This window comes from Enterocloster sp. OA13 (genome assembly GCF_022440595.1).
GTDB lineage: Bacteria > Bacillota > Clostridia > Lachnospirales > Lachnospiraceae > Enterocloster > Enterocloster hominis.
On sequence record NZ_JAKNTF010000001.1, the window covers coordinates 461,372 to 922,744 of the forward strand.

The window sequence follows — 461,373 nt, forward strand, 5'->3', positions numbered from 1 at the left end:
CCAAGTTTTCCTTGATTTTAAATGTGTTTGCACCTATACTGATATGAGATGTGATTTATAATATCCCGGTGGACCGGGAAATGAGATGGAGGGAGAAGATATGGGCTATACGGGTATTAACCTTGAAAATGTAAAAGTGAGTAACCGCAGCGCCATATTGAAACTTCTCAATGACCATGGCGCCATGTCCAGAAAGGACATAGCCCTGGAACTGGGCCTGACCCCGGCCACGGTTACCCTGATCTGCACCCAGCTGCTCTCTGCCGGAATCCTTGTGGAAAAAGGGGAGATGGAAGAGGAGAAGCGGGCAGGCAGGAAAAAGGTATCCATTGATATTAATTATCAGTATAAATACGTGCTTTCCGTGAGCATAGAAGCCCCTGAAACCTGTATATCCATCAGCGACCTGAAGGGCAGGCTGATTGCAGGCAGGAAGCTGAAGACAGACGGCGCCCTTAAGCCGCAGGTATTCTTAAAGCAGGTGGCGGATGAGGGCAAGTCCCTTATGTGGGAACAGGGAATATCAAAGGAATCGGTTCTCGGCGCGGGCATATCCCTTCCCGGCCCCGTGAAGCGGGATACAGGAGTCAGCCTTCATGCTTACCGCATATGGAATGAGGCGGTGCCGGTTGGGGAGTATATGAAGATGTATCTGGACCTTCCCGTGGTGGTGGAAAATAACGTAAAGGCATTTGCCGAGGGGGAACTGATATACGGCACAGGCAAAAATCAGGAAAACCTTCTGTTCATCAAATGGGGGCCGGGTGTCGGTTCTGCCATCATCATACAGAATAAGATATATGACAGCCAGAATTCCAAGACCGCGGAAATCGGCCACTATATCGTGGAGCCGGGAGGGCTTCCCTGCCGCTGCGGCAGACGGGGCTGCCTGGAGACCCATGTGGCCACCCATGCCATGGCCGAGCGTGTGAGGCGGGCCTGCACAAAGGAGTCCATGCCCGGACTCTATGCATTCGTGGACGGGGATGTGGAAAAGATTGAAGTCAGGAACATGGAACAGTGGATAGAGATAGAAGACCCGGGACTTCAGAAAATCATTGATGATATTGTGGAGCGGCTGGCCAGGACCGTGGTGAACACCATCACCCTGCTGGCCCCGGATAAGGTCATCATCTATGGGTTCATGTTTGAAATGGACCATATCCAGAAACGGTTCCTGGACTTCTGTACGTATTATGATTCCCTGTATGACGGGGATTATATCCTGAAATCCGGCCTCAGTGACCGCATTGGATACATCGGGCCTCTGGCAATTGTTGTGAATGAAATGTTCCTGGGGATGTAAGACCCATTGGATTAAGAGGAACAAGGGAGTCCGGATCAAGTGATGATTCATCACATGATCCAGGCTCCCTTATATGTTTTCTTAATCCAGGTTATCTGCAATCTCATACAGCAGCCGCTCTGAATCTTCCCATCCCAGACATGGGTCCGTGATGGACTGGCCGTAGCAGTGCTGGCCGATCTTCTGGCTGCCGGGTTCGATGTAGCTCTCAATCATAAGGCCCTTTACCAGCTGTTTGATATCGCCGGAATGACGGCGGCTGTGAAGGACTTCCTTTGCAATCCTTATCTGCTCCTTATACTGCTTGTTGGAGTTGGCGTGGTTGGTATCCACGATGCAGGCCGGGTTCTTCAAATCACGCTTGGCGTACAGGTCAAAGAGCAGTTTTAAATCCTCATAGTGATAGTTGGGGATGCATTGTCCCCTTTTGTTCACCGCTCCCCTGAGGATGGTGTGGGTGAGGGGGTTGCCGGGGCACTGTACCTCGCTGGCCCGGAAGATGAAGTCATGGGGGAGCTGGGCAGCCACAACGGAGTTCAGCATGACGGTCAGGTCGCCGCTGGTGGGGTTCTTCATGCCTACGGGCACATCGCAGCCGCTGGCCACCAGGCGGTGGAACTGGTTCTCCACGGAACGTGCGCCCACGGCAACATAGGACATCATGTCGGAGAGATAGTTCAGGTTCTCAGGATAAAGCATCTCATCCGCAGTGGGGAAGCCTGTTTCGCGCAGGACCCTCATGTGCATGTGGCGGATGGCCAGTATGCCCTCGAACATATCCGGTTTTTTCTCCGGGTCAGGCTGGTGTACCATTCCCATATAGCCTTCGCCCGTGGTCCTGGGCTTGTTGGTGTACACCCTGGGTATGATGATGAGCTTGTCCTTTGTCTGTTCCTGGACCTTTACAAGACGGCTGGTGTAATCACATACAGCCTCTTCGTTATCAGCAGAACAGGGGCCGATGATCACAACAAACTTATGGCTTTCCCCGGTAAATACTTCCCTGATTTCCTCGTCCCGCCTGCGTTTGATTTCTGCCAGTTCAGGAGCCAGCGGAAACTGTTCCCGTATCTCTGCCGGTGAAGGCAGCTTGTTGATAAATGTGAATCCCATATCTTATGTCCTCCCATGTATAAATACCGCGCCCGGTAAAGGGCGGCCTTTGGTGTCCGCCTGTTCCGGGTGCACGGATGTATTTCAATGCTTCATTATAGTATAGAAACCGGGATTCGTAAAGGGTTAATACCACGAAAATGTTGACAATCCGGGCATTTATAAGTATAAATAGAGCATGACAGGATAGGAGTACGGGGAATATGAAGACACAGGACAGACAGACATTGGGTACCATGATGGCATTGGTGGGAGGCACCTGCTGGGGCTTTTCCGGGTGCTGCGGCCAGTTTTTATTTGAACAGAAGGAAGTGCAGGCGCCGTGGCTGGTCACGGTGCGCCTCTTCTTTGCGGGAATGATCCTCATCATGATTGGGTTCAGATTGAATGGAAGACGGAACCTGGACATATTTAAGCGCAGACGGGATGCAGTCCACCTGCTGCTGTTTGCTGTTTTCGGTATCACATTTTGCCAGTTTACATATTTCATGGCTATCCAGGCATCCAATGCAGGCACTGCAACCGTGCTTCAGTACCTGTCGCCTGTGCTGATCCTGATGGTGGTGTGCATCAGGGGAAAAAGGCTTCCCAGGGGCCTGGAGCTTGGGGCAATCGGACTTTCCCTGTTGGGGACATTTGTCATTGGCACCCATGGGGACATCCATTCCTTCCACATTACGGGGGAAGCCCTGTTCTGGGGGCTTCTGGCAGCTGTCAGCGCCATGATTTATACCATGATACCGGGCGGGCTGATCCTCAGGTATGACATCTACCAGGTGCTGGGCTTTGGGATGTTTATCGGCGGCATTGTGATGGGGATATCCGTGCGTCCGTGGACCTATCAGCCTGTCTGGGACGCGGGCACGGCAGGCGCCCTTGGCGGGGTTATCGTGGTGGGGACCGCGCTGGCCTTTGGCCTGTATCTTCAGGGTGTGAGTATGATCGGGCCTTTGAAGGGAAGCGTCATGGGCAGCGTGGAGCCTATATCGGCAGTCATTATTTCCGTGTTCTGGCTTAAGACATCCTTTACCCCGGCTGATTTTGCCGGGTTTGCCCTGATCCTGGGCGCTGTGTTTGTCCTGACATTTGCCCAGAGACCGGGGCCGGACGGCGTGAGGATGGATGAAACGCAGGATAGCGGTGGATAATGGCGGATGATCCGCAGGATAGCGGTGGATAATGCTGGATGATTTGCAGGATAACGAAGGATAAACCCCGGATAAAAGCAGACAGGGGGTTGACAAAACAGCCGGACCTGTCTATAATGGGGATAATTTCATGAATTGGCTATGACGGGAACAAGTAATGATCTGCAAAAGCATACAGAAAGCAGCCGGGTGATGAGAGGCGCATGGAAAGCAGGTCACGAATACATCTTAGAGCTTCACACCCAACGGCGGATGCCCAGTAGGCTGTGACGGGTCCTGCACACGTTATCGTGCTAGGGTATTCAGGAGAGGCATGCGCTCCAGTACCCGAAGAGGCGGGCAGCGCGAGCTGTCTGTGAACATCAGGTGGTAACACGGAGTCCAGGCTTCGTCCTTTTGAATGGGACGGGCCTTTTTTTGTTATCCGGGCCGTGGACACCGGCTGATAGAAAAACGTAAGAATCAAGCCCTTGCATGAAACAGGAAATATGATAAAATATTTAGAGTAGGAAGAGGAGAGAACAACCATGCAGATTTACGAAGAATTAGTTGCCAGGGGATTAATTGCCCAGGTGACGAATGAAGAAGAGATTAAGAAGATGGTCAATGAAGGAAAAGCTGTTTTCTATATTGGCTTCGATCCTACGGCTGACAGTCTTCATGTAGGGCATTTCATGGCGCTGTGCCTGATGAAGCGCCTTCAGATGGCAGGCAATAAGCCCATTGCCCTCATTGGCGGAGGCACAGGTATGGTAGGTGACCCTTCAGGCCGTTCCGACATGCGTACCATGATGACACCGGAGATCATCCAGCATAACTGTGACTGCTTCAAGAAACAGATGAGCCGCTTCATTGATTTTTCCGAAGGCAAGGCCATGATGGTCAACAACGCCGAGTGGCTGATGGGATTAAATTATATTGATTTCCTCAGGGAAGTAGGACCTCACTTCTCTGTGAATAACATGCTGAGGGCAGAGTGCTATAAGCAGAGGATGGAGAAGGGCTTAAGCTTTTTGGAGTTCAACTACATGATCATGCAGAGCTACGATTTCTATGAGCTGTTTTTGCGCTACGGCTGCAACATGCAGTTCGGCGGGGATGACCAGTGGAGCAACATGCTGGGCGGCACAGAGTTAATCCGCCGTAAGCTGGGCAAGGACGCCCATGCCATGACCATTACCCTGTTACTGAATTCCGAGGGCAAGAAGATGGGCAAGACACAGTCCGGCGCAGTGTGGCTGGATCCCAACAAGACCACTCCCTTTGAGTTCTACCAGTACTGGAGGAACGTGGCGGACGCGGATGTGCTTAAGTGCCTGCGCATGCTGACATTCCTTCCGATTGAACAGATTGACGAGATGGATCAGTGGGAAGGCAGCCAGCTTAACCAGGCCAAGGAGATCCTTGCATTTGAACTGACCAAGCTGGTCCATGGCGAGGAAGAGGCAGCGAAGGCACAGGAAGGCGCCAGGGCGCTGTTTGCCGCTGGAGGCAGCACTGCCAATATGCCTACATTTGAGCTTTCAGAGGAAGATTTTGTGGATGGTTCCATTGATATCCTGGGCGTGCTTCAGAAGTCCGGACTCTGCGCTTCCCGTTCCGAGGCAAGAAGGAATGTGGAACAGGGCGGCGTATCCGTGGATGGCAGCCAGGTAAAGGATATCAAGGTAGCGTTTGCAAAAGACCAGTTTGCAGGAGATGGCATGGTATTTAAGCGGGGCAAGAAGAATTTCATGAAGGTTGTTGTCAGATAACAGCCCTGCGGAGTCAGAAGATTGAGAGGAGGGTACCGGATGAGGATGATCAGACCGGTCCGGCAGCTGGGAGCCATTGTATTTGCAGCTGTCCTGAGTATAGGTTCTGTGTTTGTATCAGAAGCCGCCGCCATAACACCTGATGTACCTGTGACCATGCATATGGATCTTAACAGCAGGAAGACTTCCATATATGATGGTTACTCGTCCTATGTGCTCGGCTACAGGGCTTCGGAAGAGGATACATTTACGGTAACAAAAGACAAGAACGACATCAATCTGGATGACGTGACAATGAATTATTATCTAATCACCTATGACGGTGAGACCCAGAAGTATCTGGAATGCACGGTTACAGGCCTTAAGGAAGGGACACATTATCCCATTGTGCGTCCTGAGACAGTGGAGCGGGAGAAGAATGCAGGCAATCTCTATGATACGCTGGACCGCTGCTACGTGGTGGAGTTCCGTTATGGGGATGCCAGGACAAACCTGTATTTTTCCGTATTGCCGGAGAGCAGCATGAATGAATACCGCAATATCCTCCTGGGCAAATGGATAAAAGAAAGCAAGGGCTGGAAGTACGAATACCAGGGAGAGGATCTTACATCCTGGGCATTGGTTAATGACAACTGGTACTATTTCGGCACGGATGGCTATATGAAGACGGGATGGCAGGAATACAAGGACGACTGGTATTACCTGAACCCGGATAACGGTGTGATGCGCGTGGATTGTACCATTGACGGATACCAGCTGGACAGGAGCGGGAAGCGGGTTTAAGGCCCGGCCGGATGCCTGCCGGCTGTGTGGATGGAGCGCCTGGGGCGTGTTTCTGAGGCGCGGGCCATGATGAAGTAAAAGACAGGGACGGATGTCCTGCTTGGATGCAGGAATCCGCCCCTGTCTTTGTTTGGTGGATGTAACGTTGTTTGCTGGATGCACCTATGCTTCTGCTTCCCTTAACTCCAGTATTCCTTCATCCACCACCCGGTCAAAGCGGTAGGCCGAATAAATCATTCCCAATAGCAGCATGTTGGCCATGATGCTCATCCGTCCCTCTGAAATCAGGGGCAGGTTGGAGAACGAGGCATACTGGTATCCAAGATTCCCAAGGAGGTACAGGACTCCCTGCCACAGCAGGCACTGACCGCAGCAGAATGCAAGGGAGGAAGCCAGTTTCCCGCGGATCCTGGTGATGCAGGTAAAAAGGAGAAGATAGAAAAGGGCCACGGCCCCAATCAGCGCCAGTCCGGGCAGCCAGCCGTATAAAAGGATACATACGGCGATGATATAGTTGTTGTAATAGTGCTGTGGGAGGATATCCCGAAGGGTTACATTTTCCGCGCTGTAGTGGATGTACCGGGGCGCGCTTCCCGGTTCCCACTCCCCATAGGATTCGAATAACTGCCGGTTGGAGGTATGTCCGGCAGCGTCAATCCCAATCTGGCGCGGATTGCGGGAGGCAAAGTACCATGCGCCGGTTCCATAGTCCATCATCTCCTCCGGGGATAGGCTGATTCCATGGGTAAGCGGGGTCCTGGCAATCAGGCTGCGTATAAGGATCCCGTTGTATGTATCATCCCAGGTGCTGCTGATTGCAGACTGCGGCGAAAGGAATGCCTGCAGATTGCTGCGGCCCTGGGCGGTCAGGAAAAGGGGGCCTGAGAGCAGGGCCAGCGCTGCCAGGACTCCGGTATATGGTTTTCTTTTGCTGCCTTTCATGATCCCCCGGTGAATCATGAAACAGGCGGTGCAGACCATGGTTAGGATGGAAATAAGCGCCGCAGTCCCACCTTCATATGACAGGGAAAAATACATCAGCATTGCCCACAGGCCGGTACACGTAAATGAAGCGGCCAGGAAATGTTTCCTGTCCTGCCGGCAGCCATATAACAGCGCGACAGCCACAGGGGCAAACAACAGGGCGGCAAAATAAGTGATGTTGGCGATATTGAAATAACGGCCGTTTATCCGTGTGAAAATGATTTCATGGACCTGGACCGCCAGATACAGGAGGGGGATGGCAAAAGCCAGGACCTTGCGGAAGCGGATGAGCAGGGGATATCCTTTTAATGCCGTCATGACAAGAAGGATCCCTCCCGGGATATAACATATGGCCCCATTGACCGTCTGCTGCGGCGACCACCGCAGGAACCTGAAACAGGCAGCTGCAAAACCTGTCAGGAAGAGCAGGGCGGTGATGATGGAAAGCAGCGGGGCCTTCTGGATTTTGTGGACTTCGTTCAGTCCGGTGCCAATGGACACCGCATCCCCCATGCAGGCCAGCGCTTGCTCAGTTGCATCGGAGGTGGAAAATCCAAGGGATTCATATTCCTCAATCCTGTCCTCTATATGGGACTCAAGCTCCTGGCGGATGGAGGGGCGCAGGGGCCGGTAGGAAATCTGGTCGGTTATCTCGTCCAGGAATCGTTCCTTATCCAAAAAGAACACCTCCCATCACCTGGTTGACGGCGGATTCATAGACCCGCCATTCCTTTTCTTTTTCATCCAACAGCTTCTGTCCGTGGGATGTGATGGCATAGTATTTGCGGATCCTGCCGTTGTCCGCCAGCTGCTGGGATGTGGATACCGCGCCCTGCTGCTCCAGCGCATGAAGGACCGGATAGAGGGTGCCCTCCTGCAGCCTGAATACGTTCTGGCTCTGCTGTTCCAGTTCCCGGATGATCTGGTACCCGTACATGCTCTGGCGGTCCAGCAGTTTAAGGACCAGCATGGAAGTGGCAAGGGCCATGTAGCGTTTGTCCATGGGATGACCTCCTTTGATAATGGTAAATGGTTCATGTCACATAGATAATCTAGGTATATTTGATATTATACATAGATTACATAGGTATGTCAAGAAAAGAATGATGTTGTAATTATGCACAAATCATCTGTGGCCTATATAAGACATAATCCACGAAAATAAAGGCTTTCACAAAAAACGCCTGACATCGACAAAATTTTAATGATAGAATAGTATTATAAAATTAGGGAAGCAGGCGGTAAAATATGTTTGAGAAAGGCCAATATATCATTTATGGAATCAGGGGGGTCTGTGAAATCATGGACATTAAGACGATAGACAGGCCTGGCGGGCCTAAGGGCAAGCTTTATTATGAGCTGAGACCCTATTATCATCAGGACTGTAAAATCGTGACACCTGTGGATTCGGACAAGACTGTCATACGGCCGCTCCTTACCAGGGATGAGGCCCTATGTCTGATTGACAGGATCCAGGATGTGAAAGAGATGGAAGTGACCGAAGACAAGCAGAGGGAAGAGCGGTACAAGGAAGCGCTGAAAACCTGCGACTGCCATGTGTGGGTCAGCATGATTAAGGCGCTGTACCTGCGGCGGCAGGACAGGACCAGGCAGGGCAAGAAGATGACGGACCTGGACGAGCGGTATTTTAAGACGGCTGAGGAAAACCTGTATTCAGAGCTGGCATTATCCCTGGAAATGCCCAGGGAAAAAGTGGTGGATTATATTAAGTCCCGGGTGGTGGATGAGGAACAGATGGATTAAAAGAGGGATTGCAGGCAATGCAATCCCTCTTGAAATTTTTATGGACAGACAAGGTTCCTGCTGATTGCCCTGCCTGATGATATATGTGATACTGAGTGCCTGGATATATGCACTATTCGATGACCGTCCCACCGTTCCCCTTAAGGCTTTCCTTGGCCTTGTCCAGGGTGGTGATGATGGCCTTGCGGCCCTTGCCGCTTTCCAGGAAATCAATGGATGCGGATATCTTCGGCAGCATGGATGCAAATTCAAACTGGCCCTGGTTGATATAATCCTTTGCCTGTTCAATGCTCATATGCCCGATGGGCTGTTCATCCTTGGTGCCGTAGTTAAGGGTCACATTCTCAACGCTGGTGAGTATCATCATCACATCCGCGTCAATCTCCTTGGCCAGAAGCCCGGTTGCCAGATCCTTCTCGATGATGGCGCTGGCGCCCCTTAAGTTGTAGCCCTGCTCCATGACAGGGATTCCGCCGCCTCCGCAGGCAATGACAATCTGGTCGGCGTCCATCAGCGCCTTGATGGCGTCAATCTCCACAATGGCAACCGGGTGCGGGGAAGCCACAATCCTGCGGTATCCATTCCCCACTTCCTTTACATGGTTGCCTTTTGCTTCTTCTTCCTCCGCTTCTTCCTTTGTCATGACGCGTCCCACCACCTTCACGGGTGTATAGAAGGCCTCGTCGTAAGGATCCACGGTAACCTGGGTCAGGACCGTGCTGACCGGTTTATAGATGCCGCGCTTAATCAGTTCGGCGCGGATGCCGTTCTGAAGGTCGTATCCCACATAGCCCTGGCTCATGGCTGAACATACGGACATGGGGGCCTTGCTGTATCCATCATGCTGTTTGCCGAATTCATTCATGGCAGTGTGGATCATGCCTACCTGGGGAGCGTTGCTGTGTACGATAGCTACCTGCCAGCCTTCCTGGATAAAGTCAGCAATGACCTTTGCAGTCCTGGCCACAGCAGCCTTCTGCTCCGGAAGATTGGTTCCCAAATCTTTGTGGCCAATGGCCAATACAATGCGTTTTTTTGCCATAATCCATACCTCGCTTGTCTCTGAATTGTCATATAAATTAAGTTAATTATAGGTGAAATTGGGAAAAAATGCAATGAAAAGAGAGTAAAATATGGTGGCAAAAACAATGCAGTCATGCTATACTGTCAGCAGAATGGGAACAGGAAGATAAGAGGCATATGAAGGATGGAAGAAAGCTGCTGCCGGACGGATGGTGGCTGCGGATGGAAGTGTCGGCGGCGGCAGCCCTTGCCGGCAATCTGCTGATAAGGGCTGTTCCATGGTCCGTGGGCAGTCTGGCTGCCTTTGAGGCTGCCATGAAACCGGCCACAGCCCAGCCGGCCGCATTTATGGTGGTCACGCTGTTTACCGCGCCGCTGGCAGAGGAACTGCTGTTCCGGGCGTTCCTGTACGGCTGGCTCAGACAGTGCACGGGATTCTGGTTATCCGCTGCCCTGTCATCCCTGGCATTTGGATTATATCACGGAAACTGGGTACAGGGAACGTATGCATTTATTTTAGGCATGATACTGGCATGGGGATATGAGACCAGCGCGTACCGGAAGTACCCCATGGCCGTGCTGATGCACTGGGCCGCCAACCTGACAGCCCTGGCGGTATTTGGACTGTGATGGCAGGCGTCTTGAGGAAAGGCGCTGACTGCTTGTGACGAGGAGGAGAAAAAGTGAAGTTATTATCCGTAGCAATACCCTGCTATAACTCGGAAAGTTATATGGAACATTGTATCAGTACCCTGCTTACGGGCGGGGAGGAAGTGGAGATCATCATTGTGGATGATGGCTCCGTAAAGGACAGGACAGCAGAGATTGCGGATGAATATGCGAGGAGATACCCGACCATATGCCGGGCAATCCATCAGGAGAACGGAGGACACGGAGAGGCTGTGAATACCGGCCTTAAAAATGCCACCGGAATCTTCTTTAAGGTGGTGGATAGCGATGACTGGGTGAATGAAGAGGCATTCCAGAGCGTGCTTGAAACCCTGCGCCGTTTTGTGTACGGGGAAGAGACCCTGGACATGCTGGTCACCAACTTTGTATATGAGAAGCAGGGGGCAAAGCGCAAGAAGGTCATGAAGTACCATACCGCATTCCCGAAGGAGAAGGTGTTTGGGTGGAATGACGTCAAATTCTTCATGACAGGCCAGTACATACTGATGCACTCCGTCATATACAGGACAGGGCTTTTAAGGCAGTGCGGATTGGAACTGCCAAAGCATACCTTCTATGTGGACAACATTTTCGTGTACCAGCCCCTGCCTCATGTGAAACATATCTATTATCTGGATGTGAACTTCTACCGGTATTTTATCGGCAGGCAGGACCAGTCCGTGAATGAGTCGGTGATGATTGGGCGGATTGACCAGCAGCTTCTTGTCACCAAGCTGATGCTTGGATACTATGATGTGATGAAGATAAGCAGCAGGAAGCTGCGCCACTATATGATCCAGTATCTGGAAATCATGATGACCGTGTCCTCGGTACTGGCCATCAAGTCAGGGACAGAGGAGAATCTGGAGAAGAAAAAGGAACTTTGGCAGTACCTGAAGAAAATGAACCTGCCCCTGTATCTGCGCCTGCGCCTTGGATTCCTGGGCCAGGGCTGCAACCTTCCGGGTAAAGGGGGACGGGAGCTTCTGATCCTGGGGTATAAGATTACACAGAAGTTTTATGGGTTTAACTAGGGTGTGTTTGAAAATTCATTCCCGCCATCTGCACGCCCCACTTCGCGGCATATTTGGTCCCAATTCGGTCAACGTAGCCCGCTACGCCTCCCTCATCGGGACCAAATCTCCCACGAAGTGGGACGCACAGCTGACGGAAAGCAATTTTCAAACACACCCTAGTTTTACAGGCTCCCGGCCTTAATTGGGGCCGGTTGCCTGAATAAAAAGGGGATGTTGGAAGACTAACGTGGGTTAGTTTTCCAACATCCCTTTGTATTGATGGAATGTCTTTTGTATGCCTTTCGTGTGATGCCTCAATCAGATGCCTCAACCAGGCTGTCAGCTAAGAGCCTTCTCCCTGACCTTCTTCTCCTCTGTGGACCAGTTGTATCCATATACAATCCCGTAAATCACATAAGCCATGATGGCTGCCCCTATCATATCAATGACGGAGTGCTGCTTCAGGAACACGGTAGACAGACAGATGGAGACCATCAGTATGCCGGAACCGGCCCGTACCAGCCGGTGCTTCCTCAGGGCCTCGCTCTTCATGATGGCGATGTGGGTGCCGATGGAGTTGTACACGTGGATGCTTGGGAACACGTTGGTAGGTGTGTCAGTCCTGTAAAGGGCGGCGACCATACTGGTAAATATATTCTTCCCTGAATCCAGCGCCGGTCTGAAGTCCGTGCCATTGCGGAAAAAGGTACAGATAATCAGGCTGATGGTCATGCCTGAGAACAGGAAGGTGCAGATTCTGTAAAAATCATCCTTGCTGGTCAGCAGGAAATAAAGGATGGTGCCTGCCACGTATAAAAACCACATCATATAGGGAATAATAAAATATTCGTTAAATGGAATGAAGTCGTCCAGTGCCACGTGCATGACATGGTAGTTGCGGGTGACCGTCTTTTCCAGGTAACAGAACCAGGGGATATAGATGAATGCATAGGACAATATCCACGCGTGCCTGTACTTGTAAAGAAATGCTTTTATACTGTTCATAGTATCAGCCTCTTTCTCTGTTTGAAAAAATAAATATCACAAAAATGTAAAGAAAGTGTTAAAAATATCTCAACGTTCTGAGATTATAGCACACTGAAATTAGAAATACAAGGGGCTTCCAAAAAAGTTAATAAACCTTTAGAAAGCTTTATAATATATGCCCATAAACAGCTTTTAATTTTAATTTTTATGTGCTATATTTAACCTATGAAATAAATTTACACAGAATGGACGGAATGTGATATGGGAGAGACACGAAGCGCACTGGGAGTCATCTGCTCCTCCTATGACGGGTTTTTTGAAGCAGAAAAAAAGATAGCGGATTATATGATGGAGCATAAGGCGGATGTGGTGGATATGACGGTAGGGGAACTGGCCAAGGCCAGCGGCACCAGTGACGCCACAGTATCGCGTTTTTGCAGGAGATGCGGGTTTAAGGGATTCCACAGCCTGAAGCTGGCACTGGCCAGGGAGGTGCTGGAGGAAGAACGGGGGGACGTGAACATTTCCAATGACATTGACAGGCATGACCTGTCCCAGTCCCTGCAGAACATCCTTGCCAATAAGGTGGCGGAACTGACCGAGACCGTGAACATGATGAAGCCGGAGAACCTGGAGCAGATCCTAGACAAGCTGGAGCACGCGCGTATGGTACAGCTTGCGGCGGTGGGCAACACCATTCCCGTTGCCCTGGACGGCGCATTTAAGTTTAACCAGCTGGGGATTGCGGCAGTGGCCGGGGATATATGGGAGAGCCAGACCGCCTATACCTTTAATCTGGGACCTGAGGATGTAATCCTCATCATATCCAATTCCGGCTCGTCCAAGCGCCTTATGACCCTGGCACAGGGGGCGAAGGAGAATGGGTGCACGCTCATACTGATTACCAATAACAGCAATTCTCCCCTGGCAGCCATATCGGATTACAGGATTGTCACTGCCACCAGGGAAAAGCTTCTGACAGAGGAATTCTGGTTCTCAAGGGTAACGGCCACGGCGGTCATGGAGATACTCTACCTGCTTTTGATGGCGGGGAAGAAGGATGCGGTGGACCATATCCGCCGTCATGAAAATGCCATATCGCCAGATAAAAAGTGATTTGGAAATAATCGTAAAATTACAGAAGAGAAAATAGAAAAAATGCACAAAAAACAGGCGGCTTTTTACATATACAGGCTGCCTGTTTGTATATTGTGATGAAATGTGATAAGAAATATATTTTCTTATAAATAACTATTGACGAAAAAACAATATCGTATTATGATTAAGACAGCAAAGAAATGAATTTTCATGAAAAGAGAGGTAAGTGATATATGATTTACACAGTAACGTTCAACCCGGCGCTGGACTATGTGGTAACCGTAAATCATTTCACACTGGGAAGGGTCAACCGGACGGTCAGGGAGAACATCTTTTATGGAGGCAAGGGCATCAACGTATCGGCGCTGCTGGCAAACCTGGGGTATAAAAGCACGGCACTGGGGTTTGTGGCAGGATTCACAGGGGATGAGATTGAGCGGGGAGTTAAGGAACTTGGCTTTCAGTCAGACTTCATTAAGGTGGGGAAAGGGATGTCCCGGATAAACCTGAAACTGAAATCAGATGAGGAAAGCGAAATCAACGGCATGGGCCCTGAGATAACGGCCGGGGATGTGAAGGTGCTTTTTGATAAGCTGTCCGGTCTGGAACAGGGGGATGTGCTGGTGCTTTCCGGAAGCATTCCGGCCTGCATTGATGCGGATATCTATGAGCGTATCATGGAGATGCTTGACGGCAGGGGAATCCGGATTGTCGTGGATGCGGAAAAGGACCTGCTGCTGAATGTCCTGAAGTACCATCCTTTCCTCATCAAGCCCAACAACCATGAACTGGGGCAGATGTTCGGTGTCACGGTGACCACGGATGAGGACATTGCGGCCTACGCAGGAAAGCTTCAGGAAATGGGCGCGGTCAACGTGCTGGTATCCATGGCAAAGGACGGGGCAATCCTTGTGGCGGAGGACGGCAGTATTTACAGGCAGGGCGTTGCACGGGGGACGGTTAAGAATTCGGTCGGGGCCGGGGATTCCATGGTGGCCGGGTTCATCGCCGGGTACCTGGAAACAGGCGATTACAGGTATGCACTGAAGCTGGGCACTGCATGCGGCGGAGCGACGGCATTTTCAGATGGAATCGGAACAAGGCAGGATATCATGAAACTTATGGAAACACTTTAATGAACCAGGAGGGCGAGTTGTATGCGCATAACGGAATTATTAAAAAGAGAAAGTATTGGACTGGATGTTGCGGCTGATTCCAAGGAAGAAGCCATTGATAAGCTGGTATCACTCATGGATGCAGGCGGACGCCTGAATGACAAGGCTGGATATAAAGAAGGGATCCTTGCCAGGGAAGCCCTTGGCAGTACGGCAATCGGCGAAGGGATTGCCATCCCCCATGCGAAGGTGGAAGCGGTAAAGGAACCCGGGCTGGCGGCCATGGTGGTGAGGGACGGAGTGGACTATGAGGCATTTGACGGTTCCCTGGCCCATCTGCTGTTCATGATTGCTGCCCCGGCAGGCGGAGCGGACGTACACCTGGAAGCATTGTCTCGTCTGTCCACCCTTTTAATGAATCCGGGGTTTAAGGAGAACCTGATTGCTGCAAAGGATAAGGACGAATTCCTGAAGATCATTGACGAGGCAGAGGTTGCCCGCTTTGGCGCTCCGGAGGGAGCGGACGCCGGGAAGGATGGGCAGGCTTCGGATGAATTGGATGGGAATGGCCAGACGGATGGGGAATCAGCTGGAAAAGGCAAGGCGTCAGGCGGTATGGGCGGAGATGCCAAGGCGTCCGGCGGTCTGGGTGGAAATGCCAATGCGTCCGGCGGCTATCGCGTGCTTGCGGTCACTGCCTGCCCCACCGGAATCGCCCACACCTACATGGCTGCCGAGAACCTGGAGAACACGGGTAAGAAGCTGGGAATTCCATTAAAAGCTGAAACCGATGGATCCGGCGGCGCCCAGAATGTACTCACAAGGGAGGAGATAGCTGCGGCTGACGCCATTATCATTGCTGCTGACAAGAACGTGGAGATGGCCCGGTTTGACGGGAAGCCGGTTATCATGGTACCGGTTGCTGACGGTATCCACAAGGCGGAGGAACTGGTTAACAGGGCTGTGAGCGGAACGGTTCCGGTTTATCATCATACCGGTTCAGAAGGTGTATCATCAGACAGCGGCAATGACAGTGTGGGACGGACCATTTACAAGCACCTGATGAACGGTGTTTCCCATATGCTTCCATTTGTAATCGGAGGCGGCATCCTTATCGCACTGGCATTCCTCTTTGATGACTACTCCATTGACCCGTCCAATTTTGGTAAGAACACTCCTTTGGCAGCATATCTTAAGACCATCGGGGAGCAGGCATTCGGTATGATGCTTCCCATCCTGGCAGGATTTATCGCCATGAGTATTGCCGACCGTCCGGGACTGGCAGTCGGCCTTGTGGCTGGTATGATTGCAAAGATGGGCGCCACTTTTGCAAATCCGGCGGGCGGGGACGTGAATGCTGGATTTCTGGGAGCATTGTTTGCAGGCTTTGTAGGCGGATATATCGTGGTTGGCCTGAGAAAGCTGTTCTCAAAGCTTCCAAAGTCCCTGGAAGGAATCAAACCAGTGCTTCTGTATCCGGTTATCGGGATTTTCCTGGCAGCCGTTGTCACCACCTTCATCAATCCTTACATGGGAATGATTAATGACGGACTGACCCATTTCCTGAACGGCATGGGCGGCGCCAGCAGGATTGTGCTGGGCATGGTGCTGGGCGGCATGATGTCCATCGACATGGGCGGACCATTCAACAAGGCAGCCTATGTGTTCGGAACAGCCCAGCTGGCCGAGGGCAACTTCGAAGTCATGGCGGCTGTGATGGCAGGAGGAATGGTCCCGCCCATTGCCATTGCGCTGTGCACCACCTTCTTTAAAAAGAAATTCACGGCAAAGGACCGCCAGTCCGGCATTGTAAACTATGTCATGGGACTGTCCTTCATCACGGAGGGAGCCATTCCCTTTGCCGCACAGGATCCGCTGCGCGTCATTCCGTCCTGTATCATCGGTTCCGCGCTGGCAGGCGGGCTTTCCATGGCATTTGGCTGTACATTGCGCGCACCCCATGGAGGCATCTTTGTACTGCCTACCATCGGCAATCCGTTCATGTATCTGGCTGCGGTTGTGGCAGGAGCGGCAGTGGGCTGCATCATCCTTGGGTTCCTTAAAAAGAATGTGAATGAATAAAGGGAGTATTTGTATTGGCAGGCAGTTCCGGCGTTTCAGGCGGGGCTGCCTGCTTTGCAGCCGGGAACAGCAGATAGGAACATTGGACTGGGACAGAAGGCGGGAGAGGCGGCCGGGAGCAGCAGATAGGAACAGCGTCCTGGGACAGCAGACCGGAGAGGCGGCCGGGAGCAGCAGATAGGAACAGCGGCCTGGGACGGCAGACGGGAGCAGTATCCAGGAACATATTCTGCCTTGACAACTTGCAGATGAGGGAATAATATGGATTCAGATGTGTATCACATAGGATACACGTATGAAACATATAAGAAACACAAAGTGCAGTAGGAGGAAAGAACATGCTGGAAGTTGGAGTAAAGGCGCCGGATTTTACACTTAGGGATAAGGAGGGGAAGGAAGTTACCCTGTCTTCTTTTAATGGTAAGAAGGTGGTGCTGTATTTTTATCCGAAGGATAATACGCCGGGGTGCACCAGGCAGGCCTGTGCGTTTGCGGGGGCTTATAGTGGTTTTAAGGAGAGGAATGTGGAGGTTATCGGGGTGAGCAAGGACAGTGAGAAATCACATGCAGGCTTTGCAGCCAAGCATGACCTGCCCTTCATCCTCCTGTCGGATCCGGAACTGACAGCCATCCAGGCATATGATGTGTGGAAGGAAAAGAAACTTTATGGAAAGGTATCCATGGGTGTGGTAAGAAGCACATATGTGATTGATGAAGACGGCGTGATTGAAAAAGTGTTTGAAAAGGCAAAGCCAGATACCAATGCCCAGGAGATACTGGATTATCTGGACAGGACGGACAGGGAAGATTAGGTAGTATTAGGGGGTGTTTGAACATTCATTCCAGCCATCTGTCTTAAGCAGCCTTTCGGGAACATTTCCCGCAGGGGCTGCTGTTTTTATACCCTGAAAATCCATACTATGTGCCTATGTGCACAAATATCCGGTTGATTTCCAATGATTAGGAATTTAGAATGGTATAGCAATGCACGGCAAGTGTATAAATAATTTATATGGGGATAGTAAGATGTGGGAATCATATGTCATATATCAGTCAATAAAGGCAGCTGAGGATATGTTTGCAGCCATGAAGCTGTTTCCGGACAGCGCTGATGAAAATTGGGAGAAATTTATTAGTAATGAGAAGGCAAAGGTTAACCTGGATGTGGCCTTGATCATGATGGCAATAGAAAAGGGGCCGTATCAGTAAAGGAATGGCCATGAAGGGACGCTTTGGACGGTCCGTACTATCATTGGTGACGTTTTCCTGCCTGCCCATATAAGTATTCAATAAAAGCTGTAAATGAATGTGACTATGAAACTGCATTCCCCAACAGTTTAAGGAAGGATTTCAAGGATTGCTACAGGCGCACCTATCCACAAATAATTCACAAATCATCCACAGACTTATCCACAATATCCACCGGGAATACAAGATATTTTGGCTGGAAATTGTGTTTATCTATATCTAGTGGTATCATGATTGTGGATAAATGGAAGTGGGAGGCGGCCTTTTTTCTTTTGCCATAGGGGATCATGAAGGCTTTCAGCAGGCAGGAGAGCCATATGAACGGTCCCCGCTTTTAAAAGGAAGATACGGGGGCTGGAATCCAGTGGCCGGTATGGATGGGGCTGATTGCGATTGCTGTATGTCCGGCTGATTCATAAAACCATGAACAGGGTACCTGCCGTAATCAATATCATGCCGATGACCGATTTGACGGTGATGCTTTCGTGTAAGAAAACAAAAGCCAATATGATTGTCACGACAACGCTTAATTTGTCAACCGGGACTACTTTTGATGCCTCCCCGATCTGTAATGCCCTGTAATAACAGAGCCAGGATATGCCGGTGGCCATCCCTGACAGGATAAGGAAAAGCCAGCTTTTTTTCGTTATGCTGACAATCCCGCCCTGGGAGTTTGTAAGGAATACCATTCCCCAGGCCATGATTACCACGACCATGGTCCTCAGGGCGGTTGCAAGATTGGAATTCACTCCCTCGATTCCTATCTTTGCCAGAATCGAAGTCAATGCTGCGAACAGGGATGAAGCTAATGCAAAAAGAAGCCACATGTTTGATTCCTCCGTGGGTGGTATAAGGGTGGTTTGTTGGTTTGCTTTAATAATAGCACCATTTATGGGAGATAATCCATCACGATTTTATTTTTTTCTGGTTTTTATGTGCTATGAAGGAAACTTATATAATGGCGTTACAGCTATAATGGCATTACAACAAAAAGGGGACATCCTGTTGCAGGTGTCCCCTTAAAATAAACATTAATGGAGGTATCCCCTCTATTATTATCATGGAAGTAAATCAGGATATTTTTCTAAGTCTTCAGATGTCGGAATCCCATCAAGCAAATAAGAATAGGATACACCAAAAAAGTTAGACAATGTTTTTAATTCAAAGTCATTCACAAAACGGCTGCTGGTTTCAATCCGGGTAATTATGTTCTTATCAAAGTTTAAGTCGGCTAATTGGAGTTTATCAGCTAAATCACGCTGTGAAAGGCCACAATGGTTCCGTGTGGAAGATGAATTCGAGGAAGGTAAGGTATGTGAACAGGCATATGCAGAGATAATGAATGCCTATCAACGCCTATGCCAAAGATTGGGCGTGAAGGGGGAAGAGGATGAGGATATAGAAAGGTTATTGGTGCAATAATACTTTGGATTAATGCAGACACCAAGCAAAACTTTCTTGGCAATGTGTTTATTGACCCGGTAGCAGAGAACAAAGGTATTGGAAAATTAGTATGGGATTTTGTTGAACATGAGTTTTCGGATACGGAGGTATGGAAAACAGAAACCCCTATTTTTTCTCGTAGAAATCATAATTTTTACATCAATAAATGCGGATTCTATGTTGTAAGAATTGAAAACCCCAAAGACATTGAAGAAGGAAGTTTTATTCTTGAAAAAAAGATGCAATAACACAAGCGAATGAACAGTTTGTTCTATAATGAGAGCCATTGCGAACTGTGTACGAATTATTCTTGCTTCGCCTTTGGCGGATAAAGCGTAGGCCATTGGCATAACATTCCTAAGTTTACCCTAAGACAGAGTAAGCTCATTTTTTGATACTATTCAATAGAAGATCCTTGAATAATTATTGTTTTGACCAAAAGACGTATCTGAGAGGGAACGGGAATTAGAAAAAGCTGCAAACAAAAGAATGGCAATATAAAAGTGTTATCAAAGATTTTCCAAAGCAAAAACCCTGAAACACTTGATTCCTCAAGCTTTCAGGGATGTTAAGAAGTAGCGGAAGGGAGATTCGAACTCTCGACACCACGGGTATGAACCGTGTGCTCTAGCCATCTGAGCTATTCCGCCATATTAAATTTTGGTAGGTAGTGGGGCCTACAGGGCTCGAACCTGTGACCCTCTGCTTGTAAGGCAGATGCTCTCCCAGCTGAGCTAAGACCCCACATTCCAGGCTTCGCAGCAGCTCAATCGCGACTGCCTGTACAGTATATGATAAATTGTGGTAATTGTCAAGACTTTTTTAACTATTTTTTTTATAGAAATTTTCTTAGTGTTTTATATGGGATTATGGTATAATAATCGACAGATATTAGAAATTAATCAATGCACTGGAAAGGACTTTGCATACCCCTCATGTATAACTTTATCGTAAACCCCAACGCGGGAAGCGGCAGAGGCATGAAGCTTTGGAAGGCCATGGCCCGCTATATGGACAATCATAATATAGAATATGAAGCTTTCCTGACAGAGGGGATTGGCGATGCCAGGCTCATTGCCAGGAAGCTGACCGATGGTGTCCGCGAGCCGCGCTACATCATCACGGTCGGCGGCGATGGGACCATGAATGAGGTCCTGGACGGCGTTTCTTTCCATGCGCCTTTAAGCCTTGGATATATACCCGCCGGCACGGGTAATGACCTGGCCCGGAGTCTCCGCATGCCGAGAAGTGTGCTTAAGTGCCTGAAAAAGCAGCTGACACCCAGGCATTTTACCATGATAGATTATGGCGTGCTTTCTTACGGGGAGCATGAATTGTCACACCGGCGTTTCCTTGTAAGCGCGGGAATTGGCTATGATGCATCTGTGTGCCAGGATGTACTGTCATGCGGGTGCAGCAGGCGTTTAAGCCGTATGGGATTGGGAAGACTTTCTTATATCATCTTTGGGATACGCCAGTTTTTCCGATGTAAGTCCTCCAAGGGCTATATCGTATTGGACGGGGTGAAGAAAGTAGAATTTAATAATATCCTTTTCATCTCATGCCACATACAGCCTTCAGAAGGCGGCGGCTTCCTGTTTGCACCGGGAGCGGATGGAAGTGATGGGAAGATGAATATATGCGTGGTCAGCCATGCCGCCAAGGCAAGGCTGATTCCGGTCCTGCTTTCAGCCCTCACAAGGCGTAAGGGAAAGCAGAAGGGAGTGCGCAGCTTTGAGTGCAGGGAGATTGCCATCCATACGGAGGCGGCCCTTCCGGTCCATGCGGATGGTGAGAACTGCGGCCTCCAGACGGATATCCAGGCGGGATGTATTGCCAGGAAGGTAAGGATGATGGTATAGTACGTCATGGAAAGATGCCCATGGTAAAGAAACCCATGGAAAGAAAACCAAGGTAAGAAGCATATGGAAGCATATGATTTAAGAAGATAAGAAAGTATATGGTAAAGCATATAGTAAGGAGAATCTATGAGAATCGGACAAGGATACGATGTTCATAAGCTGGCAGAGGACCGCAGCCTGATTCTGGGAGGAGTGGCCATTCCCTATGAAAAGGGGCTTCTTGGCCATTCGGATGCAGATGTGCTGGTCCACGCAGTGATGGATGCCCTTTTAGGGGCAGCCGCGCTGGGGGACATCGGACAGCATTTCCCGGATACGGACCCTGCATATAAAGGGATTTCCAGCATAGAACTGTTAAGAAGGGTAGGGGAACTTCTGGATGAGAAGGGGTATGTGATTGAGAATATCGATGCAACCATCATTGCCCAGAAACCTAAGCTTGCACCGTACAGGCCGCAGATGGCGGCCAATATAGCGGAGGCCCTCCACCTGGATGCAGGAAGGGTCAGTGTCAAGGCCACTACAGAGGAGGGGCTTGGCTTTACAGGAACAGGGGAAGGGATTTCTTCTCAGGCAATTACCTTATTGACGGAACCGGCAGACTACTGCTATGATAATAAAATGATGTCTGAGGGCTGTAAAAGCTGTCCTGGCTGTGGCCGGGGATGAGATAAAAGACATATAAAGGTTAAGGAAAATCAGGTAGATAAGAGAGAATTTATCCACGAGGAGAATAAGAGTATGAAGATATTTAACACACTGAGCAGAAGAAAAGAGGAATTTGTGCCATTGACACCGGGCGAGGTCAAGATGTATGTATGCGGCCCCACGGTGTATAACCTGATCCACATCGGCAACGCAAGGCCCATGATTGTATTTGACACAGTGCGCAGGTATTTTGAGTATAAGGGCTATGATGTGAAGTATGTATCCAATTTTACGGATGTGGATGACAAGATCATAAAGAAGGCCATTGAAGAGGGCGTGGACGCGGACACTGTCTCACAGCGCTATATTGAGGAGTGCAAAAAGGATATGGCGGCCATGAATGTCAAGCCGGCCACGGTACATCCCCAGGCAACCCAGGAAATCTGTGGTATGCTGGAGATGATCCAGACCCTGATTGACAAGGGCCATGCGTATGTGGCAAAGGACGGTACGGTTTATTTCAGGACTGGTTCCTTCAAGGAGTACGGCAAGCTGTCCCATAAGAATCTGGATGAGCTGCAGTCCGGTTTCCGCGAGATTAAGGTGACCGGCGAGGAGGGGAAGGAAGACCCAAGTGATTTCGTGCTGTGGAAGCCGAAAAAGGAAGGGGAGCCTTTCTGGGAGTCACCCTGGTGCAACGGACGTCCGGGCTGGCATATTGAGTGTTCCGTCATGTCCAAACGCTATCTGGGCGAGCAGATTGACATCCATGCGGGCGGCGAGGATTTGATTTTCCCACACCATGAGAATGAAATTGCACAGAGCGAGTGCGCCAATGACAAACCGTTTGCAACCTACTGGATGCACAACGCATTCCTTAACATTGATAATAAGAAAATGTCCAAATCCCTGGGCAACTTCTTTACGGTCCGTGAAATCAGCGAAAAGTACGATTTACAGGTGCTGCGTTTCTTCATGCTCAGCGCCCATTACCGCAGTCCCCTTAACTTCAGCGCCGACCTGATGGAGGCATCTAAGAACGGCCTGGAGCGTATCCTGACCTGTGTGGATAAGTTACGGGACCTGGAGGCAAAGGCAGAGGGCGCGGCACAAACCTGTGCGGAGCAGGGCAGCATGGAAGAGGCAGGGAAGCTGCTGGGCAGGTTCGAGGAAGCCATGGACGATGATTTCAATACAGCGGATGCCATCTCGGTTGTCTTCGAGCTGGTGAAGCTGGCCAATACAACGGCTGATTCCGGCAGCACCAAGGCGTATGTGTCCTTCCTTAAGAAGAACATTGAGCAGCTGTGCGATGTATTGGGCATCATAACTGAGAAGAAGGAAGAAGTGCTGGACAGCGACATTGAGGAAATGATTGCGGCCAGACAGCAGGCCAGAAAAGATAAGGATTTTGCACTGGCAGATGAAATCCGCGGAAAGCTTCTTGATATGGGCATTGTACTGGAAGATACCAGAGAGGGCGTAAAGTGGAAGAGAGTGTAACTTCAGTTGATTTTCTGACATATTATAAACAGTGTATGAATCTTGAACCAGTGGACGCGAATATGTACTCGCCACTGGTTCTGGCCTATATTGGGGATGCGGTGTATGAACTCATGATCCGTTCCAGGGTCGTCAACTATGGCAGCATGCAGGTGAATAAGATGCACAAGCGCAGCGCCGGACTGGTTAAGGCAGGAACCCAGGCAGCCCTTATAAGGGCCATTGAAGACCTGCTGACAGAGGAAGAACACGCCGTGTACAAACGGGGGCGCAACGCCAAATCCGTGACAACGGCCAAGAACGCATCGGTGATTGATTACCGGACGGCCACGGGACTGGAAGCCCTGGCGGGCTGGCTGTTCCTTAAGGAACGGTATGACAGGCTGGTATATCTGGTAAGCCAGGGCCTCATAAGGCTTGGGGAACTGCCGGGCAGGGAAGATGAAACGGCTGCCATGGATGGGCAGGCAGCGCAGGATAGGACAGCCGCAGATACCGGGGCTGTGGAAGAGACAGGAGACATGACATGAGATATGAAGAACTGACCATAGAGGGGCGTAATGCGGTTCTGGAAGCATTCCGTTCCGGCAAGACCATTGATAAGCTGTTCGTGCTGGACGGCTGTCAGGACGGACCCGTGCGCACCATTGTGAGGGAAGCCAAGAAACATGATACCATTGTGAATTACGTTGCCAGGGAACGTCTGGACCAGATATCGGAGACAGGGAAGCATCAGGGCGTGATTGCCTATGCGGCGGCCTATGAGTACGCAGAGGTGGAGGACATGCTGAAGGCTGCAGAGGAGAAAGGGGAACCGCCGTTCCTCATCCTGTTAGACGGCATAGAGGATCCCCATAACCTGGGGGCCATCATAAGGACAGCCAACCTGGCAGGCGCACACGGTGTCATCATCCCCAAGCGGAGGGCGGCAGGGCTTACAGCCACGGTTGCCAAGACATCCGCAGGCGCCCTTAACTATACCCCGGTTGCAAAGGTCACCAACCTGACGGCTGCCATGGAAGACCTGAAGAAAAAGGGGATGTGGTTCGTCTGCGCGGACATGGGCGGCGACATCATGTATAAGGTGAACCTGAAAGGCCCCATTGGGCTTGTGGTTGGTAATGAAGGGGAAGGCGTTGGCAAGCTGGTCAGGGAACACTGTGATATGACGGCCTCCATTCCCATGAAGGGCGATATTGATTCCCTGAATGCATCCGTGGCAGCCGGGGTCCTGGCATATGAAATCGTGAGACAGCGCATGATGCCATAATATTCCCCATAGGCAGGCAGGAGGTGAATTTATGATGAGAATAATACGTAAACCAGTTATAAAGTTAACAGCTGCCGTCGCGGCCGCGGCCATTGTATCGGGAAGTCTCCCGGCTGCTGCGGCATGGGCCGGGTCCGGCCGGGATGCGGTGGTGATAGAAGATACCCAGGTGCCTTTATATAATAAGCCTGCCGGCAGTTATGTGCGGACCCCCATTGCTTCCGGCGTGACCACCTATAAGAATGAGAAGGCTACCCTGGATGCTTCCAATGTATCAGAGGGCTATATCATGGTCAAGTACACAGGAAGCGTGGGAAAGATTAAGATACAGATTACAAAAAGCGGCTCTGAGACCTATACATATGATCTGAATAACAGCGGGGTGTACGAAGTATTCCCGCTGTCAGAGGGCAGCGGCTCCTATCAGGTGAAGGTATTTGAGAATATCCAGGGCAACCAGTATTCCCAGGCTTTCAGCCAGTCCATTGACGCCGGTATCACCAACCAGTTCGGGCCATTTTTATATCCGAACCAGTATGTGAATTTTAACTCTGCCAGCGCTGCCGTGCAGACGGGCGCTGCCGTGGCAGCAGGCGCAGCGGACCAGATTGGCGTGGTGACTGATATTTACAATTATGTCATCAGCAATGTTACCTATGACACGGCCAAGGCCACATCCGTGCAGTCAGGCTACCTTCCCAATGTGGACGTGGTGCTGGCGCAGAAAAAGGGTATCTGTTTTGATTATGCGGCCCTGATGACAGCCATGCTGCGTTCCCAGGACATACCCACCAAGCTGGTGGTTGGTTATACAGGCAACCTGTATCATGCCTGGATCAATGTTTATCTGGAAGGTCAGGGCTGGGTGGACAATGTGATTTATTTTGACGGCAACAGCTGGAAACTGATGGATCCCACATTTGCGTCCTCCAGCGGCCAGAGCCAGGAAATCATGCAGTATATCGGCAACGGCGCTAACTATAAGGCCAAATACAGCTATTAATTGGGAGGCAATGACATGGAAAAGCAAGGTGAGGCATATTACCGCTATTCCTACCGGGAACTGGCAGCTTTCTGCCTGCAGGTATCCCTGCTTCTGGAGTCAGCGGTACCCCTGGATGAGGGGCTTGCCATCATGGCAGAGGATGCGGCTGACAAAAAGGAAAAGGACATGCTGCTCTACATGGCGGAGGGCGTGGAACTGGGGGACCCGTTTTTTAAGGTCCTGGAAGATACCAAGGTATTCCCGGACTATGTGGTTAAGATGGCAAAGCTGGGCCAGAGCACGGGAACCATGGACCAGATGATGAAATCCCTGTCCGTATATTATGAAAAGGAATACCGGCTGATACAGGCCATTAAGAATGCAGTGACCTACCCTGTCATGATGGTAATCATGCTTCTGGTGGTGCTGTTTGTCCTGTTTACACGGGTCATGCCTGTGTTCAACAAGGTATATGAACAGCTGGGGGCGCAGATGTCGCCGGTGGCGCTGTCCGCCATCCGTCTGGGCGGCCTGTTCAGCGGCGCGGCCCTGGTTGTGGCTGCCCTCCTGGGACTGCTGGCAGGCGGTATCTGGGTGGCGTCCAGGTTTGGCAGGAAGTTCGGTTTGGTGGAGCGGTTCATCAATTATGTCAAATGCCGCAGCAAGATTGCCCTGGCAGTGGCCAACCGCCGCTTTACTGCAGTCCTTTCCCTGACCCTTAAATGCGGGATGGAACTGGAAAAGGGCATGGAGCTGGCAAAGGAACTTGTGGACAATGAAAAGGTGGCTGAGCGTATCAGCAGATGCTCGGAGCAGCTGCAGGTGGGGGAAAGTTATTACCAGTCCATGAAGGATACCGGGCTGTTCTCCGGTTTTTACATACAGATGATTAAGGTGGGAAGCAGAAGCGGCCATCTGGACAGTGTCATGGAGGAGATATCGGGGGACTACGAGGAAGCCGCCGATGCCTCCATTGATAATATGATAGCCAGGTTCGAACCCACCATTGTGGCGGTGCTGGCAGTATCCGTGGGCCTGGTGCTTCTGTCTGTCATGCTTCCTCTGGTGGGAGTGTTATCCGCAATCGGATAAGGAGGACGGATTATGAAGGTTCAAAACAGGAAAAAGGAAAAGAGCAGCATCTATGGCTACCTGCTGTCAGCGGCGGCCATGGCTGCTGCTGTTGCAATATTTGCGGGAGCCGTGATAAGCTTTGCAGGCAGGACCGGAAGCAGGGAAGAGGAAACCCTGAAGAAAGCGGTTACCCGGGCTTCGGTCCAGTGCTACGCCATTGAAGGGCGCTATCCGCCCAGCGTGGAGTATCTGGAAGAAAATTACGGTGTACAGATTAACCGCAAAAAATATAATGTGTTCTATGACGGCTTTGCATCCAATGTAATGCCGGAGATCAACATCATACCCATAGAAGAGCAGGGGGCATCAGAATGATTCAGAAGACAGAGAAAAAAGGCCATATGATGAGTGTGCTTTTTACCATGCTGCTGTTTCTGGTATTTGTTCTGAGTGCCCTCTTTACCGTGCTGATCGGAAGCCGGGTATATGAGAACATTACGGTGCGCAGCGATGCAAGCTACACGGGCAATACGGCCCTCAGCTATATTGCCAACAAGGTGCGCCAGGGAGACCGGGCAGGCCTTGTGGATGTGGTGGACGTGGACGGGATTCCTGTCCTTGAGATGAAGCAGGAAATCGGGGATTCTGAATATGTTACTTGGATTTACTGGAAGGATGGGACCATCCGGGAGTTATTTACAGATACATCCAGCGGACTGGGACTGGAGGACGGCCTGACCATACTGGAGTGCGGAGGGCTTGACCTGTCAAAGGATGGGAAGCTGCTTCGCATTGAGACACTTGGGGAAGGCGGAGGCGCTGTGAGCCTATCCTTAAGAAGCGGAGGACTTGAGGCGGATGAATAGGAAAAGCGGGTCCGGTTCAGGGCCATTTTTAATGGAAATGCTGGTAGTGGTAGGTTTTTTCATTATCTGTGCCAGCATCTGCGTCATGGTTTTTGCAAAGTCGGACAATATCAGCCGGGAAGCCAGGGACATCAACCAGGCAGTGCTTATGGCAGAGAGCCTGACCGAGGAGCTGAAGGCCGGCGCAGAACCGCGCTGGAGCCAGCAGCAGCCGGACCGGAATATCTGGCAGCATCTGGCGGAAGCAGATGATGAAAATGAAGATTATGCTGAATGGAACAGGGAACTGGTGGAAAGTGACGGCTATGAGGGAATGCATGCCATTTACTGGGACAGCAGCTGGAGGGTAACGGAACCAGACTTCAACACGCCGTACCTGGGGATTATATACCAGGGCACGGTGGACGGCATGAGAAGGACCGATGTACTGGTCCTGCGTTACGGCAAAGGGGATGACAGGGGGGAACTTCTCTACCGCCTGCAGACAGAAAGCTATGAGGCGCAGTAAGGTATGATTCATCATGTACAGGAGAGAGATGGCAGATGGCAGAAAAAAGTTCCAGGAATAAAGTGAGTATAGGAGCCTCGTCACTGATACTGATATTCATTGTGTTGTGCATGGCCACCTTTGGCCTGCTTTCCTTAAGCAGCGCCCAGGGGGATTTAAAGCTTGCAAGGCGCAATGCGGATGCGGTAAAGGGGTATTATGAGGCTGACAATGAAGGACAGCAGTGGCTGAAGGATGTGGATGGGGTCCTTATGGAAGAAATGGGGAAAGGCCAGGATTCCGCCCAGTGCAGCCTGGAGATAAAAGACAGGCTGGGAGACCTCTATGACAGGGAAACCGGGCTTATATCCACGGACATACCAATGGACAGGGGCCGGTCCCTTCGCATCGAACTGGTGCTGATGTGCGGGGAAAAGAGGTACGAGGTAAAATCCTGGTATGTGTATAACAGTGAGGAGTATGAGATTGATACATCGATGCCGGTCTGGGGCGGGGAGGCTCCCACAGAAGGGTAAGCCGATGGCCTTAAAGGGACGGCTGGGACTCCATGAGGGTATCTGGTTTTTCGGAGAACGCGTATACAGAATGGTATAAAGGAGCATAGATATATGAATGTTATGGAATTACTTACATCGGCAGTGGAAAAGGATGCGGCGGACATTTTCCTGATTCCCGGCATGCCCTTTTCCTATAAGATAGGGGGCCGGATCATCTATCAGGGAGATGACAGGATCATGCCTGACGAGATGAATGGTATGATTAAACAGATTTATGAACTGGCCAAGAACCGGAGTATGGAAAAGGTACAGAGCCATGGGGATGATGACTTCTCCTTTGCCATTCCAGGTGTGTCCAGGTTCCGTGCCAGTGTATTCCGGCAGAGGGGTTCCCTGGCAGGCATCATCCGGGTGGTCCGGTTTGAACTGCCGGATGCGGGGCAGCTGCATCTGCCAAAGAGCATTATCGATGTGTCCAGGCTGACCAAGGGAATGGTGCTTGTGACAGGCCCGGCCGGCAGCGGGAAAAGCACCACCCTGGCATGTATCATAGATGAAATCAACCGCACCAGGAATGCCCATGTCATTACCTTGGAGGACCCCATTGAGTATCTCCACAGGCATAAGATGAGCGTTGTGACCCAGAGGGAGATCGTGACGGATACGGACAGCTATGTAAGCGGTCTCAGGGCGTCCTTAAGGCAGGCGCCGGATGTCATCCTTTTAGGCGAGATGAGGGATTATGAGACCATCAGCATTGCCATGACAGCGGCTGAGACAGGTCATCTGATCCTGTCCACCCTGCACACGGTTGGCGCGGCCAATACCATTGACCGTGTCATTGACGCATTCCCTCCAAACCAGCAGCAGCAGATTCGGACCCAGCTGGCCATGGTGCTGGACGCAGTCATATCGCAGCAGCTGATACCGACATTGGACGGTGGCGTACAGCCTGCATTTGAAATCATGTTCCTGAATAACGCAATCCGCAATATGATACGGGAATCTAAAATCCATCAGATTGACGGAGTCATTGCCACGTCCCAGGAGGAGGGCATGATATCCATGGACAACAGCCTGATCAAGCTTTACCGGGACGGCGCCATATCACGTGAAAATGCAGTGGCTTACAGCAGTAACAGTGAGCTGATGGAAAAGAAGCTGTCCAGGTAACAGGAGTGATTCAGGAGCAGGCGTCCGGCTATATATCGAAGTTACATACCGGGCTGCTGATCCGTGGAATAAGGATAAGCCTTTCCAGATATACTATATCCAGAGCGTGTCTGGAAATACATCCTGTCATGTTTATGGCAGGGGAAGCAGATATCCGGGGAAAGGAGTCTTTTATGAAAGTTGATAAACGGAAAGTAGTAATTGTGGGTACAGGAATGGTAGGCATGAGCTATGCATACAGCCTGCTCAACCAGTCAGTGTGTGATGAACTGGTGTTAATAGATGTGAATAAGAAACGGGCGGAGGGGGAGGCGATGGATCTGAACCATGGCCTTGCATTCGCCAATTCCAGCATGACCATATATGCAGGCGGGTACGGGGACTGTTCGGATGCGGATATCGTGGTGATCTGTGCAGGGGTTGCCCAGAAGCCAGGGGAGAGCAGGCTGGATCTGCTCAAACGCAATGCGGAGGTGTTCCGCTCCATCATAGACCCTGTGACATCATCTGGTTTTAATGGTATTTTCCTGGTTGCGACCAATCCGGTGGATATCATGACAAGGATAACATGCACCCTTTCCGGCTTTAATCCAAGACGTGTGCTGGGCAGCGGAACCGCCCTGGACACGGCCAGGCTGCGTTACCTTCTGGGGGATTATCTGAAAGCGGATCCAAGGAATGTCCACGCCTATGTCATGGGCGAGCACGGGGACAGTGAGTTTGTGCCGTGGAGCCAGGCCCTTCTGGCCACCAAGCCCATCCTGGAACTCTGCAATGAATCCGGGGATGAGGGATGCAGGGGAAGGTTTGACGAGATAGAAGAAGAGGTGCGCACTGCTGCCTATAAGATAATTGAAGCCAAGAACGCCACCTACTACGGAATCGGAATGGCCCTGACCAGGATTACCAAAGCCATCCTTGGGGATGAACACAGTGTGCTTACCGTGTCAGCCATGCTCAGGGGGGAATATGGACAGCGGGATGTATATGTGGGCGTGCCCTGTATTATCAACCAGAATGGGATCCAGCGCGTGCTTCCTCTGTCGCTGACAGAGGATGAACTGGATAAGCTGGGCAGATCATGCGATACGCTGCGGGAGAGTTTCGACGGGATTTTTTAAGATAAGAGGAGCCGGCACTGAGGATAAGAGGAGCCTGGCACTAAGAATGAGAGGAGCCGGTACGATGGGGGACAACGTACCGGCTTTGTATGGAAAATCTATATCAAAAGGATTGGTTCCTTGTTTATGACTACAGTATACAGGACTTTTGTGACCAAAGTTTGAGCAGTCTATAAATTAAATGTGAAAAACTTTACGATTTTATTGTTTTTATGCGCTTAAAATCTGTCCACACCCAATTAACAGGATATCCACATATTTATCCCCATTATCCACCGGAAGTACAAGATATTTGGTGTAGGTATTGTGCTTATCTATATCTGGTAGTATCATAATTGTGGATAAGTGTAAAGAAAGACTGAGGAAGTGGAAGGAATAGGGATTATAAGGATAGCTGGGGCTGTGTATGATATTCCTGATTCTGGGGCATACTATCCCATATATCACGCAGATAAGAGGTAGCATACTATGAATGACAACAGGGATAGGGTACTTTTTTATATAAAAGAATTTACAAAGAGGCATGGGTACACACCCACGGCCTATCAGGTATCAAATGAATTATATATGCCCCAGGATAAGGTTTCCTCCATTGTGGAAGCCCTGAAAGCCGAAGGGACAATACAGATCCATCGGCCGCTGATATGATCCTTCCTGGGATTTTGAGTCAAATGAAAACTTTTTCAAATTTATTGTTGACAAATTTCTCCCCTCATGATAATATATACAAGGTTCGCGTGAGCGGAACAAAATAAAAGCTGCTGTGGCTCAGTCGGTAGAGCGTCGCATTGGTAGTGCGGAGGTCACGGGTCCGATTCCCGTCAGCAGCTCGGTGAAACCCTTGAATTTTCAAGGGTTTTTTTGTGCACTTGTGCAGATGCATCTGCTTTTGCGTGGAAGCTTGACAAAAAGCTGCAATATGTTTGCAAAAATAAAAATGAACTTGTTTTGATTCCTCACCGTTTTTGCCGGAACCTGTCCAATGGATATCATGCCTGTATCTATCCAGGCAGAAATACCAGGGAGGGGCATTTAAATTGTCCGTAATTACTAGAATATTCCCCATAATTACAAAATAAGTCAAAAATAATTGGAAATAGAAAAATAATATCCGGGGTAATCCCTTCCGTTTTTGGCCTATTTGTGATAAGATGGATATTGTCCGTAAAATACAATCTTTTTGTGGGGCGTTTCACAGGAGACAATGCCGGTTACACGGGCTGCATCATATATGGAGGGGATTATGGGAAAACAGGTGGAAGATAACGTTGGGAAGTCAGATATTTTAGATAATACTGGCTTCCGTTTTTTGTTTGGGCAGGGGGAGTAATGATGCTGGACTGGATGCTTGGCCTGGGAGCCTTTGCAATGTTTTTTATATATGACTGGAACCGTGTGTTTGTAAAAAAAAGCTGGATGAATCCATTATTTGCAGCCGGGAATATGTGCCTGGCCGTGGTGGCGGTCCGGTTGGTCCTTGAGGCATTTTCACTCAGCTTAGGGAAACCGGGGGCAGGCCTGTCCCTGGCATTCTGGCTGTGCCTGTCCGCAGTATGCCTGGCAGGCCTTATCTACACCCTGTATTTTGCCCTTCCCTTTGACAGTACCTATTGCAGGGAGGCTGACCAGCATAAGGCGTGCAGGTCGGGCATATACGGCTGGTGCCGCCATCCGGGTATCTGGTGGTTTTTCGGCTGCTTTTCCTGTCTTGGGATGTCTACAGGAACAGGGGAGCGTGTTGTGTTCTGCCTTGTTTTGTCACTTCTTAATCTGTTGTATGCCTGGTATCAGGACCGGTATATTTTTGTAAGGGAATTTTCTGATTATGAGGATTACCGGAGGTCTGTGCCATTTTTGTTACCGAAAATGAAAAAGGGGCGGTGAGTTTATGACATTTGAGGAAAAGCTTGTGAACCAGGAGTATGACAGGATATGGCAGGAATACTGCGGGTTCCTGGACCTGGATATGGATTCCTATATGAAGATACAGAAAAGGCTGCTGGCGGAGCAGATGCGGCTCTGGTGCAGCAGCCCCATCGGAAAAAAGATACTGAAGGGCAGGAATCCGGCAACGGTTGAGGAGTTCCGGTCCATGGTGCCCCTTACCACCTATGACGATTATGCGGATGTGCTTCTCCTGAAAAAGGAGGATATGCTGCCGGACAAGCCCATCATATGGATCCAGACTACATGGGAAGGCGGGAAACATCCTATTAAAGTGGCGCCCTATACCAGCGGTATGCTTGAGACATTTAAGAATAATATCATAACCTGTCTTATGATGGCCACAAGCAAGGGAAGGGGAAGCTTTGATATTGATATCGGGGACACGTTCCTCTATGGCCTGGCGCCATTGCCTTATATCACGGGCCTGATCCCGCTGGGGCTGTCCGACCAGTTCCATATGGAATTCCTTCCGCCTGTAAAAGAGGCTGTGGATATGACCTTTTCCGAGCGCAACAAACGGGGCTTTAAGATGGGGTTAAGTAAAGGCATTGATTTCTTCTTCGGGATGGGAAGCGTTGCCTACTATGTGAGCATGAGTGTCGCAAGTCTTTCCGAGAGCGGCAGGAAGGGCGGATCCAGCCTTAAGAAGCTGTTCACCATGCCTCCGTCCATGACCCTTAAGTATCTCAGGGCTAAAAAACAGTGCAGGAAAGAGGAACGGCCGCTGATGCCAAAGGACCTTTTTAAACTCAAGGGCTTTTTGTGCGCGGGCACGGATAACCGGTGCTACAAGGATGATCTGGAGGAACTGTGGGGCGTAAGGCCGGTGGAGGTGTTTGCAGGCACGGAGCCAAGCTTTGTGGGCACGGAGACATGGAACCGCAACGGTCTGTACTTTTTCCCGGACGCATGTTTTTATGAGTTCATTCCGGAGGAGGAGATGTACCGCAATATGGATGACCCGTCCTATGTGCCAAGGACCGTCTGCATGGATGAGGTGGTTCCGGGAGAAGTCTATGAACTTGTGCCCACCGTGCTGAGGGGCGGCGCCTTTGCCAGATACCGGGTGGGGGATATGTACCGGTGCCTGGGGCTTACCAGCAAGGATGATGAGACAAGGATTCCCCGGTTTGAGTACATGGACCGGGTGCCGGATATCATTGATATTGCCGGATTTACCAGGATATCAGAAAATTCCATCCAGAATGTCATCGGCCTTTCAGGGCTGGAGGTGGAGGACTGGGTGGCGCTTAAGGAGTTCACTGTTGATAAGGGACGTCCTTATCTGCATATGTACGTGGAAATGTCCCCTGGTTCAGTGGTGAACCGGGCGGTCAGCAGGGAACTTCTGAAGGAGCATCTTACCATTTACTTTAAGTATGTGGACCAGGATTACCATGATCTAAAACGTATCCTAGGCATGGATCCCCTGGAGGTTACCATATTAAGGTGCGGTACGTTTAAGGAATATAAGAACAAGACAGGAAAAAAGCTGCGGCATATTAACCCATCCATACACGATGTGCAGGATCTGGTGAAGATGCAGGAGCTGTTTGACAGGCAGAGGAGATACTGATTGTATGAGAAGCTATGTTTTTATTTCCATTACAGCATTATATTTCTACATGTTCCTCATGCTGGCCTTCATGTCGGCTAAGAAGTCGAGGCTGGTCAGGGATTTTATTGCTGTATTGGGTGCTATGATTTTATGGACGGGCGGCTCGCTTCTCATGAGGCTTATGGCGTGGCCTTCCTATCACATGTGGTTCCATGTTTCACTGGCAGGAATCTGCCTGGTACCGTATGCGTTTTTCTGCTTTATCAGGGATTTCTGCGGGCATTCGGCCAAACCCTCCCACCGGATATGGCTGATACTGATCGTGCTGGTCAACTTATATAACATGACCACCGGCAACCTGCTGGAAGCCCCGGCCATTACGGGAATCGGCGACAAGGCTTTCTTCGTCTACCATATGACCTGGCGGGTCACTGCCATGTATGGACTGTGTTTTCTTGTGATCATCCATTCCGCGGTAATCATCTTTGGCTCCAGGAAGAACCGGGCAGTCTGTTCCAAAGTGGTTCCCCTTCTGTCAGGAATCCTGCTTCTGTTTGCAGGCAACATGGCGGTGCCGGTCTTTAACGGGTTCCCCATCGATATCCTGGCAGGCGCGGTCAATGCAGGGGTCATGTTCTATACGCTGTATTCCAAACATGTGTTTAAGATGACCCTTCTGGTTTCACGGGGAAACTGCTACATCATTGCCATGGGCATCAGCGCGCTGGCATTTTATAATATAGCCCAGACACTGGAGTACCTGATACGGACCGGCGTTCCCATGCTGTCATCCTTCAGCGTGATGATCGTGGCCACCCTGACCATGATCGTGACCCTGATCATCTATCAGCTGGCAAAATGCTTTTTTGACAAGCTGTTCATACGGGAGGAAGTCAGCCAGACCGAGCGGCTGAGCGAATATACGCTGCTGGTGTCCCAGTCCCTGCGTCTGAATGAGATACTTCAGGGCCTGGTAAGCGTCATTACCGATACGGTGCATACCAAAAAGATCTATATCTGCATCAAGGACGACCAGGGTAATTATCCGGCTGTTTTCAGCAGCAGCCCCCTGGATGACAAGAATTTCATGATGGATGGGGATGCGCCCTTGATCCACTGGCTTAAGAACCATGATTCCTGCCTGCTCCTCCGTGACTTCAGGCGGACCGTGGATTACAAATCCATGTGGGAAGAGGAGAAAAGGCAGCTGGAAATACTCAAAATAGAGTGCCTCCTTCCATTAAAGGACGGGGATGACCTGGCCGGGCTTGTGATGCTGGGCGGCAAGGAACACAAAGGAAAGCTGCGTTCGGGATATTCGGAGGAAGATATCATTTTCCTCAATTCCATAGAGTCGGTAAGCTCCATTGCTGTGAAGAATTCCAGGCTTTATGAAAAGGCCTATGAGGAGGCAAGGACAGATGAACTGACCGGACTGCTGAACCGGAAGTATTTCTACGGAATGCTGGAGGATGCATATGAAAAATGCAGCCGCACCTCCCTTGCCCTGGCCATTTTCAATGTGGATGATTTTAAGCTGTATAACCAGCTTTACGGCAACCAGGAAGGGGACCAGGCCCTGATACATATTGCGCGTATCATACAGGGGACGGTGGGGGACAACGGATACTGCGCACGGTACAGCGGCAAGGAGTTTGCCGTCATCCTGCCCGAGTACGATATCTACTCAGCCCAGAACCTGGCAGAGAATATCTCACGGCAGATACAGAACATGAACCGTGACAGTTCTGAGACCTATCTGAAGCCCCTGACCGTCAGCTGCGGCATCTGCGCCATTCCTTATGCGGCAGCGTCCATACAGGAACTGGTATCCAATGCGGACTGTGCCGTGTACCATGTAAAACGTTCCGGCAAGAACGGTATCCGGGTATATTCAGACGGCATCATAGGAATACGGGAGACAAATGAGGGATTGGCCAAAAAGCATAAGAGTATGTATTCGGAATATGCGCCGACCATCTATGCCCTGACAGCTGCCATTGACGCCAAGGACCATTATACATTCCAGCATTCCAAGAACGTGTCATATTATGCGGAGGCTATCGGGATGGCCCTGCACACCAGCGGGGAATACAGGGAAATACTCAAGGAGTCGGCGCTTCTCCATGACATCGGTAAAATCGGTATTCCCGAGAACATACTGAACAAGACAGGAAAGCTTACGGCCGAGGAATACGAAGTCATGAAGCGGCATGTGGAGGCATCCGTGGAAATCATCCGCCACCTTCCGTCCATGGATTATGTCATCCCGGCTGTCATCGGCCATCATGAGCGTTACGACGGCAAAGGCTATCCCCGCCGGATTGCGGGAAAGGACATTCCCCTGGCAGCCAGGATACTCTGCATTGCTGATTCCTTTGACGCCATGGTTTCAAAGCGCAGCTATAAATCCAGCATGTCGGTGGAGTTTGCCATCAATGAACTGGAAAAAGGCGCCGGAACCCAGTTTGACCCGGAGCTTGTACCCCTGTTTGTGGAACTGATTGCATCCGGGACCGTAAAGCCGGTGCTGAGTGAAGGGGATGTGGTGGAAGACGGCAGGAATGCCGGGTCATGACAGAGGGGAAAATCATAATGCCATCGAGGCCGGACACGGAGTGACCTTGGAATGGAATGCATATGCAAGAAAGTGCCGCCCAATCACCTGCTTTGATTGGGCGGCATTTCTGCTCCATGAGGTATGATTCCTGCAATACCTTTATAAAGGTTTCAGGAAGGTTCTTTGCTAAAGTCCTTGTTTGATGCATGTTCCATGCTGTCCACACGGCCAACGGACAAGCCCGGGTTTGAGCCGGCGTGCAGGAAGTGACATGAAATCCGCCCTTAGAATACCATCTGCACCAGTATCATATAGCACACCGTGCCAAGGGCAATGCTTGCCAGCGTATTCCCCTTCCAGAGGTGGAGTGCTACCACTGCTGCCACGGAGATAAGTTCGGGCAGGCCGTATGGATATGCCAGGGGAGTGATTCCCTTCAGGCAGTAAACGACCAGCACGGCCATGATGGCAGCCGGAAGTATGGCGCCCAGATAGCGGACCAGGCGGGGGACTTCTTTTTTCCCTCCGAACAAAAGGAAGGGGAGCCAGCGGGTAACCTGGGTGCACAGGGCGCAGACCAGGATGGTAATCAGCACATAGGCTGGATCTGTCAATGTATGGGTCAGTGTATTGATCATGGGTTATGTTCCTCCATCTTCTGTTCCACGGTCCTGCGAAGGAACAGCAGGATGGCCACGGTGGCTGCCAGGGCAGGCAGGATGAAATTGGATGTGCGGATAAGTATCAGGAACAGGGCGCCGCAGATGAATCCGGCCACGGCCGGGATGTGGGTCCTTGCCGCCTTCCACTGGTCCACGCAGATGACCACGAACAGGGCGGTCATGGCAAAATCAATGCCAGTGGTGTCAAACTTAATCAGTTCCCCCATGAGCGCGCCAAGCACCGAGCCAAGGACCCAGTAGCACTGGTCAAACAGGGAGACAAAGAAGGTGGCCTGCTTCCATTCCCTGTCCGTAAAATCCGCCGGGCGGGCCATGGAGCAGAGCAGGGAGTATGTCTCGTCCGTCAGGGAGAAGACCATGTACGGATAAGCCTTTTTCATTTCCTTAAAACGTTCAATGAAGGTCAGGCCGTAAAATGCATGGCGGCTGTTGATGAACAGGGTCATGACGGCCGTGGTGATGAAGCTCAGGCCCCCGGTGAGGATGCCTACCAGGGCAAACTGCATGGAGCCTGCGTAGACAAGGGCGCTGATGAGGAAGGCCCACAGGACGCCAAGGCCGGATTTCTGAAGCAGGAGCCCGAATGCAATCCCCAAAAAAATATATCCCAGGAAGATAGGGATAGTCTTGATTAAGGCAAACTTTGCTGTTTTTTTCATGATATGTAAAATCTCCTTATAAATGTACACATTTTAGCACATTAATATAGTATAGCAGACACAAGGGAAGATTTCCACTATAAAATGTATTTTCCCCTTTCATAGACCAGATAAATATGTTATTATTTATTATACTTGATTATAAAAGTAACAATAACGGAGGAACAATCATGGCAGAGAAAGACACCGTAATGGAAACAGAGGAAAAGGAGGTAATCTCCAAGAATTTCATTGAGCAGGAGATTGACAAGGACCTGGCAGAGGGCGTGTACAGCCATGTCCAGACCCGTTTCCCGCCGGAACCCAACGGTTATTTACACATCGGACACGCCAAGTCCATATTACTCAATTACGGTCTGGCACAGAAGTACGGTGGCAAGTTCAACCTGCGTTTTGACGATACAAACCCCACAAAGGAGAAGACGGAATTCGTGGAATCCATCATGGCGGATGTGAAGTGGCTGGGCGCTGATTTTGAGGACAGGCTGTTTTTTGCGTCCAATTATTTCGAACAGATGTATGAGTGCGCGGTATTCCTGATTAAGAAGGGGAAGGCATTTGTCTGTGACCTGACCGCGGAACAGATCCGGGAATACAGAGGCGACTTTACCACCCCCGGCAAGGAAAGCCCGTACAGGGACAGGAGCATTGAAGAGAACCTGAAGCTGTTTGAAGAGATGAAGGAGGGCAGGTACCAGGATGGGGAAAAAGTCCTGCGTGCCAAGATTGACATGGCTTCCCCCAACATCAACATGAGGGATCCAGTCATCTACCGTGTGGCCCATATGTCCCATCACAACACCGGGGACAAGTGGTGCATCTATCCCATGTATGATTTCGCCCATCCGATTGAGGATGCCATTGAGCATATCACCCATTCCATCTGCACCCTGGAGTTTGAGGACCACAGGCCCCTTTATGACTGGGTGGTCAGGGAGTGTGAATTTGAGGATCCGCCCCGTCAGATTGAGTTTGCCAAGCTTTACCTGACCAATGTGGTTACGGGCAAGCGCTACATCAAGAAACTGGTTGAGGACAAGATTGTGGATGGCTGGGAGGACCCGCGCCTTGTGTCCATCGCTGCCCTGCGCAGAAGGGGATATACGCCCGAGGCCATCAAGATGTTCGTGGAGCTGGTGGGTGTTTCCAAGGCCAACAGTTCTGTGGATTACGCCATGTTAGAGTACTGCATCCGTGAGGATTTAAAGCTTAAGAAGCCGCGTATGATGGCTGTGCTCAACCCGGTCAAGCTGGTGATTGACAATTATCCGGAGGGGCAGACAGAGATGCTTGACGTGCCCAACAATCTGGAGAACCCGGAACTGGGCGACAGGAAGGTGCCCTTTAGCCGTGAACTCTATATTGAGAGGGATGACTTCATGGAGGAGCCTCCTAAGAAGTATTTCCGCATGTTCCCCGGCAATGAAGTGCGTCTCATGGGCGCTTACTTTGTTAAGTGTACCGGATGTGAGAAGGATGCAGACGGCAATGTAACCGTTGTCCACGGGACCTATGACCCGGAGACAAAGAGCGGTTCCGGTTTTGAAGGCCGTAAGGTAAAGGGAACCATCCACTGGGTCAGCATACCAACGGCAAGGAAGGTGGAATGCCGCCTTTATGAGAATATCGTGGATGAGGAAAAGGGCAAGCTGAACGAGGACGGAAGCCTGAACCTGAATCCCAATTCCCTGACTGTCTTAAATGAATGCTATGTGGAACCGGCCCTGGCAGAGGGCAAGGCCTATGACAGCTACCAGTTCGTGCGCAACGGTTTCTTCTGTGTGGACTGTAAGGACAGCACGCCGGAGCACCCTGTGTTCAACCGGATCGTGTCCCTTAAAAGTTCCTTTAAGCTGCCAAAGTAAGGTCAGGACATGCCAATCCAATCCATATATTCCTGGGGTGGCTGTTGGCTGGACCGTGACAGGGATATCGTGGCTGCTGTGCCTTATATTGGGTATGGCAGCCATTTTGCATTGGGAATCCGGGATCCGGTCTTGGGAGGCTCAGGGAGGGCAGGTGATATGGGGCAAGCATCCTGCGGCATGGGGCAAGCATCCTGCGGTATGGGGCAAGCATCCTGCGGCACAGGGCATGCCTCCCACATTGACAGCATGGTCTGATTCTGGTATGATGGACCGGATTGAATTATTGCAATATAACAATGCCAGTTTGCGGCAGAAAGGCGGTATCATGGAGCTGATCGTACCATTTGACAGCCAGTCCGACAGCCCGCTTTACGAGCAGATTTATCAGTATATCAAGGACGAGATACGGGGCAAAAGGCTGGGGGCGGGAAGCAGGCTGCCATCCACCAGGATCCTGGCGCAGAATCTGAAGGTGAGCCGGAGCACCACACAGATGGCCTATGACCAGCTGGTATCGGAAGGCTATATAGAGGCCCAGCCCTACAGGGGATACTATGTCTCAAAGATAGAGGAGCTGGTGGAGGTCCGGCAGAAGTCCGCCGGTTCTTTTGTGCTGGAAAAGGATTGGGAAGAACATAGGTTTGAGGTGGATTTCTCACCAAGGGGCATTGATTTGGACAGCTTCCCCTTCAATACCTGGCGGAAGCTGAGCCGTAACACCCTGGTGGATGACAATAAGGAAATGTTCTCAGCCGGAAATCCCCAGGGAGAGCTGTCCCTGAGGATTGCGGTGGGGGAATATCTCCATTCAGCCAGAGGCGTGGACTGCAGCCCGGACCAGATCCTGATTGGCGCCGGAAGCGAATATCTTCTGATGCTGCTGGCCCAGATACTGGGAACCGATATGGGGATTGCCATGGAGAACCCTACCTACAAACAGGCTTACCGTGTGCTGAAGGGAGAGGGGTATCATGTGGTTCCGGTGGGCATGGACCGGTATGGGATGAATGTGGAGCGCCTCCAGGCCAGCGGGGCAAAGATTGCCTATGTGATGCCGTCCCACCAATATCCAACAGGAATCGTCATGCCGGTGAAACGGCGCCAGGAGCTGCTGGCCTGGGCCTACAGCGGCCAGGACAGGTACCTGATTGAGGACGATTATGACAGTGAGTTCCGCTACAAGGGTAAGCCCATCCCGGCCCTGCAGGGCATGGACAGGGGCGGGCGGGTGATTTATATGGGGACATTTTCAAAGTCCATCGCGCCTGCCATCCGTGTGGGATTCATGGTGCTGCCGGAACATCTCATGAAGGTGTACAGGGAAAAGGCTGGCTTTTATGCGTCCACGGTGTCCAGGATTGACCAGAATATCCTCTATCAGTTTATCACCCAGGGCCATTATGAGCGCCATTTAAACCGTATGAGGGCCGTGTACAAGGCAAAGCATGATGTGTTGCTAAACGGGCTAAGGGAATTGGAGGACCGGTTTGTCATACGCGGGGAATACGCGGGGCTTCATGTGCTTTTGACCTATCGCTGGGGCGGCAGTGAGAAGCAGCTGACAGAACAGGCCGCGGCAGCCGGCGTAAAGGTCTATGGCATGTCGGACTGCTTCATCCACCCCGAGCAGAATATTTACCCGTCCACGGTCATGCTGGGATATGCGAAACTGAGCGAAGCTGAGATTGAAAAGGGTACCGGGCTGTTAAAGAAGGCCTGGTCCTGAACCCGTGATGAAAGGAATGGATATAGAGTGAAGGACAGAAAGTACAGTGTCATAGATATAACGGCGGCAGCGGCCTTTGCCATGGTGCTGGGAATCAGCAGCATATGGGGGCTTAAGGAACAGGGAAATGTCCCAGGGAGAAACGGTGCTGCCCTACTTCGGGAAGCAGCAGATTCAGCGGACATGGGCATGGACAGTGCAGATGGGGCCTCTGGAGGCATGGATGGAGGAAATGCCGGTGCAGGCCGTATGGCCGGAAGGAGCGGATCTGGCGTGGACGGCAACGGTGCAGGCGGGGATGGAAGCGGAGCAGCGGGAAAGGCAGCAGGCGCGGATGGAAACGGCATGGCGGGGATGACAGCAGGCGCAGATGGCGGGGCAGCGGGAGAGGCCGCCCCCGTGGTCCTGGATGAAAGGCAGCTGATAACCGTGTCAGACATCATGAAAGCGCTTGAAAAGGGAAACCTTAAGGAGGCGGCTGCCGTGATGGTACGTGAGGAGGATATGCTGGCAGATATGTTCTACACTGTCATGGACGGTGGACGATATCTTTATGACGGCAGTTCCTTCCGGTCTGACATAGATGGCCGGGGAATGGTATTTACCAAGGCGGGTACCGTGTATTACGGTACGTTTAAAGCCGGGAAGCCGGAAGGACAGTGCACGGCCCTGCAGGTGGTGGATCTGGACGCGCCCAGATATGATTATTCCCAGGGAATCTGGAAAGACGGCAGGATGGAGGGCAAAGGCCATACAGGATACTGCTATTTTGAGGGAAGCCCGGAAGGGGAGGCAAGGGATATCTGCAAGACAGGAACATTTTCCCAGGACCTTATGGAGGGCGACGTGGTCTATACCAGCATGAATGAGGAGGACCAGGTTTCAACCTGGAAACTGAAGGTGGGACACGGAATCGCAATCCTGGACAACAGATGGAATCATGTGGAATCCACAGGGGAATACCAGCTGCTGTCTGAGGACAATGACAACCACGCATATGTGCTGGAAGAAGACCAGGCCGCCATGCCCATGTGGGTGAACCTGCTGGTATGGGATGAATAGGGAACGGCAGAAAAGAACCTCCGGGCAGATGCTTATGCATCCCCGGAGGTTTATTTATCCTAAAAGTATGGTCATCAATTGAATCCTGAGTATTTTCCTAAAACCAAATCATCTTCCTAATCCAGGGTATCTTCCTCGATGGTGGCAGTAGGTTCCTGCGGTTTACGCACGGTACTGTCTTCCTGTCCGGAAACCTCCTCCTCATCCATCAGGTCATCACTGTAATCTGCCTGATAATCGTGGGAGACATAGGAGGTACCGAGGTCCCCGTCCATGCGGCCATAGTCATACAGATCGTCCTCATCCACATAATCATCATCCAGGAATCCCTCGTCCTCAAACAGGTCGGAATCATCTTCCTTTTTCTGGGCACGCTCATCCATGAAATCATCCTTCTTGGTCTTCATGGTGTTGAGGGCGATGTGGGCGGTATCCACGGCAGCGGAGGCAACCTCATGGGCCGTGTCTGAAAGCAGGCTTCCTGCATCCTTCAGCACATTCTTAGTGGCATGGGCCATATCCTTGGCAGCCACCTTCAGCTCATCCTTACTTGACGTAAGGGAAATATAATTGCGGTCCAGCTTGCGGGAATCAATGGTGCGGTCTTCCGCTCCCTCCGGTCTGTCCTCGTCACCGCTGTCCTCAAATTCGCGGAAATCCTTTTCCAGTTCCTTGTGGTATGTCTTATACTGGAGTACATAAGAAACGCCGGCAGCCACAGCGCCTGTGACAGCCGCAAATGCTACGAACTTACCCCAACCTTTCTTAGCCATGCAAAAACCCCCTTCTTACCTTTTAATAGTGATTACGCATAAAACGCATAAAAGTACGATACAATTCATAGTATTCCTTATTGCTACTATTGTAATACGAATGGAAAAAAAAAGAAACAGCAATTTGTAAAAAAATAATAAAATTAAAAGAAATTAGCACTCAAGTCTTGACAGTGCTAACAACTGGTGATATAACTTATCATGTGAGCAAAATAAAGATGCTTAGAAAGATAACACAAGAAAGAAAAAGCAGAACAGTTTGTAAGGAGGAATTCAATTATGAAGTTGGTACCATTGTTTGACAAGGTAGTATTAAAGCAGTTAGTAGCAGAAGAGACCACAAAGTCCGGTATTGTCCTTCCGGGTGCGGCAAAGGAAAAGCCACAGCAGGCAGAGGTTATTGCAGTTGGTCCTGGCGGCGTTGTGGACGGCAAGGAGATTACCATGCAGGTTAAGGCCGGCGACAAGGTCATCTACTCCAAGTACTCAGGCACTGAGGTGGAAGTAGAAGATGAGAAGTATGTAATTGTTAAGCAGAGCGATATCCTGGCAGTAGTTGAATAATTGAAACCATTTTACAAAATAATGAATAGAACATAATTTGGAGGTTGATCATCATGGCAAAGCAGATTAAGTATGGCGTAGAAGCCCGCAAGGCTCTGGAAGCAGGCGTGAATCAGTTAGCAGATACAGTACGTGTGACATTAGGACCCAAGGGACGCAACGTTGTCCTGGATAAGTCCTTCGGCGCTCCGTTAATCACCAACGACGGCGTTACCATTGCAAAAGAGATTGAACTGCAGGATCCATACGAGAATATGGGCGCACAGTTAATCAAGGAAGTTGCTTCCAAGACCAACGATGTGGCTGGTGACGGCACCACGACCGCAACCGTCCTGGCGCAGGCAATGGTGAATGAAGGTATGAAGAACCTGGCAGCAGGCGCTAACCCAATCGTTTTGAGAAAGGGTATGAAGAAGGCAACAGACGCAGCTGTTGACGCCATCAAGGCTATGAGCAAACCAATCAATGGCAAGGCTCAGATTGCAAGGGTTGCAGCTATCTCCGCATCTGACGATGAGGTTGGCACAATGGTAGCAGACGCTATGGAGAAGGTTTCCAAGGACGGCGTCATCACCATTGAGGAATCCAAGACAATGATGACAGAGCTTGACCTGGTTGAAGGCATGCAGTTCGACAGAGGTTACCTGTCCGCATATATGTGCACTGATATGGATAAGATGGAAGCGAATCTGGATGATCCATATGTGCTGATTACCGACAAGAAGATTTCCAACATCCAGGAGTTACTGCCTCTGTTAGAGCAGGTTGTCAAGATGGGCGCAAGACTGCTGATCATCGCTGAGGATGTGGAAGGTGAAGCACTGACCACCCTGATTGTCAACAAGTTAAGAGGTACCTTCAACGTAGTTGCTGTCAAGGCTCCCGGCTATGGCGACAGAAGGAAGGAGATGCTGCAGGATATCGCTATCCTTACAGGCGGCACCGTTATCTCTGAGGAAGTTGGTCTGGACTTAAAGGATGCAACCATGGATCAGTTAGGCCGTGCAAAATCCGTTAAGGTTCAGAAGGAGAATACAATCATCGTTGACGGTATGGGCGATAAGGACACCATTGCTGCAAGGGTTGCCCAGATCCGCAAGCAGATTGAGGAAACCACCTCTGATTTTGACAGGGAGAAATTACAGGAGCGTCTGGCTAAGCTGGCTGGCGGCGTAGCTGTCATCCGTGTAGGCGCTGCTACCGAGACAGAGATGAAGGAAGCCAAGCTTCGTATGGAAGATGCCCTGAACGCTACAAGGGCAGCTGTTGAGGAAGGTATCATCGCAGGCGGCGGTTCCGCATATGTACACGCTGCAGCTGATGTGCAGAAGATTGTTGACAGCCTGGAAGGTGATGAGAAGACCGGTGCCAAGATCATCTTAAAGGCCCTGGAGTCCCCGCTGTTCCACATCGTTGCAAACGCAGGCCTGGAAGGTTCCGTAATCGTGAACAAGGTTAAGGAATCCAAGGTTGGATGCGGATTTGACGCATACAAGGAAGAGTTTGTCGACATGATTGAAGCAGGTATCCTGGATCCTGTTAAGGTTACAAGAAGCGCACTGCAGAATGCAACCAGCGTTGCTTCCACCCTGCTGACAACCGAATCCGTTGTTGCCAATATCAAGGAACCGGCTCCGGCAATGCCTCCAGCACCTGATATGGGCGGAATGTACTAATCCATGACATGATATGACCATGCACAGCCTGGACGGTTGGGATGAACCCAACTGTTCCAGGCTGTTTTCATGTCCGGCGGCTTGAATCGTCCGGAGTCCCGTGATGGATGGGAGACTGCTACACAAACATCCTTGCGGCGCAGGTGAATGCAAAACAGATGACGATGCCGCACACGGTAGGCACCAGGAAGGACACAAGGGTCCACTTGAAACTGCCGGATTCCTTCCTGATGGTGAGAAGGGTGGTGGTGCAGGGCCAGTGCATAAGGGAAAACAGCATGGTGCTGACAGCGGTAATCCAGGTCCACCCATTATTCACAAGAAGTTCCTTTAACTGTGCCAGGCTGTCAAACTCCAGGATACTGCCCTGGGCCATGTAAGCCATGATGATGATGGGGATGACGATTTCATTGGCAGGAAGCCCCAGTATGAAGGCCATGAGGATGACCCCGTCCATGCCCAGCAGCCTTGCAAAGGGGTCCAGGAAGCCGGAACAGTGGGCCAGCAGGGTAAGGCCGCCCACCTGTACATTTGCCATGATCCAGATAAGAAGTCCGGCCGGGGCAGCCACCACAATGGCCCTTCCCAGCACGAACAGGGTCCGGTCAAAGATGGAGCGGACAATGACCTTGCCAATCTGGGGGCGGCGGTAGGGCGGCAGTTCCAGGGTAAAGGAAGAGGGGATTCCCTTTAATACGGTCATGGACAGGAACTTGGACGCCGCGAAGGTCATGAACACGCCCAGCACAATGAATGCCGTTAAAAGCAGCGCGGATAACAGGGAATCAAAAGCTCCCCCGGATACACCCACGAAAAACATGGTGATGATGGCAATCAGGGTGGGGAATCTTCCGTTGCAGGGCACGAAGTTATTGGTGATCATGGCAATGAGCCGTTCCCTTGGGGAGTCAATGATGCGGCAGCCCACGATACCGGCCGCATTGCACCCAAAGCCCATGCACATGGTAAGGGCCTGTTTGCCGCAGGCATGGCAGCTCTTAAATGGTTTATCCAGGTTGTAGGCAATCCTGGGAAGGTATCCGGAATCCTCCAACAAGGTAAACAGGGGGAAGAAGATGGCCATGGGCGGCAGCATGACGGATACAACCCAAGCCAGCACGCGGTAGACGCCCAGGACAAGGATGCCATGGAGCCATTCCGGCGCGCCCATGGCCATGAATGCCCGGGTCAGCTGGTCCTGGAGCTTGAAGAAGGCGTCAGCCAGCATCTGGGAAGGATAGTTGGCCCCGGTGATGGTCAGCCAGAACACCACGGCCAGCATTCCAACCATGACCGGATAACCTGTGAAACGGCTGGTCAGCACCTTATCCAGGCGGCGGTCCCCTTCATTGTACTCAACCTGATTAAAATGCACGGTATCCCGGCATATTTTTTCCGCGGAGGCTACCAGGGCAGCCACCACCCGGTCACCCATGATTTCCCTGGTGACACCGTACTTGGACAGGTGTTCCCTGGCCTCGTCCAGGGCCTCCGCCAGTTCCGGTATGTCAAGTATGTCTTCGCCTAGATATTCCTTCAGTTCCTTCATAAGGGAAGGGTCACAGTCAAGAAGCTTCAGTGTGAGCCACCTGGAATTGATTTTTCCGTCCACCCTGGCTTTTACCAACGGTTCTGCCATGGCAATGGCCTGCTCAATGATGGGGGAATACTGGACCTGGTAGGGATGGAGGTCCTTCTTTCTGTCCACCAGTGCGTCCAGCTGTTCAAGGAAATGCTCCAGGCTTTTCTTTTTCCTGGCAATGGTGCCCACAACCGGTACCCCCAGCTTTTCAGAAAGCATTTCCAAGTCAATGGAAATGTTCTTGCGCGCGGCTTCATCCAGAAGGTTGACGCATACCAGCACATGGTCTGATATCTCCATGGTCTGCAGCACCAGGTTCATATTGCGTTCCAGGCAGGTGGCGTCGCAGACCACCACCACGCTGTCACTGCCCCCGAAACAGATGAAGTTGCGGGCAACCTCCTCCTCGGCAGAGTGGGCCATGAGGGAATAAGTGCCAGGTATATCCACCAGCACGTATCCATGATTCCTGGTTTTACAAAATCCCTGGGCATTGGTCACGGTTTTGCCGGGCCAGTTGCCGGTGTGCTGGTTCATGCCGGTCAGGTTATTAAAGAGGGTGCTCTTACCTACATTGGGATTACCTGCTATGGCAATGACCTTATCTTCGGGTGTCTGTTTTTTTATCTCCAATCCGGAATCGACAGCGCCCATTCCTACTGATTGTTTTGTCAGCCCCATTTTAATACTCCTTTTATATATTTTTAGATTTATATATTTTAATCATCATTCATGAATCAGGATGCCCCGGCAGTCCTCGGAACGTATGGCGATGACAGCGCCGCGTATCAGGTAGGCGCATGGGTCCCCAAGGGGGCTTTGACCCAGACATTCCACTTCCGTGTCCTCTACCAGGCCGATATCCAGAAGGCGTCTGCGGATGCTGCCGCAGGCAGTCAGTTCTTTAATGTGTGCCCGCTGGCCGGGCTTTATATCACTCAGACAATGAATTTCTTTCATATTTACAATACCTCGCAATAGATTTAGGATAGGGAAACATTTTCTTACTCTTATAATATTGCAGGAGGGACACTTTGGTTACTGGTATGGATGGAAAACATGAAAAAAACGGACCGGGCATGGATAAGGAAGGTTTCTATACCATGAAAGGATATGAACGGGTAAACGGTGAGGAGCTTACGTCTTCCATGGAAGATTACCTGGAAATGGTCTGCCGCATGGAAGCGGAAGGATATCCGGTGCGGGTAAGCCTTCTGGCCGCCAACCTGCATGTGCGTCCTTCCTCCGCATCCAAGATGTTGGATAACCTGAAGGCAGCCGGATATATTGACTTCAGGAAATACGGCACCATCATGGTCACGGATAAGGGGCATATGGAGGGACGGTATCTGCTGCACCGGCACCAGGTGCTGCATGAATTTTTCTGCGCCCTGAACCATACGGACAGTGAGCTGGAGCAGGTGGAGAAGATTGAGCACTATATCAACCGGAGGACCGTGGGGAATATGGAGCGGATGCTGCCTTTCCTTAAAAGCCTGTAAGGTATCACTGGAAATATGGGGCAAACTATTGTATAATGGGAAATATGCGAAACAGGACCTGATAAGTGCATGAAACATTTACAACATGATAAAAGGAGAGAACAGAATGAACGATGATAATTACGTAGAGTGGCTTGTGAAGAGGAAAGACCCGGCCTATGCCATTCCCCTTAAGATATTGATGATTGTCCTGTGTGTTATTTCTGCCTTCCTGGCCATGCAGACCATATTTGGGATTGTCTTTCTCCTGGCAGCGGCGGCAGGGACTTATTTTGTTTTCCTGAATATGAGCGTGGAATATGAATACCTGTTTGCGGAAGGCGGACTCACCGTGGACCGTATCCTGGGCAAGGCCAGAAGGAAGAGGGTATTTGACTGTGATAAAGAGGATGTGCAGGTGGTGGCTCCGGCTGATTCCTTTGTGTTAAAGGATTATGAGCGCCAGGGCGCCAAGGTAAAGGATTTTTCGTCCGGCAGGAAGGAAGCCAAGGTATATGCACTTATGTACCAGAAGGGGGCAGATAACTTCAAGGTCCTGATTGAACCGAATGAGAAGATGATTGGCGCCATGAGAAGGACATTCCCAAGAAAGCTTGTGATGTAGCCGGACAGGGAGCGGACGGCGCTTGGTGGATGGGGACGGACGCGCTTGGTAGATAAGGACGGATGGCATTCTGTGTATAGGGAACGGTGGCATTCCGTGAATAGGGAATGGCAGCATGTGGATAAGAAGAAAGGGACAGCTGGCCTGAGGGGATATGGGGATTCCCGTCAGGAGCAGCTGTCCCTTTTGGTCCGGTACCAGGCACCTGTTTATCGCGTCCTCCTGCCTGGAAGGATTAAAATTCCTTCTTCTTATAGATGGAAATGCTGATAAAATAGGATGCTGCAAACATCAGCAGTGACAGAACCAGCAGCAGGATACAGAAATTGGACAGGATGGCCGGACTTATATTCTTAAGCCTGCCGCCCCGCGCTATGATGACACCTGTAAAGAAGATGGCTGCAAACAGCACACTGGGGATGTAGCGGCCCTTTTCAGCGCCAAGCCACAGGGAGCAGGGAAGGGCCAGGGCCGTGTAAATGAGCGATATGGCAGTCCCTGTCAAAAGGGTAGTGCACATTGCATACAGAAACTCAGTATCAATCCCTCCTGTGCGGATGACCCAGGCAATCCCTGTCATGGGAAAGGATACGGCGGCCGCGGCCATAAGCATCAGTATGGAAATGATGTATTTTTCCTGAACCATGACGGTCCTGGAAAGGGGCATGCTCAGCGCATAGGTATCCCACTTCACCTGTCTGTCATAGGAAGAGAGGGTGAAGGTAAACATGGCGCTTACCATCATGCACAGGGATATGAACAGCAGCCCGCCGTCCTTCTGGGGAAGGAATACAAGACCCCATACGACAACGATGAACAGCAGGCTCTTAATGTTCTGTCCTAAACAATAAAAATCTTTTAACAGTAATCCTTTCATCGCATCTGCCCCCTTACATGAAACAGCATGATTTCCTCAATGTTGGTGCGGTCCATGACCAGGTTGGGATAACGCTCCATCACTTCCCGGCGGTTGCGCACCAGGCACTCTGACTGGTATGCGCTTTGGCGGATCCCCACCATGATAATCCCACCGCGGCCTGCCATGTCCTTAAGGTGTTCCAGTTCCTCCTGGCTGCACTTAATGATTCCCATGTCCTCGATAAGGGAATCCTTTTCTTCTGAAAACAGGATTGAGCCGTTGTGGATCATGGTGATATAGTCAGCCACCTTATCCAGGTCACTGGTAATGTGGGAGGAAATCAGGACGGAATTCCCGCCGTCCTCAATGAACCCAAACAATATATCCAGGATCTCATCCCGGACAACCGGGTCCAGGCCGCTGGTTGCCTCATCCAGGACCAGCAGTCTGGGATGGTGGCTCAAAGCAGCCGCAATGGACAGCTTCATCTGCATTCCTTTGGAATATTCCTTTATTTTCTTCTTCCCAGGCAGGGCAAAACGGTGCAGGTAATCCAGGAACAGTTCCTGGTCCCAGTTCCTGTAAATCCTGCCCAGCATATGGGATACCTGTATCCCGTTCAGGAATTCATGAAAATGGCTTTCGCCCCACACAACCCCAATCTGTTCCTTGATACGCGGCTGGTCAGTGTCCAGGTCCAGGCCCAGGATCTCGACGGTGCCGCTGTCCCGACGGACAACATCCAGTATGGCCTTGAGGGTGGTGGACTTGCCGGCCCCATTTTCGCCTATCAGTCCCATGATGGCTCCCTTTGGAAGTAAAAGGTCAACATCCTTCAGGGAAAAATCCTTGTAGGCCTTTGAAAGCCCTCTTATGTTCACTGCGTACTCCATGGACATCTCCTCACTCTCCGTTATATATAAGTTCCAGCACCTCCACCAGCTCCTTCAGGGGAATGCCGCTTTTTTTAGCCAGGTCAGCTGCTTTTGTCAGGTATTCCTCCGCAATCCTCAGGTTTCCCTCGCGGATGACCTCGGTATCCTTTGCAGCCACAAAACTTCCCTTTCCTGTTATGGTTTCAATGAAGCCTTCCTGTTCCAGGTCATGGTAGGCGCGCTTGGTGGTGATGACGCTGATCCTCAGTTCCTTTGCAAGTGTCCTCATGCTTGGCAGGGCATCGCCGGAATCCAGCTGCCCGGTCATGATCATGTTCTTTATCTGGGATGTTATCTGTTCATAGATTGGTTTGCCGCTGGAATTGCTGATAATGATATTCACTGCGCTGCCTCCGTGGTATGGGTAGTGGTTGGGATTGTGGCGGTGATGATTGCCTGGGTGGTTATAATGTACATATCGTATATATACAATATAACATGGGATGTGGGGGATGTCAAGGGTGGGATTTAGGATGGATTACTAATTGTGCGGGGGCTGGGGAAAGATAAATTTAAATTAATGTATAAAATGCACAAAAAAATTTTTTCAATTTGGATATTATAGGCATTGTGTTGGCTGTTTCCATATGCTATTATTTAACCATAAACACTGTATACAAAATTTTTAATTTTTAATTCTGGAAAGAAGGACAATGTAACAGGAGGAAGGAATGGAGATTCTGGTATGCATAAAGCAGGTGCCGGGAACCACCAGTGTGGAGGTGGATCCGGTTACAGGCGTACTGAAGCGGGATGGTATTGAAGCTAAGATGAATCCATATGATCTATATGCGCTGGAATTCGGGCTGGAGCTTGCGGCAAGGACAGAGGGACATGTTTTTGTTATTACCATGGGGCCGGACCAGGCCGGGGAAGTGCTTTTGGAAGCTGTATGTATGGGGGCGGAGAGGGGATATCTTATCTCGGACCGCCGTTTTGCAGGCGCGGACGTGTGCGCTACAAGCCATACCTTATCCCAGGGCATCCGGCAATCAGGAACCTATGACCTGATCCTGTGCGGGAAGCAGACCACGGACGGGGACACGGCGCAGGTAGGGGCGGAAACAGCGGAGTTCCTGGGAATTGCCCATGGCACCAATATACTGGAGGTCCTGGAAACAGGGGATACCTTCATCACGGTGAGGATGAACCTGGAGAATAAGATACAGACACAGAAGATGGAACTGCCATGTCTGTTGACCGTGGATAAGGATGTGAACACGCCCAGGCTTCCTTCTTATAAAAGAAGGATTGGGATGGACCCGAACTGTATCAAGGTCATGAGCCTGGATGATTTGGATGACAGGAATCCCAGCCACTATGGACTTAAGGGATCACCTACCCAGGTGGAACGCATTTTCCCGCCTGACAAGAAAACGGATAAGGAAATGATTGAAGGAACCAGCCGGGAACTGGCCACGGCGATGGCTGCAATCCTTAGAAAGCATAAGTTCATATAAGCTGTTTGAAGTGAGGTATACCATGGCATATTTAGAGATAAACCAGGATAGGGTGACGGAGGAATCCGCAAAGCAGCTCCAGTCGCTGTGTCCCTTTGGGGCAATTACACAGGAGGGGGGATGCCTGTCCGTTACGGCGGCATGCAGGATGTGCCGGCTGTGTGTAAAGAAAGGGCCGGAAGGCGTTGTACGATGGGTGGAGGAAGAGGCGCCTGCATCCGTGGATAAAAAGGAATGGAGGGGGATTGCTGTTTATGCGGAGCATGACGGGGAGTCCATCCATCCTGTCACATTGGAGCTTCTGGGAAAGGCAAGGGAGCTGGCGGAAGGGATTGGCCATCCAGTTTATGTCCTTGTAATGGGAAGCGGGATGGAAAAGCAGGCTGAAGCGCTTCTGGAATACGGGGCTGACAAGGTATTTCTTTATGACCATCCGGGACTGGCTGAATTTAATGTCCTCTCTTATACCAATGTGTTTGAGGATTTTATACGGAAGATAAAACCATCCTCGGTCCTGGTAGGGGCTACCAATACCGGGCGTTCCCTGGCACCGCGGACAGCGGCCAGGTTCAGGACCGGTCTTACGGCTGACTGTACCGTTCTGCAGATGAAGGAGGACACGGACCTGGTTCAGATCCGCCCGGCATTTGGAGGCAACATCATGGCGCAGATCGTGACACCCAGGCACAGGCCCCAGTTCTGTACGGTCAGGTATAAGATATGTTCCATGGCAGGACGCAGGGAACACCCCAAAGGAACCCTGGTACATATGGAGGTGGAGGAAGGGTTCCTGGATGACAGGATACAGGTTCTGGGATGTACGCCAAAGGAAAAGCAGGTGGACATATCTGAGGCGGATATGATTGTCGCGGTGGGCAGAGGAGTCAAATCACAGGCAGACCTGGAGCTTCTGCGGCAATTGGCAGACCAATTGGGAGCACAGATGGCCTGTACCAGGCCATTGGTTGAAAATGGATGGTTTGACCCCAGGCAGCAGATCGGTTTAAGCGGAAGGACGGTAAAACCAAAGCTGATCATAGCAGCCGGAATATCAGGTTCTGTCCAGTTTGCTGCGGGTATGAAGGGAGCGGACTGTATCATAGCGGTCAACAGGGATAAGAAGGCGTCTATTTTTGATGTTGCCCACTATGGGATTGTGGGGGACTTATACGAAATCATTCCGGAATTGATTAGGCAATTGAAGGGGGGACTGGAATGAATTATAAAAAGATGGATTCACAGGATATTTCTTATATAAAATCAGTTGTTTCCCCGGAACGTGTGCTTACAGGGGAAGGAATCAGCGAGGATTACGGACACGATGAACTGGGGGGAGTTTTCTCCATGCCGGAAGTCCTTGTAAAGATCATGAACACAGAAGAAGCGGCGGGAATCATGTCCTATGCATCGGAAAAAAAGATACCGGTGGTTGTGCGTGGAGCCGGCACCGGTCTGGTGGGAGGCGCTGTGGCCGTACACGGGGGAATCATGCTGGATACAACGGCCATGAACCGCATTCTGGAGCTGGACAGGGAGAACCTGACCGTGACCGTGGAGCCGGGGGTGCTTCTTATGGACCTGGCGGCCTATGTGGAGGAAAACAATCTGTTCTATCCACCGGACCCAGGGGAAAAGTCAGCCACCATTGGCGGGAATATCAGTACCAATGCCGGAGGGATGCGGGCGGTCAAGTATGGGGTCACCAGGGATTATGTCAGGGGGCTTACGGTGGTGGTTCCCTCCGGCGATGTGGTGAAGCTGGGGGGGAAGGTGGTAAAAAACAGTTCAGGCTACAGCCTTTTGAACCTTATGATTGGTTCTGAGGGCACGCTGGGAATTATCACGGAGGCGGTCCTGAAACTCCTGCCACTTCCTTCCAGGACACTGAGCCTTCTGGTGCCATTTGAAACCATGGAAGCCGCCATTGAATCCGTTCCGCGGATCATAGAAGCCCAGGTCCAGGCCACGGCCATTGAATTCATGGAGCGGAATACAATCATGTTTGCAGAGGACTATCTTGGGAAACGGTTCCCGGATACGGGAAGTAATGCATATATACTGATGACATTTGACGGGAACAGCAGGGAAGAGGTGGACCGGAATTATGGGCGGGCAGCGGATTTATGCCTGGAACTGGGAGCAAAGGATGTGTTCCTGGTGGATACCGAGGAGCGCAGACAGAGCGTGTGGAACGCCAGGGGCGCCTTTTTAGAGGCAATCAAGGCATCCACCACGGAGATGGATGAGTGCGACGTGGTGGTTCCCAGAAGCCACGTGGCGGAATTCATCAAATATACCCATGAGCTGGCAGGGGCATCCGGGATGCGTATCCCCAGCTTTGGTCATGCAGGTGACGGAAACCTCCACATTTATCTGTGCAGGGATGATATGGATCAAGGGACCTGGGAATATAAAAAGCAGGATGTATTTGAAAAAATGTACGAAAAGGCCAGGGACTTCGGCGGTCTTGTGTCCGGCGAGCATGGGATTGGATATGCTAAGCGCATGTATCTGGATGAACAGTGCGGTCCATGCCAGATGAGGCTGATGGAAGGAATCAAGAAAGCATTCGACCCTCATTGTATTTTAAATCCGGGTAAAGTTGTGGCGCTGTACGGTAGATAGGGGAAATTATATACTTTACCGATTGCATATGCCAGTTTAAAATGATACCATTAAAAAAAACAGAGGGGATGTACCAGTAGCATATGTCACTTAAAAAGAACTTAGATGATATTGTATATGAAACAATCTGTATGGGATTTGTCAGCGGGGATTACGTAGCCGGGACAAGGCTGGACCCGACCGAGCTGGCAGAGCGTTACCAGATTAGCAAGACACCGATTATCCAGGCGCTGAAGCGGATGGCCCATGAGCATATTGTAGAATTGATGCCGGGTGGAAAATATGAGATACCGGTTGCTACCAGGGAGGACATTGCGGATGTCTGTGAGGCCAGGCTGCTGTTTGAGGAGCAGGCCCTTGTGAAGCTTGGCAGTGATATAACAACCATGCAGCTTAAGGAATTGGAATTCATGGTGGAGAAGAGCCGGGTGTACTTTGAAGAGGGGAAATTTGATGATTATTTTCTGGCGGATATGGCGTTCCACAAAAAGCTGGTGGAGATGGCTGGAAACCAATGCCTGATGGATCTGTATATGGTGCTCAGCAACCGGTATATGGTCATCCGGACCACCACGGGCACATCCCTGTTCCATGAGAGGGTGGCGTGCAATGAACATCTGCAGATGGTGGAGGCGCTTAAGAAAAAGGATGTCCAGGAAGTACGCGGCCTGATCCAGACCCACATCATGAATATGGAGGAGCGGATTAAAAGTAAGGTTGAATAGTACGGCAGTGCCAGACATGTTCTGGGGGACGGGAAGGAGGGATGCATAAGGAATCTTTATTTAACATCATATAGGGGTTCTTATGCCTTTTTTTAAAAAATTTTTAATTTTTAATTTTATATTTCAACTCAGATAATAGCACACAGGTGTTTATTATAAGAAACTTTTATTTTATCAATTAAGGAGGAAGAAACTTATGGGAACAGTGGGAAAGGGCGTTATGCCGGCAGTAATGACAATGTGGAATGCAGATGAATCTTACAATGAGAAGGAGACATTAAGGTATGTCCAGTGGGTGCTGGATAAGGGTGCACACAGTATATCCTGCGTGGGAAGTACCGGCGACAATATTTCCATGTCCACTAAGGAGCAGAAGTATATCATGGAAAGCATCATCAAATCCGTGGACCACAAGGTACCGGTATACCCAGGCACGGGCAGATACTCCACGGCACAGACCATAGAACTGAGCCAGTATGCACAGAAGTGCGGGGCAGAAGGGGTGCTGGTCATCATGCCTTATTACCTGCAGCCGCATAAGAGGGCGGTGGTGAACCACTTCAGGAAACTGAGGGAGGCCATTGACATTGATATCATCCTCTATAACAATCCCAGGTTCTGCGGATATGAGATGACCCCGGTTGAGATTAAGGCCATGGTGGATGAAGGCTTAATCAATGGCATCAAGGCGGCACATGGGGATGCAAACAGGATCCATGAGTTAAAATACCACTGCGGCGATAAGCTGACCGTGATGTACGGCCATGATTACGCCCCCATGGAAGGTTTCTTTGCAAAGGCAGACGGATGGCTCAGCGGAATGCCGGCCATTTTCCCCAAATTTGCACGCACCCTGTTTGATATCTGTACCATTGAGAAGGATATTGACAAGGCCAATGCATACTGGACCAGGATCCAGCCGTTCGTGGATTACTTCATTACATATAATACCAATGACCCGCACTGGCATGAGGTGTTTAAATATGTGCTCAAGTGCCAGGGATTTGATGCAGGCCTTCCAAGGATGCCTTTAGGCGACCTGCTTCCTGAGGAGAAGAAGAAAGTGGATGCGTTGCTGGCAGATATGGGGGATATCCTGTAGGGTGTGAGGCATTGTATTGATTAAATTGGATAAAGGGAGGTTACATAATGGAGAAGAAACGGTATCTGAGTATAACCCTGGCAATGTGTCTGGCACTCTCCGCCCTGGCAGGATGCGGCGGCGGTCAGACACCACAGCCATCACAGACACAGGCTGCCGGTAATACAAAGGAGGAAAGCCAGCAGGCAGGGACCGCGGGGGAATCCTCAAATGATACGGCAGAAGGCGCTTCCAGGGAGACAATCCTGATTGGGGTATCGGGATCCATCACCGGAGCAGCTCCCATCAATGGCCTGAGGACAAAACAGGGGGCACAGATGGCGGCGGATGAAATCAATGAGGCCGGCGGTGTGCTGGGCCGGCAGATTGAACTGTTTGTCGCAGATGACGGCGGCGCCCAGGATACGGCCATCAATGCGGCCAATCTTATCATCAGCCAGGATGTGGTGGCGCAGGTGGGGCCAAACCTGTCCGGCATGGCCCTCGCAGTGGAAGGCCTGTTGTCACAGGCCAAGGTTCCCATGCTCACAGGCGCTACCAGTCCCAAGCTGGTTACCACCATTGATAATCCATATCTGTTCCGGATCCGTGCAGCAGATACGGTACAGGCAAAGCTGGCGGCAACCTATGCCACCCAGAACCTGGGCTGCAGGAAACTGGGCCTGTTTACCAACAGCAACGATTACGGCTCCGGCGCCCTGAATGTCATACAGGAATACCTGGATGGCATCGGAACCGCATATGTAGCTGAAGCCCATAATACGGGCGACACGGATATGACCAGCCAGATCCTTAAGTTAAAGGACGCCGGCGTGGACGGGGTCATCATATGGACGGATGATGCTGAGACAGCCCTGGCTGCAAGACAGTTCCATGACCTGGGATTAGATGTGCCGATTATCGGTTCACCATCCATCTCCACTCCGCAGGTATCCGGACTCTGCCAGCCCCAGTGGCTGGATAACTGGTACTGCGTGACGGACTTTACCGCTTCCAATACCAGTGACCATGTGACGAAGTTTGTCAAAGATTTTGAGGCAAAATATAATGAAACGCCGGAGCTTTATGCGGCCACCTACTATGGCTCCATCTATATTCTCAAGGATGCCATTGAGCGTGCCGGGACCACGGAAAGCGATGCGCTGTTAAAAGCACTGAATGAGACAGATAACCTTCAGGGCGTGGTAGGAAAATACAAACCTAACACCATGCGGGAAATGGTCCATGAAGGAATCATCTGCAAGCTGGAGGACGGCACCGCGGTTTACCTGGATTCCATTACAGTAGAGGATTAATCAGTTGTACGGTTCAGGGATGCAAAAGCAGGTTCTTGCATCCCTGTAGAAAAATGCGGAGGTATGCCTATGTTTGGGATTTTGATACAGCTGATTGTAAGCGGGATTGCTATGGGGTTTATCTATGCGCTGGTGGGGATTGAGTACACGTTGATATGGAATGCGTCCGGCGTCCTTAATTTCAGCCATGATAAGATGATTACAACAGGCGCTTATATTTTCGGCGGAACCTATATTCTGGGCCTGGGGATGGATTTCATACCAGGCATCCTGCTCAGCCTTATAACAGTGGCCCTTCTCGGTATTGTGGTGGCAAGGGTCATCTTCATTCCGCTGAGGAACATGACCATGATATATACGATTATGGCCACTGTCATGCTGGGGAAGATTATCGTGGAAGCCATCCGCCTGCTTTGGGGACCGGTGCCGTTTTCCGTGCCTGGTTTCCTGATCGGCACCGTGAAGGTGGGGAATGTGGTCATTTCCATTGCCAACATTGCAATTATCGCAGCAGCAGCCTTCTGTGTGCTGGCGCTGCAGCTTTTCCTGTATAAGACAAAACCGGGAAAGGCCATGCGGTGTGTGGCGCAGAACCGGAAAGCGGCCCAGCTCATGGGGATTGATGTGAGGACGGTCATGACCGTGACGGTTATGATCAGTATGATGATATGCTGCCTGATTGGGCTTTTAGTATCCCCGCTGCTTAATATCACCACCACCATGTCCAACATGATCGGGCTTAAAGGGTTTGCAGCCGGAGTCATCGGAGGGTTCGGGTACCTGCCCGGGGCCATTCTTGGAGGACTGTGTATTGGGATTGTGGAGAATATTGCTTCCATGGTACTGCCATCCGTTTATAAGGATATTGTAGCCTTTGTCCTGCTTGTGGGCTTTCTGTTAATCAGGCCCGCAGGAATTACCGGAAAGACGCGATAAGACGCACAGGCGGCAGGAACGAATTGTCAAATATGCCAGCCCAGTGGAAAACGGATGGAAGGAACAGAGGTGGAAAACGTGAATAAGAAAATAAACTGGCAGTATGCAATGATGGCATCAGCCTTTCTCATATTAGCACTGGTTCCGTTATTTATGTCCAATAATTACTACATAACGATTCTGAACCAGATGGTTATCAACATGATTGTTGTATTCGGGCTTAATTTCATCACGGGTCTTGCCGGACAGATGAACCTTGGGACAGCGGGAATCTATGCCCTGGGCGCCTATACGTCGGCCCTGCTTTCCAGGAACTTCGGGCTGTCGCCCTGGCTCACCATGGTAGCCGCCCTGGTTGTGGGGTTCCTGATCGGCAGGGGACTGGGATATCCCAGCCTCAAGATGAAAGGGGTTTATCTCTCCCTGACGACCCTTGCATTTTCTGAGATTATCAGGATCCTGGCAACCAACTTGATGGATATTACAGGAGGAACCCAGGGAATCAAGAATATACCCCGGTTCCGCGTCCTGTTCTGGAACCTGGATACCAATGTGAAATACTTTTACTTTGTATGGACCGTGGCCGTGCTGCTGTGCCTTCTGTCCATGCGGATTGCCCATTCCAAATGGGGCAGGGAATTCAAGGCGGTAAAGGATAATGTGGAGGCAATCGAATCCCTTGGACTGGATATTAAAAAGATTAAAATCCGTGCATTTACCCTGGCCGCGGTATATGGCGCGCTGGGCGGGGCGCTGTACGCCCATTTTAACCAGTTCGTCACATCCCTTTCATTTACGACCGACCTGTCCATCTCCTATGTCATCATGCTGATGATAGGGGGAATCGGTAATATCCTGGGCAATATAATCGGCGCCATTGTCATCACGATCCTTCCGGAAATGCTCCGCTTCCTGGGGGACTACTATCAGATTACTTTTTGTACCATGGTACTGCTCTGTGCGGTGTTCCTGCCCAACGGGCTGGTCTCACTGCCAGGGAGATTCAGGCACCTGGTGAAAAAAACAGGAAAGGGCGGTGAGCGGTTTGGGCAGTGAGGCAGAGACTGTTCTGGAGGTAAGGAATCTGGTGAAACGGTTTTCAGGACTGGTGGCTGTTAGCGATTTAAGCTTTCAGGTAAAGAAGCGCAGGATCCACGCCTTGATTGGACCCAACGGGGCCGGCAAGACCACTACGGTCAATATGATTACAGGCGACGGTCCGCAGACAGAAGGGGACGTGCTGCTGTTTGGGGAATCCATATCCAGGCTGCCTGTTTATATGCGGGCGCAGAGGGGGATTGGACGCACCTTCCAGAACATCAAGCTGTTCTCCACCATGACGGTCCTGGAGAACCTGATGATAGGCCAACAGTACAACACCAACCAGAACCTGTTAAGCTACCTGGTAAATGTGGTAAGGTCCAGACGGGAGGAGCGGGAACTCAGGGAAAAGGCGGAGTCCATACTTGCGTTTATCGGTATGGGACGTTACCGGGATGAGGTGGTAAGCAATCTGGCATATGGGCGGCAGAAGATGACGGAGCTGGGGCGGACCCTGATGATGGATCCCAGGCTGATCCTGTTGGATGAACCGGCAGCCGGGCTGAACCCATCGGAGCGCAGGGAATTCATCGATATCATAAGAAAGGTTTATGAAAGCGGCGTGGACATTTTCATGATTGAGCACAACATGGATGTTGTCATGAACCTGAGCCACGACATCACGGTGCTGAACTTCGGGTGCAAGATTGCGGAAGGCGGCCCAAAGGAAATACAGAACAACGAGGAGGTTATCCGGGCTTATCTGGGCGAAGGGTACAGGAAAAAAATGGCGCAGGCAGAAAGGGGACGATCCGATGCTGGAGATTAAACATATTGACGCATTTTATGGGAAAGTCCAGGCGCTGTATGACGTCAGCCTGGAGGTGGGGGATAACGAAATCATTTCCCTGATAGGAGCCAACGGGGCGGGTAAAAGCACCCTGATGAAGACCGTCATGGGACTGTTGAAACCGGCCAGGGGAGAAGTCCTGTTTGATGGGGAGGATTTGACTAAAATCAGGAATACCAGGATTGTGTCCAGGGGGATTGTCTATGTGCCTGAAGGCCGGGAGGTATTTCCGGAAATGACGGTGCGGGATAATCTGGAGATGGGGGCTTACTGCAGGAAATATTCCCAAAAGGAGATGAACGGGAAGATAGAGGAGATGTATGATATTTTTCCGCGTCTGAAGGAGCGGCAGAAACAGTTAGCAGGCTCCCTGAGCGGGGGGGAGCAGCAGATGTTAGCCATCTCCAGGGGACTTATGAGCGACCCCAGGCTTATCATGTTTGATGAGCCATCCCTGGGCCTGGCCCCGGTGATTGTGGAGGATATGTTCCGGGTCATCACAAGAATCAATAAGGAAAAAAAGATACCGGTGCTTTTGGTAGAGCAGAACGCATATATGGCGCTGAGTATTTCTGACCGGTGTTATATCATGCAGAACGGTACCATCAAGCTCAGCGGGGACAGCACGGAGCTTATGGGCAATGAAGAGGTGAACAAATCATACCTGGGCGGGTAAAAGGAGGTTTCTATGGGAAAATTCAGTCTTGAGGAGACAGTTAAATATAATAAATCAGGTCCGGCAAGATACTGCTGCAGGACGGATGTGTGGAAGGAAGCGGCCATGATCCTGCCTTCCTTTGGAAAACGGGCAGTGGTCAGCGGCGGGACCAGGTCCAGGGCTTCCATCAGGGAAAAGCTGTTTCCAGCCTTGGATACAGCGGGAATCCAGTATGTGGTGAATGGATTCTCCGGCGAAAGCAGCATGAATAACGTAAAGAAGATATTAGACCTGTGTGAGGAATTTAAACCGGAGTTCATCATTGGCACAGGCGGGGGAAAATCCATTGATACGGCTAAATATGCAGCTGAACTGTATAATATCCCCATTGTCACCGTGCCCACCATAGCAGCCACCTGTGCGGCGTCCAGCAACCAGATAATCGTGTATTCCGATGAAGGGGAATATCTGGAGAATATCTATCCTAAAACAAACCCCCCGCTTGTCCTGGTGGACCCGGAAGTGATTGTGGATTCCCCGCAGGGGTATTTTATTTCAGGCATCTATGATTCGCTGGCAAAGTGGTATGAGGGGAGCGCTTCCCTGCCCGGCTCGGACAACAGCGATATATTTGACCATATGGCGCTGGCCGTGGCAGGGATGTTAAAGGCACAGATGTATGAAAAGGCCGTATCCGCTGTCAGGTCCATGAAGGAAAAGACAGTGACGCAGGATTTTATTGATGTTGTGAATCTGAATATTTATACAGCATCCACGGTGCAGGCCCTGGGAATCAAGGCGGTAAGGAACGGCATTGCCCATTCGGTACAGAACGGCCTCACCCTTTTGGAGGGGAGCCATGACGTTACCCACGGGGAAAAGGTGGCCTATGGAATCGGGGTACAGCTGATGGTGCTTGAGAGTCCAAGGGAAGAACTGGAGGAGTTATTTGGATTTTACCGCAGTCTGGAGCTTACGCCTACCTTTAAGGGACTGAACCTGGAATTTACCGATGACAATATAAAAAAGGTGGCCCACAAAGCAGTGAATGACGTGCTGATGCGCGCCAAACCATTTGATGTCATTTCAGAAGAAATGATGTGCAGTGCCATCCATAAACTGGAAAATTATTGCTGAAATCTATTAGATGGGCTGATTGATACCTATAAGTAAAATGAATGAATTTTTCCTTTCAATTTGATTTGACAAGCCACATAAAATTTGCTAGTATTAGATACTAATAAGAAGCAGACAGGCAGTTCAAACAATATCTATTGGATACGTTCCAGGGCAGGAGTCCTGTTCCAGACAGGCCCCGCGTCCTTGCAAAACAAATGTCAAAGCAAACACGCAGAAAGAGAGGAAATTCAAAATGGGTACAATTATCGGCGAAGGCATAACCTTTGATGATGTACTTCTGGTACCATCCTATTCAGAAGTGATTCCCAACCAGGTGGACCTGACTACCAATCTGACCAAGAAGATCAAACTGAACATCCCAATGATGAGCGCCGGCATGGATACGGTCACAGAGCACCGCATGGCAATTGCCATGGCCAGACAGGGCGGTATCGGCGTGATACACAAGAACATGTCAATCGCAGAGCAGGCAGAGGAAGTGGACCGGGTAAAGCGTTCTGAGAACGGAGTCATCACAGACCCATTTTTCCTTTCAGCAGACCATACACTGAGGGATGCCAATGATCTGATGGCCAAGTTCCGCATTTCCGGCGTGCCCATTACCGAAGGCAGGAAACTGGTCGGCATCATCACCAACCGCGACCTGAAGTTCGAAGAGGATTTTGACCGCCCAATCAGGGAGTGCATGACATCCAAGAACCTGGTTACGGCCAGGGAGGGCGTTACCATGAAGGAAGCCAAGGCCATCCTGGCCAAGGCAAAGGTGGAGAAGCTGCCAATCGTGGATGGCGATTTTAACCTGAAAGGACTTATCACCATCAAGGATATTGAGAAGCAGATTAAGTACCCGCTGTCCGCAAAGGACGAACAGGGACGTCTTCTGTGCGGCGCTGCCGTAGGCATTACGGCCAATGTGCTGGAGCGTGTGGAAGCACTGGTTAAGTCAAAGGTGGATGTGGTTGTACTGGATTCCGCCCATGGCCATTCCGCCAATGTGGTACGCTGCGTCAAGATGATTAAGGAAGCATTTCCTGAGCTTCAGATCGTGGCTGGCAATGTGGCCACGGCAGAGGCAACCAGGGATTTGATTGAAGCAGGCGCTGACTGTGTCAAGGTCGGTATCGGACCCGGATCCATCTGCACCACCCGTGTGGTCGCAGGTATCGGTGTGCCTCAGGTTACCGCTGTCATGGACTGCTACCGCGTTGCCAAGGAGTACGGCGTGCCGATTATTGCCGACGGCGGGATCAAGTACTCAGGCGATGTGACCAAGGCCATCGCGGCAGGCGGCAGCGTTTGTATGATGGGCAGCATCTTCGCTGGGTGTGATGAAAGCCCGGGAACATTTGAACTGTATCAGGGACGTAAGTATAAGGTATACCGCGGCATGGGCTCCATATCAGCCATGGAGAACGGCAGTAAGGACCGTTACTTCCAGACCGACGCCAAGAAGCTGGTGCCGGAAGGCGTGGAAGGCCGTGTGGCATACAAGGGCATGGTGGAGGACACCGTATTCCAGCTGCTGGGCGGGCTGCGTTCCGGCATGGGATATTGCGGTGCAAAGGATATACCGACCCTTCAGGAGACAGCAAGGTTCATCAAGATTTCCGCTGCATCCTTAAAAGAGAGCCATCCCCATGATATCCATATCACAAAAGAGGCTCCCAACTATTCGATTGAGGAATAACGGGTGCCGGACGGCATTCGTACTGTCTTGGGTGGTATTTGCGCAGGACGGTATTAAGTATGGTTAATAATGGTACCCGTCAGGATTATCCGGCGGGTACCCTTTTGTTTTGGAAAATGGAGGCGCAGGATGGGTATAGAAGCAAAAATGACAACGCTGTGTTATATAGAAAAGGACGGGGCATATCTGATGCTCCACCGGATCAGCAAGAAACATGATGTATGCAAGGATAAGTGGATTGGGGTTGGCGGGCATTTTGAGTTAAGTGAAAGCCCGGAGGAATGCCTTTTGCGTGAGGTGAAGGAGGAAACAGGCCTGACCCTTACTTCCTGGCGGTTCAGAGGGCTTGTGACCTTTGTGGCGGAGGGCTGGGATACGGAGTACATGTGTCTGTATACCGCGGACAGTTATGAAGGAGAGCTCCTTCCCTGCAATGAAGGCGTGCTGGAATGGGTGAAGAAGGAGGATGTGCTGAAATTAAATATCTGGGAAGGGGATAAGATATTCCACCGCCTGATTCATGAGGATGCGCCCTTCTTCTCCCTGAAGCTGTCCTACCAAGGGGACCGGCTGGTGGAGGCGGCGCTGGAAGGGAAGCCGCTGGAACTTTTTGATATAAGGGACGGGGAAGGGAAAAGGACCGGGATGGTGCGGGAGCGCACCATGGTCCACATGGACGGGGACATCCATGGCACGGCCCATACCTGGATTGTCAGGGGGCGCCGGGATGGGGGATTTGACATCCTCCTTCAGAAGAGAAGCCAGGGAAAGGATTCCTATCCCGGGTGTTTCGATATCTCTTCGGCAGGGCATGTGCAGGCCGGGGACGACTTCCTGCCCACGGCGCTGCGGGAACTGGAGGAAGAGCTGGGGATTCAGGCAGATGCGGGGCAGCTGGAATTCGCAGGAGTCCACAAAGGTTACATGGAAGAAGAATTTTATGGGAAAATGTTCAGGGACAGTGAGTACAGCCATGTTTATGTGTACCGGGAACCAGTTGACATACAGGGGCTGAAGCTTCAAAAAGAGGAAGTGGAAAGCGTGATGTGGATGGAACTTGACGCATGTATGGAAGCAGTGGGGCAGGAGACCCTTCCTAACTGTCTGTACATGGATGAACTGGAACTTTTAAAGCAGTATCTGAGCGCCGGGCAGGGGGACTAACTTATAAAAATTGTAAGTTTATCGTCAGAAATAGATGTTTTTTGTAACCGTGAAATATGGTATACTGATGCTGGACTGTTTTTATAAGACATGCAGGAGAGGTATCAGGATGAGATTAAAAAAATGGAAATCATTTTTAAGCATATTCATGGCCAGTGCCCTTATGATGAGCACGGCCGTATACGGTAACCCGGTTGTTATTACACCGTTGGAAGAGAGCCAGGTAGCGTCCTTCCAGTCCGGCAGTCCTGCACAGGGACAGGGGCCGGACGGCAGCAGCGGGACAGGCAGTGTCAATGGAAGCGTGGATGGCAGCGCCGCCGGGGTGGTATCCTCCAGCGGGCCTTCCGCTGACAATACTGACAACCCCTCAGGGCCATCCCAGACAGTGGATGGAGCGGTTACCGGACCGGAGGGGACGGGAGGCAATACTGGTATCAGCCCAGGTACTGATACAGGCGTCAGTGCGGGAGCTAATGCGGGAAGCAATACAGGAACTAATACAGGAACCAATCAGGGTACTGTGGATACATCTTCCATTCAGCAGCCGGCCATTGAGGCGGAGGGCGCGGCCCTCTTGGATGCGGCCACAGGTAATGTGCTGTTTTCCAAGAATGGGGATACAAAGTTTTATCCGGCCAGCATCACCAAGCTGATGACAGCCCTGCTGGTGGCGGAAAACTGTAATCTGGATGATAAGGTTACATTTTCATCCACAGCCACCACCAATCTGGAATCCGGCGCTGTCTCCATCAACATGACTGCGGGGGATGTGATGACCGTTCGGCAGTGTCTGTATGCCCTGCTTTTAAAGTCCGCCAATGAGGTAGGCAACGCCCTGGCGGAGCATGTGGCCGGCAGCAATGCCAAGTTTGCGGAGATGATGAATGCCAAGGCAGCGGCCCTTGGATGCACCAATACCCATTTTACCAACCCACATGGGCTGAATGACACCAATCATTACACAACACCCCGTGATATGGCGCTGATTGCCAGGGCGGCGTTCCAGAATGATACTGTTAAGACCGTGGCTTCCACAAGGACGTATACATTGCCCCCGACAATCAAGAACCCTTCAGGTCTCACAGTGACCATGGGACATAAGATGCTCAATCCCAGTGATTCGAGATATTATCCGGGCGTCATAGGCGGCAAGACAGGCTATACCTCCAAAGCTGGAAATACGCTGGTGACCGCTGTGGAGAAGGATGGCGTAAGGCTCATCGCAGTGGTGATGAAGAGCAAATCCACCCATTATACAGATACAAAGGCAATGTTTGATTATGGGTTTGAGCTTGCTAAGGCCGGCGCATTGGGAGGCAATGGGACCGGCAGCAATGCGGCTCCTTCCGGTTCGGGTAATGCAGGTCCTGGGACCACGGCCGGGAAGGGCTGGATTCAGGACAGCAACGGCTGGTATTATGTAAAAGATAACGGCGCCAAAGCATCCAATGAATGGATTACCGTGGATGGGGCAGCCTACTGGATTGATTCCAATACATATATGGCAAAGGGATGGCGTCAGATAGACGGGAAATGGTATTTCCTGCGTTCCAACGGCGCTATGGCCAGGAATCAGTGGGAAAAGGTTGAGGAGAATGGCCTGTGGTTCTACCTGGGGGCAGATGGAGCCATGCTCACAAATACTACTACGCCGGATGGGTTCAGGGTGGATGAGAGCGGGGCCTGTGTGCAGTAAATGGACTGGATTTTATTGAATATGAAAAGGCGTAGGAAAAATTTCTTTACGCCTTTTTTTGATATTTTTCTTGTATAATGTAAGGTATCCTCTTGGTTATCACTTGCGGAAGTGATATGGATTGAAATGTGGTCCCATATGGCGTATGACACATATGGCATATATGTCACCACCTACAAAGGTGGTGTGGATGGAAATGCTGGAAGAGTCAATAGCTATGACTTTCAGCATCACCTCCGTTTTTAGAGGAAAAGGAGGAGAAATATTTTATGTCAAAGGCGGAAGCAGCAAGGAAATTGTATGAAGAATGCAAGGACATGGATATAGAAGAAACTATGGATTTAGTATTAAGTGCAGAAACAGAAGAAGAACAGGACTTTTTTTCTATGCTGAGTGATTTTATATTGCAAAGAAAGCAAAAGCATGTAATTGCCCAAAAGAGGTTTTAAAAGAGGAAATATATTTTATATGCTGGAGTAAATGACGCAGGAAAGTCAACATTATACATGACTACACATTATCAGGATATGATGCCGCGCATTAATACAGATGAAATATTGAGGGAATTCGGAGATTGGAAAAATACCTCAGATTTAATGAAAGCAGGCAGAATCGCTGTTGAACGGTTAAACTCTTACCTATCGGCGGGAATTACTTTTAATTAGGAAACAACCCTATGCGGACATTCGATATTACAGACAATATATAGGGCAAAGCAATTGGGTTATGTAATTGAATTGCATTATGTCTGTGTTGATTCGCCGGCGATAGCGAAAAAGAGAATTGCAGAAAGAGTGAAAATGGGAGGCCACGGAATACCGGACAAAGATGTTGAGAAAAGATTTGGGGAGAGTTTGAGGAATCTTCATAAAATTATCGATTTGTGTGATTTGGTCGCATTATATGATAACACAGATGAGTTTCGTAGGTTTGCTATTTATAAAAATGGTCAACTTATCAGAGTATCAAAGATTATTCCAAAGTGGTATAAAAAGTGGCAGGAAGAGTGTCATTAACTTGACACAAGCCTGTGTGCAGTAAACATTTTAGACTTTTTATCTGGTGTTCGATATTAGAACCCTGAAAGGCATGGCGTATGATTCGTCATGCCTTTTCTTTTAATGGGTTTTCATGTATAATGATATGAAAGAAAGTATATATATGAATAAATATAGAATGATGGTATATAAAAACGGTATTATCGTAATTGAGAATAGAAAAATGGTGGGTGATAGAAGAGGGGAGAGTATATATTACTGTGAAATATAAAATCTCGGTGCGGATCATAAGTGCACATTAAAATACTGGGAGATTCGCACTGAAAAAGATACTGGGAAAGGCAGAGATGTTGGTTTGGTTGTGGAGTTGATAAGTAATTACTGTATATTATGTACAAATTAGTTTTGTTTATATGTAGGTGATTTTGGGTATGATTGCTGTCACAGCCTGCGAGGGCTGTGTGGATTGAAATAATGAAATAGCTTGATACAGTATCCCATACACCGTCACAGCCTGCGAGGGCTGTGTGGATTGAAATTCTTTGGATATAGGAGGTTATAGCTTTGGTGATTGTCACAGCCTGCGAGGGCTGTGTGGATTGAAATTATGATGTGGTGGATAACGTTCTGGGAAAGGATTGTCACAGCCTGCGAGGGCTGTGTGGATTGAAATCTCGCAAAGAATCCTTTTGCACGGCCATATACCACGTCACAGCCTGCGAGGGCTGTGTGGATTGAAATTGTCAATTGTCTAGGCCTAGAATATATAGTATACGTCACAGCCTGCGAGGGCTGTGTGGATTGAAATCTTTACCTCTATTTCCTGGTATGTGATAGCCTTAGTCACAGCCTGCGAGGACTGTGTGGGCTTAAATTACAAAGTCTCCATAACAATTCTTAGTACAAAAACTCACATTCCACAAAGGCCATACGCATTGAAACATTCACTTGTTATTCAAGCAATTAATATACATTGACAATTACATATTGATAGTCAATCGATTTTGAGGTATTCTGATATACAGGAATGCAGGAAATTGAAACAATGTATTGTAGTAGAAAGGAGCATATATGGTAAAACTGGACGGATTCATGGCACTACTGACTGGGAGTTTCAATAATAGGGAACAGTATGATACATTGCGGAAAGAGGAAAATGGTTTTCCCTATGCGGAGCACATCAATACGGTCTGCAATGATAAAATCAGCAATATACCACCAGAATTTCAGGGGAAATTCATGGTGGAGGAGAGCATTTACGAGGTAAACGGAAAACGGCATTCGTCTTCCCATCTGTTCCTGTTTACTGAGCAACCGGAAGGAATTTTGCTGACTTCTTATGAAATCCCGGAGGGGAATGACAAAATGGTGTTTTCCTATAACAATATGAACATGGTGGATTTCCAATGCTTAAAGACTTCGGAGAAGTTTACGCCAGCGCTGTTTCAGGAGAAGGATGGTGTCTGGGAAGGGGGCAGTACCAGTATGTTTACGCCTGTGATGAAATTTCAGTTACTTGAACGTTTTTCAAAGGAGTGTCTGGAAGTATCCGAGACAATGGAAGTAAATGGAAAGAGGACGTTTGGCTATGATGAGCCAATCTGTTATAAGCGGGTATCGGAATAAATTCCACTTCAATGTGAATAAAAAGAACTACTAACTGTCAAATATGGGATTAGTAGCTCTTTTTTATTTCAATAGTTTAACATTTGTGGCAGAGCCTGAAAATGGACATACGGAGGATGTATCGCTATTCTTGTAATAGGTATCCATATGGCAGGAGGATGTGTATGTTTGTTTAAGAGAGATGGGGAATGAGGGCGTACCATTAAAATAAATATCAGTAATTCGGCCGCTGTATCGAAGTGTCATGAGTACAGTAAGTGCCATAATGCAGGCGCATGCCCAGGAGACCTAACAGCTCATAATATGTCTTTAGGTCTGTAACGGCTAGGGAAACAGTATCTATATATTCAGCTTTGTGACCGGAAAGGAATTAATGTTTACGTCTGGAAGATTTAAGGAATAAGAAAAGAACAAAAGAAACAGCCCTGTTATGATAAATGTAGGTAAGTGTATATGAATTCTGTTGGAAAGAGGAGGGCTCGCCATGAAAAGAAATTCAGTATCTGTTTTTATGATAGCAGGTCTGCTGTCTGTCCTGCTGTCCGGCTGCCAGGCAAAGGGAGAATCTGGAGGAGGAACTTCAGAGGTTGCATCGGAGCCGGTTATCAGCATGGAAGAGGGACATACCGAAGAGGGAAATGATGACAAGGGAGGAGAAAACACCGGAACGGAGCAAACTGGAAGGGAGAACCCAAAAGCAGGGCAGAAGGTGGAAACAGAGACAGACAAGCGGATTTCCGCTCTTCCATATCAATTTGTCAGGACGTATGGAATCTTCCAATCAGAATATCCGGTCTATGAACTGGAATCGGTTATTGAAACTAAGATACCCCAGAAAGAAAAATCACTGGTTTTGTCATCAGCTATCTGTCAAAATCAGGAATTGATAGTAAGTATTGTCATGGATGATTATTCGGAAGTCCGGGAAACCGCGGCTGGCGGGGATACATTGGAGGACAGCGGATATGAACTGCCGGGAGATGAGGGAATGGCTGCTTCAGGACGGTATCAGAATCAGCTTTGGGTGTCTGGGGAAGGCTTGTTTTTAACAGGACCTGGTATCCAGGAAGCCGGAATTAAACCTCAGGAGTCAGTATATGCTTCTTATCCCGATTATTTAGAGGCATATGGACATATGCGTTATTTTATTGAAGCAAGGTTTGAAATCCCATCCATATCTGAACATGAAAATGCTTTGACCGGATATGCGCTCCGGGTTCTCGATTTTGAAGAACCGCTGGAATTTGTCATGAAGCGCGCGTCTGAGTATGGGACGCTGGAAGAATTAGCGGCAGGGGAGCATGGAGGTATGGATACCCATGATGGCATCTCTATTATAAGTATGGGGGAAAAGGTAAAAGAGGGGATTTTAATATCCTGGTATGTGTACAGTGAAAGAGAAGGCAGGCAGATAAGTATTATTTACAAACCGCCATATCAGGAAATAGATTTACCAATCCTATCCGGCAAAGAGGAACAATATCCAATGAAGGAATTACCTGCCAATCCATATTGGATTAATTTAGGACAGTACAGGCTGTCAGATGTGGAAGGATATGGACGGCGTTACTCATGTCTGTTTGATGTCCCCCAGGATAATCAGAGCGGGTCTTACCGTATGGATATTCCTGGGATTACGTTCCTGAATCATGAAGAATCCCCTCACATTACGTTGGATATCCCGGATGATTATGAAGCATTAAACGAGGAAATCCCGTGGAAGGAAGGTTCCGTACGTATTTTAGGAATTACCAGGATGGAGCCGCAGTCTGTAGCGGTAACAGATGTGAAAGGGAAAGAAAAAGTAAGCGAGCGGCCTGCTGTATATATCGACGTGCAGGCAGCGCATGAAGATAAGGATCTTGCATTAAAGGGGCTGATCTGCCAGAGGAAGTTAAGGTGGACTGGGTGGGAACACGAACGATATGACTTCGACAAGGATGGCAATCTGAGCGGTTTCCGGGTCTTTTATGATGAAGGGGACAGTTCGGTAACACTCAAATTCAATGGGGCGGCATTTTACTGGAATCAGCCCTTTGTGATGGAAGTTCCATTGGGAAAATAGGAGACAGGGCTATGTCTGATGAGGATAAAAAAGATTTTAATGCCATGCTTCATGATGGCAGGGATATGCCAAAACTTCAGATAATTACAGACCAGAAAACCATTGACAGGTATGGCGGGGACAGAATGTATTTTGCCCCGCCAATGGAATATGATAGGATCATGAGACAGGTTCCTTATGGAAATGTAATTACAGTGGGAAAAATCCGTGAATACCTTGCTGAATTAAACGGGGCAGATTTTACTGAACCTATTACAGCCGGAATTTTTGTTTCAATTGCAGCCTGGGCCAGTTATCAGCGCTTGGATGATATAACGCCTTATTGGAGGACACTGAAAGCCAATGGGGAGTTAAATTCAAAATTTCCCGGTGGTATGGAAGCGCAAAAAGTAAAACTGGAAGCAGAAGGCCATACCATCATCCAAAAAGGAAGAACGAATATAAAATATTTTGTAAAAGATTATGAAAAGTCCCTGTTTGAAATAAGGTAATATGGGAAAGGTACCTAATTGCAGGAGTCAGGATACGGATGTTAATTGAGGCTTACTTGAACGCCTATATGAAATGAAGGGAATTTGCAGGACTGTAATCGATGCTGTCCATCAGAGCAAATATGATGACATGGAGGTAAGGGATAATATGCGGATTGTGGCAGTGGTTTTCATGCTGATCATTCTGTTGGGATTGTTTATCAATGCGGGAAGGCAGATTTATCTATGGCTTATGTTGCTATTTAAAGGTATGAACCAGCCCATATTCAGTGTGTTTTTTGGTTTACTGGTGCTGGCGGTCCTGGTGGTGTTTGTTGTCAGCCGTATACCTGGATTGGGTGCTTATCGGACCCTGTTCCTCATAGACCACTATGCGCTGGGGGCCTTGGCTTATGTGGTAATTGTCACCAATACGGTAAGCCTCCTTCTATTTGCCGCAAGGCTTGTCCATCTGATTCAAGCCCCAACGCCCCGCAGTGTGCAGATGATATCAGCCGCATTATCCCTGTTTCTGGTGACCGGGCTTACGGTCTATGGGACGGTTCACGCCGCAAATATTCAGACACGCCGGTACAATGTACGTATTGGACCGGAACAGGAGAAAATGGATACACTGCGCCTTGTTTTACTCAGTGATATACATCTGGGCTATGTAATTGAGGAAAAGCATCTTGCCAAGGTAGTTACGGCTGTCAATGCGCTTAAACCAGATATTATATGCATTGCCGGCGATATTTTTGATGGCGATATCACCTCGTTATCAAATCCTGAAAAACTGCAGGCATTGTTTAGGAAAATGGAATCAGGATATGGCGTATTTGCATGTCTTGGCAATCATGATGCGGGGGACGGTTACCGGCAGATGCTTGATTTTCTGGACGGGGCAGGCATCCGTGTGCTGATGGATGAAGCGGTGGTGATTGACCAACGGTTTGTGCTGGCTGGGCGGAGGGATTCATTTCCCATTGGCGCTCATGGTGATTCCCGCAAGAACCTGGAGGGACTGCCTGATGATAAATCCCTTCCTGTAATCGTACTGGACCATCAACCGGGAAATATTGATGAATATGGAAATGAAGCTGACTTAATCCTATGCGGCCATACCCACCAGGGCCAGATGTTCCCGTTCAATCTTATTACCAACGCAGTCTTTGATGTGGACTATGGGTATTACAGGGCTGGGGAGACAACGCCCCAGGTAATTGTCACTTCTGGCGCAGGAACATGGGGGCCGCCCCTGCGCGTGGCAACGGATAATGAAGTAGTAGAAATAAACTTGTTGATTCCTCACCTGGAATTGGAGCAGGAATAGAGGGCTGGATGAATCATTCCATCTGTTTATACTAACAACAGGAAAGGGGCGTTGCATATGGCTGTCTGCAATGCCCCTTTCTTATCCGCTGCCTCACATTTTCCTGCTACATCCTCACTGCTGGTATGGCCCTGGCTGCATATCAAACTCCGGATTAAATGCATAGAAGTTCCGGCTGTCCAGTTTCTCCTGGGTAATTCTCAGACATTCGCCGAAACGCTGGTAATGGACCACTTCGCGTTCCCTTAGGAACTTAATCGGTTCACATACGTCATAATCCTTCACGACCCTCAGGATGTTGTCGTAGGTGCTCCTGGCCTTCTGTTCCGCAGCCAGATCTTCGTGAAGATCTGTAATCACATCTCCCTTGGACTGGAATTCACAGGCATTGAAGGGGATGCCTGCCGCTGCCTGAGGCCAGATACCTGTGCCGTGGTCAATATAGTAAGGTCCGAAGCCCTGTTCTACCAGCTGGTCGGCGGTCAGGTTCTTGGTTAGCTGATGGACAATGGCGGCAATGATTTCCATGTGTGCCAATTCTTCAGTACCGATATCCGTTAAGGCGGCTTTACATTCATTATATGGCATGGAATAGCGCTGTGAGAGATAACGCATGGATGCGCTTATTTCACCGTCAGGGCCTCCATACTGGCTCATGATGAACTTTGCCAGTCTTGCATTTGGTTCCTTGATATTAACCGGGAACTCCAGTCTTTTTTCATATATCCACATATATCAGCACCCTCCTTCCCATGGCCATGGACCGTTGACCCAGCACCAGTATTGTGCATCCCTGCTGTCAGAGGCCCTCAAAGGACCGAATTGTGCTTCATATTCAGCTAATGAACAGCGGTATGCTTCAGCCATCTGATTTTGGTAGTTAATTGCCATTGCATCACAGGGATGGGTATCCAGATAAAGATTGGAATCAACAACGGCAAATCCTGTTTCATTTACCTGTTTCAACATCATTTCCCGTGGACTGTTAAAATCATAATTCATCATATGCCACACCTCCCGCAATGAAATGGAAGATTCAGGTCAGGGAAAATGGTTCCCTGTTCCAGCCCCTGTTCCGGGACGTAAGTGGGCTGCCACTGCTGCCAGGGCACGAATGCCATTGCAACCGGATATTGAATCATATCCGGATAATAGGATTGGCAGCTGGAGGGACAGCCGGATTGGCCATGGGGACAGGCAGAAACCTGTTCCTGGTCATAATTGCAGCATTCTCTGCTTATATCAGTGCATATATCCATAGATGGACGCTCCTTTCGATATTTATTCTCAATACCAGTTTATGTGACATGCTGATTTTTGTGACAACCCTGGTCAGGTCCTATGTTTTAGGTAGGGGTATATTTTGTTTCTGTATACAATGGTGTGGTTTGGATTGTAATCCATGGAAAGTATACAGAATTTCGGAAACATTTTGGATGGGATTATTTTATATGGGACGGGGCATAGCTGGTATGCAGCGCATGTGAGAGAAGAGGATGAACTGGCGGTGTATCTTGGAGGATGTAACGGTTTCATAAAGATATATGGTTCCGGGAAATCTGTGAAGATGGAGCTGATTAGGATTATAGGTCCGGTATGCCTGGTTAGGCGGCGGGGAGGGATTGATGCGGAAGGCGTTACATTTTCTTTAGGATGAAAGAGCATACCATATCTTAGGAGAAGCTGTATATAACAGATATGAGAAATGTTGGATGCATTTAAGATGGGGACAATGAAAATGATATCCTTTTCATATAATGCTGTACTGAGGGAATGGAAGAAGATGGTTATGATGGGTTTAGAAGGTAATGTGGAAAATGCAGGATAAGGGAATTTGATTGCAGCAGGAGTGGGGGATTGTTGACTACATCAGTTTTTGGAGTGAATTAAGATGGTGAGTTGTGAGAATCGTAGGAATCTACTTATTTTTTAAAGCTGGCTTGGTTTTCTTTGAAATCAGATTGGCTTTTCTTTTGTGGAAAAATTTTGTATAATGTTATACAAAAAGGAGTGTGTGCAGGAGTGGATGCAGAGGGTATGAATGTCAGGAAGCAGGTGATGGTGCGAATTATGAGTGCACATAAAATTCCTGGGGGATTCGCACCAATAAGGCAGGGCGGAAATTGAGGTTTTCTTAAAAAAAGAGAAGTTGTAAGAGGAATGTTATGCATTGTATATAATAATGTTTGTTGGAATTTTGTTTATGTTGGGTATTATTGCGGTCACAGCCTGCGAGGGCTGTGTGGATTGAAATCCTGAGTCCCATCAATCACGACATTATCCATCTGAAGTCACAGCCTGCGAGGGCTGTGTGGATTGAAATTACCAATGTACAGGGCAGCCAGCGCAGCCTTTTAGTCACAGCCTGCGAGGGCTGTGTGGATTGAAATAGGCAAGGTTTTGGATAAATGTAGCGATTGCTCCAGTCACAGCCTGCGAGGGCTGTGTGGATTGAAATCTTTTGGCAACTATACCCTCAAGTTTTTGATGCTGTCACAGTCTGCGAGGGCTGTGTGGATTGAAATAAAACTTGTATTGATATTTGCCTGGTCAAGAATTGTCACAGCCTGCAATGGCTATATAAATTAAAATCCATCCCAAGCTGTAAAGACCAAGAAAAAGCCAGAATCATCCCAATTAAGACAAATTAAAAAAACACCTCCATTCCCCACAGCATATGAAACAGGCTTGTGGAGGATGGAGGCATTTTCATCCTATAAAGGTATCTCCCGCTGGGATTTTAATGGTGACCAGGGTGCCGTCGTCAATGTTATAGTGAATGGAAGCGGCGCCCTTATAATATAATTGCAGTCTTTGGTAAACGTTCCTGATGCCGAAACCGAAGGATTCACTGTCATGTGCAAAACCGGAGTTTACCGCTTCCGCCAGGCTGGGTTTGAGAGGAAAACCGTTATTAAAAATCTGGAATATCAAAAATCCGTTTACCAAGGTGCAGGTGATATGGATGTATCCTTGCTTGGGGTAGCCGCGGATGCCATGCAGGACCGCATTTTCAACAATGGGCTGGAGGATGATTTTTATGATGGAATATGTAAGGCATTCCGGCTGGCATTTGATTGTATAGAGGAAGGAATGGTTACACCGGACTTCTTCAATTTTCAGGTAACTTTCCACGTGTTGGATTTCAGACGCCACATCGGTATATATCTTTCCTTTCTTTAAACTCAATTTGTAAAAATTACCCAGATTTTTTGCCATGGAATAGATTTCGTCATAAGACTTAATACAAGCCAGCCCGCATATGGAATCAATGGAATTATAGAGGAAATGCGGGTTGATCTGGGATTGCAGCAGGCGCAGCTCCAATTCCTGTTTCTGCAGATAGGTAGACTCCAACTGACAGATGTTTTCATTGATTTTCCGTGTCATCTCATGGAAACTGTGGCTGAGACGGCTGACTTCATCGCTGGTGGGAAGCGTTGACACAAAGGCTTCCAGCTGTGGAGCCGCAAAATCGTTGTCCGCCCCGGCAGAGGAGACAATCTGCGTCAGCTTCTGTACTGGTTCCAGGATATGCTTCAGGGACCGGTTGAACAGGATAAAGAGGGCAGCCAGGAAGAAAATGACAACGGCCATGATTTGGATATAGATGCCCAACATCTTATTTTCAACACCATTAAAGGGGGATGCGATGATTAAAAGCTGGTCAGGCATGGCGCAGGGGTAACTGGATACGCGGTACCGGCCCGATTCCAGCTGGGAATTGAAACGCAGACTGCTGCTGCCTGTCTGATCGTATAATGTGCCGAAGCTGCCGATGTAAGCTTGCGCACCCGGATGATAGATGAAATCCCCGCTGCTGTCCGCCAGAAAGGACAGGATTGGGCTGTCATCTTTTTCGCTGTAATTATTAAAGATAGCGGATGGGTCATACATAAGGCGCAGGTATCCAATGGGTGACAGGGTGTTTAAATCAAATAGGGGTGTATAAACCTCCAGTACTGGCTGTGAGGGGATGCCTTCAATACCGGTATACATGCGGATGAGCGGGGATGTCTGGGCTTGGGACAGCATATGGCTTGTATAGTCCCTGTATTCCTTTGTGTAATGGACATTGGTGTCATAGCTTCCGATGGTTGCAATCTCCTGGTAACGTCTGTCATACAGGGTGATGCCCTGCACATGGTTTTTGGTGAGGCGTTCGCTCTCCGCATAGGAGACAGCATCGGCGATGTCATGAATATCCACTGAGTCTATTAGAGGTGAATAGGGATGGCTGTTGGATGCAGTCAGCAGGATGCGGACAGGGGAATTGAGGGAGAAACGGACCGCTATCCCGTTAATCTCCTTATTCAGGGTGTCGATGTTATTGTTGATGGTACCCGCTACCGCATCCATTCCATCATCCATCTGCTGCTCAAAGATACGGAGGGACACTACAAACAGTATGATTGCAGTCAGGATGGAGATGGATACAATGGTGCCTAAAAACAGAAGTATGATTTTTGTTTTCAGTGATTTAATCTGCATGATCAGGGCACCTCGTTTCCGGTTCGGTAAGGCAGGAATCCCGCAGCTGTGAAAAGGAGAGGCCAAAGTAATTCTTGACACATTTCCCAAAGTAAACAGGATCCTTATAACCGCACATGGAGGCAATCTCTGACATTTTCAGATGACTGCTGTTAATCAGGGTCAGGGCAAAGGCCATGCGTTCCTTTTGGATATAACTGTTCAGACCGATGTTCTGGCTTTTTTTGAAAATGTGGCTCAGATAGGATGCATTGACATGCAGTTCATTTGCCATCCGTTCCAGGGTCAGGTCGCTGTCATACATATGCTGCTGCAGATAGTGGAGTGAGGCGTTTATGATGGGCCCATTGGCGTTCTGGCTGTCCGGCATCTGGCTTATCAGGCCGGATAGGGAGGAGCACATCCATTTTTCCAGTTCCATGACCGTTTCCAGGTGGGAAAATGAAGATGTGGCATCCTGCAGGAACTGCTGCTCTAACAGAATGCCGCGGCTCTGCAGATAATAGGAAGCCTGGATAAATACATCATAGGACTGTGCTTTGAGAAATTGGAAATTGGTGGATGGCTGTATGGAACAATAGTATCCCTTCAGTGCCTCGGACAGGATACCGGATTGCCCTGTCCTGAACGCGTTAAGGATTTCCTGTTTGGGAAAGTAAAATGGGGTCTCGGACAGGCGTCTCATAAGCTGGGAATCGTAAGGGATGAAAGACCTGCTTCCCAGGATGAATTTGAGCTGGATGGCGTCCTCTGCCTCCCGGAGCAGCTGTTTGACCTGATAAATGCTTCCCATGGAACTCAAACCGATGGATATGCTTAAATCCAGCAATGAGCCGTCACATAGCGGACGGAACACATGGGAAGGATGTGGTTCCCCCAGCAGGATCACGGTCAGACGGTTCCAGTCATTATAGAATACGGCAGGCTTTGTGGAAGTCTGTTTTAGCAGGGCGGACTGAATCTGGGATTTCATAAAGTCGATATGATTATGGTTTTTCAACACTTCATAGAAGTTGTCAATCTCTATGACAGCACAGCAGCTGGCGTGATTCCCCAGGATATAGGATTCATCCCAGAAGTCGGGGACGGACTCCGGCCTGTCCAAAAGATCAGCCAGTTCGGACGACGAGTGGTGGGGAAGGATTTTTAAGCGGGTTGTTTCCTGGTTTTCCAGAATCTGACGGTGCGCTTTGGACAGACATTCGGTCAGTTCCTTTGAATCAATAGGTTTAAGCAGGTAGTCAAACGCGCCGTGCCGGATGCCGCGTTTGGCATATTCAAATTCACTGTAACCGGAGATGATGATGACATGGACTGACAGGTTATGGGCGCGCAGCTGTTCCAGGGCGTCCAATCCGCTGACAATAGGCATATTGATATCTAAGAGCAGCAGGTCGGGCAGCATTGTCTGACATGCTGGCAGTATCTGGTCACCTGTATCCACCTCACCTATAATCTCAAAGCCTAATCCGTTCTAGTCCACACAGTTTTTCAACATGATACGTACCAGGTATTCGTCATCGGCTAACAGTACTTTCAGCATATATCAATCCTCCTGCAATGTATTTTAACAATGTCATTATAGGATTTTAGTGAAAATGTGTCAATATACAGCTATAGGTGAGGGGGTTTTATGTGCGAAATGCCAATAAAATGACCTGTGTTTCCAAAAAAATTCCATTGTCCCAATGCCGGAAAAAAAGTATTCTTTTAGCATAGAGAAAACAATGAAGGGGGAAGGATCAATGAAAGGAAAACAAATCATCAGCTTACTGGCAGCCGCTTCCATGACCATGGGATGCCTTACCGGGTGTGGCGCCGGACAGGAGACAGTGACAGGGGGAAGTACGGAACAGGGGAGTACGGCCCAGGGCAGCCAGGGGGCCGGTTCATCTACTGAAAAGGTGGTGCTGCGGCTGAGCATGAACATGACATTAGGGTCTAAAGGGATTGTGGAAGAGGTCATGAATGACGTCCTGAAAGATTATCCCAATGTGGAGCTGCAGGTAGAGGAGACGGCCCAGGACAGTTACGTGTCCAAGATGGCCATGGATGTATCCACGGATAATGTGGCGGACCTGGTGCAGTACTGGCGGCCTGATTCCACTACCCACGGCTGTCCGAAATATATTGAAAAGGGAGCCTTTGCAGATCTGTCGGAGCTTTTGGGGATGGAAGCATTTAGGGACCGGTTTGCGGACCATGCAATGAAAACATGCACCGTTGATGGCAAGTTCTATGCGGTGCCTATGGAATACTCATTTATCATGTTCCTGGCCAATAAGGAGATTCTGGATGACTGTGGCCTGCCGGTACCGGAAACGTGGGACGAACTATTGAATTCCATGGATGTCCTGAAAGAAAACGGCTATATTCCATGGGGCGTGTCCACCAAGGCATATGCCAGCGCCTGGGAGCGTCCGCTGGGATATATCTTATCAAGGTACACAACCATGTACGGCGAAAACGGAACACTGAACCTGTTTGGCGGAAAGGCGCATTTTACATCAGAGGAGGCTGTAAAGGCATCTGAGAGCCTGGCACAGCTTGTAAGCGGAAACTGCGCGGTGGACAGCATGACACTGGATGATTCCCAGGCCACCTCCAAATACATCAACTCCGGGCAGGCCTGCTATTTTATCAACGGTTCCTATTCCATGCCTCAACTGTCGGATGAGATTAAGGAGAAAATGGTAGCCCTGCGGTTTCCTGAGATACCGGGGGCGGAAGGGGACACGGGACATATACAGGATAAGAGCCTTACCAGTGTATTCTATGTCAGCACGAAAGCATGGGATGACCCGCTTAAAAAAGAAATACTCACAAAGTTTTTTGAAAGATATACAAGTCCTGAGGTTGCGGGAAAACTGTTCGCGCAGACCGGTTCCTTAGAGCCGATTAACAATCTGGAAATAGGGGATACGGAGGCTGACCGGGTATTTCTGGAAGCAAAGGAACTGGCCGATGATGCAGAACAGATTCTCTGGTTCTTGAGCTACGGTGATGCCAACAAGCGTGATTCGTTCTACAGCTTTTATACGGAACTGTGGCTGGGAGATATCACCGGAGAGGAATTTGCACAGAAATGTGAAGAACTGTTCTATGAGGAATAGGCTGTTGGCCGGTGCTGTGTTCCCTGCAGGAATCCTGCAGGGAACACGCTTTAGAAAGGGGGATTCCGGATGGGGATATTAAAATTCAAGAAGGGGCTGTCATTGTATCTTCTGCCTGCGATGCTGATTTACTCTGTATTTTTTATCTATCCGTTTGTACAGACGCTGTACTATAGTTTTTTTGAATGGGACGGCATTTTTGAACCTGTTTTTAACGGCATTAGGAATTTTAAAATACTGTTGAATGAACGTGTATTTCAGGAAAGTGTCCTGAGGGTCATTAAGTGGGCCGTCCTGGCGGGCATACTGCAGTCCGGTATCGGTCTGGGCCTGGCATTCTTACTGAGAGGAAAGGCAAAGTGCAATTCCTTTTTCCGCTCAGCCTATTTCATTCCGGTGGTCATAAGCTCTGCGGCGGTCTGCGTCATGTTTACGGTTATGTATGATAAGGATATAGGACTGATAAACGCATTTCTGGGTGCAGTGGGGCTGGACGGTTTAAAGCATGTATGGCTGGGGGACCGGTCGGTAGCATTTTATGCCACGATTGCGGTGCCTATATGGCAGGCCATGGGTCTTTTCATAATGATTATGTTTTCCGGGCTGCAGTCCATCCCGGAGGAGCTGTATGAGGCAGCGCAGATTGACGGCGCAGGCCCATGGAACCTGTTCTGGAGGATTACCGTTCCATTGATGCTTCCTATTATCCAGATCTGTGTGGTACTTAGCGTATCCAACTCATTCAAGAACTTCGATTATATTTATATGCTCACAGGGGGCGGACCGGTGAATTCCACCCAGGTTCCGGCTACCATGATGTATAGCAAGGCTTTTGCGGGCATGCAGTATGGTATGGGGACGGCCGTTGCGGTGGTTATCTGTGTGCTCAGCGGTATCTTTGTTACGGCAGTCAGGGCGGGCTTTGCCCGTCTGAATGATTAGATGGGGGAGAAAATATGAAGAGAAAAAAGGTGAAGATATCCGCGGCTGTGAAATATGTACTCCTGTCCGCCTATGCCCTGGTGACGGTTTTTCCGCTTTTCTGGACATTTACCAATTCATTCAGGACGAATGACCAGATTTTTTCCGCAACCGTCCTGTTGCCGGAAAGTTTTACCTATCTTGTCAATTATGTGAACATACTGAAGGAAAATATACTGGGAGCTTACTGGAATTCCTTTTCCCTGACCGTGGCAACACTGCTCATCATGCTGATTTGTGTCATCCCGGCTGCGTTCCTGCTGTCCCAGTACCGGTTCAGGATGTCCAGGTGGCTTCAGAACCTGTTTGTCATCGGAATCATCATTCCCAGGCTGGCCATTCTCATTACCACGTTCCAGAATTTCAACACCTTTGGATTCTTAAACCACAAGTATCCCATCACCCTGTGTTACGCTGCGTTTGAGATTCCCATGGCGGTTTTTCTCATGGTGGGATTCATGCAGTCGCTCCCCGGGGAGATTGCCGAGTCAGCCATTATCGACGGGTGTAATTCCTTCCAGGTACTCACCAAAATCATTATGCCCATGAGCCAGAATGGTATTGTGACGGTCATTATCCTGTCATTTGTCAGCATATGGAATGAATACGCATATGCAATGGTGCTGCTGTCCAACAACAAATTCCATACCCTTCCCATGCTCTTAGCTTCCGCAAAGGGGGAATTCTTTGTGGATTACGGCCTGCAGTGCGCCGCGGTCATGGTGGCGGTGGTACCCATCATCGTGGTGTATATCTTCTTACAGAGAAAAATTGTGGACGGAATGGTGGCAGGGGCCGTGAAAGGGTGAAGGAACAGCAGCCTGGAAGTGGAAACATGGCATAGCGGGGATATTGCAGATGGCGAAAGGAAGGGGATTATATGAAATGGTGGATGGAACACAGGTTCCGTATGATTCAAAATAATCTAAGGGATATTGATGCGGACCTGGACATTGACATGGAGATAAAAAAATTGAAGGAATTCGGCGCGGATGTGGTACAGATCGGATGCGGGGGAATCAGTGCATTTTCACCATCCGGGCTGGACTGCCAGGTCCCAAGTCCGTATCTTAAAAATGATATGTTCGGGACACTGGTAGAACGGTGCCACGATAACGGCATAAAGGTGATTGCCAGGTTCGATGTGAGCAAGGTCCATGAAAGCCTTGGAGACATCCATCCGGAATGGCTGTCCAGGCGGGCGGATGGTTCTGCCATCTGTTTTAACGATACGGTGGCTGCCTGCATAAACGGTGGATACCAGCAGGTCGAGGCCCTGGAAATCATAAAAGAAATATTGGGGAAATATCCGGTGGACGGTATTTTCTTTAACATGTTCGGCTATCAGACGAGGGATTATGACAACCGGTATGTGGGCATCTGCCAGTGTGAAAACTGCAAAAGACGGTTTTTAGGGATGTACGGGGAAATGCTTCCAACAGAAGAAAACGAGGATGACCCCATATACCGCAGATATAGGGAATTCAAAGAGTATACGGTCAGGGATATCCTGGAGAAAATCCGCAGGACCATTGATTCGGTCAATCCGGAGATTGCGCTGAGTACGTACAGCGGGCATTGTGTGGATATCGTAAGAACGGAGTCCAACTCGGCGCTGGACCGTCCATACCCTTTCTGGATTTATTCCGCTTCTGACAATACGGCGTCGGTGGAGGGGACATTTCCTGGAAAGGTATCCAGCAACTGTGCCATCAACGCAGTGGATATACCGTACCGTTTCATGGGGGTATCACCGTTCCTGAACCAGATAAGGCTGTATCAGAATATGGCAAATGGTTCCAATCTGGACTGGTGTATCATCGGGGCATTTGAGGATTATCCTGACAGGAAGAATTATGACGGTGTGAAGGAGGTATTCCGGTTCCAGAAGCGGTATCAGGCTTATTTTGATAATCTGCGTTCTGATGCAGGGGTACTGCTGGTACAGCCCAATCCGCCGTATGAAACGCAGTTTTCTTCGGAGTACCGGGGCGTGTTCCGGATGCTGAAGGAGGCCCATATCCAGTTTGATGTAATCATGCAGGATGGCCTGGACATGGCGGCTGAACACCTGGAACAATATAAACTCATCATTCTCCCGGGAATTGAGGATGTGGACAGCCGGAATTTTGCCCAGGCCCTGAAATCGTCAGACGCAGTGATTCTGGCCACAGGATGCAGTTTCAGACACAATGGGACGCTTCTTAAGGAACTGTTTGGGCAGGCGCTGGCGGAAAAGGTGGAACCAGTGAGAGGAAGTTATATCCTGACCCAGCCCAAAGACATGTTCCAATCATTTCAGGAACAGGACTGGATTTATATGGACAGGGAATTTTACCGGATGCAGGGAGAGGGAAATGCCATACTCCCCTACGTGTCCGCTGCCATGTACGGCCCTCCGGAACGGTGTTTTGGACATGAGGTCACGGAGATTCCGGGTGGTACCATCTATAAAGAAAAGAATATTTATCTTCCATGGCAGCCAGGAACCCTTTACTATCAGCATGGATATGAAGCATTTAAGGATATCATACTGGACATAATCCGCAATATGGGGTGCCTGGAGGATGATTTCATTGTCACCGCGCATAAAAGCCTGGAGGTATTTTATGGTCCGTGCGGAAAGGGACAGTATCTCCTGCAGATGATTAACCTGAGTGGATTTAATGGTACCACGGTTTGGGAACCCATTAGCCAGCAGGCTGGGTTTGGGTGGACGGGTAGGATTCCGGACCGCATATGGGAACTGGGTCAGGAAGGAGCTGTTCTCCAGGAGGGTACGGATAAGCTGGTTATTTCATCTATTGGTACATATCGGGCGTATCTGATAGAATTTGGACAGGAGGGCAAGGACAGATGAGTGGAATAGAGTGGAAACAACTGACAATCGGGCATTTGTCAAGGAATAAGTACTGGGGTGAAAGTGACAGCCAGGCTTACCATCCTGTCCTGGCCACTACAACCGTTATCCGGGATGGGGATACCGTAATCCTCGCAGACCCCTCACAGCCCTTTGAGGAAATGAAGGCAAAGCTGAAACAATACTGCGGGCTGGAACCCGGGGATGTGGATATTGTGTTTGCAACCCATTACCATGGGGATCACAGGGTGGATATGGGGATGTATGAAAATGCGGTGTGCTACATGTCACAGGCCAGTATCCGGGACATGGAGTCAGCCAGGGAAAAAGCGGCGGGGGATGACAGCCTGGCATCGTTAGTGGAAGGGGAGATTGACAGGTTCCGTCCGGCTCCCGGCCAGCTGACAGAGGGTGTCCGGCTTTACCCTCTTCCGGGACATACTCCTGGTTTGACTGGCTTGATATTCAAAAGCCGTGGCAGATCCGTCCTTGTGGCGGGTGATACTATCATGGGGCCGGAATATTTTGAGAATCTGGATGGATACTGGTTCAATGAAGACCTGGATGAGACGCGCAGAAGCATCAGGAAGGCGGCCAGGGATGCTGATATCATAATACCGGGACATGGGGATGCATTTGTGGTTTCGGAACACCGGCCCGGGATGAAGGAAATGCATTTGTCATGGAGAAGACTGAACCTGCCGGGCAGTCAGGGCTGCACCTGCCTGATTCAGGATGGGGGAAAGAATATGGTTATCAATCCCTTAGGGGATGCGGAGGGGCTGGAGGAACTGCTTTACAACCGAAGCGGCCTGAAGGGCAAGGATGTGGGGGCTGTCATATTTACGGATGGGACAAAGTATGATTCCGGGATAGGCAGAATATTCCCACGGGCTGAGCTTCTTCTCCCGGAACAGCTGGATGAAAGACTGTTAATGGGGCTAAAAGAAGCGTTTCATCGGTTAGATCCGGATGGGACTTTGTTTATATAAAGCATATGACAGGCATATGTAGACTGGATTATGCATATGTCGTGTATGAGTCAGTGTTGGACTTTTCTTTTGTGGAAAAACCTTGTATAATATTGTATGGAAATAGATTTATTCTCAGGGGAAATGGGAAATTTTGGTATTTTGGAGTCAATGAAGAAGATATATAAATGTTAGAAAGCAAATGATGGTGCGAATCCTAAGTGAACATAAAATTACTGGGGGATTCGCACCCGGCATAGTAGGGTGGAAATTGAGGCGTTCTTTATTTTCATGAGAATTTGGAAATGGACTTTATGAATTATATGTAATAATGTTTGTTGGTATGAGGTTTTTGTTGAGCATAATTGCTGTCACAGCCTGCGAGGGCTGTGTGGATTGAAATCCCCATCAAATTTGAACAATACACAATACAAAAGTCACAGCCTGCGAGGGCTGTGTGGATTGAAATATTACTTGGCTGGATTCTGAACCAGCCCATCCTGGTCACAGCCTGCGAGGGCTGTGTGGATTGAAATTTTGCCAAATATCATAATGAGTTTATACGGATTCCGTCACAGCCTGCGAGGGCTGTGTGGATTGAAATATATCCCTTCTTTCTATCATCATCCCTGGCTGCAGTCACAGCCTGCGAGGGCTGTGTGGATTGAAATTGTGTGTTCATGTTCCTTGCTGTCTATGCGTACCGGTCACAGCCTGCGAGGGCTGTGTGGATTGAAATTGTATGGGCTGATTTTATGGACGGTATATCGTCGTCACAGCCTGCGAGGGCTGTGTGGATTGAAATATCGATGGGGAATCACAAGAGGAGGTTGGCAAAAGTCACAGCCTGCGAGGGCTGTGTGGATTGAAATCATCACCTGAAGGCCATGAGGTCGGCAGGACTGGTTGTCACAGCCTGCGAGGGCTGTGTGGATTGAAATACTGGAAGAAATACAAAATGAATATGATGATTAGTCACAGCCTGCGAGGGCTGTGTGGATTGAAATCAGATTGGCTTGAACAAGAGGTACATAGTGTAGGTCACAGCCTGCGAGGGCTGTGTGGATTGAAATTCCAGTAGGGCAATCCTGGCCTCTATCTCTTTGGTCACAGCCTGCGAGGGCTGTGTGGATTGAAATCCCTGTCTTTGTCGCATAGTACCATTTCCCGGCAAGTCACAGCCTGCGAGGGCTGTGTGGATTGAAATATCCTAACCACTTCACTGACTCGGCAGCCTGTAGCGTCACAGCCTGCGAGGGCTGTGTGGATTGAAATACGAAGGAAAAGACGGAGGATTACAGGAAGAACCGTCACAGCCTGCGAGGGCTGTGTGGATTGAAATGCTCCACAGAATGCGGACCAGGCACTTGCTGTCATAGTCACAGCCTGCGAGGGCTGTGTGGATTGAAATACTGCAACACCTTCGAAATGCTGCGCTCCAAGCGTCACAGCCTGCGAGGGCTGTGTGGATTGAAATGTGCACTCGGCAAGTGCCGGTGTGGCCTGCACCGCAGTCACAGCCTGCGAGGGTTGTGTGGATTGAAATACACAATACCAGAGGCATAGTTCCGTACCATACTGTCACAGTCTGTGAGGGTTGTGTGGATTGAAATGTGACACCTGTCATGATGGCATGTGGAGCAAGTGAGTCACAGCCTGTGAGGGCTGTGTGGATTGAAATCATCTACCTTTTTAATGCGTTTATTTGGTTCAGATTGTCACAGCCTGCGAAGGCTGGATGATTTTATCTTGCAAAGGCCGCAAAATCACGTATTTGTTCGAAAGATGTTTTAAATGAAAAATTTTTTATATTCAGGAGTGAACGGTGTAGAAAAATCAGTATTATACAGAACTCCACATAATCATGATATCGGCAATAAAAAGATGGTATATGCATTGTATCACAAAGCAAATCCCTTAAGGGCTGTAGCTCTTAAGGGATTCTTTTCCGCAGGAAAACAGTTAGGACTAACACTTGTTAATTCCTTTCTGCACCTACACCTGCCAATATAAAACAATAACCAAAAACAAATCCTACCCTTCTAAGAAAAACAATTTTAAAAAATCTCTTCCTCCCAGATACAATATCCTATTCCGGTTCCTGCATCAAAACCACCCGTGAAGCATACTCCCCACCCCTATGGATGCAGTTGTGTGCAACCCGCATTTCCACGCTGTTGAACCCATCTTTGGTATTTCTGTTAGGAAAGATGAAATTGCTGGCGCTGGAGGTTATGGTGACCCGCAGCCGGTGCCCTTTTAAAAATGTATGTGACAGTTTGGTGGTCCGTATACGGACCGGATAAATGGTTCCAGGTTCCATGAACTCAGGAAAATGAAACTGGTTGCGGTATCGTACACTGATGACGCCATCGGCCAGCTTCATGGAACGGCCGTCCTCATCCACGTCCGTGATGCGTACCACAAGGTCCGTATCCACACAATCGGATGAAAGGTAAAGCTCAGCGCAGGCATCTCCCGTGATGGTAAGGTCCTGGGATAATATGTCGGTGGAATAGCACAGTATATCAGGCCGCTGTTCTTCCGCAGCGTAATCGCCGGGCACCTCCAGTTCGTTTTCGGACATGTCAACCAGGTGGACTGTCGGATTTTTCGGGTCATAGATATAGGAATCCAGGGAAGGAGTAAGGGGGGCATTCGGGGACAGGCAGCCTTTGTTTCCTGTCCCGGCATTCTCATGACTGCCGTCCAGATACAGGCTCAGTTCTTTTGTCCCGGGTACAGGCCAGTTTTTTGCGGTTTTCCACTGGTTGGTGCCCATTGTGTAATACTCCACGGCTGGTGTGCGGTCAATTCCATTTTCCACACCCTTCAGGTAATGCTCCAGCCAGGCCAGGCATATCAGGTCCATATCGTAGCGCAGTGCGTTGTTTCCAAGGGCGAAGCCGTGGATATCGTAGTTGGCATTGCCTGAGTGCATCCAGGGTCCAAGGATTACCTTTTTCTCCTGGTAATCATGGTATAAATCCAGGGCTTCAGTTGTTCCCATCCCATTGTCATCAAACCATCCCGACATAATCAGCGCCGGTACACGGAGGGATTTGGTGCGCTCCTTCCAGTTCCCCCGCTGCCACAGCTCATCATAGTCCATGTGTTCAAACCATTTTTTCAGGAACGGGATATCGTATCCCAGGGCTTTTGGCGCCAGTTCTTCCAGGGGTCGGATATCCAGGACCTCATCCCAGTCATCACGGGCCATCAGCAATGGATTGGCGCGCTGGCCGGAAACCATGAAGGCCCAGGCCAGCATGCCTGAGTTAAAGCAGCCTCCCCTTCTTGGAACATCGATGAACGGGCTTCCGGCACAGACACTGCTGAGCATGGCCTTTAAATGTGGGTTACCGCTGGCGGCAGCGGCCCACTGGACATATCCAAGATAAGAGCCTCCGGTCATTCCCACATTTCCATCACTCCAGGTCTGGGCGCTGATCCAAGTCAGGGTATCATCGCCGTCCTCCACTTCGTAGTACATGGGAAGCCATTCGCCTTCACTGTCCTCCCTCCCCCTTACATCCTGAATCACCACGGCATAGCCGCGCTGTACGAAACGGAAATAGGAGGATGCCCCGGCACCTTTTCCGTACGGGGTGCGGATTAATACTGCCGGGATTCTTTCCGGCACCTTTCCTGGTGTCTGATTCCCATTGTTTTCTTCGGTTACAGTGACCGCAGGAAGATAGATGTCTGCTGCCAGGCGGACTTGGTCCCGCATGGGAATCGTGACCGTTACAGGCGGTTTTACCGCATAAAGGGGAGAACGGTTTATATCTGTCCATTGCTTAAGGATTGTCCTGTCCTCAAGCCCGTCCCTTACCAGGACTGCGCATTGGTCACGGTAGGGGGTGACGAATGCTGCGATAGTCCCGGATTCAAGTATCAGGTCCTTGGGGAATTTTATATTACGTTGTACATATGCATCTTTATCTTTTTTTTCAAATATTTCACCCCGGGGGGTTATGAACCGTTTATAGGAAGATGGCCCGGCCGTACAGGAAGCCGCCCTGGCCGTACAGGAAGCTGTCCCATCCATGCAGTCGTCCGCCCCATCTGCGCACCCCCGCACCCCGGCCTCATAGTCCTTCAGCCCAAGAAGCGCTTCCCGCACATCCATCTTCCCCAGTTCCCTGTACCAGTTGTTCCCGCTTTCAAGCTCCTGCCAGTCATCCAGCCGGCCTGTATATACATCCAGCGGCCTGTGATAGACGCGGCCGTTTCTATTTTCCAATACTCCGTATAGTATTCCGGACAGATAAAAATTCCATTGCTCCATATGCACACTCCTTACGCGCCGATGATGAACCGGATCAGATAAGCAACCATGATACCTACATAGTTTCCGCAGACGCCGCCGAGAACCCCCATGAGCAGCCCCACGCTGACCAGACGGTTCCATCTGGCGCTGGATGCCACCAGGGATGCGGTGGTACCGTCTGCAATGGCTCCGGTAATGCCAAGGATGACATACTCATATGGGACCTTGAACATCCTGGAAAGGAACAGGTGAAGCCCGATGCTTCCCACAATGACGCAGAAGCAGAAGAGGGTAATGGTTATGGTGGAACCGAAGAAGGAGGCCAGGTCCACGCTGAAACCGATGATGGACAGATACATAAGGCCAAAGAACAGGCCAAGGTTCAGGTTCCCTCTCAGCCTCCCCACAGCCGGAATCTGTGCGGCTGCAATGGAGAGGGTGGATATCAGGAGAATCCTGCCCGCGCTGGCAAAGTCAGACGGCAGGAAGGATGCCAGCCTGGTGGAAATGGTGACAACGGTAACCGAGACAGCCAGAAGACACGCAATATCCTGGATGCTCCATTTCTGCTCGGCCATCAGTATAGGTTCTTCATTGTCGCCAATGCGCTCCTCGTCCGTCAGGTGGTAGGGCCAGAATTTTTTCAGGAATTTTATGTTCTGGAACAGGGCTGGGGCCGCGAACATCAGGAACAGGGTGGGCATGCCGATGACATAATCCGCTGCGTTGGCGGCGGCAATGGTTTCATTGGCAGCATTAAGGCCCACTGCGATGGCGGTGAGATTGGCACTGCCGCCTGTATAGGTTCCCACGAACATGCCGGCGATTTTCCAGCCCTCAAACATCTTGCTGCCAAATACAGCGCCAAAGGCCGTGGCTACCAGGCAGACGCTGAAGACGGCGCATACCAGGGCCACCAGGGCCTTGCCTGAAAGCTTTGCCAGTTCCTTGAGGTTGATATTCAGAAGATAGATGGAAATGGACATGGGGACACAGTATGTAATCACCACACCGTACACGTCCTGATAGCCAGGCACAATGCGGAGGTTGACCAGCGTCAGGCCAATGAGGATGACCGTTAAAGCCGGACCCACATATTTGAATACCCTGAACCGCTGTACCCACAGGGAAAATGCCACCATTACTAAGATTACTGTTAATAATTCATCGGTTGTCTGGAACATGGGGAATTGCATAATCGTACCTCTTTCGTTATTTGTTATACCGGCATTTCATTTCCCGGATCCTACAGGTTAAGGGTTACGCCAAATCCAGGCTTGTCAAACAGTGTGAAGGTATCCTTATCCCGGACAAAGCCGCCTTCCACCGGGTTTGCGCTGTAGTACAGGAAACTGTCACAGTCCGCTTCGGTCACGTTCTTCTTGGCGGCCACCAGGCTCAGCCCGGCGGTGATTGCCAGTTTTGTCTCAAGCATGCAGCCCACCATGCAGGTGACCCCGTTTGCCTCGGCAATGGCATTAATCTTGGCAGCCGGATACAGGCCTCCGCATTTCATCAGCTTGATGTTGAGTATGTCGGCGGCCTGAAGGCGGCAGGCCCTGGCAGCGTCCACAGGCTCATGGATGGATTCATCCAGCATGATTTGGATCCCATTGACCTTCCTGCGGATGAATGCCGAACCTTCCATATCCCAGTGGGGCAGGCACTGTTCCACTGCCTCTATCCCGTATTCCTTAAATCCTTCAAGGGCGCAGACCGCATCGGATACGCTGTAGCCCTGATTGGCATCCACCCGCAGGCGGACATCCATGCCAACTGCCTTCCGGATCAGCTTCATGGTGCGGATATCCTCTTTATAGTCAATGCCGGCCTTTATTTTAAGTATATGCCAGCCATCCTCCGTTACCAGCCTGCGGGCCTCGGCCGCCATGGATTCCGGCGTGCTGATGCCGATGGTGATGTCGTTCTGTATTACATTGCTGTAACCGCCCAGGAGTTTGTATACCGGCTGTCCCAGGGCTTTTCCCATCAAATCGTACATGGCCAGGTCCACGGCGCATTTTGCAGCGCCATTTCCAACAATCAGGCCATCCATCATTGCGTGTACGGCCTCGATATCCATGGGGTTCATTCCCATCAGTCCTTGCCTGAACAGTTCCAGCACGGCAATGACGCCGTCCACGGTCTCACCGGTGACCGGGGCAAACGGGGAGGCCTCGCCGTATCCCACCAGTCCCTGGTCCACGGTTACCTGGACCAGCACGCTTTCCAAATAGCTGACCGTTGCAAATGCTACCTTCACAGGTTCTTTTAACGGAATCTGTACTTTTTCGATTTTCATATCTGTAATCTTCATCTTTATCCTCCTGAATTATGGTTATATCATAAAAAACTGAAATATTTTCCTATAATTTTACTATAGGTTGAAATATGGGTCAACTGTTTCCGGTTGAAATACGCCAAATCATACATAAAATATCAAAAACTGCCATGAATATTCTTGCACAAGTGCGGGGAAACCGTTAAAATAGGGGGTAATGAGAAAAAAGGAGCCGGATATGCTGGGTACGAATATCAGAGAATACCGTAAAAATAAGAAACTTACCATTAAGGAGCTGTCAGAACGCACAGGACTGTCCATCGGATACATTTCCCAGGTGGAACGGGAGGAGGCGGAGCCGTCCCTGTCATCCCTGCGTAAAATCGCCAGGGAGTTTGATGTCCCTGTCTATGTACTGATGGATGACCATAAGAATGCACATAACCTGACCATACGCAGGGAGGAAAGGCTGTCTGCGCGCATAAAAAAAAGCAGCGTGGAATATGAATTCCTGACGCCGCTTCCTTCACCGAATTTTTCGCCTAAAACGCTGATGATAAGGGCCATCCTTGAGCCATGTTCCAGGGACACGGAAATCCCCATTGTCCATCACAGCGAGGAAACCCTCCTTGTGCTGAAAGGAACCCTGACCGTTGTGGCAGGGGATGTGACCATTGTGCTCAATGAAGGCGATACAACCATCATTGAGGAAGATTTACCCCATACGTGCATCAATGACACCGCGGATTATGTGGAGGTGCTTTCCACCATCACGCCTCCTGTGTGGGGAACCCTGCATTTTCCAGGATAGGGGAAATCCATAATCCGTAGAACAAAAATTGTTAGTATTGTACAAAAAAATTGCATCAATATGTGATAATATTAACATTGATTTTCAGGCCAATCGTTGTTATATTGTTAAAGTATCTATTGTTCTTTGAAAAATCATATCTATATAGCTGTTTAAAACATAGCTGGGACCACGCGGCATACGAGTACTACGTTGTTTGACATAGTACGGTGCCTGCCAGGCGTATGAACGCCGGGCTGCGCCGGCGGTATCATATATACCGTCATGAGTATGAGGGTGCATCGTGGACACCCGTGCCGCCGGCAGTATACCAGTCATATAGTCTATGAAGCAAAGATTGTTTAGGAATTTACATCAGGAGGTAAGTATGAGAGGAACCCTGTTAGTAAAAAACGTTAAGCATCTTGTGACATGTGACGCAAATGACAGACTGCTTGACGGAGTGGATGTGTTCATCCGGGACGGAGTGATTGAGGCAATCGGCCCGGTGGAAGAAACAGCAGAGGATGTGATTGACGCATCTAATATGGTGATGTATCCAGGTCTTATCAATACACACCATCATTTATATCAGACCTTCAGCCGCAATTTACCGCAGGTACAGAACATGGAATTATTTCCATGGCTGAAAACTTTATATGAGATTTGGAAACACGTGGATGAGGACGTGGTTTATTACAGTTCGCTTACAGGAATGGGTGAACTGTTAAAGACCGGGTGCACTACCTGTCTGGACCATCACTATGTGTTCCCGAAGGACACGGGAATGTCTCTTCTGGACGCCCAGTTTGGGGCGGCTGACGCCCTTGGCATGCGTTTTCACGCCACCAGGGGAAGCATGGACCTGAGCGTGAAGGACGGCGGGCTGCCTCCGGACACCGTGGTCCAGACCGTGGATGAGATATTAAAGGATTCGGAAGAAGCAGTGAAAAAGTACCATGACAGCAGCCGGTATTCCATGCACCAGGTGGCCCTTGCCCCCTGTTCACCCTTCAGTGTGACTGGCGAACTTCTTAGGGAGTCCGCTGTACTGGCAAGGAAGCTTAAGGTACGGCTCCACACCCATCTGGCGGAGACAAAGGATGAAGAGCAGTTTACACTGTCCCATTTCGGGATGCGGCCATTGGCTTATATGGAGAGCCTTGGCTGGATTGGGCCGGATGTATGGTATGCCCATGGAATCCATTTTAATGACGAGGAGTTAAAGCTCCTTGCCGGCACGGGAACCGGGGTTGCCCATTGCCCGGTTTCTAACATGAAGCTGTCATCCGGCGTTGCATCCATTCCAAGGATGCTGGAACTGGGGGTTCCCACGGGACTGGCCGTGGACGGTTCCGCCAGCAATGACGGTTCCAACCTGCTGGAAGAGATGCGTGTGGCTTATCTGCTGCACCGCTTAACCTGGAGCCAGAAGGCGCCTTCTGGCTATGAGATCCTTAAGATGGCAACCAGGGGGAGCGCCAGGATTCTTGGACGGGATGAACTGGGACAGATTGCAGTGGGAATGGCCGCTGACTTTTTCCTGGTGGATATGGAGCGCATCGAGATGGTGGGCGCCCAGTTTGACCCGGCGTCCGTGCTTTCAACCGTTGGCCTTAAGGGCAGCGTGGATTACACGGTGGTGGACGGCCAGATCGTGGTCAGGGATGGACGGCTGGCCTGTGTGGATGAGGACAGGATTGTGGAGAAAGCCAATGCAGTTGTAAGGGAATATATCAATCGGTAAGGATTTCCCAACCGCCAGAACAGAGCGGCCGGGAATGCAGCCGCTCTGTCATCATATGAGAATAGAGAGGTATGACGATAGATATGGATAAGACGATTAAAACGAAATCATTTGCAAAGGTAACTGAATTAAATGGAATGCCCCGTTTCCTGGAGGCGCTTCCCCTGGCAGTCCAGCATGTGGTTGCCATGATTGTGGGATGTGTGACCCCGGCCATCATCCTTGCCGGTGTGACCGGCCTGGGGGCATCTGAACAGATCATACTGATTCAGTCAGCACTTCTGATTTCAGGCATAGCCACACTTTTACAGCTGTTCCCGCTGGGCCGGTTCTGCGGTTCCGGGCTGCCTGTGATCATGGGCGCCAGCTTTGCCTACATACCGCTGTTAATCTCCCTTGGAAGCCGGTTTGACCTGCCCACCATATTCGGCGCGCAGCTGGCAGGGGGCCTGGGGGCCGTGGCTGTCGGACTGTTTTATAAAAAGCTTACAAAGCTGTTCCCGCCCTTGGTGACAGGCACGGTGGTATTTACCATTGGATTATCCCTGTATCCAACCGCTGTCAGCTACATGGCAGGCGGCACGGGCGCTGAGGATTTCGGAAGTCCCAGAAACTGGATGGTGGCCATTGTCACCCTGGCCATTGTATTGTTCTTTAATTATTTTACCAAAGGGATTTGTAAACTGGCTTCCATCCTTATGGGAATGATATTCGGATATATTGCAGCCCTGGCCATGGGAATGGTATCCTTTGAAAATGTGGGCGCAGCAGGCTGGTTCCAGTTTACCATGCCCATGCACTTTGGCATGAAGTTTGAACTAACTTCCATCATTTCCATGTTAATCATGTATGTGGTCAGTTCGGTGGAGGCAATCGGAGACTTTACTTCCACGGCAGGAGGCGGCCTTGACAGGGAGCCTACCAGGCGTGAGATGTGCGGCGGTATCATCGGCAATGGGATTGCCAGCATCATAGGCGCCTTCATGGGAGGCCTGCCAACAGCAACCTTCAGCCAGAACGTGGGAATCGTAATCATGACCAGGGTGGTGAACCGGTGCGTCCTGGGACTGGCCGCCGTCATTATCCTGGCAGCGGGCTTCATACCCAAGTTTGCGTCCCTTCTCACCACCATTCCGTCCTGCGTGCTGGGAGGCGCCACGGTGTCCGTGTTTGCCATGATAACCATGACAGGAATCAAGCTGATCACAAAGGAAAAGCTGACAGCCAGGAATACATCCGTGGTCGGCATTGCAGTAGCGCTGGGAATCGGCGTAATCCAGGCCAACGGCTGTCTGGCCCTGTTCCCTGACTGGGCAAAGACCATATTCGGGGAATCAGCGGTTGTGATAGCTACCATCACTGCCGTGACGCTGAACCTGATTCTTCCTGAGGAGGAAACACAGGAGGAAGAGGTACAGGAGAATGCGGTGCAGATGAATGTGTCATAGTGATGGGGCATGGATGTGTTAGCATAATACAGGATGGATGTACTATGATAATGCGGTAAGGATATGTCATCATAATGCGGTAGGGATCAATGTATTAAAATAATACTGAAAATGCAGGAAGAGGTGTCGTTTCTTCCTGCATTTTTGTTAACTGTTCTGACAGAAGTACCTATATACGATATCAGGAATCATGTTAAGCAGCTTTTGGGGATTATCTGCCATCCGCTTTCGCACCGTCCCCTCCAATCACACCTCTGCAAACTGCGCATGATAAAGCTGCTCATAATACCCCTTTTTCCCAAGCAGTTCCTCATGGTTTCCCTGTTCCACGATATTGCCGTCCCGCATCACAAGGATTAAATCCGCATTGCGGATGGTGGACAGGCGGTGGGCAATCACAAAGGAAGTGCGTCCTTTCATGATGTTCTGCATGGCGTCCTGAAGCATGTGCTCCAAACGGGTGTCAACCGAGCTGGTTGCCTCGTCCAGGATAAGGATGGGCGGGTCGCACAGCACGGCCCGTGCAATGGTTAAAAGCTGTTTCTCGCCCTGGGAAATGTTGCTGGACTCTTCATTCAATATCATGTCATAGCCTTCCGGCAGTGTCTTGATGAAGTGATGGACATTGGCGATTTTTGCGGCCCGGATCACATCGGCGTCCGTGGCATCATCCTTGCCGTAGGCAATATTGTCCCGGATGGTTCCCTTGAACAGCCAGGTATCCTGAAGCACCATGCCGAATTTGGAGCGGAGGTCCTTGCGTTTCATGTGGCGGATGTCAATGCCGTCTATGAGGATGGCGCCCCCGGTTACATCATAGAACCGCATCAGCAGGTTAATCAGGGTGGTTTTCCCCACTCCGGTAGGTCCTACGATGGCAACCATCTGCCCGCTTTTTACCTGGGCATTCAGCCCCTGAAGCAGCGGCTTCTCCGGTGTGTAGGAGAAGTGTACATTTTCAAATGTCACGTTTCCTTCCACATGCTCCGGCGCTGCCTGACAGTGTTCGTCCTCCGGTTCTTCCTCCTCGTTTAAGAATTCAAATACCCTGTGCACGGCGGCAGCAGAGGACTGGAGGGCGGATGACAGCTGTGTCATCTGGGACAATGGCTGGTTGACCTGCCAGATATAACGGATGAAAGCCTGCAGCTGTCCAACGGCAATGACCCCGGACAAGGCGTACAGCGCGCCCATGATGGCGATGCAGCCAATGCCCACATAGGTGATGAAGGATACCAGGGGAGACATAAGGCCGCTGATGAACTGGGCCTTGAATCCGTTCTGGCAGAGTTCGCTGTTGGCAGCCATGAAGTCAGCCAGGGCATCCTCCTGTTTGCCGAAGAGCTTGATTTCATTAAATCCGGTAAAGCTTTCCTGAACCACGCCGCTCAGGCTGCCCAGGGAGTTCTGCTGTTTTTCGAACAGGGGCTGGGATTTTTTTACAATCATCTTGGAAATGACCATGGAGCCAACGATGATCAGCATGGAGGCTAGGGCCATCTTCCACTGGATGGAGAACATCATGGCAACAGCCAGGGTCAGCCCTAAGATGGCGTTCAGTATCTGGGCAAAGCTTTGCTGCAGGGCATTGGATATGGTTTCCATGTCGTTGCTGACCCGGCTCATGGTATCCCCCAGGGGATGCTGGTCAAAGTAGGCGATGGGCAGCCGCCTGATCTTGCTCTCCACATCGTTCCTCAAATCCACCATGGCGCTCTGGATGGCATCGGTTAAAAGGAACTGATAGGAGCAGTTGCAGATGGCTCCCGTGACATAGACAAGCAGCAAAACTGCCACAATCCTGTATATGACCGTGAAATTCACCCCGTGTCCGGCTGTCACATCCTGAAACAGCTGGGTGGTTATCATGCCTTCCAAAGTAGGGCTTAAGGCTATGAGACATGAGGCAGCTATTATCAACAGGATGGCCCCGGTAATCTTAAAGCGGTATTTTTTCAGGTATGGGATCAGGCGTCTCATTCCTGTGGTGTTCATTTTCATGCTAATTCCTCCTCTGACAGCTGGCTTAAGGCGATTTCATGGTAAATACTGCAGGTTTTAAGCAGCTCCCTGTGGGTGCCCATCCCAACCACCGCGCCCTCGTTCAGCACGATGATTCTGGTTGCATCCATGATGGATGTGACCCTTTGGGCCACAATCAGGGTAATGGCGTCTTTTGTTTCATACTTCAGCTGTTTTCTCAGGTTGGCGTCTGTTTTAAAGTCCAGGGCGGAAAATGAATCGTCAAATATATAGATGTCAGGCTTGCGCACGACGGCCCTGGCAATACTGAGCCTCTGGCGCTGGCCGCCGGATACGTTGCCCCCGCCTTCTTCAATCATTTCCTCAAACTGTTTTGGCTTTTCCGTGATGAAATCATAAGCCTGGGCCACCTTGGCAGAGTGCTCCACCTCGGACTTTCCTGCATCGTGTTTCCCGTAGCGGATATTTTCATTGATACTGCCTGTGAACAGCAGCGCCTTCTGGGGAATGAAGCCGATTTTTTCCCGCAGCGCCTTCAGGTCGTATCTGCGCACATCCACATTGTCGATGCGGATGCTGCCGGAGCTGATGTCGTAAAACCTGGGAATCAGGTTGATCAGGGTGCTTTTTCCGCTTCCCGTGCTGCCGATGAAGGCAATGGTATCCCCACGTCCGGCCTCAAAGGTAATGTCCCGGAGGACCGGCGCCTCACCGTCCGGATACTGGAAGGACACGTGGTCAAATACCAGGGTGCCGCTGCCATCTCCATCGGTTACCGGATTCCTGGGATTTTGGATAAGGGGTTCCTCATCTAACAGTTCCTTGATTCTCCTGGCGCTTATTTCAGCCCTGGGATACATGACGAATACCAGGGAAAACATCATCATGGAGAACATGGCGTGGAACATGTATTCCTGGAAAGCCACCAGGTTGCCCACCTGAAGGCTTCCCATGTCAATCAGCCTGCTGGACAGGACAAAGACAATGGAAACAGCCAGGTTTAAGAGCAGGAAAAAGGATGGCTGGGTCACGGACATGAGTTTGAACAGCTTTTTTGCATTGGCGGCGTAGTCCTCATTGGCCTGGTCAAACCGTCCTGTCTCGTATTCGTCCTTACAGAATGCGCGGATGACCCTGACCCCGGTCAGGTTCTCCCTGGTAATCCTGTTTAACTTATCCAGTCCCTTCTGCTGCCTGGTGCTGATTGGGTTGCTGGTCCTGGCAATCAGATATACACCAAGGCAGATGATGGGCACACAGCCGCCGATGACCATGGAAAGGGTCATACTGGTGCGGATGACCATGAACATGCTGATGATGATCATGACAGGGGTCAGCAGGGCCGTGCGCAGGATGATGTTGATGAACTGCATCAGGATGAATGCGTCATTTGTGGTCCTTGTTATCATGCTGGATATGCCGAACTTGTTGTACTCGGTGTGGGAAAACTCCTGGGCCTTGCTAAAGATATCATTGCGGATATCCCTGGTTACCCGGGAGCTGACCAGGGAACTGCAATAGGCCAGCAGCACGTTTCCAATGCCCCCTGCAACGGCCACGGCCAGGATGGCGGCGCCCATTTTGTAGATGTAAGCGCGGTCATTTAATATGATGCCGTTGTCTATCATACGGGATACGATGGTGGGGATGCCAAGCTCGGCCGTGGCAAATCCCAGGATGGCCAGGAGGTTGAAGAATACGTAAATTTTATAGCGTTTTAAATAATGTAGAATCAGATGCATCTGAACACTCTCCTTTGGATTTGGGTGGTATGAAGGTATCATTACCCTGGATAACCGTATTATTGTATCCTATAGGGTAACCCGATAGTCAAGAGGTATTCTTTAAGGTATTGTTTATGGTATTCCTTCTTTTTTAAGAGAGAATTTCTAAGAATTACTTGAAATCATGATGACGATTGATTATGATAGAAGTGTAAAAGAAAGCACCCACTCCAATAGTGGATGCTCCCAAAGTTAAGGTTTAGATGTCCTTACGGACACCGCCCATCCTGTGGTCGAGACAGGGTGGGCATTTTATTTTTGCTTGTAATTGTATATAATTGATAAAAAAATTAACCACAAGTTCAGAAATCACGACAAAATTACTTAAATCACGGTTTTCCCCCACCCTGTTTTCTGCTATGATGGAAACACCAGAAAAGATAGGAGGGGTTTTATTATGAAGAAAAAACTGGCACTATTGTTAGCATGTACCATGGCGCTGAGCCTTACCGCATGCGGCGGAGGAAAGGCGGCAGATCCCACCACGGCGGCTCCGGCCACCACGGCTGCAACTGAGGCAGCGGGGGAGGAGAGCAAGGAGGCGGCAGCGGATACCACGGCGGCAGAGGCAGCCGGAGGCGGCATGGACGCCCTGATTGAAGCGGCCAAGGCCGAGGGCGAACTGACTGTATATGGTTCCTGTGAGGAGGAATACCTGTCGGCTGCATGCCAGAACTTTGAGAAGCTGTACGGAATCAAGACAAAGTATCAGAGACTTTCCACTTCAGAAGTTTATACCAAGATTTCTGAGGAGGCGGGTAAACCTTCTGCCGATGTTTGGTTTGGCGGAACCACGGATCCTTATAATGAGGCGGTTGCAGACGGACTGCTGATGCAGTATGACGCAATCAACGCCAAGAACCTGATTAATGACAATTACAAAGATCCTACCGACTGCTGGTATGGAATCTACAAAGGCATCCTGGGCTTCATGGTGAACACGGAGGAGCTGGACCGTTTAGGACTGGAAGCCCCCAAGACATGGGATGACCTTACAAAGGAAGAGTACAAGGGCTTAATCATGCTGTCCAACCCCAATACGGCAGGAACAGCTAAGCTGCTCATCAACACCATGGTTCAGATGAAGGGCCATGACGAGGCAATGGAATATTTCAAGAAGCTGGACAAGAACATTTCCCAGTACACCAAGTCCGGTTCCGGCCCATCCAAGATGGTAGGCCCAGGCGAGTGTGTCATCGGTATCGGCTTCCTTCATGACGGCATTTACCAGATCCTTCAGGGATATGACAATATCCAGTTAATTGTACCGGAAGACGGAACCTCCTTCGAGGTTGGCGCTACCGCGATCTTCAATGGCTGCACCCATCCAAACGCTGCCAAGCTGTGGATTGAGTACGCACTGTCTCCTGACTGTGTGGACCATGCAAAAGAGAACGGCTCCTACCAGTTCCTGGTGCTGAGCAACGCAACCCAGCCTGAAGAAGCAACCAAGTTCGGCCTGGATATGAATAATACCATTGATTATGATTTTGAGGATGCAAAGGAAAACAGCTCCAAGTACGTGGAAGATTTCTTTGAGGCCCTGGGAAGCTCTGCAGACAGTGCGGACAGCAGCCGTTTCCTGACAGAATAAGGTAAGGATTTCAGAAAAATGATAGAATAGGTTGACAGGATAGTGCTGCGTAATGCGCCAGAACGTACATTACGCAGCATTTTCTCCTTTGATGCCTGTGCAGATGGGGGCGCCCGGGCGTTCCCGGATAGAAATGGGGGCGCCCGGGCGTTCCCGGATAGAAATGGGGCGCCTTAAGGTGGCCCGGATAGAAAGGGGGGCCTTTACGTGGCCAGAAAACAAAGCGCGCAGCTAGAGCGCAAGAAATTTTTCTCAGACCCCATCCTGGTGGGCATGATCGTGGTGCTGCTCATCTTCCTGGCGCTGTTCATCCTGTATCCTCTTCTGATGCTTCTGGTGGACAGCTTCCGTACCGAGGAGGGCGGTGTCACACTGGATGTGTTTAAGCGGGTCCTGAGTCTGGAACGGTTCCAGAAGGCATTTAAAAATACGGTGGTGCTGGGGCTGATTACCGGGTTTACCTCCACGGCCATCGGTCTTTTGTTTGCTTATGTGGAGGTGTATGTAAAGCTTAAGACAAAAATCCTGGAAAAGCTGTTTTCGCTGGTGTCCATGCTTCCGGTGGTGTCCCCGCCTTTCGTGCTATCCCTTTCCATGATCATGCTGTTCGGGCGCAGCGGAATCATTACCAGGTCACTTTTGGGCATCTATGATTCCAATGTATATGGGCTAAAGGGAATCGCCATTGTACAGACACTGACCTTTTTCCCGGTGTGCTATCTGATGCTAAAGGGGCTTTTAAAGAACATAGACCCATCCCTTGAGGAGGCCACCAGGGATATGGGGGCCAGCAGATGGAAGGTATTTACCAGTGTGACCTTCCCGCTTCTCCTTCCCGGCCTGGGCAATGCGTTCCTGGTTACCTTCATCGAGTCCGTGGCGGACTTTGCAAACCCCATGCTGATTGGCGGTTCCTATGATACCCTGGCAACCACCATCTATCTGCAGGTCACGGGCGCCTATGACTCCACGGGAGCAGCTGCCATGGCCGTGGTGCTTCTGTCACTGACCGTTGTGCTGTTCCTGATACAGAAGTATTACCTGGAGAAAAAGACAGCCGCCACCCTTACGGGCAAGGCTTCCCGCATGAGGATGCTGATTGAGGACAGGAGCGTGACCGTGCCCCTTACCATATTCTGCGGGCTGGTGGCCGCCTTCGTGCTGTTAATGTATATCATGGTCCCCTTCGGCGCAATGTTCACCCTCTGGGGCAGGGATTACAGCCTGAGCCTTAAGTGGTTCCAGTACATGTTCAAGACCAGCGGCCTGAAGGCATTTAAGGATTCCTTTGTGCTGTCGGCCATTGCAGCGCCCCTGACCGCGTTTTTATCCATGGTGATTTCCTACCTTGTGGTGAAGAAGAAGTTCAAGGCCAAGGGATTCATTGAGTTTGTTTCCATGCTGGCCATGGCGGTGCCGGGTACTGTTTTAGGTATCGGATACATCCGCGGCTATGCAAGGGGACTGTTCGGCACCGGGGTCATGAGCAGTCTTTATGGAAGCGGGCTTATCCTGATCATCGTGTTCATTGTGCGAAGCCTTCCCACCGGTACCAGGAGCGGTATCTCCGCCCTGCGCCAGATTGACAAGTCCATTGAGGAATCCGCATATGACATGGGGGCCAACTCGGCCAAGGTATTCATGACAGTGACCCTTCCGCTGATAAAGGATTCTTTCTTCAGCGGCCTTGTAACGGCATTCGTGCGGAGCATCACGGCTATTTCCGCCATCATCCTGCTGGTGACGCCGGACTTCCTGCTGATTACCTGCCAGATTAACGAGCAGGCGGAAAAAGGGAATTACGGCGTGGCCTGTGCATATGCAACCGTACTGATTATCATTACATACGGCGCTGTGCTGCTTATGGATACGATGATGAAGTTCTTTGGTGTCAGCAGGAAGATTAAGGCTGAGGAATAGGAGGATAATAACATGGAAAAACAGAAAAAGGGCGTCCGTCTGGACCACATTTCCAAGATATATACAGACCCCAAGACGGGGAAGGAGTTTTACGCGGTACAGGATACCACGCTGGATATTGAGCCGGGTTCCTTCGTGACCCTGCTGGGACCGTCCGGCTGCGGCAAGACCACTACGCTGCGCATGATCGCGGGGTTTGAAAGCCCGGATGAGGGGGATATCTATCTGGGGGATGAGAATATCAATGCGCTGACACCGAACAAAAGGGATACGGCCATGGTATTCCAGAGCTACGCCCTCCTGCCGCATATCAATGTATTTGACAACGTGGCCTATGGCCTTAAGATACGCAAGCTTCCCAAGGAAGAAATCCATGAGAGGGTCATGAACATACTTAAGCTGGTGGAGATGGATGGCATGGAGTCACGTATGACCAACCAGCTGTCCGGCGGACAGCAGCAGCGTGTGGCGCTGGCAAGGGCTTTGGTGATTGAACCCAGCGTGCTGCTGTTTGATGAACCTTTGAGCAACCTGGACGCCAAGCTGCGGGTGACCATGCGGACGGAAATCCGCAAGATCCAGCAGAAGGTGGGCATCACGGCCATCTACGTGACCCACGACCAGTCCGAGGCCATGAGCATTTCCGATAAGATCATCATCATGAGCCAGGGCAGGGTGGAGCAGATCGGTACGCCCAGGGAGATTTATTACCACCCATCCTCCCGGTTCGTGGCTGACTTTATCGGCGAGGCCAACTTCCTGGATGCAAAGGTGAAGTCCGTAAACGGGGAAAAGGCTGTGATTGATGTGGTGGGACAGGAGCTGGAGGTCAATAATTTTGCCCATGCGGCTCCCGGCGAGGACGCCACCCTGGTCATCCGGCCGGAGGGGGCCACCCTGGCGGAACAGGGGCTTTTGGAGGCAACGGTAAGCCTTTCCACCTTCATGGGCTCCTACCAGTACTATGAGGTCATGGTGGGGAACATGATGATCCAGATAACGGATTATAATCCGGTGAACCGGAGGATTTACGAGGTGGGCGAGAAGGCGTATCTGGATTTCGACCCCAAGGGGGTTTACATTCTTTCGGCTGGTTGATACAATTAAGTGTATGGACATTCATCCGCTTATGAAGGCCGGGAGGCACTGGAAACTAATGAAAAAGAATTGGAACCTATATGTGGCAGCCATCGGTATTGCCCTTTGTCTCGCAGGATGCGCGGGCGGGGGGACCGGGGCTGCCGGTGAGACGGATGAGGCGCTGGTTATCTACTGCCCTCATCCGTTGGAGTTTATAAACCCCATCGTGTCTGAGTTTGAGGGCAGGACAGGGGTGAAGACCTTTGTGCAGACCGGGGGGACCGGGGAACTGCTTTCCATGGTGGAGGAGCACAGGGAACCGGCCTGCGACATATTCTGGGGCGGCTCCCTTTCCACCACCATGCCCAGGCAGGAGCTGTTTGAGCCTTATGTGAATGGGAATGAGGATATGGTCAGGGATGAGTTTAAGAACCGGGAGGGCAATTTAAGCCGGTTCACGGACGTGCCCAGCGTCCTTATGGTGAATACCAACCTGATTGGGGACACGGTGGTGGAGGGGTATGAGGACCTGTTAAAGCCGGAGCTGAAAGGGAAGATTGCCATGTGCAACCCGTCCACCTCATCCTCTGCCTATGAGCATCTGATTAATATGCTTTACGCCATGGGAAAGGGGAATCCCGAGGATGGATGGGATTACGTGGAGCAGTTTGTAAGGAACCTGGACGGCTGCCTTCTTGGCGGCTCCGCGGATGTGTACCAGGGAGTGGCTGAAGGACGGTTCGTGGTGGGGCTTACCTTTGAGGAAGGGGCAGCCCATTATGTGGCGGACGGGGAGCCGGTCCGGCTGGTGTACATGAAGGAGGGCGTCATCTCCACACCGGATGTGGTCTGTATCGTGAAGGGAAGCAGGCGCCTGGCGGAAGCGGAGGAATTTGTGGATTTTGTCACTGGAAAGGACGCCCAGACAATGATTGCGGACCGTCTGGACCGACGTTCGGTGCGAAAGGATGTGGACGAGCCGGAGTATCTGCCGGATAAGGACGGGCTGCACATTATCTATGATGACCTGGATGTGGTGAACCGTAACAAACAGCAGTGGCTGGAGCGGTTTGCCGGAATCTACCGGTCCGTGGCAGGCGGAGGGGAGACCGGATGAAAAAAGAGAAGTATTTCAGGGACGAACTTCAGCACATGTTCATCTCCTATGCCATTGTCCCGGCCGTGATATTCACATTGCTCTGCGGGATGGTGTTCATGGTAGCCCTTATCCATGGGAGAAGGAGCATTACCGTGTCCGACAACAGCTATGTGGCAGGGGAACTGGAACGGGTCCTGGGACGGTACGAGGAGGGCCTGGTCCGCCTGGCCGGGCAGCCGGATCTGTTTACAGGCACCCTGGATACACGGGGGAAGGCCAGGATATTTGAAGGGTTTTACGGGATGACCAACGGCCTGGAGATAAAAGGAAACCTTTATATGCTGGACAGGGACAGGAACATCCTGCTGTCCAGCCAGCCGGGACGGCCTGAATATCTGGATGTGAAGGAGGGGACCTCCTGGGGCATATTCTGGCACATGGACAACCGGCCCGGTCAGACAGCCGTGAAGCTGGCAGATGGGTGGAAGGGACAGCAGGGCGCGGTTGTCCTTGGACGCAGCGTGGAGCGGGAGGGACAGACCGTGGGGTATGTGGTGTGTTCCATTCCCAGCAGCCAGATGCAGCAGGTGCTGGACCGTCTGGAGACACAGACCATCATCACGGATTCCTATGGCTGGGTATACGCGGGCAGCAACTATAATTTCATTAACAAAAGCAACCAGGTCCTGGGCGTCCTCACACGGGCGGGGCGGTTTCTGTCCCATGACAGGCAGATGTACCTGGTGTCAAGGCAGCAGGCCTACCGGCGTCTGTTCCAGGTCTATTCCATCTCAGACATCCAGAACATTGTCATTTCCCTGTCCTTAAGCAGCATGCTGGTGATTACGGCGCTGATCCTCATGACCCTGTGGATGCTGCTGCGGTCCAGGAAGGTGACGGAGAAAAAGACAGAGGACTTTTACCGGATACTGGATGTGATGGAGAACGCCAGGACAGGCAACCTGGAAACCTCCATCCAGATTGACAGCGATAATGAGTTCCGTATTATCGCGGATGCGTATAATGAGACAATTGCCAGCCTGAAGACCCAGATGGAGAATAACCGGAAGATGACCGAACTGGTTGCCATGTCCCAGAACAAACAGCTGGAATCCCAGTTCAACCCCCATTTTCTTTATAATACACTGGAAAACATTCGGTACATGTGCAAGCTGGAGCCGGCCACGGCAGAGCGTATGGTATTCTCCCTGTCCAACCTCCTGCGTTACAGCCTGGACGGGAGCAAGGACCAGGTGACGCTGAAGGAGGATCTGGAACACCTGGAGAATTACCTGACCATCCTAAAGCGCAGGTTCGGTTCCAGGCTGGAATACCAGATAGAGGTGGAACCCGAAGCCATGGACTGCAGGATACCAAAGCTGGTCCTCCAGCCCATGATTGAGAACGCGGTTAAATACGGGTTCGGCAACCAGTTAAACCTGAGGGTGGAGCTGAAGGCATATATCCACCAGGGAAACCTGATGATGATATGCCGTGACGACGGGGTGGGGATTCCCCAGGAGAATTTAAGCGAGCTGAACGCCATGCTGGAGCAGAAGGAGAATACCAGCAGGCATTCAGGGCTTTACAACATACACCGGAGGATTGCAATCCTGTATGGACGGCCCTACGGGGTGGAAATCAGAAGTACGGAGGGGCATGGGACCACCCTGGTGGTGACCCTGCCTGCTGACCGGGAACCGTTATGAATAAACCGGGCCGGGCGCCTGAAAAGGGAGGAAAATGGATGCTGCGCGTCTTGATTGCAGAAGATGAGGATATGATACGCAAGGGCCTTGTGTATACCACAGACTGGCTTTCCATGGGCTGCGTGGTGGTGGCGGAGGCCTCTGACGGTAAGGATGGATATGAGAAGATACTGGAATGCCGCCCGGATGTGGTGATCACGGATATCTGCATGCCGTTTATGGACGGGATTGAAATGGTTAAGAAGGCGTCGGAACAGGTGAAATTCAAAAGCATCCTCCTGACCAGCTATGCGGACTTTGAATATGCCAGGAGGGCCATTGAGGCCAGGGTATGTGAATATATCCTGAAGCCTGTGGACGAGGAGGCCCTGGCAGGCATCATGAAAAGGCTGGAGGAGGAGATTGCCAGCACCAGGCAGGTGGAATACGCCCTGGAGCAGGCGGAGCTGGAGGGCGGGAGCATGAACCTGGAGTATTACATGCAGCTGGACCTTTCGGAAAACCAGTATGTGTCCAGGGCCATTGGGAAGATTAAGGAGCATTTTGCCGAGAAAATCAGCATCGAGGGAATCTCGGAGGAACTGGGTGTCAGCGCCAGCTATCTCAGCAGGAAGTTCAAGGAGGTGACGGAGCAGACATTCCTGGATTTCCTGAATAAATACAGGGTTCAGCAGGCAGTTGCCATGCTGAACACAAGACAGTACCGAATCAGCGAGATATCCGAGGCCACCGGGTTCACGGATTATAAGCATTTCTGTTCCGTGTTTAAGAAATACACGCTTAAGTCGCCCACCAAGTTCATAAAGGGGATGTAGTCCTGGGGTGTGTTTGAAAATTCATTCCCGCCATCTGCACGTCCCACTTCGCGGCATATTTGGTCCCAATTCGGTCAACGTAGCCCGCTACGCCTCCCTCATCGGGACCAAATCTCCCACAAAGTGGGACGCACAGCTGACGGAAAGCAATTTTCAAACACACCCTAAGCATAGTGATAGGTGCCGCGGTATTTCTTCATGTAATGAATACTTAACAGCAGGCCGCCCAGTTCTGCAATCGGAATCGCCAGCCACACGCCGTCCACCCCGATAAGGAAGGGCAGGACCATAAGGCTTGTGATGATAAGGCCGAAGGTGCGCACAAAGGAGATGACGGCGGATATCCGTCCGTCTGAAAGCGCGGTAAACAGGGCGGATGCAAATATGGTAAAGCCTGAGAACAGGAAGCTGAAGGCAAATATGGTAAAGCCATGGCGGGCCAGGCCGTAGACCGGGCTTCCTGGTTCGGCGAATATGCCCACCACGATGCTTCCGCCGAACTGGGCCAGCAGGAAGGTGGCCGCCGAGGTCACGAGGGTAAAGATGAGGGAGGTCTTAAATACCTGCCCAAGCTGTTGCTGGTTCCCGCTTCCGTAGTTAAAGCTGATGACCGGCGAGACACCCTGGGAAAAGCCCATGAACAGTGCGTTCAGCAGGAACTGGGAGTACTGTATGATGGTGATGGCCGCAACCCCGTCCTCCCCTGCAAAGTGCATCATGGCCAGGTTGAACAGGAAGGTGATGATGCCGGAGGAAAGGTTGGTCACCATTTCTGAGGAACCGTTGATGCAGGTGTCCTTAAGCTCCCCCTTTTCCATGCCGGGCCGTACCAGCCACAGGGAGCTCCTTGCATATGAAAAATAAACCAGGCCGATTACAGCCGGAATCATGTACCCGGTCACCGTTGCAATGGCGGCGCCTGCAATCCCAAGCCCCATGGGCACGATAAGCACATAGTCAAGCACGGCGTTGGTGACCCCGGCCAGCAGGGTCAGGAACAGGCCGATGCCCGGCCGTCCCTCGGTGACAAAATACATCTGGAACTGGATCTGGAGCATCAGGGCCGGGGCAAATGCCAGCTGCCAGCGCAGATAGGTGACGCAGTCCTTTAAGAGGACTTCGCTGGAGCCTAAAAGCAGGGACAGGGGCGTGGCAAACAGGTTGCCCAGGATGGCTATGACCAGCCCGGCCCCGATATTTAACAGAATGATCATGGTGAATGTCCCCCTGGCGCTGTCAGGACGGCCTTCACCCATTTTTTTGGCGACAATGGCGCTGCTTCCCGTGGAGAGCATGACGCTTAAACCCAGCACGATATTGATGATGGGATATACGATATTGATGGAGGACAGGGCATTGGTGCTTACAAACCTGGAAACAAAGACTCCGTCCACAATGGTGTACAGGGACATGACAACCATCATGATGGTGGTTGGCATGGCAAACATCAGTAAAGACCCGAAGGTAAATTTTTTTGATAATGAATGACTCATAAAAATACTCCTGCTTCTATTGTAAATTTCAGCCGCAGGTATTATCATATAGTATAGGGTTACCCGATAGTCAAGAGGAGATTGAAAAAATGGAAAACCGCACGGAACTGTATTTTACAACCGGAGAATTTGCACGGATACTGGGAGTTAAGAAACATACCCTGTTCCACTATGACCAGATAGGGCTTTTTTCGCCTGCGCTGAAGGAGGAGAACGGATACAGGTATTATTTTGTCTGGCAGATGGATGTGTTCGAGGTCATCAAGGCGCTGCAGAAGCTGGGCATGCCCCTGGAGGAAATCAAGGAATACATTGAGAACCGTTCGCCGGAACGGTTCATGGAAATGATGGATGAAAAGGAGAAGCAGATAGACAGGGAGATTGAACACCTGAAACAGATGAAGCGGTTCATACGCAATGAAAAGGACAACATAACCGCGGTCAGGAAGGCTCCCCTCAATGTCCCCATGCTGGTGGAGCGCAGGGAAGAGTTCCTCCTGGTATCCGACATCACGGCAACGGACGAGCGCAGGACGGCCGTGGAGATTGCAAAGCATGTAAGGGAACAGGAAAAGTACCACGGCGCCATGGGGGCGGTTGGCTCCATCTGCCTTAAGGAAGACCTGGAAAAGGGAATATTTGACAAGTATGTAAAGGTCTATACAAAGCTTGAGAAAAAGGCCGCGTCCCCCAAGGTCATGAAACGCCCTGCCGGTGAATATGTGGAGATGTATTACCGGGGGTATGCCTGGGATATGGAGGTTCCATATAAACGGATTACGCGGTTTGCCGAAGAAAACGGGTGGGTTACAGGGGAAATGTGGTATGAGGACCTGCTGTTGGATGAACTGACGGTTAAGGGATATGAGGACTATGTGGTCCGGGTGATGGTGCCCGTATGCGGGGGGAGGTAAGGAGAAGGGAGGAAAAGAGGAAGGAAAAGATGCGGGCCATCATAGACAAACAGGGGTACAGCGGTTATAATGGCAGTATGAATACTGGAAAAAGAAGGGGATTTGTGTAAATCCTTGGGGAAGGGTATTCCAAAGGAGAATGGTTTTATTATGAAGTCAGAGCTGTGGCGGAGAGTGGATGTTCAGGTATCGTTATTTACAGCGGTCATTGTGGCCATTCTTTCCTATTCTATTTTTATGGTTCAGTACAGGATTACATATAGCGATATGCTCCGCAGCCTGAACGACCAGGTGGAACACATCTATTCCTATATCGGAGAGAGGATGGACACGGATACATTTAAGCACGTGTCCGTTCCGGGGGATGTGCAGAAGGAGAGTTACCAGAGGATGCATGACTGTTTCCGGCGGGTAAAGGAGATTACAGGCGTCATGTACCTGTACACGGCCAAGATGAACGGCAATGGGGAATTCGTCTATGTGGTGGACTGCCTGGAGCCAACGGATGCGGATTTCAGGTATCCGGGCGATCTGATTGAGCGGGAAATCTATCCGGACATGCAGCGGGCCTTGAATGGCGAACGCGTACTGCCGGATAAGATAAAGAAGACGGACTGGGGGAAAATCTTCATCACATACCTTCCGATTTATGAGGGGAAGGAGATAATCGGCGTGGTCGGGATTGAATTCCGGGCAGACCACCAGTACCAGGTATACCAGAACCTGCGGAGGGTGCTGCCTGTATTCATCCTGTTGTTCAGCCTGATGGCCAGCCTGGTGTCCAGGTACCTGTTCCGGCGCATATCCAATCCTTTTTATAAGGATATGTCCAACATGGACTACCTGACCCGGCTCAAGAACCGGAATGCCTACCAGCTGGATGTGAAGAACCGGATTGCGGCTAAGAAGGAAAAGGACACGGGTTTCATCCTCATTGACCTGAACAGCCTGAAGCATATTAATGATACCATGGGGCATGAGACAGGGGACAGATACATCACCTGCATATCCCAGGCATATCTGAACATGGGGCCGGAAGATGGAATCATGTACCGCATTGGCGGGGATGAATTCGTGGTGGTGATGCCGGGAGCCAGTGAGGAGAAGATAGGGAGCTTTGTCAGCAGACTGGAGTCGGAGTTTGAAAAAATGGTTTTCATGCCGGGACTTACATTTGCCTGGGGAGCAGCCATTTATGACGCGGAAACGGATGACGACCTGTTCAGCACCTGCCGCAGGGCGGATAAGAACATGTACATGAAGAAGCAGAAGTTTTATGAAGATAGGAAGAAGCGGGAGGACGGGAATGGGACTGTTTGACAGGCACATGGTGGTGCCTGCGTACAGGGAAGAAATTGAGTATAAGCTGGAATACGGCATGGAAACCCTGGATAAACGGTTCTGTGACAGCGGCCTGCCCATGATACTGGATATCCAAAGGCCCAATTACCGTAAGGATTTCAGGGCAGAATAAAGAGTATCCGCCTATTCGGGGGGCCCGCCCTCCACGAACCTTACGGGGGAGCAGCCCACGTATTTCTTAAATACCTTGATAAAATACTTATAATCGGAAAATCCCACAAGGTCTGCGATTTCGTAGACCTTGTATTTATTTTCCTTCAAAAGCTCCACGGCCTTCTGCATCCGGTAGCGGTTAAGGAAATCATTGAAGGTATAGCCGGTATCGCTTTTAAACTTGGAGTTGAGATAGGTGCAGGACATGCCGCACTGTTCGCTGACATCGGTGAGGGAAACCCGGGAGGAGTAGTGTTGTCTTATGTAATCCATCATGAATTCCACGTACCGGTTCCCTTCCTTTATTTCATCCAAGGAGATTCCGTCCAGTATGCCCAGCTTTTTCTTTTCCATATCAATCTGTTTCATATCGTCCCGCAGCCTGGCCGCGGCCTTCTGCTTCCTGGTAATCTTATCCAGGGCATCGTACAGTTCGTTAAAATTAACCGGCTTCAGCAGGTATTCCGTTACCCCAAGCCCAATGGCCTTCCTGGCATATTCGAACTCGCTGTAACCGGAAACAATGATGGCGTCATATCCGTATTCCGATATGCTTTCCTCCAGCATGGCAAGGCCGTCCTTAACCGGCATGTTGATATCCACAATCACGATGTCCGGCCGGTGTTCCCTGATTTTCTCAAGTCCGTCCTGGCCGTCCACTGCCTCGCCCGCTACCACGCAATCCGCCTCCTGCCAGTCCACCATGAACATCAGGCCTTTGCGTATGATATCTTCGTCTTCCACAATCAGGACTTTATACATCATGTTTCCTCCATATCTGCCGGAAGGGTAACAATTACCCTGGTCCCATTGCCCGGGCTGCTCTCGATGGTCATGCCGGACTCAGGTCCGTAGAGAAGCCTGACCACCCGGTGGGAATTATAAAGGCCAATGTGTTCCCTGTACACGTCCTCCTGTTCCAGCCCTTTCCTCAGTTCCTTTAGTTTGTCTTCGCTGATTCCGCTGCCGTTGTCCTCCACGCACAGGTTCAGCTGGCCGTTTTCCTTCCATGCGCTGATGTTGATTGTAATGGAATGTATGTTCTTCATGCCATGGACCAGGGAATTTTCCACCACTGGCTGCAGCAGGAGCTTTGGGATCTTACAGCCCATCAGCTCTTCCGGGATGTCTATATGATAGTTCAGCCTCCGGTTATAACGCATTTTCTGAAGCAGCAGATAATCGTTGATATATTCAATATCTGTCTGTAACGGTACAATGGTGCTTCCGTAATAAATGCTGTAGCGCATCAGGTTAGCGAAGGCCATCACCATATCTGACGCCTTGGCGGTATCAATGGCTATCTCATAGCGGAGGGTTTCCAGCACATTGAAAATGAAATGCGGGTTAAACTGTTCCTCCAGCTGCTTAATCTCCATGATCCGCTTGCGCTCCGTCAGTTCGCTGTTATGCAGCATCAGTTCCTCCCGCTGGGTCACCATGTTGCAGAAGGCGTCCCCCAGCACCTTGAATTCATCAAACACCTGCCCCTGAAGCTTATAGTCCATGTTCCCACGGCCCATCTCCGCCACGGCGTGCTGCAGTTCGTCAATGGCTTCCAGGTTCTTTCCTGCAATCCGCAGCGAGAGTGGCGTGATCATGATCAGCATCAGAACGCCCACGATGAGGAGGAAAATCATGCCGTAAGAGACAAGGGTGCGCTGGAACTCCATGGACACCAGGGTATAGAGGACCAGGGTGCTCTCGGGCAGCAGTTCCTTCTGTACGTGGTAATGCTTTCCGTTCACCTTGACCACGTTCCCCTTCTGCCACTCCATCCTGTACTTTCCCGCAGGATACTTCTCCATGGGGTCGGCGCTCTGTCTTCCGATGGAAAATATAAGGTTATCGTACCGGTCCGTGAGGATGACGTCATCCAGCGGATAATCCCGGACAGCCGCGTAAATCTGCTCATCCGACAGGTCAAAGAAAAGATATCCATACACCCGGTCCGGCCCGGACACTGCCCGTGCCAGCGCCAGGTCGCCAGCCTGTCCGTGGGCATAATTGAGCCTGCTGGGCATTGTGAAGATCTTATCCGGCTCCGCGGCCATTTTCTCAAACATGCTATGGAACACGGCGCTGTTAAGGAAAATTTCCCGGTTCCCCTCAAACAGGTTGGAGCTGACAATCTCCCCGCCGCTGTCCGTCAGAACGAAGCTGCACCGTATGGACTGTGCGTTGGAAAAGTCATACAGCAGACGGTTTACCTCGGTAACCCGCCCGCTGTCCCTGCCTTTTAAAGCCTCTAAAATCCTGTCATCCGACCCGAACCGCAAAAGACCGTCCTCATAAGCCCTGACCTGCTTATCAAGGACCGCCCCCAGCCGGGCATTGTTCTTCCTGTTCCCGCCTGCGCTGATCAACTGCACATTGATGAACAGGAACAGTCCCACCAGCACAAAGAGCAGGGCAATGATGGAAAATGCAAACCTGAGGAAAGACCTCTTGATATAATCCCTGTATTGGTTGCTTCCTGCCATGAGGCCCCTCCCCATAATGAATGATTGTTTTCAATGTGGACCCATATCTGTCCACATTCAGATTATATCATACTTCCGGCGGTCCTTCAGCCATAATAAGCCATATGATGGTTTAAATGCTGATATCGTTGCTTCCCGTCACCTTAAAGAACACCAACAGGGAAACAATGCTGGTCAGGGTCAGTATGGTGGAATAAGCTGCCGCGTTGCCGAAGTTACTGCGGATGACCTCTGCGTAGATGGCCACGGTCAGTGTCTGGGTCTTGCTGGTATAAAGGATGATGGAGGAACTAAGTTCGCTGATTAGGGTAATCCAGCTCATGATGGCCCCTGAGAGCACGCCTGACATCATCATGGGTACCGTCACCTTGACAAAGGATTTAGTCTCCGTACATCCAAGGCTTATGGCGGCTTCCTCCACACTGGGGCTGATCTGTCCGATGATGGCCGTGCTGGAACGGATGGTGTAGGGCATCCTGCGTATGGACAGGGAAATGATGATGATGACTGCGGTACCGCTGAGCAGCATGGGCTTGTTGTTAAATGCATACAGGAAGGAGATACCGAGCACGGAACCGGGGATGATGTATGGGAACATGGTAACCGTATCCAGTATGCCTGTGAGGAAGGATTTCTTCCTGACCGTAAGATAGGAAATCAGGATCCCAAGGACCACCACAATGGCAATGGCGCACAGACCGAACAGGTAGGTGTTGAAAATCGCGCTGTTGTTATTCTTGGAAAACAGCGTGTTCCTGTAATTCTCCAGTGAAAAGCCCCCTGTGTACACCGTACCGCCGCCCGTTGCCAGGAAGGAGGTGATGATGACCGTTATCTGCGGCAGGATTGCAATCAGCACCACTGCATAGACAAACAGGTGGGACAGGATGTTCCTGGCGCCGGTGCATTTCTCTGCTTCCATGGGTTTCAGGGCTGTCATGGAATAGGTGAAACGGTTGCCAAGATAGCGCTGGAGGAAAAAGAGCACCAGGGTGATGGCGATGACAATGACGCAGAGCGCTGCTGCAAAATGGTCGTCCGTGCTGACCTCGCCCATGAACTGGCTGTATATCAGTACCGGGAATGTCTTGTAGCCCTCGCCGATGAGCATGGGGGTGCCGAAGTCGGAGAACACCCTCATGAATACCAGCAGGGAGCTGGCAAGCATGGTGGGCATTACCAGGGGGACGATAATCTGCATCACCCGCTGGAATGCGGTGCAGCCCAGGCTTTCCGCCGCCTCGTTCAGGGAATTGTCCAGGTTCTTAAGCGCGCCAGAGATATACATGTAAACCAGCGGGAAGGACTGGAGGGAGAATACAAGCACAATGCCTGCAAACCCGTAGATGCCTCCCAGCTTCACATGGAACAGCCCGTTGAGGATCTTGGTGAAGAAGCCGTTCCTGCCCAGCAGCTGGATCCATGCGTAGGCGCCGATGAAGGGCGGTGAGAGATAGGAAATGACAATCAGTATGTTTAAGTACTTGCTGCCCTTAATCTGTACGCTGCGCAGCACATAAGCCATTACCAGGCCCAGGAAGGCAGCCACCACAGTGGACACGATGGTCACCTTAAAGCTGTTGACCAGGGTGCTCCAGTAATATTTCCTTGCAAAGAATTTGGTGAAATAAGCAAAGCTCAGCTGCCCGTCCTCGGACAGTACGCTTTTATAAAGCACCAGGACCAGGGGATAGACCACGAAGAGAATGAATAAGGCCAGGATTCCCAGTGCCATGACAATCCATATATTGAGTTTTTTCTCTCCTGCATATCTCATGCGTGCTCCCTCCTGACAATAAGGCTCTCAGTGCCTTCCTGGTTAAATACATTGATTTTGGCCGGCTGTACGCCCAGGCGCACCGGGGTGTGGTCCGGGATGATATCCCAGATATCGGAATTCTGTATGACCTCCATCTCCCTGCCGTCCTCTGCCTCCACAAAATAATGGGTGGTGACTCCAAGGAATACGCTGCTGCGCACAATGGCCGGTATGCCCTCCTGGCTGTCACGGCTGATGATGAACTCCTCAGGCCGTACCGATACCTTTACGGGCTGGCCCTGGAAAACCGTGTCATTCAGGTTATCCATGGCAACCGTGTAGTCACCGATCCTGACCCGTGTGCAGCCATCCGACAGGTCGATGGTTCCGTCCATGATGTTGGAAAGCCCGATGAAGGTGGATACGAAAAGGTTGGACGGGCGCTGGTAGATGTTCTTGGGGGTGTCAATCTGCTGGATGACGCCTCCGTTCATTACCGCAATCCGGTCAGACACAGCCAGCGCCTCCTCCTGGTCATGGGTTACATAGAGGGTGGTGATACCCACCTGCTGCTGGATCCGTTTGATGGCATTGCGCATTTCCACACGCAGCTTGGCGTCCAGGTTGGAGAGGGGTTCATCCATGAGAAGCACTTCCGGGTGGATGACAATGGCCCTTGCCAGGGCAACCCGCTGCTGCTGGCCGCCGGAAAGCTTGGTGGGCATCCTCTTCTTTAAATGGTCTATCTTCACCACCTTCAGGATATCATCCACCTGGGATTCAATCTGGGCCTGGGGTATTTTCCTGTTCTTAAGGCCAAAGGCCACGTTGTCACGGACCGACATGTGGGGGAATATGGCGTAATTCTGGAATACCATGCCCATGTTCCTCTTGTTGGTGGGAATGTCGTTGATTACCTTGCCGTCTATCTTAATCTCGCCGCCCTCAATGGTGTTAAAGCCGATGATCATGCGCAGCAGCGTGGTCTTGCCGCAGCCGGAGGGGCCTAAAAGGGTGAAAAACTCGCCGGGCCTTACATCTAAGGACAGGCCGTTTATGATGGTATCCTTTCCAAAACGTTTGATTACATTATCAATGCTGATTGCTACACTCATACCTGTAAAACCTCCTTCAATATCCTGTTTTTGGGGACAGAAAAGGACTGCCGTATCTGACGGGTACTGCCCGCCGGGGGAGGCGGCTGGAGCTGTGCGGTCAATCACACGGTTCCAATGCAGGATGATGGTCAGGTGCAGGGCAGTCCTTATTCTGTTTGGCTGTGCCGGAGCCTTCAGCATAGAGGTGACAGGCAGGTCCGGCACATGATGATCTGATTAATCCATGGAAGTCTCCATGTGTTCGCTGAACAGGTTGGTGATTTCGACCTTGTGCTCTGCAACCCATCCCTCGTCGTAATTGTCAAACAGTTTAATCTCAGACTGTGGAGTCATATAGTCAGCCAGTGTGGCATCTTTCCTGAGCGGCCGTACGGTCAGGTTGGAACCCACCGCGTTCTGGATTTTCTCAGAGAGCATGTAATCCACGAACTTCTTGGCGTTCTCAGGATGCTTGCAGCCCTTTAGGATTTGTACGGATTCCCCGGGGAATATGGCGCCTTCCTTTGGGAACACCACTTCAACAGCAGCGCCTTCCTTTACATAGTTGGCAGCCGGGTCTTCCCAGGTCAGTCCCACCACGTACTCGCCTTCGGCAACGCCTTTATATACCTGGCTGGAGCTGTTGCACATCTTGCCGTCCAGGTTGGCAATGAACTGGTCCACATAATCCCATGCCTGGTCTGACAGCGGGTCGCCGTCCTTGCCCATGCCGTAGAGCATGGCCAGCAGTGACTGGAATGCGGAGCTGGAGTTAACCGGGTCGCCGAATGCAATCTTGCCTTTTAATTCAGGGTTCAGAAGGTCCTCAAAACCGTCAATCTTCATGTCTCCCTTCAAGTCCTTGTTGACAATCATGACAGTGGGGTCGGCAAATGCCGGTGTGAAATATCCTGTGTTGTTGCGGAATGCCTCCAGCATGTTGCTGTCTTCCGGGGAGACATATTCCATGAACAGGTCCTTGGAAGAGGAAAGCATGGTCTGGTCGGCAACCCAGAAAATATCGCCCAGTGGATTATCCTTTTCTGACTGTGCCCTCTTTAACAGTTCTCCGGTTCCGGCAACCACGACCTCCACCTTGATGCCGGTATCCTTCTCAAACTCAGGAATCACCGCATTGTTTAAGGCCTCGCTTCTGGCTGTGTAGACCACAAGTACCGGTTCCTCCCCGCCGGAATCGGATGCCTGGGTACCGGAATCCGCCTGTGTGCCGGAACCGGCCTGGGTAGCGGCTGCTTCTGTCTTGGCAGGTTCTTCCGGTGCCTTTGTCCCGCCTGCGCCGGAACATCCGGTAGCTGCCAGTGCTGCTGCCATGATACATGCGGTTACTTTCTGGAATTTTCTCATTCTGAATCGCTCCTCCCTTATGTGTTGATTTACATTTGTTCCTATAAGTCAATTCTATCATCCGGCCATGGAAAGTAAATCCGACAATCCTACAAAAAGGTGGAAAATAAACAACAGACAGCCAGAAATGATAGATAATTTCCAGACTGTCTGTGGATATGGCTGAATGCTTATTGATTTTTATCTGCCGGATGCACTTGTCTACTTGTTTTTCTTGCTGTCCTTGCTTTTCTTGCCTTCCTTGCCCTCTTTGGCGGATTTTTTATCGCCTTTTTTGGATTTCCCGGCTTTCTTGGACTTTTCGCCCTTGGCGGATTCGGACTTTTTCGCCTTGGCTGGGGATTCACCGGTCCTGGCCTGGCTGGCTGCTGGGATGGAGGCATCTGTTGGGATAGAGGCGTCTGTTGGGATAGGGCCGTCTATTGGGATGGAGCCGTCCGTTAAAATGGAGCCATCCGTTAAAATGGAGCCATCCGTTAAAATGGGGCCGTCTGTTGGGATGGGGCCGTCTGTTGGGATGGAGCCGTCCGTAAAGATGGAGCCGTCCGTAAAGATGGAGCCGTCCGGTGAAGGTGCGCCGGATGAAGCAGGGGCCATGCTGTCAGAGGCATCCCCGGGGCCTCCCTCCGGAATGTACTCTATGATGTCGCAGATGTCGCAGCCCAGGATGGTGCACAGGGTATCAAGAGTGTGGGTGGATACGTGCATGTTCTTCTTCAGGCGGCCAATCTGTCCGGCACTGAAATTGTGCCGTTTAATCAGCCTGTACTGGGTCATGCCGCGGGCTTCCATGGTGACCCATAAGCGGTCATAGCGGATCATAGGGTTTCCTCCTCTTTATGTGGTTATTATCAATAACTGGATTATAACATGGAGGCCATGCAAATACAAGGATGATTGGTAAAAATGGGAATAAAAGAGAGGTTTTTGGGCATAGTTAGGAGTGAACAAAGAGTTATAGCTGAAGGAGGATTTTATATGACGGATTTTAAGTCAAGCGAGACAGCAAAAAACCTGATGCGGGCATTTGCAGGGGAGAGCCAGGCAAGGAACCGCTACACCTTTGCGGCAGGACTGGCCAAGGAGCAGAAGATGCCCATGGTTGAGATGGTATTCCGCTACACGGCTGACCAGGAAAAGGAACACGCGGAGATTTTCTATGATTATCTGAAACCGCTGGATAAGGAAACCATATTCATTGACGGAGGTTATCCGGTGGACCTGGAGAAGAATACCCTGGCCCAGTTAAATGCGGCTGCCCACAATGAATATGAGGAACATGACGTGGTATACAAATCCTTTGCGGAGGTGGCTGAAAAGGAAGGATTTACCCAGATTGCAGCCACCTTCCGAATGATAGCAGGAATTGAGAAGACACACGGGGAGCGCTTCCGCTACCTGGCAGACCTTCTGGGAGAGGGAAGGCTTTATGCGCGCCAGGAAAAGAACAGCTGGGTATGCACCAACTGCGGATACATTTATGAGGGGGAAGAGCCGCCCCAGTACTGTCCGGTCTGCCGCCACGACCAGGGATATTTTGCAGGCCAGGAGCTTTCACCGTGGTACCTCAAGGCATGACCCTGGCTTCTTAAACCGCTTTGTCACGGGCCTGACCGGGAATTTTGGTTTTACAAAGCATGGGACAGATGGTATAATGTCCGCAGACATGGCGGACATTATATCATGCTGTGCATACGGCAGGATGCGCCACGGCGCGTATGCAGGGATATGCCACGGCGCATAGGTCCGGTGGAATCGATGATGATGATGAAGGAGAAAATCAGATGGCGGTTAAAATCAATGCAGTCATATTTGACCAGGACGGCCTTATGTTTGACACGGAGCGTCTGGCGCTTGAAGGCTGGGAAAAGGCGGCCCACAGATATGGCATCTGCCTGGATAAGGAATTTTTGAGGGACCTGCGGGGCTGCAAGCCGGATAAGGTAAAGGAAGCCTTTTTGAAAAAGTTTGGCGGTGGGTTGGATTATGACGCCATATTTGAGGAAAAGCGCCAATATTCCTACCAGTGGATCCGGGAAAACGGGGTTCCGGTAAAGCCGGGACTGAAGGAACTGCTTATCTATCTGAAGGAGCGCGGCGTGAAGACTGCCGTTGCCACGGCCAGCAGCGAAGGCTGGACCCAGGGCAATGTGAAAAGCACGGGGCTGGACGGATATTTTGACGAATACATATATGGGGATATGGTGAAGGAGGCAAAGCCGAATCCTGCCATTTTCCTTATGGCGGCAAAGGTGCTGGGGGAGGAGCCGGGAAGATGCATCATCCTGGAGGACAGCTTTAACGGTATCAAGGCAGCCCACGCAGGGGGATTCCTTCCCATAATGGTGCCGGACCAGGACGAGCCGGATGAGGGACTGTCAAAACTTCTGACAGCCAGGTGCAGCAGCCTGGCAGATGTAATCGGCCTGTTTGAGGACGGGACATTTGAACCTGCCGGAACAGGAACGGTACGGACAATTTAACGGTACGTACAATTTAAAGGATGGAAGAGGAAGAAGCATTCTATGTGGAGAGAAGCAGCTGGCTTAATCGGCGCGGCAGGCTGTGCCTGCCTGGCCCGGTCTGAATATGAAAAAAGGCATTTTTCCGTGGAGGCTGCGACCATTGTCTCGGATAAGATTGCCCGGGACAGGACATTCGTCTTTTTGTCAGATTTACATAACAATGAATTTGGCAGCGGCAACCAGAAGCTGGTGGAGGCCATCCACGGGCTGAAGCCGGATGCCGTGCTGTGCGGCGGCGACATGATGGTGAGCAAAAAAGGAAGCAGGGACATCCAGGTCCCGCTCCGGCTGTTTGGGCAGCTGGCTGCCAGGTATCCTGTTTTTTACGGAAATGGAAACCATGAAAACCGTATGACCTGGCGGCGGGATATCTATGGAAACCTGTATGAGGAATATAGGGATGCGCTCAGGAAGATGGGGGTGTCCTACCTGGAGGACAGCACCGTGCCGCTGGGGGAGGATATACTTATAACAGGGGTGGACCTGGACGGGGATTTTTACCGCAAGGCCCTGTACCAGAAGCTGCCGGACATGGAACGGGGGTATCTGGAGAAAAAGCTTGGGGCAGCCGGGGAATCGGGGGACGGCTTCAGAATCCTGCTGGCCCATTCGCCGCTGTATTTTGATGCCTATGCTGACTGGGGGGCGGATTTGACCCTGTCCGGGCATTTTCATGGCGGGACCATACGGATTCCCGGTCTTGGAGGGGTCATGACCCCCCAATACCAGTTTTTCCTGCCGTGGTGCGCAGGGGATTTTGAGCGGAACGGGAAGCGGATGATTGTCAGCCGCGGGCTTGGAACCCACTCCATCAATATCAGGCTGAACAACCGGCCCCAGCTGGCGGTGATATACCTGAAAAAGAAGCAGAGAGTGTTTGAAAAGGCGGGTAATCTGTGATAATATAAAGTGGCTGAAATGTAATAAGAATCAGGACAGGTGGGCACATGGAGACAATATCATACAAACTGGAGAATTTTGAAGGGCCTCTCGACCTTTTACTCCATCTGATTGAGAAGAATAAAGTTAATATATATGATATCCCCATTGTGGAAATCACGGCACAGTATCTGGATTATGTGCGCCACATGGAACGGGAGGACCTGAATGTGGTCAGCGAGTTCCTGGTGATGGCGGCCACCCTGCTTGATATCAAGGCGAAAATGCTTCTTCCCAAGGAAGTGGACGAGGAAGGGGAGGAAATCGACCCAAGGGCCGAATTGGTACAGAGGCTGCTGGAATATAAACGGTATAAGCTGATGGCCGATGAACTGGCTGACAGGGAAGACGGCGCCCTGAAGCATTTATATAAAAGCTCCACCCTGCCGCCGGAGGTTGCCAGATACGAGCCGCCGGTGGATCTTGACAAGCTGCTGGATGGACTGACCCTTGCAAAGCTTCAGCGGATTTTTGAACAGGTAATGAAGCGCAAGGAGGACAAGATAGACCCTATCAGGAGTAACTTCGGTACCATTAAAAGGGAACCCATCAGCCTGGAACAGAAGATTGGGCAGCTTCTGACCTTTGCCAGAAGCAGGAGGCATTTCAGCTTCAGACAGCTTCTGGAGGGACAGGCCGACAAGCTGGAGGTGGTGGTTACCTTCCTGGCCGTACTGGAACTGATGAAGATAGGTAAAATCCAGCTGAAGCAGGAAGAAACCTTTGGCGACATGGAAATCGAGGCCCTGGAACAGGAGGGCGGCGAGATGGACCTGGATCTGGAGGGGCTGGATGATTTTGAAGGATAAACGGATGGTTAAGCGATGAGCAAGAAGGATAAAGTTGAAGCAATGGAGGCAGCGGCGGGTACCGTGGAGACCCGTACCGGCAAGACCGTGGGTGCGGTGAAGCAGCCCGGGGAAAATGCCGTAAGCGCGGCAGGCCATCCCGCGGGAAGCGCTGCGGGTACGGCGGATGGTCAGGGACAGGCGGTGCCGGGACAGCTGGAGCTGTCCTTCCCGCCCACGGAGAATGAGAAGGAGCAGGAAGCCATCATCGAGGCGGTCCTCTTTACCATGGGCAATTCCGTGGAACTGCGTCAGCTGGCAGTGGCCATCGGCCAGGACCAGGACGTGGCAAGGAGGGCGGTGGAGCGGCTGATAAAGCGCTACCGTTCGTCCAAAAGCGGTATGGAGATAACACAGCTGGAGGACAGCTATCAGATGTGTACAAAGGCAGCGTACTATGAGAACCTGATCCGGGTGGCGGCTACCCCAAAAAAGCAGGTGCTCACCGAGGTGGTGCTGGAAACCCTTTCCATCATTGCCTACAAACAGCCTGTCACAAAGATGGAGATAGAAAAAATCAGGGGCGTCAAGTCGGACCATGCCGTAAACCGCCTGGTGGAGTACAACCTGGTCTATGAGGTGGGACGCCTGGACGCACCCGGACGTCCGGCCCTGTTTGCCACCACCGAGGAATTCCTGCGCAGGTTCGGCGTGGGTTCCGTACAGGACCTGCCGGATGTGGGGCCGGAGCAGGAGGCTGAGATTAAGGCCCAGGTGGAGGAGGAGCTTCAGATGAAGCTGGAAGCAGCCGCCACAAGTGAAGAGTGAACAGGGAGTGATTCCCAAAGCCGGATAAGCGGAATATACTAAAATAAAAAGAAACCGGAAAGTCCACGATAAAAAGAATCGTGGAAAGGTAAAGATGAGATTATGCTTCAAAGTCTGATTTTAGTATTCGCTCTCTGTACAGATACTTTTGTAGCCAGCCTTGCTTACGGTGCAAACCAGGTTCATGTGGCCTGGGGGAAGGTGGCGCTGCTCAATGGGATATGCAGCGGCTGTCTGGGCGCTGCCCTTGGGATGGGGAGTCTTATAGATGCCTTTATACCTGAAAACCTGACAAAGGTCATTTGTTTTGTATGTCTGTTTACCCTGGGGCTTGTAAAGCTTCTGGATTACAGCATCAAGTCGTTTATTAACCGTAACAGCTGTGCCCGCAGGGATTTAAGCTTTTCGCTGTCAGGACTTAAGGTGATTGTAAGTATCTACGGCAATCCCATGGCGGCGGATGCGGACGGGTCCCTTTCCCTTGGATGGAAGGAGACCGTGTTCCTGGCCTTTGCAATGTCCATTGACAGCCTGGTGGCCGGAACCATGGCCGCATTTCTGGATATCCCGGCAGGATTGACACTGCTTCTGTCTTTCCTGGTGGGTATGTGCATGATGTATGCCGGATTATGGCTGGGCGCCAAGGTTGCCTCCAGGTGGAAATGCGACCTGTCCTGGATCAGCGGGGTCCTTCTCATGATACTGGCTTTGACAAAGGTATTGGCATAGGCGCAAGCCTGGGTCTGCGTGCAGGCGGAAGCGGACAGCGCCTGTGCGGATGCCTGGGGACAGGATGTGTTCCTACCTTATAATAATACCCCCCTGGCAGAGCGCCCTGCCGGGGGGAATCATAAAGGCGCCCTCTGGCAGGCAGCGGAATAATCCGTCTGTCCCAAAGAGCGCCTTTTGTTCATGCAGTGAAAGGATACTGCATGCTGTCTTCTGTATGGCATATCCGGTGTTAACGGTCCTGGTCCCTGGCCGACAGACCTTCCATGTAAGACTCGGCCCTCGCCTTGTCTGTCTGGTCCAGTTTGTCATAGAGGTCCAGTATCCGGGCCTGCTGTCCGTTCAGTGTCACCTGTACGCCGTCCGTGCTGTAGAACTGGGCAATGGTAATGCCCATGACCTCGCAGATGCGGCGGATAGTCGGTATACTGGGAACGGTTGTACGCCGGAACAGGTTTCCTATATTATTGGGGGAGGTATCCATCTCTATGGCCAGCCGGTAATGGCTCCATCCCCGTTCCTGGCATAGTTCTTCGATGCGTTCCAGCTCAAAACTCATTTTTTCACCACCATTGTCTGATTTCTTCCAAAGCTTTTGTACTATTGTATCCCAGCAACGAAGAAAACATTAGGCTGAAAAATAATGTATAGATATACACTATATAGTGAATATACAGGAATACAAAATAAGAAAGCAGCATTTTGCCAATGAATTCCATGACGGCATGCACAGGAGAGGACATCAGTTCCTTTTATCCTCCTGTTCCTTTGTACTGCCCGTATAACCGAACATGGTGTTTGGGTCTACCTCAAAGAACCTGCACAGTATCATTACCTCAATATCAGTGGCAAGGCGCTGGCCCTTTTCGATTCTGAGGATGGTAAGTTCCGTGAAGCTGTAACCCTGCTGTTGGAGTTTTATGGCTAATTTCCTCTGTGACAGCTTCCTGTCCTTGCGAAGCTGGCAGAGACGTTCACCAATCAGGTTTTTCCTGGGTTCGAGATTGTAAGAAATTTTCATGAAGTTCCCTCTGTAAGCTCTGTATATTTCTAATGATGAAGCAGTGTTTTTCATTGTAATGTGATTTAATCCAACTTTGGTATCTAATAATGAAGTATAAAAAATAAAGTAGAAAAATCCATAGGTTTATGATAGACTGATAAAGACATTTTAAACTGCCGGGCAGGAAGAAAGGAAGCGGCATTTTTCCGGGCCGCGGCAGAGGTTTCAGACAGGAGGACACATGCAGAGAATCGCAAAATTTGAAAAAGTAAGTTTTGAACAGTTTAAAACTGACTGGATTGATACATTTCCCGGGACAGGCCAGGAGACGGTGACAGGAATATATGAGGGAATCCAACTGCCAAGGCGGGCCACCTCAGGTTCGGCCGGCTATGACTTTTTTACCCCGGTGGAGATAACCTTAAAGCCGGGGGAGACAGTGAAGGTCCCCACGGGAATCCGCGCCAATATGGAGGAAGGCTGGGTACTGCAGATATTTCCGCGCAGCAGCCTGGGATTCAAGTTCCGCCTCCAGCTGAATAACACGGTGGGAATCATTGACAGCGATTATTATTACTCGGATAATGAGGGACATATGTTCATCAAGGTGACCAATGACACCAATGAGGGAAGGACCGTTGAACTGAAGGCGGGAACCGGATTCGCCCAGGGGATCTTCCTTCCGTTCGGAATCACGGTGGATGATGCATGTACCGGTTCCCGCAACGGCGGATTCGGAAGCACGGATGTGAGGTAGGGAACATATGGCGAATCGGGGAACACGCAAAGGGTACAGCGGACAAAGGCCCCAGGGGAATGGTTATTACCGCGGGGCAGGGGGACGGCCTGCTGATAATGAAAAGAGAAGGAAACGCAGAAGAAAGCGTATCATAAAGGCATTGGCTGCCTGGGCGGTGTGTATCCTCTTGATTGGGCTGGTTGCAGTGGGGACGGTCAGGGTGGTTTCATCCGTGGCTTCCTCCAAGAAAAGGCAGTTCCGCCAGGACGGGATTGAGAAGCTGGTTTCCGGGGATTATGCGGGGGCCATTGAAGCCTTTGACGCGGCGCTGGAAAAGTCAGGTAAAAAGTCCGAAGGATTTAATTCGGACGTGCTGGGCTACCGGGCCGAGGCCGAGTATAAGCTGAGGGACTATGAGGCGGCTGTCCATACCTATGGCCTGCTTCTGGAGATGAAACCGGATACGGCTGTCTATCTGTATGCCCAGAGCATGTGCTATGCCCATCTGGGGGACACGGATGATGCCATTGACCGTTATAAGGCGGGGAATGCTGCCCTTAAGGATGACAAGGCAGAGGCAGGCAAGCTGGAGGCCCTGTTTGCGGCAGGAGGCGCCTGTGTGGATGCGGGAGAGTATGAAAAGGCCATGAGCCTTTACCAGGACGCGTTGAAGGAAGGGATAAAGCATGGACAGGTTTATAACCAGATGGGCCTTTGCCAGATGGCTGAAAAGGATTACCGGGGTGCTCTTGATTCGTTTGACCAGGGGTATGAGACATTCGTGACAGGACACAGCCTGGGTTCCGGCGCTGAACCGGCCCAGGCCTGGGCGGCCCTGGCCGGGGATGCCCAGGCAGACCGCACCCTTTTAAAAGAACTGGTGTATAACCGGGCCGTGGCTTACGAATACTTATCAGAGTATAAGAAAGCCCTGGAGCTGTTTGAGGACTATGTCAGTGTCTTTGGCTCCAATGAAGATGCGGAACATGAAATTGCGTTTTTGAAAACAAGATAGGATGGCAGATTTGATTGATTTAGAAGAATTACAGGAAAAGGTTATATTGATTGCAGTAAGTACGGGAGAGGAAGATGGAAGCGATGCTTCCCTGGACGAACTGGAGGAACTGGCGGTCACGGCTGGCGCTGTGACGGTGGGACGGGTCATACAGAACCGTGAAAGGATCCATCCGGGTACTTATCTTGGGAAGGGAAAGATTGACGAGGTGAGGGACCTTGTGTGGGAGCTTCACGCAACCGGGGTCATCTGCGACGATGAACTGTCGCCGGCCCAGCTGCGCAATCTGGAGGATTCCCTGGACACCAAGGTCATGGACCGGACCATGGTCATCCTGGATATCTTTGCATCCAGGGCCAGTACCCGCGAAGGAAAGATACAGGTGGAGCTGGCCCAGTTAAAATACAGGGCCGTGCGCCTGGTAGGCATGCGCAACTCCCTGTCCCGTCTGGGCGGCGGCATCGGCACCAGGGGACCGGGTGAGAAAAAGCTGGAGACGGACCGCCGTCTGATCCATCAGCGGATTTCACAGCTGAAGGAGGAACTGGAGGCCGTGAAGCGCCACAGGGAGGTGACCAGGCAGCAGAGGGAGAAGGATTTTGCCCTTACAGCGGCCATTGTGGGCTATACCAATGCCGGCAAGTCAACCCTTCTGAACCGTCTCACCGGAGCTGGGATCCTGGCTGAGGATAAGCTGTTCGCAACCCTGGACCCTACCACACGCAGCTTTGTCATGGAGGACGGGCAGCAGATCCTCCTGACGGACACGGTAGGGTTCATACGCAAGCTTCCTCATCACCTGATTGAGGCTTTTAAGAGTACCCTTGAGGAGGCGCGTTACAGCGATATCATCCTTCATGTGGTGGACTGTTCCAACCCCCAGATGGACATGCAGATGCATGTGGTGAAGGAAACCCTCCGTGAGCTGGAAATCGTTGACAAGACCACGGTGACCGTGTTCAATAAGACGGACCGCCTGAATGAGGAGGGGACAGAAGATGGGATGCATCCCATTCCCAGGGATTTTTCCTCTGACTACCAGGTGCGGATTTCGGCCAGGACAGGGGAGGGGATTGATGAGCTGGAACAGATCCTCCGGACCATCATACGGAGCAGGCGCATTTTCCTGGAAAAGGTCTTTCCTTATTCCCAGACAGGGCGGATCCAGACCATCCGCAGGTATGGCCAGCTCCTGGAAGAGGAGTACAGGGACGACGGTGTGGCTGTGAAGGCATATGTGCCCGCGGAACTTTTTGCGGGTCTTTATTCGGACGGTAAAGGGTGAGGCGGCAGGGGCATTTTTCAAAACCCTGATAGAATAAGGCTTTGCGGGCATTTATCAAAAGTGTTATAAGTACAGGTAATAAGACACAATATCTAGTTTAACACAAAATGTTATACATAGATATTGTGTTTTTGACTGCTGTCTGCTATAATGGGTTCGTGGCTCGCTCCTGTATGGGAGCGGGCTGCGCAGTGCAAGTGAGTGAAGGTTTGAAAGGAGCAAGTGGTATGATTCAGGTGGTAAAAAGGGATGGTGAGAATGCTGAGTTCAGTCTGAACAAGATTACGGAAGCAATCAAAAAGGCATTCAAGGCAACGAAGAAAGATTACAATAACGAGATTCTGGAGCTGCTGTCTTTAAGGGTAACTGCAGATTTTCAGGATAAGATGAAGGAAGGCATGATTTCCGTTGAGGAGATACAGGACAGCGTGGAGCACGTCCTGGAGCAGACCGGATATACGGATGTGGCAAAGGCTTACATTTTATATAGAAAACAGAGGGAAAAGATACGGAACATGAACAGCACCATCCTGGATTACAAGGACGTGGTCAACAGCTACGTCAAGGTGGAGGACTGGCGTGTAAAGGAGAATTCCACGGTTACATATTCCGTAGGGGGACTGATCTTAAGCAATTCAGGAGCGGTCACTGCCAATTACTGGCTCAGCGAGATTTATGACCATGAGATTGCAGAAGCCCACCGCAATGCGGACATCCATCTTCACGACCTGTCCATGCTGACCGGATATTGTGCCGGATGGTCCTTAAAGCAGCTTCTGCTGGAAGGCCTTGGGGGCATCACCGGTAAGATTACCTCATCCCCTGCAAAGCATTTATCCGTGCTGTGCAACCAGATGGTCAACTTCCTTGGAATCATGCAGAATGAGTGGGCCGGAGCCCAGGCATTTTCATCCTTTGACACATACCTTGCTCCTTTTGTTAAAGCAGATAATTTAAGCTATCCCGAGGTAAAGAAGTGCATCGAGTCCTTTATCTACGGCGTGAACACCCCAAGCCGCTGGGGAACCCAGGCTCCATTTTCCAATATCACCCTGGACTGGACGGTGCCGGATGACATGGCTGAGATGAATGCCATTGTGGGCGGCAGGGAGACGGATTTCAAGTACAAGGACTGTAAGATGGAAATGGATATGATCAACAAGGCATTCATCGAGACCATGGTCGAGGGCGATGCCAACGGACGCGGGTTCCAGTATCCCATTCCCACCTACTCCATTACCAATGATTTTGACTGGTCCGACACGGAGAACAACAGGCTGCTCTTCGAGATGACCTCCAAATACGGTACACCGTACTTCTCCAACTACATCAACAGCGACATGCAGCCAAGCGATGTGCGCAGCATGTGCTGCCGTCTCCGTCTGGACCTGAGGGAGCTGCGCAAGAAGACGGGCGGTTTCTTTGGCGCCGGTGAGAGCACCGGATCAGTGGGTGTTGTTACCATTAACATGCCAAGGATTGCGTATCTGGCCAAGGACGAAGCTGATTTCTATGAGAAACTGGACCACATGATGGATATCTGCGCCCGCTCCTTAAAGACCAAGAGGGAAGTCATCACCAAGCTTCTGAACCAGGGCCTGTACCCATACACCAAGCGTTATCTGGGAACATTTGAGAACCACTTTTCCACCATCGGCCTTCTGGGCATGAACGAGGCCGGACTGAACGCAAAGTGGGTTGGGAAGGACATGACCCACAGGGAGTGCCAGGAATTCACACGGGATGTGCTGAACCACATGAGGGAGCGCCTGTCTGATTACCAGGAGATGTACGGCGACCTGTACAACCTGGAGGCAACCCCGGCTGAGTCCACCTCCTACCGTCTGGCCAAGCATGACAAGGCGCGCTATCCGGAAATCATCACGGCCGGCGTAGAGGGCGAGACACCTTACTATACCAACAGTTCCCATCTGCCGGTGAACTACACGGCCGATGTGTTTGATGCCCTGGATATCCAGGATGAACTGCAGACACTTTATACGTCCGGCACCGTGTTCCACGCGTTCCTGGGAGAGAAGCTGCCTGACTGGAAGGCGGCTGCCAACCTGGTCCGTACCATTGCTGAGAATTATAAGCTGCCTTACTATACCATGTCGCCTACCTACTCCATCTGCAAGAGCCATGGGTACCTGATCGGGGAGCATTTCACCTGTCCGATCTGCGGGGAGAAGGCAGAGGTATACAGCAGGATTACGGGCTACTACCGTCCGGTCCAGAACTGGAATGAAGGAAAGTCCCAGGAGTACAAGGACCGTACCAATTATGATATCAGCCATTCCAGGTTAAAGCACGGCGTGTCCAGGATTGCGGCTGCCGGCCAGCCAAAGCAGGCTGCTGCGGGAAGCCAGGCAGGCAGTGGGCAGAAGGCAGTGCCACCGGCCCAGCTTTACCTGTTCACCACCAAGACCTGCCCCAACTGCAGGTCCGCCAAGGAGTTCTTAAAGGGATGGGATTACCAGATCATAGATGCGGAGGAACACCCTGAGCTGGCTGAGAAGTTCAGCATCATGCAGGCGCCCACCCTGGTGATTGTAAGGGATGGAATCGTGCAGAAGTTTGCCAATGCGTCCAACATCAGGAAGTTTGTGGAGCAGGAACCGGCAGAAGCCGCAAAAGCATAAGGAAAAAGTATGGATTTATTGTTTATGTTCATGGGGGGCCTGTGCCTGGCAGAGGGAATCGGTTTATTCACAGGGAAAGATTTCCTTATGTTTGTGGGATCCACAAAAAAGGAAGATTACGATCTGGATAAGGTGTTCGGGGTTGAAAAGTGGATATTCATGGCCGATGCTGCGTGCAGCTTCGGCATGGGTTCCGGCCGCTTTTCAGGCACGGTGGAGGCAATACTTATGGCTGTGTTTGGCGCCACCCTGTTCATCCATGTGTATGTGTTTAAGAGCAGGAAGTTCCGCAGTCATGATTGACAGCAAAAGAGGGCTGCTGCCCCACAAGTTGGGGCAGCGGCTTTTTTGGTTGTCGGGGTGTATTTGGCTGGAGCGCATTTGACACCGCTAATCAATCTTCGCTTTGTCTAGCGCCGTGTTGATGGCATTTAAAAGCGCGGTTGAGGTATAACGCGAAGCGCTTTGATATGTAAGGTTCTCCGTGGACTGGGTGCTTACAATCTGGCTGGCCAGATCGTCCAGCGTGGGCTGCATCAGGGGATACATGGTGGTGACAGCTTCACTTAAGGGAACCAGGTCAATGGAATTGATTCGGTCTTTATCCACGGTTACCTCCACGTTCACATTCTCGCTGCCAAGGGTTAGGGCTGCGCTGTATACGCCTGGGACATAGGCGGCTGCCTGTGCGGAGACGGCGGCGGTGTCCTTCTTTGGCCGGAACATGATGAAGCAGAGAGTAACTAAAAGGATAGCAAGGCCTACGAAGATTGCGGTGTAGATGATTTCCTTCATCCGCAGCACCACAATTTTGGTTTTAGAGCTCATAGTCAGGACCTCTAAGATAGTTTGTTAAAGCTTATGATGGCAACTAGGGAAATATGAGAGATTTTCATTGTCCCATGAGAATGAAGGAGAGAGAGAAAGTGGCATTACAGTTCATATTGGGAGGAGCCGGTTCAGGAAAGACAAGATACCTGTACGAAACGGCAATCAGGGAGTCCATGGAACATCCGGACACACAGTATCTGGTGGTGGTGCCGGAGCAGTTCACCATGCAGACCCAAAAGGAAATCATACGCCTTCACCCGCGGCACGGTGTGATGAATATTGACATCCTGAGCTTTAAGCGTCTGGCTTACCGGGTGTTTGAGGATCTGGGGGTCAGCCTTCCCGTGGTGCTGGACGACATGGGCAAGTCCATGGTCATCCGCAAGGTAGCCGGCATGAAGCGGTCGAAGCTGGGCCTGTACGGCCATCATCTGGAGCAGTCCGGGTTTATCAATCAGCTGAAATCCCAGATATCGGAATTGTACCAGTACGGCATCACGCCGGATATGCTCAGAGATGTGATGAGGGAGGCCGGAAGCCCCCTTTTAAAGCAGAAGCTGGAGGACCTGGAGCTGATTTACAGCGGGTTCAGGCAGTATATAGAGGAGCATTACATCACGGCTGAGGAGATACTGGATATCCTGTGCAGGGAACTGCCGAAATGGGAAGTCCTCAAGGACAGCGTCATCCTTCTGGACGGTTTTACGGGATTCACCCCGGTGCAGTACAGGCTGGTGGAACTGTTCCTGCTCCATGCCAGGAAGGTGCTGTGTTCCGTGACCATTGACCCAAGGGCCAATGCCTATCAGGAGGGCAGCATCCAGCACCTGTTCTACATGGGGAAGCACACGGTGTGCAGGCTGGATTACATGGCAAGGCACCATGGGATTGCCAAGGAACCGGATGTTATCTGCAGCCGCAGGCCTGCATGGCGGTTCTTGGAAAGCCCGGACCTGGATTTCATGGAGCAGAACCTGTACCGTTATTATGGAAATGTCTGGGACAGGCCCGCGGACCATGTGGTGATATATAAGAGCCGTGGTCCGGCCGGGGAGGCTGCTTATGTGTGCAGCCGGATTGAGCAGATGGTTCAGGAGGAAGGGCTGCGCTACCGGGACGCTGCTGTGATTACAGGCGACCTGGCTTCCTATGGAAGGGAGCTGGCCCATCAGTTTGATGAGGCGGGAATCCCGTATTTCCTGGATGATAAGAAGAGTATCATGGAGAATCCGCTGGTGGAGCTGATACGGGCGGCTTTGGAGACCATCCGGGATTTTTCTTATGAGAGCGTGTTCCGGTATCTGAAGACCGGGCTGGTGTATGACCGGGCGGAGGATGGGGATGTGCCGGGAGCCGGGGATGTATCAGAAGCCGGGGACGTGCTGGATTTTGGGAACCTGAGATCTCTTGAAAACGCCGGACAGCCGGAGGACGCTGCGGAATTTGACGGCTCCAGGGAACATGCCGGGCTGATGACGGACCGGCTGGAGAATTATGTAAGGGCCTTGGGAATCCGGGGCTGGAAGCGCTGGGAATCCCAGTGGGAAAAACCCTGCCGGGGAGGCGAGAAGCTGAACCTTAAGGAGCTGAACGCGTACCGCCAGTGGATTCTTAAACCCCTGCGCCCCCTCAGGGAAGCGTTTAAGGAGGAGGGGGCCACCATCGGGTCCGTGACCGCGGCGCTCAGGGAATATCTGGAGCGCATGGGACTGCGGGGTAAGCTGGAGGATTACAGTGAATTTTTCCGCGGGAGGGGCAATCCGGGAGATGAGAACCTGGCCAGGGAGTATTCCCAGGTATATGACAGGGTACTGGAGCTTTTTGAGCGGCTGGAGGGCCTTTTGGGCGCTGAAAAGACGGATATGAAGAATTATCCCCAGATATTGGATGCCGGATTCGGTGAAATCAAGGTGGGCGTCATACCGGCCACCATTGACCAGGTCATGGTGGGGGATATCACAAGAAGCCGTCTGGAGGATGTGAAGGTGCTTTTCTTTGTGGGTGTCAATGAAGGTACGGTTCCCCAGAGAAAGAGCGGCGCCAGCCTTCTTACGGACAGGGACAGGGCGGTGTTTAAGGAGTTCAACATGGAACTGGCGCCCACGGCCAGGGAGGATGGATGCATCCAGAAGTTCTACCTGTACCTGATGATGGCAAAACCTTCCCGCCGTCTGGTGCTGACCTATGCGGGCATGTCATCGGAGGGGAAGAGCCAGAGGCCTTCCAGCCTGATTGGCGAGGTGGAGAAGCTGTTCCCGGGAATTGCCGTGCAGGATGAAGAATCCGTGGACTGGCCTGTGCGCACGGTAAGGGACGGAAGGGAAATGCTCATAGACGGATTAAGGAAGCTCCGGGAAGAGAAGGAAGGCGAACATGCCAAGGCACCGGAAGGCCGGGATGCAGAGGAAAATGCATTCATGGAACTGTACCGTTACTTTTATTGTTCCGATGAACACAGGGAAAAGGTAAGACAGCTGGTGGATGCGGCCTTTTATTCCTATGAGGAGAGAGGGATAGGGCGGGCGGCGGCCAGGGCGCTTTACGGGCAGTCCCTTCAGGGGAGCGTCACACGGCTGGAGCAGTTTGCATCCTGCGCCTATGCCCATTTCCTCAAATACGGCCTGGAACTGATGGAACGCCAGGAATATGAGCTGGAGGCAGTGGATATGGGCAACCTGTTCCACCAGTCCATTGACAGGTGCTTTGCAGTGATGAAGGAGAGGGGACAGGACTGGCGCGGCCTCACGGAGGAAGGCCGGAAACAGCTGGTAAAGGAATGCGTTGCCCGGGTCACGGAAGAATACGGCAACACCATCATGGCCAGTTCAGCGCGCAATGCCTATCTGGCAGGCAGGGTGGAGCGGATTACGGACAGGACCATATGGGCATTGGCCGAGCAGGTGAAGAAGGGGGATTTTGAACCCACGGGATTTGAGGTCTCCTTCTCAGCCATTGATAACCTGAAGGCCATGCGCATCAGCCTTTCCGAGGATGAGGAACTGCAGCTTCGGGGGCGGATTGACCGGCTGGACCTGTGTGAGGATGAGCAGCACGTATATGTGAAAATCATTGATTACAAATCAGGCACCACCTCCTTTGACCTGGCTGCCCTGTACTATGGACTGCAGTTACAGCTGGTGGTCTATATGGATGCTGCCGTGGAGATGGAGGAGAGGAACCACCCGGATAAGGAAGTGGTTCCGGCCGGCATTTTCTATTATCATATCAATGACCCTCTGGCTGATAAGCAGGAGGGGATGACCGTGGAGGAGATTGAGAAGCAGATCCTGCGCCAGCTGAGGATGAACGGGCTGGTGAACAGCGAACTGGATATTATCAACCATCTGGACAGGGATATCCAGAAAGAGTCAGATGTGATACCCGTGGCCATCAAGGACGGATATGTCCAGGAGAGCCGCTCCAGTGTTGCCAGTACCAGGCGGTTTGAGGACCTGCGCAGGTTTGTGAATCATAAGCTTCAGGAAGCGGGAAAGGATATACTGAAGGGAAATATCGGCCTGAAGCCTTATAAGCAGGCGTCCAGGACAGCCTGTGACTACTGTCCGTACCACGCTGTATGCGGTTTTGACACCAAGACGGCGGGCTATGGCTACCGCAGGCTGGCCGGGCTTAAGCCTGAGGATATCTGGGCGCAAATATCGCCGGTGGAGGAAGAGGAGAACGATGGCAGTAAAATGGACTGAAAAACAACAGCAGGTAATTGACAGCAGGAACCGCAACCTTCTGGTGTCCGCGGCAGCCGGCAGCGGCAAGACAGCGGTCCTGGTGGAGCGTATCATCCAGATGATAAGCGGGGGTGACCATCCTTTGGATATTGACCAGCTGCTGGTAATGACATTTACCAATGCGGCTGCGGCTGAGATGCGGGAGAGGATTGGGGCCGCGGTGGAGAAGAAGCTTAAGGAGCATCCTGAGGATGAGCATCTGTGGCTTCAGGCAGCCCTCATACCCCAGGCCATGATTACCACCATTGACAGCTTCTGCCTGAATATCATCCGGAATCATTTTAACAGCCTGGACATAGATCCTTCCTTCCGTATCGGGGATGAAGGGGAGTTGTCCCTCCTAAGGGGGGATGTGATGGGGGAAATGCTGGAAGCCTGTTATGAGGAGGGCGATGAGGCATTTGCCGGTTTCGTGGAGCATTTTGGCCGCGGGAAGTCCGACAAGGGGATTGAGGATGTAATCCTCCAGGCATGGCAGTTCTCCCAGAGCCATCCATGGCCCTCCCTTTGGCTTAAGGCGTGCAGGCGGGAACTGGATGAGGAGAATCTTAAGGAGATGGAGAAAAGTCCCTGGATGAGGTTCCTGTTTAAGGATACGGCCCGTCAGATGGAGGAACTTGGAGGACAGCTGGATACTGCCCTTGAGGTGTGCAGGGAGGAAAACGGTCCCCTGGCCTACGAGCCCATGCTTATGAGTGACAGGGCAAAAATCCAGGCCATCGGGACAGCTGCCTGTGAAGGGCGGTATGAACAGCTCTACCAGCGCCTTTTAAATATGAGCTTTGACCGCCTGGCCTCCATCCGCAGCAAGGAGATTGACGGGGATAAGAAATCCTTTGTCACGGCCTGCCGCGACCGGGTCAAGAAGGCCGTGGGCAAATGCAGGGAGCTTTACGGTTCCCAGAGTCCTGATGAGGTGGTGGAAAGCATCCGGGGGACAAGGGTAGTGATACAGAAGCTGCTGGAGCTGACAGAACGGTTTGACAATGAATACCGGGCAGCCAAAAAGGAACGGAACGTGCTGGATTTCAATGATCTGGAGCACCTGGCACTGGAAGTGCTTTTGGAGAAGGATCCGGATTGGGAGGAAGGGGAGGACGAAGGGGCTGCCCGCCGCCCGTCCCCTGTGGCGGATGAGCTGAGCCGACAGTATGAAGAAATCCTGGTGGACGAGTACCAGGACAGCAACTATGTCCAGGAAGCCCTGATTACCAGCATTTCCAGGGAACGGTACGGACATCCCAATGTGTTCATGGTAGGCGATGTGAAGCAGAGTATCTACCGGTTCCGTCTGGCCCGTCCTGAATTATTTATGGAAAAATATGAATCCTATGCATCCGCGGGCGGTCAGTACCAGATGATTGAGCTGCAGCAGAATTTCCGCAGCAGGGAGTCGGTGCTTACCAGTGTCAATGGTGTATTTTACCAGATAATGACAAAGAATCTGGGCGGAATCACGTACACCAGGGATACGGCCCTGTATCCGGGGGCCGTATTCAAGGACGTCGGGCCGGATACAGTTACCGGAATGGACTGGGAAAAGGAAGGCGGTGCCCTGTCCGCAGGTACGCCCACGGAGCTGCTGTTAGTGGATACCGGGTCTGAGTCATTAAAGCAGCTGGATGAGGATGCCCTGGATTACACGGCAAGGGAACTGGAAGCCCGGATGGCGGCCAGGCGCATCCGGGAGCTGGTCAGCGGTGATGAGGGCCTTATGGTCTGGGATAAGGAAAAGGAGGCTTACCGCAGGGCCAGGCTGGGGGATATCGTAATCCTCCTGCGCAGCATGACCGGATGGTCGGAGGTCTTTGTCAATGTGCTTATGAATGAAGGGATTCCTGCCAGCGCCCAGACCAGGACCGGGTATTTTAACACCGTGGAGGTGGAGACCATATTGAGCCTGCTGTCAGTGATTGACAACCCCATGCAGGACATTCCGCTGGCAGCCGTGATGCGCTCGCCTATTGTGGGCATGAGCGATGAGGAAATGGCCTGGATGGTGGCTGCCTTTAAGAAAAACAGTAAAAAAGGACAGGACAGGGGTGTGTACGGGGCCTGGTCCATGTGGATGGAGGCTGAAGCTGGAACATTCCATAAGGTGCCGGGGGAAGCGGCGGCGTCCATCTGGAAAAAGCTTTCCCATCTGTCCGGCCTTTTAAATGGGCTGCGCCGGGAAGCAAGGTATCTGCCGATTCACGAGCTGCTGTACCGTGTATACAGGGACAGCGGGTATTATGATTATGTATCTGCCATGCCTGCCGGGGAGACCAGAAGGGGCAACCTTGATATGCTGGTGGAAAAGGCGGCTGCCTATGAGGCCACCAGCTATAAGGGGCTGTTTCATTTTGTGCGTTATATTGAAAGGCTGAAGAAGTTTGATACGGATTTCGGGGAGGCGGCTACGGCAGGGGAGCAGGATAACACGGTCCGTATCATGAGCATCCATAAGAGCAAGGGCCTGGAGTTCCCAGTGGTATTCCTGTCCGGAATGGGGAAACGCTTTAATAAGCAGGACGCCTATGGCCGGATACTGCTGGATGCGGACCTGGGGGTGGCGGCTGATTACCTGGACCTGGACCTGAGGGTAAAGGCGCCCACGCTTAAGAAGCAGGCACTGAAGCGGCGTATGGAGCTGGAGACCATGGGTGAGGAACTGCGGGTGCTGTATGTTGCCATGACACGGGCCAAGGAGAAGCTTATCATGACTGCCACGGACCGCTCCCTGGAGGCCAAGCTGGCCAAATGGCAGGACAGCCTGGCAATGGACGGCCAGATTCCTTATACAATCCTGTCATCGGCAGGCTCCTGCCTGGACTGGCTTCTGATGGCTAAACCAGCTATCCCGGATGACCACATGCAGCTGCAATGTATCCAGGTCAGGGAGCTGGTGGGCGAGGAAGTGGGCCGTCAGATTGTGAGGCAGATGACCAGGGAGGATTTACTGGCAGTGGACAGGAATCAGGTCTATGACAGGGAATTTGGGGAGCGGCTGGAAGCGGCAGTGAATTATAGGTATCCCCATATGGATGATACAGGGCTGTATGCCATGGTATCCGTATCCGAACTTAAGAAACAGAGCCAGATCGGGCGGTCTGAGGACACGATTGGAACTGGAAATGTGGAGACGGAGGGTGTGGGGCTGGAGTACCTGGGGAAGTTGGCTGGAGGTGCCGGGCAGGAGTATCCGGGGCAGCCAGCCGGAGGGACTGGACAGGAGCATCTGGAGCAGCCAGCCGGAGGGACTGGACAGGAGCATCTAAAGCAGCCAGCCGGAGACGCTTGGTCGGAGCAATTAAAGCAGCCGGACGCGCCCACACAGCCGCAAAAAAGGCCCGGACCGGAAGTCCCGGCAGTCCCGGATTCCGGCCGGATCCAGCCTGGAACACCCAGCCGCGGCGCATTAAGGGGAACCGCCTATCATGCTGCGCTGGAGCACATATCCTTCCATGATATAAAAAGCCTGGAGGAAACAGAAGCGGCACTTGAGACGCTGGTGGAACAGGGCTATCTGAACCAGGAGACAAGAGGATTCATCCGCGCCGGGGATATATGGGCGTTTCTTGAAAGCCCTCTTGGCAGACGCATGGCCCAGGCCCAGGCAGAGGGACGCATCCACAAAGAACAGCAGTTTATCATCGGCATACCGGCCAGGGATATGGGGCGCGGGGATTCCGATGAGCTGGTGCTGATCCAGGGAATCATTGACGCCTATCTGGAAGAGCCGGACGGGCTGGTATTGATTGACTATAAGACGGACCATGTGCCAAAGGAAAACAGGGAGCAGGGCGCGGCCATGCTGGCCGCGCGTTACCGGGTCCAGCTGGATTATTATGAGCGGGCCCTGACCCAGCTTACAGGAAAGAAGGTGAAGGAGCGGGTGATTTATTCATTGGCCCTTCAGCAGGGCATTGAAGTGTAATAGAAAGGGGTTGCGGTTATGACTGATCATAAACCAATTAAAACAGTTTCCATCATAGGGCTGGGGGCAATCGGAAGTTTTTTTGCCTTCCAGCTGCAGAAGGTTCTGGGGGACAGGCTGCGCATCATTGCAGGAGGGGAAAGAAAGGAGAGGCTTAAAAGGGACGGGGTCACGGTCAATGGGGTGAATTATCATTTCCATATCGTTTCCCCGGACCAGGACTGTGGTGGGGATTATCCGGATCTGGCCATTATCATTACAAAATTCCCGGTCCTTTCCCAGGCAATACAGGATATTAAGAACCAGATTGGCCCGGACACCCTCATCATGGCTCCCCTGAACGGGGTGGAGGCAGAGGATATGGTGGCGTCCCATTATGGCTGGGATAACATCCTGTATTCCCTGGCCAAGGTCAGCGTGGTCATGAAGGACGGACAGGCTTCCTTTAAACCGGACGCTGCCAGGATTGAATTTGGGGAAAAGAGGAATACGGTCATCACGCCCCGGGTACGGGCTGTCAGGGAACTGTTTGAATCAGCAGGCATCCGCTGCGTCATCCCGGAGGATATGGAGCGCGCCATCTGGTTCAAATATATGTGCAATGTCAGTGAAAACCAGAGCGCGGCCGTGCTGGGTATTTCCTATGGGGCATGGTGCGTCAGCGAGCATGCCAACTTCATCCGGGAAGCCCTGATGCGTGAGGTGATTGCCGTTGCAGGGAAAAAGGGTATCAGCCTGACCGAGGAGGACATGGCAAAACAGGTCAGGGTCCTTGAGGCGGTGCCGCCGGGGAATAAACCATCCACCCTTCAGGATATCGAGGCCGGACGCAGGACGGAAGTGGAGATGTTTGGGGGGACAATGGTCCGTATGGGCCGGGAGCTGGGAGTGGCTACCCCGTATAATGAGATGTTCTATCATGCAATCAAGGTGCTGGAACAGAAGAATGAAGGGCTTTTCTGAGAAAAGACGGGATGGGGAGTTCGGCAAATATGTGCGGTGCCCCCTCCTTTGGCGGGGGAAGGGATATGCTGTCAGCACAGAGGTGGTTATATAATAAAAAGGCGCTGTGCCCTTCGGTGGGATTTCCACCTTTGCCGGCCGCACAGCGCCCTTACTATCTTAAAAATCAGATTGCAACAGGAATCTTATGTTCAAATGCATGATACTGGTAATTCTCCAGGCGGAAGCTGGATGTGGTAAACTGGTAGAAGTCCGTTATTGAGGTGTCCATGGCCAGGGTGGGGCCTGGATAAGGTTCCTTTTTCAGCAACTCCTCCACCATCGGGATATGCCGGTCATAGATATGGGCATCTGCAATCACATGGACCAGTTCCCCTGCCACCAGGCCGCTGACCTGGGCAAACATGTGGAGGAGTATGGCATACTGGCATACATTCCAGCTGTTGGCGGTGAGCATGTCCTGGGAGCGCTGGTTCAGGATGCCGTTCAGGGTGTTGCCGGAAACATTGAAGGTCATGCTGTAGGCGCATGGGTACAGGTTCATCTCATGAAGGTCGTGGTGGTTATAGATATTGGACATGATGCGCCTGCTTAAGGGGTTGTGTTTCAGGTCATGGAGGATCCGGTCCACCTGGTCAAAATCACCCTCCTTATAATGGTGCTTCACGCCCAGCTGATAGCCGTAAGCCTTGCCGATGGAGCCGTCCTCATCTGCCCAGGAATCCCAGATGCGGCTGTTCAGGTCATGGATGTTGTTGGACTTTTTCTGCCATATCCACAGCAGCTCGTCCACGGCTGACTTAAAGGCGGTCCGTCTAAGGGTAATGACCGGGAATTCCTTTGATAAGTCATAGCGGTTCACAATGCCGAAGCGTTTGATGGTATGGGCGGGCGTGCCGTCTTCCCAGACCGGGCGTACATCGTAATCCGTATCCCACACACCGTTATCTAAAATATCCCTGCAATTCTGTATAAATATCTGATCTGAATAACTCATGCACATCTCTCCTTAAGTCAAATAATGAGCCTATTATAGCAGAGGTTGCCCCTGATATACAATGATTAAAAGTAGAAAATCTTTCTTTCCATTGCATTTCGTGCTATAATCTTTTTGTTTGAATCTGGAACATGCCGGACATTTAAGGGACGGACTGAGGCGTGTTTCAAACCTAACCGAGGACAGGAGGCTATAGATGAATCTGATTGTAGCAGTGGATGAGAAATGGGGAATCGGCAAGAACGGCGGTCTTCTGACCCATCTTCCGGGGGATATGAAGTATTTCCGGGAGACAACCAGAGGAAAAGTGGTTGTCATGGGAAGAAAGACATTGGAAAGCTTTCCGGATGGGAAACCTTTAAAGAACCGGGTCAATATTGTCCTGACAAAGAACCGGGAGTACAGCCCTGAAGGCGTGACGGTCTGCCATGATGCGGACCAGGTGCTTGAGACCCTGAAACAGTATCCCGGGGAGGATATATTCATTATAGGGGGAGGGATGATTTACAGGGAATTCCTTCCATACTGCAGTAAGGCATATGTCACCTGCATTCACCACGTGTTTGAGGCAGATACGGACTTTGTGGACCTGGACAGGACCGGGGAATGGGAAGTCACAAGCTGCAGCCAGATGCAGGAATACAATGGACTTACCTATGAATTTAAAGTCTATTCAAGGAGGCAGGCCCTATGAACATCATTGTAGCAGCCGACAGGCATTGGGCCATTGGGAAAGACGGACGGGGCCTGGTGACCATCCCTGCTGACCAGCAGATGCTGATGCGGGAAACAGCGGGCAAGGTGGTGGTCATGGGCAGGAAGACACTGGAAGGCCTGCCGGGGGGCCAGCCTCTGGGCAGCCGTGTGAACGTGGTGCTGTCCAGGAATGAGGATTATAAGGTGAAAGGGGCACAGGTATGCGGCAGCATGGCTAAGGCATTAGAAACGCTCTCTGCATATGACACGGATGATATCTATATCATCGGCGGGCTGAGCATATATGAGCAGTTCCTGCCCCATGCGGACACGGTCCATGTGACCCGCATCGACTATACCTATGACGCAGATACATTTTTCAATAATCTGGAAAAAGATGAGGCGTGGGAGATGGTCCAGGAGAGCGATGAGCAGACGTATTTTGATCTGTGCTACACGTTCCAGAAGTTTCAAAGGAAGAAATAACCAAAAAAATTGTATATAACGACGAAAATCTAAAAAATTTTTAGAAATATTTGAAAAACCAGTTGTAACATGAATCGGAAAATGATAATATAAAGCTTATGCAGGAGTAAATTCTCACAAGCAGAATGGGGGAATCCATATGAAACAGGACGGAACATTATTTACATTGGAAAATGATGACCTTTTAGTTACAGTGGCAAGGCACGGGGCGGAACTGACCAGGATTTACGATAAGAAGGCCGGCAGGGAAATCCTCTGGGGCGCGGACCCGGCTGTCTGGGACCGTCATGCACCTGTCCTCTTTCCCTTTGTGGGGAAATGCTACGAGGGCAGCTACATCCATGAAGAAAAAGAATACGCCATGCCCACCCAGCATGGATTTGCCAGGGACATGGAGTTTGAACCGATGCTGTGCGACATGGATGAGTGCTGGTTTAGGTTAAAGGATACGCCTGAGACATTTGCCAAATATCCATTCCACTTCGAGCTGGAGATTGGACACCGGCTGGAAGGCCGCACCATTACAGTGATGTGGAAGGTGACCAACCAGGATTCCGGGGAAATGCTGTTCATGATGGGAGGACATCCCGCGTTCCAGGTACCGGAGGGACGGAGCATTTACGATTACACCTTTGAATTTAACCGCCAGGGATGCAGGAAAGGGCAGTATCAGGACAGCCTTCATTATCTTGCGCCCACGCCGGAAGGCTATGAGTCAGGGGAGCTGCAGGGCACGCTTGGGCTTCAGGAAGGAAGGGTGCCGCTGACAAAGGGGTTCTTTGACACAGCCCTTACCTATATATTTGACGATGCCCAGGTCAGCAGCGTAAGCCTGCTTCTGGACGGTAGACCATATGTAACCATGGAATGCAGTGATTTCCCATATCTGGGTGTGTGGACCATGGAGAAGACCCACCCGTTCGTCTGCCTGGAGCCGTGGTACGGACTCTGTGCGTCAGAAGGTTATAAGGGTGAATTAAAGGACAGGAAAGGTATCATTTCCCTGCCTGGATGGGATAGCTGGAGTAGGAGCTATACCATTGAGGTGGGTTAAGGAATATAACATTTTAACAAATCAGGAGGAGAACCATGTACAAGATTGTTAAGGCAGAATGCCTGGCAGACAAGATTTATCTGATGGACGTGGAAGCACCGCGTGTAGCCAGAGCCTGCCAGCCAGGTGAATTTGTAATCGTTAAGATGGATGAAGCAGGAGAGAGGATTCCGCTGACCATCTGTGATTTCGACAGGGAGAAAGGGCTTGTTACCATTGTATTCCAGACAGTGGGCGCTTCCACCGAGCGTATGGCAGGCTTTAAGGCCGGGGATTATTTCCAGGATTTCGTGGGACCTCTGGGCCAGCCTTCCGAATTCGTCAAGGAAGACCTGGAAGAAGTAAAGAAGAGACGCTACCTTTTTGTGGCTGGCGGCGTTGGTTCTGCTCCTGTATACCCACAGGTTAAATGGATGAAGGAACATGGCATTGATGTGGATGTCATCGAGGGTTCCAAGACCAAGGACCTGTTAATCCTGGAAGATGAGCTGAAGGCAGTTGCAGGCAATCTTTACATAACAACAGATGATGGTTCTTATGAGCGCAAGGGCATGGTTACCGAGGTCATCAAGGACCTGGTTGAAAATGAAGGCAAGAAGTATGATGTCTGTGTTGCCATCGGACCCATGATCATGATGAAATTCGTGTGCAGGCTCACCAAGGAACTGGGCATCCCTACCATTGTCAGCCTTAACCCAATCATGGTGGACGGAACCGGCATGTGCGGCGCCTGCCGTGTGAGCGTTGGCGGGGAAGTGAAGTTCGCATGTGTGGACGGACCTGAGTTTGACGGACACCTGGTGGATTTCGACCAGGCCATGAAGCGCCAGCTGATGTATAAGACAGAAGAAGGCAGGGCTATTCTCAGGCAGCGCGAGGGCGCAACACACCACGGCGGATGCGGAAATTGCGGAGGTGAGGAATAATGGACGTATTAAAGAAGATACCGGTAAGGGAACAGGACCCGAAGGTAAGGGCAACTAATTTTGAGGAAGTATGTCTTGGATACAACCAGGAGGAAGCCCAGGAAGAGGCACAGCGCTGTATCAATTGTAAGAATGCAAAGTGCATCCAGGGATGTCCGGTTTCCATCAATATACCAAAGTTCATTGCAGAAGTAAAGGACGGTAAGTTTGAGGACGCCGCCAACACCATCGCAGAGTCCAGTGCCCTGCCTGCTGTCTGCGGCCGCGTATGCCCTCAGGAGAGCCAGTGTGAAGGAAAATGTATCCGCGGCATCAAGGGCGAGCCGATCTCCATCGGAAAGCTGGAGCGTTTTGTGGCGGACTGGTCCAGGGAAAATGGATTCGTGCCTGCAAAACCTGAGAAGACCAACGGCTTAAAGGTAGCTGTCATCGGTTCCGGCCCGGCAGGACTTACCTGCGCAGGCGACCTTGCCAAGATGGGCTATGAAGTAACCATATTTGAGGCGCTCCATGAGCCGGGCGGCGTCCTTACATACGGTATCCCGGAATTCCGTCTTCCAAAGTCAGGGGTCGTGCGTCCTGAGATTGAGAACGTGAAGAAGCTGGGCGTTGAGATTGAGACGAATGTCATCATCGGAAAGTCAGTGACCATTGACGAGCTTATGGATGAAGAGGGCTTTAAGGCCGTGTTCATCGGCTCCGGCGCAGGACTTCCCAAGTTCATGGGAATCCCGGGCGAGAATGCCAGCGGCGTATTCTCAGCCAATGAGTACCTGACCAGAAGCAACCTGATGAAGGCCTTCAGGGATGACTACGATACCCCCATTTACCTGGGTAAGAAGGTAGCGGTCGTGGGCGGCGGAAACGTGGCCATGGATGCTGCCAGGACAGCCCTCCGTCTTGGCGCGGAAGTGCATGTTGTATACAGAAGAAGTGAGGCAGAGCTTCCTGCCCGTGTGGAGGAAGTGCACCATGCGAAGGAAGAGGGAATCATTTTCAACCTTCTGACCAACCCCGTGGAAATCCTCACCGATGATAATGGATGGGTAAAGGGCATGGTTGTAAGGAAAATGGAACTGGGTGAGCCGGACGCATCCGGGCGCCGCAGGCCAGTGGAGATACCAGGCTCTGACTACACCATTGACGTGGATGCAGTCATCATGTCCCTGGGAACATCCCCCAACCCGCTTATAAGCTCCACCACGGAAGGTCTTGAGACTAACCGCTGGAAATGCATCATTGCAGACGAAGCCAACGGAAAGACCACCAAGGAAGGCGTGTATGCAGGCGGTGACGCCGTTACAGGCGCCGCAACCGTAATCCTTGCCATGGAGGCAGGACGCGCAGGAGCGAGGGGTATTGATGAGTTCCTTCAGGGAAATAGATAGGAAATATACCATGGGATAATCATGGTTTTAAACCGGTATCCGGGTGTTGTGAAGGCATCTGGGTGCCGGTTTTTTTGTGGTGGGGAGTATGAGGTGGGATATGAATAGTGAAAATTAAGACAGAGAATGGGAGGTGAATTAGAGCGGGAGAAAAATTAAAGTCGGTCTTGACTTGGGGATTGCAGATGTGCTATTCTATATTCATTCACACAGAGTTCTCTGTGGAAGTTTCTTTGGAACAAGGGATTGTTTCATTTGGCTGGCCGGTTCGGCTGTTATTCGCATTGTTATGATAAAAGAATAGGGGGATGAAGGGAGGAGAAGGTCTGTGAATTGGCAGGTCTGTGCGGTGACAGATTTGTGTAATGGTATGTATGGCGGCAGGCTTGTACAGCGGTAGGTTTATGATGTGGCAGGTTTATGCAGCGTCAGGTTTATGCAGTGTCAGGTTTATGCAGCGCCAGGTTTATGCAGCGTCAGGTTTATGTAGTGGCAGGTTTATGCAGTGGCAGGTTTTTGTAGTGGCAACCTATGTAGTGACAATTTGAGGCTATGGCAATTTGCGTTATGGTATTATGTGTTGCTTGGCTTATATTCGATGAATCTAATCTATCTTTCGATGTCGTATTAAAATCTATAGATTTCATATTTTTTCTGAATAGTATTTCCATGTATGTAAATGAACAGGGCAGGTATATAGGGAATTGCAAAGAGAACAGAACCTTGACAATAGATGTTTTCAATCGTGTGTATGGAATGGCGGCTGTGGCTGTTTACTTTTTTCTTTATTAGGCGCATTCCGTTTTATTGGATTGAAAATGAATAAGAGATGCCATAGATGCGCAGTTGGTTAGTTTATTCATAAAACGATATATAAGGGTATTTATTGTGAGATGATAATGTGCGGTATGAAGTTGATTCATCTTTTGAAAATGAAGGGAGGATAGGATTATGGTAAAACGTCTGGCGGTATTAACCGTGATGGCAGCAATGATAATGGCAGCGCCGGTCTATGCGGGGCAGTGGATGAAGGACGGCAATGGCTGCTGGTGGCAGAATGATGATGGGGGTTATCCATTTTTGACATGGGCCTGGGTTGATGGGAACCACGATGGGTTTGCGGAGAATTATTGTTTTGATGAAAACGGTTATCTGTCATTAAACCCGGTTGACCAGGGGATAACGGTTAATGGGGATGGAGCAGCGCTGTATGATGGCGAGATATGCATAACCGTATTACCTGACGGCAAAGATTATTATCCGGGCATGGCAATCAATGGGGAGCGGGCTGATTGGGCATCTGATTCGGTTCCAATCAATGATTTAGAAAGCCAAATAGCGGAAACCAGGACGGCCCTATCCAGCCAAGCCAATCCTTTGGAAGCCATAGACCCTTATGAACTGGCATATGGGATTGTGGAATTAGTAAATGAAGAAAGGGAGTCCAGGGGCAGGAATGCATTGGACATGAATGATGAATTGATGGAAAATGCAAGGATGAGGGCTGAGGAGGTAAACGGGACCTTCTCCCATACCAGGCCCGATGGAAGATATTATGATACAGCGATAACGGTAACACATTCCTCGTCAGGGGAAAACTTAGCCGGACGCGGTTATTTGAATGCACATACGGTCTATGATTTTGCAAAGAAAGTAGTGGATGGCTGGTTGAATTCTCCTAAGCATAAGAAGAACATGCTGAATCCCAAATGGAAGGAGACAGGAGCAGGCGTATATATAACGGAGTATGGATATGATGTGTCCCAGTTATATATAAAATAATATTTACTAGATGATAAATGATGATTGAAAGAACTATGGCGCTGTTTTTAATGGACAGTCCATGGTTCTTTTATTTAGGAGGAAGAGTATAAAATGAAATGGATTAAGAGTTTAAAGCGTCCCTTATCCTTATGGCTGACAGTGGTATTCCTGCTGTCATCCATCATGGTTTCATTATCAGTCAAAGCTGCTGATATGGATGTAGCCAATATCATTCCCAGATATTATGTTTTTCAGGGAAAACCACTGAATGTATTTGGAAAAACGCATAATTCCATGAGTTTTTATCAGGTCGGTTCGGCATACGGCGGCGCCACATTCTGCCTGGAACCAGGAAAAAAGTTGTGGGATGGAACCGCTTGCGCATATACGCGGTATGAGGTCCAGCCAGGCCAGACGGTTCCGTATATCGGCTCATTTGAACGGTATTTATCCATGGTGCTGGCATATGAATGGCTGTTGTGGGAAGGGCCTTTCCCGGATGCATCCCGTTATGGTGTGGTGCAGGTATATTATTGGGGGTGTCTTGCTGGATACGAGGATGACTGGGATGCTCAGGAACAGGCCATGGAAAAGTTTGCCGCTGTCATGGGCAATCCTGGGGTCATGACATATTACCAGAGTATGAAGGATTCCATTATTCAGGGTATGGATGATTATGATGCAGGCAATGGGACCCTTCCGTCATGGAATGGTTCCAGGCAGGGAATGTCCCTGAAAGAAGGACATTATGAACTGACCTTGGATATAAGTACATGCCGTCAGCTGGGAAATACCACCTGGACATTTCCTGATACCTATTGGACTTACCGATTGTCAGAAGACGGAAACAGCATCACGTTCCAGTATGGAGGTTCACAGGAACCGAAAGGAACCATAACCTCAGCTGATGTACCAGGTATAGATAACAAATATTTCGCCTATATTTTTAACCCGCCGTCAGGACTGCAGGTACAGATGGGTAGATTGGATTTAGGCCATAGCCCATCCAGTGCATCCTTTGAGGTGGAACCGGATGCACCGGGTAGCGCTAATGGTGGACTGCAACTTGAATTATACCGCCATTCTGAAACATTTGAGAGCAACTATAACATAGACCTTGAAAAGTATTGTGCTGAGACCAACCAACCATTGGAAGGAACGGCTTTCTATATCTGGGAAGATATTGATTTTTCTCAGATAAATACAGACGGATATACGGAGGGAGAGCCTGATGGTTCCACAGGAGAAGTATATATAAACCGTATGTCGCCGGAGCCGGAAAGCAGCTATATCTGTGACACCATCAACACGGATACCAATGGTCAGGCCAGCCATAGTGACGTCAGGCAATACAATTACAGTAAGACTTATTGTATGGGCCATCCTGCGCCGGAGTGGATTGAGTGTGACCATGAGGGCGGGGATGGAGAAGATGAAGGCGATGGGGAAGACTGCAGCTGCGATGAAGAAAATGAACGCCTGCGTCAGCAGTGGATGGCAGAGCAGGAGTTGTGTGCAGCCACTTGTGATTTCCATGTGCAGAATGAAAATGAGGATGACCATGGCCAGAATCCGGAAGCCATGCAGGCCATGCTGGCAGACCGGGACCAGACCTATGAGAATTATATCAATCTGGAATACAGTTATCATCTGCAGGAAAAAACTGCCAGGACTGGCTATATATTACATGGATTACATAATGATGACAAAGAGATAGAAACCGTGATTCTTACCTCAGCCCAGGCTGGCGGGAATGTGGTAACCGGATATTATAAAGCTGGCATGGTTAACCGTATGCTGAATCCTGTATATCATGCAGTGGATAGGATGAACAGCTTACGGTTTTATACGTATCCGGCGCCGGAAGCGCAGGAGCAGGATGTGGATGAACTGAGAAGCATTGTGAATGTAATGGAAGAAAAAGATGAGAAAAAAGCTGTTGGAACTGAAATGACCGGAGAGGATGTCACCAAAGAGAGCGGCATTGCTGGGAGTGAAGGCCAGGCTGGCGGGGAAAATGGCAACGGAAATCAGGGAACTGGTGAAGATGGAAGCGGAGGCCAGGGAAGCGGCGAAACTGGAAGCCAGGGAGGCGAAGAAAGCGGAAGTGGGAATCAGGGAACTGGATTAAATGGAAACGGAAGCCCGGGAAGCGGAGAAAGCGGAAGTCCAGGAATCGGAGAAAGCGGAAGCCCAGGAATCGGAGGAAGTGGAAGTCTGGGAACAGGAGGAAGCGGAAGCCCGGGAACGGAAGGAAGTGGAAGCCCAGGAACTGGAGAAAGCGGAAGCCCAGGAACGGAAGGAAGCGGAAGCCCAGGAACCGGAGAAAGCGGAAGCCCAGGAACGGAAGGAAGTGGAAGCCCAGGAACCGGAGAAAGCGGAAGCCAGGAAAACGGAGAGGGCGGAAGTGGAGGCCAGAGAACTGGAGAAAGCGGAAGCCAGGGAGCCGAAGAAAGTGGAAATCAAGGAACCGGAGGAAGCGGAAGTCAGGGAACCGAAGAAAATGGAAGTAGAAATCAGGGAACCGGGGAAAATGAAAACGGAAGCCAAGGAACCAGATCTAGCGGAAGCGGAGGCCAGGGAGCCGAAGCAAACGGAAATGGAATCCTGGAAACAAAAGAAAATAGAAGTGGAAACAGATATCAGGCAACCGAAGAAAATGGAAGCAGAAGCTTGAGAACCGGAGAAATGGAAAGTAGCAGATATGGTACCGAAGAAAGCCGAACCCCTGCAATTGAGGTAATCGGAACCTCAAAAATGAATAAAACCAACAGTGATATGCAAAGCGCTGTCCAAGAATCAGGAGGTTTCAACAATGAAAATCAGGATGTCCAGGATTCCGGAATTAAAGGTCACAATACCCAGAATCATCAAAATAAAAGTGAGGATACCGGAGTTCCCAAGAGTGAAAATCATAACAACACGCATTCCAAAGATAAAAATTATTTTGCCGGAACTGCCGTGAGTAAAAGTCATGACACAATGAATCTCAGGGATAACACACAGAATCCCATCAGACTTACATACAAAAGTCAGGAAATACCTGCGGTTTCAAAAACAGCCCGAGCCAAGACCATCCTGTCATCCTCCATTGCAACGGATAACAACGCATCATCAGAATCAAGGGATGATATGATGATGGATGAAGATGAGGAATCGGATGAAGATGAGGAAGACCAGAGAGACCAGGGAGAATCCTATGAAGCGTATGAATATATAAGAAATCCCATCCAGACATCAATTGAAACAGACATAAGCATTGCGGGACAAAACCCGGAACCACAGGATAAAGAGAATGCTCTGACACGTTTTCTGACGTCGCTATTCGCCCATGAGGACGATGACACCATATCAGGCTCCCTTCCCGGCTTCATGGAAGACAGTCTGGATTCCATGGATGTTTCAGCCTATGGGAACCCAGGACACATCCTCTACACCTTCAAGGTGTGGAATCACCGTACGGAAGGACGCATTCATATTAATAAACGTGACCTGGAACTGTATAAGGCGGATATTGACAGCAGCTTTGGGCAGACCCAGGGCGATGCAACCCTGGAGGGCGCCGTATATGGTCTGTTTGCGGCCCAGGACATCATCCATCCGGATGGAAAGTCAGGTGTCATATACAATCAAAACGATATAGTGTCAATTGCCACAACGGATAAGAACGGGGATGCCTCGTTCCTGACCTGTACGGAGAAACCTGCAACCCGCCAGGACGGGCACGGCAACATAAAGCCGCCGGAAGGAAACACCGGGTCAGGGAACCTGTATAACGGCTCAACCATCACCTCATCCAGTGAAGGATTTGGGACCTTCACATATCCGGATAATGCAGAGGTCAATGGCAATCAATGGATAGGACGGCCACTGCTCCTGGGAAATTATTATATAAAAGAACTGAGCCGTTCCGAGGGATACGAATTGTCTGTTAACGGCATTTCCCTTGCAGAAAGTAACCGCACGCAGACCGGAATGACCACGGTAAGGGAAGCAGGGAAGGCCTGGATAGCAGGCGGACTTTCTGATTATAACAACATGAATGCAGACGGTTCCTGGAATGAGTTCATAGTGGAAAACTATAAGACAGAAAACGGTTATGACATCATTATCAGCGGCTATCCTGCAGGCACTGATTTTTACCGTGTGGATACAGAGCGCAGGAATGAAAGGGAACAGATTATTACAGGAAGTTCCCTTCAGCCCAAATTGGATGAACATGGAAATCCGGTCTATCAGACCGCCAAGGGAGGGGAATACAAAATAGGCCCGGATGGAAATCCGCTCCTTAAGCCGGATACATCCACGGACAGCAGTCCGGATAAACAGCTTCCCTATGGGGAAATCCTTTACTACCGCTTCCGGACGGCCCCTTATCCAAGTGGTACGGCGGCGCCGGATGACATGAGCCAATGGGGGCAGCCCATTGATGCGGATTACCTGGCCGGACAGGTAAATGAAATGTTATCCCAGCTAAAGTACAAGCCTGTCATGGATGAATCCCCCTGGATTAACCTGAACCTGTCCGGGAATACCAATGCCCTGGCAGCTGCGGAAATCCTTGATTGGTTTACCGCCCACAACTTTTATGACTGCGGGGCCGTGGATTCCATTTATCATAAAGATGGGGCATATTATGCCCGCCTGCGGTATGACTATTCAGCATCCGGTGAGGATTACCCGGCCATATACGATTTTGCGAACCAGCGTCTGTATGTCCAGAAAAAAGCTGCCGTGGATGGAGGCCCGGCTGACCAGGTAAGGTACTGGATTGAATATCAGAAAGGCGGATTCAATTTATCGGGCAAAACCGTATCCATCAAAGAAAAAATGGCAATTACCCATAAAATCACATATGGAGAGGATATAGAAAAACAGATTGAAACCATATATCAGCCCATCTATGAGACATATGGAAAGGGGGAAATCCTGAAAGACAGTTCAGGGAACCCCATCCCTGTCATGGAGCGGATATTTAACTATGCAGAGGAGGTAGTAACACATGACTATGAGCAACTGGTGCCATTGGAAGCAATCTATGACGCAGGCACAGGCAGATACTCAATCCATGTGGAAAATACAACAGATTGGGATAGGATTACACGGTCTGTGAGGACTGTATACCGGGCAGTTACGCCCAGGAAAACCATTGACCATAATGGAATGGAAATGCCCTATAACCAGTATCTCACCGATATAGCAGGAGCGGGTGTCAGTACATATGCAACCCTTCCGGTCATGGAGCCGGGCAGCTATATGGTGGCCAAGGCACTGTTTTACCCTGGCCAGACCCAGCCTGTACAGGATGGGGATACCGGAACCAGACCAATCCAGGTCCTGCAGCGGGTCATCAAGCAGTCCGTCAAAGTCACGAAAGATATTTCACAGACATCGTATGATGGGGTGAACACATATGGTTCCCTGCATAATGACCCTCTGACCGTATTTCTGGGCCTGTTTAATGGCGGTAACAGTTCCCAACAGGGCGCGAAGATATTGAACCAGTTTAAATTCAAGGCATATTTAAAAAGCAACCTGGAACATATTTATGTGGATGAGTCAGGAACCATTATTTCCCAATACATAGGAAGGGATGACTTCAGGGGTGACGTACAGAAAATCTATCTGCCGCCCATGGATGGCAGCGGACGCCGTCTGCTGGAACCAATGGACGGAGCCACGGATGGAACATATAACTATACAAAATTCTTTGATGCCATGTATGCAGCAGACAAAAAGACCCGGGAAGGTTATCCGGCCGCAGTGCTCAGGCAGTTTGCGATTGATTACTACGACATAGATGGATATAAGAAGGAAATACTTGCCGCAGAACCTGGGTTAAACAGTGATACGGCCTATGAAAAAGCGCTTCTGAGGGCAGAGGGAGAGGCTGCCGCTTATCTGGATATCTTTACAGGTCTGGACAGCTGCCTGGCAATTGCCTGGGATAAGGATCCGGGCGGAGGTGCGGACGGTGACAGGACCACGCTGCAGTGCAATACAAAGAATGGAAAGGATGATTACTACAACCATTCCATCATGCTCCCCTATGGCACCTATGTCATAGCGGAACAGACACCGGAGGATGTGGATAAAGAGCTGGCAAACCGGCATTTTAATAAGGATTATCCCAAGGAAATCATCCTTCCCTTTGTCCCGGATATAAGCCAGGACGCCAATACCGGTGAAACAGATGTCAACGACCAGACAGGAAGCCCTTATTACAGGTATGACAGCGCGGATACCCCGGAGGAATTGATAAGAAAGTACAAAATACGCTTTAATGAGGAAAACCATATCATCCAAGCACATGGACAGGACGGTGATTTTGAAGTATATAAATATGGTCTGGACCGGGATAGCAGACCCGGACACAGCCTTACATCCACAAAGCCCTGCCATCCGGAATATATGGATGGGAAGAATGACACTGTAAAAGCCTATTATCATGGATACACATCCCAAAGTGAGGATGCTGGGATGATGGACAACGTGGTCTATGACGGATATGAGACGGACAGCGGCCAGATGGAGGTAAGGGACAATGTGCCTACAATGTCCGGAATGCAGACAGCCATTGACGGAAAGTTTGCGTCCATGCTGGTGCCCTGGACCGTGCTGGCCCCGGCAACGGACCGGGTGAACCCGGATAATGGGAATGTGGAGACACTTGTCCCGTCAGGAAGCGGGGAAGATTTTAATTTTGTTGCATTTGCCCAGGAGGATTTTGAAGATGCATATTACCGTTCCAGGCTTCGGATTGAAAAGCTGGATGCGGAGACCGGGGACAACATTATCCATGACGGCGCTTTGTTCCGGATTTACGCTGCCAAACGTGATGTGGCTAAAAGCGGCATGAATACGGTTGCCGGGACAGGTGATGTGCTGTTTGGGGAGGCGGTGGACTGGGAAGGAAACACCGTGGTGGATGCGGACGGTAATAAAATCATGTATCCAAGGGTCGGACAGGACAATGGGGCAGAGGATGACCTGCCCATCCGGTTGGATAAGGAGGGAATCCCCCAATATGATGAGAGCCAGTTAATCAGGCAGGAAGATAAGGATGGAAATGAGACCGGCATTTTCAGGGCATATTCCACCATCCGGGAGATAATCAAGGACGGACAGGTGCAGAAAGTCCCGGTTGGATATATTGAATTGTATCAGCCTCTGGGTGCGGGCGCTTATGTACTGGTAGAGGTCCAGGCCCCGAAGGGTTACACCCGGAGCCGTCCGGCAGCCTTTGAGATATACTCGGATGATGTGACTTATTACAGGGAACGGAGGAATGCAGACGGTACAACCAGTGGCTGGGAACCGCGGACAGCGGAGAAATACCAGTATGCAGTCCCGGTATCCGGTGAGACAGACAAATTCCATACAGAGACAGTAAGCCAAGTAAAGGTGGAGGATTATCCGTCCAGGCTGGAACTATATAAAGTGGAAGACGGGGACTCTTTGGTTGGGAACCGGAACATCCTCCAAAAGACAGACGCCCAGGGACGGACGGAGCTTAGCGGTGGTTTTGACCGTGATATCACGGTCAATGATGAAGGCGACCTGCTGGTCTACCAGGTTCGCGGGCGTAAGGAGAAGCTGGAGGCAAGGGGTGATGTGAGGGACATTTCCTTTGATGCTGAAAGCGGGGATTGGTATGGATATGTGACAAAGGAATTGGATAAATTTTCAGAACATATTATAGAGGGCAGTGAGAAGCTGTTAAAGTCCATGGCAGGCGTAAAGCCGCTCTATCAGATGGATGGAACCTTTACCGGAAAAGGCATCCGGTTTGACATACCCGTGTCAGGCGCCAGGCTCTCACTTTACAGGGCCGTGGAGGTAGAGAAGCTTGCTGAACATACGTATAAAGGGATAACGGTTTCAATGGAAAATGGTAAGGTATCAGGTATAGAGGATACAAATACAGGCACCCACAGGGAAATCCGCATAACCGGGCAGGACAGCGGACCAGCCGGGGCGGATGTATGGGACACGGTCATTGTGCCGAATGAACCGGTCAGCCTGTATTACTATGACCTTGACCAGACCGCCACAAGGCCAGGCACGGCTGCAGACCAGCTGTCCGTGTTGGACGGGCAGGGCAACCATCTGTGCTATGCGGATTCCAGGTCCGGCATGGCCTATGTCTATGACGATTATGGCCGCATGCTGGCCTACACCGCGGATGAGGAGGGGAACAAAGAACTGGTAAAGTCCATCCAGGTGGTGGATGACGGAACCGGAACCGGACAGACCATTTATGAGGACAAGACCACAAAAGATGATGAAAATGGCCTGCCGGTTTACTATACGGGCGGAAATGTGGTCACAAAGGAAGAATCCTGGATAACAGATAGCAGCACGGATTCCCATGGAAATGACGAGACCGCCGGGGCTGTCCACTCCATTGCTCGCCTTCCTTTTGGGGCGTACATCCTTCAGGAGGAACGGGTTCCGTATGACCAGGGATATATCCAGTCAAAGCATATGGGACTGGTGCTTCATGACACGGATGAGGTACAGAAATATTTTATGCAGAATGAATATACCAAGACAGCATTTGCAAAAATAGACGTGCGCACCCAGAAGGAAATCCAGGGCGCTGTCATGACACTATACCGTGCCCGGCTCAATGGGGACGGAAGCCCGGTTCAGGGAGAAAACGGACGCTATGAAAAGGGCGGTGTGTACGCCAGCTGGATAAGCGGATGCAGGTATGGATGCGATAAAATAGGACTTAATCAGAAAACCTTGATTTGAGGGTTTTACCGATTAAGTCCTATTTTTTACCCTATTTACCCAATACCCAAAATACTTTACCCAAGAAAGGAGAACGCCGATGGCGAAAGTTATCGCAGTCATGAACGAAAAAGGAGGTGTAGGAAAGTCAGCCACGGCGACCACTCTTGCCTACCTTTTAGCAAAACGAGGTCACAAGACCGCCCTGATTGATTTTGACGGTCAGGGACACGCCAGTATAATCTATGGCGTAAAGAACACAAACAAACTGGAAGTCACAATCAACACCCTGATCCGCAGAGTAATTGAGGACGAGCCACTGCCGGAGCCGGACAGCTACATACTGAAAACCGAGTGCGGTGTGGATGTCATCCCGTCCAACAGCCAGCTTTTCACGCTGGAACGAAATCTCTGCAACGTGGATTTCCGGGAGCGTATGCTTTCCCGGTACGTTGATACCATCAAGGACAGCTACCAGTATATCATTATCGACTGTATGCCGCAGATGGGAACGCCTATGATTAACGTGATGATGTGTGCAGACAGTATTATTGTGCCTACACAGGCAGAACTTCTCTCCACACAGGGGCTGACCGAACTGCTGAAACATTATCAGACCATCCGAAGCAACAGCAATCATCGCCTACGGATTGACGGTATTCTGATTACCATGGACTCCCCTAACACCATTTTGTCCGCGCAGGTTCATAAATTGTTGGAAAATGGGTTTGCAGGGAAAGTGCCGATTTTCAAGACACATATTCCCCGTTCCATAAAAGTGGCGGAAGCCGTACTGTATCACAAGACAATCTGTGAGTTTCTGCCGGACAATCCTGCGGCGGTCGCTTATGAGCGATTTGCGGATGAGTTTTTAGAAATCGAAGTGACAGAAGAAACGGAGGTGTGTACGGTTGGGTAAACCGAAAATCAATTTATCGGATTTCGATGATATGCTGAATTTTGAGCAGGAACAGCGGACGGAGGAAGCCGCCCCTGCTCCGGTTCCTGCTCCACGGGACAGTGGTATTCAGGAAATGAACTTTGACCAGATGGAGTCCTTTCCCAACCACAAATTTAAACTTTATGTCGGTAAACAATTCGACGATATGGCTGACAGTATCCGTCAGTATGGTATTTTGCAGCCGCTTCTTCTGTGGCATACCGAGGACAATCACAACTATATTTTGAGTGGACACAATCGAAAAGAATGTGGAAAGGCGGCTGGTCTTAAAGAGGCTCCTGTCATCGTCAAAGAAAATCTGACCCATGATGACGCTGTATTAATCGTAATTGAAACCAATTTGCGTCAGCGTTCCTTTACCGATATGAGTCCATCCGAAAGGGCTTACTGCCTGTTTGAGCATTACAAGGCAATGAAGTCTCAGGGCAAACGAAGCGACCTGATTTTAGAGATTGAAAGGCTCATGAACCCGCATGAAACCGACGTTTCTGCCACTTCTGCTGAAATCAGCAGAAGTTCAGGAAGCCGTGCGGAATTAGCAGAAAAATACAGTCTTACAGAGGACAGCGTAGCAAAATACATCCGCGTTGGTGAGCATTTGGAAACGCCGTTGATGAATTTCTTTGATATGAGTCAATTTCCACTTTCTGTTGCATATACCCTATCGTTTGTAGTAGATAATGCCAAGCAACAGCAGATTGCCGACCTGATGGAGTCCGACAGCTACAAGGTGGATATGAAAAAGGCGGAACTGCTCCGCAGCTATTACGAAACCGGCAAATTGACCGACACGGCTATCGTGCAAATACTCTCTGGTGAGAAAACGAGAAAGCCCAAGAGCGACAAACCCCAGCCGGTCAAAGTCAAGCCTGCGGTGATTACCAAGTATTTTACACCACAGCAGACTGCCAAAGAAATAGAGGAAACCATAGACAAGGCGCTTGCCTTTTACTTTGAAAATCAAGAATCGGAAATGGAGGTGACAGCTTGAGCAAAGCGACCATTCTTGCCGACCTTTACAAAAAGGCGGTACAGGAGTACACGAAATCTCCGGCTGAATGGAAAGGCTTGCTGTCCTGTGTGGCACGGTTTTATAAAAGGTCGTTTGATAATGCGGTGCTGATTTACGCACAGAAACCGGACGCCACGCAGCTCGGCACATGGGATGACTGGCACGATGACCGAATCGGGCGCAGGCTCAATAAGGGAGCTAAGAGCATTGCCGTCATTGATATGCGTAATCCATCGGCCAGCCTGAAATATCTGTATGACTTCATGGACACCAATGGCACAGAGCAGAGTTTTCGGAACTTCATGCGCTATCATTGGGAGCTGGAGGAACAGTACCGTCCCAGCCTGATGCTGCGGTTCCATGAAAAATATGCTGTGCCGACCTCCGGTATTGAAGCCTGCCTGTATAAGCTGGTAAGCAAGCGTGTGGCACAAATCCTGCCGCAGTACATGGAAAATTTCAAGGTACGGGAGGAAAGCAGCCCCCTTTACGGTATGCCGGAAGAAGCGGTCAAAGCAGAATTTCAGGAACTTGTCATTAACAGTGTGGCATACACAGTCTTTTCCAAATGTGGTGTGTCCACGGAATTATTTGCGGAAAGCAGCTTTGAGAATATCAGCCGGTACAATACGCTGGGAATGTTCATGGCGCTGGGAAGCTGTACCGTGTCGCTTTCCAGACCAATCCTAAAAGAAATCCAGCAGGAAATTGAAGCGATTAAAATCGAAAGGAGCCAAATTTATGAGAACCGAACCGTTAATGAACTTCAGTTACAAACAGGGCGAGGACGGGATGATGTATCCCGAACTGCAAATCTCGGAGAACCCGGAAACGGACAAAATGCCGGTGGGCAGATACGGGAAACTCTGGAAAGCGTACATGATGGAGAACCACCCACACCGCCTGTCGGAACTGGTGGCACAGGGCAGGATCAACGAAGTGATCCTGAAAATGGACGAGGAAGCGGAACGCCGCAAGGAGGAACTGATTCAGCAGCTTCTCAGCACCCAGCCGATGCCGGACACCGAGGACACGATGGAGAGAGCCGGACACATGAACAGCCTGACGAAGCAGGCGGAGGAAATCGTCCTGAACGAACTGGTGATGAAAGTCAGGTAGCAAAACAGAATAACGAGCGCAGAGAGCCGCCCACAGATGGTAAAAAGCCGTCTGTGGACGGCTTTTTCTCTGTCCCGCCAAAGGCACCGCCTGCGCCAGAGCCAGCGGTTACGGATGTTGCTGCTGATAAAACACAGGATGATAGTTCTGCCGTACCACCTGCGGAAGAAAAAGGCGGTGCAGTTTCCTCTGTGACAGCAGAGCAGACCGCATCGGTAATAGAACAGGATTTTTCCACGCAGTACCGGCTGTTAGGCCGCCTGCAATCTGACTGTGAATATTTTTTAGGCGCAGGGCAAAGAAGCGGAAAAAATTTGTGGGCAGGAAATGTAAAAGCACAGATTTCCAAAATGCGGGAGTTATACGATGCCGTGCCTGAAAAACCGGAATGGCTGACGGAGCAGGACATTGACCGTTATGAAAGGCAAATGGCTTCTCTTTCCATACCGGTGCTTGACGAGGAAGAAATCTCTGACCTTGTGGATGTGGTGCTGTGCGCCGATGATGTGACGCCGGATACACGGGAATGGATGAAAGAACTATGCGACTTCTTTGAGGGCGGACACAAGCAGACAACCAAGGCAAATGCCCTGAAAGCCTTTTACCGCAGTGTGGATACGGATTATACCACTAAGACCGGCGATTATCTGCACATTGCCGGAACGGATACTGGACTTGATTTTGAAACGGAGGGGCAGAAATTCTCCTTTGAATATTGGGAGCTGGCAGACCGGATCGACCGCCTGATCCTGCAAGGTATCTACCCGTTCAGCGCCGAGGACAGTATGCTGGACGATTATACCATCCCTGACGAAGCCGGTGAGATGAACGGTGTCAGGGGCGAACCGGAGGATATGGGCGGCCAGTCAGAACCGTTGGATGGAGAGAAAATCATAGGGGATTTTCTGCGGCAAGGCTCCGGCGTACAAAGCGGCAAGCAGAAAATTTACCGTGCCGTCCTGTCCATGCAGTCGAAGAAAGAACGGCAGAATTTTATTAAGCACGAGTATGGCTGGTATAGTATATCAGGCCAGGGACAGCGCTTAAATGCCATTCCCGGAAAGGGAATTGTGATTGAATATCACGCAGGGGAACAGCATTTTCGCCAGCAGCTTTCATGGGCAGAGGTTGAGCATCGCATTACGGAGTTGGTGCGGCAGGATGCCTATCTCACCAAAGAAGAAAAAAAGCTATGGGATACATTGGAAAAACTACATTTCGCGGAAGATGAAGTATCGGAGGCCAGCCAGCCGCCTGTTCAGGCAGAACCGGAAAACCGTCAAATTACCCTGTTTGATTTTGTACCACCGTCAGATACCTATGAGGACACAGAGGTTGGCGACAATGACAATCTGCTTGATGAGAACAGCAGAGAGCCGGAGCAGCTTCCGTTCCAAGAGGGCGACCGCATCTATTACCATGACAGGGTGTATGAGATTCTGAAATTCCTGCATGACGGCCGCACCGTGGAAATAGGGGATGTTTCTCAACTTCAAAATCTTGTCGGATTCAAAATCAGAGAGCGTGTGCCACTGTCGGAAATTTTAGACTGCAAGCTGCTGAAAGACAGTTACAGCGAGGGCGAAATTGCAGAAATGGTAGTTAAAGCCGTTCAGAACGGCGACACTTCCGAAGAAACCAAAGATAACCTGAAAGCCGCCCTGCAAGTCAATCAGGCAAATGATGACTACGTTGATACCATGCAGGATTTTGAAAACCGCACCCATGGGCATGGGCTAAACTACCGCTATTCCGAAGAACACCACCTCTACGACGGCGGTGCAAAGACTAAGTGTAAAAACAATATCGCCGCCATTCGGCTGCTAAAAGAATTGCAGGCACAGGGACGCATGGCAACCGCAGAGGAACAGATTATCCTTGCCCGGTTCGTGGGCTGGGGCGGCCTTGCCAATGCCCTGACAGCGGGGAAATCCGGCTGGGAGAGCGAATATGAGGAAATCAAAAGCCTGCTGACAGCGGAAGAATTACAGTCGGCACAGGAAAGCACCCTTACCGCCTATTATACCGAGCAGAGCGTTATCAGCCACGTCTATCATGCTCTGGAACAGTTTGGTTTCCGGGGCGGCAATATCTTAGACCCCGCCATGGGAACGGGCAACTTTTATTCTGTACTGCCGGAGAACATGGAAAAATCCAAGCTGTACGGCGTGGAGTTGGATACCATCTCCGGGGCAATCGCAAAGCAGCTCTACCCGGAAGCGGAAATTCAGGTCAGGGGTTTTGAACAGACAAGCTATCCAGACCACTTTTTCGATGTGGTCATCGGCAATATCCCATTTAACTCAATCCGTGTGGACGATCCCCGATATAATCGCCATAACTTCCGCATCCATGATTATTTTCTGGCAAAGTCGCTGGATCAGGTGCGGCCGGGGGGAATTGTGGCGGTCATCACTTCCAAGTACACCATGGATAAGGCAAATTCCAAGGTGCGCCGGTATCTGGCGCAGCGGGCGGAGCTTTTAGGGGCAATCCGGCTCCCAAACAATGCGTTCAAACAGGTGGCGGGAACGGAAGCCACCACAGACATTCTGTTCCTGCAAAAGCGGGAACGGGAAATCGTACCGGACGAGGACAACAGCCCATGGATTTCCATTGAGGAAAACGAGGCCGGTATCCCTCTGAACGACTATTTTATCAACCACCCGGAAATGGTTCTGGGCGAGATGGTGTTTGACGAGAGTATGTTTGGCAACGAGAAAACCACCGCCTGCCATCCAGTCGAGGGTGACGATTTGAATGAGCGGCTGGAACAGGCTGTTTCCTATCTGGAGGGCGAGTATCACGAAGCCACATCGGAGTACGCCGGGGAAAAGGGCGTATTAAAGGATTCCCTCCCCGCTGACCCTGCGGTGCGCAATTTCAGCTATGCCATACGGGATGACGCCATTTATTTTCAGGAAAACTCCCGTATGTATTTGCAGGATATTACAGGCAGAAAGGCAGAACGAATCCGTGGCATGGTGGAGATTACCGCCGCTGTCCGCACACTCATTGACTTCCAGAACCAGCAGACCGGGGATTTGCCGACAGCGGAATATGAAAATCAGTTGCAGGAGCATATCAGGCGCCTGAACATGGTTTATGACCGTTTTGTAAAAGAATATGGCTATCTTAATTCCTACGGCAACGTGATTGCCTTTTCACGGGACGCCAACGCCCCGCTCCTGCGTTCCATTGAACGGGAGAGCAAAACAGAAAAAGGCGTGTTTGAGAAGTCCGCCATGTTCTACAAGGCAACCATCAATCCCAAGACCATGCCGGGGGCGGTGTTTTCGGCAGAAGAAGCCTTAAAGGTTTCACTCAACGTAAAAGGCAGGGTTGACCTTGCCTATATGTCGTGGCTGTACCAGATGCCTGACGGCAGAAAGGCAGAGCCGGAGGAAATCATAGCGGAGCTGGGGGACGCCATTTACCAAGACCCTGACGAATACAGCGGGAACCCGCTCTCCGGCTGGCAGACCGCAGGAGAATATTTAAGCGGCTATGTCAAGGATAAGCTGACGACGGCAATCCTCCGGGCGGAGGAAGAACCGGAACGGTTTACCCGCAATGTGGAAGCCCTGCGTACCGTGCAGCCGGAGCCGCTGACCCCGCAGGACATCAGTTTTTCGCTGGGAACGCCGTGGATACCGCTGGATGTCTATCAGGATTTCATGTATGAAACCTTTAAGACGGCTGATTACAACCAGAGTGGGCGTTTTGCGGTTGCGCTGGAGTTTTCCAAATTCAGCAGTGCGTACTTTATTTCAAGCAAAAGCGCGGAAAAAGCCTCCGTGACAGTCAACCAGACCTACGGCACCGGGCGGATGAACGCCTACGAGATACTGGAAGCGTCCTTAAACCTCCGGTTTGTGGAGGTAAAAGACCGGGTGGACTATGTGGACGAGAATGGCGAGGATAAGGTTAAATACGTCCTGAATAAAAAGGAAACCATCCTTGCCCGTGAAAAGCAGGCGCAGCTCAAGGGGGAGTTTGAACGCTGGCTGTTTGCTGACCCGGAACGTGGGGCGCGGCTGACGAAACTCTATAATGACAAATTCAATAACCTCCGTCCCCGTGTGTATGACGGTTCTGACCTTGTTTTCCCGGATATGTCGGAGGATGTCCATCTGCGAACCCACCAGCGGGATGTAGTCGCCCACGGCCTTTATGGGGACGGCAATCTGCTGATGGCCCATGAAGTAGGGGCTGGCAAGACCTACGCCGCCATCGCCCTCGCCTATGAACTGAAGCGGCTGGGCAAGGTACATAAGCCCCTGTTCGCCGTTCCCAACCATCTGGTAGGACAATGGGCGGACGCCTATATGGAGCTGTACCCCAATGCCAATATCTTAGTGGCGGAAAAACGGGATTTTGAGCGGAAGAACCGCCGCCGCTTTGCAGGACGGATTGCCGCCGGGGACTATGACGCCATCATCATGGCACATTCCAGCTTTGAACTGATTGGGCTGTCCAGAGAACGGCAGCTTGCGGCGATGCAGGCGGAGCTTGACGCTGTGACTGACGCAATCAGCGAGCAGAAAGCGAAAAATGACAAGGACTGGTCCATGAAACAGATGCAGATATTCCGAAAGAACCTCCAATTCCGCTATGACCGCCTGTTTAACGCAGACAAGAAAGATGACATGATCAACTTTGAGGAACTCGGCGTAGATGCTTTAATCGTGGACGAGGCCCATGCCTATAAAAACAATTTCTCCTATACGAAAATGCGGAACGTGGCCGGCGTCAGCGGGGCAAGCAGCCAGCGGGCGATGGATATGCACCAGAAATGCCAGTACATCAATGAAATCAGCGGCGGCAAGGGTGTGGTCTATCTGACCGGCACGCCGGTGAGCAATTCGATGGCGGAGCTGTATGTCCTGCAAAAGACCTTGCAGCCGCAGGAACTGGAACGCCGCGACCTGCTGATGTTTGATGAATGGGCGGGAACTTATGGAAAGGTGGTGTCCTCCCTTGAAATCAAACCGGAGGGCAACGGCTACCAGATGAAAAACCGCTTTTCTCAATTTCACAATCTGCCGGAACTGATGAATATGTTTGCCATGATTGCAGACATCAAAACGGCGGATATGCTGGACTTGCCCACACCAAAGCTGAAAACAGGCGGCGTTCAGGTCATAAAGACCGCCTGCACCCCGGAACAGAAACGGATTGTCATGGAGCTGGCGGAACGGGCGGAAAATATCCGTGCCGGTGCAGTGGACAGCAGCGTGGACAATTTCCTAAAGCTGACCCATGAAGCCCGCCTGCTTTCCACCGACCCAAGGGCGTTAGACCCCACCCTGCCGGATGACCCTGATACCAAGTTAAATGTGTGCGCCCGAAACGTGGCACAGATTTACCATGATACGGCGGAACAAAAATTGACGCAGCTTATCTTCTGCGATCAGGGAACGCCTAAATATGACGGCAGCTTTAACTTCTATGAAGCGACCAAGGCGGCGCTGCTTGCACAGGGCGTAAAGCCGGAGGAGATTGCGTTCATCCATGACGCCAAGACGGATGTCCAGCGGGAACAGCTATTTGAAAAGGTGAAAACCGGGGAAATCCGTATCCTGATGGGCAGCACCGAGAAGATGGGAACCGGCATGAACGTGCAAAACAAGCTGATTGCCCTCCACCATCTTGACGTACCGTGGCGGCCCTCCGACTTAACCCAGCGCAACGGGCGCATTCTCCGGCAGGGCAACGACAATGAGGAAATCTCTATCTTCAACTATATTACGGAAAACACCTTTGACGCCTATTTGTGGCAGATTTTAGAGCAGAAACAGCGGTATATCAGCCAGATCATGACCGGCCGCTCCGCCCTTAGAACCTGTGAGGATTTAGACGAAACCGTTTTGCAGTATGCTGAATTTAAGGCGCTTGCAACTTCTGACCCAAGGGTGAAAGAAAAAATGGAGGTGGATAACGAAATCAACCGTCTGACCGTGCTGAAATCAGCGTGGCAGACACAGCAGAACGACTTGCGGTTCAATATTACCAAGCATTACCCGGATGAAATAGCGAAAACAGCCCGGAAAATAGAGGGCATGGCCGCAGACATCGGCACTTATGAAGAAAAGCGGCCGGAAGAATTTCAGATGGTCATTGACGGAAAAACCCATGAGGAACGTACCAAGGCGGCGGAGCATTTCATGGTGCGTTCCCGTAAGCTGGGACGGCAAACCGGCGATACCCTTGATATTGGCGTTTATGCCGGGTTTAAGGTCCGGCTGCTCCGTAACTGGGGCGGCGGTGTAAATATCCAGCTTTGCGGGAAATGCACCTACCAGACAGATATGGGGGATTCGGAGCTGGGGAACATCACCCGTATCGAAAATCTGGCACAGCGTATTGCCGAGCATAAAAAGGACGAGGAGATCAATCTGGAAAACTTAAACCAACAGCTTGCGGCATCAAAAGCGGAAAGCGAGAAGCCTTTTACGGATGAGGAACGGCTGGCGGAACTGCAGCAGAGAAAGGTGTCGCTTGACCTTGCGCTGGAATTTAAGGAAGATGGCGATGATGTGATGGCGGAGGACGGCGGTGAGGAAGAACCAACGGACAGTACAAATACGCCCGTGGCGCCGAGACGCCCGCTTACGCTGGAACAACGGCTCTATCAGAAGCTGGCGGAGTTCGCCGCTCCCGTTTTGGAGGGCAGCGCCTACTGCATGAAGCTGAAAGCGGACGGCTTTGAAGATTTGAAAATCGAGGCCATTGGCGCCGGGTACAGTATTGCCCACTACTATGACCGAAACGGTGACGCCATGCGCGACCCTGAAATCACCTTTACCATTGATAAGGAAAACCGTTCCATCCGCCCCACCTCGTTCCTTCAGGACGATAAGGGGATTTTTTATGAAACGGAAACCGTTTCGCCCGCAAAAATAAAAGATTTGGAGCTGTTCATGAGCGAGTGGTTTACCAACATCAAAAATCAGGGCTTTGAGCCGGAGACGGTTAAGACCTACGGACAGGAGGAAGAACAGGATTATGAAAGATAGGAGGGATTTCCATGAACCATGATATATCCCCGGAGCTGACCGCCGCCTTTACAAAAAGGGCGGCGGCTCTCGGCTTTGAGATAAGAACCGCCTTTGCAAACAGTGATAAAGAACTGTGTCTGATTGCCTATCAGGGACAGGCGGAGGTGTGCCAATTTGTGTTGTCTGGGGGTATGCGTTACTTCCCGGACAATCCGCTGATTGTGGAGCGGAAGCAGCTCCACGCACTTCTGCTGGATATGAAGCAGACCCATGACCTCTATGCCGATGCAAGGCCGTTGGAGATTGGGGGGATTGACAAGGAGGACGGCTTCCGGCTGATCTCCGAATTTGGCGATACCCTGCTTGCCGCCAAGCTGGGCAGGGATAACGAGGTCCGGTTTACGACATGGCAGTACGATTACGACCGTGAGGGCGTCCATTGGGGGCATTACTATGAAACCAACTACAAGGGCGCCAAGCGTGATTTTGCCGTCCGCGCAGGGCTGGTGGATGAGAAGCAGCTCTTTACCAAGGACGAACTGGTGGCGCTCCATGACGCCTGCGTGTTCCGTGGGCGGAATGATGATGAAATCAGCTATGAGGATGATAAAAAATTACAGGCTGTCATGGAAAAGGTGGAGGACAATATCCCCAACCTGATATTTGACAAAGAACAGCCGGAACAGGAGGACAGCCATGGAATACAACCAGATTAACGCCCTGTCCAAGCTGGGGGCAAATGATTACGAGTTATGGGAACTCACTATGCCCCGTGAGAAAATCCATGAAATCAGGCAGACACCGGAAGCGGTGTCCGGCGATTTACGGCAGATTTTCGAGGGGGTTTCCCTTACGGATGAGCAGCCGGAGGGAACCTTCCAGTTTGTCCTTCCCCATGAGGACGGCCTGCGGCTTATCCCGGTGGACATGGGGACAGAGTTTGTGGACAGGAACCGCTATAACGGAACCTCTGTCCGTGGCTCACGAGAGGAAATCATAGCGGAGCTGCGGGAGAACCTGAAAACACAGGGTTACAGCCTGCGGCCCAGCGCCGCTTTTGTAGATGTGGATGTGATTGCCACCATGCAAAAAATAATGGAGCATAACACAGACTTCTATCAGACGGATTTTAAGTACGATATGGAAACGCTGCGGGAGGCTGCCGAGGATCGCGGCGGCTACCGCAATTTTTTCTGGCTCACCCGGAAAAACGGCACATGGTGTTTCCCGGAACGGGATGTTTATATCCGCAACACCTATGCCGCCAACACATGGACTTACTATGGAGGAAGCAGGGACGAGAACGTAAAAGCCTTTTGGATTGATATAAAGCGTGTGGAGGGTGATGATAAGAAACTCATAGGCGATATTGTGGAGATGGACTATCAGAAGCATCTTGACTATCTCTGCACCCATTCCTTTGACCCTGCGTATGCGGAGGTGGTGTTCAAAAGTCCCAATGATGTCCGTACCTTTCCTTATCAGGAATATAATGAAAACTGGCAGTCCATCGGCCAGCGGTACGGGACAGTGGAGCGCGTGAAATATTGGGTAGAGAACCAACAGGAATTTGCCTATGCTGTTATCTCCGCCCATGGACTTGTTTGGGACGCCGCAAAACCCATGGAGGTGGATGAATATATCAAGCGGCTGGAGCATGACCGGCTTCATGATTACGGTTATACCGCCGATGATGTGCAGCGCATTGGTCCAATGGACGCTCAAAAGGCGGTACAGAAAGGACTTTGCTGTTATGCCCTGCATAGGGACGGCACACGGGAGTCTGTGGCAGACAGGGAAATGTTTCAAAAGCACCTGTCCAGTTACGGATTATTTGGTATGGAAGCACAGGAAACCAAGCTGTTGCAGTATTTTAAGCAGGACTGTTCCCCGCTTTTTACGCCGGAGGAAACGAGACTGATCTGCGCCCTTGCCATTCAGACTGGGAAAGAGGTCGGACGGGACAGCGCCGGTCTGCTGGACAGCATTATCCATAAAGCGGAGCTGACCATGGGACAGCCGGAAAGCGCAGCTTTGGAGCAGGGCATGGGACGTGACCATACAGAGCAGGAGGAACTATGCAGGGATTCTTAAAGCCTTATCAGGTGGAGCAGATTAAGAAGAAATATCCCGTGGGAACCCGGATTGAACTTGACCACATGGAGGGCGAGCGCAATATGCCGGACGGTCTTTGTGGAACGGTAGAATTTGTTGATGACCAGGGGCAGCTACATATGCACTGGGATAATGGGCGTTCCCTTGCCCTTGTCACAAACGTGGATGACTTTCATATCCTGCCGCCGCAGGAACAGAGCAGCGGCAGTCAGGAACCAGAAACTCCGGCCGCTGAAGAACCGGCCGCCGATTATGAACCCATGAATCTTTATGTGGATTACATCAACGCCAATGTAATGACGAAAATCAACTATGAGCGGCTTCAGGCAGACTATGGCACGGAGGAAAAAGCCTATGCCAAGTCCGTGCTGAACGCCCTGCACCAAGGGCTTTTAGCGGTGTATGGAACGGAAACCTTTGACCGTGACACCGCAGGCGGCTATGTGCTGCTCCCCGGCGTGGTGCAGTCCAAGGATACCGGAGAATTATGCATTGCCCTGCTGGAACTGGATTTGCAGTCCTCCGGCGAGCATTGCGCCACGGATTTCCTGATCCGCTATGGCTGTATCAGCCAGTTTGAGCAGGAAATGCCGGATAAGGTGTGTAAGTTCCTCCGGGAAACCTACGGAGCTTATGACTATGGCTATACCGCCACGCTGACAGATGACATCCATGTGGATAAGAGCAGACTCCCGCAGGCTATGCGGGAGGTGCTGGAGCATTTCAGGGAGCATGAATTCATCCCCTGTGGCCTCAAAAACAAGGAAGCAGCAGAGGAAGCGGACGGGGAACTGGAACGCTGATGAAAAGCAGCGCAAAACCGCTTGTTTAAGTTCCTGCAATTTGGTAGAATAATAACAATAGATTGGAGTTGAGAAAATGGTGGAAACAATTCAAACATATATTTTAATGCACAGGGAAATCCCCGTGGCGGGAATCCGTCTGGACAGTGAAACTGCCTCTGTTTCCGCTGTTGGGGAAATATTTAACCCTGCCCATGTTCCGGTGGGCATCCCTGTGAAAAAGGGGAAGATTGACCGCGCCGCGCTCAATGAATGGTGGCGGGGGCGGGCAATCCCCGCAAGCCGCGCCGGTCTGCGCCATGCGTTGGAGGAACTGCACATCAGTTCCCCGCAGGCGTTATTGGAGAAGTGTCTGGGGCTGTCCCTGTCGGATCAGTATTGGCTCTGCCCCGCCGACAGGCAGGTCTCATGGCATGAAGTCAACTTTTTTGAAAATCCGTTTTCCGAGGATGTGGGCAATATTCTGTTCGGACACCCGTCCAGCGCAGGGGCAGTCAGCCTGATGTCGCCGGACAACACCTCGGATGGATGGCTGAAGAAGAAATGGGCAATAATTGACGGGAAACGCTGCCTGCTCAAAGGTGGAAGCGGCGCGACCCAGCAGGAGCCGTACAACGAGGTACTGGCAGGCAGGATTATGGAGCGGCTGCATATCCCCTATGTCCCCTACACGCTGACCGTGCAGGAGGATTATCCGTACAGCGTGTGTGAGGATTTTATTACGCCGGATACGGAACTGGTAACGGCGTGGTACATTATGCAGACACAGCCAAAGCCCAACCACGTTTCCGTGTACCAGCATTACTTAAACTGCTGTGAAACGCTGGGTATCCCCGGTGTAAAGGACAGCATTGACCGTATGCTGGTGTTGGATTACCTGATTGCCAACGAGGACAGACATCAGAACAATTTTGGGGCTGTCCGAAACGCCAACACATTAGAATGGGCAGGCTGCGCGCCGGTTTATGACAGCGGCACATCCCTCTGGTTTGATAAGCCGTGGACAATGATCAGCGCTCATGCAAAGGCGCCCAGCAAGCCGTTCAAGGCCACCCATGACGAGCAGATTAAACTGGTGTCCTCCTTTGACTGGCTTGACCTTACTGCACTGGCGGGGATTGACGAGGAACTGCGGGAACTGGTAAAAGGCTCCCTCTTTATCGACACGGCCCGCACGGACGCCCTCTGCGCCGCCCTGCGGGGGCGCGTGGAACGGCTGGCGCAGATAATGGATGAACACAGGAGTTTTTACCCGGTGGATGACCACACGGCTGATGTAGAGGAGGATGTGGCATACAGCGGAGAGAAATTGGAACGCTAAATGATAAGGAGGATTGCAGATATGGCAGATGAAAAGCGGAAAGAAACGGATGAGGAACTGATGGAACAGTTTGACGCCTTTGTACGTTCCACATTGCTGGAGGAAGGAAACAAGCTGCGTGAGGAAAAGGGTTATCCCCCTCTTTCAGAGGCAGACTTGGAGGATGTGGATACACTGTCCGCCCTGAAAGAAACATTCGGAAAAAAAGACTGACAATCAATCAAATACAGCGCCGCCCGGAAGTGATGAAAACCACTTCCGGGCGGCGTTTTTGTGTTTGACAGGAGGTGAGAAAAATGCGGATGCAATCACGGCCCATGCCCTTTACCGAGGAACAGATGCAGCAGATTTACAACACGAACCTCATTGATTTTGCCGTTCAGCACGGCTTTGAAATCGAAAAAGGCGACAGGAATACCGTTCATGTAAAGCACAGCGGCGGCCTGTATCTGTTCAAGCATGGACGGGGCTATGTATGCTTTTCAAAAGAGGGTTCCAAAGGCAATATCGTGAACTTTGTGCAGGAATATATGGGCGCCAGCGATTTTAAGAGCGCTGCGGAAATGATTCTGAACTGCCGCGCCTATGAACAGACGGAACATTACATCCCGCCTGTGGAGAAAAAGCCACGCGGTGATCTGGTACTGCCGCCGAAGGACAGGAACTTTGACCGTACCATCGCCTACCTGACCCGTACCCGTGGCATTGATAAGGAAATCGTGTATGCCATGATAGAACAGGGCAAGGTGTATGGGGCAAGAACAGAAAAAAGCGGGTACAGCTTTCATAACTGTGCATTTGTGGGTTATGACGAGGGCGGAAAACCCCGGTACTGTGCCTTACGCGCCCCCAGCGCGGACAGCCATTTCCGGCAGGACGTGGAGAACTCCGACAAGACTTATGGCTTTACCATGGAGGGGCATTCCAACCGTGTGTATGAGTTTGAGGCTCCTATCGACGCCATGAGCCACGCCACACTCTGCAAGCTGAACGGCATTGATTGGCGGGAGGATCACAGGGTGTCGGAGGGATGCCTGTCAGATAAAGCTCTTTACCGCTATTTGCAGCTCCACCCTGAAATCACAGAGATTGTATTCTGTTATGACAACGATGTGGATGGCAAACTGGCGGACGGCACACCCCATAACCACGGTCAGGTGCAGGCGGAGGTTTCCGCAGGCACATTCACGGATTTAGGCTACAAATGTTATATCCAGACTCCGCAGACCAAGGACTTCAATCAGGACTTGCTTACGTTCCGAACAATGCTGCAGGCCGGTCAGGGCGAACCGGAGAAAGCGGTGGAACGATGAGGCCGGTATATGTCTGCCAGCTTTCAGAGGAAAAGCAGGCGGAAATCAGAAAAATGCTGGAGGGGCTGATCCTGCACGGCTGCGGCGGAGACATAACCGAAGTGGAACGTTACTATGGCATGAGCTTTGAAGAAGCGGTACAGAACGGCATGGATTCTAAAATCGTGGATTTAGATTATATCATGGTGTTTTATGCCGAGGAGTTCCAGTCAGGAAAAGAGGATGAACGGTTTCGCCTTGCGGACGCCGCCGTTATCTCCTGCATTTTAAGAGAAGCGAGAAAACATGACAGGGTTCCCGACTTTGTTTATCCGAATGGGCGCTGTGACCAGCAGCCTGCGCAGGATAACGAATGGGAACGATGAAAGGAGAGCTTATGAAAGCAGTTTTGATTTGCGGCGGAGTTATCGCCGGGCTTGTTGTGGCGGTTCTGGTAATCGCCCACGGGAAGCGTGTGTGCCGGTATGCCACCATTTTCATGGATCACTATTGATGTGGCGCGGGCAGACTTTTGTTTTCGCCCTTTTGGGGAGCGGAGCGACCAACAGCCCTCACCGCCTGCGGTGGGGGCTACTTAGTGCCAAAATCTCAGATTTTGGAGTTAAGGCAGGAATAGGGTTGTTAAACAACCCACAGAAACACCGTACAGGCAAAGCCTGTACCCTTGTTAAACAGAAGCTATCGTTGTTAATTTTCGACTAACGCCGAAAGGAGGGCGCCAATGCCAACAAAGACCGACCGGATTATTACATCGGTCTACCTGACAAAAGAAATGTGCGGCCAGATTGACAAGCTGGCTGACCGGGAGCATATCTCCCGCAATGAGCAGATACGGCGGTTCATTGAAAAGGGGCTGACTGTGGACGGCTATACTAAGGATATTGATTTTATCGCCGGGATTATCCGGCAGGAGTTTACTTCTGTTTATCACATCGAGGATATTAAGGCGGTCATGGAACAGCAGACCAGCCGCCTTGCCAAAATGCTGATGAAGTCCGGTAAGCTGGACGGCGCGGCATTTTTTCTGCTTATCAAGGTGCTGATGAACATGGCCCATGACGGAACGGAGGACGAGTTTGACCAGATGTTAAACGAGGCCGTCACGCTGGGCGTGGACTATATGCAGAAAAAGGATTTTCAAATCAACAGCTTTTTGCAGGATACCGATAACCTCCGCAGGCTTGCGGACAAATTGTAGGAGGTGCTTATGGAAAATCGTATCTATATTTTATCCGCCTGCGACGCATGGGCGGGGCATGACAGTATGCGGATTCAGGGCGTAACCACAGATGAAACCATGCTCCATGCTATGCTGGCAGCAAAAATTGTAGCAGGGGAAATGGAGTATGGCGGTTTCTCAGGAGGCGATGCGTATCAGCTTTTCATTCAGGACTTCGTAAATAAGAAAGTCGATTACAATAAACTTCAATATGGATTTGTGCAGACTTGTGAAAACGCACAGATGGACAATCCTCAATCCTATGACGCTTCACTTGGAATTGGGGATGCCTATGAGGAACTTGCCCATGAGAAAGCCATCCATGCGGTTATGTCGTTGGAACTTGATACCCATTCATTTCTTTATTCCACCGTGGAAATCCGCAGCGACAACGATTATCTCTGCTTTCATATTCCGGGTTTCTGTGACCGTGACAGACTGGAAACAACGGACGAGTACCGGGAATTTGTAGAGGGTTTGGACGAGTCGGAAATCAACGTGAACGTCAGCACTTATTGTGTCGGTGAAGGGGAAAGCGAGGATGCCACGGATCAAGAACTGGCGGCAGTTTTAGAATACCCGGAAGAAATTGACGATGAATACGGCATTGATAAAATTCTGGATGATTTTTTCAGCTTTTATTATGAGGCCGAGCAGGAATATTAAGAAGGGAGAAGTATGGATTATAACCATTTTATCGAGCAGATACAAAAACTGATTTTGAAGTATCTGCCGGAACAATATCAGGATGTCGAAATGTCTGTCCACAATGTCACTAAAAATAACAATACGGAGCTAACGGCGCTTTTAATACACCGGCAAGGGGAAACCGTATCGCCGCAGGTTTATTTGGAACCTTTTTTCAGCCAGTATCAGCAAGGAAAAGAAATTGAGAAAATTGCAAAAGAACTGGCGGCCAGTTATTTGCAAAATCAGGATTTTGAGATACCAAATGTAATAGAGCTGGTTTCTGATTTTGAAAAGGTGCAGGCGCTTTTGCGCTTGCAGATTGTCAACAAAGAATATAATAATGATAAAATGTCTGATACACCACACAGAGACGTGGAGAATACGGATTTAACTGCGGTTCTAAGAATCCATCTGCCAACGCAGGAAAACGGAGAGACTACTATCCTGATATCGGATGAGATGCTTTCCGGCTGGGGAAAATCCATGGACGCCGTATATCCGCTGGCATTACAGAATACCATGAAAACAAATCCGGCAAGGATTGACAGTATGCTCCATATCGCGATGACATCGTTGAATCGTTCAATGGGCTATGAAGTGAAGAATTATCATATGGAGCCATATGATCAATATGTACTTTGTAACGCTTCAGGCATGAATGGGGCAACGGTGCTCTTATATCCCAATGTGCTGGATCAGCTGGCACAGGAAGCCAATGCAAATTTGTTTATTCTGCCCAGCAGTATCCATGAGTGCATTTTAATGCAGGATACGGGTGAATTAGATGCCAAGGAACTTCAGGCGATGGTTATGTCAGTCAATCAGTCGGAGGTACCTCCAGAGGAACGGCTTTCTGATGCAGTATATTATTACGATAAGGACGAACACAGTTTAAGTATGGCTACAAACAGGGAAGAAACAAAGGAATTAAAAGAGAAACTGTCACAGGCAGGCGATATAAATATGGAGTGTGATATGGACTTGGAAAGAGAGGAATGACATTGAAGCAGGCAGAACGTTATACAAAGCTGGCCGCATTGGCAGGAAACAGACCGTTAGACTGTTCCTATCATGCGGCCTTTTATCTGCTCTCCTACGAGCCGGAAATTTATGAGGCTGCCCGGAAATGTGTCACGGTAGACGGTATTGAGTTTGCAAAAGTCAAACGCCTGACCAAAGGCTTTGACGAGACTTCCCGGCAGCTCATTGACATTGCCCATAATCTGTTCTCGTGGACGAGTAAATGCAAGGTGACACCCTTTGATATTTCCCGATTGGGCTACCCTTACATGGAACTTGCCTGCACCGCCTGTTATATTGCCGCAGGACAGATGGAGATTGTGATTGAACCGGAAACAGACAGCTTAAAGCTGGATGACAAGCAGTACCAAAAGACACAGAGGCTCCACGAGAGAATGGAACGCCTTTACGCCAATATGGAAATAGCCGGAGCGGAAGAAAACGCTCTGGAACGCTGAAAGGAGGAACTTGTGATAACAGGAGTGATTAAAAATCAGGTCAGAGGAGGAACGCTGGTTGTGACACTGCCATGCAGCCTTTACGATTTGCGGGATCACCTGGCAAGCATTGGCATCACAACAGAAGCTAAGAATCTGACCGTAACCGGCACGGAAAATATTGAAATCCAGCTTGCGGCAAACGAACCCATGGGCGGCGTGGTGCTGTCCAAGCTGGCGCAGGACGATACGCTGACAGGATTGAATGTGGCGTGTCAGGAAATCCGTAAGAACTGCCCCTATGGGTATGAGGAATTTATGGATATGCTATCCCCCAAAAAAGATGTGCTAAGAGACAGATTCCATTTTTATCAGCAGTATTGCACCACACCGTCCAGCACTGCCACCGGCGTGAAGTATCTGATAGAAGAAGCCGACCGCTACCGTATCACCATGGAGAATTACACCCGCGCGTGTAAGGCGGCCGAGGACGAGGAATACGAACTGCCAGAGGACAACGGCTGGGAACGCTGATAGGAGGTGACGGCCTATCTCTATCCTAATCTACAAGCAGCGTTTCAAAAACCCGAATTACAAAAGCACGGTCAGCAAGAACTATGCCCATATCCGTTATATTGCCACCCGTCCACGGGTAGCGAAAAACGAGGGCATGAACCACGGTCTGTTTGGAAAGCTGGCACCCGGAGCTGTCACCTCGTTTGAGGACTGGCGGGACATCGCACGTCTGGTCTACCAAAATTCCAAGAAGCACATTACCATGTACCGCAGTGTGATTTCTTTTGATGAGTCCACCGCCGAAGAACTGCTGCTGACCAATCAGGCAGCGTGGCGGCGTTACATTGACAACCATATCCTGACGATTGCGAAAAAGAACGGCATACGGGTGGAACATCTGCAATGGGCGTGTGCGCTCCATAAGGAGAAGAACCACCCCCATATCCATGTGGTGTTCTGGGATAATTCCCCGGAGGCTACAAAAATCAAAAACCCCTTTACCCCGCCTGCCGTTCCAAACGCTATCCGCAGGCAGATGATAAAGGATACGTTCCCGGACAAAATCCGGGCATTTGGCGAGGAAAAGAACTTCGCCGCCGCTGAACTGCGGCGGCTGGGTGACGGGCTGGTGGACGAGTTTGAGCGCCATATCCGGCAGCTTGAAAGCAAAAAGTATAAACGGCTCCGAGAGGAATATGATTCCGAGGACGAGATTTCCGACACCTTTGATTTTGGGGATAAGGTATTGAATGAAACGGCTGACCGGGTGTTCAAAATCAAGGCGGCTCTCCCGGAGCATGGCCGGATTGCTTATCAGCTTTTAACGCCTGCGGTGAAAAAACAGGTAGATGCCCTGATCCAATATCTGTTGAAAAATGCCCCTCCTTTACAGGAGCAGAAGGAGGCTTATGTCCAAAGTAAAATGAAAATGACTCTGCTCTACGGTGGGAACGAGGACTATCTTGCATCCATGAAAGACAAATTCAGCACGGAAGCTGACAAAATCATTGCGAACCGTATTTTAGGTATGGTCAAGACCCTGAACCGGCTGGACGGGGAAATGAGGTCGGCCGAGTACCGCCATGACCGGCGACAGTTTTACATGGAAAATATGCTGATGGAGGCTCTTTCCATGCTGTCCGGGCTGACGGACACAAACAATCAGCAGTTTGAGGACGAGTTGAAAACGGGCGGCGGGCTGTCCAAGGAGGCAAAAAAAGAGTTATATTTGAAGTATCAGGACAAAGGCTACGAGCATTGACCCCGCCGCTTTCCGGCCGGGACGTTCAGAGCCGGAAAGGAGAACCATGTATCCCAAGCAAAAACAATATTACAATGGGTGCGGCGTTGCCGGTCATGGCAGCGCCGCATTTTACGAATATCCCCAAGACCACCCATGCCGGGGCTGTCCCTATCAGTTCCCCGTGAACGCCCCAAGCTGTACCATGGGGAGCAGGCCGCCCGACTGTGCGTGGCACTTTTATAAAAAGCTGATGAAACGGAGGAATGAGATTGAAAACAAGAGTTGAATTTCTGGAGGATTTCTTTGACCGGCTCCGTAAGGCAGGGTTCCGGGTAGAACCACTGCCGGACGGCGATCTTGCCGCCGAGGTCTACATGGGAAATCCCCTGCTGTGTGTCATCACACGGGACGGCGAGATTATCTATGAGACATATAACGCCGATAACGCACGGACGCTGGAACAGGCCGGTGAGGAAACCCGCAGGGCGCTTGACTGCCATGTGCAGCCGCCCTTTGCGGATATGGAACGCATGGAACCAATCAATTTGACGAGCGGTTCCTACTATAAAGTGTTTGAGAGCGCCGCCGTGGTGCTGCTCTGCCGCAGGACAACGTTGTTCGGCTATGAGTTTGTGACCTGTCAAAAGGCCGCACCCAAGCACAACAGCCGCCGATTTTACCGGGAACAGTATTTCTATGACCCTGCGGCGGCACAGGGCAGCTTTATGGAGCGCAGCGGTCTATGCCTGCAAAGTCCCCTGCAATTTTCCACCGGGGAACTTCGGCTGCTGGTTTCCTGCTGTGCCAGATGCGTGATGCTGGATAATGAACTGGACGCCACCGTGGAGAACCGGATCAACACGCTCATGGCAAAGATAGAAAGCTATCTGCCCACAGAGCAGGAACTATCGCCCCGGCACTGTTTCCAGCGCGAGATTGAATAAGGAGTGTGACCTATGAAAAGTAAGACGGAATTTTATAAAGCATTTTTTGAAGCAGTTGAGAAAAAGGGGTTTTCCATCCGCCCGCCGTCCTCCCCTGATTATGTGGCGGACATCTACCACCGGGAAAAGCCGGTTGCCTTTTATTCCAAGCAGGACGCCATCATCAAAAACCCCTTTGTGGAGGTGGATGAAAAACAGATTGCCAAACTCCAGAGCCTTGCCAAGACCACCGCCATTGCCTGCGGTATCTGTTCCGACAAGCCCTATGACGATGCACTGACCGGAAAGGAACAGGGCGGCGCGGTCAGGATTAACGAGCATAACGGGGTGGTACTGGCCTGTAAGCAGCATCCGATTTTTGATTATGTGCTGTCCACCTACCGTAAGGACGCCGAGCATGGAAACGCCGCCATACAGCGCCGGTATTTCTATAACAAAGAGGCCGCCTTTGAGGACTTTGCCCTTAGAAGCGGTCTTGTGGATGAAAAGAAGCTGTTTTCCGAGACAGAACTGAAAATCCTCCACGCCGGTCTTATCAAAATGCGCACCGTGGACAACGACTTAAATCAAGATGATATGGACTCGGTGGCGGCGCTGATTGACCGAATTGAGGACATTGTACCGGAGCTTTCCAAAAAGGAACGGGCATTTGACTTTACCAAGCTGTTCAGCCAGATTGAAAACGCGCTGGAACGATAAAAGACCCCGCCGTCTATGGCGAAGCCTTTAGGATTTCATCAATTTTGCTATATTCAAAATGGCGGCAGCTTTTTCTTCAGGCAAGAGCCGGACAGTTTCCAAAAGATCACGCTCAAATTCAGTAGGGTACATAACTTCCCTATTCTTATTGAGAAATTCCGCTAAGGTAACGCCCATGCTGGAAAGCAGCTTTTCAAGCACCATTACAGACGGCTGGCTCTTGCCCTTTTCAATACTGCGGATATAGTTTTCCGATACATCAGATTCCTTTGAGAGCTTATAGACACTGTATCCCTTTGTGGTGCGCAGCTCCTTAAAACGTGTTGCCAAGTCCATATTATCACCCCTTTGCATATTTACTATTATGGGTGATAAGGAAACAAATTATAATCCAATAATACTTGTTGAAAATACAGATATATTGTTGTAGTATGGTAAGTGCTGAAAAGAAAAAGGCTCCGCCCTATGCGGCGAAGTCTTTACTCTCGGAACTCAAGGAGTTTGCATGGTGCAATGTTCAAAGCCCTTGCAATATTAAACAGTATCTCCATGGAAAATGGCCTGATAATATTGGGGGCTTCAATCGCACTTAAATGAGAACGGCTGACACCTGACTTTTCAGCAAGCATTTCCTGCGTCATCCCTTCCCGTTTCCGGTAAAATGCAATGTTTAACCCTAACTCGATATAATAGTCTTTGTTTTCAAATGCAATATGATTATTCGGCATCTTAAACCTCCTAACCATATTATTTTACCCGTTGCAATGAAAAGCATAAATTATTTGAGGTAAAGCGATTGCACTACCACATAAAGCAATATATAATATAACAGAAGATTGGGAAAAGAAAACGGCCCCGCATCCTGTCTGCGGAGCCGTCAGTCATTATCCTTTTCAAAATCGGGCTTGATGACGCCCTGCTCCTGTTCCACCTCGTTGATATGCTTTAACAGCACATATTCGATGTAGTTTGTCAGGGAACGGTGTTCCGCAGTTGCCAAGGCTCCTATTTTGTCAAAGACTTCATCTTCCAGACGCAGGGTAAATACTTTTTTGTTCGTAGCCATAGATATATCCTCCACTTGATTGGTTAGATATATTGTATGGTAGTTTTTATACTTAATATACTGTCACTTGACAGGTAAGTGATATCATTTTATTTAAAAAGAAAAGGAGAGTGAAATTATGCACCAACAGCCACAAGGCGAATCCATATGGGGAACTATCAATACCTGTGTGGAAATTGCCCTCAACATTTATGAAATCACCGCCAAAGATAAAAACGGCGTAGAGCGCACCGGCGTGATGGCCCGGAGGGATACGGCGAATCTTTCTCCCAAGGCGGCCAGTATGGGAACACAGGACGGCGACTGGCTCTGCTATGACGAGAACACAAAGGACATTCCTATCTATGAGACACTTCAGCGCAGAATCGAGCAGTGCAAAAAGGTGGAATCCGCCGCCTTGAAGCAGATGGAGGAAATCAAGCGGAACGGCAAGGTATCCCTGACGGATTATTTCGGAAAGTGTGCTCCGCCCACAGAGTCTCCGCAGAGCGAGGTGTCGGACGCGCTCCCCATCTGCAACGGCATTTATTTTACGCAGGATCATGAAAACATGAAATTTGCCGTCCATGAGGTCGTGGCCGATAACTTTATGACGCCTATCGCTGCTTCTTTCGGACAGAAAAAGGGCGAGTATCTGTTTTACGAGCTGACCAGCAGTGCCATTGCCTTGAATGAACTGAAAGACGTGTTTAACGAGACAGAGGCCCTGATTGTGTCGGAGGACAGCCTGTACGCCACTCTGAACCGCCGTTTTCCGATATATGTCTCCGCCTATAACGAGCTTGTGCAGCAGGAAAGCCGGATACCGAAGGTGGACGCCCCTGACAGCCTGTTCCTTGCCGTGCAGTTGGAGACGACCAAGAATATGACAGAGGAAACGGCGCAGGACGGTATTTATGAGCCGGACTTCAACGAAGAAACCGGCTATGAGATTGAACCTTGAAGCGGTGTTGTGCGCTGACAGCCTTGATGTTCCTGCTGTGTCTTTCCGGCTGTACCCGGCAGAATATCTCTCCGGTGGCCGGAGAAAGCATGACGGCGGAGAAAACAGCAATAACAGAGGAAAGTCAGACGGTGTATCTACCGGTCGGAACAGCAGAAAAAGAGGATTGCGCCCTTTGTGGTGAGCATAGCATATGGGGATATTACAGCAGGCTGGACTCCATCGGGGTTCTGAACCTTGCAAATGGGACAATCAGTGACTTGCGGATTTTTGAATACGAGGATGACGGCACACTCAAAGATAATTCCGGGCATTCCAGTATGCTGATGGCTGGTGACGGGGATGGACGCTTTGGGCATATGATGGTTATGGGCGGCCGTGGCATCTGCGATTTAAATCTGTCATGGGACGAGGGAAAAGAAATCACGCTGAAGGAAATCGCCCCGCTCTACTGCCGGGACTGTATGGCTAAGATTGCAGAACTGGACAAGAGCTGGGCGGACGAATTTCCGGATGGGAAACGCTGTCCCTTTGCCATGATTGATTTTGTCACAGGGGAGATTTATTCCCTGAACGGGAAATGCACGGCTTGTTTTATTCGGGATTACTACATGAATTTTGAGTTTGGGGACAGGGAGATTGACGGTATTGTTGTCTATACCCCGGAACGGTTCCCAAAATAATAAGAAAATGAGAGGATAGATTTGCAGGATAAAGAAACAGAAAAGTATATGCGGAGGCTAAAAATCTATGGAGTGCGGGATGGGCAAGGGACTCTGGCGCCGCAGCTCCGCTTGCAGGGAAAATGGCTGGAGGATTGCGGTTTCCTGCCGGGGAGCTATATTGAAGTGAGCTGTTCGGAGGAAACGCTTGTCATCCGCAAGGCAAAGACCGTCCGTGTGCTGGTCGCCGGTTCCCGCTCCATTACCGCCTTTGACCTCTCCCCTTACATTCCATCGGACTGCGGCCTGATTATTAGCGGCGGCGCAAAAGGAGTGGACGCGCTGGCCGAGCAATATGCGCTTGCCCATGGCATAGAAACGATGATTTTGAAGCCGGATTATGAGCGGTTCGGCAGGGGTGCTCCACTCAAACGCAATGAAATTATGGTACAGCAGGCGGACAGCGTGCTTGCCATATGGGACGGCAAAAGCCGGGGAACCAAGTATACAATCGAATATGCAAAAAAGCAGGGAAAGCCGGTTCAGGTAATAACCCTGACTGATGAAAAGCAGCCATAAAGTTTAATGGGGCATATCTTCCGCAGTGGAGGATATGCCCTGTTTTTTGTTTGTTGGAGGTGATTTTTTGAAACAAGTCTATATCGCAAGCCCCCTGCGTGGGGATTACGATACCAATATCCGAAACGCCGTAGAGTATTGCCATCTGGCAACGGAAAATGGTGTGCTTGCACTGGCTCCCCACATTATTTTCAGCCAGTGGTGCAATGATACTGTACCCGAACAGCGGGAACAGGGGTTGAAGCTGGGGCTGGAACTGTTGGCCCACTCCGAGGAATTGTGGGTGATGGGAAAGCAGATCAGCGAGGGTATGCGCGGCGAAATAGAATTTGCCGCAGCGCATGGCATCCCAACATTCTATATGCGGAACCCGACCGCTCCGCAGTATTACCCAATCAGCCCGGACGGAAACTGCCTGCTATCGGAAAGCGACTGTATTCCGAACAGCCGCAAAGAGAATTATGAGGGACAATGGATCATCCTTCGCCATGAGAATCTGGCAGAGGAACACCGAATCCCGTTAAACCAGCTATGGCTCTGCACCCATGGCCCCGGCTGCCCGGCCATCCACAAATTCAGCGATACCATTCATCTGCTCCACCCAGTTGACCGGGATCATTTTGCAATCGCAAGGGGCGAAGTGTATGGCGTTGCAAAGCCGGAAACGCTGGAACGGCTGACGGGACTCTACCCCGCACTGGGGGAGAACCTGACGGCTTTGCAGCCTGTGGCGGAGCCGGATGAGGACATGAGCCGATGAAGAAAAAAGAAAAACTGATTCTAAGCACAGCCCTAATCTGCATTGGCAGTATCTTCAACCTGTTCTTTACGGCGGCGCTCCACGGGCTTTTGTCAAGGGAGTATGACACGCTGACCCTTGTACCTCTGTTCCAGTGCATGACCGGACTGTTTACTAAACGTCAGCAGCTTTTGATGTTTCTTTCCTTTGAGGGATTTATCTGCCTGTGCTGTGTCCTCTTTTGGGTGCAGAATGACCGGCCATATCAGAGCGATTTAATCAAGGTGGCCGGGGATATTTGCACACCGGCCCCGGTCGGGCAGTTCCAGCATGGTTCTTCCCGCTGGCTTAAAGAAAATGAAAAGGGCAAGACCTTTCGGACACAGGACATTGACCCTGCAAACCCGGTCATCAAAATGCTGTTGGACACAGGATACGATGATCTGCCATTTATGAAGCAAAAAGCAGAACACGGGGATACCGGGCAGGAGGACGCGGCACAGGACAAGGCTGCCGTTCCCATGCTCGTTCCTATAAAGAACAACGAGACAAAGGAGGACGAAAATTTTGAAACGGTATCTTATGACGTTGCGGCTCCTGATTTAAGCCGGGAGGAAAAACAAGCGGATCAACCAAAGGAGGAACCGCATACAGAGGAACAAACGGTCAAGACCGCCGAGGGCAGGAAGAAAAAACTGCCTGACCCTTATAAGCTGTTTGACAGCGGCGGCATTGTGGTGGGCATGGAGAAACACGGGAATACGGAAAAGTTGTACTGTATTGGGGACGATACCCACACCCTGACCATCGGTGCGACACGTTCCGGCAAAACCCGGTGTCTGGTGGTGCAGTCCATCTGCTCCCTCGCTCTGGCCGGGGAAAGTCTGGTGGTCAGCGATCCAAAGGCCGAGCTTTACGACTACACCGCAGGGTACTTAAAAAAACTGGGCTATGAGGTAATCTGCCTTGATTTCAAAAACCCGGAGAAAAGCACACGCTACAATCTGCTTCAGCCGGTAATCGACGCGGTAAGGGAAAAGGATATGGAACGTGCCGAGATGTACGCATGGGATATTACTAACATTCTGGTGGGCGACAACACCTCAAATGAAAAGATTTGGGAGAATGGCGAAAAATCCACGATAGCGGCGGCAATTCTCTGTGTGGTGGTAGATAACGCCAAACGGCCGCAGTACCAGAACCTCACAAACGTCTATTGGTTCATTGCGGAAATGAGCAAGTCGGTGGGCGGCAAGTCCCCCATGAGCGAGTACATGAAAAAGCTGGACAGCGGCCATCCGGCGCGGGCGCTCATGTCGATTGCAGAGGTGGCGCCCAGCCGCACCAAGGGCAGCTTTGACACCTCGGCGCTGACCACGCTCCGGCTGTTCACTTCCCGCTCTGTTTACTCGATCACCCATAAGAGTGATTACAATATCGCGGACATCGGCAGGAAAAAGCAGGCGCTGTTCCTGATTCTGCCGGATGAAAAGACCACCTATTACCCAATTGCCAGCCTGATGGTATCCCAGCTTTATGAACTGCTGGTGCGGCAGTCGGATATGCGCGGCGGCCGTCTGGAACGCCGGGTTAATTTTGTCCTTGATGAGTTCGGCAATTTCACGAAGCTGAACGACTTTACCAACAAACTGACCGTGGCGGGCGGGCGCGGGGTGCGGTTCAACCTGTTCCTGCAATCCTTTGAACAGCTTACACAGAAGTATGATAAGGAAACCGCCGCCATCGTCAAATCCAACTGCCAGACATGGATTTATTTACAGGCGGACGATAAGGAAACCTTGCAGGACGTGTGCGACAAGCTGGGCAAATACACCACCTCGGCTTACCAGCTATCCAGCCAGCACGGGCGGTATGTGAACCCAAGCAGCTCCCACAGTATCAGCCTTGTGGCGCGGGAGCTTCTGACCACGGATGAGATACGGCGGATCTCCCGCCCCTATCAAATCGTAATCAGCAGGGCGCACCCTGCCATGATGACCGCCCCCGATCTGTCCCAGTGGCATTTTAACAAGATGTGCGGGCTGGGCGGCCCGGAGCATAACCGAAAGGTACGGGAGGCCAGAGAAGCGGCGCGGCCTGTCATTTCCCAAAAGACAGGAGAAATACCGCTGTGGAATATCTGGGTGTACTACACCAAGGACTTGCAGCTTAAAGAAGCGCAGCAAAAGTCACAGGCGTTTGCTTCTCAGGCAGGCGCAATGTTTTCATCCCTAAAGGGATACAAAAAAGGAGGTTCAGACAAGAGTGAAGATGACGATTAAAAATGGAATAAGCAAATTGAGGGCGGCGGCCGTAACCGGGTCAGCCGCTCTTTTCATGCTGGCAAACAGCACCACGGCATATGCGGCCGGTATCTCCGACAGCCAGATTGCCAAAGGCACGGAAAAACTTATTCAGGACGCCACCACATGGCTGATGGTACTTGCCCCGGTTGTGGCGGGGCTGCTGATCATCTATTTCTGTATCAGGCGTTCCGCTGCTGATGAAATGGATCAGAAGAAGTGGAACAACCGCATTGTGGTGGCGGTGGTGTCCTGCATCGGCGCGGTGCTGGGCAGCGCCACCCTCAATATCATCATCGGCTATTACAAATAAGCCGGTGCATTTTACCCGTGAGAATCCGCAGGAAAAGCCTGCGGTTTTTCTATATCCAACCAAAAATTTCAATCAAAAAGGAGAACAAACGCTATGAAAAACATGATGAACAAGGTATCTACAAAGGTCAATAATCTGGCAGTCAGAGGTTATGTCAAGGGCTTGCAGGCGAGGGATAAGGTGCGCGATATTCTGACACAGCAGTCCGGCGAGGGATTTGTGGACACGGCCTTAGTGCGACACGTTTCTATCTGAAAAGGATAGGCATAAAAGCAGACGGCTTTTAGAGAACTGATAACCCGATGGACGGAATGAGGCGGTAACGCACCGAAGCGTCCACACTGATCCTCCGATTGGCGGTCCCGCATACAAGTGTGGGACGGTCAAAAGCTCGGTAAAGTCGGCAGAACATACCCGCAGGCGTGGTCCTCCATGCCGGGTATGGATATGCCGGGTGTCGGATACTCATGGCGAGAATGTGGCCTGCAAAAATCAGGCGGCCACTGGCGAACTTCTGAATGTACGGATCTGTCCCCATGTGGAAACGCATGGCATGATATACGGGGATAAGTAAAAGTTGAGGCTATGAACATCCCTGTGCTGTTACAGGCGGCACGGCAAAGGCTGTGTATCAGGCCCATAGGAAGCGCCTAAAAGTATCAAACAGATAGGGTTATCGGAACGTGGAAAGCTGGCAGCGCCCATGGCAAGGGGCTTGTACCCCGATGGGGCGTTTCACGGCGAAAGCGGCAAATGCCGTATAAGCTGTGTTCATGCCGGTGAGAGCAGTGCCACAGTACCAAGGAAGCGGTGATAACAAGCCGTGGAGGGATAGGCACGAGTCACGCCTTTGCGTGATGGAGCGCCGTGTGAAGCGAAAGTTTCATGCACGGTGCGGCGTGGGGGAAAATCCGGCGATAACGTCAAAGGATTACCTATCACGATAAAATTCTGATTTCTGTTGTGGTCGGCGCTCTGCTGCTGGCGGGGTTGTATATGCTCTTTAAGGATACGATTTTGCCCACATTGACCGACCGTATTAAAACGCTTTTCGACTACAAAGGTTAATGACTGCGGCATGGCCGCTCTGCATGGCGCGGGGCGGCCGATTCTTTTTTAGGAGGAAAAAACAACATGAAAGTAAATGCAAAAATCACGGCACGGTTTGCGAATACGGGCAGGCTGAAAGCCATTGCCACGGTCTGCCTTGACGGGAAATTCCTGATTACCGGGGTGCGTGTGGCAGACTGCACAAAAGGGCTGGCGGTGTTCATGCCCAGCCGTCAGTTGAAGAACGGCGAATATAAGGACATCTGTTTCCCCATTACCCCGGAACTTCACAGGCAGATTAAAGATACGGTGCTGGAGGAATATCAGAGCGGCGAGGTACAGCCAGAGCCGGAAACGGTTCAGGAATCCCCCGCAGTGGATGAACCACAGTCGTAAGCGGCGAACAGAAAATGCCCGGTGGGGCAATGGTTCCCACCGGGCAGGGAGGTGATTATTTTGGAAGTAATCCTTGTGCTGCTGATCGTAGCGGTGTTAAACGGCGCGGTGGCATTCATTGACAGTATGCTTGCCGACCTCGTTCCCATGACGCTCCATGCAGACCAGTACATGACTGCGGCTGGTGGCGGCAGCATGGTGGATGTGCTGTTTGAAATCCTGCTGGGGTTCGGCGTATCGCTGATTATCCTGAAATTTCTCAAAAAGGGCTTTGAGTGCTATGTGATGTGGACGGACGGCGACCCGGACAGCGAGCCGGTCCAGCTTATCATCCGGTTTGTGCAGGCCATCGCCGTGGCAGTCTGCTTCCCGGTCATGTACGGCTGGCTTGCGGACATCACGGAGAACCTGACGAACCAGCTTATTACGGCAATCGGCGCATCCACCAATTACGACTGGCAGGCGTGGGTAAGCGGCCTGTCCTCGGCGGGGCTTGTGACCGCCATTTTCGGGCTGGTGTTTGTTATCTGCTATTTTATCCTCTATTTCCAGTTCCTCATGCGGGGCGTGGAGATTATGATCCTGCGGATTGGTTTGCCCCTTGCCTGCTCCGGCCTTTTGGACAACGACAAAGGCGTGTTCAAGACCTACCTGACTAAATTTTTCCAGTCCACGGCGGCGGTCATGGTGCAGATCAGCCTTTGCAAGCTGGGCGTGGGTATGATGATGAATGTGGGCATCAACCTAAACGTCTTTTGGGGCATCGCCTGTCTGGTGCTTGCCATCAAGACGCCGAAATTCCTGTCAGAATTTATGGTTCCCACAGGCGGGGGCGGCGGTATGGTCAACAACATCTACCACTCGGTCCGTCTGGTAGGCATGGCAAAAAATATGATGAAGTAAGGAGGTGGCGGCATGATTACGCTTGATGATATTTCCACGGCCGTCATCGTCCTGATCCGGGCGGGAGCCGTGTTCCGGTTTATCTACTGCATGGTGCGGCTCCAAGGAGCGGAGGAAGAACAGACACAATTCAAGAAACGTGCCAAGAACACCGTGCTGTTTTATGTGCTTGCAGAGTGCATCTGGCAGATTAAAGACATTGTGTTCTATTATTACGGAGCATAGGAGGCGGCGATGAACGAAATCAATCTTTACATCCCTACCGGAGTCAAGGCAGAAAACGAGCTGTTCAACGGGTTCGGAAAACGGGAGCTTTTGCAGAGTGCTGTCGGTTCCCTGTTCGGCTGCGCGGTGGCGGCTCTTTTATGGCTGGCTGCCGGAAATGTGGCGCTGACCGTTGTGGCGGTGCTGTCCGGCGTTTTTGGCAGCGTGATGATGTGTACCAAAGACCAGAACAACCAAAGCGTGGTTGACCAGATCGGCAACATGGCCCGGTTCTGGCGCAGCCAGCAGATTTTTCCCTATCGCATGATGGACGAGTGGGGAATGAGGAAAGGAGAATAACTTTTGAAATTTCTTGACCTGTTTGCAGGAATCGGTGGATTCCGTAGAGGTCTCGAAAGAAGCGGACATACCTGTGTCGGTCATGTCGAAATTGATAAATACGCAAATAAAAGCTATATGGCAATGTACGAGCTGGAGGCCTGCCCTTATGGGATGGACTCCAGCTTAAATTTTTGTAAAATGTGCAGTGCGGAGGTGAGGAAAGACTGTGACGGAAAAACGTGTAAAGGCGAATGGTACGCCAAGGACATTAAGCAGATCAGAGCAGGAGAAATTCCAAAAGCTGAAATCTGGACTTTTGGGTTTCCTTGTACCGACATTAGTATCAGCGGCCGAATGGCAGGGCTTCATGGAACAAGAAGTGGACTCTTTTTTACAGTTGTTGGTCTGCTCAAAAGCACGCCTGCCGAAAATAAGCCCCGATACCTTATCGTTGAGAATGTTAAACATCTTGTGTCAAGCGAAAGCGGCACAGCTTTTACCACCGTTCTCTTTGAACTTTGGGAAGCAGGGTATGACACAGAATGGTGTGTTGTCAATTCCAAGGACTTTCACACCGCCCAGCACCGGGAGCGCGTGTACGTTGTTGGACATCTTAGAAACGGAAGTGCCGGAAAAGTATTTCCTCTCGGCCGAACAAACCCTGCGCCTGTTAAAAGACTCATAGACGGAAAGCAGGGAAAGCGGGTTTACGACCCGTCCGGCACGTCCATTACCCTGTCGGCAAACGGAGGCGGTTTTGCCGGAAGAACCGGTCTGTATGCTGTGGAACATCAGATACCGCCCTGCGCCACCTTCATTGACCTGTCAAAAAAGCCGCAGTTTACGGAAAACGCCCGGTGCCTGCGGGCAAGGCAGTATTCCGGGATCGGCAATTTCAAAGGGGAAACCTCCGGCGTTTTTATCTGTGAGGGGCACCCGGACTGTGTGAGGGCGGTCATTACCCCGGACAGGCTGAACAAGCGGCAGAACGGCAGGCGGTTCAAGGAGCCGGGGGAACCCTGCTTTACGCTTACCTGTCAGGATCAGCACGGCATTTTAATCTGCTGTTATGACGAGGGGCTTCCCATACGGGAGGCAAAAGCGGACGGCTATACCACGGCACACCATGGGGATGGCATCAATCTCGCCTATCCAAACAGCACGGTCAGCCGGGGGCGTGTGGGGAAACAGTGCGCCCAAACCCTGCTGACAGGCGGGAGCATGGGCGTACTGCTGTGCTACCGCATCCGCAGGCTGACGCCGAGGGAATGTTTCCGGCTCCAAGCCTTTGATGACTTCCTGTTTGACCGGGCAAGAGCGGCTGGAATCAGCGATGCCCAGCTTTACAAGCAGGCAGGCAACGCCGTCACGGTCAACGTGGTCTATGAAATCGGGCTGCGGCTGGCGGAGATTGGGGGCGGTGCATGAAATTTCAGGTAATTTATGCCGATCCTCCATGGGCGTATCAGGTCTATTCCAAGAAAGGTCGGGGGCGCAGCGCGGAAAACCATTACCACACTATGAGCAAAGAGGACATCTATGCCCTTGATGTGGCGGAGATTGCGGCGGAGGACTGTGTCCTATTTCTATGGGTGACATTTCCCTGCCTTTTGGAAGGCTTAGAAGCAATCCGGCGCTGGGGATTTACTTATAAGACACTCGGCTTCTGCTGGGTAAAGCGGTGCAAAAAGCAGACGGATAAATGGTTTTGGGGATTAGGCTTTTGGACAAGAGCCAACCCGGAACTGTGCCTGATTGCCACCAAAGGCAGACCAAAACGTGCATCAAAGGCCGTCCACTGTATCGTGGACACGCCGGTGGAGCGGCACAGCAAGAAACCGGACGAGGTACGCCGCCGCATTGAGCAGCTTATGGGAGAGGTTCCCCGTGTGGAGCTGTTCGCACGGCAGAAGTATGATGGCTGGGTGTGGCTGGGTGATGAAATTGACGGACTGGACATACGGGAGGCCATTCAAAACGTGAAAGAAATGGAGGGATAAATTGAAACCAGAGGAAGAATTGCTTGCCCGCCTGATACGAACTGCAAGGGCGGATTATGAAAGCATATGGGAAAACGCATCCTTTTCCACAGAAGATGTGGAGGAAACGGCGCAGAAACTCACTGTATGCAAGGCATTTTTAGAGAATATCGAAAACTTTAAGCCGAGCTTTCCTAAAGAAACGGCTGTGTTTTTGTTCTATGAGAAACCTATTTCAAAACTGTACGAGGATTTTACAAGACAAGGCTTCAATATGGCGGATATACTTGCCGAAACACTCAGTGACCTGACCGTGGGGCTGCGGCGCGAGGTAAGGGCACTGCTGGAACAGGAAGCCGAGCCGCAGGAGGACAGCGATGATCTGGAACGCTGACAGCGGGGAGCGGTTTGTTGCCGCCCTGCTGTTGGCACTCTTTTCCAGTCTGCTCTGCAACATGGCTCTGCGCTATTACTTAAAACGGGAAGAACTGCCGCCTACCGCCTACATTACCGTGGCGGTGGTGGCAGTCTTTTTATGCCTGCATGGGTTTTCCATGGAGGCGCTGCGCTCCATCCTGCTGTGCCAAGTGCTGATTATAGCGGGTGTCTGTGACGCTGCTACTTATGAAATACCGGACTTCCTGCATCTTTTGATTGCTATGGCGGGGCTGGTGGGGTTCCAAACCCTACCGGCCCTGCTGGGCTTTGTGCTGGTTCCCCTTCCATTTCTGATTGCCGCCGTGAAAACGGACAAAATCGGCGGCGGCGATGTGAAGCTGATGGCGGCCAGCGGCTTTGCCCTCGGCGTGACAGGCGGTGTCTGGATGATGGTATGGGGGCTGTTCATGGGACTTTTATGGAACGCTGCCTTTCGGCGGGAAAAGCCGAGCATTCCCCTTGCGCCCTTTCTGGCTTTTGGCTGTTTTATGGTGCTGTTGTCAACTTAAAATTTTGAATTTGGAGGAAAACGTAAATGAAAAAATTACTGCAAAACCGTATCGTGGTGGGGCTGGTCTGCATTGTGGTGGCACTCGTCATCTGCTTTGGACTGACGCCCATGTTCAACGACGCCCTGAAATCCAAGGTGGAGATTGTGCGTGTCAGCACAGAAATTAAAAAGGGCGATGAGATTACGCCGAAAATGCTCACCACCGTGGAGGTGGGCGGCTATAACCTCCCCGGCAACGTCGTTTACAGAGCCGAGGACGTGGTTGGTAAGTATGCGAATACCGACCTTTACAAAGGCGACTATGTGCTGGAAAGCAAACTGTCCGACACGCCCCAGCTTAAAAATGAGTACCTGACCGGGCTGGACGGTACGAACCGGGCGATTTCCGTCACAATTAAATCTTTTGCGGCTGGTCTTTCCGGTAAACTGGAACGGGGCGACATCGTTTCCCTGATTGCAAGTGATGTAGGAGAAGCGAGACAGACCCTTATTCCCGCCGAACTGCAATATATGGAGATTATCGCCACCACCGCCAGCAACGGCACGGACAACAATGTTCAGGAGGAGCCGGAGGACGGCGAGGACGCTGAACTTGCGTCCACCATCACTGTCCTTGCAACCCCGGAGCAGGCAAGGCTTCTTGCAGAGCTGGAGCAGACCGGGAAGCTCCACGCCGCTCTGGTCTATCGTGGCGGCAGTGAGAACGCACAGAAATTCCTTGACGAGCAGGACAAGGTGCTGGAGGAACTGTACCCCGTGGAAACAGAAGAAACCGAGGAAAGCGAGGACGTTTCGGGTGAAAGCCAGAATACAGACGGCGCACCGGCACCGGCTCCCGGTGAAGCAGCCGACACAGGCACAGAAAATGAAGCAAAAGAATAAGGGAGGGCGGTTACGATGGAACAGGACAAGGTGAATTGTCCCAAAGGGACAAGAGAAGGTCCCCTGGGGGATAAAATTTTAGCGGTCATGGGCAGCCCCGGCAGTGGCAAAACCGTTACCGCCGTCAAGCTGGCGGCGGCCCTTGCGAAACAGAAGAAAAACGTCATTGTGGTGTTCTGCGATCCTTTTACACCGGTCATGCCGGTTATGCTACCCCCGGATGCGGTCCACGACATTTCCTTCGGAGAACTGCTGACCGCGCCGGGGCTGACACAGGCCAATATCCTGAATGCCTGCGTTCCCGTGCCGGACAGCGAGTATATCAGTCTGCTGGGATATAAGGGCGGCGAAAGCCTGATGCAGTACCCGAAGATTACGCGGGATAAGGCTGTGGAGCTGTTCGTGTCCCTGCGGTATCTGGCAGATTACATCATTCTGGACTGTGCCGCCGTATTTGAAGCAGACCCGGCTTCCTTTGTGGGGATTGAGATTGCGGATAAGGTGCTGCGGCTGGGAACGGCAAACCTCAAAGGCATATCTTACTTCCAGTCCCATAATCCCATGCTGGCGGACAGCCGTTTCAATAAAGAACGGTTCCAGACCGCCATCGGATGCCTGAAGGTCGGGCAGGATTGGGAGGCTGTGTCCGGGCAGTATGGCGGCGTGGATCGTGTGCTGCCCTATGTGGCGGAGCTGGAGCAGCAGGACAATGAACGGAGATTGTTCCAGCCGCTTCAGGCACAGGAGAGCGCCCCGTACAGCGTGGAAATCAGCCGGATTGTGGGAGAACTGTTTGGACTCCAGACGGCGGCCATGGGAAAGGAAAAGCGCACGAAAGAAAAAGGCACCGGTCCGTCCGTTTCCCCACAGGCGGCAAAACCCGGCAGAGCAAAAGGCGGCCTGAAACTGCCCTTTTCAAGAAAGCGGGGCGAGTTCTGATGCTGGAAATCCGGCACATAGAACTTGCCGACGCCAACGCCTATGTGACCGAATACCACCGCCATCACAAAGCCGTGCGGGGACACCGCTTTTCTTTAGGCTGCTATCAGGATGGGCGGCTGTGCGGTGTTGCCATTGTGGGGCGGCCACGGTCACGCCGGATTGACCAGCACGGCACGGTGGAAGTGCTGCGGCTGTGTACGGACGGCACGGAAAATGCCTGTTCCAAGCTGTACGGAGCCTGCCGCCGTGCGACAAAAGCGCTGGGCTACGGCCGACTCATTACATACATTTTGGAGAATGAGAACGGTGCAAGCCTGCGGGCAAGCGGTTTTTCCTACTGCTATACCGGCCGTGGCGGGAGCTGGAACCAACCGGGCAGACCGAGAGTGGATAAGGCTCCGGTCTGCCCCAAGCAGTTGTATGAGATTATGCTGTGATGTCAGTGACTTCTAAAATATAATGTGGTAAAATAAAATCACAGAAAAAATAGAATTTGCAATGAGTTGCATCAAAACCTTTGGATAATATGTTTCATTGTGCATTATATTCAAGTGCCCATTGTTCAAGAGCTTTCAAAACGGGAATAAACTTAATCCCAATTGAGGTAAGTGAATACTCGACTCGTGGAGGGACTTCTCGATATACTTCTCTGTGAACAAGACCATATTGCTCAAGTGTTCTCAATTCTTTTGTTAGATTTGCTTCCGTGACATTGGGCATCTTACGTTTTAATTCGCTAAAACGTAGGGTTTGCTGACTTAAGAAATAGATAATAACCATTGTCCATTTACCATGTACTATTTTTTGAACACCGGCAAGTGGACATTTTTCTATTGCTTCACTGTAATCTTTCATGATAATCTCCCATACTACTAAAAAAGATAGTACCTATTAAATAATAACGTACTTGTATATAACTACTGTATCAAATATAATTCGTAATGTAAATAAGAAATAGAAATATAACAGATAGCGGAGGTTTATATATGATTGTTACAATATTTGGAGCAACTGGAGGAATTGGTAAGTGGGCTATGAAGCACGCATTAGAAAGAGGCTATGAGGTACGAGCATTTGTGAGAAATCCCGCAAAGGTAACAGCTTCTAATGACAATTTGAAAGTTGTACAAGGGGAATTAAATGATGAAAGTGCGGTTTGTGAGGCTATACAAGGTTCTAACGCAATTATTTGGTGCGTAGGGATTCCAATGAAAAGGAAGTACGAGACAATGACATCCCTTGAGGGGCATAAAGTGTTGTTAAGTGCTATGAAAAAAACCGGAGTGAAACGTCTTATTGACTGGGGAACACCAAGTGTACCTTTTACTAAAGATAAAAAATCATTTATAACAGTAGTACCTGGAATATTAGCTGAAATAGCATTAACACAGGCGAAAAAAGAAATGGTTCAAATAGGAGAACTGATTGAGAATACTGATTTGGAATGGACGATTGTCCGTTTTATGGCTCCAAAAAACGAACCATACACTGGTAAAGTGAAAGTCGGATTTGGAGATGTCAAAATGAACTTTGCAATTTCAAGAGAAGATATTGGTGCGTTTATGGTAGAACAGGTGGAAGATAAACAATATCTCCACTCAATGCCAATCATAGGAAGTTAAGGTTAAACAATTATACTTTTATAAAGAGCAGAGAATCTGAAAAGGTTCCCTGCTTTTCTTTACCCAAAACCGAAAGGAGGAACCCGAAATTGCAGGAAGCAATTAATATTCACAACATTGGACTGATGGGCGGAGAAATCCGCCTGCGTCCATTTCCCGAAATCTTGAAAGAGGTGCAGGAGCATATCACCAAGCACTATGCCAGCACCCTGAAAGACGACCCGGACGAGAGCCGGGAGCTGATTAAAAGCTACATTCAGAAATACCTTGAAGCCAATCGGATTGGTGTTGCCGACACGGAGCCGGATGAACTGTGCGAACTGATTTACGGCGAGATGACCGGCTTTTCGTTCCTGACAAAATACCTCTACCGGGACGATGTGGAGGAAATCAACATCAACCAGTGGAAAGATGTAAAAATCACTTATTCCAATGGGGACATTCTGCCGAGCAAGGAGCATTTCAACTCTCCCCAGCACGCCATTGACGTAATCCGGCGTATGCTCCACAAGTCCGGTATGATTTTTGACAGCGCACAGACCATCGTGGTAGGGCATCTGTCCAACAAAATCCGTATTACGGTTATGGGGGACGGCGTAATCGACAAGGACAAGGGGCTTTCCGCTTCTATCCGCATTGTCAACCCCCGCAAGCTGACCAAGGAGCAGTTTGTGGGCTTCGGCACGGCGACCGCCGAAATGCTGGATTTGCTGGCGGCCTGTTACTGCCACGGCGTTTCCATGTGTATCACCGGGGCGACTTCCAGCGGAAAGACCACCCTGATGTCATGGATTTTGGGGCAGGTCCCCTATAACAAACGTATCGTCACGCTGGAACAGGGCTGCCGGGAATTTGACCTGACGATAACAGACGAGAACGGGAACGTCCTCAATAACGTGGTTCACCTTGTCACCCGCTTTTCCGATGATCCCAAGCAGAACATCACTCTTGTGAAGCTCTTAGAAACCACGCTGACCATCAACCCGGACTGTGTGGCCGTGGCGGAGATGAAGGGCGCCGAGAGTATGCAGGCCATCAATGCCGCAAATACCGGCCATGCGGTGATTACCACGATTCATGCCAATTCCTGCGCTGATACCTATTACCGCATGGTGACGCTGTGCAAGCAGAGTTATTCCATGGATGACGCCACCCTCATGGGGCTGGCGACCAAGGCGTTCCCCATCGTGGCCTTTGCCAAAAAGCTGGAGGACAACAGCCGCCGCCTGATGGAGATTTGCGAATATGAGTATCTGCCGGATGGCAAGCAGCGTATGCGCACCCTGTTCCGGTTTAACATCACGGACAACAGAATCGTGGATGGAAAACCGAAAATCATCGGCCACTATGAAAAGATGGAACCGCCCTCGGAAAGCCTGCTCAAACGCCTGCGGGAAAATGGAATGTCCTACACGGCACAGCAGCGGCTTTTCAGCGCATAAAGGAGGTGTGAGCTATGGGCATGAGCCTTGTCGCAATGAAACAGCCCTATCTTTTACAGGTCATGTACGACGATGAACCGTTAAACCCACGCACCGATTATGATAATTTCGGGCGTATGGTGTGCTGGCACAGCCGCTATAATCTGGGCGATGAACACAGCTTTGCCGATCCCAACGACTTTTTGCAGGATTTGGTCCGGCGCACAGTATCAGAATACGCCCTGTTTGAATTTGTGCGCTCCGGCAGAGCGCCCACCACGGAGCTTAAATTTGACCGTTCCCGTAACGGCTGGGAGATTGGCAGCTATGACAGCTACTTCAAGAAGTGGTATCATGGCGATTTTTTTGAGGGCAGTCTGGAAGCCAATAAAAGCGAGGTAAAGGACAGCCTGATTGAAACCATGTCTAATGCGGAGCTGATGGAGATTGCGGGACAGAAGAACATCATCCTGCCGTTAAATCTCTACGACCATTCGGGGCTGAGTATGTCGGCATCCTCGTTCCTTGGACGCGCCCAGCACGCCGAATGGGATTCCGGTCAGGTGGGATTTATTTACGCCACTGCCGACAATATCCGTGCGGAATATGGGAACTGCTCTGCACAGAGCGTGGAAAAGGCAAAGGCACTCTTAAAGTCCGAGGTGGAAACCTACGATTACTACCTGTCCGGCCAGTGCTACGGGTTCCGGCTTTATGAGAATGGAGAAGAAGCGGATAGCTGCTGGGGGTTCTTAGGCGCATTTGCTGATGTTCTGAAAGACATTGCCGGTAATCTACCGGAAAGCCATCGGGACATAGTTGACCATTTGCAGGAGGTGTCCGATACCGTGACCCGTGAAAAAAGCTATGAGGACTTTGTGGAAGATTTAGAGGAAATGGAGGAAGCATAAATGAAGCGGATAACGATAGAGGAATTAAGAAACATGAAAGGAAAAGAGGGTCTGATCATTCAGGGGTGTGGCGGGGACTTAAACGAATGGGTGGATGGTATTAACGGCCTTTTGACAGAGGCTGGAATCCTGCTGACCGGGGATGTGTTCCGTAATATTTCTGTATTTCAGAATGGAGAAGTAACCAGCCTGCTGTTTCACATGGATGATGTGAATCTGGATATGGGGAAACTGGCAGTATGGAGGATAAAAACACATGAGAATTTTTCCGGCACATGGCTGAGTGATTATCTGGACAATTATTTTAACAGAGATGAAACAGAGGAAATGGAGGAAGAACGATATTGACGATACTTGTAACGATTGCGTTTTTACTGGCGGTAACGGGCAGCTTTCTCATGCTCTCGTTGTCGCCCTTTTCTTTTTTAGAGGGGCTTGCCGCCTATGTGCAGCCGAAGAACCCCTCCATGAAAAGCAAGATTGAGAAAAGCCGGAAGAATAAGCAGCCGAGGGGCTTAAAGCGGTTATTGCTGGAAACCAAGGAAACCCTGCGTGTCACGGGAAAGTCCGGGATGTTTACCGTGCTGTGTATCCTCTCCATGCTGCTGTTCGTGCTGGGCGTGATGATTTCCCTTACCATGAAGAACGGCTATCTGGTTCCGGTGCTGGCGGTGGGCTTTGCCCTGCTCCCGTTTTATTATATTAAATTTACAGCGGGGCGGCACAAAAAGCAGATCAACACAGAGCTGGAAACGGCGCTTTCCATCATCACTACCAGCTATCTGCGCGGCAAAAATACAATTCTTCGTGCCATTGAAGAAAACCAGCCTTATTTGAATCCGCCCGTGGCAGAGGTGTTCCGAAATTTCTTGCTGCAGGCGAAGCTCATTAACTCCAATCTCAAAGAGGCGTTAGAGCAGATGAAGCCTGCCATTGACAATGCCGTATGGTGTGAGTGGATTGACGCGGTAGTGGCGTGTCAGGACGATTACAACTTAAAATCCACCCTGCCGCCCATTGTATCGAAACTCAGCGATATGCGGGTGGTGTCGGCGGAGCTGGACTTGCTCCTGTTCGAGCCGGTAAAAGAGTATATTACCATGATTGTGCTGCTGTTAGGCAGCATTCCGCTGATGTATTTCTTAAATGCCGAGTGGTACAGGACACTGATGTTCACAGAGTTTGGCAAGGTGCTTCTGGCAGTCTGCGGTGTGGTGCTGTTTATCTCCATTGCCGCTGTTGCCAAGCACACCCGGCCAATCGAATATAAGAGATAGGAGGTGCTTTGCATTTGCAGAACATGATTTTACTGTTGTTTGCCCTGTTCTTTTCGCTGGGGCTGTATCTGATACTGGCGGCGGTGTTCAAGGTGCCGACCTATAAGGCGACCAAGGCGGTGCTGGGAGCCGTCAAGAAGAATAAGAAACAGGCAAAGAACTCTGACGCCATCATTACGGAGCTGGCGGCAAAGCTGGCAAAAATCCTTCCCATGGACGATTACAAGCGCCGCAAGCTGACTGCCACCCTGAAATCAGCGGAAATCCCCATGACCGCCGAGCAGTATGCGGCGGAGGCTTTGGTAAAAGCCGGTCTGGTGTTCCTCTGTGCCGTTCCCTGCCTGCTGGTGGTTCCCATCATTGCCCCGGCCTTTGTGATTATCGGAATTGCGGTGTATTTTGGCGAAAGCACCAAGGCGGACAAGAAAATCACAGTAAGGCGGGAGGAAATTGAATATGAGCTGCCCCGGTTCGTGGCAACCATCACGCAGGAGCTTCAGGCCAGCCGTGATGTGCTTTCCATGCTGGAAACCTATCAGCGAAATGCCGGTGCCGCCCTGAAAAATGAACTGGCAATCACCGTGGCGGATATGCGTACCGGCAACTTTGAGGGGGCGCTTACCCGTTTTGAAGCCAGAATATCCAGCGCACAGCTTTCCGATGTGGTGCGTGGGCTGATCGGTGTCCTGCGTGGGGATGACGGAGTGGCGTTCTTCCGTATGCTGTCGCATGATATGAAACAGCTTGAATTGCAGCGCCTGAAAAAGCTGGCTCTGGAACGACCGCCTAAAATCCGCAAATATTCGTTTATGCTCCTTGCCTGTATGCTGCTTTTGTTCATGGGCGTGATGGGCTATCAAATCCTCGGCACGATGTCGGGGATATTCTAAGGAGGGAGGACTATGCTTCATAAGATACTTAAATCCAAGCGGGGCGAGGGTTACATTGATGTGGCGATTGGGCTGCTGTGCCTGATGCTGGTGGTTGCCCTTGCCGTCAGCTTTCTGCCGGTATTCACCGTCAAACAGCAGCTTGATATATTTGCCACCGAGATTGTCCGTCAGGCGGAAATCGTAGGCAGCACCAACGTGAACAGCCGTATCAGTGACTTGAAAACCGAAACTGGACTTGATCCCTCTATCCGCTGGGACTGTGATTATTACAGTGGGAAAAAGGTGCAGTTAAACGGCGACATTGAAGTGACGCTGACTGAAACCGTGGACATCGGATTTTTCGTCTTTGGCTCATTCCCTATTGAAATCACAGCCAAGGCAACGGGAAAATCTGAAGTCTATTATAAGTGAGGTGGAGCCTATGAAAATTAGAAAAATCCTGCGGGAGAAAAGAGGCGAAGCCACCGTCCTGACGGTTGCCCTTATTTTGGGGCTGCTTCTGCTGATGTGCGCCATGGCGGAGTTTTTTCGGCTGGCGGTTATTGTGCAGGGCGTCCGTGACGGACTCCAGCAGTCGGTCATTACCGTGGCAACCACCAACTATGACGAAACCTATAATGGTTTGCGGGAGGGATATTCCGGGGGCTATGTGCTGTCCGGCGATAGCTGGCGGGAAAACCTCGACTATGATGACGTGCTTGCCCGTATGGGTACGCTGCTGGGTGCGGATATGGGCGGCGACACGCTGACGAAATGGCAGCCAGAGGGATATGAATACCGGCTGTCGGGGCTGGAGGTAGAAATCCGCAACACGCCCCTGACGCCGGGAAACACCAGTCAAAACTTTGAGGCGGACGCCCGGATCACCATTGAAATCCCCCTGTCCTTTGGTTGGAACATGGTCCCGCCGCTTCAAATGGAAATCCGAACACGGGCGGCCTATATGCCTAAATTCTAAGAAGATTCTAAGATTTTGGGAAATGTCTGGACGCGCAGGCAGATTCCCCTTATAATGGAGTCGGGTAAAGATAGCATTTGGGTAAATAGGGCTGAACTGTTCATCCAATCATGAAAGTGAGGTCCACTATGAAAAACGAATATAACAAAAAGAAACGCATTACCATTATCACCCTTTCCGCTGTTGCGGTCTGCCTTGCCGGTGGTCTGTTCTGGTACATGGGAACGCTGGGGAATACCCAGCCGCCCGTGGCACAGACCGAGAGCCAGCCGGAAACGGAGCCGACCGTCATAGTGCCGGAAATCCATCCGGAGACTACACAGGAACCGAGCGCACCGGTATCAGAGACGATATCTGCACCGGAGACAGAAGTTGAAACGGAGATAAGCTTTGAGCCGGAGACGACGGCCGAACCGGAAACAACCTCTGAATCGGAAACAAAATCCCGGAAGGAACCGGATAGCAGCCGTGTGCCGAAAACTGTGACCGGAGATGTGCAGGAAAAACCTTCAGCGGATAAGCCAAAATCACCGATTGAGGCCACACCACCGTCAGAGCCGCCCACGGATACGCCAGAAAATAGCGTGCCGGTGGAGAACCCGGACGCAGACGGCCAGTGCCAGCCGGAGCATACGCCCCAGCCGGAACCGGGACAGCCGCAGGCCGGAGAGAAACAGGATGGGAAGATTTATGTCCCGGGTTTCGGATGGGTAGACGATAAGGGAGGCGGTTCCGAGGTACACGAGGCTCCCAACGCAGGAACCGGCAAACCAATTGGTGAAATGTAAAACAGAATTATGATGAGGGATACAGTTTTTCTGGCTGTATCTCTTATTTTTTTGGAGGTGTAGATGAAAAAATTATACGCTCTTTTTCTGTGCTTTGTGATAGCACTAAACATTGCAGCCCCGGCATATGCGGCTGATTCGAATATTGACAGCGGCGGTGGAAATATGGGGGAGGCAACAGGAGCAAGCTGGTGGTCGCCTGGGCGTGACGGTGTACGGATTACGGTAATCCGTGACAGTGATAATGCCCCGGTGACAGCACCGGTTGATTTTTCCAATGGAGGGAACAGTGATATTACTGTCCATTTTGAAAAGTCAAGTAAACTGTCCTACTGCAAAGGGACAAAACTGGCACTTGATACGGATAAATACAAATGTTTTAGGCCGAAACAGGCCATGCCCTATATTATAAACTCCAAAAGCCGTCCGGCCAGTATTACGGCTGTCCGAAGTTATTTTTGCAGGGAGGGGACGATGCAGGATATTGCCGCTGCCACGGGATTTCCCTATGGGGAGCTGGTTAGTGGGGCATATAAGGTATTGCTGGAGCCGATTGTATATGTCAGATATCATGACATTATGTTTGCAATGACCGCGACAGAGGCGGCATTATATAATAAGATGGTATCGGGAGATTTGAAAAATAATCTGACCAATGTCACGCATAAAAACCTCCCGATGGCAATGTTTTTAGAAACTGCGGACTTAGGGTTTCCGGCTTGGGATGGAGCAATCGATCAGGTTCAGGATGATGAGACTATTATTAACAACTTGGGATTGGGTATCATCCGTTTTTCCGCGCCAGACCCGGAACCGCCTAAAGAAAGCGATGTCACCTATCGTTGCGACACGGAAGTGATTACCTCCGTCCTTTTATCTGCCGGCTCCCAGAAAACACCGGATTCACCAGCGTATGCCCGTTTTACTATCAACGGAAAAACATATTCACACACGGATATTTATATCCCAAAAGGTGACAGTCAGCTTGCATGGGTGAAATGGCGGACGCCAAAAGAGCCGGGAATCATTACAATCACAGTCCGAAGTAACTGTTCTGTCAGCACAAGGACAATCACGGCGCAAGTCGTTACGGTTGATGAGAATCCGCCGCCCGACCCGCAGGCAAATGACAGGAATGACGGCTTTTCCATACCTTCAAAGCCCAGCAAACCAAATATAACCAGCCTGACATGGGGCGAATGGGATTGCTGGTGGCATGAGCATTGGGTGTGGCATAGTGGTGATGAGGACGATGACGGATATTATTGTGACCATGGGTGGTGGCAGTATGAATGGATTCCGTATTCAGCCAGCTTGACCGCCACATTCCAGACCAAACCGGACGAAAAGAACCCTACCGCATCCGGCAGGCAGATGAAAAGCGGATATGGGCTGAACGCCAGCGTGTCGGCACAGGTGCGCTCCAACGCACCCAGCAGTCAGATCACGGGACTTCAGAACGTGGTGGCATACTTCCCTGAATTTAACTATGCGACTTATTGGCGGCTCTTAAAACGCCTGAATACCGGCCTGTCCAGCAGCTTTGAACTTCAGAAAAACAAGTACAGCACCTATGGCCGTCCATCACATTTTTCACCGGTGTGGTTCCCTGATGGGCGCTACACCACCTATGCGGAATGTATCGACGCATGGACGCCCGCCGGTATGCTGCAAATCAACCTGACCGATGATTTGACCATTAAAGATTCCGTTTTTGATGATTGGCACATCGGCCCTGCAAGGTGAGGTGATCCATGGGAAACCGGGCAATTTATCAAATCCTTGAGAATGGCGAGAGTGCTGTTTTTACTTCCCACAACGGGGCAAACGCGCTGTCGCCGCTGCTGCGGCTGGCACAGGCAAAGGAAATACAGGCAGGGCTTGCAGAGCCGCTGACAATCGCCCACATTTTCACCCACTTAGGCGATGACGGGCAGTATCACAATCCGCGCCTGCCGGATGAGGATATGTTTTGCGCTCCTGTGAATCCGGAACAACGCCGCGCCCTTCAGGAAAGTTACAACCACCACAGCGGATATGAAATGCACATCACCCTTGACCTCGATCACGACAACTGCAACCTTTCCTATAACCCAAACTGCCCGTGGTATCGCACCATGGGCAGTTTGTCGATTTCCCTGACGGACGGGCTTGCCAACGTGGAAAGGCTGCTGGAGCATGGGCGGGAACGTGGGATTACTGATTTTTACAGGCTGCTTGCCATCTACGACCGCAGCACCGGCCTTGCTGAGATGCTGGAAAGCGCCCGTGGCTCCATGCGGATGGAGGAATATCTGGATTCCCCGGAAGCAGAGGAACAGCGGCAAAGATACCGGGAGCTGGCGGGCTGTCAGGCAGAGCCGGAAAACGAAGAAATGGAGGAACAATAACCTATGGAGGGACTTTTATTCCCAATTATCATGCTTACCGTCACCCTTGTGGGTGGCGGTATTTTTCTTTTGGTACTGAAGCACCAGAAACCCAAACACCAGAGCGGCGAGGAAAGCGCCGCCATCCGCACGGCACAGGAATTTATCAACGTCCGGGATGTAAAGGATAAGTACCTCTACACCAAGGACGGGCTGGTGCTGACGTTCCTGCGGGTTCACTCGATCAGCATTGACCTGTACAGCAAATCTGAAAAGCACAGCCTGATCCGGCAGCTCACCGCCGAGCTGTCCGACATTCAGTATCCGTTCAAGTTTATGGCGGTGAGCCGTCCTGTGGACATTTCCCCCCTGATTGCGGATATGCAGTCCATGTTAAAGGAAGCAGGCGACAAACAAAAGGAACTGCTCCGGCAGGAGATTTTGCAGATGAGCGGCTATGCGCTCTCCGGCGAAATCGTGGAGCGGCAGTTTTATATCTCCATTTGGGAGAAGCAGGAGGACGGGGCGGAAAAAGACCTGTTCAAACGTGCGGCTCTGCTGGCGGAGAAATTCACCGGCAACGGGATTGGCTGCGATGTGCTGAACGAAAAGGAAATTGTCCGTCTGCTGAACCTGATTAACAATCCGTCCTATACCCATTTGGAGGACACCGAGTACAGCGCAAGCGTACCGACGCTGAAGGAGGACATTTATGCGTAAACAACAGGCAGTACAGGAGCAGGACGTACAGAACAGCGCCCTGCTGAATGTCATCACTCCCGTGGGGCTGGAATTTCAGAAGAACAGCCTTTCCATCGGGGAAAATCTCGGAAAGGTTTATGGCCTGATCCGCTATCCGCAAAAGGTGGAGGTGGAGTGGCTTTCCAAAATCACCAATATCCCCGCCACGATTGTGTCCATTGGCTTCAAGCCGGTGGACAATGCCACCCTGATTTCCGCTATCTCCCGCAGCGTAGTTCAGCAGCGGGGTTTTGCCGAGGGCGCCAAAGACCCGCTTTCCCGCCAGAGGGCGGAAAAAGCCGCCGAGGACGGCGAAAAAATCATTATGCAGATCGACCGGGAGGGCGAAACCGTGGGACTGATGAGCGTTCAGGTATGCCCCATCGCCAAGGACGATAAAACATTCAAAAAGGTGTGCCGCCGTGCGGAGAGCGTGGTCAGCGTGATGAAATGCAAAATGCGGGTGATCCCCAATTTACAGCAGGAGTGCTTCCGCCACTTGTCCCCCTCGTTTCCGAACAGTGGGAAGATGGAAAGCATCTTGCAGAAAATCGTGCCGATGTCCACCTTTGTGGGCGGCTTTCCCTTTGCGTCCAGCGGCTTCAATGACGGGGCTGGCTACTACTTTGCACAGGACTCCAGCGGCGGGCTTGTGATTGTGGATGTGTGGAAGCGCGGCGGCGACCGCACTAACAGTAATTTTGTTGTTATGGGCAATTCCGGCGTAGGCAAATCTACGGCAATCAAGCACATTATCATGTCCGAGTATATGAAAGGCACGAAAATCCTTGTCGTAGACCCGGAATCCGAGTACAAAGACCTCTGTTACAACCTCGGCGGCGACTGGATTAACGCCGTGGGCGGCGCTGGCGGCCGGTTCAACCCCCTTCAGGTGCGCCCGTCGCCCCGTGACGATGAGGGTGAAAAGGAAGCCGACCGGCTCTACCGTGATGAGGGGTACGGCATGAATGACCTTGCCCTGCACATGAAGAACCTTGAAATCTTTTTCAGCCTGTATATCCCCTCCCTGACCGATATGCAGAAAGCCGTGCTGAAGAAGTGTCTGGTGGAGCTGTACCAGCAGTTTCACATCACATGGGATACGGATGTGGCGGAGTTGAAGCCCACGGACTTCCCCGTTTTCTCAGACCTTTACAAGCTGGTAAAGGAAAAGGCGGATATGGAAAAAGACCGGCAGGCATACGCCGACCTTTCCCTGCTTCTCTACGATATTGCCGAGGGTTCCGACAGCTTTATATGGAACGGACACAGCACCATCGCCACGGACAGCCCCTTTATCTGCCTTGATACCAACGCCTTGCAGGAAACCAGCGACAGCATTAAGCGGACGCAGTATTTCAATCTGCTGACCTACTGCTGGGAACAGATGAGCCGGAACCGGGAGGAACGGGTACTGCTGATCTGCGACGAGGCATACCTGATGATTGATCAGAAAGTACCGCAGTCCCTTGTGTATCTCCGCAATGTGATGAAAAGGGCGAGAAAATACGAGGGGGCGTTGGGAATTATCAGCCACAGCGTCATTGACTTTTTATCCGAGAGTATCAAGCAGTATGGGCAGGCGCTTCTTGACATTCCCTGCTATAAGCTGCTGATGGGTACGGACGGTCCGAACCTGAAAGAAACGGCGAAGCTCTACGATCTGACCGAAGCGGAGCAGGAGCTTCTGCTTGCCAGAAAGCGCGGACACGCCCTCTTTATGGTGGGCGCCAAGCGGCTCCATATCAATTTTGAGATTCCGGATTACAAGATGTTTTATATGGGGAAAGCGGGTGGCCGCTGATGGCAGTAGACCCGATTACCGCAAAAATCTTAGCGAATCTGGCGGTGCAGACCGCCACCGATGAGCAGGCGCGAAAACGCCTGCTCATCATCATTTTAGCGCCGGTCATTTCCCTGCTATTGCTGATTGCTTTCATTGTGTATCTGCTCACAAGCCCACTTTCCCTATTTGCGGAGTGGGCGTTTGGCGGGGACGAGCTGACGGCCATTGAATCGCTCCAGCAGGGCTATGGCTATAACCAGAACCTCGGTATTTTTGAACAGGACTATATTGACGGCAGCGGACAGTCCTACGAGGGTGTTACATTTACAGACGGCGGCATGGAAGTGACCTATTACAACCAGCTTGATGAACGCTGGGCAGATGTCATGTACGGCACGTCCAGCACCATTGGGGAAGCCGGGTGCGGCCCCACCTCCATGTCCATTGTTATTTCCACGCTGACCGGAGAAGCACACGACCCCGTAGAACTTTGCAACTGGTCCGTGGCAAACGGCCACCGCTGTGAGGGGAACGGCTCTTATCACAGCCTGATTCCGGCCGCCGCTGCCGCTTATGGGTTGACCTGTGAGAAGAATCTGGACGCGCAGGGCATCGTGGACGCTCTTTCCTCTGGCAAGCTAGTGGTGGTCATTATGAGCAAGGGGCATTTTACAAACGGCGGGCATTTTATTGTCCTGCGCGGTGTGACGAGCAGCGGGAAAATCCTTGTGGCAGACCCGGCCAGCTACCGCCGCAGTGAACAGGAATGGGATTTGTCCATCATTATGAATGAGTCCAACAAGGCCGGAGCAGCCGGAGGCCCTTATTGGGCGATAGGGAGATAACGGAAACGGAGGGAATACTGTGATTTTATATCTATCATCTACCCAGCACACCAATCTGCTGGATTTCACCGGGCGGTATGACCCGGACAGCGATATGCCCATTAAAAAGCTGGTAGGCAGCTATATGCTGAAACAGTTTGTGGTACACGATATGCGCAATTTCAGCCACTTCACAGATGTGGTGCTTGACCGTCCGGCATTTGGGGATGACGATACCGAATTTGCCGAAGCCATTGAAGAATTTTTGACCATGTACCATGCCAGAGTGACGGTGATCTGCGAGGGGCTTACCCCTGCCGATCCGCTCTTTCAGGCGCTCCTTGACAGCGGCGTGGGCAATATCGTCTGCGATACCGAGATTGCCGCCATTCAGCAGGAGATTACCGAGTGCTTGAGTGAAACCGGCATGACCCGCTATAATCCCAAGGAGCGACCAGCGCCGGTGGGCGGCGTGAAATACCGCTTTGACTGCCAGAATATCCGTATCGCAGTGGTTGGCGCCCAGCCGAGGATCGGCGTTACCACAGCGGCCATCAGCCTGTGTCACTGGCTTCAGAGTGTGGGTGCCACGGCCTGCTATGTGGAGGATAACGAGAGCAGGGTTCTCCCGATTCTTGCCCGGAGCTATGGCATGGAGCAGGACGGGGACGGCTGGCGTTTTGAGGGAGTGCAGTACCGCAGGCAGGAGCCGGAAATGCCGGTCAACTTTATTGTACGGGATATGGGCAGTGCAGAAGCGCCGCCACAGGACATGGAGCTGCTGGTTCTGCTCTGTGGAACAAAAGCATGGGAACTTCCACATACGGCCAAGCTGAAACAGACACAGGACGGCAATCATGCCTATCTCCTGTGTCCGTTTGTGTTGGAGGACTCCAGAGCGGATGTAGCGGAAGCATTGCAGGATGATTACCATAAGGTGCTGTTTCTGGACTATCAGCCGGAGCCGACAGACGGAACGGCCAATGCAAAGCAATTCAAAATGATGATAACGAAATATATTGCCGGGGCATGACGCCCCAGCGTTAGGAGGAATTTTTGATGATGACAAAACAAGCCGAGTTAAAGCAGAAAGCCTATCAGAGTGGATTAAAGAGCCGTGCGCTTTCCATTCTGATTTACCTGATTGACCGTTCTAATAAGGACTTGACCTGTTTCCCGGCCATCCCTACCATGGCGGAGCAGCTCCACATTTCCGTTTCCACGGTGAAGCGTTCCCTGCATGAACTGGTGGATGCCGGTTTCATCAAAAAAGAAACCAGATTCCGTGAAAAGAACCGGGGGCAGACCTCTAATCTCTATATCCTTGTGCAGCCGGAGGACGCGCCGGAGCTGACATCCGCCCCGGATATGAAGAATCATGTTGCAGACGTACAGAAAGCGGCAAAGCGGCCCTGCGGGGTGCGGCACATTACCTTTGCGGATATAGAAGCCCAAGAAACAGAGTTGGAAGTAATTACGGAGAAAACCGTTGATACGGAACAACAAAACAGTCAAGAACATTTGTCTGTACTCAATAACAGCACCCCCGTTCACTTGCTGTTTGAGCGGTACGTCCACCATGTGTGGGAGGTGCAGTTTATAGGAAAAAGCACAGGACGGAAATTGCCCTGTGCTTCTCTTTTTACTTACTGGACGGGGGTGGGGTTCAGTTTGCACCCTCCTTGAACTACTCAGTCTAACGGTTTAGAAAAGCGTAAATAATAAATGTGTATTCATAAAACGGACAGTTCCATGCCAAATTGGAAGCACGGGGAATACCACTTCCCATGGGACAAATCAAACTGCGCCAGAGTGTGTTTCATCCTGCGGGCGTGGCCGGTTAATCAGAAACCGCAGCCGGAATATACCGTCCTCCGTCACGCTGTACTGATAGACCGCCTTGTGCTTTGCAAAAAAGGCGGCGATGCTGCGGGTGCCGATGCCGTGGCCCGGTGCGTGGGTGATGGGAAAGCCCTCGCCGTCAAACGCCGCCTTTCCATCGCAGGTGTTGGAGATTTCAACGCAGAAATGGGGCGCGGACACCGCCGTGACTTCAATTCGCCGGGGCGTGCCCTCCGGCAGCTTTTCACAGGCGTGGATGGCGTTTTCCAGTGCGTTTGCAAACACGGTGGAAAGCTCCGTCTCGTCCACCGGCAGCTCCGGGGCCAAGGTCATGCGGATTTGCACCTCTATGTTCCTGTCCCGCGCCTGCTCCTCATAATAGGCCAGCAGCGCGTCGAGCACGGGGCTTTTGCAGTAATGCGTCAGGGCGGTATCGGCGAGCCTTGCGTCCGATTTTCCCAAATGCTCTAAGGCGCCGGCAATGTCGCCCCGTTCCAGCATGGCGGTCAGCGCGTGCAGGGTAAAGCGCATATCGTGGCGGTAAAGCCGAATCTTTTCCTCGCTGCGCGCCACCATGTCCTGTTGGCGGCGCAAGGCGGACACCTGGATGATGAGCATATCCGCCCTGTTCTGACTTTCCGCCATGCGCCGGATGGCGTCGCCCACGCTCATACCGGCGCACAATACAAACAGCGCAGCGCCGCACCAGTAGAGGGGCAGCGAGGGCAGGCCGCGAACCACCTGTTCCAGCACCGCGCCCACATAGGCGGCAAGGCCGCCGGAAAACAGGCAGACCACGGCCAGCGCGGCGATGAGCGCTCCCAGCCCCGCCAGAAACACCCGGAATCCCCGGTTGCCGCTGTGCGCCTCCAGCACGGCGTACACCAGCGTGGCGGCAATGGAGAGGTAGAGCGCCTCGGTACCGTAGGTATAAAAGTTTTCCGGTATGGGCAGGCCAAATAAATAGAGCAGCGGCGGCAGCAGGGAGACGGCGGCGGGAATCAGAACCAGGGCCGCCCGAATCCTCCCGCGGCCCCGCTCCATCCGGCACAGCAGATAGCAAAGGGGCAGCGCCGTAAAGAGGGGCGGAATCAGCGCCGCCACCGGAATGTCCAGCGCGGAGTGGTACATGAGCTGTATATCGTATTCCCAAAGCTGATAGAACGCCTGCAATGCCGTCGCCAGCGTGAGCAGGAGCATGGGCCAGTCCCATCTGCTTTGAATCCCGCCGTAGAGGAACAGGCCCAGCAGCAAAAGGGCGGCGGTCATGTAGGCCGCGGCGGGCATCCCCAGCCGGTTTGCTGTGGTGGCGGTCAGGGCGTCCTCCGCCGCCCGATTGGAGAGCAGCACCGTGGGCGTGCTCTCGTCCGCCGCGTCCTGTGCAAAGACCAGCGTCAGCGTTTTGCCGCCGTAGCCGGGGGGCAGTGTGAGCCGGGGATTTTCCCCGGCCGCTGGAACCTCATAGCCCGCGGGCAGTTCCACCTGCGCCGCGTCCTCCCCGGAACCGGGGGCAGTGGTATAGAGCAGTTTTCCATCCAAAAACACGCTGACCGGCCCTTCCAGTTCCAGCGTGGTATAGCCGCTCTCCTCATAGGCCGGGTTCAGCACGCGGGAAAGGTAGACCGTGCCGGTGATCTCCGCCGACTCTTTGGGGGTAAGCGCTACGCGAGCGCCCGCCTCGTCCAGCCGGTAGATGTCCCAGCCTCTGGCGTCGGTAAAGATCGGAGTCAGCGGCAGTAGTTCCGCGTCCGTCACGGTGTAGGAGTGGAACAGCGCCAGCGCCGCCAACCCCAGAACCAGATAGAGAAGCGCCAGCGCCAACGCCGGGATACGGCGGTTTTTTCTCGTTTCCATAGCTGCTTTCCTTCCCGCCGCCCTCATGGGTTTAACCCCCTTTTCAAAGTAAACTCCAAAAACCGCTCCCGCACCTCGCCGCGCTTTAAGCGGGGAATCAGGATTTTGCCGCCCTCCCGCATCAAAAAGCAGCCCTGTTCCATGCTGTCCACATAGAGCATATTCACTAAAAATGACATACCGACCCGCAGGAAGCGTTCATCCTCCAACAGCGGCGCCGCCATCTCATCAAAGGAGCCGCGCTTTGCGGCGGTGACAGTCCGCTCTCCGCAAAGATAGAAAACGGCGGTGTGGTTCGTTCCCTCCACATAGCGGATGTCGGAGAGGCGGATCAGCGAAACGCGATCCCTTGTTTTCACCGTCAGCACCTCGCCCTGCTCCCGGAAAAGCTTATTCAGCACCCGGTCCAGCTGGGCAAACAGCGCCGCACGTTTCACGGGCTTCAGCAGATAGCCGGACGCCTGCACGCCGAAGGACTCCACCGCATAGTCCGGGGAGCTGGTAAGATAGACGATCACCGCGTCGGGGTCGTCCTCCCGGATGGCCGCGCCGAGGGCAAGACCGTCCGGCTCCGGCATCATCACATCCAGCAGATAGATGGGAAAGCCGCCCTGTGAACGGATACATTCCAACAGCTCGCTGCCGGAGGAAAACGGCCGCAGCTGGGCGGGGATTTCGGGATGGAGGCGGACATACTCAGCGAGCAGAGCCGTCACCTCATTTAATTCCTGTATTTGATCATCGCAGACAGCGAGCTGCAGCATGGGCCGCACCTCCTTTCCTAAATTTCAAGGGGCAAACAGTCAATTTTCGTACATTCAAGTGCAATTTTCGAACAACGCCCCAAAAATATCGTTTTTTTTGCTAAAGTAAAAGTAACAAACGGACAGGCTCCTGTCAAGCCGAATCCGCCCAACAGGAAAACAATAAGGAAACAGTTGAGGGGCGCGCCCCTCAACTGTTTCCGGGGATATCCCCGGAAACAAAACCATTTGATTGAGGTAATACCCACAAGTTCAGCGTGTGGTGTTGCCTTGTGCGAACAGGAGGGATTTGACAATGCGTAAAGACATGAGAAGCCACTGCTTTGCCGAGGACAGTCCTCTGAAGGAGCCGCGGGTGGGTGGGAGCGTCTGGCCGCGCCAATGCTGCCCGGTGTTCACGCCCCGTGCAGCCGCGCTTCCGGAGGAACGGGCGTGCTGGTATTGCAAATACGCCGATTTCCACTTGAAGGAGCGGACGTCATTGGACGTTGGCATCTGCTGCTGGCCGAAAAAGCAAATCGACTGAGCAAGTGTACCTTTGTATGCTTGTATAAAGTAATACTTTATTTTAGCGCGAACCTGCGCATTTTGTCAAACCGAAGCAAGGTTGTCTGCCTTTTACGAAACGGAGGTGTCTGAAAATTGAGCTTGGAACCGCTTGGGTTTTCCGGTGTTCCGCCGGAATAAGAGATATATCCGCCCCAAAGGCGCCGCCTGCCACAAGGCGGCGGAAGCTATAAGTTATAATCGGGAAAACAGAAAAAGGATCAAGAGGAGGAATAAAATTTTATGGATAAGCTGACACGAAAATTAGTAAGCTTCGGCAAAAAGCGCAAGGCGAATTTGCCCCTTGCCCTGCTTTGCATCTGCTTCTTGTATGCCGCGGCAGCGGTATTGGAAAAAGCGGAGCTGTTATGGAAAGCGCTGCGGAGCAAGCAAGCGCGGCGGCTGGCGGCCTGTGCGCTGTCCCTTTGCATGGTGGCGAACCTGCTGCCCATGACGGCCTTTGCCGCAGAGACAGGCACACCGCCGGGAGCAAGCGGCAGCGTGTGCGGTCACGTTCACGATGAAGAATGCGGCTATATCGAAGCCGTGGAGGGCGCTCCCTGTTCTCACTTAAACGAGGACGGTACCTATTCCTGCGCCCCCGTTTTGGACAGCGGCGTGAGCGGGAACGCCACCCCAAGCGACGCGGACTATGTATGCGGCCACGAGGATGGCTGCGGCTATGCGGAAGCAATGGAGGGCGCGGACTGCACCCATTCCTGCGAGCTGTGCGATCCGACGGTTGAAAATCCGCCTGTGGAAACACCGCCCGACAAGGATGCTATTGTCACAGATACATGTATCTGTGACGCCCTCTGTACAGAGGGCGTCATTAACCCTGACTGCCCGGTCTGCTCCGCCGAGGGTGCGGATTTGACTAAGTGCTTGGGTAAAGAGCGGAAGGCGGAGCAGTGCCTTTGTGATCCGACAGTTGAGAAAGATGGGGAGCATACAAATACAGACTGCCCATTTTATGTAGAAAAAGCGGCAGTTTGTAATTGCTCGGTTTTATGTACCGCAGAACAGGCGAATACGGACTGCCCTGTCTGCAACGAAGACTACGGCTTGTGTGCGGCAGAAAAAAATGCTGTTACTCCACCATCTGACGAGGCGGCAGTGAATGCAGTCATTATGATGATTGACGCGCTACCCATCATGGACAGCATCTATGAGAATATGCCAGGCGATTCTGAACCGGAATTTGCGGCGTGGCTGGAGAAAATGCAGAAAACAATCGAAGATATTAAGGCGGCCAAGGCGGCCTATGATACGCTTTCCGATGGGGATAAGAAGCTGATTGATGAAGAACATACAGGTAAGCTGCTTGATTTGGTGAACTTTGCGGAGATGATAGCCGAGATGATGCCAGTGGCGGAAACCGGAACAGCACCGGGCGGTAAACAGATTCAAACCGCTGCGGATCTTCAAACGGCATTGGGCGGAAACAGCAACGCAACAATAGAGGATAGCATCGTCAAGCTGACGCAGGACGTGACATTGGAGGGCAACCTCAGAATTAAAGGCACCGTTGTTCTGGATTTGAACGGACATACCCTTACCTATGCCGGAAAAGGAATCATTGACTCTGCGTATAACAATCCAATTTTTTTGATGATGGCTTCGGGGAATCTAACGATCAAAGACAGTGATAACGACGGTCGGGGGACAGTGGTGCAATCAGGAGGGAACGGGTCAAACTATGATTATGCAATTAACTGTATAGCCGCCTCGGCCCAAGTCACCATAGAAAACGGTATCTTTTCTGGTTCGGTCAGAACTGGGAGCGGAACGATCACAATTAAGAATGGCGAATTTTCCGACCTGACCGTTGACAACGCAACCGCGATAAAAATTTCAGCGGGAACATTCAGCGAGATTACTTTTATGAACAGCACAACGCTTAGAATGAAAGATATTGTTGCAGATGGTTCCTACATGGCTGATAATAGCGGGAAAGAAATCAGCGGATGGAAAAGCAATAATGAACAGTATCCAAAAAATATTTGGATTAGGAGTGCTGCCGCAGTAGAAAAGCAGACACCTAAAATTACGAGCAATTTGCCGGATGATACACAATTCTGTTTTGTAAACGACAGCAAAACATTATCTGTCACTGCAACTCTGGAAGAGGGTACGCCGACGTACCAATGGTATCAAAACAATCGAAAAGACAGTACATCAGGAACGAAAATTGAAGGAGCGAACAGTTCAAGCTACACGGTCCCTACCACAACAGTCGGAACGACCTATTACTATGTGGTCGTGACAAATCCAAGTGCTGATGTCAGTGTAACCAGCAATATTGCAGCCGTTACCGTCAGTGAGGCGGGGCATGGCCCCGGCGGGACTGCCATTAATAGTAACACCGCTTTGCAGAATGCGTTGGGCGGCAATAGCAATGCGACAATAGCGGATAATATGGTCAAGCTGTCGCAGGATGTAACACTGGAGGGCAACCTTAGAATTACAGGCACTGTTGTTCTGGATTTGAACGGACATACCCTTACCTATGCTGGAAAAGGAATGAATGATTCTTCGTATAATAATCCCATTTTTTTGATGATGGCTTCGGGAAATCTGACGATCAAAGACAGTGATAACGGCGGTCAGGGGACAGTGGTGCAATCAGGAGGGAGCGGGTCAAACTATGATTATGCAATTTCCTACAAAGCTTCTGATGCACAGGTCACAATTGAGGGTGGTAACTTTCAAAAAGGTGCTATTGCTATTGGACTGGGAAGCCTTACCATCCATAGCGGTTCATTTGCTGGTTTATCAATAAGCGAAGGATTCTACGGTGGGAATCCTACAATCAATATTACAAATGGGAAATTTACTGAAATTCATTTTATGTCAGGAACGCTTAGAATGAAAGATATTGTCGCAGATGGTTCCTACATGGCTGATAATAGTGGGAAAGAAATCAGCGGATGGAAAAGCAGCAATGAACAGTACCCCAGAAATGTTTGGATTAGGAATGCTGCCGCAGTAGAAAAGCAGACGCCTAAAATTACGAGCAATTTGCCGGATGATACACAATTCTGTTTTGTAAGCGACAGCAAAACATTATCTGTCACTGCAACTCTGGAAGAGGGTACGCCAACGTACCAATGGTATCAAAACAATCAAAAAGACAGCACATCGGGAACGAAAATTGAAGGAGCGAACAGTTCAAGCTACACGGTCCCTACCACAGCAGCCGGAACGACCTATTACTATGTGGTCGTGACAAATCCCAGTGCTGATATCAGTGTAACCAGCAATATTGCAACCGTTACCGTCAGTGAGGCGGGGCATGGACCCGGCGGGACTGCCATTAATAGTAACACCGCTTTGCAGAATGCGTTGGGCGGCAATAGCAATGCGACAATAGCGGATAATATGGTCAAGCTGTCGCAGGATGTAACACTGGAGGGCAACCTTAGAATTACAGGCACTGTTGTTCTGGATTTGAACGGACATACCCTTACCTATGCTGGAAAAGGAATGAATGATTCTTCGTATAATAATCCCATTTTTTTGATGATGGCTTCGGGAAATCTGACGATCAAAGACAGTGATAACGGCGGTCAGGGGACAGTGGTGCAATCAGGAGGGAGCGGGTCAAACTATGATTATGCAATTTCCTACAAAGCTTCTGATGCACAGGTCACAATTGAGGGTGGTAACTTTCAAAAAGGTGCTATTGCTATTGGACTGGGAAGCCTTACCATCCATAGCGGTTCATTTGCTGGTTTATCAATAAGCGAAGGATTCTACGGTGGGAATCCTACAATCAATATTACAAATGGGAAATTTACTGAAATTCATTTTATGTCAGGAACGCTTAGAATGCCGGACATTATTTCTGAAAATACTTATGCTACAAAAGACGATGGGCAATATCTCAAAGATTGGGATACGAGTCAGTTCCTTCGCAAAGTGATTGTTGTCCCGTTGGGAACAGGTCACACAATAAACTACTGGCTCCAAGAACAGATCAACAAGTCAAGCGGCAGCAGTGGAAGTCCGGCTGAAATCACCATTCCAGCGAGTGGAGAACTGATTTCTACCATCAATATCCCGGCAGACAAGTATATCAAACTGACCGGTAGTACCTTGACCCGCGCCGTTGATTTTGAATTCGCCCCTCTGTTTAATGTCAAGGGGGAGCTAACCCTTGAAAATATTACGCTGGATGGCAACAAGGACAACAATGCCAGTGGAGACGGTCTGCTGGAAGTGGACGGCGGTAAATTGACGCTGAATACCGACGCAGTTCTTCAAAACAACAGCGGTTTAAATGGCGGTGCGGTGCGTATCTGCGGTGGCGGTACTGCTACCATGAACGGCGGCAAAATTACTGGTAATGAGGCACTGGCTGGCGGCGGTGTTTTCGCCTTTTATTATATCGGTGAAAGCGGTGGCACGTTTATTATGAACGGCGGCGAAATCAGCGGTAATACGGCGCAGGCCGGTTCCGGCGTTTATATTACCAGCAACAGTACCTTTAATCTTCACAACAATAGTGTTATCAAAGACAACGTGGCACCGCAGAACGTGTCGTCAGGCGGATGGGACGGCATGATAAATGTAGAGATTCGCCCAATGTCCAGTGAAACCCTGACCATTCCCAATGCGCAAACGCCGCTGGCGGCTACCTTTGGCATCGAATTTCCATCGTCACCGGATACATGGGGCGGCGGTGTCTACAACATGGGCGCATTTACGATGGACGGCGGCGAAATCAGTAATAATACCGCTGGGCGCGGCGGCGCAGTTTATCATGCGGACGGTTCCTGTACCATCACAGGCGGCGTTATAAACGGAAACCATAACACATTCAGCGGCACTGGCCTCTATGCTCGTGAGGACTTCTCTGTTGGCGGCGGCGCTGATCTTAAAGATGGAATTTATCTTGTTACCAATAAGAAAGCGCTTGTAACTTCCGCGCTCTCCAATAGCATTCAAATTGAGGGCATGGAGGGAACGCCCGCAGCTGGAACCGTTGTCGCCGCAGGCAGCAGCTACACGATTTCCGATACTGATTTTGGCAAATTCTCTATCAATGACACCGCATGGGCGCTGAATAAAAATGAGAGCGGCCAAATCGTGCTGAAATCCACCTCCGTCCCCACGTATGCCGTGGAGCTGTTGCGTAACGGCAGTAAGGTAAGCGAACACGCCACCTTGGCCGACGCCATCACGGCGGCCCAAAGCGGCGACAAACTGGTAATCACCGCCGACATCAATCTCGGCGACAACGGCGTGGACATCAACGGCATAGCCCTGACGCTTGACCTGAACGGCCACACCGTCAGCCACAGCGGCAGCACCACTGGCAACATGGCTGCAATCGAGCTGAAAAACACTGCGGGTACGGGGCTTACCGTAACGGACAGCAGCATCGGCCAGACCGGCAAGCTGGAAGCTGTCAACATTGCCATTAGTAACGTCTCCGGCGGTACGGTTACGATCACGGGCGGCACGGTGTCGTCCACTGGCGCAAATGGCGATGCCATCTCCGGCGGCTCCAACAGTGGAGAAATCAAGGTCACGGGCGGCACGGTGTCGGCGAGCGGCGCGAATGGCCGTGCCATCGCCAGCGCCGGTGCGGTCACGGTGGAGAGCGGCACGGTAACGGCGACCAGCTCGAATGGCCAAGCCATCTCTAGCAGCGGATTCAGCGGTACGGTCACTATCAGCGGCGGCACGGTGTCGGCGACCAATGGCGGCACGGCCATCTATAAAGACGATTCCGCCGGCGCAGTCACCATCAGCGGCAATGCCGAGGTCATCAGCGCCAATACGAGCGCCACTTCCGGCACGATTTGTCTTGGCCCTGTGCCGCCCAACAGCAACGTCACTGCTCTGGAAATCACAGGCGGCACGGTAAAGAACACCGCCGCAGGCGGCAACGCCGTCTATAACGGCTACGCCGGCGCGATCGCGGTCAGCGGCGGTACGGTGGAAGCGACCGGAAAAGCCATCTACAACATCTCCACCGGTAAAATCACGATCAGCGGCAGCGCCACGGTCACCAGCGCGAACACGGCTTCCAATTCCGGCACGATTTACCTTTCCAAAGTGCCGAGTGGCAGCAGCGACCTTGTCGTGCTGGACATCAAGGACACCGCGCAGGTGACAAACACTGCAAGTCCGGCGGGCTATGCGGTGTACTTCGCGGCCAGCGGCGTGGATGGCTACAACGTGAGAAACTACTACACGGTGGCATCGGGCGCGATGGTGGGCAAGGTTTATCCCACACCGGCGGCCATGCCCACGGTGGAGGTCGATTCCTCCGGTACATATACCGTCTACGCCAACGGTCTTCCTCTGCTCATTATCGGCACCGACGCGACCAGCACCACCGTCTACGTGGATGAAAATGGGAACAATCAGGTCGACGCCGACGAAAAATCCTTGCATGACCTGGGCGTCGCCAACGCCCCGGCGGACGGCGTTGATCTCTCCGAGTGGAGCGTCTACGGCGGGGGAAATCAAACCGCCGTGACCGACAGGACCCTGATTACCGTATTGAGCGGCAGGGTGGGCAACGTCTACGGCGGCGGCAAAGGCGTCGGCGCGAACGTCGGCAGCAGCACTATAGTTCGCATTCAGGCGGACGGCGCCGTGGCGCATAACGTCTACGGCGGCGGAGATTCCAACAATGTGGGCGGAAGCACGGATGTCAGGGTGTACGGCAGCGTGGGCGGCGACGTTTACGGCGGCGGCATAAACGGGGCTGTCGGCATGAAAACAAGTGTCACCATTGAGGGGCGGGTCGCCGGCAGCGTTTACGGCGGCGGCATGGGCGGCGACGTGGGCATGGGAACGAACGTCACCGTCTACGGTGTGGTAGAAACATCCGTCTACGGCGGCGGAGCCGTGGATACGAGCGTCACCTCCACCGTTTCCGGCGGTTCCTCCGTCACCGTGGGCGGCAATGCCAAAATCGGCGGCGAGGGCAAGGGCGTGGTTCTCAACGGCGGCACGGGAGACAGCGAAGTGACCAACGGCGTCGCCAGCTTCCAAATCGACCCCGACCTCACCAATACCGCCAGCGTGTCCGTCGTTCTTCCCACGGGCATCGCGGAGGGTACAGCCATCGCCACCGGCGCGGTGGCGGGCGACGCGGCCAAAATCCACCTCACCGGCGACGGGGCTACCGGCAAGACGGCGGAATTTAACGGTACAGATAAAACCATTGTGGTAAAAGTGGCCGGTACAACCACCCCCACCGTGACCTCTGTAAGCGTTTCCCCAAGCCCTGCCACGGTGCAAAAGGGCGGTACGCAGCAGTTTACCGCCACTGTCAGCGGTACAAACAACCCGGCCCAGACCGTGAGATGGACAGTGACCGGCGGCAAAACCGGCACAAGCATCAGCACGGGCGGCCTGCTGACCGTGATATCGGATGAAACGGCGGCAACGCTGACGGTAAAAGCTACCTCCACCGTGGACACAGGCAAGAGCGGCACGGCAACAGTAACCGTACAGGCGGGCGCGCTTACCGATGCGCAAAAGCTCGCCATGGCGAAAAGCGCGATTGAGGCGGCGCTTGATAATCTGACGGTTACAAACGCCACCACCGCGCAGGATATTTTAGGCGCGGCAAACGCGGCGACGCTCCACGGCGTTGCGGTTGCATGGAACGATACAAACGGCTTTAGCAAGACCAATGCCACCGCAAATGCGACCGGCTCCATCACAGGCACGCTCAAGCTGACGCTGGGCGGCGCAAGCGGTACCGTTACGGTAAACAAGGTCATTACTAAGCTGTCTGCCGATAAGTCCGCGCTGACAGCCGCCATTGCCGCGGCAAACAGCGCCAAGAACGGCGTTACCGTCAACAATGGTTCTCCTTCCTCTGTTGCAAACGGCACAAAATTTGTGACCTCAGCCGAAATGGAGGCGCTGAACAATGCGATTGCAGCGGCACAGGCTGTGGTAAATAGCTCCTCCGCAACGGCCGCGGATATTACCGCCGCGGTGAGCGCACTGAACAGTGCGGTTGCTGCCTTTAACAGCGCAGTCAAAACCGGAACCTATACCGGCAGCTCCAGCTCCGGCAGCAGCGGCTCGTCAGGCGGTTCGGGCGGCGGCACTGTAACTCCGCCCACCGAAACAAAGCCAAGCGCCCCCACCGAGAGCGAAATCAAGGTGGACGGCAAGGTGGACGCAAACGGCAACATAAGCGTAGACCTCCCTCAGAAAACTGTAGAGGATGCCATTAAAAAGGCCGAGGACGAGGCGCGCAGAAACGGCAATCTGGATAACGGCGTCACCCTTGTGCTGAATGTGCAGGGCAGCAGCAGCGCAGGCAGCGTTACCGTCAATCTGCCAAAGACAACACAGGAGACCATCATCAGCAATAAAATTGTGAACACGATCATCGTGGTGAATAACCCGGACATTAAAATCGGCATTGATCTGTCTGCGGTAAAATCCATCAACACACAGGCAAACGCGGATGTGAACATCACCGCCACCAGACTGAACGGCGCAGGGCTTACGGGGGCGGCAAAAGCGGCAATCGGCTCCCGCCCGGTCTTTGACCTCACGGTAAACTACGGCGGCGGGAAACAGGTAACCAGCTTTGGCGGCGGCAGCGTCAGCGTGGCGATTCCCTACACCCTCGGCGCGGGCGAAAAGGCGGGCGGTGTCTATGCCGTTTATGTGGATGGCAGCGGAACTGTGCAGTGGCTGACCGGCTCTGTGTATGACGCCGGGAACAAGATGCTGCGCTTCTCCACCAACCACTTCTCCACCTACGGCGTGGGCTATAAGGCTCCGGCTGACTTTACCGACATTGTCGGGCACTGGGCAAAGGACGACATTCAGTTTGTGGTAAACCGCGGACTGCTCTCCGGCACAGGCGCCGCCACCTTCAGCCCCAATACCGCCATGACAAGAGGGATGTTTGTCACCGCCCTCGGCAGACTGGCGGGAGCGGACGTAAGCGGCTGCACGCAGAGCAGCTTCACCGATGTGAAAGCGGACGCCTATTACATGGGCTATGTGGAATGGGCAGCGAAAAACGGCATTGTGAAAGGCACAACAGCCACCACCTTTGCGCCGGACAATGCTGTTACCCGTGAGCAGATGGCGGTCATCATGGCAAATTACGCAAAGGCAATCGGATTTGAGCTTCCAAAGGCACACGCACAAAACACCTTTGCGGACGCCGCGAATATTTCTTCGTGGGCGGCTGACTCTGTGAAAGCCATGCAGATGGCCGGCGTCCTCGCGGGCAAGAACGAAAACAGGTTTGATCCGCAGGGCACAGCCACCAGAGCCGAGGCGGCGGCGACACTTCGCCGTTTCGTGGAGCTGATGATCGATGCCTCCTCCGCACGGGGCTGGATGCGCAACGATGACGGCCAGTGGATGTACTATGAAAGCGGCCAGCCAATCAAGAACCAGACCAAGAACATAGGCGGCGAGAATTACAGCTTCAACGCCTACGGCGTGACGCTGGATTTTCCCAAAAAGAAAACCGGCTACGGCACCTATACGGTACAGGCCGGAGACAACTTCTGGCTCATCGCAAAAAAACATAACGTGAGCATGGATACGCTGGCGGAAATCAACGGCAAGACCATCTACTCGGTCATCCACCCCGGCGACGTGCTAAAGATACCACAGTAAGAACAAACCAAAATGCAAAGGCGGAAACGCCGACAAAAACCACAGGCGGCGGTTTCCGAAAGGAGGCCGCCGCCTGCGCCGTTACGGAGAAAGGAGGGCTTATAACCATGAAAAATTATGTGCTGGTTATTGACGGAGATTTGAATACCTGTAAGGAAATCAAATATAATTTGCAGGACGAATACACAGACGTGTATTATACCGGTTCTATTCAGGAAGCATTGCAGATTATGGAAAAGGAGAACTGTTCGCTGGTAATTCTGGATGCCTGCATCTATCAATACGACGGAACTGCACTCATTCAGCAGATACGGCAGATGAACCCACTGCCCATCCTTGCTTTATCTGAAACGGCAGGCACTGCGGATAAGGTGGCGGCACTGAAGTGTGGAGCTGACGATGTGTTGAACAAGCCCTACGATTTAGAAGAATGCCTTGCCAGAGCACAGGCACTCATGCGGCGCTACACCCAGCTCAATCACATTACAGGCCGCAATTATGCCCTCGTCAGCCATGGTAATTTGATGCTGGATACTGCGCGGAGACAGGTTACGATTGATGATGAAACCGTAATCCTCACAAAGAAAGAATACGATCTCCTGCTGTATTTTATCAAGAACCGTAACCGTGTTCTTGCATTTGAACAGATTTATACTGCTGTGTGGCATGAGGAATACCTTATGGACAATTCCACGATTTTTTATCAGGTCGGCAATCTCAGAAGAAAGCTGAAAGCCGATTGGATTGAAACCAGATATGGCATGGGTTATTTCATTCATAATCCCGGAGAATTATAAATTTTTACCTGAAATGCGAAAATTGTCGTAAACTGCGGAATATCTTAGAATTTCCTTTGAATATTCTAAGAAGTTTCTTTGAATTGCCTGCTAAAATTTTCCTTGATACATAACCGAGGGAAATGGACGAAAGAAAACACAAGAATTGTAACCACCCCTCAAAGTACATAGGAGGGGCAGTCAATCAGCGTACATCATTGGAGAAAGCCAAATGCTGGCTTAAAGGCAAAACAGAATAGCGAAAGATACAGGGCTGCAATCCCATTAAACGGGGTTGCAGCCTTTTTCTGTTCGACAAATTTCTGCAAAAATCCTCTTTATAAAGGATTTTGCTGGCACTCACATTTTTTGTGTGGGTGCTTTTTCTCTGTCCGGCCCTTTTCACGGTACTGCCGTGGTCCGCCCCTCTGGTCTGAAACTAAAAATTCAGACTGGAGGAAAGGACAATGAGAAATTATCAGGAAAGCGATTATGCCCTGAATAAGTACAGCGAGGGCATTGTTTATAAATTTGCGGACGGCATTGTGGAGGTCACGCTTGCCGATTATCTGCGGGATAATCCCGACAAAACAGCGGAGGATTTTGCCAAGCTGAAGGCTCTGTCAGATGAGCTGTACCATGAGCAGGATTTGGACGAGACAGCTTATGGCAAACGTGCGCGGAAGTTAGACTGGCTGGCGGAATCCGAAGAATATGCAACTCCATCTGTTGATATTACGCTTATACATAACAGCGATAAGGGACAAGCCCTGAAAGCCGCCAAACGTCTTTTAGAGAGCGGAAAGCTGACGGAAGTACAGCGGCGGCGGTTTCTATTACATTACTTCAAAGGTCTTTCGATACGTCAGATTGCGGGTTTGGAACAGGTGGATTACCGCGCCGTATGGGAAAGCCTGCATTGGTCCACAAAAAAATTAAAAAAATTTTATGAAGAATAGCTCATCACCCCCCTTGTTTTTGGACGTTAGGTGAAAGGCAAGTTTATAGCTGCCTTTCACCGGTTCCTTGACAAGTGAATACGGGTGTGGAGGCACAGCGATGACAGGCCGGGAAACCGGAAGCGACGCACTGGAACGCGCCAAGACGACAGCAGGAAGCAAAGAAAGACCCTGCCGATCCGAGCGATACCGTTTGCAGTGATGACGTCCCACGGCGGGGCGGATTGCGATAACCCCTGTCACAATCATGGTACTTCTGCCGAGAACCGGCAGCCCTGAAAAACGGGAAAACGCACACCCCTGTTTGAGAAAGAACAGGGGGCGGCTTTTATGGTGTCCGCAGGCCAAGCGGAACGCCTTTCACACCTTTGCAATATAGAACATTCTATCGAACTATTGGAGCGATAGAAACCATGCGGCGGAACGGGCATTTTTGTCAGCAGACAATCAACCAGACCCGGTTCCGCCGTATGCTTGTGTCGCTCCTTTAGGCTGCAAAGGAGGCAAAAAGCTATGAATGAAGAACTTGTCTGCATGGCAGACATTCAGAATAAGATTTATGAGGCCGGTCTGTTCCGGCCGGAGGAAAAAGTGGTGCTTGCCACGAAAGGCTGCGTACTGCTGGAATATTTCACAGGCAAGACGTACAGCTACCGCATGGTAGACTTAAATACGCTAAAGGCAAAACGCCTGTTTTCCCGTCAGAAGCCGCTCACACAGGAGGGCTATCAGCGGGCGATTGAAAAAATGCTGACAAGGGCGCCGGAGCCGGAAAGCACGGCACGGTCTGATGGACGGAAACGGTCCAGAGAACTGCTTGCCTACATTTTCAGTGATATTTTACCAAAGCACGGAATGGTGCTGCGGGATAACCAGCTTTCTCTTTCTATGTCTATGTTAGACGCCCTGTGGGAGAGCAAGCTGGCATTATGCGAGGCCGAGGTGGGAACGGGAAAGACCCATGCCTATATCCTCGCCGCTATTGTGTACCGGCTTTTTCAGGGCAGTATGCGCCCTACTGTTATCTCAACCTCGACAATCGCCTTGCAAAAGGCGCTGACGGAGGAATACATTCCGCAGATTTCCGGTATCCTGCTGGAACACCGGATCATCAACCGGCCGCTGACCTATGCGGTCCGCAAGGGAAAGAGCCACTATGCCTGCGATGACAGGGTACGCAATTATCTGTCCTCCATCCGGCACAACAACCGCCCGGAGGACAGCGGACTTCTGGCAGCTTTGACGGCGCTCTCCACAGGAGCCTGCCCCATTGATTTAGACGGCCTTGAACTGACGGACTATGTAAAAGGGCGTATCTGTGTGAGCCACTGTCATTTCCACTGTGACCTGTCGGCAGTCTGCCGATACCGGGACTTCCTTCGCAGGACGCAGACCATGGCGTATGATTTCCAGATTGCCAACCATAACCTTGTGCTGGCGGATATTTTAAGTCAGAAAGGCGGCAGAAACCGTTTGCTCCCACAGAGCGGCATTTTGATTTTTGATGAGGCTCACAAGCTGCTGGATGCGGCAAGACAGATGTACGGCATGGCGTTTGAAAATACGGAGCTGGAACAGCTTGTGTCCAGTGCCTACCGTGTCGTCGGCATGGTTTCCAACCGAAAAGAGGCGGCCCTGCTGTGCGGGGAGCTGCTTCGGCTGAATGGCCTGCTGTTTGAAACAATCCGGCATGAAGCGGGCGCACATTATGATAAAAGCTGTCAGGCATTTGATTTCACCCCTGTCAGCATCCGAATTTTGAACACACTGGCGGCCACACTGAACGGGCTGTCGGTGTGTTTTTATCATCCCAAGGCAGGCGGCGCACAAAAGCGGCTGTTAAACCGCATAGAGCAGGAACAGGCAAAACTCATGTTGTTAAAGGACAATACGGAGTCAATCTGCTGGCTGGAGCGTACCGGCGTATCGGCGTGTCGGCTCTGTACCCTGCCGAAAGCACTTGATTTTCTGCTCTATGAGGACATTTGGAATCAGGGAACGCCCTGCGTCCTGACATCCGGCACACTTTCCATTGGAGGTGATTTCAGCCATTTCATGCACCAGACCGGAATTGACCTTTTGGAACAGCACCGGCTCCTGATGACCAGCAAAGCATCCCCTTTTGATTATGAAAACCACGCCCTGCTGTATCTGCCGGAGGATATGCCGTTCCCGGACACAAAAAACAGTGCTTACATGGCGGCGGTACTGGAACAGCTCACGGAGCTGATCCGGCAGAGCCACGGGCATACGCTGGTGCTGTTCACATCCTACCGGATGATGGAGATTGTGTATCAGGAGCTTTCCAAACCGCAGGCGGTGGATTATCCGCTGTTCTGCATGAGTAAGGGACGGCTGGACACCATTACCGCTTTCAGAAAGAGTGGAAACGGCGTGCTGCTGGCAAGTGACAGCGCCGGTGAGGGTATTGACCTTGCCGGGGATATTCTGTCCTCGCTGATAGTGGTCCGCCTGCCGTTCCCGACGCCCGATCCGGTATCAGAGTATGAACGCACCCTCCATGACGATTTTTACAGCTATTTATCCGAAAGCATTATACCGAGTATGCTCATCAAACTGCGCCAGTGGATTGGCCGGGGCATCCGCAGGGAGACAGACACCTGTGTGTTCTCTATCCTCGACAGCCGCGCGGCCGGACGCTATAAAAAGGACATTCTTGCCGCCCTGCCTGATATGCCGGTCACAGACCGGATTGATGATGTAGGGCGGTTTATTTTGGAGAAAAAGTCGGATGCCTACTTTCAGTGAGTAAGCGTCCGGCTCTTTACAAATCGGTAAGGAAAAAAGGAGGGCGGCCATGAGCGGTTATGAATTATCCGAAATGGATTTACAGGAATTAAAACAGGTGGATGTGCGGACGGTCAATCCCGACACACTTGTGGATATAAGAGAAATTGAAATTGACCGGACACTTCCCAAAGGGGAGCGGATGCAGGAGTTTATCCGGCAGATCAGGAACCCGTACTGCTTCCGGGTGGGCAAGGTTGCCGTCAGCGTAGGCTACGCAGAGGGCGGCGCTACCTTTGAACAGCGGATGGAACACTATCTGCAAACTCTGTGAGGAATCAAAATGAATATGGCAAATCAGGCTTTTGGGATTTCAGAAATCTGTCTGGACGCGGAGAAAGTTTTGTGGTAAGCTGAGTCACAAACCGCAGGGGCTGGGTAAACCCCTGTGGTACAGGACTTGCGGTAAAACTCCCAATCCGGTTTCTGAAATTCAGAAGCGATTAGGAGAATACCGAATGGATACACAGGAACTTTTACAGCAATATGACGGAGATTTGTACCTCCGCATCTCCCGTGAGGACGGCGACAAAGCCGAAAGCGACAGTATCGCAAACCAGCGGGATTTGATTACGGCTTTTTTGGAAAAACACCCTGAAATCACCCTCCATAAAGTATGGATTGATGACGGATATACGGGGGTCAACTTTGACCGGCCTGATTTTATCCGTATGATGGAGTCGGTCAAGAATAAGAAAACCAACTGCATCATCGTCAAGGACTTTTCCCGTCTGGGGAGAAATTTTATTGAAACAGGAAAATATATTGAAAAAATCTTTCCGTTCATGGGTGTGCGGTTTATTTCTGTCAACGATGATTATGACAGCGCAAAGCCGAGAACCGCATCGGACAATCTGATTGTGCCGGTAAAAAACCTGATGAACGATGCCTACTGCCGGGACATTTCCATTAAGATACGCAGCCATCAGGACATTAAGCGAAGGAAAGGGCAGTTTATCGCGCCCTTCGCCATGTTTGGCTACTTGAAAGACCCGGAGGATAAGCACCACCTCATTATTGATGAGTTTGCGGCTGGTGTGGTGCAGGATATGTTCCATCTGATATTAGATGGATATTCCTCAGAAGCGATTGCCGACCGCCTGAACGAACAGGGTATCCCCTCTCCCCTTGAATATAAGCGGCTGCTGGGGAGTACCTATAAGACACCCTTTAGACGTAATCCCAAAGCGGTGTGGACAGCAACCGCCGTCCTCCGCATTTTGAAAAATCCCGTCTATATCGGAACGCTGGAACAGGGGAAGCGCAGCAGTCCCAATTATAAAGTCAAAAAGCAGTTTGCTGTGCCGGAGGAGCAGTGGGCGGTAAAGGAGAACACCCACGAACCAGCGGTCAGCCGTGACACCTTTGAGAATGTGGCAAAAATCCTGCGCACCGACACCCGGACGGCGCCCGGCGAGGAAACTGTTTTCCCGCTGGGAGGGCTTCTCTACTGTGCCGACTGCGGGCGGAGCATGGTGCGAAAGAACAACTCCACCGCCGATCACCCCTATTATTACTATATCTGTTCAGGCAGCAAGGAAAAGAGCGGATGTAAAAGCCACAGTATCCGTGACATTCTGCTGGAACAGGCCGTTTTTGCGGCTGTGCGGGAGCATATCCGTTCTGTCCTTGATGTGGAACAGATACTTGCCGCTATTGCAAAGCTGCCCTACACCAGCCGTCAGATCAAAAAGATGGATGAACGGCTTAAAGCCAAGCAGGACGAGGCGGAAAAATACCAGCTCTACCGCATGAAGCTCCACGAGGATTACGCGGACGGTATCATTTCCCGTGAGGATTACATCGCTTTCGGCAAAAGGTATGACCTGAAAGCACAGAACGCCGGAGAAGCAATCCTCTCGCTGGAGCAGGAAATAGACCGGCTTGTGGATGGAAAATCCGAGGAACAGAAATGGATCGCCTATTTCAAACGGTATCAGGATATTGAGGAACTGAACCGTAAACTGGCGGTAGAGCTGATTGACCGCATCTTAGTCTTTGAAAATCAGCGGATAAACATAAAGTTCAAATTTCAGTGTGAGTATGACAGCGCGATGTCACTGATACAGAGCGTGGAGCGTATCAATCCGGCTCTGGCCGTATCTCCCGGAAGGGAGGCGGTGTGACATGGCAAGGAAAAGCAGATTCAGGGCGCCCGTGCAGGAAAAACCGAAACTGCGGGTGTATAGCACAGGGGCGTATGTGCGGCTTTCCGTGCTGGACGGCCATCAGTGCGACAGCGATTCTATTGAAAATCAGGAAGCCCTTGTCCGGGCATATATCGAAAGTGACCCCAGCCTTTCCCTCTTTTCCGTCTATTCAGACAATGGGGAAACAGGGGTTAATTTTGAACGTGATGATTTTGAACGTCTGCTTGATGATATACGGGCGGGCAAGGTGGATTGTGTCATCGTCAAAGACCTTTCCCGTTTTGGACGGAATTACATAGAGGCCGGTGAGTATTTAGAAAAGATATTTCCCTTTATGGGAGTCCGTTTTATTGCTGTGAATGACGGTTATGACAGCATTGATCCGGCAACATCGGACAGTCTTTCCATGCACTTAAAAAATCTGGTGAACGATGTATATGCCCGTGACATCTCACAGAAAATCTGCCCCGTGCTGCAAGAAAAGCAGGAACGGGGGGAGTTTATCGGAAACTGGGCGGCTTATGGCTACTTAAAATCTGCGGAGGATAAGCATTGCCTTGTGGTGGACGAAGAAACCGCCCCGGTTGTCCGTGACATCTTTCAGTGGCGTCTAAGTGGTATGGACTATCAGGAAATCGCAAGAAGGCTGACCGAATTGGGGATTCCATCCCCCAGCCGTTACCGCTTTGAAAAAGGGATGGTAAAATCCAAACGCTTTGCTGCTTCCATCTGGACGGGACAGGTCATTAAGAACATGGTCCTAAGTGAAGTTTACTTAGGTCATGTGGTGCAGGGTAAGACCCGCAAAGCGCTTTGGAAAGGGCAGAAACGTACCACCCAGCCAAGGAAAAAGTGGACAGTTGTAAAAAACACCCACGAAGCGATTATTGACCGGCATACTTTTGACACAATACAGAGGATGGCGGAACAGGATAAGCAGACGTTTGATGACAGGCAGGGGGCTTTCCCGGAAATTATTAATCCTGAAAACATCTTAAAAGGGCTTGTTTACTGTGGTGAATGTGGAAGAAAACTTACACGCCAGAGAAACATCCACGAAAACAAGGTAAAAGACCCCGGAATCCATGTGCGGTATTTTTTTTACTGCCATACCCATACGGAGGATTCCAGCCGCTGTGTCGGTATCAGGGTGCCGGAGGATGTCCTTTTAGAAGCCGTTTCCCAAGTAATTCAGTCCCATTTTGTAACGGCGCTGGATATGGAAAGGCTGATAAAAAGTGCGGGCAGAAAGGCGCTCAATCTTTCTAAAAAACAGGAAATCCACCACCGTATCATGCAGGCAGAGGAACAGCTTGACCGGATTACCCGTCTGCGGGAAACCCTTTATGACGATTATTTAGACCACCTGATGAATGAGCACGACTATCTTTACGCCAGAAACCGTTACATAGAGCAGGAAGAAGAACAGAGAAAGCTGCTGGAAGAACTGGAATCACAGAATGCGGCTGTCGTGGAACCGGGAACCGGCGAACCGGCATGGCTCAGAGCGATTCTGTCTATCCATGAGGCACCGGAACTGACACGGGGCATGGCACTGGAACTGGTTGACCGGATTACCGTATACGGCAATTCTAATATCGCCGTGCGGCTCCGATTTGAGGACGAGTACGAGTGCATGAAGGAATGGCTGTTCCCTCCGATGGGGGTGGCGGCCAGTGAATAAAACCTTTGTTATTGTTTTGTATATCCGTATTTCCGTGGAGGACGAGGACAGCCGTGAAGGAATCAGGGACGAGAGTAACAGCGTTTCCAACCAACGCGACCTGCTCCGGCGGTTTATCGGGCAGTCACCGGGGTTTGAGGGCTGCGAGGTCATGGAACTGTGTGATGACGGATTTTCCGGCACCAGCATGGAACGGCCCAATATGCAGAAACTTTTGCAGAAAGCCAGGGCAAAGGAAATCGATTGTATCATTGTAAAGGACTTTTCGCGGTTTGGCAGGGATTATATCACGGTCAGTGACTATGTGGATCAGATATTCCCGTTTCTCGGCATCCGCTTTATTTCAGTCAACGACGGCTATGACAGCGCCAAAATGAATGGCAAGACCAGTGGTGTGGATATTGCGTTCCGCAACGTGATTTACAGCTATTACAGCAAGGACTTGTCCCTGAAAGTAAAAAGCGGCTTACAGACAAAGGCACGTAAAGGTGATTTTTTAAGCCCCTTTGCCCCCATAGGCTACCGCAAAGACGAAAAGGACAAACACCGGCTTGTTGCTGACAGGGACAGTGCAGGGATTGTGCGGCGCATTTTTGAACTGGCTGGCGCAGGAATGACCGTGGTGGAAATCACCCGCCTGTTCAATGCCGAGAAAGTGCCTACCCCCAGCGCCATCAAGAACAGTCAGGGTTGCTATCACAAATGGTGGATTGGGGTAAAAGGCGCCGACCTCTGGAATGAAAGCGCAATTATACATATTCTGCGGGATGAACGGTATTTAGGCAAGACCATCTACGGCAAGCGATACCGCCCACAGGTCGGGAACAGGAAAACCCTTAAAAACAGCAGGTCGGATTGGATTATTGCAGAGGAACGGCACGAACCGCTGGTCAGCGCAAAGGAGTTTCAGAAAGCACAGGAACATTTGGCGGAATTTGTGGAACGGGACTTAGAGCAGGCAGGGATATACCTTTTTACGGATAAACTGCGGTGCGGGCATTGTGGTTATTCCCTGATCAGACGGTCACGTTCCAATCCCCAATATTTTTGCAGGACAAGATACCGGACTGCCGGTTTTGGATGTATGGAGGGCAGCGTCAGGGAAAGTGAAATCGCAGACGTTGTGCTGACTGCCATTCAAGCCTATATAAAAACCCTGATGGACGAAAAAGAACTGCTGCTAAAGGCCGGGAACACGGATACGCTTGCCAGCCTGCAAAAACAGGTCACTTCCTATCAGGGCGCCTGTGCCAAGATAGATGAGCAGAAAGCTGAACTGTACGATGCGATGGCAGAGGAAAAAATCGGCCGGGAAAAGTACCGGCAGGAACGGGATAAGCTGTCACGGGAGCAGGCAGAGATGGCACAGCGGGCTGAAGCGGCAGAAACAGAACTCACAGAACTGCGGAACAAGCTGGCCGCCGCCAAGCAGGGTGAACCAAAGCTCATACGCTATTTACAGGCAGACGCCCTTACACGGCAGATGGTAGTTGACTTTGTGGACTGCGTTTATGTTTACAATGACAAATCCATTCATATCGAGTGGAGCTTTTCAGAAAAAGGAGAGGAAAATGAATCAGCATAAAAGAGTTTGGATTTATTGCAGGGTGGCAAACCCTGATACCATGGCATTGGAAAAGCAGAAGCAGTTACTGGTGGATTATTCTGAACAACAGGGTTTTGAAATTGTCGGTATTACCGCCGAGACAGCACATGGATCGTCCATCAAAAGGCACGGCATGGCAGATGTATTTTCCGCTGCTTCTAAACAGTGGATAGACATCTTGCTTGTGGTCAATCCTGACAGGATTACAAGAAAGACAAGCGAGTTTTTAGACTGTGCTAAGAAATTGAATGGATACGGCGTTGAAATACTGACACCAACTTCGGGTGTGGTAGGACTGCCGGAAGCTGATTTCTATGCAAGAATTGCAGGGATTGCAAAGAGTATGAATGGTTGAGCCAAGGGCGGCAGCCCACAGGGGATGACACCTGTGGCTGCCGCCCTTTTGTCTTTCAAAAATGTAGTAGGTACGGTATAATGAGGGCAGTCAGGGAATAGAACGATGTGATTTGATGGTGGTTCAAAAATATCTCATATTTTTTTACGTCCCTACTTGACACAAGCATATGATGACGATGGGAACCTGGAACTGGATGGGAACGGCCAGCCAATCCCAACCGCACAGCCTCACTGGATTGACCATATTCCCATTGGGTTTTATGTTCTGGAAGAGACAGCATGTCCTTATGAACAGGGCTATGTGCAGTCGGCACAAGTCAATATCCATGTAACAGAAACTGGCGATGTCCAAAGCTTTGAGATGGAAGATGATTTTACCGCTGTTGATATCTGGAAATACGACACACAGAACAACGATACCATTTACAAAGACAGCGAGGCGTACCTCACATTGTACCGTGCCCGCCTGGATGATAAGGGATATCCGCTGATTGAGGATGGCCTGCCTCAATATGATTCAGAGGCAAGCATATTTACATTCCGTGCAGCCACGTATCAGGATGGACAGGAGGTAGCTGCAACCGGAAGGGTAACACCGGATGCTGGAGGAATCCATGCAATCATGAAATATGATTATGATTTCCGTCCGATTCCCAATACCTATCAGGGCCGTTATTATTACACGGAAAATGGAACCACACGTCTTGAATATCTCCCGGTGGGATACTACGTCCTTACAGAGTCAAGTAATCCGGAGGGATATGCCACGTCAGGTCCAATCCTGATAACCATTGAGGACATAGGCCATCTGGAGAGGATACAGTACGCCCGGATGGGTGACGAACCTTTGAAAATGGAGGTTTCAAAGGTAAATGTCACTGGCGGAAAGGAAGTCCATGGGGCAAAACTCACTGTCTATCCGGTGGATGACAAGGGGAATATCCCTGATACACCGTTGGTTCTCCACCAGCCCACAAAAGAAGGCGGATATCAGGATATAGAAGCAGTGTGGGTCAGCGGTCTGGATGGAAGATACACCCGGGAAGACCAGACAGAAGGCAGGATTCCGGAGGGATTTATGCCAGGGGACTTAAAACCCCATCTCATAGAATATATACCGGAAGGCGATTATATATTAAGGGAAGAGACAACTCCATATGGCTTCCTTCAGTCGGTGGATGTACCATTCACGGTTACCGACACAGGGATAATCCAGAAAACAGAGATAAGGGATGAAATACCGGATGGAATCCTTGAGATAATCAAAAGTGATACGGACCGTCCAGATGAAAAGCTGTCCGGAGTTGAATTCCAGTTAACCAATCAGACCACGGGAAGAGTCTGTGAAACCGTAATGACTGACAGCCGGGGACAGGCCCGGTTCCGGCCACAGCCCATTGGTTACATGGACCGGGAAGGAAATTTCCAACCATACACCTATGTGTGCAGGGAAACCAAGGCGGCAGCCGGACATATGCTGAACCTGAAGCCATATGAATTCCAGTTCGAATACATAGATGAGGGCACCCCCATAATTGTGTTGGATTACCATCCATCCAATGATTCCAACCGCGTGGTTACGGATAAGCTGCTGGGAGACACCGGGGAAATGCTGGAAGGTGCAGTACTGCGCATTGAGCGGAGGAAAGACGGGGAATCAGAGGGCTGGGAGACAATAGACCAGTGGACAACCGGACGGCAGGGACATTTCACCAGGGATTTACAGGCCGGGGATTACCGTCTCATGGAGATGGAAGGACCGGAGGGCTTTAAAATCCTGGCTGAGCCAGTGGAATTTACCATAACAGACGGCATGGAGGAAGTCCTTCATCTGAAGATGCGGAACTATTCGACAATAATAGATATCTGTAAAATAAAAGACGGGACCGACACGCTGCTTGCAGGCGCCAGGCTCCGGCTGATTCGAAAGGATAGCGGTGAAATCATACAGGAATGGACGTCGGAGGAATCAGGAGGCCGCAGATTCCATGGTCTTGAGCCGGGAACCTATATCGTTCATGAAATCCAGGCACCGCCAGGCTATAAAAAAGCAGAGGACATGGAAATCACAGTGACGGACAGCAATCATACCACCCAGATATTCTATTATGCCAACCGTACCGCTTCCTCATCCGGCGGCGGAGGCGGCACGCCGAAACCAAGACCGGAATATATTTCCTTTAAAAAGACAGATACTTTAGGAAACGCAGTGGGAGGGGCGCAGTTCACCTTCTATGACCAGCAGGGAAATATAATCGGGACATCTGTAAGCGATTCCAATGGAAGCTTCCGTATAAAGAAACCAGCAGACGGCACCTATACATTCAAGGAAACCAAAGCGCCGTCAGGATATGCGCTGAATCCGGCAATTTACAGCTTTACGGTAAACGGCGCTGACATTATCCGCGGCGACTATCAGATTGTTAACCAGGATATGCGTATCGATATCACTAAGCTGGATGGCGATACAGGACAGCCCCTGGAGGGAACTGGCCTGCGCGTACGGAATATACAGGAACCGGACCAGGCAGTATTTGACGGAGTGACGGATGTAAACGGAATAGTCACATATCATCCAACAGGGCCAGGAACATTTTCCATAAGCGAAGTGACGGCGCCGGGAGGATATACGGCAACGGATACCAGCTATGAGTTTACTGTGGACAGTGAAGGACAGGTACGGGGGAATACCACCCTTTATAACTGGAAGGAAAAAATACCGGTAAAACGGATAGGGAGGATTACGGCCGTATATAAGGTTAAAAGCAGGTTTGGAAATGGTACCTTCCATTTTGGGACCGGGCCAAAGCATAGGGTTCAGACGGGAGATAATATGCCTGTTTTTGCTGTGGCTGTCCTTGGAATCTTCTGCCTGATTGGTTTTGCTGTCAGTTTGTATGTAAAAAAGGGAGCGAAATGGTCACGTGGAAAAAAGATGGCGGGGGTCATCCTGATTTTAATCCTGACAGGACTTATATTACCGTATGACAGTATGGCGGCACAGCAAGGAGAAGAGGCCGGAACAATGGCTTCGGAAACCATCTATGTATCAGATGAAATCATATATCCTGGAATGGAGGCAGTGGAGCCGGTTCCGCAATCCGCCTGGATATGGGCGCACGATGCAATAACGGGGCAGGACAGGAAGGTCCTGCTTCCCCTGTCAGATTATCATTTTTCAAATAAGCGATGGGAAAATGGTTTCCGGCTGGATGTAACGGTCCTGGATTATGGGGCAGACGGGTATCTGATGGAGGATGACCTGGTTGAGTTTCAGGGAGAAGGATTCCCGGAATATCTGAAAGAAAAGCTTTTAGCCCAGGCCGGACTGGATAGCCAGGCATACAGGATAGGACGGCTTCAATGGAAGGGGGAACCTTATGAGGAAGAAGGCGTATGGTACAGGGATGTGACGGCAGAGGGAAGCCGGATGGTTGCAGACTGTACGGCTGTATATAGTGGTGAAGTAAACAGGAGCGTGTTTGGTAACAGCGGTGCGCATGAGAGTGGGGAAATGGACCAGGGAAGTACGGATGATAGCGTGGCACATAGGGAAATGGAGATGCCGGGATATGTAACTGTTATCATAGCCACGACTATAATGGCAGGATGTGTATTTTCCTTTTGGATATGGCGCAGATACGGGTCCGGTAAGCTGATGACAGTATTTAAGCGGACCAGTGGACTGCTGTCCATCCTGTTTTTTGCCGGATTCATGATTTGTTCTGCAGTTCTTGTTAAAATGGGATCTGCTTATATAAATGGAAGGAATACATACCGTACAGTGAAGGAAACCGCTTATAAAAATACGCAGATGCAGATGGGGCAGCATATGCCGCGGATACAGCCTTCACCACCCGTTACGTATCCGTCACCTTCCATAAATGAGCAGGAACTGATCCTGCAAAATCCTGGGTATAAATTCTGGCTGTCCATCCCAGGAACCGAAATTGATTACCCTGTGGTACAACATGAAGACAACCAATATTACCTGACCCATGACTTTATGATGAAGGAACAGATAAACGGCAGTATCTTTGCAGATTGCAGCAGTATTCCCCTGGCAGCGGACAACACGGTCCTTTACGGACACAACATGAAGGACGGTTCCATGTTTGCAGGGCTTAAGAAATACAGGGAAACGGCATTTTACCGTGAACACCCGGTCATCCGGATCTTTTATCAGGGGAAATGGAAAGAGTGTCCCATTTTTTCCTGCCAGATTAGAAGTGAAAATGATGCAGGCGCCTATAAAACCAACCTTCTTATGGAAGAATGGGACGGCTATCTAAAAGAGATGAAGGAATCATCTATCTATGATACCGGAATCATTCCGGAGGGAAATGAAAAGCTGGTCACCCTGTCCACCTGTATTAATAAGAAGGAACGCCTGATCATCCAGGCGCTATTAAGCGAAGCCCAGCAGGGGAATGCCTTCTACTAAGAGGGGAAAAGCTATATACTAAGGGGAAAAGCCATATACTAAAGGGAAGAATTCTATATATTAGGAAAAGCTCCCATAGGACAGACATAAGCCAAGTGCTATATAAAGATAATCCATCCACCCGGCTATGCTAAGACATATACTTTCCGTATTGCATATAAAGACGAAAGATAGTATAGTAGTGGTTGAAATTATGAAAATATGATAGCGATAGGTGAAGTTTGTGAAGAAGAATATAGATTTATTAAATGGCAATATCCTGAAGTCCCTAACGGAACTGGCTGTTCCTATTATGGCCACATCCCTGGTACAGACAGCATATAACCTGACGGACATGGCATGGATTGGAATGGTTGGAAGTGATGCGGTGGCGGCAGTGGGAGCTGCCGCCATGTATACCTGGCTGTCCTCCGGCGTGGTGACCCTGGCCAGGATGGGAGGACAGGTAAAGTCCGCCCATGCCTATGGGGAAGGCAACCGAAGGGAAGTTATCCAGTACGGAAAGGGAGCGCTGCAGCTGGCCCTTGTGCTGGCAGCGGCATATGGACTGCTGACGAACCTGCTGGCTGGTCCGCTGATTGGCTTTTTCCATCTCAATTCCCCGCAGGTGGTTGCCAATGCCATTACATATCTGAGGATTGCCTGTGGGTTTATCGTATTTGCATTTATTGGACAGACCCTGACCGGGCTTTATACGGCCTCGGGCAACAGCCGGACCCCCCTGATGGCAAACTGCATTGGAATGGGGGCCAATATCATACTGGATCCCATTCTGATTTTTGGCCTGGGACCAATCCCGGGACTTGGGGTGGCGGGAGCAGCGGCTGCCACGGTTTCGGCCCAGTTCATTGTCAGCCTGGTGCTTGTATTATCCATGAGAAAGGACCCGGTGCTGGCAGCCCAGATGCGTGTCTGGAAGCCCACGCCATTGTCCAATATAAAGACCATGGTACGGATTGGTTTCCCTTCCGCCGTGCAGAGCATGCTTTACTGCAGCATTTCCATGATACTGACACGGTTTGTCACTTCGTGGGGCGACACGGCTGTGGCGGTCCAGAGGGTGGGAGGACAGATTGAATCCATCTCATGGATGACAGCAGAGGGTTTTGGCTCGGCCATCAATGCATTTGTGGGACAGAATTACGGGGCAGGCAATTTAAAACGTGTGAAGAAAGGTTATATGAAGGCAGCGGGTATTATGTTTATCTGGGGAATGTTCACGACCCTGCTTCTGATTTTCGGGGCAGTCCCCATATTCAGCCTGTTCATCCATGAACCGGAGGTCATACCGGCTGGAGCGGATTATCTGCGCATCATTGGGTTTTCGGAAATGTTCATGTGTGTGGAACTGATGACAGTGGGTGCCATGTCAGGCATGGGAAAGACCATGGAGGCTTCCGTGATTACCATCATACTTACAGCTGCCCGTATCCCGCTGGCCCTTCTACTGGGCGGGACAGCCCTGGGGCTTAACGGTATCTGGTGGGCACTTACCATATCAAGCATTGTGAAGGGGATTATTTTCTTTATCGTATTCCAGCGTATGATGCGTGGATGGGGGACTCAAAAATAAAAAATATGCTTGTAAAATGTCGTATTTTGTGAGAGAATAGAACCAAGTATGATGTGATAAATTTAACAAATGGGCACTGTACTTGATCAAATTCATTTTTGAAAGGAGTTTTAACACATGATTTATTCACATGAAGTAGAAGAGATGTGCACAGTTGCACAGGGCGTTCATCATGGCGCTGCTCCAATTCCGGAAGAAGCAAAATGGGTAAAATCAAAAGAAGTAAAAGACATTTCCGGCCTTACCCACGGTGTGGGCTGGTGTGCTCCTCAGCAGGGTGCCTGCAAACTGACACTGAACGTAAAAGAAGGTATCATCCAGGAAGCGCTGGTTGAGACCATCGGATGTTCCGGTATGACCCACTCCGCAGCCATGGCAGCAGAAATCCTGCCAGGACGTACTGTTTTAGAGGCTTTAAATACAGACTTGGTATGTGACGCAATCAATACAGCTATGAGGGAACTGTTCCTTCAGATTGTTTACGGAAGAACACAGAGTGCTTTCTCTGAGGACGGACTTCCTGTAGGCGCTGGTCTGGAAGACTTAGGTAAGGGCCTTCGTTCCCAGGTTGGTACCATGTATGGAACACTGAAAAAAGGTCCCCGCTATTTGGAAATGGCTGAAGGCTATGTAACCGGTATTGCACTGGATGCAGAAGATCAGATCATTGGTTATCAGTTCGTAAGCCTTGGCAAGATGACTGATTTCATCAAGAAGGGCGACGATCCTAACACAGCATGGGAAAAAGCAAAAGGCCAGTACGGCCGCGTTGCTGACGCTGTTAAGATTATCGACCCACGTAAAGAATGATGAAGACCGAATAGGAGGAATAAGAAGATGGCATTATTTGAATCATATGAGAGAAGAATTGACAAAATCAATTCTGTATTAAACAGCTATGGCATTGCTTCTATTGAAGAAGCTGAGAAGATTACCAAAGATGCAGGCCTGGACGTTTATGATCAGGTTAAGAAGATCCAGCCAATCTGCTTTGAGAACGCTTGCTGGGCATACATAGTAGGTGCTGCAATTGCTATTAAGAAGGACTGTAGGAAAGCTGCTGACGCTGCTGCCGCAATCGGAGAAGGCCTTCAGTCATTCTGTATCCCAGGTTCCGTTGCTGACCAGCGTAAGGTAGGTTTAGGCCATGGTAACTTAGGAAAGATGCTTCTGGAAGAGAACACAGACTGTTTCTGTTTCCTGGCAGGCCATGAGTCCTTTGCAGCCGCAGAGGGCGCTATCGGTATTGCTGAGAAGGCAAATAAGGTCCGTCAGAAACCACTGCGCGTCATCCTGAATGGTTTAGGTAAGGACGCTGCACAGGTTATCTCCAGAATCAACGGCTTTACATATGTAGAGACAGAGATGGATTACTACACAGGCGAAGTAAAGGAACTGTGGAGAAAGTCCTACTCCGAAGGCTTAAGGGCAAAGGTTAACTGTTACGGCGCGAATGACGTAACAGAGGGCGTTGCCATCATGTGGAAGGAAGGCGTTGATGTTTCCATCACCGGTAACTCCACCAACCCAACCAGATTCCAGCATCCGGTAGCCGGTACCTATAAGAAGGAATGTGTTGAGAAGGGCAAGAAGTACTTCTCCGTTGCATCCGGCGGTGGCACAGGCCGTACCCTGCATCCTGACAACATGGCAGCTGGTCCTGCTTCCTACGGCATGACCGATACCATGGGACGTATGCACTCCGATGCACAGTTTGCCGGTTCCTCTTCCGTACCTGCACACGTTGAAATGATGGGTCTTATCGGCGCAGGCAACAACCCAATGGTTGGTATGACGGTTGCGATTGCGGTTTCCATTGAGGAAGCGGCGAAGGAAGGGAAATTCTAAGAAATCCTTATTTTATAAGGGTTTGAGAAGTTTTGAGTTGTGCTGAAATTGAGTGTGTAGAACACGAGTTAGCGTACACGTAGCGCACAAAAGAATTGAAATTATAAGAGATGTTTTTTAGGGTGAACGCCTGTGAGACATCTCTTATTTTGTTATCTTGCATATTTCTTTATGAAGTTTCTCCATAATTTGGCTGATATAGGTTTTTCTGTAATATCTGTTATGGTGTGACCGACAATGAGTTTTAATATATTCGTCTATATGACATTCTTTGGCTTTTGTGATGAAGATATGTCTGGTTTTATGAGGCCGATGGATTAGCTTCAAGCGTATCATGACATTTACGAACCGGTTCCGGTATTTGCCACAGGTCATATAGGTTCCCAGCTGTCTATTATTGTCATAAAAATGTATTTGTTCTTTATTGGAAATCGTAACGAAAAGTGGGTTTTAAGAAATCCAGTGTTATAAGGACTGCCGACGTTGTTGAGATTGGCTGAAATGGTGTGAAAATTGGTGTTTAACCACAAGTAACTTACACAAACAAGATTGAAAAGAAGTTGTATTTTAGAGATGTATCAGTTTGGGATGGTATGCCTTTTCATCTTTTGACTTTGTTGATTTTGGACTGCAGCTGCTCCATAGTCCGGTAGATGTAAACTTTTTCAGTAATATTGGTGATGGCATGTCCGTCAATAAGCTTTATGCGATTGCTTGTGCCAAAACATTGCTTTGCTGAAACGGTTTCAGTATTTGTCGTAAGAAATCCGTCTTCCTACGTCCGGTGTTGAGTCCACATCTTTGAAGGGATATTCTTCGGCTTGATTGTCTCTCTTTTTGGTTAAGAAGAAAATGGGGGAATGAATAGGCACGACTCGATGTTTGCCGACATCTACCTTCAAGTTGCCCTGTATGGTTTTCGTCTTTAAATCAATATCAATGGTTTTTAAAATCGCTATTTCCTATGGTCGCCATAAGCCATATATCCCAATCAAGACTATATCAACAAATGGTATTTCATTGACAGTATCCCGAAGACAATCGAATTCTTCTTGGGTGGATGGGACGGTTTCTTTTTGCCGTGCTTCATTTTTATCCGGACTGCACACATGCTCGGACGAGTATAACAAACCTTCCTAAGTGGCATACCACTTAAAATTTGGAAAGGGAAAGATTCCCCCTTGAACCCCTGTTAAATCGAATGAAAAGAGAACGAATGTTTAATCGAAAAAGGAATCGAAGTCTTGCAGTTCGTACCACAGAGCAGAAGATTATGTGAATTAAGGAGAAAGTGAAACTATCAAGGCTATCTCAGTAGGCATACATTCTATCTTGCTTATTAAATAAATTCACGTAAAAGAAGGCGGGCTGGAAGTAGTAAAGGTTTTAAAAGAAATTGGCCACTCAGCTAAATGCTGGCCAGATTGATACTTGTTCCATAGAAAATTACAAGGAAAAGATGGAATTACGGTTAATCGGAGACTATAATTGCAGTCGATTGATTCGCTGAACAAGATAAGAGCAGAGAATAAGACAGATGAGAGGCAGTATATATATTTTATTCAGAGTTTCCTCAAGAATGAGGAAATTTCTTTAGAAGAGGCAAATCAAATTGTCGGGGTATTGGGGGAGAGTTGGCCATACTTTTAAGGTTACGAGCTGTGTTATGCCACCCACAAAGATAAAAATGATATCCACACTCATATAATTGTTAATTTTGTCAGATTTGAAATCGGTAAGAAATTCAACTATAATAAAAAATCTGCAAAAGATGAAAGATTTGCTGGAACAAATATTAGCCAAGCATCAAGAATTTATCTGTCAGAGAAATAATGAGATTATAGCCTTTGAAATGAACCTTTAGCGTCCTATTGAGAAGCATCATAGAAAAAATTATAGAAGCTGGATACTATGGTCGTCGTCACTGGTATTATTAAGAATGTAGAAAGAAAGGAGGATTTTTGTGAAAGAGTACTTGATATGGGAATTCAGGCGAATTGGTAGCCTAATTGAAAGTATATCGTTTCTTTGGATAAGAGCGGTAATAAGGTAAGAGATAAGTGATTACCATCCGTATTTAAAATAGACTATCTAAAGTTCTTGGGATTTGTTATAATCGTTTTAGTGGAGTGAGTAAAGAGGTTGTAAATAGATTTATAAGAGGTTTTTGTTTTAGCCTGTTACTTTGGAATAGTAGCAATGGCAAAGGCTATGAATAGCAGTTGTACGAGCTAGTAGATATAAAATAAATTATCATATGTACTATATTTAGTACCAAATGTATAAAGACATATTTTATGATTAGATAATGTACTGAATATAGAACATTATTGAGGCAGAATTATGCAGAAATTAAAACAGGAAAAGAAGATTGGCATAGGAGAAAATTTACGAAGGCTAAGAATTAGTAAAGGGTTTTCTCAAGTTGAAGTGGTTGCCAGATTGGAATTATATGGAATTAATATATGTAGAGTTACTTATAATAAAATGGAACACAATAATTATTCGATAAGGATTAATGAGTTGTTGGCGTTGAAAATGATATATGATTGTGAGTTTAAAGATTTTTTTATAGGATTAAAGTTTCCGTCATTACAAAATTTCGTAAATTAGTATAACATATCATTAAAGTATGATGTTTGAAAGATAAAAGGAAAGAGTTGTGTGATGTCTAAACAGAATAAAAATTGTAAAGTACCGACGCCTAAAGAGTATGTAGAAATTATGTTAAATCAGGTTGGTTATATAGAGAATTTATATGGTCGTAAAGTAATTGAGAACTCATGTGGAGAAGGAAATATATTAATTGAGATTGTTCGACGATACATAAAAGACTGTAAAAAGCAAGGGTATTCATGTGAAAAAATAGCTATTGGTTTATCTAATGACATTATAGCTTATGAAATAGATAAAGAAGAGTTGAAGATTTGTAGAAAAAAATTAAATAATATATTGAAAAACGAACATATAAAAAATGTACATTGGAAATTGAGGAACTCTGATTATTTAAAAAGTAGGGAGAAGCATGCTGATTTTATTATTGGAAATCCACCATATATTACATATCATGATTTAGATGAAAAGGAAAGAAAGTTTGTTCAAAATAATTTTGAGGTGTGTAAAAAAGGAAGATTTGATTATTGTTATGCATTTATTGAAGCAAGTATTAAATCATTAGGGGTTAAGGGGAAATTAGCTTATCTAATACCATATAGCATTTTTAAAAATAAATTTGCGAATGAGTTAAGAGATTATATAAAACCCTATCTTACAAGGATTTACGATTATAAATCAATAAAAATATTTCCAAGAATTATAAGTACATCTGCAATAATAATTTGTGAGAAAAATAATACTTCAAATATGTTAAATTATGAGCTGGTAAGTCAGAAATTAGATTATGTTATCGAAAAACAGAATTTAGGACCAAAGTGGGTTTTTATAGATAATAATGTAGGTACAAAACGGTTTGGGGATTTTTTCAAAGTCGCAAATGGTGTAGCAACATTATATAATAAGGCTTTTTTAATAGAAAGATATGTAGAAGATGAGTTATACTACTATGTTAATGGAATGAAAATAGAAAAAAGTCTATTAAAAACTGCAGTAAGCTCAAAAAGTTTAAAGAATGTTGATAATGATTTGTTGTTTAAAATAATATTTCCTTACAAAATAGAGGGGAATAAAATTAAAAATTATACAGAGGAAGAATTTTTGAAAAATTTTCCTCAAGCTTGTCTATACTTACAGCAATTTAAAGCAGAATTGGGGAATAGAAAAGCTGATAAGAATGCTAAATGGTTTGAGTATGGTAGAAGTCAATCTATATATGGGGTATTTGGCAAGAAGCTTATCATACCTATGGTGATTACTAATAATGTTGTTGCGTATGAGGCTGAAGCTGATTCTGTGCCATATGCAGGTTATTTTATAAAACAAAACTCGCAAAAGGATATGACACTTACAGAGGCAAAACAAATACTGGAAAGTAACGAGTTTTACAAGTATGTAAGAGAACACGGTACTCCGACAACAGTTACATCTTATCGGATATCAGTGAAAGATATAAGTGATTTTATGTTTTAAAGAGAGGTTAATAGATTATGGAATATTCTTTTGAAGTGAGTGCTAAAGCTGCAAGATTGCTTGGAAGAGAAAATATAGCAGATGCTGATGGTGCGTTGGTTGAATTGGTTAAAAATGGTTATGATGCAGATGCAAAGTGTGTTTATGTTTATTTCGATATTCCATTTCCAGATATACAAAAGCCTTTATCTGCGTTGGATTTAAAAAAAATCATATCGAATAAAGATTTTGAGAAAATTAAAGATAAATTTGAATTATCTGATGGAAAATATTCTATTAAAGAAGACTTAGGTCGGCAACTTTTAGATGAAATACAAAAAATATTATTTTCTTATAATTCTATTGTTATTATTGATAATGGGATAGGAATGGATTTGAAAACAGTAAAAACATCATGGATGCAGATTGCTACAAGTGGAAAGGAAATGGAAAGAACTAGTCCGGGAGGACGAGTTAAGACAGGAGAAAAAGGGATTGGACGCTTTGCGTTGGATAAATTATCTTTAAATTCAAAAATGTATACGAAAACAGGAAATAGTAACACCATTGAATGGAGCTTAGATTGGGAACAGTTTTCCAATGTGAAGCTATTAAGTGAGGTGAGAGCAGAAGTTAAAGAGAGTAATATTGCTTATAAAGAGGTTGTGAAAAGCATATTAGGTAATCGTTTTGAAAAAGTAAAAAAGTATGATTGGAGTCATGGGACAACAATCATTTTGTCACCAGTTCGTGAAGCTTGGAATGATAGAGTATATGAAAAAGTGAATTCAAGCCTTAATAGCATAAATCCAATAGGCTTTTTGGATCAATTTGATATTTATGTAGCAAATCTTTATCAATCAAAGTATAATATGGAACCAGACAAAGATAAAGATGAAAAGATTGACTTTGATTATAAGATAACATTTCAGTATGATGGAGAGCGTAAACTTAATGTAGAATTAACTCGAAATGAGGTTAACGTTAGTAAAAGAAAAATTGATATTGAAGTAAACAATAAATCTAAAAGTTTTTATTTGGAGGATTTTTGGAATCGAAAAGCGTTTTCTAATCAGCCGTATCGTAGGGAAAATTATAATGACATCATAAAATTTGAAATTGATATTGTAAAAGAGTTGGAAGATTCACTAGATAGAGTTAAAAGTGTTGGGGCCTTTTCTGGTGATTTTTATTTTCTTAAGTCTCAAAATAGTAGTAAAGAATATGATATAATGAAACGAGTAAAAAGCCGAAGTCGTAAGCAATTGTTGGATTGTTATTCTGGAATAAAAATATATCGTGATGACTTTAAAGTTAGGCCATATGGAGATAATGTGGGACCAATGTATGATTGGATAGGGCTTGGCGCAAGACAACAAGCTAGTCCAGCTGGTGCAGCGGATCCTAATGGTGCATGGCGTGTATTGATTAATCAATTAATTGGTAATGTAAAAATAAAACGAGATGTTAATGCTAATTTATTTGATATTAGTAATAGAGGCGGATTAATGCTTAATGAGTCTTATTATATATTTGTTGAGATGCTCAAAGAGGTATTGAAAATTTTTGAATATGATAGACAATATTTTTATAGAGAATATAAAAAGTGGTATGATGAATGTAAAAGTAGTTTAAGCCCGACAGACAGAATCATTGATAGCGTGAAAAATAGAAAGAAGAATAAACAAAAGCAAGATGATGATGACTCTGAGAACAATAGTTCAAATAATCAAGGTGAATATAAAGAGGATTCAAAGGAGGAATATAGCAAATATGAATATGAAGAAGCAGTAGCGGATTTGATTGAAGAAAAAACTGAGGAAATAAAAGCGAAACAAATAATGGAAATGCTGAGTTCGTCTGGCATCATAATAAATACGTTTTTTCATGAGTTACGTTATATTTCTGTGGATTTTGCAAGTCGTGCACCATTACTAAAACGTTGTATTGATTATATGATAGGCGGAGAGTATGAAGGGCCTAAGCCATATAACCCGTATCCAAGGATAGAAGATTTAAACAATACTGATAAATTACTGAATGAATGGTTACATGTTGCGATGGATGGGGTACAGAAAGAGAATCTGGATATTAAAGAAGTGGATATAAATCTTGAAATAGAAAAAATAATTAATAATTGGAATGGATTGCTTCAGATGAAAAATATTAATGTTAATTTTATTCCATGTCAAGAGCAATGCATAAAATCTATATCTATTGCAGATATTAATATCATATTAAATAATTTTTTGTTAAATTCTGCTTATTTTTTAGAAGAAGATTATAATGATAATCGCTTAATAGAAATACAAATTTTGGATGAAATGGACTATTTAATCCTTAGGCTATTTAATAATGGGCCAAAACTGGCATCCGAATATTTTATACGTCCACAAATTATTTTCGAATTGGGAAAGACTACGAAAGAACGGGGAACAGGGTTAGGTCTATGGATTTTAAGAGAAGCGACTATCCGTAATAATGGCGAGGTATATGTTGATACAGATATAGAAGGATTTCAATTAAAAGTGCATTTCAGAAAGTAGGTGTAGTATGTATAAAATTGGTATATTAGAAGACCGTCAAAAAGAAATTGATAATGTCATATTAGTCATAATGGAGAATGGTAGATTTATTGATAATATTCCTGAAATTACAGAAGAGAGTTTTGTCATTTATAAAGTGGATGATCATGTAAAAGTTAAGAATCAAATTATTAGAGCAATTGAAAACGATATAAATGAAAACGTCATCCAAGGATTAATAGTGGATTATAAAATAGATACCAAAAAAGACATATTTACTGGGGCAGATGTCGTAAGGCAAATAAAGGATACTTTGACAGAATTTCCTATTGTAATATTAACCGCTGCAGTTGATATGTCGAGAACTTCTGTGTATGTTGATCCTGATAAAACTTATAATAAGGAAGTGTTTTTTAATGTTGATAAGCCGGAGAGCTTAGAATTAACTAAAAATATATTTAGAAATATGGAACGTTATGTACAGCTTAGGGAAAAGCTAGAAGTAGAATTAGATCAAGAATTGAATAATTTAGGTAATGAGTTTTCAGATTTGACGCTATCGAAAGTTATAAAAATTGAAAATGAATTATCAAAGTACAAGAAACTTGAAATGACACAGATTGATAAGACTTTAGATATTTCTGTACTAAAAGAAACAATGGAAACACTTAGAAATATAGAGGAGAGTATAGACTAGTATCATGATAAAATATAGATTTAAAGAACACAAGATTAATAAAAGCGAAAATATACACTTTGATAACATTAATGAATATTCACCGTATTTGAAAAAAGATTTTAATAATCATTGCTGCTATTGCAATACATTAGATGAATTAGTTGCTCCTTTGCCTTTTGAAAAAGATCATTTTGTTCCTAGAGCGGTTTTTGAAAAAAATAATTGTTTAAGCCTTGATAATGATTATAAGAATTTGATGTATTCGTGTCCAAAGTGTAATGGAACGAAAGGAAAGAAGCATTCAGGTAATATTGGTAAAGGAGAAGTGGTCAACGATTGCTTTTATAATCCTGTTGAAGTTGATTATAATAGTATATTCTATAGAAATGAATACGGAATAATTCAATCTGATGATGAAAAAGGAAAACAGATGTTGAAAGATTTACGTTTATATCGAAAGCTGCATGCGTTTGCATATGTATTAGAGAAATATAAAACTACAAAAGATATATTAGATCAAAAGTATGAACAGGAAGAAAATAAAAATAAGAAACAAGTTTATGAAAAAGCATTGTTTAATATACAAAGAAAATACATAGAACTTACAAAAATATATTGTAGCAATTATTATAGTAAAGAATTTAATTAAAAGGGCATGTTTGGAAATTATATATCCTTAGTCATTTTAACTAAATTAAGATTGAAGCAATGCATATGAACCCCAGAAAGGTACTGGCCAGTTTATCATAACGTGTCGCGATTCAGGACCATCCCAAAGATTGTGTAAACCTCCAAACTGATGTAAGATAAAATCACACAGTTTGGAGGTTTTATGGCTCTTTGTCAATAGTTGGGGTGGGATTTGTTAAAATCCCGCCCCAGCTCTATGATAAGGGGACCATCCCAAAGATTGTGTAAACCTCCAAACTGATGTAAGATAAAATCACACAGTTTGGAGGTTTTATTATGGCAAGAAAAAACGACACACCACAGAAAGCTGCTATGCGGGAACTCATGAAGGGCTACTTAAAACAGAATGATGTGAAAATCAAAGACGGTACCGATGTGAATGCAATCATGAGGGACATGATGTCGGTCATTCTGGAGGGTGCTCTGGACGAGGAGCTGGACGAGGAACTGGGCTATTCCAAATACGATTACCACAACAAGGATACGGCCAACAGCCGCAACGGACATTCCCAAAAGACCCTGCATACCAGCTACGGCGATATGGGGCTTGATATCCCCAGAGACAGAGCCGGGGAGTTTGAACCGCAGGTCATCAAGAAATATCAAAACACGGTCACTCAGGACATGGAGGAAAAGATCATCTCCATGTACGCAAAAGGGATGACTACGAATGACATCGAGAGCCACATGAGGGAACTCTACGGGATTGACATTTCCGACAGCACCATAAGCCGTATCACAGACAAGATACTCCCCATCGTAAAAGAGTGGCAGGAACGCCCTCTGGATGAGATATACGCTGTTGTATTTCTGGATGCAATCCATTACCATGTACGCAACGAAGGACGCATTGCAAAGCAGGCGGTATACATCGCCATAGGGATTGGCATGGATGGAAGGAAGGATGTTCTGGGGATGTATGTGGGGCAAAATGAAAGTGCAAAGTTCTGGCTGTCCATCCTAAACGGATTGAAAAACCGCGGAGTAAATGATATCTTGATTGCATGTGTGGACGGCCTGACGGGATTCCCCCAGGCAATCGAAGCGGTATACCCCCAGACAGAGATTCAGCAGTGCATTATCCATCAGATCCGGAATACAACGAAATTCGTATCCTACAAAGAAATCAAGCCGCTAATGGCTGATTTAAAGCGGGTATATACTGCACCGACAGAGGATGCAGCCTTGGGTGCCCTAGAAGATTTCAGTGAGAAATGGGATGGTAAGTACCCCAAGATATCGAAATCCTGGAGAGAGAATTGGGCAAATCTGTCAACATACTTCAAATATCCAGAAGCGGTGAGACGCCTGATATACACGACAAATACGATAGAGGGGTTCAATCGCCAGCTACGGAAAGTGACAAAGTCAAAGACGGTATTTCCTTCTGATGACAGCCTGTTAAAAATGCTATATCTGGCGATGATGGACATCACGAAGAAATGGACCGGGCACCGCCAGGACTGGGGCCAGATCCACTCCCAGCTGGAGATATATTTCGAGGAGCGTTTATCCTGATTATAAGCAGAAGCGGGCTGCCAAATCAGTTTTTCTTGACATGCCCAAAAACAGCATTATAATACAGAGAAAGGGCAAGGCCCGAAAAAACGGCTTTGCCCTTTGGTAACCAATGACATATCTTGTATCAGTTTTTTGAGTTTACACAAAATTTGAAACGGTCTCATGATAAGAGCACTTTTTATGCATGATTCCAAGTCTTACTGATTTTGGGCATACCAAATAAGCCTCCGCATGACCGACCATCTTATCCTATGATGTACAGTGGAGTATCCGGGTCCGGAAACGCCTGAAGTTCCGGATCCGTAGCTGCTCCGCTTTAATACCTTTATCTTGTTGTTGAATCCTTCTGTCGGGCCATTTGTCAGCCTGTATTTAAAGGCATTCAGGATTTCCTTCCGCCAGGCCCTGTAGGTCCTGGCACAGTCCTCAAATTCCTTAATCCCACAGCCCTGTGCATCCGCAATCCAGTCATCAAATTCCCGCTGCTGCTGACGGTAGGCTTCCATCTGGCAGATATCGTAAAACCACTCCTTCATGCGGTGCGCCTGGCGCAGGTCCTCACTGTATAGAAGCATCAGGTTACAGGCCTGCCTGTCCTCATCCTTCAGCTTTTTATAGCGGGTCAGGATGAGCTTGCGGCTGCGTTTGTAATACCTACGCAGGGAGGCCGGCATGGACTTCTGAAGCCGTCTGCGTACGTTTTCAATGGCCCATGTGACCTGACGGATGAAATGGTATTTATCCACAATGATCTTTGCGTTTGGGAAGAATGTCCGTGCAGGCTCTGTATAGGGCCGCCACATGTCGCAGATGAAGAACCTTACATTCAGGCGTTCTTTCCTGGGGATACTGCGCCAATAATCCGCCAGATGACCCTGGGTCCGGTCTGGAAGGATATCGAGGATGCGCCGCTTTTTCGGATTAACCAGGATGCATTGATATCTGCCGGTGGAAGCGTTCCCTTTGAATTCGTCAATGGAAAGTGCCTGAGGGAGCCGGTCGGGCGGAGGATAGCTGATGGTATCCAGGAGCCGGCAGACCGTCTGGACGGAAACACCGGTAAGCCCAGCAATCTGTTTTACGGAAAAGGTCTGGCGGAGCAGGGATACAATGTAGAATGCAAGCCTGCGTGTCCTGCGGTGGTAGCTGGGCAGGAAAGGGCAGGGTCCCGTAAAACGTTTGCGGCAGGAGGTACAGAGGTAACGCCGTTTACGAAGGACCAGGATTACGTGTTTACCCTGTAAGGGGATGTCCTGGACCTCCTGCAGGCGGTAATCATGGACCCGTCTGGTTTTAGCCCCACAGCAGGGGCAGGTCTGTTCTGCCGGTTGTGACAGGATAAAAATTTTAATGAAAGAGTCCGCCTGGACCACTTTTTTAATTGAGACACCTTCCAAGTTAAGGAAAGTCTTGGTATAATTAGGGTACATCTATAAGGGTCACCTCCATATACATTAAACTTTGGTCGGAATAATGGGTTTGGGAGGCTTCTTATAGATGTATTTTATTACAATCAAAAGAATGTTGGAAGTGTGCTTTTCAGCACACCCCAACATTCAGTATAGAACCGGTTTTATTATGGCAAGAAAAAACGACACACCACAGAAGGCTGCTATGCGGGAGCTTATGAAGGGCTACTTAAAACAGAATGATATGAAAATCAAAGACGGTACCGATGTGAATGCAGTCATGAGGGACATGATGTCGGTCATTCTGGAGGGTGCTCTGGACGAGGAGCTGGACGAGGAACTGGGCTATTCCAAATACGATTCCCACAACAAGGATACGGGCAACAGCCGCAACGGACATTCCCAAAAGACCATGCATACCAGCTACGGCGATATGGGGCTTGATATCCCCAGGGACAGGGCCGGGGAGTTTGAACCGCAGGTCATCAAGAAATATCAAAACACGGTCACTCAGGACATGGAGGGAAAGATCATCTCCATGTACGCAAAAGGGATGACTACGAATGACATCGAGAGCCACATGAGGGAACTCTACGGGATTGACATTCCCGACAGCACCATAAGCCATATCACAGACTACTCCCCATCGTAAAAGAGTGGCAGGAACGCCCTCTGGATGAGATATACGCCGTTGTATTTCTGGATGCAATCCATTACCATGTACGCAACGAAGGACGCATTGCAAAGCAGGCGGTATACATCGCCATAGGGATTGGCATGGATGGAAGGATGTCCTGGGGATGTATGTGGGGCAAAATGAAAGTGCAAAGTTCTGGCTGTCCATCCTGAACGGATTGAAAAACCGCGGAGTAAATGATATCCTGATTGCATGTGTGGACGGCCTGACGGGATTCCCCTAGGCAATCAAAGCGGTATACCCCCAGACAGAGATCCAGCAGTGCATCATCCATCAAATCCGGAATACAACGAAATTCGTATCCTACAAAGAAATCAAGCCGCTAATGGCTGATTTAAAGCGGGTATATACTGCACCGACAGAGGATGCAGCCTTGGGTACCCTGGAAGATTTCAGTGAGAAATGGGATGGTAAGTACCCCAAGATATCGAAATCCTGGAGAGAGAATTGGGCAAATCTGTCAACATACTTCAAATATCCAGAAGCGGTGAGACGCCTGATATACACGACAAATACGATAGAGGGGTTCAATCGCCAGCTACGGGAAGTGACAAAGTCAAAGACGGTATTTCCTTCTGATGACAGTCTGTTAAAAATGCTATATCTGGCGATGATGGACATCACGGAGAAATGGACCGGGCACCGCCAGGACTGGGGCCAGATCCACTCCCAGCTGGAGATATATTTCGAGGAGCGTTTATCCTGATTATAAGCAGAAGCGGGCTGCCAAAACAGTTTTTCTTGACATGCCCAAAAACAGCATTATAATACGGAGAAAGGGCAAGGCCCGAAAAAACGGCTTTGCCCTTTGGTAACCAATGACATATCTTGTATCAGTTTTTTGAGTTTACACAAAATTTGAAACGGTCTCGTGGTTCGCCCTTTCCATTTATATCAGCTATTCACTGGTATCGGAGAAATCAGTCTGATAAATTTCAATCATCATTCGTGCGCCTAGGCGAAAACCATCAATAAACATTACAGACATTTCTATGGGGACAGTATCAAGCTGTTCGTCCATAATTTCAATGAACCGTTTGGCCAGCGGTGGTTCCAATAATTTTAGCTGTTTCATAAATTCATCGTAATGCTTGTAGTGTTCCTGGCGCATTTTTCGGTATACTTCTGTTCTGAGTGTACTGGTCAGCGGGGAATACTTCTCCATCATATAATTTCAGCAGTAGACTTTTCATGGAAATTCTCCTTTTTAATATATTTTGACATTCATTAAATGTCAATATAATTCTTAGTTTATCATATAATGGAGAAAATGACAATCACTGAATGTCAATTAAGGAGCGTTTTATGTATAAAAACAAGGCGGAAAACGGTGGAAATAATATTTGCGGCCAGAGGATAAAGGAAATCCGGGAGAGCCTGCCAGAGAAAACTTCACAGCGGAAACTGGCGGATATGTTGCAAATGACAGGATTGGATATTGATAAGAATGCGGTGCAGCGGATTGAAAGTGGGAAACGGTTCGTGACGGATATTGAGTTGAAGGTGATTGCGGAGTTGCTGGGGGTTAGTTATCAGGAGTTGTTGGATTGAAATAATTATTTATTAAGGAGAAGAATAGTGGAAAAAGCAATAGTATTTGTTACTAATATTTCGGAAACACTGGTTGGAAAAAAGATTTGTGGATTCACATTAAAGAAAGTATATAGAAACAGTAATGCAGACTATCTAAAAGAAAATTTAACATCTTGGGAATTTGGTGATAGGTTATTAGAATACAGTAAATTTACATTAGCTAATCAGCCAGACAATTTTTTACATGAGGATAAAAAGGGAGAATATTATTTGTATTTTCAAGGAAAGGAGAGAGAAGAAAATACCATAGATATTTTTGGAGAAATAGTTGTGTTTATAGAAAGCATAGTTGTGTTTAAAGATAGTGCTGTATCTTTTTCGCACCCACATAAATTTTCTGACAAATACGGAACGGGAATTTTAAGATTGCCTCTTCACAATTACTATAGTTTGAACGATTATTCTAAATTTGTGTTGGAAGGAAATGAATTTTTAGAATTAGAAAACTTTTATGAAAAGTATAAGCAAGTTAAGAAAAATAAAGATTTGATTAGAAGAATGGTAGAGTTATGGTTGACTTCTAGAAGAACTCCATATTTTGATGTGAAATTTATTTTGCATGTAACAATTTTAGAAATGTTTATTGATGGTAATGCAGAATTAACTTATAGATTGTCGAGAAGTGTTGCTATTTTTTTGGGAGAAACAAAGGAAAATTCCGAAGAAATTTATAAAAATATGAAGAAGTTGTATAATGCAAGATCCAAATATCTTCATAATGGAGAAGAAAATAGAGACAACCAAAACGAAATAAATGCTCTACATTATGCAAGAGCATTGATTGTAAGATTAATTACCTTTAGTTCAGCATTCAATAGTTCAATAACAGATATAAGGTCAGAAATTGATAAACTGGGATTTGGTGAATGTAGATTGTTAGAAGAATCTTTAAAAAATAGAAATCAAGAGGAATGAGAGGTGTAGAGTAGCGCACCTATAGCGTACAATCATGCCCAAAACTCTAGAAAATTCAGCCTACACCGTTTCCATCGAGGAGAGCGCTAAAGCAAATCCTAAAATATCCCTTATGAAATAAGGATTTATAAAATTTGAGATTTTTTTCATGATTGGAACAAAAAGCAATTAAGATAATTTCGCTATCGAAATAAGATGGTTCATGATATAAGTTCATCTTAGCAAAAAAAGCTGTTGTGTCCATTGGATGCAAAGTAAAGCCCCAGGGAGAGGCAATTCCTTGGGGCTTCTGTTTTCCTTTTAAAGAGGAATAACTTAGGCAGGCTGTTGGTTACGTATTTCCATACAACCATCTGCAGATACGCCAGCAGGCTATACCCGCCGTGATAGGGATAAGGAAAGCGGTTATGTATTCCAGTCCAAGTGAACACTAAAATCCAATAAATCCAATAGATTCAGTAAACAAAAAAAAGTTGACTATCCAACCATTTCATGATATATTATATTCGTTGACTATCCAACTAATTATATGGTGAATGATGATGACAGAGCGCAACATGATTAGCAGCATATCCATGATGTATCGGCAGGCGCACCGGTTTTATGACAAAAAGCTGGAAGAGTACAATATCAGCAGCGGGCAGCTGACTTTTCTTTTGTGTATCCATGAGCATGAGGGAATCAGCATGTACGGTGTGGCGCAGTTGGGACATTTTGACAAGGGGACCGTTACAAAGGGGATTCAGAAGCTGGAAGAGCAGGGATATATCCGGGTGGAAACGGATGAGGCAGATAAGCGTTCAAGGCGTTTATACACAACGGGGAAAGCGGTTTTGATCATAGAACGGCTCTATGGCATCCGTCAGGAATGGAATGAAATCCTGGTGGACGGCCTGACACCGGAGGAGTGTGCAAAGGCAGAGGAATTATTGGGGAGAATGGCAGAGAATGCCTGGAAGTACATGAATGAAAGGAATTAAACAAGAATGACTGAAAGTACAATCATACATAAAGAAAACCCACTGGGTACGGAGCCGGTCGGCAAATTATTGCTGGCCTTCTCTGTACCCTCAATCATTGCATGCCTGGTTAATTCGGTGTACAACATCGTGGATCAGATTTTTATTGGACAGGGGGTTGGATATCTGGGAAATGCCGCGACCACGGTTTCATTTCCAATGATGACCATCGTGATGGCGTTCGCGACCCTGGCCGGTTCCGGTGGCGGTGCTTATGCAGCTATCAAGCTGGGGGAAAAGGATGTTCGGGAGGCAGACCTGACACTGAACAACCTGTTTTCCATGTCCCTCATCATCGGAATCCTGATTTCCGCTCTGGGACTTCTCTTTCTGGATCCCCTGCTCCGCATGTTTGGCGCCACGGAAACAGTTATGCCGTACGCGAGGGATTACACCTCCATCATCCTCATGGGAGTGCCGTTCAGTGTTTTGGGAATCACAATGTCCAATATGGCAAGGACGGATGGGAACCCCAGGCTTTCCATGTATGGTATCCTGATTGGCGCAACCCTCAACACAATCTTGGATCCGCTTTATATCTTTGTTTTCCATTGGGGGGTAAAAGGGGCGGCCATTGCCACAATAACCTCCCAGATTCTGTCTGCCGGTATTCTCTGCCATTATTTCTGGAGACGGGGCAATATGCGGTTTCAGTTTAAGCTTATGAAGCTGGTGCCCCGGGTCTGTGTGAAGTCCCTTACGCTTGGGGCGTCTTCCGGCATTGCCCAGCTGGTTGCCTGCGTGATGCAGGTTGTAATGAATAATTCCCTGGTTTATTATGGCAATCAGAGCGATGTGACCGGTGATGTGGCGCTGAGCGCCATGGGAATCGTGATGAAGATTGTAATGATACTTGGTTCTGTCTGTATTGGCATTGGAGTCGGTTCCCAGCCTATCCTTGGGTTTAACTACGGGGCTGGAAAATATAAGAGGATCCGTGACACCTATTTTAAGGCAATCATCTATGCCACTGTGTCCATTTCCGTTGGATGGCTGGTCTGTCAGACAATGCCTCATTTAATCCTGAGGCTGTTCGGAAGCGGCAATGCGCAATTTACACGGTTTGCTGTAAAATGTATGAGGATATATCTGGGCGGCCTTTTCTGCGCAGGTTTCCAGATTGTTTCCACCAACTATTTCCAGGCTACAGGACAGCCATTAAAGGCGTCCCTCCTTTCCATGCTGCGCCAGTTAATCATCCTTATTCCGCTTCTGCTGATTTTGCCCCTGTTTTTTGGCCTGGATGGGATTCTCTACGCCGGACCCGTGGCTGATATAGGTTCTGCTGTCATCGTGGCCTGCTTTATCATTCCATCCATGAAAAAGCTGAATCAAAAGATACGTGAAAGTCAGGGACATGAAAGCATTTGATTGGGAGGACTTTAAGTATGGAGAAGATGGTTAAAAGAGGATATGTACCCAGCGACAAAAGGGAATTTTCCGAAGACGGGGTCAGGAAACTGCGTGCCGCGGGGAGTAATCTGTACTATTTGCTGAACCGGGGATATCCCATCAAGAGCGCCTCCGTATTTGTGGGAAACCATTATCTATTGTCTGAAAGGCAGCGGCTGGCCCTGGTGAGGGCTGTCTCACCGAAAGAGAATATCCGTTTAAGGATGGATAAGGAATTAAAGGGCGGTCTGGAAGGCTGCACGGTAAATATTGACGGCTTTAACATCATCATAACATTGGAAGTGGCGCTCTCAGGCTCCCCGCTGTTAAAATGCATGGATGGCACCATAAGGGATTTGGCTGGACTTAGGGGAACCTACCGCTTAATTGATAAAACGGACATGGCAATTACACGGATTGGAAAGGTTCTGGAGTCCAACCAGATCCGCAAAGCTGTATTTTATCTGGATTCCCCGGTTTCTAATTCCGGCAGGCTGAAAGAACGGATTGTGGAGCTGCTGGGCGGCTTTGATTTTGAGGTCCAGGCAGTTACCATACACAACGTGGATTCCGTGTTAAAACAGCAGGATCATGTCATTACCAGCGACGCCATCATATTGGATGACTGCATAAGCTGGTTTAACCTGACCAGGGAAGCAATTGAGCAGGAATTTGGAGATTATCCGTATATTGATATGGGAATTAGCCGGATTACGGAATAAGCGGGGGTGAGGGTATCGTCATCTCTGATCCGGCTGTTCCATCTATCTGCCGGACTTAATCATTCCATCCATCTGCTGGACTCAATCATTCCATCCATCTGCTGGACTCAATCATTCCATCCATCTGCCGGACTCAATCATTCCATCCATCTGCTGCACTTAATCATTACAATTATCTGCCAGACTCAACTATTACAATCAGCTGCTGGATTCAACCGCTGCAATCAACTGCCGGATTCATCTGCCACTTTTCTCCATACGCCCCCTTGGGAAGACTACAATTCCCCAGGGGGTTTCATTTACGCAGAATCAAGACCATATCATGTAAACATTTCTTTACCCTTCAGCGAGGCAATCCATGTTTCAATTGACTGCGCCAATGCATATTGCTGCTGTAAAACAGCCATACCTGTTTCCGGTATATCCGGCGCTGTTTCTTTTTCTCGGATGTTTTCTTCCAAATAGGCCTTTAAGGTTTTCACATTATCCTCAATATTGTCCAGACAGGATTTCTGTCCTTCTGGCGGAAGACCGGACAGGTTCACAATCACGGCATTGAAATCCAGAAAAAAGTGAATGGGCTGGGAAGCAATCTCATGCATGAGGCATTCGAATTTTTCTTCCCCGGTGTCTGTCAGTGAGTAGACTGCCTTCTCTGGCATTTTTCCCTCTTTTACAGGACTGCTTTTAATGTAACCTTTTTCTTCCAATTGGATTACCTTTTTGTATATGGAAGGTGTACTGATTTTTACCCACTTGGAAATGTTGCGGTACTCGACTAATTTCTGGATGTCATAGGCGCTTAACGGCTTCTTTTTCAACATGCCCAATACAACTAAATCTATGGATGCCATGATTCCCTCCTGTTTTTGTGATTGACAAATAGTATAAATTATAGTAGTATAATCGACAACGACAAAATACTATAATTTATACTACTATATTTTGCACTGTGTGTCAAGTGAAAGGAGAGTTAAACATGAATGGACGTAATACAAAAATGGAACTGCTGGGAAGTGCGCCAATACCAAAAGCGCTTGCCGCACTGGGCCTTCCAACCATGATCGGTATGCTGATTAACGCACTCTATAATCTGGTGGACACCTATTTTGTAGGAGGCCTGGGTACCAACCAGATGGGAGCGGTCACAGTGGCCTTTCCTCTTGGGCAGATTGTGGTGGGACTTGGCCTGTTGTTTGGTAATGGCGCTGCCGCCTGTCTTTCAAGGCTGCTTGGACGGGGGGACAGGGATACTGCCAACAAAGTGGCCAGCACCGCTGTGTACAGCAGCATTTTCATTGGGGCGATTGTTATCTGTGGTTCCATGATTTTCCTAAAGCCAATCCTGAAGCAGATTGGGGCAATGGAGGAAATCATGCCCTACGCAGTGACATATTCCAGCATTTATATCACATGTTCAATTTTTAATGTATTTAACGTTACCATGAATAACATCGTGTCAAGCGAGGGCGCGGCCAAAACAGCTATGTGTGCATTGATGGCAGGCGCTTTGCTGAATGTGGGATTGGATCCTGTATTTATTTATGGGCTCGACCTTGGGGTTGCCGGAGCAGCCATTGCTACAGCCATATCACAGATGGTTTCTACTTTCGTCTATCTGTGCTATATTTTCCGAAAGAAGAGTGTATTCAGTTTTAGTGTGAAGGAGTGTGACTTTTCCAAAGAAATCATGTCTGAGATTTTAAAGATAGGGATTCCCACACTGGTTTTTCAGCTGTTGACCAGTCTTTCAATCAGTATGATGAACGGCGCGGCCAGGGATTACGGAAGTTCCGCCCTTGCAGCCATGGGGCCTCTTACAAAAATCATGTCCATGGGCAGTCTGGTTGTATTTGGGTTTTTAAAAGGCTTCCAGCCCATTGCCGGGTTCAGTTATGGGGCAAAAAGGTTTGACCGTCTGAAGGAAGCAATCAGGACGTCCATCCTCTGGTCTACCGCGTTCTGTGTGATATTCGGTTCCGTGGCCGCCCTATTTTCCACCAGCATCATGTCCCTGTTTACAAAAGACGATATGGAAATGGTCCGTGTGGGGTCTATTGCATTGAGGGCAAACGGTCTTTCTTTCATGCTTTTCGGCTTCTATACGGTCTATTCCTTCCTGTTCCTTGTAATGGGAAAAGCCAGGGAAGGCTGTATCCTTGGTGCGTGCAGGCAGGGAATCTGCTTCGTGCCTGTCATCCTGGTGCTTCCCATGTTCTGGGGGCTTGGCGGGATTCTGTACGCCCAGCCCATTGCTGATGTTCTGTCTGGGATTATTACCGCGTGCATGGCGGTTCATTTACATAAAGAACTGGCAGCAGCTAAAACGCGGTTTTCCTCACCGGCGGTTTAGGACGTGTTTGAAAATTCATTCCCGCCATCTGTACGCCCCACTTCGCGGTATATTTGGTCCCAATTCGGTCAACGTAGCCCGCTACGCCTCCCTCATCAGGACCAAATCTCCCACAAAGTGGAACGCACAGCTGACGGAAAGCAATTTTCAAACACGCCCTAGGATTAATCCGTCATGATCCAGCCTCCCGGGCGTCTGTCAGTCATATTTCTGATGGACGCCCAGAAGGACCGTGTCCATGGCATCACATAACCCCTTCCTTGTTTCCTCAGGATTATTAAATGCAGAACGCAGCTGCAGGGTGGTATAGCCGTGTAACATGCCGGTGAGAAGATTTAATATTTCATCCACCTTTGGCGCCTTCAGATTTATGGAACGGATAAGGGTGGCCAGAAGAGTGGTGTAATCTCCGTAAATTATCGCAGTTTCATCATTTCCATGCCACGTGGCCCACTGGATGGTTTCATAAACCCCAGGGTGCTCTATCATGAAGTTAAGATATTCAACGCCCACGGACTTGAGGGCCATGTCGCCGGATTTACCGATGGCGGACCGGCACATCCTTTCATTCATGGTTCTCATTCCATTGTGGGCTACTTCCCGCAGCAGGTCTTCTAAACCGGCTATGTGGTTATAGAGTGACGGTGTGCGGATATTCAGTGCTTCAGCAACGGTTTTTAAGGAAATGCTGCCAAGCCCTTCTCTGTCGGCTATATCTGAAGCGGTTTGCACTACGGCTGCTTTTGTAACGCGCATGAGGAGTCCTCCCTTATTTAAAATGATTCTCTTTAGTAGTTTAACTAATAATATTAGCAGCGTCAATGGATATTAACCATGTCAATGAATCCGTTTGGATTCATTCGATTGTCAGGCTGTACGGATAGTGGAATCAAATTTTCAGACACGGCCTATCCTACATATTGACATCTGGCATATTTTCTTATAAAATACTAATTATATTAGTTTTTAAGTTATGATAATTAGTATAATTACTACCATAAGAAACCAACCAGGAGGACAAAATGAAAACCCAAAGAATCCATATTATGCAGACCCCTGCAATCATCTGGGGCGCCCCATCAGAGAAAGTATACCTGTACATACACGGTCAAGGCGGATATAAGGAGGAAGCCGAAGCCTTTGCAGGCATAGCATGCCGCCATTCATGCCAGGTCCTGAGTATTGACCTGCCCGGACACGGCGAAAGGAAAACGGAAGCCGGTTCGTTTGTCCCGTGGCATGTGGTGCCGGAACTGCTATCCGTCATGAGGTACATCCGCTTACATTGGCCCCATGTCTCCCTGTGCGCCAATAGTATCGGGGCGTGGTTCAGCCTGCTGGGCCTTGAAAGCAGATGGCTGGAGGAATGCCTGATGGTATCCCCCGTACCTGACATGGAACGCCTGATCTTAAATATGATGGCGCAGGCCGATGTGTCAGAGGAGCGGTTAAAGCGTGAACAGGTAATCAGGACTTCCTTTGGCCAGACATTGTCATGGGAGTATCTGACGTATACCAGGACACATCCAGTTACCAGATGGGAAGCACCCACATATATATTGTATGGCGGCGCTGATAACCTGATAGAACGCAGTGCTGTGGACAGGTTTACCCGGCAATTTAACTGCAGCCTGACTGTTCTGGAGCATGGCGGACATTGGTTCCATACGGAAGAGCAATTGGATTTTCTATATCATTGGATGGAGGCCTGCCTACAGAACGGTTGACATGGAAAAGCCGCAAACCCGGAATCGGATTTACGGCTTTCTCTTTACCCGGAACAGGGCGTGTTTGAAAAAGATGCCATGGCCTACTGCTTTTTGTACAGCTTCTCACGATAGGTCTGCACCGGCGCCGCGCCCTGGGGAATGGTATAAAAATAATTCAGCGCCGCCATCCTGCAGTGCTCGATATGGATCTTCATCTTCTCCGTGGCAGCGTCCACATTGTCCTCCAGCAGCAGTTTTAAAATCTCCAGGTTCTCTCCGGCGTCAATATGTACCGTGGCATGGTTCTGATGGACGAAATAAACAATCCGGCTGCTGATATCGTAAACACGGTGCATGACATCCACCATGTAACGGTTGCCGCAATGTTCTATGATGAACAGATGCATGGCGGTATCCAGCTGGATGCGGTCCATGGTTGTCTCATCAGGCTCCCCGTGTTCAAATCTCTGGCAGAAATACTGGATTTCCTCCTTGGGAAGCTGTGATGCAGCCAGACGGAGGATGGCTGGCTCAAATTCCAGGCGTATCTGGTAAATCTGCAGCACGTCGCTCAAAAGGATATCAGTGACATAGATTCCCTTTTTAGGAATGACCTTGACAAAGCCCTCATTTTCCAGACGGCTGACCGCCTCCCGCACCGGGGTGCGGCTGAGCTTCAGGCCTGCGGTGAGATGCGCTTCATTTAAAATGCTTCCAGGTGCATAGGTACAATTTATCAGGCGTTCTTTTATTATGTTATAAGCGTAATTTTTCAAATCGTTCCCCACAGTCGTAATTGTATCTGTCATAACGTCATACCCCCAGCTCGGTCAAGGACCGGTAATATTCTAATTATATAGGGATGGATATGAAAATACAATCATTAATCAATGAATCAGCACATTCCCAGGTATCTCCACAGCGGCACGCTTGCAATCAGGCCTAATACATGGATGACCATATAGGCATAGGACATGGAGACCACGTTTTTATGGGTCACAAGTCCATCCACAACAGCTTCGGCCTGCAGGTAATATGGATTGTGGAAGGACAGGTTCCAGACCAGCATTGCCAGATAATCCGCAAACAGGGTGATGAAGGGATGGATTCCCAAAGGCGCCCCGATAGGCAGGAAAATGGCCGCAATGATGGCAAGCGTGGCAAGTCCGGTACACTCCAGGTACCGCAGCAGGTATGTAGTCACGCACAAGAGGATGATGAATACATATACATTGGGCACGAACCGGATGATGACCGGGGCAGCCACACTTGCCAGCCAGTGATTAACCCCCACCACACCAAGGAGGGCGGAGATGGACAGCAGGGAGGCAACCAGGGTAATCAGTCCGCCCCATGGCACCAGGTCCTGAAAATCCTTCATGGTAAAGATACCTTTGAGGAACATGGCGCAGAAGGCAAGGGCTGCCACTGTATATGGTTTCAGACCGGTATAGGAGCCGGTAATCCAGAGCAGTATGGACAGGATAAGGATAATGGACGCGGCCTTCTCATCGCTGCTCATGGGCTTTAATTCCGCTATCTTGCGGTTAATCAGTTCCTTGGATATGTTCAGTTTTTCCTTTGGCCTGTAATATACCAGGATGAACAGGAAGGTAAGGGCCAGGTTTACGGCAAACCACACGGAACAGCACATGAACCAGCCGAACCAGCTAAAGGAATATCCTTCCCCCATCATGCCGATTAATACAAAGGTCATGGCGCTTCCAGTGAGGAATGCCATGGTATGGATGGCGGCCGGGACAAAAAAGGCGCAGAACAGCCCGGCAGCTGCCTTGCTGCCTTTTTCAATGTTGTTGGCCTTGGCCACGGAAGCGGCAAACGGGCCTAACACCGCGCATTTTGAATAGGAGTTGGGCACAATGGGCGACAGGATGGTGGAGGTGGCCATGATTGCAACCACCATACCGGTATAAGTAGCCGGGAAAAACTTGATGATGTTAAATGCAATCCGGTCAATCAGCCCTGTCTTTGCAATACCCGTGGCAAAGATCATCATCAGGATAACGGTCCACATGGTATCCCCGCTCCAGGCAGAGAACGCCTCCGGGAAGGTGCACACGTGGAAGGTAACAAATGCAACACAGGCAAACAGCGCAACAAGAGGAGCCGGATAAAGCTGAAGGATTAACAGAAGGACAGCTGTCATGAAGATGCCGAGATAGCGCATGCTTTCAACGGTCAGTTCCCCTGGGGGCCGGCTCAGACCGATGGCCAGCCCAATCAATATACATAGGATGCTCAGAACATATTTCTTAATATTTGCAGATTTCATGAAAAACCTCTCCCTGATATTTTATATTCGTAGGACGCGCAAACGTAAAAACTCCATGCACCTATAGTAGTACCTGCTTTGAAATAAGTCAATAGGGTTTTGTGCAATAAGCTTATAAAACACGTATATATCACGTATATTTTAGTTATATTTTAAGATTATATGTAAAATATTTTGGTTTTATTTTCGATTTATTAGATAATATGCATAAAAATTAAGATAAAAATTAGCAAAAACTATTAAAAATTACTTGCATTCCAAAAAACAGTGTGCTACAATCAGTCTCGCAAACGTAAAGCGAGGCTCTGAATTAAAAAAGAAAATGGAGAAAGGGGTATGGACATACACAACATTGTACTGCTGGGGGAAGCAGGAAGCGGAAAAACAGAAATAGCCGCCAACATAGCAATCCGCCTGGTAGAAAAGGATGAAAAGCCAGTGTATCTGATTGACATGGACCAGACAAAGTGTCTGTTCCGGGCCAGGGATTTTTCATCTTTATTAGAGAAAAGGCAGGTACATATGGCAGAAAACCAGGAGCTGTGGGATTCGCCCCTGATGCCTTTGGGGGTCAGCGCCCTGTTAATGGATGAAGGAATCCGGTGCATATTTGATGCAGGCGGGAATGCGGCAGGCGCAGCCATGATGGGACAATTTGCCGGACAGCTGACGGGGATGGCTACCGGTTATTACTATGTAATCAATCCCTGCCGTGCATTTTCAGGCACAGGGGAGGAGATTAAGGAAAGCCTGGATGCGATTATGGTATCAGCCCGCGTCCCGGCAGAACGGCTGGAAGTAATCGCCAACCCTTATATGGGCGGATACACAACAGCGGAGCTGATTGACGGATATTGCAGGAAGCTGGAACAGGAGCTTGTGAAGCTGGATTTAAAAATCACGTGCCTGGCTGTTTCCAAATCATTTTCCAAAGAAGTCAGGAAACTGACAAGGCTTCCGCTGCTGGAACTGGATACCTTTGTAGACAAACTGTATGTATGAAGCATGGATTAAGTAAAAGAACATGATTCAAACATGATAACATCATTAAAAGGAGAGGAAGTGTGATTATGGCTAAACTGGAAATCAGCAAAGAAAGCTGCAAAAGCTGTGGGTTATGTGTAAACGTATGCCCCAAACAGGTCCTGGAAATAGGGGAAGGAATCAATAAAAAGGGATACCGCCATGTGGTGGACGCCCACCCGGAAGCCTGCATTGCCTGCTGCATGTGCGCCCAGGTATGTCCGGATTGTGTCATTGAAGTATTTAAGTAAGAAAATGAAGGATTTAATAATGTAAAATGCACAGGAAAGGAAGAACAGTGATGGAAAGAAAATTTATGAAGGGCAATGAAGCCATTGCAGAAGCAGCCGTCAGGGCTGGCTGCCGGTTTTATGCCGGTTACCCCATTACACCCCAGAGCGAGGTGCCGGAGTATCTGTCCCGGGCGCTGCCAAAGGCAGGCGGGATATTTGTCCAGGGCGAAAGCGAGGTTGCATCCATTAACATGGTTTACGGGGCAGGGGCAGGAGGCACCCTTGCCATGACATCCACCTCAGGTCCGGGAATCAGCCTGATGGCAGAAGGGATTTCCTCCCTGGCAGCTGCCCGGGTGCCATCGGTGATAGTAGATATCATGAGGGCCGGCCCCGGTACCGGTGTCATGAAGCCGGCCCAGTCCGACTATTTCCAGATTAACCGGGCTTCGGGCCATGGGGGGTATCAGACCATCAACTATGCCCCGGCAACCATCCAGGAAGCAGTGGACCTTGTGACCAAAGCATTCCAGGTAACCCAGAAGTACCGCATGCCTGTTTTCGTATTTGCAGACAGCCTTGTGGGCGGATTGATGGAGGCAGTGACCCTGCCCGAACCGCAGGAACCGCCAAAGACACCTGAGTGGGCGGTAATCGGCAAGGGATACCACGGCGGAAAGCCCAATATTGTGCTCAATGCCTCCTTTGTGGAAGAACAGCAGATGAAGAAGGCCCAGGAGTGGGCTGGGATTTACGAGGGATGGAAAAAGGATGAGGTCATGGTGGAAGAATACATGACAGAGGATGCGGATTTCGTGCTGACAGCATATGGCTCCTGCGGCCGCATCTGCCACACCTGTGTGGATGAACTGCGGGAAGCCGGTTATAAGGCGGGACTGGTACGCCCCATCACCACCAACCCGTTCCCGGCAGAGGCATACAGGAAGCTGATAGGAAAAGTACGGTTCATTCTGGATGTGGAGATGGCAATCCCGGCGCTGATGGCAGAAGATGTCCGGCTGGCCGTGGGGGACCACCTGCCAATCCACACCTGCCTGACCACAGGCGGTGTGATTGTGGATTCAGATGAAGTGGTCAGATGTGCAATCAGACTTGCGAAAGGAGAGTGAAACAATGGAAAAAGTATACAGCAGGCCAGAAAGCCTTGATATTTCAAATAATAAATTTTGCCCGGGCTGCATGCACAGCACCTTTATTAAAATCTGCATGCAGGTAATTGATGAACTGGGGATTGCGGACCGGGCGGTGGTAATCCAGCCCATTGGGTGCGCCAACAACAGCTCCCCCTGTATTGCCATTGACCAGGGCTGTGCCCTCCATGGCCGCGCCCCGGCCTATGCAACAGGATTAAAACGCTGTCACCCGGATTCCATCGTGTTTACATACCAGGGGGACGGGGACCTCAGCTCCATTGGCTTTGCAGAGGTAATGCACGCCGCGAACCGCGGTGAGAACATATGTGTTTTCTATATTAACAACTGTAACTACGGCATGACTGGAGGCCAGATGTCCCCAACCACACTTATTGGCCAGAAGACCACCACCTGTGTGGAGGGCAGGAACCCGGATCTGACCGGATATCCCATGCACATGGCGGAACTGGTGGCAACCCTGAAAGGGGTGGTGTATTCCGGGCGGTTTGCCCTTGATACCCCGGCCCATATCAAAAAGGCCAAGGACGCCCTTAAAAAGGCGTTTGAGAACCAGATTGACAACAAGGGATTTTCCTTTGTGGAAATGCTCAGCAACTGCCCGACCAACTGGGGCCTGTCACCGATTGAGAGCGTGAAAATGCTTCAGGAGCAGGTAATGAAGGAATTTCCCCTGGGTATCTACAAAGACAACGAGGAGGTGGAGAAATGATTAACCGTTTAATGATTGCCGGCTTTGGCGGGCAGGGTGTCATGATGATTGGAAAGTTAATCGGCCAATGTGCCATGGAACAGGACCTGAATGCCACATTTTTCCCGTCCTACGGCGCTGAACAGAGGGGAGGCACTGCCAACTGTACGGTCATCCAGTCTGACCGGATGATAGGCTCCCCCACCTCCAGCAGGCTGGATGTACTGTGCGCCCTGAACCAGCCGTCCATGGTGGACTTCCTGCCCAGGCTGCGTCCCGGCGGGACCCTGCTGGTCAACAGTTCCATTGTGGATGTTTCCGCTGTGGAGAGGGATGACATCCAGATTGTGCAGGTGGACATCGACAACATGGCCTACGATTTGGGGAACCGGAAGGTAGCCAATGTAATCATGTTCGGGGCCTATATGGCCCTGGTCAACACCATACCCCTTGACAAGGCAGAGGAAATCGCCATGCACAAGCTGGGCAGGAAGCCGGAGCTGATTGAATTAAACCGCAGGGCCTTCAAAGCCGGGGCTGATGTGGTGCGCAGATTAAAAGAGGCAGGTGAGTTCCGATGAACCGGTATCTGGAAGAATATAAGGCCAGACAATGCACGGTGGATGATGCCCTGGCAGCAATCCGGGACGGTGATTTCGTGGCCACCAGCGGCGGTGTGAATGCGCCTTTGTTATTTTACAAAAATCTCCATAAAGTTGCCCCAAGGCTGAAACAGGGAATCGATTTCTTTTATGGCACAACCTATAAAAAAGGCGACTTTGAGTTCCTGGAAAGCCAGGCATGCAAGGGGAAAATCAGGACGCTGTCAGGCTTCGTGCTCTGCAAGGATGAGCGCGGGTACATCCAGGAAGGCCGGGTGGACTATGTGCCCACCCATTACCACAGCCAGGGCATGAAAATGATTCAGGCCAGGGGCGGTCTGGATGTATATGTGGCGGCTGTCTGCCCCATGGATGAGCGGACCGGGTACTTCCGGACTTCCCTTTCCAATGTCAACGAAACGGATTTCCGCAATTCGGCAAAAAAAATATTCCTGGAAGTGGTCCCAAGCCTTCCGGTCATTTACGGCAATAATGAGATACATATCAGCGAGGCCGACGGAATTTACGAATATGACCATCCGCTTGAAACCATGGATCCGCTTCCCTTCGGGGAAGTGGAGAAACAGATTGGCAGTTATGTGGCCGGACTGGTGGAGGACGGCTCCACCATCCAGCTTGGCATCGGCGCAATCCCGGATGCGGTGGCCCATGCGTTCATGGACAAGAAGGACCTGGGCGTGCACACGGAAATGATAACCAACAGCATACTGGAGCTGGTGGAGGCCGGGGTGGTGACCGGGCAGAGGAAAAGCATAAACAGGGGAATCATCATAGGCGCATTCAGCCGCGGTTCCCAGAAACTCTATGACTTCATGGACCATAACCCCTGTGTGGCCATGAATCCCTGCAGCTATGTCAACAATCCCCATGTGATTGCCCAAAATTACAAAATGGTGTCTGTGAACACGGCCATGGGAATAGACCTGCTGGGCCAGGTGTCCTCAGAAAGCATCGGATACATGCAGTACAGCGGGAGCGGCGGCCAGGTTGACACGGTAACCGGCGCAATCCACGCCACGGGAGGCAAGTCCATCATTGCCCTGGCATCCACTGCTAAAAACGGCACGCTGTCAAAAATCTGTATATCCCATGCGCCCGGCACGGCAGTCACGCTGTCCAGGAACGATGTGGACTATGTGGCGACAGAGTACGGAATCGTGCGCCTGAGCGGCAGGACCGTTAAGGAGCGGGCAAAACTCCTTATCAGCATCGCCCATCCCAGGTTCCGCGAAGAATTGACGGCGCAGGCCGGTAAGGCGGGGCTGCTTTTATAGGGGATACGGATGAATCATCGTATAATCTATAGGGTAGCCATTCTATAGCCATCCTATAGTCAGTCATCCTATAGTCAGTCATCCTCCTGCAACTGACAATGGAAAATCCTGCGGATTGTTGTTATAATATAAACAGACATTATGGTTTATGGATGGAATGGGTCTGGCAGGCAATCCTATCCCGCAGCAGAGGGTATATCCTGTCCTTCAGGGGGGGGGGGAGGATATGCATCCTTGCGGCAGACCGGGATTTCCGTCATGAAAACAGGAGGAGCTATATGGGCGGATGTATGAAAATGCAAGTGGGAAAACATTACGGCAGGATTAAGCCATTCATCCTGCTGGTGCTGGCAATCTGTGCAGCATTAGCATCAGGCGGCTGCGCTGCGCCGGCCGGGACAGGAGAAAAGACTACATCTTTGTCAGACAATGGGGCCGGGAACCGGAAGGGGGAAGAGGACCAGGCGGAACAAGGCGCGGCGGATCCTGTCCAAAAGCCTGCCTATGTCTATTACATAAAAGATGCAAATCTCATGCGTGCGGATGTAAACAGCCCCATGGAGGCCGGAAAGAACCCATCCCTTGTCATGGCGGGAATAGGGAAAAACGTCAATCTCAAGGATTACTATGATGTAAGCCTGTCTGAAGACGGCAGCTTCCTCGCCTTTCAGTTTGAGACAGATGGGGGCCTGTTCCTTGATGATGCGGTACTGGTTGCTGTCAACAATGAGGACGGCACCTCCCAAATCATCCATGAGGGCTACGCCAACACCGCCATGTGCGGCAATAAACTGCTGTTTCAGGTTGAGCATGAAGCAGGAAATGAAGCGGGAAATGAAGCAGGGGGACTGGCTGATGTGCAGTATGACCTGTATTCCTATACGCCGGAGCAGGGAAAGAAGCTGGAGGCATCCGGCTTGTATAACTTCTTTCCTTCCAAGGACGGCTCCGCTGTCTGCATTACAAAAATGGATGAGGAGTGGGTTCAAGACCTGTACCTGGCTGAGGACGGCAGGGAAGTCCTCCTGGCAGATGAAATGAATTTTGCAGGCGCCAATGAGGATTACAGTGTCATCTATGCACAGCGTACGGTTGAGGAGGAGGATGGGTTTTACTATGAACTCCTTAAGCTGGGAAAAGACGGCGCCAAAGAGCCGGTCCTCACAAAAGAGGACCAGGCAGGAGCTTATTATCTGGACCCGGATTCCGGCAATCTATATACCTTTGTCTATGGAAAGGAAGGGCGGAATACCCTGTCCTATTCCTCGGAAGGGGAGAAGAAGCTGCTGTCGGACCAGGTATCCATGGTGTGGGAATACATACGCGAACCTGAATGGCTGGATGGGAAGTCCATGATTATCTATCAGTCCGGTCCGGCCGGAAAGGAGACGCTGTATGAGGCTGTGGACGGGAATGCCTGTGCATTCACGGTTCCCGGCATGCCGGAAGACTGGCTGGACGGATATTTTAAGAAAATCACAGGCATGGAAAATGGCATCTATCTGACCGTATCAAAACTGAATGATGCATATCAGGCAGAGGAAAGCTGGATATACAGATATAAGCTGTCCTCCGGTCAGCTGAGCCAGACGCCTGAATGCGTGGCACATGGAACCGACCTATATCTGGTTGATGAAAGGGATGGAAAAGCTTTTTACACAGACAGCATTTCCGGGAACCAGATTCTATATTGCGAAGGAACCAGGATCCTTGATAAGGTCAATCCCGAAACGCTGCGCCAGCTGGATGGCAGCGCCGGGGAGTATTTTGTATTCCAGGAAAAGGACGGGGCAGTGCCTGACCTTATGAGGATTACCACGGCCGGTTCATCCAAGGTATTCCGTGAAAATGTTGTCCAGTGCGAACCATATGCAGGAGGAATGCTTCTGCTTTCTGACTGCCGGGACAGTTATCCGTATCTGGGTACGCTTTCATTCTATAATACTGACGGGACACAGGTGATTGACGAAGGCGTGACTGTATTTTTCCAGCACGACAGGAATCGGTTTGTGGATGTGGTGCCCTGGGACTGGAACTGGAGCGGACAGGATGAAAATGGAGCGCTTGGGGAGGATGCCAACAGTGACTTCGACCCGGGACGGGATTATCTGGACAGGGCATATATTGACGGTTCTGTATTTTATGATACGGAGTACGGATTCCATATAGACCTGAAGGAAAATGAGAATCAGGGATACTATCATGAGATACACGGTTTTGGAGATGCGGTGTCGCTGTCATGCTTTGATGAAGAAGGCAATGAACGATACAGTATCTATATGACGGATGGTTACACTGCCCTTAAGGAATACGACAATGCCGCCGCCTTTGGACAGTGGATGAAGGATGTATACGATTCCACCATGAAAGAATACGGCTATGATATAGGGGAAGATGACTTCACGGTGGAAAAGGCAGAGGACATCCTGCTGGATGGCAGAAAGGCAATTAAGCTTGTAACCCATACGGACAACGGCCTGATGACAGCCGGCTCCACATTCATCCGGTACTTTATTCCGGATGAGGAGAATGACCGTATGATAGAACTGTCCAGACAGTTTCTGGCGGATCTGGAGGACGAGGAGGATCTGGAGGCATATCAGATGTTTGTGGAGTCTTTGAAGTGGGATGATTGAAAGGAAGATATGGTTTGTCCGCTGCATCCTTTATGATGAGATATAAAACCCTATTCAAATGTTTCAAATGTTTCAGTACCATCCAAGCGCACCGGTAAGTGGATATCCCACATGACCGGTGCGCTTTTTATGTGGAATCAGGGGGCGATATAAATTTCCTGCACTGGGTTTCTGAAATCAATGGAATATGCTATACTAAACCTATTATGCATTATCATACATATTATTATAGAAGGAACAGACACAGCAATTAATATAGAAGAAACGGACGGAACAATCAATATGGAATTTTACATGGCCCCCATGGAGGGGCTTACGGGATATATCTACAGAAATGCATACCACACATGCTTTACCCCCATGGACTTATATTACACCCCCTTCATCTCACCCAAGGCCAGGGGATGTTTAAGTTCCAGGGAGATAAATGACATCCTGCCGGAACACAACAAGGGTCTTCATGTGGTGCCGCAGATACTGACCAACCAGGCGGAGGATTTCCTTACCGTGGCCAGGATACTGAAAGACTATGGCTATCAGGAAGTCAACCTGAATCTGGGCTGTCCGTCAGGTACCGTGGTGTCCAAACATAAAGGCGCTGGTTTCCTGGCTTTAACCTGCGGTTTAAATTCATTTCTAAGTACTGTTACGGAACAGCTTGAGGTGCTGGGGATGGAGCTTTCGGTAAAGACAAGGCTGGGCATGGTGACGCCGGATGAATTTTATGAACTGCTGGATATTTACAATCATTATCATCTGAAGCGGCTGATCATACATCCCAGAATCCGCACGGATTACTACAGGAATACCCCCAATTGGGAAATGTTCCGGCATGGACTGGAGAACAGCGCAAACCATGTCTGTTACAATGGGGATATATTCACGGTGGAAGATTTTAAAAGTCTGTCCCGGTCATATCCGGAACTGGATGAGGTGATGCTGGGCCGCGGAATCATAGCCAATCCCGGACTGGTGGGTGGGATAAGGACAGGACGGCCCGTGGATAAGAAACAGCTCCGGGAATTCCATCAGCTCCTGTACGAGGGATACCGCGGGATTATGTCCGGAGACCGGAATGTTTTATTCAAGATGAAGGAAATCTGGGCTTCCATGATCCAGATATTCGCTGACTCTGAAAAGCATGGAAAGAAAATAAAAAAAGCCCAGCATCTCACCGAGTATGAAGCCGCGGTAAGCAGCATTTTCTCAGAACTGGACATTGCAGAAGGAGCAGGGTTCAAATTGTATTAAAATGGAAAGTGTGCTATACTTTTAGGAAACCGGACCAAACCCTGGCACGCCTGCAAAGCTAGCCGTAGGGACCATTACGCCGCCGCTTTGCAGACGCACACCTGACACAGATATCAGGCACTGACTTCACCGGTATTTACGCAAGGCTGCTCTAGTCAGGATAATCCGCCTTTATAATGGTACCGCAGGCTATTTTACTCCCCGAATTGCCGGAAGGCTGACTGCGGAAATCATCGGCCTGGCTGTGGATGATGACAGACCTGCCGATAATTTCATCAATGCCAAAACGTTTGTCATAAAAGGCCGACCAGGCATACCCTTCATTGCCTAACACGGGAAGCAGGTCGCCTGCATGATTGGGGTGCGCGGCATTCGTTGGGTTATAATGTTCACCGGTGTTGGCGAAATTATCTGAACAGTCGCCGTTCTGATGGATGTGCATGGCATAGAAATTCGAAGAGCCGGCTACATTCTTATTGGGAAGATTAAAAATCTCGGCTTCCACCAGCACGCCCTGGTAGGGAGTCTGATAGAATTTAACAAGGCCGCTTATTGCGGGGGCGGATGCCCCGCCTCTTACCCAGGCAACAGCGGCAGGTGCCCTGAAACGCAGTAAATCTGCAAAGACGTCAGCGGGAGTGACAGACTGGTTATCCATGATGGTCTCCTGAAAAGGTTTATTCCCTATAGGATATGCTGACAAAAAAAGAATGTGACCAAACATGCACTGCCATTGCATGTCCAGGCCACATCCGTCATATAAAATGGAGGGGGCCGGCAGAAGGGGTGCTGCCGGCCATAGGTATGAAAAAGTGTCTTCCTGTATAGTAAAAGGTCTATCACCTTACAAGTAATACTATACAGGGAAAATGTGACTAAAATTTGAGCATACGCTAAAGAATCACTAAAGAAACTTAAGTAAACATAAACAATTTATAAAAGGCAGGAGTGATATCTATATGAAGGGACGTTTTTGGAAAATATTAGCGGTTTCAGCAGCTCTTAGCATCTGTTTATCCACCGCCGCCTATGCAGGCACCTGGATATCAGAAAGCGGACAGTGGAAATACAGGAATGATGACGGTTCCTTTGCAAAGGGATGGTTTCAGGATCTGGACAGCAAATGGTATTATTTTGATGCCAATGGACACATGCTGTCAGATACCGTCACGCCGGACGGATACCAGCTGGGTGCAGATGGGGCGTGGGTGGATATTGACCCCTATGCCTCATATGATGCCGATTATCCGTTAAAGGATTATGTGGACAAAGCCGGACTGCAGTACGTAGATGCGGTCATGGGCTACAACAAGAAGGGTGAGCCTATCATGGAACGCCGTCTGAGGCAGGATGGGATATTCAGCCTTTACAATTACTTCGGTCTGTCAGACGACCTGTGCAAGGCGCTGTACGGCGAGGATACGGACCAGATTGGAACCGGGGAAAATGCCGTTGACGGGGACAGCCTTCTGGTCCTTGCCCAGACAGCCCTTTACCAGGAAGCAGTGGGAAGCGACACCTATAAACAGCAACGCAATGCCCTGGCAATCGTGATACGGGATTATCTGGGCAGCTTCCAATGGCGCACGGTCAGCGAACTGGAGCGCGCCAGGAACGCTGCTTTCTATATTGCCTCCAACTGTACGTATGATAAAACCCTGTATGACCGGTTCGTTGCCGGTGAAAATACAAGCGGCGATCCGTCATTTACAGCCTATGGCTGTCTTGTGAACCACAAGGCGGTGTGCGAAGGCATGTCGGTGGCGTATCAGCTTTTAGCCAGGGCAACCGGACTGAACAGTTTCTGCGCCCCGGATGATAATGACAAGGACCATATGTTTGTCTATGTACAGGCGGACGGGAACTGGTACAAGGTGGACCTGGCAGTGACCGGCCTTATGCCCCAGGCATTGGTAAAACGTTGCTTTACCAATACAGCCAATCAGGAAGTGGAACGGATCATGAAAACGTATTTTGATGAGGAAAATCCTCACAGAGAACATATGAACCTTGACAGCCTGGCGCCAGGGGCTGTGTATGATCTTAAAAGCAGCAACCAGATGCGGGGATATCAATAGTATATCCATTATAGTGTATCAGAAAGGCAGTGATTTAGGATGTTTGATAATCTGACAAAAAGTGATATTGAAAAAATGCAGGAAGAGATAGAGTACCGCAAGCTGGTGGTCCGGAAGGAAGCGCTGGAGGCGGTCAAGGAGGCCAGGGCCCATGGGGACCTGAGCGAGAACTTTGAGTACAAGGCTGCAAAGCAGGACAAGAACCGCAATGAAAGCCGTATCCGTTATCTGGAGAAGATGATAAAGACAGCCAGGATTATTTCCGATGAGTCCAAGGACAACGAAGTGGGGCTGGGAGACACGGTTGAAATATATATACCGGATGACGATGAGACAGAACGGTATAAGCTGGTGACAACCGTGCGGGGAAACTCCCTTCAGGGCCTGATCAGCATTGACTCGCCCCTGGGAAAGGCAATCCGCAGGCACAAGGTGGGGGACAGGGTACATGTGAAGGTGGATGACCGCTTTGGCTATGACGTGGAAATACGTTCCATTGATAAAAGCACGGGCGGGGAGGACGATAAACTGCGCAGCTTTTAACTGCGCAGTTTTATGATAAGAGTTAAGGTAATCTTAAGGAGAGACAATCATGGCTGCTGTAAACATGACAGAGGGAAATATAACAAATCATCTGGTCCGCTATTCGGTTCCGCTTATCCTGGGCAATCTGTTCCAGCTCACGTACAATGCAGTGGACTCCATCATAGCGGGCCGTTTCATAGGGAAGCAGGCCCTGGCAGCGGAAGGCACTGCCAGCCCGGTCATGAACATTGTCATCCTGGGCATTTCCGGCATCTGTATGGGAGCTTCCGTGCTGATGAGCGAATTCTATGGGGCAGGGCAGCATGATAAGCTGAAACGGGAAATGTCCACTACGGTCATATTCGGCTGTTATTTCTCGGTCATTGTTGCGATTCTTGGAGTGTTTTTCTCACGTCCACTCCTTGCCGTCCTGAATGTGCCGGATGAAATCCTTGGAATGGCCTCCACCTATCTGTCCATCATATTTTTAGGCGCGCCCTTTACCTACTTTTATAACGCTGTGTCGGCCGCGTTGAAAAGTGTGGGGGATTCCAAGACACCCCTTAAATTCCTCGCATTTTCTTCCATACTAAATGCGGTCCTGGATTTGATATTCATCGGCGGCCTGGGCTTTGGGATTGTGTGTTCGGCTGTCACCACCGTGATTGCGGAAGCTGCTTCCGCAATCCTGTGTATCATCTATGTATATAGGAAGATACCCATGCTGCAGCTCCGCAAGGGGGAATTCACCATGGACCGCCTGCTTCTCAAACAGACGTTGCGATACGGAAGCGTGACAGCTTTGCAGCAGTCCTGCCAGCCTATTGGAAAGCTGTTGATCCAGGGGGCCATTAATCCGTTGGGAGTGGATTTGATTGCCGCGTTTAACGCGGTAAACAGGATAGATGATTATGCATTCACTCCGGAGCAGAGTATTTCCCATGGAATAACAACTTTTGTGGCCCAGAACAGGGGAGCCGGGAAAACAGAGCGTATTAGGAAAGGGTTTTCTCATGGGCTGCGGCTGGAATTCCTCTATTGGGTGTGTATCGGACTTATAATCACATTGTTCAAAAAGCCGTTGATGGGACTATTCGTCACTGCTGGCAATGAGGGGATTGTGAAGCTGGGCAGCAGTTATCTGGCTTTGATGGCGGTCTTTTACATATTCCCGGCATTTACTAATGGTATCCAGGGATTTTTCCGCGGAATGGGGAATATGAGCATAACGCTTCTGGGGACGTTTGTCCAGACCGGCCTGCGGGTGGTGTTTGTATATCTTCTGGCGCCTGCTATTGGGATGCAGGGCGTGGCATATGCCTGCGCCATTGGATGGAGCGTCATGCTTTTGGTAGAGATTCCCTATTATTTCTGGTTCATGAGGGGGAAATAGCGGTAATTAGAGGAAAATTGGGAAGATTTGTAGAAAAAAGGCACGGAATAATGTACAATGGTGTTATATGCAATATAACGCTATTGTGCAGGGGGATACAATATGAATACAGAGCAGGATGCCTATGTACCGGGGATGGAGCATGAGGGCATAACCGTATTTATGATGGGAACAGTCATGGTGGAGTACAACAGGAAGCCCATGCCGCTTATGGGGAATCCACAGGGGAAGATGCTTCAGCTGTTCCTGATTCTTTTATACGCAGGGGATAAAGGCGTACTCAGGGAAGAACTACTGGACATGCTCTACGGCAATGGGGAGAATACGAATCCGTCCGGCAGCCTGAGGGCGGCGGTGTTCCGGCTGAGGAAGACCCTGGAGGGCTGTGGATTGCCGGAGCATGAATACATACGCACTGACAGTGGCATATACCGGTGGGACAGCGGAGGCGTACCTGTCTATATTGATGCAAAGGACTTTGAGACAACAGCCCGCAAAGCACTGAAACAAAAGGATGAATTCCTTTTAAAGAGGGCCTGCGGGTTATATCAGGGAGAGTTCATGGCCCAGCTGGCAGGAGAGAAGTGGGTATCTATCATTGGGGTCCGGTGCCAGGAACTGTATTTTGACTGTCTCAGGATGGCATATTATATCATGAAGGAGAACCGGGAATACACAGACCTGCTGGAGTTGTCCTCAGCCGCCTGTGAGCTTTATCCCTACGAAGAATGCCAGATTATGAAGATTGACTGTCTGATTGCCATGAAACGCTTCAAGGATGCCATGCAGGTATATGACCAGGCGGTGACCCAATACTTTGAGGAACAGGGACTGCCTCCGTCTGAGAAGATGCTGGAACGGTTCAGGACCATGAGCGGCCAGATACGCTATACCTCTGATACGCTTAAGGACATAAGGGACAGCCTGCATGAAAGGGACCGGGTGAACGGCCCATACTATTGTTCCTATCCCGCGTTCATAGACTGCTACCGGCTCTTGGTCCGCATGTCGGAGAGGATTGATTTCACCAATGTGCTTCTGTGCTGCACCCTGCTGGACTCCAAAGGAAAGCCGCTGGATGCAGGAGGGGAACTCTTAAAGGCAGCATCCTCCAAGCTCCATGAAGCCATCGGCAAATCAATCAGGAAAGGGGATGTGTTCACCTGCTACAATCCCAGCCAGTACCTGGTGATGCTCAACGGCACCTCCCAGGAATACTGTCTCAGGATATACGAACGTATTGACAGGAACCTCCATCTGTGGGACGGAGGGAGAAGGGTGAAGCTGAACTATCAGGTAATGCCTGAAAGCCTGCTGTAACAGAAACTGAATATCAATAAGATACCTTAGGGCTGGCGCCATAACGCCCTTCCAGGTATTGCTTGCCATAGGCCTCATCGTTTCGCGGGATGAGGCCGTTTTCTTTTTTATACCATGAAAGGGGATAGAGCTGTGCATCTTCTCCCGTGGGGCGGGAGCAGAGCCATATCTCATCCCGTCTAAGCACGGCGGGCATCAGGATTGCAGTATTATGACTGGTAAATATAAGCTGTGAACCGTGAGGATTTTTCTCACAATTAGTATAAAGGCTGGTTATGTACCGGAGCAGATGGGGATGCAGTAAGGAATCCAGGTCATCCGCCACAACCAGATGTCCTTCCTTCAGGCTGAGGAGTATATCCGGCAGTATGGACAGAAGCTTTCTGGTGCCCTTTGATTCTTCGCTGCAGGGTAATTCATAACTGGCGGAAGCTGCCGGGGTATGGGTGATTAAAAGTTCCCTTCCATCTATTCCATCTCTCAGGATGGTCCTGTAACCGGTAATATCTAAATCCATGGCCTGCAGAGCAGAGCAGATTGCAGCCTGCATGTCCGGCTCATTGGGCAGCTGCGGGTACACCGGGCTGTCCGGGGACAGGAAATGGATGTCCCTGAACCAGGAAAATGCAGCCTGCACTGATTCACAGGTCATTGATCCGCAATCCAGGGAATGGAACAGAAGCGCAAGGAGAGGACGGTCCGGAGGAAGCTGTTCAATCTGAACCGCTGGTACGGTTTTCCCCAGATGAAAATCGGATTCCTTCCTATTAAAAAGAATACCTGCATCATCCTTGCCAAGGCGTCCATAGAAAAGGTTCTCTTCCTGGATGACTCCCCTCAGAAGATGAAGCTGATAGCGGAACAGGAATCCCTTATGACGGAACAGCACATCAAACTCAGTGGGAATGTGGGCACAATCCGGATCCATGCGGTATGAAAGCTGCTGGGGTACGGATGGTATGGATGATGCGGATGCCGGGGCGGTAATAAGGGCAGACAGATACGAGAGTCCATAGAGGACCGTGGACTTCCCCCCGCTGTTTGGGCCATAGACGGAGATGACAGGAAGGAACTGTTCGCCATCCAGCGGATCCTTAATCAGGGATGCCTTATGCTCATTAATCGGACCGGGAATACAATCCAACAGGGTTTCCTCTTTGAATATCTTAAAATTCTTCAATGTAAGCTGAACCAGCATGGAATACCTCGCTTTCTGAGAGAAAAAAACTCATAACAATCATTGGTAACATTGTACCATAGGAAGAGGGGAAAATGCAATAATGAACGAGAAAAAACCTCACGACAACAATTGCAGATATTATTCGACAATTTAAACCTGATGTACGTCCAAAAATGCAAAACCGGTTATAAAGTAAAATCTAAAATGGGGAAGAGGATTGAAATAGTAACAAAAAAGCTGTATGAAATAACGCCCCTTGTAACGCCGGGTTTGCTATGATTATTACAGAGGTTAGGAATGGGCAGGAATAATTTAAGAAAAATTTTAACTTTTCTTAATTTGTAACCCGTTTGTAACTGTCATTTGATATACTTGTTCCAGATAGTTGTAAATTATCCTAGGTTTGGAAAAGAAATATCATGAGAGGAGAATATGTATGGAAGGAAGAAAAAGGTCTAGGGCGCTGTCGCGGACAGTGTACAGCGTTCAGAAAAGACTTCTGGCGTTCGTGCTTGCAGCAGCCATGATCCTAACCAATGTGGGTGCGGATTTGAATACGGCCCTTGCAGCAACTTCGTCAGAATCCGTCACCTTCTCGATGAGCGGATCACAGCTTGTCAAAGCCATTGATGAAGCAATCGCCAATGGTAATGAAGTGACGGCAGAGGATCTCGATTTCACCAATGGAAAGATTGCTGAATTTGAGAAACTCTTCTTCGGGGAGGGGAAAATCTATGAGGCATTCCCTGATCCGGATGGCGGAAGTATGGACGCAGAATTAAGGGTGTTCGTACGGCTGCCGGAAGATGCTGATGACATGTATATGGTAACCGGCGATGAAGAGATTATCTTCTTATATGTGAATAACGGAGAAGATAGCATCAGCTGCACCACTGAAATCACAAGGATGGATGACGGTGCGGAAAAGGTCAAGAAGACCAAACGTGTTACTGTAAAGAGTTATGAGGCTGCTTATGGCGATGAGGAAGTGAATCTCATCTCCAAGCCAGTGGAAACACCTGCACCGTTACCTGAAGATACAAACAGGCCTGGCGCAGATGAAACAACGGCGCCAGCAGAGACTGAGAGCCAGGTTGAGACCACGGCTCCATCTGTAGATGGGACCACGGCAGCACCGGACGATGCAACAGACGAAACCACAACAGCTCCGGATGAAACCACAGCTGCTGATGAGACGCAGGCAACCTTACCGGATGAGACAACAGCTGCTCCGGAGGAAAGCCAGACAGAAGAACCGGCAACAACGGAAGCTGCTGAGGAAAAAACTCAGGAAGCAACCGAGCCGGAGAAGACCGAAGCTCCTGAAACCGAAGCACCCGAAGCAGAAGCTCCTGAAGCCGAGGTAGGCGAACCTGTAGCATCCATCATCCGTCACAACGCACCAGTGGTTGCTGACAATGAGAATGGGGACGCAGCCGGGACTAAGGAAGAAGCGGAAGCCAGGGAAGAAACAGAAGCTCCTGAACCTGAGAAAGAGGAAGCGCCAAAGGAGACTGAGGCTCCCACGAAGGAAGAGGCAACAACGGCTGAAGAGACTGATGCAACGGAGGCTCCGACCAAGGAGGAGTCAACAGAAGCAACAGATTCAACAGACCCGACAGAGCCGGCTCAGGATGCAACTGATGAAACCACTACTGCAGCTGATGGGGAAACCACCGTACCTGGTACGGATGAGACAACGGCAGCACCGGTGGAGAGCGGAAGCGGTTCTGCGGATGAAAGCGAAACTAAGGCACCGGCACAGACGGTTCCGGATGTGGCTTCACCGTCAGAGGCTAAGCCAACCGAGGCACCTGCAAAAGATGATAATGTTTCTGCGGCAGGAACAAGTGATTTGGTTGGAATCGGTTATTGTTCCACTGCTAAGGTTTATGTAACTACCATTAACCAGCTGAAGGCTTTGGATGACTTTGAGGGATATAAGATTTCTTATGCAATCTACCCAGAAGCCAGCGCCCGTATCGTTGAAGGACCAAGAGGCGTTGAGGAAGGCCAGGCGTTAAGCTTTGGTGTTAAGAATCAGATTGGGTATGCGGTTGAGAGTGTGACTGCGAATGGAGAAATCCTCTCAGTTGATTCCATCACGGATAATGATGATGGTTCACAGACTGCCTGGTATTCTGTTCCTGAGATTTATGAGGAGCAGGAGGTTGAAGTCTATATGACGGAGACTGGGGAGCATCCGGCAGTAGTGTTTGATCCTATTGTTATGGAAGACGGTACTGTAATCCATATACAGGCGGATGAAGGAGTCCTTCCGGCAGGGGTTCAAGCAGTTGCAAGCGTAGTATATGGTATTGAGGATGCGGTAAAAGCTAATGTTGAAGCTGAAGCTGAAGCTTCAGGAGAGACGAAAGAAGTAGTAGCTGCACTTTCATACAATATTGATTTATTGGATGCGAAAGGAAATAAGTTAGATGATCAGATTTGGAGTGGCGTAGTGCAGGTTACTTTTACGGGTACTCCAATTGAAGAAAAAAGTAGGGAAGCAGATACTGTAGAAGTTGTTTATGTTGAAACTACTAAGGATGATGAGGTTCAGGCGGATATAACGGCAGAAGATGTTGTGTCAGTTGAAACAGTCTCGGAGAGCTTAGAAGTTGCTGGTGAAGCAAATGTTGAAGCAGTATCATTTGAAGCTAATCATTTCTCTGTATATACTGTTACATTCTATAACGGTAATAAAAGTCGAGATATAAGCATTGATTTGCTTGATTTGCAAGACAATGGAATAGGCAGTAATCGTAAAATGAATTATAGTCTGTCAAAGAGTTGGACAGATGTAGAAAAAATTGCCGAGGGACTGATTTCTGGAGATAGTGAACTTAGTGGATATCGATTTGAAAAAGCTACAGTCGGTGTTTGGGATTGGTCTAAATATGAGTATGTTGATAAGACACTGACAAAAATGAAGTATGGCTCATCAATACAATATAGATATATTGATGGTGGTTCGGTCGAAGAAAAAACGTTAGGTACGTTCGAAAACCTAACAATAAAATTCTATTTTAGTTCTTCTAAGTCTATAGCTTCTTTTGAAGCAAATGGACAAAATCAGGCCACGGTTTATACTAAATCTGCGGTAAATGGTCAAATTGTTCTTCCGGAATTGTCAGAGACTGGAATTACAGTAAAAGAATTGGGAAGAGAATTTTTGGGATGGTCACTTACTAGCAAAGATAGGACTAATTTATTGGCTCCTGGCACCACGGTCAATATATCAAGGAATACAACATACTATGCCATATGGTCATATTTAGTTACTTTTAATCCTAATAGTGCCTATGGAGGAGTTGGAGAAGCCTTTTCAATTCCTGTCTCATCCGAAGGTACGATAGTCACTCCAACAAATACTTTTTCAAATCGATATGGGTATGATTTTGTAGGGTGGCATGGTGAACCGTCTGGGCATCATAGTGGAACAGGAATAAAAGAACAGACATTTATTGAAAACATTACTTATCCAGCAACGGAACTTGACCAAATTATTAATGAAGATATTACACTATACGCAAACTGGAATAATACCAGTGCATCAAGTAATACAAAAGTGTATTTCTTTATTAGAACGGATGGAAGAGCGCCATTTGAGCCTAAGGGATATAGTGGCGGTTCTTATTTCCCGGCACCAACTGCCAGTATTCAATTGACTGGTTACTTACATGAACTGAAAGAAATTAATAATAATGATGAGGCTGTAAAAAATAATATAAGGAAGGAGCCTACAAAGCAAGAAATATTAGCTGCGGCTAGAGTGGCATTTGGAGATAATCAAACTAAATTCAATCCAAATACTCAGAAGGTTAAATGGTATGTAATAAAAGAACAGTCGGAATGGCATGTGGATGGTGTTATTGTAGATGAAGAGAGTTATACTGTCTCATATCATCCTAATGGTGGTAATGGAAATGTTCCTGCTGCAGTCAATTATATGGAAGGAGCTTCTGTGACGGTTGACTTTTCGACTGTACCGTCCCGCACTGGATATGATTTTCTGGGGTGGAACACTGATGAGAGTGCAGATAGTCCATTATATCCAGTATCAACAATCAGAAACCAGAAATTCAATATGCCAGCAGCAGATGTAGTTTTATATGCTATATGGGCACCTAAGAATAATACACAGTATTCTATAAATCACTGGATTCAAAGAATGAATACTTCAGGTGAGAGTCAAGCGGATTATATACAATATAATGAGACTAAGACTCGATATGCGGTTACTGACAGCATAGTAAAGGATGCTGATAATCAAGAAGCGATTCCTGGTTTTGTTTATCAAGAGGGGATTGTTGATGGCAGAACTGAAGAAAATGTAAATGGTGATGGTAGCACGGTATTAAATCTCTATTACACAAGACGAGGGGATTTAAATTATAAAGTCGAATACTATTATAACGGAAAAAGGGATGATGCCCAAACAGAGAGATATTATAATCAAGTTTTTGGAACCGAAATTGATGATTATGAGGACAAAAATATTGATGGATATATCCTTGAGAAGGATACAGCCCCGATTACAATTGGAGTTGGAGATAATGTAATCAGCGTATACTATGTGAAGCGTACGGACCTGAGCTACCGGGTGGATTATTATTACGACAATGTGAAGGACGAGACAAAGACGGATACGTTTGAGAACCAGACATTCGGCGCCGTGATAAGCGGGTATACCGATAAGGTGGTTGACGGGTATGTCCTTGAGAGTGCCACGACCCCGCTTACAATCGGGACCGGGGAAAACGTGATCAGCGTATATTATGTGAAGCGTACGGACCTGAGCTACCAGGTAGACTACTACTACGATGGCAAGAAGGACGGGGCGAAGACGGATAGGTTTGAGAACCAGACATTCGGGACTGTGATTGACGGCTATACCGATAAGGTGATAGAGGGGTATATCTTGGAAAGAGCAACAACCCCACTTACAATCGGGACGGGGGATAACATAATCAGTGTATACTACGCCAAACGTACTGACCTGAATTATATAGTTAACTACTATAAGGATGAAATCAGTATGGAGCAGGATGACGATGGTGGTTATACCTATTTCCTGGGAAGCAGCAATCCGGTACAGGCAACATTTGACCAGGGAATAATACTTGGACGGACTGCTCTGGATGCAATGCAACCGGATGGTTATAGGGGCGGTATCCAGACCCCATCAGGCCCATACTATATCAAGGTTGAGGGGAATGTGATTGATGTATTGTATTCTCCAAGGACGGACCTGAGCTACCAGGTAGATTATTATTACGACAATGTGAAGGACGAGACAAAGACGGATAGGTTCGAGAACCAGACATTCGGCGCCGTGATAAGCGGGTATACCGATAAGGTGGTTGACGGGTATGTCCTTGAGAGTGCCACGACCCCGCTTACGATCGGGACCGGGGAAAACGTGATCAGCGTATACTATGTGAAGCGTACGGACCTGAGCTACCAGGTGGATTACTACTATGACAATGTGAGGGACGAGACAAAGACGGATACGTTCGAGAACCAGACGTTCGGTGCCGTGATAAGCGGGTACACGGATAAGGTGGTTGACGGGTATGTCCTTGAGAGTGCCACGGCCCCAATCACGATCGGGACCGGGGAAAACGTGATCAGCGTATACTATGTGAAGCGTACGGACCTGAGCTACCAGGTGGATTACTACTATGACAATGTGAAGGACGAGACAAAGACGGATACGTTCGAGAACCAGACGTTCGGTGCCGTGATAAGCGGGTACACGGATAAGGTGGTTGACGGGTATGTCCTTGAGAGTGCCACGGCCCCAATCACGATCGGGACCGGGGAAAACGTAATCAGCGTATACTATGTGAAGCGTACGGACCTGAGCTACCAGGTGGATTACTACTATGACAATGTGAAGGACGAGACAAAGACGGATACGTTCGAGAACCAGACGTTCGGTGCCGTGATAAGCGGGTACACGGATAAGGTGGTTGACGGGTATGTCCTTGAGAGTGCCACGGCCCCAATCACGATCGGGACCGGGGAAAACGTGATCAGCGTATACTATGTGAAGCGTACGGACCTGAGCTACCAGGTGGATTACTACTATGACAATGTGAGGGACGAGGCGAAGACGGATACGTTCGAGAACCAGACGTTCGGTGCCGTGATAAGCGGGTACACGGATAAGGTGGTTGACGGGTATGTCCTTGAGAGTGCCACGGCCCCAATCACGATCGGGACCGGGGAAAACGTGATCAGCGTATACTATGTGAAGCGTACGGACCTGAGCTACCAGGTAGACTACTACTACGATGGCAAGAAGGACGGGGCGAAGACGGATAGGTTTGAGAACCAGACGTTCGGGACTGTGATTGACGGCTATACCGATAAGGTGATAGAGGGGTATACCTTTGAAAGAGCAACAACCCCACTTACAATCGGGACGGGGGATAACATAATCAGTGTATACTACGCCAAACGTACTGACCTGAATTATATAGTTAACTACTATAAGGATGAAATCAGTATGGAGCAGGATGGCGATGGTGGTTATACCCATTTCCTGGGGAGCAGCAATCCTGTACAGGCAACATTTGAACAGGGGATAATACTTGGACGGACTGCTCTGGATGCAATGCAACCGGATGGTTATAGGGGCGGTATCCAGACCCCATCAGGCCCATACTATATCAAGGTTGAGGGGAATGTGATTGATGTATTGTATTCTCCAAGGACGGACCTGAGCTACCAGGTAGATTATTATTACGACAATGTGAGGGACGAGACAAAGACGGATACGTTCGAGAACCAGACGTTCGGTGCCGTGATAAGCGGGTACACGGATAAGGTGGTTGACGGGTATGTCCTTGAGAGTGCCACGGCCCCAATCACGATCGGGACCGGGGAAAACGTGATCAGCGTATACTATGTGAAGCGTACGGACCTGAGCTACCAGGTGGATTACTACTATGACAATGTGAAGGACGAGACAAAGACGGATACGTTCGAGAACCAGACGTTCGGTGCCGTGATAAGCGGGTACACGGATAAGGTGGTTGACGGGTATGTCCTTGAGAGTGCCACGGCCCCAATCACGATCGGGACCGGGGAAAACGTGATCAGCGTATACTATGTGAAGCGTACGGACCTGAGCTACCAGGTGGATTACTACTATGACAATGTGAAGGACGAGACAAAGACGGATACGTTCGAGAACCAGACGTTCGGTGCCGTGATAAGCGGGTACACGGATAAGGTGGTTGACGGGTATGTCCTTGAGAGTGCCACGGCCCCAATCACGATCGGGACCGGGGAAAACGTGATCAGCGTATACTATGTGAAGCGTACGGACCTGAGCTACCAGGTGGATTACTACTATGACAATGTGAGGGACGAGGCGAAGACGGATACGTTCGAGAACCAGACGTTCGGTGCCGTGATAAGCGGGTACACGGATAAGGTGGTTGACGGGTATGTCCTTGAGAGTGCCACGGCCCCAATCACGATCGGGACCGGGGAAAACGTGATCAGAGTATACTATGTGAAGCGTACGGACCTGAGCTACCAGGTGGATTACTACTATGACAATGTGAGGGACGAGACAAAGACGGATACGTTCGAGAACCAGACGTTCGGTGCCGTGATAAGCGGGTACACGGATAAGGTGGTTGACGGGTATGTCCTTGAGAGTGCCACGGCCCCAATCACGATCGGGACCGGGGAAAACGTGATCAGCGTATACTATGTGAAGCGTACGGACCTGAGCTACCAGGTGGATTATTATTACGACAATGTGAGGGACGAGGCGAAGACGGATACGTTCGAGAACCAGACGTTCGGTGCCGTGATAAGCGGGTACACGGATAAGGTGGTTGACGGGTATGTCCTTGAGAGTGCCACGGCCCCAATCACGATCGGGACCGGGGAAAACGTGATCAGTGTATACTATGTGAAGCGTACGGACCTGAGCTACCAGGTAGACTACTACTACGATGGCAAGAAGGACGGGGCGAAGACGGATAGGTTTGAGAACCAGACGTTCGGGACTGTGATTGACGGCTATACCGATAAGGTGATAGAGGGGTATACCTTTGAAAGAGCAACAACCCCACTTACAATCGGGACGGGGGATAACATAATCAGTGTATACTACGCCAAACGTACTGACCTGAATTATATAGTTAACTACTATAAGGATGAAATCAGTATGGAGCAGGATGGCGATGGTGGTTATACCCATTTCCTGGGGAGCAGCAATCCTGTACAGGCAACATTTGAACAGGGGATAATACTTGGACGGACTGCTCTGGATGCAATGCAACCGGATGGTTATAGGGGCGGTATCCAGACCCCATCAGGCCCATACTATATCAAGGTTGAGGGGAATGTGATTGATGTATTGTATTCTCCAAGGACGGACCTGAGCTACCAGGTAGATTATTATTACGACAATGTGAGGGACGAGACAAAGACGGATACGTTCGAGAACCAGACGTTCGGTGCCGTGATAAGCGGGTACACGGATAAGGTGGTTGACGGGTATGTCCTTGAGAGTGCCACGGCCCCAATCACGATCGGGACCGGGGAAAACGTGATCAGCGTATACTATGTGAAGCGTACGGACCTGAGCTACCAGGTGGATTACTACTATGACAATGTGAAGGACGAGACAAAGACGGATACGTTCGAGAACCAGACGTTCGGTGCCGTGATAAGCGGGTACACGGATAAGGTGGTTGACGGGTATGTCCTTGAGAGTGCCACGGCCCCAATCACGATCGGGACCGGGGAAAACGTGATCAGCGTATACTATGTGAAGCGTACGGACCTGAGCTACCAGGTGGATTACTACTATGACAATGTGAGGGACGAGGCGAAGACGGATACGTTCGAGAACCAGACGTTCGGTGCCGTGATAAGCGGGTACACGGATAAGGTGGTTGACGGGTATGTCCTTGAGAGTGCCACGGCCCCAATCACGATCGGGACCGGGGAAAACGTGATCAGCGTATACTATGTGAAGCGTACGGACCTGAGCTACCAGGTGGATTACTACTATGACAATGTGAGGGACGAGGCGAAGACGGATACGTTCGAGAACCAGACGTTCGGTGCCGTGATAAGCGGGTACACGGATAAGGTGGTTGACGGGTATGTCCTTGAGAGTGCCACGGCCCCAATCACGATCGGGACCGGGGAAAACGTGATCAGCGTATACTATGTGAAGCGTACGGACCTGAGCTACCAGGTGGATTACTACTATGACAATGTGAGGGACGAGACAAAGACGGATACGTTCGAGAACCAGACGTTCGGTGCCGTGATAAGCGGGTACACGGATAAGGTGGTTGACGGGTATGTCCTTGAGAGTGCCACGGCCCCAATCACGATCGGGACCGGGGAAAACGTGATCAGCGTATACTATGTGAAGCGTACGGACCTGAGCTACCAGGTGGATTACTACTATGACAATGTGAGGGACGAGGCGAAGACGGATACGTTCGAGAACCAGACGTTCGGTGCCGTGATAAGCGGGTACACGGATAAGGTGGTTGACGGGTATGTCCTTGAGAGTGCCACGGCCCCAATCACGATCGGGACCGGGGAAAACGTGATCAGCGTATACTATGTGAAGCGTACGGACCTGAGCTACCAGGTGGATTACTACTATGACAATGTGAGGGACGAGACAAAGACGGATACGTTCGAGAACCAGACGTTCGGTGCCGTGATAAGCGGGTACACGGATAAGGTGGTTGACGGGTATGTCCTTGAGAGTGCCACGGCCCCAATCACGATCGGGACCGGGGAAAACGTGATCAGCGTATACTATGTGAAGCGTACGGACCTGAGCTACCAGGTGGATTACTACTATGACAATGTGAGGGACGAGGCGAAGACGGATACGTTCGAGAACCAGACGTTCGGTGCCGTGATAAGCGGGTACACGGATAAGGTGGTTGACGGGTATGTCCTTGAGAGTGCCACGGCCCCAATCACGATCGGGACCGGGGAAAACGTGATCAGAGTATACTATGTGAAGCGTACGGACCTGAGCTACCAGGTGGATTACTACTATGACAATGTGAGGGACGAGACAAAGACGGATACGTTCGAGAACCAGACGTTCGGTGCCGTGATAAGCGGGTACACGGATAAGGTGGTTGACGGGTATGTCCTTGAGAGTGCCACGGCCCCAATCACGATCGGGACCGGGGAAAACGTGATCAGCGTATACTATGTGAAGCGTACGGACCTGAGCTACCAGGTGGATTACTACTATGACAATGTGAGGGACGAGGCGAAGACGGATACGTTCGAGAACCAGACGTTCGGTGCCGTGATAAGCGGGTACACGGATAAGGTGGTTGACGGGTATGTCCTTGAGAGTGCCACGGCCCCAATCACGATCGGGACCGGGGAAAACGTGATCAGCGTATACTATGTGAAGCGTACGGACCTGAGCTACCAGGTGGATTACTACTATGACAATGTGAGGGACGAGACAAAGACGGATACGTTCGAGAACCAGACGTTCGGTGCCGTGATAAGCGGGTACACGGATAAGGTGGTTGACGGGTATGTCCTTGAGAGTGCCACGGCCCCAATCACGATCGGGACCGGGGAAAACGTGATCAGCGTATACTATGTGAAGCGTACGGACCTGAGTTACCAGGTGGATTACTACTATGACAATGTGAGGGACGAGACAAAGACGGATACGTTCGAGAACCAGACGTTCGGTGCCGTGATAAGCGGGTACACGGATAAGGTGGTTGACGGGTATGTCCTTGAGAGTGCCACGGCCCCAATCACGATCGGGACCGGGGAAAACGTGATCAGCGTATACTATGTGAAACGTGCAGACCTGAGTTACAGCGTAGAATACTATTATAATGGTAGACTTGATGAGTCTAAAACAGATTCATTTACTAATCAAATTTATAAATCAAAAATTGATAAATATGATGATAAGAACCTTGAGGGGTATCATTTAGTAGCAGAGGAGAATTTCCCATTAGAAATAGGTGTTGATTCTAAATCTAATATCATCAAAGTTTATTATGAAGCTGATATAAATACGAAGTATACAATACAATATTTTTATGAGAAAAATGGTATGTATACGGATAATCCGGATTTTGTAGATACGAGCCGAAATGGAACCACTGATACTTATGCAGAAGTAACAGCAGAAGATAGGATCCCTAATTCATTAATGGAAGGCAAGTATGTATTTGATAATACGATGAACCATGCCTTGAAATTAATAATAACAGGCGACGGAGAAATGGTGTTAAAGGTTTACTTCAAACAGTTATTTACGGTATCTTATCAGCCGGGTGATTATGGAACATTTGATGAAACCATATCAGAGAATTTGTTCTATGAAGATAAAACACCGCTAGCTCCTGCAACACCAGGTGCCGAAGGCTATATCTTTGCAGGCTGGAATCCAAAGGTTGAACCTACTGTAACAAAGGATGCAACCTATGTAGCACAGTGGATACCTTCCGACAGCACCAAGTATACGGTTGAGTTCTACTATGAAAATGCAGGTAAATATCCTGCGGCCCCGGATGATATTTCATTGAGGGCAGGAACAACAGATGCCACTGCAGCTGTAACAGATACAGATAAAACAGCACCAGCTGGATACATCCTTGATTCAAATGCAGCAAATGTATTCGAAGCAAAGATAACCGGCGATGGCAATATGGTATTAAGGGTTTACTTTAAACAGCAGTTTACTGTAACCTATAATCCTGGAGAGCATGGCTCATTTGATGCACAGAGCAGTTCTGGATTAAACTATGGTGATAAGACACCTGCATTTAGCGGCCAGACCACAGCGAACGGTAACTACAGATTTAGTGGATGGGATAAGGAGATTGCTGAAACAGTAACAGGAAACGCAGTCTATACCGCTCTTTGGAGTTACAATAGTAACACTGGCGGCGGAGGCACCGGTGGCGGTGGTGGCAATCCAGGCCGCGTAACCCCATCAACCGACGGCGGTCCAGGGGCAGTAACCATTAATCCAGAAGATGTACCGTTGGCACAGCTTCCAGGAGCACCAGTAGACCCAACAGTGATTGATGACGGAGAGATTCCGTTAGCAGCACTGCCAAAGACAGGACAGAGTTCTGTTAAATCAACACTCACAATGATGATGTCCGGTATCTTCCTGATGCTGACAGCCATGAGCAAGAAGCGGAAAGAAGAGGACTCCTGATAATCATCGAGCGAGGATAAGTTACAAGTAAAAGGAATTAAATCAATAAATGAAGGCGGCACCTTATGGCTGAAGAATCAGCCGGAGGGTGCCGCCCTTCTTTTTTTGCAACGCCCATCCTCTATTGAGCATAGCCTATCCATAATAACATGTCAGATTTTATCAAATAAAAGATATTTACGAAATTCTCCAAAATGTAACCCGATTGTAACCTCCATTTGCTATACTGTCCCTAGATAACAAAAATCCTGATTTTGGAAATAGATTATAAGGAAGGAGAAACAGTATGGAAAGAAGGAATAAGGCCAGGGCAATTGTAAGAAACATGCACAGTGTGCAGAGAAGATTCCTTGCATTTGTACTTGCGGCTGCCATGATTTTCACAAACGTAGGCGTTAATGTGAATACAGCGTATGCAGCCAGTTCATCGGAATCAGTTACATTTTCAATGAGCGGTTCACAGCTTGTGAAGGCCATTGAAGACGCAATTGCCAATGGCAGCGAAGTCACAGCAGATGACCTTGATTTCACCAATGGAAAGATTGCTGAATTTGAGGAATTATTATTTGGGGAGGGAAGGATTTACGAAGCGTTCCCTGAGCCGGAAGGCGGCAGCATGGATGCAGAACTTCGCGTGTTTGTACGTCTGCCGGAAGGTGCTGATGACATGTATATGGTAACCGGCGATGAAGAGATTATTTTCTTATATGTGAATAACGGCGAAGATACCATCAGCTGTACCACTGAAATCACAAGGATGGATGATGGTAAGGAAAAGGTTAAAAAGACCAAGCGCGTAACTGTAAAAAGTTATGAGTCAGCATATGGTGATGAGGAAGTAAATCTTATTTCTAAGCCAGCTGAGACACCGGCGCCGGAGGAAACCCAGGGACCAGCCGTAGAAGAAACAACTGCTCCTGCGGAAACCGTGAATCCAGACGGGACAACAGTACCGGATGAGGACGGAACCGCAACCGTTCCAGAAGAGACAACATCTGTAGAAGAAAGCACATCTTCTGACAGCACAACCGCATCAGAGGAAACAGATACTCCTGAGGAAACCACGGCAGCTCAGGAAGAAAGTAAGGCAGAAATCCAGACAGAGGCAAATGCCGCTGAATCTACTGAGGAAAAAACTCCTGAAACAGAAGCTTCCCAGCCGGCTGAGACAGAAGCCCCTGAAACAGAAGCACCAAAATCAGAGTCTCCAGAAGCAGAAGCTCCCAAGTCTGAATCAGCCGAACCAGTAGCATCTATCGTGCGTCACTACGCGCCAGTAGTTGCAGATAATGAGAACGGCGATGCAGAACCAGAGTCAAAGGAAGAGACAGAAGCCCCGGAGCCGGAAAAAGAGGAAGAGCCAAAGGAAACAAAGGCGCCGGAAAAAGAAGAGACAACCGTAGAGAAGAATGAGACAACTGAAGCAATAGAAGGAACCACAGAGGAAACCGAAGCAGCCGGTTCAAACGAGTCCACACAGGCTCCCGAAGAATCAACAGAAGGGACTGCTGCAGAAGCAGACCAAGAGACCACTGTACCAGATACAGAGGAAACAACCGCAGCTGCAGAAGAGAGCGGTTCCGCGGATAATAGCGGAAGCAGTGCAGATGTATCTTCAGAGCTGGAAGAAACAGTGGGAACAGCCACATCCTCCACAGCTGAGCAGACAAAGGAAACTCCTTCGGAAGAAAATCATGTTTCCAAGGCTGGCACAGCGGATTTAGTCGGAATGGGGTATTGCTCCACTGCAAAGGTATATGTAGCAACACTTAATCAGCTGAAGGCTTTAGATGATTTTGACGGATACAAGGTTTCCTATGCCGTATATCCGGAGGCAAGCGCCCGTATCGTGGAAGGCCTCAGGGGTGTGGAAGAAGGCGGAACATTAACCTTCGGCGTAAAGAACCAGCTTGGTTCCGCGATTGATTATGTTTCTGTAAATGATGAGATTATCGAGGCAGACGCAGTTGTTGAGAATGAAAATGGTTCCCAGACCGCATGGTATTCTGTTCCGGATATCTATGAAGAGCAGGATGTAGAGGTTTATATGAATGAAACCATGGCGCATCCGGCAGTTGAACTGGAACCCATTGTAATGGATGACGGCGTAATCATTTATATCGGCGCAGATGAAGGTGTCCTTCCTGCTGGAGTGACGGCATCTGCTGTAAGGGTTAATGAAGATGTTGAAAATGCAGTAAAAGAAACCGCACAGGCAGATGAAGAAGGCAAAATTGTCTCATCCGTCATGGCTTATGATATTAACCTCTGGTTAGGCGATAAGCTGTTGGATTCAGACATTTGGGGCGGAAGCAAGCGGGTAAGGGTAACATTTGCAGGCGCTCCTGTGGAAGAACAGAATGCCCAGTCTGACAAGGTCGAGGTCATGTATGTTGAGACCGTCCAGGACAATGATAAGGAAGAAAAAGAAAAGGCGGCAGCTCAGGAGATTGACATTCAGGCAGCAGACATTGTCAATGTTGAAGCAGTTGGCGCATCTGTTGACGAGGCATCCGTATCCTTTGAAGCAAAACACTTTTCCATTTATGCTATTGTAGGATCAGAGGCATATAAGAATTCCTATACAATGTATGTTGGCCAGACCATAAGGTTGGAAGCATGCGATGCCATAATAGGTGGAACAGGTGGAACATGGATATCATCTGATCCAAGTATAGTCAGTGTGGAGCAAAGTGGAATTGACTGGTATCCATATGCGGAAGTCCATGCCAATGATATAAGTGGAAAGACAGTAACGCTCACCTACTCATATGGATGGAACGGTAGATATAAACAGGAATTTGAAATTACGGTAAAGAGAAATGAGGTTAGATCGTATTTCTATGTTCAAAAACCTGGGAAAGATCCCGCTTCTTTGGAAGACAAGGACTGGAAATATGTAGGCTATGGAAATATTGATGTCAGCGGCATTAAGAATCAGTATGGAACGGATATGGTAGGGGGTAAGAAACATTACAGCCTTGATAATCCAGCCAGCAGAGTCATTAACTATCCGGCTGATGCCAATATCAAGAAAGTCATAGCAGACCTTTATGGAGTCGATGCGAATAATATTGATGTAACAATATCATATTTGCCATACAAGATAACGTATCCGATGGGGTGGGTGGATGAAAAGGGAAATTCCCATGATAGTGGTAAGGCAACCTATCATGTGGATATGACAGCCAGCGTGACCACCAGAGAAAAGGCTACGGCAACCTATTGGTTGTGGGATGCAGGTGAACAAGGCTACCAGCCTGTTGAGAGTTATGATGTAAGGATTGGAGATAATACATCCCCGGAGAAAGTATATGTTGATAAGAAGACAGTAGGCGGAGTGGAATATCTGTTTAGTGGATGGTACACAGATGAGAAGCGCAGTCAGGAGGCCGAATTCCCGTATAAGGTTAATCAGATGGTTAACTTCTACGCCAGGTATATCCCGAATCCATCCATAACAATTCACTATGAGGCCATAGGCGGAGGCAGTGTAACCAAGGATAAGGACCAATTTAAGGCATACACAGAGGGGCCGACAGGTTCAACCGCTAAAACACCACAAGGATATGAATTTAAGGGATGGTTTGACAATGACATGGGCGAGGGAACTCCTATCTCCAACAATGTCCAATTCACACCCGATAAGCCGGAAAGCGGTTGGATGGATGGAATGACCTTCTATGCAGTATGGGAGGGAAATGAAGATGTCCTTACCTATAATGCCAACAAGGGCATCGGCGAAATGTCCCCAAGCACTGGAATTGTAGGCGGTAAGGTATCTGTAAAGGAAAATCAGTTCACCAGGGACGGATATTACTTTGCAGGCTGGAATACAAAAGCAGATGGAACCGGCACCTCATATGAGCCAGATGATTTGTATACGCTGACGGCCGAAGAAGACATTCTGTTCGCAGTATGGAAGGAAGTAGGAACCTTTAAGGTCTGGGCATATTATCCTGATACAAATCCAGATCTCAGTTACGGCGAATATATTGATAGGTATGAAGATTACGGACCGGATGATGCGCCGCTGACTTACAAAAAAAGTGGAACACAGGATAATGCAATCCTGAACCTCGACGGTGTAAATGAAATTCTGGCGTACAGCAAGGCACAGACCGAGGCAGGCCATGAGGGAGCTAAAATCAATTCCGTATATCTGATGTATGAGACAGATACAGGATGGTCCAAAGCGATTTATGCAACATTAGAAGATAGCAAAGCGGTTGCATTTGATGGATTAGATGATGAAGTATTCCATGAAGGCAAGGAATCACGCCTGCATATCACTTACAAACTTCCGAGGACCGTTCAGGTTGAATACTGGAAGAATACAGGTACAGGTTATGAACTGATGCCTTCTGAAGGATATGGAATCGGACCGGATTATGTATATGCGGATGATTACATCAGCATTTCAGAAACCAGCACATCCCATCAGGACATTATAAAGGCAGTTCCTGCTTCTCTGCCAGGATATGGTCTGGGTAAGGTGGTTTATGTAGCAGATACCGGTAATCCTACGGGAGAAGAGAAGGACTTAAAGGGGAGCTTCTGTGTTAAGGATACCAGGGCGGCCCAGAGAATCTGTATCTTATTAGAGGAAAATGAAGATGTAACCCTGACCTATGTTGCAGGTACTGGCGGCAGTGTGGCTCCTGAAAGTGAAACAGTGGCCCCATCCACCGGAATTGCAAAAGGTTCCAAAGCAACGGCATCACCAGGTTACCACTTTGAAAACTGGACAGTAAACGGCGTAGCAGTTGGAAAAAATGATGTCATAGGAAGACATGAGATAGATAAAGTGGCAAAAGCCAGCGGCATTTATGAGGCAACTGAATTTAAGGCTAACTTTAAAGAGGATGAAGATGTAACCATTAACTATGTTGCAACTGAGGGCGGTATGGTTGATTTGTCCAAAGAAACCATTGCCCCGGTTACGGAGGATGCGGAAGGCTCTACGGCAAGCGCTTCGCCAGGTTATCACTTTGTGAACTGGACAAATGAAAATGGCGATGAGGTCAGCACGGACCTTAAGTATGTGCCAGCGCGGGTAGAGGGGCTGAATGTAGCAGCCACCTATACAGCTAATTTTGCAGAGGATTCAAAAATAACAATCCAATATAAGGCGTTGAAGGGTGGAAATGTCAGCACTCCCTATGAAATCCTTGCACCTGTTACGGATAATGCATTAGGTTCCGAGGCACAGGCGCAGCCAGGTTACCATTTTGTAAAATGGACCAACGAGGCTGGAGATGTAGTCAGTGAGATTGAAAAATATATTCCTTCAAAGGTAGATGGAGTGAATAAGGCGGCAATCTATACAGCCCACTTTGAAGAGGACGCAGATGTAACGATAGTATATAAGGCAGAAAAGGGCGGAAAAGTAACTCCAACAAGTGAAACCCTTGCCCCTGCTACAGGGGAAGCATCAGGTTCCACAGCAGAAGCACTGCCGGGCTATCATTTCGTAAATTGGACTGATAAGGTTGGAAATGTAGTCAGCGATGACCTAAAGTATGTCCCGGCCAAGGTAGGTGGAGTGAATGTGGCGGCAACCTATACAGCCCACTTTGAAGAGGATGCAGATGTAACAATCCTGTATCAGGCAACAGCAGGCGGAAGCGTAAATCCAGCAAGTGAGACCCTTGCTCCTGTTACTGATGTGGCATCAGGTTCCACAGCAGAAGCACTGCCGGGCTACCATTTCGTGAATTGGACTAATAAGGCTGGAAATGTAGTCAGCGATGACCTAAAGTATGTCCCAGCTAAGGTAGACGGAGTGAATGTGGCGGAAATTTATACAGCCCACTTTGAAGAGAACCCAGATGTAACAATCCTGTATCAGGCAACAGAAGGCGGAAGTGTGGATCCAACAAGTGAAACCCTTGCTCCAGTCACTGATTATGCAGCAGGATCAGAAGCAAGAGAACTGCCGGGTTACCATTTCGTGAATTGGACTGACGCAGATGGAAATGAAGTCGGCCGGGATTATAAATTTATCCCTGATAAGGTAGATGGAGTGAATGTAGCGGCAACCTACACGGCCCATTTTGAAGAAAATGAAACAGTAACCGTCAAATATGTGGCTGACATAGGCGGAAACGTCAGCAAGGAAGAAGAAACCCTTGCCCCGGCAACCGGAAAACCGGAAGGAGCCAAGGCAGCAGCAAATGACGGATATGTATTCACCTATTGGACCAATATGGCCGGTGAAAAGGTAGGAGTGGATGAAACCTTTATTCCAAGCAAAGATTCCATTTCCAAAGTATTTGAAGCAGATACCTATACAGCACACTTCGCTATAAGAGGCGATTTAAGCTATAAGGTTGAATACTACTATGATGGAGTGTTAGGGGAGGTTGATTCCAAAGACAATGTCATATTTGAGACAGAGATTCCATTTACTACCGTACCAAGGGTATTTGAAGGCAGGAATTATATCTTTGAAAGCGCAAATGGCCCTAAGACAGTAGGTTCTGACAGCAGCGCCAATCTCGTTAAAGTGTATTATGTATTAGACGAAACCGGTGTGGAGATTCCTCAGGAGCCAGATGGAATACCTGATAAATATCAGATAACCTTCACTTATGTAACTGGCAATAACGGAAGTGTAGGCGGAAGGACGACGGAAGTCCATACAATTCAGGAGATAACCAGGAATCCGGAAACCCTTGAAATCATTAAGGTAGGCAGCGTGATTCCGGCCCATCCAAATGCGGATGTCACGGTATCTGCCAACAGCGGATACGTGTTCAGCAACTGGAGTATTGACGGAAATGCAGGTAAAACGTACAGTGGCGTGGACTCAATCAAAGCAGATGCATTTGTACAGGATACCACATTTATAGCGAACTTCAGGTCTACCGGTGGAAGCAGTAGCAGCGGCGGCGGTGGTGGAAGCAATTCCGGAGGCCCAGGACGTCTGTCACAGACAAACGGCGGCCCAGGTGCAGTGACCATTAACCCGGAGGATGTACCGTTGGCACCGCTTCCGGAAACACCACTTGATATGACGCTGATTAATGATGATGAAATACCGCTGGCCCCGCTGCCAAAGACAGGCCAGGGATTAGCCAAATCAACATTAACAATGATGATGTCCGGTATCTTCCTGATGCTGACAGCCATAAGCAAGAAGCGGAAAGAAGAGGACTCCTGATTATTATCGGGCGAGGGTAAGTTACAAGTAAAAGTATTTAAACCAATAAAAAAGGGCGGCACCTTATGGCTGAAGGATCAGCCGGAGGGTGCCGCCCTTCTTTTGGTCAAAATATCCCTTTTATTACGTCATAAATCATGGTATATAAGAGTTCCTGGCATATCCAGCCATCCTGTTTCCCTGAATATAAAAAAAACATACGAAAATTTCCAAATTGTGACTGGGTTGTAACCACGATTTGTTAGAATTAAAATGAATAGCCATTATGTGATTTTAAAGTATGTATGGAAGGAGTAGTTGTATGAGGGGAAAGAGGTCTAGGGCCAGAAAACGAAGTTTTTTTTACCGGCAGAAGCGGCTTATTGCGTTCATGATGGCGATGGTAATGACATTTACCAATATTAGCGCCAACTGGAATGTTGCTTATGCAGGTGCAGCAGAAGAGGTGGAATTTGAAATAACGGGAAGTAATCTGCTGCTTTCCCTAAAGGAGGCAGTTGCTGGCGGCAATGTGGTCAGTGAGGAAAATCTGGATTTTACAAACGGTCCGGTTGATAAATTCCATGAATTATTTTTTGGAAGCGGTGTGGTTTATGAACTGTTTCCGGAGATAACAGGAAGCGGCATGGACGCAGAGCTTCGTGTCTTCGCCCGTCTGCCGGAGGAGGCAGATGATGCATATACTGTTACCGGTGATGAGGAAATCATCATGATGTATATCAACAACAGTGATGTGACACTGAACTGTCAGACCAGGGTTGATGATAAAAGTTTAAAACAGGTAACGGTTAAGAGTTTTGAGAATGTATTTGGGGATGATGAAATTGAGATTATTTCCAAACCATCAGAGGAGATTGTGATTGATACATCGGAAAATGACAGCAATCTGTCAGATGATGGTGATACCCAGAACTCCACGGCAGCAGATGGGAACCAGGATGGGAATGATGGAACCCAGGTTGGCGATGGGCATGACAGTGTAGTGGAAATAGAAGATACCACGACGGCAGGAACAGATGCCACAGGAGACAAAGAAACGTCAGAGGATAAATCTGAAGGTTCTACGGAAGAATCGGCAACGCTTCCGGAAGACAATGCTGGGGAAGTTAAGACAGAGGAAACTAAGACAGAGGAAACTAAGACAGAGGAAACCCAGTCCAAAGAAACTGAAGCACCGGAATCCCAGGAGAAGGCAGAAGAGCCGGAAATCCAGGCAGAACCGGTTGCATCGATTTCAGTTAACTATGCACCACGGGTTGCAGAACCATCAGAAGAAGCAGGGGGAGCAGAGGAAAAGCCAGAGCCGGCAGACCTGCCTCATGCATCTGCTGATGATACAGGGACAAAGACGGATGAGCCATCTATAGAGGAACCAAAGGAAACAGAAGGGGCAGCGGCGGACAGCACTCCGAAGGAGACATTACCACCCCAGGAGGCATTGCCGCCAGTAGATAACGGGGATACAGGAGAAAACGGGGCAGGGACGCCAACCAATCCGGCCGTACCGGAAACTCCAAAGGAGACAGAACCATCAGCACCGGAAATCCCGAAGGAGACAGAACCATCAGCACCGGAAACTCCGAAGGAGACAGAACCATCGGCACCGGAAGTCCCGAAGGAGACAGAACCATCAACACCGGAAGTCCCAAAGGAGACAGAACCATCAGTACCTGAATCACCTGAGGGAACAGAACCCTCCGCCCCCGAAACACCGGAAGAAACAGTTCCCCAGATTCCGGAGGAGACACAGCCGGTTCCAGGCACCCCGGATGTTGCCACTGGAAGTGAGGCTGTCCAGCCGGAAGAAACGGTTAAGGCGGAAACAGCAGGCGAACATGATCTTGTGGGAATGGGCAATTGCAGTACTGCAAAGATTTACAGCATGTCATTAAAAGATGTGCTTAAGAAATCATATCCCAAGTTCAGATACACGGAAACCATTGATAATGGGGTAAAAGTTACATTGAGGGCCAACGCAGGCGTACTGCCAAGCGGAACCACTGCAGAGATTGTAGATGTTACAGATAACGTAAAGGACGCGGTGACAGAGTCTTCCGAGGGAAATATATCCGATATCGTTGCATGTGACATAACCCTGAAGGATGCCGATGGCAATGTTCTGGACAACGACAGCTGGATTGGATACGTGCAGGTTACATTTTCCGGTTCACCGGTTAAAGAAGTAACGCAGGGTTCTGAAACCATTGCCGTTATGTGTATCAATACGGATGTGGATACCACATCGGAGGTACTGGCGCCAGCGGATGTTAATAATCTGGAACTGGTCAATGAAATCACCCCGGACCACACAGAGGGTGTCAATCAGGTTAACTTTGACGCAGAGCATTTTACAACGTATTTTGCCACAGGCGTCAGCGACTGGAACTGGATGTATACCCTGTCTGTTAAACAGATCCTGACGGATCCGGCTACAAATAACAGGTATGTACAGTGGGATGAAGTCCTGTTAAAGAGCAGCAATTTTGTGAATAATCAATTCAGCTACGCTGAGTACACGCTGGACGCGCTTAAGAATCCCGGTGTAAAGCAGACCACGGCAGACAGCCTTGTCATCCAGAAAGATGCATTTGGCAGGAACAGGAATGCCGAGGTTGAAATAAATTACCTGCTTCAGGATGGATACTATGTATACCGCGGTTCAGATGGGACGGGCAAGACCGTTAATATGGACTGGATTGCAGGCGAACGCGTACAGGCGGTGGCTGATGAGACATATCCCATCTATATAAATGCCCAGCAGTATGCTGATTTAAAAAGTAAGACCAATGCCCATCCGGCTGAGTATGCAGGCACCTGCGGCCAGATACCCGGATTCTTCCCAAAGGAACGGCACATGCATTATATTCCCACCAGATATGATGCCAATGCCTGGGTAATCTCTTATGTGAGATGTGATAAGTATGGCGGGGAATCAGAGGATTATAAATATTTCCGGGTGATTTTTGAAGATGAGGCCGGGGAAATGCTCAAAGAGATGAGTGTTAAGGAAAATGACAGGCCTGTTCCTCCAAGTGGTATTGAGGATTTGGAAGGATGGTATCTGCGCAGTGATTTAAGCAAAAAGATATTAGACCCATTACCTCAAATCACCAATAAATATGCCGAGGAACATTCAGAGGTCTATCCGGGAGGCGCCAAAGCAGTTGTATTTGTGGCAAAAACCACCCCAAAACCAGATACAGGCAAATATAAGATTGATGTTGATAAAGACATCATAAAGGTGGTTACTGCTGATGGAACTGTGTACGAAGGACGTGATGCAGAGGATCAGGTTGAAAAGGATAGGGGCGGTGTAACTGCCGGAGATACCATAACATACAGGATAGTCATAAAGAACGAAGGCAACCGTCCGCTTACCGGCATTTCCGTTACTGACAAAATCATGAACAGTGGAAACCCCATTGATTTAGGGGAATATGCCAATATCGATAAGATTGAACCGGGCAAGCCGGTTGCATTTACCTATGAGTACACCATTCAGGCTGAAGATGTAAAAGTATACGACCATGAATTTGAATTGGAAAACAGGGTCGAGGCAGTGGCGTCTGAACAGGATAAGCACGGCAATCCGGTAAAGGACAGTGACAGTGAAGATATTGACCTGATAAAGATTGTGGTGAAACCAGTCCTGGGCATTGAAAAGAAGGTAAGCAATACAACTCCTAAGCCAGGTGAGAGGATTACCTATACAATTACGGTAACGAACCGGGGCGATGGGGCTGCCAAGGATATCAAGGTAACAGATACGGTTCCGGAGGGGCTTGGGAATATATCGACATCCCCGAAGGCAGATAAGATAACAGGCAGGACCTATACCTGGAATATTAAAAACCTGGAACCGAACGGTTCAAGGGTATTTAAGGTCTATGCAACGGTTGATACTAAGGCAGAGCCGGGAACACAGATTTCCAATACAGCCTATATTGACGAAGCGCACTCCTCCACAGAAACCATAACTGTTACAGGAAGCCGTCTGGGAATCACAAAAACATCGTCTGAGAAAACGGTGAAGCCGGGACAGACATTTAATTATGTAGTGAAGATTGAAAACACAGGCAATGCCCCGGCGAAGGATGTGATGGTTGAGGATAGGTTATCCGACCATCTGGAATTCGTTAAGGCCGAACCACAAGCAGGCTCAATCAGAGGAAATAATATAAAGTGGAAGATTGACCAGGTAGATGCCAAGGAAGTAAAGGAAATTGTAATTACTGTAAAAGTAAAGGATAATGTAGAGCCAGAGACTAAGATTTATAATACTGCTACTTTGAATGGATGCCAGAATTCCAATAAAGAGGTAGTGGAGGTCATTGGCAATAAGGTTAAGATAACAAAGAAGGCCAATGTAAAAGACAATAAGGTAGAAGCTGGCCAGGAGTTCACCTATACCTTGACAATCCAGAATCTGGGCAGTAAGCCTGCAAAGGATGTAATCGTAACAGATAAACTTGTGCCTGAACTGGAATTTGTGAAGTCTTCACCGGCTCCTTACAAATCAGATGAAGACATTAACCAGTACCAGTGGAAGATAGATAATATCAAGGCATGCGGTAAAGCAGAGATAACGATTACTGTTAAAGTCAAGGATGCAGCAGCACCCGGAACCATAATCAGTAATACGGCATTAGCAGACGGCAAAACGTCAAATGAATCATTGGTAACGGTTACTGGCAGTATACTGGAAATAACCAAGAAAGCCAGTCAAAAGGCTGTAAAGCCAGGTGATGGATTCCATTATACATTAACTGTAAAGAATACAGGCAATGCAACGGCGAAAGACATCAAGGTTACGGATGTACTGCCCGAAGAACTTGAATTCATAAGTTCCTTCCCTTACAAGGAGACTGAAAACCAGGGCCAGTATGAATGGTCAATCAAGTCTATAAAGGCAGGATGTGATGTATCCATACGGGTATATGTAAAGGTGAAAGAATCGGTTGCACCGGGAACGGAGATATTCAATACTGCTAAAGCAGGCGATATTCCATCGAATAAAGAAAAAGTAACCGTAATGGACAGCAATCTGGTAATCACCAAGAGCGTTGACAAGACAGATCCCAGACCTGGAGATAAGGTTGTCTATACTTTAACCATAACAAACACTGGTAATAAAATGTCAGGCCCATCCATAGTAGAGGATCGGTTATCTGACTATCTGGAGTTTGTAAGACAGGAAAGCTCATGGACAAGTAGTCCTGGATGGGATAACACATACAGATGGGTGCTTCCTCATCTGTATCCAGACGGAGAAATAACAATCACAATTACAGCCAAGGTAAAGGAAGATACACCTGCAGGCACCGTGATTGAGAACATTGGCACGGTTAATGGAAAAGAGTCCAATCCGGTTGAAATCACAGTAACAGGCCCGTCACTGGGTATCGTAAAGACAGCTGATGACCAGACACCGGTTAAAGGCGGCTTTGTAACCTACACTCTCAAAGTTACGAATAATGGAAATGCTTCAGCACAGGATGTGAAGGTTGAAGATAGACTGCCTATGGGGCTGGAGTTTGTAACGGAAGGGTCAACGCCAGGCTGCACGGTTCTGGACAATGGAAAACTTCAGTGGACAATTGATGAACTGGAAGCAGGAAAAGACAAGGATATCATAATAGTAACCAGGGTTACCGCTGAGGCAGGAAACCAATTAAGTAATATCGGCTATGTGGATGATATTCCGTCCGTGCCGGAAGTGGTAGTGGTGGGGGAATTAAGCTACACGGTTAAATTCTACACAGACAGTACATCGGATGGAAAACATATTGCAGGAGCGGACCGGGTAATCGAGGATGCAACACTGGGTATGGCTATTGATGAACTGGCAGTGGACACAACTTTGGATACTGATAAGGTGCCGGACGGATATAAGGCAGAGGGCATCATTGATTTAAGCAACAGTATTGATAAAATCGGGGATGACAGCGATAAGAATATCATCCGGGTTTATCTGCCGAGGAGAACCGATTTAAGCTATACCGTCAACTACTATAAAGATGCTGTTGATGGCAGCCTGATTGCAGGAGATGGCAATTTCCTTGGAAGCGATGTATTTGCTGACCAGGAATACCTGAAGGTCATAACTGGACAGGATATAGACAGGACAAAATATGCCCCATACGGATATACGGATGAGGGAAGGGTAGAGCCTGAATCCATTACAATCACAACCAATGTAGAAGAGAATGTGATTAATGTCATCTTTGATAAGGACCCTGAGAAGACGAAAGAGGTTTCCTACAGGGTAGAGCACTATCTGGGTAATGAGACATCTCCAAGGGATGCCCAGACCGTGACGGTTAAAGTATGGCTCGACGATTCGGGTGTGATTCCTGTGACAGCAGACTCCTTAAAGCCGAATACATATGCGGGATATACCTTTAAGGGCTATGAACCTGCAGGGATTAAGGCAGGGGATATAATGGAAGACGGGGCGGTTATAAAGCTGATGTATACGGCTGACAATACTCCGGGCGGAGGAGGAAGCGGCGGTGGAGGCGGCTCCAGCTCCGGCGGCGGATCGGGGAGATATGGAACAACAACCGGCGGGCCGGGAATGACCGCAATCCCGGAACAGGAAGTGCCGTTGGCAGAAGCCCCTGAATTAGCTGCATTAATCGATGACGGGGAAATCCCGTTAGCCGGGCTTCCAAAGACCGGGCAGGAAACTGCAAGGACAGAATTAACACTGGTATTATCCGGTATCTTCCTTGTAATGACTGCCGTAAGCAGGAAACGCAGGGATGAGGCATAGTATCCATCCTGAAATTTGAATTAGAATGATGCATGAAGGAAAGCCTGGGTTTAAAGCCCGGGCTTTCCCGTATTCTATGAGCTTCTTTGGTATTCCTGCTTTTTAATGGACCGGTATCATTTGGAAGGATAAAAGATTAAAATACCCTAACCCATATTGCCGTTGACTAACAGCCCTTGCGGCATTTAAACTATAATCAGATAGCGGACAGCACGGATGGAGGCGTGATTATGCAGTCATTGACAGAAGTAAAGGCAGGAAATGAATGTACCATTAAGTGGATGTTTGGCAGTCCCCAGGCGCTGGATATCATGAATCAGCATGACATCAGGGAGGGAAGCACGATTCATGTGTTCCTGCAGGGCAGGGACAGTATGATTATTGGAAAAGACAGTGTGCGCCTTGCCATTGGGAACGAGATTGCAGAGCGGATAAAGGTGTGATTGAAAGAGTAGGGAATATGCAAGGCCCCGGAAAGAATCTGGTGATATGTTTTTCATTGGATTCTTTCCGGGATTTTGTTCTGTCCTGTAACCCTGTCCATAATATTATAATACGGCCAGAGATGGAATCTATAATCTGGATTTGTATTCCGGCCTGCTATCCGGTCCGTTGGGGATGTTGACATTTCCAGTTCAATCAAGTATTATAATTATATTCTTACATAGTTGCATAGCTTAATTTATTTAAGCAATATGTGCATTCGCACATTCTGGCAGTTTCTGCCGAACAATCACATTTCTATAAAACGGCAGGAATCCAGGATGGAAGTAGCTTTTTATCAAGCTGTCGGTAGTCATCATTTGCCTGGATGGAAGGGATGCCATGGATTCAAAGAGAAGTCTCCACGGTTTTTTGGGCACACTTCTGTCACCGGATATGTCAGTGGATGAAAAGAGGGAGGTTCTGGAACGGGATTATGGCATGGAGATGGAACAGGAACTGGGAGAGGAGTTGAGGCAGATGTGTAATTTGAGTGAGGCGATTGAGGAGAGAGGGTTCAGTAAGGGGTTTAGCGAAGGAATGGAAGGCTTTGCATTGTTGGTAGAAAATCTGTTAAAAGAATCCGGACTTGGGGATCTGCAGAGGGCTGTAAAGGATGAGGCGTTGTGCAGGCAGCTTTTTGAGGAATATGATATAGTAACAAAGTAAAGACAGGACGGTTAAGTCCGACAAAGGAGATATATGTCAAAGAAAACAATGAAAGCCGTGGTCTACAAACATACAGGAACCGTTGCGCTTGAGGAGCGGCCTCTGCCCGGACTTCTGGATTCCCGGGACGCAGTGATAAAGGTGACATTGACCACTATCTGTTCCAGCGATATCCACATCAAACACGGGGCAGTACCAAGGGCGGTTCCGGGAACCATCCTTGGACATGAATTCGTGGGTATTGTGGACCAGGTGGGGAATGATGTGAAACGTTTTAAGCCGGGGGACCGGGTTGCGGTTAATGTGGAGACATTCTGCGGGGAATGCTTTTTCTGCAAAAGGGGCTATGTGAATAACTGTACGGATGAGCATGGAGGCTGGGCACTGGGATGCCGCATTGACGGAGGGCAGGCTGAATACGTCAGGGTACCGTTTGCGGATAACGGCCTTACCCATATTCCTGATGATGTGACAGATGAAGATGCCCTGTTTACCGGAGATATCCTGTCCACCGGATACTGGGGCGCATCCCTGGCTGAAATCAAACCGGCCGATACGGTTGCCGTGATTGGGGCAGGCCCCACCGGGCTGTGTACCCTTATGTGCGCAGGGCTGTATGGCCCGGCCCGGGTGATTGCAATTGATGTCTCAGATGAACGCCTGGAGCTTGCTAAGAAACAGGGACTGGCGGATATCATCCTTAACCCGCTTAAACAGGATGTGGTTCAGGAGGTACTCCGGCTTACAGAGGGACGGGGAGCGGACGCGGTCCTGGAGGCAGCAGGAGGCAAGGACACCTTCCAGACTGCCTGGAAGATTGCAAGGCCCAATGCAGTGGTCTGCGTGGTGGCCATGTATGAGGAGGCCCAGGTCATCCCTCTTCCAGATATGTATGGGAAAAACCTTGTTTTTAAGACCGGTGGAGTGGACGCCTCCTGCTGCGGGGAAATCATGGAACTGATCCGCGCAGGCAGGCTTGATACCAGCTGTCTGATTACACACCGCACCACGCTGGAACATATCATGGAGGCATATGATATATTTGAGAACAAAAAGGATCATGTCATCAAATATGCGGTGAATATTGAGTGATGCGTGTTTACAATATTTTTACATAGCCAATATAGTGATAGAAAATAACTGGTAAATGTTGTATGATAGAGGAAGCGGATTCGTGATGGTCTGCTTTCTCTTTTTAAGAGGATTTTTAATTGGGAAATGGGGTGTTATCTTGCAGCAGGCAAATACAGACATGATTAAGGGAAGTATATTCAAATCCATACTATGGTTTTCCATTCCGCTGTTGATTGGTAATTTCTTTCAGCAGCTTTATAATACCGTGGATTCCTATGTGGTGGGAAATTTCGTGAATACCAATGCCCTGGCGGCCGTGGGGGCGTCCACGCCGGTGATTAACATGCTGGTGGGCTTTTTCATGGGCTTATCGGCGGGCGCGGGCGTGGTCATCTCCCAGTATTTCGGCGGACGCAGGAAGGAAGATATGAGTAAGGCGGTCCATAGCTCCATTGCGCTGACCGCCCTTCTCAGCGTGGTGTTTACCGTGGCGGGGATGCTTCTTACAAAGCCCCTTTTAAGGGCCATCGGGGTGCCGGAGGAGGTGCTGCCGCATTCCTCCCTGTATCTGACCATCTATTTTGGAGGGATGACATTTTCCCTGTTTTATAATATGGGGTCCGGTATCCTGCGCGCGGTGGGGGATTCCAGGCACCCGCTTATCTATCTGGCAGTTGCCAGCCTTGTGAATATTGCGCTGGACTTCCTGTTTGTGTGCGGATTCCATATGGGGATAGCAGGGGTGGCCATTGCCACCATCATCGCCCAGGCAGTAAGTTCCGCCATGGTCATGTACAAGCTCATGCATACCCAGGAGGATTATAAGCTGGAGCTGCGCAAGATACATTTTCATAAAAAGATGGTTAAGAAAATCATAGCCTTTGGTTTCCCGGCGGCCCTGCAGCAGAGCATTACATCTTTTTCCAATGTAATCGTGCAGTCGTATATCAACCGGTTCGGCGCCACTGCCATGGCTGGATATTCCGCGACCATCCGGATAGACGGGTTCCTCCAGCTGCCGCTGCAGAGCTTCAATATGGCCATTACCACGTTTGTGGGACAGAACATCGGGGCTAAGCAGTACAGGCGCGTGAAGAAGGGAATCTGGGCCGCATGGGTGATGAGCTCCCTGGTCATCCTGGTTGGGTCCGTGAGCATGTATTTCTTTGCGCCGTACCTGATTGGCGTTTTCACGGACGATGCACAGGTGATTGCCAATGGTAGCGGTATGCTGCGTATCTTCTCCTATGCATATATTGTACTGCCGGTGGTACAGGTCCTGAATGGGGCACTGCGCGGCGCAGGTCTTTCCAAGATTCCCATGTACTTCATGCTGGGATGCTTTGTTGTCCTGAGACAGATTTATCTTATGGTAGCGGTTCCCATGACCAACAACCTGTTTGTGGTCATGACCGGCTGGCCGGTTACATGGGTGATATGTGCCATTGGAATGCTGGCGTATTATCTGAAGGCGGACTGGCTGCCTGAGGAGGCGGCGCAGAAAAAGGAAGTGCAGTAGCGGGAGGTCCTGTTCATTCCTCCCGCATATCTTTAATCCTGCATGCCTTGAATCCTGCACACCGCCCGCCCTTCGTGGGCGTCCAGGGTCAGGCTGGCCCTGCATTTCCTGACGTCATATAACTTTACGATCCGCAGCATCTCCGGCTCCTCCGGGCAGAGTCCGGCCAGTATCTCCGGGCAGCCAGCCAGCAGCTCCGGCTGGTAAAGGCGTGTCTTGCTGTTGTCATTGATGGCACCGTAGTAGACGTCTGCTTCCACCATGTCCTGGAACATGTGGCTGCCATAGGACAGCTCCGGGTGGTATCCCGCCTTATCGTAGGCAACTTCGCAGATGGCGTTAAACTGGCTGATTTCGGAATAAGCTACCGGGACACCCAGTTCAGGGGATGAGGTGCCAATCCTTCCGGGCACCAGAAGCATTAGCTTGTAATCCGTATCTTCAAAGCGCTGGTTTATCCTGCCGATGAACCGCGCCACGTCCGGTTTTTTCGCATAGGTGTATTCGTAGTATTGCTGGGGGTCCACCCAGACAATGTAATCTATCCGCTCTTCCTTGGAACGCCGCATGGATGTCCTGCGCACGTCAAACAGAAGCTCATGGTCCACGCCTTCCGGAATCCGCACCTGTTCGGAACGGGCGGCCTGAAGGGGCCTGCATTGCAGCAGGTTCAGTTTCCACTTGTCCTCCTCCGGGCAGGTAACGGCAAATTCCACATCCACGGGGCGTCCGTATGCTGTTTCCAGCATTTTCATGAGGGCGCGCATCATATGTATGAAATCCATGTCATCCACCAGTCCCTGGCAGTCCGCAAAGTATATCTTCCTGTAGATATGGCGTTCCGCCAGCATGTCTTCTGCCTCCGTGTCCCTGCTTAGGACCATTTTTTTCTGCCACTTTGGCAGTAACTCTATAATCTGCTCCAAGGGTTTGGTGCAGAGCTGTTTGGCGGCAAAGTCCAGGACGTCCACCTTCCGCTGGGAGAACTTGTGCCGCTCCGCCATGGTGGTGCGCAGGTTGGCCTGTGCCCGGTCTAGGCATATGAGGCGGGGGTAATCCCCGGGGGTCCGTTCCACTGCGCGGGTGCCAAGCCCTGCTACCATGCGCAGCATGCCGGCCTCGGGATTCAGATATTCCATCCACTTATATGGATTGTAAGAACAGCCCATTCCTGCTGCGGCCGGAAAATAAAAGCTGCCGTAAGCCTGTCCTGCCACCTGCTGGATTAACAGCGCCATCTGCTCGTCCACATCCAATAGATGGCGTTTCCGGCGGTACTCAATGGCCTGTTCATTCATCACGCTGGCATAGACACGGCGGATGGCGTCCTCCAGTTCCTCCAGCCGTTCTTCCTTTGTTCCCTGGTTCATGCAGAAGATGGATTCGTATTTGCCGGAAAAGGCATTGCCGTATCCGTCCTCCATAATACTGCTGGAGCGTACAATGATAGGGGTGGTTCCATAATGGTCCAGCATATCTGCCAGCTCTTCCCGTATATCATCGGGAATCATGCCGTTCCTTAACCGGCTGGTCAGTTCTTCTGTTTCCTTAAAATGTTCCTTTTCCAGTGTATGCCTGGCTTTAAGCTCGGCACAGCGGTTCAGCACCAGGTAGCGGTAGAATACATCCGTGCCGACGAAAAAGGAATTATGCGGTTCAATATGACCGGAGTATTCCGGCATGTCCTGCTCTATCAGTTTCCTCGCCACAAGCAGGCCGCACGCCTTGCCTCCTATAACCCCGCCGCCTATCTTGCGCTCCCAGACCTTTCGGAAATCTTCATCAGTAAAATGTTTCAGTATCAGCTGTTCCATATGGCTTTCCGTGGTCATCATCTGATTGCAGATGCATTTCCGTTCCTCGTTTGTCAAATGCTCTTTTTTTAATATATCAGGATAATCTGCCATTGCTTACCGCCTTTCCCCATATAGGATTTTCATCCGTATTTGGTTTAATCATAGGATATTTTTTGGGGAAAGGCAAGGGCATATATAAAAGCGATGGCAAGCGATGGTAAACAGGATTCCGTATTGACAGGAATAGGTTATGAGTTTACAATGTTAGTATACGAATGTATACTAAATATGGTTTTTACAGGAATTTTGAAAAATGGCAGTATTGAAGATGCAGGGCTATTAAAAACATGGAAATATCAAATCACAGGAATCCGGAGGACCGAACATGGAAAAAATCAACCTATCAGACGGCGAATGGAAATTAATGAACCTTTTATGGCAGAATCCGCCCAAAACAATCACCCAGCTCACAAAGGAACTGGAGCAGGCAACCGGATGGGGGAGGAATGTAATCATCACCATGCTGAAGCGGCTGGAAGCCAAGGGGGCTGTCCGCCATGAGGAGGGGGAACGGGCCAAGCTGTTCTATCCTTCTGTTGAGAGGGATGGAGCGGTCCTTGAGGAGACCAGGGGATTCTTAAACCGCGTGTACCAGGGCAGCTTAAGCCTGATGGTCAATGCCATGGTCAGTTCCAGTGAGTTATCCGATGAGGAGATTGAGGATTTAAAGGCAATCCTTGATAAGGCAGAGGAGGGGCGCCATGGTTGAGACATTGATTACATCATCGGTCCTGATCCTGGGAATCATCCTTCTCCGTTTCCTTTTAAGGGGAAGGATCAGTCCACAGCTTCAGTACGGCATATGGGGGCTTGCGGCGCTTAGGCTGGTGATGCCCTGGTTTTATCCGGTGCTGGGCTGGATGGGGAATATGACAAGCCCGTTCAGTGTGATGAATGCAGCGGAAACCATCCGGGAACAGGCTGTTTCAAGGCCGGACCTGGGACCGCTGGTCCATAACCTGTCTTCCGGCCAGGTGACGCATTATACTGCCCCTGCCACCATGGCCCAGCGGGCTGCGGGGATTGACTGGCAGATGATTATCCTGATTTTGTGGGGGGCGGGCGGAATCCTTTTATTTATATGGATGCTCTGGATTAATTTACGTTTTTCCTGGCGCATTTACAGAAGCAGGGAACGTTATGACGGGGATACATATGGAGCCACAGCGCTTCCCGTATATTGGGTTGAGGGCCTGGCTACCCCCTGCTTCATGTCATATCTGGGTGACCGGGCCATTTACCTTCCAAAGGGGATGGAGGGGGATGAGAAGCGCATGCGGCATGTGCTGGTCCATGAGGACTGCCATGCCCGGCGCCGTGACCATATCTGGGGAGGGCTTCGCTGCGTCCTTCTTTGCTGCTACTGGATTAACCCGCTGGTATGGGCGGCTGCGTTCTTATCCAAACGTGACTGCGAGCTGTCCTGTGATGCGGATGCGGTCCGCCGCCTGGGGGAGGAGGAACGGTTTTCCTATGGAAGGACCTTGATTGACCTGACGGTCAAACACAGGGCAGTGTCTGGATTCCTGAATATTTCCTCGGACATGTGGAACGGGAAAAAGGCCGTGAAGGAGCGGATTTCCATTCTGGCAAAGCATCCGAAAACCACTGGAATCATGGCGGTCCTGATTGTATCCGCGCTTTCCTGGCTGGCGGTGTGCACCTATACGGGGAGGCAGCAGGAGGATGGTATAAGAATCAGGGCAGAGCAGTGGGCCAGGGCATTTTGTGACAGGGATGGGAAGGCATTGTATGGTATGTATGATCCGGAACGTCCGGAAGGTTTTTATGGGATGGAACCGGTGATGTCACTGCCGGAGGATCCGTATATCAGTTTTGGGTGGTCCAGTCCATGGCCCATGGACCATGTCTTCCAGATCCATAATCAGGACAACCAGTCTGTGATTACCTACTATGCCATGACCTCCGATCCCCACCGGTGGGTATGGAAGGAGAGGATTACCTGGAAGAAGACAGACGGTGTCTGGTATGTGGACCAGAGCCATCTGACCCAATATGAAACGATTCATTCCGCTGCTGAATTTTATGAGGCATACAGCGGAGGGATTGCAGGAACCGCCATGGACTACAGGCGGGAAGGAATGGCGGAAACCCTGAACCGGAATGCCCGGACAGACATGGTATACCAGGACCTGCTGTCCCCAGGACTGTCCATGGAAATGCTCCTGAACCTCCAGGGAGGGGAGGCAGCTGTTGTGAAGGACGGGGAAATGACAGTGGCTGTCTATACATTCCCGGATAAAAGCCAGGCAGCTGTTTCCATGATCCAGCCCTTTGGGGCAGAGGGAATCTGGATACCGGAGGAGATAAGGGAGGCGCCTGAGGTAATGGATGAAGGATTGAAGCCGGAAGATGGCGGGGCGGATGGAACAGAAGCCAAATCCATCACGGCTGAAGACGTGATACGCCTGGCCGGAATCCGTGATACGGAAGATCTGGCTGCGCGGACCGCGGATTTTCCTGAACCGAATGATAGGGACGACAAGGAACAGGGGGATTACCTTGACTGGTTTGAATCCTACATGTTTTATTATAAGGGGGAACTGTACTCGCTTACTATCTCATACCGCAGGGAGGACGACAGCCTGGAGGACATCATCCTGGTACGCCAGCCAACCTCAGAGATGCTGAATATTTACCGTACGCCGGAAGATGTAAAGCATTATAGGATGACGCTTCCGGATGAAGAGGGCATCCGCCGCTTTTTGGATACCCACACAGCCATGACGGATTACCTGACGTACCGGCTGCCCCGGGGGCTGTCCAACCAGGGGTATACGGAGGCGCTGAGCAGTACAGGGGGAAATGTATTCGCGGCCTCAGACCCGGAAGACATAAAACGTCTGGACCAGCTGGCTTCCCATATTGATTATGATTTTGTTCCCCATTCATGGTGGGCAGCAGGAGCGGTGGAACGCTATTCGGGCGGATGGCCAAACCGCAGGTTCAGCCAGGGTGAACTGGCAGACATCGGTCTTCCCTGGAACCATTCCATGTTCATCACGGAACCGGTCAGGGTCATTGATTGTGAGGCCCCTGCCCTGCTGGTCCTGGTACAGCATGATTTATACACGGCTGCCTCACTGGAGGATGTGGAAGCTGAGTACGGACCTGTGCCGGAGGAGGACCAGACCTCCCGTATGTGGTATGTATTCTTTGCAAAGCCGGACAGCAGTGAGGTGTATTCCATTTCACTGAATGCGGATTTATACGAAGATACGGATGTACTGAAGCTGGCCAGAAGCGTTTATTTCACAGATAAAGCATGGACCGTCAAATAGCTACAGCCGCTACAGCCGGAACCACATAGCCAGGCCGGACATGACGAATAGTCCGATGATGATGGACACAGAGGCGGTAAAGCTGGATACGGCCGTGTCCCCCTTGCATTTTTCCGTATAGATAGGAGCCAGGGTACTGACCGGGGCAAATACGGTCACGGCCAGCACCTGCCGCATTTCCAGGGAAAGGGGCGCAAAGTGGTAAATGGACAGGGAGAAAATGCAGGCAGATAACAGCCGTCCCAGGATGACCCGCATGGTGTTCCTGAGGGCGGCGCTGCCATGGACAGGCCGCAGCATCATCCCAATCATCAGCATGGCCAGAAAGCTGTTTGCCTGGTAGACCGGTTCCAGCAGGGCGTCGAGCCAGCCGGGAATACGGATTCCAATGGAGGAGAAAACCAGCATCAGCATATAGGTGTCAAAGGGAATGGATCCCAGGAACCTTTTCCACACAGGCGTCTGCGCGGAGCCATTGTCCCCGGTATCCAGATGAAGCAGGGTGGTTACCAGGGCATAGGAACCTCCGGTCATCATCACGGCATTGCCGGTATCAAACATGCAGGCGGCCACGGAGCCGGCCGGGCCGAAAAAGTTCTGGATTAAGGGAAGGGTAAAACAGCCGATGTTGTATCCTGCCATATTAAGCATGGTAAACATCCGGTCCCGGCGGTCCAGCTTTCCTGTCAGGCAGTAGGCTGCCAGAAAGGGGAGGAGGCTGCACAGGAAACCCAGGACAATCATGAGGTAAATGGATGGTTCCTTTTCAAACCCGTAAAAGGAGTGGATGACAGCGGCAGGCAGCGTGATGTTGAGCACAAGCCTGCTGAATGTCTTCTGGTCATTGTCGCTTAAGATGTTCTTGTGCCTGAGCAGGCAGCCTGCCAGTATCAGTACGCCGAAGGCGGCTGGTTTTATAAGGAATCCCATGGATGTAAGCCTCTTTTTCTATATGATTTCATTACCCTGTAAAAAGGTCTGCTGTGGGTTAATTCTACTGCTGCCAGGGGGGCGGCGTCAACTGTTTTTTGTCTTAGGGCGTGTTTGGAAATCCGTTCCTATCCTAGATTCCCATCATTCCCGACATGATGCATCCTCCGGCTGCCCCGCATCCCAGCACTTCCTTTATCTGTGCCTCGTCCAGGCGGATGCCGCCGATTCCATAGACAGGGATGTCAACCGCTTCACAGACCGCGCGCAGGAAGCCGGTTCCGCGCGGAGGCAGCCCTTTTTTGCAGTCCGTGGCATAGATATGTCCGGCAGTGAGGTAGGAGGCCCCAAGGGCCGCTGCCTCCAGGGCTTCCTCCACACTGTGGACAGAGACGCCTATGGTCTTAAAGCCATCCGGAAAGCCTGTGCCGGATGCCTCCCTCAGCCGCCACAGGGGGAGATGGATTGTATCCGCGCCCAGTTGGCGGGCTGTTTCCATGAAGCTGTGGGCAATGAAGGGAACCTGATATTCCCTGCATATCTTCATCACCTCTTTGGCCAGTTCACCATACTCAGCATCCGGCAAGTCCTTTTCCCTCAGGATCAGGGCGGCCGGATGGAACCAGCAGACCCGGCGGATCTGTTCCGCAAAAGGTCTGGAACAGAGATTCCTGTTGGTGACCGCCAGGATGTGTCCTTTCAGTCCGGGGTCCGTTATCAGATTCTCATACATAGATATAATCACTCATGACCGGCTGCAGATTCCGCGCAAGCAGGTCATGGAACACCTCATCCACGCTCCGCCCGTCCGATATCTCAAACTGGTCGTCCCCTTTCTCCTTGATTTCATCTGAATGGCTGCCGATGCCCGTGCTCACACCTGCCGATATCTTGGTGGCGGCAATGGAAACCAGGTTGTCCCTTACCCGGGCGCACTCCCTGGTGGAGATGGTGATGCTGGCCCACGGCATCAGGAGGCGGTAAGCGCATACCACCTGAAGCAGCTGTGTCTCGTGTACATCCATGGGATTGATTCTGTCATTGTTGATGATTGGCCGAAGCCTTGGACAGGAAAATGCAATCTCAGCATGGGGGTATTTCCTCTGAATGAGCCAGGCGTGGCAGCCGGTTGCGAATGCGTCTTTGCGGAAATCCGCCAGCCCCAGGAGGGCGCCGAAGCCAACGCCCCGCATACCGCCTTTAATGGCCCGTTCCTGGGTGTTGAGACGGTAAGGGAAACATCGTTTATGACCGGACAGATGCAGGGTTTCGTATTTACCGGAATCATAGGTTTCCTGGAATACCGTTATATAATCAGCCCCGCATCCGTGGAGATAGGCATATTCATCCGAATTAAGGGGATAGATTTCCAGCCCGATGACCTTAAAGTAGTTCCTTGCAATCCGGCAGGCCTCCCCGATATAGGGGACCGTGGATTGGCTGCGGCTTTCGCCTGTAAGTATCAGGATTTCCTGCAGGCCGGTGGCGGCAATGGCTTTCATTTCCTCCTCAATCTGTTCCGGGTCAAGCATTGCCCGCCGGATTTTGTTCTTGCAGTTAAACCCGCAGTAAATGCAGTAGTTTTCGCAGTAATTGGCAATATAGATGGGAGTGAACATCTGGATGGAGTTGCCGAAATGTTTTCTTGTCTCTGACTGTGCCGCCCTGGCAATCTCCTCAATGAGGGGCTGCGCGGCGGGGGAGAGGAGGGCTGCAAAATCCTCAAGGTTTCTCATGTCATGGTTCAGGGCGGCCTTTACATCGCCCGCCGTATAAGACGCCGGGTCATAGGCCTCCATCAAGGAAAGGACCTGGCGGTCAATGCCGGAATCAAGGACCTCCATGTCCGGGAGATAGGCCATGTGGTCGGTCCGCTCCATTTCCAGGTCCTGCTGTACCTGGGTGTTCAGTATACTTTTATTCAGTACATTGGTTTCATTCTTGTTATTGGACATAGCATCTGCCTTTCTGTGGTTCAGTTATGAAGGAATCCGGTCAGGGGGGAGGAGGCGCTGGCCTGCTTATCCAGGGTTCTCCCGAGTCCGGCCAGGTATGCCTGCCGCCCGGATTCAATTGCCAGCTTGAATGCATGGGCCATGGCGGGCACGTCCCCTGCGGTTGCAATGGCTGTGTTGGCCATGATGGCAGCCGCCCCCATTTCCATTGCCTCGCATGCCTGGGATGGACGTCCGATTCCCGCATCCACGATGACTGGAAGGTCAATCTCGTCAATGAGAATCTGGATGAAGTCCTTTGTGCACAGCCCCTTGTTGGTTCCGATGGGAGCGGCCAAGGGCATGATGCACGCGGCGCCCGCATCGGCCAGGTCCCTGGCTGCGTTCAGGTCCGGGTACATATAGGGCATGACCACAAAGCCCTCCCTGGCAAGGATTTCGGTTGCCTTCACGGTCTCGGTATTGTCGGGCAGCAGGTATTTCGTGTCGTGGATGACCTCTATCTTTACAAAGTCCCCGCAGCCTGCAGCCCTGGCAAGGCGTGCTATGCGCACGGCTTCATCCGCATTCCTGGCCCCGGAGGTATTGGGCAGAAGGGTGACATGCTCCGGTATATAGTCCAGTATGTTAGCAAGCCCTCCTTCATTTGCCCTGCGCAGGGCCAGGGTGATGATCTGGGCATCTGCCTGTTCCACGGCAGCGTGGATTAAATCCAGGGAATATTTGCCTGAACCCAGGATGAAACGGGAGGTGAAGGTATGCCCTCCCAGGATGAGCGGGTCGCGGTCTTTCTCAATGATGTTGTCTGTCATGGTATGAAATCTCCTTTTTAATATGGTTGATGTGTCTGCTGTGGATGTTTCAACACGCCCTACGCCTCCTCCTCACCGAGGAGCAGCCGTACAATCATGTTGGTCTGATGGGCGGCGCAGAGCATTACCCTGGGCGCCATGAGGCCGTATCCGGATTCAGGATCCGAGATGCCGTCCCCGCAGAGGTAGAAGTGTTTCCCTGCTTTCCTGGTAATCACGGCATTGCTGCTGCCATAGCCGGCCATGCCGGATGCGGCCACCAGATATTTGCCGGGGAAATGGGCCAGTATGCCGTTGGCCAGCATGGCCTTGGCCTGGGGACGGTCAAATGCCTCGCAGATAATGGTTTCCCGGTCAAACAGGGAAACCAGGTTATCCTCTGTCACCTTCACGCAGTCCGTGTAAATATCCAGATATGGGTTAATTTCCCTTAGTGCGTCTGCCAGCGCATCTGTCTTGTATCTTCCCAGATGCCTGGCCGTATACTGCTGCCGGTTCAGGTTGGTAATGTCCACCACGTCATAGTCGATGAGATGCAGGTGCCCCACGCCGATCCTTGCCAGCGCTGATGCCACATGGGAGCCAAGCCCTCCAAGCCCTGCCACGGCAATCCGCGCATGGTCCAGCCTTTCCTGGACCTCTGGGGTATGCCGTTCCCGCAGGGCTTCCTGCAGCTGTTCCCTGGTCACTGTATCAGCCATAATCATCCTCCTCCTACAAAATTTACGATTTCCATTACATCGCTGTCCGTCAAAGCGGTTGTGTCATAGCTGTTTTTAGGCAGTATGCTGCCGTTCAGCTCCACGGCAATGCGGTCCAGACGGTAATTGTGTTCCAGAAGATATGTCCGGACGGACACGGGCTGCGTCAGTACGACGGTAATGCCATTGATGACTGCCATTGTTCCACCTCCTTTCCCTGCGGGATTGTTGTGCGATATCAGCATAAAAAAAGTTCACGAAGCAATACACCCGCGGTGGTGCACCCCTTCGTGAACATCTGCTCACTCTGTTTACCAATATGGATTTTAAGGCAGCCGGATGTAAGATATCTGGCTTTAACGCAATAAAAAACGGGAATACCAAGGTATTCCCGCATATAAGCTGCTTCATGGGTCCCTACGTTGGCATTATCCAAATCAGGTTCATGGGTCGAAGTTCACAACTTCCTCTCAGCCTATCAATAAGCTCCCCTATTTATGGAAATCAGTATAAGATATGGAAGGGGATTTGTCAACAGGAAATTTATGAATCTGCCTGTCTGCAAAAGGCAGTATCCTCACTGGACCGTAAGGATACTGCCTCCATATCGGCGCCTAACTAAGCTTACTTATCCTCTTTTCCGCATACGCGATGATCTGGTACAGCACCCCGGACACAATACAAAGTATCACAATGGAGGTCACCACCATGGTCATGGCAAAGGTCTGGGACCCATAGGTAATCAGATAACCAAGTCCGGCCTTGGCGGACAGGAACTCGCCGATGATGACGCCCACCAGGCACAGCCCGATGTTCACCTTCATATTGCTGATGAGCATGGGCAGGGAACCTGGAAGCAGGACCTTTACCAGCACATCCTTCCGGTTGCCGCCCAGGGAGTATATCAGCTTGATTTTCTCCGTATCCATCTGGGTAAAGCCGGTGTAGAGTGTGAGGATGGAGCCGAACACGGCCACGGATACGGCTGCAACGATGATTGTCTTCATGTTATTGCCCAGCCACACGATGAGAAGAGGGGCCAGGGCTGATTTCGGAAGGCTGTTTAAAAGCACAAGGAATGGCTCCAGCACCTGGGCCACGCTTTTGCTGGACCATAAAAGCAGGGCGCAGGCCAGGCCAAAAACAGTGCATAGGGCAAAGCTTACAAGGGTCTCCAGCAGGGTTACACCTGTGTGGAGGAACAGGCTGCCGTCCCGTGTCATGCTTACCAGGCATTTGGCAATCATGGTGGGGGAGCTGAAGATGAAGCTGTCAATCCAGTGCATGTCAGCCGCCAGCTCCCAAAGGGCCAGAAGAAGCACTAAAAGCATGATGCGGCAGATGGTGACCTGGCGGTGGCGGCGCAGTTCCCCTTCCACAAAGGCCTGCTGGGCCACGGACATTTCACATGTGCCGCAGTTTTTCCTACCCTGTTCCTGCATGGTATAACAAGGGCCGTTATGATTCATATGTCTTCAGCTCCTTCCATACGGTATTAAAATAATTGGAAAATTCCGGGCAGTTACGCCTGTCAAGGGAGCGGGTGCAGCCTTCCGGGAAATCAATGGATAAAACGGACTTCACCCGTCCGGGCCGCGCGGACAGCACGACAATACGGTCGGCCACACTGATGGCCTCAGACAGGTCGTGGGTCACCAGGATGGCCGTTTTATGGGTCCTTCGTATGATGGAGCTGATATCGTCGCACACGGACAACCGTGTCTGATAGTCCAGGGCGGAAAATGGCTCATCCAGCAGCAGTATATCCGGCTTTAAGGCCAGGGTCCTGATTAACGCGGCCCTCTGGCGCATGCCGCCGGAAAGCTCGGAGGGCTTTGCATATTCAAATCCGGCCAGGCCATAGGCGGACATCATATCCAGAAGTTCAAGCCTGGCAGGTTCGTCCAACCGTTTTTGTATTTCAAGTCCAAGGGAAATATTGGAGAAGATGTTGCGCCATTCAAATAAATGGTCCTTCTGCAGCATATAACCGATAGCAGAGTGTGTCTTGGACAGGGGGGCGCCGTCAATGCTGATGGTCCCCTTTTCAGGCTGGGTCAGCCCGCTGAGCATGGTCAGGAGAGTGGATTTTCCACAGCCTGAAGGTCCCACGATAGCAACAAATTCCCCGGCAGACACATCAAATGATATATTGGAAAGGGCCAGCGTCTCACCATCCAATGAGTGGTAGGAGTAGCTGACCCCATTTACTTCCAGTTTGGGAATCATGAAAAAGCTCCTTTCAATTAGAAATCAATTCCTTGATTTATTATATGTTGACAACTGGAAACAGTTCGTGCGTTCTTGCCTGTACATGTGCGGCGGGGAAAAATAAGAATGGGGAAGCCTTACCTGGAAAAAGAAAAAATAAAACAGGCAGCGTGCGGTCTGCTTCGTCATGAAGCGGCCGGCACACTGCCTGGGCTTATATCTTACTGGTAACTCCATTCCACCGGAGTAGGTCTTGCGGAATCAAATATCTGCGCCGCATCGAATAAATCACTCAAACGTTTTTTGGAAGGGTCTGTCTGGGTCATATCCTCATAAAGCCGGTAGCCGTCCAGGTTCCTCCTTGCCATGCGAAGATAGTTATTACCCATCTGCATCCAGTATGGGGTGCTGGCATCCACGTTGCAGAAATACCGGAAGCCCTTGGACTCCAGATACTTAAACCGCGGGTTGTCCTCCTTATATGCATGCCAGTCAGCAATGTCATTGCCGTAAGGATAGAGCAGGATATCCGTGGGACCGATCAGGGATTCCACCTCGGCTTCCCACTTGTCCGTGTCCGCGCGGAAACGCTCCTCGGAGATGGCAAAGCCGTCCTCCGGATTCTTGGCCACGCCCAGCTGCAGATGGCCCCAGCTGTGGGAGGCCAGCTCCCAGCCATTGTCCCTTAAGCACTGGGCCACCTTGGCGGCCTGTTCCCGGTCCGCCTCATAGGTGGGGCTATCGGAATACTTGGAGGCGGCTGTCCGGTAACCCAGGATGCCTTCATATCCGGTAAATGCAATGATGGCCCTTGCGCCCTTGTATGAGAAATCAGGATGTTCCTGAATGAAATCCTCCAGCAGGGGAACCAGGTCGTAGGAGCCGGTGGACACACTTCCGTCGTCCATGGTCATCTCACAGGTGGGCTTACCGTCCGCGCCAATCACAATACGGCTGGCAAAGCCATCCCCGTCCATGTACGGGTAGTAACAGACATCGTCCTGTGACATGACGAATGGCTTCTTACCCTCCGGCAGCATGATGTTGCCCTTCACGAACCGTTTATTGCCGTTCCCATCCGCCTCTTCATAGGCAATGTCGTGGATCCGTACCAGCACATAGCCCCGTTCATACATGGATTGGAGCATTTTCATGAATTCATCCTTGGTGGTCATGACTGAATTATAGCCCCCGCTGTCCTTGTCCCCGTCAAATGCCTTGGAAGTATCCATAATCAGCGTGTGGAAGAATACATGGGTAATCTGGTTCATATCGGCGGGTACCAGCGCCGCCTTTTCTGACTCATACCGTCCCAGTGCTTCCTGCATCCGGGCTTCGGTAACGTCCATGCCGCTGTTGTTGATGAGGTCAATGGCCTTGTCATAATCGTAGCCCAGCGCCAGCCTGTCTGCCTGGGCAATGAGCCTTGAAACATCATCCTGGATTACCTGTGTCTCCTCCGTGGACGGTACGGGGCTGTCCCCTCCGCCTGAAGAAGGGCCTGCCTGGGCAGAGGATACAGCCGCTTGGACAGAACCCTCCGGCCCGGTGGGCTGTTTCCCCAAAACAAACCGGTAGAGGGTGAAGACACCGCCCCCTACCAGTAGTGTGATTGCCAGTAATACGATGAATGTCGGAAGATGCCGCGACATCATGGTTAATTTATGTCTGCGCCTGCGTGCCTGCCTGCGTCGGAAATCTGCTTTACTCATAAATCTGCTCCTATATGTGATACTTGTGTATCATTATAGCATAGAAATGGAAAAGTTGGTACATAGAAAGAAAAACAAATATTGGAATTGCATTTATCATCCATTAGTGGTATGTTAAAACCGGAATGAAATCAAACATAAAGGAGATAATGGTCATGGAAGAGATGGTAAAAGATACGAATTGCGCATATTGCATGCAGGGCGGGCTGGTTGCCAAATTCGGGTATCCTGTATGTGAAATGAAGACAGGCTTCCTTTATATATTCAAGGAGCAGAGCAAGAGGGGAAGGGTGATCCTGGCCCATAAAAAGCATGTGAGCGAGCTTATAGACCTGACCGACGGGGAGAGGAATGATTACTTTGCGGAGATTGCCCAGGTATCCAGGGCCGTGCACAAGGTATTCCACCCGGATAAGGTGAATTACGGCGCATACGGCGACACGGGCCACCACCTGCATTTCCATATTGTCCCTAAGTATGAGGGCGGCGAGGAATGGGGCGGTACCTTCGAGATGAACAGCGGGAAGACCATGCTCAGCGATGAGGAATATGAGGAGATGGCAGAGGCGCTGAGGAAGGCGCTGTAGGCATGCTGATATCATGAAAGACGGGATGGATCCTGCTTTGATGCAGGAACCCATCCCGTCTTTTATGATGCCAGGACTTGAGAGGCAGTTACTTGCCGCATGGCTGATTTTTCATGTATTTTTCCTGATAATCATTAAATACTTTCATGAATGTACCGGATAGGAACAGCAGTGCGACCGCGTTGGGGATGCACCAGAAGCCGGATACGATATCGACCACGGTCCATACAAGTTCCGGGGTCTTGCCAAGGGAAATGAATCCGGGAACCAGCCAGACCAGCCTTATGAGCAGCTTGGCCGCATTGGAGCCGGATGCCTTTGGGAAGATGTAGAAGAAGGCGGACTCGTAGTTGATTTCCCATCCGACCATGGTGGAGAAGGCAAACAGGCAGAGGCAGACCGATACGATGATAGGTCCCATGTTTCCGTAGGTGGAGGCAAATGCGGACTGGGTCAGCGCCACGTCCTTAAGGCCGCTCTGCCAGATCTCCGGGCCGCTGCAGATGATGGCCAGCGCTGTCATGGTACAGACAACCAGTGTGTCCACGAATACCTCAAAGGAACCGTACATGCCTTCCTTGAAGGGGTGGGCCGTGATGGCTGTTGCGTGGGTGATGGGGGAGGTACCGCATCCGGCTTCGTTGGAGAAGGTACCGCGGGCAGCGCCCTGCTTGATGGTCATGGCAACCGTGCTTCCTGCCAGTCCGCCTGTGGCGGAAAGGGGAGTGAACGCATGGGTGAAAATGGTTGCGATTGCCTGTGGGACCTGGGTGATGTGGGTAAGGATGATGCCCAGGACCGTGATGATATAGATCACGCACATGACAGGGGTTACCTTTTCACAGAACTTGCCGATTCCGGTTACGCCGCCGATCAGTACGGTGCCGCAGATCAGGGCAGCCACCACGACGATGATCCAGGTGGGGATATGGAAGGCGTTGTTCATGGCATTGGACATGGCAAAGGGCTGTACGAATGCAGCGGTTCCCAGGCCGCCCACAATGATGGTTATGGCAAAGAAGATGGCTAATGGTTTCCATTTGCGGCCCATGCCGCGCTCAATGTAATACATGGGGCCGCCGTAGAATACGCCGTCCTCTCCTTTGATGCGGTAATATTGGGCCAGTGTGACCTCCACGCACTTGGTCAGCATGCCGAACAGGGAGATGATCCACATCCAGAACACGGCGCCGGGGCCTCCCACAAAGATAGCGGTGGCCACGCCGGAAATGTTGCCGGTGCCCACACATCCAGCCAGTGCGGATGAAACAGCCTGGAGGGGCGTGAGGGTGCCGTCCCCTTTTGCGGAACCCTTTTTGAACATCTCACCGGCCGTGTTTTTCATGATGTGCTTAAAGTGGCGGAACTGGAAAAAACGTGTCTTAACCGCATACAGAAGGCCTACTGCGAAGAGCAGGATTAATACAGGAGCACCCCAGAGAAAGGAGTTAAGCTTTACTAAAAAGTTTTCCATACCTATACCTCTTTTCTTATGTTAATACAATGGTTTATTTTGTAAGCTGGGAAAGGATGCCGTAGAATCCTTTGCAGGCCTTTTTCAGCTGATCAATCTCTATGTACTCATCCCTGACATGGGCCAGGCTCTCAAGGGACGGGCCGAAACCGATGCATGGGATTCCTGCCTCCCCGCAGAAATGGCTGCCGTTGGTACAGAATGAGAAGTGGGAGATGGGGGCGTCAATGCCGGCTTCCTTAAGCCCTGCCAGGGCCTTCTGCACCAACTCATCCTTCTCGTCGATAAGCCATGCGGGGAAATACCTCTTGGCCTCAATGGTCTCGCCGGTCCAGCACTTCTCGCTTCCTTCTGCCAGATATACCCTGGCTTTCAGATCCGGCACCTTCTTTTTCGCCTCCTCAATTGCTTCCTCAACCTGTCCCAGGATGAATGCTTCGTCCTCGCCAACCAGGGTGCGGCGGTCAAAGGTGGCCCTGCATATGGAGGGGACTACGGATGCGCCGGGATAGGGGGAGGAAATGATGTCCGTAAGCTCCAGGATTCCCTTGCCCAGGATTGGGTGCTCGTTTACTTTGATGTTCCGGATGGCTTCAATGACAGCCATCATATGATAGACTGCGTTCACTCCCTTTTCCGGATTGGAGGAGTGGCAGCTCTTTCCCTCTGTCTCCACAACTACCTCAGCCCGGCCCCTCTGGCCAATCTTGACCGTGGTCGTGGTGGCCTCGCCGATGATGACGAAATCAGGCTTTGCATGTCTGCTGATTTCACGGGAGGATACGCCTTCAAAGCATTCCTCATGCACGGTGCAGGATACACAGATATTGCCTGCAAAATCCTTTCCCGTGTCCTCTGCATACTGGGCAGCGGCTGTAATCATGGCGCAGACGCTTCCTTTCATATCAGAGGTGCCGCGGCCGTAAATCCTTCCATCTTCAATCTCTGCGGCAAATGGGTCATGGCTCCACTGGTCGCGGTCTATCACTTCCACAGTGTCAATGTGCCCGTCCATCAGGATTGTCTTTCCGGGACGGCTGCCGTGGATGATGCCCAGAACACTCCCGTATTTGTCAATGTCCACCTCGTCAAAACCATAGTCAATCATGGTTTTCTTCAAAAGTTCAGCTACGTCCTTCTCATGGCCGGACATGCTGGGAATGCGGATTGCCTCCTGGCACAGGGATACTAACAGTTCTTCTTTGTTCATGGTGCATGATCCTCACTTTCTGTGAATGTTTTTGAATTTGAACAATATTCTGTGTGCGATATATTGCATATTGAATATAGCATATGTGGATTGGATTGTAAAGGATTGTTATGAATTGGATTGTAAATATCGTCATAACTGATATAATTATTGATAAAAATATGTGCAATATATACTAAAAAGATGACTGGATTGGGAAAAAAAGGAGTGGAACCTTGATATATTCTTAACACTCTTGAAAGGAAAATGTGTATGTGATATATTATATATAACATACATTGCTTTCGGCAGAAAGCCGATTGGAAGCGAGACAACAACCGGACCACAGGAGGGCATACCGTGCCGATACCGAAAAAAGACAGCGCGCTGCAGCGCAAATCAGCCAAGGATTTAGTATATGAGACATTATGTGATTGGATCATGCGGGGGGAGATGATGCCGGGGGAGAAGCTTTTGGATACGGAGCTGGCCGCTTATTTTAATGTAAGCCGGACCCCGGTACGTGAAGCGCTCCAGATGCTGGAGGCCCAGAAATTAATTAAGGTAACGCCTGGCCGTGCAACCACGGTCGCGGATGTGGACAAGAACGATATTGAGAAATGTTACCGTCCCCTGGCGGAAATCCAGGGCCTGGCAGCCAGACAGGCGGCCCTCATACTGACCGGGACACAGCTGGCTGAGCTTGAACAGATCCAGAAGGAATTTTCAGAGGCATGCGATGCCAATCAGGCGGAACGTGCCATCCTCTGTGACAATGCGTTCCACGAACTGATTGTCAAGGCAGTGGGCAATGAATATATCATGGAATTTTCCCATATGCTGCTCCTGCATATCCAGAGGATTAAATACCACTATTTCCATAAGAATACGATGAGGAAGGAATCCGTCCAACACCACAGGGATATCCTGGACGCCCTGTCCGGGAAGGATGCGGACCGCGCAGGGGAGCTGATGCGGGGGCACTGGCTGCATGTGATGGAACGGTGCATACGGGAAGTGGATGTGGCTGGGGAACATACGATTTGACTGCTGCGGCAGCGCCGGTATATATCATGGCGCTGCCGTATTTTCATGTATCATATGTAGCCGCCGCTACTTAACTGTGTCCCGGTATTCCCCTATAATTTATGATAAAAGATATAAGGGGAGAATGAGCCTATGGAAAAGAGGACAGGCATTGACGCATTGGAACACGGCAGCATGGGAAGGCTGCTGTGCGGTTTCTGTATCCCATCCCTGGCCAGCAGCCTGGTGACTTCCGTCTATAATATCGTGGACCAGCTGTTTATTGGCAATGTCCTGGGGATTGTGGGCAATGCTGCCACCAACGTGGTGTTTCCGGCCATTACGCTGATTACGGCCCTGTCGCTGATGTGCGGCGTGGGGGCATCGGCTGCCATGAACCTGGCATTGGGCGGGGGAGAAGAGGAGAAGGCGCGCAGGATCGTGGGCAGCGGTTTTGGACTTATGGTATTGTGCGGGCTAATCCTTTCCGCGGTCATGGCGGTATGGACGGAACCATTCCTCTATCTGTTTGGATGTACCGGGGGCGTGATGCCCTATGCCCTGCCATATGCAAGGATTACGGCCCTGGCCTATGTGTTTTCAATCATCGGCGCGGCGGGTCCCTTCTTAATCCGGGCCGATGGCAGTCCCAACTATGCCCTTTGGTGCATTGCTGCCGGCGCCCTGCTTAACATAGTGCTGGATGCTGTTTTCATCCTGGGATTCGGCTGGGGTATCCGGGGGGCTGCGTGGGCCACGGCAGTGAGCCAGGCGGTGGGGGCGGCCATGGTCCTGCTCTACCTTCCCCGCTGCCGGACCATGGCCCTGCAAAAAAAGGATTTCTGGCCAGTGCCGCTGCTTTATGGGAAGATAGCGGCACTGGGGGCCGGACCGGCATTTAACTTCATGACGCAGGCCCTGGTGCAGATATTCCTTAATCATGCGCTCAGGAAATACGGTGCGTCATCGGTATATGGGAGTGAAATCCCTCTGGCAGTGGCCGGTGTGGCAAATAAGGTAAATACAATGGCGTCAGCAGTCGTAACCGGACTCACCAATGGCATGCAGCCCATTGTCAGTTATAATTTCGGACGCAGGAACTATAAGCGGGTGGCAGAGGCGGCCCGGACCGTGGTGGCCATGGTACTGGCTGCGGGATTCTGCATTTTTCTGTGTTACCAGCTGGTACCGGTGCGGATTACCGCGCTGTTCGGGAAGGGTACAAAAGAATACTTTGAATTTGCGGCCAGGTTTTTCCGTATTTTCCTGCTGTTCATTTTCCTGAATGGGCTGCAAAGCTCGGTGGGAGGATTCTTTTCCGCCCAGGGAAGGCCGGGGCGCAGCATATTGATATCCCTGACCCGCCAGGTTATTTTCCTTCCGCCGCTCCTGACCATCCTGCCAAGGTTTTATGGACTTGACGGTGTGCTTTGGGCGGGGCCTGCGGCGGACCTTGCCATGGCGGTGATTGCTGTTTTACTGCTTAGGAAGGAACTGCGCAGGCTGGATGAACTGGGACAGGGGGAGTGAATGGGAAGGCACGGATGAATGGTGTGGGGACGGACTGTGCTGGGACGGACTGTGCTGGGATGGACTGTGCTGGGACGGACTGCACTGGGACGGACTGTGCTGGGACGGACTGTGCTGGGACGGACTGTGCTGGGACGGACTATGCTGGGACGGACTGCACTGGGACAGATTGTGCTGGGAACGGACTGTGCTGGGATGAAGCGTACGGTATGGTGGCATCGTCCTGCCGCTGCATCGGATATATTATGGTTTTGCGGGAAAAATGACTGAAAATTGGGAATAAGCTGTTTGTCCGTCCCCATACAATTAGTAGCAGATGAGTTTATCGGAGGAAGATATGAAACGGATTGCAGCCATATTGTTATCATTTACAGTCCTGCTGGTCCATCCCGCGGCCACGGCGCTGGGGCAGGAGCCCGATATTGCCATACCTGTGGGAGCGGTTGCTGCTGACAGTGAACTGAGAACGGCTGTGGGCGGGAACGCGGGGGCGGCGCAGCCGGCGGACAGTCAGGCCGTGGACGGCCAGGCCGCAGATGGTCAGGCCGTGGACAGCCAGGATACCGGGGAGCGGATTGGGGATACCCAGGCAGTGGAGGTGCCTTCGGCAGACACCCGGTCCACAGAAGCGCCATCCACGGATTCCCAGCCAACAGAAGCGCCCTCTGCGGATACCCAGGCAGCGGTTCAGATAGCGGCGCCTTCTGCCGTGCTTATGGAGGCGTCCACGGGACAGGTAATCTACGAAAAGGGGGCGGACGAGAAGCGCAGCCCGGCCAGCGTTACCAAGGTCATGACCCTTATCCTTATATTCGATGCCCTGCAGTCGGGGAAAATCAATCTGACGGACGAGGTGGTCACCAGCGCCCATGCAAAATCCATGGGCGGTTCCCAGGTATTCCTGGAAGAAGGGGAGAAGCAGACCGTGGAAACCCTGATTAAATGCATTGTCATTGCCTCCGGCAATGATGCGTCAGTGGCCATGGCGGAGTACATAGGGGGGACGGAAGAGGAATTCGTGCGGATGATGAATGAGCGGGCGGCGGGGCTGGGTATGACCAATACCCATTTTGTGGACTGCTGCGGCCTTACGGAATCACCGGAGCATCTGACCACTGCCAGGGATATTGCCATCATGAGCAGGGAACTGATTAACAAATACCCCCAGATACATAATTATTCCACCATCTGGATGGAGAACATAACCCATGTCACAAAACAGGGAACCAAGGAGTTCGGCCTTTCCAACACCAACAAACTGCTTAAGATGGCAACGAATTTTAAGGTGACCGGATTGAAGACCGGCTCCACCTCCATTGCGAAGTACTGCCTGTCCGCCACAGCGGAAAAGGACGGCGTGCGGCTCATAGCCACCATCATGGCCGCCCCTGATTTCAAGGCCAGGTTCGGGGATGCCCAGACCCTGTTAAATTATGGCTATGCCAACTGCAAGCTCTACGAAGACAAGGAACATGTGCCCCTTCCCCAGATGCCCGTGACCGGCGGTGTGGAAGATGAGGTGGGCCTTGCATACGAAGGGGTATTCTCCTATCTCAGCCTGAAGGGGGAGGACCTGGGGGCAATTGAGAAAAACCTGGTGCTGGCAGAATCCATGCCCGCTCCCGTGGAACCGGGACAGAAGGCAGGCGTCCTTGAATACACCCTGGGAGGCAAGAAGCTGGGCGAGGTAAATGTACTCACCAATGGAAGCATCCGTGAGGCCGGGTACATGGATTACCTGAAACGGTTAGTGGGGGCCTGGAAGCTGAACCGCTAAAGGACAGGTGTCAGAAATATGGTATGGGATCTGCCCGGGATTTTTGCTATAATAGAAGCAGGAATCCCGGGCAGATTAAGTTTGATCCGGAAGAAGGAGGACAGGATCCATGCTTCGTTTTGCAATCATAGGAACAGGAAAAATCAGTCACACATTCATGAAGGCCGCCTTAAAGGTGCCTGGCTTTAAACTGGAGGCGGTCTGCTCCAGGTCACAGGACAATGGACGCGCTTTCGGGTCTGTTTATGGAGTGGACAAGGTGTACACCACGCTGGAGTCCCTGGCGGATGATAAGGAGGTGGACGCGGTATACATAGCAAGCCCCAACAGCAGCCACTGCGCCCAGACCGTATTCATGCTGGAACACGGTAAGCATGTGCTGTGTGAAAAGCCCATTGCATCCAATGCACGGGAACTGGAGCGCATGAGGAAGGCGGCGGACGGGAATGGGAGAATCCTTCTGGAGGCCATGCGCCCTGTGTTCGACCCCGGGTTTGCGAAGATAAAGGAAGCGATTCCGCGTCTGGGGCAGATCCGGCGCGCCGTGTTCCAGTACTGCCAGTATTCCTCCAGATATGATGCGTTTAAAAACGGAGTTATTGAAAATGCCTTTAACCCCGCCCTTTCCAATGCGGCCCTTATGGATATCGGCGTCTACTGCATCCACCCCATGGTGCTGCTGTTCGGAAGGCCGCAAAGGATTATGGCCTCAGGCATTTTCCTGCACAATCATATGGAAGGGGCAGGGACCGTGCTCATGGATTATGGTTCTATGCTGGGGGAGGCAAGATATTCCAAGATAACGGATTCCGCCCAGCCCAGTGAAATCCAGGGCGAGGATGCCAACATGCTCATCTGGCAGATACAGGATACCAGGAAGATTCAGGTTACATACCGGGACGGCAGGCCGGAGACATGGGAGATCCAGAAGGAAGACAACAATATGTATTACGAAGTGCGGCGGATGGTGGAACTCGCGCGGATGGATGGCGGAAGGGAGCTGGCCGCAGCCCATCTGGAAGGTTCGGTCATGGAGATGGAGGTCATGGATAAGGTGAGGGAACTGACGGGGATACGGTTTGGGGAGTGAGACATCCCATGGCGCTGTCATCAGGATTGGGCATAAGATTACATTGTGCGGTAGATTTTCTTAATCCTTTGTTACTTCTATTGAAAAGGGGATTTTCACATGTTATCGTAATATTATCTGATAAGAGTGTGAAAAATCTGATTTTTCAAGGAGGTAAGTATTATGAGGAAAAGAGTACTGTTTTATGGCTTTGCCGTGTTCCTGTCAGCCATACTGGGGGTGTCGGCCTGCGGAGGAAGTTCCAGGAGCAGCCAGACAGCCGTTGCCATGACAGAGGCCGCATATGAGAACATGGCTGCGGCGGAATCGGCGGCCGGAACGGATTGGGATGACCCTGCGCAATGGGAGGGGGCTGCGGATAAGGCCGGGGTGACGGATACCGCATCCCTTGGGCAGGCCATTCCCCCCAACCGCAAGCTGATACGCAACGTGACCCTGTCCGTGGAGACAGATGCATTTGACCAGATGATGAAGACGCTGACAGACAAGGTTGGGGAACTGGGCGGATATGTGGAGCAGTCGGACATATCGGGCAACAGCCTGAACTACCAGAATGAGCTGGTTCCACGGTATGCGTCCCTTACGGTCCGCGTCCCCATTGACAGGCTGGACGGGTTTGTATCCACGGTGGAGGCGAACGGCAATATCACCAACAAATCAGAAAACACCCAGGACGTTACCTTGCAGTACAGCGACCTGGAAAGCAGGAAGAAATCCCTGTCCGTGGAACAGGAGCGCATCTGGGCCTTACTTGAGAAGGCGGATACGCTGGAGGCGGTCATTGCCCTGGAAGAACGGCTTTCCGAAATCCGCTACCAGCTGGAATCCATGGAATCACAGCTCAGGCTGTACGACAACCAGGTGGATTACAGCACGGTCTATCTGGACGTCCGTGAGATCAGGGAGGCCGCATCCTTTACGCCCACTGAACCAGAAGGAATCGGACAGCGGATTGAGAAAGGATTTACAAAGAACCTCAATGCCGTGTCCAGGGGGGCAACCGGCTTCCTGATCTGGTTCCTGGCGGCCAGCCCAATCTGGCTTCCTCTGGCAGTGATTGTCATTCTCATACTTCTGATACTGCGCCGGAGTAAGAGGAGGATGCAGGAAAGGCTTAAGTCATACGTAATCCATGATGAGAAGGAAGCGGAAGATACAAAAGAATGATATTCATTATAGTTCATTACAATACCATAGGCCCTCTGCCAATGTCTGGTTGGCAGGGGACTTTTTTTGGTTTATCATAAAATGCTGCTAACGGGACGTTTTCGTGACATAATATATGAAAAATGATGGATGTATAAGGGGAGGACACGCGCTGTATTGTAAAAGTGCATAATAATACCCCCCTAATTAGGATCATGCCCCCCTTATCCGTGCAGATGAGTCCTGCTATAATAAAACCAGAGAATAGAGGTCTGAATACTGATTACAGAGAAGGACAGGTGGCTGAAAATGAGCGAAACGATTGTTTCCATGGAGAACATCTGCAAGAGTTTTCCGGGAGTGAAGGCATTGGACCATGTGCATTTTGAACTGCGTTCCGGTGAGGTCATGGCGCTTCTGGGAGAGAACGGCGCTGGAAAAAGTACCCTGATGAAGGTGCTCAGCGGCGTCTATACAAGGGATGAAGGCACGGTACGGATATTCGGGAAAGAGTATGGGGACATGAACCCAAAGCAGGCCCAGGAGGCAGGAGTTGCAATCATACACCAGGAACTTAATATGTGCAGGCATCTCTCCGTATCAGAGAACATGTTCCTGGGGCGGGAGAAGGTAAAGGGCATGGTCCTGTCCAACAAGGAGATGGAGGAGGAAGCCAGGACCATCCTGAACGAGCTTAAAATCGACCTGGATCCCCATCAGGTGGTGGGCGACCTTCCGGTGTCCAAACAGCAGATGGTGGAGATTGCAAAAGCCCTTTCCACCCATGCCAGGATCCTTATCATGGATGAGCCTACCTCGGCGCTGACGGCCCGTGAGATTGAGGACCTGTTCCGTATCATACACAACCTGAAGGAAAAGGGATGCGGGATTGTATACATATCCCACCGCCTGGAAGAACTGCAGTCCATTGTGGACCGGGTTACCATCATGCGCGACGGGCAGTACATAACAACCATGAATTTTGAGGACACCACACTGGATGAAATCATTTCCAACATGGTGGGCAGGGAGATTAAGGAAAAGTTCCCCCGCGTCACATGCGACAAGGGCAGGCTGGTGCTGGAGGTCAGGAACCTGAATGCGGGCAGGATGGTCAGGGATGTTAATTTTTCCCTTTACGAAGGGGAAATCGTCGGCTTTGCAGGGCTTATGGGAGCGGGCAGGACCGAGACCACCAGGGCCATATTCGGTATCGACCCCAAAGAAAGCGGGCAGTTTTTCCTGGATGGAAAGGAAATCACGATCCGAAGGCCGGAGGACGCCATCCAGGCCGGAATCGTCCTGGCTCCTGAGGACAGGAAAAAGGACGGCCTGTGCACCAAGCTGAGCATCCGCCATAACATCGCCCTCCCCAACCTGGATCTGCTGTGCAACCGGTTAGGGGTGGTCAGCCGGTCCAAGGAAGATGAGATGTGTGATAAGGTGGTGGCTGACTTAAAGGTCAAGACGCCCAATGTGGATGTGAATGCAGGCAACCTTTCAGGCGGCAACCAGCAGAAGGTGGTGGTGGGCAAATGGCTGGCCAGGAACTCACGGGTGGTGATATTTGATGAACCCACCAGGGGAATCGACGTGGCGGCAAAGGTTGAGATATATAACCTTATGAACCAGTTAAAACAGCAGGGGATTGCGGTCATGTTCGTATCCTCCGAGATGCCGGAGGTCATGGGCATTGCGGACCGGATCGTGGTCATGTGCGACGGGCGCATCACCGGGGAACTGATGGCGGATGAAGCCACCCAGAACAGTATCCTGACACTGGCAACCAGGTTTGAGAAAAAGGTAGTATGACCTGAGTACAGCAGGCCATGCACTGCACGCAGGCGCGGGAATACAGGCGCCGGGTGCGTATAGCGAGGAGGAAAAAGCAATGAATCACAAGAATCAAGGGGCTGTGAAACAGTTTTTGAATATCCGGGGCATGAGGGGCGCTTTGACTGCATTTGCAGGACTTATCATCATTTACATCGCATTTGGCGCCATCAATCCCACTGTGTTTTCCGGGCAGAACGTGACCAATCTGTTCCGTTCCATGTCCAAGTACCTGATCATCGGTATCGGGCAGAGCTATGTGCTCATAACGGGCAATATCGACCTATCCATCGGTTCCGTGGTGGGCATGAGCGCCATGATAAGCGCAACCCTGATGACACACGGGGTTAATCCCATGGCGGCAATCCTCATCACATTGATCTGCTGCCTGGCCATCGGGGTCATCAACGGTATCCTGGTTGGAAAGTTCCAGCTGCCGCCCTTCATTGCAACACTGGGAACCATGTTCGTGGCCAGGGGCGTTGCCTATATGGTAAACGGCAACCGGAATACGGACGCCATCAGCTCCGGTATCGGCAAGGAGGCGGCTGATAAGTTCCAGGCATTTTTCTACTATGGCAAGACCGCGGGTGTGTTTAATACCTTCTGGATTGCGCTGGTGCTGTTCATCGCCTTCTTCTTCCTGCTCTCCAAGACCAGGACCGGGCGCCATATCTATGCCATCGGCTCCAATGTGGAGGCAGCCAAGCTGTCAGGCGTAAGCGTGGTGGCAACCGTGACAAAGACATATCTTGTCAGCGCATTCTGCTCCTTCGTGGTGGGGCTCATCCTTTGCGGCCAGGCCAACATGGGCAACATGGAGGCAGGCAATATGTATGAGATGTACGCGGTTGCGGCCGGCGTTATCGGCGGTATCTCACCTCTTGGCGGGACCGGAATCCTGCTGGGGACATTTGCAGGAGCGGCTGTGTGGCAGACACTGGAGAACGGACTTAATATGATTGGGGTCCAGGTAGGGATCCAGCGCCTTGTAATCGGTATCATCGTGGTATTTGCAGTGCTTCTGGATGTGGTGCTGCGCAAGGGCATGCTGATTCGGAAACGCCCCATGGCAGAGAAGAAGGCGTAGGGAAATGAATGAGGATTAGACGCCTGGGGGAATGCCTGCGGCACAGGTTCACACCCTGCGACCGCAGCAATCCCGGCAGCGCTAATATATATGTATGAGAAACGTATGTGAAAGCAAAAAGGAGGAAAATGCAATGAAAAAAATGTTAGCATTGGCCTGTTCCCTGGGCCTGGCAGCTTCCCTTATCACGGGATGCGGCAGCAAGACAGAGGATGTGGCGGCTACCACGGCAGCATCCGCAGCCACTGAGGCGGCAAAGACGGAGACACCGGCAGCCGGCTCCGGGACCATGATTGCCCTGATAACCATGGACTCCATTGACCAGCACTGGGTAACGCTGAACGAGGGCGCGCAGAAGGCGGCGGGGGAGCTGGGCGTGACCGTACAGTTCATGGCTCCCAATACAAAAGACGATGCGCAGCAGATTGAGTGTGTGAACAACGCGGTGTCAGCAGGCGCAAAGGCCATTATCGTGGCTGCAAACGGCCCGGATGCCATCTCATCCGCACTGAAGGAGGCCCAGTCCTCAGGCGTCAAGATCGTGTATGTGGATTCACCGGCCAACGTGGATGCAGAGGCAACCTTCTCCACGGACAACAAGGCGGCCGGCAAGACAGCCGGGGAGGAAATGCTAAAGGCGTTAAGCGCGGCAGGCGTTACATCCGGCTCCATCGGCATCATCAATGTGAACGCTGCAACGGATTCCTGCGTCATGCGTGAAGAAGGCTTCCGCTCCGCATTTGAGGGCAAGGGCTTCACAATGCTGGAGACACAGTACGGCGAAGGCGATGCAGCCAAGTCCCAGAGCATTGCTGAGAACTACATCACCCAGGGCGTGGTGGGAATCTTTGGCTGTAATGAAGGCTCCACCACCGGGGCAGGCAATGCCATCAAGGCATCAGGCAAGGATGGGATCATCGGCGTGGGCTTTGATAAGTCGGACGCCATCATGGGATTGATCGGTGACGGATACCTGCTCTGCACCATGGCGCAGAACCCGGACGTCATGGGCTATGAAGGCGTCAAGGCGGCTGTTGCTGCTGTGGGCGGGGAATCCCTGGGCGGCAAGGTAACCGACACAGGCGTATCTGTCCTCACGGCACAGGGCGGGACAGCCAGCGCGGCAGCCGGGGAAACTACCGCAAAGGCCAGCAAGGAATATAGGATTGCCCTTATTACCATGGACTCCATTGACCAGCACTGGGTAACGCTGAACGAGGGCGCACAGAAGGAAGCAGAGGCCCTTGGCGTTTCCGTAACCTTCATGTCCCCCAATACCAAGGATGACGCACAGCAGATTGAGTGTGTGAACAATGCGGTTGCAGGCGGCTACGAGGCAATCATGGTAGCTGCAAACGGCCCGGATGCCATCTCATCCGCACTGAAGGAGGCCCAGTCCTCAGGCGTCAAGATCGTGTATGTGGATTCACCGGCCAACGTGGACGCAGAGGCAACCTTCTCCACGGACAACAAGGCAGCCGGCAGGACAGCCGGTGAGGAAATGTTAAAGGCATTAGAGGCAGCAGGCGTGACGTCCGGTTCCATCGGCATCATCAACGTGAATGCTGCAACGGATTCCTGCGTCATGCGTGAAGAGGGCTTCCGCTCCGCATTTGAGGGCAAGGGCTTTACACTGCTGGAGACACAGTACGGCGAAGGCGACGCAGCCAAGTCCCAGAGCATTGCTGAGAACTACATCACCCAGGGCGTGGTGGGAATCTTTGGCTGTAATGAAGGCTCCACCACCGGGGCAGGCAATGCCATCAAGGCATCAGGCAAGGACGGGATCATCGGCGTGGGCTTTGATAAATCAGACGCCATCCTTGGACTGATTGACGACGGATACCTGCTCTGCACCATGGCACAGAACCCGGACGTAATGGGTTCAAAGGGCGTGGAAGCCTGTGTTAAGGCCCTTGAGGGAGATTCCCTTGGCGGGGTTGTATCCGATACAGGCGTGTCTGTCCTGAAAAAATAATAAATCCTGAACATACAGCAAGAACGCCGCTCTGAGGAACGGCGTTTTTGTTGAAATGCAAAACCCGGCATGATATGATACAGGGAAGGGAATGTAAAAGGCCTGAGGGGGGAACTTATGTTAAAAGTAATTATCGCGGATGACGAGCGCCTGATATGCAGGCTGGTCCAGGCCCTGGCTGACTGGGATTCCCTGGGCATGGAGGTGACGGCCCTGGCTGAGAACGGCCTGGAAGCGCTGGAACTCATTAAGTCCAGGGAGCCGGACATACTGATTACGGATATCCGTATGCCTGGATGCGACGGCCTGGAGCTGATACGCAGCGCAAAAGAACTGGTGCCGGACCTGGAGGTGGTCATCATCAGCGGATACGCGCATTTTGAATATGCCCAGAAAGCAATGAAATACGGGGCGGGATATTATCTGTTAAAACCCATTAAGCAGACAGAGCTAATGGAAACCCTGGAAAAGATACGGGAAAAATGTGAGGCCAGACAGGAGACCAGGACGGCCATCCACCGCCAGCACCAGAACAGCCAGGAGGACCTGAGCCGTATCCGGGAAAGCCTGATGAAGGACCTGCTGTCCGGCAGCCTGAATGACCTGACGGCGGAAACCTTGAGGAACAGTTACCATGTGGATACGTCCGGGGACATGTACCAGGTGTTCATGGTGAAGATGGACTGCAGCATGGAGCAGGTGAACCGCACGGCGGCCGGGGTCATACAGGAAAAAATCAGGGATATTTTTAATCATACAATGACCTCCATCTGCTGTGACATGGTGCTGTATTTCCAGTCCTATACCGGGTATGGGCTTCTCAATTACGATTCCGGCCGCAGGGACGAGGTGCGCAGGGGGCTGCGGGAATGCCTTAACCACCTGGAAGTGAAAAAGGACCTGATGGGCCCCCTTGATTTCACCCTGTCCCTGGGCGCGCCCACTGCTGCGCCGGGCCAGCTTGGTGTTTCCCTGGAGGGGGCAAAGGGCGCCATGTGGGAGCGGCTGATGGAGGGGACCGGGAGGCTTTTGGAAACCGTGCCTGCTGGTTCCGGTTTGGAGAAGCAGAACCTTTTGGACCGGTACATGAAGCTGATGGAGCATTCCGTGGATACCCTGAACCTGGAGGAGGCAGGGGAGGCATGCAGCATGCTGGAACGCGAGGTACTGGGGCTGGAGCGGATCTGCGGCAGGGAAATACTGGAACTGGTGCTGTCTGCCGGACGTCTGTTCATTGCCAGGACCGCCCTCAGCCATGTGGAGGAAATCCAGCAGGATTTTGCGGCCTGCTGCAGCCAGTGCAGCACGGTTGGCGGTCTGTTCGGACAGCTGAAACAGATACAGGCCAGGCTTCTGTCAGAGGCCAGGGACCTTCGCAGCAATGAGGCAGCCCGCCCCATCCGCATTGCCAAGCAGTATGTGATGCAGCATTACCAGGAGCCTATCACCCTGGAAACCGTGTGCGAGGACATCGGTTTCAGCGTCAACTATTTCAGCACCCTGTTCAAACGGGAAACAGGGGAGGGATTTGCCAAATACCTTACCAGGGTCAGGATGGAAGAAGCCAAGACACTTTTACGGGAAACCAGCCTTCCTGTGGCTGAGATATGTGAGAAGGTGGGATACAGCGACAGGAAGCATTTTACCCATACCTTCCACAAGGACACGGGGCTGAACCCGGCGGAATACAGGAAGCTGTATGGGTAGGGATGGGCGGCGAAGGAATGGGCGGTGACAGAATAGACGCTGGCGAAGGAATTATGTTGGAAGGAGGCAGGGGATATGAAACGTTTTGAATATCTGTCAGTCCGGGTCATGGTACTGCTGGCGGCGGCGCTGTGTATCCATCTGTTTCTGATTGCCGGGCTTCTGTTCCTGGCATTCCTGGGCAATGCGCCCTTCTGGCCCGCCATCCTGTCCCTGGTTCTGCTGGTTGTGCTGCTATGGTGGTTTTACGCCATGATCCTGAAGCCCTATCTTCACATGGAACGGACCATGCGCCTGTTCCTGGACGGATATACCACGGCGGACCTGACCCATCTGTGCCAGACCGCCCCAACGCCCATGGTTTACCAGATGCTGGCCCATATGATGAAAATCATGGACTCCTCGGAGCTGCTTAAGCTGAACAAACGGCAGGCCCAGTATCTGGCCCTGCAGAACCAGATTAACCCCCATTTCCTGTATAATACGCTGGAGAGCATCCGCAGCGAGGCGCTTATAGCAGGGCTTACAAGTGTGGCGGACATGACGGAGGCCCTTGCGGCATTTTCCGCTACACCATCAGTAAGGTGGAGAACCTGGTGTCCGTGGAGGAAGAACTGGAGAACTGCCAGACCTACTTCCGGATCCAGCAGTACAGGTTCGGCTCACGGCTGAGCCTGACCATTGAATGTGACCCGGAGGAGCGGGAAGAAATCTATGGCTGCCGCCTTCCGAAGCTGACCATGCAGCCCATCCTGGAAAACAGCATCATCCATGGCACGGAGTGCAAGATAGGTACAGGCCATCTGACCATCCATCTGGAGCGCAGCGGGAAACGGCTCCTGATCCGCATATCCGACGACGGTGTGGGGATGGATGAGGAGGTCCTGTCCAGGATGAATGAACGGCTGGGCAGGAGCGGACAGGCATTTGCCTCCCAAGGCTCGGAAACCAGGGGAGGAATCGCGCTTGTGAATGTAAATAACCGTATCCATCTGCTGTTTGGGGAGGAATACGGGCTTCACGTGTTCTCCATGCCGGGGGTGGGCACGGATGTGGAGATTAACCTGCCGGCCATTGCCAATGACAGGGAGCTTAAGAATAAAGAGGCTTTAAAATGAGGGAAGAAGTATTCCGCATGGAGCGTGTGACATACTGCGAACAGGGAGTGGCCCTGCTGGAGAATTTCAGCATGACCATCTGGACAGGGGAGATACTGGGGCTTGTGCCTGCCAATCATTTTGGGCTATCGGCCCTGATGCGGCTGCTGCGCCAGAACCTGCCCCTGCACTATGGATTTGTTTACTATAAGGAAAAGCTGGTCAATGACTGGCGTTTTCCCTGTACCGGCATGAACCGGGTCAGCACCAACCGGGTCAGTATCATCCAGAATCAGAGCTGTCTGGCAAAGGACCTGACGGTGGCTGACAACATTTTCGTGCTCAGGCCGGGGTTCCGCAAGAGGCTGATGCAGCCCAGGATCCTGCGGGAGCAGATAAAGCCTTTCATGGAAGATATCGGGATGGAGATACCTGCGGATGCCTACATAGAAGACCTCAGTACCTTTGAACGCTTTGTGGTGGAGCTTTTAAAGGCAGTGGTTGCCGGGAACCATCTGGTGGTGCTGGAGGATATCAGCACCTTCATCAGCGCGGCGGAGCTTGAAAAACTCAGCAGCATCCTGCGCCACTATGCAAAGCGGGGGATGTCGTTCCTGTACGTGGCAGCCCATTTTGAGGAGGCGCAGCAGATCTGCGACCGCGCGGCCCTCATGCTCAACGGGCAGATCATAAAATGCTTTGGCGGGGCAGAAAAGCCCCCGGATCCATTCTTCCTGCGGTGCACGGAGGACTTTGACCGCCATGTACGGGAGCGGATGGCCCGCCGGAACCGGCCGGAGCCGGGCACGGACCATATTGTCTTCAGGATGGAAAACCTGTGCTGCGGGCAGGTGGAGAACCTGAGCTTTTCAGCGTATGAGGGGGAATGCCTGGTGGTGCAGGATCTGGACAACTGCATGATCCGGGAGCTGATACCGGTGCTGTCAGGCGGGAGCAGGCAAAAGAGCGGCAGTATATGGATTAACGGGACCCTGTCAGGGGGCCTGCATGACCGCCGCGTGGCCATCATCCAGGAGCTGCCCGTCCACACCATGCTGTTTCCCAATATGAGCTATCTGGATAACCTGTGCTTTACGCTGGACCACCGGATGGACGGCGTGTGGAGGAAGAGGAAGATTAAAAAAAGCCTGCGCAGGGAATACGCGGGCTTTTTAGGGGAGGATGTATTTGACACGCCCATCGAGCGGCTGACCGAACGGCAGAAATATGACTTGATTTACACCAGGATCTTTCTGCAGAACCCGGAAATCGTGTTCTGTGTCCAGCCTTTTAAAAGTGCGGAGGTATCCCTGCGCATCCATATCATGGAACTGCTGGAACGCTTCCTGAACCGGGGAATCCCGGTGGTCATCATGGCAGTGAACCTGGCTGATTCCCTGGCCCTGGCCGACCGGCTGCTGCGGGTGGGACGGGGCGGGACCGTGCAGGAATACTGCAGGGATGAATTTGCGGCCCTGCCGGTGAATACTCCGTGGCTGTACCTGTATCAGGAGGGACAGGGGGGTGGGAGGACGGAGGATTGAGGATAGGGATGGGTCATGCTTTTGGCATCATCCCGCTTAATTCGGCCAGGTATCCTGTCCATCTGCGATAGACCGCCAGAAGCTTTTCGTATAAGGCGCTGGCGTCCGGATCAGGCAGGGAGAGGTCCTCAGTCCGGTGGATGTGCGGGATGCGGTCATAACCATCCCACAGGCCGCATCCGTTGGCTGCCAGGGCCGCGGCGCCTAAGGATGCGGCGTTCTGGTCAATGTTGGTTTTCAGGACAGGAAGATGATAGATGTCCGCAAATATCTGGCGCCATACGGCGCTTTTGCTGCCGCCGCCGCAGATGAGCATTTCCCCGGTGATATCGGTCTGGGTCATAAGGATGTCCAGGGTGCAGCGCAGGGACATGGCGATGCCTTCCATGGACGCCCGCACCAGGTCCTCCCTGGTGGTGCTGAGGGATAATCCCATGAACCCGCCTTTCAGGTCGGGAGATGGCTCCTGGGCGCTGCCGCCGGCCAGGGTGGGGTTGAACATGACCCCGTTGCTGCCCGGGGGAACGCTTTCAGCCATGCGGTTCATGGCCTCATAGGTGTCGGTGTCATCCCCTAAATCCCTGCACAGGTTATCCCGGATCCAGCGGAAGGAATTGCCTGCGGAGAAGATGGAGACGGCACATGTATAGTACCCCTTCCTGGCATGGGCAAATACAAAGGGCTTTGTATCCCTGTCCACAATGGGCCTGGAGGAGGTCACGGCAATCCAGCTGGAGGAACCCAGGGAAGTATAGGCAACCCCTTCCTTTAATCCGCGTGCGCCTAGGGCCATGCAGGTGTTGTCAACCGCGCCGCAGGCAACCGGGGTGCCTTCTGCCAGTCCGGTCATCCGGGCCGCCTCCGGGGTGACGGTTCCGATGATGGCATCGCTGGGGCGGATTTCAGGGAACAGTTCCGGACGGATTCCTGCCGCCTCCATGTATTCCGGCTCATAATCCCATTTTAAAAGGTTAAACACCCCGAATCCCGATGCGTAGGAGGGGTCCGTACACATGGTGCCGGTGAGCATGTAATTGATGAAGTCCTTGGACCCCAGGATTTTGTGAATCTGACGGTACAGGACGGGCTGGTGCTTCTTCATCCACATCAGCTTGGCGACGGTGTAACATTCAGCCGGGTCCCCGTTGCCTGTGGTCATGTACCAGCTGTCATAATCCAGCCTTGAAAACAGTTCCTCTGCCTCTTCCTTTGCCCGCATGTCACACCAGATGGGCACCTGGTCAGCCAGAAGGCTGCCGCGGCTGTCCAGGGGCACGGCCACCAGGCTGTGGCCGGAAAGGGCGACACAGGCAATGTCCGACGCAGGTGAGCCGGACGTCACAAGCAGCTTTTTTGTGGCGGCGCAGACATGGTCCCACCAGTCCATGGGACGCTGCTCCACAAAATGTTCCTGCGGAAAATACGTTTTGTACTGGATGAACACGTCGGCCAGTGAGTCCCCGTCCTCTGAAAACAGGGAGGCCTTGATGCCTCCGGTCCCCAGGTCATAAGCAATCAGCTTTTTCATATGAAAATCCCCCTATCTTACAGAACAGAATATAAAAAATCATTAGTGATTTCATCTGCCGGATACAGCCCTACCTGTTCCCCTGCCTTTAAAAGCAGGATGCGGTCGCACATACCGATCAGCTCTGAGAAATCCGAGGAAATCAGAATGATGGAGGCGCCCCGGGCCAGCAGCGCGTTGTATATATTGTAAAGCTCGCTTTTGGACGTCAGGTCCAGGTTGCTGGACGGCTCGTCAAATATGTAGAGCTTGGCGTCCTGATACAGGGAGCGGGCAATCAGCACCTTCTGCATCTCACCCTGGCTTAACTGGTCCACGGGAACACGGCAGGAGGGCTTGCGTATGCTCAGCCTGTCCATATAATCCCGGGCATACAGATCCAGGGTATGGCCGGAAATCATGTAAAACCGGGCGGCCTTCTGCACGTTGGAGGAGGTGATGTTAAAGGTAAGGTCCTTGCCGGAGAACAGCGAGCGGTCCCCGCAGTCTCCGGGCAGGATGCTGACCGCACCGGCCCGGTCCAGGGCAGGGGCATATACCAGGCGGCCGGAGGTAATGGGACGTTCCTTCATGATGGCATTGATGAGGGTGGTGCGGCCGGAGCCGACTACCCCGGCAATGCCAAGGATTTCCCCTTCCTGGAGGGTAAATGAGACATCCTTGATGATGCCGCTGGATATGTGGCTGGCTGTCAGGAGCGGCTGTCCCGGCGTCCTTGGCAGCTTCGGATATGAAAAGTTCTTCTTAAAGGTCAGGACCCGTCTGACAAAGGCCTCATCCCCCAGTTCGGCCCGGGAGTAGGACTCGGCAATCCTTCCCTGTTCCACCAGTGAAATGCGGTCGCAATAACGGATTACCGTGGAATACTCATGGGAAATAAGGATGATGCAGATGTTCTTCTGCTTCAGCCCGGTCAAAAGGCTCATGATCCGCTTTGTCTCTAACACAGTGAGGGAGGCGGAGAACTCATCCATAATAAGGATACTGGGCCTGCATAACAGGATCCGTCCAATCTGAAGCAGGCATTTCTCACCCTGGGACAGATGGTCCACGGACTGTCCCAGGTCCAGGTCCAGCCCAAGTTCCTTAAGGACCTGGCGGCATACGGCTTCCTTCTTTTCCCTGGGCGGATTAAACAGCCGGTTGTGGAAAATAAGCTGCTCGATGCCCAGCAGGAGGTTGTCCATGATGCTTTTACCGGGAAAGAGCTGGAGGGATTCGGTCATGAGATAGATGCCGTTCCTGTGGGCGGAAGATATGCTGTGTATGTCCAGCTTCCTGTCATCCAGCCATATGTCCCCGGATATACGGGGAATCATGCCCGCCAGGACCTTGGCCAGGGTGGTCTTGCCCTCGCCGTTGCTTCCGATAATGGCAGTAATCTCCCCGGACGCAGCCTCAAAGTCCATATGGCTTTCCGGAAACGGGCCTGCACAAACATTTGTCATACGAACTACGAATTTATCCATAAACAGTCCTCATGAAGTTTATAAGTTTAACGGCTTTAAATCATAGGAGGTAAATGTCCGTATTCCATGTTCAATGTAATACTGGTGATATTCCGGCGGAATGTGGTTGTTGGTCACCACGGTGGACGTATAGGTCAAATCCCCCAGACGGATAAAGGAACGCTGGTCAAACTTCTTGCTGTCAATACACATGACGGTTTCATTGCAGCGGCTTGATATGGCCTTGATGATGTCTAAGACATTCATGTCCGTCAGGGTGTATCCTCCTTCTATGCTGGCCGCATCCACGGAAAAGAAGAATTTGCTCAGATAGATGTGTTCCAGTTCCTTGTTCAGGTCCTCGGGCACCGTATACATGCCGGAATTCTGCATCCGCCCGCCAAGGAACAGCAGCTGGACCGAGGTATTGCCTCCGAAGATATTGGCAACATGAAAGTTATTGGTCATGATATTCAGGTTCTGGCGCCTGGAAAGCGCCTTTGCGATGTAACTGCTGGTGGTGCCGGGGCCGAGGAAAATCCATTCCCTTTCCTTAACCAGCTGGGAGGCTGCCAGACCCACCTCTTCCTTTTCCTTATCGTAAGGGATGGCAGGGCTGTCCGTGTGCACGGACTGGAACTGCTGTTCTGGAAATACCTCTGTATTTAAGGTGGCTCCTCCGTGGTAACGGGTGAGGAAGCCGCTTTTTTCTAATTGTTCTAAATCATTCCGGATGGTTACTTCGGTTACATTTAAAAGAGTGCTGAGAGTGGCGACATCTATCTGTTTGCGCTCGAAGATGATTTCTTTAATACGGTGTAGACGTTCTGCCTTAAACATTCATGCCCCTCCCTTTCAAAACATTTTTCACTATAAAGATAACATAAGAAACGAAAAATTTCAACAAAAAAAGAAAAATAAAAACAAAAGAAAACGAAAAATAAAAAAAGAAAAAGAAAGAAAAAGCCTTGAAAAACGAAAACACATATGCTATAATGACGAAAACGAAGAAAGGAAAAAGACTTTCTTTAACGATTTGGCCAAATCAGCATCGTTTTTGTTAAAAATTTAACTGACTGGGCGCGAGGGGGATTTCCGCAGATGTCCGGGGATAAAAAGAAAGAGAGGGTTATCATGAAAAAAACATTAGCAGTTCTTATGGCATTGACAATGGCAGCTTCCATGGCTGGCTGCAACGCGGGAAGCCAGCCCGCGGCCGGGGATGCAGGGGCAAAGACTGAGGCGGCTTCATCCGTCCAGGAGAAATCCGGGACAGAGGATAAAGGAGGTTCAGGGACAGAAGGACAGGACGGGGCAGGAGCCGGAAGAGAAACCGGAACAGAAGCCGGAAGAAAGTACAGGATTGGTTTTGCCAACGCCTCCATATCCAACAGCTGGCGCGTAAAGATGCGTGACATGCTGGTGGATGAATGCGACCGCCTGGGGGTGGAGCTGATAGAAACCGATGCCCATGATGATGCCAACACCCAGAACAGTAATATAGAAGCCATGCTCCAGCAGGACCTGGATGCAATCCTGATCACACCCTGTGTTGAGGATGCGGCCAATCCAGGTATTGAGGCTGCATTTGAAACCGGAATCCCGGTCATCATCTTTGACCGTACATGTACCACGGAGGATTACACACATTTTGTGGGATATTCGGATAAGCAGAACGGCGCGGAGTGCGCAAGGATGCTGGTGGAAGCCCTGACGGAGCGCTACGGGGAGCCAAAGGGGAATCTCATTGCGCTGGACACCATGGCTGGTTCCAGTACGGACAACTTCCAGAAGGAAGGACAGGACTCCGTATTTTCACAGTATCCCGGTATCAAGATCATTGCAAGGCAGTATACGGATTTTGAGGTCAGCAAGGGCAAGAGCTTCATGGAAGACTGCCTGGCCAAATTCGGCCCCGGGGAAATCGACGGATTCATCTCACAGGACGGCGGCGTGACATTGGGAGCCGTGGATGCCATCAAGGAGGCGGGACGCGACCAGGAAGGCATCATTTTCACAAATGCAGATGGTATTAACGGCGTTGTGAAGATGATTAAGGACGGAAGCTGCGTGGGCCTGACCCAGTTCCCATGTGCGGCCAGCGTGGACGCCCTTCACGTGGCCATTGACTGTATCGAGGGAAAAGGTCCTGAGGAAAAGGATGTGATGATGGATTCCATCGTGGTCACAAAGGACAATGTGGACGATTATCTGATTCCCGACGGGGACGATTACGACTGGACTTATTAAATGGAACTGGATGCTAAGAGCATATGGATCAGAACATGTGGATCAGAACATATGAATTACCGCATAGGGGGTACATAGATGAAGATTGGATTTTGTGTTGTGAATTATTCGGAAAAGCCGCTGGAGGAAGTCCTTAAGATTGCGGCGGACAATGGCTATGACTGCGTGGAGCTGCCGGCCTATGTGGGAAACGGCCAGGTGGATGCAGAGGACATTTTAAAGAACCACAGGACAGGGGAACTGAAGAAAATGGTGGAGGGTTACGGCCTGAGCATTGCTTCCCTGAGTAATCATGCGGACTCCCCGCTGATCATGGGGCCTTACAGTGACGGGACTGTCTCTTCCTGCAAGGGGACAAGGGAGGAGAAAATCCGTTTCGGCACAGAAAGCATGATACGCTCCGCACAGCTGGCTGCGGAGCTGGGGGTTCCGGCGGTGGTTGCATTTTCCGGCATGGAGAACTACGGGCATATCAATGACTGGCCGGAGCCTGATGGATGGAAGTACGAAGAGGAGCAGTTTGCGGTAAAATGGGGCAGGGTCATGGATAAGTACCGGGAATACGGTATCAAGGTTGCATTTGAACCACATCCCAACAACGTGGTTTACGATACCCAGTCAGCCCTGCGCCTGCTGGAGGTGGTGGATTACCATCCGGCATTTGCAATCAACCTGGACCCGGCCAATATCCTGTTCTCAGGAGTGAACATCCAGACATTTGTGGATGAACTGAGAGGACGGATAGCCCTGGTCCATGCAAAGGACTGTGAAATTGTGTACCACAACCTGGCGAAGGGCGGGCTTAACATGTACATGCAGGACGGGTGGGGCCGTCTGGACCGCTCCTTCCGTTTCCGCATACCGGGATGGGGCGACGTGGACTGGAAGCGCCTGATCAGCGAACTGTTCATCACAGGATATGACGGTGTGTTTAACTATGAGCATGAGGATGTGATCATGAGCCGCGGGGACGGCGTGAAGAAAACCATTGAGTTCCTGCGTCCGCTGATGATTGACGCGCCCTACGAGGGCCGCAGCGACGCGCTGTTCACAAAATAAAGGAGAAGATTATCATGAGGAAAATGAGGGCACAGGTTCTTACAAGACCATATCACTATGAATTTTCAGAAGTACCGGTACCGGAGATATCGGATGACGAAGTACTGATTAAGATTAAATACTGCGGGATCTGCGGTTCCGACTGGGGTTCCTATACAGGGAAATATGCGGACGAGGTGGCGTGCCTGCCCCTGATTACGGGCCACGAATTCTATGGCACCATTGAGGAAGTGGGGGCTGGCGCCCAGGGGTTAAAGCCAGGGGACAGGGTGACCTGCGATATCTGTAAGCCCTGCGGCACCTGTTATCACTGCCGGATTGGGGAACCCCTTCTGTGTACGGATTTTAAGCAGATTGGGATCCATGTGGACGGCGGGTTCGCAGAATATGTAAAGGTGCCGTGGAAGAATGTGTATGTGGTCCCGGACGGGGTGTCGGATGAAAAGGCTGCATTTGTAGAACCGCTTACGGCCTGTCTTAACGCATCCAGGAAAATGGACTGCGTCATGGGAAGGAGCGTGGTGGTCATCGGCGCGGGCCTCGGCATCATCCATGCCTGTCTTGCGAAGCTGCGGGGCGCGGCGCCTGTGATTGTCATTGACGGCAATCAGGACCGCCTTATGATGGCCAGGGAAATGGTGGCGGACCATGTCATTAACTTCAAGGAGACCCCGGACGTGGTGGGGGAGGTCATGAAGCTGACCAACGGCGTGGGGGCCGACTTTGTTCTGGAAGCAGTGGGGAACTCCAAAACATATGAGCAGGCTTTCCAGATGGTCAGAAGAGGCGGAAAGGTGGAGGCATTCGGAATCTGTGCGGATGACGACTACGCCAGCCTGCCGCCGGTGCAATTCGTGCTGGAGGAAAAGAAGGTCAGCGGAAGCTGCGCCGGAATCGGATATGACTGGGGCGATGCGCTGACACTGCTTAAATATGGCCGTATCGATCCCATGCCCCTGATTTCCATGATTGTTCCCCTGGAGGAACTGGAGGATGCGGTCAATGAAATCCGCAAGAACCCGAAACTGGTCAAAGTTCTGGTAAGCCCTGAGGCGAAAGAACGGGTCATACTTTATAAATAAGCCTATAAGGGGGACATTACGAACATGAAAGAAAAAAGTGGATCCGGAATGGTGAAGAGGATACTGAATAATCCGGTCAGCGGTCCGTACATAGCGCTGATCATCCTGTTGGTAATTGCAAGCATCATATCACCTATCTTTCCGACATTTAAAAATATTACCAATATACTTCGGCAGGCATCCATTGTCGGTGTGGTCAGCATCGGTATGACCATGGTGCTGCTGGTGGGAGGGATTGACCTTTCCGTTACAAGTACCATGGCAATTGCGGCCTGCGTGATGGCAAGGATGATGGAACCGTATGTGGCAGCAGGCGGAACCGGCGTTTACATAGGACCTGTCCTGCTGGTGATGTTCTTTGGATTTGTCATCGGACTGGTTAACGGCAGTATCATTGTATGCAGGGGCGTGGAGGCCTTCATCATCACCCTTGGCACGGGCCAGGTGTTAAAGGGCCTGAACTATATCTATACCAACGGGGCGCCGGGAGGCTCGGTTTCCAAGTTCTGGTCCACCTTTGGTTCCAAGTCCCTGGGGGGAGTCATCCCCTACGCGGTGGTGCTTTATGCGGTCATCATGGTCATATTCATGATACTGCTCCACAAGACCGTATTTGGACGGCATATCTACGCCATCGGCAGCAATTCCGAGGCTGCCAGGCTCTCCGGCGTAAAGGTGAAGTTCCACAAAATCATGGCATACGGGCTTTGCGGCCTGACCGCGGCCATTGCAGGCGTGATGCTGGCTGCCAGGGTCCGGGTAGGCGAGCCCAACGGCAGCACCGGGTATGACATGGACGCCATTGCCGCGGTTGTCATCGGCGGCACCTCCATGGCAGGAGGGCGCGGTTCCCTGATCTGTACCCTGGCAGGCGTGCTGATCATGGCGGTGATGAATAATATCCTGAACCTGCTGGGAGTGAATCCTTATCTTCAGATTGTCATTAAGGGTCTCATTATTCTGGTGGCAGTATTGATTCAGAAGAAAAACAAATAATCCGAGGTGAGCATATGAGCGAATACGCATTGGAAATGCTTGACGTTACCAAGACATTTTCCAAAGTGACCGCCTTAAATCATGTGGACCTGAAGGTAAAGGAAGGAGAGATACACGCTCTCATCGGAGAGAATGGCGCAGGAAAATCAACCCTTATGAAGGTTCTGGCTGGCGTTTACCAGGCAGATAGTGGGACTGTACGCATTTTTGGGAAGGAAATGCATTTCCACAAGCCTCAGGATGCCATCGATAAGGGGATTGCCATCATCTACCAGGAGCTGAGCCTGATCCCGGATTTAAATGCGGTTGAGAATCTGATGCTTGGACATGAGATTCACAAAAACCAGTTTATTAAAAAGAAAGAGGAGGAAGCGTTTGCAAAAAAATGGCTGGACTATGTAAGCGCGGGCACCATCCCGGATTACCATGTTCCGGTGAGGAACCTAAGCGTTGCCCAGCAGCAGATGATAGATATTGCAAAAGCGGTTTCCTATCATGCAAAAATCATTGTCATGGACGAACCCACGGACAGCCTGACCCAGAAAGAGATTGACGTGCTGTTTGAAATTGTCCGGAAGCTGAAGCAGGACAATATTACGGTGATTTACATATCCCACAGGCTGGAGGAACTGTTTGAAATCTGCGACAGGATTACGGTACTGAGGGACGGGGCATTTGTGGACTGCGCCAACATTGCGGATGTGGATAAGGACTGGCTCATCGGAAAAATGATTGGGCGGGATCTGAAAGACACGTTCCCGCCGCGCCACAGGGTCCTGCCGCAGGAAGTGGTATTAGAGGCAAAGGACTTGGGCGGGGAGCATTTCCACAATGTATCCTTTTCCCTTCACAAAGGGGAAATCCTGGGCTTTTCGGGGCTGGTGGGCGCTGGAAGGACCGAGGTCATGCGGGCCATATTCGGGGCGGACAAGGTACATTCCGGGGAGCTTAAGCTCTTTGGGAAGACCGTGCACATCACCCACCCATGCCAGGCCGTGGAACTCGGCATGGGATTCGCCACAGAGGACAGGAAGGCCCAGGGGCTGTTCCTGAACCAGACAATCAAGGATAACATTGCCATCGCCTCCCCAAAACGTGTGTCCTCCAACGGGTTCATGAAGGGGAAAGAGGAGACAAGGCTGGCAAACCAGTACATGCAGGAACTAAAAATCGCGGCGCCGGATATATTCAAGGTCTGCAAATTCCTCTCAGGAGGCAACCAGCAGAAGGTGGTCTTATCCAAATGGCTGGCATCCCAATGCAGGATACTGATCCTGGACGAGCCGACCAGGGGAATCGATGTGGGGGCAAAGTATGAGATTTACCTGTTAATGGATAAACTGGCAAACGCCGGGGTTAGCATCATCATGATTTCCTCGGAAATGCCTGAAATCATGGCTGTCTCGGACCGCATCATGGTCATGCATGAAGGGACGGTGACCGGGGAGCTTTCCTTTGAGGAGTATACGGAGGAGAATATCATGAAGCTGGCCAGCGGTGAGAAGCAGGCCGGGCGGGAGTGAAGATGTTTGGATGAAATCATAAAAAGGAGAATTTGATGTATGGGATATAAAGAGACATTATTGCAGCCCATTAAGATTGGAGGCAGGGAGTGCAGGAACCGGTTTTTTGCCCAGCCCATGGAGTGTGTGGACTCGGATGCAGAGGGCAATCCCACGGACCTGACCTATGAGCGGTATGAGAACCTGTACAAGGGCGGGTTCGGCCTGGTGGACCTGGAGGCCATAACAGTAACCAATGAAAGCAGGGCCAGGAAGACGCAGCTGGAAATCATGCCCCGCAACGAAAAGGCCCTGGAGAAATTCATACGCAGGATGAAGGAAATAAACCCGGACACCATGATTGTGTTCCAGCTGACCCATTCCGGGGAAATCAGCGAGCCTGAATTTTCCAGAAGGGTTTGCGTGAAGCCGGTCCATGGGCTGGAGGGGGATATCCTGACAGAAGAGGAAGTGGACCACATCATGGACCAGTTTGCCCTGGCAGCAAAAATCTGCCAGAACGTGGGCGCGGACGGCGTGGACATGAAGCTGTGCCACGGATACCTGGGTTCCCAGATCATCCGCCCCTATAATGACAGGGACTGGAAATACGGGGGCTCTTGGGAGAGGCGTTCCGCATTCGCCTATGACCTGATGGAGCGGATCCAGAAAGCGGTTAACTATGACAGGAACTTCCTTATCGGTTCCAAGATGTCCATGTGGGAGGGGTTCCCTGGAGGATTCGGTTCAGCCGGCCCGGATTCCCCACTGATGGACATGACGGAGCCAATAGACCTGATTCAGGGCCTGGAGAAGATGGGGGCATCCTATTTTGTGGAATCATTGGGCAATGTCCACTGCAGCATGAGTTTCATGGAGGCAGCTACCAATGATCCATACTTTTCCTATCTGCACATTTACTTTGCGGACCTGATGAAGAAGGCCCTGAAGCCTGAGACTGTTGTCATCGGTTCCCATTTCTCCTCCTTCCGCGGAGGGAAGAACAAGCTGCTGTCCATTGAACCGGAGAAATCCTCCCTCTTTGCAATGGGCGCCAGATGCATTGAGGACGGCATGATGGATATGGTGGGCCTGGGACGCCAGTCCTTTGCTGATCCCCTGACCCCGTTAAAGCTGATGGAGGGCCGGGAAAATGAAATCAAATACTGTACCCAGTGCATGAACTGCGAGGAACTGATGATACGCCAGCAGCCGGTGGGATGCGTGGCATTCAACAAGCCATATACACAGAGGTTTGTGGAGATACGCAAGAAGATGGGCAAGCTTACGGAGCTGCATACCTGAGGAACGTTATAAAAATTCACATAGAAAGAAAGGCAAAGAAAATGAAAGAGTACAGAAAAGACGTATTGACAGTAAAGGATATCGCTTACATGATGGACCCCAGCGTTTTGAAGCTGGACACCACAATCCGGGATGTTGAGGCCATGGTCGAGGCATGCAGGAAATATGACTTCGGTTCCTGCTTCTGCTGGCCATGCTATTATCCGCAGCTGGTGGAGATGTTAAAGGGCACCAACACGGCGTTTGGAACCTCCCTTGCATTCCCATCCGGCCAGGAATCCACAGAGACCAAGGTGTATCTGGCCCATGATTTCATGAAGCTGAACCCGGTGGAAAATGATATGGTCATGAATGTGGGATGGCTGAAGGCCGGACTGTATGACAAGGTCCTGGAGGACATCAAGGCGGTCAGGGAAGCAACCAGGGGGACCTCCCTGAAAGTGATTATTGAAGCAATGGTTCTGACGGATGAGGAGATTGTAAAGGCATGCGAGCTGTGTATTGAAGGCGGCGCGGACTATGTTAAGACCGGAACCGGATTTTCCAAAGAGCCTACCAGCCTCCATCACGTGGAACTTATTAAGGCAACGGTAGGGGACCGTGCAAAGGTAAAGGTTGCAGGGGGCGTCCGGGATTTGAACACTCTCTTAAAGATGTATAAAAGAGGCGCGTGCAGATTCGGCATCGGACTTAGCTCTGCTGTGAAGATTATTGAGGAGGCCATTGCGCTGGGGCATGATATTGATATGTCTACGGTAGAGTGATGGGGCTGTGGCGGAGTGATGGGTCTGCGGTGGAATGATGGGTCCTGCGATGGAATGATGGGTCTGCGGTGGAATGATATATCCACGACAGGCCGATGATCGGTAAAAACTGATGGTGACAGATGCGGACAGATAGAGATGGATGAAGATGAATGAAAATGCCGCCTGTGCGGCATTTTCAGGTAAGGAGAATAGGAATATGGGAAAACTTACAGGTAAGACTGCGCTGATTACAGGCGCTTCACGGGGAATTGGGGAAGGGATTGTAAAAATTTTTGCAAAACATGGGGCTAGGCTGATTCTTTTAGATGTGTCCCCGGAAGCCAAAACACTGGCGGAAGAACTAAAATCCCAGGGATATCCCTGCGCGGCGGTCCAGGCTGATGTGCGTGATGCTGCCCAGGTGGCGGCGGCTGTTGCGGAGGGAACGCAGCAGATGGGGGAAATCGATATACTGGTCAATAATGCAGGCGTGTGCAGGCTTGGTAACTTCCTGGAAATGAGTGACGCGGACAGGGATTTCCATATTGACATCAATATAAAAGGGGTATGGAATGTGACAAAAGCCGTACTTCCCGGAATGGTGAAACGGGGAGACGGAAGGATTGTCATCATGTCTTCCGTGACCGGGGACATGGTAGCGGACCCGGGGGAGACAGCCTACGCCCTTTCCAAAGCAGCCCTGGTGGGATTTACCAAGTCCCTTGCTGTGGAATTCGCCGGCTCCGGCATCCGTGTCAACGCCATCTGTCCGGGTTATGTGCGTACTCCCATGGCTGAGAGCATTGCCCGTCAGTCAGATCCTGAGAATCCGGAATCCGTTCTGACTGAAATGGCAAAGGCAATCCCCATGAGACGGCTGGCCGCACCCACAGAGGTGGGGGAACTGGCAGCCTTCCTGGCATCGGATGAATCCAGCTATCTGACAGGTACCCAGTCCGTCATCGACGGAGGAAGCACACTGCCGGAAAGCGTCAGCGTAGGAGTTTAACTGTATGATACTATCAAAGGGCATCGTGTTTATAATGGCCCTGTTCCTGGTTGCCGGCGGTTTGGATAAAATCGCCGGCAACCGTCTTGGATTGGGACAGGAATTTGAAAATGGTTTCCACGCCCTGGGGCCGCTTGCCTTAACCATGGCGGGCATCACCAGTCTGTCCCCGCTGCTGGCCGGATGGCTGTCCGGCGTGGTGGGGCCTTTGGCTGCAAAAGCAGGGATTAACCCTGCCATGGCCCCGGCCCTCCTGATACCGGTTGATACTGGATGTTATCCGCTGGCCCATGCCATGACAACGGATGGGCTGGCAGCCGACTTCGCGGCCCTGATAGTGGCGTCCATGCTGGCAGCCAGCGTGACCTTCAGCGTTCCGGTGGCATTGACCATTATCAGAAAAGAAGACTACGGATCCATGGCAATGGGCACCATGGCGGGCCTTATTGCACTGCCTGCCGGCTGTCTGGCCGGAGGCCTGCTGCTGGGACTGCCTGTGGGCATACTGTTGCTTAACCTGCTGCCCGTAATCCTGGCTGCCCTGGTTCTGGCCGCCGGATTGTTCTGGTTCCCAGATCAGACAATCCGCTTCTTTGTACTGTTTGGAAGAGGTGTGGTAGTGGTCATTACCCTGGCATTGATAACAGCCGCCGCACAGGAAATGACAGGGATAACGGTTGTAAAAGGGATGGCGCCTTTAAAAGACTCCTTTGTCATCCTTGGGAGCATTGCCGTCATGCTGTCCGGCGCATATCCCATGATGGCGGTGATCCGCAGATATCTGAAGGGTCCTCTTGGCAGGGCGGGAAGATACCTGGGTGTCAATGAAACTGCTATGGCCGGATTCCTCTCCACCCTGGCTAATAATGTTCCAATGATGGCAATGGTGAAGGACATGGATGAACGGGGCAAGGTGCTTAACTTCGCATTTGCCACCTGCGCTGCATTTACATTGGGCGACCATCTGGGATTTTGTTCCGCGGTTGCGCCGGAACGGATTGGGGCCATGGTGTGCGGAAAACTGGCCGGAGGCGTGCTGGCGGTGGGAGTGGCTTTGTGGCTGGTAAGGGGGAAGCGGGGAGAGTAAGAAAACAAGGGAAAGTAAGAAAAACAGGGGGAAGAGGTATGTTGGGTGGGCTGGCCCCTGCAGTGGACGGGTTTCTGCAGCGGATGGGTTCCTGCAGTGGACGGGTTTCTGTAGCGGACAGGCCCCTGCAGCGGATTGGTCCCTGTGGCGGCCTGTGAAGGTGGAACTGATTATCCATCCCCGGAGATTTGGTAAAACGTTGAACATGACAATGCTCCGGGATTTTTTGATATTATGGAGGAAAGCAGTTCTATTGATTGATGAAATACAATTAGCCGGATACAATCAGCCAGGTACAATCAGCCGGATATGAGCAGCTATGAATATGGATACTATGAGTGGCCGGGACCGTTTTTCTCTAATTTTTAAGTGAGCGCAATGAAAGAAAAATCCCGCGCTGTACAGTCATTGACAGCCAGCTATGTGTGCAGTGGATTTATTTAGCGGTCCTAAATACGTAACAATAAAAGATAAAAACCACGGAGCCGGAAGGATTTAAGTCCCTTCTGGCTCTATTATCCCTTTTGTCCTGCGGTCCATCCAAAATTTAAAATGCAGTATAATTAAAAGCAGGTGCCAGGTGTTTTGATGCCCTGCTTTTTATGTATGTATTTGACCAGCAGGATACGCCGCCAATTCCCTGGCAAAAAAATGTGAGTGACAGAAGGACTCCTGCTTCAGGAGTAGTATAAACTAACCTGCATTTTCTCTAAAAACCAGGTATTGCATGTCTCCGCACCCTATTTTATAATGAAGTAGTATGTCTTAACCGCCTATAGGCAGGACGGGAAGGATTATTTATGAAAATATGCATTGACATGAACCACTGAGATGTTGATGTATGGTGAATAATGAAAAGCTGGAAATTAAGAAAGCCGGATGCTGTTTAAAGGAGCGGAACATCAAATACCAGCGGCTGGCTTAAAGGGAAGGGCATGAGGATAGGGAACTATTAAGGGGAAGGTAACAGGTATCAGTGTGAAACAGGCCGTGGGCGGACTGGAGGGTCATGTTGGCTGTTGATTGAAAAGATAAGGGCGTGCTGGTAAAACAATCCGGTCTAAACTAAACCAATCCAGTTCAATATAGCCAATCCAGCATTATCCAATCCAGAGCATTATCCAGTCCAGCATTATCCAACCCAGCCAGGTCCAATCCAGCCAGGTCAACCCAGCCATAAGTACCACCTTGGCCCATGGATATAAGAATAAAAGAGGGGGTAATCCCGTGGAGATACTTCGTGTGGCTGTCTGTGATGATGACAGGGTATATCTGGAGCAGATTGAAGAGGAAATAAAAGCATATATTGAGGGGCTGCCAGGAGCCATGGATCTGCAGATAAGCCTGTTTACCGATAGCTGCAGATTATATGAGGCGGGGATTAAGCAGCCTTTTGACCTGGCGTTTCTCGACATTGAGATGCCGGGGAAGGATGGTTTCTGGCTGGCAGGACAGCTGGGGGCCAGCTGCCCTGAAACCAGGCTTATATTTGTATCCAGCCATGAGAGCTGGGTTTTTGACTCCCATGAGTATATGCCTCTTTGGTTTGTGAGGAAGGGACTTTTAAAGCGGGATATGAACCGGGCGCTGCAGAAATATTTTCAGGTGACGGCCCGCAGGAAAATCAGTTATAAAATCCAGGGCGGCTTTGGGGCGGGGGAGGTGCTTTTGCGGGATATCTTGTACATAGAATGCAATGGCCACACATTGACATACAGGATGTCCGGCGGCGCAGAGTACTCTGTCTATGGGAGCCTGAAGCCTGTGGAGGAGGAACTGAAGGCGTATGGTTTTATCCGTATCCACCGGAATTATCTGGTGAATCAGTCCCATGTTTCCCAGATAGGGAAAATGGACGCTGTCCTTAAAAATGGTATGGTTGTTCCAGTGGGAAGGGACAGAAGAAAAGGGGTAAAGGAGATGATGATGGAATATGGAAGGAAGCGCGGCAGCCAGTTATGTGATTGATGTATTGTCCACCATCATGGCTGTGGAATATATGGACCATGGTTTTGAAAAGAAATATTCCGGCGCTGCCCGAATCATGCTGTTTGCAGGCGGATGTACTGCCTATTATGGAATCATGGCCCTGCTCAACCGTCATGCGGCTTTTGAAGGGGGCCTGGGAATCAGTTATGGGGTGGTGCTGGCAGCCTATGGCTTCATTGCACTGAATGGGAAAATGCAAAGGATCCTTGTCCACAGCTTTCTATGGGTATTGGTAGCCATCAGCAGTTCCTACATGATGTATGGGGCAATGGGGATTATCACGGGCAGTAGTCTTAATACGCTGCTGGTCATGGACCGGAGGGCTGTTGTGTTTCCGATGCTGGCGGGATGCGCCCTTAAATTCTCCATGGGACGGGCAGCCCTGGCTTTGTACGGACAGAAAAAGGGGATGGGACAGGCAGAGGATGGAATGCTGGCAGGTACATTTTTCTGCATGTTTATACTGATTCTGGGAATGTTTCTTCTGGAGGAAGGCAGACTGGACCAGAGGGGGAGATATTTTTTATCCCTTTGTATGCTGGCGGGAATCTTAGGGGTGATAGTTCTTATTGGAAGCTTTTATCACCGTCTGGAGCAATACCGGAGGGAACAGTGTGAGACGGAATTCAGAAGGGAAACCAGATTCCAGCAGGAGGAACAGATAAAGGATTTATACAGAATGGGCCGGGAGGTAAACCATCTTCGTCATGATATGAAGGGACGTCTGAATGTGCTGTACCGCCTTGTGATAAAGGAGCGGTACGACGAGGCGGCCGATTACATTGAACGCATGGGGGCAGATTTGGGCAATTATCCGGAACTGCCACAGGATACGGGGAATGAGGGGCTAAATGCAGCCTTGATTAAGGCTGTTCAGGAATGCCGGGAAAAGGGAATCCGGTTCCGGTACGTGGTCATGGGCAGACAGGACAGGATTGACAGCATGGACATGGGAACTCTTTTGTACAACCTGATTTCCAATGGAATCGAGGCCTGTATGGAGGCGGGGACAGGACGGGAATTGGAACTGGTGGTGAGGGAGGAGGAAGGAACAACAGAAATTTTCATGGAAAATACCATTTCCGGGTCCGTGATGAGGGACAATCCTAATCTGGAAAGCAGAAAACCGGAGGATCGGTATCATGGATTTGGCATGGAGACTATCCGTGGTATTGTTGATAAATATCAGGGATGCTATAGTTACCGTGAAGAGACAGGACGGTTTATTCAGGAAATCAATCTGCGGGAGGTTTCTGAATGAACCGCCCTGCTTTTTGTGTCGAAATAGTACGGTTTATGCTGTGCCAATTGTTTTTTGATGCTAAATCCGTATAATAAAACCAGAGCGTGTTTGAAAATTGCTTTCCGTCGGCTGTGCGTAATTAACGGGCGCTTTATTCACCGCTAATTAAGGTAGTACTAAGGCAGTATCCTTTTATATCTGTGTGGATTCCGAAGTGATTCTGCCATCTAAGGATACCCTGGAAAGGTATGGAAAAGGAGGAAATACTATATGACGGCTCAAAACAAAGAACCATACATGGAGTTTATGAATGAAGACTTCATGAAGAAAAATTACCCGGAAGGCTCTGTGTTCAAGGCTTACAAGAAATCCCTAAAAGGAGTCAATGCGGGGCTGGGCATGTTTTTCATGATTGCATTTCTGGCAGGGAGTATTGCAGGTCTGGCCTGGTCCATAAACAGGACATTGGAGATAATCCGGGATGCAGAGGAAAACATGCTGGGGGTTGGAATTGGGATTTGCGTCTTTTTTCTTTTGCTGGTCCTGTTATTTGGAGCGGTTATCTTTTTCATAACAAAGGACATGAGAAAAACCGTGGATGACTGGATCCGCTTTTTTGCCAAGGCAGGCGGCTTAAGCGAACAGGAGATACGGGAATTTGATAAACAGGCCATGGAGCCGGACACCTTGATCCTGAATCATCTTGGGAAGCTGAAGTCATTTACAACCGGGCAGAAGAAAGGGATATTAACCAGGGATTATATCTGCCTTTACGGCAGCAATGCGCCCAATATACTGAAACTCAGCCATCTTAAAGAAGCTTACCTGCAGGATAATACATACTATGTTAAAGTTGGGAACACCAGTAAACAGGCGCATTATCTGACCATCAATCTGAAGAACATGGATGGAAAAAACGCATGGGCAGAGACATCACTGGAAGCAGCCAGGGCGCTCCAGGAGGAATTGGAGAGCCGTTGTCCCGGGATTGACACTGCCGGAGGCGCGGTGCTGCCGGGATAGGATGAGGGGGAAATGGCATGGAACATGAAACAACGGACAGGAGAACAGTGGAAACTGAATTCAGGAAAGGCATGCTGCGTTCCAGGGTACCCATAGGGCTGATTATAACTGCCTTTGGAATAGGCATGATAGTATTGATAGGCAGCTATCTGATGAAATACTTCCGCGGGGCAATTCCGCTTCGGGAGGTGTACCGGACAGAACAGGCGGGAGAGGAATATGTAAGCTTTGATATAGATTATGTGCTGGACGTTTTCATGGAAAGCTACCGCACCCGCTATGGAGTACGGTCCAAGAGCAGCGTATATTACCTGGTGCTGGACGAGGAAGCTGGACCTGTCCCTGTCCGCGTTTCCGCGAAAATGGAGGCGGAAATGGACCGAATCATGGACGAGACCTGGGATTACTTAAGCGGTGTCCGTCCTGTTCCGCCTATTGGGATGCATGTGGAAGGAACCCTGAAAAAACTGAAGGATGATGGAAAAACATATTTTGACAGGACTGTCAGCAGTTTCAATCTGCCATCTGAAAATGAGAGCTATTACCTTTGGGCCGGTATATTGGATAATCAGTCGCCCTCCAGTGCCATGGGAACCACTGGTCTTGGGGCTGTCATCCTGTGTTTGGGGCTTTTTATCCTGGCTCCGATTCTGGGTAAGGACCATATAAAAGCAGTACAGGTATTTCTGGACAGCCACAAAAACATAACCAGACAAATGGTGGATGAAGATTTCCAAAAGGTCCGGAAGATAAGCGGCACATTCTGGCTGGGGGAAGACTTCTCATATGGAATAACGGGTAAGCCTGTAATCCTGGTGAACCAGGAACTTAAAAAGGTTTGTTTCCGGGTGCAGAGGGTTGGGCGCGGGACCAGTGAAGAATTGGTGTGCACCACGGCGGATGGTAATGAATATGGGTTCACCATGAATAAGAAAAAGGCAGATGAGGCCATAGCCCTCTATCAGGCCAGATATCCTGCCCTTAAGATGTCTTCCGGTCTCAAAGGAAGACTTATGATGATGGGGGATGGGGATACAGAAGGCGGAAGCCAGGATGCCGGGGAATGAAAGGATAGGGGTGTGTGTGGAAAGCAGGATATAGGCATTTCCTATATTGGTATATACTCTGTCAGGGCGGGTATTATTTTAAATGCCGGTTTTCGGCCTTTATATGTGTGCGTGTAAAAAGGAAGGGGATTTTCTTGTGAAAGCCAAGAAGATTCCCTTCCTTTTATGTTTATCTGATTCTGTTTATCTTAATCTGCGATTATATTATATTGCGTTTATCTTATTATGCTTACTTAACAACACGCTTATTTTGTATTAACAACATGCTTATCATGCACTATGCTTACTTTATATTATTTTATATCATGCTAATCTCACAATATGCTTATTTGCATTATGCTAATTTTATATCATGCTTACTTTATATCATGCTATTCTTACATGATGCTAATCTTATATCATGCTCATTTTTACATCATTTTATCCCAATAGCATTCATGAAGAATGAATCGTATGGGTTTGTAATGTCCTTAAATTTACTCCGGGATTCATCCGTTATTTTGCTGCTTCCTGTGAAAACTGTGTAGTAACAAGATCTTCATAGGGAACGCGCTGTGACAGCTCGCCTGCCTCTTCTAAGATATTTTCCAGAAGTTCAAAGCTTTCCTTTTCAAATACAGTGTCATCTTTCCAGGTATCCTGGTCCTTGTAGCGGCCTACGATAGTGGCGATTTTGTCTACCGGGGTCTCCTTGAACTGGGGGGCGATGGTCTTGGCGATTTCTTCGGCTGAGTGGGAGTTCACGTAGTCCATGCCTTTTTGGATGGCATTTGTGAACTTCTGGATTAATTCCGGGTTTTTCTCCATATAACTCTTCCTTGCACAATATGCGGTATAGGGCACGTAGCCGGATTCCGTTCCAAGGGATGCCACAACGCTTCCGCTGCCTTCGCTCTCCAGGGTGGTTGCAAACGGTTCAAATTCCACGGTGTAGTCAGCGTCGTCGCTGGTAAATGCAGCAGCGGTCAGCCCGAAGTTGATGCTCTGGTCAATTGTCAGGTCTGTCTTGGGGTCAAGGCCGTGTTTCTTGAGGATATACTCAAATACCATCTGGGGCATGCCTCCCGCACGTCCACCAAGGACTTTCTTACCTTTCAAGTTTTCCCATTTGAAATTATCTTCCGGCTGGCGGCCCACCAGGAAGTTGCCTGCACGCTGGGTCAGCTGGGCAAAGTTCACGGCGTAGTCCTGGGAACCTTCTTGGTACACATAGATGCTGGCCTCGGAACCCATGAAGCCAATCTGCGCATCGCCGGAGATAAGGGCGGTCATGACCTTGTCTGCCCCTGCGCCGTTGACCAGGGTCAGGTCGATGCCTTCGTCCTCAAAGTACCCAAGCTCAATGGCTGCATACTGTGGGGCGTAGAAGATGGAGTGGGCTACTTCGTTGAGGACCAGGGGCGTGTTGCCGGAGGCTGCCCCGCCCGGAGTTTTTGAACAGCCGGTAAGGGCAGCGGCGGCCAAGGCTCCTGCCAGTAGGATGCTTATAAATTTTTTCATAGATACTCCTTGTATTTGTTGGGGTTTAGTATAGTTTATTAAGGGGGACGGGCGGGGGTGAGGGAAAATGTGAAAATGTCAGGATAAGAAAGGGGATATACAGGTAAAAAACTAAATCTTGTGGTATAATGTTGTAAATATATGTATTTAGTAACGGAGATTCAGGCGAAGACATCCCTGACAGGTACATTTCGAAGGATGATAAGGAGGAAATGATGCAGCTTCCATCTTCAGAAACAATCGATATTGAATATTTGGGCAGATTGTTTGACAAGAAAAGTGAATCATACAAATTATTCTGGTTTTTGGCTATTGTAGATAAAGTCAGTAGTGGAAAATCCTATTTGATATACGATGAGCTGATTAACCGGATGATTGCAGATTCATGGTATATGGTTACGGAATTCAGGCTGAATCTGGGGCCATCCGATACCCTGGAAGCTCTTGTAAAATATATTTACCAGATAAGCGGACTTAAGTCAAATGAAGAACCAGATGTAATACTCTCTTTTTTGAACCGGCTTAATGATAAGAAGGTGGCTGAAATGAAGCGGACCATTACACAGAATGTTCCATACAGGCTTCAGGCCCCCTTTACAAAACAGATAACCAATGATATGTGGAAGGGTTCCAGAAAGAAACTGGCAAAAAAGTTAAATCAGGAAAAGCGGTTAATATATTATTTTACTGAGCTTGCCGGAATGAAGACTGCTATCGAAATACAGCCGGAGTGGTGTGACTACATCAGTAAGAATAAGGAGATATTAAGAGGCTGGGTGAGGTACAATCTGATTATGTATCTGCAAAGACGGAATCCCAATGTACCGGGAATTGCAGAGAAACTGGATATACCGAAAAGAAGACGGCTGAATCTGGTCATTCAATACTGGAAGAAGATTATTGAAATAAAACCGGTCAGCGAAATATATTTAAACCAGTCACTGACAAGCAAAAATATATCTATTGACCATTTTGTTCCATGGTCTTATGTGGCTCATAATGAATTCTGGAACCTGCATCCCACGACAAAGAATATTAACAGCCAAAAGGGAAATAACCTGCCGGATTGGGACATATATTTCCCGGCGTTATGTAGGAAAGAATATTTTTCTTATAATATGATGTGGGAATATGAGATGGTTCACGAAGCATTCGAAAAATGCAGGAACGTACATATTAACAGCGATGAGGTTTATATGAAGCTATATAAACCGGGATTGAATGAGGACGAGTTCCGTAATAATCTGGAGAATATCATGCTCCCGGTATATAAATCCGCTCAGAATGCTGGATTTAGAGGATGGAACTTGAAGAGCATTTAGTAGATTATGCAGCAATGGATTTATTGATTATTCAGTTGGGATGAGAGGAGTAATAATAAACAGATGAAAGATTCATTAGAATATTATAACCTGCACGCAAAAGAGTTTTTTGATAACACAAGGGACGTTGAGTTTACAGAGATGCAGAACCGGTTTTTAAAATATCTGGATTCCGGAGCCAGGATACTGGACTTTGGATGCGGATCTGGCAGGGATACAAAGTATTTTCTGGGCAAAGGCTTTAAGGCAGATGCAGTGGACGGTTCGGAGGAGCTGGTTAAGATAGCATCGGAGTATACCGGCGCCAGGGTCAGACAGATGTACTTCCAGGATTTAGATGAATATGAAATATACGATGGTATCTGGGCCTGCTCCTCCATTTTACACCTGACATACAGTGATTTGACTGAAGTGTTTGTGAAAATGGCCCGTGCGCTGGTTCCTCATGGGATTCTGTATACATCGTTTAAATATGGAACGGATGAAGGGGAACGGAACGGGCGCTATTTTACGGATATGACTGAGGATAAGATGAAACGGCTATTAGATGCTGCCGATGTATTTTCAGTTGAGGAAATGTGGGTGACATCTGATGTAAGACCGGGGAGAGATGAAGAGAAATGGCTGAACATGATTTTGAGGAAGAAGTAAGGGGCAGAGGTGATATGCAGTTTGATATCGGGCCATGTGAGGTGATGACAGGGGGAATGGATAAAATCCGATTCCTTTTGTACCAGTTAAGGCTCAGTATGATGAAGGCAGGGCATATAGATATCATTGTGTCATTTCTCATGGAGTCAGGTGTGAAGATGATTCTGGATGATCTGGAACAGGCTCTGGAACGTGGCGCAAAAATCAGGATATTAACGGGCAATTACCTTGGCATCACGCAGCCAGGGGCATTGTATCTGATAAAGGATAAGTTAGGGGACCGGGTTGAACTTCGCTTTTATAATGATAAGGGCCGTTCATTCCACCCCAAAGCCTATATTTTCCGCAATGGGGATTGGGGAGAAATCTATATAGGTTCGTCCAATATATCCAAGAGTGCGCTTACATCAGGAATTGAGTGGAATTATCATTTTGACAATAGACGTGATGGTTATAATTTCAGGCAGTTTTATCATACATTTGAGGATCTGTTTTATAACCATTCCATCATAATAAATGACCAGGTCCTGAAGCAATATTCAAAGGAGTGGAAAAAACCGGCAGTCCAGCGGGATTTGGAACGGTATGACAGTCTTGGCAATGAAACGGAAGGTGAAGGAGGATTTGAACCAAGGGGAGCGCAGATTGAAGCTTTGTATGCATTAAAATGCAGCCGCAGGGAAGGTGCAGAGAAGGGATTGGTCTATGCGGCAACCGGCATAGGAAAGACGTATTTGGCAGCTTTTGATTCACTTGACTACGAAAAAGTCCTCTTTGTGGCACACAGGGAGGAAATATTGAAACAGGCGGCTGAGAGTTTTCGGAATGTGCGGCATTCGGATGATTATGGATTTTTTACCGGTCAGGACAAATGCATTGGAAAGGCGGTAATCTTTGCATCGGTATCAAGCCTGGGAAAGCCGGCTTATCTGAATGAGGGGTATTTTTCCAGGGATTATTTCGACTATATTGTGATTGACGAATTCCATCATGCGGTGACGGACCAGTATAAACGGATTATGGAATATTTCAGGCCTAAGTTCATGCTGGGGCTGACAGCCACACCAGACAGGATGGATGGAAGGAATATATATGAATTGTGCGATTACAATGTGCCATATCAAATCAGTTTAAAGGATGCGGTTAATAAAGGCCTGCTGGTACCATTTCATTATTATGGTATTTTTGATGAGACAGTGGATTATTCCGGGATACACAGGGTTAAAGGAAAATACGCTGAGGAAGAGCTGACTAAGGAACTGCTGGTCAACAGAAGGTATGAATTGATTTACAAGCACTATATGAAATACCGCTCAAAAAAGGCATTAGGGTTCTGTTGTTCCCGTAAGCATGCGGAGCAGATGGCAAAAGAGTTCTGTCTTAGGCATATTCCGGCTGCAGCAGTGTACAGCGATTCAGACGGTGAATATGCGGAGGAGAGAGGTGAAGCCATAAGAAAACTCCGGGCTGGTGAGATAAAGGTTATTTTTTCAGTGGATATGTTCAATGAAGGACTTGATATCAGTGAGATTGATATGGTCATGTTCCTAAGACCAACGGAATCGCCAGTGGTATTCTTGCAGCAGCTTGGCCGCGGGCTTCGTAAAAGCAGGAATAAAGAGTATCTGAATGTACTGGATTTCATAGGAAATTATGAAAAGGCAGGCTCTGCCCCCTTCTTATTAAGTGAAAGGCCTTATTCCAGCGCCGAAGCGGAACGGATGCAGCAACAGGATTTTGAGTATCCGGATGACTGTGTGGTGGACTTTGATATGCGCCTGATTGATCTGTTCCAAGAGATGGCTAAGAAAAGGGCTAAGAAGGAAGAGCGGGTCCGGGGAGAGTATTTCCGCATTAAAGAGCAGCTGGATGGCAGGGTGCCCACCCGGATGGAGCTGTTCACATATATGGAGGATGAAATCCTGCAACTGTGCGGGAGCTTGAAGAATAGCCCGTTTAAACATTATCTGAGATACCTGGACGGGCTGAATGAATTGGGGGACAGGGAACGTATTATTTTCCAGGGGATTGGGAATGAGTTCCTGGAGTTACTGGAAACCACCCAGATGTCAAAGTCTTATAAGATGCCAGTATTGATGGCTTTTTATAATGATGGGGATATTAAGACGGCGATTGATGAAGATGATATTTACCGCAGTTATATGGAGTTTTATCATACAGCGAATAACTGGAAGGATTTGGAAAGAGATAAAGGGACCAGTGATTTTAAATCATGGGATAAGAAACGCTGCGTCAGCGAGGCATTAAAGAATCCGGTAAGGTTTTTGATGCAGTCCGGCAATGGATTTTTTGTGCAGGAAAAAGGGGCGGTGCTGGCGTTGAATCCGCAGCTTCATGAGGCGGTACGGCTGGATGGGTTTGCGGAGCAGATGAAGGATGTGATTGAGTATCGGTCGATGGATTATTATCGGAAGCGGTATGAAGGGGCATCAAACTAAGGCAATTCTTTTAAAATCGGCATATGCGGAAGATGATAATATTGAACTGTCAACATATGTAAGTAATAAAAAACCGATTTTTGCGGAATGATTGAAATTGAAGGTGGGATTTGTGTGGAAAAGAGTACCGGCACCTTTAGCAATGTAAATCCTTCCATGGGAAATTGTCTGGAGCCGTGGTGACGATATTCCATGCTGGTTGGAGCAGGAAGTTTTATGATTTTCAGGATAGAATATAAGGCCAGACAGACAATGATGCATTTTTTCACGTACTTATCTCAATAACAAAGGAGCTTTCCATGCACATCCTAATTGCCGAAGATCACCCCGACCTCCAGAAAATCCTAACCCTCTATCTGCAGAAAGAGGGCTATCAGGTATCCGTTGTATCCAACGGACAGGAGGCCATAAACTACCTTCTGGAGCACAGCAGTCCCGGGAAGCCGAAATCCTTAAAAAAGCCGGGGTATCAAAAAACGGCCCCTGAAAAACCGGCCTGTCAGAACCCGGAAAGCCAATTACCATTTGCCCCGCCAACTATTGCTTCATCAAGCACCGCGCCACCACCCATTGCGCCGCCAACTACTAATCCACCCACCATCCCCGACCTCCTAATCCTGGACTGGATGATGCCGGTCCAGGATGGCATCCAGACCTGCCGTGAAATCCGCGCCCTGAACCTTCCAATCAAAATCCTGATGCTGACCGCAAAGGGGGAAACAGAGCATGAAATCCTGGGGTTAACCAGCGGGGCAGATGACTATGTGCGCAAGCCATTCGACATCAAGGTGCTTCTCCTGCGCATAAAGAAGCTTTGCCGTCTGGAAGGTATCCTGTGCTGCGGGGACATTTCCCTGAACCAGGAGACCTTTGAGGTAAGGAAAGGCGGCAATCCGGTAGTCCTGACCAGGACGGAATATGAACTGCTCCGTTATTTCCTGAACAACCAGCGGATTATCCTGACCAGGGAGCAGCTGTTAAACCATGTATGGGGAATGGACTTTGAGGGCGACAGCCGGACCGTGGATACCCATATCCGCAGGCTACGCAGGAAAATCGGAGAGGAGTATATAAAGACCCGCATCGGAATCGGCTATGTCATAAGTGACAGGAAAGATTAAATAGAGCATCCGGTGATTTCACTGGATACATTGTGGGAGCATCGGGAGTATGAAATTTTTGCTGTATTTTATGTAGATGAGGTGGAATGGATACAGGAAAACGGCCAAATGTATCAGGTTCTGCATAGAAAAGGTGTAAGTAAAGCCAAGGCAGCTTATGCTTTCAAAGAGTCGGAAGAGTATGATACTGGAATCACACCGGAATCAGATTGCCCTATTAAAATAGTGCAGAAAAGATAGTCTTTAATGGTATGGAAATCTAATAGTGATAAATGGTAAATATTCTAATTCAGAAGTTAAGTTATGGGAAATGCCGCTCTCTCACGTTGATATGGAGATGCGGCATTTCCTGTTCTATTTTTAAGTGCCTGCCAAATCAGTTAATAAGGCAATATCTTCTTTCAACTGTTCCAAAAACGCCTGGGCAGCTTTTGAAAATGGTTGGTATTTTTTCCAGACAATATAGACCCCGGCGTTTAGTCCTGGCTTAAAGGGACGAAAGCACAATTTACTGTCAGAAGTACCAGTAAACAAATCAAAATCAATACAGATAGAATACCCCATTCCGTCTGCAACCATAATCGTAGCATTATAGGGCAAATCTGTTGTGGCTATAATGTTCAGTTTCTCTGGCATTTCGCCAATCCATCTGGTTAAGAATCCATATTCCATAAACTGTCTTGGCATAATAAGTGGAAGACCCCGTAAATCTTCCGGGCAGATTGCATCTTTTTGTGCAAGAGGATCGTCTTTCCTCATAATGACCCCACAAGATTCCGCAGCAGGCTGATAGAGAAAATCGTATTGATTCACATCCACCGGCTCAATCAGAAGGCCAAAATCAAGAAGCCCTGCTTCCAGCCGTTCCAATATTTCCATGCTGTTGCCGCTATAGATATGAAAACAGATGTCGGGATGTTTTTCTGTCAGATGTCTGGCGGCTGTAGAGAAATAATGGAATGAGTCGAATTCTCCGGAACCAATATATACCTCTCCGCTGACGGCTTCCTCTCTTTTTGCTAATTCAGATTCCGTCTTCTTGACTAATGTTAAAATCTCATCTGCGCGTTTTCGCAGTAAAATACCGTCTTCCGTAAGGGTAATATTCCGATTGCTGCGGATAAACAGCTGCTTGCCGACTTCAAGCTCCAGCTCTTTCATCTGCCTGGATAAGTTTGGCTGTGTCAAATGCAGAGTATTGGCTGCTCCCAGAATACTTCCTTCCCGTGCTACAGCCAAAAAGTAGCTTAATGTGCGTAATTCCATAATTTTGTATGCTCCTTCCGCGAAATATCCTGAAGCTATCGTGTTATAGTGATTATAGTATCAGAAAAAGATATACTTATCAAGTATATCTGGATATAAAATACAAGTATTTGATATATCAACGATTTTCTATTACAATGATTTCAGAGGTGATGGATATGTCTTATTTACCGCTTAATAGAAGGGACCTGGCGCAGACACTAACCGATTCCTGTTATCCGCCTGAAAAGATACAGCAATTTCTGGAGGCATATGATAACGGACAAATGAAGGAATTAATTTCAGTTTTGTCTGCACACCGGAGAGCTCTTCTAAATAAGATTCATGAGCGACAAGGGAACTTGGATTGCCTGGATTATCTGATTTATCAGTTAAAGCAGCAGTCTGAAACAGCAAACAAAGAGAAATCATAGGAGAGGTTCATATTTATATTGATGGGAGAGGGTCATATGGTAAAGAAGAAAAATCTGAATTATGATGAAGTGGCAAAGAATATTATCGCTAATATAGGCGGTAAAGAGAATATCAACAGCGTCCGCCATTGCATTACCCGTGTTCGTTTCCGGCTTAAGGATGAAGGCAAGGCCGACGATGGGATTGTGAAGAATCTGGAAGGGGTGCTTTCCGTTGTTCATGGAGGCGGAGAATATATGACGGTCATTGGCGATGCGGTGGAAGATGTGTATGATGCGGTCTGTGTGCAGCTGGGAATGCAGGATGGAGCTGGAAGCGAAACGGAAGCAGAGGAAGAAAAGAAAGTGAATCCGGCCATGCGTGTACTGAATATGATCGTCGGCGCTGTTCTTCCCTGCCTGAATATGATCTGTGCAGGCGGTATCATAAAAGGATTGCAGACAGTACTTCAGATGACTGGCATGATTCAGTCCGGAAGCGGACTGGATTTAATCATTAGCGCAATGGGAGATGCAATATTTTTCTTCCTTCCGGTTTTCCTGGGAATGAATCTGGCAAAGACGTTAAAGGGGGATGGATTTTTGGGTGCCCTCATTGGCGCAATCCTCTGCTATCCCACGATTAACGGTGTGAACCTGGAATTGTTTGGACATACAATTAACGCCACATATACCAGTTCCTTTCTGCCGGTTATCGCAGTTACGGCCGTTGCGATTCCGCTGGCAAGATGGTTAAACAAATACATACCCAAAGTGGTTGCCAATTTCGTGACACCGGTAATTACCCTGGCGGTTGTTATCCCGTTTGGATTTACCCTGATTGGACCGGCCGTCAATCTGGCGGGCAGTCTGGTGAACACGGGGATTACCGCCTTGCTGGATACAGTTCCGCTGCTTGCCGGTATTATATTTTCCGCATTGTATCAGGTTATGGTTTTATTTGGTATCCACACTGCGCTGACATCATTTTCTTTCATGAGCCTTCTGGAAGGAAATCCGGACGCAGTCATGGCAATGTCCTGCCTGGTCTGCTTTGCACAGACTGGTGTTGTATTGGGGATTTACTGCAAAACCAGGGATAGGAAGCTGAAATCCATTGCGCTCCCGGCGTTTATTTCCGGTCTGTTCGGGATTACAGAACCAGCCATTTATGGAGTGACTCTTCCACGCATTAAAATGTTTGTATTGTCCTGTGCCGGAGCGGGTATTACCGGGGCCATCATTATGCTGACAGGTACGAAAATGTATAGTTTCGGTCTTGGGGTATTTGCTGTCCTTGGAATGGTGAATCCGGAAGCTCCGAACTTTATCCCTCCGCTTCTGGCCGTTGTAGTTCCGTTTGTGGTATCATTTATGCTTGCTTACGTTTTACATAAAGATGAGGCAGTCCATGCTTCTGACTCTGCACAGATAACGCCAGGCAGCGAAACAGCAGTCCATGAGAAACTTATCATCGAGTCTCCTGTACCGGGAAAGGTTGTTTCAATCAGCCAGGTACCTGATGAAACATTCTCCAGCGGTATACTTGGTAAGGGATTTGCGGTTGAACCTTCAGAAGGAAAAGTGTATGCGCCGTTTGACGGTACCTGCGTAACCATATTTGAAACCTTACATGCCATGGGCCTGGAATCAGGCAATGGGGTCAGCCTGCTGATCCATGTGGGACTTGAAACGGTTGGACTGAACGGGAAACCATTTAAGGCCCATGTCGGTAATGGAGATAAAATTAAAAAGGGACAGCTGCTGCTGGAGTTTGATATAGATGGGATTAAGGCTGCCGGCTGCCCGGTTATTACACCGGTATTAGTTGCCAATGAAAGCGAAGTTGGCAAAGTTGAGATAGAAAATGATAAAATTGTGATTGGAGGCTAAGAATATGAAATTTCCTGGAAATTTTTTATGGGGCGGCGCAGTTGCTGCCCATCAGTGTGAAGGTGGCTGGAATGAAGATGGAAAGGGAATCGGTGTTCCTGATATTATCACCAATGGGAGTCATACGGTCCCGCGGAGAGTTGATTCCAGCCTGGATTCGGAACTGTTTTATCCTACCCATGAAGCCATAGATTTTTATCACCATTACGAAGAGGACATCGCTCTATTTGCTGAAATGGGATTTAAGGTATTTCGCCTGTCCATCAACTGGACCCGGATTTTTCCTACCGGTGAAGAAGAAAAAGCGAATGAGAAAGGGCTGGCTTATTATGATAAGGTGTTTGACTGCTGCAGGAAGCATCATATTGAGCCTTTGGTGACAATTTCCCATTATGAACTCCCGTATGCGTTGGTAGAGAAATACAACGGCTGGGCTGACCGCCGTCTGATTGATTTATATATGAATTATTGTAAGGTCATCTTCGAGCGTTATAAGGATAAGGTGAAGTATTGGCTGACTTTCAATGAGATTAACTGCGGTACGCTGTTCACTGGAACAACGATTGCAATCAGCACCGTTCAGGGATATACAGGTCCTTCCCTGGAAGCTCCCGTCACAATGCAGACACGTTATCAGGCGCTGCACCATCAGTTTGTGGCGTCGGCCCGTGCTGTGAACCATGCCCATGAAAACTATCCTCAATTTAAGATGGGAAACATGATTGCATTTTTACCGGACTATCCTTATACCTGTAATCCGGATGACGTGTTGGCAGTCCAAAGCCATATGAGGATGGTGAACTGGTTCTGCTCTGATGTTCAGGTGCGAGGCAGTTATCCCAGCTATTCCAGACGTTTCTTCGCAGAAAATAATGTGGAGATTAAGATGGAGCCGGGGGATTTGGAAGAACTGAAAAAGGGGACGGTTGATTTTTACACATTCAGCTATTACATGACTTTCTGTGTTTCCACTGATCCTTCTGTAGAGTGCGCCGCCGGAAATCTGTTGGGAGGGGCGAAAAATCCCTATTTGAAAGCTTCTGACTGGGGATGGCAGATTGACCCCAAAGGTTTGCGCTGGACGCTGAACGAGATTTATGACCGTTACCAGGTTCCGCTAATGGTGGTCGAAAACGGTTTGGGAGCACATGATGTGAAGGCGGAGGATGGAAAGATACATGATGAGTACCGCATTGACTATCTGCGTCAGCACATCGGGCAGATGGGCGAAGCGATTGCCGATGGCGTTGACTTAATCGGGTATACCCCATGGGGCTGCATTGACCTTGTCTCCCTGTCCACTGGCGAGATGGCGAAACGATATGGTTTTATCTATGTCAATAAATTTGATGACGGAATCGGTGACTTGAGCAGGGAACGCAAAGATAGTTTTTACTGGTATCAGAAAGTGATTGCCACCAATGGGAGCGACTTGAGTTAATATTGATAAAGGCTTTGTATTCTGATATAATGACACGAAAAGGGGGCGGGAATATGGAACTTCGGGTGTTGAATTATTTTCTGGCGGTAGCCAGAGAGGAGAATTTTACAAGGGCGGCGCAGATGCTCCATGTTACTCAGCCCACCTTATCCCGTCAGATTGCACAGCTGGAGGAAGAACTGGGGGTAGAGCTTTTTACCAGAAGTAATCATAATATCATTTTAACTGAATCTGGCATGATACTGAAGCACCGGGCGCAGGAAATGCTGTCCATGGCAGAGAAAACACGTCAGGAGCTGCTGCAGGGAGACGAGGAACTTACCGGAAAAATTTGTATTGGAAGCGGAGAGTTTCAGGCCACCAGATTACTGGCTCAGATTATTTCTTCTTTTTCGGAGAAGCATCCCCTGGTCCAGTATGAGATTTACAGTGGAAATGCGGAAAACGTCCATGACCATATTGAAAGAGGGCTTTTGGACATAGGATTGATGGCAGAACCCATTGACATCCGCAAATATGATTTTGTTTCCATGCCGGTAAAGGAACGCTGGGGAGCCTGGGTATGTGCGGATTCTGACCTGGCACAAAAGGAATGGATTCAGCCGGAGGATCTGATGGGCAGACAGTTAATCATTGCCAAAGGTGAATTTCTGAAAAGCAGTATTGGAAAATGGCTTGGTGATTTAAACACCCAGGTGAAAATCATTGCGACTGGTAATCTGCTATACAATGAAGCGATGCTTGCGGAGAATTGCCTGGGTATCGTGCTTGGAATTAAGCTGAACTGTACGTTTGAACATCTGCGCTTTATTCCTCTGTATCCTTCCCTTGAAAGCAGTACAGCCCTGGCCTGGAAAAAAGAGCAGGTCTTTTCCCCTGCCGCCGGCAGTTTTATAAAGTTTTTAAAGCAATACGAAAAAGTAATATCTGATGATAAAATATAGGCATTAGACATTACAACATAAAAGGATTAAGATGAGGGTGTTCCTGAATGGAGCACCCTTATTTTCATGAGTAAAAAGCGAGGTGGAACTATGACAATCAATGAAGCAAGTGAACGGTATCATATTCCGGTTGAAGTTTTAAAGGAATATGAAAGCTGGGGGCTGTGTGATGAAGTAAAGAAAGTGATGGGGGTATGGCAGTACGATGACCAGGATATACAAAGGCTTAGTATGATTATGACGCTCCATGACGTTGGGTTTGACAACAGCGAGGTTGAGTCTTATATGCGCCTTCTTCTGGAAGGGGATTCAACTGAAAAAGAACGGCTGGATATGTTAAACAAAAAACGGGGAGCGACTCTTGACGAACTCCATTTTAAACAGAAACAGTTAGACCGCGTGGACTATTTGCGGTACAAAATTCAAAAAGCGCATAAGTAAGGTTCAAAAAGAAGGAGGACTCTACAATGAAAAAAATACTATCGTTCATCTGGGCCTGTTCCATGGTGTTTGCTGTGACTGCCTGCGGCAGTCAGGGCAGTGTGCCTGCTCCTGGCATAACGGCACCAGCTTCTTCACAGGAAACCGGCAAAGAGGTACAGCAAACGGAACCTCTGCAGAGCGGCAGCGGGGAGAACGCCTCCGTTACGGAGGAAAACGGTAGGGAAGCTGGTCCTGATATTCTGGTCGCATATTTTTCCGCGACGGGAACTACGAAGACCCTGGCAGGATATATCTCTGAAGTTACCGGGGGAGATTTATATGAAATCGTACCGGAAATCCCGTATTCATCAGAAGACTTGAATTATAGTGACAACAACAGCCGGAGCACCAGAGAACAGAATGATGAAGGCGCCCGTCCTGTAATCTCCGGCAGTGTGGAGGATAAGGACCAGTACGGAACAATCTTTCTGGGCTATCCCATCTGGTGGGGAGAAGCGCCGCGTATCATCGATACCTTCATGGAATCTTACGATTTCAGCGGAAAGACGATTGTTCCATTCTGCACTTCCGGAGGCAGCGGGATTGGCGCCAGCGCACGAAATCTGCATGACCTTGCAGCCCCGGATGTAACCTGGCTGGATGGGGAACGGCTTAGCAGTGATATCTCACATGAGGAAATGGTGAGCTGGATTGATGGTCTTTCACTGGATGTGATGGCCCGGTGAAGACGGCAGAGTTAAAGAGGATGGTGGATGTATGCCTGCTTGTCATGCTTCCTGTTTTGATGGCAGAAATATTGACCGGTCAGGAATTTCATGAATGGCTTGGGACGGCGATGGCCGTTGTGCTGCTCCTCCATCATCTGTTAAACATAAATTGGTTAAAAAATATCGGGAAAGGGAACTACACACCGCTTCGCAGCCTTGGCACGGTTATGAATTTGCTCCTTTTTGCAGATATGTCTGTTTTAATAATCAGCGGCATCATGATGAGTGGATTTGTATTCGAGTGGCTGCCTGTTTCAGGAGGCATGATTCTGTCCCGCAGACTTCACCTGTTTGCTTCCCATTGGGGGCTGATCCTGATGTCCCTGCATACCGGGATGCATTGGGGGATGGTGGTAAGACTGGGAACAAAGTTTCGGAAGAAATCAGAATCAGAAGACGGACTGACCTGGCTTGCCAGGGGCCTGGCAGCCGCAATTTCCATATTCGGTATCTATGCTTTTATACAGCAGGACATGCCAGACTATCTGTTCTTAAAAACGGCCTTTGTCTTTTGGGATGAAACGAAGCCGGCTGCTATATTTTTTTTAGAAACACTTTCCATTATGGGATTGTTTATAACAGCCGGTTACTATGGACAGAAACAAATGAAAGGATTAAAAGGGATCGGCATGAAACATAAGACGGCAAAATATCTCACTTTTATAATTCCAATCCTGGTCTGTATAGGGGTTATTTTCTGGCTGATGAGAGGAAACCGTATGTCCCCAGCCGGTTCATGGGAAGCCATGCCTCCTGTGGAAGCAGAAGAAAATCTCTCACAATCAGTCAATCAGAAACAGGAGGAAAAGGAAAGTCAGACAGAAATAAACGATGGTTTTGTCTTGGTTTCCGGTGGAACGTTTTTGATGGGAAGTCCGGAGAGTGAAGCGTGGAGAGGGGATGATGAACAGCAGCATACGGTTACGGTCAGCGATTTCTATATGAGTACCTATGAAGTGGCACAGGAGGACTATGAAGCGCTGACTGGAAATAATCCCAGCAGTTTTGAAGGTTCTGAACTGCCGGTAGATAGCATTTCATGGGTGGATGCCATTACTTACTGTAACCTGATGAGTGAACAGGCGGGATTGAATCCGGCATATCAGATAGATGGAAATGAGATTTTCTGGAACCGTAGTGCTGACGGTTACCGTCTCCCAACAGAAGCAGAGTGGGAGTATGCCTGCCGCGCGGGGACAACAACACCCTTTCATACAGAGGACTCCATCAGTTCAGAGGAATGCAACTATTGGGGGAACTACCCCTATATGATTAAGGATAACTATTTTAACCAGAGCAACTTAGAAACACGCCCCGGAACGTCCAGGTATGAAACCGTTCCGGTGGACAGCTTTGAACCAAATAGCTATGGGCTCTATAATATGCATGGCAATGTTGGGGAATGGGTCTGGGATTTATATGGAGCGTATGGCAGCAGCCAGCAGACAAATCCTGCAGGAGCAGATACAGGAAACCTCCATATCAGCAGAGGAGGAGGCTGGAATGACTTTGCAAAGAATGTGCGTTCCGCTTACCGTGCAACCGCCCAGGGAGGACGCGGCGCTTATAATGTGGGCGTTCGTCTTGTGAGAGGAGCGGTGCCGGAGGGAGGTGTTCTTGTAAGCGGCCGGTCAATGCAAAAAGAGACGAATGCTGGAAGGGTTTTAATCGCTTATTTTAGCTGGGGAGGAAATACCAGAGGGATTGCAAAAGAAATTGCGGTACAGACAGGAGCGGATCTCTTTGAAATTACCTGTGTGGAATCCTATTCCAGGGATTACAATACAGTGCTGGAAGAAGCGCAGAGGGATCAAAATGCTCAGGCACGGCCAAAGCTGGCGGATCAGGTGGAAAACATGGAGCAGTATGATACCATTCTGCTTGGATATCCCAACTGGTGGGCATCCATTCCAATGCCGGTCGCTTCGTTCCTGGAAGAATATGACTTTAAAGGGAAGACAATCATCCCATTTTGCAGCCATGGCGGCGGCAGATTTGGGCAGAGCCTGACTGTGATTGCAAAGCTGACATCGGACGCAATGATTGGCGAGGGACTGGCGGTTAGCTATTCAGGCGGCTCGTCCCTGTCATCGGATGTGAGTACATGGCTTGAAGATAATAAGGTGAAATGAACAATGGAAGGAGGTAAAGGGAACATGAAGATTGTAGTTTTACAGGGAAGTCCCAATAAAAGCGGTTCTACCAGTATTTTGACAGAGCGCTTTACAAAGGGCGCAACGGAGGCCGGACACGTTGTTGAGAGGATTGATCTAAGGGATAAGAAGGTAAAGGCCTGCACAGGCTGTGTCGCTTGTGGGTACAACGGCCCTTGCGTTCAGAAGGATGATAACGGGCAGATTAAGGAGGCAATCCTGAGTGCTGATATGATTGTTTTGGCCACGCCTTTATATTACTTCGGAATGTCGGCGCAGTTAAAAACGGTGGTAGACCGATTCTGTGCTTACAACAGCAGTATTAACAGGAAGAACATGAAATCTGCTTTGCTTACGGTTGCGTGGAATGCGGATGACTGGACATTTGATGCATTGGAGGCCCACTACTGCACACTTGTAAAGTATCTCAATTTCCAGGACGCCGGAATGGTATTGGGCAAAGGCTGTGGAAGTCCTTCCATGACAAACAGTACCGGCTACCCAAAGATGGCATACGAGCTGGGGAGAAATTGCTGAAACGAAGCTTGGACAGGGAAGAAAAGCTGTTAAATGAGGACGGTAAGATTGACTATACGAGATTTAAACCGATATTGTCTGAGATGCCGGCCTATTCCTATTTGAGAGGAGAAAGAAAATAATGAAAAGAGCATGGCTGCTATTGCTTACGCTTCTCATAAGCATGACAATGTCTGTGACTGCGTTTGCAGGTGTTTGGAAAACTGGAGAGGGAGTAAATCAAAACCGATGGTGGTACGACAATGAAGATGGTACTTATGTACAGAATGGCTGGCAGTGGCTGGATGGAAATCAGGACGGAATTGCGGAATGTTATTATTTTGACGGTAATGGATGGATGCTTTCTAATACCACGACTCCGGATGGATACCGTGTTAATGAGAATGGTGCCTGGATTTCGGCAAGCGGTGTGGAAACCAGGGCTGCGCAAAATACGCCTGCCAGTTCAGAAACTACTGCAAAAGGAGAAAATGTGTTAATTGTCTATTTCACAAGGACAGGAACAACAGAGCAGGCGGCACAACAGATCCAACAGTTGACGGGTGGGAGGCTTGTGGAATTAGAGGCAGAAGCCCCATATAGCGGTTCTTACGAAACAACCCTTGACCGTGCAGAACGGGAACTTCATTCTAATGCAAGACCGGCGCTGATTACCCGGATAGAGCAGATGGAAACTTATGATACGATATTTGTGGGATATCCCATCTGGCATGGAGATGCGCCTATGGTGATCGATACATTTCTGGAGTCTTATGATTTTACAGGTAAGACAATTGTACCGTTTTGCACCAGTGGTGGAAGCGGGATTGGTACAAGTATGCAGACAATACGTGGCTTGTGTCCTGATTCCACAGTACTTCAGGGAAGGCGGATTGGAAATACCAGTGAGATTCAGACATGGCTTAATCAGACTGGATTGAATGCAATTCGTTATTGGGAAAAGAAAATGGAATAAGGGAGGATTTTTAATGAGTAAGATTTTAGCAGCCTATTTCTCTGCCAGCGGCGTTACTGCCAAAGCGGCGGCTAATCTCGCCAAAGCTGTAATGGCGGATTTGTACGAAATCAAACCTGCCGTTCCCTACACTTCGGCAGACTTAAACTGGAACGATAAGAAATCCCGCAGTTCGGTGGAAATGAGTGATAAATCCCACCGTCCGGAGTTGGCTGATCACTCGGCCCCTATTTCGGAGCATGATACGATTCTTTTGGGTTTTCCTATCTGGTGGTATACTGCGCCAACCATCATTCAGACCTTTCTGGAGAGTTACGATTTTGCTGGCAAGACGATCATCCTTTTCGCCACATCAGGCGGAAGTGGACTGGGGGGAACAGCATCGGAGCTGTCGCACAGTTGCCCTGGCGCTGTCATTAAAAACGGAAAGCTGTTGAATGGCCGCGAGTCTGAGACATCGTTGCGTCAGTGGATGGAGGGTATGTAAACGGAATTTTGGCGAATGCCGATGATTCAATAAAAACTAAAAAACAGTTGGAGGAAGAAATGAAAAAATTATTGAGGAGAACCTTAGCAGTTACAGGCTGTGTAGCCATGATGGCATCCATGGCGGCATGCGGTGCGAAGCCTGGGACACAGACGGAATCAGCACAGACGGAATCAGCACAGACAGAATCAGCACAGACGGAAGCGGCGACACAGGCAGAAACAACGGCACAAACAGAAACATCTGCACAGGCAGAAACGGAAGGAGATGCGATGACAATGAATTATGGGAACATGAAGGATGTTAGCATAAAAATGGAGCCAATCGAACTCACGGATGAATGGGATAAGGTTTTTCCGCTCAGTGATGAAGTAAACCATAGAAAGGTAACATTTGTTAATCATTTCGGTATTACTCTGGCTGCGGATCTTTACGAACCGAAAGAATATACGGGAAAGCTTCCGGCCATTGCGGTCTGTGGTCCTTTTGGCGCAGTGAAGGAGCAGAGTTCCGGGCTTTATGCACAGGAACTAGCAAAAAGAGGATTTCTGGCTATCTCATTTGACCCTTCTTTTACAGGAGAGAGTGCTGGATATCCAAGGGATTTCAATTCTCCGGATATTAATGTTGAAGATTACCAGGCGGCTGTTGATTTTCTTTCCATACAGGAAAATGTTGATTCTGAAAAAATTGGAATTATCGGTATCTGCGGCTGGGGTGGCATGGCAGTGCAGACTGCAGCACTTGATACAAGAATAAAAGCAACGGCAGCAATGACGATGTATGATATGAGCAGAAATACGGCGCTGGGATATTTTGATTCTGTGGATGAAGATGGAAGATACGAGGCCCGTGCAGCTTACAATCATCAAAGAACAGAGGACTATAAAAACGGTTTTTACACAATGGGAGGAGGACTTCCCGAAGAGGCTCCGGAAGAAGCGCCTCAATATGTGAAAGATTATGTTGCATATTACAAGACCGGGCGCGGTTATCATCCCCGTTCCGTCAATGCAAATAATGGCTGGGCGGCAACTGCCAGCGGTTCTCTGATGAATATGCGGCTGTTTGAATATGCTCCGGAAATCCGCAGTGCTGTTCTGCTTGTACACGGGGAAGAAGCACATTCTCTTATGTATAGCCAGGAAGCATATAAGCTGTTACAGGGAGATAATAAGGAGCTGATGATTATCCCCGGCGCTTCCCATACAGATTTATACGATCGGATGGACATCATCCCATTTGATAAATTGGAAACATTCTTTCATGACGCATTTGCACAGTAGTTACGGATTATACTGGAAGCGGTTAATTCAAAAGCAGTAATGCCAGATTCCAGGTAGAACGGTGAGCATATCAATAAAAATCCTCCTATGCTAAAATGAGAATGGTGTCGCAAGCCAAACTCAAGCACAGGAGGAGGTCCAAATGGACAATGGAAGCTTATCACATACTCGTTGGAAATGCCTTGTAAGTAATGAAAGGTGTGAAGCGGTGGAACAATGCGGGTAAGTGGAAGTCATAGCAGGAGCAGTGTGTATAAATCATGTACATTTAAGCGTAGCAATCGCGCAGAAGATAAGTATTTCGAATTTTATGGGAAATCTGAAAGGAAAAAGTACACTCATGTTATACGACAGACACCCCGAATTGCAAAGTAAGTGGAAAAAGTATTTTGGGCACGAGGGAATTAAATGGAAATAGTTGGTGATATTACCGATGAAGCAGTACCGAAGTATACAAAAGCGCAGGCAGAAGAGTCACGAAAAGAAGATTCGAGAGGTACGGCTTTATAGCGGACCAGTAACGGTGCTTGCGACACGCCCTTTGGGGAGAGCAGTAAGATAGCCCTTTTGGGGCTAATGGCAAACCACCAGTTGAACGGGTGGTTGCTGACTTAGATAACGGAACTTACAGACAACCACACGAACCAGTATATGGCCACTTATCCGGCCAGACACAAACAGAAAACCAGACCTATGAATAAATTATGGAAAAAGTTCATCTATGGAACGGCGTTGATTATGGCCTTCACCCTAATCCTTTCCCTTGCAGTGAACTCAAAGATTGTAGGGAAATACTACCTGCGCAGTCAAAAACATTATATCCAGGACATTGGAAGTCAGCTGATTACCCTTTTGGAAAGCGGTACAACGCCGGAAACTGCTGTCAGGATCCTGGAAGAACAGGAAAAGGTCCTGATTGTATATTCAGGCAACACATCGGACAGTGAAGCCCTCAGCAATGAACTGCGCGAACAGTTCCGGAAAAAGGGATTAGGCTTCCAGAAGTTCTGGCTTTGGGAACAGGATTACCAGGATGCGGTGGAACACGGCATGAAGCTGCGCCTTTATCAGCAGGAAAAACTGAAGTATGGGATTCTGGCTGAGTATATGTTTACGGATAAAGGCATGTTCGCCATTGCCGCGGTGGTTCCCAATACCGAGGAAACCGTTGGCATCTTGAATCAGTTCCTGATTATCCTTCTGTCCATTTCATCCGTGGTTGCAGTAGTCCTCATGTATATCCTGGTGAGGCACATTACCAACCCATTAAAGGAGATGGAGGAGTTTTCACGCAGGATTACCGGGCAGGATTATGGCAGCAGGCTGGTAATCCGTACCAATGATGAACTGGAGACAGTGGCCGGCAGTATGAACCGCATGAGCCAAAGTATTAAGGAATATCAGGACATGCTGCTTGGGAAGAACCGGCAGATGGAGGCGCTGCTGGACAATGTGGCCCATGACCTGAAGACGCCCATCTCGCTGATTGGCACCTATGCGTCAGGGATACAGGATGGGCTGGATGACGGGACATTTTTAGACACCATTATCCGCCAGAATGCGAAAATGGCCCGGCTCACAGAACAGTTATTGGGGTTGTCACGGATTGGGCAGAAGGAATATCCGGAAGAGACCATTGCCCTTGACCGCCTGTTACAGGAACAGGTTGAGGAACAGAGGATATCTGCTGTTCAGAGAAAGCTGGAGCTTTCCGCATCAATAGAACCGAATCAGCATATCAGGGGAAATGCAGAACTTGTTTCAACTATTTTCTCTAACCTACTGTCCAATGCAATTAAATATGCGGCAGAGTCCGGGCCTGGTATTGAAATATGTCTGTATGGAAATGACGCTGGCTGTCATTTTACCATATCCAACCAGATGCAGGCAGAGAATCTGGATTTAGACAGAATATGGGAACCATTCTATGTCGGGGAGTCCTCCCGCAATCAAAATCTGTCCGGTACCGGATTGGGACTGCCTATTGTTAAAAAGATTGCAGAACAATGCGGTTATGGGATAAATTGTGCCGCAGAAGACGGGAGAATAAAATTTACGGTTATTTTTTAAAACCTGATTTTGTCAAATGAATGTAACATCCCCTTATTATACTGGGTCTGAAGTATAAAAATGATAAGGAGATTGACATGACAAAACCAGGTTTTTTATTCCGGGGTGCATGCATGCTTTTTGCGGTATGCCTGACCGGGTGCGGGATTCATAATCCCATTGCAGACAGTAAGGGGGCGGATGCGGCGAAGGTGCCCGCCGTCCTTCGGGAACAGGAAGAAGCTTCTGATTTTGGGGAAGCCATTGGCATGGCATTTGAGTATGAGGTGGATTCGGAAACATTTGCGATTGAACTGTTTACAGCGGATGGTTCAGTGCGGGCAGCTTTACCGCTTCAGGAGAGGGTGGTGGAAGATTACCGGAAAAGGGACGAGGAAGTCTCATGGCGGTATCAGGAAGATGGGATTGCTGTCTCCGTTACCCCTGAAGACGATTACCTCAGTGTTACGATTACTTCGGAGACAGACAGTGACAACGCCTTTACATGGCCGGAAATATCTGCGGACAGCTATTATTTCCCATTTGGTGAGGGAAAGCGGGTTCCGGCAGATGATTCGGTCTGGAAGGATTATCTGGCGGGGCAGATAGGCCAGCCCAATCTGGCAGGACAATCCAATCCTTCTGCCAAGGAATTTTCCGTCCTTGAACAGTTTTCCATGCCTTTTTGGATATCATCCGCTGGAGATTACGCGGTCCTGTTCATCATGGAAGACCCATTCCACACGAAAATAGGTTTCAGACAAAATCCGGATTTGACCTTTTCACTGAATAATGGGTTTCCGGCTATTGATACGGACAGGACAAAGCGGTTCCGCATCTATCTTACGGACAATGACCCTGTCTCTGCGGCGAAGCTCTACCGTAAGTATGTGAAGGAAACGGACCGGTTTGTCACATTGGAACAAAAGGCAGAATCTAATCCAATGATAAGGAAGCTTTACGGCGCACCATTCATATATCTTTGGGGCGAGCGGCTCATTTCCCCCGAGGACGTGAACTGGCCGGCCTTCCGTACCGCAATAGGGTCGCCGTTCATGAATTACCTTATATCATTTTCATCCCAGGTGGAGAATGGAAATGAAATCAAAGCGGCCCTGGATGAAATCCAATCCCAGGATTATGTTGCGGACTACCAGAAACATCTGGTATGCAATTATCTCAGCGGAGTATTGAAACTGCCGGAATTCTATTGGCAGCTGTCTTCACTGCCTTATGAATCGTCCTACACACCATCCACCGCCCCGTCCACTGTACCCTCCGATGCACCGTCCGCCCTCCGGCATGCATTTACCACATCCTCCCCTGAATTGGCATCGCTTCTGGCCCCGGGATATGAAAACCTGAACGAATCCAATCAAATCCAGGTTAACAAATATATCCTGTCCGCAAACCTTCCGGATGTATTCGGCAAACCTTCCGGTTGGATGGACCAGGATACGGTGGGACTGATACGGCAGATGAAGGATTCCGGCATCAGCCAGGCGTGGATTGGGCTTAACAGCTGGGAACAGGCATATGCGAAACCGGAACTTGTGGAGGAGGCGGTAAACCAGGGCTACCTGATTGGCAGCTATGATTCCTATCACTCCATACATGAACCTGGCAGTGAGCAGTGGATAACGGCCGCATTTGAGGATACATCCCTGTATGACCGGGCAGCGGTGGAGGATAGGAACGGAGAGAAGATAAAGGGATTTAAGGGTGTGGGGCGCAAGCTGAATCCGGTCCTGTCACTTCCTGCTGTCGTGGAACGGATGCTGGATATCATGGGAAATGGACTTCCGTTTAATTCCTGGTTTATTGACTGTGATGCTACCGGGGAGATTTATGATGATTATACACCGGACCATATTACCACGCAGCAGCAGGACCTGGAGGCACGGCTGGAACGGATGGCATATATCCGTGATACCTATGGTATGGTCATCGGCTCTGAGGGCGGCCATGATTTTGCGGCTTCTACCATTGCATTTGCACATGGGATTGAGATGCAGAGCTTTTCGTGGATGGATGACGATATGAAGGAAAACAGGGACAGTGAATATTTTATAGGGAAATACTATAATCCGGACGGTGGGGTGGCGGAGCATTTCTCCAGACGGATTCCCGTAAAAAGCAGATATCAGACACTGTTCACAGACCCCAGGTTTGATGTGCCTCTATTTAAACTGGTCTATAATGACTCCGTGATTACCAGCTATCATTGGGACTGGTCAACCTTCAAAATCAAAGACCAGACCGGAACACGCATGCTGCGGGAAGTCCTTTATAATGTTCCGCCCCTTTATCATCTGGACACCGTCCAGTGGGAGAAATATAAGGACGATATAGTAAGACATAATGCGGTATGGTCCGAATTCAGCCGGAATGCTGTCACACGGGAAATGACCGGTTTTCAATATCTGAAGGAAGACGGTTCCGTGCAGATGACGGAGTATGGGGATAAGATACAGGCAGCGGCTAATTTTAATGATGGACCTTTTATATACGGAAATCAGGAGATTCCGGGAAAGTCGGTTTTAATCAGGATGGATGGGAAGGAAACGGTTTATACACCAAAAACAGCGCCGGATAATTCGTGAAGATAATGTTGGGTAACCCATAAAGCCAGCGTTGGATGATTCATGAAGACAGGATGGAATTCATCCTATTCCCATGAATTTAAGGATGATATAAGATTATCCTTTTCTTTCCAGTGTTTTTGCGGTAAAGTAGATAAAAAAGCACCCCATTGCATATGGTAAGATTTTGGATTGCATTTCATTTTAAGATATGGGTTAAGGATGGATTACTTTACCAAGACCGGAACGGACGGTACAGAAAGATAATCCATATCCGCCTGAATGTATTTCCGGTTCTGACACAGGTATGTGTGCAGGGGACGATTGACGGTTGCTTTCCGTTCCCTGCATGTCCCGTTTTATACATTTCAATATAATGCAAAGTGAGGTGTGCATGGGGCGGGAAGGAATCGGGAAACACATCTGGGCAAAGGGAGACAGGGATAGGTAAAGGAGGTGGCTTTATGGCTGGATATATAATGACACATAGTGATGTTGACTCTCTTACATATTGCGTAAAGACAGGAACATACAGCACCAATCTCAGTGCACCAAAGGGAAATTGGATGACGCATCACGAAGGGACATTTGCTGATTATCTTAGCATGAAACCCGGTGACAGCATTTATTTTTTTATTAAGAGGAAAATATACGGTATTGGGAAACTGATTGAAATTAATTCAGAGTGCAGGTTTTTAAATTATGTTGGTGCGGACCGGCCGGTTGATTATTCAAAGAAAAACTATGGGGAACTGGAACCGCTATTGGACGAAGGAACTGCCAATAACCGCTGTTTGTGTGTGTTTGAGCCAGCGCCTCTGTTCTTTTTAAACGGAGTGGATATGGATGATGCTTTAAACAGCAATCCGGACAGGTTCCGCATGCTGCGGGCAATGTGGAAGGTTTCATTTATTAAAGTGGATGATGATGAGAATCAGGCATTGATGGATATTATTTTAAAAAGAAATGAAGAAAACCTGCTTCGTAATGAAAATGCATATCCATATTCTGATACATTACATAATCAGATCAGGGAAAAATACAGAACAGTACAGGCTGACAGCGGATAACATACTTCTTTCATGTGCAAAAGGAAATAAGATTAATCATGAGATGGCGATTGAAGCCGCACTGTGTGAATTGCTGTCAGAAGATAACAGCACACCAATGGGAAAGTGGGATTATATTTCCCATCAGGTGGTTGCCTCACCGTTTAAGGCGATTGATTATATGGATAAAATGGATATATTCGGGTACAGGTATATTCCAGGATACAGGACGAAATCCAGGTATCTTGTAGTGGAGATAAAAAAGGACGAGGCAACGGATGATGTCATTGGACAGATAATGAAATATGTGGATTGGATTCAGGGAGAATATGCGTACGGTGACTATTCCATGATTGAGGCATATGTAGTGGCGTCAGGTTTTTCAGATTCCGTCAGACGGAAAAAAGACCGGGAATGTGTAAGATACTATACAAAAGGCTGTCGGCCTGCCATATCATGTATCTGGTCATCCGTGAAATTGATTCAATATGAATTCATTGACAATAAACTCAGGTTGAGGGAGGTATGAAGTGCGGATAACATCAGATATTGCCCGCTACCATGCCATAATTTCACATAAGAACAATGAAAACGGGAATCCCTATACTGCAAAGGATAACCATCAGGGACCGGTTACAAGATGATTTTCACTGACAGGCATCAGGAACTCTCCTATGCCAAGAAAGCGGTAGTCTATGGGGGTAAAAGATTGAATACTGAAGCCGCTGGAACGGATCTGAGCTGGAGCCAATCACACGGAAGACGGTATTTCAACAGCTTTTATAGGAAGAATACAGGGGAGAATCCCAGGAACTATCTGACCGATATAAGGATGAAGGGAGCCGTAAAGCTGCTTAATAACACGGATGATAAGGCAAATGAGGCGGCTAAGGCTGTGGGGTATAAGAATGTACGCCGGATTAATGAGGATTTTAAAGGGAAGTAATAGCAGAACCCAAGCAAATACAGGAAACCCAGCGGGAGAAGCAGGGCACAAAGGCAGGGGACGGATGGGAAATGCAGCACGCTGGAGGAACCAAAGTGCTAAAACTCAGGGTGCCGGAGGACAACGGATTTCCGAACCATGCTCCAATGCCATACAATTTACCTCCGGGTGTTCCAACGCCATTCAATCTGGTGCCGTCCGTTTCCTCCTCACGTCCATCTCCATTCTATCAGCCATCATGCTTCCAGTAATCACGCTGTCCGCCTGCTCCGCCCGGATGACACTATCCGGTGAAGGCGGTGCGGTCCATAAACCGTATACCGGACTGGCTGTCAGCTCAGATGGGATTTCCAATCCGGTCAAACTCCGCCTGGTATACTCCGCCAGCGACCTTAAATGGAAAAGAGTGGTTGAGGACACGGCAGAGGCGTTCATGAGGGAAAATGAGGATATAGAGGTGGAGCTTTACAGTATGCCGGAAAATAAGTGCCAATCCCACCTTGAGTCCCTGAAAATACTGGCGGCCCAAAAGGAATTCTTTGATATTGTGGAAATACAGGAAACCTCCACCCTGGTTGCCGCAGGGCTTCTGGCGCCGGTTCCGGAGGGAGTTTCTGCCCTGGTGGAAAATCCGGGAATATATGAAGGGGTGTGTTATGGTGTACCCCGGTATGCCACGACGCTGGGAATCATTTACAATAAAGATATATTTGTTGGACTGGGGCTGTCTGAACCTGACACATATGAGGATTTCCTCCAAATCTGCCAACAGGTAAAGGATGCAGGCCGCAACCCCCTGGCCCTGGGGGCAGCCGATGTGCGGCATATGGAATACTGGGCAGATTACCTGTTCAGGAATTATATGGTTACAGAGGGCGGAGAAGTGCAGTGGACTGCCAAACGCACCCGGCAGATGCTTGCCGATTACCGGAATCTTGGGGCACAGGATTATATAAACCCGGAATACCGCAATGCTTCCGACATTAGGACAGCCCAGGAACTGTCATCGGGGAAGGCCGCCATGGTGTACGCAGGTCCCTGGATGCTGTCACGGATTGAGGACCTGAATCCGCAGATACATCTGGGATTTTTCTTCCTGCCCGGCAAAGACGGGATTACCTATGCGGTACAGGACCGCAATGTGGAATGGGGGATATCCACGGCCACGGCCCGGGATAAGGAGAAGATGGAGGCGGCGGAACGTTTCCTGAAATTTTATTATTCAGAAGGAATCTATGAAAATATACTGGCCGCCATGGATGGGGACCCGGTGACCGTGCGCCCTGTCAACCGATTACATATGCAAAACCAGGCAATCATGGAGTCGGCCTATTCCACCAATCCGGTACGCACCGGGATAATGATGGAAAATGCCGAGGTCCCCGATGGATTTGCCGCCTGCTTTGCCCAACGGCTGGTGGATACCCTTTGGGGTGAGGAGAGTACGTCCTATCTGGCGGATGACCTGACCCGTATATGGGAGAGGGAGGCGCCATGATACAGACAAGGAGAAATGTTTTTTACCGCCTGACCCTGGCCTTCATCTTTGGCGGGCTGGTGCCGCTGCTGATTGCTGGTACCATGCTGTTTTACAGGTTTAAGGGAGATATGGAACAGGTCATACTGGATGACATGGGCCGGACGGTCGGCTGCGCGGTCCGTGGTGCGCGGGAAATGGTGGACGGGAGCAGCAGTCTCACCAAGCACATGTATGACATTTACACAGAGGATGGCAGACTCCTTTACCAGCTGCTTAAGGATAAGTCCATGGCAGACCAGGAGAAACGCATCCAGATGGCCTTGTTCCTTGGAGAAATGCTGGAGGAGGACAGCAGGATCCGCACCGCCTCATTTGTGGATAGGGAAGGCAGGATATATTATGCCACCAGGAACATGCAGAAGGCGCTGGATGAAACTGCTTTCCGGCAATGGATATCGCAGGAAGGGTACAGCAGTGAGGCTTTTTCAGCGCTTCCCACCCATGCGGACAGTTATTTCCCAGATTCCGGGAACCGGGTCTTAACCTTCCGCAGAAGTTACCAGGACCTGACATCCTTTAAGACCATTGGAATCAGTTTGGGAAACCTCTATCTGGACGTGGACGTTGGAAAGCTGTCTTCGGCGCTTTGGGATATGGGGGTGGGGGAAAATGGAACATTTTCCATCATTGACAAAAATGGAATCTGCATTTACAGCATGGATGGTTCTGAGATAGGAAAGCCGTTGGAACGTATGGTTCCTTACCTGTCTTCCATGACGGAAACAAGGGGATACCTGACTGATGCAAGGCAGCATGTGGTTTATGAACGGATGGACGGCTGTGGCTGGATTGTGGCGGCCCAGGTGGGGAGGGACGCTGTCATGAGCAGCCTTAACGGCACCGTACAGAGTATCGTGGCGTTTTTAAGCGGTACTTTCCTGGTGCTGCTTTGCCTGTATTCCTACTCTGCGAAACACATATGGAGGACAGTGGGGCTGCTGGAACATGAGGAAAATGAAAACGCCGGAATAGTGGAAAGCCTGTCACGGCAGGTGGAATACCTGAGCAGCGGCGGCAGCATGGTTCCGCTGAAAAAGGAAATCGGGAACATACGGGATTATTTCTATATCATGGGGATTCAGCATGAAAACAGGATTCAGCTGGAAGTCAGTGCGGATGAGGATGTAATGGACGCATCCATCATCAGGATGAGCCTGCAGCCTGTTGTGGAAAATGCGGTCAGGCACGGTTTATTACCCAAGAAGGGAGACGGCACCGTGAGTATTGAGGCCCGCCGCAAGGACAGCATCCTGGAGGTCACTGTCATGGATGATGGCGTGGGGATGACAGAGGAAACACTTACGGCCCTTAATGCCGGCCCGGACCAGGATGGGACGGATGTACAGACCGGTGATAAGGGGCTGGATACTGGAATCAGGAATGTCCATGACAGGATACGCAGGACCTTCGGACCAGGATATGGGCTGAAAATCATGAGTAATGAGGGGAAGGGGACGGTTGTGGTATTCTGTCTGCCGTTCATACCGGGCAAGGCGGAGCCGGAGGAAGAGGGGAACGCGCAGCAGGGGTCAGATGGGACTTCTTCTGACAGGATATGTGAATAAGGGATAATGGCATTGTTAAGGTTGTATCAAAGCAATCTTTCTGCTAAAATAAACCCATGGAATCATTTCCGGAATCTATCAAACAAGCAGGGGAGAAAAAGCAATGGACTATAAGATAATCGTATTGGATTTAGACGGTACGCTGACCAACCGGGACAAAATCATCACGCCCAGGACCAGGGACGCCTTAATGGAGGCCCAGGAAGCGGGCAATATCGTGGTTCTGGCTTCCGGACGCCCAACGCCCGGCGTGGAGCCGCTGGCAAAGGAACTGGAGATGGACCGTTTCGGAAGCTATATATTATCCTATAACGGGGGGATGATAACCAATTGCAGGACAGGAGAGACTGTATTTTCATCCCTCCTTCCGCTGGAGTCCAATCAGAAAATCATCGGGCTGGCGGAAGAGCACCGTGTGGATATCCTTACCTATGAGGGGGAGGAGGTCATCACCAACAACAAGGAATGTCCTTATGCAACCGCTGAATCCAACATCAACCATCTTCCGCTGCGCCAGGTGGATGACATGAAGTCCTATGTGGATTTTCAGGTACCCAAGTTCATCATGCTGGATGACGGGGATTACCTGGTGACCGTGGAGCCGAAGGTGAAGGCTGCGATGGGCCGTGATTTCAGCGTATACCGTTCCGAGGAATATTTCCTTGAAATCATGCCAAAGGGCATAGATAAGGCACAGTCCCTGGCCCGCCTCCTGGACATCCTTGGCCTGAAGAAGGAGCAGATGATTGCCTGCGGGGACGGATACAATGACCTGACCATGATTAAGTACGCAGGTCTTGGGGTGGCCATGGAAAATGCAGTTCTGCCTGTGAGGAATGCGGCGGATTATGTGACGGCTTCCAACAATCATGACGGCGTCGGCCTGGTGGTGGAGAAATTCATGCTGGGACGCGGGCAGGATGTGCTGTGAGTGGACGGATACATGCCGGTAATCCGGCAGACATACAATGCACACGGTGAAACTTTACATTGAAAAAGTGTTATCATGTATGGACTTTCAAACTTTAATATGTTAAAATGAGTGGGTATGAGGCTTATGGCCTGTCCGGATGGTATCCAGGCATGCCAAAGGCCTGTGTCCCTTGATGCAGGGACATTGATTCCACAACTACATGCGGTCGGGGGAGAGTGTGAACCGCATAAATTATAAGGAGAGAGAACCAGGACATGAACAAAAAGATTAAAACGGACGCAGTGGATCATTTATTTGATGCCATACTGACACTAAAGAATCCAGAGGAGTGTTATAAGTTCTTCGAGGACGTGTGTACGATTAATGAACTTTTGTCACTTTCACAGCGCTATGAGGTTGCCAAGATGCTGAGGGAAGGCAAGACCTATCTGGAGATTGCGGAGAAAACAGGGGCATCCACGGCAACCATCAGCCGTGTGAACCGCTCTCTGAACTACGGAAGCGACGGATATGATATGGTGTTTTCAAGGCTTCAGGTAGAAAGTGTTGTTCCGGAAAAGGAAGACGGCAGATAAGTAAGCGGAAGATGAGTAAACGGAAGCAGGGAAATGGACCAGCCTGTCAGCGGTGATGGGCTGCAATGTAAAAAAGCAGATAATATAATATATAAAACGTATATCCCGGCATATCAACCAATATGCCGGGATATACGTTTTTAAATTCCGGATAGCTGTTCCCAAACACGCCATGGATTACACCATGAATCACTTCTTCCGCGGAGGCGTTGTCTCCCCGCGCAGCTGGTCCGCAATCATCTCAATCATCTGCGTCTTCAGATAGACATCAAAGGACAGTTCACATATAAATGCAAAGAGCTGCAGGTATTCCTTATCTTCCTCATCCACCGGAACGTCCTGGAAGGTTTTACGGGAGCGGGTGAATTTGCCGGTCACGTCTTTCATCAGGTTACCCATCTCACCCTTTTCCAGGGTAAATACCTCTGTATAGATATCTTCCAAGGACAGGGGGGAATCCTTGCCGGTAAAATGTCTGGATGTGATGGGGCGGAACAGTTCCTCAATATCATTAAAGGATAACAGGCTCTTAAAGTAATAGATGAATATCAGCATGAGCATGTGGTCCTTGGAATACTTCTTCTTCACGGGCGGGGGAAGCAGGTTATTCTTGGCATAGTTGTTAATCATGGTCTTGGTCAGCACCTTATCCTCAGGATGGCGCCGCATATCCTTTAAATGGCCTTCCATGAAGGTGGTAACCTGGTCCATATATAAATCAATATCAGGTATTTCTTCCGGCTTAACATGGGACAGACTTCCCAAATAGGCCAGCAGATCCCGAACACGTTCTTCATTTGTCTTCATCTGTCAGTCACCTCTGTCTTTGAAATCACATTGCTATATCTATTATATAGTATTGAATACTAGATGACAAGGGGCAAATGTAAGAACATGGCAAAATACTTTGACAGTAGCAGAAACCGCCATATTATGATATATTGTATGTCAGAGGAATTTGCAATCAAATCGAAAGGAATAAGTATGCGGGACGATATTTGCAGGGAAGCAAAACAATTGATTCAGAGTGTGATGGAAGGCTATATATCGGGCAACCCGGAGATACTGGCCGGATTACTTACATATTGTTCACCGGACGTGCTTGTCATTGGAACGGGACGGCATGAGTTCTACCTGGGCCTGGAGGCATTGACGGAAGGAATGAGGAAGGACCAGGAGGAGGCGGACGGAATCAGCTTTGTCATCAGGGAGGCCTGGTATGAGGCAAAGCTGATTACGGAAAACAGCTGTGTTGTCTATGGGGAATTCAAGGCCCAGGAAAAGGATACGGACGGGAAGGAAGTCATCATTGACATGGATACAAGAATCACGGCCGGGCTTCACCGGGATGACAACGGACGGCTTGTCATTGACAGCCTGCACCAGTCCGTGCCTTATATCTACCAGCAGGAGGGCGAGTACTATCCCAAGACCATTGCGGACCAGGCAGCTGCAGCCCTGGAACGGACCGCCATCCTTGAGAAGACCATACAGCTGGATTCCCTGACCGGCCTGTACAACAGGAAGTATACGGAAATGCACATCACCAGGCTTTTGACCAAGGACCATGAAAGCGGCCTGATGTTCGTCATTGATATGGATGATTTTAAGAAGGTCAATGATACCCATGGCCATCTTAAAGGGGATGAGCTACTGAAGGAAGTGGCGGCAGTGCTTATGGACTTTGTCCCGCCCTCCGCCATTGCAGGCAGGATAGGAGGCGATGAGTTCATGATTTTCCTGCCAGGCTCCACAGAAAGGGAGCAGGGGGAAAGGGAAGCCCGCACCCTGATCCAGTCCATCAGCCGAATCCTCCTGAGGATGGGACTGGACCAGAGCTGTTCCATCGGCATCACACAGATAAGCCGGGACAGCGGGACATTTGACAGCGCCTACCGGAAAGCGGATGAAGCCCTGTACCGTGCCAAGACCAGCGGCAAGAACATGTTCTGCTGGTGGGAAGGGCACGGGGAAGAAGGGGAGACCGGGGACTGCGCAGATAAGGGATGCGGGAACGGTGAAGAAGGAAAATGCAGGGACGGCGGAGAAGGAGTCGTGCAGAAGGAACCGTAGGGTTTTAAAGTTGCACGATGGGGCCAGGAATGGTATACTTATACATCTGACACATTGAATGAAGAAATAAAGGCGGTACATAAAATATGAGTATTTACGATACATTAAACCCCATGCAGAAAGAGGCTGTATTTCACACCGAAGGTCCTCTTTTAATCCTGGCCGGAGCAGGATCCGGCAAGACCAGGGTGCTGACGCACCGGGTGGCCTACCTGATTGATGAGAAGGACGTGAACCCCTGGAATATACTGGCCATTACATTTACCAACAAGGCGGCAGGGGAGATGAGGGAGCGTGTGGACCAGCTGGTAGGCTTTGGGGCTGAGAGCATATGGGTGAGCACCTTCCATTCCACCTGCGTAAGGATCCTGCGCAGGCACATTGAATGCCTGGGATACACCACCAGCTTCTCCATCTACGACAGTGATGACCAGAAGACATTGATGAAGCAGGTATTTAAGAGTCTGGACGTGGATACAAAGCAGTTTAAGGAGCGCTCCGTGCTGGGCGTGATATCCTCGGCCAAGGATAAGCTGATCATGCCAGAGGAGTTCCTTCTGAACGCAGGGCAGGATTTCCGCCAGAAAAAGGTGGGGGAGATATACAGGGAGTACCAGAAGCAGTTAAAGAAGAACAATGCCCTGGATTTTGACGATCTGATTGTCAAGACCGTGGAACTGTTCCAGAATAATGCCGAGGTGCTGAACTATTATCAGGAGCGGTTTAAATACATCATGGTGGATGAGTACCAGGACACCAACCAGGCCCAGTTCAAGCTGGTGAACCTGCTTGCGGATAAGTACAGGAATCTCTGTGTGGTAGGTGACGATGACCAGTCCATTTACCGGTTCCGCGGGGCCGATATAGAGAATATCCTGAGTTTTGAGTCAGCATTTCCGGGTGCAAAGGTCATTAAGCTGGAGGAGAATTACCGCTCCACCCAGAACATCCTCAATGCGGCAAACGGCGTTATCCGCCACAACCGCGGAAGGAAGGATAAGACCCTGTGGACAGCCAATGGGGAAGGGAATCTGATCCGGTTCAAGCAGTTTGACATGGCCAGGGATGAGGCGGATTATGTGGCCAGACAGATACGGGACAGTGAATTTGCCTATCAGGACCAGGCCGTGCTCTACAGGACCAATGCCCAGTCCCGTCTCATAGAGGAACGGTGCATTTTCTATAACGTGCCTTACCGTCTGGTGGGAGGCGTGAACTTCTACCAGCGGAGGGAAATCAAAGACATCCTGGCCTACCTTAAGACAATTGCCAACGGTGTGGATGACCTGGCTGTGCTGAGGATCATCAATGTTCCAAAGCGCGGCATCGGCGCGACCACTATGGGCAAGGTGACTGCGTTTGCATCCGAGCACGGCATGAGTCTCTATGGGGCGCTGAAGGAAGCGCGCCAGGTTCCGGGGCTGGGTAAGGCCGCGGAGAAAATCCTGAAGTTCGTGGGGCAGATGGAGAGCTTCAGGGCCAGGGCTGAATCAGAGGATTTTTCCATCCGGAACCTGATTGAAGGGATTATGGATGAGACCGGTTACCAGCAGGAACTGGAGGCAGAGGGCGAGATTGAGGCCCAGACACGTCTTGAGAACATCGAGGAACTGGTGAACAAGGCGGTAAGCTATGAGGAGGACAGCGAACACCCCACCCTGGACGAATTCCTGGAACAGGTGGCGCTGGTGGCTGATATCGACAGCATGGATGAGTCCGAGGACCGTGTGACCCTTATGACGCTCCACAGCGCCAAAGGCCTGGAGTTTCCCAAGGTATACCTGGTGGGGATGGAGGACGGCCTGTTCCCCAGCATGATGTCCATTAATTCAGATGACAGGACGGACCTGGAGGAGGAGCGGCGTCTGTGCTACGTTGGCATTACCAGGGCGAAGAAGGAACTGGTGCTGACCTCGGCCAGACAGCGCATGGTCAACGGAGAGACAAGATACTGCAAGCCCAGCCGGTTCCTGGAGGAAGTGCCTGCAGAATTATTGGATGAAGAACGCCTGGAGCCGGTGTTTGGAAGCTATGGCGGCCGCGGCAACGGTGCAGGACAGGGAAATGCCTCAGGCTTTGGAAGCAGTGCGGGCGATGCAGGACTTCCATGGAACCAGTCTGTGGCATCGGGACGTACAAGCACATTCGGCAAGGGCTATAATGCCTATGCGTCGAAGACGGCGTCGCCATTTGACGGGTTTGACAGCGGGACTGCCGGACCGGGCAGCGGGGCAGGATCTGGCGGCGGCGTTGGGACAGGCAGTGGGGCAGGATCTGGCGGCGGCAGTGGGACAGGCAGTGGGGCTGTGTTTGGCGGCCGTGCCGGAGGAGCTGGATATGGCGGAGGTGCCGGATATGGCGGAGGTGCTGGCTACGGCGGAGGCACGGGCTATGGCGGGAATGCCGGCTATGCCGGAGGCGCTGGCTATGGCGGAAGTGCGGGTCATGGCGGGCCCGGTGGGAAACCGGCTTTTGGCAAGGCATTTACGGTTGAAAAGCCTGCTTCCCTGAACTACAGTGAGGGAGACAGGGTAAAGCATGTTAAGTTCGGGGAGGGAACCGTCAAGTCCATAAAGGACGGCGGGAAGGACTATGAAGTAACGGTTGAATTTGACACGGCTGGTCAGAAGAAGATGTTCGCATCTTTTGCAAAGTTAAAAAAAATATAGGATGGCTGGTTAAAAATTCAAGAAATTGGGATAGTAAAAAAGGGACTTCCATGGTATAATAATTAAAAATATGTATCTGAGCTTATTGCTTGCATATAAGAAAGGACGTGGACCGGATGAACAGGTTTGACAGAGACAGATTCGATGCAATGGGAAAAGAGGCATTAAGCCGTGTAGAAGAACTGATGAATTCCAGCAGAATCAATGAACTGCTTCACAAAAGAGAGGAAGATGAGAAGAAGAAAAACTGTATCCTTTGGGTACTGGCCATCATCGGCGCCGTAGCAGCCGTGGCAGGTATTGCATATGCAGTGTACCGCTTCTTTACACCGGATTATCTGGAAGATTTTGAAGACGACTTTGACGATGATTTTGACGATGACTTCTTTGAAGATGAGGAGCCGGAGGAGAAAAAGACTGAGAAGTCTGAATAGAGATTACGGATTTAGGAAGGACCGTCCCCTGTGGGATGGTCCTTTTTTCGGGGAATGGAGGAAGTGTTTGGAGGTTTGGAAACGGGGAGTGAATATTCAAAATTACTGCATCCCTGAAATGATTTCTCTGACCGTGACATCCGGATGTTTATACCGGTTCCGTTTTTGGGTGGCTGATTTCCACTGGATTGCTTTTTGGGGGCAGCAATTGATACACGCAACGCAGTGTTCACATTGATGCTGGAATTCCAATGCTCCGTTTTTTAAGATTATATTGTGATTGGGGCATATGTTTTGGCAGATACCGCATTGTATGCATGTATCGTCAACATGAAACCCCTGGTCATGATTGACCTTAATATCTGTATATATTTTGTAGAATAATTTGTCTGCGGCCGAATAACGGAAGGGGGAATTGCTGATTCCTGCAGCTATTTCACTGGCGGCCAGTTCAGCCAGCCTGGCGGCCTCTTTTAATCTTTTTCCTGCAAGATGGATTCTTGGATTATATTCCTCCACGAAATTTGCAACTGCTTTGATTTCCCTGCCATAATCCAGCTTCAAATCCTTTTTTGCCAACAATCTGTCTACCTGGCCCAGTACCCCGCCATGCAGTTCACCATAGGTGGGGACCGCAAAAATATATGGGGAATCCCGGCTCACGCGCAGTTTATCTATGAATTCCCCCACGGTCCGGGGAACACCCCAGAAATAGGTTGGGAAGACCAGGCCTATTTTATCTGCTGTGCAGATGGTTCCTTTGTATTTCACCATGGGCAGCATCTCTGCCCCCAGCTTCTGTGATATGATTGCGGCTGTCTTCAGGCTGTTTCCGGTTGCCGAAAAGTAATAAATGACTGTTTTCATGCTGGCTCTCCTCCTGCTGCGCAGGGCGTTTTTGATGATTTAATCCCATGCGATAGCCTGATTATAGCATAGTACGATGAAAATAAAAGTACTTAGATTTTTTGCTGTACATTGCTTTATTGTAGTACTGGCTGTATAATTAGCCTGAAATGAGGTGATTTCAATGAAAAAGGAAACGGGTGTTCCTGAACGCTGTGCAACTATCTCTGCAGTACAGAAAATCCTTGGGGGAAAATGGAAGCTGGAGATTCTGTATTACATAGGTTTTCAGGATATTCAGAGATTTGGGGAGCTGCGCCGCCATATTGGAGGGATTTCCGAGTCATCACTGACAACACAGCTGCGCGAACTTGAGGCTGATGGATTTATCCACAGACATGATTATAAAGAAATCCCGCCTAAAGTAGAGTATTCCCTGACTGAACTTGGGAAAAGCTTTATGCCAGTAATGGAATATGTGAAGGCATGGGGGGAGGAGAATCTGGGGAAATGATAGGCATGAGGGGAGGAGAATACGGGGAAATGACAGGCATGAGGGAGGCTTTGTGTGAAGTTTGAGTTAGTTTATGTGCGGGGGAATGGGGGACTTTCTTTTTTTGGTAATGGTCGTGATAGGATGCGGGGGAGCGATAGGCTGGATATGATGATAGGATGCGGGGAGCGATAGGCTGGATATGATGATAGGATGTGGCGATAGCTTGGATAGGATGATATGGTGTGGTTATTGACTGGATATGATGATTTGAATGTGGCCATTGACCGGATATGATAACTTGATGTGTATTTAAGGACATGATATAATGAGACGATGAAAAAATGGAAGATACATGTGATATTATGGCAGGGGTATCATAATAGCAGGAGTATCATAATAGCAGGGGTATCATAATAGCAGGAGTATCATAGTGTCAGGAGTATCATGACAGAAACGGAGATAATAGAATGAAAAAAGGCGAGATTTACGAAGGCATTGTCGAAAAAATAGATTTTCCAAATAAAGGAATACTTATGATAGATGGGGAACGCGTGGTGGTAAAAAATGCAGTTCCGGGACAGAAAATCCAATGTGTGGTTACAAAGAGGAGGAAAGGTAAAACCGAGGCAAGGGCGCTGGAGGTTTTGGAGCGTTCGCCTTTGGAACTGCCGGAGAATGCATGTCCCCACTTTGGCCTGTGCGGCGGCTGCATTTACCAGAGCCTGCCTTATGAAGCACAGCTGAAAATCAAGGAGGAACAGGTAAAATCCCTTTTAGACGGCGTGGTGGAACCGGATAGCTATGAGTTTATGGGAATCAAGGCCAGCCCCCTGGAAAAGGGATATCGCAACAAAATGGAGTTCTCCTTTGGCGATGAGGTAAAGGATGGACCGCTGGCGCTGGGAATGCACAGGCGGGGAAGCTTTTATGATATTGTTACAACACCGGACTGCCAGATTGTACATCCGGATTTTTGCAGGGTTCTGGTGGCTACGAAGGAATATTTCGAGGAACTTGGGACTGCATTTTATAAAAAGCTACAGCACAAGGGGTATCTGCGTCATCTGCTGGTACGCCGGGCAGTGAAGACAGGAGAAATCCTGGTGGATCTGGTTACCAGTACCCAGAGGGAGTATCTGGGCGGCAGGGATGAGGCGGCTGTGTTATCCGGGTGGAAGGAACGCCTGCTGGCCCTGCCTGTTGACGGCCGGTTTGCAGGAATCCTCCACACGGAAAATGATTCCCTGGCCGATGTGGTACAGAGTGATGCAACCCATGTTCTTTATGGACAGGACTTTTTTTACGAGGAACTGCTGGGGCTTCGGTTCAGGATATCCCCATTTTCCTTTTTCCAGACCAACTCCATGGGGGCAGAGGTGCTGTATGATACGGCCCGCGGCTTTGTAGGGGAGACAAAGGATAAGGTGGTGTTTGACCTTTACAGCGGCACAGGGACCATTGCCCAGATACTGGCGCCCGTGGCTAAAAAGGTTGTGGGTGTGGAAATCGTGGAGGAAGCGGTAGAAGCCGCAAAGGTGAACGCCAGACTCAATGGACTGGATAACTGCGAATTCGTGGCAGGGGATGTTCTGAAGGTGATTGATGACCTGGAGGATAAGCCGGACCTGATTGTCGTGGATCCGCCAAGGGATGGAATCCATCCAAAGGCATTGGGGAAGATAATTGAATTTGGGGTGGACAGGATTGTGTATATTTCATGTAAGCCAACCAGCCTGGTGAGGGATTTGGTGGTGCTGCAGGAGAGAGGATATAGGGTGGAGAAGGTTTGTGCGGTGGATATGTTTCCGGGGACGGGGAATGTCGAAGTGGTGATAATGATGTCACTTGTGGAGTGAGGTGGAAATTTAGATAGATAAACACAATATGTTATGGTTTTTCAGATGAAGAAGCATGTTTAACCACTATACGTTATGGCTTTTGAGTGGAATAACAGTGAAAATCAGCCGATTTCCAGCTGTGAATTTAAGGGTAAAAACGCATAAGAGTAGATGAGATTCCCTGGTTTGGGTAGTGAACCAGGGGATTTTCTATTACTCGTAACGCTGTATAGGAAGGGAAGGCGGCAAGGCGGGCTTTCACGGAGCAGAAAAAGTCCAAAAGCAGGACAAGGACCAGTGGAAAGCACCAGGCCAAATACGCCCTGGCAGATATCATGGTATGCGGGGAGTGCGGTCATTACTTTAGGAGGGTCACCTGGACAAACCGTCAGGGTCGGAAAGTACCGGTATGGAGGTGCAGTAGCCGTTTGGAAAACGAGACACAATTCTGCCATAATTCCCCGACCATATCGGAACGGGACATACAGGGAAGCATCATGAAGGCCATACGGACTTTATTGCCGGAGGAAAAAGGGCAGGATGAAATATTAAAGGAAAGGATGCTGGACAATGTTGCTATCTTTTATGAAGCCTATACCTATGAGCAGCTGGAACGGATTCTGGTGGGACTATCTGCTAGGTTGAAGTATTATGAAGGGTTAGACGCATCAGACCTGGCACCTGATAAAATACGTGTTCAAAAGAAGATGGTTATCATTCAGGAGGAAATCAGAAGCATTGCAGGGGCGTATGAAAAAAATAAAACTGTACCATAAGATTTGCAGGGATAACCTGCTTCAAGAAGTAGAGCAGGCGGTTGCAAGCCATTATTGAGTATAATGAAGCGATGGTACGCAGGCTGATAAACAAGATAGAAATAAGATCAAAGGATAGATACGATATGACCCTAAAATCCGGTCAGGTGATGGAAATCTCAATGTAAGGATGTACATAGGAGAATGAACCATAGGGAATGATGACCGGTATCCTGGCACAGGATATCGGAGCTGATAGGAGAACGGGAATCTGGTATTGAATTAATCTGTTTGGCTGAAAACCTTCAGATGTATGCTGAGGTTTTTATTGTTGGCAGATGATTTAAATGAACCATCGGCAATAACAACTGTTTTTTATATAAATAAATGGTACAATATACTCAAGAAAAAATATAATTATTATAAGAGGGGGATATATTATGGAGAATACAGATATTGAAATTTTAATTGAAAAAATTAGCAGTTTAATTGAGAATCTAGATACATATGTTGCCAGTTTATCTAATCAATCCATATCCTGGATAGAGATTGGCACATTAGGCGTAGCTCTTTTGGCAGTTGCAGCTACTTTTGTTTCTATTTACGGGACTATTAAATGTGATAAAAAGAACCGTGAAGCAAACGAAAATATAGCTAGGCAATTACAAGCCTCAGAAGATAAACGTGCAGAAGCAGCGATTGATGCAAACTTAACTGCCAGTGCCCGTATTGAATGGATAGAAAGAGTTCGTCAAGCAACAGCAGAATTAATAACAGCATGCTACAGGTATATTGAATCGAAAGAAATCGAGCAAATAAATAAAAATTTAGAAACTGTACAGGAAAAAAAGTCCTTATTTGTTTTGTATTTTGGACCAGACAATGATGGTTCAAATGAAGTAATGGCCTGTGATTTGTATGATAAAAAAACGAATAAAGGTAAAAATGATAAAATAGTTTTATTTGTGGATGATTTATATAATGAAATGGTGAGCTACCATTTTAATCGTATAAGTGCTGATAGGTGTAGAAAGGAACTTGCGAAATGTAGTGAATGTGAGTATATGAATAATGAGGGGGAGCGGGAGTCGTACTTATGCCAAAAGGATGAATATACATATTATAATAAAGAAGATTGTGAAAGGATGAAGAGAGAGCAAAGTGAAGGTTTGGAATGCTATAATAAAAATATGCTATTTGCTTCAACACACATTCAAAACCTAAGTGAAATTATGCGGATATATGGTAAAATTGAATGGAATAGGGCAAAACAGGGAAAGTAAGGACAAATTTTCTGTTATAGTAAGAAATTGAAAAGAATATTCCGAAATTTCTGAAAGCGATTAATGGCGACTATATGATACCAGACAGTGAAAACATGGAGTTTCGGGGAGATGAGGAAGTCATCGCGGAATACAGTTTTTGTTTCCATGACACAAGCGAATCAGAGGCATAGAGTTTTGTAAAATATATTATTCATGAGACAGAGTATAAATTCAATAAGGAAAGTTATAAGTTGGAAGCATAGGAATCCATGTAAAAAGATTGGGTATGAGCTGACTCGATGGAATGAAACAGCATATTTGGGGATAGGGTAATGTGAGAAAAGGAAATTATTGAAAAGCGGTCAACCTCTTTTGTTATCAGGAAAGCAGGGGGATGGCTGAAGCTGCTATCCTCGCTAGAAGAACAGGATGAGGCATTTGCTGTCTTAGATGCAATGGAATCGGGTGGTGGTATCGTCCGTTGGCAATTTGCCTGATTATATCTGTGGAACTGTTTTAACCAGTCAAACTTTAGCTGAATTATCGTTTCTGTCGAGGCGTATGGAGTGGACGAGTGAGATTGAAACGTCTTTATTTAACGGAGCGCTTGCAATTATGTGACTTAATACGAAACAAACAAATGTTCCCTCGAGGTTTGCGCAATAGAGATTAAACCGATATAATAGGGAGAGGGAGGCTGTGAGATGATTCGGTTATTTGAATTTATGGATTTAGATAAGATTATGAACATATGGTTGCAGGAAAATTTGGAAGTCCATTCTTTTATAGAATGTAAGTATGCCCAGAAGCATACAGATACTTGATTTCACGGAACAGTGTGTGAAATATGATGTGCCATTCTGGTTTAATCAGACTGGAGCAAGATTCAAAAAGGAGGATAAAGTGTATTTGATAGATTGGAAGAATCAAATGAGTCAAGCGCAGAAAGCCAGGGTGAATTATAGATACTGAAAGCTACATTCTCGTCTTGATATTGATAAAATAGTTTAAGATATAAATGCATTAAGAACGTGTGTATTTATTGAATAATTAATGCTAAGATATATATGGGCAACTTAAGGCAAAGACGGATATGGGTTCGTATATTTTTAAGGATATAGTGTATTGCAATGACTACTAACGATTTTTGCAAAATGGTTTTTCCAAATCAAGAAGAAATAATTAAGAATCGCTGTATTTTGTGATAGTAGTATTAAGAAGCTATTTTTGAATTAAAGATGGAAAACATTAATATTGATTATGATATATGGGAAAATCAGACTTTCGAATAATACATAAAGCTGGAGATAAAGATGGATAGAAGAGGGATTAAATGGTCAAAAGAGGAAACTATATTAGCATTTGATTTATATTGTAAGATGTCATTTGGAAAAATATCTTCAACTAACAAGGAGATAATTGAGTTGGCTACTCTTTTAGAACGTTCACCAGGTTCAGTAGCTTTAAAGATGCATAATTTGGCACACTTTGATCCAGAATTGCAAAAAAGAAATGTTACAGCAATGGCTCATGGAAGCAAGCTGGATAAGGAAGTATGGGGGGAGTTTAGTAATGATTGGGAAGAATTATCGTTTCAGGCCAGAAAGATATTGGCAAGAAAAAAAGAAGAAGCGGTTGAGGGTATTTTAGCAGATGCTGAAATTCAGACGTTACCAGAGGGGAAAGCAAAAGACCAGATAGTTCGGAACCGGATTGGGCAACATTTTTTTAGAATGGCTGTATTGAACTCTTATGATAATAGGTGTTGTATTACTGGCCTGGCTATTCCTGATTTGCTTATAGCCAGCCACATAAAACCATGGAAAGATTCAGATAGTAAAACAGAAAGAACAAATCCTATGAATGGATTATCCTTAAATGCTTTACATGATAAAGCATTTGATAAAGGATTAATCAGTATCACGACCGACTATAGAGTTATTATTTCATCAGCTTTGAAACATTCACTAAAGGGTAATAATATGGAAGATTGGTTATTGGAATTTGCGGGAAAAAAATTAAAATGCCAAGTAAATTTGCTCCTGATAAGCGTTTTTTAGAGTACCATAATGATGTTATATTCCAAAAGTAAGTAGGATGAAATAGTGAAATTACAAAATAAGATGGATTATCTTTAGTGGGAGGAGAAAAATTTACATATAAGGTAACAAATATATTATAAGCATGGAAAGTTGATTTTTTTCTGACTAAATATCATGAAATGAGGAATAGCTAAATATAAAGTTTAAAAATTTTTTGAAATCTAAAAATTAAAATGAATTATTAGGTTGATTAAAGCGTTTATGGTGATTGACAAAAGGATATAGTTGGAAGGGAAAGATATGAAAATTTATTCATCACTTACTGTTTTTTCAACATTGGATGTTGAAAAGACGGCTGAATTTTATAATAAGAAGCTAGGCTTTAGACGAGTTGACTATTTGCAGTCACAGGAACCACATATTTGTCTTTATCGTTCTTCTGTAGAGGTAGTCCTCATACAGGCAAGTAATGGGCAACGGGCAATTCCGAATCGAGAACTATACGGTTATGGTGAGGATGCTTATTTTATAACAGATGCACAGCAGGAACTGCAGGATGAGTTTGAAGCAGCTGGTGTGGAAATTATTGAGCGCGTTCATATAACAGATTGCCATAACCTTGAATTTTCGATATGTGATAGCGATGGGAGAAAAATTATATTCGGAATGAAGCAGTGGCTGACTGTTGAAGATAAAATATGGCAAGAGCTTTATTCTCGTGCAAAAAATTTAACTGATGATAAAAAACTATCTGATTTTATTCGGGTGGGTGGTGTAGCTGCCGCAATTATGACGGATAAAGGGAACATCTATACCGGTGTTTGCATTGATGCCGTATCTTCTCTTGGGATGTGCGCCGAAAGAAATGCAATGGTCAATATGATAACAAACGGCGAAAGCAAAATCAGTAAGATTGTCGTAGTTAAGGAAAATGGAACCGTAGATGTGCCGTGTAAAGCCTGTCATGGGTATATGATGCAGCTTGACAGGGACAGTAGGAATATAGAGATATTGATAGATGCTGAAATGTGGAAAACAGTAATGCTTGGTGATTTGACATCATACTGGTGCGGAGATAAGCAGTAATGAAAGACAAGTATATCATTAAATTACGGCTTTCGGCAAGACACAGCCACATTTTGCAGAAGTCTTTTTGTATACTCAAGCCATGTCGCAACTTGTTGTTTAATGTCAAAAGCATAAATTATAAGAAGGTTGATGATTAACTAACAAGGGAGCGGAATGCTGATACGTCATCAAAAACAATGCAACAAGAAATGTTGAAACCTGTTGTTTGCTGTCGAAAAAATATAAATTTTCAATGGTTTAAGAAAATGCTGTATATAAGTATCAATAGAATATAGGGTATGATTGATCAGGATGATGGTTTGAAAAAAATTGAGGTCAATATACAGAACGAAAATGTGTGGTCACTATCCTGAAGCAAACAGCCGAATTATTCTAGCGAGATAAGTTGATAAGCTCAACAGATATAAAAAAGCACCTGTGAAAAAGGAAAATTAGAACGTGACTCAAAGACACTTATATTGATTTCTAAAGTAACTATAATAAAACGTGGGAGGAAGATTGTTTATGCCAAAAAAGAAGAATGATATTACAATACACAGCTCTGCCGCGGAGTATTTGACTTATGTGGCTTCAGTAGGGGATAGCAACGATAGTTTTGAAATGCGTTATGAGGATGAGAATATCTGGCTGACACAAAAAATGCTTGCGACTTTATATGATGTGGATGTGCGGACAATCAATGAACATATTAAAAAAATTTATACAGATGACGAACTGGCGCAGGAGTCAACTATCCGGAAATTCCGGATAGTTCAAACAGAAGGTTCTCGTCAAGTGAATCGCGAAGTGATTCATTATAATCTTCAGATGATTATTGCAGTCGGCTTTAAAGTTAACAACGACCGCGCTGTAAGATTTCGCAAATGGGCAGGTCAGATCGTTAAGGATTACACAATTCAAGGTTGGACGATGGACAAAGAGCGCCTGAAAAAAGGGCATATGTTCACCGATGAGTATTTTGAACGTCAGTTGGATTATATTCGTGAGATACGCCTGTCCGAGCGCAAGTTTTATCAGAAGGTTACTGATTTATATGCCACAGCGTTTGATTATGATAAAGACGCTAAGACTACACGGCAGTTTTTTAAAATGGTGCAGAATAAGATGCATTGGGCTGTACATCGGCATACAGCAGCAGAATTGATTGTAGAGCGTGCTAATGCAGAAAAAGAACATATGGGCCTGACAACATGGGAATCAGCGCCAGATGGGAAAATTGTCAAAGCAGATGTTACCGTTGCTAAGAATTATCTGAGCGAAAAGGAAATGTCCTATTTACAGAGAATCGTTTCACTGTATCTCGACTATGCGGAGTTACAGGCAGAACGAAGAATACCAATGAGTATGGAGGACTGGGCAAAGCGCCTTGATGGATTCCTGGAGTTTAACGGGAACGAGTTGTTGATGGGGCCGGGAAAAGTCAGTGCAGAACAGGCAAAGCTTCATGCAGGGACTGAGTTTGAAAAATATCGTATTGTTCAGGATCGTTTATTTATTTCAGACTATGATAAGTATTTGTTAGAATTAGAACATCAAGCGGATCAAAATGACGCTTAAAGATAATTATGTCGTTTCCGTTAAGGGAGAAGTATGTCCTCCTGCCATCATTATTATCCACTCAACAAATGTGGAGGTGGTGACATTGATGTCACTTGTGGAGTGATAAGAAAATGGGAATAAATACCACAATATATTGTGGTTTTGAGACGAAAAACGGACCTGAAATGACAAAAAAACAGCTGTGTTTCTGAACCATGAAAATAGCGGTTTTAATGATATCATCTGATTTGAGACTGATAGGAACGCGGTATTTCCCTAAAACCTGCATGAAGAATGGATGAGCTGTATGATAAGATATAGAATTAAAAAAAGATAAAAATTGTTGGTTATCGGGATGATAACCAGCAATTTTCAAAAAGCAGTATGATATTGGGAAATGGTTGATGAGGTTGAAGTAGGCAGATATGCTGCCATTATGGTTTAACTGGTATGGTCTGAAGATTAAATTATAATGGGGAATACTGAGATTTCCTGGGGGAATGATGACGGAATTCGCTGTCAATCAATGATTACTAACCGGTTAATCTGTGATATACTGTAAGTTATACAGGTACAAGGAAGGGGTGAACCTATGGATTATGAGAGAATTGTTCAGAAAAGGAATCGGTATCAGGCAGTAAGGGATTCCATTCCGGAACTTACCCTGCAAAGCTATGAGAAGGCATTTGAGATAGAATATACCCATAACTCCACAGCGATTGAAGGTAATACACTGACCCTTATAGAAACCAAGGTTTTGCTGGAAGATGGGATTTCCATTGGGGGCAAACACCTCCGGGAACTTTATGAGGCAGTGAATCATCAGAAGGCATACCGTTATGTGAAGGAGTGCATTGCAAAAGAACTGCCGTTGAATGAAAGAATCATCAAAGATATCCACGCTATATTGATGGAGAATATATTTGTGGGAGGTATCTACCGAGATGTTGATGTATATATATCGGGTGCACAACATACGCCTCCATCCCCCAATGAAATGTACTCCCAGGTCAAGGATTTTTATGCGGACCTTACATGGAAGGGCAGGGAGCTGAACCAGATTGAACTTGCAGCCTGGACACATGCGGAGTTTGTGCGCATACATCCGTTCCCGGATGGAAACGGCAGGACATCCCGGTTGCTTATGAACTATCAGTTGATGGCAAATGGATTTCCTGCTATTTCGATAGCAAAGGAAAACAGGCTGGAATATTTCAATGCATTGGAAGCATATGCTGTAGAAGGGAACTTAGCCCCATTTGCAGAGATGGTTGCCAATCTGACAGTGCATCAACTGGACTGTTATCTGGAGATGGCAGGAGCGGGGCAGGAGATGGGACAGTTCCCATGCATATAGGAAAAATTAAACAATGATGGTGTTGCGCTGGATGCAGGGATGTGTCTGGCGCTTTTTAAATACCAAAATTCTGGTTGTTATATGGTTGGAAGATTCGTTGATAAAGATAGGTGGAATTAAGTGGTCAGCTTAAGGGAAATCCCCCGGTTTGAGTAGCAAAACGGAGGATTCCTGCTTTGAAGATGATTCGGGAGAGATCCTAAAGGTAAGTGAACGCAGATGGCAGATAGAGACCTGTTTCCGGATCATGAAGACGGATTTTGCCGCAAGACCTGTGTATGTACAAAGGGAGGACCGCATCAAAGCCCACTTCCTCATCTGTTTTTTAGCATTACTCGTTTACCGGTGTCTGGAGAACAGGCTTAATAAACGTTACACCTGCGGGGAAATCCTTTCTGCCCTAAGAGGCTTTGCCTTTGCGGATGTACAGGGACAGGGTTTTATCCCTATATACGAATCCACGGAATTGACAGATGGACTGCACAAAATAAGCGGTTTTGAAACCGACTATGAATTCCTCACCAAAAGCAGGATGAGAGAAATCCAGAAAATGAGCAAAAGAAGACAAGCTAGTTAAAATTCCTTAACGCTTCCTAAAAACAGGAAAAAGACTATATATCAAAACGGAACAACACCGCTGTAAAACCCTGATAGAATGGGCATTATAGCGGTGTTTTGTTAAAATGACTGTCAAAGACGGGAATTATATCATTTGTGTGGTGCATTTTCAATCCTACTCATATAATAATTGAGTTACCAGAAATAGTGGCTGCATTTAGGAACCCAGCAAAAAAATGGGTATCTTTTTCAATTGGGTTCTATGCATGTTGAAGTATCCACAGATGTACCTGCCAGATGAATTTATGTGGACAACGCGCCATATTTATCTTTGTTTCACGTACGTTTCTCCGGAGCTATACACCGTCATTTTAGGTTTAACAATTGATAAGATACAGTAATTTTCCTAAAATCTTTGCTTATGCTATATTGGAGACAGGATGTGAGGGCGCAAAATGAAGAAAAACCGGCCTCAGAAATCGATATCACTTGAAGGATTACTGAAAGGGCTTAGGGAGCAGAATGAATATCAGGCAAGGATTATATCTATGCAGGAAGAAAACCATCAGTCTTCAAAATAAGCAGAACGAGGAACTGGCCAAAAGCAGTTATTGTTATCAGGGATCCCTTCGAAAGAAACCAGATGAAATCAGTCCAGAGGTGGAAAATCTAATCCAATGTGATTTCAGGGCATCCAGGCCAAACATCAAGTGGATTACGGATACCACAGGGTTTTCGATTCCAGATGAGGAATTAGATTAACATCTACACTGGTACAATGAAACCTGTATTAAGCTATCTTTAGGTGGAACGAGTCCGCTAAACTGTAGGAGCAGTCTGGGGGAACAGCTTAGGTCCAACATTGTGTCCACAGCCCCTGAGGAAAGAAAAGTAGAATTTAAAAAAGAACAAATGTTCTTTTCGGCCTTGCAAAATAGATACTGGTCCGATATAATAGAGGGACAGGGAGGCGGAGGAATGATTCGATTATTTGAATTTCGGGATTTAGACAAGATTATGAACATATGGTTACAGGGAAATCTGGAGGCCCATTCTTTTATAGATGCAGGGTATTGGGAGAAAAATTTCGATTCCGTAAAATCAGTGTTGCCCAATGCGGAGGTATATGTGTACGAGGAGGATGGAGAAGTCCTGGGATTCATCGGTATGGATGCGGATTACATTGAAGGGATTTTTGTGGCGGCAGGACACAAGGGGCAGGGAATTGGCCATCAGCTGATTGGAGCAGTGAAACAGAAGAAGCGGCTGTCCCTGCATGTGTTTGAAAAGAATACCGGAGCGATGTCCTTTTATCTGGCAGAGGGGTTCAAGGTATGGGAGAAGATGACAGAAAAAGAAACTGGCGAGACGGAATGCCTGATGGTCTATGAAGACGGACAATAAGGGGTTGATGTGAGCGCGGGTACTCCTGGAATGTTTGGTTGAGGAAACCGGAGGTAGTGGTATGGCGACCTGGAATCCATGGCATGGATGTAAAAAAATCAGCCCAGGCTGTGCGAATTGCTATGTTTATCGGAGGGATGCTGAATTTGGTAAGGATAGCAGTATTGTAACCCGTACCTCCAGCTTTGATATGCCGGTTAAATGTAACCGCAGGAATGAATATAAGCTGCAGCTGAAGGGTGAGGATGTGTACACATGCATGACTTCTGATTTTTTTCTGGATGAAGCAGATGCATGGCGCCCGGAGGCATGGGATATCATCCGCCGGCGGGGGAATCTGCACTTTGTTATTATTACCAAACGTATCCATCGGTTTGCAGTGGGATTGCCGGAAGACTGGGGAAGCGGATATGAGAATGTGACCATCTGCTGTACCTGTGAGAATCAGGACCGGGCCGATTACCGCCTCCCTGTTTTTCTGGATTTGCCAATCAAACACCGGACAATCATTCATGAGCCAATGCTGGAACAGATTGATATCCGGAAGTATTTGGCTACAGGGAAGATAGAAGGGGTAACCTGCGGCGGGGAATCCGGACCGGAGGCAAGAATCTGTGACTTTGCCTGGATACTTGATTCCATGGAGCAGTGTGTGGAATATGATGTGCCTTTCTGGTTTAAGCAGACCGGGGCAAGGTTCAAGAAGGGGAATAAATTGTATTTGATAGACCGGAAGGATCAGATGAGCCAGGCGCAGAAGGCCGGGTTAAATTATAAATACGGATGAACAAAATAGCTGCCCAATGGACTGTCAAGGTTGTGGCGCAGTTTTTCCTGTGTCACAGTGTACACCACAAATGAAAAAGCATTTATGAGGAAAGCATTTTCGTGGCGATTATCCCGCGCTTCCTACTTGTGGTGCTTTGCAAAATATGCTATACTACGCAAGAAATGATATCCGTATAGGGCGGGGGCAGTTTATATCTTTAATGATATTAAAGTCAGCCACCTTTGGTGGTTAGAACTGGAAATGTAAGCCTATACACACGTTTTGTGTGCGTGGGCTTATTTTTTTCGCCATGCCGCCTGATAGATAGGAAGGGATATAGACAATGGCAACGACTTTTTTTACTGCAGTTCTATCATTTGTAAGCACCAACATCGACGATATTTTTGTACTGATGATACTTTATGCACAGGTATTGGATTCCAAGAGGGTCATACAGATAATTGCCGGCCAGTATTTCGGAATCGGGTGTCTTTGCGCTTTGGGAACATTGGGGGCATTGGGTACACAGATCATCCTTCCACAGTATGTTGGGCTTTTGGGGTTCCTGCCGCTGCTCCTTGGTATCCGCTCTTGGAGGGACTGCCGATGCAGACAGGATAAATCAGAAACAGAAACGCAGAACAAGACTCAAATCAATTTTTTTAGCGTTACCCTGCTGACAATAGCGAATGGGGCAGATAATATCGGGGTATATGTCCCTTTATTCAGCGGATATACCCACGCAGATTTTATGATTACGCTATCTGTTTTTGCAGTGATGATTGCCTTATGGTGTTATCTTGGGTTCCGGCTTGCAAGTTACCCATATATTAAGAAAAAAATCACCCATTACCAACATATCCTTGTCCCGCTTGTATTGATTGCCTTGGGGATAAGCATTCTTGCAAAGAATTATCTCTTCTGAGGATATCTCAACAACAAAAGAGGGATTCCCCCTGCCAGGAGCAATGCCTACGTTTGTTGTTAACCAATCGCTATACGGCCTGCAATTTCCATGTGGGTTTGTTGCCTCAGGCGGCAGCTTGCTATGACAAGCTCGGGTTTCATGTTCATTCTGTTTTGGTGGATGGTTTGATGAGACAGATAGGATGTGAAGCAGTGACTCTTTTATGGCGGATGTTAAAGAACTTTGATATTGTAGTCAATGTTAAAATCTCAGGTATGTAGTCCATGCGGGCTGCGCTGGAGTGGATTCAGATATTTGGATACACGTAGAATTTATCGTGCCGATGATTGGTAAGGATTAATCATAACGAAAGATGAGCCGTTGTGCAGCGTAAAGCCATCGAAGTAAAGATTTAGTGAAATACAGAGTAAGCTCTGATGTTAAGAATAAAGTTATTAGTATAAACGATGAGGGTTTCCAGCTGATATTAATTGAGTTAAGACTATATTTCTTATCTAAGGTTTCTTATCTAAGGATGTAAATGGCATCTTCAAATCTTCATATCTATGATATAATTTTAGAACAGGAGGAGAGATGAAAGCGGTTTATTGATGTTACTTGTGGAGATGAGACGGAAAATCATTCTGGAATGGGAAAATCCGTTTATAATGTTATTCAGAAGAGTTGCGTTGACTGTTTGCTAAACTGTATCAGGCAGCCATTTACAGCCAGTCTGGAGATGCAGGCCCATGAGGCCGGGATTGGGTTGAGGATGGATTATAAAAAATGACAGTCTTTCTTAGACAAGGAATCTGTTTCCATAAGGATGGAAGTATGCTTGTGGCGTTCCATTTTAGAAATGTCCTTTTCCAAATTGACATATACATTAAATTTGTTGGACTGTGTGAACTAAATGTAAAACAGGAGATTAGATAATCAAAAGTAATATAGAAAATGCAGAGCAAGTTGATATTGTTACGGTGTAGCAGATTAAAAGAAGTTTGTGATATTATATATTGCAGTCTTTTAGATAAGGTAATTAAGGTGTCAAACGAATGGTAGGACGGTACGATGAAAGAAAATTTATGAGAGGGACATTTCACATGAAAAAGTACAAAATTTATAAGCATATCGGCAGCCTATCGCAAGTAAACAATGGGTGGATAAAGGAACTCAATCTTATTTCGTGGGATGATAGGGAGCCTGTTTATGACATACGGACCTGGAATGATGGACATACAGAATATGGAAAAGGAGTAACAATTACGGCAGGGCAAATGGCAATACTAAAAACCCTGCTTAATGAAATGGAGGTATTCTAACCCCCCATTTATAGGGACGCTGGACAGAGAGGAGACCTGGAAGGTGATAAGAAGCAAAATGCTATATTCTGATTTAAAAAGTATGTTGAGGGAATATAATTGGGATGACGGATTTGAAGTACCAAAAGAAATCCTTTCTGATTCCAACTGTGATTTGGCGTTGGCTTTAGAAATTTTTTATCTGGCTGACGGTTACAGCTATTTGGAAAAATCAGACAAGACGGCTGTTTTACAGAACTGGAATCCCTTTATCACGACTCTGTATCGTGATATACTTAATCACAAATTTCGAAAAACAGATACCCCCTTTACCAACCCGCTGAATGAGGTACAGAAATATAGATTCAGGAAAAAACAGGTTCCAGAGATTTTCCTGACAGACTTATAAGTTTATGTTTATCAGACTGACAAATCGGTATTGTAAGGGGAAACGAAGAATGAAAAAGACAGGTTTGATACCATTCATTGCTGTAACATTATGCCTGGCTGCCTGCGGAGCAGATAAAAATAACGAAGAACTGAAAGGCAGTACAACGGCTTTTGAGATTGCGGTGGATGCAAAGGAAAACGGGGAAGGGCCAATAAAAGAAAATGATAATCTATTAGATGATATTATTTATATAGGAGAGTATTTGGACAGCGATGTTGAAAATCCTAATCTTGAGATTGCCAAAGGCAGCGATGGTAAATATATAGTACAAATAGGGATTTACCGCCTGACTTCACTGGAGGACGGTGTCGGAGAACTGACTGCTGATGGCCTGCTTTTTACAGCGACAGATGCTGCAGGGAATCCAATCAGCGGCATTATTACGGGCGATGGACAGACAGCAACTGTTACTTTTACAGATTCAACATGGGAGTACCTTCCGAATGACTCATCTTTCCGGTACACAAAAGCATCTGATACCCCTGATTTGTGGAATGACTAGATTAAATGGTTTATTAGCTTGTTTTTTACCGCAGTTTTGTTATTTCCATCACTACTAAAATTAAGGACCATAGACAAGGGATATAAGACGAAATTACAAAATTCCCATTTATCGGGAGTTGCACAAAGGAGATTATTGGTATATGAAGTTTAGGGAAAAAGACATTCAGCTAACGACCGATGGAATGGGGATTGTGTTTTATTCACCTAAAACGAATACGGATATTCCTGAAGGTTATGACTTCCTTAACGAAGAATATTCAAACCCGGAAGATGTGGCAAAGCACATCAAAAAGGGGGATGTGTGGTGGGCTTTTGTACAGGGAGTAGCGGAAATTACATACTCAAGTTCAGAGCGGGATATCCAGATGAAAACCTGCTGGCAGAATTTCCTGTTGCGATTCGCTTGGGCATTGATATTCAAGACGAAAAGTTATGTGTGATTGATTTGTTCTGGTTGTCAGAGTGGGGGGCGGAGTGTCCTCTGGAACAAATTATTTCAATCGATTCGGGATATTATCATATTACTTTATGCACAAGAAAACCTGATTCAGGAAGTTGGCGCCGCGGACAGACGATATTTGTGTATTTAAACAAATTGGATTCCATGCCGGATTTGACATGGCCTGGCGTACCCTTACTGCTTCCACGGTGTGGGTAGCAAGTAACGCAGCTTCCCGTTTATCGGGGAGTTGCATAGAAAATTGAAGGGAGGAATCCTATGGGACTTATTTTATTAGTTGAAGACGAGCCGGGCGCAGTTGCACTCATGCGCCGGTACATTGAAAGCAGCTCATTTGAGCATAAACTTGCAGCATTTGCAAAGGCGGCAGAGGCTTTTTCGTATGCATCGAAAAATAAGGTAGATCTGTTCATTTTAGATATACAGCTTTTGGATTACCGGGGGACCGAACTGGCAAGGCAGCTGCGCTCCATGCCGGAGTATCGGTTTACGCCAATCCTTTTTACCACGGAGCTGGCAGGGGAGGAGTTGTCTGCCTACCGGGAAATCAAATGCTACGATTTCCTGGTAAAACCTTTCACGGAGGCTGAATTTCAAAGGACATTCCAAGCAGCTCTTGAGATGGGGGCGCAGATGCAGGCGGCTCCGGAAATCCTTCGGATTGAGCAGAAACAGTTTCTGTTCGAATATGAAATCAGAAACATCCTTTATATTGAATCGTTTGGAAAAAGGCTTTTAATCCACACGGCACAAAGTGGAGGAAGCGAGGTAACCGACCAGATTTCTGGTTACAGCCTGTTAAAGCTACTGGACATGGTGCCGCAGAACCGTTTGCTGCAATGCCATAAGAGCTTTTTAGTCAATCCGGTTCATATTTATAAAATAGACAAGGCAAACCGCCTGCTTTACTTGGAGGGGTGCAAAACAGCAGTCCCGATTGGTGAGAAATATCAGAAAGCAGTGTTTGAGCGTGGACAGCCATGATTATTTCTATCTTTTTGCAGAGTGTATTAGACGGGCTTCTCCTGTCTCTTTTAAACCTCGGGCTGCTGGGCCGGTCAAGGGGAAAGCTGGATCGGCTGATTCCGCTGCTGTTCACAGGTGTCTGCCTGCTCTCACGCCTGGGTCTTGGGGACCACGACACCGACATGGCATATGCTGTGCTCCCGGTAGATCAAATCGTATCGTTTCTGTTTTTTTTCCTCGGCGTGCTGTTATTAAACAGTTTGTGGTTTCAAAAGAGCGAGGGACATACGCTTTTCGGTACGGTTGCCGCCTTTGCGCTGTATCTCCTGCTGAGGGAACTCTGCTTATTGTTCCTGGCCCTGTGCAATCCGGCGGAGCCAGTGTGGTATCTCTATGCGGGCCGGGCGCTGTCCCTCGGCCTCTGGCTGGTGCTTTGGGGCACGGGGGCGCTCCGGTGGCTGCGGGAGAAGCTCTCGGATGGGGATCCAGTCATTTGTATGGTCTGCAGCAATACGGCCCTGCTGCTTTTGCTGCTGCTCCTCCTGTTTCGGTTTGACTTTTCTGTCATGCTCCGCTGGCTTCCGGTGACGGTGGGAGCGGTGGGGATGCTGGCGGTTTGCGACGTGATTGTCATGCTTCTTCGGCAGCACCGTGTGCAGGCCCGGCGGAGAACCGCGATGTTGGAGCAGTATCTTCCTTTGGTGGAGGAACTGATTGAACAGGTGCGGGCGCGTCAACATGACTTTAACAATCAGATGATGGCAGTTGCAGCAGCGGTTTCTGCTGCACACGATTTACAGGAAGCGCAGGAAGCTGTGACATCCCTGCTTCGGCATGTAAGGCTGGATGGCGCGGATAGGGAATTATTAAAATGTGACAGTAAAGTAATCAGCGGCCTGCTGTTTGGAAAAATGAAACAGGCCGAGTTAAAACAGGTCCGTGTGGAAGTGACGGTTGCAGGCGCGTTTCTCCGCCGCGCCTTATCTGAGGCTGACTGGGTGGAGCTGATTGCCATTTTGCTGGACAACGCCATCGAGGCCGCCTCGCCAGGAGATGTGCTGTATGCCCGGGCAATAGAGGAAGCGGACAGCCTCCGTTTTTCTGTTTTGAATCCCCACGCGGCCCTGACCAATGTGGAATTTATCCAGATGTTCCGGCGGGGCTGGTCAACAAAGGGGGAAGCCGGGCATGGATATGGCCTGTATAATGTCCGCCAGATTGTGGAACGGCATGGAGGCAAAATCATTACCGGCAACGATTGGCTCAACGGAATCCCCTATATCACCATTGGGGTATTGGTTTCATGAAAATAGAAGCATAGGATGACAGGGGTTTTATGGGCGGACCGTTTCGTTCCCATAAAACCCCTGTTTGTTCCCGCGGTCTTGTTTTTATGACGGCAGATGCTAATATAAAGGTGCAGATAAATAAAAATCAACTGGAAGGAAGTGCTGACATGCGAAACTTTATATTGGAAGGGAAGAAGATAGCCAGACCGGTCCTTGTCACAACGTGTCTCCTCACGCTGCTGACCTGTATTCTTTCCTGCACTCTTTATCGGGGGTATACCCTCCATTTTGAACTCGACCCATGGGAAATCGGCACGGAGTTTTTAAGCCTCTTGTTTCCCCTGTTTGTTACCATACCGATTTGCTGGCAGCTTTACTATGAGCGCCGGGACCGTTTTCTGACCTACACCCTGCCCCGGATCGGCAGACGCCGTTATTTGGCTATAAAGTGGGGGGCGTGTGCATTATCCGCATTTATCATTCTTGTGATACCCTATTTCATCTCCGCCCTGTTTGCGCTGTATGTCAGGGCGCCGCAGGAACTTTGGCCCATACCCAAGGGCTATGCCCACGTTTTCTCAAACCTTTACGCCAAAACGCCGGTCCTCTATGCATTATTGCTTTCCCTGTGGAAGGGGCTGCTGGGCGTCCTGACCATGACCTTTGGTTTCGTACTGGCCCTTTATGGCAGCAATGTATTCATCATCCTGACAGGCCCGTTCATCTATGTCATCTTGGAGAATTTCTTTTGGGCAATCCTTGACGCGCCGGGACTGCGCTTTGTAACAGCCTTTGAGCCTGCCAGCCTGAGCGCTCCGGCAGTCCATGCCACATCATTCATAGCGGGGCCGGCGCTGATGTGTATTGTGATGGGATTGGTGGCGTTTTATTATCAGAAGGTGAAGAAACGCTCCATTTACCAGGTGTAATCCCATGACGCGCCATTTATGTGGGAAGGCCGGCCCGGGGAGGTTTTTCCTGCTGTTTGGACTATCCCTTCTGTTCGGGCTGAGTGAACGGGTGGGCGCGCAAAGCTCACTTCCGGTTCATTTACTGGCAGTCCTGAATGACCAATACTATTTCACCTTCGCTGTGCTGCCTGTTTTCCTGTTTCTTTGTACCGGCGTGATGGAGGACGACACGCTTTTGGTGCTGACACGGTATGGGACCTATGGACGTTACTTTTTCCATAAATGGCGGGCGCTGTCAGTGATTGCAGCCTTGTTTTGGCTTGGTCAGATGGCCGCAATCCTGCTCTCCGGCCTGGGGCTTCCCTGCGCCGGAAGCTGGCCGGGAGCGTCAGAAGGTCCGTGGCGGGAGGTATTTACGCTGCTGCAAGGAATCTTCCCGTCGCCGTGGTCCGCAATCCTTTGCTGTGCCGGGCAGATACTTCTGGGGTACTGCCTGATTGCCCTGACAGCCCTTTGCCTGGGCCACTTCTGCAGCCGCGCCCTGGCGGTCAGGCTGCTCATGGCGTTTTATCTGTTGGCAGTGCTCTGGATTCAGCTGCCGGTTATGTCCCGGCCGCCCTTTGTGTTTTTGACCGGATTCAACCATTGGGTCTTTCTGCTCCACAATCTGGCCTACCCCTGGCGCCTTTTGCTGACCGCTGTGACCACGGCGGTTCTGGTGGCTGGAATGCTATGGCTTGTAACCCGAAGATGGCGATGGCGGTTTTCCGTTTCCAGGCGCGGTGGAAAAGGTCTGGCTTCTTATTACCTCAGGGGCCTGTTTGTTGGGAACAACTGGCTGCTGCTGATTGGCCTGATCCTCCTTATGACGGTTTGGACCTGGATTTCCAAGGGAGCGCCGGAGGATAGTACGGATTGGCTGATCCGCCTGTTTGCAGGACACGGCACCGGATACTTTTACCCGATGGGACTTTTGATGCTGCTGACAATGGAACTGCTTCCTCTGTGGCCCCTGGGAGTATTCTGCACCCAGGTGGCCGGGGAACGCTCCGCTTTTTTGACAGTCCGCCTGCGGCGGCGGACCGGGCTTTTGGGGGCGCTTCTTTATACCGGGCTTCTCTGGATTCTTGCGTATGGCTGTCTGCTGGCCCTTGGGGCTGTCATTCCTCCATTTCTGCTGGGCTTTTCTCCGGATATGGGGCTGACCGCAGCTGTAGTGGGGCTGAAAATTCTGGATGTTACATTTCAATTCTTAATAATCCTGTCTGCCCTCTGCGTGACGGGGCAGGCAACGGCTGGATTTGTGGCTGTCCTGCTGTTGCATTTCCTTTGTCTGCTGCCCATTTCGTGGCTCCCGGCAGGAATTTCCAGCCTGGCGCGGCTGAACCTTTTGCAGACAGGAGGAACCATCCCGGGAGCGGCTGCGGCTGTGTTACTGGCGGCCCTTTCCCTGGTCCTGATCCTCTGGCTTTACAGCCGGGGCATCAAGCTGCTGTTTAATCATTAAGGAGGATACCTATGGAACCTATTATTTCATTAAATCAAGTGAGCAAGAGTTTTTCCGGACGGCGTGTTCTGTCCGATGTATCCCTGGATATTGGGAAGGGAAGCACCGTTGGCATCGTTGGGGCCAATGGGAGTGGAAAGTCGGTCCTGTTCAATATTATCTGCGGCTTTTTAATCCCGGACAGCGGACAGGTTTATGTGAGGGGACAGGCCCTGGGCAAGGAACGAGATTTTCCTGAGGACGTGGGGGTGCTGATAAACTCCCCCGGTTTCATCGGCCTCAATACCGGATTGCAGAATCTGCGGTATCTGGCCGGGATCCGCGGCGTGGCCGGTGAGAAAGAAATCCGTTCTGCCATGCAAAAGGTAGGACTCGACCCCGAGGATAAAACAAAGGTGGAACATTATTCCCTGGGCATGAGACAAAAGCTGGGTATCGCACAGGCCATTATGGAAAATCAGGATATTTTAATTTTAGATGAACCTTTTAACACACTCGACTACAAGACCTACAATGACACGAAGGAGATTATCCGGATCCTCCAGGCAGAGGGGCGGACCATACTGATGACTTCCCACAATTATAACGATTTGGAAACACTTTGCACCCACATCTATACCATAGATGAGGGCAGACTGGGGCTTCTATCCAGTGAAGAAATGAAGAAGCAGCTTCGTGGCTGAGTAGAAGGTGTGCCATTCTGAGGCTGCAGTTGGGAAATAGACAGCGCCGGCAGATTTATCTTTATGGATTCATATATGGATGGCATTTGGACTGCAATCAGATAATACATGGCCTGCTGTATTTGGCTAAAACGCCTATATGGAATTGATTTTGAAACAAAGAACCGTCATATGGAAAGAAGCCACGGAGGAAGGAAAGGGGGCATTAAGGATAATGCCAATAACCGATTATTAATAGCCACCAGGCTCATTGTGGCGATTCTGCTGGTGGGGATGGTGATAATAATTATCCCCACCTTCCAAAGCGGATAGAAACGCAGATGAAGCGGACAAAACCATAGTGGAAACCACGGCAGGGCTGCCCGGTGTATTGGAATAGAGCGGAACCAGCCAGGAGGAGGACGAAGCTTACCAAAGCATTACGTCCTAGAGCGTGTTTGAAAATTAAAAGTTGCACAAAACATATGTTTCACTGCCCTTTTTCATGTTAAAATAAAAGAAAAAGGGGTGTTCGTTATGTTGAAGCGATATGAACTGACTGACCAGGAATGGAATCAAATTGCTCCTTTATTACCTCCTGAAAAATCGAACCGGCCTGGCCGTCCTTCTAAGGATAACCGCACGATGCTCAATGCTATGGTATGGATTGCACGCAGTGGCGCTTCCTGGCGGGATCTCCCGGAGCGTTACGGCCCTTGGGAGACGGTCTATAGCCGATTCCGTAAATGGATTGAGGATGGCTTTCTGGACAATATTTTCCATGTACTCAGTCTTGAGGCCGAATTAGAGGAGCTTAGTATGGACGCCTCCATTGTAAAAGCCCATCAGCATAGTGCCGGAGCTAAAAAAGGGGGCCAGCAAATCTGATTGGCCATAGCCGGGGCGGGGCCAGCACAAAAATCCATGCAATCGTAGATGCTTATGGATACCCAGTCTATCTACGGTTGAGCGAGGGGCAGAGGAACGATATCAATATGGCAATCCCACTGTTGGAACAAATCAGCCTGAATGGTAGCCAGGTCCTGGCTGATAGAGGATATGACAGTAATCAGCTGATTGATTATATTTATGACCACGGTGGGGAACCTACCATACCCTCCAGAAAAGGTGCCCGGTTCGAGCGTCACTGTGACTGGTGGCTTTATAAGGAAAGACATTTAGTAGAATGTTTTTTCCTAAAACTGAAGGCCTACCGAAGAATCGCGACACGTTATGATAAACTGGCCAGTACCTATCTGGGGTTCATATGCATTGCTTCAATCTTAATTTGGTTAAAATGACTAAGGATATATAATTTTCAAACACGCTCTAGGACAGTACTATATTATTTAAAAAGCATATATAAGATGAATACCACTACAATGGCTATTAAAATTATATTGGCATATGACTTTTTTTCATTATAATTTATGGGAACATAATCGTCGCTGTCACGGTGATTGGATACAGATGGCTGTTTATGATTCTTTATATCCTTTGCTTTCATTTTTGTCGGACTCATGGATTCCAGTTCTTTTTTGATTTCTTTTCGAAGGAGGAAATCATCATCAATTATATGGTTGCATTTGACACAAAATATATCTTTTTCATTGGGAAGATCGCTTCCGCAGTATGGGCATTGTTTCATAAATTATCCGGGTATGTGTTCAATATATCCCGTGTCCCCCTTTTTCACATATTATTCATTATCGACAAACTTAATGTCCATTGCAATATTAAGAGCTTCACATATCTGTAAAACCGTAGACAATTGTGGATTTGATTTTCCGAAAATCTTACTTACTGTTTGTTGGGATACATTTAAACGTGACGCAAGATCTTTCATTGGGATGTCTCTTAAGTCCATTATATGTTTAATCTCAGACAACAATTCTTTTGGGGTATTATATATCATATCCATTCTCCAATCAGCTTATAGGCTGATTATAAAACGTTTGATGCTGTTTCACAACATATAGGTTTAATGATTGTGTATTATTTTACAAATTAAGAGCTGATAAATAAGCTCACAGGGTGTATAATGCAAACGTGGAAATAAAGTAATCTTGGCCTCGGACCGGAATCGAGAATGTCAGACAACGCCTTGAAACACTGTGTGGAGGATACCTGCGGATACAGAGCGCCGCAGATAAGGGAACACGGGTAAGGATTTTCCTGAGGCTGAATAACCGGTAACCTGCAGGCGGATTAACCGGATATACCAGGGGCATCCAATTGTGCCTGATACAAGACAATCCATACAGAAAATACACAGGATTATCAGACACAATCTATTGTAGTGGTTACTCCTTTTTGATATACTTATAACAGAATTCACAACGGAGATACGAAGTAGGCAGGCCAAGCAGTTTTGTTATGAGGAGGACCAATGGATCGTTTATCAGATAGATTAAAGGGAGCAAAGCTGACACCGCAGCAGCGGAGGATAGCGGACTATTTTTTTAAAAATCAGGAACGGATCGGCAATATGTCATCCATGGATGTGGCGAAGGAAATCGGGGTCAGTGACGCGTCCATCATACGTTTTGCCAGGGCCATCGGATATCTGGGCTTTACGGATCTGAAAAATGATATATATAATTCCCTGATTGGGGAAACCAGTGCATCTGTGCGGAACATGCAGCTGTCGGAACGGTTTGATGTGCTGACGGGAAGATACCAGGAGGATGACATTCCGGGTTCCTTTGTGGAGATGATGAACTATAATATTACCAGGACCTTTCAGCAGAATTCCCTGGAGAGTTATGAAGCATTAGCTGATATGATCATCAAATCCAGGAGAAAATATGTAGTGGGGCTCAGGGGGTGTATGGGGGTTTCCAGCCACTTTACCAGACTGCTGGGATTTGCAATTAAGGGAGTGGTCCAGATGCCCGGCAGCAGTGAGACAGAAGTGGTGGGCGCGCTGCAGGATATTGATTCAGAAGATATATTCATCTTATTTTCTTTTGCACGTTATTATAAGATTGATATGTTGTTGGTGAACATGGCCAGGGAACATAAGGCCAGGATCTGTGTGGTTACGGACAGCCTGATGGCGCCCATGGTCCAATATGCGGATATTGCCCTTTTAGTGGAAACATCACATATGAGTTTCTTTAACTCCGCTATTGGGGTTGATATGATTGCTGAATACATCATAACCCTTGTGTGCCGAAAAAATAAGGATGAATATAGAAAGCGGGCAAAAGAGCGTGATACTGTGACCGAAGGATTCCGTCTGGTATTGTAAAATATATGAACGAATTGTTAACATTTTGTAGTGAGGTGACAAAACAAGCTGAATTTTCCCGGCTTGTTTTTTTTGTGTCAATCTTCTGGCACATATCTGAAATGAAAGAATTTATGTTAAAGGTCAGTACCTTATCCAATTAACAGCAGCAGTACAGCCTGTTTTGTCATCTGTCATGTTGTTGTCAGCCGACAGGGGGAGACTCCACAGCAGGGGGAGACTCCACAGCAGGGGGAGACTCCACAGCAGGGGGACTCCACAGCAGGGGGGGACTCCACAGCAGGGGGGGACTCCACAGCAGGGGGACTCCACAGCAGAGGGACTCCACACCAGCATACTACACCCTTCTTCCTTCGCCTTGCAGACGGACAAAATATTCAGTACTGTCACTATTATGAAAGACAGGATGGAGCACTGAGAAGTATAAGCAATAAAAAAGTACTCATAGAGATACGGATTGATGATGTCGTAAACACTACAAAAATTAACATTGTTAAAAAATATACTACAAACTAGATATTGACAGTAGTGCACACAACAATTATACTTATTGTACGAAATGAAAAACACACTACAAATAATCCGGATAATTGTAGAATGCACAACTTTGAAAACATAAACCCAGTTAAACAAAAGGAGATGAAGTAATGCTTATTTATTTAAGTGAGTACATACATCCGGATGCGGTCCGCTTAATCAGGCAGCGCGCAGAGATAACGGATAGTTTTGACCGTATACAGGATGTGGATGGAATCATATTACGCACCGTCCATATAGGACGGGACATCATGTCCCGGGCCGTGAACCTAAAAGTGATAGGGAAACACGGCGTGGGCTGTAATACCATAGATTTGGCCGCTGCAAAGGAATTAGGGATTCCCGTCATTAATACTCCCTTTGCCAATACCAATTCCGTAGCAGAACTGATTGTGGGGCTGATGCTGGATATAAGCAGGAATATATCGGCGTGCGATAAAAGAAGCAGGGGGGAAGGGTTTCCATGTATTGCGCCGCCGGAGATGACAGGAATTGAACTGACAGGCAAGACCGTGGGGCTTGTGGGCATGGGGAATATTGCCCGGCGTATGGGGGAAATCCTGAAAAATGGTTTCAATGCCAGACTTGTGGGGTATGATCCGTACTGTTCCAACGGGCAGGCTGATTCCTATGGGATTGAGAAGTTTGAAGATTTGGACCATATGCTGGAGGTATCGGATATTGTGAACATCAGTGTCCCGCTGACGCCTTCAACAGAAAACATGATTTCTTCAGCAAACTTTGAGCATTTCAGGAAAAATGCAATCCTGATAAATGCTGCCAGGGGAGGCGTGGTGAACGAGGATGATCTGTATCAGGCGTTAAAGGAGGGAAGGCTCAGGGCTGCTGCATGCGATGCATTTGTTGAAGAACCGCCTAATGGCAGGAATAAGCTGATGACCCTTGACAATTTCTGTGCAACCCCCCATATCGGAGCCAATACAGAGGAAGCGCTTTACCGGATGGGGATGGAGGTAGTGGAAGGGGTATTTCATGTAATTGATGGGATGGAAGTAAAAAACCGTGTGGTATGAATGAGGAGGATAAGAAAATGAACAAAACAGGATGCGTGGTTGTTAAGGATTTTAAGCGCCCGGCAAGGGAACTGGTAGAGAAGTTCGCAGGTGTGGCAGTGGCCAATCTGGATGACTGCATGAACCGTATCTCGGCGGTCCATGAGGATATATGTCCGGTTAATAAGAGCTGTCTGCTTGGTACCGCATTTACCGTAAAAGTACCGGAGGGTGATAACCTGATGTTCCATGTGGCCATGGACCTTGCAAAACCAGGGGATGTTATTGTGATTGACGCGGGAGGGGATACAAGGCGTTCCATCTTTGGGGAACTGATGGTTACATATTGCAGGAAGCGTGGGATTAATGGTATTGTAGTAGACGGGTCCATCCGGGATGCGGGCGCAATGGAGGACCTGACAGACTTTGCAGTATATGCCCGCGGTGTGACGCCTGATGGCCCTTATAAAAATGGACCAGGGGAGGTTAATACACCGGTTGTCTGCGGTGGGAGGACCGTATATCCGGGCGATATTGTCCTGGGCGATGAGGACGGCGTCATATTCATCCGCCCTTCTGAGGCAGAGGAGCTGCTGAAAAAGGTAAACGCCCTTCATGAAAATGAACTGAGGATAATTGAGACAATTGAAAAAGAGGGTACCTATATACGGCCATGGGTGGATGAGAAGATGAAATCCCTTGGTGTGGAATATGTGGAATATATGGAATTTTAAAATGGGGTAATATCAGAATATTGGGGGTAATGTTATGTTTACTACGGCAGTAAATGAATTAATGTATCTGTTTCTTTTTTTGCTTGCAGGTGTTGCGCTGCGCTCAGTGGTTAAGCCACTGCGTAAGCTGTACCTGCCGTCAGGCCTGATTGGCGGGGCGCTTGCATTGGTCATGGGACCGCAGGTACTGGGACTTATTAAAATCCCGGAAAACTGGTCCAGCATGGCGTCTCCGATGATTAATATTGTATTGACAACAACCCTTTTCGGCATATCCATCAGCCTTTCAAAGATGAAGTCCTTTGCAGGGGCAATCAGTTCCAACCTGCTGTCTTATTTTTCACAGCTTGCAGTCGGAATCCTGGCAGCATTGGGGCTTCAGAAGATATGGACAGGACTTCCGAGGGAATGGGGTGTCATGACGGTCTTTACCTACTGGGGCGGCCATGGGGCAGCAACCTCTTCGGGAACCCTGTTTGAAGAACTTGGGATAGAAGGGATGTTAAGTGTCGGGCTGATTCTTGCGACGCTGGGATTGATTGTTGCCATGGTGGTAGGAATGGTATGGGTTAACATCGGCGTCAGGAGGGGATGGGCAAGGGCATTGCCGGATGCCAAGAACAAGGAGGATGAAAGGAAGAATGACTATATACCCAGGGATAAGCAGAAACCGCTGGGGCATGCAACTGTTGCTTCTGACTCCATTAATGGCCTGGCGCTGCAGATGTGTTTTGTATTCCTCAGCATGTGGATTGGAAGCGTGATTTTCGGTGCGGTTGCAAAAGCCATCCCGGCGGCCAGCAATATCCCATCCCTTCTGTATGGTATTGTAGGCGCAATCATCGTATGGTTTGTGTTACGGAAAACCCACCTGGATAAATATGCCGATACGGACACCATAGACAATATTGGGGGAGTGGCCCTTGAAATCTGTATCTGTTCGGCAACAGCAACCCTGGACCTGAATTTTTTCGCAAACAATCTTGCGCCGATCATGATTCATATGCTGGTGGTAATCCTGCTCATGTCATTTGTGTGTATGGTCCTCATGCGCCGCTGGTTTGGTGAGGACTGGTTCCCGCTGGCATTGATGTTCTTCGGCGCGGGATGTGGGTCGACCCCGAGCGGGCTTGCTCTGGCACGATGTGTGGATCCGGATGTTAAAACCGAAAGCTGGGAAGCGTTCGGAGTGGCCCAGGGATGTTTTGTCCCTGTCACATCCACCCTGGTTGCCATACTTCCCGTAATCGCAATCAACAACATCTGGATATTGGTAGGTATCGGGACCGCCATATCGGCAGCGATGATTGCATTCAATGAATTTATTGTCAGGAAGCGGTAGTGGGGGAACTTCCACCCATCGAGTCTTTCACAGACGCGTTTGCGCAGAACCCTTTAGATGATTCATACTTCCTTCCAGCAAGGCTGTTTTCTATCCATAAAACCGTTATCCCTTGGGACAGTGCGCTCCGCGCATCAGGATGCACTGTCTGGAGGAGGCAGTTTTGGGATGGGAAACCGCCTTGTTTTTTGTGTGCGCATTTACCCGTCATCACTGCTAAAAATACATTTAAGGATATGGACGGGCAGAAACTGAAGGGAATGACCGGTTTTTATCCCATGTATGATTTTGCCGTCAAAATCGGCGCCGGTATGGGAGTAAGCTGTTCTTTTATAGGCATGGCACAGGTACTATCCAATATTCAGGCAATACCGGTGTGGTGTGATTCCCTTATACCGTTTAAATGTTTTGATAAAATAGCTTACATCGCTAAAACCACATCGATAGGCAACCTCTGTCAAGGTTAAATCAGAGGTACTTAATTCGCTGCAGGCGCGCTCAATACGATAGTAGTTCAAATAATCAATGGGGGTTCTGTGGATGATGGAATGGAAATAACTACAGAAATATTTGGGAGACATCCCGGCAATCCTGGACAATTCGTTCAGTGTCATGGCCTTCCCGTAATTACTGTCTATGTATTCCAGCACAGGTTTAAGCTGCATCATCTTCCTGGAAGATTTTGTATCATCAGCCTTATCCTGATAAAGCTTTTTCTGGTAAATGATTCCAAAGATTTCAAATAAAGTGCCCATGGTTATCAGCTCGCTTCCAGGCTCGCTGTGCTGCATGGATACGAAAAGATGGCCGATGATCCGGTGCAGGGAACGGTTGCTTTTTGTAAAATGATTCTGGACAATAATCTGATGCTTTGTAATGAGGCGGATATAAAACCGGCAGGTATCTGTGTGCATGAGAAGACGCTGGATATCAAACACAATACATTCATAAATGCAATTCTGGGGCAAACCGCCATGAATAACCCCCTCATTAATAAAAATGATATCCCCGGCTTTGGCTTCAAGCTCCTCATCGTCTAATTTTAAATAGAGGATTCCCTCCAAAATCCGGATGATTTCCAATTCTTTGTGACAGTGGAAGGGCATGTTATAACGGGGATGGTGCACGTCCACATGGTAATATTCAATAGGAAAGTCCGGGGTCCCGTGCTGCTTTTTTTCATTATAGTCCAAATAATGCATATTATCCCCTCCTTAAGATGGAAAAATGACCATAAAAACAGAGAGTTACAACGGATAGGTGGGTAAAATGACCAATAAAATGAATATCGTCATATTTTTTGCCATTATATCACAGCAAATAGCTGTATATCAATAGTATAATACAATTATGTAAAAGGAACACAAAAAATATAATAAGAGCACGGATAAATTAAAAAGAACATAATCCAAAAATAAGAAGGAGGACACACTATGGCAGCAAACAGATTGATCGGGGCTTATCCGGTCATCGGCATCAGACCCACAATAGACGGAAGACAGGGATATATGAAAGTAAGGGAATCCATGGAAGGACAGACCATGAATATGGCCAAAAGCGCGGCGGCCCTGTTTAGGGAAAACCTGTGTTACAGCAATGGGGAACCGGTAAACGTAGTGATTGCGGATTCCACCATTGGGCGGGTGGGGGAAAGCGCTGCCTGTGCGGATAAATTCCGCAGGGCCGGAGTGGATATTACCCTGACTGTGACCCCATGCTGGTGTTATGGTGCAGAGACCATGGACATGGACCCGCATACAATCAAGGGCGTGTGGGGATTTAACGGAACGGAGCGGCCCGGCGCAGTATATCTCGCCTCTGTACTGGCTACCCATGCGCAGAAGGGGCTTCCGGCTTTTGGTATCTATGGACATGATGTCCAGGATGCGGATGATACAAGCATACCTGAGGATGTAAAGGAAAAACTTCTCCGTTTCGGACGCGCCGCAGTGGCTGCCGCTACCATGAGGGGGAAGTCATATCTCCAGATAGGTTCTATCTGCATGGGAATTGGAGGTTCCATCATAGACCCGGCATTTATTGAGGAATATCTCGGGATGCGGGTGGAATCCGTAGACGAAGTGGAACTGATCCGCCGTATGAGTGAGGAAATATACGATAAAGAAGAGTTTGAAAAGGCCCTTGCATGGACAAAGGCAAACTGTAAGGAAGGCTTTGACAAGAACCCTCCCGAGGTCCAGAAAAGCCGGGAACAGAAGGATAAGGATTGGGAATTCGTAGTTAAGATGATGTGTATCATCAAGGATTTGATGAATGGGAATCCCAATCTGCCGGAGGGGCGGGAGGAAGAGCGGATCGGACACAATGCCATCGCCGCAGGCTTCCAGGGACAGAGGCAGTGGACGGATTTTTATCCCAATGGTGACTTCGCGGAGTCCATGCTGAATTCCTCCTTTGACTGGAACGGCGCAAGGGAGCCGTACATACTGGCTACTGAGAACGACACATTAAATGGGCTGGGAATGCTGTTCATGAAGCTGCTCACCAACAGGGCACAGATTTTTGCAGATGTGCGTACGTACTGGAGTCCGGAGGCTGTTAAGAAGGCGGCGGGATATGATCTGGAAGGAGTCGCAAAGGAAGCAGGCGGTTTCCTGCATCTGATCAACTCAGGAGCGGCCTGTCTGGATGCCACGGGGAGGGCCCTGGATGAAGACGGACAGCCGGTCATGAAGCCATGGTATGAGGTGACGGCGGAGGACCAGAAGGCAATGCTGGAAGCAACCACATGGAATGAGGCTGATTTTGGGTATTTCAGAGGCGGAGGCTATTCTTCCAGATATGTTACTAAAGCCCAGATGCCATGTACCATGATCCGCTTAAACCTGGTAAAGGGACTGGGACCTATGCTGCAGATTGCAGAAGGCTGGACCGTGAAACTGCCGGAGGACGTAACGGATATCCTATGGAAGAGGACGGACTACACATGGCCGTGCACCTGGTTTGCGCCCAGGGTGACAGGCCGGGGAGCATTTGCCTCCGCGTATGACGTGATGAATCACTGGGGAGCCAACCACGGTGCAATCAGCTACGGACATATTGGGGCGGATCTCATTACACTCTGCTCCATCTTAAGGATTCCTGTCAGCATGCACAATGTGCCTGAGGAAAAAATATTCCGCCCCGCAGCCTGGAACGCGTTTGGAATGGACAAAGAGGGACAGGATTTCCGGGCCTGTGCGGCTTATGGGCCTTTATATAAGTAAGGCGGTGTGTCTATGAACCATAAAAATGTGCTGGCAGTGGATTTCGGCGCTTCCAGTGGAAGGGTAATGCTGGGAAGCTTTGATGGGAACCGGATATCCATACAGGAAATCCATCGTTTCCCCAATGATCCGGTCATATTAAACGGAACCATGTACTGGGATTTCCTGCGGCTGTTTCATGAGGTGAAGCAGGGACTGGTGAAAGCCAGGAAGTATGGAAAGCTTGACAGCATCGGTGTGGATACCTGGGGTGTGGATTTCGGCCTGATCGACAAGGCGGGAAATCTTTTAGAAAACCCGGTACATTACCGGGACGCCCGGACCGCAGGGATGCTTGAAAAGAGTTTTGGGAAAATGGATAAGGACCGCTTTTATCAGATTACGGGCAACCAGTTCATGGAGATTAACACGGTATTCCAACTCTTGGCCCTGCTGGAACAGCGGCCCGGGCTTCTGGAGGGAACTTCCAGGCTTCTGTTGATGCCGGACTTATTTAATTATTACCTATGTGGGGCGCAGGTCAGCGAGTACTCCATCGCGTCCACCACGCAGATGCTTAATGCCCGTACTAAGATGTGGTCAAAGGAAGTGTTGGAAAGCCTCGGCATCCCGGAACGGATCCTGTGCGGCATCGTTCCATGCGGAACAGGACTTGGTCCCATGAAAACCGGGATCTGCCAGGAGCTGGGGATTGAGCCTGCAAAAGTCATTGCCGTGGCAGGACACGATACGCAGAGTGCGCTTGCGGCTGTTCCTGCCAGGGATAAGGATTTCATCTTCATCAGCTGCGGGACATGGTCGCTGTTTGGCACGGAACTGGACGGACCTGTTATCAACGGGTTGTCAGAACGGCTGAATATCACAAACGAAGGCGGGTGCCAGGGAAGGATTTCCTTCCTCAAGAATATTATCGGGCTGTGGCTGGTCCAGGAAAGCAGGAGACAGTGGATTCGTGAGGGAAAGGAGTACAGTTTCGGGCATCTGGAACAAATGGCCGCAGATGCAAAGCCATTCAAAGCGCTGATTGATCCTGATGCGCCAGAGTTTGTCCCGGCTGGAAACATACCTGAGAGAATCCGGGGATACTGCCGTGAAAGCGGACAGAGGGTGCCGGAGAATGAGGCGGAGCTTGTGAGATGCATCGATGAGAGCCTGGCGTTTAAGTACCGCATGACATTGGATGAAATTAAGATGTGTACCGGAAAGGAGTACCCGGCCATTCATATGGTGGGTGGCGGGACACAGAGCGGGCTTCTCTGCCAGATGACGGCCAATGCGTGTCATTGCCCGGTGATTGCCGGACCGGTGGAGGCTACCGTACTGGGCAACGCAGCCATGCAGCTGCTTGCCACAGGGGAACTTAGGGATCTGGATCAGGTGAGAAGTGTGGTAGGGGCTTCCGCCAAGGTAAGTATCTATGAGCCGAAGGATACGGATCAGTGGGAGCAGGTATACGGACAATATAAAGAAATGCTTGCCGCAGACTGAGGTTTATTGCGGTGGGATGGCAGCATATGAATGACCAAAGGCCGGGGTAACCCGGCAAAGAAGGAGGTATTATGGAATTAAGCTATATGGAACTAAGGGAACAGATCTGCGATGTGTGCCATAAGATGTGGCAGCTTGGCTGGGTGGCAGCCAATGACGGCAACGTGTCCGCCAGGCTGGATGACGGAACCTTTCTTGCCACTCCCACCGGAATGAGCAAAAGTTTCATTACACCGGAAAAGCTGGTCCGTATTGATGGGAAAGGTGAGGTGTTGGAAGGCCTTCCCGGATACAGGCCCTCTTCAGAGATTAAGATGCATCTCCGCTGCTATAAAGAGCGTGAGGATGTTAATTCCGTGCTTCACGCCCACCCGCCTGTGGCCACCGGATACGCGGTAGCCAATGTAGCGTTGGACGAGTATTCCATGATTGAGACGGTAATTGCCCTGGGTTCGATTCCGGTAACGCCTTACGGAACCCCTTCCACTTACGAAGTACCGGATAACATAGCGCCCTATCTGGGGGAACATGACGCAATGCTGCTCCAGAATCATGGGGCTTTGACCGTGGGGGCTGATGTGATTACCGCTTATTACCGCATGGAGACACTGGAACTCTTTGCAAAAATCAGCCTTAACGCCAGAATGCTGGGAGGTGCACAGGAGATATCCAGGGAAAATATTGACCGCCTTATCTCAATGAGGAAAGGATATGGGGTAACCGGCAGGCACCCCGGTTATAAAAAATACAGTAAACAGGGGGAAGACAGATGCTGAGAGGAATACCCCATATACTATCTCCTGAACTGCTAAAGATATTATGTGAAATGGGCCACGGCGACCGGCTGGTGATTGCCGATGGGAATTTCCCGGCAGAGTCCATGGGCAGGGATGCCCATGTCATACATATGGAAGGACATGGCGTGCCGGAGATACTGGAAGCAATCCTTTTGCTTTTCCCCCTGGACACCTACGTAGGACAGCCTGTCTGCCTGATGTCGGTGATGGACGGGGATACGGTTGAAACACCAATCTGGGATCAATACGTGACATTGGTGCAAGCGTGTGACAGCAGGGGCAGAAGTGCCGTGGGCCATATGGAACGGTTCAGGTTTTATGAGGAGGCAAAGAAAGCTTATGCGATTATCGCCACCAGCGAGCAGGCGCTTTATGCCAACATCATGCTGCAAAAAGGGGTAGTTACCGACCAGGGCCTGTAAATGGGTTCCGCCAAAACTGTTCAATTAGTAAAGAAACGGAAGGTGATGATGTGGGAGAAGTAATTCTGACCATGAAAGACATTGATAAGTCCTTTGTCGGGGTACACGCGTTAAAAAATGCCTGTCTGGAACTTAAAAAGGGCGAGGTCCATGCACTGATGGGTGAGAATGGCGCCGGAAAATCCACCCTCATGAAGATATTGACAGGAATCTACAGCAAGGACAGCGGTACCATTGTGTATGAGGGGCGCCAGGTGGAGTTTAAAAGTCCCAGGGAAGCGCAGGACGCCGGTATTGTGATCGTGCATCAGGAATTGAACATGATGAACCACTTAACGGTGGCCCAGAATATCTTTATCGGCAAAGAAAAAATGAACGGAAAGCTGATTGATGACCGCAGGATGGCGGAAGAGGCAGAAAAGCTGTTCGGATTACTGAATATCAAGATTGATCCAAGGGAAACAATGGGGAGGCTGACGGTGGGGCGCCAGCAGATGTGTGAGATAGCCAAGGCAATCTCTACTGATGCAAAGGTAATCGTATTTGATGAACCGACTGCCGCGCTGACCGATTCCGAAATCAGCGAGCTGTTCAAAATCATCCGTGACCTGAGGGCCAAGGATATCGGGATTGTATACATTTCCCACCGCATGGATGAGATCAACCAGATTACTGACAGGGTAACGGTCATGAGGGACGGGGAATATGTGGGTACGCTCATAACCAGGGATTCCACGAAAGACGACATCATCCAGATGATGGTAGGGCGCACGGTGTATGAGGAGCCTAAGAGCTTCAGCAATGTAAGGCCGGATGCCCCGGTGGTGCTGAAGGTTGAACACCTGAATGTTGGAAAAACAGTAAAAGACGTAAGCTTTGAACTCCGCAAAGGAGAAATCCTGGGTTTTTCAGGACTCATGGGAGCAGGAAGGACGGAGACGGCCAGGGCTATCTTTGGTGCTGACAGGAGGGACAGCGGCGATATTTATGTGAATGGAAAACGGGTGGATATCAGGAACCCACAGGACGCGGTTGACGCTGGGATCGGATATCTGTCGGAGGACCGCAAGCGCTATGGCGTGATAATCGAGAAAACAGTGGCTGAGAACACGACAATGGCTTCCCTGAAAGCATTCTGCAAAGGCATGTTTATTGACAAGAAAGCGGAAAAAGAAACAGCGGAACAATTTGTGGAGGCGCTGAGGACCAAGACGCCGTCCGTGGAACAGCAGGTGCGCAACCTGTCGGGTGGAAACCAGCAGAAGGTGGTCATTGCCAAATGGCTTACCAGGAACTGCGACATCCTGATATTTGACGAGCCCACGAGAGGGATTGACGTCGGGGCAAAAAGCGAGATTTATACATTGATGAATAATCTTGTAAAACAGGGGAAGTCCATCATCATGATATCCTCTGAACTGACGGAAGTGCTGCGGATGAGCGACCGGATCCTGATTATGTGTGAGGGCCGTAAAACAGGAGAAATCAGCATAGAAGAAGCTACCCAGGAAAAAATCATGCATGCCGCTACACTGAGGGAGTAAAGGGGAGGTTAAAGACATGTCGGATAATAAGAATCAGGTAAAAAAGGAGCCGGATGGATTGTTCAAGGCCATCGGCACTCAGAAATTGGTGGCAGTGATCGCATTGATTGTATTATTCATGTTCTTCTGGATTTTTGGGGACAATTTTGCAAAGTACAGCACACTGGTCAGCATTTTTGATTCGTCATATTATATTGGCTTTATGGCGATAGGCGTGACATTTGTGATCATCACCGGAGGAATCGACTTATCCATCGGCACGGTCTGTATCTGCTGTTCCCTGATTTCAGGGACGTTGTATACAAAACTGGGACTGCCTATGCCGCTGTGCGTTATCCTGGCCATACTGATGGGAGGCCTGTTCGGGCTTGCCAATGGACTTATGGTATCTGTCATGAGGCTTCCGGCCTTTATTGCCACACTGGGAACCATGATGATTACCAGGGGCCTGGGCTCAATTGTGACAAACACGGCGACCGTGACATTTCCACAGGCTTCCGCCCCAGGCGGCTCATTCAGAGGCATTTTCAAGTTAAAGGGTGCAGGGCTTCCGCAGGCCGGTATCCCCACGGGATTCATACTGCTGATTGTACTCGCAATCCTGATGGCCATCCTTCTCAACAAGGCGCGTCCGGGACGCTATATACTGTCCCTTGGGAGTAATAAGGAGGCGACCCGGCTTTCCGGTGTGAATGTGGTAAAGTGGGAGACCTTGGCTTATGTCATAAGCGGTCTGTTTGCCGGGCTGGCGGGCGTGTCTTATGCGGCAGTATACTCCACACTCATGCCTGGAACCGGAAATGGATTTGAACTGGATGCAATCGCCGGAGTCGTAATCGGCGGAACATCCCTGGCAGGCGGCGTGGGTTCCATATCGGGTACTTTAATTGGTGTTTTTATTATGTCCGTTTTGAAGACAGGCCTTCCCTTTGTGGGGGTACAGCCACATTATCAGCTGCTGATTACGGGATTTGTATTGATCATAGCAGTATTTGTAGATGTTTTAAATAGAAGGAAACAGGGGAAGGATTAGTACGCAATTGCTAATAACCCGCAAAGCGGGATAAAATAAGGGAGGATTATTCATGAAGAAAAAATTATTAAGTACAGTCATCTGCGCAGCAATGGTGTCCACGATGGTAATGGGCTGCTCCAGCGGAGCCAGCGCGCCCGCCACGACGGCCGCGGCAACGGCCGCTCCGGAGACAGAGGTAAAGGACACGACAGCAGGGGATACGGAGGCAGCCAAGCCGGATGGGACTGTGGATTACAGCGATGTCACGGTTGAGATTGTGGCAAAAGGCTTCCAGCATGATTTCTGGAAAGCGGTAAAGATGGGATCAGAACAGGCTGCAAAGGATTTGGGGCTTAAGTCTACCAATTTTGTGGGTCCGGCCAGCGAGAGTGCGGTCGCTGAGCAGATTGAGCAGCTGAACAATGCAGTCAACAAAGCGCCCAGCGCCATCTGCCTGGCTGCTTTGGACACACAGGCGGCCCTGGATGCTATCTCCAATGCCCAGGCAGCAAATATTCCGATTGTAGGGTTTGACTCCGGTGTGCCGGATGCCCCTGCAGGCGCCATTGTAGCCAATGCAGCCACGGACAACTATGCGGCAGGCGGTCTGGCTGCGGAGAAACTATATGAAATGATTAAGGACAAGGTCACGGATCCGGCAGAAGCGGTCAGGATCGGCGTTGTCTCCCAGGATGCCACATCCCAGTCCATTGGGGAACGGACCGGAGGTTTCATAGACAGGATGTGTACCTTAATCGGTGAGGATAAATGCACGGTAGTGGGCCATGATAAGTATAACAAGGCAGTTGACGGAGCAAAGGTGATTATCGATGTAGGCATTCCGGCAACCGTGGATGATGCGGCTTGCGTGACCGTGGCCAATACCCTGTTGAATAAAAATGACCTGATTGCCATTTATGCGTCCAACGAATTTACAGCCAAGAACCTGGTGACGGCCAATGAGAGTCTTCAGGTACTGGGGGCGGATAAAGTAATCGGCGTTGGATTCGACTCTGGTGCCATCCAGCTTGATGCCATCAAGAGCGGTGTCTTAGCAGGTTCCATCACGCAGAATCCGGTACAGATTGGATATCAGGCGGTTACCCTGGCCGCCAAGGCAGCCAAAGGAGAACCGGTAGAGGATGTGGACACCGGCGCGCTGTGGTATGACAGCACCAATATGGATTCAGCGGAAGTGGCTCCGTGTCTCTATAAGTAATATTTTATAGAGGTATCCTGATTTTTTGAGGTTTTCAGATAATAGTCCTGCATGGATGGACATTAATAATGTGGAAAATCCCTGATTTCTTTGATTAGCGAAGAAATCAGGGATTTTTTCTATTTAAATTGAGATAGCTATGGATTTTCCGAAATCCCATACCGGCATTTGGACAGAACAGTTTTATTGTTTGTTCCGAAAAGGATAAAAGAATCGTATTCCAGTTCCTCATAGGAGAAGCAATCGCAGGGAAAATGGATTATAATCGGAACTATCAAAGCTTTGTAAGATTTTATGCTGAGAGGGGGATGATATACAGTTGATGGTGAGAAAATGTGCTGGTTCCATTGGGGAATTAGTCGAAGGACCTATGTGGTGTAAAAAACGGAATAGTTTATTTTTTACGGACATATTAAACGGCACTGTCTTTGAATATATTCCGAAAACTGAAAAAATCCAGCATTGGAAGCTGGGGACTTATGTTGGATGTATTATACCTGGCAGGGACCGTGATGAAATGATTGCTGCGGTTGACGATTGCCTGAAGGTGTTTCATCCGGAGGACGGCAGGGCAGAAACCCTATGCCGCTTTCCCATGGCAGATGGTATCCGGTTCAACGATGGCAAATGCGGACCGGGAGGACAGCTGTGGATAGGGACGATGGCAGTCAGCGGGCAGAAGGACAGGCCGGACGGCGGGCTGTACCGGATTGGGCCGGACGGCCGGACCTGCTGTGTGGAGCCGTCCCTGGCAATCCCGAACGGAATGGCCTGGGATTTGGAAAAGGGAATATTTTACCATGTAAGGACGGAGGAGCAGGCTGTTTATTCTTATAGCTGCCATCAGGACTGGCATACGATACGGAATCCCAAGAAGTCCGTGGATTTATCCGGTGAGAAAGGTGTTCCGGACGGAATGGCCATAGACCGGGACGGAAACCTGTGGATTGCCATGTGGGGAGGATACAAGGTCATCTGTGTCAATCCGGCGTCCGGCATGAAGCTCATGGAGGTGGCGCTGCCGGATGCTGATGTATCCAGCTGTACCTTTGGCGGTGGACATCTGGATGAACTGTACATCACGACTGCCAGGGAAGGACAGGCCGGCGGCAATGTCTATGTGGCGGATGCTGGGGTGGCGGGAACATACCCCTATGAATTTTGTTGGAAAGAAGAGGAAGAAAAATGAGACGACCGGCAGCTTTAATAACGGGGGCGGCAAAGGGGATAGGAAAACAGATTGCCATTACCCTGGCTGAAAAAGGTTATGACATAGCGGTGAATTACCATACGGACCCGCAGGCGGCAAAGGAAGTCTGCCGCGAGGCGGAGTCCTTTGGGGCCAGGACGCTGGCTATTTATGCGGATATGTCAAAGGTTACGGACATAAAGGCGATGCACGGCCAGGCAGATGAAACCTTTGGAGGAGTTGACCTGGTGGTGAACAACGCGGGAATCAGCAGCGAGGTGTATTTCCTGGATGCAGAGGAAAAGGATTTTGACAGGATGACGGCGATTGACTGGAAAGGGCTGTACTTCAGCTCCCAGGAAGCGGCTAAAAACATGATAGCCCGCGGGATTCAGGGAGTGATCATCAATATCTCCTCCAATCAGACGGATGGGTGCTGGCCAAGGGCCACCATCTATGGGCCTACCAAGGCGGCGGTGTCAAAGTTTACGAAAAATGCCGCCATGGAGCTGGCCGGATACGGTATACGGATGGCTGCGGTAGCCCCAGGGTATACGGATGTGGGCTGGGAGCCGGATGATATACGGTGGGAGGCGGCGAAACGCCTGCCTTTTGGACGGTTTGCATCCACAAGGGAGATAGCCGAGGCCGTGGCATATCTGGCATCCGGACACGCGGCGTACATAACAGGCACCACCCTTACCATTGACGGAGGGGCAACGTTACCGGTGGTAGCGGCCAATGATTTCACATGAGGTTGAAGAATGGAAGATGAACGTTATTACAACAGATTATTAAAGGGGGACCAGGGGGCTTTGAAGCGCGCGCTCTATAAATCCATGGGATTTACGGACGAGGCCTTGCAAAAACCGCTGATAGCGGTTGTGAATTCCTACACCAATGCAACGCCGGGCCACTATAACCTGAACCAGCTGTGCGGACAGGTACAAAAGGGGATAGAGGCCGCAGGTGGGACTGCAATGGTGTTCGGCACCATCGCACCCTGTGACGGGATTGCGGAAGGTCATGACGGGATGCGTTATGTGCTGCCTTCCAGGGATCTGATAGCCTCCTCCGTGGAGTGCATGGTGAGGGCCCACCGGTTTGACGGCATGGTCCTGCTTGGCTCCTGTGATAAGATCGTGCCGGGTATGCTGATGGCTGCGGCCAGGATCAATATCCCGTCCGTGTTCCTTAATGGGGGACCGATGTATCCGGCTGTTTATAAGGAAAAGCATTATGATGGGAATATCGTGACCGAGGCGGTTGGATGGAAACAGCGGGGCGAAATCACCCAGGAGGAATTTGAGTACATAGAAAATATCGCGGAGCCATGCGCCGGTTCCTGCGCAATGCTGGGCACGGCCAACACCATGGGATGCCTTGCGGAAGTGATGGGTATGTCCCTGCCTGGCAGCGGCACCGTCCCGGCAGTCCTGTCCCGGCGTCTTTCCCTGGCCTATGAGTCAGGACGCGCGGTCATGGAACTTGTGCACAGGGGAATCCGTGCCAGGGACATACTCACAAAGGAGGCTTTTTATAACGGCATCACAGCTCTTATGGGCATGGGCGGTTCCACCAACGCCATCATGCATCTGCAGGCCATATACAAGGAGGCCGGGCTGGGCAGCCTGCCCCTGACCGTATTTGACGGATTCAGCAGGAAGGTTCCTCAGGTTGCGTCCATATACCCTGCCTCACCTTATGACATGGTGGATTTTTATGAGGCGGGAGGCGTCCCGGCGTTGTTAAAAGAGCTTCAGGAGTTCCTGCATGAGGGGGCATTGACGGTATCCGGGAAAACAGTGGGGGAAATCCTTGCAGGGACCCAGCCTGCCAGCAGAAGGGAAGTAATCAGGACAGCATCCCATCCGTTTAACAGCAATGGAGGGGTGGCAATCCTGACGGGAAACCTGGCGCCCCTTGGAAGTGTGGTGAAGCCGGCGGCAATCCCTTCCCACATGATGCATTTTGAAGGCCGGGCCAGGGTGTTTGCAAGCGAGCAGGAGGCCATTGACGGAATCCTGTCCGGCGATGTAAGGGAACAGTCCGTGGTAGTGCTCAGATATGAGGGACCGAAGGGCGGGCCGGGTATGCCGGAAATGTACCGTCCTATGAAATGCCTGGAGGGAATGGGGCTTTCAGGAAGCTGCGCCCTGATTACCGATGGCCGTTTCTCGGGTTCCAACCGCGGATGCTTTGTGGGACATATATCGCCGGAAGCGTTTGAGGGCGGCCTGCTGGCCGTTGTTGAGGACGGGGACCGCATCATTGTGGATATACCGGACAGGAAACTGACGCTGGACGTGCCCGAAGGGGAACTGCGTGAGCGGATGGCACGGTGGAGCGTGCCGGAGAAACAGATAGAACCAGGATACCTGGAAACATACAGGAAAATCAGCAGATCAGCAGCCCAGGGGGCTGTGGTGGAATGAGGAGGATGCAGATGCAGTGGTCGGATGACAAGGAATTATTTGGGAAAATGAGGGAAGTGTTGTATTCAGCCGTCATAGGGGATATATTGGATAAGATGCATTATTACCATCAATTCCTTCCGTGGAGGATACAGCCCCTGGATAAGGGCATGGTGGTGGCCGGCAGGGCCATGACCGTCCTGGAGGCAGATGCCTTTGAGGACGTATCGGATTCCCATAATCCGGTGATGAACAAGCCGTTTGGGTTGATGCTGGAAGCTTTGGATGATATAAAAGAGGATGAGGTGTACATATGCACGGGCGCTTCCCCGGATTACGCATTGGTGGGGGAACTGATGTGTACCCGCATGCAGATCCTGGGTGCGGCGGGAGCTGTGGTAAATGGGTTCCACCGGGATACAAAAGGAATTGAGGAATTAGGCTTTCCGTGTTTTTCCTACGGAAGATATGCGCAGGACCAGGCGCCCAGGGGCAAGGTGATTGACTACAGGGTGCCCATTGAGATAGAAGGGGTACGGATCCGCCCGGGGGATATCATATTCGGGGACATGGACGGGGTGGTGGTCATTCCCAGGGAAATTGAAGGGGAGGTAATCCGGCAATCCTATGAAAAAGCCACGGGCGAGAAGACCGTGGGGGAAGCCATTAAGAAGGGGATGCCTGCCAAGGAAGCCTTTGAGACGTACGGAATCATGTAAAAAACAGGATGGAGAGGGATAAAAAATGGAGAATAAAAAAAGGGAAATACGCACAGCCACCAATGGACAGGCAGTATGTGTGGTTGTATTGATTCTTGCATCATTGATAATTGGATTTACAGTCCTGAAGGTTGATGGTATCATCATGTTAACCGTGGCAGCCGTCATAGCGGGCCTGTTTGCACTTTATCTGGGATATTCCTGGGATGACATTACGGGGGCGGTATCAAAGAAGATAGCGGAAGCCATGCCCGCCATATTGATTCTGCTCAGCATCGGGCTTTTGGTAGGGACCTGGATGGCAGGAGGCGTCATTCCGGCCATGATTTACTATGGACTTAAGATTGTAAACCCTAACTTCCTCCTTTTGACCGCATTCTGGGTCAGTGTGTTCATTTCCATTGCCACAGGCACATCGTGGGGAACTGTGGGAACCATCGGCGTGGCCCTGATCGGAGTGGGAGTGGGGCTGGGTGTGCCTCTTCCCATGGTTGCAGGAGCGGTTATCTCAGGCGCATACTTCGGGGATAAGATGTCACCTCTGTCAGATACCACGAACATGTCCGCATTAGCTGCAAAGGCTAACCTTTATGACCATATTAAGCAGATGTTTGTCACAACCATACCGGCCATGATCATAGCCTGCGTTGCGTTTACAGTCATGGGACTCCAGTTTAAATCCAGTACCATTGATTCAGAGATATATACCAACATGCTCAGGGACCTGTCTGCCAATTTCCGTTTCAGCCCGTTCCTTGTACTTCCGCCAGTCCTTGTCATCGGCGGCGCAATCCTTAAGAAGCCCACTGTTCCGGTGTTGATCCTGTCCTCGGCAGTGGCCATGGTGCTGGGACTGACCATCCAGGGGTTTGGTCATGACATTGTATTCACGGCAGCTAAATCCGGTTTCTCTGCGGCGGCTGCATTTCCGGGAAAGGAGCTGTCAGGGGAAATCCTTACCCTGCTCAACCGCGGCGGCGCTGCCTCCATGTTCGAGGGCGTCATCTATGTCATTATAGCCTTTACCTTTGGCGGGATCATCCAGCTGACCAACTGCCTGGAAATCGCCCTTAAGCATGTCATGAAACCCTTGAAGAGCATTACCTCCGTGGTGAATGCGGCCGGTTTTTCGGCTGCCGCCATTGTAGCCATTGCGCAGAATTCCTACATTTCCTATTTCCTGGTAGCGGACATATTCGGAAAGAAGTTCGAGGAACTGGATCTGAAGGAACAGAACCTGTCAAGGGTACTGGAGGATTTCGTGACAGTGACGGAAGGTATCATGCCGTGGACCATATCCGGTATCTATATGGCTACCACTTTGGGGGTTGCAACCATTGATTACCTGCCGTTCTCTATATTTAACTGGTCCTGTACCCTGATGTCAATCTTCTATGCATGTACCTATAAGAGTATCGGGAAGTTTGCATTTTCCTATAAGACAGGAAAAAGGGCGGGGATAGATGACAGGAAAGCGGCAGCACAATCATAAGACCACGGATGTTATTCAGAGGAGAAGAAAGGAAGCAGATCATGAAACATGTAAATGGAAATGAATGGAAGGATGCGGCCATATGCCAGCACTATTTTGAGGATAACAGCAACTACTATGGGGCGGTCACGCCGCCGATCGTGCAGACCACGCTGTTTACATTCGATACATTTGACGCATTCATTGAAGCAAGCAACCATGAAAGGGAGAACCATCTGTACTGCCGCGGGGTGAATCCCACTACGGAAATCCTGGAGAAGAAACTGGCCAGACTGGAATGCGGGGAACAGGCAAAGGTGTTCGGTTCCGGAATGGGGGCCATATCAGCCACATTATTTACCCTTTTGGAGGCAGGCGACCACATCCTGCTGGTGAACAATGTATATGGACCGGCGACCATTTATTCGAAGACCCTGGAAAAGTTCCATGTGGAATGTACGAATGTGTTTGTCCAGGATGCCGGGGAAATAGAACAGTATGTGAAACCGAATACAAAGATCATTTATTATGAAAGCCCATCCACCCAGATGATGTACATGCTGGATATCGATACGATAGTGGATATTGCGCGGCGCCATGACATCCTTACCATGACGGATAATACATGGTCAACCCCGTTTTACCAGAAACCGCTTACCCATGGGGTGGATATCGTAATCCATTCCTGCACAAAGTACATTGGCGGACACAGCGATGTAATGGCCGGGGCTGTCATATCAAGGCATGAGATCGTGGACCGGATATTTGAGATAGGGCACCAGTTTAGCGGCGCGGCCATCGGTCCTTTCGAAGCCTGGCTGCTGATTAGGGGACTGCGTTCCCTGGAGGCGCGTCTGGAACACCAGGCCCGTACCACACAGGCCGTAGTGGAAATGCTTAAGGACCATCCCATGGTCAAGACTGTGAACCATCCCCTCTGTTTTACCGGAAAACAGAAGGAACTGGCAGACAGGTACCTGACAGGGTATACAAGCCTGCTGTCCATAGACCTTCACACAGATGCCTTTGAGGATGTGAGGACAGTGGCGGACGCATGTGGGATATTCCAGATCGGGGTCAGCTGGGGCGGATTTGAGAGCCTGATCCTGCCCCAGAACCATGGCGATAATGAGGCGTATCTGAAGGAGGCCCACATCCCTGGCGGATTGATCCGCCTGTATCTGGGGATGGAACCGGCAGAGGACCTGGTAAGCGACCTGAAACAGGCGCTGGATAAAATCATGAAATAAATCTTGGATGTGTTCCTGGAGGCAGGAGGCGCGGGCAGGTTGCCGTGCCTCCTGCCTGTGGTGGCAGAAAGGAGATGGAAGGATGCGTATGGAACGGGCGGAACTGATGGAGCTGATGCAGGACAGGGATTATAGGACGGACATCTATAAGGTGGGCGTATTCCGTTTCCCATCCAGCTATAAGTTTGAGCGCCATGAACACGAGGAAATTGAAATTAATTATGTGGCCGCGGGCTGCTGCCTTATGGGGATTGGGGATGAGTTCGTGCCCATGAAAAAAGGGGAATGCATCATCATTTACCGCCATACGCCCCATTCCTTCATGGTGAACCTGAAGCAGAGCTGCCGTCTGACACAGCTGGAGATGAAGATACAGGTTCCGGCCAGGCAATATGAAAACCGGTTTTTGAATGAACTGGGGGGAGGACGGCAGTACAGGAAATGCTCCAACTGCGAGTCCATCTGCGATTATATAGAAATGATCTGCAGACACAAAAATGCCGCACATCCGGATGGGGCGGGCCTTTTGCAGATGGATCTGCAGCTGGCCGCGCTGTATGTATCCCTGTCGGAAAAGTATAAGGAAGAGGACCGGTATGTACCAAGAAAGAACGACAGGTTTGGGCAGATTGTACAGTATATCAATGATAATTTCACGGAAGTAATAGACATGGAACGGCTCAGCGTGGATTACGGAATCAGTTCCCGGTATATAAGGAAGCGGTTCCAGGAGGAGATTGGGATGAACAGTTCCCAGTACATCAACACATTGCGGGTTAATAAGGCAAAGGAATTACTGTGGAATTTCAATCTGAGCATAACGGATATAGCAAGCCTGACAGGATTCGGCAATTCCCAATACTTTTGCAGGATTTTTAAAAGCTTTACCAACTTGACACCGGTAGGATACAGGAAGCTTTGGTCCGGGGATGGGAAGCGGAAGTAGGATTTAGGCACGTGGGACCGTGTAAAATTAAAGACGGGATGGATATGGCCTGATAGAAAGACGGTGGGAGCATGGACGGACATGCCCTCACCGTTTTTTACAGGGAATCTGGTGGGGGTATGTGGCCGGCATTTTTCTACCATTTGGAGATACAGGCTTGTACGATAAGACATAATAATACCCCATCCCTCTTGCAGGGATATGATAACGGATATAGGAATGGGAGGGGGACTTATTTCCCGCCAATATAGATTTTTCCGTTATGTTACTATATAATTGTTGTTATCAGGAATTACTTACATAGCTAAGATTTCTATGTAGCAGATGAAAGATAGAGGGGGGGATATCCATATGGGATTTTTTGATAAAATGAAGGAACCTGTTTTCCTGAAGGAGAGCAGTGACGCGCAGAGACAGCTGGCTGTGTTAAAAAAATTAGAACCGCAGCTGTCCCCGGAAGGACAGAAGAAAATACGCCAGGACATAAAGTTTTTGGAATATGGTATCCTGGGGGAAAACCAGATTGCATATGAACTGAAAAATAGTCATATGCCTATGTATATCTTGCATGATATTTATCTGGAAGCTGGGGATTTGAGTGCACAGATAGATTATATTGTGGTTACCAGGAAAATGTGCTTTTTAATTGAATGCAAAAACCTGTTTGGGAATATTGAGATTAACAGCAAAGGAGAATTCATCCGGACATTGGAACTAGGCGGGCGGAAAACGAAAGAGGGAATTTATTCACCGGTTACGCAGAATGAACGCCATATGGATCTTCTGAAATTCATAAAAACCGGAACTAAAGGAAATGTAGTGACCCGGTTTATGGCAGACAAGTATTTTGGGGATTTTTATAAATCTGTTGTGGTGCTGGCCAATCCCAAGACTGTTTTGAATGCCAGGTATGCCAAAAAGGAAATCAGGGAAAAGGTGATACGGGGAGACCAGTTGATTGCTTATATAAAAGAGCAATATAAGTCATCTAAGGAACTGGAAGATTCTGATGACAAGATGAAAAGCTGGGCGGAATCATTTTTGAAATTACATAAGGAAGTTGAGAAGGACTATACCCAAAAGTATCAGCAGTTCATGGTGGTGGATTCAGGAAAAACGGAGGAGGGGAATGGGAGTAAAACGGCTGACGGAAACACGGAACTGTGCGATAAATTAAAGGCGTATCGTTTAGAAAAGAGCAGGGAAGAAAAGATAAAGCCTTATTATATATTTAATAATAATCAGTTGGCAGATCTGATTGCGGCAATGCCTGCATCAAAGCAGGAGTTACAGTCTGTCCCCGGTTTTGGACCGGTTAAGGCAGGGAAATACGGGGATGATATTTTAAATATCATGAAGGGATATGCAGGACAGGACCCTGAAGCAGAATAAGCGGGGGTAATGAAAAAGCTGAAATAAAGGGATATACGATGGATAGCTTTTGAGCAGTATTGTGACGAACAGGAAATGCCCTTTTCCAAAATCACGCCCAGGTAGAAGCTGAAACCTGAAGTGCTCTTGCAGCTTTGTATCATGTATGGCGCAATTACGGGTATGCTCAGTGAACGTCCGCATCTGACATTTAATATTATATGCCACCAACCTTTGCGCATGTTGATTCTAGGGCAGTATCATATCCCATTTTACAGGTTCGCAACCAATAGCAGTGCAGAACTGGAGCAGATAGGTCAATTTCTGGACACTTATGGGCAGGCATGAAAAGGGAATGACGTGGAATTACCTGTCTCCAGGCCATTTCCGGTGACCGGACTAACCCCATTGCCTCATTGTTGTGTACCATATATATTCCCGTAACCGGATTGCGTTTTACAAAGAAATAAGGTATAATGGACAAAGCATTAAATGAGCAGGACTATACCTGAACGAACGTGAAAAGTAAATCCATATACCTGCCGCTGGTCTCTCCGGAAGGGGAGACCTTTCCTCTATCCTGTAGCTGTATGCAGGGAATGCGGAACCGGGGTATATACAGGGATGAAAACGGGAAAAATCGTGGGATAAGCCGGTTTATATAAGCTGAAAGATAAAAGTACAGCCTTGGGGGATTGCGGGGAAGGATGCTGCAAAAGGCTGATGGGGGTTGAATATGAAACGTTTTTTGAAAAGTGGACTGGTTGTCCTGTTCCTGCTGCTTATGCTGTTTGGTGGAATGACCCTGCATACGGTGTCGCAGTCCCAGCATTACAGCCGGCTGGTTAATTATGTGGGGATTGTACGGGGAGCCACCCAGCGCCTGGTGAAGCTGGAGCTGATGGACCAGCCGAGTGAACCGCTTATTGAATACCTGGACGGAATCCTTAAGGAACTGGAAACAGGGGACGGCGAGTATGGGCTGCCCCTTCCAAAAGACAGCAATTATCAGCAGAAGCTGGCTGGACTTAGCGCCATGTGGGAAGAAATGAAAGTCCAGATATCAGCCTACCGCAATGGCCTGGATGACGGGACAACCCTTCTGTCCCTGAGTGAAGCCTACTTTAAGCAGGCCAACGACACGGTTTTTGCAGCGGACGAATATGCGGTAAGGTGTATCCAGGGACTGAATGTAATCTGTATCGTAATGCTTATCATCATGCTGCTTACATGGCTGTTCATCATATGGGCCTACTGGAAAAAGCTGCTGCACCTGGAGGATACCAACCAAAAGCTGAATGACCTGGCCCGCAGGGATACATTGACCGGCGTATACCAGCTGGATGCCTTTAAGGAAGAAGCCCAGCGGTATCTGGATGCGGGGCATGACGGGAAAATAGCGTTTGTCTATACGGATTTTTCAGATTTCAAGTACATCAACGATGTTTTCGGGTATGCGTACGGGGACAGTATCCTGAAACGGTACGGGGAAATATTAAACAGGCTGGTGGGGGATGGGGAGCTTTGCGGACGCGTGTCAGCGGATAATTTCGTCCTTCTGCTCCGTTACCAGGACCGGGAAGAGGTGGCGGCAAGACAGCGGGAGGCGGATACGGAAATCATCCGTTTCATGCACAGTTCCCATAACAGGCAGTCCGTGCCCACCTGCTGCGGCATCTGCTGTGTGGAGGACGTCGTGGAGGATTTGAGGATTGACGGTTTCCTGGACCGGGCCAACTTCGCGCGCAAGACAGTGAAGAACGGAACCCATTCCAACTATGTATTTTATGATGAGAGTATACGCAACCGTCTCCGTGAGGAAAAAAATGTGGAGAGCAGTATGCTGGCCGCCCTGGAAAATCACGAATTTACCGTGTTTTACCAGCCAAAGGTAGAGCTGGGCACGGGAAAGATAGCCTGTTCTGAATCCCTGGTGCGCTGGAAGTCACAGAGCGGTTCCATCATTCCCCCGGACCGGTTCATTCCGGTGTTTGAACGTAAATATATGATTGACCGACTGGACCAGTATGTGTTTGAAGAAGTCTGCCGGTTCTTAAACGGACGGCTGAAGGCGGGCAGGCGTGTGCTTCCGGTTTCCGTCAATGTCTCACGGCTTCAGTTTTTTGACCAGAACTTCGTGAAACGGTATGTGGAAATCCGGGACCATTACCAGATTCCCGCCGAATTGCTGGAAATCGAATTTACAGAATCCATTGCCATTGACAATACCAGCCTGCTGACCAGTATTGTGGATCAGCTGAAGCAGGCCGGGTTTTCCTGCTCCATTGATGATTTCGGCAAGGGCTATTCATCCCTGAGCCTGTTAAAGACCTTGCCCATTGACGTGCTTAAGATAGACCGCTTTTTCTTTTCGGAAAGCAATGACCCTGAGCGGGATATGGCCGTTGTACAGGGGATTGTTGAACTGGTCCACAAGTTCAATATACGGACAGTGGCAGAGGGCGTGGAATCCGAAAGCCAGGTGGAGATGCTGAAGCAGATTGGATGTGACTATGTCCAGGGCTATGTATTCTACCGCCCGGTACCCCAGGCGGAGTTTGAACGGCTGCTGGACGGACAGGAGTAGGCTTGGGCTGTTTCAGCCGAATTGCTTTGATGAAGGATATGGAAAAATGAAACAGAATAAGAGGCGCAGATTTTCATAGATATGCAGCAGCGAGGCCGGAAACCCATGACAATGGATATACCGGCCTTTTGTATTTTTATTTATATGTGTATCATTTTTTACAGACAATCAACCGCCGTCCTTTTATAATGGGGATGCAGCGTATTAGGAAGGAATTAAAATACCAGTACGGCCTTGCGCAGATACCAGGGCATCGCAGGCCGCTGCTAGGAGCGTGTCTCCTCCGAACAATACGTTTCCAGGGCAGGCAGGTCAGTTACCTGGATCTGTTTCCTCTGGGTGAGGATGATGTTTTTTTCCCGCAGTTCCGACAGGCCGCGTGCCACATGGACCCGGCTCAGGCCCAGTATATCGGCAATCTCATCCTGGGTCATGTCAATGGCTGAGGAGGAACAGGATAAGCGGTTTTCTGTCAGAAGATATAATAGGTTGCAGATTTTCATAAGGGATGTATTGTATTCCTGATGTGCGGATTCAAACAGGAACCGGTTCACATACATGGCATACCAATCCACGACCTTTTCGCTGAGGTCTACATTTGTCTCAAACATGTTTTGGAATCCGTCCTTTGTGAACTCTAAGACCTCCATATCCGTGAGGGCTTCCACGATAAGGGAAAGTTCTATCTTGAAATCCAGCCGGTGATAGCCGGGGAAGACGGTGCCGCTGCCATGGAAGCTGATGATTTTCCTATGGCCGTTTTCGTGATTGACATAGTGCATGGCCATGCCTGAAAGGATGTAATATATCTTACCGTGGGGCTGGTTTGGCTTCCAGAGAAAGTCTCCTTTTTTAAAGGCTTTTTTCTGATGGGGCTGGGAAAGGAAATATCCATGAAACGGGTCATAATCATGAGCAAAATAATAACGGGGAGTCTGCATGGTACCACCTCGGCATATGTGTAAGTTAAGCTTACTATACCATCTGGAGGAAATATTTGCAATTTCAAACACGCCCTAACATGCGGATACCCCAGGGTAAAAGAAAATGAAAGGATGGGAAGAATGGAACACAGGTGTAAGATTACGGTAATACGCAAGGAGTGTTATGAGGATTTACAGGAGCAGTATCTGGCGGACCCGAAGTCAGGCCCATGCCCCATGTTTGAAGTTGGCCAGGAGTTCATTTTAGAGCGGAATGGGGACAGGGACGATTTCTGGCATATGCTGGACGGGAAATTCTGCTCTGAGGCATGGGATGCCGTCAGCCGGTATGTGTATACGGCCCTCCAGGGCGGCTCCATCATGAAAGGCTGGACCAATGATGAGAAGATGATGATTGCATGCTGCAATGACGGGACCCGCCCGGTCATCTTTAAGATTGAACGGATGGATGTCCAGGACGTATTGTGAATAATAGACAAAAAACCACCTTATAAAATAGTAAAAACACTGAATCTGAAATTACCACTAGACAAATCTGTATTGAAGGTGCTATAGTGATTTCAGAAAAACAAGTTTGTTATTACGTTAGGGTAAGCAAGACTGTTTATGATACTTTGGGTAGTATTATAAGCAGTTTTTTTATTTGGCGGGGAGTTGGATTATACGCTCCCATGACATGCCGGTTTTATGGAGGAAGGGTCATTGAAGATAATCAGAGTCCTGAACACAAATGCAGTTGTAACGCTGGATAAGGACAGACGGGAGGTCATTGTCACCGGGCCGGGAATCGGGTTTCAGAAAAAGAAAGGCGAACAGCTGGCCGAGGAATTAATTGACAAGACATACTGCCTGCGAAGCGGTGAGGACAGCCGCAGGCTCCAGCAGATCGTCCAGTCCGTTTCCGAGCAGTACCTGGGCATTGCAGGGCGGGTGGTGGATGCGGCGAGGAATGAGGGGCTGAAGGTGAATGACGTGTTATATATCACGCTCACCGACCACATCAATTCAGCAGTGGAACGCCTCCGGTCCGGCATTGCCCTGAAGAACATGATGAAGATGGATATGCGCAGGTTCTATGAAAAGGAATATGCCATAGGGCAAATGGCGGTGGGCTGGGTCCTTGAGGAAACCGGAATAGACCTGGGGGATGATGAGGCGGCCTTCATCGCCATGCACATCGTGACCTCGGAACTGGATAACAGTAAGATGATGGACATCCAGAAGATAACGGAGCTGATGAACGCTATCCTGCAGATTGTCAGGTTCCATTTTAAGATTGAGTTCCATGAGGACTCTGTTTCCTACCAGCGGTTTGTGACGCACCTGAAGTTTTTCTCAGCAAGGGTGTTTGACCACGGGGCTTACCAGGACAGCATGAAAGAAATCTACCAGGTGCTTGTGGCCCAGAATGAGGAGGCTTATTCCGGCGTCAGGAAAGTGGCTGATTTTATTAAAAAGCAGTACAGTTACACCTTATCCGTGGATGAACAGCTCTACCTGCTGATCCATTTAAAGCGGATATTGGATGAGGAGAGGGAACTCCCCTGACCGGATAGAGCGGCATCCGGTACAGGGACAACTGAATAGATGATGATTAAGTTTGTTATTATTAAGTTAAGCAAGACTTGGTTATGAAAGGCGCAGACCCCGGGAAGGTGTGCCTTTTGTAATCAGGTCTTTATTTATTTCAATCATGAAGAAGAGGTGGATGATATGGATTATGAAGTGATGGCAAAAAAAATCTTACAGCGTGTGGGCGGCAGTGAAAATGTAGTCAGCCTGATCCACTGTATGACAAGGCTGCGTTTTACCCTGAAGGATGAGTCCGTGGTGGATGACGAGGCGGTAAAAAAGACAAAGGGCGTTATGGGAATCATGAAGAAGGCAGGCCAGTACCAGATCATTATCGGCAATGACGTGGCTAATGTTTACGCGGAATTGTGCAGGCTGGGGGATTTCTCAGATAAGGTTCCTGAGAAACAGGGCAAACCAAAAGAAAAGCAGAACCTGTTCTCCATGCTGATGGATACCATTTCCGGAATCATGACTCCGGTCATCCCGGCCATCATCGGCGCGGCCATGATCAAGGTCCTCCTTACCCTGCTTCCGATGATCGGAATCCTGGACACCGCGGGTGAGACATATCAGCTGCTCAGCGTAATCGGCGACGGCGCGTTCTTTTTCATGCCTGTGCTGATTGCGGTCTCGGCTTCCAGGAAGTTTGGCACAAACGTATATTATTCGGCCAGTATCGCACTCGTCATGCTGCATCCTAATTTCATCAGCATGATGGGCCAGGCCCACGACGCAGGGCAGACCATTCATTTCCTGAGTGTAATGCCGGTCACCTATGCATCCTACTCCTACTCGGTCATCCCCATCATCCTGGCCGTATGGTCGCTGAAATACGTGGAAAAGCTGGCTGACAGGATTACTCCGGTCATCACCAAGAACTTCTTAAGACCCATGCTGGTCATGCTGATTGAGGCTCCCATTGCCCTGATTGTCCTTGGGCCGCTGGGCGCTATTATGGGAAATGTCCTGTCAGATGCGGTCTACTTCATCCACGACAAGCTGGGATTCATTGCAATCGGGCTGGTCGCGGGAATCTATCCATTTGTTGTCATGGCAGGCATGCACCACGCGTTTACGCCCATTAAGCTGGGAATGATAGCCACAACGGGATTTGAGAACTTTATCTGCATTGGCGAGCTTTGCTCCAATATGGCCCAGGGCGCTGCTTCCGCGGCCGTTGCACTGAAAAGTAAGAACAAGGATTTTAAACAGGTTGCAGGTTCCTCCGCATTCTCCGCCCTTGTGGCAGGCATAACCGAGCCTGCGCTCTACGGTGTCACCCTGAGGCTGAAGAAACCCATGCTGGGGGCGTGTATCGGCGCGCTGGCCGGAGGACTGTTCGGAGGATTTTTCCAGATGAAATGCTTCGGCATCGCAACCCCTGCCATCGTGACCATCATACAGTACGTGGAGGACAGCCGTCCCATGAGCCTGGTCATTGCGGCGCTGACCATCCTTCTTACCGTGGTAGTTGCATTCATCGCCACATTAATCATCGGGTTTGAGGATGTGGTGGATGAGGATGAGGCAGATGAGGATGTGGCGTATGAGGATGAGGCAGATGAGGATGTGGCGTATGAGGACGAGAAGGTGGAAGCAGAAGTGGAAGAGTCAGGGGAAATGAAGGCGTCAGGCAAGGAAACCGCCGTCATCCAGGCAGCGGAAGAACCATCGGAAACATTCACAATCCCAAGTCCTCTGGCAGGAAAACAGATACCCCTCAGCGAAGTAAAGGACGCCACCTTTGCAAATGAAGTATTAGGGAAAGGAACCGCCGTCATCCCATCGGCAGGAACCGTGGCGGCGCCGTTCGACGGAACCGTATCCGTCATGTTTGAGACAGGGCACGCGGTGGGGCTGGTAAGCGATACGGGTATTGAGCTGATCATCCACGTGGGCATTGACACCGTGAACCTGAAGGGCCGGTACTTCCATCCGCTGAAGCGCACTGGGGACACGGTCAAAAGGGGGGAAATGCTTCTGACCTTTGACGTACAGGAAATCCTGGACGCGGGCTATGACATCACCACGCCTGTGATTGTATCCAACACGGACCGATACAGGGAAGTCGCTTCATCTGGCAACGGCACGGTTGCCGCATTGGACCCCATCCTGTCCGTCAGATGAATACCGGTCCCATCCGCTTTTTGTTCCATTCACTTTCTAAATAAGTGCAATACATGTTAAACAAGGAGGAAAATCATGATTCAGATAAAAGCAAACCAGTTCCCGGAAGGTTTTCTCTGGGGAAGCGCATCTGCCGCGTATCAGGTAGAGGGCGGATACCTGGATGACGGGAAGGGACTGACCAACTGGGATACCTTTGTGCGCATACCGGGAAAAACCTTCAAGGCCACCACCGGGGACGTGGCGGTGGACCATTACCACAGATACAGGGAGGACATTGCCCTCATGGCTGAAATGGGGCTTAAGACGTACCGTTTTTCCGTGGCCTGGGCAAGGATTTACCCGTCTGGAAGCGGTGAGGTCAACGAGAAGGGGCTGGCCTTCTATGAGTCCCTTATCGATGAATGCCTGAAACACCATATCGAACCCATGGTCACCATCTACCACTGGGACCTGCCCCAGGCCCTGGTTGATTCCTACGGCGGCTGGGAAAGCCCGCGGATCATCGACGATTACGTGGCCTATGCCCAAACCTTATTCAGCCGTTTCGGGAATAAGGTTAAGTACTGGATTACATTAAATGAACAGAACATCTTCACCTCCCTTGGATGGCTTACGGCCCAGCATCCCCCGGGGCATTTTGACGACCGGAAGATGTTCTATCAGGTAAACCATCACGCGTTCATGGCCCACGCCAAGGCAGTGCTTAAATACCGGGAAATGGGGGGCAAGGGGCACATCGGCGCCAGCTTTGCCTATACCCCGTCCTACGCCCTGGACTGCCGCCCGGAAAATGCAATGGCAAAATGCAACTACGATGACCTGAAGAATTACTGGTGGATGGACGTGTATGCTTACGGCCGCTACCCTAAGGCAGCCATGGCCTATCTGAAGGAGCAGGGAATAGCGCCCAGGTTGCAGCCGGGGGACGAGTCCGTCCTAAGGCGCGCGGCAGCGGAAATCACCTTCATGGGGGTGAACTATTACCAGAGCTGTGTGTGTGAATACAACCCGCCGGACGGTGTGACGCCGTACGGAACCATGAATACAACCGGGGTAAAAGGCTCCGCCCAGGAAGTGGGCATCCCAGGAATCTACAAAAATCCCGCCAACCCCTATCTGATGACAACTGACTGGGACTGGAGCATTGACCCGGTGGGACTTCAGTTCTGCTGCCGTGAGATTACCAGCCGGTACGGCCTTCCCATTGTAATATCTGAAAACGGGCTGGGGGCATTTGACAAGAAGGAAGAGGACGGGAGCATCCATGATGACTACCGGATTGAGTATCTGAAGGAACATTTAAAGGCCCTGGCCCGGGCCATCCAGGAAGGCTGCGAGGTGCTGGCTTACTGCACATGGTCATTCACGGACCTGCTCAGCTGGCTGAACGGGTACCAGAAGCGGTATGGATTCATCTATGTGGACCGGGAGGAAGAGGAAGGCGCGCCCATGACCCGGTATAAGAAGGACAGCTATGCATGGTATAAAGAAGTGATTGGGTCCAACGGCAGGAGCCTGCTGGAAGGATAAGCCTGATAGGAAATATCCGTGAACCAGGCGCACAGGATTAAATGAAAAGGTCTGCGGCTTCGTGATGGAAGGAGGAAGCCGCAGGCCTTTTTTGCATTCCGATCATCATGAAAAACATCCTGTTCCATGTCACATATGCAAACCCTGTATCCCACACTACTATCAACCCCTTCCCGCCTCTGATATAATAATGTCAATATGAAAGCAGGTGAGGCCATGAAGAAGACAGGAGCCGTGCTGGTGGCGGCGGGACTCTCATCCAGGATGGGGGATTTTAAGCCTATGCTGCCCTTTGGGGATTCTACCATTGCGCTGCATATTGTCATGATGTTAAAGCGCCTGGAGGTATCGCCCCTGGTGGTGGTGACGGGATACCGTGCAGAGGAGCTGGAACGCCATCTTTCCCATGCAGGCGTTCGGTTTGTGAGGAACGAACGGTACAGGGAAACGCAGATGTTTGATTCGGTCAGGCTGGGCTTGAAAGCCATTGCCGGACAATGTGAGCGGATTATGGTGATGCCCATGGATACACCGGCCATCATGCCCCGGACCATCCGCCAGGTGCTGATGATTGACGCCGGGATCGTGCGCACCGTGTGCAAAGGCGAGCCTGGGCATCCAATCATGTTCCAAAATGAGATAGCAGGGCAGCTGTGCGCCTATGAGGGCGGACGGGGACTCAGGGGGGCCATTGAGGAATCCGGCATCAGTGTCACGGACCTGGAAGTGGAGGATGAGGGGATTTACCGCGATGTGGACACAAAGGAGGAGTACCAGGAACTGGTTGAATGGAATTACAGGAGGGGCATGGGGCATCCGATCAGCCCCCTGGTGCAGGTCAGGCTCAGGGCCGGGGATGTGTTCTTCGGGCCGGGTACAGGACAGCTCCTCCATATGATTCGCCAGACCGGCTCCATCCAGGAGGCCTGCCTGCGGATTGGGCTTTCCTACAGCAAGGGGACCAGGATGATAAAGGAAGTGGAGCGCCAGCTGGGAATCCCGGTGGTCAACCGCAGGACCGGGGGCATGGGCGGAGGCGGCTCCAGCCTGACAGAGGAAGGCACAAGGCTTTTAGAAGGCTATGAACAGATGGTTGCAGAGGTTTCACGGAGCACGGAAGTGATTTTCCGGAAATATTTCGGAAAGGGGCTTTACGGCTAAAGGAGGATATATGAGGACGGTATATCTTGTAAGGCATGGCATGGTGGATTTTCCGGGAGGAAAGAGGCGCTGCATCGGCCGCACCGACCTTCCGCTTAATGAGGTGGGCAGGAAACAGGCAGAGGATCTGGGGGAGTATTTCCGCACCAGGCCCGTGGAGGCGGTCTTCTGCAGTCCCCTGGCCCGTTCGGTGGAAACCGCTAAAATCCTTGCGGGAGGCAGGTTCCCTGTGCTGGAGACAGAGGGACTGGCCGAGCTTGATATGGGGGAGTGGGAAAATGTCCCTCTCTGCGACCTTAAGAAGGAACTGGAATCCGAACCTCTTTTGGGGGAGGGCCGGGAGCACGGACTTATGCGGATGGACCACACCATCAAGCATATCCTTTCACATACGCAGGGGGATGTGGTGGCAGTGGCCCATGCAGGGATTAACTGCTGTTATCTGGCCGGGCTAACGGGCCATCCACTTAACACCTCCAGGGCGCTGACCCAGCCCTACGGCGGGATCAGCCGGATCATAGTTGACGACAGGGGAGCTGTCTTTGCCGCTGAGTCTGGCAGGAAACCAAGGATATCCCCCTGTGACAGGGAGTGCAGGGACATATGGGACCACTATGGGACCCCGGAGCGTGTAAGGCTCCACTGTATGGCCGTGGCCCAGCAGGCGGACCGACTGGGGAGTGCGCTTAAGGAGGCCGGATATTATGTCAATATGGAGCTGATACACAGTGCGGCCCTGCTGCACGACGTGGTCAGGGACAGGAAGGACCATGCCGCGGAAGGGGCCAGGGTCCTCACAAGGGAGGGCTATCCCCTGGTGGCTGAGATCATACGCTGCCATCATGACCTGGAGCATGAAATCATCAACGAAACCTCGGTGGTATACCTGGCGGATAAATGGATCCAAGGGGAACAGGAAATGTCCCTGGATGAACGGTTTTCCAGGAGCAGGGCCAGATGCGGGGGAAATCCTGGCGCCCTGGCGGCCCATGAGCGGCGCTACCGCCAGGCCAGGACCATGGAGGAAAAGGTAAGGAACTGCCTGACAGGATTGAAGACAGGATGAGTTCCTGTGTCAGGCTTCCGTATTCTGACAATGAAATTATTGACTGCAAAAGTGTTTACAAAAATCTTGAAAAGTGATATCCTGTAAATGGCGTTATTTTAAAAAATAAATAACGGGTGGAGGTTAAGGAGAAATGAAACTGATTCAGACAGTGGACGCAGAGGGAACCGTGCTGTGTCATGATATTACGCAGATCATCAAGGGGGTTACCAAGGACGCCGTGTTCCGCAAGGGACATGTGGTGACAAAGGAAGACATCCCCGTGCTTTTAAGCGTTGGCAAGGACCAGCTCTATGTATGGGAGAAGGAAGAGGGGATGCTCCATGAGAATGACGCGGCGGAGATACTCTGCGCCATGTGCAGGGGCGCGCATATGGAACGCTCCCAGGCAAAGGAAGGGAAGATTGAACTGACTGCTTCCTGCGACGGCCTTTTAAAGGTGGACAATGACGGGCTTAAGGCGGTCAATGGATTCGGGCAGATGATGATTGCCACCCGCCACGGTAATTTCGCGGTAAAGAAGGGGGACAAGCTGGCGGGCACCAGGATCATCCCTCTGGTGATTGAGGAAGAGAAGATGGCTGCTGCAAAGGAAGCCGCCTCCCAGGCAACGAAGGGAAGGCCGATCCTGGAGCTGAAGCCGTTCGTACATAAAAAAGTGGGTATTGTCACCACTGGCAATGAGGTTTTCCACGGGCGCATCAAGGATACCTTCACGCCTGTCATCGAAGAAAAAATCAGTGAGTTTGACACGGAGGTCATTGACCATGTGACCTGGGATGACAATGATGCCAAGGTGACGGCCAGCATCCTTGACATGATTAAGAAGGGAGCCGACGTGGTAATCTGTACCGGAGGCATGAGCGTTGACCCGGACGACAAGACGCCTCTTGCCATCCGCAACACAGGGGCCAGGGTTGTGTCATACGGGGCGCCGGTGCTTCCGGGGGCCATGTTCCTTCTGGCCTACTATGACGTGACGCAGGGGGATGAAAGGCGCACCGTTGCCATCATGGGGCTTCCGGGCTGTGTGATGTATGCAAAGCGCACCATATTCGACCTGGTGCTTCCAAGGGTCATGGCGGATGATGAGGTGACGGCCCAGGACCTTGCGGCCCTTGGACAGGGCGGCCTGTGCCTGAACTGTCCTGTCTGTACCTTCCCCAACTGCGGATTTGGAAAAGGACTGTAGGAGGGACGGCAATATGGAATTCACACATTTTGATGAACAGGGCAATGCCCTGATGGTGGACGTGGGTGACAAGGCGGACACCAAAAGGGAGGCAGTGGCAAAGGGCAGCATTTTCATGAGCAGCGAATGTCTTAAAAAGGTGGCGGAAGGCACCATGGCCAAGGGCGATGTGCTGGGGGTTGCCAGGGTGGCGGGAATCATGGGGGCAAAACGCACCTCCGACCTGATTCCGCTGTGCCATATCCTGAACCTGACAAAGCTGGCCATTGATTTTACCATCATAGAAGAAAATCATGAGATACAGGCGGCCTGCACGGCCAGGACCACCGGCAGGACCGGGGTGGAGATGGAGGCGCTGACAGGCGTGACGGTTGCCCTCCTGACCATCTATGACATGTGCAAGGCAGTGGACAAGACCATGGAACTTGGCAATATTTATCTGGAGCACAAATCCGGAGGCAAGAGCGGGGAGTTTCATAACCCCAGGAAGTGATGTTGGAGCATTTTACTATGAAAGATTCATTTGGAAGAAATATTGACTATATGAGGATATCCATCACGGACCGGTGCAACCTGCGGTGCAGGTACTGCATGCCAAACGGTGTGGAAAGCCTGGCACGTTCGGAAATCCTGTCCCTGGAGGAGATTGAGGCCATTGCCATCTGCGCCGCTTCCCTTGGCATCAGCCGGATTAAGGTGACGGGCGGGGAACCCCTGGTGCGCAGGGACTGCTGCCAGCTGGTGAAGCTGTTAAAATCCATACCCGGTATTGAGAAGGTGACCATCACCACCAACGGCGTGCTGCTGGACCGGTATCTGGAGCCTCTCATAAAGGCGGGGATTGATGGCATCAACATCAGCCTGGATACCCTGGACCCGTGTATGTATGAGAGGATTACAGGCTTTGACAGGCTGGCCGCCGTGATGAAGACCATAGAGCGGTCCGCGGATCTGCCTGTAAGGATTAAGATTAATGCTGTTTCCATTGATTTTAGTTCCATGGGCGGGGAAGACTGCCATGGCCCGGAGGGAATCTGGTGGAAGGAGCTGGTGGAACTGACCAGCCGTTATCCGGTAGACGTGCGTTTTATTGAAATGATGCCCATCGGATACGGCAGGCAGTTTAAGACCATCAACCACAAGGACCTGCTGGAAGAGATGCACAGGGAATATCCGGGGCTTACAGAGGATGATACGGAGCATGGCTATGGACCTGCCGTGTACTACCGGATACCGGGCGCCCTTGGAAGCGTTGGACTTATCAGCGCCATCCACGGGAAGTTCTGTGATGCGTGCAACCGTGTCCGCCTGACCTCACAGGGCTTTTTAAAGACCTGCCTGTGCTATGAGGACGGTGTGGACCTGCGCGCGGTCCTGCGGGAGGGCTTAAGGACGCCGGAGGGCGACGGCCATTACCATTGGCCATTAAGGGAATGTCCGGGCGATGAAAAGCTTCAGGCCCGTCTTGCGGCCGCCATGGAAAAGGCCATAACAGAAAAGCCTGCGGCCCACTGCTTTGAGCGGCCGGGGATGATAACGGAATCACACAATATGATTGCTATCGGAGGATAATGGAAGGGTTATGGGAGATATGACAGAGAAAAAGGAAAGCCCTCAGCTGGATCAGCCGGGGAAACGTGTGGAAGGAGTGCTTCCTACAGGCGGGGAAGGAGCACTTCCTACAAGCGGGGAAGGCGTGCTGCCCACGGGCGTGGTGAAGGCCATCTGCATCAGCGACATCAGGGGAATTGAAAAAAGGGCCATTGAGGAAGGGCATTTCCTGGTGGATTTCGGAATCGAAGGGGATGCCCATGGCGGCAACTGGCACCGTCAGGTGAGCCTTCTTTCCTATGATAAGGTAAAGGCGTTTAACGAGAGGGGCGCTGACGTGGGCGATGGGGCCTTCGGGGAGAACCTGGTGGTGGAAGGCCTGGACTTCCGTGCCCTGCCGGTGGGCACGAAGCTGTACGCGGGAACCGTGGAGCTTGTGATGACCCAGATCGGCAAGGAATGCCACAGCCACTGCGCCATCTACAAACGCATGGGCGAATGCATCATGCCAAGGGAGGGCGTGTTTGCCAAGGTGCTGAAGGAAGGCGTCATCCGTCCGGGCGATGAGATGCGTATTGAACTGCCAAAGGAAGACAGGCCCTTTACCGCGGCTGTCATTACCCTCAGCGACAAAGGCGCCAGAGGTGAGCGGAAGGATGAGAGCGGCCCCGCTGCCAGGGAAATGCTGGAGCAGGCGGGTTATGAGGTGGTGGAAACCCTTCTCATACCGGATGAACCTGCCTTGTTAAAGACACAGCTCATGCGCCTGGCGGACGGACGCCAGGTGGATCTGATCCTTACCAGCGGCGGGACCGGATTTTCCCTGAG

At 49.7% G+C, this 461,373-nt stretch carries 367 protein-coding genes, 3 tRNA genes, 15 pseudogenes, 3 CRISPR repeat arrays and 1 riboswitch (1 of these 389 running past the window's edge); of the genes and pseudogenes, 309 read left to right on the plus strand and 76 right to left on the minus strand.

From position 1 onward, the window contains the following. Positions 1 to 100: 100 nt before the first annotated feature. Positions 101 to 1,306: an ROK family transcriptional regulator gene (locus MCJ35_RS02125; protein WP_240299334.1), complete on the plus strand. Its 1,206-nt coding sequence runs from the start codon at positions 101 to 103 to the stop codon at positions 1,304 to 1,306. Positions 1,307 to 1,387: 81 nt separating this feature from the next. Here the strand turns inward: MCJ35_RS02125 and MCJ35_RS02130 are convergent, their stop codons facing one another. Then, a complete protein-coding gene (locus MCJ35_RS02130; protein WP_008721617.1) occupies positions 1,388 to 2,419 on the minus strand; it encodes a 3-deoxy-7-phosphoheptulonate synthase in 1,032 nt (343 codons plus the stop codon). A 203-nt stretch (positions 2,420 to 2,622) separates the two neighbouring features. Between MCJ35_RS02130 and MCJ35_RS02135 the strand changes: the two genes are divergently transcribed. From MCJ35_RS02135 to MCJ35_RS02145, 3 genes are all read left to right on the plus strand, one after another. Continuing rightward, on the plus strand, positions 2,623 to 3,567 hold the full coding sequence (locus MCJ35_RS02135; RefSeq protein WP_008721619.1) for a DMT family transporter: 945 nt from the start codon (positions 2,623 to 2,625) through the stop codon (positions 3,565 to 3,567). Between the two features lie 527 nt (positions 3,568 to 4,094). Beyond that, positions 4,095 to 5,321, plus strand: a complete 1,227-nt coding sequence (tyrS, locus tag MCJ35_RS02140) for a tyrosine--tRNA ligase (RefSeq protein WP_025483224.1) — start codon at positions 4,095 to 4,097, stop codon at positions 5,319 to 5,321. A 39-nt stretch (positions 5,322 to 5,360) separates the two neighbouring features. Then, on the plus strand, positions 5,361 to 6,104 hold the full coding sequence (locus tag MCJ35_RS02145) for a hypothetical protein (protein ID WP_025483223.1): 744 nt from the start codon (positions 5,361 to 5,363) through the stop codon (positions 6,102 to 6,104). A gap of 162 nt (positions 6,105 to 6,266) precedes the next feature. On the opposite strand, the gene MCJ35_RS02150 is transcribed toward MCJ35_RS02145, so the two are convergent. Both MCJ35_RS02150 and MCJ35_RS02155 read right to left on the minus strand, forming a co-directional pair. Next, complete coding sequence (locus tag MCJ35_RS02150) at positions 6,267 to 7,766, minus strand: permease prefix domain 1-containing protein (protein ID WP_025483221.1); 1,500 nt, start codon at positions 7,764 to 7,766, stop codon at positions 6,267 to 6,269. After that, entirely contained in the window at positions 7,759 to 8,091 is a 333-nt protein-coding gene (locus MCJ35_RS02155) for a PadR family transcriptional regulator (protein ID WP_008721625.1), read from the minus strand. Before MCJ35_RS02155 ends, MCJ35_RS02150 begins: the two co-directional genes overlap by 8 nt. 245 nt (positions 8,092 to 8,336) lie before the next feature. Here MCJ35_RS02155 and MCJ35_RS02160 point away from each other — a divergent pair, with 245 nt between their 5' ends. After that, entirely contained in the window at positions 8,337 to 8,852 is a 516-nt protein-coding gene (locus MCJ35_RS02160) for a CarD family transcriptional regulator (RefSeq protein WP_008721627.1), read from the plus strand. A gap of 112 nt (positions 8,853 to 8,964) precedes the next feature. Here the strand turns inward: MCJ35_RS02160 and arcC are convergent, their stop codons facing one another. Continuing rightward, complete coding sequence (gene arcC / locus MCJ35_RS02165; RefSeq protein ID WP_008721628.1) at positions 8,965 to 9,894, minus strand: carbamate kinase; 930 nt, start codon at positions 9,892 to 9,894, stop codon at positions 8,965 to 8,967. Between the two features lie 158 nt (positions 9,895 to 10,052). Between arcC and MCJ35_RS02170 the strand changes: the two genes are divergently transcribed. Both MCJ35_RS02170 and MCJ35_RS02175 read left to right on the plus strand, forming a co-directional pair. Next, a complete protein-coding gene (locus tag MCJ35_RS02170) occupies positions 10,053 to 10,505 on the plus strand; it encodes a CPBP family intramembrane glutamic endopeptidase (RefSeq protein ID WP_025483219.1) in 453 nt (150 codons plus the stop codon). Positions 10,506 to 10,558: 53 nt separating this feature from the next. Next, positions 10,559 to 11,578, plus strand: a complete 1,020-nt coding sequence (locus MCJ35_RS02175) for a glycosyltransferase family 2 protein (protein WP_025483218.1) — start codon at positions 10,559 to 10,561, stop codon at positions 11,576 to 11,578. Here the strand turns inward: MCJ35_RS02175 and MCJ35_RS31785 are convergent. Continuing rightward, positions 11,571 to 11,669 (minus strand): annotated as a pseudogene (locus MCJ35_RS31785) (DUF6783 domain-containing protein); the annotation flags it as partial. The gene MCJ35_RS02175 and the pseudogene MCJ35_RS31785 sit on opposite strands and share 8 nt — an antisense overlap. Here MCJ35_RS31785 and MCJ35_RS31790 point away from each other — a divergent pair. Beyond that, positions 11,628 to 11,762 carry a DUF6783 domain-containing protein gene (locus MCJ35_RS31790; protein ID WP_327395102.1) on the plus strand — a complete coding sequence of 45 codons (135 nt, stop codon included), beginning with the start codon at positions 11,628 to 11,630 and terminating at the stop codon, positions 11,760 to 11,762. The pseudogene MCJ35_RS31785 and the gene MCJ35_RS31790 overlap by 42 nt on opposite strands. A gap of 137 nt (positions 11,763 to 11,899) precedes the next feature. Here the strand turns inward: MCJ35_RS31790 and MCJ35_RS02180 are convergent, their stop codons facing one another. Beyond that, complete coding sequence (locus MCJ35_RS02180) at positions 11,900 to 12,565, minus strand: phosphatase PAP2 family protein (protein WP_008721636.1); 666 nt, start codon at positions 12,563 to 12,565, stop codon at positions 11,900 to 11,902. Positions 12,566 to 12,808: 243 nt separating this feature from the next. On the opposite strand from MCJ35_RS02180, the gene MCJ35_RS02185 reads away from it, so the two are divergent. From MCJ35_RS02185 to MCJ35_RS02210, 6 genes are all read left to right on the plus strand, one after another. Beyond that, positions 12,809 to 13,663, plus strand: coding sequence for a MurR/RpiR family transcriptional regulator (locus MCJ35_RS02185; RefSeq protein WP_008721638.1), 855 nt, complete (start codon positions 12,809 to 12,811; stop codon positions 13,661 to 13,663). A gap of 215 nt (positions 13,664 to 13,878) precedes the next feature. Continuing rightward, positions 13,879 to 14,781 (plus strand): 1-phosphofructokinase, encoded by a 903-nt coding sequence (pfkB, locus tag MCJ35_RS02190; protein WP_008721639.1) that lies wholly within the window; start codon positions 13,879 to 13,881, stop codon positions 14,779 to 14,781. 21 nt (positions 14,782 to 14,802) lie between these two features. Beyond that, complete coding sequence (locus MCJ35_RS02195) at positions 14,803 to 16,842, plus strand: PTS fructose transporter subunit IIABC (protein WP_025483214.1); 2,040 nt, start codon at positions 14,803 to 14,805, stop codon at positions 16,840 to 16,842. Further along, positions 16,835 to 17,023, plus strand: a complete 189-nt coding sequence (locus tag MCJ35_RS02200) for a hypothetical protein (RefSeq protein WP_025483212.1) — start codon at positions 16,835 to 16,837, stop codon at positions 17,021 to 17,023. The genes MCJ35_RS02195 and MCJ35_RS02200 overlap by 8 nt, the downstream gene beginning before the upstream one ends. 157 nt (positions 17,024 to 17,180) lie before the next feature. Next, positions 17,181 to 17,654 (plus strand): thioredoxin-dependent thiol peroxidase, encoded by a 474-nt coding sequence (bcp, locus tag MCJ35_RS02205; protein WP_008721642.1) that lies wholly within the window; start codon positions 17,181 to 17,183, stop codon positions 17,652 to 17,654. A 214-nt stretch (positions 17,655 to 17,868) separates the two neighbouring features. After that, complete coding sequence (locus tag MCJ35_RS02210; protein ID WP_025483210.1) at positions 17,869 to 18,051, plus strand: hypothetical protein; 183 nt, start codon at positions 17,869 to 17,871, stop codon at positions 18,049 to 18,051. Positions 18,052 to 18,503: 452 nt separating this feature from the next. Here the strand turns inward: MCJ35_RS02210 and MCJ35_RS02215 are convergent, their stop codons facing one another. Next, a complete protein-coding gene (locus tag MCJ35_RS02215) occupies positions 18,504 to 18,917 on the minus strand; it encodes an EamA family transporter (protein WP_008721651.1) in 414 nt (137 codons plus the stop codon). Positions 18,918 to 19,520: 603 nt separating this feature from the next. Between MCJ35_RS02215 and MCJ35_RS02225 the strand changes: the two genes are divergently transcribed. After that, a complete protein-coding gene (locus MCJ35_RS02225; protein WP_234852296.1) occupies positions 19,521 to 19,781 on the plus strand; it encodes an N-acetyltransferase in 261 nt (86 codons plus the stop codon). 328 nt (positions 19,782 to 20,109) lie between these two features. On the opposite strand, the gene MCJ35_RS02230 is transcribed toward MCJ35_RS02225, so the two are convergent. Beyond that, a tRNA-Met gene (locus MCJ35_RS02230) sits at positions 20,110 to 20,183 on the minus strand. A 21-nt stretch (positions 20,184 to 20,204) separates the two neighbouring features. Beyond that, a tRNA-Val gene (locus tag MCJ35_RS02235) sits at positions 20,205 to 20,277 on the minus strand. A gap of 191 nt (positions 20,278 to 20,468) precedes the next feature. Here MCJ35_RS02235 and MCJ35_RS02240 point away from each other — a divergent pair. The 18 genes and pseudogenes from MCJ35_RS02240 (at position 20,469) to MCJ35_RS02325 (ending at position 37,123) form a co-directional block, all read left to right on the plus strand. Then, positions 20,469 to 21,395, plus strand: coding sequence for a diacylglycerol/lipid kinase family protein (locus MCJ35_RS02240; protein ID WP_025483208.1), 927 nt, complete (start codon positions 20,469 to 20,471; stop codon positions 21,393 to 21,395). A 126-nt stretch (positions 21,396 to 21,521) separates the two neighbouring features. Further along, entirely contained in the window at positions 21,522 to 22,064 is a 543-nt protein-coding gene (gene ispF, locus MCJ35_RS02245) for a 2-C-methyl-D-erythritol 2,4-cyclodiphosphate synthase (RefSeq protein WP_008721661.1), read from the plus strand. A 72-nt stretch (positions 22,065 to 22,136) separates the two neighbouring features. Then, positions 22,137 to 23,546, plus strand: a complete 1,410-nt coding sequence (cysS, locus tag MCJ35_RS02250; protein WP_008721663.1) for a cysteine--tRNA ligase — start codon at positions 22,137 to 22,139, stop codon at positions 23,544 to 23,546. Then, positions 23,531 to 23,992, plus strand: a pseudogene (locus MCJ35_RS02255) (Mini-ribonuclease 3); the annotation flags it as partial. The gene cysS and the pseudogene MCJ35_RS02255, both read left to right, overlap by 16 nt. 80 nt (positions 23,993 to 24,072) lie before the next feature. Next, positions 24,073 to 24,816, plus strand: a complete 744-nt coding sequence (rlmB, locus tag MCJ35_RS02260) for a 23S rRNA (guanosine(2251)-2'-O)-methyltransferase RlmB (protein ID WP_008721666.1) — start codon at positions 24,073 to 24,075, stop codon at positions 24,814 to 24,816. Positions 24,817 to 24,847: 31 nt separating this feature from the next. Continuing rightward, positions 24,848 to 25,819 (plus strand): transglutaminase-like domain-containing protein, encoded by a 972-nt coding sequence (locus MCJ35_RS02265; RefSeq protein ID WP_330507571.1) that lies wholly within the window; start codon positions 24,848 to 24,850, stop codon positions 25,817 to 25,819. A 15-nt stretch (positions 25,820 to 25,834) separates the two neighbouring features. Further along, on the plus strand, positions 25,835 to 26,893 hold the full coding sequence (locus tag MCJ35_RS02270; protein ID WP_008721671.1) for a type II secretion system F family protein: 1,059 nt from the start codon (positions 25,835 to 25,837) through the stop codon (positions 26,891 to 26,893). 12 nt (positions 26,894 to 26,905) lie between these two features. After that, positions 26,906 to 27,250, plus strand: coding sequence for a hypothetical protein (locus tag MCJ35_RS02275; protein ID WP_025483205.1), 345 nt, complete (start codon positions 26,906 to 26,908; stop codon positions 27,248 to 27,250). After that, positions 27,247 to 27,741 (plus strand): DUF4860 domain-containing protein, encoded by a 495-nt coding sequence (locus MCJ35_RS02280; protein ID WP_008721676.1) that lies wholly within the window; start codon positions 27,247 to 27,249, stop codon positions 27,739 to 27,741. The genes MCJ35_RS02275 and MCJ35_RS02280 overlap by 4 nt, the downstream gene beginning before the upstream one ends. Beyond that, on the plus strand, positions 27,734 to 28,249 hold the full coding sequence (locus MCJ35_RS02285; protein ID WP_025483204.1) for a hypothetical protein: 516 nt from the start codon (positions 27,734 to 27,736) through the stop codon (positions 28,247 to 28,249). The genes MCJ35_RS02280 and MCJ35_RS02285 overlap by 8 nt, the downstream gene beginning before the upstream one ends. A 35-nt stretch (positions 28,250 to 28,284) precedes the next feature. Then, positions 28,285 to 28,764: a hypothetical protein gene (locus MCJ35_RS02290; protein WP_025483203.1), complete on the plus strand. Its 480-nt coding sequence runs from the start codon at positions 28,285 to 28,287 to the stop codon at positions 28,762 to 28,764. 93 nt (positions 28,765 to 28,857) lie between these two features. After that, positions 28,858 to 29,919: a type IV pilus twitching motility protein PilT gene (locus tag MCJ35_RS02295; protein WP_008721682.1), complete on the plus strand. Its 1,062-nt coding sequence runs from the start codon at positions 28,858 to 28,860 to the stop codon at positions 29,917 to 29,919. Positions 29,920 to 30,092: 173 nt separating this feature from the next. Continuing rightward, on the plus strand, positions 30,093 to 31,040 hold the full coding sequence (locus MCJ35_RS02300; protein WP_025483201.1) for an L-lactate dehydrogenase: 948 nt from the start codon (positions 30,093 to 30,095) through the stop codon (positions 31,038 to 31,040). Between the two features lie 468 nt (positions 31,041 to 31,508). Then, positions 31,509 to 31,688: a hypothetical protein gene (locus tag MCJ35_RS02305; protein ID WP_008721688.1), complete on the plus strand. Its 180-nt coding sequence runs from the start codon at positions 31,509 to 31,511 to the stop codon at positions 31,686 to 31,688. A gap of 109 nt (positions 31,689 to 31,797) precedes the next feature. Continuing rightward, positions 31,798 to 31,870 (plus strand) — tRNA-Thr (locus MCJ35_RS02310). Between the two features lie 502 nt (positions 31,871 to 32,372). After that, positions 32,373 to 32,924 (plus strand): hypothetical protein, encoded by a 552-nt coding sequence (locus tag MCJ35_RS02315; RefSeq protein WP_025483200.1) that lies wholly within the window; start codon positions 32,373 to 32,375, stop codon positions 32,922 to 32,924. Positions 32,925 to 32,928: 4 nt separating this feature from the next. Further along, positions 32,929 to 34,563, plus strand: a complete 1,635-nt coding sequence (locus tag MCJ35_RS02320) for a GH3 domain-containing protein (protein ID WP_025483199.1) — start codon at positions 32,929 to 32,931, stop codon at positions 34,561 to 34,563. 4 nt (positions 34,564 to 34,567) lie between these two features. Next, the gene (locus MCJ35_RS02325; RefSeq protein ID WP_025483197.1) at positions 34,568 to 37,123 is read left to right on the plus strand and encodes a histidine kinase N-terminal 7TM domain-containing diguanylate cyclase/phosphohydrolase; all 2,556 of its coding nucleotides are present in this window, start codon (positions 34,568 to 34,570) and stop codon (positions 37,121 to 37,123) included. A 266-nt stretch (positions 37,124 to 37,389) separates the two neighbouring features. On the opposite strand, the gene MCJ35_RS02330 is transcribed toward MCJ35_RS02325, so the two are convergent. Continuing rightward, a complete protein-coding gene (locus MCJ35_RS02330) occupies positions 37,390 to 37,719 on the minus strand; it encodes a branched-chain amino acid transporter permease (protein WP_008721701.1) in 330 nt (109 codons plus the stop codon). A gap of 20 nt (positions 37,720 to 37,739) precedes the next feature. Continuing rightward, entirely contained in the window at positions 37,740 to 38,447 is a 708-nt protein-coding gene (locus MCJ35_RS02335; RefSeq protein ID WP_008721703.1) for an AzlC family ABC transporter permease, read from the minus strand. Between the two features lie 170 nt (positions 38,448 to 38,617). On the opposite strand from MCJ35_RS02335, the gene MCJ35_RS02340 reads away from it, so the two are divergent. The 3 genes from MCJ35_RS02340 to MCJ35_RS02350 all read left to right on the plus strand — a co-directional run bounded on the left by MCJ35_RS02340 (position 38,618) and on the right by MCJ35_RS02350 (position 43,103). After that, a complete protein-coding gene (locus tag MCJ35_RS02340; protein ID WP_025483196.1) occupies positions 38,618 to 40,312 on the plus strand; it encodes a glutamine--tRNA ligase/YqeY domain fusion protein in 1,695 nt (564 codons plus the stop codon). A 328-nt stretch (positions 40,313 to 40,640) separates the two neighbouring features. Continuing rightward, on the plus strand, positions 40,641 to 42,041 hold the full coding sequence (gene pdxR / locus MCJ35_RS02345) for a MocR-like pyridoxine biosynthesis transcription factor PdxR (RefSeq protein WP_008721707.1): 1,401 nt from the start codon (positions 40,641 to 40,643) through the stop codon (positions 42,039 to 42,041). 27 nt (positions 42,042 to 42,068) lie between these two features. Beyond that, complete coding sequence (locus MCJ35_RS02350; protein WP_025483195.1) at positions 42,069 to 43,103, plus strand: MORN repeat-containing protein; 1,035 nt, start codon at positions 42,069 to 42,071, stop codon at positions 43,101 to 43,103. Between the two features lie 116 nt (positions 43,104 to 43,219). On the opposite strand, the gene MCJ35_RS02355 is transcribed toward MCJ35_RS02350, so the two are convergent. After that, positions 43,220 to 43,876 carry a hypothetical protein gene (locus MCJ35_RS02355; RefSeq protein WP_008721711.1) on the minus strand — a complete coding sequence of 219 codons (657 nt, stop codon included), beginning with the start codon at positions 43,874 to 43,876 and terminating at the stop codon, positions 43,220 to 43,222. 279 nt (positions 43,877 to 44,155) lie between these two features. Between MCJ35_RS02355 and MCJ35_RS02360 the strand changes: the two genes are divergently transcribed. Together MCJ35_RS02360 and groL are read left to right on the plus strand one after the other, a co-directional pair. Then, positions 44,156 to 44,440 carry a co-chaperone GroES gene (locus tag MCJ35_RS02360; RefSeq protein ID WP_008721713.1) on the plus strand — a complete coding sequence of 95 codons (285 nt, stop codon included), beginning with the start codon at positions 44,156 to 44,158 and terminating at the stop codon, positions 44,438 to 44,440. A gap of 53 nt (positions 44,441 to 44,493) precedes the next feature. Further along, positions 44,494 to 46,116: a chaperonin GroEL gene (gene groL / locus MCJ35_RS02365; RefSeq protein WP_008721716.1), complete on the plus strand. Its 1,623-nt coding sequence runs from the start codon at positions 44,494 to 44,496 to the stop codon at positions 46,114 to 46,116. Between the two features lie 118 nt (positions 46,117 to 46,234). Here the strand turns inward: groL and feoB are convergent, their stop codons facing one another. Together feoB and MCJ35_RS02375 are read right to left on the minus strand one after the other, a co-directional pair. After that, positions 46,235 to 48,379 carry a ferrous iron transport protein B gene (gene feoB / locus MCJ35_RS02370; protein WP_130789431.1) on the minus strand — a complete coding sequence of 715 codons (2,145 nt, stop codon included), beginning with the start codon at positions 48,377 to 48,379 and terminating at the stop codon, positions 46,235 to 46,237. Between the two features lie 45 nt (positions 48,380 to 48,424). After that, a complete protein-coding gene (locus MCJ35_RS02375) occupies positions 48,425 to 48,658 on the minus strand; it encodes a FeoA family protein (protein WP_008721720.1) in 234 nt (77 codons plus the stop codon). A 143-nt stretch (positions 48,659 to 48,801) separates the two neighbouring features. Here MCJ35_RS02375 and MCJ35_RS02380 point away from each other — a divergent pair, with 143 nt between their 5' ends. Both MCJ35_RS02380 and MCJ35_RS02385 read left to right on the plus strand, forming a co-directional pair. Continuing rightward, positions 48,802 to 49,200, plus strand: a complete 399-nt coding sequence (locus MCJ35_RS02380; RefSeq protein WP_034576358.1) for a metal-dependent transcriptional regulator — start codon at positions 48,802 to 48,804, stop codon at positions 49,198 to 49,200. Positions 49,201 to 49,306: 106 nt separating this feature from the next. Then, positions 49,307 to 49,804: a DUF6106 family protein gene (locus tag MCJ35_RS02385; protein WP_025483192.1), complete on the plus strand. Its 498-nt coding sequence runs from the start codon at positions 49,307 to 49,309 to the stop codon at positions 49,802 to 49,804. A 235-nt stretch (positions 49,805 to 50,039) separates the two neighbouring features. Here the strand turns inward: MCJ35_RS02385 and MCJ35_RS02390 are convergent, their stop codons facing one another. The 3 genes from MCJ35_RS02390 to MCJ35_RS02400 are packed head-to-tail and all read right to left on the minus strand — an operon-like array spanning position 50,040 to position 51,941. Beyond that, the gene (locus MCJ35_RS02390) at positions 50,040 to 50,681 is read right to left on the minus strand and encodes an ABC-2 transporter permease (protein ID WP_008721725.1); all 642 of its coding nucleotides are present in this window, start codon (positions 50,679 to 50,681) and stop codon (positions 50,040 to 50,042) included. Further along, a complete protein-coding gene (locus tag MCJ35_RS02395) occupies positions 50,678 to 51,556 on the minus strand; it encodes an ABC transporter ATP-binding protein (protein WP_025483191.1) in 879 nt (292 codons plus the stop codon). Before MCJ35_RS02395 ends, MCJ35_RS02390 begins: the two co-directional genes overlap by 4 nt. A gap of 10 nt (positions 51,557 to 51,566) precedes the next feature. Continuing rightward, entirely contained in the window at positions 51,567 to 51,941 is a 375-nt protein-coding gene (locus tag MCJ35_RS02400) for a GntR family transcriptional regulator (RefSeq protein ID WP_025483190.1), read from the minus strand. A gap of 328 nt (positions 51,942 to 52,269) precedes the next feature. Here MCJ35_RS02400 and MCJ35_RS02405 point away from each other — a divergent pair, with 328 nt between their 5' ends. From MCJ35_RS02405 to MCJ35_RS02500, 19 genes are all read left to right on the plus strand, one after another. Beyond that, the gene (locus MCJ35_RS02405) at positions 52,270 to 53,058 is read left to right on the plus strand and encodes an electron transfer flavoprotein subunit beta/FixA family protein (RefSeq protein ID WP_008721731.1); all 789 of its coding nucleotides are present in this window, start codon (positions 52,270 to 52,272) and stop codon (positions 53,056 to 53,058) included. Positions 53,059 to 53,080: 22 nt separating this feature from the next. Further along, positions 53,081 to 54,277: an electron transfer flavoprotein subunit alpha gene (locus tag MCJ35_RS02410; RefSeq protein ID WP_025483189.1), complete on the plus strand. Its 1,197-nt coding sequence runs from the start codon at positions 53,081 to 53,083 to the stop codon at positions 54,275 to 54,277. Next, a complete protein-coding gene (locus MCJ35_RS02415) occupies positions 54,274 to 55,683 on the plus strand; it encodes an FAD-binding oxidoreductase (protein WP_025483188.1) in 1,410 nt (469 codons plus the stop codon). Before MCJ35_RS02410 ends, MCJ35_RS02415 begins: the two co-directional genes overlap by 4 nt. A gap of 83 nt (positions 55,684 to 55,766) precedes the next feature. Then, positions 55,767 to 56,408 (plus strand): GntR family transcriptional regulator, encoded by a 642-nt coding sequence (locus MCJ35_RS02420; protein ID WP_008721737.1) that lies wholly within the window; start codon positions 55,767 to 55,769, stop codon positions 56,406 to 56,408. A 196-nt stretch (positions 56,409 to 56,604) separates the two neighbouring features. Then, entirely contained in the window at positions 56,605 to 57,510 is a 906-nt protein-coding gene (locus tag MCJ35_RS02425; RefSeq protein WP_008721739.1) for a dihydrodipicolinate synthase family protein, read from the plus strand. A 47-nt stretch (positions 57,511 to 57,557) separates the two neighbouring features. Beyond that, complete coding sequence (locus tag MCJ35_RS02430; RefSeq protein ID WP_051400574.1) at positions 57,558 to 58,805, plus strand: ABC transporter substrate-binding protein; 1,248 nt, start codon at positions 57,558 to 57,560, stop codon at positions 58,803 to 58,805. A gap of 69 nt (positions 58,806 to 58,874) precedes the next feature. Then, complete coding sequence (locus tag MCJ35_RS02435) at positions 58,875 to 59,741, plus strand: branched-chain amino acid ABC transporter permease (protein ID WP_040381319.1); 867 nt, start codon at positions 58,875 to 58,877, stop codon at positions 59,739 to 59,741. Between the two features lie 78 nt (positions 59,742 to 59,819). Beyond that, positions 59,820 to 60,797, plus strand: a complete 978-nt coding sequence (locus tag MCJ35_RS02440) for a branched-chain amino acid ABC transporter permease (protein ID WP_025483186.1) — start codon at positions 59,820 to 59,822, stop codon at positions 60,795 to 60,797. Beyond that, positions 60,787 to 61,611 carry an ABC transporter ATP-binding protein gene (locus MCJ35_RS02445; RefSeq protein WP_150846436.1) on the plus strand — a complete coding sequence of 275 codons (825 nt, stop codon included), beginning with the start codon at positions 60,787 to 60,789 and terminating at the stop codon, positions 61,609 to 61,611. Before MCJ35_RS02440 ends, MCJ35_RS02445 begins: the two co-directional genes overlap by 11 nt. After that, complete coding sequence (locus MCJ35_RS02450) at positions 61,598 to 62,308, plus strand: ABC transporter ATP-binding protein (protein WP_008721751.1); 711 nt, start codon at positions 61,598 to 61,600, stop codon at positions 62,306 to 62,308. Before MCJ35_RS02445 ends, MCJ35_RS02450 begins: the two co-directional genes overlap by 14 nt. Before the next feature lie 12 nt (positions 62,309 to 62,320). Next, on the plus strand, positions 62,321 to 63,427 hold the full coding sequence (locus MCJ35_RS02455; RefSeq protein ID WP_008721753.1) for an iron-containing alcohol dehydrogenase family protein: 1,107 nt from the start codon (positions 62,321 to 62,323) through the stop codon (positions 63,425 to 63,427). 235 nt (positions 63,428 to 63,662) lie between these two features. After that, positions 63,663 to 65,117 (plus strand): IMP dehydrogenase, encoded by a 1,455-nt coding sequence (gene guaB, locus MCJ35_RS02460; protein ID WP_227809157.1) that lies wholly within the window; start codon positions 63,663 to 63,665, stop codon positions 65,115 to 65,117. Positions 65,118 to 65,246: 129 nt separating this feature from the next. Beyond that, positions 65,247 to 66,281, plus strand: a complete 1,035-nt coding sequence (locus MCJ35_RS02465) for an NUDIX domain-containing protein (RefSeq protein ID WP_025483181.1) — start codon at positions 65,247 to 65,249, stop codon at positions 66,279 to 66,281. Positions 66,282 to 66,390: 109 nt separating this feature from the next. Next, positions 66,391 to 67,980 (plus strand): serine hydrolase, encoded by a 1,590-nt coding sequence (locus MCJ35_RS02470; protein WP_240299336.1) that lies wholly within the window; start codon positions 66,391 to 66,393, stop codon positions 67,978 to 67,980. Between the two features lie 269 nt (positions 67,981 to 68,249). Next, positions 68,250 to 68,429, plus strand: a complete 180-nt coding sequence (locus tag MCJ35_RS02475) for a hypothetical protein (protein ID WP_117560450.1) — start codon at positions 68,250 to 68,252, stop codon at positions 68,427 to 68,429. Between the two features lie 989 nt (positions 68,430 to 69,418). Then, a CRISPR array of direct repeats spans positions 69,419 to 69,853; the repeat unit is 33 nt; unit sequence GTCACAGCCTGCGAGGGCTGTGTGGATTGAAAT. A 196-nt stretch (positions 69,854 to 70,049) separates the two neighbouring features. After that, on the plus strand, positions 70,050 to 70,604 hold the full coding sequence (locus MCJ35_RS02485) for a hypothetical protein (RefSeq protein ID WP_025483179.1): 555 nt from the start codon (positions 70,050 to 70,052) through the stop codon (positions 70,602 to 70,604). A gap of 484 nt (positions 70,605 to 71,088) precedes the next feature. Next, positions 71,089 to 72,669, plus strand: coding sequence for a hypothetical protein (locus tag MCJ35_RS02490; RefSeq protein ID WP_025483177.1), 1,581 nt, complete (start codon positions 71,089 to 71,091; stop codon positions 72,667 to 72,669). An 11-nt stretch (positions 72,670 to 72,680) separates the two neighbouring features. Beyond that, positions 72,681 to 73,160, plus strand: coding sequence for an MGMT family protein (locus MCJ35_RS02495; RefSeq protein ID WP_025483175.1), 480 nt, complete (start codon positions 72,681 to 72,683; stop codon positions 73,158 to 73,160). Positions 73,161 to 73,233: 73 nt separating this feature from the next. Then, positions 73,234 to 74,472, plus strand: a complete 1,239-nt coding sequence (locus MCJ35_RS02500) for a metallophosphoesterase (protein ID WP_240299337.1) — start codon at positions 73,234 to 73,236, stop codon at positions 74,470 to 74,472. A 114-nt stretch (positions 74,473 to 74,586) separates the two neighbouring features. Here MCJ35_RS02500 and MCJ35_RS02505 read toward each other — a convergent pair whose 3' ends face one another. From MCJ35_RS02505 to MCJ35_RS31795, 5 genes are all read right to left on the minus strand, one after another. After that, on the minus strand, positions 74,587 to 75,204 hold the full coding sequence (locus MCJ35_RS02505) for a manganese catalase family protein (protein WP_008721773.1): 618 nt from the start codon (positions 75,202 to 75,204) through the stop codon (positions 74,587 to 74,589). Positions 75,205 to 75,207: 3 nt separating this feature from the next. Continuing rightward, entirely contained in the window at positions 75,208 to 75,477 is a 270-nt protein-coding gene (locus MCJ35_RS02510) for a spore coat protein CotJB (protein WP_008721775.1), read from the minus strand. Further along, positions 75,474 to 75,731, minus strand: coding sequence for a spore coat associated protein CotJA (locus tag MCJ35_RS02515; RefSeq protein WP_025483171.1), 258 nt, complete (start codon positions 75,729 to 75,731; stop codon positions 75,474 to 75,476). Before MCJ35_RS02515 ends, MCJ35_RS02510 begins: the two co-directional genes overlap by 4 nt. A gap of 962 nt (positions 75,732 to 76,693) precedes the next feature. Continuing rightward, positions 76,694 to 76,997: a CRISPR direct-repeat array (repeat unit 33 nt; unit sequence GTCACAGCCTGCGAGGGCTGTGTGGATTGAAAT). A 184-nt stretch (positions 76,998 to 77,181) separates the two neighbouring features. Beyond that, positions 77,182 to 78,963, minus strand: coding sequence for a sensor histidine kinase (locus MCJ35_RS02520; RefSeq protein WP_025483169.1), 1,782 nt, complete (start codon positions 78,961 to 78,963; stop codon positions 77,182 to 77,184). Then, entirely contained in the window at positions 78,953 to 80,419 is a 1,467-nt protein-coding gene (locus tag MCJ35_RS31795) for a response regulator transcription factor (protein WP_353656098.1), read from the minus strand. Before MCJ35_RS31795 ends, MCJ35_RS02520 begins: the two co-directional genes overlap by 11 nt. A gap of 289 nt (positions 80,420 to 80,708) precedes the next feature. Between MCJ35_RS31795 and MCJ35_RS02530 the strand changes: the two genes are divergently transcribed. The 5 genes from MCJ35_RS02530 (at position 80,709) to MCJ35_RS02550 (ending at position 86,909) form a co-directional block, all read left to right on the plus strand. Continuing rightward, complete coding sequence (locus tag MCJ35_RS02530; protein ID WP_025483167.1) at positions 80,709 to 82,076, plus strand: ABC transporter substrate-binding protein; 1,368 nt, start codon at positions 80,709 to 80,711, stop codon at positions 82,074 to 82,076. A gap of 69 nt (positions 82,077 to 82,145) precedes the next feature. Further along, on the plus strand, positions 82,146 to 83,018 hold the full coding sequence (locus MCJ35_RS02535) for a carbohydrate ABC transporter permease (RefSeq protein WP_025483166.1): 873 nt from the start codon (positions 82,146 to 82,148) through the stop codon (positions 83,016 to 83,018). Between the two features lie 14 nt (positions 83,019 to 83,032). After that, positions 83,033 to 83,866, plus strand: a complete 834-nt coding sequence (locus tag MCJ35_RS02540) for a carbohydrate ABC transporter permease (protein ID WP_025483165.1) — start codon at positions 83,033 to 83,035, stop codon at positions 83,864 to 83,866. Positions 83,867 to 83,937: 71 nt separating this feature from the next. After that, positions 83,938 to 85,917, plus strand: a complete 1,980-nt coding sequence (locus MCJ35_RS02545; protein ID WP_025483164.1) for an alpha-amylase family protein — start codon at positions 83,938 to 83,940, stop codon at positions 85,915 to 85,917. Further along, positions 85,914 to 86,909 (plus strand): MBL fold metallo-hydrolase, encoded by a 996-nt coding sequence (locus MCJ35_RS02550; RefSeq protein WP_025483162.1) that lies wholly within the window; start codon positions 85,914 to 85,916, stop codon positions 86,907 to 86,909. The genes MCJ35_RS02545 and MCJ35_RS02550 overlap by 4 nt, the downstream gene beginning before the upstream one ends. 349 nt (positions 86,910 to 87,258) lie before the next feature. After that, positions 87,259 to 88,569: a CRISPR direct-repeat array (repeat unit 33 nt; unit sequence GTCACAGCCTGCGAGGGCTGTGTGGATTGAAAT). Positions 88,570 to 88,977: 408 nt separating this feature from the next. Here MCJ35_RS02550 and MCJ35_RS02555 read toward each other — a convergent pair. The 3 genes from MCJ35_RS02555 to MCJ35_RS02565 are packed head-to-tail and all read right to left on the minus strand — an operon-like array spanning position 88,978 to position 93,478. After that, positions 88,978 to 91,179, minus strand: a complete 2,202-nt coding sequence (locus tag MCJ35_RS02555) for a CocE/NonD family hydrolase (RefSeq protein WP_240299339.1) — start codon at positions 91,177 to 91,179, stop codon at positions 88,978 to 88,980. An 11-nt stretch (positions 91,180 to 91,190) separates the two neighbouring features. Then, a complete protein-coding gene (locus MCJ35_RS02560) occupies positions 91,191 to 92,357 on the minus strand; it encodes a DUF819 family protein (RefSeq protein ID WP_008721786.1) in 1,167 nt (388 codons plus the stop codon). A 50-nt stretch (positions 92,358 to 92,407) separates the two neighbouring features. Beyond that, positions 92,408 to 93,478 carry a mandelate racemase/muconate lactonizing enzyme family protein gene (locus tag MCJ35_RS02565; protein WP_025483159.1) on the minus strand — a complete coding sequence of 357 codons (1,071 nt, stop codon included), beginning with the start codon at positions 93,476 to 93,478 and terminating at the stop codon, positions 92,408 to 92,410. Between the two features lie 181 nt (positions 93,479 to 93,659). Here MCJ35_RS02565 and MCJ35_RS02570 point away from each other — a divergent pair, with 181 nt between their 5' ends. From MCJ35_RS02570 to MCJ35_RS02580, 3 genes are all read left to right on the plus strand, one after another. Further along, positions 93,660 to 94,253 carry a helix-turn-helix domain-containing protein gene (locus MCJ35_RS02570; protein WP_240299340.1) on the plus strand — a complete coding sequence of 198 codons (594 nt, stop codon included), beginning with the start codon at positions 93,660 to 93,662 and terminating at the stop codon, positions 94,251 to 94,253. A 367-nt stretch (positions 94,254 to 94,620) separates the two neighbouring features. Next, complete coding sequence (locus tag MCJ35_RS02575) at positions 94,621 to 95,979, plus strand: 8-oxoguanine deaminase (RefSeq protein WP_025483156.1); 1,359 nt, start codon at positions 94,621 to 94,623, stop codon at positions 95,977 to 95,979. 71 nt (positions 95,980 to 96,050) lie between these two features. Further along, positions 96,051 to 97,427: a uracil-xanthine permease family protein gene (locus MCJ35_RS02580; protein WP_227795326.1), complete on the plus strand. Its 1,377-nt coding sequence runs from the start codon at positions 96,051 to 96,053 to the stop codon at positions 97,425 to 97,427. 246 nt (positions 97,428 to 97,673) lie between these two features. Here MCJ35_RS02580 and MCJ35_RS02585 read toward each other — a convergent pair whose 3' ends face one another. Further along, the gene (locus MCJ35_RS02585; protein WP_025483154.1) at positions 97,674 to 99,428 is read right to left on the minus strand and encodes an ABC transporter ATP-binding protein; all 1,755 of its coding nucleotides are present in this window, start codon (positions 99,426 to 99,428) and stop codon (positions 97,674 to 97,676) included. Continuing rightward, positions 99,425 to 101,152: an ABC transporter ATP-binding protein gene (locus tag MCJ35_RS02590; RefSeq protein ID WP_025483152.1), complete on the minus strand. Its 1,728-nt coding sequence runs from the start codon at positions 101,150 to 101,152 to the stop codon at positions 99,425 to 99,427. Before MCJ35_RS02590 ends, MCJ35_RS02585 begins: the two co-directional genes overlap by 4 nt. A 439-nt stretch (positions 101,153 to 101,591) precedes the next feature. Here MCJ35_RS02590 and MCJ35_RS02595 point away from each other — a divergent pair, with 439 nt between their 5' ends. The 6 genes from MCJ35_RS02595 to MCJ35_RS02620 all read left to right on the plus strand — a co-directional run bounded on the left by MCJ35_RS02595 (position 101,592) and on the right by MCJ35_RS02620 (position 109,411). Continuing rightward, positions 101,592 to 102,788 carry an ABC transporter substrate-binding protein gene (locus tag MCJ35_RS02595; protein ID WP_120057160.1) on the plus strand — a complete coding sequence of 399 codons (1,197 nt, stop codon included), beginning with the start codon at positions 101,592 to 101,594 and terminating at the stop codon, positions 102,786 to 102,788. A gap of 207 nt (positions 102,789 to 102,995) precedes the next feature. Then, positions 102,996 to 104,708 (plus strand): ABC transporter permease, encoded by a 1,713-nt coding sequence (locus MCJ35_RS02600; protein WP_025483150.1) that lies wholly within the window; start codon positions 102,996 to 102,998, stop codon positions 104,706 to 104,708. Between the two features lie 12 nt (positions 104,709 to 104,720). Beyond that, entirely contained in the window at positions 104,721 to 105,806 is a 1,086-nt protein-coding gene (locus MCJ35_RS02605) for an ABC transporter ATP-binding protein (protein ID WP_008721803.1), read from the plus strand. Positions 105,807 to 105,864: 58 nt separating this feature from the next. Then, positions 105,865 to 106,905, plus strand: coding sequence for an extracellular solute-binding protein (locus MCJ35_RS02610; RefSeq protein ID WP_025483148.1), 1,041 nt, complete (start codon positions 105,865 to 105,867; stop codon positions 106,903 to 106,905). Further along, positions 106,902 to 108,596: a sensor histidine kinase gene (locus MCJ35_RS02615; protein WP_025483146.1), complete on the plus strand. Its 1,695-nt coding sequence runs from the start codon at positions 106,902 to 106,904 to the stop codon at positions 108,594 to 108,596. Before MCJ35_RS02610 ends, MCJ35_RS02615 begins: the two co-directional genes overlap by 4 nt. 38 nt (positions 108,597 to 108,634) lie before the next feature. After that, positions 108,635 to 109,411, plus strand: a complete 777-nt coding sequence (locus MCJ35_RS02620; RefSeq protein WP_008721809.1) for a response regulator transcription factor — start codon at positions 108,635 to 108,637, stop codon at positions 109,409 to 109,411. Here the strand turns inward: MCJ35_RS02620 and MCJ35_RS31800 are convergent. Then, entirely contained in the window at positions 109,395 to 109,568 is a 174-nt protein-coding gene (locus MCJ35_RS31800) for a DUF6783 domain-containing protein (RefSeq protein WP_329602491.1), read from the minus strand. The genes MCJ35_RS02620 and MCJ35_RS31800 overlap by 17 nt on opposite strands. Here MCJ35_RS31800 and MCJ35_RS31805 point away from each other — a divergent pair. Further along, positions 109,485 to 109,685, plus strand: a pseudogene (locus tag MCJ35_RS31805) (DUF6783 domain-containing protein); the annotation flags it as partial. The gene MCJ35_RS31800 and the pseudogene MCJ35_RS31805 overlap by 84 nt on opposite strands. A gap of 43 nt (positions 109,686 to 109,728) precedes the next feature. On the opposite strand, the pseudogene MCJ35_RS02625 reads toward MCJ35_RS31805, so the two are convergent. Next, a pseudogene (locus tag MCJ35_RS02625) lies at positions 109,729 to 110,952 on the minus strand (MATE family efflux transporter); the annotation flags it as partial. Between the two features lie 41 nt (positions 110,953 to 110,993). On the opposite strand from MCJ35_RS02625, the gene MCJ35_RS02630 reads away from it, so the two are divergent. The 3 genes from MCJ35_RS02630 to MCJ35_RS02640 all read left to right on the plus strand — a co-directional run bounded on the left by MCJ35_RS02630 (position 110,994) and on the right by MCJ35_RS02640 (position 113,292). Continuing rightward, complete coding sequence (locus tag MCJ35_RS02630) at positions 110,994 to 111,818, plus strand: MerR family transcriptional regulator (protein WP_008721813.1); 825 nt, start codon at positions 110,994 to 110,996, stop codon at positions 111,816 to 111,818. Positions 111,819 to 111,968: 150 nt separating this feature from the next. Beyond that, complete coding sequence (locus tag MCJ35_RS02635) at positions 111,969 to 113,138, plus strand: GGDEF domain-containing protein (protein WP_025483143.1); 1,170 nt, start codon at positions 111,969 to 111,971, stop codon at positions 113,136 to 113,138. Beyond that, complete coding sequence (locus MCJ35_RS02640) at positions 113,125 to 113,292, plus strand: suppressor of fused domain protein (RefSeq protein WP_240299341.1); 168 nt, start codon at positions 113,125 to 113,127, stop codon at positions 113,290 to 113,292. Before MCJ35_RS02635 ends, MCJ35_RS02640 begins: the two co-directional genes overlap by 14 nt. 11 nt (positions 113,293 to 113,303) lie before the next feature. On the opposite strand, the gene MCJ35_RS02645 is transcribed toward MCJ35_RS02640, so the two are convergent. The 6 genes from MCJ35_RS02645 to MCJ35_RS02670 all read right to left on the minus strand — a co-directional run bounded on the left by MCJ35_RS02645 (position 113,304) and on the right by MCJ35_RS02670 (position 120,859). Further along, on the minus strand, positions 113,304 to 114,095 hold the full coding sequence (locus tag MCJ35_RS02645) for a response regulator transcription factor (RefSeq protein ID WP_008721820.1): 792 nt from the start codon (positions 114,093 to 114,095) through the stop codon (positions 113,304 to 113,306). Then, on the minus strand, positions 114,095 to 115,816 hold the full coding sequence (locus MCJ35_RS02650) for a sensor histidine kinase (protein ID WP_025483142.1): 1,722 nt from the start codon (positions 115,814 to 115,816) through the stop codon (positions 114,095 to 114,097). Before MCJ35_RS02650 ends, MCJ35_RS02645 begins: the two co-directional genes overlap by 1 nt. Positions 115,817 to 115,928: 112 nt before the next feature. Continuing rightward, a complete protein-coding gene (locus tag MCJ35_RS02655; protein ID WP_008721823.1) occupies positions 115,929 to 117,593 on the minus strand; it encodes an ABC transporter permease in 1,665 nt (554 codons plus the stop codon). Next, on the minus strand, positions 117,590 to 118,690 hold the full coding sequence (locus MCJ35_RS02660) for an ABC transporter ATP-binding protein (protein WP_025483141.1): 1,101 nt from the start codon (positions 118,688 to 118,690) through the stop codon (positions 117,590 to 117,592). Before MCJ35_RS02660 ends, MCJ35_RS02655 begins: the two co-directional genes overlap by 4 nt. A gap of 219 nt (positions 118,691 to 118,909) precedes the next feature. Then, positions 118,910 to 120,037 (minus strand): ABC transporter substrate-binding protein, encoded by a 1,128-nt coding sequence (locus MCJ35_RS02665; protein ID WP_025483140.1) that lies wholly within the window; start codon positions 120,035 to 120,037, stop codon positions 118,910 to 118,912. Positions 120,038 to 120,238: 201 nt separating this feature from the next. Then, a complete protein-coding gene (locus MCJ35_RS02670; protein WP_025483139.1) occupies positions 120,239 to 120,859 on the minus strand; it encodes a helix-turn-helix domain-containing protein in 621 nt (206 codons plus the stop codon). A 156-nt stretch (positions 120,860 to 121,015) separates the two neighbouring features. On the opposite strand from MCJ35_RS02670, the gene rbr reads away from it, so the two are divergent. The 6 genes from rbr (at position 121,016) to MCJ35_RS02700 (ending at position 125,846) form a co-directional block, all read left to right on the plus strand. Then, entirely contained in the window at positions 121,016 to 121,615 is a 600-nt protein-coding gene (gene rbr, locus MCJ35_RS02675) for a rubrerythrin (RefSeq protein WP_120057177.1), read from the plus strand. Positions 121,616 to 121,821: 206 nt separating this feature from the next. Beyond that, positions 121,822 to 122,520: an HAD family hydrolase gene (locus tag MCJ35_RS02680; RefSeq protein WP_025483138.1), complete on the plus strand. Its 699-nt coding sequence runs from the start codon at positions 121,822 to 121,824 to the stop codon at positions 122,518 to 122,520. Between the two features lie 42 nt (positions 122,521 to 122,562). Then, a complete protein-coding gene (locus tag MCJ35_RS02685; RefSeq protein ID WP_227809135.1) occupies positions 122,563 to 123,462 on the plus strand; it encodes a metallophosphoesterase in 900 nt (299 codons plus the stop codon). A gap of 47 nt (positions 123,463 to 123,509) precedes the next feature. Next, the gene (locus MCJ35_RS02690) at positions 123,510 to 124,310 is read left to right on the plus strand and encodes a segregation and condensation protein A (protein ID WP_008721837.1); all 801 of its coding nucleotides are present in this window, start codon (positions 123,510 to 123,512) and stop codon (positions 124,308 to 124,310) included. Positions 124,311 to 124,493: 183 nt separating this feature from the next. Then, on the plus strand, positions 124,494 to 125,117 hold the full coding sequence (gene scpB, locus MCJ35_RS02695; RefSeq protein WP_420315215.1) for an SMC-Scp complex subunit ScpB: 624 nt from the start codon (positions 124,494 to 124,496) through the stop codon (positions 125,115 to 125,117). A 102-nt stretch (positions 125,118 to 125,219) separates the two neighbouring features. Further along, entirely contained in the window at positions 125,220 to 125,846 is a 627-nt protein-coding gene (locus MCJ35_RS02700) for a manganese efflux pump (RefSeq protein ID WP_025483136.1), read from the plus strand. Between the two features lie 232 nt (positions 125,847 to 126,078). Here MCJ35_RS02700 and MCJ35_RS02705 read toward each other — a convergent pair whose 3' ends face one another. Both MCJ35_RS02705 and MCJ35_RS02710 read right to left on the minus strand, forming a co-directional pair. Then, positions 126,079 to 126,405, minus strand: coding sequence for a helix-turn-helix domain-containing protein (locus MCJ35_RS02705; protein ID WP_008721845.1), 327 nt, complete (start codon positions 126,403 to 126,405; stop codon positions 126,079 to 126,081). Positions 126,406 to 126,588: 183 nt separating this feature from the next. Continuing rightward, on the minus strand, positions 126,589 to 126,867 hold the full coding sequence (locus MCJ35_RS02710; RefSeq protein ID WP_008721851.1) for a helix-turn-helix domain-containing protein: 279 nt from the start codon (positions 126,865 to 126,867) through the stop codon (positions 126,589 to 126,591). A gap of 223 nt (positions 126,868 to 127,090) precedes the next feature. Here MCJ35_RS02710 and MCJ35_RS02715 point away from each other — a divergent pair, with 223 nt between their 5' ends. The 5 genes from MCJ35_RS02715 to MCJ35_RS02735 all read left to right on the plus strand — a co-directional run bounded on the left by MCJ35_RS02715 (position 127,091) and on the right by MCJ35_RS02735 (position 132,833). Beyond that, positions 127,091 to 127,606, plus strand: coding sequence for a dCTP deaminase/dUTPase family protein (locus tag MCJ35_RS02715; RefSeq protein WP_008721852.1), 516 nt, complete (start codon positions 127,091 to 127,093; stop codon positions 127,604 to 127,606). Between the two features lie 7 nt (positions 127,607 to 127,613). Further along, positions 127,614 to 128,603 carry a tetratricopeptide repeat protein gene (locus tag MCJ35_RS02720; RefSeq protein WP_025483135.1) on the plus strand — a complete coding sequence of 330 codons (990 nt, stop codon included), beginning with the start codon at positions 127,614 to 127,616 and terminating at the stop codon, positions 128,601 to 128,603. A 1-nt stretch (position 128,604) separates the two neighbouring features. Further along, positions 128,605 to 129,888 carry a GTPase HflX gene (gene hflX / locus MCJ35_RS02725; RefSeq protein WP_025483133.1) on the plus strand — a complete coding sequence of 428 codons (1,284 nt, stop codon included), beginning with the start codon at positions 128,605 to 128,607 and terminating at the stop codon, positions 129,886 to 129,888. Positions 129,889 to 130,115: 227 nt separating this feature from the next. Beyond that, the gene (locus tag MCJ35_RS02730; protein ID WP_240299342.1) at positions 130,116 to 132,530 is read left to right on the plus strand and encodes a ribonucleoside triphosphate reductase; all 2,415 of its coding nucleotides are present in this window, start codon (positions 130,116 to 130,118) and stop codon (positions 132,528 to 132,530) included. Between the two features lie 9 nt (positions 132,531 to 132,539). After that, positions 132,540 to 132,833, plus strand: a complete 294-nt coding sequence (locus MCJ35_RS02735; protein ID WP_008721859.1) for a hypothetical protein — start codon at positions 132,540 to 132,542, stop codon at positions 132,831 to 132,833. An 87-nt stretch (positions 132,834 to 132,920) separates the two neighbouring features. Here the strand turns inward: MCJ35_RS02735 and MCJ35_RS02740 are convergent, their stop codons facing one another. Then, positions 132,921 to 133,358, minus strand: a complete 438-nt coding sequence (locus tag MCJ35_RS02740) for an FMN-binding protein (protein WP_025483130.1) — start codon at positions 133,356 to 133,358, stop codon at positions 132,921 to 132,923. Between the two features lie 53 nt (positions 133,359 to 133,411). On the opposite strand from MCJ35_RS02740, the gene MCJ35_RS02745 reads away from it, so the two are divergent. From MCJ35_RS02745 to MCJ35_RS02755, 3 genes are read left to right on the plus strand one after another with little or no spacing between them, the layout of a single operon-like run. Beyond that, positions 133,412 to 137,065, plus strand: coding sequence for a PD-(D/E)XK nuclease family protein (locus MCJ35_RS02745; RefSeq protein WP_240299343.1), 3,654 nt, complete (start codon positions 133,412 to 133,414; stop codon positions 137,063 to 137,065). Further along, positions 137,046 to 141,026 (plus strand): helicase-exonuclease AddAB subunit AddA, encoded by a 3,981-nt coding sequence (addA, locus tag MCJ35_RS02750; RefSeq protein ID WP_025483129.1) that lies wholly within the window; start codon positions 137,046 to 137,048, stop codon positions 141,024 to 141,026. The genes MCJ35_RS02745 and addA overlap by 20 nt, the downstream gene beginning before the upstream one ends. Positions 141,027 to 141,044: 18 nt before the next feature. Then, complete coding sequence (locus MCJ35_RS02755; RefSeq protein WP_025483128.1) at positions 141,045 to 141,989, plus strand: ketopantoate reductase family protein; 945 nt, start codon at positions 141,045 to 141,047, stop codon at positions 141,987 to 141,989. A gap of 166 nt (positions 141,990 to 142,155) precedes the next feature. Here MCJ35_RS02755 and thyA read toward each other — a convergent pair whose 3' ends face one another. Next, positions 142,156 to 142,986: a thymidylate synthase gene (gene thyA, locus MCJ35_RS02760; protein WP_025483127.1), complete on the minus strand. Its 831-nt coding sequence runs from the start codon at positions 142,984 to 142,986 to the stop codon at positions 142,156 to 142,158. A gap of 196 nt (positions 142,987 to 143,182) precedes the next feature. Between thyA and MCJ35_RS02765 the strand changes: the two genes are divergently transcribed. The 25 genes and pseudogenes from MCJ35_RS02765 (at position 143,183) to MCJ35_RS02885 (ending at position 180,452) form a co-directional block, all read left to right on the plus strand. Continuing rightward, positions 143,183 to 143,680, plus strand: coding sequence for a dihydrofolate reductase (locus MCJ35_RS02765; RefSeq protein WP_008721872.1), 498 nt, complete (start codon positions 143,183 to 143,185; stop codon positions 143,678 to 143,680). Continuing rightward, on the plus strand, positions 143,677 to 144,168 hold the full coding sequence (locus MCJ35_RS02770; protein ID WP_008721873.1) for a dihydrofolate reductase: 492 nt from the start codon (positions 143,677 to 143,679) through the stop codon (positions 144,166 to 144,168). The genes MCJ35_RS02765 and MCJ35_RS02770 overlap by 4 nt, the downstream gene beginning before the upstream one ends. 139 nt (positions 144,169 to 144,307) lie before the next feature. Continuing rightward, the gene (locus MCJ35_RS02775) at positions 144,308 to 145,222 is read left to right on the plus strand and encodes an aldose 1-epimerase family protein (RefSeq protein WP_025483126.1); all 915 of its coding nucleotides are present in this window, start codon (positions 144,308 to 144,310) and stop codon (positions 145,220 to 145,222) included. A gap of 35 nt (positions 145,223 to 145,257) precedes the next feature. After that, positions 145,258 to 146,148, plus strand: a complete 891-nt coding sequence (locus MCJ35_RS02780; protein ID WP_025483124.1) for a sulfide/dihydroorotate dehydrogenase-like FAD/NAD-binding protein — start codon at positions 145,258 to 145,260, stop codon at positions 146,146 to 146,148. Continuing rightward, positions 146,148 to 147,536 carry an NADPH-dependent glutamate synthase gene (gltA, locus tag MCJ35_RS02785; RefSeq protein WP_025483123.1) on the plus strand — a complete coding sequence of 463 codons (1,389 nt, stop codon included), beginning with the start codon at positions 146,148 to 146,150 and terminating at the stop codon, positions 147,534 to 147,536. Before MCJ35_RS02780 ends, gltA begins: the two co-directional genes overlap by 1 nt. Positions 147,537 to 148,487: 951 nt before the next feature. Beyond that, entirely contained in the window at positions 148,488 to 149,318 is an 831-nt protein-coding gene (locus tag MCJ35_RS02790) for a CAP domain-containing protein (RefSeq protein ID WP_025483121.1), read from the plus strand. A 93-nt stretch (positions 149,319 to 149,411) separates the two neighbouring features. Next, a pseudogene (locus MCJ35_RS02795) lies at positions 149,412 to 158,018 on the plus strand (SrtB family sortase); the annotation flags it as partial. 121 nt (positions 158,019 to 158,139) lie between these two features. Then, the gene (locus MCJ35_RS02800) at positions 158,140 to 158,958 is read left to right on the plus strand and encodes a ParA family protein (protein WP_240299344.1); all 819 of its coding nucleotides are present in this window, start codon (positions 158,140 to 158,142) and stop codon (positions 158,956 to 158,958) included. Then, the gene (locus MCJ35_RS02805) at positions 158,951 to 159,991 is read left to right on the plus strand and encodes a ParB N-terminal domain-containing protein (protein ID WP_025483117.1); all 1,041 of its coding nucleotides are present in this window, start codon (positions 158,951 to 158,953) and stop codon (positions 159,989 to 159,991) included. The genes MCJ35_RS02800 and MCJ35_RS02805 overlap by 8 nt, the downstream gene beginning before the upstream one ends. Next, positions 159,988 to 168,150, plus strand: a complete 8,163-nt coding sequence (locus MCJ35_RS02810; protein WP_240299345.1) for an LPD11 domain-containing protein — start codon at positions 159,988 to 159,990, stop codon at positions 168,148 to 168,150. Before MCJ35_RS02805 ends, MCJ35_RS02810 begins: the two co-directional genes overlap by 4 nt. Positions 168,151 to 168,161: 11 nt before the next feature. Beyond that, the gene (locus MCJ35_RS02815) at positions 168,162 to 168,848 is read left to right on the plus strand and encodes a hypothetical protein (RefSeq protein ID WP_025483116.1); all 687 of its coding nucleotides are present in this window, start codon (positions 168,162 to 168,164) and stop codon (positions 168,846 to 168,848) included. Further along, positions 168,829 to 170,226: a hypothetical protein gene (locus MCJ35_RS02820; RefSeq protein ID WP_025483115.1), complete on the plus strand. Its 1,398-nt coding sequence runs from the start codon at positions 168,829 to 168,831 to the stop codon at positions 170,224 to 170,226. The genes MCJ35_RS02815 and MCJ35_RS02820 overlap by 20 nt, the downstream gene beginning before the upstream one ends. Then, the gene (locus tag MCJ35_RS02825) at positions 170,211 to 171,050 is read left to right on the plus strand and encodes a DUF4314 domain-containing protein (RefSeq protein ID WP_025483114.1); all 840 of its coding nucleotides are present in this window, start codon (positions 170,211 to 170,213) and stop codon (positions 171,048 to 171,050) included. The genes MCJ35_RS02820 and MCJ35_RS02825 overlap by 16 nt, the downstream gene beginning before the upstream one ends. Positions 171,051 to 171,126: 76 nt before the next feature. Beyond that, a complete protein-coding gene (locus tag MCJ35_RS02830) occupies positions 171,127 to 172,371 on the plus strand; it encodes a HipA domain-containing protein (RefSeq protein WP_025483113.1) in 1,245 nt (414 codons plus the stop codon). Positions 172,372 to 172,392: 21 nt separating this feature from the next. Next, positions 172,393 to 172,584 (plus strand): hypothetical protein, encoded by a 192-nt coding sequence (locus tag MCJ35_RS02835; RefSeq protein WP_025483112.1) that lies wholly within the window; start codon positions 172,393 to 172,395, stop codon positions 172,582 to 172,584. A gap of 83 nt (positions 172,585 to 172,667) precedes the next feature. Then, on the plus strand, positions 172,668 to 173,684 hold the full coding sequence (locus tag MCJ35_RS02840; protein WP_025483111.1) for a DUF3991 and TOPRIM domain-containing protein: 1,017 nt from the start codon (positions 172,668 to 172,670) through the stop codon (positions 173,682 to 173,684). Further along, entirely contained in the window at positions 173,681 to 174,049 is a 369-nt protein-coding gene (locus tag MCJ35_RS02845) for a hypothetical protein (protein WP_025483110.1), read from the plus strand. The genes MCJ35_RS02840 and MCJ35_RS02845 overlap by 4 nt, the downstream gene beginning before the upstream one ends. A gap of 356 nt (positions 174,050 to 174,405) precedes the next feature. Beyond that, positions 174,406 to 174,882 carry a ribbon-helix-helix domain-containing protein gene (locus MCJ35_RS02850; RefSeq protein ID WP_025483109.1) on the plus strand — a complete coding sequence of 159 codons (477 nt, stop codon included), beginning with the start codon at positions 174,406 to 174,408 and terminating at the stop codon, positions 174,880 to 174,882. Between the two features lie 9 nt (positions 174,883 to 174,891). Continuing rightward, positions 174,892 to 175,569, plus strand: a complete 678-nt coding sequence (locus MCJ35_RS02855; protein WP_025483108.1) for a hypothetical protein — start codon at positions 174,892 to 174,894, stop codon at positions 175,567 to 175,569. A 12-nt stretch (positions 175,570 to 175,581) separates the two neighbouring features. Next, entirely contained in the window at positions 175,582 to 176,592 is a 1,011-nt protein-coding gene (locus tag MCJ35_RS02860; RefSeq protein WP_025483106.1) for a DUF5688 family protein, read from the plus strand. Next, positions 176,589 to 177,071: a hypothetical protein gene (locus tag MCJ35_RS02865; RefSeq protein ID WP_025483105.1), complete on the plus strand. Its 483-nt coding sequence runs from the start codon at positions 176,589 to 176,591 to the stop codon at positions 177,069 to 177,071. The genes MCJ35_RS02860 and MCJ35_RS02865 overlap by 4 nt, the downstream gene beginning before the upstream one ends. A 12-nt stretch (positions 177,072 to 177,083) precedes the next feature. Next, positions 177,084 to 177,584 (plus strand): hypothetical protein, encoded by a 501-nt coding sequence (locus MCJ35_RS02870; protein WP_025483104.1) that lies wholly within the window; start codon positions 177,084 to 177,086, stop codon positions 177,582 to 177,584. A gap of 28 nt (positions 177,585 to 177,612) precedes the next feature. Further along, positions 177,613 to 178,827 carry a MobP3 family relaxase gene (gene mobP3, locus MCJ35_RS02875; RefSeq protein ID WP_353656100.1) on the plus strand — a complete coding sequence of 405 codons (1,215 nt, stop codon included), beginning with the start codon at positions 177,613 to 177,615 and terminating at the stop codon, positions 178,825 to 178,827. Between the two features lie 251 nt (positions 178,828 to 179,078). Then, a complete protein-coding gene (locus tag MCJ35_RS02880; RefSeq protein WP_025483100.1) occupies positions 179,079 to 179,753 on the plus strand; it encodes a hypothetical protein in 675 nt (224 codons plus the stop codon). A 12-nt stretch (positions 179,754 to 179,765) separates the two neighbouring features. Then, on the plus strand, positions 179,766 to 180,452 hold the full coding sequence (locus tag MCJ35_RS02885; RefSeq protein ID WP_025483099.1) for a hypothetical protein: 687 nt from the start codon (positions 179,766 to 179,768) through the stop codon (positions 180,450 to 180,452). Positions 180,453 to 180,479: 27 nt separating this feature from the next. On the opposite strand, the gene MCJ35_RS02890 is transcribed toward MCJ35_RS02885, so the two are convergent. The 3 genes from MCJ35_RS02890 to MCJ35_RS02900 all read right to left on the minus strand — a co-directional run bounded on the left by MCJ35_RS02890 (position 180,480) and on the right by MCJ35_RS02900 (position 181,518). Further along, positions 180,480 to 180,788: a helix-turn-helix domain-containing protein gene (locus tag MCJ35_RS02890; RefSeq protein WP_025483098.1), complete on the minus strand. Its 309-nt coding sequence runs from the start codon at positions 180,786 to 180,788 to the stop codon at positions 180,480 to 180,482. A gap of 143 nt (positions 180,789 to 180,931) precedes the next feature. After that, positions 180,932 to 181,180: a helix-turn-helix domain-containing protein gene (locus MCJ35_RS02895; RefSeq protein WP_025483096.1), complete on the minus strand. Its 249-nt coding sequence runs from the start codon at positions 181,178 to 181,180 to the stop codon at positions 180,932 to 180,934. Between the two features lie 149 nt (positions 181,181 to 181,329). Continuing rightward, positions 181,330 to 181,518: a hypothetical protein gene (locus tag MCJ35_RS02900; RefSeq protein WP_025483095.1), complete on the minus strand. Its 189-nt coding sequence runs from the start codon at positions 181,516 to 181,518 to the stop codon at positions 181,330 to 181,332. 118 nt (positions 181,519 to 181,636) lie between these two features. On the opposite strand from MCJ35_RS02900, the gene MCJ35_RS02905 reads away from it, so the two are divergent. The 20 genes and pseudogenes from MCJ35_RS02905 (at position 181,637) to MCJ35_RS02995 (ending at position 195,141) form a co-directional block, all read left to right on the plus strand. Next, positions 181,637 to 182,461 carry a hypothetical protein gene (locus MCJ35_RS02905; protein WP_025483094.1) on the plus strand — a complete coding sequence of 275 codons (825 nt, stop codon included), beginning with the start codon at positions 181,637 to 181,639 and terminating at the stop codon, positions 182,459 to 182,461. Further along, positions 182,458 to 183,144, plus strand: coding sequence for a hypothetical protein (locus tag MCJ35_RS02910; protein ID WP_025483093.1), 687 nt, complete (start codon positions 182,458 to 182,460; stop codon positions 183,142 to 183,144). The genes MCJ35_RS02905 and MCJ35_RS02910 overlap by 4 nt, the downstream gene beginning before the upstream one ends. Before the next feature lie 21 nt (positions 183,145 to 183,165). Next, positions 183,166 to 183,702 carry a SymE family type I addiction module toxin gene (locus tag MCJ35_RS02915; protein ID WP_025483091.1) on the plus strand — a complete coding sequence of 179 codons (537 nt, stop codon included), beginning with the start codon at positions 183,166 to 183,168 and terminating at the stop codon, positions 183,700 to 183,702. Between the two features lie 67 nt (positions 183,703 to 183,769). Then, positions 183,770 to 184,462, plus strand: coding sequence for a DUF7768 domain-containing protein (locus MCJ35_RS02920; RefSeq protein ID WP_240299347.1), 693 nt, complete (start codon positions 183,770 to 183,772; stop codon positions 184,460 to 184,462). Continuing rightward, positions 184,459 to 186,723, plus strand: a complete 2,265-nt coding sequence (locus tag MCJ35_RS02925; protein WP_025483089.1) for a VirD4-like conjugal transfer protein, CD1115 family — start codon at positions 184,459 to 184,461, stop codon at positions 186,721 to 186,723. Before MCJ35_RS02920 ends, MCJ35_RS02925 begins: the two co-directional genes overlap by 4 nt. Next, a complete protein-coding gene (locus tag MCJ35_RS02930) occupies positions 186,713 to 187,057 on the plus strand; it encodes an Mbov_0395 family pilin-like conjugal transfer protein (protein ID WP_034576270.1) in 345 nt (114 codons plus the stop codon). Before MCJ35_RS02925 ends, MCJ35_RS02930 begins: the two co-directional genes overlap by 11 nt. Before the next feature lie 93 nt (positions 187,058 to 187,150). Beyond that, complete coding sequence (locus MCJ35_RS02935) at positions 187,151 to 187,312, plus strand: hypothetical protein (RefSeq protein WP_155858388.1); 162 nt, start codon at positions 187,151 to 187,153, stop codon at positions 187,310 to 187,312. A 675-nt stretch (positions 187,313 to 187,987) separates the two neighbouring features. Beyond that, positions 187,988 to 188,125, plus strand: coding sequence for a DUF6133 family protein (locus MCJ35_RS02940; protein ID WP_330664093.1), 138 nt, complete (start codon positions 187,988 to 187,990; stop codon positions 188,123 to 188,125). 66 nt (positions 188,126 to 188,191) lie between these two features. Further along, complete coding sequence (locus tag MCJ35_RS02945; protein WP_025483087.1) at positions 188,192 to 188,503, plus strand: SpoVG family protein; 312 nt, start codon at positions 188,192 to 188,194, stop codon at positions 188,501 to 188,503. A 51-nt stretch (positions 188,504 to 188,554) separates the two neighbouring features. Continuing rightward, the gene (locus MCJ35_RS02950; protein WP_353656058.1) at positions 188,555 to 189,406 is read left to right on the plus strand and encodes a conjugal transfer protein TrbL family protein; all 852 of its coding nucleotides are present in this window, start codon (positions 188,555 to 188,557) and stop codon (positions 189,404 to 189,406) included. Positions 189,407 to 189,418: 12 nt separating this feature from the next. Then, positions 189,419 to 189,631 (plus strand): hypothetical protein, encoded by a 213-nt coding sequence (locus MCJ35_RS02955; protein ID WP_025483085.1) that lies wholly within the window; start codon positions 189,419 to 189,421, stop codon positions 189,629 to 189,631. A gap of 9 nt (positions 189,632 to 189,640) precedes the next feature. Beyond that, positions 189,641 to 189,970 (plus strand): hypothetical protein, encoded by a 330-nt coding sequence (locus tag MCJ35_RS02960; RefSeq protein ID WP_025483084.1) that lies wholly within the window; start codon positions 189,641 to 189,643, stop codon positions 189,968 to 189,970. Between the two features lie 3 nt (positions 189,971 to 189,973). Then, positions 189,974 to 190,537: pseudogene (locus MCJ35_RS31815) on the plus strand (DNA cytosine methyltransferase); the annotation flags it as partial. 9 nt (positions 190,538 to 190,546) lie between these two features. Continuing rightward, complete coding sequence (locus tag MCJ35_RS31820) at positions 190,547 to 191,380, plus strand: DNA cytosine methyltransferase (RefSeq protein ID WP_353656101.1); 834 nt, start codon at positions 190,547 to 190,549, stop codon at positions 191,378 to 191,380. Further along, complete coding sequence (locus tag MCJ35_RS02970) at positions 191,377 to 191,952, plus strand: MT-A70 family methyltransferase (protein ID WP_025483082.1); 576 nt, start codon at positions 191,377 to 191,379, stop codon at positions 191,950 to 191,952. Before MCJ35_RS31820 ends, MCJ35_RS02970 begins: the two co-directional genes overlap by 4 nt. 1 nt (position 191,953) lies before the next feature. After that, the gene (locus MCJ35_RS02975; protein ID WP_025483081.1) at positions 191,954 to 192,325 is read left to right on the plus strand and encodes a hypothetical protein; all 372 of its coding nucleotides are present in this window, start codon (positions 191,954 to 191,956) and stop codon (positions 192,323 to 192,325) included. After that, positions 192,309 to 192,878: a prepilin peptidase gene (locus MCJ35_RS02980; RefSeq protein WP_025483080.1), complete on the plus strand. Its 570-nt coding sequence runs from the start codon at positions 192,309 to 192,311 to the stop codon at positions 192,876 to 192,878. The genes MCJ35_RS02975 and MCJ35_RS02980 overlap by 17 nt, the downstream gene beginning before the upstream one ends. A 26-nt stretch (positions 192,879 to 192,904) precedes the next feature. Next, the gene (gene cpaB / locus MCJ35_RS02985; protein WP_025483079.1) at positions 192,905 to 193,762 is read left to right on the plus strand and encodes a Flp pilus assembly protein CpaB; all 858 of its coding nucleotides are present in this window, start codon (positions 192,905 to 192,907) and stop codon (positions 193,760 to 193,762) included. Between the two features lie 15 nt (positions 193,763 to 193,777). Continuing rightward, a complete protein-coding gene (locus MCJ35_RS02990) occupies positions 193,778 to 194,701 on the plus strand; it encodes a nucleotide-binding protein (protein WP_051400567.1) in 924 nt (307 codons plus the stop codon). Then, the gene (locus MCJ35_RS02995; RefSeq protein ID WP_025483077.1) at positions 194,701 to 195,141 is read left to right on the plus strand and encodes an XF1762 family protein; all 441 of its coding nucleotides are present in this window, start codon (positions 194,701 to 194,703) and stop codon (positions 195,139 to 195,141) included. The genes MCJ35_RS02990 and MCJ35_RS02995 overlap by 1 nt, the downstream gene beginning before the upstream one ends. A 94-nt stretch (positions 195,142 to 195,235) precedes the next feature. Here MCJ35_RS02995 and MCJ35_RS03000 read toward each other — a convergent pair whose 3' ends face one another. Beyond that, positions 195,236 to 195,559 carry a winged helix-turn-helix transcriptional regulator gene (locus tag MCJ35_RS03000; protein WP_025483075.1) on the minus strand — a complete coding sequence of 108 codons (324 nt, stop codon included), beginning with the start codon at positions 195,557 to 195,559 and terminating at the stop codon, positions 195,236 to 195,238. Positions 195,560 to 195,690: 131 nt separating this feature from the next. Between MCJ35_RS03000 and MCJ35_RS03005 the strand changes: the two genes are divergently transcribed. From MCJ35_RS03005 to MCJ35_RS03080, 16 genes are all read left to right on the plus strand, one after another. Beyond that, positions 195,691 to 196,326 carry an NAD(P)-dependent oxidoreductase gene (locus MCJ35_RS03005; protein ID WP_025483074.1) on the plus strand — a complete coding sequence of 212 codons (636 nt, stop codon included), beginning with the start codon at positions 195,691 to 195,693 and terminating at the stop codon, positions 196,324 to 196,326. A gap of 89 nt (positions 196,327 to 196,415) precedes the next feature. Further along, positions 196,416 to 197,768 carry an ATPase, T2SS/T4P/T4SS family gene (locus tag MCJ35_RS03010; RefSeq protein WP_025483073.1) on the plus strand — a complete coding sequence of 451 codons (1,353 nt, stop codon included), beginning with the start codon at positions 196,416 to 196,418 and terminating at the stop codon, positions 197,766 to 197,768. A 14-nt stretch (positions 197,769 to 197,782) separates the two neighbouring features. Continuing rightward, positions 197,783 to 198,658 (plus strand): hypothetical protein, encoded by an 876-nt coding sequence (locus MCJ35_RS03015; protein ID WP_025483071.1) that lies wholly within the window; start codon positions 197,783 to 197,785, stop codon positions 198,656 to 198,658. Further along, positions 198,659 to 199,006, plus strand: a complete 348-nt coding sequence (locus MCJ35_RS03020; RefSeq protein ID WP_025483069.1) for a hypothetical protein — start codon at positions 198,659 to 198,661, stop codon at positions 199,004 to 199,006. Then, complete coding sequence (locus tag MCJ35_RS03025) at positions 199,003 to 199,935, plus strand: type II secretion system F family protein (RefSeq protein WP_025483068.1); 933 nt, start codon at positions 199,003 to 199,005, stop codon at positions 199,933 to 199,935. Before MCJ35_RS03020 ends, MCJ35_RS03025 begins: the two co-directional genes overlap by 4 nt. 23 nt (positions 199,936 to 199,958) lie before the next feature. After that, entirely contained in the window at positions 199,959 to 200,825 is an 867-nt protein-coding gene (locus MCJ35_RS03030) for a hypothetical protein (RefSeq protein ID WP_034576294.1), read from the plus strand. A gap of 12 nt (positions 200,826 to 200,837) precedes the next feature. After that, entirely contained in the window at positions 200,838 to 201,239 is a 402-nt protein-coding gene (locus tag MCJ35_RS03035) for a DUF4320 family protein (RefSeq protein WP_025483066.1), read from the plus strand. Positions 201,240 to 201,249: 10 nt separating this feature from the next. Further along, positions 201,250 to 201,786 (plus strand): hypothetical protein, encoded by a 537-nt coding sequence (locus tag MCJ35_RS03040; RefSeq protein ID WP_025483065.1) that lies wholly within the window; start codon positions 201,250 to 201,252, stop codon positions 201,784 to 201,786. Between the two features lie 128 nt (positions 201,787 to 201,914). Further along, positions 201,915 to 202,574: a DUF6550 family protein gene (locus MCJ35_RS03045; protein ID WP_025483063.1), complete on the plus strand. Its 660-nt coding sequence runs from the start codon at positions 201,915 to 201,917 to the stop codon at positions 202,572 to 202,574. A gap of 63 nt (positions 202,575 to 202,637) precedes the next feature. Next, positions 202,638 to 204,320, plus strand: coding sequence for a DUF8193 domain-containing protein (locus MCJ35_RS03050; RefSeq protein WP_025483062.1), 1,683 nt, complete (start codon positions 202,638 to 202,640; stop codon positions 204,318 to 204,320). A gap of 8 nt (positions 204,321 to 204,328) precedes the next feature. After that, complete coding sequence (locus MCJ35_RS03055) at positions 204,329 to 204,964, plus strand: hypothetical protein (RefSeq protein WP_025483061.1); 636 nt, start codon at positions 204,329 to 204,331, stop codon at positions 204,962 to 204,964. Between the two features lie 3 nt (positions 204,965 to 204,967). Next, positions 204,968 to 205,663, plus strand: a complete 696-nt coding sequence (locus MCJ35_RS03060; protein ID WP_025483060.1) for a TraC-like domain-containing protein — start codon at positions 204,968 to 204,970, stop codon at positions 205,661 to 205,663. Continuing rightward, positions 205,656 to 207,488 (plus strand): VirB4 family type IV secretion system protein, encoded by a 1,833-nt coding sequence (locus MCJ35_RS03065; RefSeq protein WP_240299348.1) that lies wholly within the window; start codon positions 205,656 to 205,658, stop codon positions 207,486 to 207,488. The genes MCJ35_RS03060 and MCJ35_RS03065 overlap by 8 nt, the downstream gene beginning before the upstream one ends. Further along, the gene (locus MCJ35_RS03070) at positions 207,488 to 208,315 is read left to right on the plus strand and encodes a C39 family peptidase (protein ID WP_025483058.1); all 828 of its coding nucleotides are present in this window, start codon (positions 207,488 to 207,490) and stop codon (positions 208,313 to 208,315) included. Before MCJ35_RS03065 ends, MCJ35_RS03070 begins: the two co-directional genes overlap by 1 nt. A gap of 19 nt (positions 208,316 to 208,334) precedes the next feature. Further along, on the plus strand, positions 208,335 to 209,327 hold the full coding sequence (locus MCJ35_RS03075; protein ID WP_025483057.1) for a hypothetical protein: 993 nt from the start codon (positions 208,335 to 208,337) through the stop codon (positions 209,325 to 209,327). A gap of 26 nt (positions 209,328 to 209,353) precedes the next feature. Continuing rightward, positions 209,354 to 209,980, plus strand: a complete 627-nt coding sequence (locus tag MCJ35_RS03080; protein WP_025483056.1) for a helix-turn-helix domain-containing protein — start codon at positions 209,354 to 209,356, stop codon at positions 209,978 to 209,980. A gap of 111 nt (positions 209,981 to 210,091) precedes the next feature. Here the strand turns inward: MCJ35_RS03080 and MCJ35_RS03085 are convergent, their stop codons facing one another. Beyond that, positions 210,092 to 211,990 (minus strand): sensor histidine kinase, encoded by a 1,899-nt coding sequence (locus tag MCJ35_RS03085; protein WP_240299349.1) that lies wholly within the window; start codon positions 211,988 to 211,990, stop codon positions 210,092 to 210,094. A 23-nt stretch (positions 211,991 to 212,013) separates the two neighbouring features. Continuing rightward, positions 212,014 to 212,754 carry a LytR/AlgR family response regulator transcription factor gene (locus MCJ35_RS03090; RefSeq protein ID WP_025483053.1) on the minus strand — a complete coding sequence of 247 codons (741 nt, stop codon included), beginning with the start codon at positions 212,752 to 212,754 and terminating at the stop codon, positions 212,014 to 212,016. Between the two features lie 789 nt (positions 212,755 to 213,543). Between MCJ35_RS03090 and MCJ35_RS03095 the strand changes: the two genes are divergently transcribed. The 20 genes from MCJ35_RS03095 to MCJ35_RS03185 all read left to right on the plus strand — a co-directional run bounded on the left by MCJ35_RS03095 (position 213,544) and on the right by MCJ35_RS03185 (position 250,612). Beyond that, the gene (locus MCJ35_RS03095; protein ID WP_240299350.1) at positions 213,544 to 222,930 is read left to right on the plus strand and encodes an S-layer homology domain-containing protein; all 9,387 of its coding nucleotides are present in this window, start codon (positions 213,544 to 213,546) and stop codon (positions 222,928 to 222,930) included. A gap of 107 nt (positions 222,931 to 223,037) precedes the next feature. After that, positions 223,038 to 223,727 carry a response regulator transcription factor gene (locus MCJ35_RS03100; protein ID WP_025483049.1) on the plus strand — a complete coding sequence of 230 codons (690 nt, stop codon included), beginning with the start codon at positions 223,038 to 223,040 and terminating at the stop codon, positions 223,725 to 223,727. 446 nt (positions 223,728 to 224,173) lie between these two features. Next, entirely contained in the window at positions 224,174 to 224,665 is a 492-nt protein-coding gene (locus MCJ35_RS03105; protein ID WP_025483048.1) for a sigma factor-like helix-turn-helix DNA-binding protein, read from the plus strand. Between the two features lie 513 nt (positions 224,666 to 225,178). After that, the gene (locus MCJ35_RS03110; protein WP_025483046.1) at positions 225,179 to 227,434 is read left to right on the plus strand and encodes an ATP-dependent DNA helicase; all 2,256 of its coding nucleotides are present in this window, start codon (positions 225,179 to 225,181) and stop codon (positions 227,432 to 227,434) included. A gap of 49 nt (positions 227,435 to 227,483) precedes the next feature. Beyond that, complete coding sequence (locus MCJ35_RS03115) at positions 227,484 to 227,747, plus strand: DUF6870 family protein (protein ID WP_025483045.1); 264 nt, start codon at positions 227,484 to 227,486, stop codon at positions 227,745 to 227,747. A gap of 184 nt (positions 227,748 to 227,931) precedes the next feature. Beyond that, a complete protein-coding gene (locus MCJ35_RS03120) occupies positions 227,932 to 229,599 on the plus strand; it encodes a recombinase family protein (RefSeq protein ID WP_025483044.1) in 1,668 nt (555 codons plus the stop codon). Position 229,600: 1 nt separating this feature from the next. Beyond that, the gene (locus MCJ35_RS03125) at positions 229,601 to 231,307 is read left to right on the plus strand and encodes a recombinase family protein (protein ID WP_025483042.1); all 1,707 of its coding nucleotides are present in this window, start codon (positions 229,601 to 229,603) and stop codon (positions 231,305 to 231,307) included. Continuing rightward, the gene (locus tag MCJ35_RS03130; RefSeq protein WP_240299351.1) at positions 231,300 to 232,892 is read left to right on the plus strand and encodes a recombinase family protein; all 1,593 of its coding nucleotides are present in this window, start codon (positions 231,300 to 231,302) and stop codon (positions 232,890 to 232,892) included. Before MCJ35_RS03125 ends, MCJ35_RS03130 begins: the two co-directional genes overlap by 8 nt. Beyond that, complete coding sequence (locus MCJ35_RS03135) at positions 232,879 to 233,268, plus strand: recombinase family protein (RefSeq protein WP_025483038.1); 390 nt, start codon at positions 232,879 to 232,881, stop codon at positions 233,266 to 233,268. Before MCJ35_RS03130 ends, MCJ35_RS03135 begins: the two co-directional genes overlap by 14 nt. A 156-nt stretch (positions 233,269 to 233,424) precedes the next feature. Then, complete coding sequence (locus MCJ35_RS03140) at positions 233,425 to 237,714, plus strand: SpaA isopeptide-forming pilin-related protein (protein ID WP_025483037.1); 4,290 nt, start codon at positions 233,425 to 233,427, stop codon at positions 237,712 to 237,714. 214 nt (positions 237,715 to 237,928) lie between these two features. Beyond that, positions 237,929 to 239,287, plus strand: coding sequence for an MATE family efflux transporter (locus MCJ35_RS03145; protein WP_155858385.1), 1,359 nt, complete (start codon positions 237,929 to 237,931; stop codon positions 239,285 to 239,287). A gap of 117 nt (positions 239,288 to 239,404) precedes the next feature. Continuing rightward, the gene (locus tag MCJ35_RS03150) at positions 239,405 to 240,097 is read left to right on the plus strand and encodes an iron-sulfur cluster assembly scaffold protein (RefSeq protein WP_008721886.1); all 693 of its coding nucleotides are present in this window, start codon (positions 239,405 to 239,407) and stop codon (positions 240,095 to 240,097) included. 27 nt (positions 240,098 to 240,124) lie between these two features. Next, complete coding sequence (locus MCJ35_RS03155; RefSeq protein ID WP_008721887.1) at positions 240,125 to 241,135, plus strand: GGGtGRT protein; 1,011 nt, start codon at positions 240,125 to 240,127, stop codon at positions 241,133 to 241,135. Between the two features lie 1,659 nt (positions 241,136 to 242,794). After that, the gene (locus tag MCJ35_RS31825; protein ID WP_081739049.1) at positions 242,795 to 242,968 is read left to right on the plus strand and encodes a relaxase/mobilization nuclease domain-containing protein; all 174 of its coding nucleotides are present in this window, start codon (positions 242,795 to 242,797) and stop codon (positions 242,966 to 242,968) included. 510 nt (positions 242,969 to 243,478) lie between these two features. Then, positions 243,479 to 243,748: a helix-turn-helix domain-containing protein gene (locus MCJ35_RS03160; RefSeq protein WP_051400566.1), complete on the plus strand. Its 270-nt coding sequence runs from the start codon at positions 243,479 to 243,481 to the stop codon at positions 243,746 to 243,748. 54 nt (positions 243,749 to 243,802) lie between these two features. Next, entirely contained in the window at positions 243,803 to 245,221 is a 1,419-nt protein-coding gene (locus MCJ35_RS03165) for an Eco57I restriction-modification methylase domain-containing protein (RefSeq protein WP_240299352.1), read from the plus strand. A 17-nt stretch (positions 245,222 to 245,238) separates the two neighbouring features. Continuing rightward, complete coding sequence (locus tag MCJ35_RS03170) at positions 245,239 to 247,746, plus strand: ATP-binding protein (protein WP_240299353.1); 2,508 nt, start codon at positions 245,239 to 245,241, stop codon at positions 247,744 to 247,746. 7 nt (positions 247,747 to 247,753) lie between these two features. Then, positions 247,754 to 248,422: a hypothetical protein gene (locus tag MCJ35_RS03175; protein ID WP_025483030.1), complete on the plus strand. Its 669-nt coding sequence runs from the start codon at positions 247,754 to 247,756 to the stop codon at positions 248,420 to 248,422. A 4-nt stretch (positions 248,423 to 248,426) separates the two neighbouring features. Further along, positions 248,427 to 249,053, plus strand: a complete 627-nt coding sequence (locus tag MCJ35_RS03180) for an HNH endonuclease (protein WP_025483029.1) — start codon at positions 248,427 to 248,429, stop codon at positions 249,051 to 249,053. A gap of 353 nt (positions 249,054 to 249,406) precedes the next feature. After that, positions 249,407 to 250,612: an IS256 family transposase gene (locus MCJ35_RS03185; RefSeq protein ID WP_240299775.1), complete on the plus strand. Its 1,206-nt coding sequence runs from the start codon at positions 249,407 to 249,409 to the stop codon at positions 250,610 to 250,612. A gap of 252 nt (positions 250,613 to 250,864) precedes the next feature. Here MCJ35_RS03185 and MCJ35_RS03190 read toward each other — a convergent pair. Continuing rightward, a pseudogene (locus MCJ35_RS03190) lies at positions 250,865 to 252,045 on the minus strand (ISL3 family transposase). A 184-nt stretch (positions 252,046 to 252,229) separates the two neighbouring features. On the opposite strand from MCJ35_RS03190, the pseudogene MCJ35_RS03195 reads away from it, so the two are divergent. After that, positions 252,230 to 253,427 (plus strand): annotated as a pseudogene (locus tag MCJ35_RS03195) (IS256 family transposase). A gap of 192 nt (positions 253,428 to 253,619) precedes the next feature. On the opposite strand, the gene MCJ35_RS03200 reads toward MCJ35_RS03195, so the two are convergent. After that, complete coding sequence (locus tag MCJ35_RS03200; protein WP_240299355.1) at positions 253,620 to 253,889, minus strand: DUF6809 family protein; 270 nt, start codon at positions 253,887 to 253,889, stop codon at positions 253,620 to 253,622. Between the two features lie 137 nt (positions 253,890 to 254,026). Between MCJ35_RS03200 and MCJ35_RS03205 the strand changes: the two genes are divergently transcribed. From MCJ35_RS03205 to MCJ35_RS03225, 5 genes are all read left to right on the plus strand, one after another. Then, positions 254,027 to 254,272 (plus strand): helix-turn-helix domain-containing protein, encoded by a 246-nt coding sequence (locus MCJ35_RS03205; RefSeq protein WP_025483026.1) that lies wholly within the window; start codon positions 254,027 to 254,029, stop codon positions 254,270 to 254,272. A gap of 27 nt (positions 254,273 to 254,299) precedes the next feature. After that, positions 254,300 to 255,229, plus strand: coding sequence for a HEPN domain-containing protein (locus MCJ35_RS31830; protein ID WP_025483025.1), 930 nt, complete (start codon positions 254,300 to 254,302; stop codon positions 255,227 to 255,229). A 557-nt stretch (positions 255,230 to 255,786) separates the two neighbouring features. Then, a complete protein-coding gene (locus MCJ35_RS03215) occupies positions 255,787 to 256,209 on the plus strand; it encodes a MarR family winged helix-turn-helix transcriptional regulator (RefSeq protein WP_240299356.1) in 423 nt (140 codons plus the stop codon). A 6-nt stretch (positions 256,210 to 256,215) separates the two neighbouring features. After that, the gene (locus MCJ35_RS03220; protein WP_025483024.1) at positions 256,216 to 257,619 is read left to right on the plus strand and encodes an MATE family efflux transporter; all 1,404 of its coding nucleotides are present in this window, start codon (positions 256,216 to 256,218) and stop codon (positions 257,617 to 257,619) included. Positions 257,620 to 257,636: 17 nt separating this feature from the next. Beyond that, complete coding sequence (locus tag MCJ35_RS03225) at positions 257,637 to 258,362, plus strand: DUF434 domain-containing protein (RefSeq protein ID WP_008721895.1); 726 nt, start codon at positions 257,637 to 257,639, stop codon at positions 258,360 to 258,362. A gap of 320 nt (positions 258,363 to 258,682) precedes the next feature. Here MCJ35_RS03225 and MCJ35_RS03230 read toward each other — a convergent pair whose 3' ends face one another. Further along, positions 258,683 to 259,216 (minus strand): PadR family transcriptional regulator, encoded by a 534-nt coding sequence (locus tag MCJ35_RS03230; protein WP_008721898.1) that lies wholly within the window; start codon positions 259,214 to 259,216, stop codon positions 258,683 to 258,685. 125 nt (positions 259,217 to 259,341) lie between these two features. Between MCJ35_RS03230 and MCJ35_RS03235 the strand changes: the two genes are divergently transcribed. Then, positions 259,342 to 260,715, plus strand: coding sequence for an MATE family efflux transporter (locus MCJ35_RS03235; protein WP_025483022.1), 1,374 nt, complete (start codon positions 259,342 to 259,344; stop codon positions 260,713 to 260,715). Here the strand turns inward: MCJ35_RS03235 and MCJ35_RS31835 are convergent. After that, a pseudogene (locus MCJ35_RS31835) lies at positions 260,684 to 260,806 on the minus strand (DUF6783 domain-containing protein); the annotation flags it as partial. The gene MCJ35_RS03235 and the pseudogene MCJ35_RS31835 overlap by 32 nt on opposite strands. Between MCJ35_RS31835 and MCJ35_RS31840 the strand changes: the two are divergent. Then, positions 260,765 to 260,893, plus strand: coding sequence for a DUF6783 domain-containing protein (locus MCJ35_RS31840; protein ID WP_353656103.1), 129 nt, complete (start codon positions 260,765 to 260,767; stop codon positions 260,891 to 260,893). The pseudogene MCJ35_RS31835 and the gene MCJ35_RS31840 sit on opposite strands and share 42 nt — an antisense overlap. Before the next feature lie 20 nt (positions 260,894 to 260,913). Here MCJ35_RS31840 and MCJ35_RS03240 read toward each other — a convergent pair whose 3' ends face one another. Then, positions 260,914 to 261,471: a TetR/AcrR family transcriptional regulator gene (locus MCJ35_RS03240; RefSeq protein WP_025483021.1), complete on the minus strand. Its 558-nt coding sequence runs from the start codon at positions 261,469 to 261,471 to the stop codon at positions 260,914 to 260,916. Between the two features lie 266 nt (positions 261,472 to 261,737). On the opposite strand from MCJ35_RS03240, the gene MCJ35_RS03245 reads away from it, so the two are divergent. Next, positions 261,738 to 262,442: an alpha/beta hydrolase gene (locus MCJ35_RS03245; RefSeq protein ID WP_025483020.1), complete on the plus strand. Its 705-nt coding sequence runs from the start codon at positions 261,738 to 261,740 to the stop codon at positions 262,440 to 262,442. Between the two features lie 83 nt (positions 262,443 to 262,525). On the opposite strand, the gene MCJ35_RS03250 is transcribed toward MCJ35_RS03245, so the two are convergent. Continuing rightward, positions 262,526 to 263,233: a GntR family transcriptional regulator gene (locus MCJ35_RS03250; protein WP_025483019.1), complete on the minus strand. Its 708-nt coding sequence runs from the start codon at positions 263,231 to 263,233 to the stop codon at positions 262,526 to 262,528. A gap of 86 nt (positions 263,234 to 263,319) precedes the next feature. Next, the gene (locus MCJ35_RS03255; RefSeq protein WP_008721910.1) at positions 263,320 to 264,717 is read right to left on the minus strand and encodes an SLC13 family permease; all 1,398 of its coding nucleotides are present in this window, start codon (positions 264,715 to 264,717) and stop codon (positions 263,320 to 263,322) included. Positions 264,718 to 265,053: 336 nt separating this feature from the next. Between MCJ35_RS03255 and MCJ35_RS03260 the strand changes: the two genes are divergently transcribed. The 8 genes from MCJ35_RS03260 to MCJ35_RS03295 all read left to right on the plus strand — a co-directional run bounded on the left by MCJ35_RS03260 (position 265,054) and on the right by MCJ35_RS03295 (position 273,620). After that, a complete protein-coding gene (locus MCJ35_RS03260) occupies positions 265,054 to 265,719 on the plus strand; it encodes an ATP-binding protein (protein ID WP_025483018.1) in 666 nt (221 codons plus the stop codon). Positions 265,720 to 265,787: 68 nt separating this feature from the next. Further along, a complete protein-coding gene (locus tag MCJ35_RS03265; protein WP_025483017.1) occupies positions 265,788 to 265,991 on the plus strand; it encodes a 4Fe-4S dicluster domain-containing protein in 204 nt (67 codons plus the stop codon). A gap of 50 nt (positions 265,992 to 266,041) precedes the next feature. Further along, positions 266,042 to 267,103 carry a 3-methyl-2-oxobutanoate dehydrogenase subunit VorB gene (gene vorB, locus MCJ35_RS03270; protein ID WP_008721915.1) on the plus strand — a complete coding sequence of 354 codons (1,062 nt, stop codon included), beginning with the start codon at positions 266,042 to 266,044 and terminating at the stop codon, positions 267,101 to 267,103. 4 nt (positions 267,104 to 267,107) lie between these two features. Further along, positions 267,108 to 267,857, plus strand: coding sequence for a thiamine pyrophosphate-dependent enzyme (locus tag MCJ35_RS03275; RefSeq protein ID WP_025483016.1), 750 nt, complete (start codon positions 267,108 to 267,110; stop codon positions 267,855 to 267,857). After that, positions 267,854 to 268,417: a 2-oxoacid:ferredoxin oxidoreductase subunit gamma family protein gene (locus tag MCJ35_RS03280; protein ID WP_025483015.1), complete on the plus strand. Its 564-nt coding sequence runs from the start codon at positions 267,854 to 267,856 to the stop codon at positions 268,415 to 268,417. The genes MCJ35_RS03275 and MCJ35_RS03280 overlap by 4 nt, the downstream gene beginning before the upstream one ends. Further along, positions 268,414 to 269,733 (plus strand): acetyl-CoA hydrolase/transferase family protein, encoded by a 1,320-nt coding sequence (locus tag MCJ35_RS03285; RefSeq protein WP_120057220.1) that lies wholly within the window; start codon positions 268,414 to 268,416, stop codon positions 269,731 to 269,733. The genes MCJ35_RS03280 and MCJ35_RS03285 overlap by 4 nt, the downstream gene beginning before the upstream one ends. A gap of 278 nt (positions 269,734 to 270,011) precedes the next feature. Next, on the plus strand, positions 270,012 to 272,369 hold the full coding sequence (locus tag MCJ35_RS03290) for a hypothetical protein (protein WP_025483013.1): 2,358 nt from the start codon (positions 270,012 to 270,014) through the stop codon (positions 272,367 to 272,369). 282 nt (positions 272,370 to 272,651) lie between these two features. After that, positions 272,652 to 273,620 carry a tRNA dihydrouridine synthase gene (locus tag MCJ35_RS03295; protein WP_025483012.1) on the plus strand — a complete coding sequence of 323 codons (969 nt, stop codon included), beginning with the start codon at positions 272,652 to 272,654 and terminating at the stop codon, positions 273,618 to 273,620. Positions 273,621 to 273,771: 151 nt separating this feature from the next. On the opposite strand, the gene MCJ35_RS03300 is transcribed toward MCJ35_RS03295, so the two are convergent. After that, positions 273,772 to 274,278 carry a superoxide dismutase family protein gene (locus MCJ35_RS03300; protein WP_008721924.1) on the minus strand — a complete coding sequence of 169 codons (507 nt, stop codon included), beginning with the start codon at positions 274,276 to 274,278 and terminating at the stop codon, positions 273,772 to 273,774. Positions 274,279 to 274,579: 301 nt separating this feature from the next. On the opposite strand from MCJ35_RS03300, the gene MCJ35_RS03305 reads away from it, so the two are divergent. The 4 genes from MCJ35_RS03305 to MCJ35_RS03320 all read left to right on the plus strand — a co-directional run bounded on the left by MCJ35_RS03305 (position 274,580) and on the right by MCJ35_RS03320 (position 278,936). Beyond that, positions 274,580 to 275,698 carry a hypothetical protein gene (locus MCJ35_RS03305; RefSeq protein ID WP_025483011.1) on the plus strand — a complete coding sequence of 373 codons (1,119 nt, stop codon included), beginning with the start codon at positions 274,580 to 274,582 and terminating at the stop codon, positions 275,696 to 275,698. Between the two features lie 39 nt (positions 275,699 to 275,737). Further along, positions 275,738 to 276,241 carry a transcription elongation factor GreA gene (greA, locus tag MCJ35_RS03310; RefSeq protein ID WP_025483010.1) on the plus strand — a complete coding sequence of 168 codons (504 nt, stop codon included), beginning with the start codon at positions 275,738 to 275,740 and terminating at the stop codon, positions 276,239 to 276,241. A gap of 49 nt (positions 276,242 to 276,290) precedes the next feature. After that, complete coding sequence (locus MCJ35_RS03315; protein ID WP_025483009.1) at positions 276,291 to 277,616, plus strand: MATE family efflux transporter; 1,326 nt, start codon at positions 276,291 to 276,293, stop codon at positions 277,614 to 277,616. A 102-nt stretch (positions 277,617 to 277,718) separates the two neighbouring features. After that, positions 277,719 to 278,936, plus strand: a complete 1,218-nt coding sequence (locus MCJ35_RS03320; protein ID WP_025483008.1) for an AfsR/SARP family transcriptional regulator — start codon at positions 277,719 to 277,721, stop codon at positions 278,934 to 278,936. A gap of 13 nt (positions 278,937 to 278,949) precedes the next feature. On the opposite strand, the gene MCJ35_RS03325 is transcribed toward MCJ35_RS03320, so the two are convergent. After that, positions 278,950 to 280,134, minus strand: a complete 1,185-nt coding sequence (locus MCJ35_RS03325) for an AAA family ATPase (protein ID WP_025483007.1) — start codon at positions 280,132 to 280,134, stop codon at positions 278,950 to 278,952. Positions 280,135 to 280,552: 418 nt separating this feature from the next. Here MCJ35_RS03325 and MCJ35_RS03330 point away from each other — a divergent pair, with 418 nt between their 5' ends. The 7 genes from MCJ35_RS03330 to MCJ35_RS03360 all read left to right on the plus strand — a co-directional run bounded on the left by MCJ35_RS03330 (position 280,553) and on the right by MCJ35_RS03360 (position 310,027). Beyond that, positions 280,553 to 292,342: a doubled motif LPXTG anchor domain-containing protein gene (locus MCJ35_RS03330; protein WP_240299357.1), complete on the plus strand. Its 11,790-nt coding sequence runs from the start codon at positions 280,553 to 280,555 to the stop codon at positions 292,340 to 292,342. Between the two features lie 286 nt (positions 292,343 to 292,628). Beyond that, positions 292,629 to 299,507 carry a doubled motif LPXTG anchor domain-containing protein gene (locus tag MCJ35_RS03335; protein WP_025483004.1) on the plus strand — a complete coding sequence of 2,293 codons (6,879 nt, stop codon included), beginning with the start codon at positions 292,629 to 292,631 and terminating at the stop codon, positions 299,505 to 299,507. A 301-nt stretch (positions 299,508 to 299,808) separates the two neighbouring features. Continuing rightward, the gene (locus MCJ35_RS03340; RefSeq protein ID WP_025483002.1) at positions 299,809 to 306,282 is read left to right on the plus strand and encodes a doubled motif LPXTG anchor domain-containing protein; all 6,474 of its coding nucleotides are present in this window, start codon (positions 299,809 to 299,811) and stop codon (positions 306,280 to 306,282) included. Positions 306,283 to 306,512: 230 nt separating this feature from the next. After that, positions 306,513 to 306,725, plus strand: coding sequence for a FeoA domain-containing protein (locus MCJ35_RS03345; protein ID WP_008721944.1), 213 nt, complete (start codon positions 306,513 to 306,515; stop codon positions 306,723 to 306,725). Positions 306,726 to 307,107: 382 nt separating this feature from the next. After that, positions 307,108 to 307,434: a hypothetical protein gene (locus tag MCJ35_RS03350; protein WP_025483001.1), complete on the plus strand. Its 327-nt coding sequence runs from the start codon at positions 307,108 to 307,110 to the stop codon at positions 307,432 to 307,434. Between the two features lie 48 nt (positions 307,435 to 307,482). Further along, on the plus strand, positions 307,483 to 308,526 hold the full coding sequence (locus MCJ35_RS03355) for an alcohol dehydrogenase (protein WP_353656104.1): 1,044 nt from the start codon (positions 307,483 to 307,485) through the stop codon (positions 308,524 to 308,526). 160 nt (positions 308,527 to 308,686) lie between these two features. After that, complete coding sequence (locus MCJ35_RS03360) at positions 308,687 to 310,027, plus strand: MATE family efflux transporter (protein WP_008721949.1); 1,341 nt, start codon at positions 308,687 to 308,689, stop codon at positions 310,025 to 310,027. Positions 310,028 to 310,059: 32 nt separating this feature from the next. On the opposite strand, the gene MCJ35_RS03365 is transcribed toward MCJ35_RS03360, so the two are convergent. Continuing rightward, the gene (locus tag MCJ35_RS03365; RefSeq protein ID WP_025482998.1) at positions 310,060 to 311,934 is read right to left on the minus strand and encodes a PEP/pyruvate-binding domain-containing protein; all 1,875 of its coding nucleotides are present in this window, start codon (positions 311,932 to 311,934) and stop codon (positions 310,060 to 310,062) included. 274 nt (positions 311,935 to 312,208) lie between these two features. On the opposite strand from MCJ35_RS03365, the gene MCJ35_RS03370 reads away from it, so the two are divergent. Both MCJ35_RS03370 and MCJ35_RS03375 read left to right on the plus strand, forming a co-directional pair. After that, entirely contained in the window at positions 312,209 to 312,592 is a 384-nt protein-coding gene (locus MCJ35_RS03370; protein WP_008721956.1) for a BlaI/MecI/CopY family transcriptional regulator, read from the plus strand. Beyond that, positions 312,585 to 315,185 (plus strand): M56 family metallopeptidase, encoded by a 2,601-nt coding sequence (locus MCJ35_RS03375; RefSeq protein WP_025482997.1) that lies wholly within the window; start codon positions 312,585 to 312,587, stop codon positions 315,183 to 315,185. The genes MCJ35_RS03370 and MCJ35_RS03375 overlap by 8 nt, the downstream gene beginning before the upstream one ends. A 9-nt stretch (positions 315,186 to 315,194) precedes the next feature. On the opposite strand, the gene MCJ35_RS03380 is transcribed toward MCJ35_RS03375, so the two are convergent. The 9 genes from MCJ35_RS03380 to MCJ35_RS03420 all read right to left on the minus strand — a co-directional run bounded on the left by MCJ35_RS03380 (position 315,195) and on the right by MCJ35_RS03420 (position 323,506). Further along, a complete protein-coding gene (locus MCJ35_RS03380; protein ID WP_025482996.1) occupies positions 315,195 to 316,115 on the minus strand; it encodes an AEC family transporter in 921 nt (306 codons plus the stop codon). 133 nt (positions 316,116 to 316,248) lie between these two features. Then, complete coding sequence (locus MCJ35_RS03385) at positions 316,249 to 316,848, minus strand: thiamine phosphate synthase (RefSeq protein WP_051400563.1); 600 nt, start codon at positions 316,846 to 316,848, stop codon at positions 316,249 to 316,251. Beyond that, on the minus strand, positions 316,841 to 318,070 hold the full coding sequence (gene thiH, locus MCJ35_RS03390) for a 2-iminoacetate synthase ThiH (RefSeq protein WP_008721964.1): 1,230 nt from the start codon (positions 318,068 to 318,070) through the stop codon (positions 316,841 to 316,843). The genes MCJ35_RS03385 and thiH overlap by 8 nt, the downstream gene beginning before the upstream one ends. 20 nt (positions 318,071 to 318,090) lie before the next feature. After that, entirely contained in the window at positions 318,091 to 318,882 is a 792-nt protein-coding gene (locus tag MCJ35_RS03395; RefSeq protein WP_025482993.1) for a thiazole synthase, read from the minus strand. Between the two features lie 59 nt (positions 318,883 to 318,941). After that, positions 318,942 to 319,583, minus strand: a complete 642-nt coding sequence (gene thiF, locus MCJ35_RS03400) for a sulfur carrier protein ThiS adenylyltransferase ThiF (protein ID WP_025482991.1) — start codon at positions 319,581 to 319,583, stop codon at positions 318,942 to 318,944. A gap of 2 nt (positions 319,584 to 319,585) precedes the next feature. Further along, complete coding sequence (thiS, locus tag MCJ35_RS03405; RefSeq protein ID WP_025482990.1) at positions 319,586 to 319,783, minus strand: sulfur carrier protein ThiS; 198 nt, start codon at positions 319,781 to 319,783, stop codon at positions 319,586 to 319,588. 197 nt (positions 319,784 to 319,980) lie between these two features. Continuing rightward, a riboswitch (TPP riboswitch) is annotated at positions 319,981 to 320,083 on the minus strand. Between the two features lie 114 nt (positions 320,084 to 320,197). Further along, the gene (locus tag MCJ35_RS03410) at positions 320,198 to 321,025 is read right to left on the minus strand and encodes an ABC transporter permease (protein WP_008721980.1); all 828 of its coding nucleotides are present in this window, start codon (positions 321,023 to 321,025) and stop codon (positions 320,198 to 320,200) included. Positions 321,026 to 321,041: 16 nt separating this feature from the next. Then, complete coding sequence (locus MCJ35_RS03415; protein WP_008721982.1) at positions 321,042 to 321,812, minus strand: ABC transporter ATP-binding protein; 771 nt, start codon at positions 321,810 to 321,812, stop codon at positions 321,042 to 321,044. A gap of 203 nt (positions 321,813 to 322,015) precedes the next feature. Continuing rightward, complete coding sequence (locus MCJ35_RS03420) at positions 322,016 to 323,506, minus strand: polysaccharide deacetylase family protein (protein ID WP_025482989.1); 1,491 nt, start codon at positions 323,504 to 323,506, stop codon at positions 322,016 to 322,018. Between the two features lie 155 nt (positions 323,507 to 323,661). On the opposite strand from MCJ35_RS03420, the gene MCJ35_RS03425 reads away from it, so the two are divergent. After that, entirely contained in the window at positions 323,662 to 324,093 is a 432-nt protein-coding gene (locus MCJ35_RS03425) for an HIT family protein (protein ID WP_120057243.1), read from the plus strand. A gap of 88 nt (positions 324,094 to 324,181) precedes the next feature. Here the strand turns inward: MCJ35_RS03425 and MCJ35_RS03430 are convergent, their stop codons facing one another. Further along, entirely contained in the window at positions 324,182 to 325,567 is a 1,386-nt protein-coding gene (locus MCJ35_RS03430; RefSeq protein ID WP_008721989.1) for an alanine/glycine:cation symporter family protein, read from the minus strand. Between the two features lie 34 nt (positions 325,568 to 325,601). Continuing rightward, a complete protein-coding gene (locus MCJ35_RS03435) occupies positions 325,602 to 326,777 on the minus strand; it encodes a YgeY family selenium metabolism-linked hydrolase (protein WP_025482988.1) in 1,176 nt (391 codons plus the stop codon). A 339-nt stretch (positions 326,778 to 327,116) separates the two neighbouring features. Between MCJ35_RS03435 and MCJ35_RS03440 the strand changes: the two genes are divergently transcribed. From MCJ35_RS03440 to MCJ35_RS03500, 12 genes and pseudogenes are all read left to right on the plus strand, one after another. After that, positions 327,117 to 327,803, plus strand: coding sequence for a GntR family transcriptional regulator (locus MCJ35_RS03440; RefSeq protein WP_025482986.1), 687 nt, complete (start codon positions 327,117 to 327,119; stop codon positions 327,801 to 327,803). A gap of 132 nt (positions 327,804 to 327,935) precedes the next feature. Beyond that, on the plus strand, positions 327,936 to 329,312 hold the full coding sequence (locus MCJ35_RS03445) for an MATE family efflux transporter (RefSeq protein ID WP_227809616.1): 1,377 nt from the start codon (positions 327,936 to 327,938) through the stop codon (positions 329,310 to 329,312). After that, complete coding sequence (locus MCJ35_RS03450) at positions 329,290 to 329,511, plus strand: hypothetical protein (protein ID WP_025482981.1); 222 nt, start codon at positions 329,290 to 329,292, stop codon at positions 329,509 to 329,511. Before MCJ35_RS03445 ends, MCJ35_RS03450 begins: the two co-directional genes overlap by 23 nt. A gap of 138 nt (positions 329,512 to 329,649) precedes the next feature. Then, a complete protein-coding gene (locus MCJ35_RS03455; protein ID WP_025482979.1) occupies positions 329,650 to 331,089 on the plus strand; it encodes a D-alanyl-D-alanine carboxypeptidase family protein in 1,440 nt (479 codons plus the stop codon). A 109-nt stretch (positions 331,090 to 331,198) separates the two neighbouring features. Continuing rightward, positions 331,199 to 332,179, plus strand: coding sequence for a Gfo/Idh/MocA family protein (locus MCJ35_RS03460; protein WP_025482978.1), 981 nt, complete (start codon positions 331,199 to 331,201; stop codon positions 332,177 to 332,179). A gap of 162 nt (positions 332,180 to 332,341) precedes the next feature. Further along, entirely contained in the window at positions 332,342 to 333,346 is a 1,005-nt protein-coding gene (locus MCJ35_RS03465) for a DUF4349 domain-containing protein (RefSeq protein WP_008722005.1), read from the plus strand. Positions 333,347 to 333,634: 288 nt separating this feature from the next. Beyond that, complete coding sequence (locus MCJ35_RS03470) at positions 333,635 to 335,137, plus strand: sugar ABC transporter ATP-binding protein (protein ID WP_025482975.1); 1,503 nt, start codon at positions 333,635 to 333,637, stop codon at positions 335,135 to 335,137. Between the two features lie 79 nt (positions 335,138 to 335,216). After that, complete coding sequence (locus tag MCJ35_RS03475) at positions 335,217 to 336,248, plus strand: ABC transporter permease (protein WP_008722012.1); 1,032 nt, start codon at positions 335,217 to 335,219, stop codon at positions 336,246 to 336,248. 133 nt (positions 336,249 to 336,381) lie between these two features. Beyond that, positions 336,382 to 338,226 (plus strand): substrate-binding domain-containing protein, encoded by a 1,845-nt coding sequence (locus tag MCJ35_RS31845; RefSeq protein WP_034576221.1) that lies wholly within the window; start codon positions 336,382 to 336,384, stop codon positions 338,224 to 338,226. 117 nt (positions 338,227 to 338,343) lie between these two features. Further along, the gene (locus MCJ35_RS03490; RefSeq protein ID WP_025482974.1) at positions 338,344 to 339,933 is read left to right on the plus strand and encodes a response regulator transcription factor; all 1,590 of its coding nucleotides are present in this window, start codon (positions 338,344 to 338,346) and stop codon (positions 339,931 to 339,933) included. A 75-nt stretch (positions 339,934 to 340,008) separates the two neighbouring features. Next, positions 340,009 to 341,051 (plus strand): annotated as a pseudogene (locus MCJ35_RS03495) (sensor histidine kinase). Continuing rightward, positions 341,048 to 342,574, plus strand: coding sequence for an ATP-binding cassette domain-containing protein (locus MCJ35_RS03500; protein WP_025482972.1), 1,527 nt, complete (start codon positions 341,048 to 341,050; stop codon positions 342,572 to 342,574). The pseudogene MCJ35_RS03495 and the gene MCJ35_RS03500 overlap by 4 nt, the downstream one beginning before the upstream one ends. A 13-nt stretch (positions 342,575 to 342,587) precedes the next feature. Here MCJ35_RS03500 and MCJ35_RS03505 read toward each other — a convergent pair whose 3' ends face one another. From MCJ35_RS03505 to MCJ35_RS03515, 3 genes are read right to left on the minus strand one after another with little or no spacing between them, the layout of a single operon-like run. Then, on the minus strand, positions 342,588 to 344,102 hold the full coding sequence (locus MCJ35_RS03505; protein WP_025482971.1) for a xylulokinase: 1,515 nt from the start codon (positions 344,100 to 344,102) through the stop codon (positions 342,588 to 342,590). Between the two features lie 17 nt (positions 344,103 to 344,119). Then, positions 344,120 to 345,571 (minus strand): ATP-binding cassette domain-containing protein, encoded by a 1,452-nt coding sequence (locus tag MCJ35_RS03510; protein ID WP_081739041.1) that lies wholly within the window; start codon positions 345,569 to 345,571, stop codon positions 344,120 to 344,122. A gap of 18 nt (positions 345,572 to 345,589) precedes the next feature. Further along, positions 345,590 to 346,390 (minus strand): DeoR/GlpR family DNA-binding transcription regulator, encoded by an 801-nt coding sequence (locus MCJ35_RS03515; RefSeq protein WP_025482969.1) that lies wholly within the window; start codon positions 346,388 to 346,390, stop codon positions 345,590 to 345,592. A 294-nt stretch (positions 346,391 to 346,684) separates the two neighbouring features. Here MCJ35_RS03515 and MCJ35_RS03520 point away from each other — a divergent pair, with 294 nt between their 5' ends. The 13 genes from MCJ35_RS03520 (at position 346,685) to MCJ35_RS03580 (ending at position 361,908) form a co-directional block, all read left to right on the plus strand. After that, complete coding sequence (locus MCJ35_RS03520) at positions 346,685 to 347,800, plus strand: substrate-binding domain-containing protein (RefSeq protein ID WP_227796359.1); 1,116 nt, start codon at positions 346,685 to 346,687, stop codon at positions 347,798 to 347,800. Between the two features lie 78 nt (positions 347,801 to 347,878). After that, the gene (locus tag MCJ35_RS03525) at positions 347,879 to 348,859 is read left to right on the plus strand and encodes a sugar phosphate isomerase/epimerase family protein (RefSeq protein WP_025482967.1); all 981 of its coding nucleotides are present in this window, start codon (positions 347,879 to 347,881) and stop codon (positions 348,857 to 348,859) included. 14 nt (positions 348,860 to 348,873) lie between these two features. Next, entirely contained in the window at positions 348,874 to 349,941 is a 1,068-nt protein-coding gene (locus MCJ35_RS03530; protein WP_025482966.1) for a zinc-dependent alcohol dehydrogenase, read from the plus strand. A 24-nt stretch (positions 349,942 to 349,965) separates the two neighbouring features. Then, on the plus strand, positions 349,966 to 350,937 hold the full coding sequence (locus MCJ35_RS03535; RefSeq protein ID WP_034576220.1) for an ABC transporter permease: 972 nt from the start codon (positions 349,966 to 349,968) through the stop codon (positions 350,935 to 350,937). Between the two features lie 14 nt (positions 350,938 to 350,951). Continuing rightward, complete coding sequence (locus MCJ35_RS03540; protein WP_025482964.1) at positions 350,952 to 352,460, plus strand: sugar ABC transporter ATP-binding protein; 1,509 nt, start codon at positions 350,952 to 350,954, stop codon at positions 352,458 to 352,460. Between the two features lie 39 nt (positions 352,461 to 352,499). After that, on the plus strand, positions 352,500 to 353,744 hold the full coding sequence (locus tag MCJ35_RS03545; RefSeq protein WP_025482963.1) for an oxidoreductase: 1,245 nt from the start codon (positions 352,500 to 352,502) through the stop codon (positions 353,742 to 353,744). 41 nt (positions 353,745 to 353,785) lie between these two features. Continuing rightward, positions 353,786 to 354,508 (plus strand): deoxyribose-phosphate aldolase, encoded by a 723-nt coding sequence (deoC, locus tag MCJ35_RS03550; protein WP_162158513.1) that lies wholly within the window; start codon positions 353,786 to 353,788, stop codon positions 354,506 to 354,508. A gap of 199 nt (positions 354,509 to 354,707) precedes the next feature. Continuing rightward, positions 354,708 to 355,499: an SDR family oxidoreductase UcpA gene (gene ucpA, locus MCJ35_RS03555; protein ID WP_025482961.1), complete on the plus strand. Its 792-nt coding sequence runs from the start codon at positions 354,708 to 354,710 to the stop codon at positions 355,497 to 355,499. 4 nt (positions 355,500 to 355,503) lie between these two features. Next, a complete protein-coding gene (locus MCJ35_RS03560) occupies positions 355,504 to 356,586 on the plus strand; it encodes an ethanolamine utilization protein EutH (RefSeq protein ID WP_025482960.1) in 1,083 nt (360 codons plus the stop codon). 1,227 nt (positions 356,587 to 357,813) lie between these two features. Next, positions 357,814 to 358,554, plus strand: a complete 741-nt coding sequence (locus tag MCJ35_RS03565) for a LytR/AlgR family response regulator transcription factor (RefSeq protein ID WP_025482959.1) — start codon at positions 357,814 to 357,816, stop codon at positions 358,552 to 358,554. Beyond that, positions 358,520 to 359,836, plus strand: coding sequence for a GHKL domain-containing protein (locus tag MCJ35_RS03570; RefSeq protein WP_025482955.1), 1,317 nt, complete (start codon positions 358,520 to 358,522; stop codon positions 359,834 to 359,836). Before MCJ35_RS03565 ends, MCJ35_RS03570 begins: the two co-directional genes overlap by 35 nt. Before the next feature lie 252 nt (positions 359,837 to 360,088). Continuing rightward, entirely contained in the window at positions 360,089 to 360,841 is a 753-nt protein-coding gene (locus MCJ35_RS03575; protein WP_025482953.1) for a hypothetical protein, read from the plus strand. Positions 360,842 to 360,858: 17 nt separating this feature from the next. Continuing rightward, positions 360,859 to 361,908 carry a DUF6709 family protein gene (locus MCJ35_RS03580; protein WP_025482952.1) on the plus strand — a complete coding sequence of 350 codons (1,050 nt, stop codon included), beginning with the start codon at positions 360,859 to 360,861 and terminating at the stop codon, positions 361,906 to 361,908. Between the two features lie 495 nt (positions 361,909 to 362,403). Here the strand turns inward: MCJ35_RS03580 and MCJ35_RS03585 are convergent, their stop codons facing one another. Next, on the minus strand, positions 362,404 to 363,408 hold the full coding sequence (locus tag MCJ35_RS03585) for an ABC transporter substrate-binding protein (protein WP_025482950.1): 1,005 nt from the start codon (positions 363,406 to 363,408) through the stop codon (positions 362,404 to 362,406). A gap of 344 nt (positions 363,409 to 363,752) precedes the next feature. Between MCJ35_RS03585 and MCJ35_RS03590 the strand changes: the two genes are divergently transcribed. From MCJ35_RS03590 to MCJ35_RS03605, 4 genes are all read left to right on the plus strand, one after another. Beyond that, a complete protein-coding gene (locus MCJ35_RS03590; RefSeq protein ID WP_353656059.1) occupies positions 363,753 to 364,730 on the plus strand; it encodes an HNH endonuclease domain-containing protein in 978 nt (325 codons plus the stop codon). A 63-nt stretch (positions 364,731 to 364,793) separates the two neighbouring features. Further along, entirely contained in the window at positions 364,794 to 365,381 is a 588-nt protein-coding gene (locus MCJ35_RS03595; protein WP_008722084.1) for a class I SAM-dependent methyltransferase, read from the plus strand. Continuing rightward, positions 365,351 to 367,840, plus strand: coding sequence for a DEAD/DEAH box helicase family protein (locus MCJ35_RS03600; protein ID WP_025482946.1), 2,490 nt, complete (start codon positions 365,351 to 365,353; stop codon positions 367,838 to 367,840). Before MCJ35_RS03595 ends, MCJ35_RS03600 begins: the two co-directional genes overlap by 31 nt. Positions 367,841 to 368,139: 299 nt before the next feature. Then, positions 368,140 to 368,961, plus strand: a complete 822-nt coding sequence (locus MCJ35_RS03605; RefSeq protein ID WP_240299358.1) for a response regulator transcription factor — start codon at positions 368,140 to 368,142, stop codon at positions 368,959 to 368,961. 360 nt (positions 368,962 to 369,321) lie between these two features. Here the strand turns inward: MCJ35_RS03605 and MCJ35_RS03610 are convergent, their stop codons facing one another. Then, positions 369,322 to 370,227, minus strand: a complete 906-nt coding sequence (locus MCJ35_RS03610) for a LysR family transcriptional regulator (RefSeq protein ID WP_025482943.1) — start codon at positions 370,225 to 370,227, stop codon at positions 369,322 to 369,324. A 449-nt stretch (positions 370,228 to 370,676) separates the two neighbouring features. Here MCJ35_RS03610 and MCJ35_RS03615 point away from each other — a divergent pair, with 449 nt between their 5' ends. The 20 genes and pseudogenes from MCJ35_RS03615 to MCJ35_RS03710 all read left to right on the plus strand — a co-directional run bounded on the left by MCJ35_RS03615 (position 370,677) and on the right by MCJ35_RS03710 (position 392,766). After that, positions 370,677 to 372,512 carry a glucose PTS transporter subunit IIA gene (locus MCJ35_RS03615; protein WP_025482941.1) on the plus strand — a complete coding sequence of 612 codons (1,836 nt, stop codon included), beginning with the start codon at positions 370,677 to 370,679 and terminating at the stop codon, positions 372,510 to 372,512. A gap of 4 nt (positions 372,513 to 372,516) precedes the next feature. Further along, on the plus strand, positions 372,517 to 373,953 hold the full coding sequence (locus tag MCJ35_RS03620; RefSeq protein WP_240299359.1) for a glycoside hydrolase family 1 protein: 1,437 nt from the start codon (positions 372,517 to 372,519) through the stop codon (positions 373,951 to 373,953). A 53-nt stretch (positions 373,954 to 374,006) separates the two neighbouring features. Beyond that, positions 374,007 to 374,897, plus strand: coding sequence for a LysR family transcriptional regulator (locus tag MCJ35_RS03625; RefSeq protein WP_025482938.1), 891 nt, complete (start codon positions 374,007 to 374,009; stop codon positions 374,895 to 374,897). Between the two features lie 90 nt (positions 374,898 to 374,987). Continuing rightward, positions 374,988 to 375,338, plus strand: a complete 351-nt coding sequence (locus MCJ35_RS03630; protein ID WP_025482936.1) for a MerR family transcriptional regulator — start codon at positions 374,988 to 374,990, stop codon at positions 375,336 to 375,338. Between the two features lie 26 nt (positions 375,339 to 375,364). Beyond that, the gene (locus tag MCJ35_RS03635; RefSeq protein WP_025482933.1) at positions 375,365 to 376,066 is read left to right on the plus strand and encodes a flavodoxin; all 702 of its coding nucleotides are present in this window, start codon (positions 375,365 to 375,367) and stop codon (positions 376,064 to 376,066) included. Then, positions 376,063 to 378,240 carry a flavodoxin gene (locus MCJ35_RS03640; protein WP_081739037.1) on the plus strand — a complete coding sequence of 726 codons (2,178 nt, stop codon included), beginning with the start codon at positions 376,063 to 376,065 and terminating at the stop codon, positions 378,238 to 378,240. The genes MCJ35_RS03635 and MCJ35_RS03640 overlap by 4 nt, the downstream gene beginning before the upstream one ends. Before the next feature lie 24 nt (positions 378,241 to 378,264). Continuing rightward, positions 378,265 to 378,798, plus strand: a complete 534-nt coding sequence (locus MCJ35_RS03645; RefSeq protein WP_025482930.1) for a flavodoxin family protein — start codon at positions 378,265 to 378,267, stop codon at positions 378,796 to 378,798. Positions 378,799 to 378,919: 121 nt separating this feature from the next. Further along, complete coding sequence (locus MCJ35_RS03650; protein ID WP_025482928.1) at positions 378,920 to 379,753, plus strand: flavodoxin; 834 nt, start codon at positions 378,920 to 378,922, stop codon at positions 379,751 to 379,753. 13 nt (positions 379,754 to 379,766) lie between these two features. Continuing rightward, positions 379,767 to 380,240, plus strand: a complete 474-nt coding sequence (locus tag MCJ35_RS03655; RefSeq protein ID WP_025482926.1) for a flavodoxin — start codon at positions 379,767 to 379,769, stop codon at positions 380,238 to 380,240. A gap of 59 nt (positions 380,241 to 380,299) precedes the next feature. Beyond that, positions 380,300 to 381,526 carry an alpha/beta hydrolase gene (locus MCJ35_RS03660; RefSeq protein WP_025482925.1) on the plus strand — a complete coding sequence of 409 codons (1,227 nt, stop codon included), beginning with the start codon at positions 380,300 to 380,302 and terminating at the stop codon, positions 381,524 to 381,526. 226 nt (positions 381,527 to 381,752) lie between these two features. Next, positions 381,753 to 382,036: pseudogene (gene tnpA / locus MCJ35_RS32500) on the plus strand (IS200/IS605 family transposase); the annotation flags it as partial. A 183-nt stretch (positions 382,037 to 382,219) separates the two neighbouring features. Beyond that, positions 382,220 to 383,596 (plus strand): sensor histidine kinase, encoded by a 1,377-nt coding sequence (locus MCJ35_RS03670; RefSeq protein WP_025482924.1) that lies wholly within the window; start codon positions 382,220 to 382,222, stop codon positions 383,594 to 383,596. Between the two features lie 77 nt (positions 383,597 to 383,673). Beyond that, a complete protein-coding gene (locus tag MCJ35_RS03675; protein ID WP_025482923.1) occupies positions 383,674 to 386,178 on the plus strand; it encodes a glycosyl hydrolase in 2,505 nt (834 codons plus the stop codon). A 443-nt stretch (positions 386,179 to 386,621) separates the two neighbouring features. Beyond that, entirely contained in the window at positions 386,622 to 387,227 is a 606-nt protein-coding gene (locus MCJ35_RS03680) for a hypothetical protein (protein ID WP_240299360.1), read from the plus strand. A gap of 43 nt (positions 387,228 to 387,270) precedes the next feature. Then, positions 387,271 to 387,735 carry a PDDEXK family nuclease gene (locus tag MCJ35_RS03685; protein ID WP_240299361.1) on the plus strand — a complete coding sequence of 155 codons (465 nt, stop codon included), beginning with the start codon at positions 387,271 to 387,273 and terminating at the stop codon, positions 387,733 to 387,735. 180 nt (positions 387,736 to 387,915) lie between these two features. Beyond that, positions 387,916 to 388,152 carry a helix-turn-helix domain-containing protein gene (locus tag MCJ35_RS03690; protein ID WP_162158512.1) on the plus strand — a complete coding sequence of 79 codons (237 nt, stop codon included), beginning with the start codon at positions 387,916 to 387,918 and terminating at the stop codon, positions 388,150 to 388,152. Positions 388,153 to 388,216: 64 nt separating this feature from the next. Beyond that, on the plus strand, positions 388,217 to 389,650 hold the full coding sequence (locus MCJ35_RS03695; RefSeq protein ID WP_025482919.1) for an ABC transporter substrate-binding protein: 1,434 nt from the start codon (positions 388,217 to 388,219) through the stop codon (positions 389,648 to 389,650). Beyond that, complete coding sequence (locus MCJ35_RS03700; RefSeq protein ID WP_162158511.1) at positions 389,647 to 391,257, plus strand: cache domain-containing sensor histidine kinase; 1,611 nt, start codon at positions 389,647 to 389,649, stop codon at positions 391,255 to 391,257. Before MCJ35_RS03695 ends, MCJ35_RS03700 begins: the two co-directional genes overlap by 4 nt. Positions 391,258 to 391,360: 103 nt before the next feature. Beyond that, on the plus strand, positions 391,361 to 392,188 hold the full coding sequence (locus MCJ35_RS03705) for a Cof-type HAD-IIB family hydrolase (RefSeq protein WP_025482917.1): 828 nt from the start codon (positions 391,361 to 391,363) through the stop codon (positions 392,186 to 392,188). 257 nt (positions 392,189 to 392,445) lie between these two features. Further along, positions 392,446 to 392,766, plus strand: a complete 321-nt coding sequence (locus tag MCJ35_RS03710) for a YerC/YecD family TrpR-related protein (RefSeq protein WP_008722122.1) — start codon at positions 392,446 to 392,448, stop codon at positions 392,764 to 392,766. Positions 392,767 to 392,955: 189 nt separating this feature from the next. Here the strand turns inward: MCJ35_RS03710 and MCJ35_RS03715 are convergent, their stop codons facing one another. After that, a complete protein-coding gene (locus MCJ35_RS03715) occupies positions 392,956 to 393,573 on the minus strand; it encodes a DUF1836 domain-containing protein (protein WP_008722124.1) in 618 nt (205 codons plus the stop codon). A gap of 177 nt (positions 393,574 to 393,750) precedes the next feature. On the opposite strand from MCJ35_RS03715, the gene MCJ35_RS03720 reads away from it, so the two are divergent. The 3 genes from MCJ35_RS03720 (at position 393,751) to MCJ35_RS03730 (ending at position 397,942) form a co-directional block, all read left to right on the plus strand. Beyond that, positions 393,751 to 394,839 (plus strand): diguanylate cyclase domain-containing protein, encoded by a 1,089-nt coding sequence (locus MCJ35_RS03720; RefSeq protein WP_008722126.1) that lies wholly within the window; start codon positions 393,751 to 393,753, stop codon positions 394,837 to 394,839. Between the two features lie 86 nt (positions 394,840 to 394,925). Continuing rightward, positions 394,926 to 397,508, plus strand: coding sequence for an ATP-dependent helicase (locus tag MCJ35_RS03725; protein ID WP_240299362.1), 2,583 nt, complete (start codon positions 394,926 to 394,928; stop codon positions 397,506 to 397,508). A 116-nt stretch (positions 397,509 to 397,624) separates the two neighbouring features. Beyond that, positions 397,625 to 397,942, plus strand: a complete 318-nt coding sequence (locus MCJ35_RS03730) for a hypothetical protein (RefSeq protein WP_008722130.1) — start codon at positions 397,625 to 397,627, stop codon at positions 397,940 to 397,942. Between the two features lie 102 nt (positions 397,943 to 398,044). On the opposite strand, the gene MCJ35_RS03735 is transcribed toward MCJ35_RS03730, so the two are convergent. Beyond that, positions 398,045 to 398,809, minus strand: a complete 765-nt coding sequence (locus tag MCJ35_RS03735) for an EFR1 family ferrodoxin (RefSeq protein ID WP_025482913.1) — start codon at positions 398,807 to 398,809, stop codon at positions 398,045 to 398,047. Positions 398,810 to 398,972: 163 nt separating this feature from the next. Here MCJ35_RS03735 and MCJ35_RS03740 point away from each other — a divergent pair, with 163 nt between their 5' ends. The 24 genes and pseudogenes from MCJ35_RS03740 (at position 398,973) to MCJ35_RS03845 (ending at position 422,159) form a co-directional block, all read left to right on the plus strand. Continuing rightward, a complete protein-coding gene (locus tag MCJ35_RS03740; protein ID WP_025482912.1) occupies positions 398,973 to 399,302 on the plus strand; it encodes a winged helix-turn-helix transcriptional regulator in 330 nt (109 codons plus the stop codon). A gap of 449 nt (positions 399,303 to 399,751) precedes the next feature. Beyond that, positions 399,752 to 401,157, plus strand: a pseudogene (gene rlmD / locus MCJ35_RS03745) (23S rRNA (uracil(1939)-C(5))-methyltransferase RlmD). Between the two features lie 300 nt (positions 401,158 to 401,457). Beyond that, positions 401,458 to 401,898, plus strand: coding sequence for a recombinase zinc ribbon domain-containing protein (locus MCJ35_RS03750; RefSeq protein ID WP_081739036.1), 441 nt, complete (start codon positions 401,458 to 401,460; stop codon positions 401,896 to 401,898). 419 nt (positions 401,899 to 402,317) lie between these two features. Continuing rightward, positions 402,318 to 403,160, plus strand: a complete 843-nt coding sequence (locus MCJ35_RS03755; RefSeq protein ID WP_008722141.1) for a hypothetical protein — start codon at positions 402,318 to 402,320, stop codon at positions 403,158 to 403,160. A 798-nt stretch (positions 403,161 to 403,958) separates the two neighbouring features. After that, positions 403,959 to 404,114 (plus strand): annotated as a pseudogene (locus tag MCJ35_RS32505) (DUF5131 family protein); the annotation flags it as partial. A gap of 341 nt (positions 404,115 to 404,455) precedes the next feature. Then, positions 404,456 to 405,202, plus strand: a complete 747-nt coding sequence (locus MCJ35_RS03760) for an HNH endonuclease (protein ID WP_240299363.1) — start codon at positions 404,456 to 404,458, stop codon at positions 405,200 to 405,202. A gap of 282 nt (positions 405,203 to 405,484) precedes the next feature. Further along, positions 405,485 to 406,270 carry a VOC family protein gene (locus tag MCJ35_RS31850; RefSeq protein WP_349118379.1) on the plus strand — a complete coding sequence of 262 codons (786 nt, stop codon included), beginning with the start codon at positions 405,485 to 405,487 and terminating at the stop codon, positions 406,268 to 406,270. A gap of 507 nt (positions 406,271 to 406,777) precedes the next feature. After that, positions 406,778 to 407,830 carry a virulence RhuM family protein gene (locus MCJ35_RS03770; protein ID WP_025482907.1) on the plus strand — a complete coding sequence of 351 codons (1,053 nt, stop codon included), beginning with the start codon at positions 406,778 to 406,780 and terminating at the stop codon, positions 407,828 to 407,830. Between the two features lie 574 nt (positions 407,831 to 408,404). Further along, positions 408,405 to 409,169: a Fic family protein gene (locus tag MCJ35_RS03775; RefSeq protein WP_025482906.1), complete on the plus strand. Its 765-nt coding sequence runs from the start codon at positions 408,405 to 408,407 to the stop codon at positions 409,167 to 409,169. Between the two features lie 175 nt (positions 409,170 to 409,344). Then, positions 409,345 to 409,746: pseudogene (locus MCJ35_RS03780) on the plus strand (transposase); the annotation flags it as partial. 436 nt (positions 409,747 to 410,182) lie between these two features. After that, a complete protein-coding gene (locus MCJ35_RS31590) occupies positions 410,183 to 410,308 on the plus strand; it encodes a hypothetical protein (protein ID WP_275891750.1) in 126 nt (41 codons plus the stop codon). Between the two features lie 397 nt (positions 410,309 to 410,705). After that, a complete protein-coding gene (locus MCJ35_RS03785; RefSeq protein WP_008722176.1) occupies positions 410,706 to 411,131 on the plus strand; it encodes a GNAT family N-acetyltransferase in 426 nt (141 codons plus the stop codon). Between the two features lie 61 nt (positions 411,132 to 411,192). After that, the gene (locus MCJ35_RS03790; RefSeq protein WP_240299364.1) at positions 411,193 to 411,918 is read left to right on the plus strand and encodes a DUF5131 family protein; all 726 of its coding nucleotides are present in this window, start codon (positions 411,193 to 411,195) and stop codon (positions 411,916 to 411,918) included. Positions 411,919 to 412,243: 325 nt separating this feature from the next. Then, the gene (locus MCJ35_RS03795) at positions 412,244 to 412,825 is read left to right on the plus strand and encodes a cadmium resistance transporter (protein WP_008722180.1); all 582 of its coding nucleotides are present in this window, start codon (positions 412,244 to 412,246) and stop codon (positions 412,823 to 412,825) included. A 1,085-nt stretch (positions 412,826 to 413,910) separates the two neighbouring features. Continuing rightward, the gene (locus MCJ35_RS03800; RefSeq protein WP_025482900.1) at positions 413,911 to 414,129 is read left to right on the plus strand and encodes a YdbC family protein; all 219 of its coding nucleotides are present in this window, start codon (positions 413,911 to 413,913) and stop codon (positions 414,127 to 414,129) included. A gap of 43 nt (positions 414,130 to 414,172) precedes the next feature. Then, positions 414,173 to 414,517 (plus strand): DUF4274 domain-containing protein, encoded by a 345-nt coding sequence (locus MCJ35_RS03805; RefSeq protein ID WP_227796323.1) that lies wholly within the window; start codon positions 414,173 to 414,175, stop codon positions 414,515 to 414,517. Between the two features lie 49 nt (positions 414,518 to 414,566). Beyond that, the gene (locus MCJ35_RS03810; RefSeq protein ID WP_008722184.1) at positions 414,567 to 415,061 is read left to right on the plus strand and encodes a hypothetical protein; all 495 of its coding nucleotides are present in this window, start codon (positions 414,567 to 414,569) and stop codon (positions 415,059 to 415,061) included. A 142-nt stretch (positions 415,062 to 415,203) separates the two neighbouring features. Beyond that, positions 415,204 to 415,503 carry a hypothetical protein gene (locus MCJ35_RS03815; protein WP_025482897.1) on the plus strand — a complete coding sequence of 100 codons (300 nt, stop codon included), beginning with the start codon at positions 415,204 to 415,206 and terminating at the stop codon, positions 415,501 to 415,503. A 278-nt stretch (positions 415,504 to 415,781) separates the two neighbouring features. Next, positions 415,782 to 416,507, plus strand: coding sequence for a LytR/AlgR family response regulator transcription factor (locus tag MCJ35_RS03820; RefSeq protein WP_025482895.1), 726 nt, complete (start codon positions 415,782 to 415,784; stop codon positions 416,505 to 416,507). Continuing rightward, positions 416,504 to 417,796 carry a sensor histidine kinase gene (locus MCJ35_RS03825; RefSeq protein ID WP_025482894.1) on the plus strand — a complete coding sequence of 431 codons (1,293 nt, stop codon included), beginning with the start codon at positions 416,504 to 416,506 and terminating at the stop codon, positions 417,794 to 417,796. The genes MCJ35_RS03820 and MCJ35_RS03825 overlap by 4 nt, the downstream gene beginning before the upstream one ends. Before the next feature lie 149 nt (positions 417,797 to 417,945). Then, on the plus strand, positions 417,946 to 418,707 hold the full coding sequence (locus MCJ35_RS03830) for a hypothetical protein (RefSeq protein WP_025482893.1): 762 nt from the start codon (positions 417,946 to 417,948) through the stop codon (positions 418,705 to 418,707). 4 nt (positions 418,708 to 418,711) lie between these two features. After that, positions 418,712 to 420,196 (plus strand): hypothetical protein, encoded by a 1,485-nt coding sequence (locus tag MCJ35_RS03835; protein ID WP_025482892.1) that lies wholly within the window; start codon positions 418,712 to 418,714, stop codon positions 420,194 to 420,196. An 11-nt stretch (positions 420,197 to 420,207) separates the two neighbouring features. Beyond that, positions 420,208 to 420,879, plus strand: coding sequence for an ABC transporter ATP-binding protein (locus MCJ35_RS03840; RefSeq protein ID WP_025482891.1), 672 nt, complete (start codon positions 420,208 to 420,210; stop codon positions 420,877 to 420,879). A gap of 516 nt (positions 420,880 to 421,395) precedes the next feature. Next, positions 421,396 to 422,159: pseudogene (locus MCJ35_RS03845) on the plus strand (IS5 family transposase). A gap of 398 nt (positions 422,160 to 422,557) precedes the next feature. Here the strand turns inward: MCJ35_RS03845 and MCJ35_RS03850 are convergent. Then, entirely contained in the window at positions 422,558 to 422,773 is a 216-nt protein-coding gene (locus MCJ35_RS03850) for a helix-turn-helix domain-containing protein (protein WP_025482888.1), read from the minus strand. 474 nt (positions 422,774 to 423,247) lie between these two features. On the opposite strand from MCJ35_RS03850, the gene MCJ35_RS03855 reads away from it, so the two are divergent. The 4 genes from MCJ35_RS03855 to MCJ35_RS03870 all read left to right on the plus strand — a co-directional run bounded on the left by MCJ35_RS03855 (position 423,248) and on the right by MCJ35_RS03870 (position 427,737). Next, positions 423,248 to 424,111, plus strand: a complete 864-nt coding sequence (locus MCJ35_RS03855) for a MurR/RpiR family transcriptional regulator (protein WP_025482886.1) — start codon at positions 423,248 to 423,250, stop codon at positions 424,109 to 424,111. Positions 424,112 to 424,758: 647 nt separating this feature from the next. Further along, entirely contained in the window at positions 424,759 to 425,682 is a 924-nt protein-coding gene (locus MCJ35_RS03860) for an NAD(P)-dependent oxidoreductase (RefSeq protein ID WP_025482884.1), read from the plus strand. Positions 425,683 to 425,699: 17 nt separating this feature from the next. After that, positions 425,700 to 426,395 (plus strand): RraA family protein, encoded by a 696-nt coding sequence (locus MCJ35_RS03865; RefSeq protein WP_008722209.1) that lies wholly within the window; start codon positions 425,700 to 425,702, stop codon positions 426,393 to 426,395. A 34-nt stretch (positions 426,396 to 426,429) separates the two neighbouring features. Continuing rightward, a complete protein-coding gene (locus MCJ35_RS03870; protein ID WP_025482882.1) occupies positions 426,430 to 427,737 on the plus strand; it encodes a sodium/glutamate symporter in 1,308 nt (435 codons plus the stop codon). A 350-nt stretch (positions 427,738 to 428,087) separates the two neighbouring features. On the opposite strand, the gene MCJ35_RS03875 is transcribed toward MCJ35_RS03870, so the two are convergent. Further along, entirely contained in the window at positions 428,088 to 428,939 is an 852-nt protein-coding gene (locus tag MCJ35_RS03875) for an AraC family transcriptional regulator (protein ID WP_025482880.1), read from the minus strand. A 231-nt stretch (positions 428,940 to 429,170) separates the two neighbouring features. Here MCJ35_RS03875 and MCJ35_RS03880 point away from each other — a divergent pair, with 231 nt between their 5' ends. The 16 genes from MCJ35_RS03880 to MCJ35_RS03955 all read left to right on the plus strand — a co-directional run bounded on the left by MCJ35_RS03880 (position 429,171) and on the right by MCJ35_RS03955 (position 449,396). After that, a complete protein-coding gene (locus MCJ35_RS03880) occupies positions 429,171 to 430,964 on the plus strand; it encodes an L-fucose isomerase (protein ID WP_025482878.1) in 1,794 nt (597 codons plus the stop codon). A gap of 12 nt (positions 430,965 to 430,976) precedes the next feature. After that, positions 430,977 to 432,452 carry a rhamnulokinase gene (locus MCJ35_RS03885; protein WP_025482877.1) on the plus strand — a complete coding sequence of 492 codons (1,476 nt, stop codon included), beginning with the start codon at positions 430,977 to 430,979 and terminating at the stop codon, positions 432,450 to 432,452. 71 nt (positions 432,453 to 432,523) lie between these two features. Next, positions 432,524 to 433,228 carry a class II aldolase/adducin family protein gene (locus MCJ35_RS03890; protein ID WP_008722229.1) on the plus strand — a complete coding sequence of 235 codons (705 nt, stop codon included), beginning with the start codon at positions 432,524 to 432,526 and terminating at the stop codon, positions 433,226 to 433,228. Continuing rightward, positions 433,222 to 433,671: an RbsD/FucU family protein gene (locus MCJ35_RS03895; RefSeq protein WP_008722230.1), complete on the plus strand. Its 450-nt coding sequence runs from the start codon at positions 433,222 to 433,224 to the stop codon at positions 433,669 to 433,671. The genes MCJ35_RS03890 and MCJ35_RS03895 overlap by 7 nt, the downstream gene beginning before the upstream one ends. A 50-nt stretch (positions 433,672 to 433,721) precedes the next feature. Continuing rightward, positions 433,722 to 435,215: a sugar ABC transporter ATP-binding protein gene (locus MCJ35_RS03900; RefSeq protein ID WP_008722231.1), complete on the plus strand. Its 1,494-nt coding sequence runs from the start codon at positions 433,722 to 433,724 to the stop codon at positions 435,213 to 435,215. Between the two features lie 16 nt (positions 435,216 to 435,231). Beyond that, positions 435,232 to 436,248 (plus strand): ABC transporter permease, encoded by a 1,017-nt coding sequence (locus tag MCJ35_RS03905; RefSeq protein WP_008722232.1) that lies wholly within the window; start codon positions 435,232 to 435,234, stop codon positions 436,246 to 436,248. Positions 436,249 to 436,300: 52 nt separating this feature from the next. Then, the gene (locus MCJ35_RS03910; protein ID WP_025482875.1) at positions 436,301 to 437,449 is read left to right on the plus strand and encodes an ABC transporter substrate-binding protein; all 1,149 of its coding nucleotides are present in this window, start codon (positions 436,301 to 436,303) and stop codon (positions 437,447 to 437,449) included. 322 nt (positions 437,450 to 437,771) lie between these two features. Continuing rightward, positions 437,772 to 438,638: an SMP-30/gluconolactonase/LRE family protein gene (locus MCJ35_RS03915; protein WP_025482874.1), complete on the plus strand. Its 867-nt coding sequence runs from the start codon at positions 437,772 to 437,774 to the stop codon at positions 438,636 to 438,638. Further along, the gene (locus MCJ35_RS03920; protein ID WP_025482873.1) at positions 438,635 to 439,393 is read left to right on the plus strand and encodes an SDR family NAD(P)-dependent oxidoreductase; all 759 of its coding nucleotides are present in this window, start codon (positions 438,635 to 438,637) and stop codon (positions 439,391 to 439,393) included. The genes MCJ35_RS03915 and MCJ35_RS03920 overlap by 4 nt, the downstream gene beginning before the upstream one ends. Positions 439,394 to 439,402: 9 nt before the next feature. Then, a complete protein-coding gene (ilvD, locus tag MCJ35_RS03925; RefSeq protein WP_025482872.1) occupies positions 439,403 to 441,073 on the plus strand; it encodes a dihydroxy-acid dehydratase in 1,671 nt (556 codons plus the stop codon). Then, positions 441,070 to 441,771: an RraA family protein gene (locus MCJ35_RS03930; protein WP_227796930.1), complete on the plus strand. Its 702-nt coding sequence runs from the start codon at positions 441,070 to 441,072 to the stop codon at positions 441,769 to 441,771. Before ilvD ends, MCJ35_RS03930 begins: the two co-directional genes overlap by 4 nt. A gap of 25 nt (positions 441,772 to 441,796) precedes the next feature. Next, positions 441,797 to 443,263 carry a Na+/H+ antiporter NhaC gene (gene nhaC, locus MCJ35_RS03935; RefSeq protein WP_025482869.1) on the plus strand — a complete coding sequence of 489 codons (1,467 nt, stop codon included), beginning with the start codon at positions 441,797 to 441,799 and terminating at the stop codon, positions 443,261 to 443,263. Positions 443,264 to 443,304: 41 nt separating this feature from the next. Further along, positions 443,305 to 444,492, plus strand: coding sequence for a trans-sulfuration enzyme family protein (locus MCJ35_RS03940; protein WP_162158510.1), 1,188 nt, complete (start codon positions 443,305 to 443,307; stop codon positions 444,490 to 444,492). 82 nt (positions 444,493 to 444,574) lie between these two features. Beyond that, positions 444,575 to 445,438, plus strand: coding sequence for an AraC family transcriptional regulator (locus MCJ35_RS03945; RefSeq protein ID WP_025482865.1), 864 nt, complete (start codon positions 444,575 to 444,577; stop codon positions 445,436 to 445,438). 351 nt (positions 445,439 to 445,789) lie between these two features. Then, positions 445,790 to 446,830, plus strand: a complete 1,041-nt coding sequence (locus MCJ35_RS03950) for an NERD domain-containing protein (RefSeq protein WP_025482864.1) — start codon at positions 445,790 to 445,792, stop codon at positions 446,828 to 446,830. 715 nt (positions 446,831 to 447,545) lie between these two features. Continuing rightward, on the plus strand, positions 447,546 to 449,396 hold the full coding sequence (locus tag MCJ35_RS03955; protein WP_025482863.1) for a putative bifunctional diguanylate cyclase/phosphodiesterase: 1,851 nt from the start codon (positions 447,546 to 447,548) through the stop codon (positions 449,394 to 449,396). A gap of 266 nt (positions 449,397 to 449,662) precedes the next feature. Here MCJ35_RS03955 and MCJ35_RS03960 read toward each other — a convergent pair whose 3' ends face one another. Further along, complete coding sequence (locus tag MCJ35_RS03960) at positions 449,663 to 450,337, minus strand: Crp/Fnr family transcriptional regulator (protein ID WP_025482862.1); 675 nt, start codon at positions 450,335 to 450,337, stop codon at positions 449,663 to 449,665. Positions 450,338 to 450,460: 123 nt separating this feature from the next. Here MCJ35_RS03960 and MCJ35_RS03965 point away from each other — a divergent pair, with 123 nt between their 5' ends. The 10 genes from MCJ35_RS03965 to MCJ35_RS04010 form a co-directional block, all read left to right on the plus strand. Beyond that, positions 450,461 to 450,808: a TIGR04076 family protein gene (locus tag MCJ35_RS03965; RefSeq protein WP_025482861.1), complete on the plus strand. Its 348-nt coding sequence runs from the start codon at positions 450,461 to 450,463 to the stop codon at positions 450,806 to 450,808. A 234-nt stretch (positions 450,809 to 451,042) separates the two neighbouring features. After that, positions 451,043 to 451,888, plus strand: coding sequence for a BglG family transcription antiterminator LicT (licT, locus tag MCJ35_RS03970; RefSeq protein WP_025482860.1), 846 nt, complete (start codon positions 451,043 to 451,045; stop codon positions 451,886 to 451,888). 165 nt (positions 451,889 to 452,053) lie between these two features. Then, positions 452,054 to 454,042: a beta-glucoside-specific PTS transporter subunit IIABC gene (locus MCJ35_RS03975; RefSeq protein WP_025482859.1), complete on the plus strand. Its 1,989-nt coding sequence runs from the start codon at positions 452,054 to 452,056 to the stop codon at positions 454,040 to 454,042. A 75-nt stretch (positions 454,043 to 454,117) separates the two neighbouring features. Next, positions 454,118 to 455,575, plus strand: coding sequence for a glycoside hydrolase family 1 protein (locus tag MCJ35_RS03980; RefSeq protein ID WP_240299365.1), 1,458 nt, complete (start codon positions 454,118 to 454,120; stop codon positions 455,573 to 455,575). Positions 455,576 to 455,791: 216 nt separating this feature from the next. After that, positions 455,792 to 456,736 (plus strand): NTP transferase domain-containing protein, encoded by a 945-nt coding sequence (locus tag MCJ35_RS03985; RefSeq protein ID WP_008722259.1) that lies wholly within the window; start codon positions 455,792 to 455,794, stop codon positions 456,734 to 456,736. 10 nt (positions 456,737 to 456,746) lie between these two features. Continuing rightward, on the plus strand, positions 456,747 to 457,802 hold the full coding sequence (locus MCJ35_RS03990) for a histidine phosphatase family protein (RefSeq protein WP_025482858.1): 1,056 nt from the start codon (positions 456,747 to 456,749) through the stop codon (positions 457,800 to 457,802). 133 nt (positions 457,803 to 457,935) lie between these two features. Then, positions 457,936 to 458,994, plus strand: a complete 1,059-nt coding sequence (locus tag MCJ35_RS03995) for a molybdopterin-binding protein (protein ID WP_008722263.1) — start codon at positions 457,936 to 457,938, stop codon at positions 458,992 to 458,994. 13 nt (positions 458,995 to 459,007) lie between these two features. Further along, positions 459,008 to 459,487, plus strand: coding sequence for a cyclic pyranopterin monophosphate synthase MoaC (gene moaC / locus MCJ35_RS04000; protein ID WP_008722265.1), 480 nt, complete (start codon positions 459,008 to 459,010; stop codon positions 459,485 to 459,487). A gap of 17 nt (positions 459,488 to 459,504) precedes the next feature. Continuing rightward, positions 459,505 to 460,566 (plus strand): GTP 3',8-cyclase MoaA, encoded by a 1,062-nt coding sequence (gene moaA / locus MCJ35_RS04005; RefSeq protein WP_025482857.1) that lies wholly within the window; start codon positions 459,505 to 459,507, stop codon positions 460,564 to 460,566. A 10-nt stretch (positions 460,567 to 460,576) separates the two neighbouring features. After that, positions 460,577 to 461,373: the 5' portion of a molybdopterin-binding protein gene (locus MCJ35_RS04010; protein WP_025482856.1), read on the plus strand. Its footprint extends 262 nt past the window's final position; the window shows 797 of its 1,059 coding nt (coding positions 1–797); its start codon is at positions 460,577 to 460,579; the stop codon falls past the right edge of the window.

Excerpts from the sequence above, each read along its gene's own strand:
- MCJ35_RS02125 (WP_240299334.1), top strand. The coding sequence starts at position 101 with ATGGGCTATACGGGTATTAACCTTGAAAATGTAAAAGTGAGTAACCGC.
- MCJ35_RS02130 (WP_008721617.1), bottom strand. The coding sequence starts at position 2,419 with ATGGGATTCACATTTATCAACAAGCTGCCTTCACCGGCAGAGATACGG.
- MCJ35_RS02135 (WP_008721619.1), top strand. The coding sequence starts at position 2,623 with ATGAAGACACAGGACAGACAGACATTGGGTACCATGATGGCATTGGTG.
- tyrS (WP_025483224.1), top strand. The coding sequence starts at position 4,095 with ATGCAGATTTACGAAGAATTAGTTGCCAGGGGATTAATTGCCCAGGTG.
- MCJ35_RS02145 (WP_025483223.1), top strand. The coding sequence starts at position 5,361 with ATGAGGATGATCAGACCGGTCCGGCAGCTGGGAGCCATTGTATTTGCA.
- MCJ35_RS02155 (WP_008721625.1), bottom strand. The coding sequence starts at position 8,091 with ATGGACAAACGCTACATGGCCCTTGCCACTTCCATGCTGGTCCTTAAA.
- MCJ35_RS02160 (WP_008721627.1), top strand. The coding sequence starts at position 8,337 with ATGTTTGAGAAAGGCCAATATATCATTTATGGAATCAGGGGGGTCTGT.
- arcC (WP_008721628.1), bottom strand. The coding sequence starts at position 9,894 with ATGGCAAAAAAACGCATTGTATTGGCCATTGGCCACAAAGATTTGGGA.
- MCJ35_RS02170 (WP_025483219.1), top strand. The coding sequence starts at position 10,053 with ATGAAGGATGGAAGAAAGCTGCTGCCGGACGGATGGTGGCTGCGGATG.
- MCJ35_RS02180 (WP_008721636.1), bottom strand. The coding sequence starts at position 12,565 with ATGAACAGTATAAAAGCATTTCTTTACAAGTACAGGCACGCGTGGATA.
- MCJ35_RS02185 (WP_008721638.1), top strand. The coding sequence starts at position 12,809 with ATGGGAGAGACACGAAGCGCACTGGGAGTCATCTGCTCCTCCTATGAC.
- pfkB (WP_008721639.1), top strand. The coding sequence starts at position 13,879 with ATGATTTACACAGTAACGTTCAACCCGGCGCTGGACTATGTGGTAACC.
- MCJ35_RS02195 (WP_025483214.1), top strand. The coding sequence starts at position 14,803 with ATGCGCATAACGGAATTATTAAAAAGAGAAAGTATTGGACTGGATGTT.
- MCJ35_RS02200 (WP_025483212.1), top strand. The coding sequence starts at position 16,835 with ATGAATAAAGGGAGTATTTGTATTGGCAGGCAGTTCCGGCGTTTCAGG.
- bcp (WP_008721642.1), top strand. The coding sequence starts at position 17,181 with ATGCTGGAAGTTGGAGTAAAGGCGCCGGATTTTACACTTAGGGATAAG.
- MCJ35_RS02210 (WP_025483210.1), top strand. The coding sequence starts at position 17,869 with ATGTGGGAATCATATGTCATATATCAGTCAATAAAGGCAGCTGAGGAT.
- MCJ35_RS02215 (WP_008721651.1), bottom strand. The coding sequence starts at position 18,917 with ATGTGGCTTCTTTTTGCATTAGCTTCATCCCTGTTCGCAGCATTGACT.
- MCJ35_RS02240 (WP_025483208.1), top strand. The coding sequence starts at position 20,469 with ATGTATAACTTTATCGTAAACCCCAACGCGGGAAGCGGCAGAGGCATG.
- ispF (WP_008721661.1), top strand. The coding sequence starts at position 21,522 with ATGAGAATCGGACAAGGATACGATGTTCATAAGCTGGCAGAGGACCGC.
- cysS (WP_008721663.1), top strand. The coding sequence starts at position 22,137 with ATGAAGATATTTAACACACTGAGCAGAAGAAAAGAGGAATTTGTGCCA.
- rlmB (WP_008721666.1), top strand. The coding sequence starts at position 24,073 with ATGAGATATGAAGAACTGACCATAGAGGGGCGTAATGCGGTTCTGGAA.
- MCJ35_RS02265 (WP_330507571.1), top strand. The coding sequence starts at position 24,848 with ATGATGAGAATAATACGTAAACCAGTTATAAAGTTAACAGCTGCCGTC.
- MCJ35_RS02270 (WP_008721671.1), top strand. The coding sequence starts at position 25,835 with ATGGAAAAGCAAGGTGAGGCATATTACCGCTATTCCTACCGGGAACTG.
- MCJ35_RS02275 (WP_025483205.1), top strand. The coding sequence starts at position 26,906 with ATGAAGGTTCAAAACAGGAAAAAGGAAAAGAGCAGCATCTATGGCTAC.
- MCJ35_RS02280 (WP_008721676.1), top strand. The coding sequence starts at position 27,247 with ATGATTCAGAAGACAGAGAAAAAAGGCCATATGATGAGTGTGCTTTTT.
- MCJ35_RS02285 (WP_025483204.1), top strand. The coding sequence starts at position 27,734 with ATGAATAGGAAAAGCGGGTCCGGTTCAGGGCCATTTTTAATGGAAATG.
- MCJ35_RS02290 (WP_025483203.1), top strand. The coding sequence starts at position 28,285 with ATGGCAGAAAAAAGTTCCAGGAATAAAGTGAGTATAGGAGCCTCGTCA.
- MCJ35_RS02295 (WP_008721682.1), top strand. The coding sequence starts at position 28,858 with ATGAATGTTATGGAATTACTTACATCGGCAGTGGAAAAGGATGCGGCG.
- MCJ35_RS02300 (WP_025483201.1), top strand. The coding sequence starts at position 30,093 with ATGAAAGTTGATAAACGGAAAGTAGTAATTGTGGGTACAGGAATGGTA.
- MCJ35_RS02305 (WP_008721688.1), top strand. The coding sequence starts at position 31,509 with ATGAATGACAACAGGGATAGGGTACTTTTTTATATAAAAGAATTTACA.
- MCJ35_RS02315 (WP_025483200.1), top strand. The coding sequence starts at position 32,373 with ATGCTGGACTGGATGCTTGGCCTGGGAGCCTTTGCAATGTTTTTTATA.
- MCJ35_RS02320 (WP_025483199.1), top strand. The coding sequence starts at position 32,929 with ATGACATTTGAGGAAAAGCTTGTGAACCAGGAGTATGACAGGATATGG.
- MCJ35_RS02325 (WP_025483197.1), top strand. The coding sequence starts at position 34,568 with ATGAGAAGCTATGTTTTTATTTCCATTACAGCATTATATTTCTACATG.
- MCJ35_RS02335 (WP_008721703.1), bottom strand. The coding sequence starts at position 38,447 with ATGAAAAAAACAGCAAAGTTTGCCTTAATCAAGACTATCCCTATCTTC.
- MCJ35_RS02340 (WP_025483196.1), top strand. The coding sequence starts at position 38,618 with ATGGCAGAGAAAGACACCGTAATGGAAACAGAGGAAAAGGAGGTAATC.
- pdxR (WP_008721707.1), top strand. The coding sequence starts at position 40,641 with ATGGAGCTGATCGTACCATTTGACAGCCAGTCCGACAGCCCGCTTTAC.
- MCJ35_RS02355 (WP_008721711.1), bottom strand. The coding sequence starts at position 43,876 with ATGGCTAAGAAAGGTTGGGGTAAGTTCGTAGCATTTGCGGCTGTCACA.
- MCJ35_RS02360 (WP_008721713.1), top strand. The coding sequence starts at position 44,156 with ATGAAGTTGGTACCATTGTTTGACAAGGTAGTATTAAAGCAGTTAGTA.
- groL (WP_008721716.1), top strand. The coding sequence starts at position 44,494 with ATGGCAAAGCAGATTAAGTATGGCGTAGAAGCCCGCAAGGCTCTGGAA.
- feoB (WP_130789431.1), bottom strand. The coding sequence starts at position 48,379 with ATGGGGCTGACAAAACAATCAGTAGGAATGGGCGCTGTCGATTCCGGA.
- MCJ35_RS02375 (WP_008721720.1), bottom strand. The coding sequence starts at position 48,658 with ATGAAAGAAATTCATTGTCTGAGTGATATAAAGCCCGGCCAGCGGGCA.
- MCJ35_RS02380 (WP_034576358.1), top strand. The coding sequence starts at position 48,802 with ATGAAAGGATATGAACGGGTAAACGGTGAGGAGCTTACGTCTTCCATG.
- MCJ35_RS02385 (WP_025483192.1), top strand. The coding sequence starts at position 49,307 with ATGAACGATGATAATTACGTAGAGTGGCTTGTGAAGAGGAAAGACCCG.
- MCJ35_RS02390 (WP_008721725.1), bottom strand. The coding sequence starts at position 50,681 with ATGAAAGGATTACTGTTAAAAGATTTTTATTGTTTAGGACAGAACATT.
- MCJ35_RS02395 (WP_025483191.1), bottom strand. The coding sequence starts at position 51,556 with ATGGAGTACGCAGTGAACATAAGAGGGCTTTCAAAGGCCTACAAGGAT.
- MCJ35_RS02405 (WP_008721731.1), top strand. The coding sequence starts at position 52,270 with ATGGAGATTCTGGTATGCATAAAGCAGGTGCCGGGAACCACCAGTGTG.
- MCJ35_RS02410 (WP_025483189.1), top strand. The coding sequence starts at position 53,081 with ATGGCATATTTAGAGATAAACCAGGATAGGGTGACGGAGGAATCCGCA.
- MCJ35_RS02415 (WP_025483188.1), top strand. The coding sequence starts at position 54,274 with ATGAATTATAAAAAGATGGATTCACAGGATATTTCTTATATAAAATCA.
- MCJ35_RS02420 (WP_008721737.1), top strand. The coding sequence starts at position 55,767 with ATGTCACTTAAAAAGAACTTAGATGATATTGTATATGAAACAATCTGT.
- MCJ35_RS02425 (WP_008721739.1), top strand. The coding sequence starts at position 56,605 with ATGGGAACAGTGGGAAAGGGCGTTATGCCGGCAGTAATGACAATGTGG.
- MCJ35_RS02430 (WP_051400574.1), top strand. The coding sequence starts at position 57,558 with ATGGAGAAGAAACGGTATCTGAGTATAACCCTGGCAATGTGTCTGGCA.
- MCJ35_RS02435 (WP_040381319.1), top strand. The coding sequence starts at position 58,875 with ATGTTTGGGATTTTGATACAGCTGATTGTAAGCGGGATTGCTATGGGG.
- MCJ35_RS02450 (WP_008721751.1), top strand. The coding sequence starts at position 61,598 with ATGCTGGAGATTAAACATATTGACGCATTTTATGGGAAAGTCCAGGCG.
- MCJ35_RS02455 (WP_008721753.1), top strand. The coding sequence starts at position 62,321 with ATGGGAAAATTCAGTCTTGAGGAGACAGTTAAATATAATAAATCAGGT.
- guaB (WP_227809157.1), top strand. The coding sequence starts at position 63,663 with ATGGGTACAATTATCGGCGAAGGCATAACCTTTGATGATGTACTTCTG.
- MCJ35_RS02465 (WP_025483181.1), top strand. The coding sequence starts at position 65,247 with ATGGGTATAGAAGCAAAAATGACAACGCTGTGTTATATAGAAAAGGAC.
- MCJ35_RS02470 (WP_240299336.1), top strand. The coding sequence starts at position 66,391 with ATGAGATTAAAAAAATGGAAATCATTTTTAAGCATATTCATGGCCAGT.
- MCJ35_RS02475 (WP_117560450.1), top strand. The coding sequence starts at position 68,250 with ATGTCAAAGGCGGAAGCAGCAAGGAAATTGTATGAAGAATGCAAGGAC.
- MCJ35_RS02485 (WP_025483179.1), top strand. The coding sequence starts at position 70,050 with ATGGTAAAACTGGACGGATTCATGGCACTACTGACTGGGAGTTTCAAT.
- MCJ35_RS02490 (WP_025483177.1), top strand. The coding sequence starts at position 71,089 with ATGAAAAGAAATTCAGTATCTGTTTTTATGATAGCAGGTCTGCTGTCT.
- MCJ35_RS02495 (WP_025483175.1), top strand. The coding sequence starts at position 72,681 with ATGTCTGATGAGGATAAAAAAGATTTTAATGCCATGCTTCATGATGGC.
- MCJ35_RS02500 (WP_240299337.1), top strand. The coding sequence starts at position 73,234 with ATGAAGGGAATTTGCAGGACTGTAATCGATGCTGTCCATCAGAGCAAA.
- MCJ35_RS02505 (WP_008721773.1), bottom strand. The coding sequence starts at position 75,204 with ATGTGGATATATGAAAAAAGACTGGAGTTCCCGGTTAATATCAAGGAA.
- MCJ35_RS02510 (WP_008721775.1), bottom strand. The coding sequence starts at position 75,477 with ATGATGAATTATGATTTTAACAGTCCACGGGAAATGATGTTGAAACAG.
- MCJ35_RS02515 (WP_025483171.1), bottom strand. The coding sequence starts at position 75,731 with ATGGATATATGCACTGATATAAGCAGAGAATGCTGCAATTATGACCAG.
- MCJ35_RS02520 (WP_025483169.1), bottom strand. The coding sequence starts at position 78,963 with ATGCAGATTAAATCACTGAAAACAAAAATCATACTTCTGTTTTTAGGC.
- MCJ35_RS02530 (WP_025483167.1), top strand. The coding sequence starts at position 80,709 with ATGAAAGGAAAACAAATCATCAGCTTACTGGCAGCCGCTTCCATGACC.
- MCJ35_RS02535 (WP_025483166.1), top strand. The coding sequence starts at position 82,146 with ATGGGGATATTAAAATTCAAGAAGGGGCTGTCATTGTATCTTCTGCCT.
- MCJ35_RS02540 (WP_025483165.1), top strand. The coding sequence starts at position 83,033 with ATGAAGAGAAAAAAGGTGAAGATATCCGCGGCTGTGAAATATGTACTC.
- MCJ35_RS02545 (WP_025483164.1), top strand. The coding sequence starts at position 83,938 with ATGAAATGGTGGATGGAACACAGGTTCCGTATGATTCAAAATAATCTA.
- MCJ35_RS02550 (WP_025483162.1), top strand. The coding sequence starts at position 85,914 with ATGAGTGGAATAGAGTGGAAACAACTGACAATCGGGCATTTGTCAAGG.
- MCJ35_RS02555 (WP_240299339.1), bottom strand. The coding sequence starts at position 91,179 with ATGGAGCAATGGAATTTTTATCTGTCCGGAATACTATACGGAGTATTG.
- MCJ35_RS02560 (WP_008721786.1), bottom strand. The coding sequence starts at position 92,357 with ATGCAATTCCCCATGTTCCAGACAACCGATGAATTATTAACAGTAATC.
- MCJ35_RS02565 (WP_025483159.1), bottom strand. The coding sequence starts at position 93,478 with ATGAAGATTACAGATATGAAAATCGAAAAAGTACAGATTCCGTTAAAA.
- MCJ35_RS02570 (WP_240299340.1), top strand. The coding sequence starts at position 93,660 with ATGAGAAAAAAGGAGCCGGATATGCTGGGTACGAATATCAGAGAATAC.
- MCJ35_RS02575 (WP_025483156.1), top strand. The coding sequence starts at position 94,621 with ATGAGAGGAACCCTGTTAGTAAAAAACGTTAAGCATCTTGTGACATGT.
- MCJ35_RS02580 (WP_227795326.1), top strand. The coding sequence starts at position 96,051 with ATGACGATAGATATGGATAAGACGATTAAAACGAAATCATTTGCAAAG.
- MCJ35_RS02585 (WP_025483154.1), bottom strand. The coding sequence starts at position 99,428 with ATGAAAATGAACACCACAGGAATGAGACGCCTGATCCCATACCTGAAA.
- MCJ35_RS02590 (WP_025483152.1), bottom strand. The coding sequence starts at position 101,152 with ATGCATCTGATTCTACATTATTTAAAACGCTATAAAATTTACGTATTC.
- MCJ35_RS02595 (WP_120057160.1), top strand. The coding sequence starts at position 101,592 with ATGAAGAAAAAACTGGCACTATTGTTAGCATGTACCATGGCGCTGAGC.
- MCJ35_RS02605 (WP_008721803.1), top strand. The coding sequence starts at position 104,721 with ATGGAAAAACAGAAAAAGGGCGTCCGTCTGGACCACATTTCCAAGATA.
- MCJ35_RS02610 (WP_025483148.1), top strand. The coding sequence starts at position 105,865 with ATGAAAAAGAATTGGAACCTATATGTGGCAGCCATCGGTATTGCCCTT.
- MCJ35_RS02615 (WP_025483146.1), top strand. The coding sequence starts at position 106,902 with ATGAAAAAAGAGAAGTATTTCAGGGACGAACTTCAGCACATGTTCATC.
- MCJ35_RS02620 (WP_008721809.1), top strand. The coding sequence starts at position 108,635 with ATGCTGCGCGTCTTGATTGCAGAAGATGAGGATATGATACGCAAGGGC.
- MCJ35_RS02630 (WP_008721813.1), top strand. The coding sequence starts at position 110,994 with ATGGAAAACCGCACGGAACTGTATTTTACAACCGGAGAATTTGCACGG.
- MCJ35_RS02635 (WP_025483143.1), top strand. The coding sequence starts at position 111,969 with ATGAAGTCAGAGCTGTGGCGGAGAGTGGATGTTCAGGTATCGTTATTT.
- MCJ35_RS02640 (WP_240299341.1), top strand. The coding sequence starts at position 113,125 with ATGGGACTGTTTGACAGGCACATGGTGGTGCCTGCGTACAGGGAAGAA.
- MCJ35_RS02645 (WP_008721820.1), bottom strand. The coding sequence starts at position 114,095 with ATGTATAAAGTCCTGATTGTGGAAGACGAAGATATCATACGCAAAGGC.
- MCJ35_RS02650 (WP_025483142.1), bottom strand. The coding sequence starts at position 115,816 with ATGGCAGGAAGCAACCAATACAGGGATTATATCAAGAGGTCTTTCCTC.
- MCJ35_RS02655 (WP_008721823.1), bottom strand. The coding sequence starts at position 117,593 with ATGAGATATGCAGGAGAGAAAAAACTCAATATATGGATTGTCATGGCA.
- MCJ35_RS02660 (WP_025483141.1), bottom strand. The coding sequence starts at position 118,690 with ATGAGTGTAGCAATCAGCATTGATAATGTAATCAAACGTTTTGGAAAG.
- MCJ35_RS02665 (WP_025483140.1), bottom strand. The coding sequence starts at position 120,037 with ATGAGAAAATTCCAGAAAGTAACCGCATGTATCATGGCAGCAGCACTG.
- MCJ35_RS02670 (WP_025483139.1), bottom strand. The coding sequence starts at position 120,859 with ATGATCCGCTATGACCGCTTATGGGTCACCATGGAAGCCCGCGGCATG.
- rbr (WP_120057177.1), top strand. The coding sequence starts at position 121,016 with ATGACGGATTTTAAGTCAAGCGAGACAGCAAAAAACCTGATGCGGGCA.
- MCJ35_RS02680 (WP_025483138.1), top strand. The coding sequence starts at position 121,822 with ATGGCGGTTAAAATCAATGCAGTCATATTTGACCAGGACGGCCTTATG.
- MCJ35_RS02685 (WP_227809135.1), top strand. The coding sequence starts at position 122,563 with ATGTGGAGAGAAGCAGCTGGCTTAATCGGCGCGGCAGGCTGTGCCTGC.
- MCJ35_RS02690 (WP_008721837.1), top strand. The coding sequence starts at position 123,510 with ATGGAGACAATATCATACAAACTGGAGAATTTTGAAGGGCCTCTCGAC.
- MCJ35_RS02700 (WP_025483136.1), top strand. The coding sequence starts at position 125,220 with ATGCTTCAAAGTCTGATTTTAGTATTCGCTCTCTGTACAGATACTTTT.
- MCJ35_RS02705 (WP_008721845.1), bottom strand. The coding sequence starts at position 126,405 with ATGAGTTTTGAGCTGGAACGCATCGAAGAACTATGCCAGGAACGGGGA.
- MCJ35_RS02710 (WP_008721851.1), bottom strand. The coding sequence starts at position 126,867 with ATGAAAATTTCTTACAATCTCGAACCCAGGAAAAACCTGATTGGTGAA.
- MCJ35_RS02715 (WP_008721852.1), top strand. The coding sequence starts at position 127,091 with ATGCAGAGAATCGCAAAATTTGAAAAAGTAAGTTTTGAACAGTTTAAA.
- MCJ35_RS02720 (WP_025483135.1), top strand. The coding sequence starts at position 127,614 with ATGGCGAATCGGGGAACACGCAAAGGGTACAGCGGACAAAGGCCCCAG.
- hflX (WP_025483133.1), top strand. The coding sequence starts at position 128,605 with ATGGCAGATTTGATTGATTTAGAAGAATTACAGGAAAAGGTTATATTG.
- MCJ35_RS02730 (WP_240299342.1), top strand. The coding sequence starts at position 130,116 with ATGATTCAGGTGGTAAAAAGGGATGGTGAGAATGCTGAGTTCAGTCTG.
- MCJ35_RS02735 (WP_008721859.1), top strand. The coding sequence starts at position 132,540 with ATGGATTTATTGTTTATGTTCATGGGGGGCCTGTGCCTGGCAGAGGGA.
- MCJ35_RS02740 (WP_025483130.1), bottom strand. The coding sequence starts at position 133,358 with ATGAGCTCTAAAACCAAAATTGTGGTGCTGCGGATGAAGGAAATCATC.
- MCJ35_RS02745 (WP_240299343.1), top strand. The coding sequence starts at position 133,412 with ATGAGAGATTTTCATTGTCCCATGAGAATGAAGGAGAGAGAGAAAGTG.
- addA (WP_025483129.1), top strand. The coding sequence starts at position 137,046 with ATGGCAGTAAAATGGACTGAAAAACAACAGCAGGTAATTGACAGCAGG.
- MCJ35_RS02755 (WP_025483128.1), top strand. The coding sequence starts at position 141,045 with ATGACTGATCATAAACCAATTAAAACAGTTTCCATCATAGGGCTGGGG.
- thyA (WP_025483127.1), bottom strand. The coding sequence starts at position 142,986 with ATGAGTTATTCAGATCAGATATTTATACAGAATTGCAGGGATATTTTA.
- MCJ35_RS02765 (WP_008721872.1), top strand. The coding sequence starts at position 143,183 with ATGAATCTGATTGTAGCAGTGGATGAGAAATGGGGAATCGGCAAGAAC.
- MCJ35_RS02770 (WP_008721873.1), top strand. The coding sequence starts at position 143,677 with ATGAACATCATTGTAGCAGCCGACAGGCATTGGGCCATTGGGAAAGAC.
- MCJ35_RS02775 (WP_025483126.1), top strand. The coding sequence starts at position 144,308 with ATGAAACAGGACGGAACATTATTTACATTGGAAAATGATGACCTTTTA.
- MCJ35_RS02780 (WP_025483124.1), top strand. The coding sequence starts at position 145,258 with ATGTACAAGATTGTTAAGGCAGAATGCCTGGCAGACAAGATTTATCTG.
- gltA (WP_025483123.1), top strand. The coding sequence starts at position 146,148 with ATGGACGTATTAAAGAAGATACCGGTAAGGGAACAGGACCCGAAGGTA.
- MCJ35_RS02790 (WP_025483121.1), top strand. The coding sequence starts at position 148,488 with ATGGTAAAACGTCTGGCGGTATTAACCGTGATGGCAGCAATGATAATG.
- MCJ35_RS02800 (WP_240299344.1), top strand. The coding sequence starts at position 158,140 with ATGGCGAAAGTTATCGCAGTCATGAACGAAAAAGGAGGTGTAGGAAAG.
- MCJ35_RS02815 (WP_025483116.1), top strand. The coding sequence starts at position 168,162 with ATGAACCATGATATATCCCCGGAGCTGACCGCCGCCTTTACAAAAAGG.
- MCJ35_RS02820 (WP_025483115.1), top strand. The coding sequence starts at position 168,829 with ATGGAATACAACCAGATTAACGCCCTGTCCAAGCTGGGGGCAAATGAT.
- MCJ35_RS02825 (WP_025483114.1), top strand. The coding sequence starts at position 170,211 with ATGCAGGGATTCTTAAAGCCTTATCAGGTGGAGCAGATTAAGAAGAAA.
- MCJ35_RS02830 (WP_025483113.1), top strand. The coding sequence starts at position 171,127 with ATGGTGGAAACAATTCAAACATATATTTTAATGCACAGGGAAATCCCC.
- MCJ35_RS02835 (WP_025483112.1), top strand. The coding sequence starts at position 172,393 with ATGGCAGATGAAAAGCGGAAAGAAACGGATGAGGAACTGATGGAACAG.
- MCJ35_RS02840 (WP_025483111.1), top strand. The coding sequence starts at position 172,668 with ATGCGGATGCAATCACGGCCCATGCCCTTTACCGAGGAACAGATGCAG.
- MCJ35_RS02845 (WP_025483110.1), top strand. The coding sequence starts at position 173,681 with ATGAGGCCGGTATATGTCTGCCAGCTTTCAGAGGAAAAGCAGGCGGAA.
- MCJ35_RS02850 (WP_025483109.1), top strand. The coding sequence starts at position 174,406 with ATGCCAACAAAGACCGACCGGATTATTACATCGGTCTACCTGACAAAA.
- MCJ35_RS02855 (WP_025483108.1), top strand. The coding sequence starts at position 174,892 with ATGGAAAATCGTATCTATATTTTATCCGCCTGCGACGCATGGGCGGGG.
- MCJ35_RS02860 (WP_025483106.1), top strand. The coding sequence starts at position 175,582 with ATGGATTATAACCATTTTATCGAGCAGATACAAAAACTGATTTTGAAG.
- MCJ35_RS02865 (WP_025483105.1), top strand. The coding sequence starts at position 176,589 with ATGACATTGAAGCAGGCAGAACGTTATACAAAGCTGGCCGCATTGGCA.
- MCJ35_RS02885 (WP_025483099.1), top strand. The coding sequence starts at position 179,766 with ATGAAAAGTAAGACGGAATTTTATAAAGCATTTTTTGAAGCAGTTGAG.
- MCJ35_RS02890 (WP_025483098.1), bottom strand. The coding sequence starts at position 180,788 with ATGGACTTGGCAACACGTTTTAAGGAGCTGCGCACCACAAAGGGATAC.
- MCJ35_RS02895 (WP_025483096.1), bottom strand. The coding sequence starts at position 181,180 with ATGCCGAATAATCATATTGCATTTGAAAACAAAGACTATTATATCGAG.
- MCJ35_RS02900 (WP_025483095.1), bottom strand. The coding sequence starts at position 181,518 with ATGGCTACGAACAAAAAAGTATTTACCCTGCGTCTGGAAGATGAAGTC.
- MCJ35_RS02905 (WP_025483094.1), top strand. The coding sequence starts at position 181,637 with ATGCACCAACAGCCACAAGGCGAATCCATATGGGGAACTATCAATACC.
- MCJ35_RS02925 (WP_025483089.1), top strand. The coding sequence starts at position 184,459 with ATGAAGAAAAAAGAAAAACTGATTCTAAGCACAGCCCTAATCTGCATT.
- MCJ35_RS02930 (WP_034576270.1), top strand. The coding sequence starts at position 186,713 with ATGACGATTAAAAATGGAATAAGCAAATTGAGGGCGGCGGCCGTAACC.
- MCJ35_RS02935 (WP_155858388.1), top strand. The coding sequence starts at position 187,151 with ATGAAAAACATGATGAACAAGGTATCTACAAAGGTCAATAATCTGGCA.
- MCJ35_RS02945 (WP_025483087.1), top strand. The coding sequence starts at position 188,192 with ATGAAAGTAAATGCAAAAATCACGGCACGGTTTGCGAATACGGGCAGG.
- MCJ35_RS02955 (WP_025483085.1), top strand. The coding sequence starts at position 189,419 with ATGATTACGCTTGATGATATTTCCACGGCCGTCATCGTCCTGATCCGG.
- MCJ35_RS02960 (WP_025483084.1), top strand. The coding sequence starts at position 189,641 with ATGAACGAAATCAATCTTTACATCCCTACCGGAGTCAAGGCAGAAAAC.
- MCJ35_RS02970 (WP_025483082.1), top strand. The coding sequence starts at position 191,377 with ATGAAATTTCAGGTAATTTATGCCGATCCTCCATGGGCGTATCAGGTC.
- MCJ35_RS02980 (WP_025483080.1), top strand. The coding sequence starts at position 192,309 with ATGATCTGGAACGCTGACAGCGGGGAGCGGTTTGTTGCCGCCCTGCTG.
- cpaB (WP_025483079.1), top strand. The coding sequence starts at position 192,905 with ATGAAAAAATTACTGCAAAACCGTATCGTGGTGGGGCTGGTCTGCATT.
- MCJ35_RS02990 (WP_051400567.1), top strand. The coding sequence starts at position 193,778 with ATGGAACAGGACAAGGTGAATTGTCCCAAAGGGACAAGAGAAGGTCCC.
- MCJ35_RS02995 (WP_025483077.1), top strand. The coding sequence starts at position 194,701 with ATGCTGGAAATCCGGCACATAGAACTTGCCGACGCCAACGCCTATGTG.
- MCJ35_RS03000 (WP_025483075.1), bottom strand. The coding sequence starts at position 195,559 with ATGAAAGATTACAGTGAAGCAATAGAAAAATGTCCACTTGCCGGTGTT.
- MCJ35_RS03005 (WP_025483074.1), top strand. The coding sequence starts at position 195,691 with ATGATTGTTACAATATTTGGAGCAACTGGAGGAATTGGTAAGTGGGCT.
- MCJ35_RS03015 (WP_025483071.1), top strand. The coding sequence starts at position 197,783 with ATGGGCATGAGCCTTGTCGCAATGAAACAGCCCTATCTTTTACAGGTC.
- MCJ35_RS03020 (WP_025483069.1), top strand. The coding sequence starts at position 198,659 with ATGAAGCGGATAACGATAGAGGAATTAAGAAACATGAAAGGAAAAGAG.
- MCJ35_RS03030 (WP_034576294.1), top strand. The coding sequence starts at position 199,959 with ATGATTTTACTGTTGTTTGCCCTGTTCTTTTCGCTGGGGCTGTATCTG.
- MCJ35_RS03035 (WP_025483066.1), top strand. The coding sequence starts at position 200,838 with ATGCTTCATAAGATACTTAAATCCAAGCGGGGCGAGGGTTACATTGAT.
- MCJ35_RS03040 (WP_025483065.1), top strand. The coding sequence starts at position 201,250 with ATGAAAATTAGAAAAATCCTGCGGGAGAAAAGAGGCGAAGCCACCGTC.
- MCJ35_RS03045 (WP_025483063.1), top strand. The coding sequence starts at position 201,915 with ATGAAAAACGAATATAACAAAAAGAAACGCATTACCATTATCACCCTT.
- MCJ35_RS03050 (WP_025483062.1), top strand. The coding sequence starts at position 202,638 with ATGAAAAAATTATACGCTCTTTTTCTGTGCTTTGTGATAGCACTAAAC.
- MCJ35_RS03055 (WP_025483061.1), top strand. The coding sequence starts at position 204,329 with ATGGGAAACCGGGCAATTTATCAAATCCTTGAGAATGGCGAGAGTGCT.
- MCJ35_RS03060 (WP_025483060.1), top strand. The coding sequence starts at position 204,968 with ATGGAGGGACTTTTATTCCCAATTATCATGCTTACCGTCACCCTTGTG.
- MCJ35_RS03065 (WP_240299348.1), top strand. The coding sequence starts at position 205,656 with ATGCGTAAACAACAGGCAGTACAGGAGCAGGACGTACAGAACAGCGCC.
- MCJ35_RS03070 (WP_025483058.1), top strand. The coding sequence starts at position 207,488 with ATGGCAGTAGACCCGATTACCGCAAAAATCTTAGCGAATCTGGCGGTG.
- MCJ35_RS03080 (WP_025483056.1), top strand. The coding sequence starts at position 209,354 with ATGATGACAAAACAAGCCGAGTTAAAGCAGAAAGCCTATCAGAGTGGA.
- MCJ35_RS03085 (WP_240299349.1), bottom strand. The coding sequence starts at position 211,990 with ATGGAAACGAGAAAAAACCGCCGTATCCCGGCGTTGGCGCTGGCGCTT.
- MCJ35_RS03090 (WP_025483053.1), bottom strand. The coding sequence starts at position 212,754 with ATGCTGCAGCTCGCTGTCTGCGATGATCAAATACAGGAATTAAATGAG.
- MCJ35_RS03095 (WP_240299350.1), top strand. The coding sequence starts at position 213,544 with ATGGATAAGCTGACACGAAAATTAGTAAGCTTCGGCAAAAAGCGCAAG.
- MCJ35_RS03100 (WP_025483049.1), top strand. The coding sequence starts at position 223,038 with ATGAAAAATTATGTGCTGGTTATTGACGGAGATTTGAATACCTGTAAG.
- MCJ35_RS03105 (WP_025483048.1), top strand. The coding sequence starts at position 224,174 with ATGAGAAATTATCAGGAAAGCGATTATGCCCTGAATAAGTACAGCGAG.
- MCJ35_RS03110 (WP_025483046.1), top strand. The coding sequence starts at position 225,179 with ATGAATGAAGAACTTGTCTGCATGGCAGACATTCAGAATAAGATTTAT.
- MCJ35_RS03115 (WP_025483045.1), top strand. The coding sequence starts at position 227,484 with ATGAGCGGTTATGAATTATCCGAAATGGATTTACAGGAATTAAAACAG.
- MCJ35_RS03120 (WP_025483044.1), top strand. The coding sequence starts at position 227,932 with ATGGATACACAGGAACTTTTACAGCAATATGACGGAGATTTGTACCTC.
- MCJ35_RS03125 (WP_025483042.1), top strand. The coding sequence starts at position 229,601 with ATGGCAAGGAAAAGCAGATTCAGGGCGCCCGTGCAGGAAAAACCGAAA.
- MCJ35_RS03135 (WP_025483038.1), top strand. The coding sequence starts at position 232,879 with ATGAATCAGCATAAAAGAGTTTGGATTTATTGCAGGGTGGCAAACCCT.
- MCJ35_RS03150 (WP_008721886.1), top strand. The coding sequence starts at position 239,405 with ATGATTTATTCACATGAAGTAGAAGAGATGTGCACAGTTGCACAGGGC.
- MCJ35_RS03155 (WP_008721887.1), top strand. The coding sequence starts at position 240,125 with ATGGCATTATTTGAATCATATGAGAGAAGAATTGACAAAATCAATTCT.
- MCJ35_RS03160 (WP_051400566.1), top strand. The coding sequence starts at position 243,479 with ATGCAGAAATTAAAACAGGAAAAGAAGATTGGCATAGGAGAAAATTTA.
- MCJ35_RS03165 (WP_240299352.1), top strand. The coding sequence starts at position 243,803 with ATGTCTAAACAGAATAAAAATTGTAAAGTACCGACGCCTAAAGAGTAT.
- MCJ35_RS03170 (WP_240299353.1), top strand. The coding sequence starts at position 245,239 with ATGGAATATTCTTTTGAAGTGAGTGCTAAAGCTGCAAGATTGCTTGGA.
- MCJ35_RS03175 (WP_025483030.1), top strand. The coding sequence starts at position 247,754 with ATGTATAAAATTGGTATATTAGAAGACCGTCAAAAAGAAATTGATAAT.
- MCJ35_RS03180 (WP_025483029.1), top strand. The coding sequence starts at position 248,427 with ATGATAAAATATAGATTTAAAGAACACAAGATTAATAAAAGCGAAAAT.
- MCJ35_RS03185 (WP_240299775.1), top strand. The coding sequence starts at position 249,407 with ATGCGGGAACTCATGAAGGGCTACTTAAAACAGAATGATGTGAAAATC.
- MCJ35_RS03200 (WP_240299355.1), bottom strand. The coding sequence starts at position 253,889 with ATGATGGAGAAGTATTCCCCGCTGACCAGTACACTCAGAACAGAAGTA.
- MCJ35_RS03205 (WP_025483026.1), top strand. The coding sequence starts at position 254,027 with ATGTATAAAAACAAGGCGGAAAACGGTGGAAATAATATTTGCGGCCAG.
- MCJ35_RS03215 (WP_240299356.1), top strand. The coding sequence starts at position 255,787 with ATGATTAGCAGCATATCCATGATGTATCGGCAGGCGCACCGGTTTTAT.
- MCJ35_RS03220 (WP_025483024.1), top strand. The coding sequence starts at position 256,216 with ATGACTGAAAGTACAATCATACATAAAGAAAACCCACTGGGTACGGAG.
- MCJ35_RS03225 (WP_008721895.1), top strand. The coding sequence starts at position 257,637 with ATGGAGAAGATGGTTAAAAGAGGATATGTACCCAGCGACAAAAGGGAA.
- MCJ35_RS03230 (WP_008721898.1), bottom strand. The coding sequence starts at position 259,216 with ATGGCATCCATAGATTTAGTTGTATTGGGCATGTTGAAAAAGAAGCCG.
- MCJ35_RS03235 (WP_025483022.1), top strand. The coding sequence starts at position 259,342 with ATGAATGGACGTAATACAAAAATGGAACTGCTGGGAAGTGCGCCAATA.
- MCJ35_RS03240 (WP_025483021.1), bottom strand. The coding sequence starts at position 261,471 with ATGCGCGTTACAAAAGCAGCCGTAGTGCAAACCGCTTCAGATATAGCC.
- MCJ35_RS03245 (WP_025483020.1), top strand. The coding sequence starts at position 261,738 with ATGAAAACCCAAAGAATCCATATTATGCAGACCCCTGCAATCATCTGG.
- MCJ35_RS03250 (WP_025483019.1), bottom strand. The coding sequence starts at position 263,233 with ATGACAGATACAATTACGACTGTGGGGAACGATTTGAAAAATTACGCT.
- MCJ35_RS03255 (WP_008721910.1), bottom strand. The coding sequence starts at position 264,717 with ATGAAATCTGCAAATATTAAGAAATATGTTCTGAGCATCCTATGTATA.
- MCJ35_RS03260 (WP_025483018.1), top strand. The coding sequence starts at position 265,054 with ATGGACATACACAACATTGTACTGCTGGGGGAAGCAGGAAGCGGAAAA.
- MCJ35_RS03265 (WP_025483017.1), top strand. The coding sequence starts at position 265,788 with ATGGCTAAACTGGAAATCAGCAAAGAAAGCTGCAAAAGCTGTGGGTTA.
- vorB (WP_008721915.1), top strand. The coding sequence starts at position 266,042 with ATGGAAAGAAAATTTATGAAGGGCAATGAAGCCATTGCAGAAGCAGCC.
- MCJ35_RS03275 (WP_025483016.1), top strand. The coding sequence starts at position 267,108 with ATGGAAAAAGTATACAGCAGGCCAGAAAGCCTTGATATTTCAAATAAT.
- MCJ35_RS03280 (WP_025483015.1), top strand. The coding sequence starts at position 267,854 with ATGATTAACCGTTTAATGATTGCCGGCTTTGGCGGGCAGGGTGTCATG.
- MCJ35_RS03285 (WP_120057220.1), top strand. The coding sequence starts at position 268,414 with ATGAACCGGTATCTGGAAGAATATAAGGCCAGACAATGCACGGTGGAT.
- MCJ35_RS03290 (WP_025483013.1), top strand. The coding sequence starts at position 270,012 with ATGGGCGGATGTATGAAAATGCAAGTGGGAAAACATTACGGCAGGATT.
- MCJ35_RS03295 (WP_025483012.1), top strand. The coding sequence starts at position 272,652 with ATGGAATTTTACATGGCCCCCATGGAGGGGCTTACGGGATATATCTAC.
- MCJ35_RS03300 (WP_008721924.1), bottom strand. The coding sequence starts at position 274,278 with ATGGATAACCAGTCTGTCACTCCCGCTGACGTCTTTGCAGATTTACTG.
- MCJ35_RS03305 (WP_025483011.1), top strand. The coding sequence starts at position 274,580 with ATGAAGGGACGTTTTTGGAAAATATTAGCGGTTTCAGCAGCTCTTAGC.
- greA (WP_025483010.1), top strand. The coding sequence starts at position 275,738 with ATGTTTGATAATCTGACAAAAAGTGATATTGAAAAAATGCAGGAAGAG.
- MCJ35_RS03315 (WP_025483009.1), top strand. The coding sequence starts at position 276,291 with ATGGCTGCTGTAAACATGACAGAGGGAAATATAACAAATCATCTGGTC.
- MCJ35_RS03320 (WP_025483008.1), top strand. The coding sequence starts at position 277,719 with ATGAATACAGAGCAGGATGCCTATGTACCGGGGATGGAGCATGAGGGC.
- MCJ35_RS03325 (WP_025483007.1), bottom strand. The coding sequence starts at position 280,134 with ATGCTGGTTCAGCTTACATTGAAGAATTTTAAGATATTCAAAGAGGAA.
- MCJ35_RS03330 (WP_240299357.1), top strand. The coding sequence starts at position 280,553 with ATGGAAGGAAGAAAAAGGTCTAGGGCGCTGTCGCGGACAGTGTACAGC.
- MCJ35_RS03335 (WP_025483004.1), top strand. The coding sequence starts at position 292,629 with ATGGAAAGAAGGAATAAGGCCAGGGCAATTGTAAGAAACATGCACAGT.
- MCJ35_RS03340 (WP_025483002.1), top strand. The coding sequence starts at position 299,809 with ATGAGGGGAAAGAGGTCTAGGGCCAGAAAACGAAGTTTTTTTTACCGG.
- MCJ35_RS03345 (WP_008721944.1), top strand. The coding sequence starts at position 306,513 with ATGCAGTCATTGACAGAAGTAAAGGCAGGAAATGAATGTACCATTAAG.
- MCJ35_RS03350 (WP_025483001.1), top strand. The coding sequence starts at position 307,108 with ATGGATTCAAAGAGAAGTCTCCACGGTTTTTTGGGCACACTTCTGTCA.
- MCJ35_RS03355 (WP_353656104.1), top strand. The coding sequence starts at position 307,483 with ATGAAAGCCGTGGTCTACAAACATACAGGAACCGTTGCGCTTGAGGAG.
- MCJ35_RS03360 (WP_008721949.1), top strand. The coding sequence starts at position 308,687 with ATGATTAAGGGAAGTATATTCAAATCCATACTATGGTTTTCCATTCCG.
- MCJ35_RS03365 (WP_025482998.1), bottom strand. The coding sequence starts at position 311,934 with ATGGCAGATTATCCTGATATATTAAAAAAAGAGCATTTGACAAACGAG.
- MCJ35_RS03370 (WP_008721956.1), top strand. The coding sequence starts at position 312,209 with ATGGAAAAAATCAACCTATCAGACGGCGAATGGAAATTAATGAACCTT.
- MCJ35_RS03375 (WP_025482997.1), top strand. The coding sequence starts at position 312,585 with ATGGTTGAGACATTGATTACATCATCGGTCCTGATCCTGGGAATCATC.
- MCJ35_RS03380 (WP_025482996.1), bottom strand. The coding sequence starts at position 316,115 with ATGGGATTCCTTATAAAACCAGCCGCCTTCGGCGTACTGATACTGGCA.
- MCJ35_RS03385 (WP_051400563.1), bottom strand. The coding sequence starts at position 316,848 with ATGTATGAGAATCTGATAACGGACCCCGGACTGAAAGGACACATCCTG.
- thiH (WP_008721964.1), bottom strand. The coding sequence starts at position 318,070 with ATGTCCAATAACAAGAATGAAACCAATGTACTGAATAAAAGTATACTG.
- MCJ35_RS03395 (WP_025482993.1), bottom strand. The coding sequence starts at position 318,882 with ATGACAGACAACATCATTGAGAAAGACCGCGACCCGCTCATCCTGGGA.
- thiF (WP_025482991.1), bottom strand. The coding sequence starts at position 319,583 with ATGGCTGATACAGTGACCAGGGAACAGCTGCAGGAAGCCCTGCGGGAA.
- thiS (WP_025482990.1), bottom strand. The coding sequence starts at position 319,783 with ATGGCAGTCATCAATGGCATTACCGTCGTACTGACGCAGCCCGTGTCC.
- MCJ35_RS03410 (WP_008721980.1), bottom strand. The coding sequence starts at position 321,025 with ATGCAGGAACAGGGTAGGAAAAACTGCGGCACATGTGAAATGTCCGTG.
- MCJ35_RS03415 (WP_008721982.1), bottom strand. The coding sequence starts at position 321,812 with ATGATTCCCAAACTGGAAGTAAATGGGGTCAGCTACTCCTACCACTCA.
- MCJ35_RS03420 (WP_025482989.1), bottom strand. The coding sequence starts at position 323,506 with ATGAGTAAAGCAGATTTCCGACGCAGGCAGGCACGCAGGCGCAGACAT.
- MCJ35_RS03425 (WP_120057243.1), top strand. The coding sequence starts at position 323,662 with ATGGAAGAGATGGTAAAAGATACGAATTGCGCATATTGCATGCAGGGC.
- MCJ35_RS03430 (WP_008721989.1), bottom strand. The coding sequence starts at position 325,567 with ATGGAAAACTTTTTAGTAAAGCTTAACTCCTTTCTCTGGGGTGCTCCT.
- MCJ35_RS03435 (WP_025482988.1), bottom strand. The coding sequence starts at position 326,777 with ATGAACAAAGAAGAACTGTTAGTATCCCTGTGCCAGGAGGCAATCCGC.
- MCJ35_RS03445 (WP_227809616.1), top strand. The coding sequence starts at position 327,936 with ATGGAAAAGAGGACAGGCATTGACGCATTGGAACACGGCAGCATGGGA.
- MCJ35_RS03450 (WP_025482981.1), top strand. The coding sequence starts at position 329,290 with ATGAACTGGGACAGGGGGAGTGAATGGGAAGGCACGGATGAATGGTGT.
- MCJ35_RS03455 (WP_025482979.1), top strand. The coding sequence starts at position 329,650 with ATGAAACGGATTGCAGCCATATTGTTATCATTTACAGTCCTGCTGGTC.
- MCJ35_RS03460 (WP_025482978.1), top strand. The coding sequence starts at position 331,199 with ATGCTTCGTTTTGCAATCATAGGAACAGGAAAAATCAGTCACACATTC.
- MCJ35_RS03465 (WP_008722005.1), top strand. The coding sequence starts at position 332,342 with ATGAGGAAAAGAGTACTGTTTTATGGCTTTGCCGTGTTCCTGTCAGCC.
- MCJ35_RS03470 (WP_025482975.1), top strand. The coding sequence starts at position 333,635 with ATGAGCGAAACGATTGTTTCCATGGAGAACATCTGCAAGAGTTTTCCG.
- MCJ35_RS03475 (WP_008722012.1), top strand. The coding sequence starts at position 335,217 with ATGAATCACAAGAATCAAGGGGCTGTGAAACAGTTTTTGAATATCCGG.
- MCJ35_RS31845 (WP_034576221.1), top strand. The coding sequence starts at position 336,382 with ATGAAAAAAATGTTAGCATTGGCCTGTTCCCTGGGCCTGGCAGCTTCC.
- MCJ35_RS03490 (WP_025482974.1), top strand. The coding sequence starts at position 338,344 with ATGTTAAAAGTAATTATCGCGGATGACGAGCGCCTGATATGCAGGCTG.
- MCJ35_RS03500 (WP_025482972.1), top strand. The coding sequence starts at position 341,048 with ATGAGGGAAGAAGTATTCCGCATGGAGCGTGTGACATACTGCGAACAG.
- MCJ35_RS03505 (WP_025482971.1), bottom strand. The coding sequence starts at position 344,102 with ATGAAAAAGCTGATTGCTTATGACCTGGGGACCGGAGGCATCAAGGCC.
- MCJ35_RS03510 (WP_081739041.1), bottom strand. The coding sequence starts at position 345,571 with ATGGATAAATTCGTAGTTCGTATGACAAATGTTTGTGCAGGCCCGTTT.
- MCJ35_RS03515 (WP_025482969.1), bottom strand. The coding sequence starts at position 346,390 with ATGTTTAAGGCAGAACGTCTACACCGTATTAAAGAAATCATCTTCGAG.
- MCJ35_RS03520 (WP_227796359.1), top strand. The coding sequence starts at position 346,685 with ATGAAAAAAACATTAGCAGTTCTTATGGCATTGACAATGGCAGCTTCC.
- MCJ35_RS03525 (WP_025482967.1), top strand. The coding sequence starts at position 347,879 with ATGAAGATTGGATTTTGTGTTGTGAATTATTCGGAAAAGCCGCTGGAG.
- MCJ35_RS03530 (WP_025482966.1), top strand. The coding sequence starts at position 348,874 with ATGAGGAAAATGAGGGCACAGGTTCTTACAAGACCATATCACTATGAA.
- MCJ35_RS03535 (WP_034576220.1), top strand. The coding sequence starts at position 349,966 with ATGAAAGAAAAAAGTGGATCCGGAATGGTGAAGAGGATACTGAATAAT.
- MCJ35_RS03540 (WP_025482964.1), top strand. The coding sequence starts at position 350,952 with ATGAGCGAATACGCATTGGAAATGCTTGACGTTACCAAGACATTTTCC.
- MCJ35_RS03545 (WP_025482963.1), top strand. The coding sequence starts at position 352,500 with ATGGGATATAAAGAGACATTATTGCAGCCCATTAAGATTGGAGGCAGG.
- deoC (WP_162158513.1), top strand. The coding sequence starts at position 353,786 with ATGAAAGAGTACAGAAAAGACGTATTGACAGTAAAGGATATCGCTTAC.
- ucpA (WP_025482961.1), top strand. The coding sequence starts at position 354,708 with ATGGGAAAACTTACAGGTAAGACTGCGCTGATTACAGGCGCTTCACGG.
- MCJ35_RS03560 (WP_025482960.1), top strand. The coding sequence starts at position 355,504 with ATGATACTATCAAAGGGCATCGTGTTTATAATGGCCCTGTTCCTGGTT.
- MCJ35_RS03570 (WP_025482955.1), top strand. The coding sequence starts at position 358,520 with ATGGAAGGAAGCGCGGCAGCCAGTTATGTGATTGATGTATTGTCCACC.
- MCJ35_RS03575 (WP_025482953.1), top strand. The coding sequence starts at position 360,089 with ATGACGGCTCAAAACAAAGAACCATACATGGAGTTTATGAATGAAGAC.
- MCJ35_RS03580 (WP_025482952.1), top strand. The coding sequence starts at position 360,859 with ATGGAACATGAAACAACGGACAGGAGAACAGTGGAAACTGAATTCAGG.
- MCJ35_RS03585 (WP_025482950.1), bottom strand. The coding sequence starts at position 363,408 with ATGAAAAAATTTATAAGCATCCTACTGGCAGGAGCCTTGGCCGCCGCT.
- MCJ35_RS03595 (WP_008722084.1), top strand. The coding sequence starts at position 364,794 with ATGAAAGATTCATTAGAATATTATAACCTGCACGCAAAAGAGTTTTTT.
- MCJ35_RS03600 (WP_025482946.1), top strand. The coding sequence starts at position 365,351 with ATGGCTGAACATGATTTTGAGGAAGAAGTAAGGGGCAGAGGTGATATG.
- MCJ35_RS03605 (WP_240299358.1), top strand. The coding sequence starts at position 368,140 with ATGCACATCCTAATTGCCGAAGATCACCCCGACCTCCAGAAAATCCTA.
- MCJ35_RS03610 (WP_025482943.1), bottom strand. The coding sequence starts at position 370,227 with ATGGAATTACGCACATTAAGCTACTTTTTGGCTGTAGCACGGGAAGGA.
- MCJ35_RS03615 (WP_025482941.1), top strand. The coding sequence starts at position 370,677 with ATGGTAAAGAAGAAAAATCTGAATTATGATGAAGTGGCAAAGAATATT.
- MCJ35_RS03620 (WP_240299359.1), top strand. The coding sequence starts at position 372,517 with ATGAAATTTCCTGGAAATTTTTTATGGGGCGGCGCAGTTGCTGCCCAT.
- MCJ35_RS03625 (WP_025482938.1), top strand. The coding sequence starts at position 374,007 with ATGGAACTTCGGGTGTTGAATTATTTTCTGGCGGTAGCCAGAGAGGAG.
- MCJ35_RS03630 (WP_025482936.1), top strand. The coding sequence starts at position 374,988 with ATGACAATCAATGAAGCAAGTGAACGGTATCATATTCCGGTTGAAGTT.
- MCJ35_RS03635 (WP_025482933.1), top strand. The coding sequence starts at position 375,365 with ATGAAAAAAATACTATCGTTCATCTGGGCCTGTTCCATGGTGTTTGCT.
- MCJ35_RS03645 (WP_025482930.1), top strand. The coding sequence starts at position 378,265 with ATGAAGATTGTAGTTTTACAGGGAAGTCCCAATAAAAGCGGTTCTACC.
- MCJ35_RS03650 (WP_025482928.1), top strand. The coding sequence starts at position 378,920 with ATGAAAAGAGCATGGCTGCTATTGCTTACGCTTCTCATAAGCATGACA.
- MCJ35_RS03655 (WP_025482926.1), top strand. The coding sequence starts at position 379,767 with ATGAGTAAGATTTTAGCAGCCTATTTCTCTGCCAGCGGCGTTACTGCC.
- MCJ35_RS03660 (WP_025482925.1), top strand. The coding sequence starts at position 380,300 with ATGAAAAAATTATTGAGGAGAACCTTAGCAGTTACAGGCTGTGTAGCC.
- MCJ35_RS03670 (WP_025482924.1), top strand. The coding sequence starts at position 382,220 with ATGAATAAATTATGGAAAAAGTTCATCTATGGAACGGCGTTGATTATG.
- MCJ35_RS03675 (WP_025482923.1), top strand. The coding sequence starts at position 383,674 with ATGACAAAACCAGGTTTTTTATTCCGGGGTGCATGCATGCTTTTTGCG.
- MCJ35_RS03680 (WP_240299360.1), top strand. The coding sequence starts at position 386,622 with ATGGCTGGATATATAATGACACATAGTGATGTTGACTCTCTTACATAT.
- MCJ35_RS03685 (WP_240299361.1), top strand. The coding sequence starts at position 387,271 with ATGGCGATTGAAGCCGCACTGTGTGAATTGCTGTCAGAAGATAACAGC.
- MCJ35_RS03695 (WP_025482919.1), top strand. The coding sequence starts at position 388,217 with ATGGGAAATGCAGCACGCTGGAGGAACCAAAGTGCTAAAACTCAGGGT.
- MCJ35_RS03700 (WP_162158511.1), top strand. The coding sequence starts at position 389,647 with ATGATACAGACAAGGAGAAATGTTTTTTACCGCCTGACCCTGGCCTTC.
- MCJ35_RS03705 (WP_025482917.1), top strand. The coding sequence starts at position 391,361 with ATGGACTATAAGATAATCGTATTGGATTTAGACGGTACGCTGACCAAC.
- MCJ35_RS03710 (WP_008722122.1), top strand. The coding sequence starts at position 392,446 with ATGAACAAAAAGATTAAAACGGACGCAGTGGATCATTTATTTGATGCC.
- MCJ35_RS03715 (WP_008722124.1), bottom strand. The coding sequence starts at position 393,573 with ATGAAGACAAATGAAGAACGTGTTCGGGATCTGCTGGCCTATTTGGGA.
- MCJ35_RS03720 (WP_008722126.1), top strand. The coding sequence starts at position 393,751 with ATGCGGGACGATATTTGCAGGGAAGCAAAACAATTGATTCAGAGTGTG.
- MCJ35_RS03725 (WP_240299362.1), top strand. The coding sequence starts at position 394,926 with ATGAGTATTTACGATACATTAAACCCCATGCAGAAAGAGGCTGTATTT.
- MCJ35_RS03730 (WP_008722130.1), top strand. The coding sequence starts at position 397,625 with ATGAACAGGTTTGACAGAGACAGATTCGATGCAATGGGAAAAGAGGCA.
- MCJ35_RS03735 (WP_025482913.1), bottom strand. The coding sequence starts at position 398,809 with ATGAAAACAGTCATTTATTACTTTTCGGCAACCGGAAACAGCCTGAAG.
- MCJ35_RS03740 (WP_025482912.1), top strand. The coding sequence starts at position 398,973 with ATGAAAAAGGAAACGGGTGTTCCTGAACGCTGTGCAACTATCTCTGCA.
- MCJ35_RS03750 (WP_081739036.1), top strand. The coding sequence starts at position 401,458 with ATGGTATGCGGGGAGTGCGGTCATTACTTTAGGAGGGTCACCTGGACA.
- MCJ35_RS03755 (WP_008722141.1), top strand. The coding sequence starts at position 402,318 with ATGGAGAATACAGATATTGAAATTTTAATTGAAAAAATTAGCAGTTTA.
- MCJ35_RS03760 (WP_240299363.1), top strand. The coding sequence starts at position 404,456 with ATGGATAGAAGAGGGATTAAATGGTCAAAAGAGGAAACTATATTAGCA.
- MCJ35_RS31850 (WP_349118379.1), top strand. The coding sequence starts at position 405,485 with ATGAAAATTTATTCATCACTTACTGTTTTTTCAACATTGGATGTTGAA.
- MCJ35_RS03770 (WP_025482907.1), top strand. The coding sequence starts at position 406,778 with ATGCCAAAAAAGAAGAATGATATTACAATACACAGCTCTGCCGCGGAG.
- MCJ35_RS03775 (WP_025482906.1), top strand. The coding sequence starts at position 408,405 with ATGGATTATGAGAGAATTGTTCAGAAAAGGAATCGGTATCAGGCAGTA.
- MCJ35_RS31590 (WP_275891750.1), top strand. The coding sequence starts at position 410,183 with ATGAAGAAAAACCGGCCTCAGAAATCGATATCACTTGAAGGATTACTG.
- MCJ35_RS03785 (WP_008722176.1), top strand. The coding sequence starts at position 410,706 with ATGATTCGATTATTTGAATTTCGGGATTTAGACAAGATTATGAACATA.
- MCJ35_RS03790 (WP_240299364.1), top strand. The coding sequence starts at position 411,193 with ATGGCGACCTGGAATCCATGGCATGGATGTAAAAAAATCAGCCCAGGC.
- MCJ35_RS03795 (WP_008722180.1), top strand. The coding sequence starts at position 412,244 with ATGGCAACGACTTTTTTTACTGCAGTTCTATCATTTGTAAGCACCAAC.
- MCJ35_RS03800 (WP_025482900.1), top strand. The coding sequence starts at position 413,911 with ATGAAAAAGTACAAAATTTATAAGCATATCGGCAGCCTATCGCAAGTA.
- MCJ35_RS03810 (WP_008722184.1), top strand. The coding sequence starts at position 414,567 with ATGAAAAAGACAGGTTTGATACCATTCATTGCTGTAACATTATGCCTG.
- MCJ35_RS03815 (WP_025482897.1), top strand. The coding sequence starts at position 415,204 with ATGAAGTTTAGGGAAAAAGACATTCAGCTAACGACCGATGGAATGGGG.
- MCJ35_RS03820 (WP_025482895.1), top strand. The coding sequence starts at position 415,782 with ATGGGACTTATTTTATTAGTTGAAGACGAGCCGGGCGCAGTTGCACTC.
- MCJ35_RS03825 (WP_025482894.1), top strand. The coding sequence starts at position 416,504 with ATGATTATTTCTATCTTTTTGCAGAGTGTATTAGACGGGCTTCTCCTG.
- MCJ35_RS03830 (WP_025482893.1), top strand. The coding sequence starts at position 417,946 with ATGCGAAACTTTATATTGGAAGGGAAGAAGATAGCCAGACCGGTCCTT.
- MCJ35_RS03835 (WP_025482892.1), top strand. The coding sequence starts at position 418,712 with ATGACGCGCCATTTATGTGGGAAGGCCGGCCCGGGGAGGTTTTTCCTG.
- MCJ35_RS03840 (WP_025482891.1), top strand. The coding sequence starts at position 420,208 with ATGGAACCTATTATTTCATTAAATCAAGTGAGCAAGAGTTTTTCCGGA.
- MCJ35_RS03850 (WP_025482888.1), bottom strand. The coding sequence starts at position 422,773 with ATGATATATAATACCCCAAAAGAATTGTTGTCTGAGATTAAACATATA.
- MCJ35_RS03855 (WP_025482886.1), top strand. The coding sequence starts at position 423,248 with ATGGATCGTTTATCAGATAGATTAAAGGGAGCAAAGCTGACACCGCAG.
- MCJ35_RS03860 (WP_025482884.1), top strand. The coding sequence starts at position 424,759 with ATGCTTATTTATTTAAGTGAGTACATACATCCGGATGCGGTCCGCTTA.
- MCJ35_RS03865 (WP_008722209.1), top strand. The coding sequence starts at position 425,700 with ATGAACAAAACAGGATGCGTGGTTGTTAAGGATTTTAAGCGCCCGGCA.
- MCJ35_RS03870 (WP_025482882.1), top strand. The coding sequence starts at position 426,430 with ATGTTTACTACGGCAGTAAATGAATTAATGTATCTGTTTCTTTTTTTG.
- MCJ35_RS03875 (WP_025482880.1), bottom strand. The coding sequence starts at position 428,939 with ATGCATTATTTGGACTATAATGAAAAAAAGCAGCACGGGACCCCGGAC.
- MCJ35_RS03880 (WP_025482878.1), top strand. The coding sequence starts at position 429,171 with ATGGCAGCAAACAGATTGATCGGGGCTTATCCGGTCATCGGCATCAGA.
- MCJ35_RS03885 (WP_025482877.1), top strand. The coding sequence starts at position 430,977 with ATGAACCATAAAAATGTGCTGGCAGTGGATTTCGGCGCTTCCAGTGGA.
- MCJ35_RS03890 (WP_008722229.1), top strand. The coding sequence starts at position 432,524 with ATGGAATTAAGCTATATGGAACTAAGGGAACAGATCTGCGATGTGTGC.
- MCJ35_RS03895 (WP_008722230.1), top strand. The coding sequence starts at position 433,222 with ATGCTGAGAGGAATACCCCATATACTATCTCCTGAACTGCTAAAGATA.
- MCJ35_RS03905 (WP_008722232.1), top strand. The coding sequence starts at position 435,232 with ATGTCGGATAATAAGAATCAGGTAAAAAAGGAGCCGGATGGATTGTTC.
- MCJ35_RS03910 (WP_025482875.1), top strand. The coding sequence starts at position 436,301 with ATGAAGAAAAAATTATTAAGTACAGTCATCTGCGCAGCAATGGTGTCC.
- MCJ35_RS03915 (WP_025482874.1), top strand. The coding sequence starts at position 437,772 with ATGGTGAGAAAATGTGCTGGTTCCATTGGGGAATTAGTCGAAGGACCT.
- MCJ35_RS03920 (WP_025482873.1), top strand. The coding sequence starts at position 438,635 with ATGAGACGACCGGCAGCTTTAATAACGGGGGCGGCAAAGGGGATAGGA.
- ilvD (WP_025482872.1), top strand. The coding sequence starts at position 439,403 with ATGGAAGATGAACGTTATTACAACAGATTATTAAAGGGGGACCAGGGG.
- MCJ35_RS03930 (WP_227796930.1), top strand. The coding sequence starts at position 441,070 with ATGAGGAGGATGCAGATGCAGTGGTCGGATGACAAGGAATTATTTGGG.
- nhaC (WP_025482869.1), top strand. The coding sequence starts at position 441,797 with ATGGAGAATAAAAAAAGGGAAATACGCACAGCCACCAATGGACAGGCA.
- MCJ35_RS03940 (WP_162158510.1), top strand. The coding sequence starts at position 443,305 with ATGAAACATGTAAATGGAAATGAATGGAAGGATGCGGCCATATGCCAG.
- MCJ35_RS03945 (WP_025482865.1), top strand. The coding sequence starts at position 444,575 with ATGCGTATGGAACGGGCGGAACTGATGGAGCTGATGCAGGACAGGGAT.
- MCJ35_RS03950 (WP_025482864.1), top strand. The coding sequence starts at position 445,790 with ATGGGATTTTTTGATAAAATGAAGGAACCTGTTTTCCTGAAGGAGAGC.
- MCJ35_RS03955 (WP_025482863.1), top strand. The coding sequence starts at position 447,546 with ATGAAACGTTTTTTGAAAAGTGGACTGGTTGTCCTGTTCCTGCTGCTT.
- MCJ35_RS03960 (WP_025482862.1), bottom strand. The coding sequence starts at position 450,337 with ATGCAGACTCCCCGTTATTATTTTGCTCATGATTATGACCCGTTTCAT.
- MCJ35_RS03965 (WP_025482861.1), top strand. The coding sequence starts at position 450,461 with ATGGAACACAGGTGTAAGATTACGGTAATACGCAAGGAGTGTTATGAG.
- MCJ35_RS03975 (WP_025482859.1), top strand. The coding sequence starts at position 452,054 with ATGGATTATGAAGTGATGGCAAAAAAAATCTTACAGCGTGTGGGCGGC.
- MCJ35_RS03980 (WP_240299365.1), top strand. The coding sequence starts at position 454,118 with ATGATTCAGATAAAAGCAAACCAGTTCCCGGAAGGTTTTCTCTGGGGA.
- MCJ35_RS03985 (WP_008722259.1), top strand. The coding sequence starts at position 455,792 with ATGAAGAAGACAGGAGCCGTGCTGGTGGCGGCGGGACTCTCATCCAGG.
- MCJ35_RS03990 (WP_025482858.1), top strand. The coding sequence starts at position 456,747 with ATGAGGACGGTATATCTTGTAAGGCATGGCATGGTGGATTTTCCGGGA.
- MCJ35_RS03995 (WP_008722263.1), top strand. The coding sequence starts at position 457,936 with ATGAAACTGATTCAGACAGTGGACGCAGAGGGAACCGTGCTGTGTCAT.
- moaC (WP_008722265.1), top strand. The coding sequence starts at position 459,008 with ATGGAATTCACACATTTTGATGAACAGGGCAATGCCCTGATGGTGGAC.
- moaA (WP_025482857.1), top strand. The coding sequence starts at position 459,505 with ATGAAAGATTCATTTGGAAGAAATATTGACTATATGAGGATATCCATC.